We start from the raw sequence: 365,417 nt of genomic DNA on the forward strand, positions 1-365,417 counted from the left end.
GCGCACCAAGCTCTTCTGCCCAGCGCTCCGCGTTCGCCTTTACGGTCAGGTCGACGGAGGCCTCCATCTGATGCGCCTGAAGGATGGCGGCAGCGCTCTCCTCGCCATAATCGCGCGTCAGGGCTGCCGCGAACCATTGCGGCGCATTGAGCGCCTTCTGCGCGACCGCCTCGCGCTTTTCATCCGACATGCGAGTGAGCCCGCGAAGCACGGCATTCACGAGCGAGGCAAACCGCGAAAGTCGCGGATCGCCTTGCGCAGCGGTCACCGCAAGATCCACCGCGGCGCTATCTGGCACCGAAAGATGCACGATTTGCGCCGCGCCCACATGAAGAAGATGTTCCAACGCCCGCGCATTCGGCGGCAGCGGCCGATCCAGGCGATCGGCGATCAGCGCTTCCAGGCTGCCGCGATGGCGAAGAGCCGTGAGCAGAATGGCGCGGCATAGCCCACGGTCGCGCGGCTCAAGCGCGATATAGGCCGGATTGCCGTTTTCATCGTCGGTCAGCGCATCCAGCGGTGTCGCCTTGTCGATCACGGCGGCAAGGAGGCGAGCGGCGGCTAGGCGAGGCGCAAGCCCCGTCTTTGTGGAAGAGTGATCTGTGTGCGTCGCCGCGGTTTTCCCGGCTGGGCGCGCGGACTTTCTTGCGGAAGTAGCCCTCACGCCCAAGGGCCTCGACGCCCGGCACCGGTCGGCACACGAGCCCCACCCTTATGGATACTGTCCTGAGCGGCCCGTCCGGAGGACAAACCCGAGCCGCCCCCCATACCAGACGCCATCTCCTTGAGCGCGGCAATGCGGTTCGCGGTCGCCGGATGCGTCGAGAAAAGGCTATCCATGCGCTGACCATTGAGCGGATTGATGATGAACATGTGCGCCGTCGCGGGGTTACGTTCCGCATTGTCGTTGGGTATGGCCTCCGCCCCGCGCGCAATCCGCTGGAGGGCGCTCGCCAGGGCCAGCGGATCGCCGGATATTTCCGCGCCGCGCCGGTCGGCGGCATATTCACGCGTCCGGCTGATCGCCATCTGCACGATCATCGCGGCCAGCGGAGCAACGATCATCGCCGCCAGCATCCCTATGATGCCGAGAGGGTTGTTGCCGCGATTGCCGCCGAAAAAGAACGCAAAATTGGCGAGCATCGAAATGGCACCGGCCAACGTCGCCGTGATCGTCATGATTAACGTGTCGCGATTTTGGACGTGCGCCAGTTCATGCGCCATGACGCCGGCCAGTTCCCGCTCATCCAGTTGCCGAAGAAGGCCCGTTGTCGCTGCAACCGCGGCATTCTCCGGGTTTCGGCCAGTGGCAAAAGCATTCGGCTGGTCGTTTTCCATGATGTAGACCTTGGGCATGGGCAGGCCTGCGTTCTGCGAAAGCTGCTCTACCATGCGGTAGAAACCGGGAGCGCTTTGCGCGTCGACCTGCCGCGCACCGTGCATCTTCAACACGAGCTTGTCCGCGTTCCAGTAGGAGAACAGGTTCATGACAACAGCGACACCGAACGCGATCAGCATGCCGCCGCGTCCGCCGATCAGAAAGCCGACGCCCATGAAGAGGGCTGTCATGAAGGCGATCAGCATTGCCGTCTTAACGTAATTCATCGTCTCCGCTCGTCCTTTCCGAAGGATGCAGACTGTTGAGTTGCGCCTTATATGGGAGGTTGTGCACGACGGATCAATTCGGGAGAAATCGATGACGGAAAAGTCACGCAAGGACGACGCGAAGGACGCCATCAAGCAGGCGACAAGCGGACTGGGCGCCAAGGAGAACGAAGCAACGCCCGATAAGGCCCGACTGAAAGACGAGCCAAAAGGCGATGAAAACGAGGAAGACGGACGATCGGCCTCGCCTCAACGTCGGCTCGAAGATCTTCCCGCCGCTGCTCGCCGCGCCCTGCAGGAAGCGGAGGAACGCCGTGCGAAGATCGATGCCTTCGAGGACGAGATGCCGCGTGAAATCGACGGTCGCGGCGGACGCGAACCAGTGCGCTATGGCGACTGGGAAAAGAAGGGCATCGCCATCGATTTCTGAGTCGGCAACATTCGATTTCGCTGCGTGGCCAGCCTATTACGATTTCGAGGATGAAGGTTTCGAGGTCGAAGCCGGCAACATCATCGACACCGATCTCGACATGCACACCGTCCGCTTCGGTGTCGCCTACAAATTCTGATCGTCTCCGCGCCTATTCGGCCGGCGCGCCGAAGATAGCCATGGCCAGGCCGGTCACGGCCAGCAGGCTGTAAAAGATGCCAAGGCCGCCGCGGCGCTCGCAGCGGGCTCCCTGCGCCGCGATTGCGGATTGAATGGCGTAGTAGAGCGCGAATCCACGCGACGCATAGGCGATGATCTCGAAAATATCGAACGCCCAGGTAAAAATGAAACCGAAGGCCACCAGCAGGGCATAGGCCGTGCGGGTCGCGATGCGGCCACCCGTCAGCTCAGTGACCAGTCCACCCGACCCACCCGTATCGGCGACAGCGGCGCTGAACTGCGCCGCAAGCGCAGCCGCGGTGAGGAGGATGGGCAGGATCGGCGCGACCAGAGCCATGAGCTGGATGATGGCGGTCTCGCTCAGCGGCACGGCATCGGGCCGGAACACATAGGCAATCAGCAAGATATAGATCAGATAGATGACCGTTGAGAGGATTTGAGCAAGCCGCATCGAGCGGATGCGCGTTGCCGCATCGTACTCAGCGCCGAGATATCGCGATGTTTCGAACCCCTGCACCGTGACGATCAGACCGAAGATCAGTGCGATAGCGGGCCAGCCGGAAAGGGACGGCGCGCTGGCAACAAGCTCACCGCTCGTCGCCTTACCGGCGAAGAACCAGGCAAGGCCGGCCAGAAGACCGGCAATCATCGCCAGCTTCAACGAAACCGAGAGGGTTTCCAGACGCTCGAGCGCCCGAAAGCCCCAGAACCAGCCCACAAAGATGATGACCAGCAGCATCGCGCTTGTCAGAAGCCGCGCGTGATAGGGCGAACGCCATGGCGTCAGCTCGGTGCCGAATGCGCCGAAGAGGTTCAGATAATAGGCTACCGAGATGAAATAGGCGAAGGCAAGCGTCCATGAGGCGGCGGTTTCCAGCCATTCTTCCGTGACGCTGCGTTCGCCGGCGGCGCGTCGTGCGATGTTGAAGCGGATTGCGCTGCCAAATGCCCACGCGCCGGCGCACAGCACCCCCATGATCAACGGCGCATACCAGCCGAAGGACACGTGCAGGATGGGGCCAAGCACCAGAAAGCCGCTTCCGATGATCGATGCGAGCGGTGTGACGGTGGCACGCCAAAGCGGCGCAGAAGCGACGCGCGGCCATAACAGGAGGGCGGCGCTGGCGAGAACGGCGATGAGAATGACGCTGGTGATCATGCCTCGTCGCTTATGCCCTTGTGAGCGAAAGGAAAAGCGCTGCGCGAACGTTTTGCGCAACTCCGCGCAGCCCGTTTCTTCCCCTTCGTCAACGCCTTGGCTCGTCGAAAATCCGAAAACGGATTCACGCTCCCTGCAATCAGGAATAGAATCGTGCGATGCGATTCGCCTGCCTGATGCTTGGTTCTTTGCTGCTGCCTGCTGCCGCGACGGCGGGAGACATTGTCTCCGGCCCGGTCGCCGCTTCAGTGGTGAACGTGATCGATGGCGACAGCTTTACCGCCGATGCGCTGGTATGGCCCGGCATGCGTCTGCGCTACACGGTCCGGGTCAAAGGCATCGACACCCCCGAAACCCGGCGTGCCGGCTGCAAGGCCTAGAAAGTGGCAGGTCAGTCGGCGAAGCGGCGTGCCGAAACGCTCCTGCGCTCAGGTCCCGTTACGCTTCTCGACGTCGAGGCCGACAAATATTTCGGCCGCGTTCTGGCGAAAGTTCATATTGGCGGAACAGTCAGCATGACCGAGGTCATGATCGGCGAAAACTATGCCCTCCCCTACCATGGCGGACGGCGGATCGACTGGTGCGATGGCAGTGCGCAGGCCGGTCGTGTGATCGACCGGACAACGGTCGGCGCAACGCGATAGATCAGGCTATCGTCTCTTCCGCCTTCGGGGCAGCGGCCGGGCGGGCAACGAGGGACCCCTTGCCCGCATTTGTCCGTCCGTCCGCTGGCCTTGCCGACGCCACCTTCAATGCTCCCGCAAATTCGAGCCAGTACACCAGCGCGAAAAGCAGGGCACAGCCGAGCAGCACAAGACCCGTATCGAGAAGGGGGGACGGCTCCGTCACCATCCGAAGCGGCTGGAGGACCATGGCGAACAATGTACCGGCGATGAAGACCGGAAGAGCGTGCCGGCCCATCACCGCGAGAGGGTTGTCGAGTCGGCAGCGAAACAGCCGCGACAAAGGGGCGATCGTCACGATCAGATAGGCCGCCGCCAGGACGTGCAGCAGGCGAAAGGTCGAGAGAAACGTCTTGTTGAAGCCGGTAAGCACCTTCGGCAGCCCGAACGAGACATCGACGCCCCAAAGCGGAATTCGGACCCACAACAGCGCCAGCAGGAGATAGCCGGCGGCGAGGACGATCAGCGCCGGGTGACGCGGAAGGGTCCCGCCCGCACGGATGTGCAGGACGGACGCGACACCAATGAAGAAGAGGAACTGCCAGGAAAGCGGATTGAGAAACCAGATGCCGCTCATCGGCCAGTTGGGCGGGCCGAACTGAAAGAGCCCGCATCCGAGCCAAAGCCCGAAACTGATCAGGAGCATCGCGGCGATGCTTCGCTTGCCGATCAGGATCATCGGCGGCAGCATCACAAGCATCAGGACATAGATCGACAGAATATTGTTATAGCCGAGCTGGTGCGTCATCAGAATGATACCGGCGAACGCTTCCGCCGAGTGCTCCATCACCGGCCTGATGGCGATCTTCTCCATCAGATCGGGCCTCGACCAAAGCGCGGCGAAGAAGCCGAAGCTGCCCAGAGTGAAAAGCGTGGTGCAAAGCTGCGCGATGTAGAGAACACCAGCGCGTCGCCATGCCTTCACCGTGGCGGCCAGACGGGCTCCAGGGCAGAACTTCGAAGAATAGGCGAGTCCGGCCGACAGGCCGGAAATCAGGACGAACGCCTCCGCCGCATCCGAAAATCCGAAATTCTTGTGCGTGAGAAACTCTAGCGGGTTCTGCGGCACGTGATTGATGAAGATGGAGAGCAGGATCAGCGCGCGGATCACATCGATCCGTGTATCACGCGTGGAAGGAACGGGAGCGGTCATGTGCGTTCGTATCGGTCTCACAGGCGGGGCAATTTCGGTCCATCATCCGGTGGGAGCCGGAGGACCGCCGTTCCATTCGCCTGCCGTCCCTTGCATCAATGGTTCAATGGCTATGGCGCCATCATCGTGGCGTGACAATGGCCATAGATGCGAAAATACGCTCTCCGTAAAGTCCCGCCAAGAAAAAGGGCCCGCCTTGACAGGCGAGCCCCGTGTTTCCGTTCATGGTGCGGTCGTCAGCCGGCCGATCAAACTCGGCTCCGGCCGCACATCATGCGCTATCAGCGGGAAGACTGCTTCCCGTGAAGGCAATCCGCCGAGACCACATCACGGAACTGGTAAACACTCGACATCAGATCACCTCCTTTCATTCGTTGAACACGATTCAGAGTGTGGGGATTTTCAGCGCTTTGCGCAAGAGGCGGGCGGCAAAAATGAACCCGCCCGGATCGCTCCGGGCGGGGTTGCGCATGGTTGGCCAAGACCGTCTTAGTGGTCGGTCGCGACACCGGCGCCGCGGGGCGTCCGTACGCTCTCGACCAGATCCTTGATGTGTTCTGGCACATCGCTCGTCATCTTCGATATGATGATGGCGACCGCAAAATTGATCAGGGCGCCAACCGCACCGACAGAGGTCGGGGCGATACCGAATAGCCAGTTTTCCGGCACATCGGCGAGCTGATTGGTCTCGGGAATGAAGAACCAGCCCTTGTAGATGAAGATGTAGATCACGGTCGACAGAAGCCCCGCCAGCATGCCGGCCACAGCCCCGGTCCGGTTCACCGTCTTGGAGAAGATGCCCATCATCAGCACCGGGAAGATCGACGCCGCCGCGAGACCGAAGGCCAGAGCCACGGTTTGCGCCGCAAATCCGGGCGGATTGAGCCCGAGATAGGTGGCCACCCCAATCGTCACCGCCATGGCAATCCGGGCCCACATCAGCTCTGCTCGCTCCGAGATCGTCGGATTGATCGCCCCTTTGACGAGGTCGTGACTGACAGCCGACGCGATGGCGAGAAGAAGGCCCGCCGCCGTCGAAAGCGCTGCAGCGATACCGCCAGCGGCGATCAGTGCGATTACCCAGCTCGGCAGTTGTGCGATCTCCGGATTGGCAAGCACCAGGATGTCGCGGTTGACGTCGAGTTCATTACCCTGCGGCGAGCCAGCCAGCGTGCCGGCCACCTCATCATTGGCGTCGTTGTAGTAATTGATCCGTCCGTCGCCATTCTTGTCGTCGAACGTCAGAAGACCGGTCACTTCCCAGTTCTTCATCCATTGCGGCCGCTCTTCATATTCCAGCGCTTCAGCCTGTGTGCCGTTCGGATAGACGGTGTCGATCAGGTTGAGCCGCGCCATCGCACCGACGGCCGGGGCGACGAGATAGAGAAGCGCGATGAAAACCAGCGCCCACCCGGCCGAATAGCGCGCATCGCGAACACGCGGCACGGTGAAGAAGCGGATGATGACATGGGGCAGGCCCGCCGTTCCGATCATCAGCGCCAGCGTGAACAGAACCATGTTGAACATGGAGGAATTCAGCGCGGTATATTCGGCAAAGCCAAGATCCGTTACCACCTGATCGAGCCTGACCAGAAGCGGCGTGCCGCCCTCGACATCGCCGAACAGCCCGAGAGGCGGCAGCGGATTGCCGGTCAGTTGCAGCGAGATGAAGATCGCCGGCACCGTATAGGCAAAGATCAGCACCACATATTGCGCCACCTGCGTATAGGTGATGCCCTTCATGCCGCCGAAGACCGCGTAGAAGAATACGATCGCCGCGCCGATGAAGAGGCCCGTTGCGTTGTCGACTTCGAGGAAGCGCGAGAAGGCGACGCCAACGCCGGTCATCTGGCCGATGACATAGGTCAGCGAAATGACGATCAGGCAGAACACGGCCACGAGACGCGCGGTTTTTGAATAGAACCGGTCTCCGATGAATTCCGGCACCGTGAACTTGCCGAACTTGCGCAGATAGGGTGCCAGCAGCATAGCCAGCAAGACGTATCCGCCGGTCCAGCCCATCAGATAGGACGAGTTGCCGTAGCCGGTGAAGGCGATCAGCCCCGCCATCGAAATGAACGAAGCGGCGCTCATCCAGTCGGCGGCGGTCGCCATACCGTTCACCACAGGGTGGACACCCCGGTTCGCGGCATAGAATTCCGACGTCGAGCCGGCGCGAGAGACCCAGGCGATCACGATGTAAAGAAGAAAGGAACCGCCGATGAACAGCAGATTGAGTGCGTACTGACTCATCGATTTACTCCTCGTCGAATTCGTATTTGCGGTCCAGCGCATTCATGCGCCAGGCATAGACGAAGATCAGCACAATGAATGTCAGGATGGATCCTTGCTGCGCAAACCAGAAACCAAGATCGGTTCCGCCGACTGAAATTCCTGAAAGCAAGGGCCGCAGAATGATCCCGAAGCCGAAAGAAACCAGCGCCCAGATAATCAACAGGATCGCCATAAGCCGCTTGTTGGCGGCCCAATAGGCATCCGCCTTGGATGTTTGATCGACCATAATTCCTCCCCGGTCAGATGGCCGGCGGGACGGAGCCTCCCAAAACACCCCGACAACTAATCGCGGACCATCGGTGCCAATTAAACGATAGCCACACCGGGACGCCAGAGATATTCGCCCGGTTTAGACCATGTATTGAGACGGCCTGCTTAGACCTTCGACGTATTTCGCCGACGCGATCTCCTGTCTTTTCAGATGCTTTTCCACATTCGACGATTTTATCGGTCGTGGCGCAACGAAGGACCGCAACTCACGTTCTCACACCATGAAACGATGAAAGGATCGTGCCCCGATGGATATCATCCGCATTCTGCTCGCCATCATCCTGCCGCCCGTTGGCGTGTTTCTCCAGGTCGGCATTGGCTTGCATTTCTGGCTCAATATTCTGCTGACGCTGCTCGGCTATGTACCCGGCATCATCCATGCTCTGTGGGTTATCTTGCGGAAGTAACAATGCTCTGCGGCACCGTCTGCCAGGTGACTTTCCCTTGGACCGACTGGCGGAAAAGGACGGTTCGTCAGGCCAGATCAGGCTTACTCAGCCGCGATCGACTGAGGTTTCCGGGCACTTTGGTGAAAGAAGGCGCGGAGATGACCTGCCATGGCGGTCGCCTGGCAGGTCGGATTGTCTTGGCTCAACAGGCTGATCGAATAGTCGCCTAAGGGGGGCAACCCATCTTCCTCACTCAATATGCGCACACCAGCGCCGGCAAACGAGCGGGAAACGGGGGCGACGGCTATTCCTGCCTGCACCGCTGCACGCTGGCCCGATGTATGGGCGCAGAGATAGGCCACGCGATAGTCACGCTTCATCGCCTTCAGCGCCCTTTCGGCCTGCGTCCGCCAGACACACCCTTCTTCCCACATGGAGATCGGCAGCGGATCACGAAGATGCGCCGTTCCGCCGAGCGCTCCGATCCAGACCAGAGGCTCGCGGATCAGCACCTCGCCCTCGGTTTCGCAGCCCGGCAATTCATCGCATGAGACAAGCGCAAGATCGAGTTTGCCATCCTGAAAGAGAGGCCGAAGATCACGGCTCTCCTTCATCACCACATCGACGACGACGCTGGGATGGCTTTCGGAGAACTTCTTGAGCACGTTCGGCAGAACGGTCTCGCCATAGTCGTCAGGCAGTCCCAGACAGAGCCGGCCTGCCATCTCGGGCCGCAAAATCGTATCGAGGGCCGCCCGGTTCAGTTCCAGCATCTGTCGCGCATAACGCAACAGGGTTTCACCGGCTACGGTCAGGCGCACATGGCGCGGCCCACGCTCCAGCACCGGCGTGCCAAGCTGTTCCTCGAGCCGTTTCATCTGCATCGAGACCGCTGAGGGCGTCCGTCCGACCGCATCCGCCGCCTTCGCGAAACTGCCCGTTTCGACAATGGCCACGAAGCTGCGCAGCACGTCCGCATCCAGCAAGGGGGCGCCGAACGGAGCATTGTCGTTACTGATCAATTCCATTGATCATTACCTCAGAACAATTCGTTTGATTGAATCATACCTCGCTCATAGCGTCTTCGCAAGCCTGACGGCCAACACGGAGACGAAACGATGAGCTACAATCTGGAATGGGTAAGAGCTCGCGTCAGCAGGGCGCGCGACCAATCGAGGCGGAGGCGGCTGGAACGGCAGATTTCTTCCCTGCCCGACTGGCAGAGGAAGGATATCGGCTGGCCTGCCGAGCAGAGACTTCAAAATGATTCAGGCTGCCGCACCGATCACGGCGACAGCGCGGCGGCGGACCTGTCCACCCTCGACCAAAGGCTGCATTGAGGAGACCCCGACGCTGCGGCAGTGACTTGCCGGAGCGTCGGCATCCTCGGCACGGGTGAATGACGACCCTGCCCTTGTCACGAGGTTCGCGGCTGCTAAACCTCTGGCAGATGCAGCAGGGAAGTTGATGATGGAACACCGCACGCTGGGAGCCGACGGCCCTCTGGTTCTTTCCGTGGGCCTCGGAGCGATGAGCTTTGGCGGCATGTACGGCAAAACGACCGAAGAGGCGAGCCGCGCCACGATGGCCAAGGCGCTGGAGAGCGGCGTCAATCACTGGGACGTTGCCAATATCTATGGCGGCGATGGATTGTGCGAAGAGATTATCGGCCGCTTTCTCCAAGACCACCCCGGCGCCCGGCAGAAAATCGCTCTGGCCACAAAAAGCGCCATCATTTCCGGCCCGCCCCGCAGGATCAGCAATGATCCGGACTATATGCGCGGCGAACTGGAGAAATCGCTGACACGGCTCAATACCGATCACGTCGATCTCTATTACATCCACCGCCGCGATCCGGAGACCCCCATCGAAACGATCGTGGAAGCCATGGGCCGCTGGACCGAGGAAGGCCTGATCGGCGGGATCGGCCTGTCGGAATGTGCGCCGTCGACCCTGGAGCGGGCCGCCTCCGTCTTTCCCATTCGCGCTGTCCAAAGCGAATATTCGCTATGGAGCCGACAGCCAGAGCTCGGTCTGATCGATCTGTGCGCGAGGCTCGGAACGGCCTTTGTTGCCTTCTCATCCCTTGGACGCGGCATGTTCGGCGACGCACCGCTTCGTCCCGAAACCTTCTCGGCCTCGGATTTCCGGGCGGCCAATCCGCGGTTTTCGCCGGATAATTTCCCGCGCAATGAACAGAAGATCGCGGCCTTCCGCGTGCTCGCGGACGAGATGGGACTGCCGGCACCGGTGCTGGCCAATGCCTGGGTTCTGGCGCGTGCGCCTCATATCCATGTCATACCGGGCACGCGTAGCACGACCCACCTTCAGCAGAATGCCGAAGCCGCTGCCGTGACGCTGACACATGAGCAGATGGCCGCAATCGAGGCAATCCTTCCCGCCGGCTTCGCTCATGGCGCGCGTTATGCCCCGGCCCAGACGGCTGGGGTCGAGGATTATTGCTGATGGCTGACGGTCAGCGTTCCATAACCGTTCTTGGCGCAACAGGCTCCATCGGGGTCTCGACACTCGACGTCCTCACCCATCTCGGCCCCGAAGCATTTCGGGTGGAGGCCCTGACCGGCGCATCCAACATCGCGCTCCTGGCTGAGCAGGCTCGGCGCGTCGGTGCCAGACTTGCAGTCACTGCCGACGAAAGCCGCTATGGTGAGCTGAAGGATGCTCTTTCTGGTACCGGGATCGAAGTCGCCGCCGGTAGAACGGCGCTGATCGAAGCCGCGAGCCGGCCTGTCGATGTCACGATGGCTGCCATCGTCGGCATTGCCGGCCTCGCTCCGACCCTCACTGCCATTCGCCACGGTGGTGTGATCGCCCTTGCCAACAAGGAGTGCCTCGTCTGCGCGGGCGCTTTTTTCCTTGCGGAATGCGAAAGACATGGCGCAACGCTTCTGCCCGTCGATTCCGAGCACAATGCTATATTCCAGGCCCTGATCGGCGAGGAGCGCGCCGCCGTCGAGACGATCGTTCTCACCGCTTCGGGGGGACCTTTTCGAACCTGGTCCCGCCAAGAGATGGCGTCTGTCACCGCTAAGACCGCGGCAGAACACCCGAACTGGTCGATGGGGCTGAAAATCTCCATCGACAGCGCGTCCATGTTCAACAAGGCACTGGAAATGATCGAGGCGCAGCATCTGTTTGGCCTCACGGCTGAACAGGTCGAGGTGATCGTGCATCCACAATCGATCGTCCATTCGATGGTGCGCTATCGCGACGGATCCATCCTTGCGCAGCTCGGGCCGGCGGATATGCGTGTACCCATCGGCTACGCGCTCGCCTGGCCGGATCGCGCCACGCTGCCTACCGAACGTCTGGATTTCGCCGCCTTGTCCTGTCTCGACTTCGAAGCGCCCGACGAGGGCAGATTTCCCGCTCTTCGGCTGGCGCGCCGGGCACTCCTCCATGGCGGCGCATCCAGCGCCGTCCTGAATGGCGCGAAGGAAGCGGCACTCGACGCCTTTATCGCGGGAGAGATCGGCTTTCTCGACATGGCGGAACGGGTCGAAGTGGCCATGGACCGTCTCGGCGACCTGTCTGAACCAAGATCGCTCGATGAAATCGAAGAGATCGATCGCCAGGCCCGGATTTAATAAAGCGCCGAAAAGTGCCTAACCGAGTGGATCAGCCTCTCCTGGCGCACCGGGCCTGACAAGCGCCACCACCGCCAGCACAACGAACAGGAAGGCGGAATACTGGAACCAGAGCCCCGGCGCGACGAGCGAGGAGGCCATGATCGCACAGGCAGAAAGCGCTGCCGCGGTAACGTACATGTCCGGTCTCGGGGCCCGCACGATTTTCAGGCTACGAAGAAGGAAGGAAGCGGCGAGAATGGCCATCGGGATCAACCCGGCCAATCCGACTTCGTAGAACACTTGGATAATGATGTTGTGGGCATTGCTGAACTGACGGATCCGATCCGCGGTAAAGTCGGCCCCGCCCCAGCCGAAAGCGGGCCTCTGGAGTGCCAGTTCCAATATCGTCTCCCAGATCATAACTCGGCCGCTGCTGCTATAGCGAAACACTTGAAGCGATTGGGACACCTTGCCGGGCTCCACATTCTCAGTTGAGGCGAGCAACTGAATGACGGTCGGCACCAAAGACGCCAATGCCAGTCCGATCGCGATCACCGCGACGGTGGCTGCGGCAATTCTCAGATAGCGAAACCGAGGTGACAACAGCGCGGCCAGTATGCTGATCGAGACCAGTGCCATGATCGTGCTGCGCGAGCCGGTATACCCACTCAACATTGCCAGGATGAGCGCAGCCGCCAGAAAGAACCAGCGCCTTCTGCCTGCCGCCTCCGGCAGGGCAAATGCGACGATGGCGCACATCAAGGCAGGCACGAGAAGCCGGTTCGAAGCCCGCACATTCCCGAAACCGACCAGATTATTGCTATTGAGTTCGCTGAGATTCCCCCACCCGAAATGATAGACGAGGGCGAAGACCGTATAGAGCGACGCCCCTGCTACAAAAGACGTGACCACACCGCGCGCGGTGATCGCAATCGTTCCGCCGGCAACGGCGCCGTAAAAGACCAGGGCAAAAAGGAAGATCAGTGTCCAGCGCCACAGCGCACGCGCATTGTCATCGTCCGGAAAAGCGAGACTATGCCCGACTAGAATGAAAAGCGGCACGACCATCAGAGCCGGAACCCGCCAGTCGAAAACACGCCAGCTCTTTATCGCCCCCCACAGGAGAAGAACGATCAGGATCACCTCGCAATAGCCGGTGAATTCCCGCCGGACGCGATAAGTCTGATAGTGCTTCAGATCGAGGAGAATATCAGCAATGGCGAAGGAAATCGGCAGCGCGAAGAGGACGAAATAAAGGAGATAACCGCACCATATCCCAAACGGCGCTCTGGCCGATTGTAACGTTCCGCTATGCATGGGCCCTCCGCCGCGCCGACCTTTATGGCACATACAATTATAGCGTGAAGCAGAGAGGGCTTAAATCGTCAATTGGTCTGCCGGCTCAAAAGAGCCGGCAGCAGGGAGACCGACGGAGAGCGTCACAAAGCTCAGCCGAGGCTGGGCGGAGAAGGCCCTCAGCTATCGCCAAGATTGTTTTTCAGAAACGTCTGAAACGCATCCCAGCTCTTCTCGTCGGCGCGTTCCTGATAGCGGTCCGAGCCGAAGACCGTGAACGCGTGTGGCGCGCCGGAATAGACCTCCAGCTCATAGGTCACGCCCGCTTCTTCCAGCTGCGTGACGAGATCCGACGCCTCACTCATCGGTATAGACGTATCGGCGCCGCCATGGGCGATGAGTAGCGGCGGCGTGTCGGACGAGTACGATTGCCCCTCTGGCGTTGCGAGCCCGCCATGGAAGGTTGCATAGCCGCTGACATTCTCCGCCTTGCCCGAACGTGCCAGCTCCAGCACGGCCGCACCGCCGAAGCAGTAGCCCATCACCACCGCCTCGCCATCGCTGTCGCTCTGGATCCGCGCTTCCTCCAGCCCGGCAAGAATTCGCGTGCGCATCGCATCGCGATCATCATAAAGCTTGGCCGTCTCTTCTTTTCTAGCATCGACGGTGTCGGGCCGATTGCCCTTTCCGTACAGATCGACGGCGAAGGCGTTGTAGCCCATTTCCGCCAGCATGTCGGCACGTTTCATCTCGTAATCGTTCAGCCCGTCCCAATCATGGATCACGAGGACGAGCCCTTTCGAATCATCCGTCGCCGGCGCGTAATAGCCCTCATAATCGGAACCGGCCGCCTGATAGGTCACGGCCTCGCCGGCCATGGCCGCGGTTGCGCTGGCCGTCGCGAGCCCTGCCGCCAAGAATATCTGTCGCATGTTTCGTCCTTTCGATTCTGGACATATGAAATATAACTAGGCCACCGCGGGCACGCGGCCAGCGCAGCACTCTTTCGCTCTCGCCGCTTTGCGTCTATATGCGCGCCAACCTCTCCTTTCAGACGATCTTTCAGAAAGCGCGCCACCATGGCCCTCCGCAATATCGCCATCATCGCTCACGTCGACCACGGCAAGACCACCCTCGTCGACGAACTGCTGAAGCAGTCCGGCGCCTTCCGCGAAAACCAGCGCGTCGCCGAACGCGCAATGGACAGCAACGAGCTCGAACAGGAGCGTGGCATCACCATTCTCGCCAAGGCGACGTCGGTGGAGTGGAAGGGCACGCGCATCAACATCGTCGATACGCCCGGCCACGCCGATTTCGGCGGCGAGGTGGAGCGCATCCTCTCCATGGTCGATGGCGCGGTGCTGCTGGTCGACGCCGCCGAAGGGCCGATGCCGCAGACGAAATTCGTCGTCGGCAAGGCGCTCAAGGTCGGTCTGAAGCCGATCGTCGCGATCAACAAGATCGACCGGCCCGATGGCCGCCATGACGAGGTGCTGGACGAGATCTTCGATCTTTTCGCCAATCTCGATGCCAATGAAGAGCAGCTCGACTTCCCGGTCCTCTACGGCTCCGGCCGCGATGGCTGGATGGCCGCCGAACCGGACGGCCCGAAAGAGGACCTGTCGCCGCTCTTCGACCTCGTCCTGAAGCATGTGCCGGAGCCGACCACCGAGGCCGGCCCCTTCCGCATGATCGGCACGATCCTCGAAGCCAACCCCTTTCTTGGCCGCATCATCACCGGGCGCATCGCCTCGGGCACGCTCAAGCCGAACCAGCCGGTCAAGGTGCTGCACCATGACGGCAAGCTGCTGGAAACGGGCCGCATCTCGAAAATCCTCGGCTTCCGCGGCCTGGAGCGCCAGCCGATCGACAGCGCCGAGGCGGGCGACATCGTCGCAATCGCCGGCCTTTCCGAGGGCACCGTCGCCGACACCTTCTGCGATCCGTCCGTCAGCGAGCCGCTGGAAGCCCAGCCCATCGATCCGCCGACCGTGACCATGAGCTTCATCGTCAACGATTCGCCGCTGGCCGGCACCGAGGGCGACAAGGTGACGAGCCGCGTCATCCGCGATCGCCTCTTCAAGGAGGCCGAAGGCAATGTCGCGCTGAAGATCGAGGAAGCGGAAGACAAGGACAGTTTCTACGTCTCCGGCCGCGGCGAATTGCAGCTCGCCGTGCTCATCGAGACCATGCGCCGCGAAGGCTTCGAACTGGCCGTCTCCCGCCCGCGCGTCGTCATGCACAATGACGAGGCCGGCAATCTGATGGAGCCAATCGAAGAGGTCGTGATCGACGTCGACGAGGAATATGCCGGCACGGTCGTCCAGAAGATGAGCGAGCGGAAGGGCGACATGATCGAGCTGCGCCCCAGTGGCGGCGGGCGCCAGCGCCTCGTCTTCCACGCGCCGACGCGCGGCCTGATCGGCTATCAGAGCGAACTGCTCACCGATACGCGCGGCACGGCCATCATGAACCGCCTGTTCCACGAATATGCGCCCCATCGCGGGCCGATCGGCGGGCGCGTGCAGGGCGTTCTCATCAGCAACGACAATGGCGAAGCCGCCGCCTACGCCCTCTTCAACCTGGAAGATCGCGGCCCGATGGTCATCGAGGCCGGCGAGAAGGTCTATCAGGGCATGATTATCGGCATCCACACCCGCGACAACGATCTCGAGGTGAATGTGCTGAAGGGCAAGAAGCTGACGAACATGCGCGCCTCCGGCAAGGATGAGGCGGTCAAGCTGACCCCGCCCATCCGTATGACGCTGGAACGCGCCCTCTCATGGATTCAGGATGACGAGCTGGTCGAGGTGACGCCGAAGAATATCCGCCTCAGAAAGCTCTATCTGGATAGCCACGAGCGCAAGCGCTTCGAAAAATCCGCCAAGGCGGGCTAACCGGCAACGAGTGCCGCGCTGTCCACATATTCCACGGTCAGCGCGGCCAGTAGCGCATAGCGCGCCAGTTTGCCGGCGGTCACAAGCACCAGAAAGAAGGTTAGCGGCGTCCGCGCCGCGCCGGCCAGCACCGTCAGCGGATCGCCGATGATCGGCATCCAGCTCAGCAGCAGCGTCCAGATGCCATAGCGCCGGTAGAACCGGCTGTAGCGCGTCAGCGCCGCAGGCGAGACGGGGAACCACCGCCGGTCGGAAAAGTGCAGCAGAAATCGCCCGCACACAAAGTTCACGCACGAGCCCAGCACATTGCCGAGCGTCGCAACGCCGACCAGCATGGCAGCGCTCCCCTCGCCAGCCGCCAATAGCCCGACGAGCACCGCCTCCGACGCGCCCGGCAGCAGCGTCGCGCCCAAAAAGGCTGAGGCCAACAGGCCAAGCATAGCCGAAACTTCCATGAGAATCTGGCGGTGAGGATGATGATCTGCCGGTTAGGTGAAATGGCGCGGAGTGTTAAGGGCGGCGGTCCGTTTTCGAACGAACAGACGGAATGACGGTCCACTCCGAAGCATGTCAGATTCGCGCGGCTTCCACCGCTCAGCCAGAAAAGGAAAGTCGAAAAGGTAGAAAAGAGGAAATAAAACTAATAAATTTCGTATATGATCTCGACGATTGCTGGAGCGCCCAAGAAATCCGGGCGCGGCGCCCCTGAACGTCCGCCAATGGAAGAACACTGCTCGATCTTCGACAAACGAAAATACCGCCAACCTAGATTCCCACTGCTAGAATTGCCCGCCACTTGCCAACCAAACAATATTAAATCGCCTGTGCGTGATCGGCCGATCACATGGATTTCGACGACTCTTTTTAAGCCATCATATTCGAATTCAACAGGCCTGCACTCCTTCGCCGCCGATAGAAGTTCTTCAAGCATGCAAAAGTTTCCCGATACTTATTGCAATTTCGTCGAGCATGGAAAGCTCGGCGTCGCCGGCAGCAATCTCGTTAATAATCGCTCGAGCAACAACTGGGCTTTTACAGGCTTCCTTACTAGTTATATCAAATCCAGTACAATGACGATTCATAATTTCAGTATATTTGACTAAACCAACCTCCGACTGCAAATAGCTCTCGATGTGCCCTCTGAAGGCAGCGCCCCTTTCGAATACTCCGCTTGGAAAATCGTCTTCCTCCTCGCCTATCATCCGCATCAGTCGTCTGTTGCGCTTGATAGTCTGAGCTCGGTCATTTCCCTTCTCCGAGAAATCATTGTCCCACAAAACAAATGCAGGAATTCCCATTTTATCAAACGCAAAAAAAGGCTTATCTAGTTTTGATTTCCCCCCAACGCTGATTACTGAGAGTCCACTCAGATCTAGATCAGGTCGCCGTATTTCAAAATAAGCTCTGATCATCTCCGCGTCCGAGACGCCCTCGACAATCAACACAGTATCCGCAAAGAAGCCCTCCGATACTTCACGAGTAAAAATATGAAGCCCTGCGGCGAAAGCAATTTCAGATTTTGGATTAGGTGACTGCAAAAGACCGGCCATCCCCGCAGAAAAATCAGTCAAGGACAAAGAATTACAGTCAGTGGAGAAATGTCCGTCCTCGCATTTTCTTTTCGAAATACGTCGGACATGGGCTATATCTGCCATATGAACGAATTTTTCACTGTGCGTCGTAAATATAATTTGAACTCGTATTCCTGTATGCCGGTTAAATGACTCAGTGATAGCCTTGAAGGCGCCGTAAAATGTTGACTGCTTCAGTGGATGCTGATATATTTCGGGCTCCTCAATAATAATTATTATATCACTCTGTGGCGAAGTAAATTCCTCTCCCTTCTCCTCCTCTAAGTCTCGACCTGTTAGAAATCTCACAATAGAAAAAAGCATAGCTCTCTGAAGGCCATGGCCTACATTCTCTACGTCAACTGCTATGTCGCGGTGCTTTATACTAAGGGTCGCTGAAGGATATTGAATGGGCATATCTTCGATCGGCAAAATGCTCGCTACAACTTCGGTATCTGAGTAGAAACCTGAGAGAATACTTGTCAGATTAGATCCGATACCAGCCAATTGGGGCACCGAATTAGGATCGGTCAAATCCTTCAAGCGATCTTTTGATTGCGAGATAAATTCTTTGAATTCAGTCTTGTTCTCAAATGTTTGACGGACGACGTCATTCAAAAGGCCCACCAGAGGCGATTTCGCTCCATCCGAAAATTTTGTCAGTTCCGTAGACGCGGGAATGAGCCTTATGGCGGTGCGCTTGCTGAGCTTTCCAGATGCTACGTTTACGGCCCCGAAGAAGCCCCGAATTTTACATTCTTTGAGCTTTTCGGAGTTTTCGCGCTCCCAATTTCGTAGAGCCTCCTCGGCCTTATCTGCACTCGCTACACTCGGAAGTTCGAATTTTTCTCTTATTCTGTCATAGGCGTTTTTTTATCACGCTTTCCGGATGTCTCATAAATCGGAATAAATTCATCTACTGATTTAGTCGTAACAAAAAATTCACCGCTGTGCTCGTTACCGAAAATTCTCGAGACAGTCATCGTATCTTCGATTACTGCACTCCCAAATTCTTCTTTCTCGTCGCTTGTTAAATTGGAGAAAGTTACTGAGATATGGATATCACGATCCCGATCATAGCCAATATGATCTTTTTCATCCATTTTTGGATTAGCAGAGAAAAAATTCTGGATGGCCAAGAGAATCGTACTCTTGCCAGCGTTATTCGCCCCAATAATTGTTGTCAGTCCATCCATCTTGACAGTAAGTTTTTCAATCGACCGAAAGTTTTCGATATGGACCGCTGATACTTGCATCGCAACTCTCCCGCTGATGTTATGCTACTCGATTCGCGCTCCGAAGTTAGGCTTAGCCGTCGCTTTCCACTCTTATTCACCCCTTCCAAACCTCCCCTATCCTCCTCCTACTGCCTTCCAGGAGCGACGGGATCGCGAACCGGAGATGTCGTGGGGGCGCGGGGCGAGCGTAGCGCGCCGGTGACGATCCGTGGTCATCGGCGGTGGGTGGAGAGATCCCTTTGGCTACGGACTTGCGGTGAGCCAAGACCGTTGAGCCTGCGGGCAAGGTTGCGGAGGCGGAAGCATTCACGGGCGGGTCTCCGCCGGGAAGGATGCTGCCGTCACAGAGACGTTCAGTCGATAATCGCCCGGATGGCGGTCGAAGGATCGCACCCGCACACACCAGATGACGCGCTTCTTTGGCCGCCATCCGCCGCTCTTTCTCTGTCACGCTGCCGGCTTATTGCCCGCGGCGCTTTCGGCATGGACGAGCCATAAGCCAGCGGGACTTGGTTTTTGCAAAAGGGCGACGCAAAGTGTCTGGATGACCAAGACGCCAGAGCACGACAACAAGACCGAATGGGCGCAGGAGAGGACCGACTGGGCCGAGGACCGCACGGTGCTCGCCAATGAGCGTACCTTTGCCGGCTGGATGCGCACCGGTCTTGCCGCTGTGGGTCTCGGCCTTGCAACGCAGGCCATTTTCCGCGCTGCCGAACCCACCTGGGTCGCCAAGCTCGCAGCCAGCGGCTTCATTGCCGTCGGCATTCTGATCTTCTGGCTCGCCTGGAGAAATTGCTGCGGCGTTCTGAAACGGTTGAACAGCCATGCCGCCGAGCCGGTTCCCCAGCGCCATATGGGCACCGTTGCAGGCCTTTTCGCCCTCGCCAGCATCATTGTAGCGGTGGTTCTATGGCTGATCTGACGCCGCTGAATCTGACTTGAAGAGAGCGCAGGATCATCGCAAAAGAGCGCCATGCGCACTATCGATCTTGATGATTGGGACCACGCCGGCCCATTCCGCCTCTATTCGCAATATGAGCGCCCGCAATACGGGCTGACGGCGCGGCTCGATGTCACCCGTTTGATGACGGTTCTGAAGCCGGCTGGTCATCGGCCCTTCATCGTCATGCTTCACGCGCTGTGCCAGGCCGCCAATGTCGTTGCGCCCTTCCGCCAGCGCTTTCGCGGCGGAACGGATGGTGAGCCGCTCGGTGCAGTCGAACATGAATGGGTGGGCGTCTCGCCCACCGTGGCGCGGCCCGATGGCAGCTTCGGGTTTTCGGCCATCCCGCCTGCGGAGAATTACGCGGCCTTCGCGTCGAACGCGGCGCGCCTGATCGCTCAGGCGGCGGAAGGCACCGGCCTCGACGACCCGGCGGAGGGCGATCACTGGATTTACCTCAGCTGCACGCCGGCGGTCGATTTCACGGCCCTGACCAATGCGATGGAGGGGCCCCGCGATTGCGTGCCGCGAATCGTCTGGGGGAAATTCGTGGAGGATGGCGCAGGCCGCTGGTCCTGTGCCATTTCCATCGAGGTTCATCACTGCTTCATCGACGGCAGCCATATCGCGGCCTTCATCGCCGAGACGCAGAAGGTCATCGATACGCTACGGGCTTGATGCCCTAGTCACGCGCCATGGCGTGATATTCCGGGTTGGGTGCCATCTCCGTGGCGCTCGCGAGCCGGTTGCTCATGGCATAGAAGCCGGCCACCGACGCAATATCGAATATGTCGCGATCGGAAAATCCCGCATCGCGCAGAGCCTGCCGATCCGCTTCATCCATGGCCGCAGGGCGCAGGCTCAACTTCTCGACAAAGGCCAGCATGGCCCGCTGGCGCTCGGACAGGTCGGCGGCACGCCAGTTCTGGGTAATCGTCTCCGCCAACGCCGGATCGCCGGTTAACTGACGCAAGGCTGCGCCATGCGCCGTCAGGCAGTAATGGCAGCGATTGATCGCCGACACTGTCACCGCGATCATCTCTCTCTCGGCCTTGGTGAGGCCGGAGGGCGCCAGCATCAGCGAATTGTAAAACTTGGCAAAGGTGTCCAGCCGCTCGGCATCGAAAGCGTGCGCGACCAGAACATTCGGAACGATGCCGAGCTTCTCCTCGCATTTGTCGAAATAGGTGGCAGCCCCCTCCGGCATCGGGTCTTCGGCTGGCAGGTTCAACGCCATCACCTTCGGTAGCCCCTCTTCCCGCCAGCGCGGCGCCGACGCTTGTGTCGCGGCCGCTGGCTTCTGTGCCTTCTCATCCATCTCTGATCCTCCCTTGAGACAGTTCCATGCCATGGGCCTACCATCTCGCGATGCATCATGGCAGAGGGTCATGGCAGAGTTTGCGCCCAACGCTTTCGAGGACGCCGCGATGAATGAAGACATAGCGAAGAATCCCGAGCCTGAGCCTGCCGCCGATGATCGGAAAGGCAGTGCCAGCCGCCGTGGACTCTGGGGCTGGATGTTCTTCGACTGGGCGGCCCAGCCCTTTTTCACTGTCGTGACCACCTTCATCTTCGGCCCCTATGTCGTCAACAGACTGGCAAGCGACCCGGCCGCAGGGCAATCGGCGTGGGCTTTCGGGGTCGCGATCGCGGGCCTCAGCATCGCAATTCTGTCGCCTATCCTCGGATCGATCGCCGATCAGGCCGGCCGCAAGAAACCGTGGATCGCAGGCTTTGCTGTCCTCAAGGTCATGATGCTGGCGGCGCTATGGTTTGCGGAGCCGGGCAGTTCACTTCTTCTGGTGATCGGTGCCTTCGTCCTCGCGACGATCGCGGCGGAATTTTCGATCGTCTTCAACGATTCAATGTTGCCGCGCATCGCCACACCCGAGCAGACCGGCCGTATCTCGAACATTGCCTGGGGTCTCGGTTATGCAGGGGGCCTCATCGTTCTGGCGCTGACCATCGCCCTACTCGCCGCCAATCCCGAGACCGGCCGAACGCTGATCGGTGTGGAGCCGCTTTTCGGACTGGATGCCAGTGCCGGAGAAGATGCTCGGATCACGGGACCGATCGCCGCTGTCTGGTATCTTCTTTTCATTCTTCCGATGTTTCTGTTCACGCCCGATGCCCGGCGCAGCACGATGGCACCCGGCAAGGCTGTCCGTTCGGGCGTGGCGGAGCTACGCTCCACATGGGCGGAAGTCCGGCGGCAACCGGGCCTCGCAAAATTTCTGGCAGCCCGGATGATCTATCAGGATGGCGTCAACGCGCTCGTCGCGCTGGGCGGAACCTTTGCCGCAGCCCTGTTCGGTTGGCCGATTATGGAGATCGGCATTTTCGGCATTCTGCTCAATCTGACAGCGATTCCGGCATGTCTCGTAGCGGGCGGTCTGGACAAGCGCCTCGGCTCCAAAAACCTGGTGATCATCGCCGTGATCCTTTTGCTGGTCGCTACGGTGGGGATCGTTTCCACGCAAGCGGACTCCACCCTGTTCGGGCTGATCGCTCTGCCGGTGGCGGATTCGGGCGGCCTGTTCGGCACGGCCGCAGAGAAGGTCTATATCCTCTATGGCCTTCTCATCGGGCTCGCCTTTGGCCCTGTGCAGGCCTCCTCGCGCGCGTGGATGGCGCGCAGCGTGCCGGCAGAGGAAGCCGGCCGCTGGTTCGGTTTCTATGCACTGTCCGGCAGGGCGACCAGTTTTCTCGCACCGCTTCTCGTCGGAACAGTGACAGCGGCAACGGGATCCGCGCCAATCGGGATGGCGGTCATCACACTCTTCCTTTTGGTCGGCCTCGTCATAGCGCTGCGAACGCCCTACCCCGCAGCAGATCCCAAAACGCTTCTGCGTATCGACTGACAATGAGGGAAAGGTGGTTACCGTACGAGCATCAAGAGCACCGGCCGCGTCAAGGTTAACAGGGGTTTAACCCTTCGGCCCTAGGCTTGGCGCGACTCGGCGGGGTGGGCCCGTCTCTGACGCCACGGGAAGCTAGTGATGAGCGACATTCACGACCGTTATGCCTTCGAACTGGAGGATGACAACGAGAGTGCCGTGCGTGCTTTTATACGTAATGCCCTCAGCCGGCTCCTCGGTGTCGGCCTGCTGGCCTTCGTGGTTTTCGGAGCGATCTCGCTCGCCTCGTGGCATGTTGACGATCCTTCCTTCAGCCTGGCGACGGAGCGTTTGCCACAAAACGCCATGGGCTATCCTGGCGCAGCCTTTGCCGATCTTGCCGTCCAGTTCCTCGGCCTCGCCACTCTTGTTGCTCTCCTACCCGCAATTGCCTGGGGATGGTTGCTCGTGGCAGCCCGACCGATCGGCGCGCGGTGGATGCGTCTCGGCGCGTGGCTCGGATGCGTCATTTTTTCCAGCGTTGCGCTGGCCTGCCTTCCCATTCACGCGGCATGGCCGATTCCAACAGGTCATGGCGGCGTCATTGGTGATATGGTGCTGCGTCTGCCTGCAATGCTGATCGGTCAGCCGGTCGGTGGCCTCGTCGCCTTCGGGATCGGCCTGGTCAGCGCGGTTCTTGCAGTCTGGCTTTTCACCCGTTCGGCGGTCTGGTCGCTCCTGCCGGCCCTCAAGCCGAAGCTTCCCGAGCTGGAGGACGAGCCGGACCTCGAAGACGAGTGGGACCTTGATGAAAGCCGCGAGGAATCAATCTGGCGGCGCGCGTCGGTTGCCATGCTCGGCGCCGTTACGCATGGCTTCTATACACTCCGGGCGAATATGAAACGCAGCCGCGCCGCGCAAGTGGATCGGCGGCGCGTCGAGCCGCCGCGTCTGACGCCGGCCAATGATCGTCCGACACAGCGCCAGCCGGCAGTCGATTGGAACGATGATCGCGAAAAGGCCCTGCCGGAGACCGCGCCGGACGGTCTGATCATCGACGATGAAGATGCAGCCTATCTGGAAGAGGAGGAGGCGGACGAAGCGCACCTGGATGATACCGAGGATGCGCCCTGGGACGACGAGGACGAGCCGGAAGATGATGCCGCGGCCATTGTGCCCGAAGAGCGGATCGTCCCCTTCCGTCCGCAGCTCGTTCACTCCGCCAGCGAACCCAAAAAAGCGGGCAAGTCCGACGAAGCGCCCGTCACCAAACGTGCACCGGCCAAGGCGGCCCGCTCTGGCAAATTCGACCTGCCTTCGATGCGCTTTCTGGCCGAACCGAAAAAGCTCGGGAGCGGCGCACGCGTTACGGAAGCCCAGCTTGCCGACAATGCCCGTCAGCTCGAAGCGGTGCTCAACGATTTCGGCGTAAAGGGCGAGATCATGACCGTGCGGCCCGGTCCGGTCGTCACGCTCTACGAACTGGAACCGGCGCCCGGCGTCAAATCGTCCCGCGTCATCGGCCTTGCCGAGGATATTGCCCGCTCGATGAGCGCCATTGCGGCACGCGTTGCCGTGGTGCCGGGCCGCAATGCCATCGGCATCGAACTCCCGAACGATCACCGCGAAACGGTGTATTTGCGCGAGATCATTGGCAGCAAGGATTTCCAGCAGACGAAGAGCAAGCTCGGCCTTTCGCTCGGCAAGACGATCGGCGGTGAGGCCGTTATCGCCGACCTGGCGAAGATGCCGCATTTGCTGGTGGCCGGCACCACCGGGTCGGGTAAGTCGGTCGCGATCAATACGATGATCCTGTCGCTGCTCTACCGTATGACGCCGCAGCAATGCCGGCTCATCATGATCGATCCGAAAATGCTCGAACTGTCGGTCTATGACGGCATTCCACACCTTCTCTCGCCGGTCGTAACGGATCCGAAGAAAGCCGTCGTCGCGCTGAAATGGACCGTCCGCGAGATGGAAGAGCGCTACCGCAAGATGAGCAAGGTCGGCGTGCGCAATATCGACGGCTTCAACAGCCGCGTGAATGAAGCAAAGGCCAAGGGGGAAACCATCACCCGCACCGTGCAGACCGGCTTCGACCGCGAGACAGGCGAAGCGATCTACGAGCACGAGGAGATGGACCTCGACCCGATGCCCTATATCGTCGTCATCATCGACGAGATGGCCGATCTGATGATGGTCGCGGGCAAGGAGATCGAAGGCGCCGTGCAGCGACTGGCGCAGATGGCCCGCGCCGCCGGTATTCACGTCATCATGGCCACGCAACGTCCCTCCGTCGACGTCATTACGGGCACGATCAAGGCGAACTTCCCCACCCGCATTTCCTTCCAGGTCACCAGCAAGATCGACAGCCGCACGATCCTTGGTGAGATGGGCGCCGAGCAACTGCTCGGCATGGGCGACATGCTTTATCAGGCCGCCGGCGGTCGCAGCCAGCGCGTTCACGGCCCCTTCGTCTCGGACGAAGAAGTGGAAACCGTTGTCAGCCATCTCAAGACCCAAGGGGTGCCGGAATATCTGGACTCCGTGACGGAAGACACCGACGATGAAGAGGGTGAAGGTCCCGCAGCCGGTGGCGGTGGCGGACCGGAGAGCGATAGCGACGATCCCTACGATCAGGCGGTTGCCGTGGTGCTGCGCGACGGCAAGGCCTCGACATCCTATATTCAGCGGCGCCTGGGCATCGGCTACAATCGGGCCGCGACGATCATCGAAAAAATGGAAGAGGAAGGCGTCATCGGGCCAGCCGACCATGCCGGCAAACGCGAGATCCTCGTCCCGCGCGACGAATTCGACGACTGAAGCCTCGCACTCTGGCGAGAAAGGTAGCGACCTCTCATATGGAAAGGTGCCTTTCTGTTGCCTATCTGTGACGCTATCGCTCCGGTGAAGAGGACGACTCAAATCACGAGGAATTTCATGATCAAGACGATGCGCCCCTTCAAGGGTCTAGCGGTTCTGGCGGTCAGTGCGGGCCTGGCGCTTTCCGCGCTTGGTGGGTCCGCCCAGGCGGCCGCCAGCGCCAAGGTTCAGCAGATCGCCAATCACTTTGCCTCGGTTAAGACGATGAAGGGCGAATTCGTTCAGTTCGGCCCGCGCGGCGAACAGACCGGTGGCACGTTCCAGATCGCCCGTCCCGGCAAGATCAGTTTCGATTACGAGCCTCCGGCGAAATTCCGGGTGATTTCCGACGGCCGAAATCTTCTCCTCAACAATCAGAAGCTGGATACGTTCGATCTCTATCCCTTGTCGAAGACACCGCTGAAGCTGTTGCTCAACAACAAGATCAACCTGTCAGGCCGGCAGGTGCAGAGCATCAAGGAAGAGCCGGACCTCGTGACGGTGGTGATGGCGGACAAGAGCGTCTTCGGCAATTCGCGGATCACGATCATGTTCGACCCGAAGACGAATGCGCTTCGCCAATGGACGGTCACCGACAATCAGGGCAAGGACACGACCGTCATGCTGTTCAACGTTCAGGAAGGCGCCCGCGTCGACAGCTCGCAGTTTCGGATCGACTACAGCAAATACAACTGGCAGTCCGGCAACGAAGCGGCGAGCAGCGCGAACCGCTGAGCGGCGAACCTTTCGACGTCGAAACCATTGGGAAAAGCCTCAAAGGCCCGCTTCAAGCGGGCCTTTTTCGATTGCATGACCGAAAAGCCGCCGTCATTTTGCGCGCCTCAAGGAAAGGTTCAGCCCACCCATGACATTGTCCATCGCCACCTGGAACATCAATTCGGTGCGCCTTCGCCTGCCGCTTGTAGAGAGTTTTCTGGAGACTTATGCTCCAGACGTCCTCTGCTTGCAGGAGACCAAATGCCCGGACGACAAGTTTCCGTTCGAAGCTCTGCGCGCGAAAGGCTATGAAGCGATCGAGGTGAACGGCCAGAAAGGCTATCATGGCGTTGCGACACTTTCCCGGATACCGCTCACCCTTGTTGAAAAGCGCGAATACTGCGCCAAGGGTGATTGCCGCCACCTCTCGGTGACGTTCGAGAAGGACGGTCGGACGATCCTCCTACACAATTTTTACGTGCCCGCCGGGGGAGACGAGCCGGACCCGGAAATCAATCCGAAATTCCGCCACAAGCTCGATTTTCTCGACGAGATGCAGACCGTCCACGCCGAGGATGACCGCGCCGACGCTTCGGTGCTCGTCGGTGATCTGAATATCGCTCCGCTGGAAACCGATGTATGGAGCCACAAGCAGCTTCTGAAAGTCGTCAGCCATACGCCGGTCGAGACAGACACGCTGGAGCGCCTGCGTGTCGGTAATGGCTGGGCGGACCTCATGCGCACCGTCATACCGCCCGAGGAGAAGCTCTATACATGGTGGAGCTACCGCGCCCGTGACTGGGAAGCATCCGACCGCGGCCGAAGGCTCGATCACATCTGGGGCAGTCCGGCTCTCGTGCCCCATCTGAAAGGCATGGACGTGCTGCGCGAGGCGCGGGGCTGGGAGCGACCGAGCGATCATGTTCCCGTCATCGCCCGTTTCGATTTCGATTGAACGGAGGCACGCCTGAGCCTGATACCGGTTCAGCCGACAGGAACGACGGTGCCCTGCGCGACAGCCACCAGTGTTTCCGGTGCCTCTTCCACAAAGATATCGCACCGGCATACCGCCTGACGGCGTCCGGACGAAAGCGTTTCGGCACGCGCCACCAGCACCGCCCCCTTCGCGGGACGCAGATAATTGATCTTGAACTCAGAGGTCAGGGCATCGCCGTTCAGCGCGATGCCACCTGCAAATGTTATGGCGTTATCGGCCAAGTATGAGAGCACACCGCCATGAGCATAGCCATGTTGTTGCAAGAGCTGCGGCTTGAGCGGCAGCCGGATCTCGATCTTCTCCTGGCTGATGTTCGCCAGTTCGCTTCCCAGAAACTGCGTAAATGGCTGCTCCGCGAAGATGGCTCGCGCGAGGTTCAGAATATCACCGCCTTCGTGATCCACCATCACTTTCCCTTCACGCTCTGAAGACGGCGTCATTCCCGATCTTCAAAACGGCTGCCAAGCGCACCGATCCGCGCCGTCATCACTTGAAGACGCTGGCGAATAATCTCGTGCATGGCCGCCGCCATGGGCGGATACTCTTCCAGCACCCGGCGCAATGTGCTGCGGTTGAGACGCAAAACCGAAGCGGGGCCGTGCACGGCCTTTGCCGTGCCCGGCCGCGTGGTTGTAGCAATCAGCGATAGTTCTCCGAGGACGCTGTCGCAACCGAACCGCTCTGCCTGACGCATGGAGCGGGCCTCCACCGAGATCGTACCGGACTGCACGATGTAGGCACTGTCGGCATTCGCGCCTTCTCGGAAGAGTTCCTGGCCATCAGCGAGATCGATCCTCTCACTGGCAAATGCAAGGATCCGCAACTGCTCCTCATTCAACGGCGAAAGCAGGGGGATCTTTGCAAGCGCGCTGATATCGTCCTTGAGAGCCATGAATCTCCGTTCGGGCCAGAACTGTCTTTTCCGGCTCTACACGCTCGGGACGGATCAGGGAACCAGCTTGTAGCCGCCGCCCTCGGTCACGATGATCTCGCAATTGGACGGATCGCGCTCGATCTTCTGCCGCAGGCGATAAACATGCGTCTCGAGCGTATGGGTGGAAACACCGGAATTATAACCCCAGACCTCTTCCAGAAGCGTATCGCGCGTGACGACGCGCTGATCGGCGCGGATAAGGTAGCGAATAATGTTCGCCTCCTTTTCCGTCAGCTTGATCTTGGCGTCGTTGCTATCGAAAAGCGCTTTCTGCTTGGGCTTGAAAATATAGGGCCCGACCGTAAAGCTGGCATCTTCCGACTGGTCGAACTGGCGAAGTTGCGCCCGAATGCGCGCCAGAAGCACTGCGAAGCGGAACGGCTTGGTGATGTAGTCGTTTGCCCCCGCTTCGAGACCGAGAATAGTATCGGAATCGGTATCTTGCGCGGTCAGCATGATGATCGGTGTCCGCAGCCCCGCCTTGCGAAGCATCTTGACCGCTTCCCTTCCGTCGAGGTCAGGCAGGTTGACATCCATGATGATCAGATCGACGACATTGGTGCGGGCCGCATTGATGCCATCCGTCGCCGAACTGGCCTCTATGATCTCGAATTCGTCGTAGAGTCCGAGCTGTTCGACAAGTGTCTGTCGAAGCGTATCGTCATCATCGACTACGAGTATGGTTCGCGTGGTCATGGGTGCCTCGGAGTATTACGCGTGGAAAACTACTTTGAAAAAAGGAAGACACAAGCCCCCCGGACCAAACCGCCGCATGTTCCGACAAATCGGGCCCGGTCGGCAACCGCGCCGTTTGTCGTACGGGCGGTGCCGGGCGACCGCCATAGTGGCCGCCTGACCTTCGGACCGCTGAGTTTCCGCTGCGCCCTTGGCCGGTCCGGTATCGTTTCGCGCAAGCGTGAGGGCGATGGAGGAACTCCTCTCGGCTCGCACGCGATCCTCTGGGGCTACCGCCGCGCCGACAGGCGATGGCGCCAGAGCGGCCCGCTACCGCTTCGTCCGATCACCGTTGACGATGCCTGGTGCGATGCCCCGGGTCACCCCGCCTACAACCGACCCGTCCGCCTCCCCTTTTCGGCAAGTCATGAGCAGATGCAAAGGGCCGACCGTCTTTACGATTGCTGCATTGTGCTGGACTACAACTTCAACACCCGCATCCGCCAGGCGGGCAGCGCCATCTTCCTGCATCTGGCAAAGCCGGGCTATCCGCCGACGCAAGGATGCGTCGCACTTGCGCCCCGAGACATGGCGCGTCTTCTGCCCTATCTGCACACCGGCCGTCGCCTGATCGTGCGGCGCTAGATGGATTGAGCTTATGGCACGTGTTTTTTTGATTGTTATGGACAGTTTCGGTGTTGGCGGGGCCCCCGACGCAGCCGATTATTTCAATGATGGCCGCAGCGACGAAGGAGCCGCGACGCTGCAACACATTGCCAAGGCATGCGCCGCTGGCGATTGCGACAATGACGAGCGCTCCGGCGCCCTCCATCTGCCCAATCTGGAACGGCTTGGCCTTGGCGTAGCCGCGTTTCAGGCAACTGGTGCGTGGCCCGTCGGATTTTCCGAGAACCCTGACCTGATCGGCAGGGCCTGCGCGGCGACGGAAGTTTCCAAGGGAAAGGACACGATCAGCGGCCATTGGGAAATCGGCGGCGTGCCGGTGCCTTTCGATTGGGGCTATCTACCCCGGAGAATCCCGATCCTTCCGGACGATGTGCGTGAAGGAATGATCGAGGCCGGCAATCTGCCGGGCATTCTCGCCGACCGCCATGCCGAGGGCATCGGCGTGATCGAGACATTTGGCGAGGAACACATCGCGACAGGCAAGCCCATCGTCTACACATCGGCTGATTCCGTCATCCAGATTGCCGCGCATGAAGACCATTTTGGCCTGCAGCGCCTGTATGATCTGTGCGAAGCCACCCGCAAACTGGCTGACAGATACAAGATCGGACGTGTCATCGCGCGGCCGTTCATCGGCGAGCGACCCGGCGAGTTTCAGCGGACCGGTAACCGCAAGGATTATTCCGTGCCACCTCCCGAGCCGACCGTTCTGGAGCGACTGACAGGGGCGGGTCATATCGTCCGGGCCATCGGAAAGGTATCGGATATCTTTGCCCATCAAGGCGTGACGGAAAGCCACAAGGTCTCCGGTCATCCCGCCCTGATGGAAGAAACGCTCAAGGCGCTGGATGAATTGCCGGATGGCGGTTTCGGGTTCGTCAATTTCGTCGACTTCGACCAGCTATACGGCCACCGCCGCAATCCCTCGGGCTATGCCGCCGCGCTGGAATGGTTCGATGCACGCCTTCCCGAAATTCTGGACAAGATGCGGCCGGACGATCTCCTCATCATCACGGCCGATCATGGCAACGATCCGACGTGGCACGGCACCGACCACACACGCGAACGTGTGCCCGTCCTCATGGTCGGGGGCGATACGGCTCCCGGGCAGTCTCAGATGCGGGAAACCTTTGCCGATATCGGCGAGACGGTTGCCAGCCATCTGGGCATCGCCCCGGGCAGTCACGGTCAGGCGATAGGTCGCGCCTGACCGTTATTTCTCAATCTTCCGGTAGCGCGTAGACCACAAACTGGTCGGAGACCGCAGGCGACAGAATGGAATTGCCGCCTGCCACAAAGGCCACATATTGTCGTCCGTCGTGAATATAGACCGCCGGGTTGCTGACGGATGGCGCGGCCACGATATCGCTCCATAACACATCCCCATTTTCCGGGTCGATTGCACGCACCCGCCCATCCATCGAGGCGCCGATGAAGATGACGCCGCCGGCTGTCAGGACCGGCGCGCCGATATTGGGCGAACCCCAGCTCTCCGGTCCGTAAAAGCCCCATTTCTTGGAGCGACCGAACGGAACTTCCCAGAGCTTTTCGCCGGAGTTCAGGTCGTAGGCGAGAAGCGTGCCGTAAGGCGGATCCCAGCACGGAAGTCCCATACTGTTCAGCCAGTTGATCAGCTTGAAACCGTACGGCGCGCCGGTCTGCGGATAGTAGCCCTGCTCGTTACCGCTTCCGCCGGCGTCCTTCTCGTACTCATCGCGCGGCACCAGCGTCAGCGTCTGGACCACCTTTGACGTGTTGACATAGAAATGGCCGGTCTCGGGGTCGACAGTGCCGCCGCCCCACTGCATGCCACCCGCCGTGCCTGGATAGACGATCGTTCCTTCCTCCGATGGCGGCGTGAAAAGACCGTCATAGCGCATCCCGTCGATCATCTCCTTGCATTCGCCGAAGCTCAGCAAATTGGCCAATGTGTTCATCGGCGGGTAACGCGCGAAATCATGGCTCGGTGGCGGCTTCATCGCAAAGGGCTGGGTCGCCGAAACCTCTTCGCCTTCGGCATCGGAAGCCGGAACAGGCCGTTCGTCCATGCCGAAGACCGGCTCGCCGGTCTCGCGATTGAGCACATACAGCATCGACTGCTTTGTGGTCTGTACGAGGGCAGGGACCTTTTCGCCATCCACCGTGAGATCGACGAGCGTCGGCGCCGAATTGGTATCGTAATCCCAGACGTCGTGATGAATGAGCTGCCGCGACCAGAGAATCTTGCCGTTTTCCGTATCGACGGCCGTGACGGAGGTTGCCAGCGGAATGTCCTCGGTCCGGTTTCCACCCCAATAGTTCGGGCTGGGCGACGAGACAGGCAGATAGAGAATGCCCCTTTCCTCGTCGACGCTCATCGATGCCCAGACATTCGCCGTACCTGTCTTTTCCCGTATGTCGGCGGGCAGGAAATTGACCTGCCAGTCCAACTCTCCGGTCCGCGCGTCGACCGCGAACACGGATCCGGGAGGCGCGGACGCCCAGGCCCAGTCCTTTCCGGCCCAACCGATGAAGAGCTTGTCCTTGTAAGCGGTCGGCGGCTGCAGCAGAGACAGCGGCCAACGATCATTCGTTTTGTTCCACTTGTTGACGTCAAGAACGCCGTTCTTGCCGAAATCCTCGCATGGCTTGCCGCTATCGGCATCGACCGCATGAAGCGTCGCGTCCATCGTGCCGATATAAACGCGCTTTTCGCAAGGCGTGTCAGGCTTCGGATTTTCGGCCTCCCAATAGGTCACACCGCGATTCTTCAGCGCCGGCTGGGTCAGGGCTTCCAGCGTACTCTTGGTATCGTAGGCCCACTTTTGCTCACCCGTGGCGGGATCGAGAGCAAGGATGCGATAGAAGGGCGTGCCGAGATAGATCGTGTCATTGGCGTAGATCGGCGTCGCGGACCAGACCGTCGCCGGCAGATCGCCGGACCCACCGGAAACGTCACCGGTATGGATCTCCCACACCTTTTCCAACTGATCGACATTTTCCGGCGTGATCTGATCGGCAGGGGAGTATTTCTGTGCGGCCAGATCACCGTTGAATGTGGTCCAGTCGGTCGTTTTGGGAGCGATCGGGCCCTTAGGCTCGCGCTCCTCCTGTGCTTCCACGCTGTCCCGAGGCGACGTGATTTCTGACGAAACTTCGCCCTCTTGCACGGCCTGCGACGTCGTCGTGGTGCCAGGTTCCGCAGGGCTGGAACCCCCTTCCCCCTCCGGCGCCTCCGAACCTGCTGACGGGGCGGCGGACTGCAGATCCGTTTCCGCCTCCATCTGCGCAGGGCCCGTATCAGATGTTTCGGCACTGTCCTGCGAATAGACGGCGCTCGATGAGAGACATGTGATGAAAAGGAAAAGAAATCTCAAGCGGCTCATAGCGCGTCCTCGGGAAATGGGTCTGCGAAGGCGGCAATCAGCACGCCGAGAAGCGCGATCAGCGCGGCGAGAACAATGAAATAGTGAAGCAGGAACCAGCCGGCGACAGCCGTCAGAATCGCAGCGAGGATGACGATCGTGATCAGGAAGCCTCTGCCTCCGCCGCTATCCAGACCTGCCAGAACGACCGCTCCAAGCACGAGCGCGAGACCGCCCAGCGCTGCGAGCAGCGCACCGACGCTGCTTTCTATGCCGGTCAGGGGTACGAAATATCCCCAAAGAGCGAGACAGAGGACGGCAAGACCTCCGACCGCCAGCAGAAGAAGACCGATACGATGCATGAAGCCCTTCCTTCCCGCGTCCTGCCAAAAGCGACATGGTCGCGTAGGAGTATGAGTAGGACGGGCTGGCGTGGCTTCAACTGGCGTCAGGCAAATCTTCTGCGCAAATCGTGAAGGACCTCGCCGTCGATGCGGCCATCGTAGTGGATGCGATTGTCATAATTGGCTTCGCCGAGAAAGCGGGCGAGGACGTCCGTATCGGCTTGTTTCCACTCCTGGCCCCCCGACACCGAATAGCCCTGCTTGGACAAAAGCTCCCGCAGAAAGGCTGCCGTCTCGCCTTCGATAGGTTCCATCTGCTCCGGATCGGAGGGAAAGTAGGACAGTTGATGCATGCGGAAACAGCGCGCCAGTTCGTCGATCGGCTCCTCGTGATCATAGATCGTGATATCCACCATCCGGTCCGAGAGGCCGCCATAGCCACCCTCTTCCTTGACGACCAGAAGGCCGGCGGCCTGCTGACCCCGCAATTCGCCGCCCGCGTCCCGCCCTGCGCGCAACGCCGCGATCAGGCGTTCCGAAAGACTGAGTTCCGAGGTCGCCTCGAAAACCTCGATCATCGCGGGCAGCACCCTCTCATTGCTCAGCGCATTGCCGCTGACAAGGCACTCCTTGCCGGGCTCGCAGGCCGATACGCCGTTCCATTGGTCCATCATTGCACCGGTATGGCCGACGCCCTGCCCATGCATCGCCATCACCCCGAATTGTCGTTCGGAGACGCCATCAATATCGCGGACTGCGATGGTTATGGCCTCGTCTGCCCGCGCGCCCCGCTCCATGAGGTCGAGCATCTTCACCGCCGCTCTCGGGTCGGCGAACCCCTGAGTGGTGACGGCGCCGACGCCGCCCCGCCCGTGCAGCACGATCGAGGCGACACCCGGAAATTTCGATTGGACCGCGCAGCCGATTTCGCCGCGATTTCTGTCCCGCCCGATAATCGAATAAGTCATGGATCAATTCATCCCTTCCAGCGCCAGACTGTGGTGCGCTTTATTTCAGCATCTTCCAGCGCGCGTGTGACCGGCACTTCATACCGTGCCAGTTCGTCGAGCTTTCCTTTCGGCAGGTAGGCCCTTCCCGGATCGCCGATAAGGATGGTGCCACCACGCCTTGCGAGACGGTCGAACCATTCTTCCAGCCGTGTCGCCATGGATTTGTCGTAGAAAACATCGCCGGCAAGGATAACGGGCCATCCCGCGTCGGACCCGACAGGGTCGTCTGCGGTAAAATCGACAGACGTTTCGTTGGCCGCCATGTTGAGCCGGATCGCCGCTCCGCAAAACGGATCGATGTCGGCAGCCAGCACGCGTGAGGCACCGGACTTCATGGCAGCAATAGCCACGATGCCGCTGCCGCTGGCAAAATCGAGCACCCACGAACCCGCAACATGTTGCGGATTATCGAGAATGTAGCGGGCGAGGCCCTGTCCACCCGCCCAGGCAAAGGCCCAGAAAGGTGGTGCGAGACCGATTTCATGCAATTCGTCTTCCGTCTTCTCCCAGAGATCGATCGCTTCGTCGGCGAGATGAAGACGAAGCTCCGGCACGTGCGGCGGGCTGAGAAGCGCAGTATTGGCCTTGATGAAAGCCTCCGCCCTGTCCGGATCGATTTTCATTTCCGCTGTACCTCTTCCAGAGACCAACCGACCGGAAGGGCAGCCAGGGCGAACACAGCGAAGATAGCGAGAACGGCGGTCGTTCCAACCAGATCGGCAACCATGCCGAAGGCCCCCATAACGAGCAAAACAAGGCCGATAAAGGTGTTGGAAAAGGCAGTATAGACCGCCCGATCCTCAGGCGCGGCCATGTCTGTCAGATGAATCACCCGCCCTTGCCGGACGCCCTGATAGGCAAGTTGCAGAAAGAACAGGGCGAACGGAGCCAGAAATGGCCATGCACCGCCCAACGGGCGAAATGCGGAAAACGCGGCCGAAACGGCGAGGATGATCGTGGCGAAGAACGCGCTCCAGAGGAGAACCTGGCGGCTCGATTGATCGGAGAGCCGGCCCCAGACATAGCTGCCGAGGATTGCTGCGAAAGCCGAGGCGAGAACGAAGCTGCCCAATTGTCCCAGCGCGCGTCCGCCTTCCTGACCGGCCGAGAGCAGCAGATAGGGAGGCGCCAGGGCCGTCACGGCCAATAGAGCCCGCGTCGTGCAAAAGAGCCGGAATTGCCGGTCCGACCAAAGCCAGCGTGCCGAACGAATGATTGCACGAAGATCCTCACCGCGGTCTTCACTCGTACCCGCCGGCTCATGAAGCATTGTGAAAAGGACAGACGCCAGCGCCCAGAGAACGGCTGCCACAATCAGCGCTCCAACGAGCCAGAAGCGCTCCAGCGGCAGAATACCCAAAGCGATGGAAGCGCCGAAAGCCAAAGCCAGGGCAGCGGCGATCGAGCCGGCAAGGCCGGTCACCGCCCCCCGGTGCCCCTTGCTGATGGTGCGGCCAAGGACGTCTTTATAGGTGACGGAAGCGAGGGACCGGCCGAGCGCGAAGACCGCGAGCGACAAGACCGTCAGCCAGCCCGCCCAGCCGCCTTCGAAAAGAAGGAGGACGGCGGCGATGGTCCCCACAGCCACAGCCTGCACGGCCGAGCCGAACACCCAGACCCATTTGCGTCGGGTAAGCTGTCTCACCCAGTGGCTTTCAAAGATTTGCGGCAGCAGGGCCAACGATTCGCGCAAGGGCACCAGCAGCCCGATCGCCGCAGCCGGGGCCCCCACCGTATTGAGGAGCCAGGGCAGGACGAGCTTCGGATCAATCAGCGCGTCGCCGGTCTTTGTGGCGGCGAGCGAAGCGATGTGCAGGCCCGCATTGCGCGGTTGTTCTGCGCATGCACTCTCCGGGATATCCTCACAGACGCGATCCGCCTTATCGGCAAAGATGAGATGACCGAGATCGGCAAAGACGCCCATGGCGTGACACTCTGATGGTCGAAGTCGAGAAAGGCAGGCGCTTAAGTGGAACCGGTCTCTGCCATTTCAACCTCAGTCAGAGATTGCGATCGGGTTGCAACCGTCGTCAGGCCGGTTCCAGCGTAAGGGGGTCGATCCCGCCCATACGGCAAACCTCTTTCCACTCCTCTTCCTTTACCGGCTGCACGGACAGGCGCATGGAGTTCACCAGTGACATGTCGGAAAGGTTCTCGTTGGCCTTTACGTCCTTGAGGGTCACCGGATGGGGCACAGGCGCAATCGCCCGGATATCGACGCAATCCCATCGCGGATCGTCTGCCGTGGAATCGGGGTGCGACAAAGCGCAAACCTCACAGATGCCGACGACCTCAAGTCCCTTGTTGGAATGATAGAAAAAGCCGCGATCACCGACCTTCATCGCCCGCATATTGTTGCGCGCCTGATAGTTCCGAACGCCGTCCCATTCCTCGCCCGCTTTGCCCTTGGAGACGAGATCATCCCAAGAAAACTTGAACGGCTCTGACTTGAACAACCAGTACTGCATCAATCCTTGTCCTCGGGCTTACCGATCACCCATTTCCATGCGCGGATATCGGTCGAGGCGAAGAGTCCCGCTTTGGCATAGGGGTCGGCGGCAGCCATCGCTTCCGCGGCCTGACGGTCGGGAACATCAACCAGCAGGAGCGAGCCGTTCATCTCACCTTCGTCACTCAGAAACGGGCCCGTGAAGAGTACCTTGCCTTCGGCCTGCTGTCCCTTCAGCCAGGCCAAATGGTCCTCGCGAGTGGCCATACGCAATGAGACACTGTTTGACTTGTCGATGCAGATAAGAGCGTAATGCATGAGTTCTCTCCTTGCTTGATCAGATATGATCTTCGGGTTTGACCGGGCGCGCCATCAGGCTGGCGACGAGTTCGCGGACCGAGTGCTCTCCTTCCAGAAGAGAGACGGTGGCATCGATGATCGGCGTGTCGATATCGTAGCGGTCAGCCAACTCCGCCGCGATATTGGCCGTAGCGACACCTTCCGCCAGCTTAAGCCCTTCCGGCGACTGGCCGCGCCCGAGGGTCGCGCCATAGGTGAAATTGCGGGACTTCTCCGAACTGCATGTCAGAATAAGATCGCCCAGGCCGGAGAGTCCCATCAGTGTGTCCGCATGCCCGCCAAGCGCGACACCCAGGCGGCGCAACTCGACAAAGCCGCGCGTCACCAGAGCAGCCCGCGCACTTGCACCAAGCTCGGCGCCGGCTGCGGCCCCCACGGCGATCGCGAGGACGTTTTTCAGTGCCCCGCCGGCTTCGACTCCGATCAGGTCGTCGGTCGAATAGCACCGGAAGGCGGGCGCACTCAGTCTCTCCGCCAGATCATGGGCCAGATCGCCGTCTTCTGACGCAACTGTCACGGCCGTCGGCAGACCCCGTGCCACATCTGCCGCAAAAGAGGGCCCCGAGAGGGCGGCTAGCGGCGTGTCGGGAAGCGTTTCGGCCGCCAATTGGCTGACAAGTTTGCCGGTCTTCTGTTCGATCCCCTTGGCGCAGAGAACCACCGGGACGCCGTCGGGCATATCGCCTGCCGCTTCCGCGAGCACGGAACGCGTCGCTTGCGCCGGGACGACAGAGAGAACAATCGAAGCGTCGCGCAATGTTTCCGCCAGCGAGTCCGATGCCGCAATACCCTCTGGAAGCCTCACCTCCCCGAGATAGCGGCGATTTGTGCGGTGTTGTGAAATTTCATCGGCCAGGGCGCGGTCGCGCGCCCAGAGCTTGACCCGGTGGCCCCCACGAAGGGCGGAAACGGCCAGAGCCGTTCCCCATGCCCCGCCGCCCAGAACGGCAATCGTTTCTTCCACCGGCTTGGCCGTATTCATGCTTTTGCTCCTCGTTTGCCTGCTCCAACGAGAGGAGCAGCACCCTCATCCAGTGGCCATCGCGACCGAGGCGGTAAGGCGAAAACCTCATCCGGCAAAGGGACAAGACCTGCCAGCAGCCGCTCCAGCCCGGCATGGGCGATCATCGCGCCATTATCGGTGCACAGGGCAAGAGGCGGCGCGACAAAGCGCAGCCGGCGATCCTCGCATAGTGCCTCCAGACTTGTGCGCAGATAGGCGTTTGCGGCGACCCCGCCAGCAACGACCAGCGCAGAGGGCATCCCTGAGGGATGCTGGTCCGCAACACTTTCCAGCGCGCGGCGAAGCCGATCCTGAAGAGTATCTCCGACCGCCACCTGAAACGAGGCACAAAGGTCCGCCACATCCTGATCGCTCAAGGGAGCAAGGTTTTCTGCGGCTTGGCGGACGGCTGTCTTGAGACCCGAAAAGGAAAAATCGGGGCGCGGCTTGCTCTTCAACGGTCGCGGGAGCAAAAAGCGCGTTCCGTCGCCGGCTAGCGCGGCTTTTTCGACATTGGGTCCGCCCGGATAGGGCAGATCGAGAAGCTTCGCGGTCTTGTCGAAGGCTTCGCCCAGCGCATCGTCGATGGTGGTCCCCAGCCGCTCGTACTCTCCCACCGCCTTGACGAGTACGATCTGCGTATGCCCGCCGGACACCAGCAGCAGAAGATAGGGGAAAGGAAGCCGGTCCGTCAGGCGTGCGGTCAGCGCGTGCCCTTCCAGGTGATTGACGGGAATGAGCGGCTTTTCGGCTCCGAAAGCCAGCGCCTTGGCGGTCATGAAGCCGACCATCAGCCCACCGATCAGGCCGGGCCCTGCTGTGACCGCGATGGCATCAAGGTCGGCAAGTCCGACTTGCGCATCGTCGAGTGCGGCGGCCACGATGCGATCGAGCGCAGAGACGTGGGCACGAGCCGCGATCTCCGGCACCACGCCGCCGAACGCGGCATGTTCCTCGATCTGACTGAAGACGACATTGGAAAGAATCCGGCTGTACGGGGCGGACGCCCCGGACTCAGCCGATGACGCTCCCTCGATCACCGAGGCGGCCGTCTCGTCGCAACTGGTCTCGATACCGAGGACAAGTCGAGAGGCCGTGGCCTGACGGTCGATAACATCTCGCTCTTCAAGGACGGTCGGGTTGTCGCGCATCTTCGCTCGGTTTATGGCAACGGCGGCGCGATAATGCGCCGAACGGCACCTAACACGGACGGCATGACGATGGAAACGGACCTTATCCGTATCGGAACACGCGGGAGCGATCTGGCGCTTGCACAGGCCCGGGAAACACGGACACGGCTCATGTCTGCGCACGGCATGCCGCAGGACGCCTTCGAAATTGTCGTCATATCGACTGCCGGCGACCGCATCCAGGACCGGCCCCTTGCGGAAGTGGGCGGCAAGGGCCTCTTCACGATGGAGATCGAGGAACGCCTTGCCGACGGCCGTATCGATCTGGCGGTTCATTCCTCCAAGGATATGCCGACGGAACTGCCCGAGGGGCTTTACCTCTCCTGCTTCCTGCCGCGCGAAGATGCGCGTGATGCGTTTATCGGCCACCAGATCGAAAAGCTGCTGGATCTGCCACAGGGAGCGACGGTCGGCTCGTCCTCCTTGCGCCGCCAGGCCCTTCTGCGCCGGTTGCGACCGGACCTGAACGTCGTCCTCTATCGCGGAAACGTGCCGACACGGCTGCGCAAGCTCGCAGAAGGAGAAGTTGACGGCACGCTCCTCGCCATGGCGGGACTGCGGCGCCTCAACCTGGCGGACCAGGTCACCGAAGCCCTGCCGATCAATATGTTTCCTCCGGCGCCCGGTCAGGGCGCAATCTGCATCGAAAGCCGGATGGGCGATGAGCGGATCGACAATCTCCTCGCGCCAATCAATGACGGCGAGACGGCTGCGGCACTGGCCTGCGAGCGCGCTTTTCTTGGCGCTCTCGACGGCTCGTGCAGGACGCCGATCGCCGGGCATGCGCATCTCGCCAAGGGCCGCATCTATTTTTCCGGTATGATCCTCACACCGGACGGACGCGAGGCGCATGAGATCGAGATGGACGGCACAATCGAAGACGCTACAGCGCTAGGCCGCCAGGCCGGCGAAGAGATACGCGGACGTGCCGGAGCGGATTTCTTCGCAAGTTGGACCTGATCCATGGCCCGCCGACTGTCGGTCTTGGTCACGCGGCCCTCGCCCGGAGGCGAACGGACAGCGGCGACGATCCGGAAGGATGGTCACGAGCCATATCTTCTGCCCCTGACTGAGATCGTCGGACGTCCGGCCAAACTCGCCGGGACGGATGACTACGACGCGATCATCCTCACCAGCGGTAACGGCGTCCGGTATCTCACCGAGGAGCAGAAGGCGCGTCTTGCGCATCTTCGCGTTTGGACCGTCGGCGAAGCAACCGCCGAAACAGCACGGAAACACGGATTCCAACATGCCGAGGCCATTGGCGGCGATGCGGAAAAGATGGCCGAAACGCTCATAACAGAGCGGCCCGCAAAGCTTCTCTACCTCGCCGGGCGGGTTCGCCGCGACAATCTGGAAAAACGGCTTGCGGATGCCGGCATTTCCGCCGATGTCGTCGAAACCTATGATACGCAGCCACGGCGGCCGTCAAGAGAGGAACTCCAGGACCTTCTCGTCCGCCAGTTCGACGTGGTCTGGCTTACATCGGCCTTTAGCGCGGGCCTTTTTCGTGACCTTTCTGCAGAAACCGGCCTTGCACGCTCAGCAACGCGGCTTTGTTTTTCCAAACGAATCGCAGACGCAGCCGGAGGCTCCATTCGTCTCGCCGAACGGGCCGATGAAAGCGCCGCATTGACCCTTCTTCGACAGATCGCCGAGGAATGAAGAATGGAACCGCATCATGAAGCAGGCTGGCGAAAGAGGATTTTCGCGCTACGCTTATGGCTTGGCGGGGATTTTATGCCATCTTCAGCCAGCGTATATATTTTAACCTCGTCTTTTCGGAGCCCAATGAATGGCGAAGAAGCCCGGTGACCGTCATTCCGCCGTCAATCGTGATCCCGTGACAATCGACCTCGAAGGCGACGACGTGAAGCGTCTGGACGACAACGAGACCGGTACGGATGGGGGCGCGCCCGCTGCGGCCGAACCGACACCCATGCAGCCGGAAGACGCCCCCGAATCCGGCGAAAGCAGCCTTTCGCCGAAAACGCCGCAAGAGGATCATGATGTCGTTGAGTCGTCTGGCTCGGAGGCCGATGACCCAGGCATAGCCGACGAGACTGCCGGCCTTGAGGCAGAGCGGACCGACCCGGACGAAACGATCGTTCCGCAAGATGAGAGCGACACCGAAATTGCCGATCAGACCGCGATGGTTGGAGACACTTCGGCGCAATCAGAGGCTGGCAAGACCGGGACCGAGGAGGAAGAGCGGAACGAGCACGTCTCCGAAACAGCATATTCCTCCGACGAGGAGGACGAAACGGTCACGTCGAGCGCCCCGACATCTCGCGAGGAGAACGGACGCTCCGGCATCGGCGGCGTCACCGCCTTCCTTCTCGGGGCTCTTCTCGTCGCTCTCGGTCTCGGAACGGCTGTATGGCTTGGCTACGTTCCTCTGACCGATACCCAGCAGACCGCCGGCACGGAAGAACTTCAGCAGCAAATCGACGAGTTGAAGGCGGAGATTGCAGAGCAGCCTTCCGAGGCGGGCGAGGCGACAGGGATTTTCTCGGACGAATTCGAGGCGCTTCGAAACGAAGTCCAGGAAATCAGCGAAACGGTCTCCAGCGGGGGAGCAGGCGAAACGGCCGGACTTCAGACGCTTTCGGATCGAATAGCGGCACTCGAGGAGGCAGAAGGCGATTCGCCTGCCGGCGGTGACGAGGCCCGCCAGGCTCTCGACAATGCCAATCAGCAGGTCGCCGCGCTTGATGAACGCCTTGGTACGGTTCAGAACGAACTTGCCAGCCTTCGCGACAGCGTGAAGGAGGGTGGGAGTACAACGGAGCAAACCCGATCGACGCTTTCCAATCTCGATCAGCAGGTCGGTGATATCTCCGCACAGATCAGCCAGATATCAGCGAGTGTCAGCACGCTTGACGATCAGATTTCCGATTTGGGCGACCGGTTGGAAAAGGTTGAGCAGCTTGCCAATGCGAACCGCTCCCAGGAGAAGGTTGCGCGAGCAATCGCGGCCTCGTCCCTCCGAAGCGCCATCGAAAGCGGCCAACCCTTCGAAAACGAACTGGAAACGGCAAAGACGCTCGGCGCCGGCGGTTCGCCCGTGCAAACGCTGTCCCAATATGCCGCCCAAGGCGTAAAGACACCCCGCCAGCTTGCCGAAAACGTGTCTGAAATCGCCGACAGGATGCGTGAAGCCGCGGCGCCACCCCCGTCGGCCTCATCCTCGGATGGTATTTTCGACCGTATTACGTCCGGCGCCCGCTCTCTGGTGACCATCCGGCGAGTGGGAGATGCGCAGGACGAAGGCGCGCAGAGCAGCGTGACCCGCTTCGAGCAGGCTGTCGAAGCCGGCGAATTGGAGACCGCGCTGTCGGAATATGAGTCGCTCCCGACCGAGGTGCAGGAGCCCGCTCGGTCCTTCGCCGACGATCTCCGTGCAACGATAGAGGCACGCAAAAACCTTCCGGATGTCATCGCCGCGATTGGGGCAGGTGGCAATGCCAGCGCCTCGTCCGAAAGCGGCAGCGGTCCCGAAACAACAACGCCGCCGGAAGAGCCGTCTTCTTCCGAAGAGACGTCCGAAGCACCTCCCAATGATCCATCCACGACTGAGACGGAGCAGTAACGATGATCAAACTCATCCTTTTTTTCCTGCTCGTCCTCGCTCTTGCCGGCCTCTTTGCGTGGGTCGCGGATCTGCCGGCCACGGTCACGCTCAACCTGCCGGAAGCGCAGGCCGAGGTCTCTTTGCTGGTGGCGATGGTCGCAATCGTCGCGCTGATCGCAGCGGTCATGATCGTCTGGTGGTTTCTGAAGGGCATCATCCGCAGCCCGGAACAGCTGACGCGCCATTTCCGCTCCCGGAAGCGGGATCGGGGATACCAGGCCCTTTCGACCGGCATGATCGCCGTTGGCGCTGGCGATAGCGGGCTGGCACGCAAGATGAATTCGCGTGCGCTACAGAACCTTGATCCATCCACGGAGCCCCTGCTTTACCTTCTCGATGCGCAGACCTCTCTTCTGGAGGGTGACCACGCCAAGGCGCGGCGCAAATTCGAAGCGATGCTCGATGAGCCGGAAACACGCCCACTCGGTCTTCACGGCCTCTATCTCGAAGCCCAGAAGCTCGGCGAGACGCGGGCAGCGCGGCACTTCGCGGAGCTTGCCGCGAAAGATGCTCCCCAGCTCGACTGGGCTTCGCGCGCAGCGATGGAAGCCCGAACCGCGGAAGCCGATTGGGATGGCGCCCTGAAGTTGCTCGACCGGCAATTGGCAACCAAACAGATCGCCAAGGAGTCCTACAAACGTCAGCGTGCCGTGCTGATGACGGCGAAATCGATGGAAATCGTCGACACCGACCCCTCGCAGGCCCGCTCGCTGGCCAGCGAAGCTGTCTCGTTGCAGCCCGACTTCGTACCGGCAACGCTCGCTCAGGCCCGCGCTGCGATACGCAAGGGCGACACGCGTGGCGCAGGCAAGGTGCTGGAGGCCGCCTGGAAGCGCGAGCCGCACGCTCAGATCGGCGGTCTTTATGTGCACCTGCGCCCTGGTGATCCGGTTCAGGATCGGCTGGAACGCGCCCGGAAGCTCGATCAGTGGAAGCCGCAGAACGGCATTGCAGCCCGTGCGCTTGCCCGCGCCCTCTACGAAGCGGGCGAGTATGCGGACGCCAGGAAGACGATCGAGCCCGTCATCCGGACGGAACCGAGCGAGAGCGCATTCCTTCTGCTGGCCGATATCGAAGACGAACAGACCGGCGATCAGGGCCGCGTGCGGCACTGGCTCGCCCAGGCACTCAAGGCCCCGCGCGATCCGGCATGGACCGCAGACGGCTATGTTTCGGAAAACTGGGCGCCGATCAGCCCCGTAACCGGCAGGCTCGATGCTTTCGAATGGCGGGTCCCCGTCGAACAGGTCTTGCCCTTGGTCGATGGCAAGCCGGTCGGCGCATTCGAATATGATGCGACCGTTCCGGTCATTCCCCAGATCGAAGGCGACGACGCCATTCCCGAAAGCCGCCCTCATATGCGGGTCGACGACGTGACGCTCTCCTCGGACGAGATTGAGCCGGAGGTCGTGACAGCCTCCGACGGTTCGAAAGACGCCGGGACAAGCGAACCGGCATCTGTCAAGGAGAAGCCCAAGGCGGCTTCTGCCGCAGAGATGGAGACGGCAGAAGACAAGCCCGACCGGCCCGGCCCTCCTGATGATCCCGGCCCCGTCGGCCCCCCACCGAAACAAGACAGCCCCTACCGCCTCTTCTGAACCTGGAATCTGATGTTTGATCGATTGGCCGAGCTGTTCCGCAGCCCTGAAACCGAAACGCAGAATGATCGGGAAGCAGAGATCCGCCGTTCCGCGGCGGCGCTTCTCGTCATTCTCATGGACGCCGATGGTGTGCGGGAGCCGGAGGAAGAAGCCCGTCTGCGAAAAAACCTTGCCGGACGTTTCTCGCTCGCTGACGATGCTCTCGAAAAGCTCATTGGGGATGGCAAATCCGCGGCTGCGGAAAGCTCGGATTTCTATGCCTTCACCTCCGTGCTCAAGCGTGAACTCGAGATCGAGGAACGAAACAGCTTCATCGGCATGCTGTGGGAAATGGCCTACGCCGATGGCACGGCAGATGAAATCGAGGACAATCTGGTCTGGCGTATCTCCGAACTGATGGGCGTCGCCGGTCGTGAGCGGGTCTTTCAGCGTCAGGAAGCGGTGGAGCGCCTTGGGGTGCCCCTTCGGCAACGTTCGGATGTCATGGAACGCTGATGATCGAAGCCCCGTTGACGTCGCCGCTGGCGGACCAGCCGGCCATGCGCCCCATCCTCGTTATCCTGCATCAGGCGACATCGTCCCCGGGCAGGGTAGGCATCATGCTGCGTCAGATGGGCTTTCCGCTCGACATTCGCCGACCCGCTCTTGGCGATAACCTGCCCGGGTCGCTGGACGACCATGCCGGGGTGGTGGTGTTCGGCGGTCCGATGAGCGCCAATGACGATGAGGCCTTCATCCACCGCGAGACGGATTGGCTCACGGTGCCCCTGAGCGAGAACCGCCCGTTGCTGGGGCTCTGTCTCGGTGCGCAGATGATGGTCAACCATCTGGGCGGAAAGGTTCAAAAGCCCGCCGATGGGCGCGCCGAATATGGCTGGTATGATCTGGAGCCGACGGAGGCCGGGCGCGACCTTTTCGACCAGTGGCCTGCCAAGGTCCTGCAATTTCACAAGGAGGGTGTCACCCTTCCATCGGAAGCAGCGCTTCTGGCTCGCGGCGAAGAGAATTTTCCAAATCAGGCTTTTGCAATCGGCTCCAACGCCATCGGCGTTCAGTTCCACCCGGAATTGACGGCCCTCATGCTGCACCGGTGGGTCGTCAAGGCGCATGAACGGTTTAGCCTGCCCGGCGCGCAAAACGCAAAGGCATGCCTGGAAGGCCGGCTCATCTTCGATGAGCCGCTCCGCCGATGGGCCGTCAACCTTCTGGAGCATCTGTTTAACGGCAAGCCGGGCGGTCCGGAGCGCCGCACGCCTCTCGAGAGCGCCCGCTAGGCGGGGCTTCAGCCGAGCGACACCGAAGCCTTACTTGTGGCTCTTGGCGCGTTCGATGGCCTCGGAGATTTTCTGGCGGGCATCCTCGGCACCGTGCCAATTTCCGATCTTCACCCATTTGCCGGGCTCCAGATCCTTGTAGTGCTCGAAAAAGTGCTCGACCTGCTGGCGGGTAATATCCGGCAGATCGGTGACGTCGTTGACCGAATCGTAGCGCTTGGTGAGCTTGTGATTGGGAACAGCGACAACCTTCTCGTCGACGCCGCCATCATCTTCCATCAGCAAGACGCCGACAGGGCGCACATTGATGATGCAGCCCGGCACAAGCGGCCGGGTGTTGAGCACCATCACGTCGATCGGGTCGCCATCGTCGGAAAGCGTATGCGGCACGAAGCCGTAATTTCCGGGATAGGTCATCGGCGTATAGAGGAAACGGTCAACCACCAGGGCGCCGGCCTCCTTGTCCATTTCGTACTTGATCGGATGGCCGCCGACCGGCACTTCGATGATGACATTGACGTCTTCGGGGGGATTGTGTCCGATGGCGATGGCGTCGATACGCATGGAGGCTCCGGTCTTCTAGCAAGCAACTGGTGACGCCCTGATAGCGAAGGAGCAGAAGCCATGCAATCTGTCCTTGTGCGCGCCATTGGTCGCAGACCAGGCAAAGGCACTCTTGTCGCCGCCATCTTTCTGGTTGCGGCAGCCTGCCCGAGCGAAGCCGCCGAGAGCCGCTATCAAACCATCGATACCGCCACGGATTGCGAACTCCTCTCGGAACAATTGGAGGGCGGCTCCTCCAGTTTTCTTTGCGACGGACCGGCCGAAACGCCTTTTATCGAGGATCACGGCGATCTGCGCACCAGCGTCGCCTATGGCATCGACGAGACACAAGGCGAGCGTAACTGGGAAAGCTTCACCCCGTTCAACTTCCCACGCCCAACAATCGAATGGCGCTTTCGCGATGGCTCCAGCGAGCCCTTTGCGACAATCCGGCGCTGGTCCGTCGAGACCGGCTCGGAGGACGGTGCAAGAGATTGGTCGATTCTCGTCGTCAGCCGTATCGGCGAAACACCCCAGACCGCCTGCACTGTCGGTTATATCGATGCGCGCCGCATCGAAAATGCCAATGTCATGGCCCGGATCATTGCCGACGCGATCGCCGAGGACTTTCATTGCCGGGATTATCCGCCGATCTATCGACCTGACGACCGTCAGTTGCGCGCCATCGTGAGCCGCTAGACGGTCAGGCTCAGGCCCAGACGAAGGCGATCTTCTTCAGAGGTGCGCCGCCGAGATTTTCGACGCCTTCCGCAATATCATGCCCGCCACGGCCAGCATAGAAATCCTGCGCAATCAGATTATCCTCGAGCGCCCAGACAACCACACCCTTCAACTGCGCAGCCTCCAGTCTCTCGCGCGCCGCGGCAAAGAGCCGGCTGCCAATGCCGATCCCCTGATATTCCCGCCGAAGATAAAGCTCGTAGATCTCGCCTTTTTGCGGCAGTTCAGGCGTGCGGTTGCGCCCATAGGTCGCGTATCCGACAATCTCGTCGCCAAGCTCTGCAACGAGAACGGATGCCGTGGATGACAGGGCTCGCTGCCACCATTGTTCGCCCCGGTGTGCGATCATTCGTGTCAGCGCTAGATGCGGAATCAAACCCGCGTAGGCACCCTGCCACGAATCGCGGTGGGTGGCCGCGATCCCGGCCGAATCGGAACTTGAAGCGTTCCTTATCTCGATCGACAGCGTAGTCATGGTGCATTAACCATAGAGAACGGGGATCGATTGCGGCAAGATGTGTGGTTGACGGACATCGCGCAAAATTCCATCGGTCCACTGAAATCTAGCCCGCCATGAAAACACTGGGAGCAAATTGGGATGGATGGACCGGTGGTCGCAATCTCCTCGATGGTCGCCAAGGGGACTGTCGGTCTGCGCGCGATTATGCCGGCGATGCAGGCCCGCCAGCGCGAGGTGGTCGCGGTTCCGACCGCGCTTCTGTCCTGGCACCCGGGCCATGGTTCGGCAACCATCGCGCCGACAAATAAAGACGAATTTTGCAGACTTCTGGGTGACCTCACCGGACGGAGCGAATGGATCGGTCCAGCGGCCATCCTCTCCGGCTGGCTTGCAGATGAAGACCAGGTCGTCGCCCTTGCCCGCTTCGTTGCCGATAGCAAACGGCAGCGGCCGGAGCTGATCTATCTGTGCGACCCGGTGATCGGCGACATGCGCGGGGCCTATCGGCCGCCCGCTGTTATCGATGCCATCGCGAAGGAGCTGCTTCCGCTCGCCGATATCACAACGCCGAACCGTTTCGAGCTGGAGCTTTTGACCGGCCGCGCCCTTTCCGACAATGGCGCCCTGATTGAGGCCGGGCGGCAACTGGGCGTAGCGCGCCTCATCATCACATCGGCATTTGCGATGATGGCCGGCTCTGTCGGCAATCTTCTGGTCGTCGGCGATAACGCATTGATGGTCGAGAAACGGGTTATCGCCGATGCACCCCATGGAACGGGGGATCTTTTCAGCGCGCTCTTTCTGGCACGTCTTCTGGAAGGTCAAAGTGATGCAGCGGCTCTTTCGGCGGCCACCGCCTCGGTCTTCGAGATGCTCGCCCGCTCGCGAAAGGCCGCTCATGAAGAGCTGGCGCTTGCCTCGGAACAAGCCTGCCTCGTGCGCCCCATGGCAATGGTAACGGAACGCCGCATCGCAATGCCGAAAATCGCGGCGGATGGATAAGGCCGAAAAGGCGGTTGGCTCGCAGTCAGCGCCGGGCTGGAGCGGCCTTCCATCGCCCTTTATCCCACGATCGCAAACCTGATCGCGTCCGTGCCTTCGCAAGCGATCATAGCCGTCGACATGCCGATCGGCCTTCCAGACTGGACCAGCCCTATCCGAATCCATTGGAACGTGATGCCTACAACCTCCCGATTGCCATATGGGCCTGAAACGGCCATAGGCTGTGCAGATCACCATCAGGGAGACAGGAAATATGGGTCATCTTCCCGATCATCTCGAACAGGGCTATGGCGCGTTTATGCGCGGGCGCTTTTCCTTCGAAACAGAGCGTTATCGAACGCTGGCCGAAGAAGGACAGAAACCGGCCACGCTGGTCATCGCCTGCTGCGACAGCCGCGCGGCCCCAGAGGTGATCTTCAACGCCTCGCCCGGCGAGATCTTCGTCATCCGCAACGTGGCCAATCTGGTGCCGCCTTATGCGCCGGACGATGATTATCACTCCACCTCGGCGGCGCTGGAATTTGCGGTGCAGGCCCTGCGCGTCAAACACATCCTCGTCATGGGCCACGGCCGTTGCGGCGGTATTGCCGCCAAGCTCAACCCCTCGGATCCCCTGTCACCCGGCGATTTCATCGGCAAATGGATCGGATTGCTGGACCAGCCTGCACAAACGGTCCAGGAGGCCGCCATCACGGACGATGCCGAACGGCAGACCGCTCTGGAGCGCGCTTCCGTCAAGCATTCCATCAGCAATTTGCGGACATTCCCATGCGTGGAGCAGCTCGAAAAGAAGGGCAAGCTCTCCGTTCATGGCGGCTGGTTCGACATTTCCACGGGAGAACTATGGGCGCTCAATCCCGATAGTGGCGAATTCGAACGGCAGGTTGCCTGAAAAAAAGAGCCGGCGCAGAATGCTGCGCCGGCTCCAATTCGAAAAGGCCGTCTCCGGCTCAGCCGTCGATCTGAGCGCCCATCTGCGCAATGGCCTGCTGATAGACCGAAGCGGCATTCCAGCCTTCAATACCCCTGAAACCGCTCTGTCCCGGCTGATAGTTGCGGGTCATGCCATGCGCACGCAGGAAATTGGCCGTTGAATAGAGCGCATCATTGACGTTCTTCAGGTCGACGCGTCCATCCCCGTTTCCATCGACGCCGAAACGCAGAATATTGTTCGGCAGAAACTGCGTATGACCATATTCGGCATGGGCCGCACCCTTGGTGCCGGTGGAGAAAAGGCCGCTATCGACCATGCGGAGCGCCGCAATCAGATGCGGGAAGAAGTAATCGGAACGGCGGCAATCATAGACCAGCGTCGCGGCTGAAGAGATCACCGGCTGGTTGCCGGTGAAACGACCGAAGCCGGTTTCCATGCCCCAGATCGCCATGAGCGGTCCGGCAGGAATGCCAAAGCGCTGTTCGATATTTGCGAGCAGACGCGCGTTTTCTTTCTTCTTCTGCTTGCCGATCCGCACGATCGCATCGCAGCCGCGCTTCTTGCAGAACGTACCGAGCGACATGGTGAACGCGGATCCGCCCTTCTTCACCGCGCGGTCTGCCTTGATTGTCGAACTGTTGTAGCGCGCTGCCGCAAGCGCCTGAAGGCCGCGCTGACCGACGCCATTGGACTGCGCGACAGGAGCAAACTCTCTCTTCCACTGGTCGAAACCGGAGGCGCTGTTGCCACATTGCGGCGCGGCCTGTGCAGCCGTGAGGCCAAGAGCGAAAGCGAGTACGGAACCGGTAATAAGGCGAACCGGGCGAAATTTGGCCATAAGGAAGAGCTCCTCCAGAAAGGCGGGTCGATTTTGGCTTCAGCCCTTAGCGTCGCATTGGGGCCGGATTTTGAAACAATAGCGGGAGTGTAGTTTATTGACCGTTTTTGGCAAATGGAGCAGCGCTTTACCGTTACGCTTGCCTTGACGATCAATGTTACGAAACCGGCAAACCCAGTTTTTGCTGAAGGCGCTTGAGAAGGATGGCGAGGCGGCCCGGCGTCACCTCGGAGGCTTCCGCCACGCGGCGGCACATCTCGACCAGTTCGTGCTTTTCGGTCTCGTTGAGCGCGTCCCGCAATTTGCGGCTGGCCTGATCGATCACGACATTCGCATCATCGATCTGTTCCGCTGCCCACCGCCCGTAGATTACGGCCTCGTCGCCGGCGCCGGCTTCTGCAATCGCGGCGACGGCGTTTTCATGCGCAGCCTGTCCTGACGGACCGACGGGTCCTTCATCCGTTGCGATGGCGGCCATAACGATGCTTGCAAGGGTTACGGGGTCGTCGACTGCCGAAACCGGCGACATGCCGGCCGCGATGCGTGATTTTCTCCGGCGCATATAGCCGCGTGCCCTGCCGACGGTATCGACCGCTTCGCGCGCGGCACCGCCCAGCATCTTGATACGGTACCACCAGAACGCCGCGCCCATCAGAACACCCACGATCAACAGAACGATATGCACGAATGCCTCCCCGGCCCGCCGTTGAAAGGATGACGGCTAAGCCGCTGACGGGGCGAAATCAAGCTGCCACCTTGCCTTCGCCACGCTTTTGGCCTAAGACCCGCGCGATTTCGAGAAGCGGACAGCTTTGCGAAGCCGACCGGGGCCGGCCCTCTCAGACGAGAAAAGCGGCGCAGGACCCCGGAGGTCAACACCCGACAGCGCGATGCGCCCTCGGGTGCGTTTTTGCTTTGTCTGCTTGTTCGAAGACGCAACTGTTCCCATTCTCCGCTGTCGGTGCGGAGCAAAGGAGTGACTGAATGTTTGACAGCCTATCGGATCGCCTGTCCGGAATTCTCGACGGCCTGACCGGCCGCGGCGCGCTGTCCGAACAGGATGTGCAGGCCGCTCTTCGTGAAGTTCGCCGCGCCTTGATCGAGGCCGACGTCGCGCTGCCGGTCGTCCGCTCCTTTACCGAAAGCGTCCGCGAAAAGGCCGTCGGCGTCTCCACGCTGAAAGCGATCAAACCCGGCCAGCAGGTCGTCAAGATCGTCCATGACGAACTGGTCGAAATGCTTGGCTCCGATGCCGAACCGATCGATCTGAACGCTGCGGCGCCCGTCGTCATCATGATGGTCGGCCTTCAAGGCTCCGGTAAGACCACCACGACGGGCAAGATCGGCTTGCGTCTTCAGAAGCGCCAGAACCAGAAAGTTCTGATGGCTTCGCTCGATACGCGCCGGCCCGCTGCCCAAGAGCAGCTCCGCCAGATCGGCGAGCAGGTTGATGTGGCAACCCTGCCCGTCATCGCCGGCCAGACACCGGTACAGATTGCCGAACGCGCCGTGCAGGCCGGTCGTCTCGGCGGCTATGACGTCGTCATTCTCGATACGGCGGGCCGCACATCGATCGATGCTGAATTGATGGCCGAAGCGGCCGACATCAAGCGCTCTGCCAACCCGCACGAAGTTCTGCTGGTGGCCGACAGCCTTACCGGCCAGGACGCCGTGACCCTGGCGGAAAATTTCGAGGAAACGGTCGGCGTGACTGGCATCGTCCTGACCCGCATGGACGGCGACGGACGCGGCGGTGCGGCTCTTTCCATGCGCTCGGTCACCGGCAAACCCGTCAAGCTGATCGGCACCGGTGAAAAGATGGATGCGCTGGAGGATTTCCATCCTTCCCGCATCGCCGACCGTATCCTCGGCATGGGCGACATTGTCAGCCTGGTGGAACGGGCCGCCGAGCAGATCGACGCTGAAAAAGCGGCCGCCATGGCCAAGAAAATGGCCAGCGGCAAGTTCGACATGAACGATCTGGCCGATCAGTTGCGCCAGATGCAGAAAATGGGCGGCCTTGGCGGCATCATGGGCATGATGCCCGGCATGGGCAAGATGAAGGATCAAATGGCCGCGGCAGGTCTCGACGACAAGCTGTTCGGCCGCCAGATCGCGATCATCCAGTCGATGACCAAGAAGGAGCGCAAAAACCCCGCCCTTCTCAAGCATAGCCGCAAGAAGCGCATCGCGGCGGGCTCTGGCACGGACGCTGCGCAGATCAACAAGCTGCTCAAGATGCACAAGCAGATGGCCGATATGATGAAGGCTATGGGCGGCAAGAAGGGTGGCGGCAAGATGCGCCAGATGATGGGCATGCTTGGCGGCAAGATGGGCGGCATGCCCAGTGGCATGGGCGGAATGCCGGATCTTTCCAAGATGGACCCGAAACAGCTCGAAGCCATGGCCAAGCAGGCACAGGCAGGCGGTCTGGGCAATGGCGCATCGGGAGGACTTCCCGGCTTGCCGGGCAGCGGCGCTGGCGGTCTTCCCGGTTTGCCGGGCCTTCCCGGCAAGAAAAAGTGAGGGGCCCGGCGTGAGTGGCTTTCTGACCCCATCCCCGGATATCGAGACGGAGCGCCTGCGCCTTCGCGGCTGGCGCGAGAGCGATTTCGAAACCATTGCCGCCATCTACGCGGACCCCGATACGGCCGCCTATATTGGCGGCGTTCAGGACCGCCGGCAAAGCTGGCGCATTTTCGCAGCGATGCTCGGCCACCAGAGCTTGCGGGGCTACACTTTTTACGCGGTGGAACGCAAAGACACCGGCGAAACGATAGGTTGGTGCGGCCCCTGGTATCCGGAGGGACGGCCCGAACCGGAAATTGGCTACAGCCTGCTGAAAGCCCACCAGGGGCACGGCTTTGCTCTTGAAGCCGTGACCGCCGCGGTTCGCGACTCCTATGACCGGCTAGGCTGGGAAACCGCGATATCCGCAATTGCCGAGGACAATGCCGCCTCGCAGAAGATCGCAAAACAAGCGGGCGCCACATGGAACGGCGAAACATTTTCGCTGATGCCAGGTCACACGGGCCAGATCTGGCGACATCTCTCCCCGGCTCAGTTCAGGGAGCGTTTCAATGTCGCAGCCTGACCAAACCGCCCGCGCAGCCGAATTGCTCGCCGGTTACCGACGTTCGATCGACAATTTCGATGCGGTGCTGATCCATACGCTTGCCGAGCGCTTTCGTTGCACGCAGGCCGTGGGCGAACTTAAGGCCCGCCATGACCTGCCGCCATCCGATCCGGACCGTGAGCAAAAGCAGATCGCACGGCTTCGCCGTCTGGCCGAAGATGCCGATCTCGACCCCGATTTCGCCGAGAAATTCCTCGCCTTCATCATCCGCGAGGTGATCCAGCACCATGAGCGGATCGCCGATGATGTGAAGACGAAGAGCTGAACCAGAAATTCCAACGATAGCCAGATCAACAGAACTCAAGGAGAGAAACCATGGCCATCAAGATCCGCCTCGCACGCGCGGGCTCCAAGAAGCGTCCTTACTACCACATCGTCGCCGCCGATGCGCGCGCGCCGCGTGACGGTCGCTTCATCGAGGAGCTTGGCTCGTGGAACCCGCTGCTTCCGCGTGACGCCCAGCGCGTCGAGCTGAAGGAAGACCGTATCAAGGAATGGCTCGAGAAAGGCGCTCAGCCGACCGACCGCGTACTGCGCTTCCTCGACGAAGCCGGGCTTGCCAAGCGCGAAGCCCGCGATAACCCGAACAAAGGCCAGCCGGGCAAGAAGGCCCAGGAGCGTGAAGCCGAGCGCAAGGCGGCTGAGGAAGAAGCTGCTGCCGCAGCAGCCGAGGCCGAGGCATCGGCTGGCGGCGAAGAAGCCGCTTCCGAATAAGCGGTACTCACGCCGCTTGAACGATAAAGGCCGGGCGAAAAGCCCGGCCTTTTTTAGATATGGTGAAGCGTCGGTTCAGTTGGTCGACGGGGCAATTTCACCAATGGTGAAGAAGCGTGTTTCGCCATTCGAATCGTCGACACCGTCATTGTCGGTGACAGCCCAGCCACGCTCATCGCCGCCAATGGCAAAGCCCTCGATCTTGTCGACCACATAGCCGTTGCCGGCCTTGAGATCGGTCATGAAATCGTGGACCATTTCCTTTTCCAGCACCGGTAGATCGGAACCCAGCTCTGCCATTTCGACGCCCGCAAGCGACACCCGTGTCAGCTGCTTGATCTTTGCCGCCTCACCAATCTGGTTGTCGCGCTCGATGAGGTAGAGATGGTCGCCATGGGCGGTGATTTCGGACAAACCGACCCAACCGGTTTCGGCACTTTCCAGCGGATAATGCGCAGCCTTCCAGCTCTTGTCTTCGAGGTCATAAGCAAGAATCTTGACCATGCCCTTCGGATCGTCACCCCATTCGCGCTGAATGGCGATGTAAAGCGTGTCGTCCAGCTTGGTCACGCCTTCCATGCCGAAGCGCTTTTCCTGGGCGAGCAGCGCCTCTGGCAATGAAATCTCTTCCACAATCGCGCCATCTGCGTCGACATGGACCAGCCGATGCGGAATGTCCCGGTCGGTCCGCCCTTCAGAAGCCAGCCAGAAGTCGCCTTCGCCATCGGCGGTGATGCCTTCCAGGTCGAGCTTCTCTGCCGTCTTGCCATCCTGCGTGACAACCGTGGCGTTCGTGATCTTCGCGGGCGTCTGTGAGGCATCGATGGTGAAGATCGACGGAGCGCCACCATAGAAGCTGTCATTCACCGCATAGAGCGTTGTCGGATCGGATGGATCGGCCGTGAGACCGGACAACGCGCCCCAGCCAATGGGCGTGCCATTGTCATCGTCAGCGGAAACGATCTGCGGATAGTCGGCTTCCCCGTCGGCCAGTTCATAGAGCGTGACGTGGGAGCGTACACCGCCATCCTCGATCAGGTCAGCTTCGTTCGAAACTGCCAGAAGGTTGCGCTCCGGAATGGCAATAGCGCCTTCCGGTGCAAGGCCCGTCGGCAGAAGCTGGCTGAAGGCGGCCTGCCCGTCGTCCCCCATCTTGTAGACGCCGATGACGGAGCCGCGCTCGGACAGCAGGAACATGTAGTTCTGTTCGCCGAAGCTTGCGGCTTCCATGCCTTCGGGCTCTGCACCCTTGTTCTCTGAGCGGCCTTCCGGGTAATGGCCTGCGCGCGCAACCTCGTACTCGAAGGAGGGCCCGCTTTCCTGCAGGACATCTCCATCCTTCGAGAAGATGGTGAAGCCGCGGCTGCCGCCCTTATAGTCGCCCTCATTGGCGGTCGCGAGGCGATCATTATCGATCCACTGCACGGCGTCGGGTTCGCGCCGAACGCCGTCCGCCGATCCGTCAAACGAGATCGCGTCGTCTTCCTTGGTATCGATATTCTTCATATCGACCGTGCCAGCGGAAAAATCGCGGATCACGTCGCCGGTCTCACCGTTCAGGATCACGATATGATTGTTTTCCTGAAGAGTGACGGCGATCTCACCCGATTCGTTGAAGTCGACGAATTCCGGCTCCGGATCGTCGCCCGCGATTTCCGCAAGTCCGGTCACATCCGCCTTGATCATCGCATCGCAATCGGGCTGGCCGTCGGCAAGCGGCACGATGGCGACGTAGCCTGCCGGCATCTGAGGCATTTCACCTTCATTGAGGTCCTCGTCGCGCTCATTCTCGATGGCCACGGCGAGGCGCGTGCCCTCGGTATTGATAGCCACACTGTCGGGTTGACCGCCGAGATCGCAGCTCTTCCTCAGGCTCTTGCCGGCCACATCGATCACAGCGAGATAACCCGACGGCGCAGTGAAGCTAGCCGAGGTATTCACACCGGCAAAAGCCGTCGTGCCAGAGACCACGACGGATGTCGGCTCACCATTTGTCGCGACAAAGCCGGCGGCCTTCGGAGCCCGAGGATCGCTAATGTCGACGAAACCGACGCGCTCGGCCGGGCTGTCGGTATAGACAAGCATATTGCCGTCATCCGTCACCGAGATGATTTCGGCGCTGGTTTCGGTCGCCTGGTCTTCATCGCTTCCGAGATTGGTGTTGACCGCAAAAGAAGCGATCCGATTGAAGACCTGCTCGGCGGAAGCCGGGCTAATGAAAGCAGTCGCCGCCAGGAGTGCGGCCAGCGAAACGGATGACAGGGCGCGGTTCGTCATGAATGTCTCCTTGGGTAGGGAATGACGGATCGCGTAATGCCATTGGATCACAGTCTCGTGACAAACTCCCGGAAAGCCGGCTGGCAATTGCATTTGCCGAGCGCCCGATAACGAAAAGGCCCGATCTTTCGACCGGGCCTTTCCTGCAAAGTGTTGCGGCGGGCGAAAACCTCACGCCGCGATTTCGACGCCGGACTCCCCTTCGCCGGATACGCCGAAGCGCCCGACCTTCTCAGTCAATTGCTTGGTCTCCGCGAGCAGCGTATTGGCCGATGCGGTGGTCTGCTCGACCATCGCGGCATTGTGCTGCGTCATCTCATCCATCTTGTTGGCGGAATCCGAGACGGTATGCAGATTGGCGGCCTGTTCCCTGGTGCTGTTGGCAATCTCCGAGACAACCCGTGTGACTTGGGAGATTTCATCCATGATCTTCTTCAGGGAATCGCCCGACGCGGTCGCAAGCCCAACGCCCTCTTTCACTTGAGCGCTTGAGTGATTGATGAGTTGCTTGATCTCCTTGGCGGCTTCCGCCGAGCGCTGGGCAAGCTGACGAACCTCCTGGGCGACGACGGCGAACCCATCGCCGGCCTCCCCGGCCCGCGCGGCCTCCACCCCGGCATTGAGCGCCAACAGATTGGTCTGGAAGGCGATATCGTCGATCACGCCGATAATCTGGCTGATCTCGCGGGAGGACTGCTCGATGGAGGACATTGCGGTGATCGTGTTGTTGACGATCTGCCCGCCCTCCTGGGCGTTCTGCTGTGCGACTTCGGCCGACTGACGGGCCTGGCTCGCACCCTGCGCCGTCTGATCGACGGCCGTCGCCACTTCCGACAGAGATGCCACCGTATGTTCCAGGCTGGCCGCCTGCTGTTCGGTACGGCGTGCCAGATCGCTGGCGGCCGTCGAAATCTCGCAAAGACCGAAATGGATCGACCCCGTCGAATTCACCACCGAGGAGAGTGCACCGTCCAGTGAAGCGACGGCTTCGTTGAACTGCAGGCGGATCGACTCATAACGAGGATCGACAGGGCCGACACGAACCGTCAGATCACCGGTTGCAAGCCGGTCCAGCGCTTCGGCAATCTGGTCGAAGGTGGACTGAAGGATCTCGGCGTCATGCTGGCGCTCGGCCTCGTGCTCTTCGCGTTCCCGCTCAGCGCGGTTGCGGCTTTCAGTCGCTTCGCGCTCGGCCTGCACCTTGGCCCGGCCATTCTCCTGAAACACACGCAGAGACCGGGCCATAGCGCCGAGTTCGTGCTGGTATTCAGCGCCGGCCACAGCGACTTCATTATTGCCGCGGGCAATCTCTTCCGTCACCTCGGCCAACTGCTGGACCGTTCGCGCGATCATCCGGCCGACGACATAGGCCAGAAGCAGACCGACCAGCACGACAGCCAGGCTGATGACAATTGCGCTGATGACGGCGGAACTGGCAAGCGATTCCGCCTGCTGGCCCAGCGTCCGCTGGCGATCGGAAATCTGCTGGCGGAACGTCGCGAACGTCGCCGTCATCTTCTCGTCCAAGGGAGCCAGATACTCTGACTGGACCGACTGGATCTCGTCGACCGTTGCCTTCAGATCAGCAAGCCGCCCGCCATAATTCTTCATGAGCTTGAGGGCCGAAAGCGCGCGGGTGATCTGAATGGACCGGAATAGCGAACTGCGCATCACATCATAGCGATTGACCGCCGTCGCCAGTTGAGCCTGCGCTTCGTCATAAGCGGCCGGATCGTTGGTCTGGATGAACTGCTTGGCCGAATAGAGGCTGTTCGCGACCGCCTCGTTGACTGATGCTGCCTGATAGAGAGCATCCGTATTGCCGCTGCGCCATGCAGAGCGCATGATGTCGTAGAGGGCGATCGACGTCCACGGCCCGAAATCATCCACATTCGCCTGCAGGACGCTGCGACGCTTTTCCAGCCCTGCCACCGTATCGAAGTTCTCGGCGTAGTTTTCGACATGGTCCTGAAGGGTTGTCAGGATGGCGAAGAGTTCCGGGTGCTCGTAGAACCGCTCCGATAGAAGGGCCTCGGCCATTCTGAGATCATCGAGGCTGGTCTCGAAAGTTTCAAGAGCCTCGTCGGAGAAGCTGCCCTCGAATGCCTTTACGGCACGGCGCATCTTGCCGAAGGCGTAGTCGGCGTCCGAGACCATAAGGCTGTCGGTCGCCGCTTCCCGATAAGAGCCGAAAAGCGAGGCGACACCGTTGACGCCCCAGATCGCACTGACCGACAGAAAGCTCATGAGCAGGAGGAGTGGGAGAAAGCCAATGGATATCTGGCTGCGTATTCCGAGTTTTTTCCAGTATTTGATCATCGGGTTAACTTCGTTCTGGGCATGAAGATTAAGATTGGCCCGCACTAGTTCATATGCGCGTCAAGATTGGTGGGCGTGATCAATTCGGAATCGATATCGATCCTGGGGGGCACATCGGAACCGGCGATGAGATCCATCGCCGCTTTCACCGCCGCAGCGCCCTGGCCCTCCGCGTTCTGGTGGACGGTGACATCGAGTTCGCCGGCTTTCATGGAATTGAGCGCAGCCGGTGTCGCATCGATACCGGCGATGACGACATCGTCCATCGCAATGCCCCGCAACGTCATGATGCGGACGGCACCCAGCGCCATATCGTCATTATTAGCGATCACCGCGTCGAGCTTTTCGTCGCCGTCGAGCCACTCGCCCATGACGCTTGTGCCCTGATCGCGCGCGCCGTTGGCCGATTGACGCTCGACGATCTTCATGTCGCGACAGGCATCGGTTTTCAGAACGGCTGCGACCGCGTCAGAGCGACGACGAGCAGCAGGGGACGTCAGTTCGCCCATCATGAGGCCGACATTGCCCCTGCCCTTCAGAAGACGGCAGACTTCCTCGGCCTGCAACTTGCCGCCGGTCTCGTCATCAGCCGAAACAAAGGTCTGGCCATCCGGCAATTCCTTCGCATTGATCGGACTGTTATTGACGTAAACGAGCGGGATGCCGGCCTCTTCGGCAAGCGAAGAGACTTTCGAGCCCTCGTCGCTATCGACCAGAACAGCGATGATGGCATCCACCTCCTGCTCGATGAAGCCTTCGACCGCCTCCATCTGGTGGCTGGAATCCTTGTTTGAGACCTCGATCTGGAGCGTCAAATCCTCCGCATTGGCCGCTTCTTCCTCCAGGCCGCGGCGCAGCAGCTTCAGAAACGTATCCGAATTGGCCAGGGTCACGCCGATCGTGGCGGCGGAAGACGGGGCCGAGAAGGGCAGAATGGAAATGGAAAGGGCGATGATCAGGCGCTTCAGCACGGCAAAATCCTTGAACAGGACGTAACTGTCTGAATGCTAATAAGAGACGATAAACGCTTGATTAAATTTGGAACGATTTTAGACCGTTCGTTCTAGTTTCCGATTTTGTGACCCTCTGGCCCGATGCCAAAGGACTGGCCGAGGGCTTGCCACTGACGGCAGCGCCCTTCATTTTCCGCGCGAACCCGGTGGAGGAGAATAAAAATGAAAACCCGCATAGCCCTTCTGCGTGAAATGGGCCTGCCCCGCCCCTATACGGAAAGCCGTCCTCTGGAGATCGTGGAAGCGACCCTCGAAGCACCGGAGCCGGGCGAGATGCGGGTGAAGCTCGCCGCTGCCGGTCTTTGCCATTCCGATCTTTCGACGATCAATGCGGACCGGCCTCGCGTCATGCCTATGGCGATCGGCCACGAGGCAGCCGGTATCGTCGAGGAGGTCGGCCCCGGCGCCTCCCGTTTCGCCCCTGGCGACCACGTGGTCATGGTTTTCGTTCCGTCCTGTGGCCATTGCGTTCCCTGTGCGGAAGGCCGACCGGCCCTCTGCGAACCCGGAGCTGCGGCCAATGGGGCGGGCACGCTGATCTCTGGTGAAAAACGGCTCAGCGCCGAAGGAGAGACGATCAATCACCATCTCGGTGTCTCGGCTTTCTCCGACCGGGTGATCGTTTCAGAAAATTCCTGCGTGAAAATCGACGACGACATTCCGCTCGATCGTGCCGCGCTGCTGGGCTGTGCGGTCCTGACGGGCGTCGGCGCGGTCCTCAATTCTGGAGCGCTACGTCCGGGTCAGGACGTGGCGGTTATTGGGCTCGGCGGCGTCGGTCTGGCCGGTCTGCTCGGCGCGATCGCTGGCGGGGCGCGGCGCGTGATTGCCGTCGATCTGGCGAAGGATAAGCGTGACTTCGCACTCGAACTCGGTGCGACCCACGCCATCGACCCGACGGAAGAAGGCGCTGTCGAAACGGTCAAGGGATGGACGAGCGGCGGTGTCGATTTAGCCGTTGAACTGGCGGGAGCCGTTCCCGCGCTGAAATATGCCTATGCGATCACCCGCCGGGGCGGCACCACCGTGACCGCGGGATTGCCGCATCCCGAAGCGGAATTGTCCTTCCCGCCCGTCTCCCTGACCGCAGAAGAGCGGGTTCTGAAAGGGTCCTATGTGGGCTCGTGCGTGCCGGTCCGGGATATTCCGCGCTACGCGGCGATGATGATGAAGGGGCAACTGCCTATCGAAAAGCTGATGACGCACACCATCAAGCTTGAAGACATCAATGAAGGGTTCGAGCGCCTCGCGGCAGGTAAAGCCATCCGGCAGGTCATCGTTTTCGACTGAAGAGATCCTCACCACTCATAAAGTGGCCCGCAAATATAGAGGGCGTCAGGAAAATATACCTTTTCCTGACGCCCTCTTTTTTCTGTCTGCGCTGCTTTATCCGATGTTGTATCGGTCGATTCTTGACGGTCCCGAGCCATGATAGTCGATCCCCCCGGCATAGACTGAATTTTATCCGGGCCACGCCCAAGACAGTAACAAAATAAATCGATTGTTATTCAATTGCTGTCATGACCATCATCGCAATGCTTCTCAACTCAATGGATCAATTGGAAAAGCACGACGATGAAGCGCCTCTCCATGTCTCTCTCCACAAAGCTGCTCGCCCTCGCGGGCGGAACCGTGGCTATTATCCTGATCAGTGCAATCGGCTTCTATAGTTGGACGACAAAGGCGCAGACGGAGGCTTTGATCTTCGATCAGGCCGAGACCGAGGCAGAGGCGATTGCAGGCTCTATTTCCTCCCAGCTTGCCACCGCCGCATCGGCGGCAAAAGCGACAAGCGGCGCCATCGCCGCGGCCCACACAGCCGGCATGCATGAGCGCTCAACGGTGATGGCGATCCTGCGCGCCAACGTCGAAAATTATGATGTGATCTTTGGCAGCTGGATGGCCGAGCGGCCGCAGGCCTTTGACGGCCAAACCATGACAGGCACAGAAAGCGGAGTGGACGCGACACAATCCGGCGCGAATGAAGACGGTATCTTCGCGCCCTATTGGACGCGGAGCAGCTCAGGCGACATCGAATTCTCAACATTCAAGGCCGACTACGACGCCGCTTGGTACAAGCTCGCCTCGGACGCCGGTCAGGGCGCGATCACCGAGCCGTATATGGCTTCGGAGGTCAACGTGTTGATGACGTCCCTTGCCTACCCTGTCCTCTCCAACGGCAAAGAGATCGGTGTTGCCGGCGTCGACATTAGCCTGCAGACCCTTGCGAGCCGGCTTCAGCAGCTCCACCCCTTCGGCGACGGACGGGTGCTGCTTCTCTCGCACGAAGGCAAATGGCTCGTCCCGCCGGAAAGCGAACTCACCATGAAGCCCTATGCGGCAGAAGGCGCCGAACAGCTCTCCGACGTTCTGAGCGGCGGTTCGGCTCATATTCTCCGTAATGTCGAAGGACCCGACGGCGTGCTGATGGAACGGATCATCTATCCATTTGCCGTACCCCAGAGTGGCTCGACCTGGGCGACGATCATCGACATACCGGTCGAGACGATTGCCGCGCCGATCCGCAACAAGGTCCTCTCCATTGCCGCGGTCGGCCTGGTTCTTCTTCTTGCGGTGCTTGGGGCGCTTTATCTCGGAGCTCGCCAGTTCGTCCGCCGACCGATTTCCGACCTTCTCGTTTCGGTCTCCCGCCTGAGCGAAAAGGATTACGAGACGCCCGTGATCGGACAGGAGCGTCAGGATGAAGTCGGCGCGGTGGCGAAAGCACTGGAAGGTTTTCGCTTTGCCCTGGCCGACAGTGTCGAGCTCGAAAACACCGCCGCGGCCACACGCCGGGAAGTGGAACAGCAGCGCGAGCGTCAGACCGACTCCGAGCGTGCAAAGGCTCGCGAGCTGGAAAGCTTCGTGACCGATATCCGTGACGGGTTCGATCGCTTGTCCGACGGCGATCTGACTGTTCGGATCGAGCAACCTGCAGCAGCCGAATACGAAGTCATCCGCCATCAGTTCAACGATACGGTCGAGAGACTGGAAGCCACGTTCGGCGCGGTGGTCGGCTCGATCGACTCCATCCGCAACGGACTGAACGAGATCAGTGTTGCCTCCCATGACCTCGCACAGCGCACCGAGCGCCAGGCTGCCGGCCTTGAGCAGACGACGACGGCGCTGACGGAAGTCGCCTCTGCCGTCAATGAAACTGCGGAAAGCGCCGCACGGGCACAGTCTTCTGCGGAAACGGCACGCAAGAATGCGATGAAGGGCGGCGAGATCGTCGGCCAGGCCGTGCAAGCCATGGCCTCAATCGAAAACTCCTCGAAACAGATCTCGACCATTATCGGCGTGATCGAAGAGATCGCGTTCCAGACCAATCTACTGGCTCTGAACGCGGGCGTCGAAGCCGCCCGGGCCGGCGAGACCGGACGCGGTTTCGCCGTCGTCGCACAGGAGGTTCGCGAACTCGCACAGCGCTCCGAAGTGGCGGCGCGCGAAATCAAGGAATTGATCTCTCAGTCTTCGACCCATGTGGGGCACGGCGTCGAACTGGTCACAGCTTCCGGCAAGTCGCTGGAGGAAATCGTCGCTCAGGTGGCCGCCACCTCCAACGAGGTCGCCGAAATTGCCGGCACCGCACGCGAACAGGCAATCTCCCTGAAGGAGGTTTCGACTGCCGCCGACCAGATGGACGACATGACGCAGCAGAACGCAGCCATGGTCGAGGAGACCACCGCTGCGGCCCAGACCCTCGCCAACGAAACCAACGAGCTGACGAGAACGGTCTCGCAATTCCGGACCAATACGTCGCGCGTGCCCGCACAGCCGCAACGCCCAAGCAGCGTCGCTCAAGCTCCGAAGGCTGCCTCTGTTACGCCGAAGCGGACCGTGACCCAGATGAAGGTTATGGGCTCTGGTGGCGCGGCACCGAAAGCGTCCGAATTCGCCGATGAGTGGGATGAATTCTGACGCGCGCAATCGCCGGCGCGATCAGCAAGGGCAGACGACCGAATAAAGAAGCGCGCCGGGGAGACCCGGCGCGCAAAGCATTTAAGAAGGGTCGCGGGATATCACGCTTCGTTTCGACTGCCGGATTGAGACGAAGAGACGCGTTTCGTCACGCCCCTTCAAAGGCGCGAAGCGCCATTAGGCTGCGCGGTTTGTTTCGGAGCCGCCGAGCCAGGCAATGATCGCGTCCTTTTGGGCTGGCAATTCGTCAGCCAGCCCACCGGCAAATGCCTCGAAGGCCGCGCGATTAAGTCCATTGACGGCTGTGAGAACCGGAATATCGCGCGATACGGCCTCAGCGATCAGCGCGTGAAATCCACCACCCTGCGCTTCCCGTTTCCCGAACTTGTTGACGATAAGCAGGTCGATACCGCTATCGCCACTCATCGTTTCCGTTACGATTCCCACTGCGGATTCCAGCGAGGCGGTGTCGAGGCGGCAGCCGCGCGATTGCGATCCGAGATCCTGGCTGATCCGGAATGTTTCACCATTGGGCAGAACACGAACATGCATGTCGGCATGTCGCCGGTCGGGCCGGTCGACATCGGACTGAACGAGACCGGCCAGACGCCAGCCCCTCTTCTCCAGTCGCTCGGCGACATCGGCAAGAACCGCGTTCACCTGGCCCGAAACCTCTGACGTGACTACAGCGAGTTTCATCGACTTTTCCCGATTACAATCCTGAGACTTCATAAGAAATGGCGGGATCTCAACGACCCCGCCATTTCGATTCAGCAGTTCAGCCCTTGCGTTCGATGACAGAGTCGAAATCCCAAGGTGTGACTTCGTCCGTCGCGGTCATCGTGACCGGCCGCGGCTTCAGGCTCATCTCGTCAAAATTGTGTTTGTACGGAGATTCACCGACGCGGCGGATGACGCCTCGACCGAGCTTGTAGCGATAGTTGCCACTGACAGGATCGGGCACCGCGTGACAGACCGAGTTGGCCTGACTGCCGGGATAGTTGAAGTTGGCCATGGTGACGCCCGGACGCATCTCGTCGGAGACGATGGCGACTGCGACAAAGCTGCCCTCCGTCGTCGTGATGTGACCATCCTCTTTCAGCTTGGTGAAGGACAGATCGTCCGACTGCACGCCGACGGGCCGACCACTCTGGATGTAGACCGTATCATTGTAGCCTTCGACCAGATCGCCGGATTCGATACCGCGCGGCTCCGCATCGTCGGGGTGGATGAAGATGTATGGCCACGGCCAGCGCTTGGCGAGATAAGGCTTGCGGCGATCGTCGAAGCCGGACTGCCAGGTCTCGTTGACACGACCATTGGTGATCCAGACCTCGTTCTTCTCGGAACGCGGCTTGATCGCCTCGTAGAAGTCCGACCAGCCATTATTCTCCCACGGCGTGCGCAGCAGCAGGGCCTTGCCGGAATGGGTCCCGAAGGAATAGAGCCATTTCTGGTCGGCCACCGACCCTTCGATCTCGCCCCATTGGTTTTCGGGATCATGCAGACGTTTGGTGCCGACGAGCTCGCCATCGACCATCCGGATGGGCGTCTGAATGCCGGTGGTGCCGAGTTCACGCAGCTTGTCATGGCTGCGCTTGCCTTCTTCCTGCGCCTTCTTGTGAAGAGCGTAGTAGGAAAGGACACCGGTACGGGAGAAACGGGCCGCCTCTTCGAAGATATCGGCGGAATTCTCCCACTCGAACCCTTCAAAGCCCATCTTCTTGGCGAATTGGGCGATAGCCCACCAGTCCGATTTGGCGTTGCCGGGGGCATCCGCGATCTTGGAATAGAGGCGCAGGCGCCGTTCGGCATTACAACGCGAGCGATCTTCCTCGCCCCAGGCGGCGGCCGGCAACACGATGTCGGCGATCTGCGTATTCAGGGGATCGACCGGATAGATATCCGAGTTGACGAGCACCATGCCGCCTTCGTCCACCCGCTTCTTGTAGACTTCGATCAGATGATCGCGGTCGACGCTGCGCGGCTGATGCTTGCTCTCCTTGACCAGATTGTGGACACGCGAGCCCAGTTCCTGGCTGGCGAGCATGGCGGGGAACCAGACCGTTCCCATCACCCACATGAAGCGCACATTGCCGTCCATGACCCAGCGGTCGACATTGACGGATTTCTTGCGCCGTCCGGGGTGCTTTTCGGGAGACAGATAGCCGCGTTTCGGACCGGAGCCCATCCAGCCACGCTGGTGACCACCACCACGCGAGATGACCTGACCGGGCCGATTGCCCGCACCGCAGACCAGCCCGAGCGAGGCCAGGGAGGCGGTGTTCATATAGTTATTGGACCAGTAATTGCCCTTTTCCAGCATGAAGGACGTCTTCACGCGGGTGCCGTCTTCCTTCGGCTTGGCGATCATCTCGGCAGCCTGCTCGATGAGTTCGGGCTTCAGACCCGTGATCTCGGATGCCTTGGCAAGATCGGCGGCGGGCTCTTCCATGATGAATTTCTGGTAGTCTTCCCAGTCGGACTGGAAGCGACCCCAGGTCGTGCGCCACTGCCAGCGCGTATTGCGCGTGCCGCGGCCATATCCGGAATTGACCTCCCAGCGATTGGCGATCCACTTGTCGATGAACTCCTGGTCCTGCCAGTTGTTCTGAAGGATAATCTTCGAGATAGCCAGGTGAAGCGCGGTATCGGAGCCGGGGATGACCGGTAGCCACAAGCCGCCATGTTCCAGCGCATACTGCACGCCCATGGTCCGGTGCGGCGTCACCATGATCATCTTCTTGTCGGGATTATCGCCATACATCATCCACGAGGTGAAGAGCACGGTCTTCGTCTCGTACGGATCAACGCCCGAACAGAAAGCAACGTCGGTCTTGCCCCAGTCGTCATAACTTGCCGAGAAGGCGTTGATGCCGGCATCGTCGAGGCCGGGCGTGTCTTCCGCGGCCTGCGGCTTGTCGTGCGGTGCGTAGATCGGCGTTCCGATCGAATTGTTCACCAGCTTGGAGATCGCATAGGTGTTCTCGAAGAACTCATATGAATAGGTCTTCATGCCCCAGGCGTGAACGCCATGTTTCTCCAGCACATATTTGGAGACTTCGGCCATGACGTCGGTCACGACGTCCCAGGAGACGGGGGTGAGCGTATCGACGACGCGGATCATCGGCTCGCGCAGACGTTCCCTTGTCGGGGTTGTCGGGTTGTAGAGCTTTTGGGCCAGCGTGCCGCCACGGATGGAGTGGTTGCCATCGACATTGACGACCGGAGTATCCGGATCGGGAATGATGATGACGTGGTGCGGCTTACCCTCATGGTCTACGATATTATGCTGGTTCGGGCTGACCCATGCGGTCATCGGTGCGCCAGTCGGAAAATCGATGCCGAGCGCATTCTGATCGGCAGCGGGGCCACCCTGCTTTCCGACAGGCCAGCGATAGGCCAGGAAGCCGCAGGCGACGATGCAATAGTCGCAGGCGGTGGTGATTTTTTCCGCGTCGACCGGCGGTAGAGGAACGACGTCGACGTCGGGATTGTCATAGGGAGTCGTCATTTGATGTCTTCTCCTCAGCTCGTCGGATTCTGGGAATAGCCATAGACAAGGCCCATGACGCCGGTTGCGACTATGTCGTCACCGTCCAGTTCGAGCGTGATCTGTGGCAGGCTGGCTGTGGCATGGCCGGAAGAGACCATGCCGTATTTCGTCAGGTCGAAGGTCGACAGATGCAGCGGACACGGTCCGAGCAGCGAGTGCTTGGAGTGAAACAGGCTTCCGTCGAGATACGCCCCCTGATGCGGGCATTGCGAGTTGAAGGCCACGATATTGCGGTCGGGGCCGACGCCGCCGCCAGCCTCCTCGCTCAGCATGAACAGCAGATTGTTGATATCGTCGTTCGGATAGCTGAACTCGATCGCCTTGGCCGTTTCCAGTTCGGAAACCGTTCCGATGACCTTTTTCGGCCATGCACCCATGACGAGCTCCGCAACCTGGCCCATCGCGTTGCGGGGGCCGATCACGCCGAGCGAAACCACGCTCGCCGCACCCATGATCAGAAACTGCCGCCGGGCGAGGCACAGATGGGTCGGCTGTGCCTTCTGCTTGCCTTCGGCCTTCTTTTGTTCGGTGTATGCCATCGGGCTCACCTCCGTGCTTGAATTTCAGGGAGTTCAGGTTCCTGGTCGACAATCGGCTCATCGGAGCTGAGGCTTTCCAGGAAGGCGACCAGATCGGCCTTCTCCTGATCGTCCAGGCCGAGGGGCTTGAGCAGCTCGGTCTTGTTGACGCCTTCGCCGCCGCCCTCATTGTAGAAGTCGACGACTTCGGCCAGCGTCTCGAACGTGCCGTTGTGCATGTAGGGACCGGTATAGGTCAGCTCGCGCAGCGACGGCACGCGGAACTTGTAGCGGTCGGTTTGCCGCTTGGTGACGTAGTAGAGGCCCATATCGCCGGGATCGGAGTAATACATCTCCTCCGTGACGCCCTTGGAGTAGTTCTCCCAGCGGACGGTGATCTGCTGTAGCGGATCGGTGCTGTCCATGATGACGTTTTGCGGCACGCCGAGATCGTAGAATTGCTGGTCGGAGAACAGCGCGCCATTATGGCAGCTGGCGCAGTTGGCCTTGCCCTTGAAGAGATCCAGGCCGCGCTTGGCCTCTTCACTCAGAGCCGTTTCGTCACCATCCATGAACCGATCGAACGGAACGTTTTGCGGATCGGATACGATCGTCCGCTGATAGGCGGCAATCGCTCGCCAGGCATCCGCGATGATCGGATTTTCCGTGCCGAACAGCTCCTTGAAGCGGGTGACATATTCCGGAATGAAGGCAAGCCGCATTTCCATGATGGAATCGTCGCCATTGCCAGCGACAGCGCCATGGGCTGCGGACGGTGCCTGTGATTCCAGGCTGGTCTTGCTGCCGTCCCAGAACAGCTTGTTGTAGTAGGCGGCATTGAGGATCGTCTGGCTGTTGCGCCAGTGGGTCGTACCCGGATAGCCGAACGAGATGGGCGTTTCGGTGCCCCATCCGAGATCGGGACTGTGGCAGGCCGAGCAGGGCATTGTACCGTTGCCGGACAGCCGGGGGTCGAAGAAGAGCATCCGTCCGAGCTCGACCTTTGCCTCGCTCATCGGGTTGTCGGGAGGCGCGACGGGCGGCTCCAGCCGCGCAAGCGGCGCGTCGGTCGAGACAGTTTCGACAGCGCCCTCCGTCAGTTTGTTTTCCGCGGTGTTCGGGTAGGTTTCGCCAGGAACCAGATCATCCATCGTCCGGTTGTCAGCGTCAGCTTCCTGAGCGGAAAGCGGCGCCGATAGAGCCGTCGAGGCGAGAGCCGCGGCGATCAGCAATTTTGCGATTCTTGTCATCTTTCGGCTCCTCATTCCGGCTTGACCGGCGCGTCTTCCGAGTAGTCCGGCTGCTCAGACACTTCGATTTGAGGTGTCTGGCCCGTCAGGCTTTCAAGGAAGGCGACCAGCGAGCTTTTCTCGTCGTCGGACAGGTTGAGCGGTTGGAGCATGTCGGTCTTGTTGGCCGCTTCGCCGCCGCCCTGATTGTAGAAGTCCACGACATCTTCCAGCGTGGCGAAGACGCCCGAATGCATGTACGGGGCCGTTTGACCAACATCCCAGAGCGAGGGCGTGTAGAACTTGCCGATATCGGCATCGTCCTTGGTGACCGAGTAGTAGCCGACATCCTGGCTTCGGTTCATGTAGTTCGGTACGCCGAAGCTCGAATAGTAACGCAGCAGGGTGACCGCACGCGCCGGTTCGCTTTCCAGGAGATCGTTGTCGGGCACGCCCAGTGCGTGAGGCTTACTGTCGCTCAGCATCGCTCCGCTATGACACGAGACGCATCCGGCCTTGCCTTCGAAAATATCCTTGCCAGCCTTGGCTTCTTCGCTGAGTGCCGACTCGTCGCCGTCAAGAAAGGTCTGGAGCGGCGCGTCCTGAGTGCGCAGGGTCTTCATGAATTCGCCGAGCGCACCGTAGATGCGGCCGCCATAGGGTTCGCCGTCATACGCTTCCTGAAACATCTGAAGATATTCAGGCACCTGCTTCAGGCGCTCCTGAACAAGCCGCGAATCCGCATTCATGAAATGCGCTTCGACGATCCCGTCACGCGACGCGGTGCCGAGATCGCTGCCTTCGAGGCGTCCGTCCCAATGCAGGTAGGTCTTGTGGGACACGTTAAAGAGCGAAGGGGCATTCCGGAAATACGGGGTATTTGTATAGCCCTGCGACAACGGCTCGCGAGTGGTCCAGCCGGTCGCCGGATCGTGGCAGCTTGAACAGGAAAGCGACGTATCGCCCGAAAGGCGATTATCGAAGAAGAGCTTCTTGCCGAGTTCGGCACGCGCTTCGTTGATTTCCTTGGCTTCGGGAAGCGGGGCAAATGCCTCTGCATCCTGGGCGTCGGCGGGGCCGCCCATTCCAAGTGTGAGTAACGCGGTCATGGCGGTCAGTCCGCCAGTCAACCTCTTTCGCCGGACACCTTCTGTCATTCGACTCTCCTCGCGACATCGCGTTTAAGGTCGACACGAAGAGGTCGCTGAGCGATTCCCCGTGTCTTCAGTCGGGGAGAGCCTAGGCCTTGAAATCAATCCAGTTGTTTCGGCTAGAGTGACGAAACGATAAAAATTGCGACGAGATGTGACGGCTCTCAGCCCGCGCTTGTCATGTCCAGCATTTCCCGAATCCGGCGTGCCAACTGCGGTGGATCGACGGGTTTATCGATCATGGCCATCGGCGGTTCGGCAAAGGATGCAGTTCCGGGATTGAATCCCGTGCAGAAGATGATCGGACAGTCAGGCCGAAGCTGGCGCACGTGACGGGCAAAGGCTTCGCCGTCCATTTCCGGCATGATGATATCGCAGATGACGAGGTTCGGCCGGCTCGGCTCGGCACGCAGGCGCTCCAGCGCCACCAACGGGGCGGTAAAGGCTTCGACCTGATAGCCGAGCCGTGTCAGATACCGCCGGAACGTCGCGGCGAATTCGGTATCGTCATCGACGAGAAGCAGGCGCTCGGTCCCCCGCGGTGTCGGGCTCTCTTGCGGCGCGGCACGGCTCGCGCCCGGACGCGCTCTTGGCAGGATCAGAATGAAACGGGCGCCTTCACCAGGCGCGGAGTCGACGCTGATCGAACCGCCCATATCCTTCACCAGCCCTTCCACGACAGCCAGGCCGAGCCCCGATCCCTTGCCGAGGGGCTTGGTGGTGTAGAAGGCATCGAACAGACGCTGCTGGGTCTCGAACGTCATTCCGGGACCGTTGTCGGCCACCATCAGCCGGACCCAGCCGCTTTCCCGTGTCGGCAAATTTGCCGGCTCCTCCTGCAGATAATCCGCCTCGATCCTGATATGACCGGCGGTGGATCCCAAGGCTTCCGCGGCATTGCTACACAAATTCATCAAAATCTGATGCAGGTGGGTCGGGTCGGCCAGAACCCACATTTGAGGTTCACCCGTCTTGAGGGAGAACGTGATGGTCGGCGGAACCGCTGCCTCGAGCAGATGCGTCACTTCATCGACGATCGACGAGAGATCGGTCGCAGAAGGGTTGCCGGGCTCGTGTCGCGCAAAGGCAAGGAGCTGACGTACCAGCGCCTGGGCTCGTCCGGCGGCGATATCGATCTGCTCAATCTCGCCGGCAAGGTCGCTGCCGGGTTCGGCATCGAGCGCCGCAAGATGAACGGACCCAACGATCGTCGACAGGACATTATTGAAATCATGGGCGATTCCGCCAGCAAGAAGGGCGACCGCTTCGACCTTCTGGGCGCGGACAACCTGTTCGCGCGCCTTGCGCTTTTCAGTAATGTCCTCGGCGATCGAGAGGAAGCTGGTGACCTCGCCATCCTGACCCATTAGAGGAAGGATCGTCGTATCAGCCCAGTAGCTGCTGCCGTCCTTGCGCAGATTGCGAAAAATGCCGTGCCATTCCCGGCCCTGGCGAAGGCGCTTGCGGATCTCATCATAGGTTTCCCGCGATGCGTCGCCCGATTGCAGAAACTTCGGCGTATGCCCCACGATGGAAGCCCGGTCCCAGCCCGTAATTTCCTCGAAATGGCGGTTGGCATACAGGATTTTCGCATCCGTATCGGTAATGAGGATGGTCGCCGGGCTTTGCTCCACGGCCTCTGTCAGCCTTTGCTCGGACACTTCGAGCCGATGGCGAACCTTGAATTCCTCCAATAGCCGGTTGTTCGTATCCATCATGTCGCGCAGCAGGAGAAGCAGCAAAAAACCGAGGCCGAGCGCGGCGAGAACGAAGAAAAACAGCACGAAAAAGCCGAGGCTCACCAGCGCTTCACCCTCGGCCACGGCGCTGATGATTCGACCTGTGCTTTGGCGCCGATTATCACGCCATATGGTCTCGAGCCGGTCGAGCGCGGCAATGGCCGCCGTATCGTCGATCCGCACCTGCCTATCGATGACCCGGGCGCTCTCTTCAAGGCGAACGCCCTCTTCGGCGATGGGAAGCATGGCGCGGTATTCGGCGATGGTCGCTTGAATGGTCTCGAGTGATTGGCGCTCCCTGACGGGCAGATCCTCGGCGAGATAAAGGGTCATGACACGGTCGAACTGCGCAAGCTGCCGCTCGGCGCCTTGCCTGTAGGCATCATCGCCACGCAAAACGTAGTTCTTGAAGTTGTGAATGATGCCGCCATAGCCGAGATGGCCGCGCAAGGCGCTGATCCAGACGCCCTTCTTCTCGGCGTTCTCGGCGTAACTCGACCAGCTTTCTGCAATTTCGACGAAGCGTGCGCGCGTCCCGCTGCCCAGAAAGACGCCGAGCGCCAGCGTCACGCACAGAAAAAGCGACGCCAGAATTCCAAGACGGTATGTGCGCGACAGATGTTTGCTGCTATCCATGAACGCAGATGCATCACAAAGTTGTAAAATTTCCGCTCAAGGAGACTATGCAGGATAGTCGGGTCACAAAGGAATGGGGGCTGTGACACATAACCGAATTTTGATCGTCGAAGACGACCGACAGTTGACCAGCTTTCTGGAGCGTTTTCTCGGGAAGCAGGACTATAGCGTGACGACGGCCGCCTCTGCAGCGCAGATGTGGGCGCTCTTGGAGCATGGCAGCTTCGACCTGATCGTTCTGGATCTAGGTCTGCCCGACAATGACGGATTCGAAATCACCCTCGACATTCAACGCCGCACGCATGTGCCGATTATCATTCTGACCGCTCGCGACGAAACCTTCGACCGGATCGTCGGCCTGGAATTGGGCGCAGACGATTACGTGACGAAACCGTTCGAGCCGCGCGAGCTACTGGCGCGAATCAAGGCTGTTCTTCGCCGCACCGGACCTTCAGAGCATACGCCGGTCCCGATAGCCGCCAGTTCGATCCATTTCGCCGGCATGACGCTGGATCTCGTCGAACGGACACTCAGGCGCGACCAGGACGACGAAGCCATCGAACTGACGGGAGCCGAGTTCACACTGCTGCGCGCGCTGGCCGAGAATGCAGGCGAGGTGCTCTCCCGTTCGCGTATCCTCGACACCTTGTACGGCAAGACAGCCAGCGTCACCGACAGGGCAATCGATGCGCATATTGCGCGCCTTCGGCGTAAGTTGAAGCACCACAGCGACGCCTCGCCGGCCCTTATTCGCACCGTTCACGGCACCGGCTACATCCTTGCCGCCGAAGTGAGAGCGACCTGAGGCGACAATACCTGACCGAACCTTCGCCTGCAGGCATGCGTGGAAGGTTCAGCGCGCCAGGGCCTCGGTCAGGGCCCGATAAGAGGCCTTGGGCGTCCGCTGCAAACTGTGAAAGTCGACATGGACGAGACCGAAGCGCTTGGCATAGCCGAGCGCCCATTCGTAATTGTCGAGCAGCGACCAGACGAAATACGCCTCCACCGGGACGCCCGCCGCGATTGCCTTCCGAACGCTGGTCAGATGCGCATCGAGAAAGGCAATCCGCTCGGCGTCTTCGATGGCGCCGGCTTCGATCGGATCGGGCGCCGCCATGCCGTTTTCCGTGACATGAAGCGGCAGACCCTTGGTGTATTCCTCATGTGTTCGACGCAGGAAGAACTCCAGCCCTTCCGGATAAATCTCCCAACCCATGGCCGTTTTCGGCAGCGGGCCGTCAACCTCCCTCCATGATGGCCAGGGACCGGCCTCGGGCGAGATGATCTTACGGGTGTAATAATTGAGGCCGCACCAGTCGAGCGGCTGTGCAATAACGTCGAAATCCTCCTGCCAGCCATCCGGCAGATGCGGCTCGAGCCCTTGCAGCGCTTCGTCCGGATAGCATCGATGGAAGACCCCCGACAAAAAGAAGCGATTATAGCACGCATCATAGCGACGGGCGGCCTTCTTGGCCGCGTCGCTTTCATCGGACGGCTCGGCATATTCGAAATTGAACACCCCGCCGAGATTGCTCATGCCGAGCGCCCGCATGGCCTGGATGGCGGTGCCATGGGCAACGAGGACATGGTGCATCGCCCGCGCCGTTGCGCGAATGTCGCGCAGACCCGGAGCGTGCACGCCCTGAAAGTGCGAGATCCAGCTTACGCACCATGGTTCGTTGATGGGCGCCGCCGACCAGACGCGATCTCCGATCCGGCGCATGATCACATCGGTAAATTCGCCAAACCATTTGGGAATGTCGCCATTACGCCAGCCGCCCTTGTCGGCGAGCGGCTGGGGCAACTCCCAATGATAAAGCGTTGCGGCGGGCTTGATGCCACGTTCGAGCATTCCATCGACCAGGCGATCATAAAAATCGAGCCCGTCGGGATTGGGGGCGCCACGCCCCTCCGGCAGAACACGCGCCCAGCTTGTCGAAAAACGATAGAGGTTGAGGCCGGCATCGGCGACGAGATCGAGATCGTCCGACCAGTGGTGATAATGATCGCAGGCGATGTCGCCGTTTTCGGCCCTGACGACATTGCCTGGCGTTGCGGCGAAGCTGTCCCAGTGCGTCGGGCCAGCGCCACCATATCGGTGCCCTTCGATCTGGTAGCTGGAGGTCGCAACACCGAACAAGAACTCGCGGGGAAAATCGCTGCGGCTGTGCTTCATCGGAACGGCCCGTCCTCACTCTGATGGTTTTGAAGTGATCTACAATGCGCCGGTCGGCCGTCCAGAGTTTTGGACGTCAGCCTTCCGCCGCGGACTTTCCGCCGGATCGCTGGATTCCGGACATTGATCTTTAGGCATCCCGGCCTCGCGCCGCATGGTAGGTTCGGTCCAATCGCCCTGTCAAAGCACCGGTGCGGTCCAAAACGCGCGCTTCTTCTCACCCTTCAGTTAGGCAGAGACTCCTAAAGTCGTTTGACAGACCCCGCCCATTAAGCGACCTTTTCCGACAAAAGGCGCCTTCGAGGAGGAGGGCGCCCGGAAGTTCTTCGGATAGCTGACGCAGGCTGCCGCTGAGCCAATAAATAATGGGAGGAATACTATGAACCGTATGCTGCTGAACGGTGCAGCCCTTCTTCTTCTCAACGCTGGCATCGCGCATGCCGACAACCATCTGATGGTGGCGCCCGGCGAGGGGAAGTTCGACTGGGAAAGCTACGAGACATTTGCCTCCGATCATGATTATTCGGGGGAGCAGGTTACGATTTTCGGTCCATGGCTCGCCGGCGAAGCCGACGCCTTTTCCAACCTCGTCGAATATTTCAACGAGGCGACCGGCGCCAACGCGATCTACACCGGGTCCGATGCCCTCGAACAGCAAATCCTGATCGATGCGGAGGCCGGCTCTGCGCCGAACATCACCGTCTTCCCTCAGCCAGGCCTTGCCGCCAATATGGCCTCGCGTGGCTTTCTGACACCGCTCCCGGACGGCACGGCGGACTGGGTCAAGGAGAACTTTGCCGCCGGCCAGTCCTGGGTCGATCTCGGCACATATGCCAATGCCGAGGGGGAGGATGAATTCTACGGATTCATCTTCAACGCTAACGTCAAGTCGCTGGTCTGGTATGTTCCGGAAAACTTTGAGGATTTCGGCTATGAGGTGCCGGAAACCATGGAAGATTTCAAGGCGCTCATGGACCAGATGGTGGCCGATGGAGAGACGCCGCTATGCGTCGGGCTCGGCTCGGGCGGCGCCACCGGTTGGCCAGCCACGGATTGGGTCGAAGACCTGATGCTGCGAAATCATCCGCCGGAAGTCTACGATGCCTGGGTCACCAACGAGATGCCCTTCGACGATCCGAAGGTGATCGAAGTCATCGAAGAATATGGCAGTTTCACACGCAATGACGACTATGTCGCCGGCAATGCCAACGATACGGCGGCAATCGATTTCCGAGACAGCCCGAAGGGACTGTTCGACAGCCCGCCGCAATGCATGATGCATCGTCAGGCCTCTTTCATTCCCGCTTATTTCCCGGAAGGGACCGTGCTGGGCGAAGATGCCGATTTCTTCTACTTTCCCGCCTATTCCGAGAAGGATCTCGGCACGCCGGTTCTCGGAGCGGGCACCCTTTTCGCGATCACCAAAGACAGCGAGGCGACCGAAGGATTCATCGAATTTCTCAAAACGCCTTTCGCTCATGAGATCATGATGGCGCAGGATGGCTTTCTGACCCCGTTCAAGGGCGCGGACACGGCCAACTACGCCAACGATACCCAGCGCGGCCAGGGTGAAATTCTCACAAGTGCCACGACCTTCCGCTTCGACGGCTCCGATCTCATGCCGGGCGGCGTCGGCGCGGGCACGTTCTGGACCGGCATGGTCGACTACTCGTCCGGCAACAAGGATGCCGCGACCGTGGCGTCGGAAATCCAAAATAGCTGGGACAGGCTGAAGTAAGCCGCATCGAAAGCCACAAAGAACAGCGCTCCGGCCGGCTGGCCGGGGGCTGACGCCTGAACACCGCGTCATTTTGGGGGAGCGTCTCATGCACCAGGCTTTACAGGGGATTGTCACGATCCTGCTGGGTGTGGGTGGGTGCCTCGCCTATTTCTACCTTTCCAACCAGTTCCTCGACCGGGTGCTTTTTCCGGCAAAAGGCCCCAATGCGGGGCGCAATATCAACCGTGCAAACATGATACGGCCCTGGCTGTTTCTGTTCCCCGCTCTTTTCGTTCTCGGCCTCTACCTTGCTTATCCGGTCGTCGAGACACTGCGCCTTTCGCTCACCGAGCGCGGAGGAGAGTTTGTCGGTCTGCAAAACTATCAGCAGATGCTCGACGAGCCGAAATTCTGGGAAGCGCTGCGAAACAACTTCCTCTGGCTGCTCATCGTGCCCGCCGCCTCCACCGCATTCGGATTATTGGCGGCCCAGCTCACCGATCGGATCCCATGGGGCAATATCGCCAAATCACTGATCTTCATGCCGATGGCGATTTCGTTTGTCGGCGCTGCGGTTATCTGGAAGCTTGTTTATGACGTTCGGCCGTTGGGCCAGGAACAGATCGGCATTCTCAACGCCATATTGCTCGCGCTCGGCAAGGACGAGCCCGTCACCTTTCTCACCCTGCCATTCTGGAACAATTTCTTTCTGATGATCGTGCTGATCTGGATTCAGACGGGGTTTGCCATGGTGATCCTGTCGGCGGCGCTACGCGGCATCCCGGAAGAGACGGTGGAGGCGGCGATCGTCGACGGCGCCAATCCGTTTCAGATCTTTTTCAAGATCAAGGTCCCGCAGATCATGGGCACCATCGTCGTTGTCTGGACAACGATCACGATCGTCGTGCTGAAAATCTTCGATATCGTCTATGCCATGACGAACGGCCAGTGGGAGACCCAGGTGCTGGCCAACTACATGTATGACAAGCTGTTTCGGGCCAATGATTGGGGCGTCGGCTCGGCGGCTGCGATGGTCATCATGCTGCTCGTCACGCCCATTCTGGTCTGGAATGTCTACAACGCGCGCAAGGAAATGCGCTAGGGCGTGAGGAGCCGACCGTATGGACAGCATCGCCGGAACCAAATCGTCGCTCACCTGGGCCCTCCACATTTCCGTGGCGCTGCTCGTGATCGCCTGGATCGTGCCGACTCTTGGCCTTTTCGTCTCCTCATTCCGGACAGCCGATCAGATTTCGTCCTCAGGCTGGTGGGCTGCGCTGTTCCCAACCGAGCAGACCATCCAATTGCGGACCGCATCTCCCGACAATCAAACCCGGGCAGAGGGTCTCTACATAATCGAGGGCAATCTGTTCGAAGTCGGCAGCATGCCGTCCGGCCGCATCTCGGCCTGGGGCACGAGCGCCCGCGATGTTTCGGCGCACGCTCCCGGCGACACGGTCGATATGGGTGATGACGGTCGCCTCACTCTGGAAGCGGACGGCACCTACCGGTTGGAGAATGACGAGGAATTCGCCGGGCGGCGCGGTGAGCGCGTGTTTGTCACCGTCGCCATCCTCCCGGAATTCACGCTCGACAATTATTATCAGGTTCTCGGCCCGAACAATCGCGAAGGCATGGCCAAGGCGTTCTTCAACACGCTGACGGTGACGATCCCCGCGACCATTATCCCCATTCTGGTGGCCGCCTTTGCAGCCTACGCCCTCGCTTGGATGGATTTTCCAGGCCGTGCGCTCTTGATCGCCGCCATTGTCGGGCTCCTTGTCGTGCCCCTGCAACTGGCTCTGATCCCGCTTCTGCGCCTGCATAACGAGATCGGAATCGGCAAGGGCTATATCGGCACCTGGCTGGCGCATACCGGCTTCGGGATGCCACTCGCGATCTACCTGTTGCGGAATTATATGGTGGGCCTGCCGCGCGAGATCATCGAAAACGCCAAGGTGGATGGGGCGACCGATTTTCAGATTTTCATGAAGATCGTCCTGCCGCTCTCCTTTCCCGCGCTCGCTTCCTTTGCGATCTTCCAGTTCCTCTGGACGTGGAACGATCTTCTCGTCGCGCTGGTCTTCCTCATCGATGCCACCGGCGAAACCACGGTCATGACACGTCAGATCGTTGAGCTGCTCGGAACACGAGGCGGCAATTGGGAAATTCTGGCAACAGCGGCATTCGTATCGATTGCCGTGCCGCTGATCGTGTTTTTCGCCATGCAGCGCTATCTGGTGCGTGGCCTTCTCGCAGGATCCGTAAAATGAGCTTTGTTGATCCGCATTCGAGCAGACTGCCGACCCTCGCCACCGACCCGGACTGGTGGCGCGGCGCGGTGATCTACCAGATCTATCCGCGCTCGTTTCAGGACAGCAATGGAGATGGCATCGGCGATCTGGCCGGAATCATCCATCGCCTGCCCCATGTCGCGGAGCTGGGCGTCGACGCCATCTGGATTTCGCCCTTCTTCCGCTCGCCGATGCTCGACTTCGGCTATGACGTCTCCGACTATCGCGATGTCGATCCGATGTTCGGTACGCTGGGTGATTTCGATGCGCTTATCAATCGCGCCCACGAACTCGGACTGCGGGTTCTGATCGACCTCGTTCTGTCCCACACCTCGTCGCAGCATCCCTGGTTCGCACAAAGCCGCTCATCACGCGACAATCCCAAGGCCGACTGGTATGTCTGGGCGGATTCCAAACCGGAAGGGTCGCCACCCAACAACTGGCTCTCGATCTTCGGCGGTTCCGCCTGGGAATGGGACAGCGAGAGGATGCAGTATTATCTGCACAATTTCCTCGCCGACCAGCCGGACCTCAATTTCCATTGCCCCGAGGTGCAGGAAGAGCTGCTGGATATTGCCAGCTTCTGGCTCGAGCGGGGCGTGGATGGTTTTCGCCTCGACACTGTGAACTTCTATTTTCACGATAAGAAACTGCGCGACAATCCGCCGCTGGATCCATCACTGCAGAACGACAACACCGCGCCGGCCGTTAATCCCTATAATTTCCAGGACCATCTCTACGACAAGACCCAGCCGGAGAACCTTCAGTTTCTCGAGAGGCTTCGGGCTCTTGTCGACAGCTACCCCGACAGAGCCTGCGTAGGAGAGGTCGGCGAGAGCCAGCGGGGCTCTGCGGTTCAAGCCGAATACACATCGGGCGGCGACAAGCTGCATATGTGTTACGACTTCGACTTCCTGTCCGGACAGGAACCGACGGGCACTTTTTTCGCAAGGGTTCTGGAAAAGGCCAATGAAGCGCTGATCGATGGCTGGGCCTGCTGGGCCTACTCCAACCACGACGTCGTGCGTCATCCGACACGATGGAATTTGACCGAACCCGCGTCGAGAATTCTGACAGCGATCCTGCTGTCGGTGCGGGGTTCGGTTTGCCTCTATCAGGGCGAAGAGCTGGGCCTCGACGAAGCCTATGTCGCCTTCGACGAGCTGCAGGACCCTTATGGAAAACGGTTCTGGCCCAAATATAAAGGCAGGGATGGTTGCAGGACGCCGATACCATGGGCGCATGACAGCCAGCATGGCGGATTCACGGATGGGAAGCCGTGGCTGCCCGTCGCCATGGAGCAGTTGCAGCGCGCCGTCGATCTACAATCGTCCGGTGACGACACGGTGCTCGACTTCTACAAACGAATGATCGCCTTCCGAAAGGCGCATCCTATCCTTGCGAAAGGCACGCTGGAGATCGTCGAGGCTCGGAACAATGTGCTTTCCTTCGTGCGGGCCCATGAAGGCGAGCGGATGTTTTGCGCGTTCAACATCTCCGATACCGGGATGAACTTCGAGAAGCCGGCCGGCACATGGAATGCCGATTGCCGGTCGCCTTTCGGATCGGACGGTGATGACCTGCCGGATAGGCTGCCGCCATGGGAAGCGGTGTTCGCGGTGGAGAACGGACTATGATGGCGCAACGCGTCGGTGTGGAGGATTTATGGCCAGTCTGAAGCTCACAAATGTCGGAAAGAGTTACGGCCCCGTCGAAGTGCTGAAAAATATCGATCTGGAGATCGATCAGGGCGAGCTGGTCGTTTTCGTCGGGCCGTCCGGCTGCGGAAAGTCGACGCTTCTGCGAATGGTTGCCGGGCTGGAGAGGATTACAAGCGGTACGCTAGAGATCGACGATGTCGTGGTAAACGACATCCCGCCCTCCGAGCGGGGGATCGCGATGGTCTTCCAGTCCTACGCGCTCTACCCGCACATGACCGTCTACGACAATATGGCCTTTGCACTGAAGCTGGCGAAGAAATCGAAGGAGGAAATCGATCGCGCCGTCCGGGACGCGGCTGAAAAGCTGCAATTGACGGGCTTGCTGGAACGGCTGCCGAAGGCGCTTTCCGGCGGACAGCGCCAGCGTGTTGCGATCGGCCGGTCCATCGTCCGCGATCCGAAAGTCTATCTGTTCGACGAACCCCTCTCGAACCTCGATGCGGCGCTGCGTGTGGCCACACGTATCCAGATCGCCCAGCTCAAGGAACAGATGCCTGATTCCACGATGATCTATGTCACCCACGATCAGGTCGAGGCGATGACGCTCGCGAGCCGCATCGTCGTGCTTGCCGGCGGTGGGATCGCCCAGGTCGGCGCTCCGCTGACGCTCTATGAAAAGCCTGAAAATGAGTTCGTCGCACAGTTTATTGGCTCGCCGAAGATGAACCTTCTTCCCGGCGAGATCGTCGCGACGGGTGAGCGGACGACCGTCAAACTCGATGGCGGGGGCAGCGCAACCTCCCTTTATCCATCGGGCGACGATCTTATGGGCGCAAAGGTCAATGTCGGCATTCGGCCGGAGGATTTCCGAACGGCCGCCGAAGACGACTATATCTATAAGGGCGACGTGGATATTACCGAAGCGCTCGGCGAAATTACGCTGCTCTATTACAAGCACACCGATGCAGAAGAGCCCGTCATCGCCAAATTGCCCGGCGTTCACCCGGACATGAAGCACAAAACCGTGACGCTGACAGCCGATCCCGAAAAGATGCATATCTTCAAGGACGGGGTGTCTCTTCTCTACCCGAACGGCAAGAGCGTGACGGTGAAACCCCATTAGGTCTCAACCGCACGCGGGATGACGGCCCCTACCCTGCCACGAGATCAGGGGCACCCGCGCTCTGAAGGGAATGGGCGAAAGACAGAGCTTCCGCCCATTCACTCGCGCAGAAGGTCATGGTCCGGCGCACTTCAGTGACTGATTTGCCAGGGTCGTGCGGTCGGAAAGCTCTTGGAGCCATCGGGCCTCGTCAGCGTCTTGCGACTCTGCTTTCCAGATGAACAGCATGAGCAGCCGGCCCCGTGCCCCGTCAGACTGCTCCTTTTCGGATCGTTCGCGGCCCGCTCATTGGTCGCGAACGCATTGCGGCGCGCCGAATCCATTCCCGCCACGAACGGCATGGTCAGGAAGGCTCGGGGTGCATCCCGCCCACAATCGGGGCAGGAGCAGGGTTCTGCGGATTTCTCCATGGTGCGGACCGAGGTAAACGGCCCGCACGCGTCGCAATTGTAATCGTAGAATGGCATCTCGTTCGCCTCAGAGATCGGGGGCCAGCGGCACGTCGACCGAACCATCGAGATACGTTTTCGGCCCGTCTGCGTTCGGCATCAGGTCGAATTCGAAGATATCGGTTGGCAGCCACAGGGTCGCGCAGGCATTCGGTATGTCGACGACCCCGGAAATGTGGCCCTGAACCGGCGCCGTGCCGAGGATCGCATAGGCCTGAGCGCCCGAATAGCCGAACTTCTTCAGATATTCGATCGCATTGAGGCAGGCCTGGCGATAGGCGATGTGAACGTCGAGATAATGCTGCTCGCCGGCCTCATCGACCGAGATACCTTCGAAGATGAGATAATCGTCATATTTCGGAACGATCGGCGACGGCTTGAAGATCGGATTCTTGATCCCGTATTTCTCCATGCCGCCCTTGATGAGTTCGACCTGGATGTGAAGCCAGCCTGCCATCTCGATCGCGCCACAGAAGGTGATCTCACCGTCTCCCTGGCTGAAGTGAAGGTCGCCCATGGAAAGACCGCCGCCATCAACATAGACCGGGAAGTAGCAGGTCGAACCGCGGCTGAGATCCTTGATATCGCAATTGCCGCCATGTTCGCGCGGCGGCACGGTGCGTGCGCCTTCGGCAGCAGCTTTGTCTCGCTCCTCACCCTTCATTTTGCCCATATGGGCCGACTGCGTATTCGGCAACTCCGCCAGAGCCGGAACGCGGTTCGGATCGGTATCGACCAGCTTTTTCTCACGCTCGTTCCATGTGTCGAGCATGGCGCGGTCGGGCAGGCAGCCGATCAGTCCCGGGTGGATGAGACCCGCATATTTCACGCCCGGCACGTGGCGGGACGAAGTGAACATGCCATGGAAGTCCCAGATGGACTTCTGCGCCTCCGGGAAATGCTCGGTCAGGAATCCGCCGCCATTCTGCTTGGAGAAGAAGCCGTTGAAGCCCCAAAGCATCTCGTCCTTCGCGCCGATATCGAGAATGTGGACCTTGAGGAGATCGCCCGGCTCGGCGCCTTTGACCCCGATCGGACCTGACAGATAGTGGACCTGCTGCAACTCCACATCGCGTACATCGGCGGCATCATCGTTGTTTTTGATCTGCCCGCCGGTCCAGTCGTAGGTTTCGATCTTGAAATCGTCCCCCGGCTCGACCCAGACGGCAATCGGAATATCCGGATGCCAGCGATTATGGATGTTCTCGTTGGTATGGGGGCTCTCGCTGAGGTCGACGGAAATGAGCGTGTCAGCCATGGTAGTGGTTCCTTTCGGCAGGCTTGGAAATTCCGGGTAAGAAATATCGGCAGGCGGCGGGTCAGACCGAGAGGAACCCGGCCACCTTCTTTTCATCGATGCCCTCGCGGGGGCTTTCCTGGACAATGTCGCCCTTTTCCAGCACCAGCACCCGGTCGGCGATATCGAGCGCGAAGCTCAGCACCTGTTCGGAGACGACAATCGAGAGCCCCCGCTCGTCGCGGATCTGGCGGAGCGTCTTGGCCATGTCCTTGATGATGGAGGGCTGGATCCCCTCCGTCGGCTCGTCGAGCAACAGAACCTTCGGTCTGCTGGCGAGTGCCCGGGCAATGGCTAGCTGTTGCTGCTGACCGCCCGAGAGGTTACCGCCGCGCCTGTCCTTCATTTCGAGAAGCACGGGGAAGAGTTCGTAGATATCGCCGGGCACCTTGCGCTCGCCCGTGACGGTGAGACCCGTCTCGATATTCTCCTTCACCGTCATGGTGGAGAAAATCATCCGGCCCTGCGGCACATAGGCCAGGCCGTTGGCGACGCGCCTGAAACTTTCCTCGCCCTCAACATGGGCGCCATCGACGATGATCTCGCCTTTCGACGACGGGACGACACCCATCAGCGATTTCATCAGCGTTGTCTTGCCCATGCCGTTGCGGCCCATGATGGCGACGATTTCGCCCGGCGCGACATCGAAATTCATGCCGTGGATCACTTCGCTTTCGCCATAGGCAACATGGAGATTGTCGACTGTAAGCATGATCGTTCCCCTCAGTGCCCGAGATAGACTTCGACGACTTTCGGATCGTTCTGGACATGGGCCATGCTGCCTTCCGACAGCACCTTGCCCTGGTGCATCACGGTCACGCGGTGGGCGATGTCCTCGACGAACTTCATGTCGTGCTCGATGACAATCACGGAGCGGTCCTTGATGATGGTGTTGAGGAGCTCGGCGGTTTTCAGCCGCTCGCCGACGCTCATGCCGGCGACCGGCTCATCGAGCATCAGAAGTGTCGGATCCTGGATCAGCAGCATGCCGATCTCGAGCCACTGCTTCTGCCCATGGCTGAGAATCGCCGCCGGCGTGTGCAACTGGTTCTGAAGGAACACCAGCGAAGCGATCTCGTCGACCCGGTCGCGGACCTCTGCATCGCGGCGGAACGCGAGGGCCCCGAAGACATTGCGGCCCCGCGGAAAAGACAGTTCCAGATTCTCGAAAACCGTCAGTTCTTCGTAGATTGACGGGTTCTGAAACTTCCGGCCAACGCCCTTATGGACGATCTGATGTTCTTTCAGATCGGTCAGTTCGCTATCGCGAAACTTGATCGAACCGGACGTTGCCTTGGTACGGCCGCAGATCAGGTCGAGCACGGTGGTCTTGCCGGCTCCGTTCGGGCCGATGATCACACGAATCTCGTTTTCGTCGATGTAGAAGGACAGATCGTTGACCGCCTTGAAGCCATCGAACGAGACGGTCAGGCCCTCGACCGACAGCAGGAAGTCTTTTTGGGAAGGAATGGCGTTCATGATGGCCTCCTGTCATTCAGCCGGGTGAGCGAGGGATTGGCCCTCGGCATCGCGCTTGCGGATGGAACCGAGGAGGCGGGCGACGTGGGGCGCGATGTAGCGGTTGTAGAGACCGGCGATACCGTCGGGGAATGCCATCACGACCGCGATGAAGAGGCCGCCCATGGCGAACAGCCACAGTTCCGGAAAGGTCTCCGAGAACGAGGTTTTCGCGTAATTGACGAGCAGCGTGCCGTAGATCGCCCCAAACAGGGAGAGGCGCCCGCCGACCGCGGCGAAGATCACCATCTCGATCGACGGCACGATGCCAACGAAGGATGGGCTCATGAAACCGACCTGAAGCGTGAACATTGCCCCGCCGATCGCCGCCAGGGCCGCCGCGAAGCAGAAGACGAAGATCTTGAACGCCGCCACGTCGTAGCCGGAGAAACGGACGCGATCTTCCTTGTCGCGAATGGCGATGAGGAGCCGTCCGAATTTGGAGATATGAACCGCCTGCGAAAGCAGGAGGCAGGCGATGAGGAGACCCGCGCAGACGAAATAGAGGATCGTCTTGGCATCGTTTGTGCGGATGTCCCAACCCAGCAGGGTTCTGAGATCGGTGATGCCGTTGACGCCGCCCGTATAGCCCTGCTGGCCGATGATCAGGATCGTCAGGATTGCCGCCACCGCCTGGGTGATGATGGCGAAGTAGACACCGCCCACCCGCCTTGTGAACATCGCGAAACCAATGATGAAGGCGAAGATGGCGGGGACCGCGATCACAGCGACGATCGTGAATGGCAGCGAATGGAACGGCTCCCACCACCACGGCAGGGCGGTGACCTGGTTCCAGTCCATGAAGTCGGGGATGCCCGGCGTCGACTGGATCGCCGTATTCTCTGGCGAAGAAGATTCCAGCTTGAGGAACATCGCCATGCAGTAACCGCCGAGGCCGAAGAAGACGCCCTGGCCGAGGCTGAGGATGCCGCCATGGCCCCAGCAGAGCACCAGCCCGAGCGCCACGAAGGCGTAGGTCAGATATTTGCCGACGAGGTTGAGCCGGAAGGGATCGAGCGCCAGCGGGAAGACGACGAGCAGCAGGACCGCGAGGATCGCCAGATAAAGCCAGCCCTGCCGGGTGAAGAAGGGGTTGGAAAGCGCGTTCATGGCCGTTGCCTCACTGACGGATCTTGAGGGTGAACAGGCCCTGCGGACGCAGCATCAGGATGATGACGACGCTGAGCAGGGTCAGGACCTTTGCCATGGAGCCGCTCATGAAGAACTCCATGGTCGACTGGGCCTGGGAGATGGTGAAGGCCGAGGCGATGGTGCCGAGAAGGCTTGCCGCACCGCCGAAGACGACCACAAGGAAGGTGTCGACGATATAGAGCTGGCCGGCCGTCGGCCCGGTCGAGCCGATCATGGTGAAGGCCGCGCCGGCGATACCGGCAATGCCGCAGCCGAGGCCGAAGGTCATCCGGTCGACCTTGCGGGTGTCGATGCCGACCGCGCCCGCCATGACGCGGTTCTGCATGACGGCGCGAACCCGCTTGCCCCACCCGGAACGGAACATGATGAAGTAGACTGCGACGGTGATCGCGAGCGTGAGCCCCATCACGAAGAGGCCGTTGATCGGCACTTCGACGATGTCTGTCAGAGCAACCGAGCCCATCAGCCAGTCGGGAAGGGTGACGCCGACTTCGCGGGCTCCGAAAACCGAGCGGTAAAGCTGCTGCAGGACCAGCGACAGACCCCAGGTGGCGAGAAGCGTATCGAGCGGCCTTTTGTAGAGGTGGCGGATCATCGCCCATTCGACGAGAAGGCCGAGGGCGAATGAGGCCATAAAGGCGAGAACCATCGCCACGAAGAAGTAGATCGGAAACAGCGCCGGCGCGTAGCTCGAGACGAAATTCGAACACAGATAGGTGACATAGGCACCCAGAATCATGAACTCCCCATGCGCCATGTTGATCACGCCCATCTGGCCAAAGATGATGGCAAGGCCGAGCGCCATCAGCACAAAGACCGAGAAGAGGATGAGGCCGGCAAAGCCTTGCATCGCGAGGATCGAGAAGAATTCGCTATAGGTGTAATCGCCAATCATAGCCGTCGCGCCAGCCTCGGGCCGGCCTTCCTGTTCGAGAAGGAAAGGAGGAGGGCTCCCCCACGCCCAGGGCGCGGGGGAGGTGCAACCGGTTCAGCTTATTGATAGCCTTCCGGGAACGGATCCGGCTCCATCAGATCTTCGGTCTCGTAGACCACTTCGTACTGTCCGTCCGGCTTGGCATGGCCGACGCGGGTCTTGGACCAGAGGTGATGGTTTTCGTGAATGCGGACATAGCCTTCCGGCGCGGTGTCCAGTTCGATGCCGGGCGAAGCTTCCCTCACCTTGTCGATATCGAAGCTGCCGGCCTTTTCGACGGCCGCTTTCCAGAGCCAGGGGCCGAGATAGGCGGCCTGGGTGACGTCGCCGATGACCATGTCGTCGCCCCACTTCTCCTTGAACGCCGACACGAAATCCTTGTTGTTTTCGTTATCGAGGCTCTGGAAGTACTTCATCGTGGCATAGGCGCCTTCGATGTTCTCGCCGCCAATGCCCCGGATCTCATCCTCGGTCACCGAGATGGTGAGAAGCAGCGGCTTCTCCTTGGTCATGTCGATACCAGCCGCCTTGAGCTGCTTGTAGAAGGCGACGTTCGAGCCGCCCACGACGATCGCATAGATGACGTCGGGCTTCTTGAGACGGATCTTGTTGATGACCGAGTTGAACTGGGTGTGACCGAGCGGATAATATTCTTCGCCGACGACCTCGAGACCGAGCTTCTCGATATGCTTGCGCGCGATCTTGTTCGATGTGCGCGGCCAGATGTAGTCGGAGCCGAGAAGGTAGAAGGTCTTGGCGCCTTTCTCCTTGGCGACCCAGTCGATACCGGCAATGATCTGCTGCGTGGCTTCCTGGCCGGTGTAGATGACGTTCGGGCTCTCTTCCAGGCCTTCGTAGAAGGTCGGGTAGTAGAGCATGCCATTATACTGTTCGAAGACCGGCAGCACGGCCTTGCGGGAGGCCGACGTCCAGCAGCCGAAGACGGCGGCGACTTTATCCTGCACCAGCAGTTTCTTGGCCTTTTCAGCGAAGGTCGGCCAATCGGAAGCGCCGTCTTCCTGAATGTACTCGATCTTGCGACCCAGAACACCGCCCTCGGCATTGATCTGGTCGATGGCCAGTTTCTCGGCCTGCACCGAACCAGTTTCGGAGATGGCCATCGTACCGGTGATGGAATGAAGGATGCCAACCGTAACCGTATCATCGGTAACGGCCAGATTCGTCGTGTTCACATCGGCTGTTGCCGGCTTGTCTTGCGCAAGGGCGGGAACGCCCGTCGCTGCGAGGATGGAGATGGAAGCGATGCCCGCCATAAGCTGGCGGCGGCTCGTACGAAAGCCTGCACCACGAAAGCGCGGATGCGTCATGGGAAACCCCTCGGTTTCTGAAGGTCTTTTAAGGTTCAGAACCGACGGAACCCGCCGGTCGAGGGGTATCGGGCCACGCTTTTTGCGACGCAACAATGGGGCATTTGACGTATGGCAGATGCGTCAAATGCCCCATAGCGTAACAGCAGTCATTGGCGGGTGGGCATCGCCGAAGCGCTGGCAAAGCAGGCTTCGGCAATGGCCAATCTCTCTTGCCGACACGAATATCGCAGTTTGCTTGACCTTCGCGCATGCAGCAAACAAGCTATGCATCTGATAAGGGAAGACGCCATGAAAACAACTTCGGCACGACAGGTTGGATGACGCAAACCCTCCGCATAGCACGGCTCAAGCGCACATATTCGCGCTGGGTGGCGGACGAAACGATGGAAGACTGCGCGCTTCGTTTCACAGCCTATCGCGTGCGGCGTTTCTCTGCCGGCCGTATCGCCAATACGGCGATCGGCGCGGTTTCGTTTCTGGCACTGGAGGCGATCGGCGGCGCCATCACCCTGTCCTACGGATTTTCGAACGCCGTCGCCGCAATTCTCGTCACCACGGCGCTCATCTTTCTGGCTGGATTACCGATTTCCTGGCATGCTGCGAGAGCGGGAGTCGATGTTGATCTGCTGACGCGCGGTGCCGGCTTTGGCTATCTGGGCTCCACGCTGACATCGTTGATCTATGCCAGCTTCACATTCATCTTCTTCGCGATCGAGGCTGCCATCGTGGCCACGGCGCTGGAGCTGACAATCGGTATGCCGCTCTGGCTCGGATATATCGTCGCGTCGCTCGGGGTCATTCCCCTTGTGCTCTACGGCGTCACCTTCATCAGCCGATTTCAGGCATGGACGCAGCCGATCTGGATCGTCCTGCAACTGGCGCCCTTCGTTTTTATCGCTGCGAACGGTCTGCAACCCGTGCGTGACTGGACCGGTTACACCGGCCTGCGCGGCGAACTGGGCGGCGGTGTCGACATCCTTTCGTTCGGAGCGGCGTCCGCGGTCCTGTTTTCGCTGATCGCGCAGATCGGCGAGCAGGTCGACTATCTGCGGTTCCTGCCCGAGCACTCCAGGATCGGCCGGCCGCGCTGGTGGGTGGCCATGGTCAGCGCCGGCCCGGGCTGGATCGTCATCGGCGCCATGAAGATTCTCGCCGGTTCATTTCTGGCTTACTACGCCTTCGCCAACGGCACGGTGTTCAATGAGGCCTCCGACCCGGTCTACATGTATCATACCGTCTTTTCGCAGATGGTCTCCGCGCCCGAACTGGCGCTCGGCCTGACCGGCATCTTCATCGTCGTCTGCCAGGTAAAGATCAACGTCACGAACGCCTATGCGGGCTCGATTGCCTGGTCGAACTTCTTCAGCCGCCTGACGCACAATCATCCGGGCCGCGTGGTATGGCTCGTCTTCAACGTTCTCATCAGCCTGTTGCTGATGGAATTCGGCATGTATCGCGCCTTCGATCACATCCTTGGGCTCTATTCCATTCTGGCCGTTGCATGGGTCGCCGCACTGGTGGCCGATCTCGTCGTCAACAAGCCGCTCGGTCTGTCACCGAAAAAGATCGAATTTCGCCGCGCCCATCTCTACGACATCAACCCGGTCGGCTTCGGCGCCATGATAATCGGCATATGCGCCTCGATCACCGCCTATTTCGGCCTGTTCGGCGCATCGGCCGCCGCACTCTATTCCTATATCGCGATAGCCGTCACCTTTGCCGCCGTGCCTTTACTCGCAATCCTGACGGGCGGCCGCTATTACCTTGCCCGCCAGCCTGACCCGGGCGTCTCCGCATCGGGCCAGAAAACCTGCTGCATCTGCGAGTACCCCTATGACGGCGAAGATATGGCGCATTGCCCGGTCTATGCGGGCCCCATCTGCTCGCTCTGCTGCTCGCTCGATACGCGCTGCGGCGACGGCTGCAAGCCGCATGGCAGGCTCGGCGCGCAGATGCACGGTGCGATCGGCAAGCTCGCCTTCAATCACAAGAACGTCGAACGCTGGCTGGGCTCGACCCTGGCGCGCTACATCGGCATTATGGCCTGCACGGCCACGGTCATGGCGGTGGTCTTCGTCTTCGCGTCCTTCGATGGCCAGCTCAATGGCGGCCTCGGCAATGCGGCCGCCAACACCCTTCTGCTAAAGCTCTACGCGATCCTGATGATCGCGGCGGGGGTCATCGTCTGGCTCGTCGTTCTGGCGCAGGACAGTCACGCCCGGGCCGAGGAGGAGGTGCAGCGTCACACGGGCCTCCTGATGGATGAAATCACCGCCCACCGCGAGACCGATCGGCAACTCCAGCAGGCCAAGGAAGTGGCGGAGAAGGCGAATCTTGCAAAGAGCCGCTATGTGGTGGGCCTGAGCCACGAATTGCGGACACCGCTCAACGCCATTCTCGGCTACGCTCAACTGCTGCAACGGCAGGCCGAGCCGGAGACGCCGGTCGGCAATGCAGCCCGCACGATCAAGAAGAGCGGCGATCACCTCACCCTGATGATCGACGGCCTGCTCGACATTTCGCGTATTGAAGCCGGCAAACTGGAGATCTTTCGCCACAAGGTGGCGCTCAAGCCATTGCTCGATCAACTCGTCGACATGTTCAGCCTTCAGGCCGCCGGCAAGAATATCGCATTCATCTTCGAGCCCCCCGCGGCCTTGCCGGACTACGTCTGGACCGACGGCAAGCGACTGCGGCAGATCCTCATCAACCTGCTATCGAATGCGGTGAAGTTCACAAAGACCGGCGAGGTTCGTCTCGGCGTGACCTATCGGAACCAGATCGCCACCTTTACGATCGCCGATACCGGTGTCGGCATTGCGACAGAAGATCTTGAGCGCATCTTTCTTCCGTTCGAACGGGCCGGGGAAACAAGCGGCAGCGATATCGTGCCGGGCACGGGACTCGGTCTCGCCATCACACGACTCCTGGTCGACATCATGGGCGCCGACCTTTCGATCCGAAGCGAACCGGGCACGGGCACGACCTTCACGCTGCGCATCATGCTGGGTTCCGCGCACAGGGGCGAGGAGGTCCAGGTCCAGCAGCCCCTGCCGAAAGGCTATGTCGGTCAACGGCAACGCATTCTCGTCGCTGACGACAACGCCAATCATCGCGCCGTGACACGCGAATTGCTGGAGCCGATCGGGTTCGAGGTGATCGAGGCCGTCGACGGCCGTTCAGCCCTCTCAGCCGTCGCGATCTCGCCGGTGAACCTTGCGCTTCTGGACGTCGCCATGCCTCACATGGATGGCTGGCAGACCGCGCGGCGACTCCGCGCCGTCGATCCCGATCTGCCGATCGTCATGGTTTCAGCGGAAGCGGGGCCGGAGCGCAACCGTTCCGAATATCAAACACTACACGATACATACCTCACCAAACCGTTCTCCTTCGCCGATCTGGTCGAAGCGATCGGTACACTTCTGTCGCTGGAATGGACGAGCGAGAGCGAAGAGGCGCGCTGGTCGGCGGCGGCCGAGACGTGGGCCTGGCCTTCCGGGACGCGGATCGAAGAGCTTGAGAAGCTGGCTCGTACGGGCTTTCTTCGCTCACTCGTTGCAACGCTGCGTGAGGTGGAGCAGCGCGATCCCGATCTCAAACCGTTCTGTGATACGATCCGCGATCTGGCCGAGCGTGGTCGGGCTGATACGATACTCAACATTCTGGCAAGCGCGCCGGAACCGGCGAATTCATGAACACGCACAAACCTTCCATCCTGATCGTCGATGATTCTCCGGAGACTGCGTCCATGCTGAAGGACGCCATCGCCTTTCACGGCTTCATCGCAGAAGCGGCCCATTCAGGCCTCGAGGCGCTCAAGGCGATCGGCCGGGCCGTCCCGGACATGGTGCTGATGGACGCGCGCATGCCCGGCATGGACGGATTCGAAACGACGGAAATGGTCCGCTCGGATGCAAGGTCGCGCCATGTGCCAGTGATGATCATGACCGGCGCCAATGAATCCGAACATGTGGTGCGGGCCTTTGCGTCGGGCGCGGTCGACTTCATCGCCAAGCCCATCAATCTGGATGAACTCTTCGCACGGATGAGCGTGCATCTTGGACAGTCTCACCGCCAGCGCTCCGCGCAGATGGCGTTGGATGCGACGGGCCGTCACATCCTGTCCGTTTCGACGCATGGCATGATCCAGTGGATGACGCGGCAGGCGAGCGAATTGCTGGAGCGGTCGGGGCTGCCCCATGGCGAAAACCAGCGATTACCGCTCACCGTCGTGGAATGGCTGACCGAGGTGCCGGAGCAACCGCTGACGCTGCAGCATAACGGAATGGCGCTCGAACTGCGTATTGTCGAGACGTCGCCCGATCAGTTTCTGATCCGGCTCCTGGACCGCAGCATTGGCAGTGACGAAGAGCGCCTCGCCGATACGTTCGATCTCACCATGAGGGAAGCGCAGGTGCTCCTGTGGATAGCGCATGGCAAATCCAACAAGGAAATCGGCGATATTCTGGAAATGAGCCACCGGACGGTGAACAAGCATCTGGAGCAGATCTTCGCCAAGCTCGGGGTGGAAAACCGCACGGCCGCGGCAACGACGGCGGTCCGGGTGCTCTGGGCTGATAGCTGATCTCTTCAAAAAGCCGGCCTGAGCCGATGACGGCGTTTGAGAGAAGACTCAGGGTCCAAGCTGACTGGTGGAGCCGAGGGGAATCGAACCCCTGACCTCGTCATTGCGAACGACGCGCTCTCCCAGCTGAGCTACGGCCCCACGCCGCGCAGATGAAGCATCCGCGCATGTCCGCATTTATGGGCGCACCCCGATTTCTGTCAAGCAGATGGCGCCGCCTGCGCCGAGCTGCGACATCCCGAAAAACGCACTGGACAAATGCACGCCGCCCCGACAGTTTGCGCGCCTTGGGACAGCGTTCTTCGACAGCGCATGACCGATAGACGGAATGCGAACGCTCGATGGCCGACACCGACAGCCAGCCCCCTGAGAGGCAACCCACGCACGACGACCACGCGCCGGAGGACCGCTTTGCGGCCTTTCGCCATCGCTCCTATGCGCTCTATTGGCTTTCACGCTTCTTCTCGACCTTCGCAACACAAATCTTCATCGTCGCGCTCGGATGGCAGGTTTACGACATCACCCGCGATCCGCTCGATCTCGGGCTGATCGGCCTGACGCAATTCCTGCCGGCGCTGCTCCTCGTTCTGGTCACGGGGTCGGCCGCGGACCGGTTTGGCCGCAGACGCATCATGGCATTGAGCGCTGCGATCGAGGCGTCCGTCGCCGTGGCACTGCTTATCTTCACGCTCAGCGATCCCGATGAGGTCTGGCCTGTCTTTGTCCTGCTCGTGATCTTCGGCACGGCGCGAGCTTTCTACAGTCCGGCGAGTTCGGCCCTGGTCGCCAATCTCGTCCCGGCCGACACGTTTGCGAATGCCGTGGCGTGGAATTCCTCCGCCTGGCAAACCGCAACGATCGTCGGCCCTGTCCTCGGCGGCCTTCTCTACGGTGTCGGGGCAACCGCCGCCTATGCGGTGGCCACGATCCTCTTCGTAAGCGGTGCAATCCTGATCATTGCCATCAAGGCACCGCCACAGAGGATCGAGAGAGAAACGGTCAGCATCAGCACCGTTCTTGCCGGGTTCGACTATATCAGGCGCGAGAAGGTCGTGTTCGGCGCGATCTCTCTGGATCTGTTCGCCGTGCTGCTTGGCGGTGCGGTGGCGCTGATGCCCGTCTATGCCCGCGACATCCTGTCGGTCGGCCCACTGGGTCTCGGCATGCTGCGCGCGGCGCCCGGCATCGGCGCGCTTGCCATGGCGTTCTGGCTGGCGCGCTATCCGATTCGCGTCCACGCCGGAGCGATCATGCTGGCAACGGTCGGTCTATTCGGACTATTCACCGTGGTCTTCGGCATGTCGACACTGGCCTGGCTATCGATCCTCGCGCTGGTCGGCATGGGCGCTGCGGACATGGTCTCGGTCGTCATCCGTGAAACTCTGATCCAGCTCTGGACACCGGATCAACTGCGTGGCCGCGTCAACGCGGTCAATCAGGTCTTCCTCGGCGCCAGCAATGAGCTTGGCGAGTTCCGCGCCGGCACCATGGCCTACCTGATCGGGGCGGTGCCCGCCGTTGTGCTGGGAGGCTTTGCGGCCATGGGGTGCGCCGGTCTGTGGGCCTGGCTTTTCCCGCAGCTGGCGCGTGTGCAGCATCTCGACGGGCGGCACTGAAGCGGCCCGCAATCAGCCTCACAGGGAAGCCAGCTTCTCGGCGAGTTCGGTAGGCGAGCCGGCGAGCTCCAGCCTTTTCAGACGGCTCGTCGGGCCGGAAATAACCGTCACGTCACTCTTCGCGATGGAGAGACTGTCCGCCAGAAGCGCGATCAGCGCGGCATTCGCCTTGCCGCGCTCCGGCACGGCGCGCACTCTGGCTGTCAGATATGTCTGGCCGTCCGCACCCTCCACATAGCCTTCGAGGCGGTCATGCGCGGCGCGCGGCGTCAGCCGGACCACAAGCTCCACACCCTTCGCGGTCGCCCGAAAGGCCGGCACGGCGTGGCTCACACGCTGTAGAGAATCTGCATCAGCACCTGCTGAATGAAGAAGATAATGATGAACAGGATGATCGGGGAAATATCGATCCCGCCAAGATGCGGCATGAAACGGCGGATCGGCGCAAGAGCCGGCTCGGTGACCCGCACCAGAAAATCCCAGACAATATCGACGAAGCGATTGCGCCGGTTGATGATGTCGAAGGCGATCAGCCAGGACACCACGATCATCGCGATGATGATCCATTTGTAGATATCGAGCGCGTAGAGAAGCGTCAGGATGACCGGCTGCAGCACGTGCGATGTCCTTTTTGCTGAACGTTTGGCGTTATGCCGATGTAGCGAGAGCGGCGCGCCCTCACAAGGGAGCAAGTCATTCCTGGTAAAGGAAGACCCGCGCGACAGATTTGCCGCGCGGGTCTGTTTTCATTCGGCCTGACCGTCTTCCGCGGTCACTGGGCCCGTTCCGTCGATTAACGGACTGATCCGGTCGGCGAGAATTCCGGATAGGCTTCCACACCGACTTCGGCGCGGTCCAGACCGATCATCTCTTCTTCTTCGGAGACCCGCATGCCGACGATCAGCTTCAGGATGAACCAGACGATGAAGGAGGCGACGAGGGTGAAGACGCCATAGGCGACGATACCGATGAGCTGCACCCCGAAGGACGCATCGCTGTTGGTCGCCGGCACGATGATCGTGCCCCACATACCGGCCAGAAGGTGAACCGGAATGGCGCCGACCACGTCGTCGATCTTCAGCTTGTCGAGCAGCGGCACGGTGAAGACGACGATCACACCGCCGACGGCACCGATCAGGATGGCGGCAAGCGGACCGGGCGTCAGCGGCTCGGCCGTGATGGACACCAGACCGGCCAGCGCGCCGTTCAGCACCATCGTGACATCGACCTTCTTGTAGAGAATGGCCGTCAGGATGAGCGCAGCCACCACACCGCCGGCAGCGGCGAGGTTGGTGTTGGCGAAGATGCGGCTGACATCGGAGACGTCACCGATCGAGCCCATCGCGAGCTGCGAAGCGCCGTTGAAGCCGAACCAGCCGAGCCACAGGATGAACGTGCCAAGCGTGGCGAGCGGGATGGACGAGCCCGGAAGCGGGTGAACAACACCGCCCGTACCAAACTTGCCAAGACGCGGGCCAAGCAGGATGGCACCGGCCAGAGCGGCCCAGCCGCCGACCGAGTGAACCAGCGTGGAACCGGCGAAGTCCTGGAAGCCCATGGCATCGAGCCAGCCGGCACCCCATTTCCACGAACCGGCGATCGGATAGATGAAGCCGGTCAGGATCACGGTGAAGATCAGGAAGGGCATCAGCTTGATGCGCTCGGCAAGCGTTCCTGAAACGATCGACGCGGCCGTTGCCACGAAGACCATCTGGAAGAACCAGTCCGATGCGGTCGAATAGCCCGTATCGAGCGCGTTGCCGCCAACCGGGTCCCACGCATAGGGCGCGAAGGTGCCGATATAGCCACCATCCACATTCGTATACATCAGGCTGTAGCCGACCACCCAGTACATGATGCCGGCGATCGAATAGAGTGCGATATTCTTCAAGCACTGCATGGAGACGTTCTTGGAACGCACCAGACCGGCCTCGAGCATGGCGAAGCCCGCCGCCATCCACATGACCAGAAAGCCACCGATCAGGAACAGCAGCGTGTTGAAGATATAGGCGGTCTCGGCGGAAACGCCTCCGCCCGAAACGGCCTCTGCAGCAGCGTCGCTACCCTGACCGGCAGCATCAGCGGCTTCCTGCGCGAAGGCAGGTTCGAGATAGGCCAGACCTGTCAGCCCGGTCAGGGCGGCCATGGCGAGAAGTTTGCGGTTCATCGTGGAATAACCCCTCTTGATCAAAGCGCGTCGGAATCGGCTTCGCCCGTGCGGATACGCAGGGCGCTGTCGATCGCGTAGACGAAGATTTTCCCGTCGCCGATCTGGCCTGTCTTGGCCGCTCCGGCGATCGCTTCGACCACCTTTTCGACGTCGGTGGTCGGCACGACGAGCTCGATCTTCAGTTTCGGGAGGAAACTCACGGCGTATTCGGCGCCGCGATAGATTTCGGTATGGCCTTTCTGCCGACCGTAACCTTTTACCTCGGTCACGGTGAGGCCCTGAACGCCGATGCCGGTCAGTGCTTCGCGCACTTCGTCCAGCTTGAACGGCTTGATGATTGCCATCACTATTTTCATTCGGTTCGACCCTCTCTTTCGCGTGAGGTCACGCAATGGTTCGTGAACGCAAGCGAGCTGTGCCCCGCGGGTTCGTGAAAGAGAGATTCAAGGATCGTGCCAAATGGGAACGGACGGACCGAAAACCTTCCGGCAAAACACAAAACAGGCGCCAATCAGGATTAGCGCCTGCTCATATCCGATTCATATGCACGGTAAATGTGCAGTGACTTCGGAACTGACTACTTTTTAGGCGCACGCACCCGCATCAGCCCTTCCTGCGCCACTGAAGCGATATGCGTGCCGTCCCGTGTGAAGATCATGCCGCGCGCGAAGCCGCGTGAGCCGATCGCCGTCGGGCTTTCCGAACTGTAAAGAAGCCAGTCCGACAGATTGGTCGGCCGGTGAAACCACATGGCGTGGTCCAGACTGGCCATCTGCAATTGCGGATCCCACACGGAGCGGCCATGGGCGAAGGTCGCCGTGTCCAGCAGCGTCATGTCGGAGGCATAGGCTAGAATGGCCGAGCGAAGCGGCGCATCGTCCGGCACCGTCTCAGCACCGAGCGTCCGAATCCAGACGTGCTGGATCGGCTCCAGCTTGTCGCGGGTCAGATAGTGATCAGTCATCACCGGGCGGAATTCGAAAGGCCTCGGCTGCTTCCACCAGCTTTTCATGGCCTCGGGCAGCTTGTCGATGAACCCGCCCATAAGGTCGCCATCACTTTGCAGGTCTTCCGGCGTCGGCACATCCGGCATCACCGCCTGATGGTCGAGCCCCTCCTCTTCGAGATGAAACGACGCCATAAAGGAAAAAATAGCGTGGCCGTGCTGAATAGCGTTCACGCGACGGGTGACAAAGCTGCGCCCATCGCGGATACGGTCGACCTGATAAACGATCGGCACGGCGGGATCGCCGGGTCGCAAAAAGTAGGCGTGGAGCGAATGAACACCATATTCCACTTCGACAGTCTGCTGAGCGGCCACGAGCGCCTGCCCGATCACCTGACCGCCGAAGATGCGCTGCCAGCCGACCTGGGGTGAATTGCCGCGGTAGAGATTATGTTCGATCCGTTCCAGCGTCAGCGTTTCGAGAAGATCGGCGATAGGGTCCGACATAGCTTAATCATTTCTCCAATGGACAGGTGTGCACGATGTCGGACAGGGTGTCGCGCCAGTCAAGCGGTAAGCCGTTTTCGAACTTGAAGGAGTATGTTTCATCATGTCAGGAACTGAAGGCGCGGATCGGCACGCCGATATCGTCATTTGCGGTGCCGGCTATGTCGGACTCGCGACGGCTGTCGCCATAAAGCAGGCACGCCCCTCGCTCGACATTGTCGTGGCCGATGCCGCCCCCGAAGGTGTGTGGCGCAAGGAGGGACGTGCCTCCGCGATCGCGGCTGCCGCGCAGGCCATGCTCGAACAGTTGGGCGTCTGGCAGAGACTGGCTGAGGGCGCGCAACCGATCAACGAAATGATCGTGACCGACAGCCGCAACTCCGACCCCATCCGCCCGGTCTTTTTGACCTTTTCCGGCGAAGTGGAACCGGGCCAGCCTTTCGCCCATATGTTGATGAACCGCGATATGATCGGCGCCTTGCGCGAGCGCGCCGACGAACTGGGGATCGAGGTCAACCAGAGCACGCCCATTGCCGCTCTCGACCGCAGCGGACCGATGGCCACCGTGACCGCCGCGGACGGCCGCCGCTTTCGCGCTCGCCTGATCGTCGCCGCCGACGGCGCACGGTCCCGATTGCGCGACTGGGCCGGCATCCGGACGGTCTCATGGCAATATGGCCAGAGTGGCATCGTCTGCACGATCGGCCATGAACGCCCCCATAATGGCCGGGCGGAAGAGCATTTCCTTCCTGTCGGACCGTTCGCAATATTGCCGCTGCCGGGCAACAGATCATCGATCGTGTGGAATGAACGCACCGCCGATGCCGAACGGCTGGTCAAGGGCGATCCATTCCTCTTCGAAGCCGAGCTGGAGGCCCGTTTTGGACGCCATCTCGGCGCGATCACCGTCGAAAGCGAACCACGCGCCTTTCCGCTTGGCCTGACGCTGGCACGAGCCTTCGTGACGCAGAGGCTGGCCCTCGCCGGAGACGCGGCGCACGGTATCCACCCGATCGCCGGCCAGGGCCTCAACCTCGGCTTCAAGGATGTGGCGGCTCTGGCCGAGATCATCGTCGAGGCCGACCGTCTCGGACAGGATTTCGGTCAGGAAGACGTTCTGGAAGCCTATCAGCGCTGGCGCCGCTTCGACACGCTCCGCATGGGCGCCACCAGCGATATCCTCAACCGGCTTTTCTCCAATGATATCACGCCGGTCCGAATGATCCGGGATTTCGGTCTCGGCCTCGTCGAGCGTATGCCGGGCCTGAAGCGTGACTTCATCCGACAGGCGGCGGGCCATGCTGGGCCCCTGCCGCGCCTGCTGAAGGGACAAGCCATATGACGGCGGGCGCCGCGAACGGGACCGGCGGCCACAGCCCTCATTCTCCGCTCCGCCGTGTTGGTTTCGACGAGCTGACGGCAACGGTGCGGCAGGCCGCCCTCGCCCGCGGCTACCCCAAGGAAATCGCTTCGATCGCGGCGGAAATGACCTTGTGGTGCGAGCGTCACCGCCTGCCGGCTCTCGCCGCAATGGCCGATCATTTCGAACGGATCGGCCGCTTCGAGGCGTCGACAGCGGAGCCGAAGCCGCAAAAGGATGGCTCGATCCAGTTCAACGATCCACTCCTCGGCGGCATGTTCATCCATCATCATTATGATGATTTTCAGTGGCCGGCGCTGATCGACGGACCGAAGACCGGAACCGTTCTTTTCGCGGCCTTTCTGGCTCTTGGCGCCCATCAGCGGGGCGATCATCTCTCGATCGCCTTTCTGGGGGCCGAAGATCGACCGGCGGAAGCCGCCCGGCTTTTGTATGGCGAGGGCCGTTCCCTCGTGGAAGGGGATGCCTCGGTCATCCGGTTCAGCCGGCGCATCGCGATCGAAAAGGTTGAACCCTCCAACAGCCTTTTGCTCGAGGAAGCCCTGTCCGAGTCGATTCCGTGCGATCCTGCCGTGATGGAGCGACTTTCGACGGACGTTTCCAAAGATTGATGGTTGATACCTCTCCAAGGAGGCACGATGCATGCGTTTCTAATCAGCTTGGCCCAAAGTTCCGCCAGCGAAGCGGGAGATGCCGCTCTGGGCGAAGACGGAACCGTGGCCACGACACCGCAACAGATCGATGTGAGTCCCAGCGGGCTTTATGAGAAGCTGGATAGTTGGGTGGACGGTTTTATCGCACTTCTTCCCAATATCGGGGTCGCGATCATCGTCTTCATCCTGTTCTGGTTGATCGGATCGGGCGTCAAGCGAGGTCTTATCGTCTGGTCGGTGCGCAATGACCGCAGGAATCTGGGCGAAGTTCTGGGTGGCTTCGTCAAAGCCGCGCTGATCATCCTCGGCGGCCTCCTCGCCATGACGATCATCCTGCCGACCTTGCGGCCCGCCGATCTCGTCGCCGGCCTCGGCATCGGTTCCGTCGCCATCGGCTTCGCCTTCAAGGACATCTTGCAGAACTGGCTGGCGGGTCTGCTCATTCTGATCCGCCAGCCCTTCCGCCCGGGCGACCAGATCGTCATCGACGGCTATGAGGGAACGGTCGAACATATCGAGACGCGCGTCACGGCGATCCGCACCTATGACGGCCGCCTGGCGCTCATTCCCAATGCCGACGTCTATACCAATGCCGTGATCGTCAACACGGCCTACCCCAAGCGCCGCAGTGAGTATGATGTCGGTATCGGCTACGGCGACGATATCGATCTGGCCCGATCCGTTATCCTCGAAACGGTCAAAAAAGCCGAGGGCGTGCTGGCCGAACCTGAGCCGGAAGTTCTCGTGCTCGATCTCGCCGCATCCTGGGTTACCATGCGCGCACGCTGGTGGAGCGATCCCTTCCGCTCGGACATTATGCATGTCCGGTCGAATGTCATTCACGATGTAAAGCTCGCCCTCGATGAGGCCGGCGTCGACATGCCCTATGAAACGGTCGTCTCCCTGTTTCATGATCAGACAGAGAATGTCGATGGCGATCGAAAGGCTCAGAGGGAAGGTTGGCCAGCGGGCGACAGTCCGCCCTCACCTGCACGCGCGATGCAAAGGGATTCCGCCTCCTCGGACAACAAAGATGATTGAGATGCGGGGCTGCGGAAACGGATTGCCCGAATCAATTTGAACATCCGGTCTAACCGCTGCTTAACGGGAACTGTGCAAAAGCAGAGGCATGCTATCTTCGGTGTGCGGTTCCATGACGATGCTTCTCTCTCTCGCCCTTCGGCTGCTGCGCGACCGCCGGGGCAATTTCGCCATGATGACGGCAGTCCTCGCGGTCCCTGTCCTCTTCTCGGTGGCTGCTGCGATCGACATGACACGTCTGATGAGTGTGAAGGAAACCGTCCGGCATGCCGCCGACGCGGCGGCGCTGGCAGCCGCAAGCTCCAATCTCACGACCGAGACGGAACGCCAGCAGCTGGCAGACAAGATATTTCACGCCAATATCGACCTTCAGAAAGTCGGCCCCCTCATCAAGGCCAACAATCTGGAGGAGACCGGCGGCGGTGGAATCCCGCGACAATATGTCTACACGGTCGATCTTTCGCTGAGTGACAGCGCCACACTCATACCGATCGACAATTTCTGGAATGCCAATATCGAAGCGGTGGTCCAGGCCGCGGATGAGCAGCTTGATATCGCCCTGGTTCTCGATAATTCCGGTTCGATGCGCGAATATGACGCCCGCACCACCACGCGGATGAGTGAGCTCATCACCGCCGCCCAATCCTTTATCGACGTCTTTGCTTCCGACGGCAGCACTCAGATCGCGGTCATCCCCTTCGATTCACAGGTGAAGGTCGACCTGCCCGCGATCAGCGCCTTTGCCGGCGTTCAGCAAAATCCTTATGCCGAGGTCGATTGCTCGGATCCGGATATCGCGCCGGCGGATGTCGAGCTATGCACCGCCAATCAGACCACGACGACGGATACCACCACAGTCGTCACTGATGCCAAGCCGTTCTCGATGAATTGCGGACTGCTTGTCGGCGCCACGGATCTGGAACAGAGCTGGTGCGAAATGGGCCGGCCGGGGTTCAACCTGCCAGCTTCCAGCACCGGCGCCTATGTTACGGGCGTCAAGCGCGGTCGTTTCTGCTTCATTTTCTGCATCGTCGGTTACGGCGTCGAGGCTAGCCAGTATACGGCCACTGTCGTGGACGGCCGTTACAAGATCGCGCGGCGCAGCGAAGAATGCGCGACCTATTTTCGCTATGAAGTCGGCGACGCGAGCCCGTGCGCTTTGCATGATGATACGTTCGGCATAATCTTCAACCAGCCTGCCCCGGAACCGACCACGGAAACCATCACGAATACCACCACCGCCTATTCCATCACGCCCGGCACGGCGAAGGCGGAAGGCGAGATTGCCCCGAATGCAAGCCTTCTTTCGCAGGATATGGACGCCTATGAGGGCTGCGTAATTGACCGGCGTACCGACTATGATGTCACCGGTTTCGTGGTTCCTCAACCGGATTCAGAAAGCGAATATCCGAAAGCCAATTGCGCGACGAATACCTTGGCGACGGTGACCGGACTAGGCACCGATTTCGCTTCGCTGAAGAACGCGGTCGGCGCTATGCAGCCTTCCCACAATACCAATATCACCATCGGAGTCGCCTGGGGGATGGAGGCCCTGTCCGCCGCGCCGCCCCTGACAGGTGTTCGGCCGAATAGCCGCAAGGTCATGGTCATCATGACCGATGGCGAGAACACCCAAAACCGCTGGATCGACGCCCGCTATGTCTCGAACGGCAGGACCCTGATCGACCAGTCGAAAAGCGCAGAGATCGACGAGAAGACGCTTGCGGCCTGCGCGATCGCCAAGGGTCAGGGGATCGAGATCTATACGCTGAACCTGCTCGATGCGGATTCCGCCATGCTGGCGAGCTGTTCGAACGGCGAAGATTACAGCTACACCGCCGATCGGGGCGAATTGATCAAGACATTCGAAGCGATCGGCCGGAAGATCAAGCGCATTCACCTGACCGGTTGATTCTAGCCCGTTGCCGCCCGACTGCATTTTAACGATCAGTTTGAGAAGGAATTTACCTTTTCGTTCAACGCGATCTTAGTCTGCCGCAGGGTAGGTTTCCATCATGAAACGATGGACAATCATCATGCGGCACGACCTTTTCTCTGCTTTCCGCTCTTTCCTCGGCGATCGCCGAGCCAATTTCGGCATCATGACGGCACTGCTCGTAGTGCCGCTTCTGATCGCGGTCACCATTCCAATCGACACGGTGCGCGCACTGAGCGTGCGGACCGTCGTACGCCAGGCATCGGATGCGGCTGCCCTTGCTGCCGCGACCTCCAACCTCCCATCCAAGGTGGCGCGAAAAGACCTGGCCGACGCTGTGTTCCAGTCCAATCTGAGTGCCGCGCAACTCGACCTAAATATCTCCTCGGCGCAACTGAAGGAGAGCAGCAGCGCAGGCGGCTCGGAGCCGGACACCTTCACTTATGAAGTCGTTGCTACTGTTGGCGACGGGGCGACGATCCTGCCGATCGGCACGCTTTTCGAAGCCAACATCGCGTCAGTCGTCAAAACGGGCAATCAGAAGATCGATATCGCTCTCGTTCTCGATAATTCTGGCTCAATGCGCGAAAGAGACGGCACATCGAGCACGCGCATGGCCGAACTGCAGACGGCAGCCAACGCTTTCGTCGACCAGTTCAGCGGCAATAACCAGGTCAAGATGGCCGTTGTGCCATTCGATTCGCAGGTCAGGGTCAACACCACGGTTGGCATCGGCGACGTCATCAATCCCTATGAAGAGGTCAACTGCGAAGAAGATTTCGAGTCGGGCACTCCAGAACTGGAAATGTGCTTGGAGAACCAGACGACGACGACCTACACCGAAGAGATCACCACAACACCTGAATTTGAAATGGATTGCAGCTTGCTTACCGGCGCCACGTCCTATGAGACACAATGGTGCAATAGCGGCAAGCTGGGCTTCAACCTGCCGGAAGAAGAGCAGGGGCGTTGGGTCGTAGGTTCCGAGCGTGGGACGGAATGCGTGGAGTGGGGTTGGTACTGGTTCACCAGATACTGCAAGCGCGAACGCTACACCGACACGTACGAACTCGATTCTCGCGTTTATGTGGCTGAGAAGAAAAGTAATGGCCGCTACCAGATCGCTCGCTATAGCGGGACTTGCCAAGCCAATCGGAGCTACAATCAGGGCGATTGGACGCCCTGCGGTACCGTCCACAGTTACGAGCGTATCATTTTCGATCAGCCAGAACCCGCACCCGTCACCCAGACCGTCACCCGGACTGTCACCGCATTTTCGAACGGCCCACGCCAGGACAAGGACGAGTCCGATCCGACCCGTACCCCGGACGCGGATCTGATTTACACCGGCACCGAAACCTATGATGGCTGCTACACCGATCGCGCACAGCCCTATGATATCACAGGCTACACGATGCCGAACCCGAACACTGAGACGAAGCTGCGTCGGGCCCAATGTGCCAATGACAGCCTGAGTTATACAGCGGGGCTCACCAACCAGCACCATACCGTCAAATCGACGATTGATGGTATGACGCCGGCAGGCTGGACCAACATCACGATCGGCATGGCCTGGGGTATGGAGGCTCTGTCTCAAACGCCGCCGCTGACCGGTGCACGCAGCAGCAATACGACCCGCAAGATCATCGTCCTGATGACAGACGGCGAAAACACCCAGAACTATTGGAAGAACGTCAATGTAAGAATGGGCAACAGATGGGTGGTCAGTCAAACCGTACTGAACTCGATCAACGCACGGACGCTGGCCGCCTGTCAGACGGCCAAAGACCAGGGAGTCGAAATCTATACCGTCAATCTTGTTGACGCTGACTCTTCGCTCTTGTCTCAATGCGCGACTGACCCCGCCAACGCGCTGACTGCCATTCGCGGCGGGCTCGAAGACGCCTTCAAGGATGTCGCGAACCAGATCAAACGCACCTATCTAGCAGGCTGATGCGCCAGCAGAAGCAAAAACAGGCGCCGAAGGGCGCCTGTTTTTTATGGCCTTGAGAAGGCTGACCGAAGAGATCGTGTGTAGCAAAGTCTCCCGCGCAAGCCTGGCAGACGCTTAGCTGAGGCCCGGAATGCCACGAAAGGCTTCTTCGCCCCAGACATCGCGAATGCGGTCGTCACGTCCGCACGCAGCGCGATAGTACTTGTAGGCCGCCTTCGCCGTCAGGCCGCCCGGCGAGAGCTTGAAGTCGTCTTTCTGATAGTAATTCTGGTGATAGTCTTCTGCGGCCGTGAAGTCGGCTGAAGAAACAGGCTGCTCCACGGGCGTGACGATCGTCTGTCCAAGCTGCTGCTCGGCCTGTGCCTTGACCTCCTCCGCTGTCTTCGCCTGCTCAGCCGAAAGCGGATAGATCGCCGAGCTATATCCATGGCCACGGTCGCAGAACTGCCCGCCATCATCGGTGACGTCGATGCTGTGAAGCAGCGCATCGACGAGCTGATCATAGCTGACCTTCTGGGCATCATAGGTAATCTTCACGGCTTCGCGATGCCCGCCCGAACCGTAGGTTTTGTAAGTCGGATTGTCGGTCGTACCGCCAATATAGCCTGAAATGGTTTCCTGCACGCCGGGAACCTTGTCGAAATCGCTTTCGACGCACCAGAAGCAGCCGCCGGCAAAGATCGCCGTTTCCGCGAGCGCGGACGTGGCAAAGCCGGCGCCGGGAAGCGCGATGGCGAGCACAAGAGCCAATTTGAATGGTCGGGCCATGGGTAACTCCAGTCGTTTTCGCCACACGATCAAGTCCGCACGGCCGAGGATGGATCTACCCTCTTAACGGACCGGACAAACGCATTGTTTCACCCTCACCCATCGACATGGCGATGGAGCCACGCCTCGTCATTCTTCTCGATCTCTTCGATCTCGACCTGAACCTGTCGGTTCTCGCCCTCGTCGATCCAACCTTGACGGGTACAGATCTCCGACGCGGCAGAAAGATCGTCGGTCACCGCCACGGGAATTCCCGCCGCCTCGGCCACTTTCTTCAATCTTTCGATATGCTGGTCGTTCACATGCGCCACGTCGCGGATAAACACCGCCATGACGCGTCCTTCATGTTTCTCGATGACATCGGCGTAGATATCCGCATCCCTCTGGCCGGAATCGCCGATCAGGATGAAATTCAGATCCGGCCAGGTCGTCATCACCCGCTCGATCATCTTGCCCTTGTGCCCCGAATGACCGCCGGTGAACCATTTGGTTTCGTCCAGTCCGAAATCCTTCAGAAGCATCGGCCCGAGCGGAATGTTATTGAGGGCCATGAAGCGTTCGAAAAGGTCCGCCAGGTTCCAAGGACTGGACGAAACGTAGACCACAGGGTTGGTTTCCGGCCCGGCCGATCCTTCGGCAAGTGCGGTGTAGAGAGCCGATGTGCCGGGCAGCACCTGCCGGCCCGCTGCGGAATGCGACACCACGGTTCGCCAGTGCTTCAGGAAATTGAACGCGCCGGTCTTCACGATGGTATCGTCAATATCGGAGATGATGCCGAACTGCGCCTCCGGACGGGGCGTGCGTATGCGGCAGCGCGCTTCTAGGGGCGGCGCCTCGGCATCCCCGGCATTGACAAGCGAAACATCGACATTCTGCCAGGGACCGATTTCATCGAAATCCTCGCCGGGCGCGATCGTGACGTCGAAATAGCCTTCATCGTCGGTGACCATCTCGCCACTCTGGCTACCGAGCGTCCACGCAATGCGTGCGCCCGGAATTTCCCGGCTCGAATAGCGTTTATAGGTGTAGCGCAGATTGGTGAGCAGTGAGTGGCTGTTAAGATGTTCGATCTCGCCGCGATTTTCGATCACCCGCCCCCGAAACCAGAGCCGTTCGGATGTTCCAAAGCCGATATAAGGCTGGATGATCGCCGGCTTGACGAGGCCTAGGCGGCGTCTCAGCGAACGGCGATGCTTATCGAGATGGCCTTCCGCATAATGAATTTTTCGCCGCAGCCAGGCCGACCAGTTCGATCCCATGAGCCATCCAATCGTTCATCACTCTGCGCTCCAACATATGGGAAGAGCCGTCTGCGGCAAGAAATCGTCTCGAGACACCGCTTGCGGGCTGCGATGCAACTTGAAGGCATGGCCGCTCGTTGATCAGCGGAAGGCCGGTTACGGCTGATTTATTTCACACTTTCAGAGGTTCCAGACATGAAACGTCATGCAACAGCAATTTGGCAGGGTGCACTTTCCGATGGCAGCGGCACACTCGACACGCAGTCGGGCGCGCTTTCCAGCCATGGCTATTCCTTCAAATCCCGTTTCGAGGATGAAAACGGCAAGTCGGGCACCAACCCTGAGGAATTGCTGGCTGCCGCTCACGCCGGCTGCTTTGCGATGCAGCTCTCCCACATGCTGGCGGAAAACGGCACGCCCGCCGACAAGCTGCAGGCCGAAAGCGTGGTGACTGTCGAACAGGAAGGTGAAGGTTTCGCGGTGAAATCGTCGAAGATCATCCTCGAAGGCCAGGTTCCCGGCATCGAAGACGACAAGTTCCAGGCGCTCGCCACGAAGGCGAAAGAGAGCTGCCCGCTCTCCAAGGCGCTCTCTTCGATCGAGATCACCCTCGACGCCAAACTCGTCTGAATTTCGCTTTCAGATCGTAACAGCGCCGCTCCCCGAGCGGCGCTTTTTTATCCTCTTCAGACGAAACGCTGAACACGGCCCCACGCTAGTCGCGGGCGCCTCGATTGCCCTTTTGCCAGCGATCGTGCAAACCGCATTGCTAAGGAATGGCACGCCGGGGGGACTGCCGGATACCATGCTGGACATCATTTCCATTACCGGGCCGGTCTTCATCGTCATCGCGGTCGGATTTCTGGCGGTCAAATCAAGCCTCATGTCGGCTGAAGAAATCCGCGGGGTCGGCCGGTTCGTTCTTCTCATCGCCCTGCCGGCGCTCATCTTCCATGCCGTGGCAAGCCGACCGATGAGCGACGTCTTCGAGCCGAGTTACATGGCAGCCTATGCCGCAGGTTCGCTTCTTATGATCGCGGTTTCCTACCTGTTCAGCCGCGTAGTCACGGGTCTCGATCAGAGCCGTGCGGCGATCCGTTCCATGGGCATGACCTGCCCCAATAGCGGCTTTATTGGCTACCCGATCATGCTGATCCTGTTTCCGGAAATCGCGGCTCAGATTCTCGCACTCAATTTCATCGTGGAGAACGTTCTGCTGGTTCCCCTTCTTCTGACGATGGCCGAGCAGGGTCGGAACAACGGAGAGAGCCGTTCGATAGGGCAAAGCTTGAAAGCGACGCTAACGAGACTGGCGCGTACGCCCCTGATGATCGCCATCGCGCTTTCGGTGCCTGTCTCGCTGGCCGGACTGCCAATGCCGGCCCTCGTCGAGCGCCCTTTGGGCATCCTGGCGGACGTGGCGGTCGGCGCGTCCCTCTTCTACGTCGGCTCAATGCTGGCCATTGTCGGGAAAAAGGGCATGAGCGCGAAGGCCATACCGACGGCCATCGGCAAGCTGATCGTCCATCCGCTGATCCTGCTCGTTGCCTATGGTGCGATGGTCGCTCTGGGTCTGACGAGTGCGGATGAGCCGATGCTCCTCGCCCTTCTTCTCACCGGCGCCCTTCCGGCCTTCACCGTCTTTCCCATACTCGCGAGCAATTACGACTACGGGGCAGAAGCCGGCTTTGCCCTTATCGTGATGACGGCCGCGTCGTTCTTTACGCTGACGCTTCTTCTGATACTGACGCAGGACGCTTCAGGATCAATGTGGGGCAATCTGTTCTAAAAAAAGTTGCAGGCTTTAATTCGTGGTGTCGAGCGGCACACGAGTGACAGTCCAGCCCGCATCGCGAAGCAACGCGACAACGCCTTCTCTCCCCGGCAGATGAAGCGCACCGATGGCGATGAACGCATTGCCGTCAGCGAGCAGCGGCTCCGCCGCGTCGGCCATCGTATGATTTCGTCCTGTCAGGACGTTCTTCTCGAAAGCGGCAGCCGCCGCCTGTTGCTCCGCACTGAGAGGACCCTGAATGTTTTCGCCGATCGCCTCGAGCGCCGGCATGACCAGCCCCGTGTCCTCGTTGAGGTAGCGGATGGTGAGTGTCTCGACCATATCCGCCGCATAGTCGTCCATCTCCGCCGCATTGGCGAGACTGTCGAGATGACTTTCCATCGGCATGTCGGCGAGGGCTCGCATCTGGTCGACCATGGACTCCAGACCCTCGATATCCTTGCCATCCTCTTCGGCACGGTCGGCAAGTGTATTGTCCAGAAATTCCAGACCAGCCGCTTTGCGCTTCAACTCGCAGGGCGGCGCCGCGAGCATGCCGACGATCAGCCAGGGCTTCAGCTTGGTGGCCGTCGACGGATCGATATCGCGCTTGGCAAGCGCGGCACGCAACGCCTTTGCCTGCTCTTCATCCAGTTCGTCGAACGCGCTTTTCCCGTCGGTATAGACGAAGAGGCTCGGGTGCCGGGCCATGGCCAAGCTTGCCGACAGCTTGCTGCGCGCGTCGGCGGTTTCCATCACGAAGACATCGGCCTCATCGAGCGCTGCTCCGACAGGTTTCGGCAGCGTCAGAGTGCGAGGATCGGTGGTGTGAATGGTGCCGAACAGATGAGACGGTGCCGCACCCTCTTTTTCGATCCGCCAGAAAAGGCCCTTATTATTGGGCGTCGCGGCAAAGGTCCGCTCAGCCTCGGCCGCCGCCTCGGGGTCCGTCTTCTGCAGTTCCGCATATAGATCACGCCCCTCGCATCGAGGCGGCTCCTCCGCTGCACGGGCCGCCTGAGGATCGAGCAATATCAGGCTGGCGAGAAAAGCCAGAAACAGCAAGCCATGCACGGCGCTCGCAAAAATGATGACAGGGCCCGATATCCGGGAGAGGTAGGCGTGAATCATGGTCATGATGCACTCTCGCACCAACAGCCATGACAAATCGTAAACGGCCCGTGTCTTGAGACGGCACAGGCACGCTTATTCAGCCGTCACGCGACCCCTCGGATGGGCGCTATCGTAAATCTGCATCAGGCGCGCCGTTTCCACCTCGGTATAGAGCTGTGTCGTGGAAAGGCTGGCATGTCCGAGCAATTCCTGAATGGTTCGAAGATCGCCACCGGCCGAGAGCAGATGCGTCGCAAAGGAATGGCGCAGCGCATGCGGCGTTGCACTTTCCGGCAGGCCAAGCGTTCGCCGGAGCTTCTGCATGTCCCGTTGCAGGACGCCCGGATTCAACGCCCCTCCCCGCGCTCCGCGAAAAAGGGGCGCGTCGGATGAAAGATCATAGGGGCAGAGCTTGCGGTAGGCGGCAACAGCGTCGAAGGCCGCCGGCAGAAGCGGCACGATCCGCGTCTTGCCGCCCTTGCCCTTGATCCGAAGTGTCGTCTGTCGGCTATCGGTCAGCGCGTCGCCGGAAAGGCCGAGCGCCTCGGAGATGCGGAGACCACAGCCATAGAGCAATGTAAGCACGGCCGCATTTCGTGCAGCAATCCATGCATCCTCCTCGATCTGTTCGTCCAGCGAAACGATCTGCTGGGCTTCGTCGATGGAGAGCGGTTTCGGCAGGCTGCGTTTCTTTCTCGGCGTCTTCGCCGCTGTAGCGGCAGCGGAAGAGGCGTGGCCGTGCCGCTCCAGAAACTTCAGCAGGGACCGTATACCTGAAAGATTGCGACCGAGGGAGCGCGCCCCGGTTCCGTTCTTTCTTCGATTGGCCAGAAAAGCACGAAAATCGGTCGGCTTGAGTGCTTTCAGCAGTGTAAAGCTGGAAGGCTCCCCATGATAGGCGGTTAAAAAGGCCAGAAACTGCCGGGTATCGCGCTCATAGGCATTGATGGTGAGTTCTGCCACGCGGCGCTCTTCCGCTAGGCTCTTCAACCATTCGGATCGCGCGGCCAGAAGCTCTGGCGTCGCAAAGGTCAGGATCGAATCATCTTCGCTCATCGTTCTATTGTAGCGCCGGAAGGTTGACGGAATGAAAGCGGCTATGCTTCTCGCTTATGATCGGATGGCAAGAGGATCGCGCGTCAGTGGCTCATGAAGAAGAACATGTGATCGTGGCGCGGGTCGGCGCGGCACACGGCATACGAGGCGAAGTTCGGATCAAGAGCTTCACAGAGGAACCGGCTGGCTTTTCGAGCTATGGCCCGCTCTTTGCGCAAGACGGCCGGACATTCATGATCGAAAGTGTCAGGCCTCAGAAAGAGATGATGATCGCCCGCCTGAAAGGCATAACGAGCCGGGAGCAGGCCGAGGCCCTGAACGGTCTGGAGCTCTCGGTGCCCCGAAGCGCGCTTGGTGAGACCGACGACGCCGATGAATTCTTCCTGGCCGATCTTGTCGGTTTGACGGTTACCGATTCTGAAGATCGCGCGCTCGGTACGGTCGTCGCCGTCCATGATTTCGGTGCCGGTGACATTCTCGAAATCCGTTTCGACGATCGCGGGATCGAGATGGTCGCCTTTACACGGGAGACCGTGCCGACCGTGGATCTGGAGAAAGGCCGATTGACCTTTATAGCGCCGATGGAAGTCTCCGAACGCAATGCCGAAACGGACGGGCGCTGATGAGCTTCGCCGCGACGATCGTCACGCTCTATCCAGAGATGTTTCCTGGTCATCTCGGTCACTCCCTTGCCGGCAGGGGACTGGCAGAGGGCGCATGGTCTCTCCAAACCGTCCATTTGCGGCAATTCGGCCACGGCAAGCATCGAGCGGTCGACGATACGCCGGCCGGTGGCGGTGCCGGCATGGTGCTGCGGCCCGACTGCCTTGCCGCCGCGATAGACAGCGCGGACCTGCACAACGAGATGCCGCGGCTCCTGATGAGCCCCCGCGGCAAACCGTTGACGCAGGGCTTTGTGCGTGAACTCGCTGCGGGGCCCGGTGCCCTCATCGTGTGTGGACGCTTTGAAGGCGTTGATGAACGTGTCATCGAAGCGCGCAATCTCATCGAGGTGTCTGTCGGCGACTACATCCTCTCCGGCGGTGAAGCTGCGGCTCTCACCCTGCTTGATGCCGTTATCCGCCTCCTGCCGGGCGTGATGGGCAATGAGGAGAGCGGCACCGAGGAAAGTTTCGAGACGGGCCTTCTGGAACATCCGCACTATACCAAACCTTCGGAGTGGGAAGGTTTGGCAGTGCCGGATATTCTGAAGAGCGGCAACCACGCGGCGATCGACGCCTGGCGACGCCGGGAAGCCGAAAAGCTGACGGCAGACCGCCGGCCGGACCTTCTGCCAGGAACCGATTTGGACCACACCGAATGATGGAGCGTCACCGGATGGGAACCACATGGCTGCTGCGCGCCGAGGGTCTTGCGCTCTTCATCGCTGCGACACTCTTCTATTTTCACCTGCCCGCGCCGGCCTCCTGGTGGATTTTTCTTATCTTCTTTCTGGCGCCGGACCTTTCCATGCTGGGGTATCTCGCCGGTCCGAAGGCAGGCGCCGCCGCCTATAATGCTGTCCACACCACCATCGGCCCGATCCTGCTGGCCATGGCGGCCTGGGCCACCGGCTTGCCCTTCGCATTGGACGCCGCTGCCATCTGGTTGGCTCATATCGGGATTGATCGCGCCCTCGGCTACGGTCTGAAGCACCGAACCGGGTTCAAGCACACCCATCTCGAATGACTGTCGGGGGCGCCGGACATACGGTTCCGCTTGATACCCGAGGCAGTTTGCTGTAAGGGCTGCCGCAAAATCCGGCGCTATGACCGGACGAAACATCCACGGATTCCGTGAATTCGACCATGCGGCGAGCTTTTCGCCCGCCGCACCGCTTCGACAATGCAGGCCGGGATATACCGGCTGCCGGCGGGTGTCGCTCTGGCGGTCCGAGAAGAACAAGGAACGAAGAAATGGATATTATTCGTCAGATCGAGGCGGAAGAATGCGCCCGCATCGAAGAACAGCGTAAATTCCCGACCTTTTCGCCGGGCGACACGCTCCGCGTTCAGGTCCGCGTGACCGAAGGTAAGCGCACCCGTCTGCAGGCCTTCGAAGGCGTCTGCATCGCGCGCTCCGGCGGCGGCATCAACGAGAACTTCACCGTTCGCAAAATCTCCTATGGTGAGGGTGTCGAACGTGTTTTCCCGATGTATTCCCCGATGGTGGAAGAGGTCGAGGTCGTCCGCCGCGGTAAGGTCCGTCGCGCCAAGCTTTATTACATGCGTGAGCGTCGCGGTAAGTCCGCCCGCATCACCGAGGCGACCAATGCGCGCGCCCGCCGCCTGAACGAGGAAGCACGCGCCGTGGCTGCGGAAGCCCGGGCCGCGAAGGCCGCCGAGAAGCAGGCTGCGTCTGCTGACAACGCCGAAGGCTGAAATCGTCCGCTCACGGAGCGCGATGTGAATAGAAGAGCCGCGGCGATTTCGCCGCGGCTCTTTTCGTCCGTCCATCGAGATGGCGCCGTCTCGCAATGCGAGAGAAGCTCTCCCTCATCGCAGCAAAGGCGGGATTGAAGCCGACACGGCAGGTTGATAGAAAGCGGGATGATCAAACGCGCGAAAATTGTGGCCACGGGCTTCATTCTGCAGGACAGGAAGCGCCTGCCGGGCCGGTTCGATGCCCATCGCGCCGGCAGTGCGCTCGCCCGGCTAGGCTGATACTCGCACGCCACCACATCGATTGCCGTTACAGATTCCCGCGAAAGGGATACCCACCATGACTGAGAAACCCCGCACGCTTTACGACAAGATCTTCGACGACCACGTTGTCGATCGTCAGGAGGACGGCACCGTCCTGCTCTGGATCGACCGTCATCTCGTCCACGAAGTCACGAGCCCGCAGGCTTTCGAAGGCCTACGCATGGCCTCACGCCCGGTGCGCCATCCGGAGCGCACGCTCGCCGTGGTCGATCACAACGTGCCGACATCGCCCGACCGCCATCTTGGCATCAAGAATGAAGAGAGCCGCATCCAGGTCGAGGCGCTTGCCAAAAACGCCGCCGATTTCGGCATCGATTATTACAATGAAGCCGACATGCGGCAGGGCATCGTCCATATTGTCGGACCCGAGCAGGGCTTCACCCTGCCCGGCATGACGATCGTTTGCGGCGACAGCCATACATCGACACATGGCGCCTTCGGCGCGCTAGCGCACGGCATCGGCACGTCCGAAGTCGAACATGTCTTGGCGACCCAGACGCTGATCCAGCGCAAGGCCAAGAACATGCTGGTCAAGGTCGATGGACAGCTTCCCGAAGGCGTGACCGCCAAGGACATTATCCTTGCGATCATCGGCGAGATCGGCACCGCAGGCGGCACCGGTCATGTCATCGAATATGCGGGCGAAGCCATTCGTTCGCTCTCGATGGAAGGACGGATGACCATCTGCAACATGTCGATCGAAGGCGGCGCCCGCGCCGGCCTGATCGCCCCCGACGAAAAAACCTTCGAGTACATTAAGGGCCGCCCGCGTGCGCCGCAGGGTGAGCATCTTGAACAGGCGATCGAATACTGGAAGACACTGAAGAGCGATGAAGGTGCGCATTTCGACCATGTGGTCGAGCTCGATGCGGCCAATCTGCCCCCGATCGTCTCCTGGGGCTCTTCGCCCGAAGATGTCGTCTCGGTCACCGGCTCCGTACCGGATCCATCCGAAATCGCCGACGCCGGCAAACGCGCGAGCAAGGAACGAGCGCTGGCCTATATGGGCCTCACCCCGGGTACGAAGATCACCGATATCAAACTCGACCGCGTGTTCCTCGGCTCCTGCACCAATGGCCGCATCGAGGATCTGCGTGCGGCAGCCGCCATCGTAAAGGACAAGCACGTGGCCGATCATGTCGATGCCATGGTCGTGCCGGGCTCGGGACTGGTGAAACAGCAGGCGGAAGAGGAAGGCCTCGACCAGATCTTCAAGGCCGCCGGCTTCGACTGGCGCGAGCCGGGCTGTTCGATGTGCCTAGCCATGAACGATGACCGGCTGAAGCCCGAAGAGCGCTGTGCTTCTACCTCGAATCGCAATTTCGAGGGTCGGCAGGGCTACAAGGGCCGGACGCACCTCGTGTCGCCGGCCATGGCCGCTGCTGCCGCAATCGCCGGCCACTTCGTCGACGTTCGCGACTGGAAATAAGAACTGGGCTGCCGAAAACAGAACGGCAGGGCCGCACGATGACAATCAGCCTGCGGCCCCACCACCTCCTCTGCATGCTCACCTATATAGGCCGGGGCTACAGCCCCGCCTTCGTCGCCAGTTACGACTCGGTCATTGCACGGCTTAGCGCGGGTGAAGCCGTGCTCATTGTCGACGGTCCCGACGCTATATGCGCGCCCCTGTTAGAGAATGGCGAACCGCATTGCTTCCGGCAGAGCGTGATCGATCGCGACCGTCGCGCGGCAAAAGACCTATCGCCCCTGCTCGGCGTGGAGATCACCGCCGGAACGACAATTGCTCTGGACCACCAAACTCTCGGTGAGATGCGCGCGGCCTTTGCTGCGGGCACGATCCGTAGTGCATGTGCCGGCTGCCAATGGGCCGACCTTTGCGATGCCGTCTCAGGGAATGGGTTTACCGGAAGCGGTCTGCTTCACTTGAAGTGACAAAAAACGCGGCCCCGAATGGGACCGCGTTTCGATTTCGATGATTTGGTCGTGATCAGAAGCGGATACGAAGACCGGTCTGAAAAGTCACGGCTTCGGTCTCGATGGTCGTGGGGACTTCCGCGCCGTCGGCCGCGACCGTCGTGAACTCACCATCCTGAGCAAAGATGTAGTTCGCCTCGCTGACCAGTGAAATATGGTCTGTCAGCTGCGTCACAACGCCAAGACCGACTTTACCGGCCAGAACCGTGTCGCTGTCGTCGATTGTCGCACCGTCGTTCTGGGCGGCGGCATCATCTTCCTGCTGCTCAACATCGACGTCGAGATGGATGAGGCCGATACCGGCTGTACCGAAAACGGAGATCTGGCGAGCAAACCCGATATTGTGGGCAACCGGCACTTCGACTGCGCCTTTGATAAAGCCCTGATAGAGGGTCGCACCACCATCGAGATCGGCATCGCCGAGCACTGCGGGGGTCGGCGCTCCGCCTGGCCCCAGGATCGGGGCATCTTCGTCGAGGTCGAGGAAGTCATTTTCAAGACGCCCGATACCCGCTTCCACACCGACACGGAAGATATCGGTCACGAAGTAACCGGCTTCAAAGATAGCGCCGTAAAGAAGGTCGCTCTCGATAACGCCCTCTGCACCGGTGATCGTGCCACCCGGAATGAGAACACTATCGGCATCGTCCGTCTCGACATCCAGATCGGCAAGAGCCGGACCATAGCCGAAGCGGGCCTCGATGTAGAACGGGCCCGGCTGATAGACAGGCGCTTCGGTCACGACCGGCGCAGGATCGGCATAGACCGCATCAGCGGCGTTCGCAGCAACCGTGCCAAGTGCCAGAACGCTGGTGAGTGTAATCAAGAATTTCATCAAACTATTCTCCCCCGAACCGCATATGCGGCGTTGACGTTTACGTAGCTTGTAGGATTCGGAGGATCTTCACAATTGAAGAGTGATCGTTTTTCTCAGTTGCTCGCACATCTGCTCAAGAGCTGTGACAGTCCTGCAACATAGCTCTATTTCCGCCCTTCATCCACAGATGATTAAGGCATTAGAACTGCTGATATTTTCAGCCATAGCGGCGTTGAGGAAAACGACGCCGTGACGGCGGGTCTAGACCCGCCGTTCCACCATCATCTTCTTGATCTCCGCGATCGCCTTGGCGGGATTGAGACCCTTGGGGCAGGCCTGCGTGCAGTTCATGATCGTGTGGCAGCGATAGAGCCGGAAGGGATCTTCCAGATCGTCGAGCCGCGCCCCCGTCGCCTCGTCGCGGGAATCGATCAGCCAGCGATAGGCTTGAAGCAGGGCAGCGGGGCCAAGATAGCGATCGCCGTTCCACCAATAGGACGGACAGGCTGTCGAACAGCAGGCGCAAAGAATGCATTCGTAGAGGCCATCAAGCTTCGCCCGGTCTTCGTGGCTCTGGCGCCACTCCTTGGCCGGCTCCGGCGTCGTGGTCTGGAGCCACGGCTCGATGAAGCGGTGCTGCGCGTAAAACTGAGTCAGATCCGGCACAAGGTCCTTCACCACCGGCATATGCGGCAGCGGATAGATCTTGATGGCGCCCTCGAATTCATCGATACCCTTCGTACAGGCCAGCGTGTTCGTGCCGCCGATATTCATCGCGCAAGAGCCGCAAATACCCTCGCGGCAGGAGCGGCGAAGCGTCAGCGTCGGATCGATCTTGTTCTTGATGTAGAGCAGAGCGTCCAGCACCATCGGCCCGCAATCGTCCAGGTCCACCCAATAGGTGTCCATGCGCGGATTGTCGTCGTCATCGGGGCTCCAGCGATAGATCTGAAACTCGCGCAGATTTTCCGCGTCTGCCGGCTTCGGCCATGCCTTGCCGTCATCAACCTGCGAATTCTTGGGAAGCGTGATTTCAACCATCGTCTCTTCCTTAATACACCCGCTTCTTCGGGGCGATCTTTTCCAGTTCGATGCCGTCCGCGATCAGCTCGGTATGGACAGGTCGATAGGAAAGCGAGACGTCACCCGCATCGCTGACAGTTGCCAGCGTATGAACGCGCCATTCCTTGTCGTCGCGCTCGGAGAAGTCCTCGCGTGCGTGAGCGCCGCGGCTCTCCTTACGCGCCTCGGCCGAGTAGACCGTGGTGATGGCGTTGGCCATCAGGTTCTGCAATTCGAGCGTCTCGACGAGATCGGAGTTCCAGATCATCGAACGGTCGGTGACGCTGATATCGTCCATCTGGCCCCAGAGTTCGCTTACCCGCTTGCAGCCCTGCTCCAGCGTTTCCTGGGTACGGAAGACGGCGGCGTCCTCCTGCATCGCCTTCTGCATCTTTTCCCGCAAGACGGCGGTGGGCGTGCCGCCCTTGGCGTAGCGGGTCTCGTTGAAGCGTTCCATGATGGCGTCGCAGGCGGCTTCGTTCAGATGCAGCACCGGCGCATCCTTGTCGACGACCTCCGCCGCCTTGATCGCAGCAGCGCGGCCGAAGACCACGAGGTCGATCAGCGAGTTGGAGCCGAGGCGGTTCGCGCCATGAACGGAAGCGCAGCCGGCCTCGCCCACAGCCATCAGCCCCGGCACGACCGCGTTCGGATCGTCTGCGGTCGGGTTCAGCACCTCACCGTAATAGTTCGTGGGAATGCCGCCCATATTGTAGTGCACCGTCGGCAGCACCGGGATCGGCTCCTTCGTCACATCGACACCGGCAAAAATCTTGGCGCTCTCCGAAATGCCCGGCAGACGCTCGGCCAGAACATCCGGGTCGAGATGGTCGAGGTGCAGGAAGATATGGTCCTTTTCCTTGCCCACGCCGCGTCCTTCGCGGATTTCCATCGTCATGCAACGGCTGACGACGTCACGGCTGGCCAGGTCCTTCGCGCTCGGCGCATAGCGCTCCATGAAGCGCTCGCCTTCCGAATTGACCAGATAGCCACCTTCGCCGCGCGCGCCCTCGGTGATCAGACAGCCCGCACCGTAAATGCCGGTCGGGTGAAACTGCACGAACTCCATGTCCTGAAGAGGCAGGCCCGCGCGCGCCACCATGCCGCCGCCATCACCCGTGCAGGTATGCGCGGAGGTCGCCGAGAAATAAGCGCGGCCATAGCCGCCGGTCGCCAGTACGACCATCTTGGCGGAAAAGCGATGGATCGTCCCGTCATCGAGATTCCAGGCCACAACGCCGGTGCAGCGGCCATCCTCTTCCATGATCAGGTCGAGCGCGAAATACTCGATGAAGAACTGGGCGTTGTTCTTTAGTGACTGACCGTAGAGCGTATGCAGGATGGCATGTCCGGTGCGGTCTGCGGCCGCGCAGGTGCGCTGCACGGGCGGGCCGTCGCCATAGTTCTGCATGTGGCCGCCGAAGGGCCGCTGATAGATCTTGCCATCCTCGGTCCGCGAGAACGGAACGCCGTAATGCTCCAGCTCGTAGACGGCCTTCGGAGCTTCCATGGCAAGATACTGCATGGCATCGACGTCGCCGAGCCAGTCGGAGCCCTTGACGGTGTCGTACATGTGCCACTGCCAGCAATCGGGCGTCATGTTCTTCAGCGAAGCGGCAATGCCGCCCTGTGCCGCGACGGTGTGACTGCGGGTCGGAAAGACCTTGGTGACGCAGGCCGTCTTCAGCCCCTGTTCGGCCATGCCGAGCGTAGCGCGGAGACCCGCTCCACCCGCGCCGACCACGACGACGTCGAACTGGTGATCGATAAAGGTATAGGCGTTGTTTTTGGTTTCAGCCATCGGTCGGTAATCTCCTCAACCCAGAAGGGCGAGCTTGATGAGCGCGTAGAGGGCGACCAGCACCACGGCCACGCAATAGGCATTGTTGGCGAGAAGGGCGAGCGCCTTGATCCCGTCGGTGTGGATGTAGTCTTCGATCACCATCTGCATGCCGAGCTTCATGTGCCAGGCAATGTTGATGATCGCCGCGGCAAGGAGCAGGCCGACGAACGGATTGGCCAGCAATGCGCGTGATTCTTCGAAACCCAGCCCGAACATCGACGCGATCACGCCGAAGAGAAAGAGGATCAGCGGCACGTTGAGTGCGGCGGTGAGGCGCTGATGCCAGAAATGCTCGGTGCCGGCCCGGGACGCTCCCAGGCCGCGAACCTTCTTCAGCGGTGTGCGCATGTCGTTCTGAATGGTCATGTCGTCGCCCTCCTCAGACCAGTAGCCAGGCGATCAACCAGCAGATGACGGTCACGGCCAGCGACGCGACAGGCAGGGCAGCCGACGTCTTGCGGCTCTGCTCACGGCTGAGCATGTAGCCGAAATCCCAGATCAGGTGCCGGATACCGCCGAGCATGTGATGAAAGAGCACCCAGGAGAAAAGGAAGAGCACCACAAGTCCGATGATGGAACCGAACAGTTCGGAGAAGAGGTCGGCGCTGTCTTCGCTGCTGGCCATGGCGAGAAGCCAAAGAGCGACGACTCCCATCCCACCATAGAGCACCATGCCGGTGATACGATGAACGATGCTCATCACCATGGATGGGATCGGCTTGTAAATAAGAAGGTGCGGCGACAAGGGCCGCGGTCGCATGGGCGCGTTGTTACTCATCTTTCCCCCATTAGGACGGCCAAAAAGAAGACTGTAAAAGTCGTCTTTTACCAAGGGCTCGCTGGCTGTTCTGATAGGCCAGAAACCCCGTGGCGTCAAAGGATCGGCTATCGTTTTCGATCCTAAGTATGACCGCGCGGGTCTCTTCATCCGATTGAATCGATTGAAGTTGAACAGGCGGTCGGCTGCTCGCTCAGCGGCGACAGTTCACCGGCATCTCGCCCTGTTTCATGAAAAGGGCATCGGGCCCTTCGATGACGAGGGCATAGGCGTTTTCTCCATAGCGCGACATTTGTCCTGGCGGCGAGGCCGGCAACACGATCTGTTCTCCCAAAGGCGACGTGACGGAAACGGCGCCGCCACCGGCCCGACGAACGTCCATCGCCGTTCCGCCGTCGCAGCGAAAGCGTCCGGAAGGATCGCTGGCGAAGCTTGTACGAGAACCTGCGCCTCCTCCTGCCGTCGAACAGGCCGCCAGAAGCGACAGGAGCCCGACCAATCCCAGCGACAACAACCATAGTCTTTTCATTTGATCAGTCCCGAGAGCGAGCCCGCCGGCCTTTCGCGAAAGTCGGCATTTTCACTGTCTTTTAAACATTAACGACGGCGGAAGAAACCCGTGTGGAGTGGATCAAAAGGGCGCTCAAAAGGGTTAAGAAAATGTAAAGACAAAATGGACGCAGCGGAAGCGAAAGGCGATATGATGAGATTTTTCCAGGCTCTGATAGCGTTTCCTCTCGCGACCGGCTTGGCCACTCTGGCCTTGCAGACTGCCACAGCGGCGCCGAAGATCATCCATATCGATCAGAAGGGAAACGTCGAGGAACATTATGTCGGCGACGGCGATCCTCGCGTGCTGGCCGGCAAACGGGCCACCGCGGACAGGCAGGATAATGGTCTGCCCGTTATCGTCCGGGGTCCCGGCCGCGCCGCGCCGACATCAAACGAGCCTGCGATCGTCGTGAGACAGTTCCTGACACACCCCCATTATCGGGCGCCGATCGCTCCCACGCTGACACGACCGCTCGTAAGACGGCCGGTGGTCGTGCGCCCGCAGATCGTCCGGGCAAAAGATTACGCCGACCGCCGCCATTATCGCCCGGGCCCCACCGTCGTCTTTAATGGCGGGCATGGCCGCTACGACGATGTGAACATCGATATCGAGCAGTATTAATAAGGAAGTCGGGGAGCAGGCGCCTTCCGCACAGATCATCATATGCTGAAAACGTTGAACCCATCTTCGGTTGCGAAACCGCCATCGAATTACTCTCAGGCTGTTCTCGTCCCACCGAATGCCCGCTGGCTTTATGTTTCCGGCCAGCTTGGCGTCGATAGAGACGGCACCCTGGCAAGTGGCTTCGAAGCCCAGATGGCGACGGCAATGGCGAACGTTTTCAAAATTCTTGATGAAGCCGACATGTCCCCGAGCGACATCGTAACACTTCGTGTCTTCGCGGCCGACAACGGCCCCGAAACCGTGGAATCCTACCGGCGCCTCCGCGATACGATGATGGGAGACCATGCACCGGCCGCCTTGTTTGTTGCCGTGGACGGTTTCACCAATCCTGCATTTCGCGTCGAAATCGAAGCCGTTGCCGCAGCAACGTGACCGAAGATGAGCAGTCCTCGCCAAGCGGCTCTTAGGGGAGGTTTTGTATGGACTGCACGCTTGCGGGCAGCGCTGTCACTCGCTATCGCGTAGCGACTCGCCATGCCCCGGCCATCCCGGCACGGCCTCCATGTCGTAAATGCGGACTATCGTGCTCCAGACCTTTCTTGCCATTTTGCCGGTCTTCCTCGTCGTTCTGGTCGGCTACGCCTCGGCGAAAACCGGCTGGCTTCCCGAAACGGCAGGACATGTCCTCAATCAGTACGCGATTCGCGTCGCGGTCCCGGCTCTTCTGTTCCGCGCCCTGTTTCAACTGGACTTTGCCGCGGCTTTCGCGCCGCCGGTCCTCTTCGCATTCTATTCCGGCGCGCTTATCAGTTTTGTGCTCGGCTTCACCGTAAGCCGGCTTTTCTTCCGCGATGGCGCCGAACGAGCAGTCGCGGTCGGTTTCGCCGCCATGTTCTCCAACACTGTCCTTCTCGGACTGCCGATCACAGAACGCGCCTATGGCGAACCGGAACTCACGGTCATCTTCGGCATCATCTCGATCCATTCCCTTCTGCTCTATCCGATCGGTATGACCGCAATGGAGATTGCTCGACCCGCCAATGAAGGCGATAGCCGGGCCCAGCGTATACGCGACGGATTTCGCCGGATCATCGCCAACCCGCTTCTGGCGGGCGTCAGTGCGGGCATCCTCGCAAACCTCTCCGATCTCTTCGTGCCGGAACCCGTCATGACCGGCATCGGCATGCTGGCGGAAAGCGCGATTCCTGCCGCCCTCGTGGGGATCGGCATGAGCCTCTCCACCCTTAAGATCAGAAGCGAATTGTCGGAAACCTTCGTCGTTTGCTTCCTGCTGCTGATTCTTCACCCCGCGATTGCGTGGACGCTGGGCCGATTCGGCTTCGGTCTGGATGCCACTCAGCTGCGCGGCGCCACTCTGCTCGCCGCCATGCCAGCGGGCGTGAACACCTATCTCTTCGCCCTGCTCTACGACAAAGGAGTGCGCCTTTCCGCCTCGGTGGTGATGGTCTCGACGATTCTGTCGATCTTCACGATCACGGCCTGGATCGCTTTTCTGGGCGGATAAGCCGGTCGACGGCGCGTCGAATAATGCATTTACGGCAAAAGCGCACCGGAACCTTTTACGCACCGTCGGCATTTCATGAGCGCAAATTATTTTGGAGATTTTCCCATGGCGGAACGCGAACGCGAAGTGATCGTCACGAATAATGGTAGCGGCGGTGGCGGCGGAGGCTGGATCTTCGCGATCATCCTCGTCATTCTCATCGCACTTGGTCTTTGGTGGTTCTTTGGCGGCGGTTTCGGCGACATGACGGGTGGCGGCAATGGCGATGTCGACGTCAATATCGAAGCGCCTGAAACGCCGGACGCACCTGCGACCGACGGTAACTGAGCTTAGCACAGCCATCCGACAGGCCGCTCAACGGCCCAACGACTAAGGCCCGCCATCAAGGCGGGCCTTTCTCATATTCACCGGCGAAAGCGTTCGCTCAGCTGTGAATGGGCTTTGCGAAGCAGGCGAGAGCCGCCTCGCGCACAGCCTCACTCATCGTCGGATGAGCGTGGCAGACACGGCCAAGATCTTCACTGGAGCCGGAAAATTCGATCAGCACAGTCGCTTCGTGGATCATCTCGCCGGCATTGTGGCCCAGAATATGAACGCCCAGAACCCGGTCCGTCTTCTTGTCGGCGAGCACCTTCACAAAGCCGTCGGTTGTCAGCATAGCGCGGGCGCGCCCGTTCGCCGAATAATTGAATTTGCCGACATTGTATTCGACGCCTTCATCCTTCAGTTCCTCTTCCGTCTTACCGACGGAGGCCACTTCCGGCTCGGTATAGACCACGGACGGAATGGCATCGTAGTTCACATGGCCGGCCTGGCCGGCAAGGATCTCGGCAACGGCGATGCCTTCATCCTCCGCCTTGTGCGCGAGCATCGGGCCGCGCACCACGTCGCCGATCGCATAGACACCCTCGAGATTGGTGCGGAAGTGATCGTCGATGACCACGCGCCCGCGATCCGTCTCGATCCCTGCATCGTCCAGCCCGAGAGAATCGGTGAAGGGCCGGCGGCCGGTCGAAACCAGAACGATATCCGCTTCCATCGTTTCGGCATCGCCCCCATCGACCGGCTCGAACGTCACCGCCGCGCTGCCGTCGCGCTTTTCCACCTGCGTGACCTTCGATGAAAGGCGAACGTCGACGCCCTGCTTCTTCAGCACCTTCTGGAACTGCTTGGACAGTTCGCCGTCCATACCGCCGAGAATCTTCGGCAGATATTCGATGACCGTCACCTCGGCGCCAAGGCGCTTCCACACCGAACCGAGCTCCAGGCCGATGACGCCGCCGCCGACGACAATCATGCGCTCCGGCACCTTCTCCAGCGCGATACCGCCAGTGGAGGAGACGATCGTCTTCTCGTCGATATCCACCTCGACCCCGGGAATGCCCGCGATATCGGACCCCGTCGCGATGACGATATTCTTGGCTTCGACCGTCTCCTCGGAACCGTCATCCTTTGTGACGATCACCTTGCCCTTGCCGGCAATGCGGCCAGTGCCGTGAAAGGCGTCGATCTTGTTCTTCTTGAAGAGGAACTGCACACCGTCGACATTGGCCTTCACGGTCTTGTCCTTGTGCGCCATCATTCCCGGCAGATCGAGTTCGGGCGTGCCGACCTTGATACCGAGCTGTTCGAATTCGTGACCGGCCTTGTAGAACTCTTCGGACGCGTGAAGCAGTGCCTTGGACGGAATGCAGCCGACATTGAGGCAGGTGCCGCCAAACGTCTCCCGCTTTTCCACAACGGCCGTCTTGAGGCCAAGCTGCGCCGCCTTGATGGCGCAGACATAGCCCCCGGGTCCCGTACCGATCACGATCACGTCATAAGCCATGATATCACTTCCGTTCTTCGTCACTTCATTCGTTGATTCTAGCGGCCGCCGGAGACATCCAGCAGCGCACCGGTCACATAACTGGCCTCGTCCGACAGCAGATAGAGTATCGCATCGGCGACCTCCTCCGGTTCGCCGGCGCGTTGCATGGGCAGGCTCGAACCGACCCGATCGACCCGCTGCGGATCGCCGGCGTCGGCATGAATATCCGTATCGATGATGCCCGGCCGGACCGCATTCACCCTGACGCCCTGGCCGGCAAGCTCGAGGCCAAGACCGACCGTCAACGTATCGATCGCGCCTTTCGACGCGGCATAATCGACATAGGTTCCCGCCCCTCCGAGCTTGGCGGCAATGGAGGACACATTGACGATCGCCCCGCCTGCGGTTCCATCGGAGCGCGCCATCCGTCGAATGGCTTCGCGCGCCACGATGAAGGCGCCCAGAATATTGACGTCGAAGACGCGCCGCATGCGTTCTGTCGTCATCGCGGCAAGCGGGCTCGCCTGATCGACGATTCCCGCATTGTTGACGAGCCCCCGGAGCGGCTGGTCCAGTCCGTCGATTGCTTCGAACAGCCTTAAAATAGACGCTTCGTCACCGACATCGCATTGATGGCAGGAGGCGCGACCGCCCTCGTCCCGGATCGACGCCACAAGGGCTTCGGCCTCTTGGCGATTGCTGCGATAGGTCAACGCTACCGTCCAGCCCTTTTTGGCTGCGCGTTTCGCCACTGCCGCGCCGATACCGCGCGAACCACCTGTGACCAGAAGAAGGCCCTTCTCAGTCATCGCCGCATTCCGCCAGCGTGAAGATATCGCCCGCCCTCTTCGGACGCTCGATCTGATCGAGGGCCGGATTGTTATCGAGGCTTGCTGTGAAGTTCGGCAGCAGAATCTGGGTCGCCGCCTCGCGGTTGGCATCGGGAAGGGTCTGCAATGTCTCGCCGGGCGACAGGGCGTAGATCACGCTGCGATACAATATACAGGCTTCGAGCGCCTCTGCCGTCAGGTCATCTTCGGGACAGCGATGCGGCAACGTCATCACCGGCTGGTCGAATTCGGCAGACGGATTGATATAGGCCCGGCTTTCCAGCGCCCCCAATCGGACGAGAACCTCATGGGTGCCGGGCGGCGCATCCTTCGGTGTGACGAAGGCCAGCTCCGTGCGGCTGTCCTTCGTATCGTAAATGGCCCGGCCTTGGGCGCAGCTCGCCTGTGCGCCTGTCGCCATGCATCCGGCCGCCAAGACGATCAGCGCTGACAGGCCGGGCCGCATAGCTCTCTTAAAGATCCAGAACGAGACGTTCCGGATCCTCCAGGCTTTCCTTGACGCGGACGAGGAAGGTCACCGCCTCCTTGCCGTCCACGATCCGGTGGTCATAGGACAGGGCCAGATACATCATCGGCCGCACGACGATCTGGCCGCCGACCACCATCGGCCGTTCCTGGATCTTGTGCATGCCCAGAATACCGGACTGCGGACTGTTGAGGATCGGCGTCGACATTAGCGAGCCGTAGACGCCACCATTACTGATGGTGAAGGTGCCGCCCTGCATATCCGCCATGGTGAGATCGCCGTCACGGGCAGCGCGTCCCAGCCGGCCGATCTCTTTCTCGATCTCGGCGATCGTCATCTGATCGGCATTGCGCACGACCGGGACCACCAGTCCGCGATCCGTTCCGACAGCCACGCCGATATGGGCGAAATGCTTGTAGATGATGTCGGTGCCGTCGATCTCGGCATTCACGGCGGGAATTTCTTCCAGCGCGTGGCAGACCGCCTTGGAGAAGAAGCCCATGAAGCCGAGCTTCACGCCGTGTTTCTTCTCGAACAGGTCCTTGTATTTCTTGCGCAACTCCATCACAGCGGTCATGTCCACCTCGTTGAAGGTGGTCAGCATCGCGGCGGTGTCCTGCGCGCCCTTCAGACGCTTGGCGATCGTCTGACGCAGACGACTCATTTTCACGCGCTCTTCGCGCTCGGCATCGTCCGGCGCGCTCTGCGGGCGCTTGGGCGCCGGCTTGCTTTCCTTCTTCGGCGCAGGAGACGAGCTTTCATCCTTGCCGCGTTCGATCGCCGCCAAGACGTCTCCCTTGAGAATCTGGCCGTCCTTGCCGGAACCGGAGATTTCGCTCTTGGTCAAATCGTTCTCGGCCATCAGCTTCTTGGCGGCCGGAGCCGGATCGCGGCCCGCCCCGTCCATCTCGCCGTCATGGCGCTCATCGCGGCTTGCCGTGGTACCCGATTCGCCATGAATGGCCTGGCCGCCGCCATAGTCGGCCGCCTCGTCGGAACCGGAAGCCGAGGAGGAAGATTGCGCGCCCTCTTCGATCTTCACCAGAAGGTCGCCCGGCGCGACCGTATCACCCTCGGAGACGACGATCTCGCGGACCACGCCGCTGACGGGGGCCGGCACTTCCTGCGCCGCCTTGTCGGTTTCCAGTTCGAGCAGCGGATCATCGGCTTTCACCGTATCACCGACCTTGACGTAGATTTCGCCAACATCGGCTTCCGAAACACTTTCACCTGCAGAAGGCGTGTTGACCTCGATCAGCCGGCCACCTTTTCCTTCATCGGCCTTGCCGCCAGACTGGCCTTCGTCATGCGCCTTGCCCGGCTCGGAGTCGGCTGAGGCTGCTGCGGAGCCCTTGTCCTCGTCCTTGTCGGTCTGCGACGAACCATCGCCCTCGTCGATCGTCATCAGAAGCGTATCGATCTCGACCTCATCGCCGGTCTCGACGGCGATTTCGGCGATCGTACCGGAAACGGGCGAAGGCAGTTCCTGCGCCGCCTTGTCCGTTTCAAGCTCCAGAAGGCTTTCATCCTTGGCGACGGTATCGCCAACCTTCTTGTAGATTTCGCCGACTTGCGCCTCGGTCACGCTTTCGCCGAGCGAGGGAACGCGGATTTCGGTAGCCATGTGTTCCGTCCGTCTTTCGTTTCTCTAGCCGCTCAATCGCCGAGCGCATCCTCAAGGAAAGCCTCGAGTTGTTCCAGGTGTTTTTTCATCAGGCCCGTTGCCGGGGAAGCGGCAGCCGCCCTGCCCGTATAACGAACCCGCTGATGCGTTGCATCGATATGGGCCAGAACCCATTCCAGATAAGGGTCGATGAAGCTCCAGGCGCCCATATTTTTGGGTTCTTCCTGGCACCAGACCATCTCGGCATTCTTGAAGCGCGACAATTCGTTGATGAGCGCTTTGGCCGGGAAGGGGTAAAGCTGTTCGATGCGAAGCAGGTAAATGTCGTCGATGCCGCGCTTTTCGCGCTCTTCCAGCAGATCGTAATAGACCTTGCCAGAACACATGACGACGCGGCGGATCTTGCTGTCGCTGACCAGCTTGGTCTCGACCGAGTCCGGATTGTATTCAGCATCGTCGTAAAGCAGACGGTGGAAGGTGCTTTCGCCGCTCATCTCCGACATTTTGGAGACCGCGCGTTTGTGGCGCAGGAGGCTTTTCGGCGTCATTAGGATGAGCGGCTTGCGGAAATCGCGGACCAGCTGACGGCGGAGAATATGGAAATAGTTCGCCGGGGTCGAAACGTTGGCGACCTGCATGTTGTCTTCGGCGCAAAGCTGCAGGAAGCGCTCCAGGCGCGCCGAGGAGTGCTCCGGCCCCTGTCCTTCATAGCCGTGCGGCAGGAGGCAGACGAGACCGCTCATGCGAAGCCATTTGCGCTCACCCGAAGAGATGAACTGGTCGAAGACGACCTGTGCGCCATTGGCGAAATCACCGAACTGCGCTTCCCAAAGCGTCAGCGCACGCGGCTCTGCGAGGCTGAAGCCGTATTCGTAGCCCAACACGGCCTCTTCGGAGAGCATCGAATTGATGACTTCGTAATGCGCCTGATTGGAGCCCAGACTGTTGAGCGGCACATAGCGGTTTTCGGTCCGCTGATCGTAGAGAACCGAATGACGCTGGCTGAAGGTGCCGCGCTCGCTGTCCTGGCCGGAAAGACGAACAGGGTTACCCTCGACCAGAAGTGAACCGAACGCCAGGGCTTCCGCCGTCGCCCAGTCGATGCCCTCGCCGGCGTCCACCATCTTGCGGCGGTTATCCATAAAGCGCCGAACCGTCTTGTGCGCTTCGAAGTCGTCGGGAACGGTCGAGATCTTTCTGCCGACCTCTTCCAGAACCTTCTTGGATACCGCTGTCTTGCCGCGACGCTGCTCATCGGCAACATCCGCCTTGCGCAGACCGCGCCATGCGCCGTCCAGCCAGTCGGCCTTGTTCGGCTCGTAGGAGTCGCCCGCGTCGAACTCTTCTTCAAGATGAGAGCGCCATTCACCCTTCATCGACTCCAGTTCGCTTTCGGAGACGAGGCTGTCCTTGTGCAGCTTGTCACCGTAAAGCGAGACGACCGTCGAATGCTGGCGGATCACCTTGTACATTTTCGGTTGCGTGAAGCTCGGCTCGTCGCTCTCATTATGGCCATAACGCCGGTAGCAGAACATGTCGACGACGACCGGCTTGTGGAACTTCATCCGGAATTCGATGGCGATCTTTGCGGCATAGACCACGGCCTCGGGATCATCGCCATTGACGTGCAGGATCGGCGCTTCGATCATCTTGGCCACATCCGACGGATAGGGCGAAGACCGCGAGAAACGCGGATTGGTGGTGAACCCGATCTGGTTGTTGATGATGAAGTGAAGCGAGCCGCCGACGCGATGGCCGCGCAGACCGGACAGGCCGAGACACTCCGACACGACGCCCTGCCCCGCGAAGGCCGCGTCGCCGTGAATGAGAACCGGCAGAACCTTTACGCGCTCTTCCAGCGGCACGACGTCCTCGTGCTTTCGGTTGAAATGCTGATCCTGCTTGGCGCGCGCCTTGCCGAGCACGACCGGATCGACGATCTCCAGGTGAGACGGGTTGGCCGTCAGCGACAGGTGGACATTATTGCCGTCGAACTCGCGGTCGGATGACGCACCGAGGTGATATTTCACGTCGCCCGAGCCTTCGACCTCGTCGGGCTTGAACGAACCGCCCTTGAATTCGTGAAAGATGGCGCGGTGCGGCTTGGCCATCACCTGGCTCAGCACGTTGAGGCGGCCGCGGTGGGCCATGCCGAGCACGATTTCCTTCAGGCCAAGTTGACCACCACGCTTGATGATCTGCTCCAGCGCGGGAATGACCGCTTCACTGCCGTCCAGGCCAAAGCGCTTCGTGCCCCGATATTTGACGTCCAGGAACTGTTCGAAGCCTTCCGCCTCGACCAGCTTCTGCAGGATCGCCTTCTTACCCATATCGGTAAAATCGACGCCCTTGTCCGGCCCTTCGATGCGCTGCTGAATCCAGAGCTTTTCCTCGGGATTGGAGATGTGCATGAATTCGACGCCGATCGACGAACAATAGGTCCGGCGCAGAATATCCAGCATTTCCCGGACCGTCGCCGTCTCCAGACCGAGCATATTGTCGATGAAAATCGGACGGTCGAGATCCTTTTCCTCAAAACCGTAATTGGCCGGAGACAGCTCGTCGTAATCTTCTTTGTCGCCGGCAAGGCCCAGCGGGTCGAGATTGGCGTGCAGATGACCGCGGGCGCGATAAGCGCGGATCATCATCGTCGCGCGGACACTGTCGCGCGTCTGTTGATGGATCTGCTCTTCAGAGATGGCGGGCTCGCTACGCAGCGCCACGGCCTTCTCCGCTTTGCCGCGGATCTTGGTCTCGAAATTCTTTTCGACGTCGCCCCAATTGCCGTCGAGCACCGAAACCATCTCGCCATTTTCGGCGATCGGCCAGTCCGGACGTTCCCAGGACGGGCCCTCCGCATTCTTTTTCACGATCGCGGCATCGTCGCCGACGTCGTTGAAGAAGGTCTGCCAGTCGCTGCTGACGGAAGACGGATCGTCCTGCCAGCGCGCATACATCTGTTCGAGATAGTCGGCATTGCCGCCGTAGAGGAACGAGCTTTCGGCGAAGGTTTCGTTCTGTTGGTCGTTACGTGCCATGGCACAATCCCGGACACTCGCCCGGCTCCTGAAATTTTATCCGCCGATGTTATCGGCGGCGCCCTCGCCCGTCATGCGGCAGCTCCCCCGAGCCGCCCGTTTCAGTCCCGGCCGTCACTGGACCGCCGGGACCATGTCTAAATGGGCTCAGCCCTTCAGAACCTCAACCAGCGTCTTGCCGAGGCGAGCCGGAGAGGGCGAAACCGAGATTCCAGCCGCTTCCATCGCCGCGATCTTGTCTTCCGCGCCGCCTTTGCCGCCGGAGATGACCGCACCGGCATGGCCCATGGTCCGTCCGGGAGGCGCCGTGCGGCCCGCGATGAAGCCGGCCATCGGCTTCTTGCGGCCGGCTTTCGCCTGCTCGATCAGCCATTCGGAGGCTTCTTCCTCGGCCGAACCGCCAATCTCACCGATCATGATGATCGATTCGGTCTCCGGATCGTCGAGGAACATGTCCAGCATGTCGATGAATTCGGTGCCCTTGACCGGATCGCCGCCAATGCCGACCGCGGTCGACTGGCCGAGACCCTCGTTAGTGGTCTGGAAGACGGCCTCATAGGTCAGCGTGCCCGAGCGCGACAGAATGCCGACGGAGCCCTTCTTGAAGATCGAACCCGGCATGATGCCGATCTTGCATTCTTCCGGCGTCAGAACACCCGGGCAGTTCGGCCCGATCAGGCGCGAGCCGCTTTCGGCGAGACGGCCTTTCACCTTGACCATATCCTGAACCGGAATGCCCTCGGTGATGCAGATGATCAGCGGGATGTCTGCATCGATCGCCTCGATGATCGCGGCGGCCGCGCCTGCCGGCGGCACGTAAACGACCGAGGCGTTGGCGCCCGTGGCGTCCTTGCCTTCCTTGACGGATGCGAAGATCGGCAGTTCCTTGCCGGCCGCTTCGCCCGCGCCCTCACCGGCGGTCCAGACTTCGCCGCCCTTTTTCGGGTGCGTGCCGCCCACCATCTGAGTGCCGTAATAGGCCAGCGCCTGTTCGGTGTGGAACGTACCGGTATTGCCGGTCAGACCCTGCACGAGGACCTTGGTGTCTTTATTGACGAGAATACTCATATCGTCCTTGTCCCCTCAGCCCTTTACCGCATTGACGATCTTCTGCGCCGCATCGTCCAGATCGTCGGCGGCGATAACGTTCAGATCGCTCTCATTGATTAGCTGCTTGCCCCTCTCGACATTGGTGCCTTCGAGGCGAACGACGAGCGGTACTTTCAGACCGACTTCCTTCACGGCAGCGATCACACCTTCGGCGATGACGTCGCATTTCATGATGCCGCCGAAGATGTTGACCAGAATGCCCTCGACGGCGGGATCGGCCGTGATGATCTTGAACGCCGCCGTCACCTTCTCCTTGGAAGCGCCACCGCCAACGTCGAGAAAGTTCGCCGGCTCCGCTCCGTAGAGCTTGATGATGTCCATCGTTGCCATGGCGAGGCCCGCGCCATTGACCATGCAGCCAATATTGCCGTCGAGCGCGACATAGGCGAGGTCATGCTTCGACGCCTCGATTTCCTTGTCGTCCTCTTCGCTCTTGTCGCGCAGCGCAACCACATCGTCATGGCGGAACAATGCATTGCCGTCGAAGGAGACCTTGGCATCCAGCACGCGCAGATGGCCGTCCGTCATTACGATCAGCGGATTGACCTCCAGAAGGCTCATATCCTTCTCGGTGTAGGCCTTGTAGAGGATCGGGAAGAGCTTGTGTCCATCGTCCTTCGCTGCGCCGTCGAGCTTCAGCGCTTCGCAGAGCTTCTCGCTGTCTGCATCGGTGACGCCCGCGGAAGGGTCGATCGGCAGGGTGAGGATCTTTTCCGGCGTCTCTTCGGCGACCGCCTCGATATCCATGCCGCCCTCGGTCGAAACGACGAAGGCATTCTTGCCCGTCGAGCGGTCGACGAGAATCGAGAGATAGAGCTCGCGGTCGATATCGGCACCGTCCTCGATATAGAGGCGGTTGACCTGCTTGCCGTCATCGCCCGTCTGCTTGGTGACGAGTGTGTTGCCGAGCATCTCATTGACGTTCTGAACGACTTCGTCGACGGATTTGGCGAGGCGCACGCCGCCCTTGGCGTCAGCGGGCAGTTCGCGGAACTTGCCCTTGCCGCGTCCACCGGCGTGGATCTGGCTCTTCACCACATAGAGCGGTCCGGGCAGCTTCTTCGCCGCAACTTCCGCTTCCGATGCCTCGAAAACCGGCACACCCTCGGCCACCGGCGCGCCATATTCCTTCAGCAACGCCTTGGCCTGATATTCATGAATATTCATGGATCGGTTTCTCCCTATCGATCCTTCGAAAAGGAAAAGCCGGGCACGGGCCCGGCTGGATTGGATGGATTATTCGCCCAGTTGCGGGGCGATGTTGCGGCAAGCGTCACAGAGGCCCTCGACGGATTCGACACTCTTGTCGAACTGGGCGCGCTCGTCGCTGTTCATATCGATCTCGATGACGCGTTCGATGCCGCCCTTGCCGATCACGGTGGGCACGCCGACATACATGTCCTTCACGCCGTATTCACCATTCAGATAGGCCGCGCAGGGCACGACGCGCTTCTTGTCCTTCAGATAGGCCTCGGCCATTGAAATGGCGGAAGCGGCCGGTGCGTAAAACGCCGAGCCGGTCTTGAGAAGGCCGACGATCTCGGCGCCGCCATCGCGGGTGCGCTGAACGATCTCGTCGAGCTTGCCCTGCGTCGTCCAGCCCATCTTGACGAGGTCCGGCAGCGGAATGCCGGCAACCGTCGAATAACGGGTCAGCGGCACCATGGTGTCGCCATGACCGCCGAGCACGAACGCCGTGACGTCTTCGACGGACACGTCGAATTCATCGGCAAGGAAATGGCGGAAGCGAGAGGAGTCCAGCACGCCGGCCATGCCGCAGACATGGCTCTTCGGCAGGCCCGAGAATTTCTGCAGCGCCCAGACCATCGCGTCGAGCGGGTTGGTGATGCAGATCACGAACGCATTCGGGGCGTATTTCGCGATACCTGCGCCAACCTGCTCCATGACCTTGAGGTTGGTGCCAAGCAGATCGTCGCGGCTCATGCCCGGCTTGCGCGGCACACCGGCTGTCACGATGCAGACATCGGCGCCCTCGATCGCGCTATAATCGTTTGCGCCCGTATAGTTGGCGTCGAAACCGTCGACCGGCGCGCTCTCGGCGATATCGAGTCCCTTGCCCTGGGGCACTCCCTCGGCGATGTCGAAAAGAACGACGTCACCAAGCTCCTTGAGGCCGATCATATGGGCGAGCGTGCCGCCGATCATGCCAGAACCGATAAGAGCGATCTTGTTGCGTGCCATTAGGGAATGTTCTCCTGGTCGCTGCCGGCAATGGGCCGGATGTTGAAGAAGGCCGAAAAGAATTGACGGGCCATCAAAATCGCGCAAGGAATTAAGCGCAATGGGCGCTCTGCGCAACCGATTCTTTCGGCGCAAAGAATTTCAATCGGTTAATACAAAATTTTCTTACGTAAACGTCAAAGTTGCTCGTGAAAAACAGATATCTACTCCGCTATCAGCGATAGCGGTTACTCTCTTGGACGCTGTTTAGCGGACACGGAGCTGGTCACGTACGGCAAAGCCGATCCCGACAAGCACGATGGCCGCACCCGTCCATGTAAGGGCCCCGTAATGCTCGTCCAGCGCCACAACGCCGACGATCAGCGCGACGGCAGCACCGACATAGCCGATCTGGCTGAGATAGACGGGACCCCCCGCCCTCTGAAGGGCAAAAAGGGCCACATAGTAGGCGCAAGATAAGACAACCTGCAGGCCGGTGAGCATCGGGACATTCATCAAAGCTCCGATATTCTCCAGGTCGCCCATAACGACAAGTCCGGCCAAAAGCATCAGCGCAGATGTGAGATTGCTTGCGGAAGCGAGTTCGGCGGCCCCTGCCCCCTCCGGCCATGCCAGACCGCGATAGATGTTTCCCACCGCCAGAAAAACGGGAATGAGAAGAGCCAGTGCCAGCCACAGGAGAGGAGCGTCCTCCATACGGGTCTCGCCCTTGCCGAGAACCAGAATGACGGCCCCGGCAAATCCGGCGAACACGCCGGTGAGCGCAAGACTGCTCGGACGCCGCATCCCGGCTGCAAGCGAAAGAGCCAGCGTGCAGACGGGCGAGAGAGTGAACATCAGCCCCACCTGGCCAGCGCCGAGACGGGGCGCAGCGGCGAAGACGATCAGATTGGGAAGAACGTTCGAAACAAGGCCGGAGATGGTCGCATAACGCCAGAACCCGGACGGCCAGTCGCGACGCTTTTGTCGTCGAAGCAAAGGCGCCATCAGCCCGAGACCTGAACCGGCAGCGATCAGAAATGTCCAGACGAGCGGCGAAACACCGACCTCCACAGCGATCTTGCCCATCGGAAAGATCAGCCCGAGGAGAAGCCCGGTGACGATCAGGAGGGGGACAGGGCGGCTCATCACAGGTCAGCCGAACTGTTTGCCGGCTGTAGGAGATCCCACCGATTGCCGAATGGGTCATCGAAAACGGCGGCCACGCCATAATCCTGGTGCAGCAAAATGGAAGCGGTCATGGTGAGCAGCTCGCAAATGAAGTCTCGCCGGCGAATGCCGGCGCGACCGCCTACACCGAGACCGCCGCTATGACCACCTCTAGATCATTGTCCGCGACCGGTCTCACCTTGCAGTTCGTCGATGCGCTTGCTCGCTTCCGCCTTCGTCAGATTGGCGTCGAAGGGCTCGCCGGCCTCTTCGCTCAAGGTTCTCAGATAGCTCGCCTGAGCGCCGGTCATCGCTTCGTCACCGGTTACCCAGTTTTCCGGATCCTTCTCGGCATTACCGGTCGGTTGATCTTTCGGGCGCGGGTCGGGCTGGCTCGTCATGATGCAAACACTCCTTATGATGTTCGCACAATGTTCTAGACCTGCAAACGTTCCCGCAAAGCAAGCGGCGGCATCGATTTTCTCTCAGCCTGCTGCTACTTGTTCGCGGCCCCGTCCTCTTCATGGTCCTCGGGCGGCCAGCTCTCATCGCGCATTTCAATCAGCCGGCTGATCGTTCGATCGAACTCGAAGGATTCGGTGCCGGTCTTTGCGAGATAGAGATCGTCTGCCGGCACCTCGGCCGATAGATGCAGCTTTTTGCGGCGATCATAGAGCGTATCGATCAGAAGAATGAAGCGCTTGGCTTCATTCCGACGATCAAGATCCATTTGCGGCACATCTTCGATGAAGAAGTGGTCGAAGCGTTCGGTCAGCGCAAGATAATCGCGCGCGCCGAGGGGACGGCTGCAAAGCTCTTCGAAGCTGAAACGCGCCGCATCGCCCGCCGCGCGGTCGACGCTCACCGTTCGGCCCTTCACCTCCACCGTCTCCCGCCTCTCCTTTTGACCCGCGGTCACAGCGCGCCATGCTTCGTCCATCTGTTGCGCTGTCTCATCCGAGAGCGGCGTCATGTAGACGGGAAGCGCCGATAGTTTCTCCAACCGGTAATCCCGGCCACTATCGAGCTCCATAATGTCGGTATGCTCTTTCAGAACATCGATGAAGGGCGTGAAGAGGGAGCGGTTGAGCCCATCCCGATAAAGGTCGTCCGGGGCGACATTGGATGTCGCGACCAACACACAGCCATTGTCGAAAAGCGCCGAGAAAAGGCGTGAGAGGACCATGGCATCCGCAATGTCCGTCACGGTGAACTCGTCGAAACAGATCAGCCAGCTCTCCTCGGCGATCCGCTCGGCGACCGGCGGAATCGGATCGTCGCCCTTGACCTCGCCACGCTTCAATGCCTCGCGATGCGCCCCGATACGATCGTGTACATCGGCCATGAAATCGTTGAAATGACTGCGCCGCTTTCGTTTTGCGGGCGCGTGCGCGAAGAAAAGGTCCATGAGCATGGTCTTTCCCCGGCCGACGCCGCCGTAAAGATAGAGACCATTGACGTTTTTCTTGTCACGCCGTTTTCCGAACAACCAGCCGAGCGCACTGCTCTTCGTCGCTGTGCGGACCTGCGCGAGGTCACGGCAAAGTTCGTCGAGCCTGTCGGCCGCCCGGCGCTGTAGCGGGTCGGCGATCAGGTTTTCCGCCGCGACTTTCTGCTCATAGGCGGCGCGAACGGCGGGCGGATCGGCCAATCCTTCATCGGGGGTATCGAGATTGCTCATGGCCGGCGATTAGGAACCGTGGCAAAGCCCGTCAAGCCATCAGGCCATCGGAAAAGGGCGCAGCATCCGCCGCGCCCGCTTTCATCTTCGGTCGGAGAAACGCTCAACGGGAAAGCGTCACCGGCGTGCCAGCGGCGGTCTGTCCGGAATAACGGCTCGGGCCCGCAGCATAGAGCCGGCCGATCGTGCCGCCGCTTTCATCGTAAAGCACAAGCTGGCTTCCCTTGACGTCCCAACCACGCAGATTGGCCAGATCGCCGGAGCAACCGCGCGTGCCGCCACGGGAGGCGGTGCCGTATTTGGTGAGCGTCAGGAACATCTGGCAGCTCGCGCCGCCGACCTGTGTCTTCCAGTTGCCGACGACCTCGCCCTTGCTGATCGGGTCTCCGGCGGTGGAGACGGAAGAGGCGGGCGCCGATCCGTTGATCGGGCTGGCTGAAGCCACATCGACGGCGCCGTCTGCGGTGCCGTTCGAGCCAGAGGGATCGTTCGGATCGTAGGCACTTGTCGCCTGGTCTGCCGTGCCGGGATCGACCGGCGGCGGCAGTTGCTGGTTCTGAACCGTCTGCACCGGCGCAGGCTGGAGCGGTGCGGGTGATGAGGCCTGACCTTCGTAAGCCCCATCAAAACGGTTTGACGTACAGCCGCTCAATATGACCGCTGCTGCAACCGTCGCGAATGCCAGCTTCAGTGGAGCCCGTGCTCCGGATCGATGAATTAGGTGCATTGGGTGTCCCCGCCGAGCATGCAAATCACTTCGTCCCTCTTGGCACAGAAAAGGGCGGTTTTTTGTTGAGGGCAAGAGGTGAGCGGACAAGTTAAGTCCTCGGAGGCGCGAAACGCTGTCCTCGATCAGGCTCGCAAAGCGTTGAAAGGACACCTTTTAAAGGGATGCAACGACCTGGACCGCCATGGGTTATTCTATGTGAAGACGACGCGCCAAACGACTGGAAAGCATGACCTGGCCTATCCGAAAGCCGAATCAATATTACAACGGACCCAAAAGCGACCACTTCGATGGCGTGGAATTCTTTAACCCCCATGATCCGGGTCTGGAGCCTCTGCTGGGCCAGATTCGCCGCTCCTTGACCCGCAGGCCGAAGAAATGGCCGTCGAGATACCATCCCGACTATCTGTATGCGCATCCGCCGGAAAGGGTGAACGGCTCGCGTCTCTTGGTCACGATGGTGGGTCATGCGACCGTTCTCATTCAGACCGCCGGGCTGAACCTGCTGACCGATCCGATATGGGCGGATCGCTGCACGCCCATTCCCCATTTCGGCCCGAAGCGCGTGTCGCCGCCCGGTGTCGAGTTCGACGATCTGCCTCCGGTTGACGCTGTCTTGCTGACGCATAACCACTATGACCACCTGAATGCCGAAACGATCCGCCGCATACAGGATCGTGACCAACCTCTTTTTATCACATCGCTCGGCAACGACACGATCCTGCGCTCGATCCATTCCGATATCGAAGCAAAGGTCGGCGACTGGGGTGATGTGATTGAAGGACCCGAGGGGCTGCCGATCCATATTGTCCGATGCCACCACTGGAGCGGACGCGGCATCATGGACAAGCGCCATGCCCTCTGGAGCAGTTTCGTGATCGAGGCGGATGGCGGCCCGATCTTCCATGTCGGCGACAGCGCTTTTGCCGAAGGGCGGGATTATCAGGAGGTAGGCGAGACGTTCGGCCCACTCCGTCAGGCCAATCTTCCGATCGGGGCCTACATGCCGCGATGGTACAACGAGATGCAGCATCAGAGCCCCTCTGAAGCTGCCGAAGGCTTCCGGCTCTGCAAGGCCGAAAATGCCATCGCCCATCACTGGGCGACATTCCAGTTGACGGAGGAGGGACTTGAAGACCCGCGAGACGACCTGAATGCGGCCCTGAAGGAGAAGGGTATTGAGGTCGATCGCTTCCGGGCGCTCGATCCGGGCGAGATGGTCGAGGTGCCCGAGCTCGGCTCGGGAGTCTCCAAAAAACTCTCGACCTATCGTCACAGCGCGGAGCGTACCGAGGAGGCGGCGGAATAAGAAGGCCGGCCTATTGCTCAGCGCATTCGCCGCACCAGCTAGCTTGAATAATAACGACTATTCTCGAAGGGAGTTCATCATGGAAATCTTCAGCTGGATCCTCATCCTGCTCATCGTCGCCGCTGTTGCGGGTCTTCTCGGCCTGAACAGTGTGTCCGGCATCGCAATGACGGGCGCGAAAATTCTCATCGCCATTGTCCTGGTGCTGTTTCTGCTCGTGGTTCTTGGCATCATAGCCATCGCCTGACCGAAAGGCCGCACACTCTGGAAAAACACTCCGGTTTCCGCCATATAGCCGCTGAGACCGGCAGAGCTCTTAGTGCTCTGCCAGAATGTGATGAATGACCGACCGGCCTCATGAACGACAATATGAATGCCCCTTTCGCCCGCATGAACGGGCTCGGCAACCGCATCCTTGTCGTGGACATGCGCGGCAGGGGCGACCATGTCAGCGCGCAAGCGGCGATTGCCCTTGCGGATAGTCGCGAAACGGCGTTCGATCAGATCATGGCAATTCACGATCCGCGATTGGGGGGAACCGATCAGCGGATCGTCATCCTCAATGCCGATGGATCGGAGGCCGGTGCCTGCGGCAATGGCACCCGGTGCGTTGTCAGCGCACTTTCCGCGGAAACGGATCAGAAACAGTTCACTTTCGAGACAGCAGGCGGCGTCATCAGCGCCAAAGAGATCGAAGGCGGCATGATCGCGGTCGATATGGGCGTACCTCGCTTCGGCTGGCAGGATATTCCTCTGTCGGAACCCTTTCAGGACACGCGCCATATCGAACTGGCCGTCGGCCCGGCTGACGATCCAATCGTTCATTCCCCTGCCGTCGTCTCGATGGGCAATCCACACGCCGTCTTCTTCGTCGATGAAGATGTCTGGTCCTATCAGCTCGAGCAGTTCGGGCCGCTGGTCGAAAATCACCCGATCTTTCCCGAGCGGGCCAATGTCTCGATCGCTCATGTTCGCGACAAGACGACCATCGACCTGCGCACCTGGGAGCGTGGTGTCGGTCTGACCGAGGCTTGCGGCTCTGCCGCCTGCGCCGCAGCCGTCTCGGCGGTTCGGCGGCACCGCACCGGCCGACACGTCACGGTCAACCTGCCCGGCGGGCCCCTCGACCTGCTCTGGCGGGAGGATGATCATGTGATCATGACGGGTGCGACCGAATGGGAATGGTCCGGCATGTTGAACCCGGCCACCGGGACCTTTCGGCGCGACCAGGAAGCCATGGACGCATGAGCCAGTCCGCTCCCTCTTTTATTTCGCAGCCGAGCGACGAGCAGGAGACCGAATCGCCCGGCGTGTCGGTCGTGACCTTCGGCTGCCGCCTCAATACCTATGAGAGTGAGGTGATGAAGCGGGAAGCCAATGTCGCCGGTCTTGGCGAGCTACCGGGCGGGGCTTTGGTCTTCAATACCTGCGCGGTCACGGCGGAGGCGACCCGGCAAGCCCGCCAAGCGATCCGCAAGGCCCGGCGCGAAAATCCCGATGCGCGCATCATCGTGACCGGCTGCGCGGCGCAGACCGATCCGGACAGTTTCGGCGGCATGGACGAAGTCGATCTTGTCATCGGCAATGGCGACAAACTGAAAGCCCAGAGCTATCGCGCGCTCCCCGATTTCGGCGTGAATTCGACCGAAAAGGTGCGCGTTAACGACATTTTCGAGCTGACCGAGACCGCGGCGCATATGGTCGACGCGATCGAAGGGCGCGCCCGGGCCTTTCTTCAGGTCCAGAATGGCTGCGACCACCGCTGTACTTTCTGCATCATCCCTTACGGCCGCGGCAATTCGCGCTCGGTGCCCGCCGGCGGCGTTGTGGGAGAGGCCCGGCGGCTGGTGGGCAATGGTTATAGTGAAATCGTGCTGACTGGCGTCGACATGACGAGTTGGGGAAACGACCTGCCTGGCCAGCCGAAGCTGGGCCGGCTCGTCAGAGCGATTTTGAAAGGCGTGCCGGACCTCAAGCGTCTGCGCCTCTCATCGATCGATTCCATTGAGGCCGATGACGATCTCCTGGCGGCGCTCGCCGAGGACGAGCGGCTGATGCCGCATCTGCATCTTTCGCTTCAACACGGCGATGACTTGATCCTGAAGCGCATGAAGCGCCGCCATCTGCGCGACGATGCCATCGCCTTCTGCCGAAAGGCGCGCCAATTGCGTCCCGATGTCGCATTGGGAGCCGACCTCATTGCCGGTTTCCCGACGGAAAGCGAAGAGGCGTTCGACAACACGCTCTCGCTGATCGAGGAGTGCGAGCTTTCCTTTTTGCACGTCTTCCCCTTCTCACCGCGGGATGGCACGCCAGCCGCACGCATGCCCCAATTGCCAAGGCCCATCGTGAAAGACCGTGCGGCACGCATGCGCCGCGTCGCCGATAGCGCTTTGACACGGCATCTGCGAGACCGGGTCGGCACCTCACAACCAATTCTGATCGAGAAGCCGGGTTTTGGACGGGCGCCGGATTACACGCCCGTCAGGCTGGCCTCTGGCGGCGAAATCGAGCCGGGCACCATCGTGGCGGCAACCATCACCGATCATGACGGTTCCTCTCTTCTGGGCCGATTGACCGTGCAGGAGCCAAGGGAGATGATCATCTCATGAACGAGAACCGGAAAGATACGATCAAACGCGATCGGCAAAAAGACGACGAGGTCGAGACAGCGACCGGTCAGTCGAACAAACCGGCGATCGATGCTTCGGACGCGCCGGACCCCGACGCGCACGGCTCCGCAGCAGCCGATGTGATCACCGATGGCGAAGCGGGCGCATCGACCCGCAATACCGGGGGCGCCGAGCCCATCAAGAACATGCCCGAGGATTACGCCAAGGGTAAAGACGCCGCCAAGCGCGGCGAATAACACCAAGCGAAACGAACGGAACAGCATGGCGCGCGGTATTCTCGGCAAGGTCTTCTCCTTCGGACGCAAGCAGGAAGAGGACGAGAACAGGGAGCAGCCTGCTTCGGCACCTGTGCCGGAAGAGGAATCCTTCGCTCAGGCCGAAGGGTTCGCGCCGGACGGCACTTTCCAGCCCAGCGCCGAGACCGCCGATGTGGACGATACCGCGCCGGCGGCACCGGATCGCGAAGAGATCGTCGCCGAGGCAAGTCCCGAACCGTTCATCGCCGAGCCGAAAGAAGAAGTCGCCGATGACAGCGACAGTGGCGATTATAGCGGCGGCGAGGAAAACCTGACTACACCGCTTCCGGCCGAAGATCGTCCTGCTTCACCCCGGCGGCCGCGCACCCTCGGTGAAGACCGTGTTCGCGTCGGCAGATCCGTCGAGCGTGTGGGCGACGAAGGCGTCACGCCGTCTCGCGCATCTTGGCTCGGCCGGCTGACAGGCGGTCTGGCGCGGTCGTCCCGCGCCATGGGCGAAAACCTGTCCGTTGCGTTTGCCGGACGCCAGTTGACGGAAGATGCCCTCGACGACGTCGAAGACGCGCTTGTCTCCTCCGATCTTGGCGTCCCGACATCCATGGCCGTGCTCGAAACGCTTCGCGATACGCGCTTCGGCGGCGACCTTACCATGAACGATGTGCGCAAGGTGGTGGCCAGCCAGGTGGAGAGGACGCTTGAACCGGTCGCAAGACCGCTTGAACTGGATCTCGGCCACGCTCCGCACGTCATACTCGTGGTCGGCGTTAACGGTACGGGCAAGACGACAACGATCGGCAAGCTGGCCGCCAAGCTGACGGCCGGCGGCCTCAAGGTGACAATGGCCGCGGGCGACACGTTCCGGGCCGCCGCCATCGAACAGCTCAAGATCTGGGGCGAACGGACCGGCTCCGAAGTGCTCGCGACGGAGCTCGGCGCGGACGCCGCGGCCCTCGCCTACCGGTCCTACGAGCGGGCCAGGGAAAATGGATCCGACGTGCTGATCATCGATACGGCAGGCCGGCTGCAAAACCGCTCCGAATTGATGGACGAACTGGCCAAGATCGTTCGCGTTCTCAAGAAGATCGACGAGAGCGCTCCGCACACTGTCTTGCAGACTCTGGATGCGACCACCGGTCAGAATGCGATGCGGCAGGTGGAAATCTTCCAGCAGGTCGCGGGCGTCAACGGGCTCGTCATGACAAAGCTCGACGGAACCGCCCGAGGCGGCATTCTGGTTGCCATAGCCGAAAAATTCCGGCTTCCCGTCTTCTTCATCGGTGTTGGAGAGAGCGTGGAGGACCTCGAGCCCTTCGAGGCGCGCGACTTTGCGCGCGCCATTGCCGGCATGGAACCCGTTCAGTAGTCCGGCGAGTTCGACCTAACCATGATCAGATGGCCAGCTTTTCATTGGCATGGACAGACCGCCGCACTTAAGTGGCACGCAGCGGCAGGAGAAGAAGAATGAAAAGCGGAGACATGTTCGAGGCGGAACCCGGCAGCGCCAACCGGCAGGAAATCAACCCTCTGCTCAAACTTGCGCTCGAACTCGGCCCGCTGATGATCTTTTTCTTCGCCAATGCGCGGGGCGAACGGATCGCGGCGGCATTTCCGTTCCTGCAGGACCTTGGCGGCCCCCTTTTCCTTGCCACAGCGGCTTTCATGGTCGCCACCGCCATCGCTCTGGCCGTCTCATGGGTGATGACCCGCAAGCTGCCGATCATGCCGCTCGTCTCCGGGGCGGTCGTGCTCGTCTTCGGCGGCCTGACGCTCTGGCTTCAGGACGAGACATTCATCAAGGTCAAACCGACGATAGTGAACGGGCTCTTCGCGGCAATCCTGTTGGGCGGCCTTCTCTTCGGACGATCGCTTCTCGCCTATGTCTTCGACAGCGCCTTTCGGCTCACCGCTGAAGGCTGGAAAAAGCTGACCTTGGCATGGGGCGTCTTTTTCGTGTTTCTGGCCATATTGAATGAAATCATCTGGCGAAATTTTTCGACCGACTTCTGGGTCGCATTCAAGGTTTGGGGCATCATGCCCATCACCTTCATCTTCACATTGGCCATGGTACCGATCATCACCCGGCACAACCTCGGTGACGATAGTCCCCAGGATCCCTGAGACACGAGGTTGAAGCCGAACCTTTTGTGAAGGGTTTCGGCTTAATCTCCTGCGCATTTATCGGCCATGCGGGAGCGCCGTCAGACCGTTCTTATGTCTGATTCCACTAGGCAAATGCCGCTTGCCCGGACGAAAGATTAAATTAAGAGCCGTCACATAGTGTCGTTACGTAAGGTGGCATTGGGCTCCCGCCGGGATGTATGATGAAGTTCGATTTTAAGATGATGAGTGGCGCCCGCGCCTTCCAGAAAAATCCGGAGGTTGTGACATTCCGCAAGTGGATGGCTCGTGCAATGCTCGTTGCCACGGGCGTGACATGCGTCCTCGTTGCAGTCGCGACCTTTTCCGGTTTGTGGGTCTTACCGGACTTTCATCTCCTTCTGACGTCGCTGTTCGGGGTCCTTTCCCTGGGCCTTAGCTTCATGGTTTCGCGTTATCCGAAGGTGGCCATCTGGTCGTATATCATCGGTCTGGCCTTGGCTCTTCTGTCCGGTGACTTTCTTGTTCTGAACGACGAGATGCGCTTTGCCTGGCATTTCCCCGCTCTCGCCGCAGCCTTCGTGACGGGCGGCCTTGCCGGGGGCTTATTCATTCTCGCAACAGCGCTGGTGTCTCTGACAGCTTCCACGATCCTTCTGTCGGCCATGTCGATCGCGGGGCTGATCACGTTCTGTGTGACTCTGAGTTTGATGGCCCTTCTGATAGCGATCGTGGAATGGCGGTTCTTTCATACGCTGGGAGACCTGCACGCATCGCGCGCTCTGTTGTCGAATCTCGCCCACACCGATCCCCTGACCGGCCTGAGTAACCGCCTGGCTTTCGATCGCACTCTTCAGACGCTCTCGGCGGCGGGCATCCCGTTCAGTGTCATTTTATGCGATCTGGACCATTTCAAGCAGGTCAATGACACCTACGGCCATGCGGCTGGAGACAAGGTGCTAAAGAGTATCGCCGGTGTCTTGAAAGACACCGCCCAATCGCAGCACATGGTTGCACGGCTCGGGGGTGAAGAATTCTGTCTTCTTCTGGTCGAGGTCGAACTTAGCGCGGCACTGGAGCTGACGGAGAACCTTCGCGAGACGATCCAGAAACATACCGTCATCATCGAAGGCCAAGCCTTGACCTGCACAGCCAGCTTCGGTTTGACCCATTCGAGCAACCAGTCGGATAAAGATCCGTCCGAACTGCTGAAAGCCGCCGACCAGGCACTCTACGAGGCCAAGGCCGAGGGGCGCAATCGCTCGAAAACCGCGCCCAAGCCAGTTGGTCGAGAGCCGGTCATTCGCCGATCGGCCAAGGCTTTCGGTGATCCGAACCACTGTGCGGCGTAGAACTTTTACTTTTTGGACGAAGTCAGCTCGTCGCATCGTCTGATGCCGGCGCCTGCAAGGTCTCTTCAAGCAGCGGCATCAATTCGTTTTCAACCCGTTCGGGCGTCAGCGGTCCCACATATTTCCATACAATCACACCCTCCCGGTCCAGAAGGAAGGTCTCGGGCACCCCGTATACGCCCCAGTCGATTGCCGCGCGGCCCGACGGATCGACGCCGACGGCCTGATAGGGATTGCCCAATTCACTCAAAAAGCGGCGGGCATTGTCGGGATCGTCCTTGTAATTGAACCCCACCAGCTGGACACGCTGATCCTCGGCGAGCCTCATGAGAACGGGATGCTCCTGCCGGCATGGCGCGCACCAGGACGCAAAAATATTGACCAGCGTCACCTTGCCTTTCAGCTTCTCGGTGTCGAGACCGGGCTGTTCCATGCCCTCCAGTGGCGTGAGGGTCGTACGGGGAGCGGGCTGACCGATCAGCGCACTCGGTATCGTGCTGCTGTCGCGACCGGAAATTTCCATCGCCAGAAAGATGCTGGCGACGATGGCAAACAGCAGGACAGGCAGAAACAGGACGGCCCGCTTGCGCTCGGGCTGCTTCGGCTTGACGGAAGCGACGGGTTTCGTCTCATTCGGTTTCATGGACGATCTCCCTTTTATCGGAGCGACGGCGGTAGCCCGCTTTATGAAGCCGGTCGAGCTCACGCCGCCGGGCCGCCATATCGGTCAGAAGCCATGTGGCAAGCCCGCCAATCGCCACGATGGAAACGCCGTAAGCGGCGGCAATGTAGCCAAGATGACCCATTATCGCACCCTCCTCATGGAGCGGTCAGCCCGCTGAGCGGCCACCCGCCGCATCGTGTGCACCCGTCGACGCCATATCTCGGTTCTCATGGCGACCAGGTGCAACGCACCGAACAGCAGCGTGAAGCCTATGGCACTGACCAGAAGTGGCCAGAGCATGGAAAACGCGATCGTCGGACCATCGGCCCGGAAGACACTGGCCGGCTGATGGAGCGTGTTCCACCAGTCGACGGAGAATTTGATGATCGGCAGGTTGAGAGCGCCGACGAGCGTCACGATGGCCGAGGCCCGCGCCGCCTGGCCGGGCTCGGGCGTCGCCCGTGTCAGCGCGATCAGGCCGAGATAGATGATGAACAGCACGAAAACCGACGTCAGGCGCGCATCCCACACCCACCATGTGCCCCACATCGGCCTGCCCCAGACCGAGCCGGTGAAGAGCGCAAGGAAGGTGAAGACCGCGCCAATCGGCGCCGCCGACTTCAGCGAAACGTCGGCAAGCGGATGGCGCCAGATCAGCGTGCCGAGGGCCGCCAGCGTCATGACGCCGTAGATCATCATGGAAAGCCATGCGAACGGCACATGCAGATACATGATGCGCACGGTGGCGCCCTGCTGGTAATCCTCAGGCGCGAGCCATCCGCCAATCAGGCCGACCGCGACCACCAGCAGACCGAAACCAGCCAGCCAGGGAATGAGCCGGTCGGCGATCTCGATGAAACGCGAAGGATTGGCCAGTCGCGTGAAGATGGAAGCATTGGCCGTGCCGGTGCTGTCGTTCATCGCATTTGATCCGTCATTTCAGTTTGTTGGAACCAGCCGTCTCTTTCGTAAGGATCGGCATTCTCCGTGACCGGGTGGGTCTCCACCATAAGGGCATAAGCCGCCGCGACTGGGCCGAGTACCGCAAAGAAGAGCGTAAGCGCGGCAAGAATCAGAAAGGGTGCGAGAAACGGATCCGGATCGCGCACCGCGCCGTTGGCGGCCGACACCCCGAAGATAAGAACGGGAATGAGGAGGGGCAACACGAGGATCGCGACCAGCAACCCGCCGCGCGGCAACGTCACCGTCACGGCTGCGCCGACTGCACCGACGAAGCTGATGGCGGGCGCGCCCACAAGCAGAGTGAGCAGAGTCACGCCGATGGAATAGGATGTCATGTTGAGAAGGAGACCGAGAAGCGGCGCGGCCAGAACGAGAGGCAGCACGATACCGGCGAAATGCGCCAGGCACTTGATGAAGACGGTCAAAACCACCGGCTGGCGTCCCGACGCCATCAGAAAAAGATCAAGCGAGCCATCCTCTCGATCGAGCGCGAAGAGACGGTCGAGGCCAAGAAGGCCCGATAGCAGAGCTCCGATCCACAAAATGGCAGGCCCGATTTCTCCCAGCAGATTCAGATCGGGACCCAGTCCGAAGGGAATGATCGCCACGATCGCCAGAAAAAACAGCAAAGCGACAAAAGCGCCGCCGCCAGCGGCGATCGAAAGGCGGAAATCTCGTGCGAAAAGACCAGTCATGTCGTCTGTTCTTCTAGAGACCCTGCTGGCTCCATGCGCTGATCCAGATCAAGCATTTTCATGCTGCCCATCCGCAGATCATGATGGCTCGCGACAATCACGATCCCGCCGGTTCGGCGGCGCTCGGCGATCAGTTCCTCGAAACGCGCCACCGCCGCCGTGTCCAGTCCACTCGTCGGCTCGTCCAGAAGCCAGATCGGCAGATCCGTCACAAGCAGACGGGCTATGGCGATCCGTCGCCGCATGCCCTTGGACAATGCCTCGACCGGCAGTTCTCCAACCGTCGGCAGTTGAACGCGAGCAAGCGCATCGTCGATCGATAATCCCGGCCGACCCTGAAATCGGGACCAGAACTCCAGACTCTGCATTACCGTCTGTCCCGACTTCAAAGCATTGCCGTCGCCGAGGAAATGACTGGCGGAGCCCAGTGACGGAAACTCTGGCCCCGCATTTTCCAGCCGTGCCTCGCCCGCTGCGGGCGCAAGCAGGCCCGCGACAATCCGCAGCAAAGTCGATTTGCCCGAGCCGTTAGGACCGGTCACGAGCAACGCCTCTCCGGTCTCGAGAACCAGGGAAAGATCGGAAAAAAGCGTGCGTCCGGTTCGAACACCCGCAAGGCCATCAAGGATGAGGCGCATTGTGCGTTTCCTGACACGGATCGCGCCGGCCGACTGAAAGACCGGGGCTGTCTTGATCCATAGTCTCGTAAGGCAAGGCCGAAAAACCGCCTTTCCAGTCTGGAATCCTTCTAGCGAAGTCCATATAAACCCGGCAACCATGCCAGCGGCCGGCGTGGAAACTTTTTTAGAGCCGAACCGGATGAAACCTGCCAAATGGCGGATCCCGGTAGGGGCTGATGGCGGAAATGGCCGCACCCGCATGTCCGCGCCGGACCTTTGTCCTGGCGCCGTGACACTCGCCTCATCTAGGCTCTGCAGAAGTGAGTGAGAATCAATGTCAAAATCTCTGGACAGCTTTAATTGCCGCAAGACACTGAGTTCTGGTGGCAAGGACTATGTTTATTTCGATCTGAAGGAAGCGGAGAAGAACGGCCTCAAGGGCATTTCCCGGCTCCCCTATTCCATGAAGGTGCTGCTGGAAAACCTGCTGCGCAACGAGGATGGCCGCTCCGTCACCAAAGCCGATGTCGAAGCCGTGGCCCAGTGGCTCGATGACAAAGGCTCGGCCGGTTACGAAATCGCTTATCGCCCGGCCCGCGTCCTGATGCAGGATTTCACCGGCGTTCCCGCCGTGGTCGATCTGGCCGCCATGCGCGACGGCATTCAGGCGCTCGGCGGCGATGCCCAGAAGATCAATCCGCTGGTGCCGGTTGATCTCGTCATCGACCACTCCGTTATCGTCGATGAATTCGGAAACCCGTCGGCCTTCGCCCGCAATGTGGAACTGGAATATGAGCGCAATGGCGAACGCTACCGCTTCCTGAAGTGGGGCCAGAAGGCATTCGAGAATTTCCGTGTCGTGCCGCCCGGCACCGGCATCTGCCACCAGGTGAACCTGGAATATCTGTCGCAGACCGTATGGACACGCGACGAAGACGGCGAAACCGTCGCTTATCCGGACACCTGCGTCGGTACCGATTCTCACACCCCGATGGTCAATGGCCTCTCCGTCCTCGCATGGGGCGTCGGCGGCATCGAGGCTGAAGCCGCCATGCTTGGCCAGCCGATCTCGATGATGCTGCCCGAAGTCATCGGCTTCAAGGTGACCGGACAGTTGAAGGAAGGCGTGACCGCTACCGATCTGGTGCTGACCGTCTGCCAGATGCTGCGCAAGAAGGGCGTCGTCGGCAAGTTCGTCGAATTCTACGGCCCCGGCCTCGACCATCTGGCCATGGCCGATCAGGCGACCATTGGCAATATGACGCCGGAATATGGCGCCACGGTCAGCTTCTTCCCGATCGACGGTGAATCGCTCGATTATCTGACCGCGACGAACAGGACTGATGATCGCATCGCGCTCGTCGAGGCCTATGCGAAGGCTCAGGGCATGTGGCGCGAGACCGATAGCGAAGATCCGGTCTTCACCGATACGCTGGAGCTCGACCTCGGTGACGTCGTGCCGTCGCTCGCCGGCCCGAAGCGGCCGGAAACGCGCATTGCGCTGACCGACATGAAGTCGAAATTCCACGACTCGATCGTCAATGAATATGGCAAGACGGTCGAAAGCCTTTCCGAGAAGCACCAGGTCGAGGGCACCGATTACGCGGTTGGCCATGGCAACGTCGCCATCGCCGCCATTACCTCGTGTACCAACACCTCCAACCCGTCCGTCCTGATCGGCGCCGGACTTCTGGCACGCAATGCCAACAAGCTCGGTCTGAAGCAGAAGCCGTGGGTGAAGACGTCCTTCGCCCCAGGCAGCCAGGTTGTCGCGGAATATATGGAAGATGCGGGTCTGCAGACCGAACTGGACAAGCTCGGTTTCAATCTCGTCGCCTTCGGCTGCACCACCTGCATCGGCAATTCGGGTCCGCTTCCGGCTCCGGTCTCCAAGGCGGTCAACGATCATGATCTGATCATGTCCGGCGTTTTGTCGGGTAACCGTAACTTCGAGGGCCGCATCAGCCCCGATGTGCAGGCGAACTATCTCGCCAGCCCGCCGCTTGTCGTCGCCTACGCCCTCGCCGGTACGGTCGATATCGATCTGCAGAACGATCCGATCGGCACAGGCAGCGATGGTCAGGACGTGTATCTGAAGGACATCTGGCCCTCCTCCAAGGAGATCCAGGACTTCATCCAGAAATACGTCACCCGCGCGCTCTTCGAGAAGAAATATGCCGAAGTGTTCACGGGCGATGAAAACTGGCAGGCGGTCGATGCGCCGGAAGGCCAGACCTATACCTGGGATGACGCTTCGACCTACGTCCAGAACCCGCCCTATTTCGTCGGCATGGGCAAGACGCCCGAGCAGGTGACGAACATCGAGAATGCGCGCGTTCTGGCGCTTCTCGGCGACAAGATCACGACCGACCATATTTCCCCGGCCGGTTCGATCAAGGCGGATTCTCCCGCCGGTCACTATCTGATGGATCACGGCGTCCAGCCGGTCGACTTCAACCAGTACGGCACGCGCCGCGGCAACCATGAAGTGATGATGCGCGGCACCTTCGCCAATATCCGCATCAAGAACTACATGCTGGGCGAAGACGGCAAGACGGGCGGCTACACGCTCTATCAGCCCTCCGGCGATGAAATGAGCATCTATGATGCCGCGATGAAATATCGCGAGGAAGGCACCCCGCTCGTCGTCTTTGGCGGCAAGGAGTACGGCAATGGCTCGTCACGCGACTGGGCGGCCAAGGGTACGATCCTTCTGGGCGTCAAGGCGGTCATCGCCGAGAGCTATGAGCGTATCCACCGTTCCAACCTGATCGGAATGGGCGTCATCCCCTTCGTCTTCAAGGATGGGATGAGCTGGGCCGATCTGGAGCTGAAAGGCAGCGAGCAGGTCTCCATCCTCGGTCTCGAAGGGCTGCAGCCCCGCCAGACCGCCAAGGCCTCCATTACCTATGCCGACGGCTCGACCAGGGAGATCGAACTCCTCTGCCGTATCGATACGCTGGATGAGCTGGATTACTTCAAGAATGGCGGCATTCTGCAGTACGTGCTCCGCGATCTGGCCGATACGGCCGAAGCCGCCTGATCGCCAATCAGCGTTGAACGAAAAAGACGCCGCCAGCGAAAGCTGGCGGCGTTTTCTTTTGCCAACCGAAAAAACAAAGGTCGAACCGGATCAGAGATTGCGCAGTGCGGGAGCCGCTTTTTCACCGAGAATGCGCCAGGTGCCCAGGAGACCGAAGCCGACCGTCAATACGAGCGCGGCGACGATGATGATGAGCGCCAGGGCCGGATCGAAGCTGAAAGGAAGCTCCATCAGACCGGAGATGACGTAGGCCGCCGCAGCGCCGCCCGCGGCCAGCGCAAAAATCGCCGTGGCCAGACCGATCAGCGCATATTCGGACGCGAACGCCGTGATGAGCGTACCCCGTGTTGCGCCGAGCATTTTCAGAACGGTGGCATCGCGCCGTCGTGCCGCCTGTCCGGCAGCAAGCGCGCCTGCGAGAACCAGAACGGACGCGATGAGCGCCACCGCCGCCGCTGCACGAATGGCAGTGGCCAATTGTCCGACAAGCCGGTCGACCAAGGTGATGGCGTCTCGGACCGCAATCGTCGTGACCGTCGGCAAGGCATTTGTGACCGCCCGAACGACAGCGGCCTCTTCTTCGGCAGAAGCGCTGGGATCGGTGAGGGTCGCCAGCCAGCCATGCGGCGCGCCGGCAAGAGCGTTCGGTGAGAAGACCATGACAAAATTGATCGAAAGACTCTCCCACTCGACACGCCGGAAATTGGCGATCCGCGCCGTGACGTCGCGGCCAAGAACATTGATCGTCACACTGTCGCCAACCGACAGGCCGAGTTCGCGCCCTTCCTCCTCAGCGAAGCTGACAAGCGGTTCTCCGGAATGGTCCTCCGCCCACCATTCGCCCTCTACGAGAGAGGAATTCTCGGGAAGGGTTGGCGAATAGGTCAGGCCCCGATCGCCGCGCAGTACCCATTCGCCGCCTTCGGCGTGGCGGTCAGCCCATTCCTGCGCCTCGACATCGTTTATGAGTGCGATCCTGCCGCGCAACATCGGCACCGCATTCAGTTCGCCATCCGGTGCAGTCTCAGCGATGATCGAACGGAACTCATCGATCTGATCGTTCTGCACGTCCAGGAAGAAGAAGTTTGGGGCGATTTCCGGCAGGGAGCCGGAGATCTGGCGGCGCAGATTGGTGTCGATAGAGCCGATAGCGACAAGCAGTGTCAGGCCGAGACCGAGTGCCAGCACGACCGAAGGCGTCAGCGCGCCGGGCCGGTGGATATTGCCGATCGCGAGGCGAAGCGGCGTGGAGCGAACGGTCGGCGCGTGCCTTGCCAGCCATTGCAGCAATGTTCCGACGAGGCGCAGCACCAGAAAGGCAAAGAGAACCCCTCCCATGAAGGTCAGCGCCACCGTCTGGTTGCCTGCAATCAGAAGGGCGAGGCCCGCAAGAAGAAGGGCCAGAATGCCGGCCGCCACGAGATATCGAAGCTCGGGGCGCCCGGATAGCGCGCCGCCCGCCGCATCGCGAAAGAGATCGGCCGGCCGCACCCTCGCACTCAGACCAAGGGCTGGGATGGCGAACACCGCTGTCACGAGGAATCCGCACAGCGCGGCATTTGCCAGGGGCAGCCATTGGAGGCCGCCTGATATGCTCACGGGAAGCAGCCCCGCGAGAAACAGACCGGCGACCGGCGGGATCAATGCCGCAAGAATGCATCCGATGGCCACGCCGAACGCGGCAATGATCATGATCTGGATGAGATAGACACGGAAGACGAAACCGCCCGACGCGCCGAGACTGCGCAAGGTAGCGATCACCGCCCGGCGACCGTTCACATGGGCGCGCACGGCATTGGCAACACCTACCCCTCCCACAACAAGCGCGGTCAGCCCCACCAATGTGAGGAACTGGCTGAAACGATCGATGTTTCGGGCAAGGCCCGGCGCTGCCCGGTCGCGGTCCCGTATCGACCATCCGGCTTCGGGAAAACGCTCTTCTGCGGCCTCTCGGACTGCGTCGATATCGCTTTGCGAAGTGTTGCCAGGCAATTTCAGCCGATATTGCCATTCCGTCAAAGCACCGGGCAGAAGGAGGCCGGAGGCGCGCAGCCCGTCGAGCGACGTCAGGAAACGCGGCGCAAACGCAAAGCCCTCGGACGCCGCATCCGGTTCTGTCAGAAGCCGCCCCGCTATACGGAACCGTCCCGTGCCAAGAGCGATCTCGTCGCCGACCGACAGACCGAGCCGTTGCAGCAGCAGATCGGGCACAAGCGCGCCGTAAACACCACCGTCCTCGGCCAGAAGGCTCGCTAAAGCCCCTTCTTCAATTGCCTCGTAATCGACCGAGCCGACAAGGGGCCAGTTGCCGTCCACCGCCTTGACCTCGACCAGCGTCTGATCTGAGCCATCCGGCACGCGGGCCATGGACCGCAGCACGGCCGATTCGGCAACCTCGCCTTGATCGGCAAGAAAGGCTCTCTCCTCATCTGTGGCTTCGCGTTGATTGAGTTCGAACCGCAGATCGCCCCCGAGGATCGTACGCCCCTCCGATGAGAGTGAATCCTGGATCGCTGCCGAAAGTGCGTTGACCCCGCCAATCGCCGCCGTCCCAAGCGCGATGCAGGCAACGAAGATGAAGAAGCCGGAAAGTCCGCCGCGCAATTCGCGTAACGCGAACCGGCAAGCAAGGCGCAGATCGGCGATGGCCTTCATGCCGACCGCCGCCCGTTTGCTTCGGCCGCCTCAATATGGCCCGAACGCATGGCAACGGTTCTGTCACAGCGCCCCGCCAATGCCGGATCATGCGTCACGAGAACCAGCGTGGTGCCAGCCTCTTCAGCGCGCTGGAACAACAGGTCGGCCACATGCCGGCCCGTTTCCTGATCGAGATTGCCGGTCGGCTCGTCGGCAATGAGAAGGCTCGGCGTAGGCGCTAGCGCCCGGGCAATGGCGACCCGCTGCTGCTCCCCGCCCGAAAGCTGGCTCGGCCGGTGGCGGATACGGTCGGCGAGACCCACGGCTCGCAATTCGCGGTCCGCGATCTCGAAGGCGTCGTGGCGGCCCGCCAGTTCCAGCGGCACAGCCACATTCTCCAGTGCGGTCATGTTCGGCACCAGATGAAAACTCTGGAATACGATTCCGACATGGCGGCCCCGAAACCGCGCCATATCGTCTTCGGCAAGATCCGTAATGTCGGTTCCGGCGATCAGGACCCGGCCCCGGTCGACCCGTTCGAGACCGCTCATGACCATCAGCAGCGTCGTCTTTCCCGAGCCCGAGGGGCCCACAATGCCAAGTGATTCGCCTGCCCGAATGGAAAGGCCGACATCGTTCAGCACAGTGACGGCAGATGCCCCGCTTCCAAGCGTCAGGCTGACATCGGAGAGATCGACAGCGAGATCACCGGTCCCGCTCCGGCTCGGAGCGGAAGGACCAGACAGATGTGCAGGGGTGGGGCTCAAGGTTGAGGCTTCCTATATGCAATTTTTGGTAGCACGCGCGGCTGCAAGCCAGCTCGCCCCTCGCATATGGGAACGCATCAATGGCCTTCAAACATTGGTCGAACGGCGGAACATCTGTTTTTTCGCTTCTTGCATTGGTTGTCGGCCTGACCATCGGCACGCCTGCATCGGCCGATCCGGTCAAGATCGTGGCATTTGGCGACAGCCTCATGGCGGGCTACCAGCTTGGCCCGGATGAAGGTTTCGCGCCGCGGCTCGAAGCCGCCCTCCGGGAAAAAGGCTACGAGGCCGAGGTAGCGAATGGTGCCGTTTCCGGAGACACGACAAGCGGCGGCAAGGCGCGCCTCGACTGGACCGTGCCGGACGATACCGACCTCGTTCTCGTCGAACTCGGTGCCAACGATATGCTGCGCGGGTTACCGCCGGAGAATGCGAAGGCCAATCTGGATGCGATTCTTGCGCGCCTCACCGAGCGGGAAATCGCCGCGATCCTTTTCGGAATGCGCGCGGCCCCGCAACTAGGCGCCGGATATGTCGAGAAGTTCGAATCAATCTATCCGACACTGGCGGAAGAATACGAGATACCCCTCGTCCCCTTCTTTCTCGAGGGCGTCGCAGCAAATCGCGACCGGCTTCTCGATGACGGCATGCACCCGAATCCCGCTGGCGTTTCCACCATGGTCGAAAACGTTTTGCCGGTTGTGACGGAGGCCATCGACACCATCGACGGGCGATCGGACTAGACTCGTGCTCTCATCATAGAGCCGGGGACAAGCCTTTTGCCCGCTTGCCGTGTTTTCAAAATGATGATCGGCTAGGCTTACCGAGGTGAAAAAGGAGACCGCCATGCCGCGTCTGTTCGCCGCCCTCGAAGTGCCGCAGGACGCGGCACGCAGCCTAACCCTCGTTCAGGGCGGGCTGCATGGTGCCCGCTGGATCGATCCGGAAAACTTCCACATTACTCTGCGCTTCTTCGGCGACGTCGAAGGTCATGTGGCCGATCAGATCGTCGAATCACTCGATCAGATCAGACGCGCGGCTTTCACGCTGGAACTCGACGGGATTCACGCCTTCGGCAGCAAGAAACCGCATTCCCTCTACGCAGGGGTCTGGCCCTCGGTGCCTCTGAGCGAGCTTGCCGCCGATATCGATCGCCGGGCGAAGCGGTTGGGCCTGCCGTCCGACAAGCGCAAATTCACGCCGCATGTGACGCTCGCCCGGCTCCGCAATCCCGACAACCGGGAACTGGCCCGTTGGCTGGCAGGTCGCGGCGGCTTTCGGACCTTACCGTTCCCGGTCTCACGCTTTGTCCTGATGAGTTCGCGAGACAGCGTCGGCGGCGGCCCGTACGTCGTGGAAGAAAGCTGGGCGCTGACGACAAACCCGGAAAAGAGCCAACGATCCGCCTCCTATGAGGATGCCTTCAGCGCCTGACTATTGGTGCAGAATCGAAAGCGGCGGCTCGTCAGACGGGCCGCCGCTTATAGGTTTTTACCAGTGCTCACCGCGCGGCGCTTCGTCGTGACGCACCGGATGGGGCGTGGTCGCGTCCTCGCCGGCCACCATGCCGAGCTTTTTGTGTTCAGCCCGTAGCGCCAGGAAGAGACACCAGCACATTGCAACCACCACGACGGTAAAGGGAATACCCATGGAGACGGCGGCGCCTTGCAATGCGTTCAACCCGCCACCGAGAAGCAGTGCGATAGCAACAAGACCTTCGAAGGTGCACCAGAAGACGCGCTGAGCGACCGGTGCATCCATCTTGCCGCCGGCCGTGATCGTATCGATCACGAGAGAGCCCGAATCCGAGGACGTTACGAAGAACACCACGATCAGGATCAGGCAGATCGGCGCAACGATGCTGTAGAGCGGGAACTGGTCGATCATACGGAAAAACGAGAGTTCGGGCCGATAGGCGACAACAACCTCCTTGGCGCCTTCATAGCCTGCGGCAAGCTGTTCCAGCGCCATGCCTCCGAAAACGCTCATCCACAGCGCGCAGACGAGCGACGGAAGAACCAGAACGCAGATGATGAACTCGCGGACGGACCGGCCGCGCGAAACACGCGCGATGAACATGCCGACAAAGGGCGACCAAGCGATCCACCACGCCCAGTAGAAGGTCGTCCACCCATGCATGTAGCCGGTATCCTCGCGACCGAACGGGTTGGACAGTGGAATGAAATTGACGACGTAATCCACCATGGTGCCACCGAAGCGACCAAGAAGGGTAAGGGTCGGTCCGACGAACAGCACGAAGAAGAAGAGGGCGAGCGCCAGCCACATATTAATCTCTGCCAGTCGTTTCACGCCCGCATCCATGCCGAGCAGCACCGATCCGAGCGCCACCGCCGTGATGATGAGAATGAGAATGACGACCCCGCCCTGCCCTATCTCCATACCGAAAACGTCGGTCAGGCCGGCTGCGATCTGCTGGGCGCCGAGGCCGAGCGTCGTTGTCAGGCCAAAAAGCGTGGCAAAGACGGCCAGAATATCGATGGCATGGCCCCACCAGCCCCAGACACGCTCCCCCAGCACTGGGTAGAACGCCGACCGCAGTGTAAGCGGAAGGCCCAGATTGTAGCAGAAGACGGCCAGGCTGAGCGCAACGACGACATAGACGGCCCAGGCGGAAAAGCCCCAGTGAAAGACGGTGCCGGCGAGGCCCATATTGCCGATCGTGCCATCCGCTGCGATGGGATTGATTCCAAGCGGCAGCGATTCCAGCTCCGGCAAGGAGTAGTACATCGGCTCCAGCACGGAGAAGAACAGAAGGCCGATCCCCATCCCGGCAGAGAACAGCATGGCGATCCAGGAGGGATAATTATAATCGGGTGATGCGCCCTCGCCGCCGATCGTGACTTTTCCGAGCGGCGAGACCGCGACCACCAGGCAGAACACGAAAATGATGTTCACTGCGATCATCAGGAACCAGTCGAACGTACTGGTGAGCCATGGACGCAGCCAGCCGAACAGTTCCGCGGAGGCCTCCTGATTGAGAAGCGAGACCACCACGAAGACAACGATCGCCATGGCGGAGATCACGAAGACGGGATTGTGAATATCCAGCCCGAAGGGTCGGATATTGTCCTGCCCGAGTTCGTAATCCGTTTCATAGGTGATGGTATCGGGCGAGAAGGATGCATCCTGATGCATCGCTTCAAGCTCATGGTCCTGCTGCGTCACGCCCTACTCCTCATGCCTGCCAAATGCAGTGATGAGAACGAAAACACATCCGCCGAAAGATAGCAATTTAACGAGTGAGCAGAATATTCGAACGCAGATGATCAAACTCTATATTTTCTTCATGGCGGCGCGTCTTTCCGAACAGTGTTCGAGAGCCTTCAAAGGTTTGTCGCGCAGTCTCTTTTTATGCCGGCCGGAACGATTGAACCTTTCACGCCTTCTCCAGTAAATATGGAGGGAACATCGTATGACGGACGTGATGAAGGGCGATGCGCTGAAGAAGGCACTGGCGGACTGGTTGCCAGGATGGGAGGTTGCATCTTCGGGCGACGCGATCGCGAAGAGCTTTCGTTTCAAAGACTTCAGGGCCGCCATGGCATTCATGAACGATGTCGCGGACGACGCTGAACGGCTCAACCACCATCCGGACTGGTCAAACAGTTACAATACGGTCGATATTCAGCTCACGACCCATGATGCGGGCGGCGTGACAGAACGCGATATCGAACTGGCGCGTATCATCGAGTCCAAGGCGTCCGGGAAGCAATAACATCGTTGAATGTTGCAGGCTCCGATCACACGACCCATTTATGAACCATCGTGGAAAAGGCCGGTCGCCGGCTGGAGGACTGACATGGAGAAATCCAGGATCGAGAATATTCTTGCGCCCGTCTCCGATAGGGAACGGGCCGAGCGAGAGGATCGCGTGCGCCGTTCCTTCTGGACCAAGCTGAAGCGTGTCGCCCGGCAGATTCCCTTTATCGAGGATCTGGTTGCGGCCTATTACTGTGCTCTCGATCCCCACGTGCCGATCAAGGCGCGCGGCATACTTCTTGCCGCCCTCGCCTATTTCATTCTACCGTTCGACTTCCTTCCCGATATCATCCTTGGCATCGGTTTCACCGACGACATGGCAGTGCTGATGTATGCGATATCCACCATTCGCGGGCATATGACAGAGGCGCACTACGCCGCGGCCCGAAAGGCTTTGGCGGATGAAGATATCGATGTGGAGCAGGCAGAAGCCGGGCCGGCCTGAACGGCTTTCGGCCGTCCCGTTCTCGTACAATCCGCCCCTGCTCGGAGTGGCAGCCAAAGAATTGCCGAATTTGCCGCGTTTGAGTGCTTCGCAACGACGGGGCAGCCAGATCGAAGCGGAAGACCGGCCACGGAAATTCCCAGGCTTCACGCAAACTTAACCGTGACGGCGCGAAACTGGCTGCAACCGACGAGGCCTTGATTTTGAGGCCTGTTCTCATGCGATGAAAGGGTTTCGAAAACCATGTCGAGCCGAACCGGAAAAGCGATCGCCGCCTTTCTTATCGCCAGCTTCATGGCCGGGCCGGCTTTCGCCCAGGCCAAACTGGTCAAGGCCAACAATGATTGGTCTCTCTATCAGGCGCAGGAAGGCGGCACCTGTTTTGGCGCCACTCTTGCAAAGACGAAACAGCCTCCCAGCCTCAATCACGGCGACAATTTCTTCATGGTGATGAAGGATGACGACAAGGTGTCGCCGCAGTTCGTTGCCGGCTATTCCATGAACGAAAAGAACACGGTCACCGTGAGCGTCGGCGGCAAGAGCTTCGACATGTTCGCCGAAGGAAACCGCGCCTGGCTTGCTGATTCCAGCCAGTCCGATGCGCTCGTCGCCGCCATGAAGGCCGGGTCCGATATGACGGTCCGTGCACAGTCCGGTCGCGGCAACGACACCAGCTACACCTTCTCGCTCTCCGGCGTGACGGCGACGATCGACGGCTTCTCCGGCTGCTGATCGCCTGAACGGCACGGCTGGCCGCCAATACGATAGCTTTTCGCCCGCTTCGAACGTGCTTACCTTGCACGTTCGGCGGGCGATCCGTATGTGTACACCACTCCCGATGCAGCCCGAAACCGACCGGACATTCTCATCATGGCCGTTTCCATCGACCTGACCGATCCGAAAACGCGAGAGGATCTTGCCGCGCCCGTGGTTGCCTCGGCACGCGCCGCGACGGCCGAAAAGCCGGCGCTGATCGGCATGAACCGCGATGAGATGGCCGCTGCCCTTGGCGAGGTGGGAGTGCCCGAGCGCCAGAGACGGATGCGGGTCAGCCAGCTCTGGCACTGGCTCTATGTGCGGGGGGTTTCGGATTTCTCCGACATGTCGAATGTCAGCAAGGATCTGCGGACCAAACTGGCCGAGCGCTATACCATTTCACGTCCCGAGATCGTCGAAGAGCGAATCTCCGAAGATGGTACGCGCAAATGGCTGTTTCGCTTTCCCGCCCGTGGTGCAGGCCGGCCGGTGGAGGTCGAGACGGTCTATATCCCCGAAGAGGACCGCGGCACGCTGTGCATATCCTCCCAGGTGGGCTGCACGCTGACCTGCTCCTTCTGCCACACCGGTACGCAGCGTCTGGTGCGCAATCTTACCGCCGAAGAAATCCTCTCCCAGCTTCTGACGGCCCGCGACCGCCTTGGTGACTTCCCTGAAAAGGATACGCCTGCCGGCGGCATCGTGCCGGCGGAAGGTCGTAAGGTCACCAATATCGTCATGATGGGGATGGGCGAGCCCCTCTACAATTTCGAGGCCGTGAAGAAGGCGCTTCTGATCGCCTCGGATGGTGAAGGCCTGTCGCTCAGCAAGCGCCGCATCACACTATCCACCTCTGGTGTGGTTCCGGAAATCTACCGTACCGGCGAAGAGATCGGCGTCATGCTGGCGATCAGCCTGCACGCCTGTAATGACGAATTGCGCGACGTTCTCGTGCCGATCAACAAGAAGTATCCGCTGGAAAAGCTGATGGAGGCGTGCCGCGCCTATCCGGGCCTCTCCAATGCGCGCCGCATCACCTTCGAATATGTGATGATCAAGGGCGTAAACGACAGCATGGCGGACGCCCGCGATCTGGTTAAACTCCTGAAGGGCGTCCCAGCGAAGGTCAACTTGATCCCCTTCAATCCCTGGCCGGGCAGTTCCTATGAGTGTTCCGAATGGGAGCAGATTGAAGCTTTCGCCGATTTTCTCAACGCCGCCGGGTATGCCTCACCCATCCGCACACCACGCGGTCGCGATATTCTGGCAGCCTGCGGCCAGCTCAAGAGCGAGAGTGAACGTATGCGCAAGGCCGAACGCCTGAAGCTCGAGGGGCTGATGGTCGCGGGCCACGGCGCCGACTGACGGACCTGATGCGAGCCGTCTTCCGCCTCCTTGCCATCGGCTTTGGTTATGGTCTCGCCACCATCGTGGCGACCGCTGCGGTTACGGTTCTTTTTGCCATCGTTGGCGAAGGCAATGAGTTCGTCGAGGGCTTCAGCGCGCTCGTCTTTTTCTTCACCATGCTGCCGGTCTTCGGCACTTTCGTTCTGAAGGCGTGGCTGCCGATCGTCGTGATTGCGGAATGGCGCCAATGGCAGAGCTGGCTGATCTATGTGGTACTGGCCATACTCATCGGCATATTGGGAGCTTTCCTCGGGCCCGATGGTGTCGTCGACGCCGCCCCGTTGGCCGCCTCAGCCGCTTTGGGCGGCCTGACCTACTGGCTGATCGCCGGTCGCAATGCGGGCCGCTGGTATGACCGGCGAAGCGCTTAGAAGTCCGGTGTTTTACCTCACCTTTTCCCTCGCACTTTAAGAGCCCGATATTGCTGCGTTGCAAAAGGCAGCAAAGCTGCGCCACAATCAGCGGTATTACGGGCAGATCTTTCGAAACCGCACAATTGTTGTACCGCGCTTACCGATCCCGATGAAATCCGGACCCATGCATCGATACCTTTTTCACGCTCTCCGTCCGCTTCTCTGCCTCCTGATCCTCCTGAGCGGCCTTGCCGCACCGGCTCTGGCACAATTGCCGAACATGAGCGGCAATCCACCGTCCGAACAGGAGGAAACGGTCACCGATGCATTCGGCCGCACCACCCCCCGAGGCACGGTGCAGGGCTATCTCGCGGCGATGGCCCAGAACGATCCGATCCAGGCCGGACGATTTCTACAGGTGGAACCAGGCTCCGCCAGGGCTGAGACACTCGCAGAGCAGTTGAGAACTGTTCTTGACCGCTCCGGACGCCTCGCGCCGGTGTCAGAGATCAACAACACGAATGAAGGTGCAAGCGGCGACGGGCTGGAAGGCGATCTCGATCAGGTCGGCATTATCAGTTCCCCCGATGGCGATGTACCCCTTCTCGTCCGGCGGATTCAGCAGGACGGCCATGCCGTTTGGGTGGTCGCTGACGAAACGCTGAAAGCGCTGCCCAAACTGGCCAACCAGTCCGTTGCCACACTGATCGAGCGCTATACGCCTTCGAGCCTGAAAGGCTATGAACTGCTTGGCATACCAGCCGGCGACTGGGCGGCGGTGCCGGTGCTGGCGTTTCTAACCTTTCTGATCGGCTGGTGCCTGGCCTGGGCGCTGACCGCCTTCGCGATCAACACATGGCTGCGGCGCGCGCCGGCGGAGACGCGCGACGAAGCGCGGCGCGTCCGCGTGCCACTCGCCTTCCTCTTTTCCAACGGCCTCTTTCGGTTCGCCTGTCTCGGCCTAGGCGTTTCGGTCATCGCCCGGCAATGGACCTTCCAGCTTTACGATATCATCGCGATCCTTTCCCTCGTCTGGATCGTCTTCATCGTGACCTCGGCCGTTGCACGCCGTCTGCTCGATACGATGACGCGGCGCGAGAAGACATCGGCCATCTCCGGCACCAAGCTGATAACGCGGCTTATCAACGCCGTCGCCCTCTTCATCGGTCTCTTTCAGATTCTCGACATGCTCGGTTTCGATGTGGGTACGGGCCTGGCTGCTCTCGGTATCGGTGGTCTGGCCCTCGCGCTCGGCGCGCAGAAGACGATCGAGAACCTCGTCGGCTCCGTCATGTTGGTCGTCGATCAGCCAATCCGCGTCGGCGATCTCTGCCAGTTCGAAGGCGTCTTCGGCACAGTTGAGGATATCGGCATTCGTTCGACCCGCGTGCGCACGCTCGAACACACCGTCGTCACGATTCCGAACGGCGCGTTCTCATCCATGCAGATCGAGAACTTTACCCGGAAGGAGCGGTTTCTTTTCCACCATCAGTTCGGCGTGCGCTACGAAACGACCGCCGAGGAGATCGAACGTGTTCGTCAGGCGCTCAAGGCCTATCTGAAGGAGCATCCCGCCATTCAGGACGACGATCCGGCAGTCCGTTTTCTGAACTTCGGTGCCGACAGCCTGACGATGGAGATCTTCGTCTATATCGAGACGCGCTCGATCCCGAAATTTTTCGATTATCAGACGGAATTGCTGATGGGCGTCATGAACACCGTCCAGGGTGAGGGCGTCGAATTCGCCTTCCCGTCCCAGACAGTCTATCTGTCGCGCGACAGCCGAGCCCCGGCGAACTTCCTGGGCGGAAAGCCGGAATCGACGGCTCGCGAAAACAAGCCTCCGTCAGCTTGAAGCGGCGAACCGCCCATAGCGCTTTTGACCGGACGGCGTCGATTCCGCGGCGCTCACCGGAGCCTTGTGATCATTTGCGGCCATGACTTCACGCAAATCGCTGAGCACGGTGGACAAGATATCCAGATCGGTCGGGCCCAGCCTGACAAGCTGGTTTTCCATCTCGTCCGGATCGACACCGGCCTCGCAGAGCTCGCGCAAGGCATCAAGAATGGTCTCTTCGCTATCGAACCGACGCGCCGATAGCCTTAACTGCGTTTGGACGTCCACTTCGCGGTCCCCTCATCGAATCGCGCCCCGCCCAAGCGTTACCACAAATATCGTTTTGCGTCGAAATTTCGGAAAATTTGTGCGAAGTGCCTGAGAGCGCAGCCGGCGCTGCTGCAAGTCGCGGCCGTCATATCGCGAACTCAGAAAATGCAGTGGTTCAATGGGAGAGTGGCCGCTCGGCGAGGCAGAGCGTCGCGTCGTCGGGCGCGGTGCGCACCTCGTAGCCCAATGATCGCTCAAGGCCGATAACGGCCCGATTCTGGCGCGAGCCGACCAGAAGCGAGGCATGATAGCCACGGGCTTCCGCAAAGCGCTCCGCCTCGAAAACCAGAAGGGAGGCGATGCCCTTCCGCCGAAAGCTAGGATCGACGCTCAGCGCAATCTCGGCGGTGTCGAATCTGTTATCGCCCGCCACGAGTGCATAACCGAGCACCGTATTTTCGAATTCGTCAAAGGCCAGAATGATCGTCTTGTGCTCATGGTCGCCATTCAGCATCTCGGCGATCCGTTCGGGCGAGACGGTCGACATCGACGACAGAAAACGAAAATGAAGGTCTTCGGGCCGTTGGCGCCGATGAAAATCGGACAAGGCCCCCGCATCGTCCGGCCCGCCATAGCGAAGAACCACCGGCAGACCCTTCTTGGTTGCGGTCTTGCGACGCACATCCGTGGTTTGCCAAGAGGCCGATTTCGGCCGCTCGGCATGTGGATGTCGCAAGATCTTATGAACGAGTTGGGATAGCTGCGGATACATCGGTTTCGACCTTTGCTGCGGACCGGTTCATCCGGGAAAAGGTGGGTGTCCCTCTAAATTCATCGCACATATAGAGGTTTGTGCCACGAGTCGGAATGCATTTATTGCATTGCAGCATGGCAGAATGTGGACAAGCGCGCACCAAACGCGGCTCGTTCCGGCCAACGCGGCTTTTTAGACGGAAGACGGTTCTTGTTCGAGCTCCCCGCCCTGCTGTAGAAGCGCCGCAAAAGAGTTTGCGCTGCGCTAACGCAGCGTCCCACACAAGATTGAACGGAACGGATTGGATATGAGCGAAGCAGCCGAAAAATGGCAGGGCGTCAAGAAGGTTGTACTGGCCTATTCAGGCGGTCTCGACACGTCGATCATCCTGAAATGGCTGCAGACCGAGCTCGGGGCCGAGGTCGTGACCTTCACCGCCGATCTGGGCCAGGGGGACGAACTCGAGCCCGCGCGCAAGAAGGCCGAGATGCTCGGCATCAAGGAAATCTACATCGAGGATTTGCGCGAGGAATTCGTGCGCGACTTCGTCTTCCCGATGTTTCGCGCCAATACGGTCTATGAAGGGACCTATCTGCTCGGCACATCCATCGCCCGACCCCTGATCTCAAAGCGACTCGTCGAAATCGCCAAGGAAACCGGCGCCGACGCGATTGCCCACGGCGCGACCGGCAAGGGCAACGACCAGGTTCGCTTCGAGCTTTCCGCCTATGCGCTTAGCCCGGACATCAAGGTGATCGCCCCCTGGCGCGACTGGGAATTCAAGAGCCGGACGGATCTTCTGGATTTTGCCGAGAAGAACCAGATCCCGGTGCCGAAGGACAAGCGCGGCGAAGCCCCCTTCTCGGTCGACGCCAATCTTCTGCACTCGTCCTCCGAGGGCAAAGTGCTGGAAGACCCATGGGAAGAAGCACCCGAATACGTCCATATGCGCACCATCAGCCCGATGGATGCACCGGATGAGCCGACCGAGATTACGATCGGCTTCAGCAAGGGCGACGCCGTCTCCATCAACGGCGAGGAGCTTTCGCCGGCGACCATTCTGACGAGACTGAACGATCTGGCTCGCGACAATGGCATTGGCCGCATCGATCTGGTCGAGAACCGCTTCGTCGGCATGAAGAGCCGCGGCGTTTACGAGACGCCGGGTGGCACGATCCTGCTGGCCGCTCATCGCGCGATCGAGAGCATCACGCTGGATCGCGGTGCGGCGCACCTCAAGGACGAGTTGATGCCGCGCTATGCGGAGCTGATCTATAATGGCTTCTGGTTCAGCCCGGAGCGCGAAATGCTGCAAGCTGCCATCGACAAGGCGTCCGAGAATGTCGAGGGCGACGTTCGACTGAAGCTCTATAAGGGCAACGTGATCGTCACGGGCCGCAAGTCGCCGAAAAGCCTCTACTCCGAAGAACTCGTGACCTTCGAAGACGATCAGGGCGCTTACGACCAGAAGGACGCCGCCGGCTTCATCAAGCTGAACGCTCTGCGCCTTCGGACCCTCGCCAAGCGGGATCGATAGCGAAAGGCGATCCGTGTCGCACGCAGAACGCAAGTCGGACAGCGCTGCCCCTCCCGTCTTCGGTGAGGATTTCAGGGCCGAGTTCGAAACCCTCCTCGCCTGGCGCCGCGACGTGCGGCACTTTACGGGCGAGGCGCTGCCTGATGGGGCTCTCGAGCGGTTGATTGCGACGACCGCACTTGCACCGTCGGTCGGGAATGCCCAGCCATGGCGGTTCGTCTGCGTCTCATCGCCCGTCTTGCGCGAGCAATTGGCGGATCACGTGGACGCCGCCAGCCGCGCCGCGGCGAAAGCCTACGCCCCCGAAAGAGCCGCCGCCTATCGTGCGCTCAAGCTGCACGGCCTGCGCGAAGCGCCGGAGATCCTTGCGGTCTATTCCGACGAAAAGCCGGCCGCCGGCCATGGTCTCGGCATCGCCACCATGCCCGAAATGCTGCGCTATTCGACCGTCATGGCCATTCATACATTCTGGCTTGCCGCCCGGACGCAAGGAATCGGAGTGGGGTGGGTTTCGATTGTGGAGCCGCAAACGGTGAACCGTCTGCTCGACTTGCCGGATGACTGGTCGCTGATCGCGATTCTCTGCGTGGGGTATCCGGCCTTGCAGACCGACAGACCTGAACTGGCAATGCGCGGCTGGCAGGATCGGACGGTTCCCGATATCATTCGTCGCTAGACGGCCTTCACGCGATACCGGGCAAATCGCGGCGGTCTATCCATAGAAAATTCCCGCTCCCGACCCCATCTTCACGGTCGAAGGAGCCCGTCATGATTCCCTATTCCGTCCTCGATCTGTCGCCCGTGCCGGAAGGTGCGACGCCCGCCGATGCACTGGCCAACACGCTCGATCTGGCGAAACACGCCGAAGAATGGGCGTACACGCGCTACTGGCTCGCCGAGCATCATAACATGACCGGCATCGCCAGCGCGGCGACCTCTATCGTTATCGGACAGGTTGCGGCGCATACCAGGACCATCCGTGTCGGTGCGGGCGGCATCATGCTCCCGAACCATGCGCCGCTTGTCGTTGCCGAACAGTTCGGCACGCTGGCGACGCTCTTTCCGGACAGGATCGATCTTGGCCTCGGTCGGGCACCCGGTACCGATATGATGACGGCAAGGGCGCTGCGCCGCAGCCTCGAGAACTCGGACAACTTCCCGCAGGATGTCGTCGAACTCATGGGTTATTTCGACGATGCGAGCGCCGATCAGCGGGTCCGCGCCGTGCCCGGCGCCGGCACCCATGTGCCCGTCTGGATTCTTGGTTCCAGCCTGTTCGGCGCCCAGTTGGCCGCCCATCTTGGCCTGCCTTACGCCTTTGCATCGCACTTCGCGCCGGCTGCGCTCGAACAGGCGTCTGAGGTCTATCGCGAGACGTTCCGGCCGTCAGAGGCGCTGGAAAAGCCGCATTTCATGCTCGCGATCAACGTCTTTGCCGGCGAGAGCGACGAGGAGGGTGCCTATTTACGGACATCCATGCAGCAGGCTTTCGCCAATCTCCGCACCGGCAAGCCCGGCCCCCTTCCCCGTCCGGTTGAGGACATCGATGCCGAGATCGGACCGCAAATGCGTCAGATGGTGGATGAAGCGCTGCGTATCTCCGCGGTGGGTTCGGCCAAGTCGGTGGAACACCAACTGAGCAAACTGATCGCAGCGCATGAACCCGATGAGGTCATCCTGACCGGCCAGATTCACGATCATGCTGCGCGGCTGAACTCGTTCCGCATCGCATCCTCCTGTCTCGGCCATCTTCAGGCCGCCTGAGACGCCCGCCAAACCGCCTCAGTCGTTTCTGTTGGTCTCGGCGCGAAGCGCCCGACCTGTCGATTGCGGGCCGACCGTCATGTCGTGACGGGGCTCCGGCTCGGCCAAATGCGGATTGCTCCGGTAGACCAGGTAGCAAAGGATGGCCGCGCCACCCATGATCGGAATGAGAAGGCCCATCGCGAATAAGGGGTCGCCCAGCGCCGCGCCGATTGACCCCATCAGCAGGCCAGCGCCCATCTGCATGAAGCCCGTCAGGGAGGAAGCGGCCCCGGCAATGTGGGGAAATGGCGCAAGCGACGCCGTCAACATGGCGGGCATGACCAGGGCGATACCAAAAGAGTAGAATCCGACCGGCACCATGACCTTCAGAAAGCTCGGCTCTTCAAAGAGCAGCAAAGAGACCCCGAGCGAACCGATGGCGATGAATCCCAGGCCAAAGGGCACCAGTTGATAGGCACTGAAACGGCGCATCAGAAAACGCGTCGTAATCGAGCCTGTGAAGAAGCTGCCGGTCTGCACCAGCATGGAAAGGCCGAACTGGCTGGGCGTCAGCCCGATATCGTCCATCAGGATGAAGGGCAGGAAGGTGGCTTGGGTGTAGAGAGCGCCCACCGCTCCACCGATCACGCCGCTGGTCGTCAGAAAGTGGCGATTGGTGATCAGGTAGAGGTAGGAGCCACCGAGCACCCTGAGATTGAGGCGCGACCTGTCCGGAACCACGGTTTCGCGCAGGCTGAAAACCGCGCCGGCCATGACGGTCAGGCCAAGAAGCGCCATCAGAAAGAAGATCGCCTGCCAGGTCGAGACTTCCAGAACCAAACCGCCGATCGTCGGCGCGAGCGCCGGGCCGACGGCAAGAATGATGCCGATCAGATTCATGATCCGCGAGCTTTGGTCCTGGGTAAAAAGATCGCGGACCACCGCACGGGCGATCGCCTGTCCCGCCGAAGCGCCCACGCCTTGCACGAACCGAGCGGCAATCAGGAAACCGATGGATGGGGCAAAGAGCGCCGCGAGCGAGGCCGCAAAATAGATCGCCATGAAGATGATGGTGACGGGCCGCCGCCCGAGCGCATCGGAAAGCGGGCCGGCCACCAGTTGCGACACGGCAAAGCCGGCGAAATAAAGGGTGAGCGTCAATTTCACCATGGCTTCGGTCGTGCCGAATGCCTCGACGATCTGTGTCATGGCAGGCGTATAGAGAGCCATCGAGATCGGCCCGATGGCCACGAAGAGAGCGCCAAGGAGGCTGACTCGCCGCTCGCTCATCACCGGCCCGGTTTCGACACCGGTCGATTCCGGAGTACCCTCATTACCGGAGGCGGAGGCGACACGACGATCCATATGCATTTCGCTTTGGTCTCGATCAAGCATCGGTGTTCTCCTCGTTCGGGACCGATGCCGAGATGGAAACGTTTTCTTGGGCGAGAAGATTGGCACGCATCTTGTGAACCACTTGCGCATAGATCGCGTAGTCGTGCCGGTCGATATCGGCTTCCGCGCGCCCCCGTAAAAGCGCTTTTACCTGGTCAATCCGCTCTAGAACCGGCGTACTGGCCTCGGTCAATTGAACACGTTTGGCGCGACGGTCGTCAGGGTCGGATTCACGGCGCACAAATCCGGCCTTTTCGAGCCGGTCGATCAGGCCTGTCACGCTCATCGCGCCGATCGCCAGCCGTTCCGCGATATCGGCCTGACGGGATGGACCATGTTTCGCCAGCACATTGAGCAAGCGTGCTTCCGCCGGCGTGAGAACCACGTCGGAAGCGGCGATTTCCTCTTCGAACCGAAGCCGGAACAGACGGACAAGATCGAAGATCTCGAAAATATTGATCTCAGTGGCAGATGACATAGTAAGAGATACTTATCGTAAGGTTGGCTTATTAATTGCTAGATATCGATGCTCCTCCCTTCTCGCAAGATCCTCGATGGCCTTGTTGCGAAGACGGTGCGTCAACCTAAATGAAGAGGCGACCTTCCATCAGAACGGACTTTCCATGACCGCCCCCTCCATCGATCTTGCCGCCCATCCACTCACGCACTGGACGGGGGAACTCGGCCTGCCGGACTTCGCTGCCATCGATCAGGCCGATTTCGAGCCGGTCTTCGACGCGGCGATGGCGGCGCACCGAAGCGAGATCGAAGCGATCGCCACCAATGAGGAGGCCCCGTCCGTCGACAATACGCTCAAGGCGATGGAATTGGCCGGTGAACCGCTGTCGCGTGTCCTGGCTATCTTCTCCGCCCTGGCGGGGGCAGACACCAATCCACACATTCAGGCGCTCGAACGAGCCATATCGCCTGCCCTGAGCCGCCATTTCTCCAGTATCGCAATGAACGAAGCGCTGTTTGCCCGTGTCGATGCGCTTTGGGAAAAACGTGATGAGCTTGGTCTCGATGGGGAGACAGGCCAGGTCCTTGAGAAGACCTGGAAGGGGTTCGTCCGGGCCGGCGCGAAGCTGCAAGGCGACGACAGATCCCTGTTCGCCGAGATTGGCGCCAGGCTGGCCGAACTCGGCACCGCATTCGGTCAGAACGTGCTCAAGGACGAAGCGGAATGGGAGCTGGTCCTCGACGAGGCAGACGTCGCCGGCTTGCCGAGCGATCTGCTTGAATCGATGGCGGCTGCGGCGCAGTCACGCGGCCATGAAGGCCGCTATGTCGTCACCCTCTCCCGCTCGCTTTACGAGCCCTTCATGCAGGCTTGCGGCAAGGCCGAATTTCGCGAGACCGCTTACAAGGCCTTCACCAATCGGGGCAGCCTTTCTGAAGAAACGGACAATGCACCGATCATCGCTGAGACGCTTCGCTTGCGCGATGAAAGGGCGAAATTGCTCGGCTACGAAACATTCGCGGCCTTCAAGCTCGATAATACGATGGCCAAGACGCCGGTCCGTGTCATGGAACTGCTCGAACCGGTCTGGGAACGTGCAAAGGCCGTCGCGGAAGATGACCGCCAGGCCCTCGGCGAACTCGCTTCGGCCGAGGGGCAGAACGCAGAGATCGACGGCGCCGACTGGCGCTATTGGCAGGAAAGGCTGCGGACGGAGCGGTTCGCCTTCGATGAAGCAGAACTGAAACCCTATCTCGCGCTCGAACGCGTCATCGAGGCCTGTTTCGACGTCGCGCGCCGCCTGTTCGGGCTTCAGATGGTCGAGCGGAGTGACCTGAAAGGCTGGCACCCGGACGTTCGCGCCTTCGAAGTCCATGATGCTGACGGCGCGATACGCGGCCTCTTTCTCGCCGACTATTTCAACCGCCCGTCGAAGCGCTCGGGCGCATGGATGAGCCGGCTGCAGAGCGCTCATAAACTCGATGGCGGCGAAAAACCGATCATCTACAACGTTATGAATTTCGCAAAGCCGAAAGAGGGTCAGCCCGCCCTGCTGTCGATGGATGAAGCACGAACGCTTTTCCACGAATTCGGCCATGCGCTTCACGGTCTTCTCTCGGAGGTGACGTGGCCATCGATCTCCGGCACTTCGGTCAGCCGCGACTTCGTTGAGCTTCCAAGCCAGCTCTACGAACACTGGTTGACCGTTCCCGAGATCATGCAGAGCCACCTGCGCCATGTGCGTACGGGTGAACCGATCCCCGCCGAGCTGATGGAGAAGCTGGAGGCTGCTCAGGGCTTCGGGCAGGGCTTTGCCACGGTCGAGTTCACTGCCTCGGCGCTGATGGACATGAAATATCACGACGGTGCGCCGGCGGACGATCCCCTCGCCTTCGAAGCGCAGACGATGGATGCGCTCGGCAAACCGGACGCGATCGCCATGCGCCACCGGAGCCCCCACTTCCAGCATATCTTCGCGGGCGATGGATATTCAGCCGGCTACTATTCCTATATGTGGAGTGAGGTCCTGGACGCCGATGCGTTCGAAGCCTTCACCGAGACGGGCGATCCCTTCAATCCCGAGATTGCAAGGAAACTGCGCGAGAACATCTATGCCGCAGGCGGCAGCGACGACCCCGAAAAGCTCTACACGGCGTTTCGCGGGCAGATGCCGAAGCCCGAGGCCATGATGCGCAAGCGCGGTCTTCTGACAGAGAATTCACGCGAAGTGTGATTCACGTGAAACGCAGGGCGGCTCACCAGTCGATCGGTTCGCCGTGCTGATCGAAAAAGCCGCCCGTGTCCTCCGTCGCAAGGCGATCCAGAACGCGGACGAGATTCGCCGCGGCCTCCCTCGGCAAGACGGTTTTATGGCGGCCCTGATAGGCGGCGGTAAAAGGTGTCTCTACGGTTCCGGGATGCAGAGCCACCAGCGTGAGACTCTTGTGACTTCGCGACAACTCAATCGCAGCGCAACGCAGATACTGGTTGAGCGCCGCCTTTGAGGCCCGGTACCCGTACCATCCGCCGATCCGGTTATCGCCGATCGAGCCGACACGGGCGGAAAGCACGCCGATCCGCGCTGTTGTATCGCGAACCAGTTTCGTCTTCAGATGTTTGAGGACCATAAGCGGGCCGATGGCGTTGACCGCCATCAGATATGCCAGGCTCTCGGGTTTGCATTCTTCGAGCCGTCTTTCAGGCCCTGCCGGTTCGACCGACAGGATACCGGTGGCGAGGAAAATCCGGTCGAAGTCGCCATCGACACGGCCGACGCCCCGTTCGATTGAGCTTTCGTCTGTGATATCGAGACCGTCATCCGTGCGCGATAATGTCAGGACCTCGCCATCCTGCGCGCATCGTTCGGCAAGCGCCAAGCCGATACCGCCCGACGCGCCAACGATCAGTGTTCGGAGCGTTTTCTTCTCAGACAAAGGCACTTTCACCGGTAATCGCCCGCCCGACGATCAGTGTCTGCACCTCGCGGCTGCCTTCGTAGGAGTAGATCGCTTCGGCATCGGCGAAGAACCGCGCGACCTTGTGCTCCAGAAGGATGCCATTGCCGCCGAGCGCTTCACGGCCGCGTGCGACAGCTTGCCGCATCTGCGCGGTACAGAAGGCTTTTGCAAGGGAGGCCTGCTCTTCGCTGTCCTCGCCCGCATCCTGCAATTCGGAGAGGCGTTTGCACATCAGCAGGGAAGCGGTGACGGCCCCGAGCATTTCGACAAGATGTTCCTGGATCAACTGAAACGAAGCGACGGGTTCCCCGAACTGCTCACGCTTTCTTGTATAGGCGAGAGCCGTCTCGAAGGCGCCGAGCGCGCAGCCAGCCGCCTGCCAGGCCACCGATCCGCGCGACAGCCGCAGCACCTTGGCGGTATCCTCGAAACTTCTCGCCCCCGGCAGCCGATTGGCCTCGGAGACACGACAATCCTTGAGCGTGATGATCGCATTCTGAACGATGCGCAGCGCGATCTTGTCGGCAATCACCTCGGTCTCGAAACCCGGCGTCCCCTTCTCGACCACGAATGCCTTGACCTGATTGTCGGATTCGTCGCGCGCCCATATGACGTTGAGATCGGCGAAGGAGGCATTGCCGATCCATTTCTTCTGGCCGTTCAAGACCCATTGATCCCCCTCGCGCCGGGCCGTGGTCAGCATGCCCTCGCTGATGGCCGAGCCGACCTGAGGTTCGGTCAGGCCAAAACTCCCGATCAGTTCGAAATTGCGCATTTTCGGCAGCCATTCGGCTTTCTGTTCGTCCGATCCGCAATGATAGATGGAAGCGGCGGCAAGCGGCCCCTGCACACCCACGAACGTGCCGATCGAGGGATCGATCCGTGTCAGCTCGACAGCGATCAACCCGTCCAGAAGATAGGATTGATCGCGAAAGCCTTCGCCCGACCAGGCCGTACCGATCAGGTCGAGTTCTCCAAGTTTCGGAATGATGTCATGAGGAAAGGTCGCGTCGCGCCAGTGCTGATCCACGATCGGCGCGACCTCGGTTTCCATGAAAGCGCGAAGACGTTTCAAGAGGGACCGATCCTCTTCTGGAAGAGTGTCCCAGAGACGATAGAAATCGCCTGGCCAGAGATCCGAAATATCGGCGTTTACATGCTTGTTCATAGCGCCATCCTCCTGAAGCAGTGGAGGAATAACGCACGAGCGATGGGAAGGGTGCAGTTATAGACGCAAAGAGGCGGCGTGACGCCGTAGCATCGCGCCGCCTCCTGGCAAACGAGTCGAATGTGAAAGCCTAGGCCGCCTGCTTTTTCGGCTGGATCAGGCCCTTTGCGACGAGCAGTTCGGCGATCTGAACCGTGTTCAGCGCGGCACCCTTGCGAAGATTGTCGGAGACGACCCACATGGCAAGGCCGTTCTCGACGGTCGCATCCTCGCGAATGCGGGAGATGAAGGTTGCGTCGTCGCCAGCGCATTCATGCGGCGTGACGTAACCGCCATCCTCGGGCTTGTCGACGACGAGGCAACCTGGCGCTTCGCGCAGAATCTCACGCGCTTCATCCGCCGTAATCGGCTTCTCGAATTCGATATTTACCGCTTCGGCGTGGCCGACGAAAACCGGAACGCGAACGGCGGTCGCAGTCACCTTGATCTTCGGGTCGAGCATCTTCTTGGTCTCGGCCAGGATCTTCCACTCTTCCTTGGTGTAGCCATCTTCCATGAAGCTATCGATATGGGGGATGACATTGAAGGCGATGCGCTTGGTGAACTTCTTGGATTCGATCGGATCGGAAACGAAGACCGCACGGCTCTGGTTGAAGAGCTCGTCCATCCCTTCCTTGCCGGCGCCCGACACCGACTGATAGGTCGAGACAACGATGCGCTGAATCGTCGCGGCGTCATGGAGCGGCTTCAAGGCAACCACGAGCTGAGCGGTCGAGCAGTTCGGATTGGCGATGATGTTCCTCTTGCGGAAGCCCTCTATCGCATCGGGGTTCACTTCCGGCACGATCAGCGGCACCTCGGAATCATAGCGCCAGGCTGAGGAATTATCGATCACGACGCAGCCCTGCTGGCCGATCTTGGGGCTCATCTTCTTGGAGACATCGCCACCGGCGCTCATCAGGCAAAGATCGGTATCGGAGAAATCGTGATCCTCCAGCGCGCGAACCTTGAGCGTCTTGTCGCCATAGGAGACTTCCGTTCCAATAGAACGGCGCGAGGCCAGCGGCACCACCTCATCGGCGGGAAATCCACGCTCTTCGAGAATGTCGAGCATTTCGCGGCCGACATTGCCGGTCGCCCCGGCCACTGCGATCTTGAAACCCATGATTTTAAATCCGATCCTTGTTCCGCCTCCCATACTGAACATGCGCCGTCCCTCCCCTCCCGGGAAGGCACGGGAGGAGGGATCAGAACGTGGTCGTCGTTTTCGACGTAAGATGGGTCGGCGTCATCATGATGGCGCCGCTTATGACGCAGCGCCATTTTCGTGTCAATGCGCCGCTTCCGGCGCTCGATCGGAGGGCCGGCAACAGAGCGGGGTCAAAAAAGAGCAGAGCCGAGAGACGGTCTAGCGCAGGCGCGACGACTGGATCCGGCGCGCAACGAACCAGCTAACCGGCACAGCGACGAGAAAGCCGATCGCGGCGGCGCCCACAATTCCGACCGCATCGTATAAGCTCGGAATATTGAGGACAGCGATAACGAATATCCCCATCATGACGGGCATGGTTATGACATGAATAAGCGCGGTAACCTTGAGCATGATTCACCCTCCTGACACGACGAGCTACAACTTGCCGTTAGGTAAGATGTCTAGCAGGGGGCCAAACGAGCGAATTTGATATCGATCAAGCGCTATTACGTAATTGCAAAGCCTTAGCGGCCTTCCATTTCGCGCTGGCGCATGGGCATGGCGTCGATGATCCGAAAGATTGCCTCGGCCTCCACCGGATCGCGCCACAGTGCCTTACGCGTCCCGTCCTTTCCGACAAGAATCGATTCATAGCGCTCGCTCGGTACGTTGTAGAACGACCGCAGATCCTCCGCGGATACGCCCGATGGCGCCGAACCCAGTTTGGCCGCCACGCGATCCGTAACGGCAAGAACCGTCATGTCACGATCCTTCAGGCCATCCATCTGCCGCTGAAGAAGCGTCCATTGGGTCGCCGCGCCATCATCGTCGGGGGCGAAGATAAGAAGCGGTCGCTTGTCCCACTTCATGCCAGCGAGGGGCCGCTGCTGTGCGGCCGCGACAGGTGGCAAAAGTGTATCGAGGGCAAGAAAGCCGGCGGCGAGAAGAAATGCTGTTCTGATCATGGCGGCATAACGCGCATCGGAGCGATCCGGTTGCGCGCCTTTGCGCAGAAGCCTGCCATGCGATCGCTTAACGATGGTCACGAGAGGATTCGCAATCGCTCTTGTTATGGGCTCTGCCAATGCGCATATTACTCTCAAACCGGTAGGCCAACGCCTTCCGGATGGTTTCTGCCAGCTTATGAGAGGATCACGATGGCTGACCCTGTCCGCAATTTTCAGACCTACCAGACGGCCCGCGGCGGAGCGGTAGCCGATGCGTCGATTGATCAGGGCCTCCGGTCCTATATGATCAAGGTCTACAACCTGATGATGATTGGCCTGGTGCTGACCGGTGCCGTCGCCTGGGGCCTTTTCTCGGTCGCTGTCGACAACGGCCAGCTGACCCAGATCGGCGTCACGCTCTACACCACCCCTCTTCGCTGGGTTCTGATCTTTGCACCGCTGGCGATGGTCTTCTTCCTGTCGTTCCGCATTCACAAGATGAGTGTGGCGGCTGCGCAGGGCACATTCTGGCTCTATGCTGCTCTTGTGGGTGCGTCGCTCTCGACGATCTTCCTGGTGTTTACGGGTGAATCCATCGTCCGCACCTTCTTCATCACCGCATCGGCTTTCGGTGCGCTCAGCCTCTTCGGCTACACCACGAAGAAGGACCTGTCCGGTTGGGGCTCCTTCCTGATCATGGGCGTGTTCGGCCTGATCATCGCCTCCATCGTCAACATCTTCCTCGGCTCGTCCGCCCTTCAGTTCGCGATCTCGGTGATCGGTGTGCTCGTCTTTGCTGGTCTGACCGCCTATGACACGCAGCAGATCAAGGAGATGTATTACGAGGGTGACGACGAGGTCGTTTACGGTCGCAAGGCGATCATGGGTGCGCTGCGGCTCTATCTCGACTTCATCAACCTCTTCATGTTCATGCTTCAATTCCTCGGCAATCGCGAGTAAGTCAGCGACATGACTGATCTGGAAGGGCGGTCCTCGGGCCGCCCTTTCTAGATGTGGGGACAAGGCATGGCCATCACGATCCGACCTTTCGAAGCCTCCGACATTGACGCGATCGCCGCGATCTACGGAGAACATGTCCGGTCAGGTTTCGGCTCCTACGAACTCCAAGCTCCTTCGGTCGAGGAGATGAGGGGCCGTTTCGACAAGCTGGTGAATGGAAATTTCCCGATCCGCATCGCCTGCGAGGCCGACGGCACCGTTGTCGGCTATGCCTATGCGGGCCCGTACCATGGCCGGCCCGGCTGGCGCTTCACTGTCGAAGATTCCGTCTACATCGCTGCCGATCACATGGGAAAAGGGATCGGCAATGCGCTTCTGCTCGACCTGATCCATGTAACGCAGGCGGGGCCCTGGCGACAGATGATCGCCGTGATCGGCGATAGCGCCAATAACAAGGCATCCGTTGCTCTCCACAAGCGGCATGGCTTCGAGATGATCGGCACATTGAAGGATACGGGATGGAAAGGCGAAGCGTGGCGCGATACGGCGATCATGCAACTCGCCCTTTCCGAAGGCGGGATAACGGCACCGTCCGACAAGGTCGGATAGACGACCTCCGACATGAGGGGGCAATTCATGCCGGAGGCTGTCATAGGCGCCATAACGAGCGCCAACCGGCGAACCCTACCGCGCCGGCAGCGCACCGTCATTTAAGGATTGCTCGCATAGGGACAAACTTTTGTGATGGGACGTGAAGTGTCCGCCGAGCATGATTGACGCGCGCGCCGCTCGAACCCGTATCTAATCGCGCACGATCCGCAATTGCCGGTCGAAAACCCGCAGCACGACGGCCAGATCGCGACCGCGCTTGAGCGTTTGGCCATCGCCAGTCACGACACTCCATTCCCCTTGCTTGCGCGCGAGCTTGGGCTCCTTGACGATCTGGTAGAGCGGCACTTCGCGCGCACGGCGATAGACGGAAAACACAGCGCGATCGGACATGAAATCCAGCGCGTAGTCCCGCCATTCGCCGGCGGCCACCATGAAGCTGTAAAGATTGAGAATACGCTCCAGCTCTTGCCGCTGAAAAGTGACGTCCGGCACCGCAGAACCCTGTACCGTCCGGCGATGGGCCGTCAGATCGACAAGGTTGGCCGGCGACTTGGGCTGACTCATGCGGTCACCTTCTTGTTCATGCCGTCCAGAGTGGCCCGGACGGCACGATCGATGCAAGCCAATAGAGCCCTCTGCGGCCTATCCACTCGCATTTCTTTCGTCGAGAAGTCGGGTCGCGCCCAAAATCGCCCGAGGCCGACCAAGGCCGTCAAAGCGCTGGATCAGCAGAAAACTGTCCCCGCCATGGGCTTCAATATCCGAGCGCGGCAATTCGATCTGAAGGGCTTCGCCTCGCCAGCGCTGAAGGGTTCGCAGTTCTGCAGCCGCATTGACGGACAGCGAACTGCGGCCCGAATTGTCCCCTCCGGATATATAACGAACGCTATCAGGCACGGTGAGGACCAGAAGAAGGCGCAGATCGCCTTTCATGTCGCCGCGCGGCGGCAGACCGATCGTGACGGCATCCGGTTGGCGTTTCACGGAAATGGGGACCGGCTCCACATCACTGACAGGCAAGGCTTCTTCGATAAGAGTGCTGTGACCGGCAGCCATGCTCGTGACGCCATTGACCACGATCTGCGGCGTGAACACGCCCGATAGACCGAAAGCATCCCTATATCCATATTGCCGCTGCGAAGCCGCCGGCAGGCTGAGCGGGTCTTCCCAGCCGCGCATGTTCCAGTAATCGACATGCCACGCAATGGCGATCGTTCCGCGATGACGAGCCGCTCGGTCCAGCAAGCCGTCGGCACGCAGACACGAACCGCACGCTTCGGAGGTAAACAGTTCGAAAACCCGCAGCGGCGCCTGCCCCTGGGCCATCGCTTGGTTGGCGAGGCTCATCATCAGGGCCGCGACGATCGCGCCGAGAGTTTGCCTGGGCAGAAAACGGACCATCATCGGCCGATCCTGATCCGGCCAGCATCAAACGTCAATTCGGAGGCCGGTCTCTCCGCTTATGACAGGCGCCAGCCGAGTAGATAGAGATAGACGAAGCCCGCCATGATGCCGAAAGCCAGCGGCCACGCCCACCATCCAACAGTGATGGTGCGATACTGTCTAGGTTCCGAGGCGGAAGCCGTTGGTGCCGGATGATCGCCTTCTGTTGGATATGTCTCTTGTCGCGCGATCTCTTCCTCGACATCCGTACGGAAGGGCGCGATCCGATCACCCGAGCGGCGTATCTCGCGGGCAAAGCGTCCATCAGGGCGGAAGGTGACGCCTTCGCCCACCGAATAGGCCGTTTCATTGGCATCGATGTCGCTGTGCTGAAACCGGTAAACCTCCCCGTTCGCACCGATGATCCAGCCGCTCCACCAGTAATCATCCGATGATCGGTAAACGCCTTCCATGCGTGTCGCGCTGTCAGCCTGCATCGTCGGCCCTCCCTGATATGACCTCAAGTCAAGCCGTTGCGTCGGGAGATTGTCAATCGGTGCAGAAAAGGCGCGCTGGGCCGCTTTCTGTGTGGAACGCGGCCGAAAATTGCGGTGGGGCATGATTGTCATCCCGCTGTTACGCGAACCGCCTAAGGGAAAAACAACTTCAGCCTACGAGGGACGTCACCCGCATGAGCGAGACACCCAAAAAGGTCCGCACCCTTTTCCTCTCCGATATTCATCTGGGCGCCAAGGCCTCCAATGCTGGTGCTCTGATCGATTTTCTGCGCGAACATCAGGCGGAGAAAATCGTGCTGGTGGGCGATATCGTCGATGGATGGAAGCTGAAGCGCCACTGGCACTGGCCGCAGACGCATAATGATGTCGTGCAGAAATTGCTTCGTCAGGCCCGGAAGGGTGTCGAGATCATCTATGTGCCGGGCAATCACGACGAATTCGCCCGCGATTTTCAGGGGCGCCACTTCGGTGGAATCGAGGTGATCGACCGCGCCATCCATGAAACGGCCGACGGGCGACGCTTTCTCGTTATTCACGGCGATCAGTTCGACGTCGTGGTGATGAATGCCAAGCTCCTGGCTCACCTCGGCGACTGGGCTTATGTCGCGGCCATCAATCTGAACCGCTTTATCGCGATGGTACGCCGCGCCTTCGGCCTGCCCTACTGGTCGTTTTCCGCCTGGGCCAAGCTGCGCGTCAAACGCGCTGTCAATTTCATCGGCTCTTTCGAGCAGACCCTTGCCGCCGAAGCCCGCAAGCAGGGACTGGACGGCGTCATCTGTGGCCACATCCACCACGCCGCGATCGAGAAGATCGGCGAGGGAGTGACCTACGTCAATACGGGCGACTGGGTCGAAAGCTGCACGGCGGTGGTCGAACATTCCGATGGCACGCTGGAACTGGTTCGCTGGATGGATGTGCTGGCCGACCGGGAAACGGCGGCGCGCGTTCCCAAACTGCGCGCCCTGCCCGCCCCCGAAACGGAAAAGGCGCACGCGGCCTGATGCAACGAACCATTCTGATTGCCACGGATGCGGCTGCTCCGCAGATCAATGGTGTTGTCCGCACGATGGGAATTGTCACCGAAAGGCTTGCTGCCGAGGGCCATATTGTCGAGACCGTGGGTCCGTCACGTTTCCGCACGATGGCCCTTCCGTCCTACCCCGAAATTCCCATGTCGTTCGTGACGCCCGGAGCCATGGCGAAAATCGCCCGCCAATTTCGGCCCGACCATATCCACATCGTGACGGAGGGGCCAATCGGTCGCGCCATGCGGCGGGCATGCCTCCGCAATGGCTGGCACTATACAAGCGCCTATCATACGCGCTTTCCGGAATATCTTCGCCAGCGTCTTCCGGTGCCAATCGGCGTCAGCCACAGTATCCTGCGCCGCTTTCACAGCAATGCGGCGGCTACACTGGTGCCGACCGGTTCCATCGCCGACGATCTGATCTCTCATGGCTATGGCAATCTTCAGATATGGACGCGCGGCGTCGATCGAGCGCTCTTTCGGCCCGACCGGGCCATCGATCTCGACCTGCCGCGTCCGATTTTCCTGAACGTCGGCCGTGTGGCGCCCGAAAAGAACCTCGAGGCGTTCCTTGCGCTCGACCTTCCGGGCACGAAGCTAGTGATTGGCGATGGTCCCCAGCGCGCCGAACTGGAGCGTCGTTTCCCCGAAGCGGTCTTTCTCGGCGCCAAGACCGGCATCGATCTGGCAAGCCATTTCGCCGCTGCTGACGTCTTTGTGTTTCCGAGCCGGACGGACACGTTCGGCCTTGTCGTGCTGGAAGCCCTGGCGAGCGGTCTGCCCGTGGCCGCATTCCCCGTTCCCGGCCCCAAGGATGTGCTCGAGATCGCCGGTCCGTCCGCCGGGGTCTGCGATGAGGATCTTGAGAAAGCGGCGCTTGCCGCGCGCGATCTTGGCAGTGTCGATCCGGACGCAGTGCTTCAGTCCTTCAGCTGGCAAGCCTGTGCCGACATCTTCCTCAACACCTTGGTGCCAGCCGGTGTAAGCGACGCATTCAGGCACAAAGAGCCGGCTGTCGCCTGACAGCCGGACCCCGTCACTGCCGAGAGACCCGGTAACCCTCTTTGGACAGGCTACCGGTCTTTCAAGATCAGGCGGACAGTTCGCGATATTTCGCGGCGATTTCATCGCCCATTTCGCTTGTGCTGACCTTCCGGCATCCATCGGCCATGATGTCGCCGGTGCGGATACCACTTTCCAGAACATCGGCGATCGCCTTTTCCAGACGGTCGGCCTGTTCGACCATCTCGAAGGAATAGCGCAGACACATCGCAAAAGAGGCGATCATTGCGATCGGATTCGCTGCACCCTGGCCGGCAATATCGGGAGCCGATCCGTGGACGGGCTCATAGAGGGCCTTGCGTTTACCGCTCTTGGCATCCGGCGCGCCGAGCGAGGCTGATGGCAACATGCCGAGCGAACCGGTCAGCATAGCGGCGACGTCAGAAAGCATGTCGCCGAAGAGGTTATCGGTCACGATTACATCGAACTGCTTGGGCCAGCGGACCATCTGCATGCCGCCCGCATCGGCCAGCATATGGGTCAGTTCAACATCGGAATAACTGGCCTTGTGAACGGCGGATACCACCTCGTTCCAGAGGACGCCGCTCTTCATCACATTGCGCTTTTCCATCGAGCAGACCTTGTTGCCCCGCGTGCGCGCCAGATCGAAGGCCACGCCGGCAATACGCTCGATCTCGAACGTGTCGTAGACCTGCGTATCGATGCCGCGTTTCTGCCCGTTGCCAAGGTCGATGATTTCCTTCGGTTCACCGAAATAGACCCCGCCGGTCAGTTCACGGACGATCAGAATATCGAGGCCTTCGACCACGTCCGGCTTCAGCGAGGAGGCGGAGGCCAGCGCCGGATAGCAGATGGCCGGACGCAAATTGGCGAACAGTTCCATATCCTTGCGGAGGCGCAGCAGTCCTGCTTCCGGGCGGACCTCGTAAGGAACATCATCCCATTTCGGGCCGCCAACCGCACCGAAAAGCACTGCATCGGCAGCCATCGCCTTCGCCATGTCGTCTTCGGAGATGGCCGCGCCATGCGCATCGTAAGCGGCACCGCCCACGAGGCCCTTTTCCGTTTCGAAACCGGCGCTCTCTTCCTTGTTCATCACGGCGACAAGTTTCTCGACCTCGGCCATCGCCTCCGGTCCAATACCGTCACCCGGGAGAAGGAGTAGAGTTTTGGTCATGATGGTCGATCCTTGCGTGATAAGGCCAGTTTGCCCGACATTGAAAAGAGATGCGCTCTGCTAGCGTGGGCGCGTTCGGGCTGCAAGGGATGAGGAGGCTCAGCCCCTTTTTGCCGTAACCTCGATCTCGACCTTCATTTCCGGTTTCAGAAGGCCAGAGACCGCTACAATGGTCGCGGCCGGGCGGATCTCGCCAAATATACGGCCGGTCTGCTCAAAGACCGCCTCGGCATAAGCGATATCGGTCACGTAATAGGTTGCACGGACCACATCGCTCATGGCGAAGCCGGCCTCGTTAAGCGCTTTCTCGATCGTTGCAAGCGTATTGGCGGTCTGCTCGCCGGCATCCTCCGGCATGGTCATGGCGGCATAATCATAGCCCGTCGTACCGGCGACGAAGGCCATATCGCCCGAAACCACCGCGCGGCTATAGCCGGCCGTGACCTCGAAGGGAGAACCGCTGGAGATCAGACGCCGACCACTCATTGACCCGCCTCCAAATTAGGCCCCTTGGGCGTCTCCGGCGCTGTGTCCGTGTCACCATCGGCCGATTTTTGTTGCGGGAGAGGCGGAATGGAGGCGCGGACATCTTCCCCCGTCTCGAACCGATCATAGGCATCGCGCGCGCGGGGCGGCCATTCCTCCAGTTCGGGCCAGACCCTCGCCACCTCGCCATTCACCCGGGCCGCGAAGAATGTACCCTGGTGCACGCCATCGATCACGCCAAGCGCCTCGACCTGCTCGCACTGATTGGGGGCACAGCCCTGTGCGATGTGAATGCCAGGCTCGGGATTGGCGACTGCGCCACCATTTTCCAATGCCTGGACCACACCGAACAATTGGTCCCCGAGTGCGGTGGAGGCTTGAGCATAAACCGCCGCATTCTCCATGAGCTGGCGCACGGTGAGGCCGCGATCGGGCAGTTGGTCCCAGCTGGAGCCGGGCACTGGTGCAAAGGATAGATCGGCCGCGATCGCGAACCCCTCATCGGCGGTCCAGCGGACCATCGGATTGATCTGGCCGGGCGCGATCTTGTCCGAGAAGAAATAAAGCGCGTTGCTCTTCACGGCCGGCTCTTCCGTGCCGCAGATGAACGGCGGGGTTCGACCCCGGATCGTGCCGCGCGGGTCCCGCCAGACGACGACCAAAAAGCCATTGCACGGCGCCGCCGATTCCGCGTTCGCACCCATCGCGTAGAGAGCGACCGGCGCGCCGCCGACGGTGAACTGCCGAAGGAGCTGCGCTGAAAGATCCCGCGCAATCTCGGCCTCATCGAAAAAAACCGCCTTTTCGCCGTCAATGGCGCGGACGGAAAGCGTGCCGCCGGCAAATGGAACGGCGCTGACCGGCTCTCCCGGTAGCTTGAGCGGGGTGGAATCCGAGGTGCCGTTCGGTTCGCCACCCTCCTGCGCGGTTGGCTGTGGCTCGGCCTTTTCTTGGGCAATGGCAGTGCCGGCCGTCAGCAGGACCGCAATTCCCATCAAAATATGCGCCAGACGCGATGGCATCCTCGACTCCCAAGCAGATCGCCGAACTATCCTTAGCGGTAAAAGCGCAGTCCCGCCAATATGCTGGCGTGGGCTTTGAAACTGTCCTGTGGACCATTCGCCGGAGGCAGTCGGGATCGAGGGCTTTCACCGCTCCCGTCGATCGGTGCAACGCTGATGACGAAACAAAGAGCCGCCCGGAGGCGGCTCGTCAGTGCTGAGTTACGCCTTCAAGCCCAGGGACGCCGTTCGGCCAATTGCGTCTCGAACGTGCTGATCGATGCTTCCTTCTGCAGGGTCTCGCCGATGTCGTCCAGGCCATTCAGCAGACGGTGCTTGAGATTCGGATCGAGATCGAACTGCACCGCTCCGCCATCCGGCCCGCGAATTTCCTGCGCTTCAAGATCGATGGTGAGCGTCGCGTTGGACCCGCGTTCCGCGTCATCCATCAGCTTGGCCAGATCCTCTTCCGATACGGTGATCGGCAAAATGCCGTTCTTGAAGCAGTTATTGTAGAAAATATCCGCAAAGCCCGTGGAGATCACGCAGCGAATGCCGAAATCCAGCAGGGCCCATGGCGCATGTTCGCGCGATGAACCACAACCGAAATTGTTTCCAGCGACAAGGATCTGGGCATTTCGGTAGGCTGGCTGATTGAGGACGAAATCGGGATTTTCGGTGCCGTCTTCATTGTACCGCATCTCGGCGAAAAGACCCCGGCCAAGACCCGTCCTCTTGATCGTCTTCAGATAATCCTTCGGAATGATCATGTCGGTATCGACATTGACGACGGGGAGCGGCGCCGCGACACCAGTCAGGGTCGTGAATTTTTCCATGAGACAAAGCCTTTTGAATTTCTTGGCTTCGCATTAGCAAAGCCGGCGGAGGACGAAAAGTCCCGAAAGATGATCTCGTAACCGTTCGACTTGCGCTCGGCCGGGCGCAGCAGGAAAACTGTCTCCATGAATATTGATTCGTCTCATGTCCTTCCCGCCTTGCGAACCACGCTCTTCGTTCCCGCAAACAATGAGCGGGCGCTGAACAGGCTTGCGGAGCTTTCACCCGACGCTGTCATCTACGACCTTGAAGATGCAGTGGCGCCGGATCAGAAGACTGAAGCGAGGGAAACGCTGCGGAGCCATTTTCGTGCCCATCGAAAAGCCCCGTTCCAGCGCATCATTCGCATCAATCCGCTCATTGGCCCGCACGGAACCGAAGACATGCTGGCGGCCGTCGCGTGCCTTCCCGATGCGATTCTCCTGCCGAAGGTTGAGGAGCCGTCCGAAGTCCTGACACTGGCCGACGCGCTCTCTTCAATCAGCAATGCGGCGGCCTTCCGCATATGGGCCATGATCGAGACACCCCGTGGTTTCATGAACCTCTCGGTCATCGCGGAGCTCGGCAGGGCGCCAGCGTCCCGTCTGACGGCAATTGTCGCGGGGACGAACGATCTCGTGGCGCTGAGCGGTATCACGCCGGGCCCCTCGCGCAGCAATCTCGTGCCGTTTCTGGCACAGATGGTGATGGCGGCACGCGCCGGCGGCCTCTCCGTGCTCGACGGCGTCTTCAACGATCTTGGCGATCAGGGCGGCTTTGTGGCCGAGTGCGCGCAGGCAGCCGCGCTCGGTTTCGACGGCAAGACCCTGATCCATCCCGCTCAGATCGAACCGGCTCGATCAGCCTTCACACCGGATGAGGAAGCGAGGCGCGAGGCGCGCGCTATCATCGAAGCATTCGACGATCCCGAAAATGCCGGGAAAGCAGTGCTTACGGTGAATGGAAGAATGATCGAACATCTGCACCGCGATGCCGCTCTTCGGCTTCTGGCGCGAACCGGCGAGACCGCCTCAGGCAAAAAGGAATAAACGATGCAGCTCTATCGCGTTTTGACCGGCCCCGATGATTCCGGATTCTGCCATAAGGTCAGCGCCGCGCTGTCGAAGGGCTGGACCCTCCATGGCGACCCGTCTTATGCGCATGACCCGGCGAGCGGATCGATGAGAGTGGCGCAGGCTGTGACCAAGACGGTCGAGGGCAAGACTTATTCGCCCGAGATGAAGCTCGGAGAACAGTAGCCGAGTGAGCTGCATCGGCGGCGCATTCGTGACGTGCCGGGTCCAGCGATGAACGGTTCTGGGGGGCGGGGATGCACGATCGGAAATTTGCTTCGCATGAGGTCCTGGACTTCTACGAATCGGCGACCGACGAGATTACCGCTGCCCAGACCTCCTATGATCTGGTCAAGGCGGCGAAATCGATCGTCGCGTTCTTCGGGTGGAAGCATTTCATCATTCTGCGCCTGCCGGAGAAGGGCGACGATCCGCTTAGCGTCCTCACTTTGCTGACGAATTGGCCACCGGAGCTGATCCGCGCCTATGACAGCCACTCCCTGACACGAAGTAGTCCGGTCTTCGAGAGTTTGCGCAAAACGACCCTGCCTGTCGTTTATGATCTCGATCTGGACGATGAAAACGGTCCGTGTGAGCGGAAAAGACTTGCCCGAGAACTGTTCAAGAGTTTCGGACACCATAATGGCATCTACATTCCGACCGTCACGCCCACAGGCTTGCGGGGCGCGGTCGGCCTCGCAGGCAGGCGCGAAGAGATGACGACCGGCGAAAGCGCTGGTCTCGCCTATATGTGCACCCAGCTTTTCGAGCGGATCGTCCGCCTGGATGCCGATGTTCAGAAGCCGATCGGAAATATTCCGCCGCTCACCGGCCGCGAACTGGACTGCATCCGCTGGACGGCAGACGGCAAGACCTCGGCCGAAACCGCCGAAATCCTCAACACCACCGCGAACACGGTCAATCACTACCTCACGTCAGCCTCGAACAAGCTGCGAACCCTCAACAAGACGCATACGGTGGCCAAAGCGCTGCGGTTGAAGCTACTCGACTGAGTATCCTCTAGAAGCCTGCCGTAAAGCGTTGGCCGCTCGACTCCGCCATCAGTCGGCGCTGGCCTCGATATGCATCATGTCGTCATCCGACAGGCCAAAATGATGGCCGATTTCATGAATGAGAACATGAGTCACGATGTCGCCAAGCGTTTCATCGTTCTCGGACCAATAATCGAGAATGGCCCGCCGGTAGAGCGTGACGCGGTTGGGCCCCTCCCCGGTCTGCGGGTTCCAGCGCTCGGCAATCCCCCGCCCTTCGAACAGGCCGAGAAGATCGAAAGGCGTCTCCATCGCCAGATGGTCCATGATCTCTTCGGGAGGAAATTCGCTGACGTTGATCAGCACTTCGCCCGACAGCTCGCGAAAACGCTGCGGAAGATGAGCGTAGGCCAAGCGTGCCAGATGCTCGATCTCCTCGAGCGAGGGGGCATGCCTTCCGGCCCAGTCACCTGTACGATCCACACTTGCCATGTCCGTCAGCCTATAGGCAATCCGGCCTGCGCGGGGAAGAGACGGGCAACAGAAATCAGCCTCATTCATCTGACCCCGTCGACCCACCTTCGCCGCCAGCGGGCCGGCCGGCATTGGAGAGCATGGCGCCGGTTCTGTCTGCGGGCACAGGCGGCTCGTCCGCCAGCAGACGGGCTTCCGAGGGTAGAAGGATCGCCACACCGCCGCGGACCGGATAGGCAAGACCTGCGGACGGGGATACCAGTTCGCTCGCCTTTCTGTCGTAATGAAGCGGCGCCTTGGTCAGAGGGCAAACAAGAAGTTCCAGCATCGCCGGATCCGGCTTTTCCTGGCCGTGCGCCGGGCGTTGCTCTGTCTGGGCCTCTCCGCTCATCTCATTCTCACAAGGGTTGGTGCAGGTCCTGTCATTGCAGTTTGCTGCTTCCCGATCCTTCCGGCACCTTGGCGAGCAGCAGTTCCGTGATTGCCACAAGCGTATCGGCACGGCTTTTCAGATCCGGAGCCTCCAGAAGCGCCTGCTTTTCGGCAGGGCCGTAAGGCGACATCATGGAAAGGACATTGACGAGAGTCTGAGTGCTGGCCTGTTCCACGCTCCGCCAGTCGACCTCCATCTCATTGGCTTCGACGAACGCCTGAAAAGCAGAGATCAGCGCTTCGCGATCCACTTCGCTCCGGTCATCGTCCTTCAGATCGCCCGCGAACGGGGTCACATGCGCCATGCGATAGGGACGGCTTGGTCGAGAAACTTCTTCTCCGAGTCGAAACCGGCACACGCCATTGAGGGTGATCAGATAACGACCATCACCACTTTCAGCAAAAGAGATGATCCGCCCCAGACAACCGACCGTCGTCAGATGCGGCTCTCCATCCGCTCTCCGACTGTCATCCAGAGCCGGCTGAATCATGCCGATCAACCGATCTCCGGCCATGGCAGCCTCGATCATCTCGAGATAGCGTGGTTCGAAAATATTGAGGGGCATGCGGCCACCCGGCAGAAGAAGGGCTCCCGTCAGCGGAAAGACAGGCACGATCTCCGGTAGATCGCCTGCACTGTGATACGTCCTGTTGCCCGCCTGCATCTGATCGTTGCTCCCTGAGTCGGGCCGCAGAACGGCCCAGACCATGCATCTGGCGCAGATGGTGTTCTTCTCAACCGCCGAAGAAAAACGGCTCCTCAGGCGAAGAGCAGAGAGGAGAGCTTGCGGCGCGCCTTTGCCACCGCCGGCTCCTTGGGACCCCAAGCTTCGAAGAAGGTCAGCAGCTGCGTTCTGGCCTCGCCGTCACGCCAATCGCGGTCGCGCCGAATGATCTCCAGCAGATGGTCCGCCGCTTCCATTCGATTGCCACGGGCATTTTCGATCGCCGCAAGGTCACAGCGGGCCTGGTGATCATCAGGATTTGTTTCGAGCCGTCTGAAGAGAGCGTCCGGATCACCGAGCGCCGCGACCTCCTCTTCCAGCGCGATCCGCTTCTTCAGCATCGCCAGGCCCTCCAGGTCCGAATCATCGGGGAGGTCGGCGATCATCGCGGTCGCCTGCTCTTTCTCGCCGGCATCCCAGAGAAGGCCTGCAAGCGCCACGCGCGCTTCGCCATGCTCCGGCACACGCTGCAGGATCGCGGCGTAGACCTGCATGGCGCGTTCGTTCTCACCGCTGTTTTCCGCTTCGCGCGCCATTTCCATGGCCTGCTCGACCGGATCGGCAGGAGCGCCTTCGCCCTTTGGCAAGCGATCGACGAAAGCCTTGATCTCGCTCTCCGGCAGCGCTCCCATGAAACCGTCCACGGGTCGACCGCCGACAAAGGCAAAAACGGCCGGGATGGACTGAACGCCGAGCTGACCGGCAATGGCGGGATGCTCGTCAATATTCATCTTGACGAGACGGATCGCGCCCTTGGATTCGCGGACCACTTTTTCCAGCAACGGTCCAAGCTGGCGGCACGGACCGCACCATGGCGCCCAGAAGTCGACCAGAACCGGTACCTCTTTCGACGGCTCGATCACATCCTGCGCGAAACTGGCGGTGGTCGTATCGACGATCTGATTGTCGCCGGCCCCGGTATTTTCGCCCCCGGAAAGGTCCAGAAATCCGTTACCCGTGCTCATTGTCTGCTCCGACTGCCTGTCGTGAAATTCCTCACCCTATAGAGGGTCGGAAGCATCGATATTCAAGATGAGTGGATCATGGCCGGCAGACTTCATGAAGCTCAGAAGATCGTCCGGTTTGAGGGTGGTTGTGGCTTCGTTGGTCAGCGGATGGCAATGAACCACCTCGCCCGCCATCAGCGACGCATCGATGATGAAGGTGATCCGTTCGGGATCGGCGTTCATCGCAGCCAGGGCCGTAACGGAACCAGGCGCAACGCCCAACAGCTCGTCCATCATCTCGGCGGAGCCGAACGAGACCCGGCCCTGCGCGCCGATGAGGCGGTGGAGCCCCTTCAGATCCACCTCCGCCGCGTCCGGAACGGTGACGAGGAAATAGCGGCTCTTCTTGTCTTTCAGGAAGAGGTTCTTGGTGTGACCCGGCGCGTCGCCCCGGTCCTGCCGGCTGTCATCCACGGTGAAGTGCGGTCGGTGCCAGTGCGTCTCCGCAGCGATACCGAGAGCGGCCAGCCGGTCCAAAAGAGGCGCGGCGCGCTTACGGGCTTCAGGCGTCGGCTCGATCATGCTCATGGTAGTCCTTGCGCGATGTCTTATAGGAATGCCGAAACCCGCATCGCCCGGGCGCATCCCGCGGTCAAGCGGAAGTAGCGTTGCCGGCCGGCTTTCGTCTTCAAATTATTTCACTGAAATTTTCCTGTTGCATTTGCACGGCGCTTCGGCGATATAGCGCCCGTTCACGCCATCGAGATGGCGCGAAAGGTGATGAGCGGGTGTAGCTCAGGGGTAGAGCACAACCTTGCCAAGGTTGGGGTCGAGCGTTCGAATCGCTTCACCCGCTCCATTTTTCCGAACCAACGCAAAGCCGCGGGAAACCGCGGCTTTTGTCGTTTCTGGACCCTCGATGATCGGTTTCACTTCATCGAGGCGGGGGCATGAATCAGGACGAAACTCCCTGCTGGCGAGCGGTCTGGAATCGGATAGATCGTTGATCCGATTCCACTTTCTGAAGGCGCAACGTTCATGACGTCATAGACGCTGCGTTCACTCCTTCGGGTCTGTCATCCCACGTTGCAGTGCCGTATGGCTCTTTTTTTACGACTCCGAAGGGGCTAAAGCTGCTGCTTCGACGCATTTTTTTCGCCTCACAGGTCCTGGACATCCGCCGGAAGCGCGGCAGAGGCAATAGGGACAAAAGCCATGATCGGCAATTTTCGGATCGGCTCTCTCGTGGCCGTCTTGACCATTTTTACGCCCCTCTCCTTCGCAATCGCACAAAGTGAAGGCGCGCCCCCCAAAGCGGTCACGGTACGTACGCTGCAGCCGCAGACTGTCGCTCTCACCGTCACCCTTCCTGGCCGTGTACGCCCCTCCGCGCAGGCGGAAGTGCGTCCGCAGGTCAACGGCATCGTTACCGAGCGCCTCTTCGACGAAGGCTCCCAGGTTTCGGTCGGCGACGTTCTCTATCGGGTCGATCCGGCAACATACGAGGCCGCAGTGGCGCAGGCCCGCGCCAATGTTAGCCAGGCCGAAGCACAGCTGGGTGCTGCAAAGCGCGAAGCAGATCGCATTTCGACATTAAGCGAGCGCGGTATCAGCAGTACCGCTAACGAGGACGAGGCCGTATCGGCGCGCGATGCCGCCACAGCCGCTTTGGAACTGGCAACCTCGCAGCTGCAATCGGCCGAATTGGAATTGGACCGCACCGAAATTCGCGCACGCCTTTCCGGCCAGATCGGCTTTTCACAGACCAGTGCCGGCGCGCTCGTGACCGCCAGCCAGGCCGAGCCGATGGCCGTCATCCGTGCCATCGATCCGATCTATGTCGATGTAACGCAATCCGCGGCGGAACTTCTGGAATGGCGTCGGCGGCGCATGGGTGAAGCGGAGATGCGGCCAAGCGAGGTGAAACTGGTCCTTGCCGACGGCTCAACCTTCGATCAGACGGGCCAGTTGACTGCGGCCGAGCCGCATGTCGACGAGGTGACCGGCGTGGTCAGCTTGCGTGTCGAATTCGAAAATCCCGACAAGCTGCTGCTTCCCGGCATGTATGTTCAGGTCGAAATGCCCACTGGCAATGTCGATGACGTGTTTCTCGCGCCGCAGGAAGCTGTTCTTCGGGACCGGCGCGGCAATCCGAGCGCTCTTGTCGTCAATGCCGACAATGTCGTGGAAGAGCGCGCTTTGACGATTATTCGCGATCGTGGCTCCGACTGGATTGTCGAAGATGGACTGAAACCCGGCGATCGCATCATCGTGGCCGGCGGCCAGAGCGTCGCGGCCGGCGCCACGGTAACGCCGGAGGAAGAAAGTCGGGAGAAGGCAGAAGAAGCGCCGGAAGCAAAAGCTGAAGGTAAAGGTGAAAAGAGCAATGATACCGAGCCAGCACCAGCGGCTGGCAGCGAGGGTTAGAACGTGTCGCGTTTTTTCATTGACCGTCCGGTTTTCGCCTGGGTCATCTCCATTCTCATCATGGGTGTCGGCGTCCTGTCGATATTTACCCTTCCGATCGCCCAGTATCCCCAGATCGCGCCACCCACGGTCTCGGTCAGCGCAAGCTATCCGGGCGCATCCGCCCAAACCGTCGCCAATACCGTCACCCAGGTCCTGGAGCAGCAGCTGACGGGTCTCGACGGAATGCGCTACTTCTCGTCGACCTCGTCGTCGGCGGGCACAGCCTCGATCACTCTGACGTTCGAGACAGGCACTGACCCCGACATCGCTCAGGTGCAGGTGCAAAACAAGATCAGTCAGGCATCCGCGCTCCTGCCCGATACCGTCCAGCGCCAGGGCGTGACAGTCCAGAAATCGTCATCCGGCTTCCTGCAGGTGATCGGTCTGATTTCCCCATCCGGCAAATACGACCAGTCGGACCTCGCCGACTATCTCGACACCAATATGGTCGACGAAATCAGCCGTATCGACGGTGTCGGCAACGTCCAAGTCTTCGGCTCGCCCTACGCGATGCGCATATGGCTCGACCCGGCCAAGCTCGCTTCGTTTGAACTGACGCCAAGCGACGTGGTCGCCGCGGTCCGTGAAGAGAACGCCCAGATTTCCGCCGGAGCTTTCGGAACGCGCCCGACCGTCGCCGATCAGGAACTGACGGCCACGATCACGGCGCAATCGCTTCTGTCCACGCCTGAAGATTTTCGCCAGATTGTTTTGCGTGCCCAGACAGATGGCGGGTTGGTGCTTCTCGGCGATGTGGCGGAAGTCGAGATCGGTGCGGAAGGCTATAATTTCGAATCGCGTTACAATGGCGCGCCGGCGGCCGGCATGGCGATCAGTCTGGCGACCGGAGCCAATGCGCTCGACACCGCCTCCGCCGTTGAAGAGCGGATTGAGGAGTTCGCCGCCCAGTTTCCAGAGGGCATGGAATATGTCGTGCCCTACGACACCACGCCGTTCGTTGAGATTTCGATCGAGGAAGTGGTCAAGACGCTCGGCGAAGCGATTGTTCTCGTCTTCCTCGTCATGCTGCTTTTCCTTCAGAACATTCGCGCGACGATCATTCCGACCCTCGCCGTTCCGGTGGTTCTGCTCGGCACGTTCGGAATCCTGGCCGCCAGCGGCTTCACCATCAACACGCTCACCATGCTCGCCATGGTGCTGGCCATCGGCCTCCTTGTCGACGACGCCATCGTCGTCGTCGAGAATGTCGAACGCGTGATGGAGGAAGACGGCCTCGACCCGAGGGAAGCGACACGAAAGTCCATGGGCCAGATCACCGGCGCCCTGATCGGTATCGCCATGGTGCTCTCCGCCGTTTTCGTGCCCGTCGCGTTTTTTGGCGGATCCACCGGTGTGATCTATCGTCAGTTCGCTGTGACCATCGTTTCCGCCATGGCGCTATCGGTGGTCGTGGCGTTGACCCTGACGCCGGCGCTCTGCGCGACACTTCTGAAGAACACCGGCCATGCCAAGTCCCACGGCCCGTTCGGGATTTTTAACCGGGGTTTCGACAAGCTTCTTGGCGGCTATGGCAGCACCATTGGATGGACCATCCGCCGACCGCTGCGTATCGGGCTGATCTATCTGGCCCTGGCGGCCGCGATGGCGTTTCTCTTTCTGCGGACGCCGACCGGCTTTCTTCCCGATGAAGACCAGGGCATCATGTTCACCATCATCCAGGGCCCCACGGGAACAACGATCGACCGTACGATCGACGTGCTGGAACAGGTCGAGAATTATTATCTCGAACAGGAATCCGAGATCGTGGATTCCGTCTTCGGTGTCGCCGGTTTCGGCTTTGCCGGTCAGGGACAGAATCTCGCACTCGCCTTCGTCCGCCTGAAGGATTGGGAAGAGCGGCCTGAGCCGCAGCAGAGCGCGCAGGCCCTTGCCGGTCGTGCATTCGGCGCATTCGCCCCGATTCGCGGCGCCGCGGTCTATCCCGTGGTGCCGCCGGCGGTCACAGAACTCGGCAACGTCGCCGGTTTCGACTTCTATCTGCAGGCCCGCGCCGGCCAATCCTATGATGCCTTGCGCGATGCGCGCAATCAGCTGCTTGGCATGGCCGCGCAAAGCGATCTGATCGCGTCTGCCCGTCCGAACGGACTGGAAAGCGCTGCGCAGTTCAATATCGATATCGACTGGCGCAAGGCCGGCGCCATGGGCGTTTCGGCGACCGATGTCAGTACGTTGCTCTCAATTGCCTGGGCCGGCTCCTACGTCAACGACTTTGTCGACCGAGGCCAGATCAAGCGAGTCTATGTTCAGGGCCAGGCTGATGCCCGGACAACGCCGTCCGATCTCAGTCGGTGGCGGGTGCGAAACGATACGGGCGGTCTCGTTCCGTTTGCCAATTTTGCCGAAGGCAACTGGTCACAGGCGGCGCAGGGGATCTACCGCTATAATGGTGTTCCGGCCATGCAGCTTCAGGGCTCGCCGGCGCCGGGTGTCTCCACGGGTGAGGCGATGGCGGAGATGGAACGTCTCGTCTCGCAGTTGCCGGAAGGCTTCACGCTGGAATGGACAGGCCTGTCCCTCGAAGAGCGACAGTCCGGCAATCAGGCGCCGCTTCTCTACGGTTTGGCGCTTGCCGCCGTGTTCCTGTCGCTTGCGGCCCTTTATGAAAGCTGGACCATCCCGTTTGCCGTCATGCTGGCCATGCCGATCGGTATTTTCGGGTCGCTGGTTGGAGCATGGCTGGGCAATTTCCAGAATGGCGTCTTCTTCCAGGTCGGACTGCTTACGGTTATCGGCTTGACGGGCAAGAACGCCATCCTGATCGTCGAATTCGCGCGTGACAGGATGATGACCGGAGAACCGTTGCTGGAGGCCGTGACGGAGGCGGCGCGTCAGCGTTTCCGTCCGATCGTCATGACATCGATGGCGTTCTCCCTCGGCGTGCTACCGCTCGTGCTTGGCACGGGTGCCGGCGCGGGAGGCCGTAATGCCATCGGTGCGGGCGTTCTCGGCGGAACGATCTCCGCAACGATCCTCGGCGTGCTCTTCGTGCCGCTGTTTTTCACGATCATCATGCGCATCTTCGGACGAAAGACGCTGCGGCGTGTCGCGAAAAACAAGGAAGCTACTGAGACGGTGCAGCCGGCGGAATAGCGTTCTGCGCCTGAGCTCTTGCCGCCTGCCGCCTCGTCGGCGGCAGGCGCAGCCATTGCGCGGCTTCTACTTCTCTGCTCCCACAAGCCATGCTAGGGCCCGATGATGGCCGCACGCAAAGCTCACGAAGTCGACGCATGGATCGATCGCCCGGACCCCCGCATCCGAACGGTCCTCGTCTACGGCCCCGACCGCGGCCTGGTCTCGGAGCGCGCCCGCCGCTTCGCACAGCAAACCGGGCTGGACCTGCATGACCCCTTCGCGGTTATTCGTCTGGAAGGTGCGGAGGTCGACGCCGATCCAGCTCGGCTCGCCGACGAGGCACGAACGTTCTCGATGTTCGGCGGCGAACGGCTGATCTGGGTGCGCAATACGGGCGGCTCGAAGGGGCTTCTGAACGTGGTCAGCGATCTTCTGGCCGAGCCACCATCCGACGCCCGAATTTTGCTCGAAGCCGGCGACCTCAAACGAGCGGCGGGCAATCTGCGCGGCCTTTGCGAGAAGGCCGAGACCGCAATGGCCCTGCCCTGTTATGCCGACAAGGCGCGCGATCTGGAACGGCTGATCGAAGACATTCTGGGCGGCGCGGGACTGACCGTACAGACGGAGGCCAAGAGCCTTTTGGTCAATGCGCTCGGCGGCGACCGCCTCGCCTCCCGAGGCGAACTCGAAAAGCTCGCCCTTTATGCCGACGGCCGCGCCGAGGTCACCGACGAGGACGTGATTGCGAGCATTGGCGACGTCGCCGCACTGTCGGCCGATTCGCTGGCGGATGCCGCGTTGACCGGCAATCTCGTCATGCTGGACCGTGAATTGGGGCGACTTGTCCAGGCGGGTACCGATGTCAACGCCGTCCTCGCCACGCTCATTCGCGCGATCGGACAATTGCACGATCTGCGATTGATGATGGAGAGCCGCGACCTCTCAGCCGCAAGCGCCGTTCAGCAAGCACGCCCGCCCGTCTTCTTCACCCGCCGCAATGCCGTGACAGAAGCTCTGAAGGCTTGGACTAGCGAGCGGATCGCCGCAGCGGAAGAGCGCATCCACGAGACGGTTCTGGCGGTCCGCCGAAGCGGCAGGCTCGAGGTGGAGACCTTGCGCCATACCCTCCTCGCCATCGCTATCGAAGCCAGACGGCACGGCCGGACCGGATAAAAACGGCTTCAGCTATTAAACAGCCGGCTTAGCAATTGATCCAACTCGTTCTGATCGCGATATTTGAGGCGTACTTCCCCACCCTTCTTTCCGGGTGCGATGCGCGTCTTCAGGCCAAGCGTACCCGTTAGGCGGCTCTCAAGTTCGGCAATCGCTTCATCGGGCTCGCGCCGCTGACGCCGCTCTCCCGATGATGGCTGATCGCCGGCACCCTGCGCAATGGCCTCAGCCTGACGCACGGTCAGACCCTCTTCCACGATCCGGCGCGCCAAGGCCTCCGGCTTATCCGCCGTGATCAGGGTGCGCGCATGACCGGCGGAGAGATCACCGTCGCTCAGCATGCGTTGAACTTCGTCGGGAAGTCTAAGAAGACGCAACGTATTGGCCACATGGCTTCGGCTTTTGCCGATCACGCCTGCCAGTTCGTTCTGCGAATACTCATGCTCGTCGATCAGAGCCTGGTAACCGGCTGCTTCCTCGATGGGGTTGAGGTCCGCCCGTTGAACATTCTCGATGATGGCCAGCTCCAGGGCGGTGCGGTCGTCCACATCGCGGAGAAGGTAGGGAACTTCGATCAGGCCTGCGCGCTTACTCGCGCGCCAGCGGCGCTCGCCGGCAATCAGCTCGAATCCGTCGGGATTGGCGGAGGAGCGCCGCACGACCACAGGCTGCACGAGGCCATGAGCACGGATCGACTGCGCAAGATCTTCGATCTCGTCCTCCGCGAAATGGCGCCGCGGATTACGCTGATTGGGAACGATCCGATCGATTGCAATCCGTCCATCCGCTGACGGCGCCGGTGGCGGAGATACTCTCTCATCCGCTGGCGGATCGATTTCTCCAATCAACGCGGCAAGGCCGCGGCCAAGTCTCTTTCGAGGCGCTTCATCCGTCATCATTGCTTCCTCATGCCGCCTGCAATTGGCGTTCGCGTCGGATAACCTCCGAAGCGAGCTGGAGATAGGCCTGGCTACCGCTGCATTTGAGATCGTAAAGGATTGCAGGCTTGCCGTGGGAGGGGGCTTCCGAAACGCGGACGTTTCGGGGAATGACCGTCTTATAGACCTTCTCGCCCATATGTTCGCGCACATCTTCCACCACCTGGTTGGAGAGATTGTTGCGCCGGTCGAACATCGTCAGCACGATGCCCTGAATTTCCAGTTTCGCATTGATAGTCTGACGGACCTGTTCGACGGTTCGCAGCAACTGGCTCAAACCTTCCAGCGCAAAGAATTCGCATTGGAGGGGCACAAGCACCGAATCCGCCGCTGCCATGGCATTCAGCGTGAGAAGATTCAGAGACGGCGGGCAATCGACCAGGACGTAGTCGTATTTTGCGCCGGCGATACGAGCCGCACGCAGCGCGGTCTTGAGTTTCATCGCGCGATCTCTTTCGCCCGCAATCTCCATCTCTACACCCAGGAGATCCATGGTCGAGGCGACCACATGCAACCCCGGTACGGCCGTCGGAATGGCAGCTTCGGCAATGCTGTGACTGCCGACCAGAACGTCGTAAGCGCTGATAAGACGTTCTTCGCGTTCCACGCCGAGACCCGTACTGGCATTTCCCTGCGGATCGACATCGACCAGCAGCACGCGCTGGCCCGTTGCCGCGAGTGCGGTACCGAGGTTGATCGCAGTTGTCGTCTTGCCGACCCCGCCCTTCTGATTTGCAATCGTTATGACGCGCATCGCGGTCCTCGCATTCAGCGAAAAGGTTAACCCTACTTAAATCACAACCGGACGGGGTTTTGAATCCTTAGAATCACGCTTTCGGCATCGATGACGCTTTGATGCACAGTAAGATCGAATTCGAAACGTGTTCGAGCCGATGCGATTTCCTCCTCATATCGCCGACCTTTGTGGAACAGCCCGATAGCGCCGCGGGACATCCAGGGCTCTGCCATCGCGATCAGAAGATCGAGAGGGGCGAGCGCACGAGCCGTCACGAAGTCCGCCCGTTCAATCCGTTCTGAGGCGTCTTCGATCCGGACGGGGTGAACGGTTGCGGCAGCACGACATTGCGTGACACAGTTGAGGAGAAACGACGTTTTCTTGCGATTGCTCTCGACGAGATGGATGTGCCCGTCTTCATTCGCCAGACATATTCCGATCGGTAAGCCCGGAAGTCCGCCGCCCGAACCAAGATCGACCCACTCCGCGCCCAAATCGCCGAGATCAAGAACTTGAAGGCTGTCGTCGATATGCCGTCTTCTAAAATCTTCAAGGGTCGACGGGGCCGCCAGATTGATTCGCGCATTCCAAGACTTGAACAACTGTTCGAAAAGCTCCAGTCGCTTTTCTGTTTCACGTGAAACAAGCATTGTTATGCGGCCCGCTCCGTGCGGTGACGACGACACTGCGCAATCAGCAACCCCAATGCTGCGGGCGTCATCCCCTCAATGGAACCGGCCTGCGCGATTGTTCTTGGCCGTGCCGCTTCCAGCTTGGCTCGCAGCTCGGCCGATAATCCCGAAATCGTCCCGTAGTCGAGCTTATCGGGAATTGAAATCGCTGCGTCTCGCGAAAGAGCGGCGACATCAGCCTTCTGCCGGTCCGTGTAAACGGCGTAAGTCGCTTCGATCTCGACCATCTCCGCGATCCTGGACGCGACCGAACACAGTTCCGGCCAGATGCCCGAAAGCCGATCATAGGTGATTTCCGGTCGCGACAGAAGATCATAGGCAGAGCGCCTTTTACCATCGGGATTCAATTGGAGCCCATGCCGCGCAGCTTCGTTCGGCGTCAAGGTGAGATCCGTGAGGAGAGACCGAGCCTCATCGAGATCCGAACGCAGCGTATCAAAACGCTTTCTCCGCGCCGCTGCGATAATACCAAGGTTGGCGGCGATCGGCGTCAGTCGAAGATCAGCGTTATCCGCCCGCAACATCAGTCGAAACTCCGCTCGACTCGTAAAGAGCCGATAGGGTTCGGTCACGCCATGGCGGATCAAATCATCAATCATAACACCGAGATAGGCCTCGCCGCGGCTGATCGTCTGCGCGGTCTTTCCCAACGCCTGCCGCGCCGCATTGAGTCCGGCGAGGAGCCCCTGCCCCGCAGCTTCTTCGTAGCCGGTCGTACCGTTGATCTGCCCAGCCAGAAAGAGCCCCTGCATGGCCCGACTCTCCAGCGTCGGCTCAAGACCACGAGGGTCGAGGTAGTCATATTCAATCGCGTAGCCAGGCTGATGAATACGCGCGTGCTCCAGACCCGGAATCAATGCAATCATTTCTGACTGAACATCTTCCGGCAGTGAAGTCGAAAGGCCGTTCGGATAGACCGTGTGATCATCAAGCCCTTCGGGCTCGAGAAAAATCTGGTGACCGTCGCGATCACCAAAGCGCTCGATCTTGTCCTCGATCGAAGGACAGTAGCGCGGTCCGATACCCTCGATATGTCCGCCGAACAGCGCCGATCGGGACAGATTTTTCCGGATGACCTCATGAGCTTTCGGCGTGGTCCGGGTGACGCCGCAAGCGATTTGCGGAACCTCGATACAATCCGTCATCAACGAGAACGGCACCGGCTGATCATCAGCCTCCTGACGTCCGATCGCGTCCCAATTGATTGTGCGACCGTCGAGCCGGGCAGGTGTGCCCGTCTTCAGGCGCCCCATCTTGAGGCCCAGCCCACGAAGCCGCTCGGCTAGTTTGTTCGAAGCATTTTCCCCGGCACGACCGGCGGCAATTCGTCTGTCGCCGATGTGGATGACGCCACCCAGAAATGTACCGGTGGTCAGAACCACGGCTCTCGCCGAGAGAATTGTCCCGTCGGCCATGACGACGCCGCAACAGTTGCCCTTCTCGACGACCAGATCCACCACTTCGCCAAAGACCGTAACGAGACCGTCCTGGTCGGCGATCAGTTCCTGAATGGCTCGGCGGTAGAGTCTGCGATCCGCCTGTGTTCGAGGACCACGCACGGCGGCGCCCTTGCGACGATTGAGCATCCGAAACTGGATGCCGGCCCTATCGGCCGCCTGGCCCATCAAGCCGCCAAGAGCATCGATTTCGCGCACGAGATGGCCTTTTCCGAGACCCCCAATGGCCGGGTTGCAGCTCATCGTACCAAGATTTTCAGGTTTCATCGTCACCAGCGCTGTAAGGGCGCCCGAGCGCGCACTCGCTGACGCGGCCTCGCAGCCGGCATGGCCGCCTCCGATCACAATCACATCGAAATTATGTGACAATTGGCCATGTTTCACGTGAATCACCACTCAGATTGCGCTCTGCTTCACGTGAATCCGAGCGTCAGTTTCACGTGAATCATTTACCGATGCAGAATCGGGCGAAGATGTCGTCTAATAATTGTTCCGCATCGACCTGTCCAACGATACGGCCAAGCGCGAAGCTCGCAGCCCGCAAATCCTCGGCAATCAATTCCACGGGTCGCTTATCCCAGCTCTCGATGGCATTTTTGCAATGCCTTATTGCCATCGAAAGTTGATCGCGTTGTCGTTCCGTCGCAGGCGGCAGCAGATCGGTGGCTGGAACCTGATCTTTCAGCCGCTCTGCTATAGCGTCGAGAAGCGAGTCGATTCCTTCGCCGGAACAGGACGATACGGCGAGCCAATCCTCGTCCGGAGCGACCGATGCATTAGAATCGGCCTTGCTCAGCACTTTGAGGGTTTCGGACGGTTCTTCCTGCCACGGCGGCTCGTGCCCCTCTTCATCCATCCAGAGGACAAGGTCCGCCTCGGCCACCGTCATGTGGGCCAGTTCGACGCCAACGCGCTCGACCAGATCCTCCGTTTCGCGAAGGCCCGCCAGGTCGACAAGAACGACCTTGTAGCCTTGAATATCGAGGCTCACTTCGAGCCTGTCGCGGGTCGTACCGGCAATGTCCGTAACGATCGCAACATCGCGGCCAGCAAAGCGGTTGAGCAAACTGGACTTGCCCGCATTCGGCCGCCCCGCCAAGGCAACACGAAAGCCGCGCCGTATGATTTCCGCGCCGCGAAAAGACGCCAGATGGCGCTCCATCTGGGCAGTCAGGGCTTCCAGTGACTGCCGCGCGGCCTTCGAAACATCCTCAGGCACATCGGCCTCGTCGGAAAAGTCGATTTCCGCCTCGAGCCTCGCACGCAGAACGGTCAGTTCATCCTGCCAGTGGCGGATAAGGGACCGCTGCTCGCCCGCAGCACCGCCCATGGCAAGCCGCCGCTGCGCTTCGGTTTCCGACTCGATGAGCTGGGCGAGCGATTCAGCCTCGGTCAGATCCATCCGGCCGTTGGCAAAGGCGCGGCGCGTGAACTCGCCAGGCTCGGCCGCCCTAAAACCCTCGAGTGCAGAGAGATGGCTCAGGACAGCCGACACTACCGCCGGACTGCCGTGGAGATGGAGCTCCGCAACATCTTCGCCGGTAAAGCTATGAGGTCCGGGAAAGAAGAGGACGAGACCGCTATCGACGATCTCGCCATCGATTTCGAGGTTGCGCAACACGGCCTGCCGCGCTGTCGGGACCTCCAGAGTGAAAGATCCGAATACAGCTACGGTCGATGGCCCACTGATGCGGATGATTGCAACGCCACTCGGCACCGCGCCAGACGAAAGTGCAAAGATCGTATCGACCATATTCCGACTCTCCTGGAACGCGGCGGCCGTCTACGAACTCTCCGTCAGGTATTCATGCTGTCAAAGAACTCGTCATTGTTCTTTGTCTGCTTGAGCTTGTCGATCAGGAACTCGATTGCGTCGGTCGTCCCCATGGGCGACAGGATGCGGCGAAGAACGTAGATCTTCTGCAGGTCCTTGCGCTCCACGAGAAGGTCTTCCTTACGGGTTCCGGACTTGAGAATATCCATCGCCGGATAGGTCCGCTTGTCTGCCACCTTGCGGTCGAGGATGATCTCCGAATTGCCGGTGCCCTTGAACTCTTCGAAAATGACTTCGTCCATGCGGCTGCCGGTATCGATCAGCGCCGTTGCGATAATCGTCAGCGATCCACCCTCTTCGATATTGCGCGCTGCGCCGAAGAAGCGCTTCGGACGCTGGAGCGCGTTGGCATCCACACCACCCGTCAGCACCTTGCCCGATGACGGCACGACGGTGTTGTAGGCCCGGCCGAGACGCGTGATGGAATCGAGCAGGATAACGACATCGCGGCCATGTTCGACGAGACGTTTGGCCTTTTCGATGACCATTTCCGCCACTGCGACGTGTCGCGTCGCCGGTTCGTCAAAGGTTGAAGCAACCACTTCGCCCTTCACGCTGCGCTGCATGTCCGTGACTTCTTCCGGCCGCTCATCGATCAACAGCACGATGAGATAGCATTCCGGGTGGTTCGTCGTGATCGAGTGAGCGATGTTCTGCATCAGCACCGTCTTACCGGTGCGCGGCGGCGCCGTGATCAGTGCGCGCTGACCCTTGCCGAGCGGAGCAACGAGATCGATGACGCGACTCGACAGGTCCTTCTTCTCCGGATTGTCGAGTTCCATCTTGAAGCGCTGATTGGGAAACAGCGGCGTCAGATTGTCGAAGTGGATCTTGTGCCGGATCTTTTCCGGATCATCGAAATTGATCGTATTGACCTTGAGAAGGGCGAAATAGCGCTCGCCTTCCTTCGGGCTACGGATTGGACCTTCCACCGTATCGCCGGTCTTCAGCTGGAAACGTCGAATCTGTGAAGGCGAGATGTAGATATCGTCAGGACCGGGCAGATAGTTGGCCGAAGCGGAGCGCAGGAAGCCGAAACCGTCCTGAAGCACTTCCACGACACCTTCGCCGATAATCTCGACATCCTGATCGGAGAGCTTCTTGAGAATTGCGAACATCAGTTCCTGCTTGCGCAAAACCGATGCGTTCTCGACCTCGTGCTCTTCGGCGAAGGCGATAAGATCCGGTGGGGTTTTGCTCTTCAGGTCCTGAAGTTTCATATGTTCCATGTGAATCATCCAAATTTTGCGAGCCGGATATGACGGGTCGATCCATCAGCCGGCGAAAACAATTGGGGGAAGCGCAGAGGTGTCGCGGATAAATTCATATCGGGGCGAGGCGCGACGCGATGCGCGAAAGGAGGGTGAACGCTGCATATCGGAGGCGTTCGGCATATTCAAGAGATCGCGGACCGTTTTACGGTCCCGCGCGCTTAGAATGGTTTTACGATCACCATCACGACGATCACGATCATGAGAAGCGTCGGGCCCTCATTGACGATGCGCCAATGGCGCGTGTCTTTCTCGTTGCGGTCTTCCGCGAACCGGCGTGTCGCAGCCGAGAGATAACCATGAAGGCCCGATAGCAGGAGGACCGAAGCCAGTTTCACGTGAAACCAGCCTTCTGAAAAAGCGCCGGATGTGATCGCGAGATAGAGTCCCAGCACCCATGCCACGATCATCGCCGGATTCATGATCGCCCGCAGGAGGCGGCGCTCCATCACCTTGAAGGTTTCGCTTTCCGGAGAACCGATCGCAGCCTGCGTATGATAGACGAAAAGCCGCGGAAGATAGAGCATCGCCGCCATCCAGCTAATAATCGCGATGACGTGCAAGGCTTTTGCCCAGAGGTAAAAACCATCTCCGGCCCATGCGAGGAGAGCGAGCAGCAAACCTGCCGTAATGACGAGAGACAACACGGCGCGGATGGCCGGATTCTCGCGAAAAGAGCGCTTTCCCTCTCCCATCAGTTCATGTCTCGTGCGCGTCGGGGCCAGCTTCGGACCCGATCGATCATACGCTGAACATTCTCAATCGGCGCCTGCGGCGTGATGCCATGGCCGAGATTGTAGATGAAAGGTCCATCCGCCAGTGCAGCGAGAATTGCGTCGACGCCTTCATCCAAGGCATTGCCACCAGCTACCAGACGAAGCGGATCGAGATTGCCCTGGACCGGCCCATCCTTTTGCAGACGCCGCGCCTGATTTAAAGGCACCGTCCAGTCCAATCCGAGCGCATCGACGCCGGTTGCCTGACGATAGCCGTCATACAATGAACCTGCGCCTTTCGGAAAACCGATGATCGGCACATCGGGAAAGCGCGAACGGATGGCTTCGACGATCAGTTTGACCGGTCGCACGCAGCAGCGCTCGAAACTCGCTTCGTCGAGAACGCCGCTCCAGGAATCGAAGATCTGAACCGCGTCCGCGCCCGCTTCGATCTGGCGAATGAGATATTCGGATGAACGGCGCGCCAATTCGCCGAGAAGCGCATCCATTCTATCAGGGTGCTGATAGAGAAACATTCGAGCCGGCGCCTGGTCGGGGGTTCCGTGTCCGGCGATCATATAGGTCGCGACCGTCCAGGGGGCGCCGCAGAAGCCGAGCAGGGTAGTCTGTGCGGGCAACTCCTTCCGCAAACGCCCAACCGTCTCGTAGACAGGGGCAAGACGATCGTGAAAGCCGGCAACGCCAGAGAGCCCTTCGATCTCATCTGCCGCGATTGGCGTCATGATCGGTCCACGGCCTTCTTCGAACCGGAGATCACGGCCCAGAGCGTGCGGAACGGTCAGAATGTCGGAAAAAAGAATGGAGGCATCGAATCCGAAACGCCGGATCGGCTGGAGTGTCACCTCGGTCGCGAGTTCCGGATTATAGCAAAGGTCGAGAAAGGATCCGGCCTTTTGTCGTGTCTGCTTGTACTCCGGTAGATAGCGACCTGCCTGCCGCATGACCCAGATCGGAGGCGTTTCTGCCGAGGCCCCTCTCAGAACATCGAGTACGATACGTCGATCGGTTTCCGTCACGGCCATTTCCCTCGCGCCAGCGTGGATGACTATCCCACCTAAATTTCTAAAGAAAACTCCCGAAGGGATATTGTTTATTCTTAGAGTCGGTGAGAGTCAGGAATTATTCGGTGTCCCCAAGCCCGCGTAAAAATTGCTGGCCCGTTGCGTCGGCCATATCGCGGACCAACAGGTGGGGACAAGCCCTAACCGTGTTAAGAATTTATTAATTCCCTGCAGGCCTTTGCGGGCGTGTCGAGACAACGAGGCACCGATGGATAGAGCGGGGACGACGAAGCTTTCATCCCTGATGTTTTCCACATTCGGTGTTTTTCACCCAAAGCACTGATCGCTGTGGACAAATCGTTGAGTTTTACAGGCTCTCGGGCCGCCTTCGACAAGGAGGCACAAATGCCCCCAATGATTCACACCACCCCGATTCCAGCGGGGAGAAGTTAACAAACTCTTACGCCCGATATGGACTCGCGGACTTTTCCGAGTCGCCAGCCTGTCTTGCGATGATTCGCACTGCCCGCTAACCGTGGCTTGTAAGCGGGAGAACCTAAGGGACGGCGATGAACGAAACGATAATTCTCGCATCGGCCAGTCCGTGGCGGCGACAATTGCTGCAGGATGCGGGTCTCACCGTGGAGGCGGTGCCGTCCAAAATCGACGAGCGGAGCGTCGAGACGAACATAGCGCAAGGTAACGCCGAGCCGGCTCATCTGGCTGTCGAACTTGCCGCGGCCAAAGCGATATCCGTTTCAGAGCACCGTCCGAACGCCCTCACCTTGGGCGCCGATCAGGTGCTCTCTTTAAACGGCGAAATCCTTCACAAATCGGCCAATCTCGAAGAGGCTCGAGAGCGGCTTTTGAAGCTCTCCGGCCAGACCCATACGCTTTCGAGTGGCCTCGTACTCTGCCGTAACGGCGAAGCCATATGGCGTCATGTTTCGGTCGCGAAGATGACCGTCCGCGATCTCGAACCCGATTACATCAGCCGATATCTCGCCTCGGTAGGGGAAACGGTCCTAGGGAGCGTGGGCGCCTACCAGATTGAAGGGCCGGGCATCCAGCTCTTCGAGCGAATCGAAGGGGACTACTGGACGATCATCGGACTGCCGCTTCTGCCGCTTCTCAATGAATTGCGCCGGATAGGAGCGATCGATGGCTGACGAATCCATTCGCTCAGGTGTTATCGGGCACCCGATTACCCATAGCCGCTCGCCACTTATTCACGGAAATTGGATCGCCGAATACGGGATCGATGGAGCATATAATGCCTACGATGTTTCGCCGGCTGATCTTTCTGGATTTTTACGTCGGGTTCGCGGCGGAGAGTTGGCGGGCTGCAACGTCACCATTCCACACAAGGAGGCGATGCTCGAACATATCGACGAACTTACGGACACGGCCGAAGCCATCGGCGCCGTCAATACCATCTGGCGGGAGGCAGACCGACTGTTGGGTGACAACACCGATGCCTATGGATTTCTCGCCAATCTGGATCATGCGGCGCCGGGCTGGGACGAGAATCCTCGTTGCGCTGTCGTGTTGGGTGCCGGTGGCGCGGCACTTGCAGTCCTCCACGGACTTCTCAGCCGGGGCTTCGCCGATATCCGTATCGCGAACCGTACGGCAGCAAGGGCTGAACGGCTCGCCGCACGGTTTGGCGGATCATGCCACGCCATGGACTGGGCGCGCGAAGAAGCTCTCTATTCCGATGCAGATTTTGTCGTGAATACGACTTCACTGACCATGGGCAACGAAACGGACCAGCAAGTTTGGAGTGGTCTCGATCATGTGGCGGAAGGCGCCACTGTCACGGATATTGTCTATAGCCCGCTGCAAACATCGCTTCTGAAGGCCGCGCAGCGGCGCGACCTGCCGACCGTAGATGGCTTGGGCATGTTATTGCATCAGGCCGTTCCGAGTTTTGAACGATGGTTCGGAACGAGGCCAGAGGTGACACCGGGTCTCCGCCGGCGGGTGGAAGAGGATCTCGCAGCCGGACATTGACCATCTGAACGTCAAGCAAGGGGCAACGCATGAAGAAAGTTGGTCTGACCGGCTCCATCGGGATGGGCAAGAGCACAACGGCCCGTATGTTCGCGAAATCGGGCATACCGGTTCACGATGCCGATGCGACGGTGCACCGCCTCTATGCGAAAGGAGGTGCGGCCGTGAAGCCGGTCGGCGAGGCCTTTCCCGATGTGGTGCGCAACGGCGCTGTAGATCGCGACGCTTTGCGCGAGCATGTGGTTGGAAATGACGAGGCCATGGCGGTTCTCGAGAGGATCGTCCATCCGCTTGTCCAGGCCGACGAAACCGCCTTCCTGGCTGAAGCCGAGCTGGAGGAGGCGCCCTTTGTTCTTTTCGATATTCCCCTTCTTTATGAAACCGGTGGCGACGCGCGGATGGATGCGGTCATTGTGGTGACCGCACCTGCGGATATCCAGCGCAAACGTGTTCTCGAGCGGGAGACGATGAGTGAGGAGGATTTTGAGCGCATTCTCGCGCGGCAGGTGCCAGACGCGGAAAAACGCAATCGCGCCGATTTCATCATCGAAACGGGGGAGGGGATGGAGCCGGCCCGCCGTCAGGTCCGCGAAGTGATCGAACAGATTACCGCGATGGACGAATAAAGGCATGTGTTGAACGGATTTCCGTTCCTGATCCGTTCACTACCCCGTGACCTTTATCTCTGATTCAATCCGGATGGGAATAAGGGAAGCGGCACGATGCGGGAAATTATCTTCGATACCGAGACCACGGGGCTGGATTTTGCCCTCGATCGGGTGATCGAAATAGGCGGCGTTGAGATGGTGGACCGTATTCCAACCGGTCGCACCTTTCACATGTTGATTCATCCCGAAGATCGCGATGTTCATCCGGAAGCTCTGGCGGTCCACGGCATCGGTATGGACAAGCTGGCCGGAAAGCCGTTCTTCCGCGATGTCTGCGACGAGTTTCTGTCGTTTTTCGCGGATGCCAAGCTGGTCGCCCACAATGCCAGTTTCGATGTGCGCATGATCAATGCCGAACTGGCGCGTATGCAGCGTGATCCGCTACCGCCGCATATGATCGTTGATACGCTGGAGCTTGCGAAACGCAGGCATCCAATGGGCCCCAACAGTCTGGATGCGCTCTGCAAGCGTTACAGCATTGATTCGTCGCGTCGCACTTTTCACGGCGCGCTTCTCGATAGTGAACTGCTGCTCGATGTCTATCTCGAACTCACTGGCGGCCGGCAGACATCTCTCGGACTGACGGCGCGTCGTGGCGGCGATAGCGATGAGTCCGACAGGGAATTCGATCTTCCGATAAGAGAGCGGCCATTGGAGCCACGTCTGACAAGCGAAGAAAAGGCCCGGCACTACGAAATGGTGCAAAAGCTCGGTTCCGAGCCGCTCTGGCAGAAGTGCGATCCGTCCTACATGCCAACAGAGCTTCTGGAATCGGCCGGCTGACGGAAAAGGCGGGACGAGAGAGACCGCCCCGCCTTGTTTCACGTGAAACCTAAATGGATTAATTCACGGACTGGGTGTTCTGTGACACCGCTTCCCGAGCCTTCGCTTCGGCAGCTGAGCGCGCGAAGAGCTGGGCGAAATCGATCGGCTCGAGCATCAGGGGCGGGAAGCCACTGGCCTGCACCGTATTGGCGATGACCTGACGGGCGAACGGGAAGAGCAGGCGAGGGCACTCGATGTAAACGACCGGCGTGACGTGCTCGGTCGGGAAGCCCGAAACCTTGAAGATGCCGCCATATTCCAGCTCGATATGGAAGACGACTTTTTCTTCCATCGAGGCCTTGGCTTCCAGCTTCAAAACGATGTCGAATGTGTCATTGCCGAGAGCATTGGCATTGACGGCTACATTGACGTTGATCGCCGGATTGCTCTTCAGTTCGCGCAGAATGTTCGGCGTCGCTGGGGCCTCGAAGGAGAGATCCTTCATATACTGTACGAGGGCGTTGATCTGCGGCTGCGGCTTCTGTCCTTCGGTCGCCTCTGGTTTCGGCGTCTCGTTCTCGGCCATTTCCATTGTTCCTTTAGTCTTGCGCACGGTGCTCGGCGCAGCGTCTGAATTGCGCTGGAGGGCTATCATGGCTTGCTGGACCGAACAAGTTTCAGCCAGAGCCTATTCCCGGTGGACGTGATAATCCTCGCTATCGAGATCGACGACGTTCGGGCCGCTCCGGGGCCGCGGTCGCGAGGAGGGGCCAGGGCGGGGCTGCCCCTGCCTCTCGAATATGCTGCTGCTCGCAACCAGAACCACGTGCTGGCGAAGAAAATGCCACGCACTGTCTCGAAGCGCAGGTATAAAAAGCAGAAAGCCTAGCGTGTCGGTCACGTAGCCCGGCGTCATCAGCAGGACGCCGGCCAAGGCGATCATCAGACCATGAACCAGTTCCCGGCCCGGCACGCGGCCTGCATCGATTTCTCGTCGGATCGCATTGAGCGTCGCCAGGCCTTGGCGCCGCAGCAGGATCGACCCGATGATGGCGGTGATGACGATGCCGAGCAGAGTCGGAAAGATACCGATCCACTGGCCCACGGCGATGAAGGCGGCGATTTCCGCTATTGGAATGGCCAGAAGCAGAAACGGGATGATGCCGAAACGCAAAAGATCGATCCTTCTCTTATCATAAGTTCGTTCTGATCCGTCCTGCTATATGGGAACGATGGCTCGCCATTTGAACGGCTGGAATTTCAGTCTATATCCGAAGAGAAGAAACCGCGCTCCGAGCGCTCCCAAGGCATGGATCCCAACCGGCTATGGAATTTGTCGATTTGAGTACACTGTTTTTTCTCGTGTTGGCGGTGGTGATCGCCTTCCAGCTACGGAGTGTACTGGGACGGCGTACCGGTCGCGAACGCCCGCCGACCGATGTTTTCCGCACCCCGGATGAGGCCCGCGACGACAATGTGGTGGCTCTGCCTCGCCGCGAGGGGCAGCCGACGCCGGAAATGGCGGAAGACGATACGGAAGAGCGTGTGCGGCAGGCAGACCAGATCGCCAAACCCGGCACGCCCGCCAATGACGGTCTGCGGACGATTGTCGAAAAAGATCCGTCCTTCGAACCGCGCCGCTTTATGGATGGCGCGCGGGCAGCCCATGAAATGATCGTGCAGGCTTTTGCGACAGGCGATCGAAAGACCCTGTCCAGCCTTCTTTCTCCCGAGGTGATGCGCGATTTCGATACCGCCCTCATCGAGCGGCAGAAGGCAGGCCATGAGGTCGAGAGCACCTATGTCGGGCTGGAAAAGGCGGACATTCAGACCGCCGGCATGAGTGGCAACGAGGCCCAGATCACGATCCGCTTCGTGTCGCAAATGATTTCGGCCACCTATGACAGCGAACGCAATCTCGTCGAAGGGGATGCGGATCAGGTGACGGAAGGTGTCGATGTCTGGACATTCGCCCGCGATGTCACCTCGCCGGATCCGAACTGGCAGCTGATCGCAACTGGCGACGCCTGAGCCAGTTATGGCTGTGACGGAGGCCGATGCGCGTTTCACGGGGCCCGTCCCGTTGGACCAATTGCCTGGCTGGCGGAATGACGACCAGCACCTCGCGGTAGAGGCGCTTCGACAAAGCGCCCTGATGCCGCATCGCGAGATTTCCACCCGTCGCTACGATCCGACCGAGGCCTATCTCGAACCGGTTCTTTCGGAGCTACTTTGCCACGCGGCTGGCGACGCCGCTGCGGCGCGCACCTATTTCAAAGAGCATTTCGAAGCCTGGCGGGTCCGCCGGCTCGACAAACGGCCTGGCCTCGTAACTGCGTATTACGAACCGGAAGTCGATGCTTCGCGCCGTCGGACAGCGGTTTTTTCGACGCCGCTGCACCGACGTCCCGCCGATCTGGTGGAGATTGATGAAACGAATCGGCCTGCCGGCATGGATCCCTATTTCCGGTTCGGTCGCCGCATTGACGGCAAGATCGTCGAGTTTTTCGACCGTGGCCAGATCATGGACGGTGCACTGAATAATCGTGGTCTGGAACTGGTGTGGCTCCGGCCGGTCGATGCCTTCTTCATTCACATTCAGGGGTCGGCTCGCCTCCGCTTTTCCGATGGGACGCGCACAAGGGTCGGCTATGCCGGCAAAAGCGGTCATCGCTTTTCAGGTATCTCGATGAGTCTTCTGAAAGAAGGCGCGATCGACCGCTCCGGTCTTTCCATGCAAGGCACACGCGCATGGCTCGAAGCTAACCCGGACCGTCATCGCGACGTGCTGGCCCGCAATCGCTCCTACATCTTCTTCCAGGAAATCACGGAAAGCGATCCAGAGCGCGGGCCATATGGTGCGGAGGGGTGTCAACTAACGGCAGGTCGGTCGATTGCCATCGATCGGACGTTGTGGCGCTACGGCACGCCCTTCTTCATCGATGCGCCGTCGGTTCAGGGCTTCGAGAAGCCGTTTCAGCGGCTGATGATCGCGCAGGATACGGGAAGCGCAATCACGGGAGCGGCACGGGCTGATCTCTTCTTCGGCTCGGGAGATGAGGCGGGTGAGCGCGCTGGCGGCATCAAGGAAGATGCGCGGTTCTGGGTTCTCTGGCCGAAAGCGGCCCCGCCGCCGGGCAGGTCGTCGTGAGGCGGCGCAGTGGTCAAAAGGAAAAGCACCTGTCGGAGGAGGACCGTATCCTCTGGCATCGGGTTGCGCGGAGTACGCGCCCCCTGCATGGCAGCGCCTCCGTTCAGGCGATGATGCCCGAACAGGACGACGCACAGGCGCCGTCATTCGATGTGACCAAGGCGGCTTCGCAGCTGACGGAAAAGTTTGCGAATCCGGCTGATAAAGGCGCCGCTCACAAGCAGCGCATGCCGCAGCCTTCGATAGACCGGATTCAGAAGCGGAAGCTGGCGAAGGGGCGTCTGCCCATCGAGGCGCGGATCGATCTGCATGGTCTGATTCAGGCCGAAGCTCACGATCAGCTTCTGGCGTTTCTTTCCGCCGCTGTTGCCAGAGGCCGCCGCCACGTCCTCGTGATTACCGGCAAGGGCTCTTCGCCGCAAAGCCAGGGCGTTCTGGCACGGATGGTCCCCCAATGGCTCAGCACGCCTCCCTTTCGCACGCTCGTTTCAGCGCATGAACCGGCGGCGAGACACCATGGTGGCTCCGGCGCACTTTATGTGCGTTTACGTCGGCGTTGAAGTCAGGAATCCGGCTGAAGATTGGCGGCTGAGAGCGCCTCACATGAGCTGTTCGAGTTCATCCAGTTTTTCATTGACGAACCAGCCATAGAAATTTTCCCGTGGCATACCGCCACGCGCTTTCAGCGCACGTGCACGGTCCTCGGGGTTGCCGAGATTATAGAGCGTCGCGGTCAGGCCCGGGTTCTGGCTGATATCCATACCGGCAATATCACGATAGGCGGTAATGCTCATCCGGATCGCCGCGGCGACATATGGCAACGTCGTGTCGGGGTCCATGATGGTCGCATAGACCTCTGTCGGCTGGTCGGCCGACAACCTCGGCAGTCCTGACACCCGATTGACGAGATCGGAGGTCTCCAGCGCCGTCAGGGGATTGAGCTGGCCCAGCCCGAAGGTCTGACCGGCATAGAAGGGCTGAAAGAAGACGGCTGAAAAGCGGTTGTCCGGCCAGGATTTCCCGCCGACAGTCTTGCCCCGAAAGCTCTCGTTCCAGACCTTTTCCCGGCAGGTCCAGAGTTCATAGCTGTCGCTTTTTCCGCCGCAGGGTTCGAACTCGGGTCGCTGGACGAAATCGGTGACGTTCTCGCCGTCATAGGCAAAGCGGATAGCAGAACCCGCATAGGCCATAGCCTTTACATAGTAGGTCTGGAAATGGTCGTACGCATCGACATTGAAGGTGTGCTCGCCGACAAGCGCGCCGATGATATGGATCGGATCGATCTCATAGGCCTGCGCGGCCTCGCGGATCTTATTCTGCAGCTTGTCGTCGCCTGCGATCAGTTCCTTGATCTTCCGGTATTTCGCTTCATAGGTGGTTCGAAGCGCGGCCGTCCGCTTGGCTGAAGCACCGGGCACGGGCGGCTGTGTAGCCGAGCGGTTGCCGGGCGGCACAATGGTTGCGGCGCTCACGGGCGCGGCCGCAAGCAGGCAGGCTATCAGAAAGACTGTCGATATGAGGCGTCGCATAAGACAGTGGTTAGGCGATCGGACACGCCTTGTCATGGCCCAAGCGCCAATCGAGGCCACAAAGCCATAGCCTGTGGCCTCGATGCAATCATGAGACTTGGCGCCCGCTTGCTCAGAGGATGAATCGGCTGAGATCGGTATCCTGAGCGATATCGGCGACGCTTGACTGCACATAATCCGCATCGATGGTGATCGTCTCGCCATCCTTGTCGGGAGCATTGAAGGAAATATCATCCAAAACGCGCTCCATAACGGTTTGCAGCCGCCGCGCCCCGATGTTCTCGACCTCGGAATTCAGCTTCACCGCCACGTCGGCAAGCTTGTCGATCGCATCGTCCGTGAACTCCAAAGAGACCCCCTCGGTCTTCATAAGGGCCACATACTGGCGGATCAGGCTGGCTTCGGTCTCCGTCAGGATGCGGCGGAAATCCTCCTTCGTCAGCGCACGAAGCTCGACACGAATGGGCAGGCGACCCTGCAATTCGGGCAGGAGATCGGAGGGTTTGGACACATGGAAGGCGCCCGAGGCGATGAAGAGGATGTGATCGGTCTTTACCTGGCCGTGCTTTGTGGCGACCGTCGTGCCTTCGACCAGGGGCAGAAGATCACGCTGAACGCCTTCACGTGAAACACCGCCCTGCATGCCCTGGTTGCCGGCAGCAATCTTGTCGATCTCGTCCACGAAAACGATGCCGTCTTCCTGGGCCGCGCGAAGCGCTTCGGCAACCAGTTCTTCATCGTCCAGGAGTTTGTCCGATTCGTCGTCGATCAGATATTCGTAGCTTTGCGAGACCGTGATGCGGCGCGTCTTCGTACGCTCCTGGCCAAGCGCTTTGGTCATCATGTCGGACAGGTTGATCATGCCGATCTGGCCGGGCATGCCCGGAACGTCGAATTGCTGGCCGCCTGAATCGGCGACTTCGACCTCGATCTCCTTGTCGTCCAGTTCATTGTTGCGCAGCTTCTGGCGGAAGGAGGACCGAGTCGCGGGGCTGGCATTCTTTCCGACGAGGGCGTCGAGAACACGCTCTTCTGCATTGGCATGGGCTTTTGCCCGCACGGCCTCCCGTTTTTTGTCCCGCACGATCCGGATCGCATCTTCAACGAGATCGCGGATGATCTGCTCAACATCGCGGCCGACATAGCCGACCTCGGTGAACTTCGTGGCTTCGACCTTTACGAAAGGCGCGCCGGCCAGTTTGGCGAGACGTCGAGAGATTTCCGTCTTGCCGACGCCGGTCGGGCCGATCATCAGGATGTTTTTGGGCATGACCTCTTCGCGCATCGGGCTTTCGAGCTGCTGGCGCCGCCAGCGATTGCGAAGGGCAATGGCAACGGCGCGTTTGGCGTCGTTCTGGCCGATGATGAAGCGGTCGAGTTCGGAAACGATTTCGCGGGGAGAGAAATGGGTCATGAAGAGAGATTCTGTCGATTGTGTTGGACGGGTTCCGACTCGTGGCTTGCGACGGCGTAACGCGGCCGTGATGCAATCCGGCTCCGGAACCGGCTGTGAACGCTGAACAGATAGGTATGGAAGGCAGCCAATGCGACCACCGCATGGTTTCCTTTATAAGGGAACATCTCCTTGCGTTGGGGCATTGCCGCTGTGGCAGGCTTTTCCAGCAGAACAGACGAGAGAGTGGAAAGAGATGGCAGGAAAAAGAGGCCGTCGGGCCACAAGCGTGACCGATATTCCAGCCGCTGGCTGGAAGGACGTCCTCATGCGGGTTTATGGCGAGATCGGCGATGACCGAGTTCTGCTCGTCGCCGCAGGCGTCACCTTCTATCTTCTCCTCGCTATGGTGCCCGCCCTTTCGGCTCTGGTTTCGATCTACGGCCTGTTTACCGATCCGGCCCAGATCCAGGAGCAACTGTCGCTCATATCCGCCTTCGTGCCGGGTGGCGGCATGGAGATTCTGAACGAGCAGATGAATCGTCTCGCCAGTCAGGAGCAGTCCACGCTCGGTCTGACATTCGCCATCTCTCTGGCCATCGCGCTCTGGAGCGCCAATGCCGGCATGAAGTCGATCTTCGAGGGGATGAATGTCGCCTATGACGAGATGGAGAAGCGCAACTTTATCAAGCTGACGTTGGTATCGCTGCTTTTCACCATCTGCTTTCTGGCCACCATTATCGCGGTGATCACGCTCGTTCTTGCGCTGCCCGCACTGGTTTCGCTGCTCGCTCTTCCCGATAGTTGGAGCGGTCTGGCGCAGTTGGCCGGCTATATTATCCTCGCCATCGCTGTTTCGGTCGGGATCGCCGCCATCTACCGGTGGGGGCCAAGCCGTGAGAATGCCCGATGGGAGTGGATCACACCGGGCATGGTTCTGTCGCTTATCGTACTGGTCATCATGAGCCTGATGTTTTCCTGGTACGCCGCCAATTTCGCTTCCTACAACGAAACCTATGGTTCGCTGGGGGCGATTATCGGCTTCATGACATGGATTTGGCTGGCAGTGGCCATTCTCATGATCGGTGCGGAACTCAATGGCGAACTGGAGCATCAGACGCGGCGCGATACAACGACGCCGCCTCACGAACCGCTGGGAGAAAGGGGAGCCGTGGTTGCCGACCGTGTCGCAGGAGGCGAGGACTTCACGGGTAATCGCTCCCGATCGGGACAAAGGGCCGGGATAAACGGCGAGAACGGTCAAGGAGATGGGGGAGGCGGGTCCGGCCAGTCTCGCCCGTCATGGTCGTCGATCTGGTGGACCGCCCCGGCGATGCTGACCCTCTATCTCATGCAGAGCCGGCAGAAGAAGCGAAACTGACCAGCTTCCTACAGGGTATCCGCGTTGGAGCGTCCGACCATTCCCCAATGGATGGCGGCCCACAGCCGTTCATGCAGCAGATAGCAGAGAAACCCGATTGCCGTTGAAAGGAGGGCAAGTTGCCCACCGGCGCTGATCGAGCCGGTAAAGAAAAACCCCAGCAGGACCATCATCAGCAAACCCCAGGCCTGCCAGGAAACAGCCTTAACGAGGCTCCGCTTGCGCGTTTCCATGAAATCACTCCGTACGAAATCGAATATAGGTAGGAGAACCAGAGGCTTAGACTGCCCCGGTTCCGAATGACCGCTTCTACCAAGGTTCGAGATGAGGTGGAATCATGTAAATTATCGCGCCTATTATCCTGAAAAGTGATAATTATCATCACATGCGATAAAAGGTTCGATCATGGATAAGCGAGATCGCGCGCGATTGTTTCAGGAGCGTCTGGCGCTGGCGATGGATGAGCGGCAGCTCACCAGAAGTGCACTCGCCCGTGCGGTCGAGGCCGATCGTTCGACCGTCTCGCTCCTGCTAAGCAGCGATACGGCGCGTTTGCCGAACGCCCAGCTGGCCGCGGAATGCGCCTTCGAGCTTGGCGTGTCGACGGACTGGCTTCTCGGTCTCACGGACCGGCGCGAGAAGGGGGCGGATATCCTGGAAGTCGCGGTCCGTATGGAAACGGCCGAACGCGCGCCCTCCGACGACGCGATCTTCCGGTGGCATGAACAGTCGCGCGGAATGAAGGTGCGCCATGTGCCGGCGACCTTGCCGGACATGCTGAAAACCGAATCGGTTCTTCGTTTCGAATATGGCGATACCGTCGGCCGCACCTCAGAACAGGCGGTTACCGATATGCGGGACAGGCTGGCCTATCTGCGTGCGCCGGACACCGATTACGAAATCGCGATGCCTGTCGATGCGCTGGATGGCTTCGCACGCGGCGACAGCTATTGGGCCGATCTGCCGGTCGATCTCCGTATCGAACAGCTTGACCACATGAAGCGATTGACCGAGGAGCTGTACCCGTCCCTCCGGCTCTATCTGTTCGACCGCAAGAAGATCTTCTCCGCGCCGATCACGGTCTACGGGACGCATCAGGCGACCATCTATATCGGGCGCGTCTATTTCGTTCTCAGCGATCGCCGCCAAGTCCTGGAACTGACGCGCCATTTCGACGGGCTTGTCCGCGATGCGCTTTTCGAGGCGCGACGAATGCCGAACTTCATCGCGGACCGGTTGGCGGAACTGAAACCCGGCCAATAGACCGCCATCCTTTTGAAAGGACCCGAAACGGCTCGGCCAACCTTCGTCGGACGAAGCAATGGCTGGCTCGTCGGAGCGAACCTGCTGGCGGAGCTGGAGTCTTCGCAATCTGCGTATCCGCTCCGCGCTGGAGAGTCCGATCCCGAAGGCTTAGCTGAGGCCAGTGTCCGCCGCGTCCTCGATGGTCTCCACGATCACGCTGTCATTGGTGTAGACGCAGATCTCGGCGGCGATCGCCATGGCGCGGCGGGCGATCTCTTCGGCATCGGCATCGGTGTCGTAAAGCGCACGGGCGGCAGCGAGCGCATAATTGCCGCCCGAGCCGATCGCCAGGACCCCGTGCTGCGGCTCCAGCACATCGCCATTGCCGGTGATGGCAAGCGTCACATCCTTGTCGGCCACCAGCATCATCGCTTCGAGCTGACGCAGATATTTATCGGTCCGCCAATCCTTGGCGAGCTCCACACAGGCGCGCATCAACTGGTCGGAATATTGCTCCAGCTTGGATTCCAGCCGTTCCAGAAGGGTGAAAGCATCCGCCGTTGCACCAGCAAAACCGGCGATCACCTTGCCATCCTTCCCGATCCGCCGGACCTTTCTTGCATTGCCCTTCATCACCGTCTGGCCGAGGGAAACCTGACCGTCGCCGGCGATCACGGCCTTGCCGCCCTTGCGGATCGTCACGATCGTCGTGCCATGCATGACGGTGTCGCTCATCGCTCTTCCTTTCTGGGGCCTTTCGGCCCGGCTTGTTTCGCTTGTTCGCCAGATAGGCATTCGTGGTAACGCTGCCAACCATTTGGCGGGCAGGGTGGTTTCGCTCCGTCGGGCTTTGGGGTAAGTCAGCGCTGACTGAAGATGAGGAAGACCCTGATGGCGCGCAGTGCAACCATCGAACGCAAGACCTCCGAAACCGCGATCAGCGTTTTCGTCACGATCGACGGCACGGGCCGCTACGACGTGAAAACGGGCGTCGGCTTTTTCGATCACATGCTGGAACAGCTCGCCCGCCATTCGCTGATGGATATCGAGGTGCGGGCCGAAGGCGACCTTCATATCGACGATCACCACACGGTCGAAGATGTCGGGATCGCGCTCGGCCAGGCGGTCAGCAAGGCGCTTGGGGAGCGGCGCGGCATTCGCCGCTATGCCTCGCTCGACCTCGTCATGGACGAAGCGATGACCCTCGCCGCGGTCGATGTTTCTGGCCGGCCGTTCCTCGTTTGGAACGTCGCCTTCACCGCACCGAAGATCGGCACATTCGATACCGAACTGGTCCGCGAATTCTTTCAGGCTTTCGCCGGCAATGCGGGCATCACGCTGCATGTGAAAAATCACTATGCGGTCAACAGCCATCACATTGCCGAAACCTGCTTCAAGGCGGTGGCGCGGGTGCTGCGCGTCGCTTTCGAGCCGGATACGCGTGTGGGCGATGCCGTGCCCTCCACCAAGGGCTCCCTCGCCGGTTGAGGAGGTGAATCGATGACCCTCTATCGCGTGATGGAGAGGCTTGACGGCGAAACCGGCCCTGCCGAGACACGCTTCATTGCCGAGCGTTTCCGCTGGAGTGCGTTTCTTCTGCCAGTGCTTTGGCTGTTGTTTCAGCGTCTATGGCTGACGGCTCTTCTGGTCTTCCTTCTGACGATGGCGGTCGGACTGGCTCTGCCGCGCTTCGGTTTCGCCAATGCCTATATCGTCGTGTGCAATCTGGCTCTCGGTCTCATCGTCGGGCTGGAATCCACTGGCCTGATCGTCAGCGGGCTCGAAAAGAGCGGCTGGCGCGAAGCTGGCGTCAGTTCGGGCGAGACTATCGAGGAGGCCGAATTGCGCTGGTTCGCCAAACGGACCGCGGAAACGAATCCGGCTGACCAATCCATTCTCGCGGGAGCGTCGGTCTAAATGCGCACAGTGATCATCGATTATGGATCGGGCAATCTGAAGAGCGCCACAAAGGCCTTCGAACGCGCTGCGCGCGAAGCGGGTCTGCACGATGCCGAGATCGAATTGACCGACAATGCCGAACGGGTCCGGACTGCCGACCGCGTCGTTCTGCCGGGCGTCGGGGCCTTCGCGGACTGCCGGGCGGGCCTCGATGCGGTGCCGGGCATGCATGAAGCGCTTGACGAAGCGGTGGTCGCGAACGGCCGGCCCTATCTCGGCATCTGCGTTGGAATGCAGCTCATGGCCAATCGGGGTCTTGAGAAGGCGACGACACGGGGTTTCGGCTGGATTGCCGGCGATGTGAAGCCGATAAAGCCGACCGATCCAAGCCTGAAAATCCCGCAAATCGGCTGGAATACGATTCACGTGAAACACGATCACCCGGTGCTGGACGGTATCGCGACCGGGGCGGACGGCCTTCACGCTTATTACGTTCACTCCTATCACCTCGAATGCGCCAAGGCGGACCAGTTGGTCGCGACGACCGATTATGGCGGACCTGTCACCGCGATCGTTGCCAATGGCAATCGCATCGGCACGCAGTTTCACCCGGAAAAGAGTCAGACCCTCGGGCTGGACCTGATCGCCAATTTCCTGCGCTGGATGCCCTGATGACCAAGAAAATCCTCTTCCCTGCCATCGACCTGAAGGATGGCCATTGCGTTCGGCTCAAGCTCGGCGAAATGGACAGCGCGACAGTCTACAATGAAGATCCGGCCGCGCAGGCGAAAGCGTTTGAAGAGCAGGGTTTCGAATGGCTGCATGTCGTCGATCTGAACGGCGCATTCGAGGGTGAGAGCGTCAACGGCGCGGCGGTCGAGGCGATTCTCGGCGCGACGAAGAACCCTGTTCAGCTTGGCGGTGGCATCCGTACTCTGGATCATATTGAAAGCTGGCTGAGTAAAGGTCTCGCTCGGGTCATCCTTGGCACCGTGGCGGTTCGCGATCCGGACCTCGTGAAGGAAGCCTGCAAGCGCTTTCCGGGTAAGGTGGCGGTCGGTATCGACGCCAAGGGCGGCAAGGTTGCGGTCGAGGGCTGGGCCGAGGCGTCCGAGCTCGGCGTGATCGAACTGGCGAAGCGTTTCGAGGGGGCTGGCGTCGCGGCGATCATCTATACGGACATCGACCGCGACGGCGTTCTGACCGGGATCAACTGGGATTCGACGATCGATCTGGCCGATGCGGTTTCTATTCCGGTCATCGCCTCCGGCGGGCTCGCATCTCTTGCGGACGTGGTGCGCATGACCATGCCCGACGCCGAGCGTCTGGAAGGCGCCATTTCGGGCCGTGCTCTCTATGATGGACGTCTCGATACGGCCGAAGCTCTGGCTGTCCTTCATCGTGGCGAAGCCTGATCGGCCGCTGCGCCGCATTGCCGGCATTGGCGCAGCCCGGAACTTGATCCGGCTCGCGCGGCGTGCTTTCTGACATGCAAGAGGGATCGGAAACCTGTCTATGACCCTGAAAGCCCGAGTCATTCCCTGTCTCGACGTAAAAGATGGCCGCGTCGTCAAGGGCGTCAATTTCGTCGACCTGATCGATGCCGGAGACCCGGTGGAGGCAGCGCGTGCCTATGATGCCGCCGGTGCCGATGAGCTTTGCTTTCTCGACATCACGGCCAGCCATGAAGACCGCGATACCATCTTCGACGTGGTGGCGCGCACTGCGGAGCATTGCTTCATGCCCCTGACGGTCGGCGGCGGCGTCAGGTCCAATGCCGACATTCGAAAGCTTCTCCTGGCGGGGGCCGACAAGGTCTCCATCAATACGGCTGCGGTGCAGAACCCGGATTTCGTGGCAGAGGCGGCCGACAAATTCGGAAATCAGTGCATTGTGGTCGCGATCGATGCGCGCCGTGTATCCGCAGATGGCGAGACGCCGCGCTGGGAGATCTTCACCCATGGCGGCCGCAAGGAGACAGGCATCGATGCGATTGAGTTTGCCGAGAAGGTCGTCGATCTCGGTGCTGGGGAGATCCTTCTGACATCGATGGATCGCGACGGAACGAAATCCGGCTTCGATATCGAATTGACGCGCGCTGTGGCTGATGCTGTGGTTGCGCCTGTCATCGCATCTGGCGGCGTTGGTGAGTTGGACCACTTGGTTGCGGGTGTCCGCGACGGCCATGCCACTGCGGTGCTCGCGGCGTCGATCTTCCACTTCGGCACCTATTCGATTGAGCAAGCCAAGCAGCACATGGCGGCCGCCGGCCTGCCCATGCGGATGGACGGCATTGATGCGGAGGCTGCGGCGTGAGCGAATTTACACTGGCGGATCTCGAGGCGCGGATTGCCGAGCGCGCGGCAGCGGCACCCGATGAAAGCTGGACGGCCCGGCTCGTTGCGAAAGGGCAGGGCAAGGCCTCGCAAAAGCTGGGCGAAGAGGCGGTCGAGACCGTGATTGCCGCCGTGTCAGGGGATCGGGAGGGTCTTGTCGCGGAAAGCGCCGATCTGCTCTACCACTGGCTGGTGGTTCTCCATCTGGAAAAAGTGCCGCTGTCGGAGGTGATGGCGGAACTGGCACGCCGGACAGGTCAGTCCGGTCTGGCGGAAAAGGCCGGTCGGAAGGAATCCGGCTGACAAATAAGGTTTGAGGCAAGCGAAATGACACTCCAGACCGGCGGGGAGGCCGGTTATCATCTCGGTCCGACGGGCGGGCAGGCGAGCGATGTGTCCCCCTATCGCACCTTCTCTGCGCAGCAATGGTCTGCGTTTCGGGCCGACACGCCGCTAACGCTGGCGGAGGACGAGGTTCAGCGCCTGCGCTCGCTGGGCGACCCGGTGGATCTTGATGAGGTCTGCCGCATCTATCTTTCGCTGTCGCGTCTTCTGTCTGCCCATGTCGAGGCGACGCAGCTTCTCTTTGCCCAGCGCGCCGCCTTTCTGAATGCGCCGGAGGCGGTCAAGACGCCCTTCATCATCGGTATCGCAGGGTCGGTCGCTGTGGGCAAAAGCACGACGGCCCGCGTGCTGAAAGAGCTTCTGGCGCGCTGGCCCTCCAGCCCGAAGGTCGATCTGGTGACGACCGACGGGTTCCTCATGTCCAATGCGCGGTTGGAAGAAGAAGGCCTGATGGACCGAAAGGGCTTTCCCGAAAGCTACGATGTCGCATCCGTCCTGCGCTTTCTCTCCGCGATCAAGTCCGGCGAGCGCCGTGTAAGAGCGCCAGTCTATTCACACGTGACCTATGACGTCGTGCCGGACGACTACGTCGAGATCGAGACACCGGATATTCTCATCTTCGAGGGGATCAACGTCCTGCAGACGCGGGATCTGCCTTCAGAAGGCCGGATCGTGCCCTTCGTTTCCGATTTCTTTGACTTCTCCATCTATATCGACGCCGATGAAGCGCTGATCCGCACCTGGTATATCGATCGGTTCATGGATCTGCGTCACACCGCCTTTCGCGATCCGGAAAGCTATTTCCATCGCTACTCGCAATTGAGTGAAGGCGAGGCCCGCCACAAGGCGGAGACGCTGTGGCAGACCATCAACCGGCGAAACCTGGTCGAGAACATCCTGCCGACGCGGCCCCGTGCCGATCTGATCCTGCGCAAGGGGGCCGACCATCTGGTCGAAAGCGTTTCACTACGCAAACTCTAGCGGTATTCAGAAAATGCATCGGCATGATTGATGCCGGACTGTGCTTCGGCTAGAAGGCGGCTGACGAGGCATTTTGCTTCGTGCGCTTCGGGCACCCATAGCTCAGCTGGATAGAGCGCTGCCCTCCGAAGGCAGAGGTCTCAGGTTCGAATCCTGATGGGTGCGCCACTTTCTCATATATCCCTTTATTTCGAAAAGCTCTCGCGCGTTTCGACGACCCGTCGCTGTCCAAGCAGGTTGCGAGAAGTAACGACCCATCAGGGCAATTTGTCCATAATGCTGTTAATTTGCGTGTGATTTGTAAGTGTTATACTCAGCTGCGTACCGTCGAAAAGAGTTTGCAGCATGTCAGAAAATACCAAGCCTCAGAACTTGATCGTATCGTCCCGCCATCTCGCTTCCGAAGGCGGATGGCAGGCGTCCGAATTCGAATACGGCCTCATCATCGCCTATAACGGCTTCGCCCGCTGGGTCAGTCGCTGCATGGCGGCCACCGGTGCTCCGAACCTTGCTGTTCTGGAGGTGTTGGTGCTCCACCATATCAACCACCGCGCCAGACAGAAGCGGCTGACGGATATCTGCTTCCTGCTCAATATCGAAGATGCCCACACGGTTAATTATGCGCTGAAGAAGCTGCAGAAGGCGGAGCTGGTGAAGGGGGAGAAGATTGGCAAGGAGATTTTTTACAGCGTGACCGACAAGGGCGAGCAATTGTGCGAGCGCTATCGCGAAATTCGCGAGCAATGCCTGATCGAAAGCCTCAAGCATTTCGAGAACAGCCCGCAAACGCTGAGCGAAACGGCGGCGGTTCTGCGAATGATGTCGGGCATCTACGATCAGGCCGCGCGGGCCGCCAGCTCAATCTGACGGCCGCCAAGCGCGTTTCGTCTACCGTCCCATCAGGCTTGGCAGGTAGGTCACGATCTGCGGGAAGAGCGTGATGAGTACGACGCCGATCATGAGCAGCAGGAAGAACGGGAAGGCTGCACGGGCAATCCGAAGAATGTCGAAGCCAGTCAGTCCTTGGATGACGAAGAGGTTGAACCCGACCGGCGGTGTGATCTGCGACATCTCCACGACGATGACGAGATAGATACCGAACCAGAGCGGGTCGATGCCTGCCGCTTCGATGATCGGCATGATGATCGAAGTGGTGAGCACCACGACGGAAATACCGTCCAGAAAACAACCGAGCACCACGAAGAACACAGTGAGCGCGGCCAGGAGCGCATAGGGCGAAAGTTCAAGTGAACCGATCCACTCGGCCAATTGGCGGGGAATGCCGGTGAACCCCATTGAGACGGACAGGAAGGCGGCGCCCACGAGTATGAAAGCAATCATGCAGGAGGTGACAGTTGCGCCCATCAGACTCTCGCGGAACATCGTCCAGGAGAGCGAACCGTTTAACGCAGACAGCAGCAGCGACAAAAGTACGCCGACGGCAGCGGCGTCCGTAGGCGATGCTATTCCCAGATAGATCGAGCCGATCACACCGACGATCAAAGAGATCACCGGTATCAGCCGGCGCGAGGCGCGCAGCTTGTCCATCAGGGTCGTGTCGCCGCCATCGGTGGGAATGGCAGACGTCTTCACCAGCGCATAGCCGGTCACGTAAAGAACAAACATGCTCACCAGCAACAGGCCCGGAAGGATCCCTGCAATGAAGAGTCGTGCGATCGATTGCTCGGTCGCGACGCCGTAGACGATGAGAATGATGCTCGGCGGAATCAGCAGCCCCAGCGTGGCTGAACCGGCGAGTGATCCGATGATCAGGCTTTCCGGATAGCCGCGCCGCGTCAGTTCGGGCACCGACATTTTGCCGATCGTTGCGGCTGTCGCGGCGGACGATCCGGAGACGGCGGCGAAGATGGCGCAGCCGAAGACGTTGACATGCAGAAGTCGTCCGGGAAGTCGTTGCAGCCAGGGCGCAAGACCTGAAAACATGTCGTCTGAAAGGCGGGACCGCAAAAGGATCTCGCCCATCCAGATAAACATCGGCAGGGCTGCCAGCGCCCATGAGGTGCTGTGCCCCCAGAGCGTCGTGGCAAGTATGGGGCCGATCGGCGCGGACGACATGAGTGCCATGCCGAGGGCGCCGACAATGATGAGAGAGAAGGCAACCCAGACGCCAGCCCCGAGGAGAGCCAGAAGGGCGAGGAAAAGAACAGCTATCGCAAGGAAATCTGACACTCTGCCACCTATTCGGAACTGTTGTCTTCGATCACCGTACGCCCCGTCCGGACTGTACGGGCCAGCAAATCGACCAGTGCGATCGTGAAGATCACGAGGCCGCCGAGAACGGCCAGCTGCGGTATGAAAAGCGGGATGACCACGATTCCCGACGAGACGTCTCCGAATTCCCAGGATTCATGGGCAAGCAGTGCGACATACCAGCTCGCGGCGGCCGCGCAGGCCGCGCAAAACGCCAGGGCGAGGATTTCGAAAGCAAGGCTCGTCCGCCGTCCCATCAGTCCCGTGAGTAGAGTGACGCGAATGTGCCCTCCGCGTGTGAGCGTATAGGCAAGGGCCAGGAACGACGCAGCAGCCAGGAGATATCCCGCGAAGTCGGCATAGGAGGGGACAGTCAGGTTGATCCCGAACAGGCCGGTTCTCGTCAACAGATTAAAGAAGACCTGTATGCAGACCAGAATGCAGATGAGGCAGAGGGACGCGGCCGCTAGTGCCCCGCTGAAATTGTATAATCGGTCGAGTGCCTGGCGCATTATGGTGTCCCCATAGAAAAAGGGCCGGCCAAGCGGCCGGCCCGATAACGATTACTGATTGTATTCGTTCATGATCGCCTTTGCTTCCTCGGACGCTTCGGCATTCCAGCTTTCCTGCATTTGGGCGCCGATCTCCTTGAGCCCGTCGACCAATTCGGCGCTCGGTTCGACGACCGTCATCCCGTTATCCTTCAGCTCCTGGGTTTTCGCATCGGTTTCCTTCTTGCTCATCTCCCAGCCACGCGCTTCGGCCGCTTCAGCAGCCGCCATAACGGCGTTACGGGTCTCTTCGTCCAGAGCCTCGAAGGCGGCCTTGTTCACGACGACGATGTTCTTGGGCACCCAAGCGTTGATTGGCGAGTAGTAGGATACGTAATCCCACGCCTTGCCATTGGCGCCCGTCGACGGAGACGTCATCATGGCTTCCACTGCACCGACCGAGAAGGCTTGCGGAATTTCGGGAACCTCAACCTGAACCGGCGCCGCACCGGCGATGGACGCAAATTTTTCCAGCGGTGCGTTGTAGGCACGGAACTTCAAGCCCTTGAGATCGTCAACGCTCTTGATTTCAGTGGTCGTATAGAGACCCTGGGGCGGCCACGGCACAGAGAAAAGCGGCATTAGGCGCTGCTTCTCAAGAAGTTTCGTGATCACCGGCTTCTGCGCCTGCCACATCTTTTCAGCGTCTTCATAGCTCGTCGCGACGAAAGGCTCGGAGTCCACTCCGAACGCAGCATCCTCGTTGGCAAGCGTCGACAGGAAGAACTCGCCGATCGGCACCTGACCGCTTCGCACGGCATTCTTGATTTCACCGTGCTTGATGAGCGACGAGGCCGAATGGACGGTGATCGTCAACTCTCCGTTCGTTTTCTCGGCGACGTCTTCGGCGAATTCACGGATGTTCTGCGTATGGAACGTCGCGTCCGGATATGGTGTCGGCATGTTCCAGTCTTCGGCCAGTGCTGGAGTAGCGAGCCCTACTGCGATCGCGACGGCTGCAAAGGCGGCACGTGGGAATGTCATCTTAAAACTCCGTTTCGTTTGCGCCATTCGTGTCCTTTCAGCCGATGGCAACGGCAAAAGTGAATTTCCGAAAAAGACACGTTGACAAATTGACAGCGTTTTGACCTTAGATCAATAAGAAAATTTCGATGAGGTTGATGATGACGAGCGGCAAGTGGGATTTCTGGATCGACCGTGGCGGCACATTTACGGACATCGTGGCGCGGACGCCCGACGGCGAGCTGAAGCCGCACAAGCTATTGTCGGAAAATCCTGAAGCGTATCCGGATGCCGCTATTCAGGGCATTCGCGATCTCATGAATGTGGCGAAGGATGAACCGATTCCTGCCGCGCGCATCGCGACTGTGAAGATGGGAACGACGGTCGCTACCAATGCCCTGCTGGAGCGGAAGGGCGACCGGGTGATGCTGGTTACGAACAAGGGCTTCGCGGATGCGCTCGAAATTGGCTACCAGAGCCGACCCCGACTGTTCGACCGCGAGATCAAGAAGCCGGAACTGCTTTATGAACGGGCAGTCGAGGTCGGTGGACGGTTTTTGGACGATGGCACGGAAGAGGCGCCGCTCGACGAGGTGGAATGCCGCACGCTGATGCAGGCCGCTTTCGATGACGGCATTCGCTCCGTCGCGATCGTCTTCATGCATGGCTACAAATATCCCGCACATGAAAAGCGGGCTGCCGAGATCGCACGCAGCATCGGCTTCACCCAGGTCTCACCGAGCCATGAGGTGTCGCCCCTCATCAAATTCGTCGGACGCGGCGACACGGCGGTTGTCGACGCCTATCTGTCGCCGATCCTGCGCCGTTACGTGAAGCAGGTGGCCAGCGAGCTGGATACGAGAAATTCCGGCCTGCGCCTGATGTTCATGATGTCATCCGGCGGTTTGACTGACGCGACACTCTTCCAGGGCCGTGACGCCATTCTTTCCGGTCCTGCCGGAGGCATCGTCGGTGCTGTCGAAACAAGCCGTATTGCCGGTTTTGAAAGGATTATCGGCTTTGACATGGGCGGTACCTCGACCGACGTTGCCCATTATGCCGGCGAGGTAGAGAAGGACTTCGAGACCGAGATAGCGGGTGTGCGGATGCGCGCACCCATGATGAAGATTCACACTGTGGCAGCCGGCGGCGGGTCGATCCTCTCCTATGATGGTTCCCGCTTTCGCGTCGGTCCGGAATCGGCGGGCGCCAATCCAGGGCCCGCCAGCTATCGCCGTGGAGGCCCGCTCGCGGTCACCGATGCCAATGTGATGCTGGGCAAGCTGATGCCGCAGCATTTCCCGGCCGTGTTCGGCCCGAACCAGAACGAACAACTGGATAGCGATGCTGTTGCTGAAAAATTCGCTGCCATCGCAAAGGATGCGGGTCTTGAATCGCCCGAAGCGGCGGCTGAAGGCTTCTTGCGAATCGCGGTCGAGAACATGGCCAATGCGGTGAAGGAAATTTCCGTGCAGCGCGGCTATGACGTGACGCGCTATGCGCTGACCTGCTTTGGTGGCGCGGGCGGCCAGCACGCATGTGCGGTCGCCGATGTACTCGGTATGACGACGATCCTGATCCATCCATTTGCCGGCATCCTCTCTGCCTACGGAATGGGTCTTGCCGACATCAAGGCCGATCGGCAACTCAGCCTGGAAAAGGTTCTCGATCAGACCATGCTCGGCGAACTGTCTGCCTCCGTGGAACGGCTCGAAAAAGATGCGGTGGAGGAGTTGGCCGCTCAGGGCGTGAATGAAGGCGTCGAAACCAGCCGCCGGCTGCACCTGCGGTATCAAGGCACGGATACGCCCATCGACGTGCCGCTCGGGTCCGAAGCCGATATGGTTGCCGAATTCGAGCGTATCCATGTGGAGCAGTTCGGCTTCAAGATGCCGGAGACGCCGTTGATCGCCGAATTGCTGGAAATCGAAGCAACCGGCGGCGGCGCCGGACAGGTCGAAACGACGGCCGAGCCGAGCGACGAAGAACTGTCGCCAATGGAAACCACACGCATGTTTTCCGGCGGGGACTGGGTCGATGCGAAAGTGTTCAAACGCGTCGACATGATGCCCGGTCACAAGGTGACGGGCCCGGCCATCATCCTCGAAGACATCGGAACCGTTGTCGTGGAGCCGGGCTGGCAGGCGCAGGTCAATCCCTATCGCCATATCGTCCTGCAGCGGATCGCGGAGCTTGAGCAGGCGACGGATATCTCGAAAAAAGCCGATCCGGTGATGCTTGAGGTCTTCAACAACCTCTTCATGTCCATTGCCGAACAGATGGGCCTTCGTCTGCAGCGCACCGCGCGTTCGACCAATATCAAGGAACGGCTGGATTTCTCATGCGCGGTCTTTGACGGTGATGGCGAACTGATCGCCAATGCGCCGCACACGCCGGTGCATCTCGGTTCGATGGACCGGTCGGTCAAAAGCGTGATGGCTGAACATCCCGGCATGCGGCGCGGCGATGTGTTCGTGACAAATGCTCCCTATAATGGCGGGACGCATCTGCCCGACATCACGGTCGTGACACCGGTCTTCGGAGAGGAAGGCGACAAACCGCTCTTCTTCGTCGCGTCGCGAGGACATCACGCCGATGTCGGCGGCATCGCGCCCGGTTCTATGACGCCACTGGCGACAACGATCGAGGAGGAAGGCGTCGTCATCGACAATCTGAAGCTCATTGAAGCCGGACGCTTCCTCGACAAGGAGATCCGTGCCGTCCTCGATGGTGGCCAGTACCCTTGCCGCAATACCGATCAGAACGTTGCTGACCTGAAAGCTCAGATCGCGGCCAACGAGAAAGGTGCAAGGGAGCTGATGTCCATGGTCGGCAATTTCGGCCTCCAGGTCGTCGATGCCTATATGGGCCATGTACGGGATTATGCTGAGGAGTGCGTGCGGCGCGTGATCGGCAATCTGAAAGACGGCAAGGCAGAGATATTTTTCGACCAGGGCTGCAAGATCGCCGTTTCCATCAAGGTGGACCATTCCAACCGGTCGGCAGTCATTGATTTTTCTGGAACGAGTGCTCAGCAGCCGGATAATTTCAATGCACCCGAGCCGGTAACGCGAGCCGCCGTGCTTTACGCTTTCCGCTGCATGGTCGACGATGACATTCCGCTGAACGCCGGCTGCATGCGGCCGCTCGAGGTCATGGTGCCTTCCTCTTCCATGCTCAGTCCCGAATACCCAGCCGCGGTTGTTGCCGGCAATGTCGAAGTCAGCCAGACCGTAACCGATGGCCTGTTCGCGGCACTCGGCGCCATTGCCGGTGCGCAGGGCACGATGAACAACTTCAATTTCGGCGACGCGGAGTATCAATATTACGAGACGATCTGCGGCGGGGCCGGGGCCGGACCGGGCTTCAACGGGGCTCACGCCGTCCACACCCATATGACCAATACGCGGCTCACCGATCCCGAAGTGCTCGAACAGCGTTACCCGGTGGTTCTGGAGCAGTTCCAGATACGACGCGGCTCCGGCGGCAAGGGGAAATGGACGGGCGGTGATGGTCTGATCCGCGCTATACGTTTCCTCAAGCCGATGGATGTCTCTTTCCTGTGCGGACGTCGTTCCGTACCACCGAAAGGACTGAATGGCGGCGGAGATGGTGCTGTTGGTCGCAACATGAAGGTTGGCGTCGATGGCGAGATGACATCGCTCCCCGGGCGTACGCAAATTGCGTGCGAGGCCGGTGAAACGGTCATCATTCAAACACCCTCTGGCGGCGGCTACGGCAAAATGGAGTGAATACTTCCAGCCGTATGGCGCCTCCCAGGCATTCGGCGCGGGCCGGTGGGAGGTGTCCTCCCGTCATCTGCCGGCACTTTTGCCCCTCCTCCTTCGCGACGAGGCCCTTCGCTCGGCCGCACCGAGGAGTGGGGGAAAGGCCGGCCTTGCAGGTTCAGTGATTGCTTGGATCTCGCGTCAGATTGACTGCCGGTCCCAATACCATGCCGCATAGGTGCGCTTGCGGTCATGCCCGCGCTCTTTCAGAAAGGCGCGGATTATGCGCAATTCCTGCTTTTCGCAAGCGACCCAGACAAAAGTGTCTTCGTTGACGGCCGCTAGTAGAGTTTTGCTTTCCGTGGCCAGAACGTCCTTCGCGCCGGAAGGATAAGACTCTCGATGCAGCCAGCGTAGATCGAGCGAACCCTCCGTGGATAGAGCTTGTTCTTCACTGGCATCCTGCACCTCGATGATGGCCTGCATCTGGGTGCCCGAGGAGACTTCGGCGGCAATCCTTGCGATGGCGGGAAGCGCACTTTCGTCGCCCGCCAGAAAAATGGTCTCGGCCTCCGGGACGCTGCCGCCCCCCGGTCCGAGAAGGCCGATCCGGTCCCCGGCTCGTGCGTCTCTGGCGAAGTCGGCCCCGGGTGTCGCGATATGCGGCGCGGGGTGCTGAAGGAAGTCGATCCACAGTTCGGAACGCTCCACATCGACGTAGCGGATCGTGTAAATCCGGACGAGCAGTTCGTCATCGCCCTTGGGCCAAGCGATCCGGCCATCCTTACCAAGGCTGGGCCATACGGGCGGACGCCCGGCCGGCGGCACGAGAATGCGAACATGCATGCCGCCGCCCAGAAAGGGCGACACATCGTCGCAAGAAAACTTCACGCGGCGCATATGCGGCGTCACATCCTCCGTGTTGACGACCGTCACGTGATGAAAATTCGGGAGCGCGTCGGGCAGCGGCTCAAACCAGGTCAGTTCGGGAATATTGTCCCCGGCAAAGTAGAACAGGTGTTCCGCGATACTGTTGAGGCTGAGCTGCATATCCTCCTCGCTACGGCAGGCCAGCTGGATCAGCAGTCCCTCCTCTTTCAGGCTGATATCGGCTTGTCCCGTGGGCGATCTCAGACGCAGTTCATCGCCGACCCGCCGCACTTCGGCATGCTCGACGAAATGCTCTTCGATCTCGTTCAGCACGGTTGGGGCGTCCGCCAGCTTCGCCATGCCGGCAATTCTGAAATTCCAGCCGGTCGTCATGACGGTTCTCCTCGCGTCGTCTCGATTGCATTCTGGTCCGGCATCAAATGATGCCGTCCGATCGGCAACATCATCGGGCGTCCCGATACCGGATCGGTGATGATCCTGCTTTCCAGCCCGAATACCTCGCGCACATTCTGTTCGGTCAGAACCTTTTCGGCTTCGCCGCAACTGTGCAGACCGCCCGTCGCCATGGCCACAAGATGGTCGGCATAGCGCGCGGCCAGGTTGAGATCATGCAGCACCATGATGATGGTCGTTCCTTGTCTTTGATTGAGCTCGGTAAGCAGATCCAGAACCTCGATCTGATGACTGACATCAAGGAAGGTCGTCGGCTCGTCGAGCAGCAGGATATCGGTCTGTTGCGCCAGGGCCAGGGCGATCCAGACACGCTGCCTCTGACCACCGGAAAGCTCGTCTACGGCCCGCTCGGCCAAAGCGGCTGTTCCGGTAACGGCCATCGCTTCGGCCACGGCCGCCTCGTCCTGGCGGCTCCAATAGTCGAACAGTCCTTGATGGGGGTGACGTCCACGACTGACCAGGTCGGCGACCGTAATACCCTCTGGCGCCGTCGGCGACTGAGGCAGCAGTCCGGCGATCCGCGCCAGGGCTTTTGGCGCCATCCGATGGATCGACTTGCCATCAAGGAGCACCTTGCCTGCGGCCGGCGCCAGAAGGCGTGACATGGCCCGCAGAAGGGTGGATTTGCCGCAGGCGTTTGCGCCGACGATCGCGGTGATCTTGCCGGGCGGAACAAGAAGGTCGATGCCGCTGAGAACAAGTGCATCGCCATAGCCGGCGGAAAGATCGTCGACGAAAAGAGTGTGACCGGAGTTCAAAGCGTGCCACCGCCGCGATTTGCTCTGACGATCAGATAGAGAAGATAGGGCGCGCCGAGGGCGCCGGTGACCACCCCGACGGGATAGCGGTTCGGCAGGAGAAACTGCCCGCAATAGTCGCCCAGAAGAACCAGTATGGCGCCGATGAGAGCGGCCGGAACCAGAAGAGAGCCATTGGCGCCCATCACACGCGAGGCGATCGGTCCCGACAGGAAGGCGACGAAGGCGATCGGGCCCGCCATGGAAGTCGCAAAGGAGATGATCCCGACGGCGGCGACCATGACGATGACGCGGGTCGGCGCGACGCGCACACCAAGCGCTGCTGCGGTATCGTCGCCAAGCCGCAATGCCTCCAGGTCACGCGAACGGCTGAGAAGGAGTGCGCCGAATGAGACCAGTGCGATGGCGAGCAGTGCGGACTGTTCCAGCCGAGCGCCGTTCACGCTGCCGGTCAGCCAGCGCATTGCTTCCTGAAGGCTCCATTCGGGCGCGATCGAGAGCAGATAGGCAAGGGCGCTTTGGAGCATGGCCGAAATGCCGATTCCGACGAGAATCAGCCGGGTGCCGGCAACGCCGCCGCGAAAGGACAGCCCGTAGATGAGGAGCGCGACGGCTAATCCCGCGGCGATCGCAAACACCGATACAACCGTGCCGCGCAACGAAAGACCGACGATTGCGAAGACCGCGGCGGCACTGGCGCCGGAACTGATGCCGATAATGTCGGGGCTGGCGAGCGGATTGCGCAGCATGATCTGGAATGCGACCCCACCGAGGCCAAAGCTCAGACCGGTCAGGATCGACAGGAGGGCGCGAGGAAGGCGTAATTCGCCCACGGTAAAGGACGCGCCAGCGATATCTTCGCCCATCAGAACACGCAGGACGTCCAAGGGAGGCGTGAGCGATTCGCCGCGAAGGAGTGTTAGGGCAAAGAGACCGACGAGGAGCGCCAGTAGAAAGCCGATCAACATGCGACGATGGACGCTGCGTGTCCTGCGATTTCGGGCAAGCGTCTCAATGGCTGGTGACAAGGCCGTCATAAGGCGCGGACTTTCTGTTGCCTGACGATCCAGATGAAAACGGGCGCTCCTACCAGAGCGGTGATGATACCGACATCGATCTCCGCCGGCCGCGCGACGAGGCGGCCGACAATATCCGCGAACAAAAGCAGGCACGCACCGCCAATGGCTGAAAACGGGAGAAGCCAGCGATGGTCGACGCCCACCAGAAGCCGGCAAAGATGAGGGACGACCAGTCCGAGGAAGCCGATCGGGCCACAGATCGCCGTTGTCGCGCCGCACAGCAAAATTGCAGCGAGCGCCGAGACGCCGCGCGCGACCGCGACGCGCTCACCAAGACCGGCCGCCAGCTCTTCGCCCAGCGCGAGGGCGTTCAGTTTGCGTATGCATAGAAGGCCGATGATGAAACCGGCTCCGAGGAAAGGCATCGCATGACGGATATTGTCGAATGTGGCGCCACCAACGCCGCCAATCTGCCATTGGTGAATACCGCCGGCGATATCGGCACGCGGAAGAACCACGGCGATCACCAGCGATGACAGGGCGACGGAGGTGGCTGCGCCAGCGAGGGTGAGCTTCAGCGGTGTCGCGCCGCCTCGTCCCAACGATCCGATTGTGTAGACGAAAATCGCCGAGATGCCTGCCCCCAGAATGGCCGTCCACATATAGGCATTGGCGGACCCGATGCCGAACCAGACCACACCGACGACGACTGCGAGGGAAGCGCCGATATTGACGCCGAGAATCCCGGGATCGGCGAGAGGGTTGCGTGTTATGCCCTGCATGATGACGCCGGCCATCGCCAGTGCCATGCCGGCGAGGAGCGCCAGAACGGTTCTTGGCATGCGTACCGCCACGGCAGCCTGATCGATGGTCTCGGCCTGGCCGGCGAAGGCGGCGGCGATATCGTGAAAGCCGACTTCACGGGCGCCTAGCGCGACGGAGAAAAAGCACAGCGCCACGAGCACCAGAAGTGAAACGATCAGCCAGACGAGACGGCCGCTATTGGAACGGTCGCGCTCGGACGTTCGTCCCGCCAATGCCAGGGCGCCGAAACTCATCTTGCCTTCCCTGCAGCATCGGCAAGGCGTGCGACATATCGGTCGAGCACCCAGGGAATGGAAAGTGGTGTCGGATTGGCGGCTGTACCGAGCGGATCGCGGCCGAGTAGGACGACTGCTTCATTTTCGATCGCCGGCATCTTCGAAAGCAGCGGGTTGAGAGAGAGAGTCTCCATCATCTCCGGGTTGCCATAGGAGACGATGATATCAACATCGTCGAATTCGTCGATCCGTTCGGCGCTGATCGAGCCGGCGAACCGGCCGGCTTCGGCAGCCTGTTGCGCCACGGCAGGCACGCCAAGACCCAGATCGCGGAAGAATTTCACGCGAGTATCGCTGGCCGTATAGAAATTCACCATGCTCAGATTGGTCACGTCGAGATGGCTGACGAACAGGGCGGTCTTGCCCTGTAGCGTTGGGTGGGCCGCCGCCGTTTTCGAGATCTGTGCTTCGATGTCCGCGACAAGGTGCTCGCCTTCGCTAGACATGCCCAGACCCCGGCTGTTGAGGCGGATCATCTCGCGCCAGTCCGTCGACCATGCCGTCTCGGGGTAGGCCACCACCGGCGCGATCCGGCTCAACATGTCGTAGTCCGACCGGCTCAGGCCGGAATAGGCGGCCAGAATGATATCGGGATTGGTGCTTGCAACGGCTTCGAAATCGATGCCGTCGCCCTCATCGAAGAGAACCGGTGTCTTGGCCTCGAGGTCGGTGAGTTTTTCTTCGACCCATGGGAGAAGCCCGTCACCATCGTCATCGCCGAAATCGGCTCGCGCAAAGCCGACGGGGACAATGCCGAGTGCCAGCGGAACTTCGTGGTTCGCCCATGCGACAGTGGCGACGCGCTCGGGTTTCTTTTCTACGATCGTCGTGCCGAAAGCGTGATCGATCTCGATCGGGTAACCCGGTTCATCCGCGCCGGCATTCGGCGACGCCGTGATCGCGAGCAATCCTGCGAGTACGGTAACGGCGAAACGAATGGGCAAACCCATGAAAGCGACTCCCTGCTGGCGAAAGTGGAGTTTCGTTTCAGGTAAAAAACGATGCGTCAAGGCGCGCCGAGCCGGAACGACGCAATGTGATCAAACTTGCCGGAGAATTCTCCAAGACCGGTGAAATCTCCAATACAGGACTAAAACGATCAAGTTAAGCGATCCGCTGTCGTATCGGGTCTTCGGCTGCACCCACGCGACGAATAGAGTTTCGACTTTCGGTGAGGCGCAATAAAGCGGCCGAGAGCGCCAACAGCGTGGATTCACGGGAACCAGACTATGAAAATTGAACGGACCGGCCTGACGGCTGAAGACGCGATGATCCATTATCGCAAGGCAATGCTTCTTGGCTGCACCGCTCTAGCAGTGTTCATGCCGTTCCACGTCTGGGCTCAGGAGCAACCGGCAGGACGTGTCACGACGCTTGAGACGATCACTGTCGAAACCCCTGACGAAGACGCCAGCGCCGGCTCTAACCGTGATACGCCCCTTGACGATGACGCCAATTCCATCGTCGCAACACAGACGACCGGCGGCGGCAAACTACCGACTGATATTCTCGAGACCCCTGCCTCCATATCCGTCGTGACGGCAAAGGAACTGCAACGACGCGATGCCGACAGCGTTGAAGAGGCCTTGAATTACACCGCTGGTGTCAACACGGACTTCTACAGCGGCGATGATCGGTTCGACTATTTCCGGATCCGCGGCTTTGATGCCTATCACTACCGCGATGGCCTCACACTTGGAGACCCGTTCGGCGGCCCGCGGGAGGAAATCTATGCTTATGAACGGATCGAGGTTCTGAAGGGCGCAAATTCCACGATCTTCGGCGTTTCCGATCCGGGCGGCTCGGTCAATTACGTGACCAAGTTGCCAAAGTCCGACCGGTTCGGGGAGGTTTACGTCTCCGGTGGCTCTTTCGACCACAAGGAGATCGGTATCGATTTCGGTGACAATATTACAAGCGACGATACGCTCTCTTTCCGTCTGATCGGCAAGTTGAAGGACAGCGACAAGGAATACGACTATTCGCAGGATGACGAGATCTTCCTGATGGGCGGACTGACCTGGCGGCCGACCGACTACACCAGCCTCTCCGTTGTTTTCGATCACCTGGACACAGATGAAACGACCGCGAGCGGTTTTCCGATCGGTACGGATTTTGATCGCGACCGCTTCTTCGGCGAGCCGGATTTCAACTATCGCGGAGTGGAACGCGACACGCTGAGCGTGATGTTCGACCATGATTTCGGCAACGGACTCTCGGTCAGCTCCAATGCGCGCTATTCCAATCTCGACAGCGATTACGGCTATGTCTACGTCGCCGCACCGCCTGCACCGGGCTCAACCGTCGTGGCCCGTGATTATATCGCCAATGAGAGCCCTGAGGAGAGCTTCATCATCGACGCGCATGCGCGCTACGATGCCACCTTTGATTTCATTGAAAGCAGTACGATTGTCGGCGCGGAGTTCGGCACACTCGATAGTGAAACGGTCGGATATTACACATCCGCTTCGCCGATCGATTACACCGATGTCCAGTATAGCGGCGCTCCCGCTTCGCTACCCGCTTACAGCGACACCGCCCGCGACCAGGAGACAAGAGCGGTCTACCTCCAGCAGAATGTGACGTTCGTCGACAGGCTGACCGCCTCTCTTGGTCTGCGACATGACTGGATCGATATCGATCAGACGAACCGGTTGACCGGTGAGGATACCGACGCGGAATTCGACGAACTCACCACACGTTTTGGTCTCTCCTACAAATTGACCGACGAGTTCGCCGTCTATGGCAGCTACGCGGAATCGGTTGTTCCCGCTTCGCTGACCGTGGAGCCCGAGCGCGGCGAGCAATATGAGGTCGGCGTCAAATATCAGCCGGCGGCCTTCCCGGCGCTGCTCACGGCGTCCTTCTTCGATCTGACGAAATACAATATCACCCGCAACAACCCTGTCACTCTATTGCCGGAAACCACGGGCGAGGTACGGGTCCGCGGCCTCGAACTGGAAGCGAAGGCCGAACTGCCGCACAATTTCGATCTGACGGCGGCCTACAGCTATCTCGACACAGAGATCATCGAGAACGGCACGCTCGGCAATGAAGGCAACAATCTGTCTCTGATTCCCGATCACCTGGCATCGCTTTGGCTCAACTACGAATTGGAAGGACAGGGCCGTCGCGGCGACCTCAATGTTGGCGTCGGAGCGCGTTATCTCGGTTCGGCTTTCTTCGACGATGCCAATACGAGCGAGGCCCAGGCCGCCGTCATTCTCGACGCCGCCCTGTCTTACGAGGTGGTCGACGACACCACGCTTCAGGTCAATGTCCGCAACATCCTGGATGAAAAGCACGTGACCTATGGCGGGTTCGGCGCGAACTTCTACAATCCGGGCCGCGAGATCACGGCGACGCTGCGCCGCACGTGGTAAGCTGTTCGAGGCTACCCGATACCGGGCAGGTGAGATGAGACTAGTGCTCTCTCTTCTTCTGCGCCCGCCGCCACGCGGCGGGCGTTTCACCCACCGTCTGGCGAAAAGCATTGGTAAGGTGAGCCTGATCGGAAAAACCGAGCTGAGCGGCAATCACGGCGATCGTCAACTCGCTCGTCCGCAAGAAATCCTTGGCGCGGTCAATACGATTGGCCAACTGCCACTGCGAAGGTGTCTGGCCTGTCGTCTCCTTGAAGACAGTCGCAAACCAGCTTTCCGACAATCCGACCGTCTCCGCCATCTCGGCGACACTCAGCCGGTGGTCGCTCTGGGAATTAAGGCGACCGCAAAGCCTGTTCATCTGAGCTTGCGTCAATCGGCCTTTCGCCTCTTTGCGCTCTTTTTCCGGCAAGTCCAGAAGCCCGGTCACGATACAGCCAACCAGGTTCTCGGCGTGGAGGGGATGGTGTCCCGGCCTTCGCAATTCCTCGACCAGCAGGCGTGCGAGCGCCTCGATGGCACTGACATCCTGAACTTCAGCCGGGCGCTGCAAAATGGCCTGAGAGGCCGCCCGCCCGAACGATGGCGACAGAAATCTTATGAGCCGGTCCCGGTGAAGATGAATGTCGAGATGAGAAAAGCGATGCGCTGAAGAGAAGCTTGTCCAGAGCGGCATGCCGGGGGGCACATAGATTGCCCGGCTCATGGGCCGGTAATGAGAAGAACTTACACCGGCGCTGCTCGCCATACCGATATGCGAGGAGATGTCGTTGAAAAAAAAGAGGATCCGGGGATCTGGAGAGAGATAGTAGCCGCGCGCGCCGGTTTCGCCTTCCGCGTCCCAGAAGACGCCAACAATACCGTCGAGGCTGCGCCAATTGGCCGAACGTGTGGGCCGAATACCCTCTGTATGGGTCGTCATGGAATGCAGGAAGTTCATTCCGCTAACCGTGTGCACGATGAGACAAGGGCTGGTTCTGCCCTCCGCAGGACAGGATTAGCCTGACACTTTTTATCATGTTTAGCGGCCCGTGCAAGCGGAGGCGTCTGAACGCCATTAATGGCCGCCCGGCGCAACCCTTTCGCCTTCGTTCGCTGCAATCCCATACGAACAGCACACACGCGCAGAGGACGGCAAGCGGTGCCAATCCTGCCATGCGTCGCAGGGCCCACCGACGACGTCTTCACCCGCGACCGCATGACAGAGTGAAAGCCGGGCAACTTGCCGCCCGGCTCGCCCGCTTAGCCTTGATAGTCCTCGTCGGAGACTTTCTCCATCCAGGTGACGGGACTGCCGTCGATGCTCTCCTGGACGGCGATGTGGCTCATCGCTGTTTCGGGTGAGGCGCCGTGCCAGTGCTTCTCGCCGGCAGGAAACCACACCACGTCACCTTGGCTGATTTCCTCCACCGGGCCGCCCTCGCGCTGGACGCGGCCGCGCCCGAAAGTGACGATCAGCGTCTGGCCGGCCGGATGGGTGTGCCAGGCGGTGCGGGCGCCAGGCTCGAAGGTCACCAGCGCTCCGCTCGTGCGGCCCGGCTCCTCGGCCTGGAACAGAGGGTCGATGCGCACAATGCCTGTGAAATACTCTTCCGGGCCGGGACCGGAGGGGTTGGTGCCCGAACGGGTGATTTTCATTTTCGACTCCTTGAGTTGGGTGCGGCGTCAGTCGCGCAGCTTTTCGAAACGGTAGGTGAGTGCCGGTCCGCCGGGCTGGCCATAGGCCAGCTCCGCGGTGACCATGGCGAAGGGCTCGACGAAACGTGCGGTATGCAACCCGCCTGCCTCCAGCGGTTCGAAACCGATGTCGCCGATCAGATCGTGTGCGATCGTCTTGGCCCCTGCATCGTCGCCATAGACGAGCAGGTGCGGTCGCGGGGTCCGGTCCTTCCGCGCGAAGACCCCGGCGAAACTCTCCGATGGGCTGGTGTTGAAGCACGACACCCAGCGGGCATCGGGGCGCATCTTCGCCAATTCCTCGGCACCGGAGGTGGTCGTGCCGACGACGAGGTTGGTGTTGGTCTCGTCGAGGGGAACGCAGCAATTCAGCACGACCTGTCCGGCGAGGTCGCCGGCCTGTTCCAGCACGTCGTCAATCCGCGACCAGTGAACTGCCAGCAGCACCGCATCGGCATCCTGCACGGCCTCGGCGACGGAGCCGCTGGCCGCATTCGCTTCACGGGCTACACGCTCCAGCTTCGCCGTGCTGCGCGCATAGGCGAAGGTCACGTCATGACCGCAGCGCGACCAAAGCGTGCCGAGCTTGGCGCCCATGAGCCCAGATCCCAGTATGCCGATTTTCATCGCGGGTCTCCTTTCCCTCCAGCGGCACTATCCGCTGGACAGCTTACTCGGTGCGGGCCTCAAAGACCTCTTTCGCCACCGGCAGGGCGGAAAACACTTTCGGCCAGCCTGTATAGAACGCCAGATGCGACAACATCGCTCCGGCCTCCTCCTGCGTCAGACCGTTATCCATCGCTCGGTTGAGGTGGAAGGTCATCTGCTCGGGCTGGCCGGCCGCGATCAGCGCGGCGACGGTGATGAGGCTGCGGTCGCGCGGCTCCAAATCCGGACGCAGCCACAGATCGCGGAACAGCAATTCGCGCGTATTGTCGACGACACCCATGCTGACATCGCCGAAATTGCCGCGCACATTCTCTTCGCGTTTAGCCTCGGCCTCTTCGTCCAGCGGCAGCAGTTCGGGATCGACGGCGGGCAGGTCGTCCGCGGTCACGCCGCGTTCGTCGAAGACGGGTGCAACGGCTCTTGCAGCGGCGGTGGCGTTGCCCCAGCCACTGTAAAAGGCAAGATGAGTAATGGTTTCGGAAATTTCCGCCGGCGTCACCCCGGCCTCAAGCGCAAGCGCTACGTGGTCGGCCAGATTGTCCGTCTCGTGCCGGGTCATCAGCGCGGCGAAAGTGACAAGCGCCCTGTCACGGGCGGAAAGCTCTTCGCCCTTCCAGACGGAGCTGAAGAGATCGTCATTAGAATAGGATTCAAGCGCCGGGGCCACATGTCCTACGGCATCGGGCAAGGTGCGCGAAAGATCCTGTGCGGATGCGGTGGAAGCAGCGAACGCCATGGCGGCGGTTGCGAGAAGGGGTTTCATCGGGGAACTCCTTTGTTGCAGCGACCCGATCTATGTGGCGCATTACGGCCGGAATTTAATGGCTGGCCAGATCACCTCGCCCATGAGCCCGACTCATAAATGTCAGCTCCGCTCGCGCAGCGCGTCCAGCACCACCTGAAAGGCCGAGGACGGGCGCAGCCGGCTTGGGTAGTAGAGATGAAAGCCTGCGAAATAGGGCGAATAGCTTTCCAGGCAGATTTGCAGCGCGCCGGAAGCGATATGCTCGGCGGCCAGCTGCTCGGGGACAAGCGCCAGACCCTGCCCGTCTTTCGCTGCGCGCAATACCAGATTGATCGTGTTGAAGCAGGCCTGGCCCTGCACCTTGACGCGGATTTCGTTGCCGTTCTCGTCCTCGAACTCCCAGGCATAGAGTGCGCCGTGGTTGCTGAGCCGCAGATTGATGCAACGGTGGTCGCCGAGCTCCTGTGGGGTCTGCGGCGTGCCGTTGGCCTTGAAATAGTCCGGCGCGCCGACGCAGATCATCCGCTCCTCCGGCCCGATCCGCATCGAGACCATGCCCTCGCTCACCTGGTCGCCGTAGCGCACGCCGGCATCGCATTGCGCGCTGGCAAGGTCGGTATAACCATAGTCGACGACGAACTCGACATTGACCGAGGGATAGGCCTTCAGTGCAGGAGAGAGCTTCGGCCAGAGCAGGGATTCGATCGCGTATTCGGTGGCGACGATCCGCACGGTACCCGTGGGCCGGTCGCGCGCCTCGTTGAGCGCCTCCAGCCGCGCCTCGATCTTCTCGAAACACGGCGTGAGCGTAGCCAGCAGATCTTCCCCCTCCAGCGTCGGCGCGACGGAGCGGGTCGTGCGGGTCAGAAGCCGCAGGCCAAGCCGCTTTTCCAGCCCCTTGATTGTGTGGCTCAGCGCCGATTGCGAGACGTTGAGCCTGGCTGCGGCGCGAGTGAAACTGCGCTCCTCTGCCACCGTGGCCAGCGCGATCAGATCGATGATGTTTTCACGAAGCATGCGGGACGCCCTGATCTGCCGGTCGAGGATCATGGTAGGTTTCCCTCACGATATATGCGTACGGCTCATCAGTCCATGAACTGTGCAATCATGGCACCATCAGGATCAGGCGATCTTCCGAGGTCAGCCAGGTCGCGGATGCGTTCGCCCAAAGAGAAGGCGTCGAAGGCCGTGCCGCTGCTGGAAAGGGCCACGGCATCTTCATGCCCTCGCCGGTCTCGTCGCTTCGCCTAGTTGTCGCCGCCCGTCGGGATACGCGCGGCCCCTTCCTGCGGGGCTTTCGAGACGGCGGGCGCTCCCGCCGCTCGGTTCAGCCCATAGTGACGTAGAGCATCGCGTCCGGGCCGCGATCCCGTTCACTGCGCATAATCTTCGTCCGAAACCGGGTCGCCCCAGCTCACCGCTGAGCCGTCGATTGCCTCCTGGACGGCGAGATGCGTCACCGCGTGCTGATCGGTCGCGCCGTGCCAGTGATCGACATCAGCCGGAAACCAGATGACGTCACCGACATTCATGACCTGCTTCTCTTCGTCGCGGACCTGGTACCAGCCCGTCCCGGAGGTCACGACGAGCCATTGCCCAACCGGGTGCTTATGCCAGTGCGAACGCGCCCCCGGCATGAAGGTGACGGAGCCGGCGTTGATATTGCCCATCCGGGCATCGAAGACGGGCTGGACGTAGACCGTGCCGGTAAACGTGTCGGCGCCGCCAACCCTGCCGGCGCGTTGCTCGGCGCTGGTGACTTCCGCGGTTTGTGCGAATGCGGCAGGCGCAGAAAGCGCCATAACGAGTGTTGTTGCGAGAATGCGTTTCATATCGGGTCGTCTCCTTTTTTGATCGAGATGCGGCCTTCGCCGCCAGCGGCAGGGAACGGTGCCTCGCTCAGACTCAATTAGTGCGTGCCTTCCGTGCGATCATGATCGCTGGATGGGATACGTTCATGAGACAGCCTCATGAGTTGGAGCAGGTGGCGCTACCCAGAGTAGGACAACAAATTCGGCATTCATGAAGCCTTCTCGTGACTGCTCGCACGATTGAGAGCTTCGTTTGCTACAAACGTAACACCAGTTTGGGAGCGTGGAACATCCAGCCCGCAAGGAAAAGGTCATAGTCGGGATCGGCTTCTTCGGAGCTTCAGGACCGCGTTGATCGCCAACGAATCGGGGTTGTCGGTATATGCGGCTTCGCGGGCATAGTCCTGAGCGCCGTCTCCGCCGACCATGCCGATCTCTACGACGACGTCGGCATCATCTCGTTCGATAAGCTGCAATCGTCTTCCGCACAGAGCCTTGCGGGACACCTCGCCAAGCCCAATCTCAAAGGCAGGCGGGCCCGGCCTACCGAATGCCCATGACACGAAGCCGGCGCAGTCACCGACTCATTAATGAGCGTTGCTCATGAGTGATAGAGACACTCAACCGATTATCCTGCGCGCAATAGCGATTAGATTGGAAGCCAATCGAGCGGCACGCGAATGGAGATTTCACAATGACCGGGCGGAGCATGACGTTGACGATCGCTGCGGGGGCATTGGTTCTTTTGGCCGGTGCGGCGCCCTCGAATTCCCAGACAGGAGAAACCGCCATGACCAAAATCCATGTCATTGTCGGCAATGAAACTCTGGAGGCGATGCTTGACGACACGCAGGTCGCGCGCGACTTCGCCTCGCTGCTGCCGCTCGACCTGACGCTGAGCGACTTTCACGCCACCGAAAAAGTCGCCGACCTGCCACGCAAGCTCGATATTGAAGGTGCGCCGGCAAGCTACACGCCCAAAGCAGGGGATATCACGCACTACGCGCCGTGGGGCAATCTCGCGATTTTCTACAAGCCTTTCCAGGATTCCCGCGGCCTCGTGCGGCTTGGCGAATTCAACGAACCGATGGATGCGTTGATCCAGGACAGCGCCTTTGCGGTCCGTATCGAACTGGCCGACTAATCCACCATTACAAACTCTGCGGACGATGCAGGGCAGCCCGTTACTCGCGGGATCGCCTGATCCGCACCAAACCTCAAGGAGACCATCATGACCAATAATATCACCGGCAAGACCGTCATCATCACCGGCGCTTCCTCAGGCATCGGCGAGGCGACGGCGAAACTGCTCGCATCAAAGGGAGCCAATGTGGTGCTCGGCGCGCGCCGTGGCGACAAGCTCAAACAGATCGCGGACGCGATAAAAAACAACGGCGGTCAAGCCGTCTGGCAGGAACTGGATGTGACCGACCCGTCGCAGAACGACGCGATCGTCGCGCTTGCCAAGGAAACCTATGGCGGCGTTGATGCGATCTTCCTCAATGCCGGGCTGATGCCGAGTTCGCCCGTTTCCGCGCTCAAGACGGATGAGTGGAACCAGATGGTCGACGTCAACGTCAAGGGCGTGCTGAACGGCGTAGCTGCGGTAATGCCGATCTTCACCGAGCAGAAATCGGGCCACATCCTCGCGGTTTCGTCCGTCGCAGGCCTCAAAAACTATGCCGGTGCGGCGGTTTATGGCGGCACCAAATGGTTCGTACGAAACTTCATGGAAGTGCTGCGTATGGAATCGGCCACTGAAGGCACCAATATCCGCACCGCGACGCTCTATCCTGCGGCGATCAACACCGAGTTACTCGACACGATCACCGACAAGCAGACCGCCGAGGGGATGCAGGGTCTTTACGATACCTACGGCATCTCGCCCGACCGGATCGCTGATGTCGTCGCGTTTGCACTCGACATGCCGGAGGACACGACGGTGAACGAATTCACCGTGGGGCCGGCGAAACAGCCCTGGTAACGGTCGGCAGGCATCGGGGTCCATGACCTAACACGACAAGGTTGGACACACAGTAATGGCCTCAATTCCCGCCCGGACCTGCCGGGCGGGACCATTGACGTCACGCGCATAAACGCTTCCATTCGACAAGCTTTCAGTCCAATCGCTTGTTAGGATCCGGGCAATGGCAGGAGCGCACTCCCATCGCCGGCCAGAAAGATGGTTTCGGGGACGCGTCTTCCGCCGGAGCCGTGGTATTCCAGGGAGGTCCGCCGCGTCCTAGATGTCGAACTTGACGCCCTGGGCCAAAGGCAGCTCCGCCGAATAATTCACCGTATTGGTCTGCCGGCGCATATAGCCTTTCCAGGCGTCCGAACCGCTCTCGCGGCCACCACCGGTTTCCTTCTCGCCGCCGAATGCCCCGCCGATCTCCGCGCCCGACGGGCCGATATTGACATTGGCGATGCCGCAATCCGATCCGACAGCCGAGAGGAAGCTTTCCGCCTCGCGCATGTTCAGCGTAAAGATGCACGACGACAGGCCCTGCGGAACGTCGTTCTGCATGGCGATCGCTTGTTCCAGAGTATCGTAGCCCATCACATAGATGATCGGGGCGAAGGTCTCTGTGCGGACAATATCGCTCTGGGCCGGCATCTCGGCGATCGCAGGTGCAACATAGGCGCCGCCATCGGGCACGTTGTCGGTGACAGCTTCGCCGCCATGCACGTGGGCTCCTTCCTCCTTGGCCGTCTTGAGCGCGGCCCGCATCTGCTCCCGCGCCTTCCCGTCGATCAGCGGGCCGACCAGGGTGCCCTCCTTACGGGGGTCGCCGACCGGCAGGGTCTGATAAGCCTTGGCGAGTTTGGCCACCAGATCCTCCCGGATCGACTCATGGGCAATCACCCGGCGAAGGCTGGTGCAGCGCTGGCCCGCCGTCCCCACGGCCGAGAAGACGATCGCGCGGACAGCCATGTCGATATCGGCGGACGGCGCGACGATCATCGCATTGTTGCCGCCAAGTTCCAGAATCGGCCGGCCCCAGCGCTCCATCACCTTCGGCCCGACGACGGAACCCATCCGCGTCGAACCCGTCGCGGAGAGGATGGGGACATCTTTCGAAGCGACCAGCGCTTCGCCGATTTCCGCACCGCCGATCACCAGTTGCAGGAGACCGTCCGGCGCATCGTCGCCAAAGCGTTCGAGGGCGCGCTCCATGATCTTCATCGTCGCCATGGCTGTCAGCGGCGTTTTTTCGGACGGCTTCCAGATCACCGGGTCGCCGCAGATCAGCGCCAGCGCCGTGTTCCAGGACCAGACGGCGACCGGGAAATTGAAGGCGGTGATGACCCCGCACGGGCCGAGCGGATGCCATGTCTCCATCATACGGTGGCCCGGCCGTTCCGATGCGATGGTCAGGCCGTAGAGCTGTCGCGACTGGCCCACGGCGAAATCGCAGATGTCGATCATCTCCTGTACTTCGCCGAGGCCTTCGGAAACGATCTTGCCGGCTTCCAGCGTGACCACCGCGCCGAGTTCTTCCTTCGCGTTGCGCAATTCCTCACCGAGCAGGCGGACGAGTTCCCCGCGGCGCGGCGCCGGCACTTCGCGCCAGGCGCGGAAGGCGTCCTGAGCTTTCGCGATGATCGCCGGCATCTCCTCCGGCCGCGTCTCCCTGACCTTTGCAACTTCGGTGCCGTCGATCGGCGAATGGACCGAAAGCGTGCCGCCCGTCAGTTCGGCTTCGGTCAGTCCGGCTGCTGTGAGAACGTTCCGGTGGCTCATTCTGTCACTCCTTTGGATACGGTTTTGCGCTGCTCCGCCATGCCCATGGCTGCCAGAAGCGGCTTGTCATCATGTTGCGCTTGAAAATCAGTTTTGCTGTCCATGCCCAACCAGCGCGCAAGGATCAGCGATTGCGCCACCGCGCCGCCGAGGGTCGTCCCCGGCCCCGTGACAATGAAGAGGTCGGGCGCAAATTCCCGCGCCGCGATGGTGATCGCTTGCGTGAAATCATAGGTCTCCGTCACCTGTGCGCCGAGCGTATAGTTTCGCAGCGCCTCGGTTGGCGTAGCGTCAGGCCACCAGATGGCGCCGCGCCCGTCAATCAGCGGCAGGTTCGGTTGACGGAACAGTTCCGATGGAAGCTGCTCGCGTCCCTGCTTCGCCACGGGCGCCTGCAACGCGGTGTGGAAGGCGGCGTGGTTGCCGAGACGCATCGGAAAACGCTGCTGAACAGGTTCCACCTCTTGCTCGAAGGCTTTCAAACCGGCCTCGTTGCCCGCTAGCACGAGCATTCCGCCAAGAGCGATGGAAAGCCCGAGCAGATGGTCGGCGCGAGCGTCGATCTCGTCCACTTTGGCGAGCAGCGTCTGCCGACGCTCGGGCTGCGCCATCCAGTTTTCGTCGACGAACGGATAGACGAGCTGGCCGCCGATGAGGGCGCGCTGCATCAGCGTACCCATCGTATTGGCGACGCGAAAGCCGTTTTCCGGCGAAAGCGCACCGGCGCAGGCGAGGGCGGAATACCAGCCCATCGAATTGCCGGTCACGGCGACGATTTCGATCTCATCGCGGTCGATGGAGAGAAAGTCGCCCAGTGTCGCAGCATAGATCAGCGCGGAGGCATTGTCGCCGCGCGTATGCTGGGCAATGGAAAACGTCTGTGCGCCATCCAGTTCGGCGAGCGTTGGTTGACCCTCGTCCCGGCGCAGCGCGTCGAAGGATTCTAGCAGAGCCGGGTCCGGAAAATGGCGCTTCAGATAGCCGAGTTCGGACTTGTTGTATGTGCCCCGGCCGGGGCAGATGACGACCGCCGTCTTCTTCATGCCGGTACCGTCATCAGCGATAGCGCCGCTTCGAAAATCGAGTCGGCCGATGGCATGGTCGCGGCATAGGCCGGCCCGGTTGCGATGAAGCTGTCCTCTGCGCTGATGCGCGAATGGGGAATGTCCGTCCGCTCTGTCAGCATCGCCATCAGCCCTTCGGCAAGCCCGCCGGTGCGTCGGGTCTCATCGACCACCAGAATATTTCGGCAGCCGGTGACCGCATCGAGGATAGCCGCTTCGGGCAGGGGCGATAGCCACCGAAGATCGATGATGCGGGCCGAAACGCCTTCCTTTTCCAATTGCTTGCTGGCCTGTCGGGAAAGATAGAGACCATTGCCGAAGGAGAGAATGGCCAGATCGGTGCCGTCGCCATGCTGGCCGACCTCTCCGAAGCCAATCCGTTTGGATGGGTCGGGATAATGCGTCATCCAGCCGCTCTCGCCCGCTTGGTCGAGGTCCCGCATGGAATAGAGCGCGATCGGCTCGAGAAAGACCACAAGGCGCTGCTCTTCACGCGCCAGCCGGACGCATTCGCGCAGCATCATCGCCGCATCCGCGCCGTTGGAAGGGCAGGCAAGGATCAGGCCCGGAATATCGCGCAGCACGGCGATCGAATTGTCATTGTGGAAGTGGCCCCCGAACCCGCGCTGATAGCCGAGACCAGCGATACGGAGGACCATCGGGTTGGTGTACTGGCCATTGGAGAAGAAGGGCAGCGTCGCCGCTTCGCCGCGCAACTGGTCCTCGGCATTGTGCAGATAGGCGAGAAACTGGATCTCCGGCATGGGCAGGAAACCGTTATGGGCCATGCCGATCCCAAGACCGAGGATGGATTGCTCGTCGAGCAGCGTATCGATCACGCGGGAGGGTCCGAAGCGGCCGATCAGCTTCTGGGTGACGCCATAGACACCGCCCTTGCGACCGATATCCTCACCCATCAGGGCGATCTCGCCATGTTCCAGCATCAGATCGGTCAGCGCCCAGTTGATCAGGCGTGACATGATCTGCGGCTCTTCCATAGCCTTCATATCGTTGCCGAATGTGTTCGCACGCATCTCTTGCGTCGGCCCGCCGTCCTTTCGGCAGGACCGGGGCGGGGGAATGAGGCTCGCCATCACCTCGTCCGCGGATTTCAGCCGCGGACGCTTCACGGCATGGTCCGCGATGCGTTCGACGCGCGCATTGGTCTCGTTATAGATGTCGAGCGCATCAGCCGGGTCCAGCGCGCCGGCTCCAGCCAGAAGACGGACCGAATGGAGCAGCGGATCGTTGGCCTCTTCGGCTTCGACCTCCTGCCGCTTCATATAGGTGGTCGGCACATCGGCGCCGGCATGGCCGTAAAGCCGGATCGTCCGCACATGAAGGAAAGCGGGACGCCGCCGCTTGCGCACATAGGCCGCCGCTTCCTGCGCCACTTTGAAGGTCTCGAACATGTCCAGGCCGTCGCAGGAAAAGTACTTGAGCCCTGTGCGGTTGGCGAAGGTCGCGCCGATCCAGCCCTTGGGGGTCTTGGTGGAGATGCCGATGCCGTTATCCTCGCAGACGAAGAGAAGCGGCATGGGTATGCCCTGATAGGAGGTCCATTGCGCGCTATTGAAAGCGCCCTGTGCGGTGGAATGGTTCGCAGACGCATCGCCAAAAGAGCACATGATGATGCCGTCGGAGGGCAGCGCCTGATGCTCCGGTTTCTGCCGACGCGTCATGCCGATCGAATAGGCTGCGCCCACCGCCTTCGGTAGATGGCTTGCTATGGTCGATGTCTGCGGCGGAATGTTCAGCGCTTTCGATCCGAGCACCTTGTGCCGTCCGCCCGAGATCGGGTCCTCGGTCGAACAGGCGAAGGAGAGGAGCATGTCCCAGGCGATGGACTGCCCCGGAACCTGCGCGGCCCGTTGGATCTGGAAGGCCGCGTCACGATAATGCAGGAAGGCCATGTCTGTCGGCCGGAGCGCGGCGGCAACGGCCGCCATGCCCTCATGGCCCGATGATCCGATCGTGTAATAGCCCTGGCCCGCTGCCTGCATCGCACGGCTCTTCCGGTCGAGCGCCCGGCACAGACAGCCGGAACGAAAGATCGACACCGCATCGGCGCGTGACAGCGGTCCGTCCGCCGGTTGTCCAGCGGGCAGGTCGCCTGCGGCCACGCGGCGCAGGAAATTGTCGTGAACAATTGCGGAGCGGTCCATACCGATAGCCTTAGAAGAACGCCTGCAGGCCTGTCTGGGCACGGCCGAGAATCAGCGCATGAACGTCGTGCGTGCCCTCATAAGTGTTGACCGTCTCCAGATTGGTCATGTGGCGGAAGACCTGAAATTCTTCGGAAATCCCGTTGCCGCCATGCATGTCGCGGGCGAGCCGCGCGATATCGAGCGCCTTGCCGCAATTGTTGCGCTTGATGAGCGAGATCATCTCCGGCGCAGCACTGCCCTCGTCCATCAAACGACCCACGCGCAGGGAAGCTTGAAGACCGAGAGTGATTTCGGTCTGCATATCGGCCAGTTTCTTCTGGAAGAGCTGGGTCCCGGCGAGCGGCTTGTCGAACTGCTTGCGATCCAGTCCGTATTGCCGCGCGGCATGCCAGCAGAACTCCGCAGCGCCCATGGCGCCCCAGGAGATGCCGTAGCGCGCGCGGTTGAGACAGCCGAAAGGCCCCTTCAGGCCTTCTACATTGGGTAGCAGGGCGTCTTCGCCAACTTCGACATCGCTCATCACGATCTCGCCGGTCACCGAAGCGCGCAGCGACAGCTTGCCGCCGATCTTCGGGGCGGAAAGTCCCTTCATTCCCTTCTCAAGAACAAAGCCACGGATCTTGCCGCCATGGGTTTCCGACTTCGCCCAGACGACAAAAACGTCGGCGATGGGAGAGTTGGAAATCCACATCTTCGAGCCATTCAGCACGTAGCCGCCATCGCTCTTCTTCGCGACCGTCTTCATGCCGCCGGGATCCGACCCGGCATCCGGCTCGGTCAGGCCAAAGCAGCCGATCCATTCGCCCGATGCGAGCTTCGGCAGATATTTGCGACGCTGTTCTTCCGAACCGTAGGCGTGGATCGGGTACATGACGAGGGAGGACTGAACGCTCATCATCGACCGATAGCCGGAATCCACCCGCTCGACCTCACGCGCCACGAGCCCGTAGGCGACATAGCCGGCACCGGCACCGCCATATTCATCCGGGATCGTCACGCCGAGAAGGCCGGTCTGGCCCATTTCCGCGAAGATCTCCGGCTCCACACGCTCTTCCCGATATGCGGCGGTGACGCGCGGCTGCAGCTTCTCCTGCGCATAAGCTGAGGCCGTATCGCGTATCAGGCGCTCTTCATCCGTCAGCTGCTGCTCGAGAAGAAGCGGGTCTTCCCATGAGAAGGCCGAGAGCGAGGGGCCATGTCCATTGGTCATGATGAAATCCTTTTCAGTGCTTCGGCCATGCGTGACAGGCCGTCCGACAACTCGGCATCGGAATAGGCGAAAGAGAGGCGGACGTAACCCGGCAGTCCGAAAGCCCGGCCGGGCACAAGCGCGACGCCGGCATCTTCCAGTAGCCATCGACAGAGATCGGCGTCGCTTTTGAAGGGGCCGCCTTCCGGCTTGAGGAGGCCCGCGCAGGATGCGAAGGCGTAGAACGCGCCTTCCGGCACCCTGCACCGAAGGCCCGGCATCGCGTTGAGTGCGGCCACCACCCTGTCGCGGCGGCTTTTCAGGATGGCGCATCGCTCTTTCAGCAGAGCTGTATCGCCCTGGATGGCGGCCAGCGCGGCTGCTTGCGAGATCGAGCTGGCGCCAGAGGTGAACTGGCCCTGCACGGCGGCCATGGCGGCGATCAGGGGGCGGGGGCCGATGCCCCATCCGATCCGCCAACCTGTCATCGACCATGCCTTGGAGGCGCCATTGACGGTCAGCGTCCGCTCTTTCAGCGCCGGAGCCTCGGCGGCGAAGGAGGCAAAATCCCCATAGGTCAGATGCTCGTAGATCTCGTCTGACAGGATCCAGACATGGGGATTGCGTTCGAGCACCGCCGCGAGGGCGCGAATTTCCTCTGCGCTGTAAACGGCGCCCGAGGGGTTGGACGGTGAATTGAGCATCAGCCAGCGGCTGCGCGGCGTGATCGCCTGTTCGAGCATATCGGGCGAGAGCTTGAAGCCTTCATCCATCGGGCAGGGAACCGTCACCGCTACCGCCTGGCAGATCCGGACAATATCGGAATAGGTGGTCCAGTAGGGCGTCGGAATGATGACTTCGTCGCCCGGGTCGAGCGTTGCCATGAGGGCGTTCGCGATCACCTGTTTCGCGCCCGTCGACACAAGCACGTTTTCCCGCCCGCTATTGGCCTGCGCAGCAATGGCGTCGCGCAGAGCCGGCGTGCCGGCGGTGGGCGTGTATCGGGTTTGCCCCGCAAGAGCGGATTTGTGCGCGGCGGCAATGATGTCCGGCGGTGTCGGAAAATCCGGCTCGCCGGTGCCGAACGAAACGATGTCGCGGCCTTCGGCACGCAATTGCGCCGCCTTCTCCGAAATCTGCACGATTTCGGAGAGTGCCAGACCCTGCATACGGTTTGCCGGGCGGAACGCGCCGGACGTTTCAGGCGTCATAACGACTGCCATTGCGGGTCTTGAGGAAGGTGTCGAGCGAAATATCCTCTTGCTTGAGAAAGCCTGTGGCCGGGACGGTGCCGTCGCGAACCATTTCCATCACGGCGACCACCGAGGAGGCGGTTGTCCACGCAATGGCCGTACGGAACTTGCCGCCGATTTCGACCGGTTTGAGGCCGCGCACGAATTCGCGGCGCTCCAGCCGCCCGCCGATCAGGCCTTCTGCCGAGATATGAATATAGACGATGTCGTCATTCACCGGCGGTTTGGCATTGACGAGAATGTCACCCGCTTCCTTGCGTCGTTCACGCATGAGCAATTCATGGAAGAAGAAATTCATCAGGGCGACATGGCCCGGATAGCGCATGGTCTTGTAGTCGAGGTTCGGCACCCGGTCCTTGTAGGTCTGGCACATCGTGCCGAGACCACCCGAGGTGGTGAAGGCTTCCAGTTCGATCCCGCCGATCACGATCTTCTCGATCCACTCCATCGGCGAGACAGTCTTGATGACGCCGTCCTCCAGCACCTCGCAATCGTTGAGATACTCGTTCACGACGCCTTCCGGCGACCAATTGAACGAGTAGCCCATCAGACCGGTCGGGTTCTGCGGAAGAGCGCCGACGCGCATGCGACAGGAGCGGCAATCGTCGAACTGCTCGATCAGATGGGCTCCGACAATGCCGACGAAACCGGGTGCGAGGCCGCATTGCGGCGCCATCAAGCCTTCCGAAGTCTTGGAGAGTTCGAGGATGGCTTGAGTGGTCGGAACATCTTCGGTCAGGTCGAAATAATGCAGGCCGAGCCGGTGCGCGACATTGGCGACGCCGATGTTGAAGGAGTAGGGCAGGCAGGAAAGCACCGCGTCGAAATCGCCGAGTGCGGAAGCGAGGGCGGCGGTGTCGCTGACGTCGATCTGACGAGTGGGGAAGGGCAGATCATCCCGTGGGGGGAGGCTGTCGAACCCCGTAACGGCAAATTCGCATTCGTGGAGAAGCTCGCTGGCCAGCGTCCCCACTTTTCCAAGGCCGAGAACGGCGATCGTTTTCATGCGCATCTCCTTTTGAGGTCGGTGCAGCTTAACGGGTTCGTTCTTGCATAAAACACCAGCAAAAGGCATTTTCTGGTGAGCTATTGTAATGGATAAACCATGCTTACGCCTGCGCCGCTCCCCAGCCTTGCCATTCTCCGTTGCTTCGAGGCCGCGGCCAAACACCAGAGTTTCACAGCGGCGGCAGAAGAACTCGGTTTGAGCCAAGGCGCGGTCAGCCGACACGTGAAGGAACTGGAAGATCAGGTCGGTGCCCGCCTCTTCCGGCGCGAGGGGCGCGGTGTCCGGCTGACCGATGCGGGCCGGGATCTCTCGGCTCATCTGCTATCTGATCTCGAGCGGCTGCGCGGCACCATCGCCCGCGCCGTCGCAGCCGGCAACAGCGCCCGGCTTCTCTCGATCGCTGTTCTGCCGACCTTTGGCAGTCGCTGGCTCGTTCCGAGACTGAAGGATTTCAAAGCCGGGCAGGACGATCTGGAACTGGTCATTCATAGCCGCAGCGAGCCATTCGATCTTGTGGAGAGTGGCATTGATCTGGCCATTCATTTTGGCAGCGACGACTGGCCGGGCGCGCAACTGACGCCGCTTTGCCGGGAAGACCTGATCGCCGTGGCGGCCCCGGACCTCATCGAGCGTTTCGGACTTTTGCAAAAAGCCGATCTCTTCCGGATGCCTCTGCTGCATCTGTCGTCGCGACCCATGCTTTGGGAAAGCTTCAGGCAGACGGTGGACAAGGCGGAAGGCGCGACCCGGAAAGGAAGTTACTTCGACCAGTTCGCACTTATCATATCGGCCGCCGTCGCGGGCCTCGGCGCAGCCATTCTCCCGGCCTACCTTATCGAGACCGAATTGCAGAACGGACTGCTGGTGCCTTTGGAATCGGTGCCCGACACCTATGGCCGGAGCTACTACATCGCGACGCCTGCGGGGTTGAACAAGCCGCTGACCGCCCAGTTTTCCCGTTGGATCCGTAAACAGGTCAGCCACCTGTCGCATGACGGGCCGGAGGGCGGACCGATCTCCTCGCGTTGGCTGAAGGCGAGTTTCTCGGAAAGGATAGAAGGATGAAATCGCTCGTACTGGAAAAGAAGGACGATCTGAGCCTGCGCGATTTTCCCGAGATTGACCGTCAGGAAGAGATCCTTGGCCCGCGCGATGTCCGGATCAAGCTGCACACGGTCGGAATTTGCGGATCCGACGTGCACTATTACACACACGGCCGTATCGGTCCTTTCGTGATCGAGGAGCCTATGATCCTCGGTCATGAAGGCGCGGGGACCGTCATCGAAACCGGAGCGGAGGTGACCGGCCTTTCCATCGGCGATCGGGTCTGCATGGAGCCGGGCGTTCCCGATCCGAACTCGAGGGCCGCGCGGCTCGGCATCTATAATGTCGATCCGGCTGTACGTTTCTGGGCCACGCCCCCGGTCCATGGCATTTTGCGGCCGACATGCGTCCATCCTGAAGCATTCACCTTCAAACTGCCCGATAATGTCAGTTTCGCCGAAGGGGCGATGGTCGAGCCGCTCGCCGTCGGTGTTCACGCGGCCACCAAGGCGCGGGTAAAGCCCGGCGATATCGGCGTGGTCATGGGAGCCGGCCCGATCGGCCTTGTCACCGCGCTTTCGGCGCTGGCCGCAGGCTGCGCCCGGATTTATGTGAGTGATCTTGCTGAGAAGAAACTGGAAATCGCTCAGAGCCTCAACCCGGCGATCATCCCCGTCAATATCGCCAACGATGATCTGGTCGCCCGGGTCATGAAGGATACGGATGGCTGGGGTGCCGATGTGGTCTGGGAGGCTACTGGCTCGCCGAAGGCTGCGGCGACTGTCTTCGAACCACTGGCGCCTGGTGGTTGCGTGGTGATGATCGGCGGTCAGGCCGAACCGATCAGCTATGATGCCGGCGCGGCCATGATCCGCGAGGCTCGCGTCGAGAATATCTTTCGCTACGCGCACGTCTTCCCTCGCTGTGTCGCGATGCTGTCCTCCGGGGCCATCGATATCAAGCCGCTGATCACCCGCACCTTCGACTTCGGCGACAGCGTCGAAGCCTTCGAGGTGGCGGCCTCGGCGCCGCCCGCCGACGTCAAGATGCAGATCATCTTGCCGCAATAGCCGGAATGGCTGGGGGTCTTCGAGACCCCGGCTCTAGGACGGACAAAAGGCCTCCGCCGATATTCCGGTCGGCCTTTCGATGCGATAGGGGTGGAGGCCATCGCGGTATGAGTAGAAGATTGGGAGAATTATTGTGAGTTATCTCGGCATCGACCTCGGTACATCCGGTTTGCGCGCGCTGCTGATCGACGCTGCCGGAGAGGTCGTGGGCTCCGTCGAGCGGAGCTACAGCGTCTCCCATCCTCACTCCGGCTGGTCGGAGCAGGATCCGGCGCAATGGATCGAGGCGCTGGAAAGCGCGATGGAGGAGATGCGCGCCGCCTTTCCGGATTTCGCCGGACTGCGGGGTATGGGCGTCGCAGGGCACATGCATGGCGCTACGCTCCTTGATGCGAACGACGCCGTGTTGCGTCCCTGCATTCTCTGGAACGACACCCGGGCTCATGCCGAAGCGGCGCGGCTCGATTCCATTGCAGAGGTTCGATCGCTTTCGGGCAATATCGTCTTTCCGGGGTTTACCGCGCCGAAATTGAAATGGGTGCGGGCTCACGAGCCGGAAATCTTCGAGCGCGTCGCGAAGGTCCTGCTGCCCGCGGCTTTCATGAATTTCTACCTGACTGGCGAACATGTCGCGGACATGTCCGACAGCGCCGGCACCTCATGGCTCGATACCGGGGCACGGCAATGGTCCGACGCTCTTCTGAGCGCCAGCCACATGCGCAGCGATCAGATGCCACGCCTTGTCGAGGGCAGCGAACCAGCCGGTCAGCTAAGAAGCGAACTGGCGCGAAAGTGGGGCCTCTCCCAGACAGTGACCGTGGCCGGTGGCGCTGGCGACAATGCCGCAGCGGCCTGCGGCATCGGCGCGACACAGGAAGGACAGGGTTTCGTGTCGCTCGGCACATCCGGCGTTCTTCTGGCCGCCCGAGACGGCTATCGCCCGGCGCCGGAAACCGCTTTGCACACCTTCTGCCACGCCATACCCGAGCGATGGTACCAGATGGGGGTCATGCTGTCGGCGACAGACAGCCTCAACTGGCTTTCTTCCATAACCGGCGTGAAGCCGGCGGAGTTGACGGCCGGCCTTGGCGAAGAGTTGCGTATTCCAGGTCTGGTCCGGTTCCTGCCTTACCTGTCCGGTGAACGGACGCCGCATAATGATGCGGTCATCCGCGCCAGCTTTACCGGCATCGGAGCCGATACGGACCGAACGGAACTCACACGCGCTGTCCTCGAAGGGGTGAGTTTCGGCCTGCGAGAGAGTTTCGACGCGCTGAAAGCCACCGGAGCACGGCCGGAACGCCTCTTCGCCATTGGGGGCGGAACACGCTCCCGCTATTGGCTGCGGCTGATCGCAACCGTTCTGGACATTCCTCTCGCCCTGCCTGCCGGAGGCGAATTCGGCGCCGCGCTCGGTGCCGCTCGGCTGGGACGCCTTGCGGCCAGCGATGCGGCGATCGAAGACGTTCTTCTTCCCCCGGAGACGGCTGAGGTGATCGAGCCGGAAAATGACAAGCGGGCCGCGTTCGACGACGCTTATCTGCGCTTTCGCGCGGCCTATCCCGCAACGCGCCAGATCCAGTAGCGGGCCAGGAGCCGTCGCTCAGCCTGTGACGGGGGCCAGGAGAATGCTGGTCTGGCTGTTGTTCACGCCCGGAATCTCGCGAATGTCGCGGAGCACGCGGTCGAACTGAACGAGACTGTCGGTCTTGATCTCGACCACGAGGTCCCAGACACCATTGGTGGAATGGATGGCCGAGATTTCGGGGATACGCCGCAAGGTCCCTATGACCGCCCGCGAGAGCTTGCCCTGAAGCTCGATCATCATGATCGCCTTGACCTCTCCCTCCACATCGACGTCGGTTTCGATGGTGAAGCGTCGAATGCGTCCCTCCTGAACGAGGAGTTCCAGGCGTGCCTTCACTGTCGCTCGGGAGACGCCGATAAGATGGGAGAGTTCCGTAATGGACGCTCTGGAATTGGTCCTCAATGCAGCCAGAAGGCTTCGGTCGACATCGCTGAGTTCGCGCATACAATGTCCATATTGGTTATTGCAATCGATATATTGAGAGAAAAAGGTATCATTATGCGCAATTTATCATGCGAAATGTTCAGGTAGAAGAGGCATCATCACCCCTTTCAATCGTGAGAGGAAAGCATGAAGGGAAATTGTGCGATCATCGGCGCGCCAATCCAGTCCGGAGCCTCCCGGCCCGGATGCGTCATGGGACCGGCAAGCTTGCGGACCGCTGGCCTCGAAGCGGCCATCTCAGGCCTCGGCTGGCAGGTCACCGATCTCGGCGATCTCGCCATCACCGATCCGCAACCCGTCGATCATCCCAATGATGCGGTCAAGCACCTGTCCGAGACGTCCGCCTGGATCAAGGTCGTCGAGCAGGCCGCCTACGACGTGACCGGAAACTATGATTTTCCGATCTTCATGGGCGGCGATCACAGCATGTCCGCCGGTTCCGTCGCCGGAATTGCGCGCCGTGCCGCCGAAGGCGACCGGCCGCTTTTCGTTCTTTGGCTCGATGCCCATCCCGATCTGCATACCCTCGAGACGACGCAGAGCGGCAATCTGCATGGCACGTCGGTCGCCTATTTCACGGACCGAAAGGGTTGCGAAGCCTTTCCACCTCCTGCCGCTCCCGTGCCACCGGAAAATGTCTGCTTCATCGGGCTGCGTTCCGTTGATGACGCGGAACGCGAACGCCTCGCCTCGGACGGCTTCGAGGTGCACGATATGCGAATGATCGACGAAAGCGGTGTCTTGCGGCCGCTGCGCGGTTTTCTGGAGCGCGTCAGCGCCGCGAACGGGCTTCTGCATGTCAGCCTCGACGTGGATTTTCTCGACCCGTCCATCGCCCCCGCTGTCGGCACGACGGTGCCCGGTGGCGCGACATTCCGCGAGGCCCATCTCATCATGGAAACCCTCTGCGACAGCGGCCTCGTCCGTTCCCTCGATCTGGTCGAACTGAACCCCTTTCTCGATGAACGCGGACGAACCGCCGAACTGATGACCGATCTTGCGGCGAGCATTTTCGGACGACGGATTTTCGACCGGCCCACGAGGAGCCACCCATGACCGTGCTCGAACCATCGGCGCTGGCCCATGTGCCCTTTGTGAGCGTCGCCAACATGATGCGGCTGGTCAATGATGTCGGCGTCGAGGCGGTGATCACGGAATTGGCGGATTATATCGAGGCCGATTTCCGGCGCTGGCCGGAATTCGACAAGATCGCCCGAGTCGCCAGCCATTCGCACGATGGTGTGATCGAGCTGATGCCGGTCGCCGATGCCGAATATTACGGCTTCAAATATGTGAACGGTCATCCCAAGAATACGCGCGAAGGCTTTCAGACCGTAACGGCGTTCGGCGTATTCGCCTCCGTCGGCAATGGATATCCGCTTCTGTTTACCGAAATGACCTTGCTGACCGCATTGCGGACGGCCGCCACTTCGGCCCTTGTCGGTCGCTACCTCGCGCCACCAAACGCCAAGACAATGGCCATGATCGGCAATGGCGCACAGTGCGAATTTCAGGCGCTCGCCTTTCGCGCCCTATGCGGCATCGAGAATGTGCGGCTCTACGATATCGACCCGGACGCCACCGAAAAGGCAACGGCCAATCTGAAAACCGCCGGCTTGAATGTGACCGCCTGTCAGACTGCGGAAGCAGCGGTCGAGGGCGCGCAGATCATCACGACCTGCACGGCCGACAAGCAATATGCCACGATCCTCAACGACAACATGGTCGGCGCGGGTATTCACATCAATGCGATCGGCGGCGACTGCCCCGGCAAGACCGAGCTCCACAAGGATATTCTGACGCGATCCGAAATCTTCGTGGAATATCCGCCGCAGACGCGCATCGAAGGTGAGATACAGCAGCTTGAGGAAGACCATCCGGTCACCGAACTATGGCAGGTGATGACCGGCGATACGGCTGGCCGGACCGACGAAACCCAGATCACGCTGTTCGACAGTGTCGGCTTTGCTATCGAGGATTTCAGCGCGTTGCGCTACCTGCTCGACAAGACAAAAGGCACCGACTACGCCGAGATGCTGGACCTTCTGGCCGATCCGGACGATCCTCGTGATCTCTACGGCATGTTGCAGCGAGCCGGAGCGGGAGCGCCGGCCTGACGGGTCAGGGGAACCAGCTGGCGTGCCGATATCGACATGGATGCAGGTGGCATAGCTGTTCCGCGCCGTTGTCTCATCACTGGGATCGACGATGTGGTTCTTCTCGGCGCGCTTAATGCCGTACTTTCAGAAACTGAAGCAATCCGAGAACTCCGACCCCGACGGCGACGAGCAGTGTCAGCACGATACCCGGCGCCGTCGTCACAAATGTTCCGGTGACCACCAAGGTGAGCGAGATAAGCACCCACGCTGCATCACCGGCTGAAAAATACAGCACTTGGATTCGTCCCGGATCGTCGTGGCGACTGACGTAACCCAAGTGAAGGCCGTTCAGGATCAGAACGATACCGACACCAAGGACAAGATTAGGCGGAGTCGCGCCCAAAAATGCCGCGATCATCCTTGGTCGAAAGACGAAAAGCGCACCGAAAAACAGGCATGAAGCGGCGTTGAGTCGTAAAACGGACTTGAGGCTTGGCACCCATCACCTAATCTCTTGTCAACAAAATTTACATCTCACGCCGAGGCTAACTTGTCAACAAAGATGACAACATTGCCGGTTCCGATGACGCCTGAAAAACCTCTCGGCTTGTGTCTGATGGACGCGCAGCAGTGGATCGGAAAATATATTCTCGAATGGATGCACCGAAACGGGCACGATCTGAACGCGGCCGATATCGCGTTTCTCGCCAATCTCGATTGTGGCGAAACCCATGCCTCGGAATTGGCCCGTCGGATGGGGATTACACGACAAGCGGTCTATCGCACCACCAAGGGCCTGAGTGAGCGGGGGCTTCTCGATCTCGTCGACGACCCAGAGCGGCGCAACCAAAAGATCGTCGCCATGACCGACTATGGTTTGGAAGTCGTCGGCGTCGCGCGGGCGGGACTCGAGGCAGCCGAACGTGACCTTGAAGATCGCATTGGAAACCACAACGTAGTTGCCTTGAAGGCCGCATTGTCACAGGATTGGGGTCCGCCCGCCAGTCGGACCTGATGGCGTCAGTTTGTCGTCGCCTCATTGCGTGTCTGCAGATGCCGCTCCCAGCGGAGTGCATCTTCGACGATACCGGTGAGATCGTCATGCTGCGGTTGCCAGTTGAGTTCTCGCCGCGCCTTTGACGCATCGGCCACGATGCTGGCGGCATCGCCGGGGCGGCGCGGGCCCATGGTTTTCCGGATCGGACCGGCCACGTCATCGACCGTCTGGAGCACCTCCTTGACCGAAAAGCCGTGTCCATAGCCGAGATTGGCGGTGAGGCTGTCGCCGCCGTCCCGCAACCGGTCGAGCGCCAGAAGATGGGCCGCCACCAGATCGGTGACATGGATATAGTCGCGCACGCAGGTGCCGTCGGCAGTCTGGTAATCCTCGCCGAAGATCTCGATGCCCTCACGTTTGCCGACTGCGGCCTCGACAGCAACCTTGATCAGATGGGTCGCGCCCTTGGTCGATTGCCCGGTTCGCCCCGCCGGATCGGCTCCCGCCACATTGAAATAGCGCAGCACGCCATAGGTCAGATCATGCGCCCGGGCCGCATCGGCCAGCATGATTTCCGTCATCAGCTTGCTGGAGCCATACGGCGATTCCGGCCGAAGCGGCGTGTCTTCGGCAACCGGCTCGGAGCCAACCGACCCGTAGACGGCAGCCGTCGAGGAAAAGACGAAATGGGGCACGCCCGCCCGCACGGCACATTCGATCAGCCCGCGGGATTTGACGGTATTGTTTTCATAATAGGAAAGGGGATCGGCGACCGATTCCGGCACCACGATGGAGCCGGCGAAATGCATGATGGCGTCGAAGCCGCCATCTTGGAGAAGAGAGGCGACGCGCTCGGTGTCGCCTATATCGGCCACAACAAGGTCGGCGGCGGCGGGGACCAGCCAGTCGAAGCCGGTCGACAGGCGGTCGATAATGACGACCTCGTCGCCGCGATCGACCAGAGCATGCGCTGCGTGGCTACCGATATAGCCGGCTCCACCGGTCACCAATACGCGCTTTGTCATCTCTCCGATGCTCCTCCCGGCTTTTTGTGCACGAAAGAAAAGCATAGGCCGGCGCAATCACCAACTGATTAAGCGGTGATTGCGCCGGCCCGTTCAGAGACGATTGGGGGGTTTATTCGCCGGTTTTCGCACCCTCGGAATCGAAGGTCGCGAGATACGCGATCACGTTATCGATATCCTCTTCCTTCTTCAGGCCGGCGAAAGCCATCTTGGTGCCTTTGACGACCTTGCGCGGTGCGGCGAGATACGTGGTCAGGTGTTCCTCATCCCAGACCTTGTCTTCGCCAAACTCAACCATGGCCTTGGAATATTTGAAATCTTCCAGGCTGCCCGGCTGGCGGCCGAACAGCTCGTTGAGCTCAGGTCCGACGCGGTTCTTGGCGCCTTCACCGACAGCGTGACAGGCCTTGCACTTGTTGAAGACCTTTTCGCCGGCGGCTGCATCGCCCTTGAGGTCCTGCGCCTGAGCGGCGGCGATACCGGTGCCTGCCGTCAATGCGATAGCCAGGATGAATTTCATCATGAAACGGATCTCCGATCTTTCATAGCTTACACACGCAATCCTCATGGTATCGCGTTTTGATCGATACTCGTCCTTTACGGTCGATAGTGCCTTGATCGATATCAAAGAATAGGAACGTCCCGCGTTTCGAAAACCCATTCCGTCGTGGTCTGGGCGTTCTTTTCCGGACGAAAAATGGCCTCCGGAAAGTCCGGCCTGTTGGGTGCGTCCGGCCAGATCTGCGTTTCCAGACAGAGGCCCGAGCGAGGGCCATACATGATTCCGCCCAGGCCGGTCGCACCCTCCGGAGGAATGGCGTCGCCAGTATAGAATTGCAGACCCGGCCGATCTGTTCTGAGCCTCATCGCGACGCCGGATGCACGGCAACTCAGACGAGCGGCGTCTGCGAGGCCTCTGTTTTCGGTCTCGTGGAGGCAGAAATTGTGATCGCAGACCGTATCGCCGATCGGACGCGGCTGGCGGAAATCAAAAGGGCTGCCCTCAGTGGTGGCCGGCTCGCCCGCCGGGATGCCATTTGCATCGACCGGCAGATAGCTTCCGGCAAGGATCTGCACGGTATGGTTGTCGATCGACGTCGCGCCGCCATCAGCGAGGTTGAAATAGGGATGTGCGGTGGGGCTCCATATGGTCGGCGCATCGGTACGGCCACTCAATGTCAGGCGCAGCGATCGTCCCTCGACCGACCAGTTCGCCACCGTTTCGCATGTGCCGGGAAAACCCATATGGCCGTCTGGCAGGGCGCAAGAGAGACGGCAACTGGACGGTGCGACATCCTCGATCGTCCAATCGCGCTGAGATAGACCGTCTCTTCCGCCATGAAGACAGTTCGGACCATCATTGGCGTCGAGGTTGTATCGCACCCCGTCGAGCTGAAAACGCGCATCGGCGATGCGGTTGGCAAACCGTCCGACCACGGCGCCGGCAAACGGTGGGGAAAGCGGCCCCTGCTTTTCGCGCGACGACAGGACGAGCGGATACGGGTGTCCGACCAACCGCAAATCGTAGAGCGCCGCGCCGCGGCACACGATCATTGCGGTCAGCGCCTCGGATCGGAGGATAATCGTGTCCGGTTTCGCCAATTTGTTGCGATCAGTCCCTGTGAGCGGGGCTGATTGGCTCTGATCCCACCGGCGATGGCGGCGCGGCGGGTTTCTGGACTTCGGTTTCCGACAGGCGGATCAGAGGCACCGCCTCGCGCACGAGGTCGCGCGCCGGCAATCCGGATTCGTTCTTCATCGCGTCGACAAATTGACGGCGCATGCGTGGATCCCAGAAATCATTGATGTGCGCGGCAAGGCCCTCCAGCGCTTCGTCGCTGGTCGGCTTGCTCTCCATGAAAAGGCTGATCTGATTGGCCATGCGGATAAGTTTATCGGACTGCATGGCTGGGCCCTTCATTATCGGCTTGTGATGGATCGATCCGATGCGGATGCGTGAAAATCTCGAACTGGTCGCCCCGGGCGAGGGCGACCACCGTCAGACCGTTGCGCTTTGCAAGGTCCAGCGCGGAGGCCGTTGGCGACGAAGTGGCGATGAGAATCGGCGTCCCGCATCGCAGCACCTTCTGCACCATATCGATGGAAACGCGTGAGGTGATGACGATGGCCCCTCCGGTACGATCCGTACCGCTCAAGACCATCGCGCCGATCAGCTTGTCGAGGGCGTTATGGCGTCCAACATCTTCCCGCGCCAGGATGATCCCCTGCCTCGGATCGAAGAACGCCGCGCCATGGACTGCGCGTGTGGCGTCGTGAAGCGGCTGGAATGTCGGCAGTTGCGCCATGGCGCGCGACACATCGCCAGGCGTTAGCCGGCAGGCCGCATTCCGGGGAATGAGGGGCGGCACATGCATCGCCGCTTCCAGGCTTTCAATGCCGCACAGGCCGCAGCCGACGGGACCAGCCATGGAGCGTCGCCGGATGGCAAGTCGCGACGCCGCCTCTTCGGTTACCCGAATCTGCAGATCGATCCCGAGTTCCGTCTCCACCGGTTCGATCGATTCGATCTCGTCTGGCTGGGCAATGCCTTCGGTCATCAGGAAGCCGGTGGCGAAATCCCTCAGATCGGCCGGCGTGCCCATCATGACGGCTTGCGTCGATCCGTTGCACGACAACGCAATCGCAACCTCTTCCGGCAGTTGCCGCTCTCGCTCAGCGGCCGTGTTGCCCGTATGTCGTGCGATACTCCGGATCTTGCGCCAACTGTCCATCGGAAATTATTCAGCCGCCTGAATGATGCGCCGCGCCGCGCCGGAGTGTTCGGCATAGTCCTCCTGCCATTCCGAAGGACCGTTGGACGGCGCGACCTGCACGGCCGTCACCTTATACTCCGGACAGTTCGTCGCCCAGTCCGAATTGTCGGTGGTGACGACATTGGCCTGCGTATCGGGGTGATGGAAGGTCGTATAGACGACACCCGGCGACACGCGGTCGGTGATCGTGGCGCGCAAGGTCGTTTCGCCCGACCGTGAGGCGAGGCGTACCCAGTCGCCCTCGCGAATGCCGCGATTTTCTGCATCGTGCGGATGGACCTCGAGCACGTCCTGATCGTGCCAGACCGTATTGGCCGTGCGACGGGTCTGGGCACCGACATTGTATTGCGACAGAATGCGGCCCGTCGTCAGCAAAAGCGGGAAGCGCGGCCCGGTCTTCTCTTCGGTCGCGACATAATCGGTACGGATGAAGCGCCCCTTCCCGCGCACGAAACCCTCGACATGCATCATCGGCGTGCCATGCGGATGCGCTTCGTTGCAGGGCCACTGCACCGAGCCTTGCTCTTCGAGCAGATCGTAGGTGACGCCGGTGAAGGATGGCGTGGTGGCCGCAATCTCCGCCATGATCTCGCGAGGATGGCTATAGGTCCAGTTCGCGCCCATCGCGTTGGCGAGCATCTGCGTGATTTCCCAATCGGCATAATCGGCCTTGGGCGCCATCACCTTGCGGACGCGGTTGATACGCCGCTCGGCATTGGTAAAGGTCCCGTCCTTTTCCAGGAAGGATGAGCCCGGCAGAAAGACGTGCGCATAGTTCGAGGTCTCGTTCAGGAAAAGATCGTGGACGATCACGCAGTCCATCGCCGACAGGGCGGCAACGACATGCTTCGTGTCCGGGTCCGACTGGACGATATCCTCGCCCTGGCAGTAGAGCCCGCCGAACGACCCCTCGAGCGCTGCGTCAAACATGTTCGGGATGCGAAGGCCCGGCTCGGAATCGATTTCGACGCCCCATGTCTCTTCGAAAATCGCCCGCACGTCTGCATTCTTCACATGGCGATAGCCGGGAAGTTCGTGCGGGAAGGATCCCATATCGCAGGAGCCCTGAACATTGTTCTGGCCGCGCAGGGGATTCACGCCAGCGCCCACCTTGCCGACATTGCCGGTCAGCATGGCGAGATTGGCGATGCCGATGACGGTGGTCGAACCTTGACTGTGCTCGGTGACGCCAAGACCGTAATAGATCGCGGCATTGCCGCCCGTCGCATAAAGTCGCGCTGCGGCCCGCAAGTCCTCGGCGGGCACGCCCGTCAGCGCTTCGACGGCCTCCGGTGAATGGCGGGGATCACGCACGAATTCGACATAATCGGCAAACGCGTCGCTTTCGCAACGCTCATCAATATAGGCCTGATACTGCAGCCCCTCTGTCACGATTACATGCGCCATGGCGGTGACGACGGCGACATTGGTTCCCGGTAGAAGCGGCAGATGATGGGCGGCTTTCACATGGGGCGTTTTGACCAGATCGATGCGCCGCGGATCGATGACGATCAGTTTGGCGCCCTGCCGAAGGCGCTTCTTCAGCCGGCTTGCAAAAACCGGATGGCCGTCGGTGGGATTGGCGCCGATGACGAGCACCACATCGGCTTTTTCCACGGAATCGAAGTCTTGGGTGCCGGCGGAAGTGCCATAGGTCTGGCCGAGGCCATAACCCGTTGGCGAATGGCAGACACGGGCGCAGGTGTCGGTGTTGTTATTGCCGAAAACAGCCCGTGTGAGTTTCTGAACGAGGAAGGTCTCCTCATTGGTGCACCGGCTGGAGGTGATGACGCCAATGGAGCGGCGGCCTTTCTCTTCCTGAACCGATTTCAGGCGGTCGGCGGCGAATGAGAGGGCCTCCTCCCACGAGACTTCGCGCCATGGCTCGTCGATGCTGTCACGGATCATAGGTGAGAGAATGCGATCCTTGTGTTCCGCATAGCCATAGGCGAAGCGGCCCTTCACACAGCTATGGCCGCGATTGGCCTTGCCATCCTTGTAAGGCACCATGCGGACCAGTTCGTCGCCGCGCATCTGCGCTTCGAAGGAGCAGCCGACGCCGCAATAGGCGCAGGTCGTCACGACGCTGCGTTCCGGCGTGCCGCTCTCGACGACGCTTTTCTCGACCAGCGTGGCTGTCGGGCAGGCCTGCACGCAGGCGCCGCAGGAGACGCATTCGGATGAAAGAAAATCGTCAAACGAAGCGCCGGCGGAAACGCGGCTGTCCCAGCCCCGCCCGGCGATGGTCAGCGCGAAAGTGCCCTGCACCTCTTCGCAGGCCCGAACGCAGCGCGAGCAGACGATGCATTTGCTGGGATCGTAATCGAAATAGGGGTTGGACTGATCTTTGGGTAGATAGAAGGGGTTATGCTCACCCGCGTTGTTGCGGACTGCGAAGTGACTATCCTTCTCTGCGATCGTGTCGTAGCGGACATCTCGGAGGCCGACCGCGCCGGCCATATCCTGCAATTCGCAGTCGCCATTGGCGGCGCAGGTCAGGCAGTCGAGCGGATGATCGGAGATATAGAGCTCCATCACGCCCTTGCGCAGTTTCTTCAATCGGTCGGTCTGGGTCTTGACCACCATGCCTTCGGCCACCGGCGTGGTGCAGGATGCCGGGGTGCCGGGTCGGCCCTCGACTTCGACCAGACAGAGACGGCAGGAGCCGAAAGCGTCGAGCATATCGGTGGCGCAGAGCTTCGGAACCTTGATATCCGCTTCGGACGCTGCGCGCATGATGGACGTGCCGGCGGGAACCGAAACAGGCATTCCGTCCACGGTGAGCGTCACCATGGTCTCGGCCTCGACGGCCTTTGTGCCGCGATCTTCGGTGAGCGAAAGAGGAATGGTCATTCCGCGGCCTCCCTTGCAGGTGTCGGCAGAAAATCTTCCGGGAAATGATTGAGCGCGCTCATGACCGGGTAGGGCGTGAAGCCGCCGAGTGCGCAGAGAGAGCCTGCCCGCATCGTTTCGCAGAGATCTTCCAGCAGGCTCATTGCGCCGGCATCGCCGTCACGGATGCGGTCGATCGTTTCGACGCCGCGAACCGCGCCGATCCGGCAGGGTGTGCATTTGCCGCAGCTTTCAATGGCGCAGAACTCCATGGCGAAGCGCGCCATATGACTCATATCGACGCTATCATCGAACACCACGAGACCGGCATGACCGATCAGCCCCGATTTCGAGGAGAAATCCTCGTAACCAAAGGGCGTATCGAACAGATCCGGCGGGAAATAGGCTCCGAGCGGCCCGCCCACCTGAACGGCGCGCACCGGTCTGCCCGAGGCTGTGCCGCCGCCAATATCGTTGACGATCTCGCCGAGCGACATGCCGAAGGCGGCTTCGAAAAGTCCGCCATAACGGACATTGCCGGCAATCTGGAGCGGGATGGTACCACGCGAACGACCGATACCATGGGCGTGATACGCCTCTCCGCCTTCCGCCAGAATGAACGGGACGGCGGCCAGGCTGATGGCGTTGTTAACCACTGTCGGGCGACCCATGAAGCCTTCGATCGCCGGAAGCGGAGGCTTGGCGCGTACGACACCGCGCTTACCTTCCAGACTGTTGAGGAGTGAGGTTTCCTCCCCGCAGACATAAGCCCCTGCGCCGACGCGAAGCTCCAGATGGAAAGACTTGCCGGAGCCGAGAATATTCTGGCCGAGGACACTGTTTCGCTCCGCGATCGCGATGGCTTCACCCGTCACACGAATGGCATCCGGATATTCGCTGCGCAGATAGATGTAGCCCTTGGTCGCTCCGACGGCGAGGCCGGCAATTGCCATGCCTTCGATGAGGCAGAAAGGATCGCCTTCCATCAGGATCCGGTCGGCGAAAGTGCCGCTATCGCCTTCATCGGCATTGCAGACGATGTATTTCTGCTGGCCGTCGGTATCCAGGACGGTCTGCCATTTGATGCCGGTTGGAAAACCGGCGCCGCCGCGACCGCGAAGGCCAGACGCCTTGACCTCATCGACAATCGCCTGCGGTTCTCTGCCGAGCGCTTCGCGCAGGCCCGCAAGACCGCCATGATCTTCATATTCGGAAAGGTCGAGGGGATCGATCACGCCGCAGCGACAATAGGTGAGCCGTGTCTGGCGCTTCATCCAGTCCAGTTCGTCCACAGGGCCGAGGGCCTTGGGATGGTTGTCCGGATCGTCGAAAAGTCCGGGTATATCCGAAGCCTCCATCTCGCCGAAGCCATATCGAATACCGTCTCGTTCGATTTCGACGAGCGGCTCCAGAAACATCATGCCCCGGCTGCCATTTCGCGTAAGGCGAAGATTGAGACCACGCTCCGCTGATTCACGTGAAACGGCTTCCGCCACCTCATCCGAGCCAAGCGACCGGGCCGCCATGTCGGCCGGCACGAAGATCCGGGTGACACTGTCCATACCGGCCATCAGTCGAGCTCCTTGACCAGTGCGGCGAGTTTCTCGCCGGAGAGCTTCGCTACGGGGCGGTCGTCGATCAACGCGCTCGGACCGGAAGTGCAAAGCCCGAGGCAATAGACCGGCTCCAGCGTGACCGAGCCGTCTGGGGTGGTCTCGTTCCAGTTCAAACGAAGCAATTCGCGCGCCTTGTCCTCAATCGACTGGCCGCCACGGGCCTGACAGGCCTCCGACCGGCAGATCTTGACGATGTGACGGCCGCGGGGTTCGGTGTGAAAGTCGTGATAGAAACTGATGACACCGTGCACTTCGGCCCGGCTTATATTGAGAGCGGCCGCAATCGGCCGTACCGCCTCTTCCGGAACATGGCCGAATTCGTCCTGTATTGCATGAAGGATCGGCAGAAGCGGCCCTTCCATCTCTGCGTGGTCATCGACGATGCCCTGCACACGCTCCGCGATGGCGTGGCCCGAGTGCTCTGACATTGATCCTCCCATCCGTTTCTCCGCCGACGAGTGTCCACGAATTCACGAGATTGTCACACGATAGGATTGGTTGCATGGCATTTCAATCTCAAACCATCGTCGGTCAATAGAGAGAATTAATCACGAGCGCGCAATTCGCCCGCGGCGTCTCTCAGGGCGTTGAGAGAAGCAGGCAGGCGGTGGCGATTCGGTAGAAGAAGTCCGATCTGCGGGTCGTCAGTCGCACTCTTTCCATCGGTGATCGACAGGCGTTTGACCGGCGCTTGTACGGCAACCGAATGCGCCAGCCTTTCCGGCAGCACGAAGGCATGATCGCCCAAAGCGACGAGGGTGGTCAGCGCGAGGATCGAGTTGCTGTCGACGGAGGGCGCCGGCGCCACACCTGCCTGACGAAGATGTTCTTCGACAATGGCGCGGTTTGTCATGCCCGGCGTGAGAAGACATGGTGACGCGTCGCCGACCTCGCTCCAGTCGACGCTCTCACGCGCGGCAAGCTCATGGTCCTGATGGACGAGCAGGCATGAATGCTCGGTGAGAATGGGCGTCACCGAGATCGAGCGTTCCTCCATGCCCATCGTATAGGAAAGGCCCGCTTCCAGCTCCAACCGTTCCAGTCCGTCAGCGATTTCCCCGGCCGTCCGAGAGAGAATGCGAAAGCGCAGAGCCGGGTGCTTGCGGCGGGTTGCCGCAACCAGCTCTGCCGAGAGCGGCAACGCCGTGGGCACGACCCCCAATCGGATGAGCCCGCTCACCTCGCCCTTCACGCCACGCACATCATCGCGAAGCGCGCGCGTTTCGGCGACGATGCGCAGAGCCCGTTCATAGACGCGCTCGCCTTCTGCCGTCAGGCCCTGATAACGCGAACCGCGGCGAACCAGCGGGGCGCCGAGCTGGTCTTCCAGGGCCCGGATGCCGAAAGAGAGGCTGGGCTGCGTGATGCCAAGAGCTTCGGCGGCCCGCCCGAAATGCTTCTCCCGTACCAGCGCAATGAGCATTTCGAGGCGATCTTGCATGCGGGCTTCCATACCTTCGGTTGTATCAGCCTTAACGCCGATTGCTTCGGGACGAAAGAAAATAGCGGCCCGCCGGAGTGTCGGCGAGCCGCTATCGTTTTTGGGTGTCCTGAGGCCTCAGGTAAACAGAGCCGCCGCCTTGATGAGCGTCATCACCACGCCCCATGCAAGCGGAATTCCGACGAAAGCCCAGACCAGTGCGAGCTTGCCAGAACTGGTGCCCGATGGATCATTGATCGAATTATTCGTCATGGTGGTTTCTCCTAAGCGGTGCCGGGTGCGGCGTCGGATGGCAGGTGATGCCTTTCGTGAACCGGGTTCATGAGCATGTTGAGCACCAATCCGACGGCCAGAAGCCCCGCCATGATGTACATGGTGATCGTATAAGCATCGGCTTTCGGAACACCCGAAGCGATCTGGAACTCGCGGATATAGTTGACGAGAACCGGACCGAGCACACCGGCCACGGACCATGCGGTCAGAAGCCTGCCGTGAATGGCCCCGACATATTGCGTTCCGAAGACGTCACGCAGGTATGCGGGGATCGTGGCAAAGCCACCGCCATACATGGACAGGATAACCGCATAGAACGCCACGAACAGGAACACCGATCCGATCGCTCCCGTCCAGGGCACCGCAGCATAGAGAACGATACCGAGCGCAAAGAAGATGAAATAGGTATTCTTGCGTCCGATATAGTCCGAGGTCGACGCCCAGAAGAAACGACCGAGCATGTTGAAAAGGCTGAGAAGCCCGACGAAACCCGCGGCAGCACCGGCCGTGATCGCTCCCGGGAACATCTCCTGGCTCATCAGCGATGCCTGGCCCAGAACACCAATGCCGGCGGTCACGTTCAGGCAGAGCACGCCCCAAAGAAGCCAGAACTGTCTGGTCTTCAAAGCCTGATCGACATGCACATTGGCGTGGGTGACAAGACCGACCGATTTCGTATGCGGGACATATCCGGCAGGCGCCCATCCTTTCGGCGGTATGCGTACGATTGTCGCGCCGACCATCATATAGATGAAGTAGATGATGCCGAGCACCAGGAACGCGCCGGCCACGCCGACCTGGTTCATCAGCCAGACCGAGAGAGGCGAGGCGATGAATGCGCCACCCCCAAAGCCCATGATCGCCATGCCGGTCGCCATGCCCGGGCGGTCCGGGAACCAGGTCATCAAGGTCTTCACCGGCGAAATGTAGCCCAGACCCAGACCGCAGCCGCCAAGGACGCCATAGCCGAGATAGACCAGCCAGAGCTGATGCCACATGATGCCGAGCGCCGAGACGATAAATCCGCCGCCGAAGAGTAGTGCGGCGGTGGCCATCGTCTTGCGGGGTCCGACGCGCTCCACCCAGGCGCCGCCGAATGCCGCCGCCAAGCCAAGGAACACGATTGCGATGGAAAAAATCCAGCCGAGAGCCGGAATGGACCAGTTTGCTGCATCCCCCTCGCCGAGCAGCAGACTCATCGGTTTGTTGAAAACGGAAAACGCGTAAACCTGTCCGATGCAAAGGTGAACGCAGAGTGCGGCTGGCGGAACCATCCAGCGGTTGAAGCCGGATTTGGCAACTGTTCGCTCACGCGACAGCCACCCGCCATCGCCAGCGTGTGTCGATATCGACATATCTATCCTCCCATAGATTTATTCTATCAAATACCCTCCTCGTAATTGATAGAATTGAAGTAGGAGCACATTTTCAGGGGAATGCAAAGGACATTTATCTTATCCAACGGCGTCCAGGCGACGACGGACCAGGCCCGCTCCCATGGTAGATACGGACTTCATGCGCGGAAAAGAAAATGGTGACGGCTAGCGCGGAAACGGCTCGTCGTCAGGGCGCTCGATGCGCCACCGCCGCTCTTCCTCCGCTCTGCGCCTGTCGCGATAGGGCGGCACGTTCTCTTCGACGAAATCCTCGTCGGCAAAGCGTGAAACGCCTTCCTCCGGCCTGGAATAGGGATCGTATCGCCTGTCCCGTTCGATACGGTCAGGTACGGCATAGCGCGGACCGAAAATCTTGCCGGAGGGGGCCAGTCCGGTCGGGTTCTCAACGGTGAATTGCGCGTGAGCGGCGCTTCCAAGGCAGCTCGCGCCGATGATGGCCACGCAGATCAATCTAAGTTTTATCATGAGCGGGCTCCTAAGTGGCAGTCATGAGAATGAACGGCGGAGGTCGCAAAGTGATCCGATCACGCGGTCGACAACATCAATGATAAAAAAAGGCCGACACTTCCATCGAAGCGCCGGCCTCAGTTGAACTGATCGGTTTGGGAGGAGCGCCGATCAGCCGCTTTCTCGCAAAAGGCGCCAGTGTTGCTCTGTCGCCAAGAATCAAACTCACTGAAATGAATCTATCAGTTGCGAACGCGGACGCACGTCTTTCTCAACTCGTTTTGATTGGCTCCGATGAAGAAAGAAATATAGGTGTGGTCTTTATGCAGCATCCGGCCGCAAGACCTCAGCTAGTTCTGAGCCAGTGCGAGAACGTCTTTGATTTTGGAGGGCCTAGCCAGACCTCGGCATCCGTAAAGCAAAACAGATATTTACAGACGACAAGGAGTGAGTATGTCGTCAGGTTTCATTTCCGCCCAACCTGCCGGCCCCTCCCGGGCTTGCCAAGACGGCCGTGAGCCGCCATTGGGTGGACCAATTCAGCAGATTTTTTTTCGTAACCTTGATCCTGCGCAAAGCCGTTTCCATTCATCCCCCGAAAATGGTGGCATACACACAGACCGTAAAAGGGGACCCACGACCGATTTCCATTGAACGGATAGACGGACCAAAAGACCGATGACGATCGCCATGACAGAACTCGAAGCTGCGCCGGTGGAACTGCCCAAGGGCGCCCTCGGCCTCACTGTGACCGAGGTCACGCATTACACCGACCGCCTGTTTCATTTCCGCACGACCCGCCCGGCAAGCTTTCGCTTCCGTTCCGGCGAATTCGTGATGATCGGATTGATGGTCGATGGAAAGCCGCTCTATCGGGCTTATTCGATCGCGTCTCCGAATTGGTCCGACGATCTGGAATTCTTCTCCATCAAGGTTCCGGACGGGCCGTTGACGCAGCATCTTCAAAAGATCCAGCCCGGCGACACGGTTCTGATGCGTGCCAAGGCGACGGGGACTCTGGTGCATGATGCGCTCATTCCCGGGAAGCGTCTCTGGATGTTCTCCACGGGCACCGGCATCGCTCCTTTCGCCTCGCTTATCCGTGATCCGGAAAGCTATGCCAAGTTCGACGAGTTGATCCTGACGCAGACCTGCCGCGAGGTGGCCGAATTGAAATTTGGTCTGGATCTGGTCGAGCAGATCAAGAATGACGAGATGCTGAACGAGCTCTGCGATACGTCGAAGCTGCGTTTCTATGCGACCACGACGCGCGAATCCTACGGCAAGATGGGACGTGTCACCAATTTGATCCGGTCGGGCGAGCTGTTCGCTGACCTCGGCCTTGAGCCATTCGACAAGAGTGCCGACAGAGCCATGATCTGCGGTTCGATGGAGATGCTGCAGGAGACCAAGGAACTTCTGGAAGAGGCTGGCCTGACCGAGGGCGCCAATTCCCAGCCGGGTGAATTTGTCATCGAGCGCGCCTTCGTCGGCTGACGGCTGAAAGTGAGATGGGCGGCACTTTAAGCGCCGCCATCCTTACGCCCATCAAAAAAGCCGCCCGAGCCGGGCGGCTTTTCCATTTCGGCGGGATGCAGCCTCAAACCTTGGCGGTCTCCTCCGCCTCGATCTGGGCATAGAGATTGATGGTCTCTATGGCTGCTTCAGCCACTTCCTCGCCCTTGGTCACGAAGTGCTTCTCGAAAAATTCGATCATTGGCGGCACTTCCTGAAAGTTATGCGGCGTCAGACAGGTGGAGAAGACCGGCACGCCGGTTTCCATCTGCGCATCCATCAATCCGTCAATCACGGTCGCGGAAACGAAATCATGCCGATAGATGCCGCCATTCACGATAAAGGCCGTGCCGATAATGCCGGCATAGCGACCCGTGTGGGCGAGCTTCTTGGCCGTCAGCGGAATTTCGAGCGCACCGGGCACGTCGTAAATATCGACCTGAAAGCCGGCAGCTTCGAGGTCGGCTTTGGCGGCGTCGACACATCGGTCGACGATATTGGCATGCCAGCGCGCACGAATGATCGCGATCTGCCGGCTGGCCGAGGTGGGGTTGGTCATCTGATTCATCTGCTTTTCCCTTGTATTCAAGCACAGTGAACCAGGGCGCATGTCGGGAACCGGATAATCCAGGGCCGTGCCGGTCAATCGCACCGGTTGCCCTAGCCGTCCTGCTCCGTCCTCTTCCATCCGGACTTTAACCGTCGGCTCCGGAATCGCACCGGATCTGCTGACCCTTTGCAAGGATTGCAAAGGCGCTCGCGGGCTGCCGACACGTTGCCACTGGCTTCGAATCGATCACCGCCGGTGGGGAATTTCACCCCGCCCTGAGAACGAAACTTAAATCGGGGTTTGGCAGGCCGGAGTCAAGCTCCGGCCTTCCGTTCATCCGTCAAGCGCAAATGAGGGATTGGCGTGTTTCCTTGCCGGGCGCGGCGTAGCGGCGGCGCCAGCGAGTTTTTCGGCCCGTTCGCCAACCAGTCCGGCAACCAATTCGGCCGTCGCCGCGGACAATGTCCAGCCGAGATGGCCATGACCGGTATTATAGAAGACGCCCGGCTGGCGACCCGGCATGACGCGGGGCATCATATCGGGCATCATCGGACGCAATCCGGTCCATGGCTGGAAGTCTCGTGTGGAAAGGCCGGGATGATAGCGCCGGACCCAGTCGACCAGCGGACGAATTCGGGCATCGCGAATATCGCGGTTCTCGCCATTATATTCCGCCGTTCCCGCCACGCGGTAACGGTCCGGGCCAAGGCGGGAGGTCACGATCTTGGAATCATCGTCCAGAATGCTGACCCACGGCGTGGCGGCGCGATCCTCATCGGTGTTCAGATGCACCGTGATCGAATAGCCTTTCACCGGGTAGACATTGACCCGGTCGCCCGCCATCGCGGCCAGCTTACGGGAGGCAACGCCGGCACAAATGACGATATTGTCGAAACGCGTGGTTTCGGCAGGGGCGCCCTTTTCCGCCTTGCGGTAGGTGACTTTCACGCCGTCCGCCCCGGGCCGCAGATCGGCAATTTCGGTCTCCATGCGCATGGTCACGCCGTTTTTGGCGCAAGCCTTGGCGAGGCCATTGGTGAACTTGTGTACATCGCCCGTAAAATCGGATTCGGTGAAATAGCCGCCAATGAACTGGCCCTTGAGGGCAGGCTCGATCCGTCGAATATCGTCCGGCCCGACAAGGTCACGATGCAGTCCGCCCCGGCGCAGCAACTCCGTCACTTGCGTGGCATGCTCGAGTTCGCCCTGCGTCTTGTAGACATGCAGGATACCGCGCCGGACGCAGTCGAAATCGATATTCTCCTCTTCTGCCATGCGGAAGAGGTGCTTGCGGGCTTCGATGGCAAGCCGGACGGTCGCCGTCGTATTGTCTTCGTAATCGGGAATATGGCGCAGAAACTCCGCCATCCACGAAATCTTGTGCCAGGTCGGCTTTGGATTGACCAGCAACGGCGCACCGGGCTGGAGCATCCATTTGATGCCTTTTCCGACCGTCGAAAGCTGGTTCCAGACTTCCGCATTCGATGCGGAGAGCTGGCCGCCATTGGCATAGCTGGTCTCCATGGCGGCATAGGGGTGACGCTCGAAAAGCGTCACATCATGCCCATGGCGGGCGAGGGCATAAGCGGTTGTAACACCCGTTATTCCGCCGCCGATAACGGCAACGGTTGGGGAGGGGGATCGTCTGATCGACACGCGAAACTCCTTACCGGATCTAGCCGGCCGCGTGCCCCCTTCCGTATCAAGCCTGAGAGTTTCGCATGAAGCCGGCCCTATGCCGGTTTCCGCTTGCTCCTTCGGCGGGCCGGATACTCATTTCCGACCACTCTTCGGAGTGCTGCCTGTTGCCACACGGTCCCGTTGCCTGAGAGTTTCCGGGGGCGGTTGCTCCTTCGGCGCCGGTCTTCTCACCGCAATGATTGACCGATCTCTCCCGCATGGCAGGTTTGGTGCTACTGGAACGAGAGATGCAATGCGAGCGTCTCTGCCAAAAGCCCACTAATTGTGACGTGTTTTGACGATGCTGGCAAGGTGATGCCGGCGCCTCTCCCGCAATGCGATCTTCAACTATGGTCTATTGTCCGTTCGGGCCACGATCCGAACCCGCAAAAGCCTGCACCGGCGGTATCCGCGCCACCATGCCTTTCTTGAGACTGGAGGGGCGGCCGCGCCAGGGAAGAGGGCCTTCCGCGACGCTGCCCATCAGCCGAGCCCCGGTCATGAGGTCGGCTGCACTTTCGACCGTCAGATCACCGAACACATACTGCCAGTCGCCGGGAGACAGGATCGCGGCGGAGCAGCCGCGGCTGCAATTGCCGAGGCATTCGACGGTTTCCATGGCAATGCGGTGCTCGGCGGGCTCCCGCTCGGACATTGCTATCGCGCTATCGGCGAGCAGCGCGCCAGGACGCACCTCGCCCTCCGTCCAGGACGGTCCCTTGCACGTGCGGCAGACGAGGACAACGACATCACGCTTGCCTGTCTCGATCGAATTGGCGGGGTCGGATTCGCTCATGGCGGTTGCATGCCCGCCGCTCGACGGCAGGTCAACCGCCATGCCAGAAGGGACCGCAAAGAAGAGGAACACCCGCATATGCCGCCAGACAACGATTTTGCCGACAGCGACGGGGAGGCGGCTGGCCCCTCGCTTATCGTTTGCCCGCGCCATACTTTGCTGGATATCGCAAGCACCCCCTCAATCCGGCGCTTCCTGATGTTGAGCAGCCAGGCTGAGGAGCCGCCAGCGGAATTGGTTCGGCGGAAAAGCGTGTTCACACGCCTGATCTTCCACGACATTGCCGAGCCGCGTGCCGGATTGCAGATGCCGCTGGCGAGCGATGTCCGCGCCATTCTCAAGGCGGGGCGTGATGCCCTGGCATCATCCGAACCCCTGGCGATCAGTTGTTTCGCCGCCGTCAGCCGGTCCACTGCCGCAGCCTATATCATAGCCTGCGATCGGGCCGGGCCCGGCCGAGAGGGCGATCTCGCCCGGCAATTGCGCCTCCGATCTGCCGAAGCGACGCCCAACCCGGCGTTGATCGGGCTTGCCGATCAGATACTTGAGAGAGGGGGCGCCATGATAGAGGCCATTGCCGCAATCGGGCGCGGCGCCGAGTGCCGCGAAGGGCGCTCATTTAGCTGGACTGTCTGACGGTTTACCTCCGCTTTGTTATATTAGCCGCGATACCCATCCCTTTGGGAACGAGACCGGGAGCCGCGGCGTTTCAGGTCCGCCCTCTCCTACAGGAAATGCCCCCTGCCTATGAGCGATCAGAACCCTGCCGAATTGCACCTGCCCAAAATCCGAAAATTGCTCTTCGGCATTTTCCTGATCCTTGTCGCCCAGGTGATCTATTTCGCCCAGGACATCGTCATGCCCCTGATGCTGGGCATCCTTGTCGCTTTCACGCTCAGCCCGCTGGTCCGGTTGGGTCGCCGCATGGGTATTCCCGAATGGATCAGCGCGCTGCTGGTGATGAGCAGTTTCGGGCTGGTCGTGGCCCTCGTCCTCTATACGTTGAGCGGGCCCTTCACGGAGCTCGTCAACTCGGCTCCGGAAATCAAGGCTGCGTTGAGCCAGAAGCTCTCCAGCGTCCAGTCGCATCTGCAATCGCTTCAGCGGGCCAGTGAGGAGGCTGCCGAAGTGACCGGCCAGAGCGGTGATGGCGGAGGCGCCGAGAAGGTGGTGGTGGACGGTCCGCCGGTCTTCACCGGCCTGGCGTCGACAGTGGCAGGAAGTCTCGGGCAGATAGCTATTGCCCTGTTCCTTGCGCTTTTCATCCTGTCGATCGGCAAGCTCTTTTACGAGGGCATCGTCAAAATGGCGCCCACACTGACCGACAAGAAGATCGCGGTGCGCATTCTCTACGATGTGGAGAAAGAGGTTTCGCGTTACCTTCTGACCATCACCGTCATCAATGTCTGCCTCGGCTGCGCAATCGGCGTGGCGCTATGGTTCTATGGCATGAGCACACCCTTTCTGTGGGGTGCGATTGCGGCACTGTTGAACTTTCTTCCCTATATCGGCGCAGTCATAGGAGCCCTCGGTATTGGCCTGACTGCAATCGCCGAATTTCCGACGCTCGCAACCGCGTTGGGCGCGCCGCTCATCTATTACGCGCTGACCGCGGTCGAAGGAAATATCATCACGCCGCTGCTGCTTGGCCGGCGGCTGGAGATGAATGTCGTGGCCGTCTTCGTCTCCGTCGTTGTCTGGGCGTGGATGTGGGGGTTCGCAGGCGCGCTGATGGCCGTGCCGATCCTCGTCATTCTCAAGGTGATGAGCGACAATATCAACTCCATGAAGAGTTTCGGCAATTTTCTTGCCGCTCCGGTTCATGACGAGGAACGGGCGGCGGCCGAAACCGAGCCGGACGATCCGCCTGCAAAAGCGACCTCGGGGGACGCCGTTTGAGGAACTAGTTCCTGTTCCTCCGCGTTGATGTCGTGAAAATGAGAAAGACCCGCAAAGCGGGGAAGGGAGTTTCAAATGGCTAACGAAAATCAAGCCGAAGGTCTTGGTCACCAGGCAAAGGGTACGGCCAAGGAGTTTGCTGGCAAGCTGACCGACAATGAGAAGATGGAAGCCGAAGGCAAGTTGGAAAAGGCCGGTGGGCAGATCCAAGAAACAGCCGGCGACGTGGAAGAAGAGTTCAAGAAAGACAACGACAGGGCCTGATCTTAGCAGCCGTCTCTGACGCTATTACAAAGCGCGCATCGTTTCGATGCGCGCTTTTTTGGTTTTCAGTCCGGCTCTTTAAAGGGCGGCTCGCTAACCCGCCGCGTCGAATGGAGGCCGTCCGCTCTTCTATCCCAGGGTCGCGCAGGCAAAATCTCGTCTGTCGCCTCGATCCTCTGAGCTGCAGGCTGATCTGAAGGTTCTGCCTGCATTTCGGTGTCGCGTTCGACACCAATGTCGTCACCGACCGGCCGTCGCATGTCGGCCATGAGTCCGAAGCTGTGCCGCAGAGAGAGCAACAGCCCAACCAGCAGAAAGAACGAAAAGCAAAGGAATGTGATCCAAGCGGACAGCGGCATTCTGGCCGGATCGTCGCTTTGCAGCCGTCCTTCCAGCCCGTCACGGACCATCGCGCTTATCGCGTCATAGAGCGGCTCAAGTAGCGGCAGGCAGAAAAGCGCGCCCACCGCGCAGACGGAAAGGCCGATGGCGACAAGCGCAGGGACAACCTTGCCGTTGCTTCGGGCGGCGCGCCGTCTGAGCCGCTTGGCAACCCGGTCGAAGAGGAGCGGCACGACACTCGCGACCAGAAGAGCCAGCGAAAAGTGCAAAAGGGTCTCGATGAACGGATAGACCCGCTGCACGACAAAACTGCCATAAGCCAGTATCGCGGCGAAAACGGTGCTGGTGTAGAGGCCGATCTGCGTTCCGAGAATCGCCCAGCCCAGCAACGGCTCCAGAATGATGGAGAGCGATCGATCGATCCTCGCGCTCGGGCTCATAACGGCTTTTCTCCTCCGGATCGCGTCCCGTCACCTTGCAGATGGTATCGCCGCGCGGTTTTCACCAGTCAAATTTGACCTCTGTCAAACAGCAGAAGGCGATTCTCTGCTTCCATGGTTCCGTCGAGGATCGACGTGAGGGTCTCGCCGCCAAATCGGCTCTGATGGGTTGGAATCCTTCCAAAGGGCTGCCATAAGGCGAGATGGTTTTGGATCGTTCCGCATTTCAATGCGATATGCCGACCGGGTAGGGTCGGAGGAGACAGGTATGGATTTCGAAAGCCTTTTTCGCGCCGATCTCGAGCAGCTGAAGGATGACGGCAATTATCGCGTTTTTGCCGACCTCGAGCGCCGGGCCGGTTCCTTCCCGAAGGCACATCACCATTTCGAAGGCTCAGGCCAGACCCGCGATGTCACCGTCTGGTGCTCCAACGACTACCTTGGCATGGGGCAGAGTGCGGTTGTGACCTCCGCCATGCACGAAGCGATCGACAAATGCGGTGCTGGCGCTGGCGGCACGCGCAATATCTCCGGGACGAACCATTATCACGTCCTGCTCGAGCAGGAACTCGCCGATCTGCACGGCAAGGAAGCGGCGCTTCTTTTCACCTCGGGCTACGTGTCAAACTGGGCGACGCTCGGCACGCTTCTGTCGCGCATTCCCGATGTGATGGTTTTCTCCGACGAGATGAACCATGCATCGATGATCGAAGGCATTCGCCATTCGCGGGCCCGCAAGGTGATCTGGAAGCATAATGATCTGGACGATCTTCGTGCCAAGCTGGCGGCGGCCCCGGCCGACGCGCCCAAGATCGTCGCTTTCGAAAGCGTCTACTCGATGGATGGCGACATCGCACCGATCGAGGCGATTTGCGACGTCGCCGATGAATTCGGTGCGATGACCTATCTCGACGAAGTTCACGCCGTCGGCATGTATGGCCCGCGTGGCGGCGGCATTGCCGAGCGCGAAGGGGTCATGGACCGGCTGACCATTATCGAAGGGACGCTGGGCAAGGCTTTCGGTGTCATGGGTGGCTATATCACCGGCTCTGTCGCTCTGATCGACTGGATCCGCTCTTTCGCATCCGGCTTCATCTTCACGACGGCCCTGCCGCCGGCACTTGCCGCGGGTGCGCTCGCCTCGATCCGCCATCTCAAGAAGAGCGCGATCGAACGGCGTCGCCACAAGGAAAACGTGGCCAAGGTTCGGGCTGGCCTCACCAAGGCGGGTATTCCTTGGTTGGACAATCCTTCGCACATTGTTCCGGTCATGGTGCGCGATCCGAAGAAGTGTAAGTGGATCAGTGACATTCTGATGGATCAGTCCGGAATTTACGTCCAGCCCATCAATTATCCGACCGTTGCGCGGGGCGCTGAACGTCTGCGGATCACGCCGACGCCGCTTCATACCGATGCCGATATCGCAAAACTCATCTCTTCGCTCTCCGATCTGTGGAGCCAGTGCGCATTGGCGCGGCACGTCGCCGTCGCCTGAGGAGAAACGGGCAACAAAGAGCTTGAAGGCGATGCGCGTGGCGTGTCGCCTTTTTTATTGAGGCGATCGGCGGGTCATGCCGGTGCTTCATCCGTGGAAGGCCGATCCTCGATCGACGCAAGTGTCGGGCTGCGTTCTGGCTAGGATATCTCCGTTTTCGCTCCGTATTTGAGTTAATTTAACCGACCCAAATTGTCTCTCCGCTTACGCGTAATGCCCTAAGCCCAGCCTTCATTGATACGAAGGCGCGGAGTGCGGGCAAAACCATGACGGTTGCGGGACAAGCCGATGAGCTGTTGCTGACCGAAACTTCGGAAGGCTTCATTTTCCGCATGGAGGAAGGCGGTCATCGGATGATGGTCACCATTGCGTGGGATGCGCTGATCACGCTCGGCGCGCCGATGGATCCGGACCGGCAACGGCAGTTCGTCCGCCGTCGCATTCCGGCGTTCAAGATGATCGCACGTGCGCCGGAGTTCAAGAATGACAGACTGCGCGGCCGCCTTCGCCTCAGTCGGCGTCATATGATCGCGCTGGCCGATAGCTACGACTAGATTTCCAGACAAGTGAAAAAGGCCCGGCGCGTTGCACCGGGCCTTTCTGCTTTTCTGAGAGCGTCGTTCAAGCGTTGCCGGAGATCCAGCTCGACAGAGCCGTCTTCGGAGCCGCTCCGACCTTCATGTCCGCGACCTCGCCATCCTTGAAAAGAAGCAGGGTCGGGATGGAGCGGACGCCGTACTGGGCGGCCAGTTCCGGATTCTCGTCAATATTGACCTTCGCAATGGTGATCTTGCCGTCCATCTCGGCGGAGATTTCCTCTAGGGCGGGCGAGATCATCTTGCACGGTCCGCACCATTCAGCCCAGAAATCGACGACGACCGGCTCGCTGGCCTTCAGGACATCGCTGTCGAAGCTGGAATTGGTGACAGTCTTCGTAGCCATTGTTGGCGTCTCCTTGTCGTTTCGGACCTGATGTGGCCCTCGGCGGCTGTCAGGTCAAGGCCGGAGCGGCTAGCTACCCTGTCGATCCGAAGCCTTCTGATCCGACTTCACACCCAGGCGCTCCGCCGTCGCATCGAGAAGGGTCTCTGAAAGCGCCACGAGACGAGGCCCGCCGGTAAAGATCAGAGCGCAGCGAACAGCTTTTTCGGGAAAGAGCTGAACAAGAAGAGCGCGATAGAGCGCCATCTGGCCGGCATAGGCCTCGGGCACCGCGTCCTCGCTATCGGGTATTGTGGCGTTCGTCTTGAAATCGACCGCGAGAACCTCGTCTTCGGAAACGGCGATGCGGTCGATAATGCCGGAAACGGCGCGTTTCCGCCCCTGCACGATAAGTGTTCCGGCGATGGAAACCTCCGCTCGCGAGCCTGATGCGAAAGCGGCGCTGAATTCCGGGTGGTCGAGAACGGCGAGGACGTTTTCGCGGATGGAGCGCTGTTCGCTCTGCGTAAAATCATGGCCGGACAGCCAGCGGTCGCAGGCGTCGTGACGTTGCTCAGCAGGATACTCGGCTAGAAGTTCCAGCAAGCGGTGAACGGCAAGGCCCTTGCGGATGGGCCAGGCAACAGGAGCATGGTCCATGCCGAGAACCGGCGAAACACCGGCGACGGCTTCCGTCTCGGAATCGTCGATCGCCGTTTCCAGCAGATCGCCAGCGCCGGAGGGAGAAAGAGGGCGAGGTGCGGGATCGGGGGCAGGAAACTGCCGCAACGGGTCGAACGGGAGCGGCCGTTCTGCCGTGGGCGAGGTTGTTTCCTCATTCGCGGCAAGCGGCAGCGCCGGGTGGGCGCTTGGCGCATAGCGCAGCACTTGGCGCCCTTGCACGACCGGATGTTCTGTCATCGGAACGACCTTGCCGCTTGCCTCAAGTCCGCTCTGCACGAGATTGAGCCAAGTCGGATGATCGGGCGCGGCCTTGCCGCAATAGCCGCAAACGATGAGCCGGTCTTCGGCGCGTGTCATGCCGACATAGAGAAGCCGCCGATACTCCTCCTCCTGAGCTGTCAGTGTGAGCGTCTTCAATTCTTCCATTTGCGGTACACGGCCGAGCTCCGGTGCTTTCCAGAGATAGGCGTCCGTTGAAGGGCCATGCTTGCCGGTTTTTAGCGGTAGACGCATCAGCTCGGGCAGGTGGGAGTGATGCGAGGGTGCGCCGCCGCTATCGACGAGAAAGACAATCGGCGCTTCGAGGCCTTTTGCCGCGTGAACCGTCATGATCCGGACCTCGTCGCGGCCCTGCTCCATCTCGCGCTTGATCTCCGGCGCCGAATGGCTGAGGGCGTCGACCACACGTTCCAGATCGGTCAGTCCGAGTTTCTCCTGCGCCATGACGAAGCGCTGAAATTCGTCGATCACCTCGCCCGCTTCTGGGCCAAGTCGGGCAATGAGCTTGCGTCTGCCGCCGTCGCGGCCGAGTACCGCGCCAAAGAAGTCGGCGGGCCGTCGATAGCCGGCCTCATCGCGCCAGATGCCCAGCTGACTTGCCGCCGCTTCGAAACGGCCATCATCGGCTCCGGCTTGACGCAGACGTTGCCAGAGCGAGCGGGAATCGCGCGGCAATAGCAGCGCCATCAGGTCGTCATCCGTCAGTGCGAAAAAGGGGCTCTTGAGCAAGCCCGCCAGCGCCAGATCGTCATTGGGTTGCTGGACGAAACGGCCGATGGCGGTCAGGTCCTGTACGGCAATGTGATCGGACAGGTGCAACCTGTCCGTTCCAGCCACCGACACGCCCTTCTTCTTCAGGGCGCGCGCCAAAGCATGGATGAAGCGGTCACGTTTGCGCACAAGAACCAGCACATCACCCGCTCTTATCCGGCTCGCCTTGCCCGGCAGCCTCGAGTGATGGGAGAGCCAGTCGGCGATCTGGCCGGCGACCTCGTCCGCAAGTTTCGCGGCCGGCGCGGCCGACGGATCCAGCCCTTCGACCCAGCGGGCGGGCGTCTCAGCTTCATCTGCCGTAAGATACGGCCACAGTTCCACGTCCCCCGCATGACTTGCGCGCACTGTTTCATGTTCAACAGGCTCGTCATTCTGCATCAGCCCCCTGCGGGCGTCTGCCGTGCCGAAGGTCTGGTCGACTGCCGATAGAATGTCTGGCGTGGAGCGAAAGCTCTGCCGTAGTTTTACTCTGGCAAAACCCTTCTCAGCCTGTCGGATGCGCGCGCCAAACCGTGCGCCCGCCTCGGAGAACTGGCCCGGTTCGGCACCCTGGAATGAATAGATGGACTGCTTTTCGTCACCCACCGCGAAGATCGTTCGACGTTGATCTGCCTTCGATCCTTCGCCCGCGAAGAACTCTGAAGCCAGAGCCTCGATGACGCGCCATTGCCGCGGGCTTGTATCCTGCGCCTCGTCGACAAGAAGATGGTCGATTCCCTTGTCGAGTTTGTACTGCACCCATGATGCGGCGCGGTTGCGGGTCAGAAGGTCGGCGGTCCTTGTCACGAGGTCGGAGAAATCAAGAAGGCCGCGCGCGATCTTCGATCGCTCATACCGGTCGAGAAGCGCTTCGGCGAGCGTCAGGGCCGCATGGGTCGCCTCCAATAGATCGAGCGTATTGAGCTGTCTTTCGACGGTCGAGACATCGTTCACGGCCGAATGATAGTTGGAAACGAATGCGTCGCCCCGCGCTTGCAGAAGCTTCGCGCCGAACAGCCATTTTTCGCCGTAGGCTTCGCCATTATCCTTGCGCAATGCATGGGCGAAGGCGTGAAAGCGGGCAAGCGGGTCGTCCTGGTCCAGAGCGACCAGCAGCTTGTCGCAGAAATCCAGCGGTCGTTTCGCCCCAAGCTGATCGCAATGCGCGCGCAAATCTGAAATGGCATTTTTATCCCAGCCCTCGGGGGGAAGCGCGTCCGCCAGAAGCGATTCAACGGTCAATCCTTCATGGAGACCGAGCTGGTCACGCAGGCGCGCCATGATCGATTCGCGATCCGCCAGAACGGGCGTCAGTTCGTCCCGCTTGCGGATGATGTCCGTCAGAAGCCGGTCGAGACCGGTCTCTCCGGCGCGCGCCATGATATGGTCGAAGGCATCAAAGAGCCCGGCATCCGAGCCCGATGTGGCTTTTGTCAGCAGCCGGCGGCGTGCATCGGCGAGGAGCGCTGCCTCCATCGCCGTGTCCATCATCTCGAAATGGCCGGCAATACCGGCTTCGAGCGGAAACTGATGCAGGATGGCTTCGCAAAAGGCATGGATGGTTTGGATTTTGAGGCCGCCGGGCGTTTCCAAAGCTTCGGCGAAGAGCCGCCGCGCTCTCGAAAGCCGCTCGGTATCGGGCGGAAACCCTTCCATATCCCGAATCGTCGCGGCGAGCTGCTCGTCGTCGAGATGCGTCCAGGCGCCCAGCAGGCCGAAGACACGCGCGCTCATATTAGCCGCGGCTGCCTTCGTGTAGGTCAGACAGAGAATGCGGTTTGGCTGAACGCCGTCGAGGAGAAGTCGTACCACGCGGTTGGCGAGAACATGGGTCTTTCCGGACCCGGCATTGGCCGACACCCATGCGGAGAGGGCAGGGTCCGCCGCCTGCCTCTGGCTTTCGATGGTCGAGGCGGTAATGTCCCAGTCGTTCCGCACGATCAACCGGCCTCGCTATCGGTGCCGGCGCTCCATTCGAGCGTGCGGGCCAGATGGTCGTAATCGCCCAGCGCTTCGTCGGCGCGGAAAGGCAGAAGCCGCGCCGTATAGCCATTGGCCGGATCGCGATAATAGATCATCTGTTCGATCAGTCGCTCCCAGGCCAGATCGGCCAGTTCCGAGGCGCTGACGATCTGCTTGCGCCGTTGGTCGAGAACGCTTTTCGTTGTCACGTCGCCCCGCGCGCCGAGTTTGATATAGAGAAGATCCGCTGGCTCCTGCGCACCGACTTCGTCGAAAGCGCCACGCTTAAGGAGGGCGGCTTCGAGCGGCAACTGTGAGGCGGTGAGTGCGCGGACATCGCTGGCGGAGGGCGGCTCGCCTGTCTTGTAGTCGATGATATCCGCACCGCCGTCGGCCATCCGGTTGATCCGGTCTGCCATGCCGCGCAAGGTGCACTCTGTTTCGGCAATCGCGGTCTCCCCGGCTTTCGCTTCAACATGCGATGCCGTGATGCGCGCCTGCCTTTCCTGCTCCAGTGTCAGAACGTGCGGAACCATGGAGAGGAAGCGGGGCCACCAGACCGCGTGAATGTCCGCCGGCAGCTTCTCGGATGCGAAATTCTTTCGGCCGATCGCTTCAAATTGCGCTCCGGCCGTCTCTGATGACGGATCGATTCGGGCGCGGATGAAGTCTTCCAGAATGGCATGAAAAAGCGTGCCGCGATCACGCGCATCATGGTCGCGCATCAATTCGGGCAATGGCGCGAGGCCAAGAATCTGCTCCGCATGAATGGCGTAGGGGTCACGGCGAAGCCGTTCGATCTGGGTCACGGAAAAGGCTGTAGGCCGGGCGTCGAGCGGCGGTATGGGGCAGGGCCGTCCGGCAAGCGGAACCGAGGGGCTTTCGTCGAGCATCGATCCCCAATGAAGATAATCCTTGCCGCGCAGACGCATCGCCTCGGTGGCATCCTGACCCGCCAGAACGGTCAGGCGCTGGAGCCACCGGGACGGGACGGTCGGTGCGCCATCGGCTTTGGCCGCGCGCGACAAAATGACGTTCGCGTGCCCCAGCGCCTGCTGAAAATCATGGGCCGCTAGGCCGATCCTTCGTTCCGGTGGCAGAAGCGAGAGATCCGACTGCATGCTGCGCGAAAGGAAACGGTCGGCGCGGGCTGCGGAAGGCCAGCTTTTTTCGTTCAACCCGCCAAGAATGACGGTATCGACCGATTGCAAACGGCTCTCCAGCTGGCCCCAGATGAACACTCTCTGATCCGCTCCCGCGGCCGGCTTGACCGTTTCCCCGGCAAGGAGCGCCAGCAAAACGTCCGGCCATTCGCCGGGTGCGACAGGAAGGTCGCTTTCCTCTGCAATCAGACGGCGCAGCCGCTCGGCGAGCAACGCGCCGTTCTCGCCCTCATAGAGACGCTCGAGAGCACCGTCCTTCTGGCGTCCAAGCGCCTCGAAGACTCGGATTGTCGCGACGAGAAGCGCGTGGAGCGATACGTCATTTTCGGCACGCAATGCGGTGAGAGGTTCGAAGGCTTCCTGTAGCTTGAAACCGAGGACGTCATCGTCGAATGGCAGGCCGGCCGAAGCACGGCGCTTCTCGTAACGCCGGTCCGGCTTTTCACGCGGTCGCTCCTGCCGGCGCTCGGCGATTTCGTCTAGCAGTTCGTTGAGCCGGGCAATGTCCGGCCGAGCGGTGGTGCCTCGCAGGTGAAGGAGTTCGAAGAATTCCGCCATTTCGCGCATGGCTGCGCGATGTTCGCCCAGATGAACCAGCGGATGCTTCAGCAGAGCCAGCAAGGGCAACACATCGCCGGGGCGCATGGCGCATTCCGCCGTCAGCAGCAAAAGCGTGGCAGGCGGCGTTGTCTCAAGTGGCGTACCGCCGGAATCATTGGCAATAAGGCCAAACCGCAGCAGTTCCGACGAGACGAGGCGCGCGAGTCCCCGGTCGGGCGTGATGAGAGCAGCGATCCGCTCCGGCTTCTCGATCGCTGCCCGCAGGGCTGCTGCAACGGCGATTGCTTCGTCCTGTTCGCTGGCGGCCTCGATCAGGGCCACATCGTCGAGCGCGCCGGCATTCAACCAGTCCTCGATCCGGCGTTCCTCCTGTTTCCAGCGATCGGTGAGCGGCGCCGGTGTCATGGCAAGAGAAACGATGCGTCCGCGGGAAGCGCGGGCGGGATCGGCCGTCCCGAGCGGTCGAACCTGATCCGCTGTGACGCCGAGTGCCTTGACCAACGTGCCGAGGGCCTGCTGCGGATGGCCATGGAGAGACGGCGTTATGGGGGCGGTTGCGAGCAGCGACCATGTTTCGGCGTCAAGGTGACGGTCGAGGCCAGGCAGGACGACCGCTCCGGCCGGAAGGGACGCGATGGCGGCAAGGAGCCTGCGCGTCACTGGGTTCGTGCCGGTCGAACCGGCCGCTATGACCGGTCCGGGTGGCGGTGAAGCGACAAGGCGTCTCGCCAGCGCGTCGAGAAGCTGATTGGTATGATCGGCAGGATTGCTCAATCCCCTTTCGTCCAGATAGGCAGGCCAGGCTTCGGTCACGATGGTCAGGAATTGCAGGGTAAGCTGCCACCAGTCGGCCAGTTCTTCCGGTACGATATCTTGGAAGCTCTCCCATCCAACGCCTTCTGTTTCCACCTCGTCGATCAGGCGTCCGAGATCAGAGGCAAGGTGGATCGCATCGGCAAGAGTGGCCGGGACCGGGGTGTCCGGGCCTCCGCGCGCCTTGGCTTCGGCGGCTATACGCCTCCGCCAGCTCTGGACGAGCGGAGCCAGCGTCAGCGTGCGGTGCAGTGTTTCCGCCGGCGGTCGCAGGTCAGGCGAATATGCTCCGCCCTCGACGATCAGCCCCGCATCCTCATCCGGATCGCCGAGGGTGCGGATGATCGGCATCATGACGGGCTGGCCGCCAGCCCGTTCCAGCAGATGAGCGCGTAAGGAACGCGCGGCGCGTCGTGTGGGCAGAAAGAGTGTCGTCGCGGGAAGGGCCAAGGGATCGCACGGATCGATCGGCATGCCTGTCAGTGTGCCGTCGAATAGGGCGTCCGCCAGCGTCGGCAAAAAGGGCAGGCCGGCATCGATGGAAAAAACCCTGTCGGACATCCGGCTCCCGCTAGTCTGTCGGCCGTCTGGCCGGTTGGATCAGCCGAAGCTGGATCGATCCGCTTATATCGCCCGTCAAGCGCTGGCCTCAACCGGCGATACGGCGTTGCTCGGCGGTTCTCGATCTTGCAATGGCTTCTTCCGCTGGCGCAATGGCCTGCGGTGTCCCGACGGTAATCCAGCGGCCCTGCAGCACCACGCCAAACAGGCGCCCCTTTTCAATGGCGCGGTCGAAATAGAGATTGAGCGAATGCGGCTCGGCCTTGGCGGCCTTGAAAATGGCCGGCGAAAGGATCGCGGCACCCGCGTAGATATAGGCGGGCAGACCGGACGCCTTCTCATCCTTGGCGCGCAGCAGCCGGCCCTCGGCATCCCTGGCGAAGTCGAGACCGCCACTATGACCGGTGGCATCGTCCATATCGGCAAGAAGGAGGGCGATATCCATCGCGGCAGGGTCGAAGAGATCGGCGAGAAGCGAAAGGGCCGGCTCTCCTTCATCGATCCAGAACGTATCGGAGTTCAGAAGATAGAAGGGCGCATCGCCTCCGATCAGGGAGAGTGCCTTGACCACACCGCCGGCGGAATCGAGCAACTGCTGCCGTTCGTCCGAAATGGCGATCTTCAGATCCTTGCGAGAGGCGAGGTGTTCGATGATCTGATCGGGCAGATAATGCACGTTGACCGCGCAACGGTTCACGCCGGTTTCGGCAAGCATGTCGAGGCCACGATCCAGAAGGCAGCGACCGCTGATCTCGATCAATGGCTTCGGCCGCGTTTCGGTCAGCGGACGCATCCGTTTGCCAAGACCGGCAGCCAGAACGATGGCCTCGCGGGGCGCTTCGATACTCATGATGTCTCCGCCGAAAGGCCGATCTGATCGTATAGCGGCCGAAGCGGCGCCAAAGCGGGATGGGCGAGGTTTCTGCGCAGATATTCCTCGATACGCGGCAAATGCGCGAGATAATGCGGCTTGTGGTCGCGCTGGTCGAGACGAACGAAAATGCCTGCGATCTTGCTGTTTCGCTGAGCGGCCATGATGGCGTAGGTGGTTTCGAACCGGTGGCGATCGAACCCGTCGCCCCGCGCCGCGCAATATGTCTTGACGACCGAATGTTCGAGGGCGGGAGAGATCGTCACGCGTGCATCCTGCGCCAGCGAAGCGACATCATAGGCGAGCGGTCCGATCACCGCGTCCTGGAAGTCGATGATGCCAACGCGGGCAAGGCCTTCCTTTTCCCCGCGCCAGATGATGTTGGGCGAATGAAAATCCCGAAGGACAAGACCCTGCTCGGCCTCGGAGAGATGCTCCAGAACCTCGTCCCACGCAGCGCGATATCGCTTGGCAAACGCCACAGCGTCTGCATCCGGTAGACGATAGGGCATGTACCAGGCAGGCAGCAGGTCGATCTCTGCGCCCAGCGCTTCGCGATCGTAAGCGGGGATCTCATAGGTTTGGCCGTCTTCAAGCGCGATTTGGGCGGCGGAGGACTGGCCATGCAGATGGGCAAGCGCTTCCGCGCAGGCTTTGTAGCGTTCTTCGTCAGGCTCACCGGCCGCGGGCCCGTCGCTACGGACACCGTCTTCGCCAAGATGCTCGACGAGGAGAAGGCCTGAATCGAGATCGTCCGCCATGATAGCCGGGGCCGCGAGGCCACTTTCGCGCAGCCTCTTTGCGATCGCGACGAAAGCCCGGACATCTTCCGCCAGATGGGCGACCTGGCTGTAAGGCGCACCATAGGCCTGGAGGACCGGCCCGTCCGGCTGCGCGGGCGCGTTCATCAGAACGGCAGTGCCGTCATGCAAGCCGATGGTCTCGTAGGAGCGGGTGGACGCATCGCCGCAGAAAAAGCGACGCTTCGCATTTTCGTGGTTCTGCGCGTCCAGAAAGGCGCGGATTGAAAGGCTGCGCTCCAGCCTGCTGCCGAACTCCGATGATGGAACGAGGCGAGCCTGCCGCCCTTCGCCTTGTAACGACATCTCGACTGTCAGGGCGGGAGCCGGCAGGACAGCTCCGCCACGCTCTGGCCATTCGACCAGAACCGCGCCGCCTTCCAGCCACTCCGTCATGCCAAGCTCATCCAGTTCGCTCTCATCACCAAGACGGTAAAGGTCGAAATGGGCAACCGGCAACCGGCCCTCATAATGCTGGACGAGAGTGAAAGTCGGGCTAGGCACTTCCAGTTCGTCGTCATCCGCGAGGGCGCGGATGAGCGCTCGCGCGAGAAACGATTTACCCGCGCCGAGATCACCGGAAAGTGCGATCAGGTCGCCGGGTTTGAGGCACATGGCCAGGTCCTCGGCAAGACGGATGGTCGCGGTTTCGCTTGGCAAAGCAAGCGTGAGAACGGTCGCGGTTTCCGCCTCGGGTGACTGGGATGGTGCGGCGGCCATGCTCATTCCGCGGCGTGGGTCATGCCGTTGGCCGAAAAGGGAATACGGCACGTCACGGTGGTGCCCTCGTCAGGACCTGTTTCGACCGTGACTTCGCCCTCATGCAGCTCCACAAGGCTTTTGACGATGGCGAGGCCAAGGCCGGCACCGTGCTTCTGGCCGGCGCGGCTTCCGGTCTGGAAGCGTTTGAAGATATTGGCGAGGACAGCCGGATCGACCCCCGGGCCGTCATCGTGCACGGAAAACTCGACCGCGCCCGATGCTTGGCGGCAGGTCAGCGAGATCGTGCTGCCTTCCGGCGCATGGTCGGCTGCATTGCTGAGGAGGTTGTGCAGCACCTGGCGCATCCGTTCGGGATCGGCATTGATCTGGTCTGGCGCGTTCTCGTTCGACAGGACGAGGGTGAGGGCATCTTCTTCCAGGCGCGGCCTGATGGCGATTTCGCTCTGTTCGAGTAGGTTCGCCACGTCCACCTCTTCAATTTCAAGCTGCATCATGCCGGCATCCACGGTCGCCAGATCCAGAATGTCGTTCACAATCGTCAGCAATGTGGCCGAGGACGTGGAAATGTGCTCGATATATTCATCCTGTGTCGGAGTGAGCGGGCCGGCCATCCCCGTCGCAATCAGATCGGTAAACCCGATAATGTTCGTCAGCGGACTGCGCAACTCGTAGGAGACGTGCTGGACGAAGTCGTTCTTAAGCTGGTCGGCGCGCTGAAGCGCCTCGTTCTTGTCTTTCAGTGCGCGTGCGACGCGCAGGGAATCCGTCTGGTCGACGAAGGTGACCATGAACTGGCCGGCAGGCAAGGGCGCCGCCGTCCACGCCAGGATCGTCCCGTCGGATAGTTCGGTCGTCCCTTGCAAGGTGGCGCGGCTTTCGTCAAAGCCGGTGACGAGGGCCAGAAGATCGGCCCAGGGCGTTTCGCCATGTTGCGCGGCAGCGGCAGCGCGAACCGCACTGATGTGTACACCTTCATTGATGAGATCGTCCGGCAGGCTCCAGAGACTAGCGAAGGCGGGATTGGCCAGGCGGATCTTTCCGTCGGGGCCGAACACGACCACGCCTTCCGCCAGATTTTCGAGCGTTTCGCCCTGAACGCGTAAGGCCTGCGTGTAACGGCTTTGCAGCGCCATCTGCTCGGTCAGGTTTTCGAAAATCCACGTCACGCCGCCATTGGGCTGCGGATTTGCGATCACGCGAATGGTCCGGCCGTCAGGCAGGTGCCACCAGTGCTCCTGGCTTTCGATGGCGCGATAGGCCGACAGGACATTGTCCTTCCAGCGCCGCCATTCGGGCTGTTCCGACAGAATCCTCTCCTGCCGTAAACGGTCGAGCAGAAGCGTGTTGGACGGCACGCTTTCCAGAAAGGGCGTATCGAGACCGAAAAGGCTCTGAAAGGCCTGATTATAGAACCGGAGCTTTTCGTCGCGGTCGAAGATGGCGATCGCCGTATTCAGACGGTCGAGCGTCAGGGCATGGCTTTGCGCCATCCGCTCCAGCTCGTCCCGCAATCCCGCGGTTTCCGTTCTGTCGATCACCATTCCGGCGCGGCCCTCGGCCGTCTGGACCGAGGTGATGTCGAGCCGCCGCTTGTCACCGGCGATTACCATGCTCGTCTCTTGGCGAATGCGCGCTTCCTCACCATGGCGGCGGTTCAGCATTTCGCGGGCGGCCGTGTCGAGCAGTTCGACCGGTGGGTCGCCGGCGCTCTGGTCCCTGTCGAAGCCCGTCAGACCGGCATAGGCCGGGTTGATATAGCTGAGCGTGCCGTCCGTTTCACGGATCCACATCGGCAGCGGAGCCGCTTCCGCCAGTTCTTGTAGAAGGTGGAGGTCCTTGCGGATCTCCTCATGCTCGGCCTTGAGGGCGACATGCTCGGCACGCATCGCGGAGACCGACAGGAACCGGACGATGCTGTGGTGCGGCGTCAGCCGCCCGATGACCTCGATCAGTGTTCCGTTCCGGCTGGCGACGATGGTGTCGAAAGGCTCGCCCTGATCGCGGAGCGCGATGATCGCCGATTCCAGTTCGGCAGCGGTGCGGCCGGTCAGCCAGCGGCCGAAAGCCATGAAAGCGGAGCGGTCGTGCGGCGCGCCACAGGCGGCGGGCAGGTCTCCGACCAGTTCGGCACGGCCCTCACCTTGGCGGGGCCATACGATGAGCCGCTGATCTTTCAGGTTGAGAAGGCTCTCATTGCGCTGAAGCGCTGCGGACAGGTCGGACACACGGTTGCGAAGCTCTTCGTTGAGAGCATCGGACCGGGTCCGTTCCCGGATCATCCAGAAGGTCAGAAGAAAGGCCGCGCCCAATACGCCAGCCAGTACCGAGGTCATGATGACGTTTGCGGTGGAGAGATTGGCCAGCACCGCCGCCTCGGACGGACCCGTAATGCAAAGCAGCATCAAGGTCGCCATGACGATCCTGCGCCCAGCTGATCCGTAAAGTCGCGGTGTGCGGCGCGAACGCTTCGCGGCTTCGCACTTTCCGCCATCCTCGTATGGCACCCTTCAACCCCTCATATTCGGCTGATCGGATTCTCATCCGACTCATCGGTACGCATACGCAACACGCAAAACCCGATCCGGCAGGCCGCTCCGCCAAATGCATTCCCCGGCCTATATGGGTTTGCAGCACCGCACTTGCCCCATTGCGATGGCCGCAGTTCCCCTCATTAGGGCCGAATCACACCATAGCGGAGGGGCGGATTCGCTGGAAGTGCAACAAACCACGCACAAAAGGTTAAGAGCCACAGGTAAGAGGCAGCCAGCGAAGAGAGGCGGCTTGTCATGGTAAACAAATCATAAAGACCGCCTTTAAATAAAAATACATACCCCTGCGTCATAAAGGCACAATCCCGCTGTCTTTGACGAGATTTACGATGAAGCCCCATTTGAAGTTCAAACTGACAAATATCGTTTCATTTGCGACCGCATGTGTGATGACCCTGGCGCTCGCAGCCGTTTCCATAGCGGTCTTTACCAGTCTCCAATCACGGATTGTCGAGCAGGCCCAGGAAAGCCAGGAAGGCAGCTTGCGGGTCGCTGCCGCAATCGTCAGCCGTGAGATGGACGGTGTGCGCATCACCACCGACAGCGAAGGCAATGTCGAGCGGGTCGAGATGGATGCCATTCCCGAGACCTTCGCGGATCACACCATGATCGATGAGGTCGGTGGCGTGACAGCCGAGACCGCGACCATCTTTAAATGGGATGAGGAAACGCGCGATTTCTGGCGTAAGACCACCAATATCGTCAAACCCGACGGAACGCGGGCGGTCGGTACACAGCTCGGCCAGGACGGCGCGGTCTACCCCGTCATCATGAGGGGCGAGACCTATCGGGGCGAAGCCGTCATTCTTGGCAAGCCTTATTATACGATCTATGCGCCGATCTTTGGACCGGACGGTACGGTTAACGGCATTCTTTACGCCGGCATCGACAAGGCGCGGATCGATGGACTGATCGGCCAGGTGGCCTGGCCGCTTCTGCTCGTATCGGCTCTGACGCTGCTTGTCGTCGTCGTCCTGATGACATTTCTCGCCCGCGCCCTGCTTCGGCCTATTCCGCAGCTGACTTCTGTCGCTACGAAAATCGCAGGCGGCGACAATTCCGTGACTGTTCCCTACAAAGACGCCAAGAACGAGATCGGCGAACTCGCCCGCTCCATCGAGGTCTTCCAGCAGAACGATATTCGCAAACGCGAAGTGGAAGATGAAGCCGAGGAAGTGCGGCGCGCCAATGATACCGAACGGACACGGCGCGACGAGGAGCGGGAGCAGTCGGCATCTGAGCTCAGCGGCGCCACCGTCGTTCTCGGCGAGGCGCTGCATCGTCTGGCGGAAGGTGATCTGACTGTCCGCGTTGGCGGTCAGTTGCCGGATAATCTGCGGCGTCTGGGGGCCGATTTCGACCTCGCAGTCGAGCGCTTGGAAGAAACCATCGACAGTGTGCTCAACGGGGTCAATCAGCTCAAGACCGGCACCAATGAAATCGCCGGGGCATCGAAGGATCTGTCGACGCGAACCGAGAGTCAGGCCACAACGCTGCAGCAGACAGCGGCTGCGGTGACGCAGATCACCGAGACGGTCAATCATACGGCCGAGGGCGCCGTCCAGGCCACCGGCACGATGGCAAAAGCCGGCGATGAAGCCGAAAAGAGCGGCCAGGTCGTTGCGCGCGCCGTCGCGGCGATGGGTGATATCGAGAAATCGTCCAAGGAGATTTCGGAGATCATTGGCGTTATCGATGAACTGGCCTTCCAGACCAACCTTCTGGCGCTGAATGCCGGCGTCGAGGCGGCGCGCGCCGGCGAAGCCGGACGAGGCTTCGCGGTCGTGGCCTCGGAAGTGCGTGTTCTGGCGCAGCGCTGTACCGATGCGGCCAAGCAGATCAAGGACTTGATCTCGACCTCTTCCGGTCAGGTGGACGAGGGCGTGAAGCTGGTCAATCAGACCGGCGAAGCGCTGGCGCGGATCGTCAGCGGCGTCAACGAGATCAGCGCCGTCGTTTCGTCCATTTCACATTCGGCTCAGGAGCAGGCCGCCGGACTGAAACAGGTGAACGAGGCCGTCAACGAACTCGATAATGTGACGCAGCACAATGCCGCCATGGCTGAGGAATCGACTGCGGCGACCGATCAGTTGATGCAGCAGGCCAATGAGCTGGCCGATCAGATCAAGCGCTTCAAGACCGCTCAGGCGACGCAGATGCGCGCATCTGCTCCGGTTCACGCCGAGCCCCAGCCGTCCGCCAGTTCCTCATCTCTCCGGGATCAGTTGAAGAAGGCGACACCGCACGCATTTGCCGAGCGCAAGCAAGCGGCGCCCACCGCTCCGGTGACGCTCAAACTGGCGGCCACTGGGACCGATGGCGAGATGACGGAAGAGTGGGACGAATTCTGAGATCCGTCGCCACATTCTTTCTCGGACGAAAAAAGGCCCGCCATCAGGCGGGCCTTTTGATTTGAGCGGGTTTACGAAGATCAGTAGCGGTAATGCTCGGGCTTGTAGGGCCCGGACTGCGTGACGCCGATATAATCGGCCTGCTCTTCGGACAATTCGCTGAGCTGCGCGCCGAGCTTGCCGAGGTGAAGGCGCGCGACGTGCTCGTCGAGACGCTTCGGCAGGACATAGACTTCGTTCTTGTACTGCTCGCCCTTCGTCCAGAGCTCGATCTGTGCCAGCACCTGATTGGTGAAGGAGGCGCTCATCACGAAGGATGGGTGGCCGGTGGCATTGCCGAGATTGAGCAGGCGGCCCTCCGACAGCAGGATCATGCGGTTGCCGCTAGGCAGTTCGATCATGTCGACCTGCGGCTTGATATTGGTCCATTTCATGTTGCGGAGAGACGCAACCTGAATCTCATTGTCGAAATGGCCGATATTGCCGACGATCGCCATGTCCTTCATGGCCCGCATATGCTCGATGCGGATCACGTCCTTATTGCCTGTCGTCGTGATGAATATGTCCGCTGAGGATACGACATCGTCGAGTTGCACGACCTCGAAACCGTCCATTGCCGCCTGAAGCGCGCAGATCGGATCGATCTCGGTCACCTTGACGCGGGCGCCGGCGCCGCGAAGAGAAGCGGCGGACCCCTTACCCACATCGCCATAGCCGCAAACGACAGCGACCTTGCCGGCCATCATGACGTCGGTGGCGCGGCGGATACCGTCGACAAGCGATTCCTTGCAGCCATACTTGTTGTCGAACTTGCTCTTGGTGACGCTGTCATTGACGTTGATCGCAGGGAAGGGCAGCAGGCCCTTCTTCTGCAACTGGTAGAGACGGTTGACGCCGGTCGTGGTCTCTTCCGTGACGCCTTGGATGGCATCGCGCTGACGGGCAAAGAAGCCCGGTGTCTGCTCCATGCGCTTCTTGATCTGGGCGAAGAGCACTTCCTCTTCTTCCGAGCCCGGATTGGAGAGGACGTCTTCGCCGGCTTCGGCGCGAGCCCCGAGCAGGATGTACATGGTGGCATCGCCACCATCGTCGAGGATCATGTTGGACGGCTCGCCGTCCGGCCAGTTGAAGATCGAGTCGGTGTAGGACCAGTATTCCTCGAGTGTCTCGCCCTTTACCGCGAAGACCGGTGTGCCGGTGGCGGCAATCGCGGCCGCGGCATGGTCCTGGGTCGAGAAGATGTTGCAGGAGGCCCAGCGCACATCCGCGCCCAGCGCGATAAGCGTCTCGATCAGAACAGCCGTCTGGATCGTCATGTGCAGCGAGCCGGTAATGCGCGCTCCGGAAAGCGGCTTGTCCGTGCCGAATTCTTCGCGGCAGGCCATGAGTCCCGGCATTTCGGTCTCGGCAATATCAATTTCCTTGCGGCCGTAATCGGCCAGTCCGATATCGGCAATCACATAATCTTCGGCCATCATCAGCTCCCAGAAGCGGTCAGAACAGGCGGCGAAAGCACGCCATCATATGGCCGAGGCCTTACCAGAGGAGGCTTCGGGCCGCAACGCCATATAAGGAAAACTTTATACCCTTGCGCTTAGGCCTCTTCGCCGAACCGCCCGGCCACGAGTGCCTCGAGCGCTTCCATCGCTTCGGCCGCCTGTGGGCCGGTGGCCGAAACCGTGATGACCGCGCCGTCGGCGGCGGCCAGCATCATCAGATCAAGGATCGAACCGCCGTCGACGACCAGCCCGTCGCGTTCCACCGAAATCTCGGCATCATAGGCGGCGACGGTCTGTACGAACTTGGCGGAAGCGCGGGCATGAAGTCCGCGCTTGTTGCAGATGGGGAGATCGCGGACGATGCTTTGGTCCAGGCTTGCCACGGAGGACTTCATTTCGCGAGAATCTGACTGGCCACGTTGATATATTTCTTTCCGGCGTTTTGCGCATCATCCAGCGCCGTCTTCATGGCTGCATTGCCGCGCACGGACGATAGCTTGATGAGCATGGGCAGGTTCATCCCGGCAATCACCTCGATACGGCCTTCATCCATGACCGAAATGGCGAGGTTGGACGGCGTGCCGCCAAACATGTCCGTGACGATGACGACGCCGCTGCCGCTATCGGTCTGGCTGACGGCATCGATGATCTCACGGCGTCGCTGCTCCATATCGTCTTCCGGGCCGATGCAGACGGTGGCGCATTGATCCTGAGGTCCGACCACATGCTCGACGGCCTGCCGAAACTCCTCGGCGAGACGACCGTGTGTCACGAGTACGAGACCGATCATTCTTGCTGTTCCCTGCCCGTTCGGCGATGCAGCATCCACTCAATCCTGACGTGTGCCCTATCACCTTATATCATGCCGCGCCCGGCGATGAACGCAAGCGCGAAATGACGATGTTAAAGGCGCAATGCTGAAGAAGTGGTCAATCGACTGAACGAGAGGCACTCAGGAGCGTGCAGGAAGTTCGATGATGAAGCGTGCACCGGCGATGCCGTTCGGAGCGTTTTCATCGTCGATGTTCTCAGCCGACAACTGGCCCCCATGGGCTTCGATGATCTGGCGGGAAATTGACAGGCCCAGCCCCGAATTCTGGCCGAAAGCCTCGCCTTCGGGCCTATCGGTATAGAAGCGCTCGAAAATTCGCTCGATGTCCTCGACGCCGATCCCCGGGCCATTGTCCTCCACCCAGGCGATGATGCGGTCGCCCCGCCTGAAGAGTTTGATGGCGATCTTGCCGCCCTCGTTCGGGACGAAGGAACGTGCATTGCCGATCAGGTTGGAAAAGACCTGACTGAGGCGCAGATCATGACCCATCACCATGAAGGCCCGGGCACCGCGATTGTTGGCGTCCGTCTGGAGCGTCAGTTCCGCATTGCTGTGAACCTTGGCGGTCTGACGGTCGACCTCGATCAGATCGGTCAGCATCTTTCGAAGATCCATCGGTTCGGCATCGGCGCGGGCAAGTTCGGCGTCCAGCCGTGACGCATCTGAAATATCGGTGATGAGCCTGTCGAGCCGCCGCACATCGTGCTGGATCACCTCCAGAAGACGTTCGCGGGAGGCTTCGTTCTTGGCCAGAGGCAGTGTTTCCACGGCGCTTCGCAGGCTGGTCAGGGGGTTTTTCAGTTCATGAGCGACATCCGCCGCAAAGCGCTCGATTGCCTCGATCCGGTTATAGAGCGATTCCGTCATCGATCGCAGCGAGCCGGACAAATTGCCGATTTCGTCGCCGCGATCGGAAAAGTCCGGGATCTCCTGGCGCTCCTTCACACCGCGCCGAACGCGAACTGCGGCCGCCGAAAGACGGCGGAGCGGTTTGGCGATGGTCGATGCCAGGAGGAAGGACAGGAAAATCGTGACAGAGGCCGCCACGCCGAACACGGCGAAAATGGCGTTGCGTTCCGACCGGATGATATCGTCGATATCGCCTCCGATCGTCGAAAGCTGCAAGGCACCCAGGACGGCACGGAAGCGCTGAATGGGTACGGCCACCGAAATGATCATTTCGCCCTCCGCATTGCGGCGCACGACGCTGCGCGGCTCGCCGGTCAGGGAGGCGGTCACTTCGGAATAATTGGTGCCGGCAACCCCCGGCTCGTCGTGATCGAGTGAGATATAGTCGCGCCCGAAAAGGCTGAGAAAACGGGATTCCATCCGGTCGAAAACCGTCGGAGCGGCAGGCTCCAGTTTCGGAAGATCGTAACGAAGGATCTGGCCGCGCGAGTAGAATTGCTGGGAATCCAGCAGGATGTTTCCGTCGCGGTCGTAGACCCGCGCGCGCGTTCGCGTTGGCGAGATGAGGCGGCGCAGGACGGGCGCCACCCGTTCGGGGTTGATCGGAAAGACAAGGCTGTCGAGACCATCGGAGGACGGACCGATCGACTGTCCCGCCTGAAGTTCCAGAAGCTTTTCCGGATCGATCTGCAAGGAATCCGTTTCGACCGTGGCGGAAGCCGCGATCGCGCCCGCGATAATCCGCGCCTGCGTCGAGAGACTCTCGACCTTCGCTTCAATCAGCCCCTCGCGGTACTGATTGAGATAGAGAATGCCGCTTACGAGAACGCCAAGCCCGACCAGATTCAGGAACAGGATGCGCCTCGTAATGGAGGAAAGGACGAGATAGCGTGTCGAACGCCGCAAAAAGCGCAGTCCGCCAAAGGGGACGGAGCGCCAATCCCGCGGCCTGCGCGGCGGCGAGGCGACGGCATCCTGCGTCCGGGAAGGCGGCTGGGACGCGTTTCCCGTGTCAACGGCGGAGGCGGAGGTCAGGCCCCGCTTAGACCTCTCTGAAGCGATAGCCGACACCATACAGCGTCTCGATCATGTCGAACTCGTCATCGGTGGCCTTGAATTTCTTTCGCAGCCGCTTGATGTGGCTGTCGATCGTTCGGTCGTCGACATAGACCTGTTCATCATAGGCCGCATCCATAAGCGCGTCGCGGCTCTTCACGACGCCGGGGCGCTGGGCGAGGGCATGGAGAATCAGGAACTCGGTCACGGTCAGCGTCACCGGTTCGTTCTTCCAGGTGCAGGTGTGCCGCTCCTGATCCATGACGAGCTGGCCGCGTTCCATGGAGGACGCCCCGCCATCGGTTCCCGGCTTGCCGGCAGCCGCCGCTTCCCGGGCAACAGCGCGCCGCAGAACCGCTTTGACGCGTTCCACCAGAAGGCGCTGGCTGAAGGGCTTTTTGATAAAGTCGTCGGCGCCCATCTTCAGGCCGAACAATTCGTCGATCTCATCATCCTTGGACGTCAGGAAGATGACCGGCAGGTCGGATTTCTGCCGAAGCCTTCGCAACAATTCCATGCCATCCATACGGGGCATCTTGATGTCGAATATCGCCAGATTGGGCGGGCGGTCCTGCAATCCGTCGAGCGCCGATGCGCCGTCCGTATAGGTTTCCACCTTGTAGCCTTCCGATTCCAGGGCGATGGAAACGGAGGTCAGGATATTCCGGTCGTCATCGACGAGTGCGATGGTCGTCATTTCGAACCTTTCCAAGTGTATTTCGTATCCTGGCCCTTCGGACCAGCGCCATGCCGGACGAATGTGGTACAAAATGTGGCAATGAACAGGGGCGGAACACGCTGCCGGGCTTTAAATTGCCCGTATTCAATGCTCTCCTCCGCCATTGGTCACTCATGCCAACGCCCGGAGCCGTTGTGGCGCGCGGGCTGGAAGACCTGACACCATCCGTTAATCGATTGAAGTATTTTCCTGTGCCGCTAATCGATTAAATATTTGAAATGGCCGATAGAGTTTGTCAGTAGCGAGCGCTATCGCCCCGTGTCGAGCTCGCGGAGGTCAGGAAACATGCCGCCAGCGGCCAGAAAACGGATCTGTGCAATGACGACGACAGGAACATTCAACAAGCCGATCGAAAACTTGGGCTTGGGGGGTGCCGGTTCCGTCGCCTACAATCTTTCGGAAGCCGAGCTTTATGAAGAGGCCATCCGACGCGGTGAAGCAAAGCTGACAAGCGGCGGCGCATTGGTCGCGGAGACTGGGCAGCATACGGGCCGTTCCGCCAAGGACAAATTCATTGTCCGCACCGACGCCAATGAAGACAAGATCTGGTGGGATGGCAATAAGGCCATGACGCCGGAATCCTTCGAGACGCTTTTCGAAGACTTCAAGGCGCATCTCGCCGGCAAAGATCTGTTCGTGCAGGACCTCGTCGGCGGTGCGGATCCCCGACACCAACTGCCGGTGCGGGTTGTGACCGAATATGCGTGGCACAACCTCTTCATCCGTAACCTGCTGATCCGCCCGGAAAAAGCCGATCTGGCGTCCTTCGAGACGGATATGCTCATTATCGATCTGCCGAGCTTCCGCGCCGATCCCGAGCGTCATGGCTGCCGTAGCGAAACGGTCATCGCCTGCGATCTCGATCGGAAGATCGTCCTGATCGGCGGCACGTCCTATGCCGGCGAGATGAAGAAGAGCGTCTTCACCGCACTGAACTACCTGCTGCCGGAAGCCGACGTCATGCCCATGCACTGCTCGGCCAATGTCGGCTCCGAGGGTGACACGGCGGTCTTCTTCGGCCTGTCGGGAACGGGCAAGACTACGCTCTCCGCCGATCCGTCCCGTACCCTGATCGGTGATGACGAGCACGGCTGGAGCGATGAGGGCGTCTTCAATTTCGAAGGCGGCTGCTACGCCAAGACCATACGCCTGTCGGCCGAGGCCGAGCCGGAAATCTATGCGACCACGCAGCGTTTCGGCACGGTGCTGGAAAACGTGATCCTGGATGACAGTCGCGATCCGGATTTCGACGACGGCACGCTGACGGAAAACACGCGTTGCGCCTACCCGCTGCACTTCATTCCGAATGCCAGCGAGACGGGCCAGGCCGGCAACCCCAAAAACATCATCATGCTGACAGCCGATGCGTTCGGCGTCATGCCGCCCATCGCGCGGCTGACGCCCGAGCAGGCCATGTATACCTTCCTGTCCGGCTACACGGCCAAGGTCGCGGGCACGGAAAAAGGCGTGACTGAACCGGAAGCGACCTTTTCCACCTGCTTCGGTGCACCCTTCATGCCGCGCCATCCGACCGAATACGGCAATCTGCTGAGAAGCAAGATCGCCGATCACGGCGTGACCTGCTGGCTCGTCAATACGGGCTGGACCGGCGGTGCCTACGGCGTCGGCAACCGTATGCCGATCAAGGCGACCCGCGCGCTTCTCGCCGCCGCCCTCGATGGCTCGTTGAACGAATCCGAGTTCCGCATCGATCCCTTCTTCGGCTTTGAAGTGCCGGTCTCGGTCGCCGGTGTGGACGACAGCCTTCTCGATCCTCGCGCCACCTGGCCGGATCAGGATGCATACGATGCGCAGGCCGCAAAGCTCGTCGATATGTTCCGCGAAAACTTCCGCAAGTTCGAGTCGCATGTCGATGCGGCCGTAAACAATGCCGCTCCGACGGTCCGGATGGCTGCGGAATAAGAATCAAGCACGTTCGGCCGGAGGTCAGGCCGCGTTCTACTGGGAGGAGAAGGCTCGGCGCCACTGGTGCCGGGCCTTTTCATTGATCGACAGCGCGGCAGATAGGGAAAATGAGCCGTCCACCAAACATCCGCACCATCGATGAGCCTCTGAGGGGCCAGAGGGGAAATGTCGTTTTCCCGCACGAACTCGGCGAGAAATTCGTCGCCTCGTCCGGTCCCGGCGGGCAGAACGTCAACAAGAATGCCACGGCCGTTCAGCTGCGTTTCGACGTCCCTCACGCCGTCAAGCTGGATGAGCGGACGAAGCGGCGTCTGATCGAGATGGCCGGAACGCGGGCGAGCAAAGATGGCGAGATCATCATCGAAGCGCAGGAAGGCCGCCGGCAGGAGGCCAACCGCATCGCGGCGCGCCAGCGCCTGGCAGATCTATTGTGGCAGGCCTCCGCCCCACCGCCGAAGAAACGCCGAAAGACGCGGCCGACGAAAGGCTCGATAGAGCGACGACTCAAAACCAAATCCCAGCGGGGCGAGATCAAAAGGCTTCGTCAGACGCCCGACAAATAGATGGGTGCCAAATGCGCTTTGACCGCGCTATAGAAATATAGGTCTAATGCAATACATAGAAGGAGTGCAGCTTTTGTCCGGCGGCCTGCCGCAATGAGCTTATCTTCTTTCTTCCGAGTGGGTTTCTGTAGGGATGTCGATGCCGACGACACGTGAGCGCATATTGAACGCTGCTCTCGCGCTCTTCAAAGCGCGCGGCTATCACGCTGCTGGCGTGGCTGACATTCTTGCGCTGGCAAAAGCGCCGAAAGGATCTCTCTATCATCACTTTCCGGGTGGGAAGCCCGATCTCGCCTCAGCGGCCGTGCGCTCGCTGACCGGGCGGATCGTGGCGCTCTTCGAGGAGGACGTGGTGGGTGATCTGTCTCCGGAAGAACATCTTTCTCTCCTCTGCGAGCGCTGTTGCCAATGGCTTGTGGAGACCGAGTTCTACGAAGGGGTTATCCTCTCCACGCTCGCGATGGGTCTTGGCGAGCCCGAATCCGAGGTCATGGAAACCTTGCTGCATTCGAACAGGGAGATCGTGGACCGTTATGCGGCTTATCTGGAGTCACGCGGAATCGAGTCGCCCTATCAGCTTGCATTGACGGTATTGATGACGCTGGAGGGCGCCGTCATCTATGCTCGCATCCGAAGGGATGTCGCCCCCTTTCGCGCCTGCAAGGCAACTCTTGCGCCCCTGTTCGAGATGGCACGGCGCGAAGGTGGGGAAGAGCGGCATCTCGTCTTGAATCGGATTGGCTAGCAGAACCTATGGCAATCACCCTTCCCGATGGAATTCGCTTCATCCCGGGCGTTCTCGACCGCCCCGCCCAAGAGGCATTGGTCGAAGAGGTGCGGGCCGTCGTGTCGAAAGCCCCCCTGTTCGTGCCGCGTATGCCGCGAACGGGCAAGGCGATGAGCGTTCGCATGACCAATTGCGGATCGCTCGGCTGGGTCACGGATAAGGAGCGCGGCTATCGCTACCAGCCGACTCATCCCGAAACGGGTGAGCCATGGCCGCCTATCCCGGCCAGCCTGCTTGAACTCTGGACCCAATATGCCGACTGGCCCCATCCGCCGGAAGCGTGTCTGGTAAACTTCTACGAGGACACGGCCAAAATGGGCCTGCATCAGGATAAGGACGAGGAGGAGATGAACGCGCCGGTGCTTTCCGTCTCTCTTGGTGACACGGCCCTCTTTCGCGTCGGTCCTCCGGCTGGCGGCCGCACGACGTCCTTCCGTCTGGAGAGCGGTGATGTGGTTGTTCTGGGCGGGGAGGGGCGTATGGCCCGCCATGGCGTCGACCGTCTTCTGCCTGGCACCTCCACCCGTTTGAAGGGTGGCGGCCGTCTCAATCTCACCCTCCGGCGGGTAACGAGGTCCCGCTAGCGTCTCTCTATCAGATCAGGAGACCGGCAGCGGATCGCGCCTGTCTGAAGCCGGTTCGGTCCGAGGCGCCATAGGCTGAGTGACGGCCGCGGGCTCGTCCGTGATCGGCTCCGGAGCCGTCATCTTCGGCAGTTTGACGGGGACGCCTCCCAGAGCCTTGCTGCCGATCGTTTCAGCCGCCTTCCTGGCGAGTTCGGCCTCCACACGGCTCTTGTTCTGGAGCGCGGAGACAGCCAGTCCGGCTACGCCATTCAGCACATAGCTCGACGTATCGGCCGTGGTGAAGCGCTGCTGCCACTCCGTCTCGCCGGTGGCCTCGTCGGAAATGGTCGCGGTGCTTTGCATCCGGTTCCCGTCACCGGCGATCAGCGACACGACCGGATTCTTGAAATGAACTTCGGTGATCTCGACGGCCAGCCGTTTCGATGCGCCCTTTTCGGGCTGGCCTGCAACGGCTTGCCGAAGCCCGTCCTCCGTCATCCGGGCGACGGCGGGCGAACCGCCCTGCGCTGGTTTCGAAACGTCGACAGAGGAGAAATAATAGTCGCCCGCTGGTTTGTAGGCGCTCTGGCTCTGGCACCCTGCCAGTCCCATGAGCGCGATCATGGCGGCTGCAAATGTTCTGAGGGGGGCCATCATGTCTCTCCGCGATGTTTCGCCGGAAACAGTCTTTGACCGAATTCCTATAATTGCGCACGCGATTCTCTCTGGAACCTCTCGCAAAAGCCGAGTGTCCGCATCGGGCGCGGTAAAACTGTCACACCGGCTCATCGTTGCAGAGGCATGGAGTAACTCTATCTGGAAGGCCGAACAAACCGAACGGGAGCCTGACATGGCCGATCTATCCGCATTCCCCATCACCCGGAAATGGCCGGCAAGCGATTCCGATATTATCCAGCTCTACTCCTATCCAACGCCGAACGGCGTGAAGGTCTCCGCGATGCTGGAAGAGACGGGAATGGCGTATGAGCCGCATCTCGTTCGTCTGAATGGCGAGCAGAAGACGGAAGAGTTTCTCTCCCTGAACCCGAACAACAAGATACCGGCGATCATCGACCCGAATGGACCGGACGGAAAGCCGCTGCCGCTTTTCGAAAGTGGTGCGATCCTGATCTATCTGGCCGACAAATCGGGCGCGTTTCTCGGCACCAGCGAGAGCGAGCGCTATCATATCCTGCAATGGCTCATGTTCCAGATGGGCGGTCTTGGGCCGATGCTGGGCCAGTTTGGCCAGTACCGCGACGCCGAGAAGACCGATCTTGGAGAAAAGGATCCACGCACGCGCTACCGTAACGAAAGCCGCCGTCTGATCGGCGTTTTGGACGACGCGCTTGAGGGAAAGGCTTACCTCGTCGGAGACACGTACTCGATTGCCGATATGGCGGCCTGGCCCTGGGTGCGAGGCGTGAAGGAATTCTACAAGGCCGGCGACGAACTGGGTCTGACGGAATCGGAAAACGTGACGCGCTGGCTCAACCGCTGCCTTGACCGACCGGCCAGCCAGAAGGCGCTGAAAATTCCCGATCCTGAGGCTTGAGACTCAATCCGGCAGGGTGCCGTTCTCTTTGAGGACGGCACCGGCCAGATAGAGCGAGCCGCAGATCAGAATGCGCGGCGCTGTGTCATGCGGTTCCTGATTGGCTGAGAGGAGCTTCAGCGCATTGGCAACCGAATGGATCGGCTCGGCCGGCAATCCGGCCTCGATGGCCCTGGCCGCGAGCGCGTCGTTGGGCACGGAAGCGTCGCTATCGGGGACCGGCACAGTGAACACCCGTTTCACCAGCCCGGTGAACTGACGAAAGTAATTGGTCTGATCCTTGGTGTCGATCATCCCGGCAATGAGAAAGACCGGCCGGTCGTCGATCTCGTTGCGGGCCGCCAGTTCCTCGGCCACCGCCTGCCCTGCTGCAGGGTTGTGTCCGCCATCGAGCCAGATTTCGCTGTTGTCGGGCGCCAGTTCGACGAGGTCGCCTCGCGAAAGGCGCTGCATTCTCGCTGGCCACTGCACGCTCTGCATGGCCCGGTCGACGGCGCCGTGGCCGATATCGAAACCCGCGCTCCGAACCGCGGCGATGGCCGCGGCGGCGTTGGCCAATTGATGGCGGCCGAGAAGGCGTGGCATGGAGAGGTCGAAGAGAACGTCGCCATCCTGATAGACGAAGCGCCCCTGATCGGGAAAGGCAACGAAATCCTGCCCGTAGACGCTGACAGGACACTCCAGCCGCTCCGCCGTCTCCACCAGAACGTCGCGTGCGGCGTCCTGCATTTGGAAACCGATCACCACCGGACAGCCGGGCTTGATGATGCCGGCCTTCTCGGCGGCGACAAGTTCGACACGGTCGCCGAGCCAGGCTGTATGATCGAGAGCCACCGGCATGATCAGGCTGGTCGCCGGACGCGGTATGATATTGGTGGCGTCGAAGCGGCCACCGAGTCCCACCTCGATAATGGCGACATCCGCCGGATGTTCGGGAAAAAGGACGAACATCGTTGCCGTCAGGAGCTCGAAGACGGTGATATGCTCGCCGCCATTGGCTTCTGCCACGCGTTCGAGCGCGTCTGCCAGCGTGTCGTCGTCGACGAGCTTGCCGCCGCCGCGTGCGCCGAGACGAAAGCGCTCGTGCCAGCGTACGAGATGGGGCGAAATATGAACGTGGCAGGAAAGGCCGGCTTCTTCCAGCAATGCGCGGCAGAACGCCGCCGCGCTTCCCTTGCCATTCGTGCCGGCAATATGGATCACCGGTGGCAGTCGCAGATGCGGATTGCCGAGCCGTTCCATCAGCCTCAGGATACGATCGAGCGACAGGTCGAACCCCTTCGGATGCAGACCCATGAGGCGTTCGATGGCGTTTTCGGCTTTGTTCCCGGTCAGGTTTGGTCCTGTTTCGACGTCCATGACGGTCAGGCCGCTGCCGGCTGATCCGCCGTGGCCGGTAGGCGCTTCGGTCCGCCATCTTCAGGCATGTCCGCGTCATCGGGCTGGGCCGTTTCGCTGCTTGGCGGCAGTTTCAGGAGGATGCGGAGAATGCGTGCGATTGTCGGACGCAGATCGTGACGCGCGACGACCATGTCCACCATGCCGTGATCCTGAAGATATTCGGCAGTCTGGAAGTTTTCCGGTAGCTTCTCGCGGATCGTCTGCTCGATGACACGCTTGCCGGCAAAGCCGATCACGGCTCCGGGCTCCGCAATATGGATATCGCCCAGCATGGCATAGGAGGCCGAGACGCCGCCCGTGGTCGGGTTGGTGAGAACCACGATATAGGGAAGACCCTTCTCGCGGAGCATGTCGAGCGCAGCGGTGGTGCGCGGCAATTGCATCAGCGAGAGGATACCTTCCTGCATGCGTGCGCCGCCGGAGGCCGCGAACATGATGAAGGGCCGTTCGAATTCGATCGCCTTCATGATGCCGGTGATGATGGCTTCACCCGCCGCCATGCCGAGCGAGCCGCCCATGAAGGTGAAATCGTGACAGGCGACGACGACCGGCACCTGCTCCACCGAGCCGAGTGCCACGACCACGGAATCGTCAAGGCCGGTCTTGTTGCGATATTCCTTGAGCCGGTCCGTATAACGCTTCACATCGCGGAACTTGAGCGGATCCTGCGGCACGGACGGCAGCTTCAGGCGCTCATACCAGTTCTCGTCGAAAAAACTCTTCAGTCGTGCATCGACCGGAATCTTCATGTGATAGCCGGATGAGGGAATGACCCAGAGATTGTCTTCCAACTCCTTGTGAAAGACCATTTCGCCCGTTTCCGGGCATTTGATCCAGAGGTTTTCCGGAATGTCGCGCTTGCCGAACATCGAGTTGATGCGTGGGCGCACGTAATTGGTAATCCAGTTCATTGTTCTGCCTCCGGCTGTTCCGGCTCCCGGCAATTGGTCCAGCGATCTCTTACAATGTCACACGTAGGAGCCGCCAATGCCAATGACAAACATCAGTTCTATTGGATGGTCAGGCGTCTGCCCGGCTGCGGGCCTGTGCGCAACCGCGTGCAAGAGCCGAGACAAGCGTGGAAACCGACGTTGCAGCTTCCTGCGGCGAGCCTGCCTCGGCCATGGCCGAGACGATTGCCGAGCCTACGACGACGCCGTCCGCCGCCGCGCCGATGGCCCTAGCCTGCTCTTCGGACTTGACGCCAAAGCCGACACAGACCGGAAGATCGGTATGGCCCTTGATCCGCTTGACCGCATCGCCGACCCCTGAAACATCGGCAGAAAGGTTGGCGCCGGTAATTCCGGTCATCGAGACATAATAGACGAAGCCGGACGTGTTGGTGAGCACCTTCGGCAGGCGCTTGTCATCGGTCGTCGGCGTTGCGAGCCGGATGAAGTTGATCCCGGCCGCCCGGGCGGGAATGCACAGCTCTTCATCCATTTCCGGTGGCAAGTCGACAACAATCAGCCCATCGATCCCGGCCGCCTTCGCGTCGGCCAGAAAGCGATCGACCCCGTAGACATAGATCGGATTGTAGTAGCCCATCAGAACGACTGGTGTGTCGTCGTCGTTCTTCCGAAAGGTACGCGCGATATCCAACGTCTTCGGCAAGGTCTGCCCGCCGGCGAGAGCCCGCTTGCCGGCCATATCGATTGTCGGTCCATCCGCCATCGGGTCGGAAAAGGGCAGGCCGAGCTCGATGACATCCGCGCCGCTATCGGCGAGCGCCTGCATGACGGCGTTCGAGGTTTCCATGTTGGGGTCGCCAGCCATGAAATAGGTCACGAGGGCGGGGCGGCCTTCATCGCGCAGCTTTGCAAAGCGGCGATCGATACGTGTCTCGCTCATTCTTGCGCTTTCGTCTCTTCTTCCACCCAGCGGGCGTAGTCTTCGGTGGGGATCACATGCTCGTGCCGCGTAATGGCGGGCAGATCATAGTCGTGATTATCGTTGAGGAAGGCGGTCAGCGCGTCGACGCGCGCCTTGCTGGTCTTGAAGATGACAAGCGCTTCCTTCTCGTGGGCAATCTGCCCCTCCCACCAGTAAAGCGCCGTAACCTGGTCGATAATATTGGCGCAGGCCGCAAGGCGCTCATTCAACGCGTCCTGGGCCAGTTTCAGCGCGGTATCGCGCGAATGGGTCGTGACATGGATTTCGATCATGGGGCCCTTCCCGATCTCTGGAGGGGCGAAGCGCTCGCTCTGGTTTCGCGCTTCGCTGGCGTGCAAAAGCCGGATGAATTTACGTCAGGTCGAACCCCAGCATCTTGCCAACGGTGAAGACGTCCTTGTCGCCCCGGCCGCAGAGGTTCATGACGATGATCTGATCCTTGTCCATCTGCGGCGCGCGCTTGATGACTTCGGCAAGGGCGTGGCTCGGCTCCAATGCGGGAATGATGCCTTCCAGGCGGGTCAGAAGCTGAAAGGCCTCCAGGGCTTCGTCATCCATGATCGGAACATATTCGACCCGGCCACTCTCTTTCAGCCAGCTGTGCTCCGGGCCGATGCCCGGATAATCCAGGCCGGCGGAGATGGAATGGCCCTCAGTGATCTGCCCGTCGCCATCTTGCAGAAGATAGGTGCGGTTGCCGTGCAATACGCCTGGTGATCCCGCCGTCAGGGAGGCGCAATGCTCGTCGCCGTCGAGCCCTTTGCCACCGGCTTCCACGCCGACGATCTGAACGCTTTTATCGTCCAGGAAAGGGTGAAAGAGGCCGATCGCATTGGATCCGCCGCCAACAGCCGCGACGATCATGTCGGGCAGGCGGCCTTCGGCAGCCTGTAGCTGCTCCTTGGTCTCGGTGCCGATCACGCTCTGAAAGTCGCGGACCATCTCGGGGTAGGGGTGCGGGCCGGCGGCGGTGCCAATCAGGTAATAAGTGTTTTCGACATTGGTCACCCAGTCGCGCAGCGCTTCGTTCATCGCGTCTTTCAGCGTGCCGTGGCCAGCGGAGACCGGGTTCACCTTGGCGCCCAGCAGTTTCATGCGGAAGACATTCGGTGCCTGCCGCTCCACATCGGTCGCGCCCATATAGACCTCGCACGGATAGCCGAACCGTGCGGCGACCGTCGCGGAGGCCACACCGTGCTGGCCGGCGCCGGTCTCGGCGATGATGCGCGTCTTGCCCATACGTTTGGCAAGTAGGATCTGCCCGAGGCAATTATTGATCTTGTGACTGCCGGTATGGTTCAGCTCGTCGCGTTTGAAGTAGATCTTGGCGCCGCCGAGATGCTCCGTCAGCCTCTCCGCGAAATAGAGCGGTGAAGGCCGGCCCGTATAATGGGTGTTCAGATAGCTCAGTTCGGCCTGAAACTCCGGGTCCTCTTTCGCCTTGGACCACTCCTCCTGCAGATCGAGAATGAGCGGCATCAATGTCTCGGCGACAAAACGGCCGCCGAAAATGCCGAACATCCCTTCGGGGTCGGGCATGGCACGGAAGGAGTTGGGGGTCTGGGGAGAATTCACCGGAGCGTACTTTCACTGGGACCGAAGATCGGATGGGCATGCCGCAACTTCGCGGCGTCCTCAAGGCGCGTTCTAGCGAAACGAACCGGGGGGAGCAACGGCGCTGCGACGCCAAGACGTCATCACTTCGAAGTGTCCGGCATGGCGTCGACTGCATAGCGCTGTATCGTCGGACCAAGGGATTCAATCACCTCGTTCCGGGACATGGCCGCAATAGGGGGAAGTTGCAGGATGTAGCGACAGAGCGCCAGTCCGAACAACTGGCTGACGATCAGGCCGGCCCGGCGTTCGGCGTCGATCGGGTTAATGCGAGTGACCATGGGCACAACCTGGCGGGCGAAAACATCGTGTATATCGGCCCGCATCTCCTCGTTCTGCGCCGCTGAGCGAAGCAGAATGGCGAGACCCTGATCGCGTTTCTCGTCCTCCCAGAGGTCAAGAAAATGCTCGGTCAGGGTCTTGCCGATCTCCTCGCGATTAAGGCTCCCGGGATCGGGAAACTGCAGGTCGACCACCGTGGCGGCCGCGAATAGCCGCTCTTTCGAGCCGAAATAACGGATAACCATAGAGGGGTCGATGGGGACGGCCTGAGCGATTTTCCGCACCGTCGCGCCTTCATAGCCTCTTTCAAAAAAGAGACGACGGGCTGCTATGAGGATTGCGCTTCTGGTTCGCGAGGATTTGGTAGCGTTGCGGTGTTCATCGTGCATAGCCCATTTTGCCAACAGGTGTTGACAAAAACAAGGCGGCTACTCTACCCGTTAAGTCAACAGGTGTTGGCTTTTAGGTAGATAAGGCGGTGACGCAGATGAACTCACATGTGAGCGGTCATGACTTCCTGATCGGCGCGCTGATCGCGCTCGTGATGGGTGCGGCCTTCGTCGTGTTCGGAGGGATGCCGCTACTGGCGACCTTCGTGCCGGGTCTCGCCTTCGCCTTGGGACTTCTGGCATTCCTACGAAAACAGAACGTTGCAATGGCCGAGGGCGCGCGACTTTACCCGCTCTATTTTGGAACGTTGGCGTGGCAGTTCATCCATTTCGCGGAAGAATACATCACCGGGTTTCGAAGCCGTTTCCCGGAGCTCTTCGGCAGCACGCCCTATTCCGCCGAACTCTTCGTCGAGATCAACATGATCTCGTACTTTGTCTTCGTGATTGCATTCCTGCTCGTATTTGAGGGTCGGCGCCGCTTCCTGCTCATCCCGGTGCTGTTCTTCGTGATCTATGGCGCCATCGGCAACGCGATCGCACACACCTATTGGGCGCTCTGGTCTGGCGGTTACTTTCCCGGCCTCTTCACCGCGCAGCTCTACTGGGTGCTTGGGCCAATGCTGCTGGCACGACTGCTTGGCTCCTGGCGGCCGGCTATCGTGACGACCACCGGGTTCGGGATCGTGCTGATCGCTACGCTGACGCTGACCATGATTTGAGGTGAGCGCTTTCGGTTCGCCTGACGGCTTTCGTCACGCGGCCCTTTTTAGCGCTGGATGACCGAGAACCGGCGAATTAAGCCGCCTCGGCCTCCCGAATAGCCGCAAAGAAGGCGCGGATGCGCTCGGGATCCTTGGTGCCCGGCGCGCTTTCCAGTGAGGAAGAAACATCCAGTCCGCCGGGCGAGCAGACACGAAGGGCTTCCTGCACATTGTCAGGCGACAGTCCGCCTGAAAGAAACCAGTCGCCTTTGAGGTCCTTCAGGATCGACCAGTCGAAAGAGACGCCATTGCCGCCAGGCAGCACGGCTCCCTTTGGCGCCTTGGCGTCGAAGAGCAGTTTGTCCGCAATGTCCGCATATTCATCGATGCCGGAGAGATCGTCCGCCGTTTCCACGGCGATCGCCTTCATCACGGGCAAACCATAGCGATCCTTGATTTCCTCGACGCGATACGCTTCTTCCTTTCCGTGAAGCTGGAGCATGTCCGGCCCAACCGTCTCGACGATCGCATCAAGCATGCCGTCGCCGGCATCTACGGTTACCGCGACGACACTGACGCGCTGGTCCTTGGCGCGTTTCGCCAGTTCGCCAGCATGGGATGGACCGACATGGCGCGGCGATAGCGGGTAGAATACGAAACCGACATGGCTGGCACCCGAGGCGATGGCGACATCCACCGTCTGCTCGCTGCCGAGCCCGCAGATCTTGACGTCCATCGAATTGTCTCCGGTTCAAACCAACAAGAAGCGCACCCGCCTCGGTCGGGGCGAATGCGCAGTGCACAATTTAGGGCGTCGGGCAATGCAGTGCAAGCAAACGGCCGGATTGACCGGCAGAACTGCGGCATATGGTGAACGGACGCTGCTTTCAGCTCGAAAAATCGAAGGCCTGCAATCGACCGCCATGCTCTTTTAGCCATGCCTTGGCTTCGTCCACACGGGGGCAGAGGTCGTGGCATATCGCCCAGAAATGCCGGCCATGGTTCATTTCGGCCAGATGGGCGACCTCATGGGCGACGAGATAGTCGATCACGAAATCGGGCGCCATCATGATGCGCCATGAGAAGGAGAGGGTACCGTTCGCGGTGCAACTGCCCCACCGACTGCGCGTATCGCGAAACCGGACCGCTTCGATCGGGCGGCCGAGCGTTGCGGCGTGGGCGTGAGCGAGCGGCACCATCATGGCTTCCGCCTCTTGGCGCAGGAATGCGGCGAGCCGTTTCGGCAAGGCTTCCTGGGGGCCATGAACGAGAATGGTCGGCCCGTCTTTTTCCTCGATGAGGGCTGGCAGGCCGCGCAGTTGTCCGGAATGGAGAATTCGGCAGGAGCGACCGCGAAAGGTGAGGTCGCCGCCCGCTACGAGTTCGGTTCCCTGATGGCGGTCCAGTCGTTCGGCCAGCCAGCCGGCATTGCGATCCAGAAAAGCATCGATCTGTTTTTTTGAAACACCGGGCGGTGCGGTTACACGCAGTGAACGTCCACCCGGCACGATGCGCAGGATCAGGCGTCTGGCGCGAGGATTGCGGTGAATGGCGAGCGGCAAGGCCCGTTCACCGACGGCGTGCAGGCGTTCTTCCTTCTTTGTCGAAGGCGAGCGGCGCTGAAAAAGGAGGGGCGAGGCGGCAACCATGACGCGCACAATAAAGCGATTCGGTTCCATAAGGTTAACAGGAACTGACCGCTTTTCGTGTGGCCCGCGAAACCGCAAACCAACACCATCGAGAATCGTGCGAATGAAGAAAATCGTGAAACGTCCGCTTTCGATGACGGGCACCCAAGCCTGCCATATCACAGAAACCAAAAGAAAGGCCGGGTTCATTTAAACCCGGCCTGAAACAATCGTTCGTGTCGAACAGCCTTACCCGGCGTACGCGCCACCGGCCAGATCACCGGTCTGATCGGCTTTTTCGTGTTCGACCGTCTTGCGCTCGCGGCGGGCGGCCATGAAGGATTCGAATTCCTGCTTGTCGCGCGCCATGCGCAGTTCGCGCATATGCGTATCGAACTCTTCACGCATTTCCTCGACCTTGCGGCGCTCTTCCGCAAGACGCTTCAATTCGTCATCACGCCATGCGTCAAAAGCAACATTGCCGGTCGACGGCGCAGATGCGCTACGCGCTGCGCGGCGCCATCCCGCCACGACGCGATCGGTGGCACCGTTGACGTCTGTCCTGAAGGCTTCCAGCCGGTCACCCCACAGGATGAAGGCCAGCATGGCCAATCCAAGCGGCCACCAGAGCATGAAGCCGATGATCATCAACGCGATGGTCGCGGGCGTCCAGGCGGGACGGATCAGGGCATTGGATTTCATCGAAAGCATCCTTTCTCACCTGCGGTCACACGAAGTGGGGGATCGAAACATAGCGACCGCTCTATGTTTATGAGATGGGAATTGCTTCGGTCCGATTCAAGATTTTGTGGGTCTAAATCGATCGATCACGCGCCTTGCTGCGCGGATACTTGCTCGGCCATTGTATCGCAAACCCGCAAGAGCAGGGCGATATCCTGTTCGCGCGACAGGCGATGGTCGCCATCCTTCACATAGGTCAGGGTCACGTCGTCTGCCGGCAAGCGCTCCATCAGCGATTGCGCCGTCTGCCACGGGACGTCGGGGTCTTCCATGCCCTGAACGATATGGACGGGACAGTGCGTGTCGATGAGACCGTTCAGAACACTGTTTTTCTCGCCATCGTCGAACAGCTTCTTCGTGAAGACATTCGGGTCGGGTCCATATGGTGTCGGCACTTCATGTCGGCCGGTCTCTTCCAGGACTTTCTTTTCCTTGGCCGTCAGCTCGCCATTCAACATGCGAGACGTAAAATCGGGAGCCGGAGCGAGGAGGATCATTCCGGCGATGCGGTCCGTCTCACCAGCTTTGACCATTTCCTGCACGGCGCGAAGGGCAATCCAGCCGCCCATGGACGAGCCGACAAGGACCAGCGGGCCATCAGTCAGTCGATCGAGCACCGCGAGCGTTTCCGACAGCCACAGAGAGATGGTGCCGGCCTCGAAATCGCCGCCGGATTCGCCGTGACCGGAATAGTCGAACCGAAGAAAGGCATGGCCGGTCTCGGCGCAATGGTTCGAGATGGCCTCGGCCTTCGTTCCGGCCATATCGGAGCGAAATCCACCCAGCCAGACGAAGGTTGGCGAGGCCCCATCGACCCGCCGCCAGGCGATGGGCGTACCGTCAATCGTTAGCCTGCCTTGTTCTTCCGGCATGATCGCTCCAGTCCGCTTCGCTTTTGGGCGTGAAAAATAATCAGGGGCGTGTTATGAAGAGGCACCGTCGTCATGGCAATCAACAATCCCTATATAGGTGAGGTCGTCATGGGCAGCGTTGCAACGCTGCTGACACGGCAGAAAATTTGTAAGTTTAACGGTTCAGGAGAACACGACCATTCGCAGACCTTTTCGAGCGCCTCCCCCCACGAAGGAAGGGCCGCGCGCAAACCGAGAAATCCGTGTGCCCACCGTCATGCTCATCGATGCAGACGGGGAAAACCGCGGAGAAGTTCCCACTGAAGACGCAGTCCGCATGGCGGAAGAGGCCGGCCTCGATCTGATCGAGGTGCAGACCAACGCCAAGCCGCCCGTCTGCAAGATCCAGGATCTTGGCCGGCTGAAATATCAGCAGCAGAAGAAGAAGGCCGAGGCGCGGAAGAAGCAGAAGACGATCGAGATCAAGGAGGTGAAGATGCGGCCCAACATCGACACCCACGATTACGACGTGAAGATGAAGGCCGCTAAGCGCTTCTTTGAAAATGGCGACAAGGTGAAGGTCACTCTGCGTTTCCGCGGTCGCGAAATGGCGCACCAGGAACTCGGTATGGAGCTTCTCAACCGCGTCAAGGAAGACACGGTGGATATCGCCAAGGTCGAGGCCGAGCCGAAGCTCGAGGGTCGTCAGATGATGATGGTCCTGGCACCGCGCTGAGCGCGACCGCTAGTCCGACGAAATGAAGCGGCCCCCGGCGGGGGCCGCTTTTGTATTCATAGCTGAAAAAAGACGGATCGCGCTTAGGAGCCTCAGCTCGTCTTCCCGTTGTCGCGACCGAGCGTGGCAAACGGGTAATCCGTATAGCCTTCTTCCGCGCCGCCATAGAACGTATCCTGATTGGGCTCGTTGAGGGGAGTGCCGTTCAGCCAGCGCAGCGGCAGGTCCGGATTGGCCAGGAAATCGCGCCCGACGGCAACGGCATGGCACCAGCCCTCGGAAACGTATTTCTCGGCGTGTTCTGCGTCATAGGCGCCATTGGCGACGAAGAAGCCGTGCCATTCACGGCGGACCTTCTTCAATATTTCGGCTTTCTCAGCGGTGCGGTCTTCGCCGCGGAAGCTCTCGACGAAATGAAGGTAGGCCAGTTCCCGCTTGTCGAGCTCGGCGATGAGGTAGGAGTAGAGCCCGACCGGATCGTCTTCCGGCACGTCATTGGCTTCGCCGAGCGGCGATAGCCTGAGGCCGACCTTGTCCGATCCGATCTCCTGGATAAGGCGATCGGCGACCCGTAAGGTCAGTCGGCTGCGGTTCTCGACCGAGCCGCCATATTCATCTTCCCGCTTGTTCGAGCCCGAATGAAGAAACTGGTTCAGCAGATAGCCATTGGCGGAGTGGATCTCGACCCCATCGAAGCCGGCTTCCATGGCGCAGCGTGCAGCGTGGGCGAAATCCTCCACGAGTTGATCGATTTCCTCGAGCGAAAGCGCGCGGGGCTCGGAGACATCCTCGAAACCATCATGGGTGAAGGTTTTGGCATCGGCCCGGATTGCGCTGGGCGCGACAGGCTGTTCTCCCTTCGGCTCGATGTGGACATGGCGGATACGGCCGACATGCCATAGCTGGCAATAGATACGGCCGCCGGCGGCATGGACGGCATCGGTGACGAGGCGCCAGCCTTCGACATGCGCGTCTGTGTAGATGCCGGGGGTCTTGATGTAGCCCTTGCCAAGAGGGGTGATCTGCGTCGCTTCAGAGATGATCAGTCCAGCCGAGGCACGCTGCGCGTAATATGTGGCGGTGACCTCCCAGGGCGTCCCGTCGTCATGCGCGCGGTTGCGGGTGAGCGGAGCCATGAAAACCCGATTGGGAACGATCAGATCGCCCATTTTGTGCGGAGAGAATATCGTCTGAGGAGCCATGAAGCTGTCCTTTGATTTACGAAAAGAATGGAGTGGGTCGGACATCGTGCGCGAAGGCCCAATGTCGAGACCGCGGAGGGATGATGCGCGGTGACGCACCGTTGCTTTTACGAAGACGCCGGCAATGGAGGCGTTTCGGCCGGATGTGGAACCGAAATACCGCTCAGCAGAGCATCCAGATGCCAGACCAGCCCTTCCGGCCGGTAATCGATCTCGACCGTCTGGTCCGTCGCGCCCGTTACCCCGTAACGAATGAGCCGCGATCCGAAGCCGGACCGTGAGGGCTCGATGACGGTCGGCCCGTTCCTTTCCGTCCATCTCATGGTCAGCCGGTCTTCATTCTCTCCGGTGACACGCCATTCCAGATCGACGCGGCCCTCTTCCACGCTGAGCGAGCCGTGCTTGGCGGCGTTGGTCGCCAGTTCATGAATTATGAGGGACAGGGAAAGAGCGGCCCCGGCAGCCAGAGCAATATCCGGGCCCTTCCAGCTAATGCGCATCGGCTCGTCCTGATGAGGTCGCAGAGCATTCGTGACCACATCGATGATGCCTGCCTGCTCCACCGACCCTTTGAGAAGGACCTCATGGGCATGCCCGAGCGCTGAAAGGCGGCGGCCTATACCGGCCTTGGCGCTCTCCAGATCTCTCGCCGACCGCAGCGACTGCGAAACGATGGACTGCGCCATCGAAAGGGAGTTTTTGAGTCGGTGAGAGAGCTCGCGATTGAGCAGTTCACGCTGTTGCTCTGCTCTCAGGCGACCAAGCGCGGCCTGCACGCGGTCCGCAACGGCATAGCTGAAGCGAAGATCGCGCTCGCTCCAGTCCACTGGACCGTCACTATGAATCAGTACGACAAGAACGAATTTGCCATGTTCCAGAATGGGGATGTTGATCAGCGCTCTGATGCCGAGGCCGAGAAGAGCATCGGCGTGCATGGCTGTGCGTGGGTCATGTTCGACATCGTCAATGGCGACCACCTGCCCTGCCTTCAGGTCGTCGATGAACGAGCCATATTCGCGAAAGTTGTGCTGACCGGAAATGGAGCTTGTACCTGACCGTCTCCACTCGGGAGGAATGAAAACGGTTTCGCTGCCCTCATCCACAATGCCGAAACCGGCGCGGCTTGGCGTCAGGACCTCTGCCATGCTTGTGGCGGCCGCGTAGGCGATGCTCTCTATGTCGGTCAGTTCGCGGAGACGATCACCAAGCTGAAGCAGGGCCTGTTTGCGCAGTTCTGTAAGCCGGCGGTCCGTTATGTCGAGCAGGACACCAGGGAACCGCCTCGGCTTGCCGTCTTCGCCGCGATAACAGTGTCCATTGACCGCGACCCAGCGCGGTCGAAAGCCATTCGGAACATCGGCAATCCGAAATTCTTCGGAAAAGGGCCCGCCGACGTCGACCGCATGGCGGATGGCTGCGTCCACGTGAGCCCGGTCGCGCTTGTCGATGCCGTCGATAAAGCGGGAAAAGCTGACGCCTTCCGCCGCCTGCTCGGAATCGATACCTAAAAGGTCCGCGCATTTCCTCCCGGCGTGGAAGCGGTCGGTGGGAATATCCCAGTCCCACCATCCGATGGCATGAGCTGCATCGAATATCACGGCGAGCCGCTCTTGCATGATAGCATCCGGTTCGGTTGAACCGGACGTTTCAGAGCTATTTGCTTTCAGGGTCGGTGAGCCATCTGCCCCGACGCGGCCTGGGGCGTTTCCAGCGTCGGAGGGGCTGCTCGGCCCGGCGCCATCACGCATCACATGACCGGGTGGTTGAAATCCGCCAATAAGCGGTTGAAGTCGGAGGGCAGATAGGGCTTTGGCATGAAGCGGGCGCGATGGGGCAGGGACGAATCGTCAATCGTATGACGGCCGGACGCGACGATCACGTCGATGGGCGGCCACCGGTCGGCGACTTCGCGCGCCAGGGCAAGCCCGTCGATACTTCCCGCCAGATTGATGTCGGTGAAGAGGATGCAGATATCGCCACGCTGCCGAAGCACAGCGAGTGCTTCCTTGGCGTTGGTCGTTTCGATCGGCAGATAGCCCGCATCGGCCACCATGTCGGCAGCTTCCATCAAAAGGAGCGGTTCATCCTCGACAATAAGGACGGCCTTCTTGCAAGTGGAAGGCGGAGGGGTTGCTGTTGCCATTACTCGTATCGCATTACTATTGATTGCCGAAAACGCCGTCAGCCGTCGGCGGTTCCAATTTTTTTGCGTTGCGGGAAAAATATCTGGTCCGCTCTTGGCTGGTTTCGGTCTGAGCGCATCCGCCTTTCGGATCGGCCCTTGCGTCCATGATCGACACGCGCTAATAGCCCGCTGTTCTGAGACAGCCGGCAGGGCATGCCGTGGTGTCTCTAAATGCTAAGCCCGAATGTTCGTCGCTTTCGGGTCGGCTTTGAGGACCGGCATGGGATGAGCCATGCCGCACCCGCCAGTTAAGGAGAGCAAAATGCCCAAGATGAAGACGAAGTCGTCCTGCAAGAAACGGTTCAAGATGACCGCTCGGGGCAAGGTCAAGGCGCAGGCTGCCGGCAAGCGCCACGGCATGATCAAACGGTCCAACGACTTTATCCGCGATGCGCGCGGCACCATGGTGCTGAGCGAGCCGGATACCAAGCTCGTAAAGATCTTCATGCCTTACAACCGCTAAGCGCGGTCCTTCCCCGAAACACTGACGCAGGAGAACCAGAATGGCCCGCGTGAAAAGAGGCGTGACAGCTCACGCCAAGCACAAGAAGACCATCAAGGCAGCCAAGGGCTTTTATGGCCGCCGCAAGAATACGATTCGCATCGCCAAGCAGGCCGTCGAGAAGTCGATGCAGTATGCGACTCGCGACCGCCGCACGAGGAAGCGCAATTTCCGCGCCCTCTGGGTTCAGCGCCTCAACGCCGCTGCCCGCGAACATGGCCTGACCTATAGCCGCCTGATCGACGGCCTGAACAAGGCCGGTATCGAGATGGACCGCAAGGTCCTCTCCGACATGGCGATCCATGAGCCGGAGGCATTCGCTGCTGTTGTCGCTCAGGCCAAGGACGCTCTGTCCTACCTGAAGGACGGCAATACCAACGAATATGAGCGTGCCGTCGGCGCATAAGACGGATAGAGAGTCCGGCGCGCTTGAACCGCGCCGCGCTTTCTGACAGGACAAGCCCGCGAATGGCCCCGCCATTTGCGGGTTTTTTCGTGCCGGCCTTCGACCGGCGCACGAGGAATGGACGAGACTATGGACGATTACGCATCCCTTCGCGATGAAATCATCACTTCGGTGGAAGCGGCGGCCGACGAGCCCGCGCTGGAAGAGGTTCGCGTCTTCGCTCTCGGCAAGAAGGGGCGCGTGTCGGAATTGCTGAAGGGGCTCGGCAAGATGTCGCCCGACGAGCGCAAGACCGCCGGTCCCGCCCTGAACGCCCTGAAAAACGAGGTCAACGAGGCGATCGGCGCCCGGCGCCTTATTCTGCGTGAGGCGGCGATCGAGGCGCGCCTTGCCTCTGAAACGGTGGATATCACGCTGCCGGTCCATCCTGCGCCCGCGGAGACGGGGCGCATTCACCCGATCAGCCAGGTTATCGACGAGATCACGGCGATCTTCGGCGATCTGGGCTTCGAGATCGCTGAAGGGCCGGATATCGAGACCGACTATTACAACTTCACCGCACTGAACTTTCCAGAGGGTCATCCCGCGCGGGAGATGCATGACACCTTCTTCTTCCGACCGGACGAGAAGGGGGAGCGGAAAGTCCTGCGGACCCATACTTCGCCCGTTCAGATCCGTACGATGGAAGCGCAGAAGCCGCCGATCCGCATCGTCATTCCCGGCAAGACCTATCGGCAGGACAGCGATGCGACCCATTCGCCTATGTTCCATCAGCTCGAAGGGCTGGTGATCGACAAGACGGCCAATATCGCCAATCTGAAGTGGGTGCTCTCGGAATTCTGCAAGGCGTTCTTCGAGGTCCCCTCGCTGAATATGCGCTTTCGCCCGTCCTTCTTCCCGTTCACCGAACCGAGCCTGGAACTCGATATTCAGTGCGATCGCTCCACGCCGGGCGAAGTGCGTTTCGGCGAGGGCGACGACTGGATGGAAATTCTTGGCTGCGGCATGGTGCATCCGAACGTGATGCGCATGGCCGGGCTCGATCCGGACGAGTATCAGGGCTTTGCCTGGGGTATGGGGATCGACCGCATCGCAATGCTCAAATACGGCATGCCCGACCTCCGGGCCTTTTTCGATGCCGATGTGCGATGGCTCGCCCATTATGGTTTCCGCCCGCTCGATATGCCGACGCTATTCGGCGGGCTGAGCCGCACTTGAGCCCTGTCGAAACCGGGCGGTGTCGCTGCGGCGCCGTCCGTTTCGAACTGACCGCGGAACCGCATTTCGCCAGCTATTGCCATTGCACGGATTGCCGGCAGGCAACCGGCGCGCCCGTCGCTTCGTTCATCGGCGTCCATGATGCGGATGTCGTCTGGCAGGGTAAGCCGGAGGGCGAATATGGCGAACCGCCCGTGAAGCGGTTCTTCTGCTCCTTATGCGGCTCACCGATCGGCTATCGTGATGAGGGATTGGCGGGCCGCTTATATCTCTATCACGGGGCGCTCGACGATCCGGAGCGCTATGCGCCGACGCACCACGCCTTCACCTCGGAGCGGCTCGACTGGTTCGCCACGGCGGACGACCTGCCTCAGCATGAACACTTCTCGGTCCAGCGGTCAGACGAGGATCATTGATCCTCGTCTGGGACCGGCACGTTGAAGCCGTTCAGCGTGACGGAAACCAGGCAGTAGAGGCCCACCAGAAAGATAAGTTCGTGTGCGCCCTTCTTGCCGAAGGTGTCGACCGCTTCGTCATAGGTCGGGCGCGGCAGAACGGCCCCTTCGAGCAAGGAATTGGCGACGTCGTAGGCGACCTGCTCTTCACGGTCCATATGTTCCGGCCGGACACCCGCGACCAGTGTGGAGATGCGCTTCTCATCGATTCCGTGCACCTCGGCGATCGCATCATGCGCGTAGATTTCATAGGCTGAGTTGAAATGTGCGCCGGTGCGAAGAATGGCGATTTCCCGTGCCCTTGGGGGCAGGGTCGCTTCCATACTCATGACCTTGGTCAATTCCCAGATCGCCTTGCCGATTTTGGGTTCGTGTAACCATGGGTTCCAAGGACCCATCAGGGCGCCGTTTTCGGCGATCGCTTTGAATGCGTTGAATTTCTGTTCGATACCTTCCTTCATATCGTCATAGATCGGCTTCTGCTCGGCGCTCAGGGTATCCGGGGCGATCAGGTCGAGGCGCATGGGGCTTCCTTCGTGTCGGCTGGTGTGGCGGGCGTGACTCCCTAGCTAGTGTCGTCTCCTGCGCATGACAGGCTCTTTACCTGCCGGCATTGCGCACGATATTGGCTGTTGATGACCGCCTAACAGACAGGAAATGACGAGCATGGCCGCCAAACGTATGATTGCCACAGACATTGTTGCCGTGATCGCCGGCGGTGTGCTTGGGGCTATCGCGACCAATCTTCTCGTCTCGGTCTTTACCGATGGCGCGGCGCTGCAGGATCTGATGCTGATGTGGGGCCGCTATGTCGTCGCCATTCTCGTCACGGCGATCTATCCTTTTCTCTACAAAACCCTTCCCACCTCAATCGCCGCCATTCTCTCACTGCTGGTCGGGGTTCTGGTGCCGTCGGTCCTGTCGCGGCTGTTTTTCGGGGGCGATGCCTCCTGGGGCGTACTCTTCGCCTTCAATGCGGTTTTCGCCGTCGTCTCTCTCATGGTGTATCGCGCGATACACGCCTGGGCCAAAGGCGCGCTGTACAAGGCAAACGGCTTCCGCGCCTAATAATTGTTTGAACGTATCCGACTGTTCTTTTTGTCGATGCGTGCGATGTGCATCGAATAAAAGGAACCAATTCCATGTGGTATGACAGCGATCCCGGCCTGCTCGGCATCCTGGTTTCGGCGATCATCGGTTTTGCGTGGCTGATCTTCCTGCTTCGGCTGGCCGGCAAGCGAACTGTTGCCAAGTTCAACATGTACGACATGATCCTGACCTTTACGGTCGGGTCGGTACTCGCTTCGATGATCGTTCTCGAGGGTGTCAAAGTTGTTGAAGGCTGCCTTGCCATGGCCGCTCTCGTGGCGCTCGATTGGCTGCTCTCCTACGCCGCTCTGAAATCCCGGCTGGTTCGCGACATATTGAAAGCCCCCCCAACCGTTCTGGTGAAGGATGGAGAGTTGCAGCGCGACAACATGCGAAGAGAGCAGATGGTCGAAGAAGAGATCGACATGCTCCTGCGCCAGAACGACATCACCAACCTTTCGGAAATCGAAGCGCTGACCATCGAGTCCGCTGGCGATATCGGCCTGATCAAGCGCCGCGAAGGCGTTGACGAACCACAAACCCTTCGAAAGCTGCGGACCAAAGACGGCGGCGTCGAGTAGCGCCTGGGTTCAGGCGCTTGTCTCGAACTCCATGATCGTCTCGTCGACAGCCAGGCTGTCGCCTTCTTCCACGGCAAGCCGCTTGACGGTGGCCTGACGTTCGGCGCGCAGCACGTTCTCCATCTTCATGGCTTCGATGATGGCGAGCGCCTGACCTTCCTCGACCTTCTCGCCTTTGTTCACCATGAGCGAGACGACGAGGCCCGGCATGGGGCAAAGCAGGAGGTTGGAGGTGTCAGGCGCTTCCTTGACCGGCATCAGCGCGGCAAGTTCCGCCACATGCGGCGAATAGACCTTGGCCACCAGATCCATGCCGGCATGACGCAGACGGTAACCGGCGGTAACGGGGTTGACGCGCATCGTAAGGGTGTCGCCCTCGATCGTCAGACGGGCGAGGGTCTGGCCGCGCCGCCAGTCGATCTCGACCATGCCGAGCGCCTCTCCATTCACCGTGACGTTGAAGCCACCGGCGGCCGGGATGGCTTCGACGGCCATGCGCTCATCGCCAATGAAGACGGAAAGGTTGGTTGGCGTGCCGCCGACATGCAGATTGCTGCCCGTCGTTGCACCGAGAGGCTCGCGGGCGGAAAGGCGCTTCAGAAGCGCTGCCGCCACCGCAAGGTCACGCAGGTCGTTTTCGCCGGGGGCGGCGCCCTCGAAGCCCTCGGGATACTCCTCCTCGATGAATTTGGTGGAGATGTCGCCGCTTTTCCATTTCGGATGCGCCATGATGGCCGAAAGGAACGGGATGTTGTGGCCGATGCCGTCCACCACGAAGGCGTCAAGCGCATCGGCCATGGCTTCCGTCGCCTCATCGCGCGTCGGCGCCCATGTGCAGAGCTTGGCAACCATCGGATCGTAGAACATCGAGATTTCCGAGCCGTCGGTGACGCCCGTGTCATTGCGGATGATGGGTGTGCCGCCGCCAATGGCGGAGCCGCCGGGGCCCTCCGCAACGGGATCGCCTTCGCTTCGCTCTCCGACCGGGCCTTCCGCCGGTGGGGCGTAGGCGGTCAGCCTCCCGATCGAAGGCAGGAAGTTGCGATAGGGATCTTCGGCATAGAGCCGGCTCTCGATCGCCCAGCCATCGATACCGATATCGTCCTGGGTCAGGGCCAGTTTCTCGCCTGCGGCGACGCGGATCATCTGCTCGACGAGATCGACGCCGGTGATCAGCTCAGTCACCGGATGCTCGACCTGCAGGCGTGTATTCATCTCCAGGAAGTAGAAGTTCCGGTCCTTGTCGACGATGAATTCGACCGTGCCGGCGCTCTCGTAATCGACGGCCTTGGCCAGCGCGACCGACTGTTCGCCCATCGCCTTGCGGGTCTCTTCGTCGAGGAAGGGTGAGGGCGCTTCTTCGATCACCTTCTGGTTGCGCCGCTGGATCGAGCATTCGCGCTCGTTCAGATAGAGCGTGTTGCCGTGGCTGTCGGCCAGGACCTGAATTTCGATATGGCGCGGCTGCTCGACAAATTTCTCGATGAAGATGCGGTCATCGCCGAATGAGGAGGCCGCCTCGGACTTCGAGCGCTCGAAGCCTTCGCGTGCTTCCTCGTCGTTCCAGGCGATGCGCATGCCCTTGCCGCCGCCGCCGGCGGACGCCTTGATCATCACCGGATAGCCGATCTCGGCCGAAATCTTGGCCGCTTCCTCGGCATCGGCGATCAGGCCCATATGGCCGGGGACGGTCGAGACGCCGGCCTCCTGTGCCAGTTTCTTTGAGGTAATCTTGTCACCCATCGCCTCGATGGCCTTGGGCTTGGGGCCGATGAAGGTGATGCCGGCCGCTTCCAGCGTCTCGCAGAACTTGGCATTCTCGGACAGGAAGCCGTAGCCGGGATGGACAGCCTGTGCTCCCGTCTTCCGGCACGCTTCGATGATCTTGTCGGCGACGAGGTAGGACTGGTTCGCCTGCGGCGGGCCGATATGCACTGCCTCGTCGGCCATCCGCACATGGACGGCGTCCTTGTCGGCATCGGAATAGACCGCGACCGTAGCGATCCCCATCTTCTTTGCTGTCTTGATGACCCGGCAGGCGATCTCGCCGCGATTGGCGATGAGGATTTTGGTGAAGGGCTTGTTGCTCATACTGTCAGAACATCCTCGAAGGCTTCGGGGTGGGTGGATCGCGCCAGTGGCTCGTCGAGCTTGAGCAGCGCCTGATAGGAGGCCGGATCAAACGGGTGTTCGGCCGGCACGATTTCCTGGCCGAACACCCAGCTCAGGCGACCTGCATCCAGATTGCCGCGCTCGAACGGCTCGGCGCCGAAATGATGCCAGATGGCGTGGAGAAAGGCGGTGTCGGCCAGCTTCTCGATGTCCGGGCGGTCCGCCGTCCGGCGCTTGGAGAAAAGCTTCACGACACCCTTGGGATTGGCCCGCCGTATCGTGAACTGCAGCCCCGTGCCGGGCAGGCCGGACGGAAACCCGCGATGCTTGGTCATGTCTGGAAGTTTAGGCATCAGGCTCTCCGACATATTTCGCCGCACTCAGAATGTGCTGCGCAACGCCGTCGCTGTTTCGAAGAATGTCATCGTTCCAGAAGCGCAGAACGCGGTAGCCCTGTTGCTTGAAATAGGCGTCACGTTCGGTGTCCGAGGCGGATTCGGCATGTTGGCCACCATCGGCTTCGACGATTAGCCTCTTCTCGAGGCAGACAAAGTCAACGATGAATCGACCCAAGGGCTGCTGGCGACGAAACTTCAGCCCGCCGAGCTTACGCCCTTTCAACATCTGCCACAGTGCGTTTTCGGCAGGCGTAGGATCCCTCCGCATCTGGCGGGCGAAGGCAAGATTGCGGGTTCTAATCTCTTTGGCCAACGAACCCCCTCTCTTGCGATTTCTAGTACTTGGCTGCGCCAAGACACTGAAATCGCTTTCTCCCCCTCCAAGGGGGAGAAGAACACAGCTTCGATCTTTCGGAAAGGATTGAGGGCGAGCATGGACGGATATGGAGCGCGTCATCTCTCCCCCTGAGGGAGAGAAAGCCAATTGCTGGGCTTGGGCAAGGACCAAGTCCTTGCAATTGGCCAGAGAGGGGGTCGTTAATCCACCCATCACAGCGGAATATTGTCGTGCTTCTTCGTCGGGCCTTCGACCTGCTTGGTCTTCAGGATCTCGAAGGCGCGGATGACGCGGCGGCGGGTCGAGTGCGGCATGATAACCTCATCGATGAAGCCGCGCTGCGCCGCGATGAATGGGTTGGCGAAGCGGTCCTCATATTCCTTGGTCCGCGCGGCGATCTTCTCCGGGTCGTCCAGTTCCGAGCGGTAGAGGATCTCCGTCGCGCCCTTGGCGCCCATCACCGCGATCTGCGCGGTCGGCCAGGCATAGTTGACGTCGGCGCGGATGTGCTTGCTCGCCATCACGTCATAAGCGCCGCCATAAGCCTTGCGGGTGATGACGGTCACCTTCGGAACGGTCGCCTCGGCATAGGCGAAGAGGAGCTTGGCGCCATGCTTGATGATGCCGCCATATTCCTGCGCAGTGCCGGGCAGGAAGCCGGGCACGTCCACGAAGGTCAGGATCGGAATGTTGAACGCGTCGCAGAAGCGGACGAAGCGGCCTGCCTTTTTGGCGCTGTCGATATCCAGCACGCCCGCCAGCACCATCGGCTGGTTGGCAACCACGCCGACCGTTGAGCCATTGAGCCGGATGAAGCCGATCAGGATGTTGCCGGCATGGTTCTTCTGTACCTCGAAGAATTCGGCCTCATCGGCAACCTTCCGGATCACTTCGCCCATATCGTAGGGCTTGTTGGCATTGTCCGGCACAAGCGTATCGAGGCTCATTTCGAGACGCTGCGGATCGTCCTCGGTGGCATAAACCGGCGGCTTCTCGCGCTGGCTCTGCGGCAGGAAATCGAACAAGCTGCGAATTTCCATCAGCGCTTCGACGTCGTTTTCGAACGCGCCGTCGGCGACCGAACTTTTCTTGGTGTGGGTCGATGCGCCGCCCAGCTCTTCCGCCGTGACGATCTCGTTGGTGACGGTCTTCACCACATCGGGGCCGGTGACGAACATGTAAGACGAATCTTCGACCATATAGATGAAGTCGGTCATCGCCGGCGAGTAGACCGCGCCACCCGCGCAAGGACCCATGATGACGGAGATTTGCGGGATGACGCCGGAGGCCTGGACGTTCCGCCAGAAGACTTCCGCATAGCCGCCGAGCGAGGCGACGCCCTCCTGAATGCGCGCGCCGCCTGAATCATTGAGGCCGATGATCGGCACGCCGTTCTGCACGGCCAGATCCATCACTTTGCATATCTTCTCGGCATGGGTTTCGGAGAGCGAGCCGCCAAAGACGGTAAAGTCCTGCGAGAAGACGTAGACGGGCCGGCCATTGATCGTGCCCCAGCCGGTAACGACGCCGTCGCCCGGATATTGCTGCTCTTCCATGCCGAAATCGGTGCAACGATGCGTTTTGAACGTATCGTATTCCTCGAATGAGCCTGCATCCAGCAGCACGTCGAGGCGCTCGCGCGCAGTCAGCTTGCCCTTGCCGTGCTGGGCGTCGATGCGGCGCTGGCCGCCGCCGAGCCGGGCTTCCTGTCGCTTGGATTCAAGCTGTTCGATGATTTCTAGCATGAGCGTCTCCCTTCTCCTCCGCCTAAGCCCAACAGCGACTGCGATAAAGGCTTGAAACTGTGGTGCTGTAAAAATAGAAATTTTGCAAACTGTGAAAAGCGAAATTGCAAATGCGTGATCGTAAAATATTTGTCGGCCGAAAGATCAGGGCCATCAGGCAGGAGGAAGGGCTGACGCAGGCGGCCTTTGCCGCGCGGCTTGGCATCTCCACCAGCTATCTCAACCAGCTCGAAAACAATCAGCGGCACGTGACCGCGCCGGTCCTGCTGGCGCTTGCCGAGAAATTCTCCATCGAGATGCGCGATTTCGCCGGCGGTGATGAGGACCGTCTGCTTGCGGATCTTGCCGAAGTCTTTGCCGACCCGGCCTTTGGTGGCCAGCCGCCCGCGCCGCAGGACATTCAGTTGGTCGTGCAGAACGCGCCAGCCCTGGCGCTCTCGGTCCTCTCCCTCCATCGCTCATTGCGGCAGTCGGGCGAGCGCCTTGCCGAACTGGACGACACGATCGAGCGCAGCGGCGTGCTGGTCGAGCCGACCCCCTACGAAGAGGTTCGGGACTATTTCCATTATATCGACAATTACATTGATGAGCTGGACCAGGCAGCCGAAACTCTGGCCGACCGGCTGGATGCAACGGGCAGCGACAGGCTGGCGCCGCTGGTGGATTATGCCGAGCGGCGATGCGGTATTCGCGTGATGATCGAAACGGGTGCCGACCGCGCCGGCACGCTCCGCCATTATGATGAAGAAACCCGCATCTTGCGGCTTCATTCGCGGTCGGGCACAGCGACCAATGCGTTTCAGATCGCCCACCAGATCGGCCTGGTCGAATATGGCGAACTGATCGGGTCGGTCGCGGACCGCGCCGATTTCCGTTCGGTGGATGCTCGTGCCGTCTGCCGGATCGGCCTCGCCAATTATTTCGCGGGCGCGGCCATTCTGCCCTATCGACGTTTTCTGTCGGCCGCGCGTGAATTGCGGCACGATCTGGAGCTTTTGGCAGAGCGCTTCGGTGCCAGTATCGAGCAGGTGGCACACCGCCTCTCCACTATGCAGCGGCCGGGGCAGCAGGGCATTCCGTTCTTCTTTGCAAGGGTGGACCGCGCCGGCAATATCACCAAACGGCACAGCGCGACGAAGCTGCAATTTGCGCGCTTCGGAAGCGCCTGCCCGCTATGGAACGTTCACCGGGCCTTCGAGGCACCGAACGGAATCTTGCGACAACAGGCTGAAACGCCGGACGGGCGACGTTATCTCTGTCTGGCGACTGTCGTGACGAAGGCTTCGGCGGGCTTCCATGCGCCGGTGCAGACCTATGCTTTGGCACTCGGCTGCGAGATCGAGCATGCCCGCCATCTTGTCTATGCCGATAATCTGGATCTGGCGCGCGATACGGCATTCGAGCCGATCGGCATTTCCTGCCGCATCTGCGAGCGGCCGAACTGCCATCAGCGGGCCGTGCCACCTCTGAAGCAGAGGCTGACGGTCGAGCCGAACCATCGCGGTCAATTGCCCTACAGCTTCTGACCGCGCATGAAAAACCGGCCGCGATGATAACATCGCGACCGGTCCGGTCTTTTCTCAGGTCAGGCAGCAGCGGCGGTGCGCTTGCGACGTGTCCGGCGCGGCTTTCGGTTGGGCGGCCGCTCAGCCGTGCGAGCATTCCGCTCGCCATGATTGCGCGACTTGGCGCCACCGCGGTTCTTGCCACCGCGACCATTCGGCTTTGCCGGTGCTGTCGCTTTCGGTGCCGGTCCCGAGCCTTCCGCGACGGGGATCGAGATCTTCATCACCTTCTCGATTTGCCGCAACTGGCCCATCTCATCGGACGAGCAGAACGCAATGGCTTCGCCTTCGAGGCCGGCACGGGCGGTTCGTCCGATGCGGTGAACGTAATTTTCAGGCGTATCGGGCAATTCGTAATTGATCACATAGGCGACGCCGGGGATATCGATTCCGCGCGCGGCAACGTCGGTTGCGACGAGAACCGTGGTTTCACCGTCCCGAAACGCCTTGATGGCCCGGTCGCGCTGGCTCTGGCTTTTATTGCCGTGAATAGAGGCGGCGTTGTAGCCATCCTTCACCAACTGCTTCATCAGCTTTTCCGCGCCATGCTTGGTGCGGGCAAAGACGATGGTCGGGGCCGACAGATCCTTGGAGAGGATTTCGCGAAGCGCGGACGTCTTTTGGCCCTTGTCCAGGAAATGAACGCTCTGCGTCACCTTGTCGGCAGCCTTGCCGGATTGCGCCACCTGAACGCGCTTCGGGTCTGTCAGATAGGCGCGGCTGATCTCTTCCATCTGCTTGGGCATCGTGGCCGAGAAGAGCATGGTCTGGCGCGGCTGGCCGAGCTTCGGCGCGATCTTGCGCAGCGCGTGGATGAAGCCGAGATCGAGCATCTGATCGGCTTCGTCGAGGACGAGAAACCGTACGGTCTCCAGCTTGACGGCGTTGCGTTCCATGAGGTCGATCAGGCGGCCAGGCGTTGCCACCAGAATGTCGGTGCCGCGATTGAGCATCGCGATCTGCCGGCCGATGGACTGGCCGCCAACAACCGTGTTGACCTTGATCGGCGTCTGTTTGGTGAAGGTGCGCAGGCTGTCGGCAATCTGATTGACTAGCTCGCGGGTCGGGGCGAGCACGAGAGCGCGAACCGTCTTGCTCTCCGGCTTGCCGTGAATGCGCAGAAGCTTGTCCATCAGTGGCAGGCCGAAGGCGAGCGTCTTGCCGGTGCCGGTCTGGGCGAGGCCCATAATGTCATGACCTTCCAGCGCCAGCGGAATCGCCTGGTCCTGGATAGGAGTGGGCGCGGTGAAGCCGTTTTGCTGCAGGGTCTTGGTCAGCGCTGATGCCAGGCCGAGCGAATTGAAATCAGTCAAATCATGTCCTTTGCGGATCGGACGCCAAGCATGGCGCACGACGATCCGTTGTGATGTGCCGCGTTTCAATTGCGGCACGCGAGGGTGCGGCGGAGCCTCGGCAGACGCAGGCGAATACCATGCGTTGCGGCCCGACCGTAAGAACCCTGCGTGATGGGGATCTGGGAAATGTACCGATGCGCCCGATATCGAAGATAGACATCAAAAAAAGCGCGGCTTGCTCACGCGGCAGCGCGGTACGCCGCTCAGATGCGCTTTCGCGGGCCGGAAGTCAAGCGCACCCGTGAGAAGGGGTCCGACGCCGCCGCCCGGTCAAGGCGTCAGACCGGCGTTCGAAATGATGGATTTCAGCTTCTGCTTTGCGTCGTCGGACAGTTTGGCGGCGTCGATACGCTCGCCGAGATCGTCGATTTTCTTCGGGTCTCCGACGATCACCAACATCGCCATTCCATAGACGCCATGGCGTTGGCATTTGAAACCGTAGACGCCCGGTTCCGGAAACCGCACGGTCGCGTTGGGCTTGTAGGAAATCGCTATGGGTGGCGCGTTCTCGGGCCATAATGCGGGTATCGTATGAACGGTATGGCCCCTAATCGAATTACGGAATTCGATTTCGTCACCGACTTCGAGCCGCAGGAGTTCCGGCGCAAAGCGGAACATCTTCTGGGCGCCGCTCGCCTTTACATCGGTGATCTGCTCCACAACGAACGTCTCTGCCCGAGCGCTCTGAATTCCGAGAATGCAAGAGAGGGTCAGCGCCATCAGGACGATGCCGGCGCTGGGCAGGCGCGATGTTTTCGGCTTCATCACCATTCGAACAATCCTCCAGAGGATGGCAGGCGCGTCCCGGCAGAACAAGAAGAGCCACGGGGCGTGCGCCTTATCGACCTCTGAGCGCGCCACGGCAACCAGAAACTAGGCTCTATCGGTCCGAGAGAACTGGCGGTGAGAGAGGGATTCGAACCCTCGATACGGTTTCCCGTATACACGCGTTCCAGGCGTGCGCCTTCAACCACTCGGCCACCTCACCGGAGAATCGACCGGCCCTGAATCCAAGATTCGCCGGGCGGGTCGCATGCCTTCTCAGGCGGCGCGGACTATAGCCAGAAAGGCTGCGAGAGCAAGGGGCAATTTCAGATCGATGATTCGGCCTTGCCGTGACGGGGAAGCGCGGTCGAAATAACGCCGAAAGAGGTGATTGCGGCAGCTTCATACATGAGGACGCTTTGCCGTGGACGCGGCTGGCTCACCGGCCTATGGATGGAGCCGTAACGTCAGACGAGCCGATGCCGACTTTATCATGATCCGTTTTCTATTTCGTGCCCTTGCCCTGTTTCTCCTGGCGATCGCCGTCGTTCTGGCCGTCATCGACATCAGCAGGTCGGTCGCTGCTTCCGAGATTCTGCTGACGCCCTTCATCGAATCGCTTCAGGCGGCGTTGCCTCATGCAACGACGGGGTTGCAGAGCAGCCTGGAGGAAATCGATTCTTCCGTCTGGTGGCTCGCATCAGTGGTGCTCTCCATTCCGGGTTGTCTTCTCTTCGCAATTCTGGCGCTGCTTTCCTATATGATCGGACACAAACGCCGGCGCGAGCGCGGTTTCGCAGCGCCCGTCTAAGACGAGACGCCGGCTGAGCCTCCGGGAGCCACGCCAATGTTTTTTCTGTCCGACATGCTGAAGAAGAAGACCGACATGCCTGAGCCGGACAAGGCCCTTCGCGGCCGGTCCGAACCCATTCCGACTGCGGAAAAACATGCGGTTTTCGGGACGGCGCTGAAGGGGCCTTATCCTGACGAGGCACAGATAGCCTATTTCGGGATGGGGTGTTTCTGGGGGGCTGAGAGGCTGTTCTGGCAGGTGCCGGGCGTTGTTTCAACGGCTGTGGGCTATGCCGGAGGTTACACTCCCAATCCAACCTATCACGAAACGACCACGGGCCAGACCGGCCACGCCGAGATCGTCAAGGTCGTCTTCGATCCTTCCGAAATATCCTATGAGGATCTGCTGAAGCTGTTTTGGGAGGAGCATGATCCGACCCAGGGGATGCGTCAGGGCAATGATATCGGCACGACGTACCGCTCGGCCATATACACGACGACGCAGGAGCAGTTCGAGAAGGCGACCGAGAGCCGCGACCGCTACCAGCAGGCGTTGCAGACGGCGGGCCGCAAGGGAAAGATCACCACCGAGATTCGCGAAGCGCCGGAATTCTTTTATGCCGAAGCGGATCACCAGCAATATCTGCAGAAAGTCCCGAACGGATATTGCGGCCTGGCCGGCACGGGCGTCTCATGCCCGACGCCGACCGGCGTAAGTGCCGCTGAATGATCGGGCGCTGCCGAGGGCAGCTTACCAGTGCGGCGGCTTGTCGATAGGCACGTCGCCGCCGCTTTGTGATTCGACGACGAGAAACCGCTGGATCAGAACCATCAGCTTGTTTTCCAGGCTCGCGATCGAGTGGGCCTGTTCGGTCGCAAGTGTGCTGAGCGTCTCCAGTTCCCGCTCCAGCTCGGCAACCCGGCTTTGCAGTTCGACGACGGAATCGGCCTCGCTCATCAGTCTTTCTCCATGAAAGCGGTCTCGAGCAGCGCGCGCAGATCGTCTCCGAGCGGGGCGGGGCGTCGCGTCTCCCGGTCGACATATACATGAATGAAGTGGCCCTCGGCCGCAGCTTCATCCGCTTCCCCCCGGAAAAGGCCCACCTCGTAGCGAACGGAAGTGGTACCGATCCGCGTCACGCGAATGCCGGCGGTAACCGTATCGGGAAAGGCCAATTCCGCGAAGTACCGGCAGCCGGTCTCGACCACCAGCCCCACCTGCTCGCCGGCGAGCGGGTCCAGTACGCCGTTTTCGATCAGCCAGCCGTTCACCGCAGTGTCGAACAGCGAGTAATGGACAACATTGTTCATGTGGCCATAGACGTCATTATCCGACCAGCGGGTGGTGAGATGACGGGAGATCCGATAAGCGTCGCGGCCGCTTCGTGCGGCGCGGTCCTGTCCGGCGGCCATATCCTTTTGTTTCGTCATGGCCTGGGTCCCCTCATGCGAAGTTGGAAGTTCGACCGGACCTCGGCAGCCGGCCGGTACGCTGTGATGGGCCGTCTCATAAACCCCTTGCAGCGAGAGCGAAATGCCGCAAACTGATTCAAACCGAAGAGGGGATCATTTTATGGTGAAGCGGACGGTGGATATTCTGATCGAAAGGCTGGAAGGGCGGACGCCCTCCCTCGCGGTCGTTCTTGGCTCCGGTCTTGGCCCTCTGGCCTCCGAGGTCGAGGATGCGGTCCGGATTCCTTACGCCGACCTTCCCGATTTCCCGGTCTCGACCGTGCCAGGCCATGCTGGCGAAGTGGTCGCGGGCGAATTGTCCGGACGCTCCGTCCTGATGCTGGCTGGCCGCTCCCACTATTACGAGAGGGGCAATCCGGCAGCGATGGCGGGCGCACTGGAATCCCTCTCCGGCCTCGGGATCAAGACGCTTCTGCTGACGAACGCCGCCGGCTCCGTCCATGAATCGATGGGCCCGGCAAGCGTCATGCTGATCGAGGATCATATCGCACTCGGACCCAACCCTCTGATCGGCCGCGGTGGCGGCGAAGGCTTCATTGATATGTCCCAAGCCTATGATCCGGAGATACGCCAGACCATTGGGGCTTCGGCGGCAAAGCTGGGTGAGACGATCCACAAGGGCGTTTATTGCTGGTTCAGCGGTCCGTCCTTCGAGACGCCGGCAGAGATTCGCATGGCGCGTCACCTCGGCGCCGACGCTGTCGGCATGTCGACCGTGCCGGAAGTCATTCTCGCCCGCTTTCACGGTTTACGCGTCGGTGCGCTGTCGATGATCACCAATCTCGGCGCGGGCATGCAGGCCGAACCCTTGTCGCATGAGCAGACGCAGCGCGTGGCGAAGCAAGGTAGCGCGCGACTTTCTGCCATCATCCGACAGACCGTTGCCGATCTCGGCTGAGACCCCGTCGGCAGCGATCAACCCTGAAGTTCGAGGGTACCTGCCGACATCTGGAATTTCAGCTGGCCGAGAAAGCTCATGCCGATAAGCGGCGTTGTCAGCGCTCTGTCAGGCATGACGACCACGGGCACATTCTCTCTTCGGATCGGTCCGATCTCGACGCTGTGGAGCGTACTCAGCGCAACCAGGGCAACGCCGTTCGCCGTTTGCACTTCCTGCGAAAAATCCGCCGGAATGAGCTGCAGTCCGAGTTGCCGGGCCATGCTCTGATTAATCGCCACATGCGTTGCGCCGGTATCGATCATGGCCTGAAGAGGCTTGCCGTTCAGCCGGAAGGTGTCGCGATAATGTCCGCTCGTATCGGCGTTCATGACATGCCGCCGATCCCATCCGTTCAGGATCGGCTTTGACGTTGTGCTCTGCGCCGACGAAACGGAAATCGGCCGAGCCGTCTCGTCTTCACCTTCAGTCGCACCCATTCGGTCGATCTGGCGCTGCACGAGTTCCGGAGCGGCATAGGCGATTGCCAGGGCAATGGCGGCGACGCAAAAAGCCATTCGGAAAAGCATGAAAAAACCGGCCTTTACGGGTTTGACGGACCGCTCTTTTAGCGCAACCGTCTTCAAGCGCGGTTAAAGCCTTGCTTAGAGTTGCTTATATCGCGGTGAGCGTATCGCCGGTCTCGCCTTGCTGCGGCTGATCTGTTAATGCGCCAGCCAGTTGATCGAAGCGGAACAACCATCGGAATCGACATGTCGACAGATCGCACGACCGCCGCGGGCGGCATGGAAACCTCTTATGGGTTTCGAAAGGTGGGCGAAGACCAGAAGCAGGCGATGGTCGATACGGTGTTTCATACCGTTGCCCGCCGCTACGATCTGATGAACGACATGATGAGCATGGGCATGCACAGAGCGTGGAAAGACGCCATGGTATCCTGGCTCAATCCCAGCCGGCGGCCGGGTTGGTCGTCGCTGGACGTGGCCGGCGGAACGGGCGATATCGCCTTTCGCATTGTCGAAGCCTCGCGGCGCAATGCCCATGTAACCGTCCTCGACATCAATGGTTCGATGCTTGAGGTCGGGGCGGAACGCGCCGCCAAGGCAGGGCTCCTCGACAGGTTGAACTTTGTCGAGACCAATGCGGAGCAATTGCCGTTCGAAGACGAGACATTCGATGCCTACACGATCGCGTTTGGTATCCGGAACGTGCCGCATATCGATCGCGCCCTTGCCGAAGCCTGGCGTGTGTTGAAGCCCGGCGGCCGCTTTCTATGCCTTGAATTTTCGGAAGTCGATATGCCGGTCCTTGAGAAGATTTACGAGCAATGGTCGTTTCGGGTCATTCCGCAAATGGGCCGCATGATTACCGGAGACGCTGAGCCCTATCAGTATCTGGTGGAAAGCATTCGGAAATTTCCCCGGCAGAGCGAGTTTGCGGCCATGATCGAAAAGGCCGGTTTCGAGCGGGCCACATGGCGTGATTATTCGGGCGGCATCGCGGCCTGTCATTCCGGCTGGAAGCTCTGAGGAACATTGCGATGACGGAAGGACGGGCCTCGTGACGGCGATTGGCGCGCAGTTGAGGCTGATGCGGGCGGGCTGGATCTTCGCCCGTGAAGGTGTGGTGGCTGCGCTGCCGGGCGATCAGCTCGACGGGATGCCCCGTTTTTTCTGGCGCATCGGCAAAAGTCTGGCCCGGCCCCGCTCCCATAGCAGGGACAGGGCGACACGCATTTCGCGCGCGATAGAACGGCTCGGTCCGTCTTATGTGAAGCTCGGCCAGTTTCTCGCAACCCGGCCCGATATTGTCGGAACCGAACTCGCCCGTGACCTCTCTTTGCTGCATGACAGGATGGAGACCTTTCCGGTTGATCAGTCGCGGCGGACGATCGAAGAATCCATCGGCCGTCCGTGCGATGAGCTTTTCGTAGAGCTGCGCGATCCGGTTGCCGCGGCCTCCATCGCTCAGGTTCATCCGGCCATTCTCTACGGCCCCGATGGCCGCAATCACAAGGTAGCCGTCAAAGTCATCCGGCCGGGCGTCCGCCGCCGCTTTTACAATGATCTGGAGAGCTTCTTTCTGGCTGCGCGCATGCTGGAGCGCTTCGTTCCCGCAACTCGCCGCCTGCATCCTGTCGAGATTGCCAACACCTTGGCTCAGACCACCCGCATGGAGATGGATCTGAGGCTCGAAGCTGCCGCGCTCTCCGAACTGGCGGAGAACACGCAGGACGATCCGGGCTTCCGCACGCCGGCGGTGGACTGGGAGCGAACCGGCCGCGATATCGTCACTATGGAATGGATCGACGGCATCAAGTTGTCGGATACGGAGAGACTGCGCGCTTCCGGCCTCGATCTGTCGGCACTGGCCGTCTGTCTGATCCAGTCCTTCCTGCGTCACGCCATGCGCGACGGATTCTTCCATGCGGACATGCATCCCGGCAATCTTTTCGTCGAGGCGGACGGCACCCTCGTCGCTGTCGATCTGGGAATATCGGGACGGCTCGGCAACAGGGAGAGGCGGTTCCTCGCCGACATTCTCTACGGATTCATCATCCGCGATTATCGCCGGGTCGCCGACGTCCATTTCGAGGCGGGCTATGTGCCCAAAAGGCATGATCCGGCGAGCTTCGCACAGGCGATCCGGGCGATCGGCGAGCCGATCCACGGCCAGAGCGCCGAGACCATTTCCATGGCCAAGCTTCTGACGCTTCTGTTCGAAGTGACGGAACTGTTCGACATGGAGACGCGCACCGAACTGATCATGCTGCAAAAGACGATGGTGACGGTCGAGGGCGTCGCGCGGACGCTCGATCCGCATTTCAACATGTGGAAGGCGGCCGAGCCGGTGGTGCGTGAATGCCTCACCATGGAGCTTGGACCGCAGGCGATTCTCGCGGACATGAAGGATAGCGGGACGGCGCTCCTGGCCCTGCTGCGGCAGGCGCCTGAAAATCTGCGCCGCGCCGAACGCATGATCGACGAACTCGAGGAGTTGATCGATGGCGGTCTGACCGTCGCCGATGAATCGGTCGAGCGCCTGAGCCGCGCGGGATCGCGGTTCGCACGGGCCGGGCGAATTTCCCTTTGGATCATCGCCGCCTGCGCGGTCTGGATCGCCTGGCAGGTCACCTGACCGCGAGCTTAATCAGGGCCCTTCGCACACTAGGGCATGAGCCGCTTTTCCAGGCAGGCGTAGCAGGCCGACGGACGCGAAGTGCCGGCCGTCATCCATGTTGACGATGCGCAGTTCGGCCAAAATCTCGTTGACGATGTCATCCGTGAAACGGGCAATCAGGCCGTCATTCAGAAAAGCGCCGTCGCCAAAGCGGATGAGGTCGGCATTGCCGCCCTCGCTCAACTGATAAGTCGCTTCCTGCGTCTCAATGCGGGCGGAAATGACGCTCAGGACAGGCAGGGTACCGAAGCCGAGCGTGACCCGGATGGCGTCGCTCTCAACTCCACGGCAAACGATTTCGCCGGTGGCTGCGGCCGGTGTCGCCATTGCTACGAGCATGACGGTCGCTATAGCTGCATACTGGTTCATTTTAACCTTCCTCCAAACCCTTGATTGCAATGATTGCAGTCGCAGAATATCGCTGTTCTGAGTGCAGGAGCGATCATGGCAAGCATAACGATCCGCAATATCGAGGACGACGTCAAACAGGCGATCCGTGTCCGCGCCGCCGAAAACGGCCGCTCCGTCGAAGAAGAACTACGAACGGTGCTGCGCGATCTGGCGGTCGCTGGGTCTTCTGAGCAGGTTTCAGCGTTTCAGCCGCAAACGATAGGGCACGATGCCGCCACTCGAAAGACCTTGCTGCAATCGAGCGGGCTCGCCGGCAAATCCATGCTGCTGATTATCGGGGGCGGCGTGGCGGCCTACAAGTCGCTTGATCTGATCCGCCGGCTCAAGGAGCGGGGCGGGGACGTCACCGTGATCATGACGGAAGCCGCGCAACACTTCGTCACGGCGATGTCAGCATCGGCTTTGGCGGATGGTCAGTGTCATACCGATCTGTGGGATCGGCAAAGCGAGTTCGATGTCGGTCATATCCGTCTGGCACGCACCGCCGATCTCGTCATTGTCGCCCCAGCGACAGCCGATCGTCTGGCCAAGATGGTGACGGGCATTGCGGACGATCTGGCTGGCGCCGTCCTTCTGGCGAGTCGCGCCCCGCTGCTGCTCGCTCCCGCCATGAATCCGGCAATGTGGGAGCACTCCGCGACTCGTCGGAATGTCGCCCAGCTTCAAAAGGATGGTGCCCAATTCATCGGTCCAGAAATCGGTGAGATGGCAGAAAAAGGCGAAGCCGGTCGCGGCCGAATGGCCGAACCGACCACCATCGCCGAAGAGGCGGCGCATATGTTTTCGCCGCTCGTCTCGGAAAGGCCCCTTGCGGGACGGCACGTCATCGTGACGTCCGGTCCAACGCACGAGCCGATTGATCCGGTTCGCTACATCGCCAATCGGTCGTCGGGCCGGCAGGGCCATGCCATTGCCGCCGCTTGCGCTCGTGCCGGCGCACGCGTGACGCTTGTCTCCGGGCCCGTCGATCTTTCCGATCCGCCGGGGTGCGAGGTCGTTTCCGTTCAGACAGCGGAGGAAATGAGGGCGGAAGTGGAAAAGGCCCTTCCGGCCGACATTGCGATCTTCGTGGCGGCCGTCGCCGACTATCGTGCGGCCCGCATTGCGGAACAGAAGACAAAGAAGAGCGAAGGCGGACTCACCAAGCTCAAACTGACGGAAAATCCGGACATATTGGCGTCGATTGCCCGACACGAAAATCAGCGCCCGGCTCTCGTTGTCGGTTTCGCGGCGGAAACGCGCGACGTGGAAGTTTATGCCGAGGAAAAGCGCGTCCGGAAAGGCGCCGACCTCATCGTGGCCAATGATGTGAGCCACGATAGCGGCATCGGCGGCAAGGGGGGCGTCATGGGCGGCACCCGCAATCGTGTCGCGATTGCCAGCGCGGACGGCGTGGAGAAGTGGCCGGAGATGACCAAGGACGAGGTCGCCGAGCGGCTGGTTCTTGCCATCGCCGCCCGGCTTGGAGTTTGAACTGAGCGTAAACGCCCCTTGCAGGCCGCGATACTTCGTCGGCTTACATATCGTCTGGACGGCGGCTGCCTTCCTTGGTTCCATCGACCGGGTCGGACTGGCTTTGCACACGTGCCATGGCGGCATCGATATCCTGCATCTGCCTTGAAACCAGTGCCGGATCCAGCGTGCCATCGGCGCCACGTTGTCCGACGGCCTGTTTCATCGCGACGAGCTTATCGAGTTTTTTCTCGATCGAAAGGCTCTCGTCGGCGGCAACAGCCTGCGGACTGATGATCATGTCTTCCTGAGCTTCGTTGTCGGCGGCGTAAGGATCTTCGACAGCCATAAAATTTTCTCCTGAAAGTTCTGATGAAAACTCCTACCCCGAACGCACGGCGTACCGCCTGCGTTCCGAGACGGCACTCGCCGCTGGTGTGCGGTGATATCGATCGCCCATATGGACGCTTTCCGATCTGCGGCGTATGGGCATGGTCATGCTGGCCGGTCTCCTTCTCCTCATCACAACGCTGTTCGCCGCGCTCTTCGAGTGGACGGGCTGGGTCCCGGCGGCGCCTGTCGCCGGTATGGCCCTTACTCTTTATCTGATCCTGTCGCTTCCGAAGCTGGCTCCGACGCGGATCGTCTTCGTCATCGTCGCGATCGGGCTCAGCATTATCGCAATCACTACGCGTGACGATTGGAGTGCGATTCTCTGGCGTGGCATGGTACAGGCCAATTTCATCTGTGGTTTCTTCGTCGCGCTGGCGACGTTGCGCGTACCGGCCATGCGCTCCGAAGCGATCAACCGGGCGGGACGCTATATCGCGACGCAGCCGCCGGGTCGCCGCTATCTCGCGCTGTCGAGCGGAGGGCATTTGTTTGCGCTCGTTCTGAATTACGGCTCGATCCAGCTCCTTGGCTCCATGGTCGAGCGGCTGATGGGCGAAGAAAGCGATCCCACCATCGCGAAGATCAGAAACCGGCGCATGTTGCTTGCTATCCAGCGCGGCTTTCTGGCCTCGATCTTCTGGTCTCCCCTTGCATTCGGACCTGTCATCACCATCGACCTGATTGCAGGCGGCAGCTGGGCACAACTGCTGCCATTCGGCCTTTTGCACGCGGCTATCTTCACGGCTGGAGGATGGGCGCTCGATACTGCCCTGAAGCCGAAAGTGCCGGGAGGGCGACCGGTCCGGAGACAGGTCGAGGGGAGCGCACGCGACCTTTTGCCCCTGCTTCTTCTGCTCCTCATAACCCTTGGTGGCGTCGGTCTGCTGGAGTTGGCGACCCACCTTCGTGTTGCCGCGATCGTGATGGTCTTCGTGCCGCTTGTTGCATTGGCCTGGCTGTTGCTTGAGAGCCGGCAGGACAGTGACGACGCCGTCTCCGTCCCGGAGACGATTCACCGTTTCACGGCTCTGGAATTGCCGAATTATCGCGCCGAAATCGTCCTGCTCGTGATGGCCGGTTTCATCGGCGCCACGGGTGGCGCGATGGCGCCGCCCTGGATCGCAGCCCTCGGGATCGATCTGTCGGCTCTGCCGGTTCTGGCGCTTCTTTTCGGGATCGTCATCTTCATCCCGATTGCCGGTCAGCTTGGCATGAACCCCATTCTCGGTGTGGTGCTTTTCGCGCCCCTTCTGCCCTCGGCAAGCGAGCTTGGTATTCCCCCCGCTCTACTGATTCTGTCCATCCTGACAGGGTGGGTGCTGAGCGGCCTGACATCGCCATTTACCGCCACGACCATGTTGATCGGACGTTTCGGTGGCGTTTCGGCATGGCGGGCGGGCGTCGTCTGGAACGCGGCATTCATCGCGCTGTCCACCGGGCTCTTTCTTCTGTCTTTGACGGCCCTCTTGTTCGCCACTGGTTGACGATTGAGAACGAACCGTCAACCGGAACGTTCTTGTGACCGCACCCCTCAGAGCACAGATGTGGCTCACATCGCGCTTCAAACATGCGCAAGGAGCACTCATCATGTCCATTCGGCCCGTCAAATCACTGTCCGGCACCCAGACCCATATGGAAGGCGCCGGCGTTCAGCTCGAGCGGGTCTTCGGCTTCGGAGACCCGTCCTTGACCGATCCGTTCCTGATGATGGACGATTTTAGAAATGATGATCCCAGGCTTTATTCGGCAGGGTTTCCATGGCATCCGCACCGCGGCATCGAGACCATCACCTATGTTCTGGCCGGCACGGTCGACCACGCCGACAGCCTCGGGAACAATGGCAGTCTCGGCGCTGGCGACGTGCAGTGGATGACGGCCGGATCGGGCATCATGCACCAGGAAATGCCGAAGGGTGACACGTCGGGCAAGATGCACGGTTTCCAGCTCTGGGCAAACTTGCCGCGTGATCAGAAGATGACGACGCCGCGCTATCAGGACATAACAAGCGCCGATATCCCCGTTGAGATAGACGATGACGGAACGACCGTTCGTGTCGTCTGCGGCTCCTTCTGGGGCAAGAAAGGCCCGGTCGACGGCATCGCCGCCGATCCCCAATATCTCGACATTTCGGTGCCGCCCGGTGTGCGCAAAGTGCTGCCGATCGACACCTATCGCTCCGCTTTCGCCTATATTTTCGCCGGCTCGGCCACGTTCCGCGATGCGAGCAAACCTTTTGGCGTGCTGGTCGAGAAGGAAGTCGACGGCAAGGAGATCCACCTGCGGGACATGAGCGGCGATCGCACGCTTGTCGTGTTCGATACGGGAGATGAAATCGTCGTACAGGCGGGTGACGAGGGTGTCCGCTTCCTGCTTGTGACCGGCAAGCCGATCCAGGAACCGGTCGCCTGGCATGGACCGATCGTCATGAATACCCGCGAGGAAATCATGGAAGCAGTCCGCGATCTGCGAAGCGGTAACTTCATCCGCGAGGGCGCGACAGGACTTTGACCGCACGCGGCGAAACGCGAATTCTCCGCCGGTAAGTGCTATGCTCTGAAACCGATTCGAGATGAGCATGGACCCGCCGACATGATCCGACCGATCTTATGCGCCCTGTTTCTGGCGGCGACGCTGTCGTCGCCGGTCTCGGCCGAGCCACTGGCCAAGACGCTGTTTGGTTCAAAGGACCTGCCGGCATCGATGAAACCGGAAACGTTCGGCTTCTACTCCAAGGGCTGTTTTGCCGGCGGCGTCGGGCTGGATATGGACGGGCCGAACTGGCAGGTCATGCGGCCGAGCCGCAACCGGCGCTGGGGCCATCCGGCGATGGTCGGCCTTCTCCAGAAACTCTCTCGCGACGCGGCCAAGGATGGGTGGCCGGGCCTGTTGGTGGGCGACATCTCCCAGCCGCGCGGCGGTCCCATGCTGACCGGCCATGCCTCTCATCAGGTGGGTCTCGATGCCGATATCTGGCTGACGCCGATGCCGAACCGGCGGTTGACTTATCAGGAGCGCGAAAACCTCTCCGCGACCGATATGCTGGTGGTGGGGGCCGACGAACCGAGGCCAATCAATGATGACGTCTGGACGGGCGGGCAGGCCGCGGTGATCAAGCGCGCGGCCTCCTATCCGGAAGTGCAGCGCATTCTCGTGCATCCCTCGATCAAGAAGAAGCTGTGCGAGACGGCCGGATCCGATCGCGGCTGGCTGAACAAGGTGCGACCCTTTTGGGGCCACAATTACCATTTTCACGTCCGCTTGCGGTGTCAGCCCGGCTCTCCGCAATGCAAGCCGCAGAAGGGAACAGGCAGCGGCGATGGCTGCGGCGAGGCGATGGGATGGTGGTTTACGAAGCAGCCCTGGCTGCCGCCGAAGCCCGGCGTGAAGCCAAAGCCGAAGGCAAGGGACGTGATGACGATGGCCGCTCTGCCGCGGGCGTGCCGGGCCGTTCTCGCCGCGCCGGCAAAGACGCCGGGCTCGGCGATCTATTCCGCGTCGGCTTTCATGCCTGTGCCGCCACTGCCCATGCGACGCCCGGAGCGGTAGGCATGGCGCCCGCTGCCCATTTTCGGCAGCCTATGGCCAAACAGGACAGCAGGCGTTAGAAGCGCCGTCACAAACAAGGCCGTCAGAGAAAGCCCAGCGCGGATAACATGCAGGCGAACCAAGCCCGGAGCGGTCTGGCCGAAGCAGCAAGTCTGGCCGTCCTCAAACGGATTTTTTCCGAGAATATCCGTTATCACTACCGCACCTACATTCTGGCGGGGCTATGTCTCGCCCTGGCTTCGGGCGCGACCGCCTTTCTTGCCTTTATCGTCAAGGACGTGGTCGATGAGATTTTCGTGCGGGAAAATACCGCGCTCATCCCGATCATCGCGGCCGCGATTTTCCTGGCTTTCGCGGTCCGGTCCATCGCCGGCTATTTTCAGGCGATCCTGCTGGCCAAGGTGGGGAACAATGTCGTGGCGCGTTACCAGCGGCGTATTTTTGCGCATCTGCTGGCGCTGGACATGCGTTTCCACATGTCTGATCGATCGGCCCGTCTGACCGCACGGATCAACGGCAATATCAACGGTATCCGTTCGGTGCTCAACACCGCTCTGGTGACGGTATCGCGCGACCTTGTCACGCTCATCGGCCTGGTCGGCGTCATGATCTATCAGGAGCCAATCCTGACGATCGTCGTTCTTCTGGTCGGGCCGCTCTTGTTCTACCTGCTCAACCGGCTGATGCGCCGGCTTCGCAAGGAGGTCCGCCGCAATGTCGGAACGGTCTCCAACCTGTTTGGCACGATTCAGGAAACGGTTCAGGGTATCGCCGTGGTCAAGGCGTTCACCATGGAGCCGACCCTGAAGGAGCAGTTCGGCCATCTCAATCGGAAGGTCGAACGGCAGTCCAACAAGGTGACGCGACTCAGCGAGCGTGCCTCGCCGATCACGGATATGATTATCGGTGGCGCCATCGCGCTTGCCGTCTGGTTCACGGCCAGCCGGTCTTTGGCGTCTGGCGTTCCGCCGGGATCGATGGCCTCCTTCATCGCCGCCATGCTGCTCGCCTACGAACCGGCCAAGAAGCTGGCCAAGAGCCAGATCCAGTTGGAAAAGGCCATCGTCAATGCGCGCATGGTGTATGAACTTCTCGATGTGGAGCCGGCCCAGCAGGACGCGCCGGGCAATGTCGATCTGGTTGTCGATAAGGGCGCGATCCGTTTCGAGGATGTCTGGTTTGGTTATGTGGAAGAGCGGCACGTCCTGAAGGGCCTCACTCTCGATATTCCTGCCGGACGGACGGTAGCGATCATCGGCCGGTCAGGCGCCGGAAAATCGACGCTCATCACGCTTCTGCTGCGTTTCTTCGACCCATCTCGCGGCCGTATCCTGATCGATGGTCAGGACATTGCGGAGGTGACGAAGACATCGCTGCGAGGGTCGGTCGCCTATGTCAGTCAGCATCCCTATCTCTTCGAAGGTTCGGTGGCCGACAATATCCGCAATGGCCGGCCCGACGCGACCGACGAAGAGGTGCATGAGGCGGCGATGCTGGCCAATGCCGACGAGTTCATCAAGACGCTCGAAAAGGGCTACGACACGCCGCTTGGCGAAAATGGCACCTCGCTCTCGGGCGGACAGCGGCAAAGACTGTCGATTGCCAGGGCGATTCTTCGCGATGCGCCGATCCTGCTTCTGGACGAGGCGACCAGCGCGCTCGACAATGAATCGGAGAAAAAGGTTCAGGACGCGCTGGAGCAGGTGATGAAGGGACGCACGACGATTGTTGTCGCACACCGGCTCTCGACGGTCCAGAATGCCCATTCCATCATTGTTCTGGAGAATGGCGAAGTGATGGAGCAGGGCACTCACGCCGAGCTTATGGCCTTGCCCAAAGGACTCTATCGCCGCTATCGCGAAATGCGCGAGGGACCGTCCCTCGATCTGGCGAGCGACGCTGCCGAATAGGAGACTGGTGTGGAACCGATGAAGCTTGTCGTGGCCGGCGCGGGTGGCCGCATGGGAGGCGCTCTGATCCGGGCGATCGCCGAGCGCGACGATATTGTTCTTCACGCCGCGATCGAGCGCTCGGGTTCGCCGGCTATTGGCGAGGATTCCGGCGAGCGAGCTGGCATCGGTCGCAACGAGATCGCCATTACCGACGATGTTGAGGGCGCCCTTTCGAGCGCCGATGGGCTTTTGGATTTCACGACGCCGGAAGCGTCGCTCGCATTTGCCCGGACGCTGGCCGAGCTGGGGCGCGTGCATGTCATCGGCACCACCGGTTTCGATGAGACACACGAGAAAGCGCTGGCGGTGGCCGCCGAACGGGCCGTGATCGTCAAGAGTGGCAATATGAGCCTTGGCGTGAACCTGCTTGCCGCGATGGTTCGCCGCGCGGCCAGCGCGCTGCCGGAGAGTTTCGATATCGAGGTGCTGGAGATGCACCATAAACACAAGGTCGACGCGCCCTCCGGCACCGCTCTGCTGTTGGGCGAAGCCGCAGCGGAGGGCCGCAAGATCGTCCTGTCCGAAAACGCGGTACGCAGCCGAGACGGCCATACGGGGCCAAGACCGGAAGGCGCGATAGGGTTCGCAACCCTTCGCGGTGGCTCTGTCGTTGGCGACCATTCCGTCATTCTCGCGGGAGCGGGTGAGCGGATTACCCTTTCGCATCATGCGGAGGACCGGGCCATCTTCGCGCGCGGCGCGGTTGCCGCAGCCCTTTGGGGGCACGGCCGCCAGCCTGGTCTCTACTCCATGGCCGATGTGCTGGGACTGAACGATTGATGATCCCGGGCCGCTCCATGGTCGGGATAAGGCCAATGCTCCTTGGGCGGCAAGTCTCGACATCGTTCCGCTTGCGTGACAGGTCTTGATCGCCAGCCCGATCAAAGCGAACATCTCTTTCATCCGAACCGAAGGAAAATCACGATGCCCGGCACTCTTGTCCTTGTCCGCCACGGCCAGAGCGAATGGAACCTGAAAAACCTTTTCACCGGATGGAAGGATCCTGACCTCACCGAGAAGGGTGTCGCCGAAGCCAAGGCGGCGGGCAGGGCCCTGAAGGAGAAGGGCGTTTCTTTCGATCTCGCATTCACCTCCGAATTGTCGCGAGCGCAAAGAACGCTGTCGCTCATTCTGGAAGAGCTTGGCCAGACGGGTCTGGAGACGCGCAAGGATCTGGCGCTCAACGAGCGTGACTATGGCGATCTGGCGGGTCTCAACAAGGATGACGCGCGCGACAAATGGGGCGAGGAGCAGGTGCATATCTGGCGCCGCAGCTACGATACGCCGCCGCCGGGCGGCGAAAGCCTGAAGGACACGCTGGCGCGCACGCTCCCCTATTTCGTGACCGATATCCTGCCTGAAGTGATGGCCGGAAAGAACGTGATCGTCGCCGCGCACGGCAATTCGCTGCGGTCGATCTGCATGGTGCTTAACCGGCTGAGCGAGGATGAGATCGTCGGCTTTGAAATCGCCACGGGCGTTCCGCTCGTCTATGAACTGGGCGACGATACGCTGGTGACCCGCCGCGAAACGCTGTCAGGCGAATGACACGCTGAAAGACAGAAGGTAGGCGGTCGCGTAAAGACGCGTTTTGAGCGTTGACAGCGCACCGCCCGCCGTCTAGATCGGCGCACGACCAAAACGGCATTGCCCAGGTGGCGGAATTGGTAGACGCGCACGGTTCAGGTCCGTGTGCCGCGAGGCGTGGAGGTTCGAGTCCTCTCCTGGGCACCATTTTCCAGTTTTCTACAGGACATTGAAGCGCACAGAAGTCTTGGAATTCAAGGCTTCTGTGCGCTTCAATGTATCAGTATCGTCCGATGCAGTCCGCTGACATCCTGAGTTTTTGTTGGTACATTTGTTGGTGCTTGTGGCTTGAATGGTCGTTTATGACGCCGTGACACCAACAAAGGAGTGGCCGTGCCTCTGACCGATACGAAGATTCGTAATCTCAAAGCTGCGGAGAAGCCGATAAAGCATTCGGACGGCGGAGGGCTTCATCTGCTCGTCACGGCAAACGGATCAAAGCTGTGGCGGCTGAACTATCGGTTCTACGGAAAGCAGAAGACGCTTTACATCGGCGCTTGGCCGGCAGTCAGTCTCGCTGACGCTCGTTTGAGACGCGAATCCGCCAAGAAGTTACTCGCCCAGTCCATCGATCCTGCCGCCCAGGCTAAACATGAACGAATTGAACGCCAGGCAAATTTCGCGAACACGTTCGGCGCAATAGCCGACGAGGTTCTGGAACGAAACGAAAAGGAAGGGTTGGCGGCCGTCACGATCAACAAGAAGCGCTGGTTGATCGATCTGGTCAGGCCTGCGCTAGGGAAGCGGCCCGTCAGGGATATCACCGCTCCCGAACTCTTGAACGAACTGCGCAAAGTGGAAGCGAAAGGCAATTATGAGACGGCCCGCCGGCTTCGTGCGGTTTGCGGGCAAGTCTTTCGCTACGCCGTGATCACGTCACGCGCAGATTTCGACCCATCCGCTGCACTTCGTGGCGCGTTAATCAGCCCCACCGTGACGTCCCAAGCCGCGATTACCGAGTGGGGTAAGTTTGGGGGATTGCTGCGAGCCATTTGGGGGTATGACGGCCATGCTTCGACCCGATATGGTCTGCAACTGCTAGCCCTACTCTATCCGCGTCCTGGCGAGCTTCGTCAGGCGGAATGGTCCGAAATTGATCTCGAAGCCGGTGTCTGGACGATCCCGGCCCAGAGAGCAAAAATGCGGCGCGAGCATCGGAAGCCGCTTTCGAAGGAGGCTGCCGATATCTTCGCGGAAGTACACAAGCTGAATGGCTTCAGCAAATACGTCTTCCCAGCAATTCATACAACGCAGCGACCCCTGAGCGAAAATACATTCAATGCGGCTCTCAGAAGAATGGGCTTCGATAAGCACGAGATGACCAGTCACGGTTTCCGGGCTTCCGCATCAACTTTGCTGAACGAGAGCGGGCGGTGGAATCCGGATGCCATCGAGGCCGAACTCGGTCATGTCGGTGCAGATGAGGTGCGCCGAGCTTACCATCGAGCGCTGTATTGGGACGAGCGCGTCAGAATGACCGGTGCATGGGCCGCGCAAATAAGCGAAGCTGTCGGCATCAGCGCTAGATAGCCTAAATTTGATGTAGTTCAGCCGATCCACAGCTACATTCTCATAGGTCGCCTATCTACTGGCCGCAATCCGGAAAAGCCGCTTTCGAATATGGTGTTTTTGAAGATCATGAAGCGTATGCAGGTCGAGGCACGACCTCACGGCTTGCGGTCATCATTTCGCGACTAGGCATCGGAAGCGACCTCGTATCCTCACGAGATTGCTGAAATGGCACTCGCGCACGCGATTGAGAACAAGGTCGAGGCCGCTTACCGTCGCGGCGATCTCTTGGACAAGCGACGGCTTATGATGGAAGACTGGGCCGGTTACGTCACCATCTAGGAATCAGGAGAGCCGACCCTTGCCGAAAAAATTGATAGGGCCAAACTCGCACGTTCTTGAAAAGAACGCGACGTCATATGCCAAATTCTTGAGCCTCCATGACGAAGGATGCACCGTCAAGGAAGCGGCACGAAGGTTGGGAGTAAGTGCTTCGACAATCTATCGATGGCAGAGGGGTCTAGAGTGGGATTGGTTTGAGGGAGATGGGTTTGGGATCGAAAACGCGATTGAGGCGCTCTGCTATCCCGAGAGATTTGAAAAGGACGTATTTCTAATTGCCGTGCTGGAGTTCATGGTTTGGATACAGTCCCCGCATCTTGCCGTGTTCGCCAACCAAAATATCGCGGCATGCCTTATAGCGTATCATCTAGAGGAGGGGGACTGCTTAACGTTAGCTGACGTTCCCAACGAGAGCCGGAAAGTTATCGAAGAAGGTATAAATCTATATACAGTCCTCCGGATAGTCGATGCATCGGTTGATATCCAACATCCTTTATATAGTGAAATTGATTTTAATCTCGATGAACGAAGCGCTCTATTTCTTGCTGAAATTTGCGAGTTTTTCATCTCGTCCGCCGCCCATTCAAAATACGGTGGAAAGGCGAGTAAAATTGCGACGCATGATCTCATAAGCAAGGGAGTGTTTGGAGCTTCAAATGTTATCTCGAAGCGGACCTATGATAAACTATTAGTTCGAAGAGGAGCTAGTCTCCCATTTCTTTACGCAAGTTTTTACCATTCCGACATCGATTGGATATTGAACCCCGCCGAGGAAAATTTCGTAAAGCGCGTAAATGCCATTGTGACCGACCCAGCGAGAGTCAAACACTATTTTTCTGTTTGCAAATGGGTCAGCGGTCGTCTCCGGGACGTGCTTCATAAGGGAACAAAGCTCTTAGAGCACCTGCCGCAGTTTCCTGAAGATCTCAGCGCGACAAGGGTGGAAGTCACAGAGCTTTCAGATCTGCAAATATCAGCGCTAAATGACTGGTATCTAAGATAGAAATGTTATGTAGGAACTGGCTCGTCTTCGAGAGATAGCTTTTCTGGTCTACCCATTTGTTGCGGTGAAAATTTCACATCGCTTCAAGAATGGAGAAGACCGATGATAAGCGAACATGTATTCAACGATGGCTTCGTAAGACTGAGTTCAATCCTTGGCCCTGACGGGCCGATCCCGATTAGCCGATCCTCTTGGTGGCAAGGTGTACGAGACGGCCGTTTTCCGGCACCGCTGAAAATTGGTCCTCGCACGACCGTTTGGCGGGTGAGTGAAGTCAGTGCTCTCATCGACCAATTGCAAGATGAGATCGTCCCTCACAATGACCAGAATAGCCCGCCCGCAAATTCTTCTGAGCTGAAGGAGGGCTGAACGATGACGATCCATCAGAAAACCCGTTCTACGTTCAAATTGTCATTACCGAAGGGCGATTGGAAGCACCTTCTGCCAGAATTCGAGTCAGCCGCAATGGCCGCAAAAATGCGGAGAGCGGTTGTCAACGCGCTAAAAAAGCTTGAACTTTCACATGCGAAGATGGACCACTGTCGACCGAATAACAGATGCGAGAGTGGCCTGTGTCCTTCGTGTGTTCGTCGCCGCCGTCTTGCGCTGGGTGAGTTCTTCGACAGTCGCCAACTCATTTTTATCGACTGGAAGTTCGCGACCATCCGTGTTGCGAACTGGATGAAGGAACCCGGTGATCACACTCGATTCGGGCCTCTGGCTCAACATCCAGACATCACGAAGTTTGTCGCCGAACTCCGCAAACTACGCAGAAGGGGCCTCCTCGTTATAGGATCCATTGAAGCGGTCTATGTTACTGTCGGCAATAAGCCAGAAGGAAAGAACTTTCATATCCATGTGCTCATCAGCGGTCTGTCTTTAGAGCAGATTCGAGAAGCGGCCGGCGCTGCATTTACGCTCGACAACAGGGTTAAAAATCCAGTTTTGGTTCAGCCTGTTGATCGTCAGCCGCGCGATCTGATCAAGGCACTGACCTATGTCTACAAGCAGCCATTCTGGAAAAAATCAAAGACCGATCATGGAGATGTTGGGCGGAAACAATTTCCAAAGCCCAAGGAGCTGCGTGAACTGATCCGGAATTATGGCGAACATCGTCTTGATGAGCGACTCATTCTCGAGGGTGTCCGCTGGGAAGGTACCAAATTCTCAATCGTCGAACAGCTGTTGCCGGATCAGCTTAAGATCCCTTACCTGCCTTTGAATGTTAAAACTGTTGGTGAAGGAGGTACGGTAAGTGGCAACACTGGTATCGCTGAACCGCAGCTAAAGTCAGACGACGGTGACCTGTTATCGAATGATACCGTATCGGCTGAAGGCGCGCACCCCGTACACCCTTCTAAAGGCACGTCGATCAAATTGCTCCGGCAGATTGAATCGCTCGATGACGGAACCGTCAGCCTCTTCATTCAATATCCGAAGAATGATGGGTCCGTCGGACAACTTTCACTCCCGCGCGAGACCTTGGTCAAGTCGGCTGATTTCAAGAGCCTTCTAATAGGAAAGGGTGCTGACGCCTCGCTAAATTATAAGTCTGCAGCGGACACGCTTCTGTCGCAGCGAGCAGCCGTCACCATTCATTCGACGGCAACACCGGGTTGGCATGACAACTACTTTATCTGCCATGCCGGCGGATGGGGAAATAGGCCCGAAAGCGTTGCAGAGGTTATCTTCGCTCCATCGAGCGATTCTTACCCCCTCAAAGGTTCTACAGGCGACATCTCAACGTTCCTGGCGGGTATCCACGCGCTGTTTGAACAATCGGATATCCTGCTTCTGGCATATCTGTGTGCTCTGTTGCCGCCGCTAGCTATGAGATTGGGGGTGAAAAGCGGGTTCTCCGTCAATCTCGTCGGCGAATCTACCACCGGTAAGACGTTGACGCTACGTTTGGCTCAAGCGATCAGTAGCCGCGCAGAGGAAAAAGACCTTCAAACGTTCAATCTCACCCCCGGCGCGTTGGAGCCGGCTCTTCGTGAGCGAAGCGGGTCTGCTGTCGTCTTCGGCGACATCAAGGCAGCCAAAGAGAAAGGCCTTGGACATGTTGAAAAGATTCAGCAACTGATTTTCGCAGTTCACGGAAGAGATGGAAGAGGCACACTTCATCAAAGGGAAGTTCCCATTCCGTTTTGTCTGGTCATGTTGTCCGACGAAATTTCACTTGAGGAACGTTATCGGCAAGCGAAGCAAAAACTCGAAACAGGAGACCGGGTCCGCTGTATTGAATTGAGAATTCCGTCCCGAGACAAGGGAGGGGTATTCAATCGCCTAGAAAATCCGAACGATGCGATGGCAGCGGCTCAAGACTTAGAAAATCTGATCGATAGCGCCTACGGAACCGTTTTCCCCGACTGGATTGCAGCTTTAGCTGGAAAAACAGTTGAATCGCTGAAATCAGATTTCAATGCGGAAGCGAAGCGTTTCACCGAACGTCTCGACATTTTGGATGGACTGGGAAGACGCTTCTCAGTTTCCTTCGGCTATCTCGCTGCGACAGCAAAAATTGCGGAGGCAGCTAATTTGCTATCCCCAAAAGCGAAAGCAGGAGAGGCTTTGTCTCGACTTTTCGAAGACGCAGCGGCCGGCCTTCGCCCAGAAGAGATCGACTTAACGATTGAATTTGAACGATTGGCAAATTTTGTCGACCAGAAAGATAAAGTTCCCACCGCAAGTAGAGGAAAGGCTCTTCAAGAGGACACGGGGGCGTTCTTCCGCAACGAGGGTGCCGTCATTCACCTCTACGTGAGATCGGAAGAATTGGGTCGAGTGGTGGGATCGAAGGTTGAAGTCTTCATAGCAAAGCTTCTGGATGGAGGAGCGGTGATCCGCGGCAAAAGCGGAAGAACGAAGAATGTGAAGCAGAAAGGTATTGGGCGTTCTCGATATTTGGATATCGACTACGGCAAATTTTTAGCGATAAGAGCGAAATTGTAAAATTCGCAGTGGGCGTCACGTTCCGGGTGACGCCCACTTTCTCTATGCGAACCGGTTTGTCTTGACCGGGATTATTGCCGCTCGGCTATCGTTCGGTTTCCATGCAGACCGAACACGCAGAGACGCTGAACAACTCCGCGATCACACTGGTCGAAAGCATTGTCGGTCTACAATCTTTCGAGTGGCTGACAGCTCTTCGACGGCGCATGCGGCCGGTTCTCAGAGCGCATGCCGATGGCGACAATGATCCGCTCTTTCGCTACCTGCTGACGGCGTTTCAGTATCAGGGCATGACGGATGCAAACGTCTCGGCCTTGCTGGAGCAAGCGCCGGTGCCGGGTACCGCGGAGATTGCATGGGCTCTTCGATCCGGCTCCGGTTGCGGCCTTCTGACCAGCCATTGGCATTTTGAGGGATGCGGATACCGGAAAACTGAGGCGATCTGTCACTACCCTCATCTTCTAGACGGATGCGCGGTTCCGAATATGGATCTTCGCAATGGCCGTCTTTGTCAGGGAGCGATCAGTTTCTTCCTCTTCGTTCGTGATGTCTGCGACGATGATCTTCTCGGCTGGATCGACAAGCGTCTCAGCGTGTCCTGCCCGGACCTCTCGGACCGACAGCAGGCAAAAGAAGCGATGATTCGCCCGCTCAGCCATGTGTTCGGCGTCTCCGATAAGGTTCTGTCGCTCGCACTGTCCGATGTCCTTCTGGCCGATCAGAGACATGTGATGCGGGTCAGAGCCGGCGCGTCGCTCATCGTCGTGGACACGCTGGTTCATAATTTTCTGGTCCGCACTGGCATCCTCCGACAGCTCGGCTTCGAACATTCCTATGGTGCCGGTTGCTATGGTGAGCGGGGATGCGCGACCGCCATCGATGTTCTGACGGATCGTCTAAGCGAACGAGACCCGAACGCATATGACGGCCAAAAGACGCTGTTCCCGCGCCATGTGCAGAAGGCGATCTGGTCGTTCTGCGCTCAGTCCGGTTTCGACATCTGCAACGGCAACAGGATCGAGAATACGCGAAGATGCGACAACGAAATCTGCCCAGTTTTCGATCTCTGCGAACGGCGGCCTCTGCGTCCGTTCAATGCGAGGAAAAACAATTAAAATCAGATGCTTATTGTGTTTTCGCGTGTGTTTTGCTATGATCGGGGTGCACGACAGGCAAACCCTTGCAGGCAAAGGCATGATCGAACCATCACAACATCGACGCCAGCTAGACCGCCACCGCCACGTGCGACCTCATCTTCAAACCGATCCGAACAGGGCCCCATCCGGGCCCTTTTTCTTTGGGAGACCGACATGACGAGTAAATCCGCCAAACCAGCCGCAACGACCACCGATCAACTGAGCGGACTCGCCAGCGTCATCGTGCTCGGCCGAGACGACAAGGCCAAGCCGCATGCCTCATGGTTCGGGGCCAGCGAGGAAGAGCTAGCCAGGAAGGCCGCCGGTCTGATGGGCATGGCGACCCTTACGGTATCCGGTGAAGAACTCGAAGGGCTGAGCCGGCGGCTGCCGCAGGGCAAAGTCTTTGCCAGCGGCAAGGCGTTCGTGCCTTTCGTCAAGGCCGAGCTGTTCGAGCAATTGGCCGGCCATCTGCCGGAGGCCGAGCGCGAGCTGCTGAAGCCCCAGGAACCGCCCGAACCGTTCGATGGAGATACGTTCTTGATCGAGTCCTGGGACAAGCTTTCCATCGGCGGAGTGGTCCTCGCATGGGAGGGCAAGGATGCCGGATGGTGGGAAGCGGTCATCACCGCCATTCACCCAAACGATCTCGTGACCCTGCAATGGTGCGACTATCCCGACGAACCCAGGGCGGTTCGCAAGCGAAGCCATATCGCACTGCTCCACCCGAAGCACGATCAGCCGATCACCGGCAAGGCAGCCTGAGGCCATGGAAGAGATGGTGATGGCCAAAGACACTGAGACGGGTCGTGCGGTGATGAAACAGGCCGATGCGATCCGGCGCTTCAACGATCAGTTCAGACAAACGTTTGTCGGCGGCACGGTTCTGACCACGGTCGGCGTGCGGGAACTAAAAGGTGCCGATCAAGTAGCGATCATTCGTGCCGTGCAGCGCTTTGACGATTTCCACCCGGAGAATGATCCGTTCGAAGAGCACGACTTCGGCGCGTTCGACCATGACGGTACCCGCTACTTCTGGAAGATCGACTATTACGATCTCGACCTTCATCATCGCTCGAAGGATCCGGCCGATCCCGCGTTTACGATGCGCGTGCTGACAATCATGCGGGCCGATGAATACTGATCGGCCCATCGTGATGATGCTGGCTCGTAAAGCGCTATCAGGGGTTAACCTGCCCCTTAACCGACTGAATGCCGCAAAAACGCCCAGCGAGCCCGCTACGCGCCCTTCGGTTTGCGGCCCGATGGTAGCCTCGGCCTGTCATTGCCCGGGTCGGTCACAGTGGCGAACAGTTCGGCGACCTCAACCTCCAATAGTTTGGCGACTGCCTCAAGCGTCGACACGGTGACGTTCTCCGAACCGCGCTCGATCCGGCCGACATATGATCGGTCGATGCCGGTCTCCAAGGCCAGCCGTTCTTGGCTAAGTCCTTTTGCCACCCGTAGCCGCCGCATGTTCCAGCCGATTGTCGCGCGTACATCCATGCACGCAGATCATCATTCTGCGGCTTCAGTATCGACGGACTGTGAATCCCGTATTAATATAAACATCGACATACCGATTGAAGTGAGGGGAGAACCATTGAAACGACGACTTATGATCGCCGCTTTGCTAGTCGGGATGAGTGCAAGCGGAGCATGGGCCGCGCAGTGCAACGACATCGAAGTCGAGCAGCTGGTCCTGAACATCTTGGAAGAGAATTGGCTCAACACACAAAATCAGCGCGTGCAGCGCTTCGCGGCCTTCCCCGCCATCTACGGCGGAGACCTCGTCTTCGATTTCTCGCTCAGCGCCATTCGTGACCGCGGATTTGACGATCAGTCGATCCTGCAATGCGCGGCAACCTACAGCGGAAGCATGGAGCTGGTAGGGCCAGACAACCCTGAGGGCAGCCAAATCCTCGGACTGGTTGGCTTCTCGAACCTCTCCGGCGAAATCGTCTACAGCGTCGAGACCACGCTCGACGACCAGCTCTACGTCAACGCCCGATGGTAGGCACGACCAAGCCTATCAAGCCTTCTCAGCGTCCCATTCCTTATCTCGATTAGTCGGAGAGCCCCGATGAGTTCTTACCTCAATTCCATGCGCAAATATGCCACCTTTTCCGGACGCGCGTCGCGGAAGGAGTATTGGCTCTTTGCGCTGTTTTATTTCATCTTCGGAGCGGTCGCCGTCTTTCTGGATGCTTTGCTGTTCGATGCTGTTGGCGAAGATCCCGGCCCCCTGACCATTATCTTCGTTCTCGTCCATATCCTTCCCGGCTTCGCCGTATTGAGCCGGCGGCTTCACGATACCGATCATTCGGCGTGGTGGATGCTGCTCTATATTACCGGCATAGGCATCTTCATCCTACTAATCTTCGCTTTGATCCGCGGCACGGAAGGACCGAACCGGTACGGCCTGGACCCTTATAGCGAAGGAGGCGTCGGGCCGGCCGCAGCGCACGGTCACCCGCAGGGTGGCGGCGGCACGGATATCGTCGCAGAACTCGAGCGGCTTTCCAGCCTCAAGGAGCGCGGCGCGATCAGCGAAGATGAATATGCGGCGATGAAGGCAAGAGCGCTCGACACGGAGAAGCTGGCTTGAACGACGGTGCAGCCTTCATGCTGGACATGATGATCGGCGGGGTGATCCTGCTGATGATCGTGGTGACGCCCATCGTCATCGCCTTCATCCGCAGGCACCCCAATCGCTGGGCGATCTTCATCATAACGGTCGTGTTCGGCTTTACGATTCTTGGCTGGCTGATCGCTCTTATCTGGTCACTGCATGGCTTCCACCGAAGCGCCGGACCCCTTCGCGATGGCGGGGAATCTGGCCTGAACCTGTTCGGCAATGATCGCCTCTCCTACTGCAACTATCCCGCAAATGGCGCATCGGTCTACAACAGCGCCGCAAGCCCTCGGGCGAGCAACCCAGTGCCCGCCTACGCGCTACCGCCCCAGCGCCCTGGCTCGAACCCCATCGTGCTCGCCGATCAGATCGAACGCCTCGTCAGCCTCAAGACCACCGGCGCAATCAGCGAGCAGGAATATGACCGGCTGAAGGCGGACGTATTGGGGATATAAGCGGTTACAGATGCGTTGGGACCGAGCTACAGGGGCATCAGACTGTACGTCCTTACACCCGACTCCTATCATTTGGTAACAAGGGCAGGCCTAGCTCTCTCAGAAATTTATTGTGCCGCGCGGTCGCCAGCTGGACGTCCTTCTCAATCTTAACTAGCTTCTTATGTGTCGCTGAAAGGTCGATCTCGATCTCGTCTTCAGCGGTACTCACATAACGCGTGATGTTGAGATTGAAGTCGTTGGCTTCGATTTCATCCATGCTCACGCGGCGAGCATATCGATCAATCTTCTCTTCTGGACGTTGCTGATACGTCTCGATGATTTCGGCGATATGCTCGTCCGTCATGTAGTTCTGGCGCTTGCCCTTTTTGAAGCTCTCAGAAGCGTTGATGAAGAGAACATCGTCGGGCTGCTTGCACTTCTTGAGAACAAGAATGCAGACGGGGATGCCGGTTGAGTAGAACAGATTCGCAGGCAGGCCGATGACCGTGTCGATATGCCCGTCCTTCAGCAGTTTCTCGCGAATCTTGGCCTCCGCACCACCACGGAACAACACACCGTGCGGCAGGATGATTGCCATCACGCCGTCATCCTTCAGGTAGTGGAAACCGTGCAACAGGAAAGCGAAGTCGGCAGCTGATTTTGGTGCCAGTCCATGGTTCTTGAAGCGCATGTCTTCACCAAGCGCTTCAGTCGGCTCCCAGCGGTAGCTGAAGGGCGGGTTGGCAACCACGGCATCGAATGAAGGCTTCTTGGCCGGATTTGTCTCTCGCAGCATCTCCCATTCATTGGTCAGCGTGTCGCCGTGATAGATTTCAAACTCGGTGTCCTTTACCCCGTGCAGCAGCATGTTCATGCGCGCCAGGTTGTAGGTGGTGATGTTCTTTTCCTGGCCGAAGATTTTGCCGATGCTACCGCCAGCTTTTTTCATTTGCTGCCGGACGTTGAGCAGAAGCGAGCCGGAACCACAGGCGAAATCCATAACGCTTGCCAAATGTTTGCGCTTCCCGGTTTTCGGATCCTGGCTGTCCAGCGCCACAATGCCCGACAGGATGTCGGAGATACGCTGCGGCGTGTAGAACTCCCCTGCCTTTTTGCCGGAACCTGCAGCAAACTCTCCGATCAGGTATTCATAGGCATCGCCAAGCGTGTCGCTATCGGTTGAAAACCCTTTCAGCTCTTCAGCGATTTTGGAAATGATCGAGCAGAGTTTAGCGTTGCGCCCCTCGTAGGTTCTACCGAGTTTCTCGGAGCCGAGATTGATCTCCGAAAAGAGGCCCGAAAACGTGCTCTGGAACGACTTGTTTTCGATGTATTTAAAACCCTCCTGCAGGGTGTGGAGCAGTTCGCCGCTCTGCGTTTTGGCCATATGGGCGATGCTGGTCCAAAGGTGCTGGGGCCGGATGACATAATGTGTCTTCAGCCGCATCTGTTTTTCGAAGGCGGCAACGTCATCCGGGTTGTTCTCATACCAGACTGAGAGAGACGGGCGCCCACCGTTGCCGATAGCGTTAGGGTCCGGGTAATCGCTGCCAAGTTCCTTCCGTGCTGCCTGTTCGTAATTGTCGGAGAGATAGCGGAGGAAGAGCAAAGCCAGCATGTAATCGCGGAAGTCGTCCGCGTTCATCGCGCCACGCAGTTGGTCGGCGATGCCCCAGAGTGTTTTCCCGAGTTGTTTTTGTTCTGGTTCGGTCATGGCGTGGCTTCCTCGGCGGCTTCCGCCACTGGCTCGGGAACAAGTTTTCGATTGAAGGGGTGGCGTTCGACGAAGCCTCTGAGGATCGTCATGAAATAGTCTCTGGTGTCGTCGCCCATCTCAGCGGGCTCATACATGGAGTATTTGCCGTGGCTCAACAGATCGACGAACCGTTGATGAAGAATGCCATCAGCGTCGTCGGCCGCTTCCTTAATGCAGGCGGAGAAATGCTCATGTCCAAGGAAAAGTGATGTCTTCTCGAGAAGCGTCCGCAGGATGTTAAAGTGGAATGTTTTCGCTTGTCCGCTCTGCGCAACGAGCCATAGATCGGCCAAGGCATTTACATGATAGAACTGCGGAGTGTCGCCAGTCTGTTCAGCGAGGATGTAGCCTTCCGTCAGGCGGTTTCGCTTGAGAACATATTGAGTTGGCCTGCCGACACGGTTCTTCAGTTCGTAGTGAAGCACGTTGAAGAACAGCGCATGGTGGGTCGAAACCACCGTCTTGATGGGCCGCTGTGCCTCCCGATAGAGCTGGACAAGATGATTGCCAACGACAATTGCATTGTGCTCATCCAGCGATGAAATCGGGTCGTCGATGTAGACATGCTCCACCCATTTGTAGGCTTCTGCGTCATCAAGGGCGAGTTGCAAGATGGCCAAGAAAAAGCACCAGATGAAAATGCTCTCTTCGCCTCTGGAAATCTTGATGCCTTCCCGATCCTCAGTGCGTGCGTTGTCACCTTCGCCCACCAGTACCTTTCGTGAGAAAGCGACTTCTGCGCTTGCGATCTTCCCGGTGCTCTTGTCAAAGTCAAAGGTGAGTTTGAAATCGAAGTCTGCATAACGGTCCAGAAGCGGTCGAATTCGCGTTTCGATCTCCAGTTCGTTGAGGCCGATGAAGAATTGCGAATTAGGATTGAGCTTCAGTTTCCGGTTGGTGTCGTTTTCGAGATCATTGTCCCAGTTGAAAAGGTCTTCGGTGAAGGCGTTGTAGTAGAGCGTATCACGGCTCAGAGCTGCGCCTTCTTTACCGATCTTCTTTCCAATGTCCTTGAACGCCCCGGAAAGGCGCGTTTTGCCTGTTCCGTTGAATGCGTAAAGCAGGATGAACGGGCTCTTGTCAGGTTTCCTTGCTGCACGGTCGGCAAGCTGTTTGCGAAGGTCAGTAGCAAGAGCGGGGAGGTCGGGGAAGGGAATGTCGGTCATCGCTCGTTGCCTTCCACAGAGGGAAAGAGCTGCTGGAGCAGACCGCGCTTGTGCAGTTTTAGGCCTTCAAACTTCTGCGACTGTTTGATTGATCGAACGTCTACTGACGTGAGGCAAGACGCAACAATTCGCTGCTCGTTTGGATCATTCGGAACTCGAAGTAGTATATCGTTTAAGGCACAAACTGATAGCCCAGGTTGCGCTTGCCCTGTAGCAAACCGATTCAATTGAAGCGCATCGAATGCATGGTAGACAAAATCAACTTCAAATTTTCCAAACACGCTTGCTACCAGCGCATGTTCTGTGGCTTGGAACTTGCCTTCGCACAAGTTTACGTTGCCGCATAACGCGCCCTGCCTTCCAATCAGAACGTATCGACCATCATGGTTGAAGCTCTCAACGTACCCTCTCAATCCATTGCCCCCGTAACAAGGGTATTTGCCCTTCGACTTTCTTTCCTCGATCTCGGTCGCCGGGATAAAGTCTCCGGCTTTCAATGAGCATAGCTCCGATATTTTCTTCTCCTCCCACTCCCCTGCGTTCTGAAACTCCGGGAAGCGGAGGCGGGGGACGGTTTCGCCGGGTTGGGGGAAGAGCTGTTGCATCAGCCCTTTCTTGTGGGCGCGCAGGGCTTCCAGCTTCCGGCTCTCCGCATCGATCAGATCGTCCAGCGAGCCAAGGCAATCGGCGATCTTTTGCTGCTCAGCTTCGGTTGGTGGAACCGCGATAGGCAACGCCAGCAGGTCGTTATTGCTGATTGCCATCCGATCATGCCGTGCGCCGCTGTTTGACACTTTGCGAAGAAATCCATGCCAATGTGAGGAGGCAAAGTAGTGCGAAAAATAGTCGTGCTTATCGTTCGAGAACCGAAACACAGTGTATAGAGGCGACATAACGCCTGTACCGATGCGGTTCTTGGAAATGGGTCCAACTGGTGCGATGTTCGACACGCGAGGATTATAGACATAATCCCCCGTTTCAACGACGAAGTAGTTTTCAGTGTTTGTGGCGATGTCTTTCTCAAAATATTCGCGTTGATCGACAACACCGTATTCAGCCGAATTCGTCAATGTTCGAAGCTTTGAACCATCGCCGTTTCGCTTTGTGCGACGCGTCGCGAGATGACCGAGTGGCTTAACATCCCACGTCGGTTCATCCGCAAACTCCACAAACCGCAGCTTCGGCACCAGTTGTTTTTGCTTCTCCATCGCCATCACGCGCTCTCCTGCTCATAGGCAACGAGGCCTGAAATGTCGCGGCCCTGAGCGCGTTTGTTGAGAAGGGGCACAAGGTCGGCCATGAGCGCCAGCTCACGCTCGCGCCGCTGTTTCCAGCCGAGGCCAAGCGGCGCCATGAGGTCCGTCAGTTGCTCGCCGTCGAAGATCATGCGTTGCAAGATGGTATCGACAAAGCCCGAAAGCGCCTCCGGCTCCAGGCCGTGCTTACCCGCAAGCGTCGCGATCTCCTTAGCCTGCTTTTCAGCTTTGAAGCGCGAATAGCCAGCACGCACCGCCGCTTCATCAAGCGCTTCGCCTTCTTTTAGCGAGCGCACGTACTCCGTAATCTCCTCACGCTCATCCATGAATTTTGCATCGGACTGGATGAGGCCAATCAGCTGTTCGCGGCTGATCTTCAGTTTCTTCGGGTCCTGCCCGGAGAACTTGGCAATCAGCTTCATGATGTAGTCATAGTCGATAACGGCCGAGGCGAAGAGCACGAACTCGAAATCGAGCTGGTCGACATCCGTGTTGACGGGATCGCCCTCCGGCGTGCGCTTGCCCTGCTGCTCCTTCAGCCGTTGCGCCGTCTCTAAATAGGCACCCTTGAAGGCCCGCAATTCGTCCTTCGGCAGCGTCTTCCCAATCTCGTCGCGCTGCTCCTCCGTCAGATCGGTATATTGGTCGAGCTGCGTTTGCAGGCGCTGCACTTCCTTGAAGCGTTTGACGAACTGAATGCGGGCATCGTCGCCCTTCATGTTGCTGACCTGCTCGGGCGCAGCATCGACGCCCTGCGACTTCATGAAATCGCCAAGATCGGTCACCGCCTGCTTGAGCTGGCCGATAACGACCGGAGCCTTGTCCACCAGCCAGATTTCACGAGCGCGCTCTGTCTGCGCACCGGAGAAGAGCGCAATTGCCGCGTCCACATTGTCCTGCTGGTTGCGGAAATCGAGAACATGGCCATAGGGTTTGGTGGCGTTCAGAACGCGGTTGGTGCGCGAGAACGCCTGAATCAGCCCATGGTTCTTCAGGTTCTTGTCGACATAAAGCGTGTTCAGATATTTCGAATCAAAGCCGGTGAGCAGCATATCCACCACGATTGTGATGTCGATCTTTTCCGCGCCCTTTTTCGGCAGATCGCGGTTCGGGAATTCCTGATCCTTGATGCGCTTTTGGACGTCCTGATAGTACAGGTCGAATTCCGTGATCTTGTGGTTTGTGGCATAGGCCGCGTTGTAGTCGGCAATGATCGCTTGCAGCGCCTTCTTCTTGGCGTCCGGGTCTTTCTTGTAATCTTCTTTTTCCTGCTCCAAATCCTCCTGGATTTGCTTGATATTAGGATCGCCTTCGGCGGGCGGCGAGAACACCGCTGCGATCTTCAGCGGCACATAGTCAGGGTGATCTGCCTTGATCTTCTTTTGCAGTTTTTTGAACTCGTCCACATACTCAATCGCGTCATTGATAGATGCTGTCGCAAACAGGGCATTGAAGCGACGGTTGGCCGTCGCCGCGTCATGCTTGTCAATGATCGCTTGTGCAATCGCCTGCTTCGTCAATGCCTGGCCCGGCTTGCCCGCCGCGCCCTTCGGCTCGAAATAATCGACATGGAAGCGCAGGACATTCCTGTCCTCGATGGCATTCGTGATCGTGTAGGCGTGCAACTCCTGCTGGAACAGGTCCTCCGTCGTGCGCATCGAACCCATATCACCTTCGAATTGCTTGACGCTCGCGTTCTGTTCGAAAATCGGTGTTCCGGTGAACCCGAACAGCTGGGCGTTCGGGAAGAATTCCTTGATGGACTTGTGGGTCTCACCAAACTGCGAGCGGTGGCATTCGTCGAAGATGACAACCATGCGCTTATCGCGAATGGGCTCCAGCCGCTGCTTGTAGGTCTCTTGGCCACGCGCAATCTTGCGCTTGTTGTGCTTGCTGCTCTCATCGAGGGCAAGGCCGAGTTTCTGGATGGTCGTGACGATGACCTTATCGGCGTAATCATCCGACTGGAGCCGCCGGACGAGTGAGGCCGTATTGGTGTTCTCCTCGACGCAGTTTTCCTGAAAGCGATTGAACTCTTCACGCGTCTGCCGGTCGAGGTCTTTGCGGTCCACAACGAACAAGCACTTGTGGATGCTCTCGTTCGATTTGAGAAGCGTTGACGCCTTGAACGACGTAAGTGTCTTGCCCGAACCGGTTGTGTGCCAGATATAGCCGTTGCCGCTGTTCTGATTGATGCAATCGACAATCGCCTTGACCGCATAGATTTGATACGGGCGCATCATCATCAGCTTCTGCTCGCTGGCGATGAGCACCATATAGCGGCTGATCATCTGGGCGAGTGTGCATTTCGCCAGGAACTTGTCGGCGAAGTCCTCCAAGTGATTGATCTTGGTGTTGTCTTTCTCTGCGAACTGGTAGATCGGCAGGAACCGCTCATCCGCATCAAATGCGAAATGACGGGCATTGTTGTTGGCGAAGTACCAGGTCTCCGTTCGGTTGCTGACGATGAACAGTTGCACAAAGCTGAGGAGTGTCCGCGAGTATCCGTTGCCCGGATCATTCTTGTAATCGACAATCTGCTCCATCGCCCGGCGCGGACTGATGCCGAGATTTTTCAATTCAATCTGAACGACAGGCACACCGTTGATCAGGATCATCACGTCGTAGCGGTGATTGCTGTTGTCGGTGTTGATCCGCAGCTGGCTCACCACTTCAAATTGGTTCTTGCACCAGTCCTTGATGTTGACGAGCGTGTAATTCAGCGGCGTGCCATCATCACGTATGAAGGCCTCGCGGTTTCGCAAAGTGCGCGCGGCTTCATACACGTTAGGCTTGATGATGTCTTCGATGAGCCGCTTGAACTCGCCATCGCTTAGCTTGACGCGGTTAAGTTCTTGGAACTTTTCTCTGAAATTGGCATCGAGCGTGGCCTTGTCGCGGATATCGTCGCGGTAGGTGTATTTGAGGTCTTTCAGTTTAGATATAAGGTCATCTTCTAGCCTGCGCTCAGAAATGCTCATCGTAGAGAAGCCACTTTTCTCGTATAAGAATTGAGTCTCGACAGTCGCGTTGGGGCTTGTGTAGCGGATGATTGGCGATAAGTGGAGCCTGCCGTCTGGAAACGAATAACAGCGCATGGGTACGGGCTTAATTCGAAGCGCTGTCTTTTCTGTCGATCCTCGCGATCTGAACGGTTGCGACAGCTACTATTGCTGCCGAGGTGTAGTCTCTTCGCCTATCGGCGAGAGCACAAGCAGTTAACATCGGATCGCATCAATGATCCGGTAAACTTGCATCCGCGAGCATCCCACCTTTCGGGCGATGGCCGAGACGGTCTTACCGGCTTTCCGAAGCTTCAGTACCTCATCGCGATCAATTCGGCGTTTGCCGCCCTTGTAGATGCCTTTCGACTTGGCGCGCTCAATACCTTCGCGCTGTCGCTCCTTAATGAAACGACGCTCCATTTGTGCAACCATGCCGAGCACGGTCAGGATCACATGGCCCATTTCGCCCCGGGTGGAAACGTGGGGATCCAGAACGGTAAC

356 protein-coding genes, 5 tRNA genes, 2 pseudogenes and 2 riboswitches (1 of these 365 running past the window's edge) are annotated in these 365,417 nt (G+C 60.2%); of the genes and pseudogenes, 163 read left to right on the forward strand and 200 right to left on the reverse strand.

Annotated features, from left to right (window positions below; all coding sequences use genetic code 11):
• A protein-coding gene (locus tag D8780_RS12760; RefSeq protein WP_121645944.1) for an RsmB/NOP family class I SAM-dependent RNA methyltransferase crosses the window boundary here: on the reverse strand, window positions 1-664 show its start. The gene continues 713 nt to the left of window position 1, outside the view; the window shows 664 of its 1,377 coding nt (coding positions 1-664); it begins with the start codon at window positions 662-664; its stop codon lies off the left edge, out of view.
• Window positions 661-1,605, reverse strand: coding sequence for a zinc metalloprotease HtpX (gene htpX, locus D8780_RS12765; RefSeq protein WP_121645945.1), 945 nt, complete (start codon window positions 1,603-1,605; stop codon window positions 661-663). Before htpX ends, D8780_RS12760 begins: the two co-directional genes overlap by 4 nt.
• A 91-nt stretch (window positions 1,606-1,696) precedes the next feature.
• Between htpX and D8780_RS12770 the strand changes: the two genes are divergently transcribed.
• Both D8780_RS12770 and D8780_RS12775 read left to right on the forward strand, forming a co-directional pair.
• Window positions 1,697-2,035: a DUF1674 domain-containing protein gene (locus D8780_RS12770; protein WP_121645946.1), complete on the forward strand. Its 339-nt coding sequence runs from the start codon at window positions 1,697-1,699 to the stop codon at window positions 2,033-2,035.
• Complete coding sequence (locus D8780_RS12775) at window positions 1,995-2,174, forward strand: hypothetical protein (protein WP_121645947.1); 180 nt, start codon at window positions 1,995-1,997, stop codon at window positions 2,172-2,174. Before D8780_RS12770 ends, D8780_RS12775 begins: the two co-directional genes overlap by 41 nt.
• A 12-nt stretch (window positions 2,175-2,186) precedes the next feature.
• On the opposite strand, the gene D8780_RS12780 is transcribed toward D8780_RS12775, so the two are convergent.
• Entirely contained in the window at window positions 2,187-3,374 is a 1,188-nt protein-coding gene (locus D8780_RS12780) for an APC family permease (protein WP_121645948.1), read from the reverse strand.
• 176 nt (window positions 3,375-3,550) lie between these two features.
• Between D8780_RS12780 and D8780_RS12785 the strand changes: the two genes are divergently transcribed.
• Window positions 3,551-3,754 carry a hypothetical protein gene (locus D8780_RS12785; protein WP_210209465.1) on the forward strand — a complete coding sequence of 68 codons (204 nt, stop codon included), beginning with the start codon at window positions 3,551-3,553 and terminating at the stop codon, window positions 3,752-3,754.
• Between the two features lie 3 nt (window positions 3,755-3,757).
• On the forward strand, window positions 3,758-4,018 hold the full coding sequence (locus D8780_RS12790; protein WP_121645950.1) for a hypothetical protein: 261 nt from the start codon (window positions 3,758-3,760) through the stop codon (window positions 4,016-4,018).
• 1 nt (window position 4,019) lies between these two features.
• Here the strand turns inward: D8780_RS12790 and D8780_RS12795 are convergent, their stop codons facing one another.
• From D8780_RS12795 to D8780_RS12805, 3 genes are all read right to left on the reverse strand, one after another.
• Entirely contained in the window at window positions 4,020-5,210 is a 1,191-nt protein-coding gene (locus D8780_RS12795) for an OpgC family protein (protein WP_121645951.1), read from the reverse strand.
• A gap of 489 nt (window positions 5,211-5,699) precedes the next feature.
• A complete protein-coding gene (locus D8780_RS12800) occupies window positions 5,700-7,463 on the reverse strand; it encodes a sodium:solute symporter family protein (RefSeq protein WP_121645952.1) in 1,764 nt (587 codons plus the stop codon).
• 4 nt (window positions 7,464-7,467) lie between these two features.
• Window positions 7,468-7,731, reverse strand: a complete 264-nt coding sequence (locus D8780_RS12805) for a DUF4212 domain-containing protein (RefSeq protein ID WP_121645953.1) — start codon at window positions 7,729-7,731, stop codon at window positions 7,468-7,470.
• Window positions 7,732-8,023: 292 nt separating this feature from the next.
• On the opposite strand from D8780_RS12805, the gene D8780_RS12810 reads away from it, so the two are divergent.
• Window positions 8,024-8,182, forward strand: coding sequence for a YqaE/Pmp3 family membrane protein (locus D8780_RS12810; RefSeq protein ID WP_121645954.1), 159 nt, complete (start codon window positions 8,024-8,026; stop codon window positions 8,180-8,182).
• 83 nt (window positions 8,183-8,265) lie between these two features.
• Here the strand turns inward: D8780_RS12810 and D8780_RS12815 are convergent, their stop codons facing one another.
• Window positions 8,266-9,192, reverse strand: coding sequence for a LysR substrate-binding domain-containing protein (locus tag D8780_RS12815; RefSeq protein WP_121645955.1), 927 nt, complete (start codon window positions 9,190-9,192; stop codon window positions 8,266-8,268).
• 90 nt (window positions 9,193-9,282) lie between these two features.
• On the opposite strand from D8780_RS12815, the gene D8780_RS12820 reads away from it, so the two are divergent.
• The 3 genes from D8780_RS12820 (at window position 9,283) to dxr (ending at window position 11,772) form a co-directional block, all read left to right on the forward strand.
• Window positions 9,283-9,504 carry a hypothetical protein gene (locus D8780_RS12820; protein ID WP_121645956.1) on the forward strand — a complete coding sequence of 74 codons (222 nt, stop codon included), beginning with the start codon at window positions 9,283-9,285 and terminating at the stop codon, window positions 9,502-9,504.
• Between the two features lie 127 nt (window positions 9,505-9,631).
• Entirely contained in the window at window positions 9,632-10,630 is a 999-nt protein-coding gene (locus D8780_RS12825) for an aldo/keto reductase (protein WP_199699605.1), read from the forward strand.
• The gene (gene dxr / locus D8780_RS12830; protein WP_121645958.1) at window positions 10,630-11,772 is read left to right on the forward strand and encodes a 1-deoxy-D-xylulose-5-phosphate reductoisomerase; all 1,143 of its coding nucleotides are present in this window, start codon (window positions 10,630-10,632) and stop codon (window positions 11,770-11,772) included. Before D8780_RS12825 ends, dxr begins: the two co-directional genes overlap by 1 nt.
• An 18-nt stretch (window positions 11,773-11,790) precedes the next feature.
• Here dxr and D8780_RS12835 read toward each other — a convergent pair whose 3' ends face one another.
• Together D8780_RS12835 and D8780_RS12840 are read right to left on the reverse strand one after the other, a co-directional pair.
• Window positions 11,791-13,071 carry an O-antigen ligase family protein gene (locus D8780_RS12835; RefSeq protein WP_158598507.1) on the reverse strand — a complete coding sequence of 427 codons (1,281 nt, stop codon included), beginning with the start codon at window positions 13,069-13,071 and terminating at the stop codon, window positions 11,791-11,793.
• Between the two features lie 158 nt (window positions 13,072-13,229).
• Window positions 13,230-13,982, reverse strand: a complete 753-nt coding sequence (locus tag D8780_RS12840; protein WP_121645960.1) for a dienelactone hydrolase family protein — start codon at window positions 13,980-13,982, stop codon at window positions 13,230-13,232.
• Between the two features lie 147 nt (window positions 13,983-14,129).
• Here D8780_RS12840 and typA point away from each other — a divergent pair, with 147 nt between their 5' ends.
• Window positions 14,130-15,947 carry a translational GTPase TypA gene (gene typA / locus D8780_RS12845; RefSeq protein WP_121645961.1) on the forward strand — a complete coding sequence of 606 codons (1,818 nt, stop codon included), beginning with the start codon at window positions 14,130-14,132 and terminating at the stop codon, window positions 15,945-15,947.
• Here typA and D8780_RS12850 read toward each other — a convergent pair.
• The 4 genes from D8780_RS12850 to D8780_RS12860 form a co-directional block, all read right to left on the reverse strand.
• Window positions 15,944-16,402: a YqaA family protein gene (locus D8780_RS12850; RefSeq protein WP_121645962.1), complete on the reverse strand. Its 459-nt coding sequence runs from the start codon at window positions 16,400-16,402 to the stop codon at window positions 15,944-15,946. The two genes, typA and D8780_RS12850, sit on opposite strands and share 4 nt — an antisense overlap.
• 185 nt (window positions 16,403-16,587) lie before the next feature.
• Window positions 16,588-16,878 carry a WYL domain-containing protein gene (locus tag D8780_RS15695; RefSeq protein WP_147440320.1) on the reverse strand — a complete coding sequence of 97 codons (291 nt, stop codon included), beginning with the start codon at window positions 16,876-16,878 and terminating at the stop codon, window positions 16,588-16,590.
• A complete protein-coding gene (locus D8780_RS12855; RefSeq protein ID WP_158598508.1) occupies window positions 16,871-18,136 on the reverse strand; it encodes an ATP-dependent nuclease in 1,266 nt (421 codons plus the stop codon). The genes D8780_RS15695 and D8780_RS12855 overlap by 8 nt, the downstream gene beginning before the upstream one ends.
• 233 nt (window positions 18,137-18,369) lie before the next feature.
• Window positions 18,370-18,774 carry an AAA family ATPase gene (locus D8780_RS12860; RefSeq protein ID WP_121645964.1) on the reverse strand — a complete coding sequence of 135 codons (405 nt, stop codon included), beginning with the start codon at window positions 18,772-18,774 and terminating at the stop codon, window positions 18,370-18,372.
• Window positions 18,775-19,300: 526 nt separating this feature from the next.
• Here D8780_RS12860 and D8780_RS12865 point away from each other — a divergent pair.
• Entirely contained in the window at window positions 19,301-19,681 is a 381-nt protein-coding gene (locus tag D8780_RS12865) for a YidH family protein (protein ID WP_121646556.1), read from the forward strand.
• Window positions 19,682-19,732: 51 nt separating this feature from the next.
• Window positions 19,733-20,380, forward strand: a complete 648-nt coding sequence (locus D8780_RS12870) for a CatA-like O-acetyltransferase (protein ID WP_121645965.1) — start codon at window positions 19,733-19,735, stop codon at window positions 20,378-20,380.
• A gap of 4 nt (window positions 20,381-20,384) precedes the next feature.
• Here D8780_RS12870 and D8780_RS12875 read toward each other — a convergent pair whose 3' ends face one another.
• On the reverse strand, window positions 20,385-21,020 hold the full coding sequence (locus D8780_RS12875; RefSeq protein ID WP_199699606.1) for a peroxidase-related enzyme: 636 nt from the start codon (window positions 21,018-21,020) through the stop codon (window positions 20,385-20,387).
• 199 nt (window positions 21,021-21,219) lie between these two features.
• On the opposite strand from D8780_RS12875, the gene D8780_RS12880 reads away from it, so the two are divergent.
• The 4 genes from D8780_RS12880 (at window position 21,220) to D8780_RS12895 (ending at window position 27,073) form a co-directional block, all read left to right on the forward strand.
• A complete protein-coding gene (locus D8780_RS12880; RefSeq protein WP_245412415.1) occupies window positions 21,220-22,563 on the forward strand; it encodes an MFS transporter in 1,344 nt (447 codons plus the stop codon).
• A gap of 138 nt (window positions 22,564-22,701) precedes the next feature.
• Window positions 22,702-25,362: a DNA translocase FtsK gene (locus D8780_RS12885; protein WP_121645966.1), complete on the forward strand. Its 2,661-nt coding sequence runs from the start codon at window positions 22,702-22,704 to the stop codon at window positions 25,360-25,362.
• Window positions 25,363-25,479: 117 nt separating this feature from the next.
• Window positions 25,480-26,136: an outer membrane lipoprotein carrier protein LolA gene (locus D8780_RS12890; RefSeq protein WP_121645967.1), complete on the forward strand. Its 657-nt coding sequence runs from the start codon at window positions 25,480-25,482 to the stop codon at window positions 26,134-26,136.
• 130 nt (window positions 26,137-26,266) lie between these two features.
• Window positions 26,267-27,073 (forward strand): exodeoxyribonuclease III, encoded by an 807-nt coding sequence (locus tag D8780_RS12895; RefSeq protein WP_121645968.1) that lies wholly within the window; start codon window positions 26,267-26,269, stop codon window positions 27,071-27,073.
• A 29-nt stretch (window positions 27,074-27,102) separates the two neighbouring features.
• On the opposite strand, the gene D8780_RS12900 is transcribed toward D8780_RS12895, so the two are convergent.
• Genes D8780_RS12900 through D8780_RS12910 form a run of 3 tightly spaced genes read right to left on the reverse strand, consistent with a single transcriptional unit; the run spans window position 27,103 to window position 28,745 of the window.
• Entirely contained in the window at window positions 27,103-27,555 is a 453-nt protein-coding gene (locus D8780_RS12900; protein ID WP_245412341.1) for a PaaI family thioesterase, read from the reverse strand.
• Complete coding sequence (locus tag D8780_RS12905) at window positions 27,552-28,007, reverse strand: cyclic nucleotide-binding domain-containing protein (protein WP_121645969.1); 456 nt, start codon at window positions 28,005-28,007, stop codon at window positions 27,552-27,554. Before D8780_RS12905 ends, D8780_RS12900 begins: the two co-directional genes overlap by 4 nt.
• A 54-nt stretch (window positions 28,008-28,061) precedes the next feature.
• Window positions 28,062-28,745, reverse strand: a complete 684-nt coding sequence (locus D8780_RS12910) for a response regulator transcription factor (RefSeq protein WP_121645970.1) — start codon at window positions 28,743-28,745, stop codon at window positions 28,062-28,064.
• A gap of 129 nt (window positions 28,746-28,874) precedes the next feature.
• On the opposite strand from D8780_RS12910, the gene D8780_RS12915 reads away from it, so the two are divergent.
• Both D8780_RS12915 and D8780_RS12920 read left to right on the forward strand, forming a co-directional pair.
• Window positions 28,875-29,369 carry a L,D-transpeptidase family protein gene (locus D8780_RS12915; protein WP_121646560.1) on the forward strand — a complete coding sequence of 165 codons (495 nt, stop codon included), beginning with the start codon at window positions 28,875-28,877 and terminating at the stop codon, window positions 29,367-29,369.
• Between the two features lie 13 nt (window positions 29,370-29,382).
• Window positions 29,383-30,621, forward strand: a complete 1,239-nt coding sequence (locus D8780_RS12920) for a phosphopentomutase (protein WP_121645971.1) — start codon at window positions 29,383-29,385, stop codon at window positions 30,619-30,621.
• Between the two features lie 10 nt (window positions 30,622-30,631).
• On the opposite strand, the gene D8780_RS12925 is transcribed toward D8780_RS12920, so the two are convergent.
• From D8780_RS12925 to tsaD, 9 genes are all read right to left on the reverse strand, one after another.
• The gene (locus D8780_RS12925) at window positions 30,632-32,776 is read right to left on the reverse strand and encodes an outer membrane protein assembly factor BamB family protein (RefSeq protein WP_245412343.1); all 2,145 of its coding nucleotides are present in this window, start codon (window positions 32,774-32,776) and stop codon (window positions 30,632-30,634) included.
• Window positions 32,773-33,117: a hypothetical protein gene (locus tag D8780_RS12930; RefSeq protein WP_121645972.1), complete on the reverse strand. Its 345-nt coding sequence runs from the start codon at window positions 33,115-33,117 to the stop codon at window positions 32,773-32,775. The genes D8780_RS12925 and D8780_RS12930 overlap by 4 nt, the downstream gene beginning before the upstream one ends.
• Before the next feature lie 86 nt (window positions 33,118-33,203).
• On the reverse strand, window positions 33,204-34,067 hold the full coding sequence (locus D8780_RS12935) for a DUF1028 domain-containing protein (protein WP_121645973.1): 864 nt from the start codon (window positions 34,065-34,067) through the stop codon (window positions 33,204-33,206).
• A gap of 8 nt (window positions 34,068-34,075) precedes the next feature.
• A complete protein-coding gene (locus D8780_RS12940; protein WP_121645974.1) occupies window positions 34,076-34,732 on the reverse strand; it encodes a class I SAM-dependent methyltransferase in 657 nt (218 codons plus the stop codon).
• Window positions 34,729-36,033 carry an MFS transporter gene (locus D8780_RS12945; protein WP_121645975.1) on the reverse strand — a complete coding sequence of 435 codons (1,305 nt, stop codon included), beginning with the start codon at window positions 36,031-36,033 and terminating at the stop codon, window positions 34,729-34,731. Before D8780_RS12945 ends, D8780_RS12940 begins: the two co-directional genes overlap by 4 nt.
• Window positions 36,034-36,139: 106 nt before the next feature.
• On the reverse strand, window positions 36,140-36,577 hold the full coding sequence (locus D8780_RS12950; protein ID WP_121645976.1) for an EVE domain-containing protein: 438 nt from the start codon (window positions 36,575-36,577) through the stop codon (window positions 36,140-36,142).
• Window positions 36,577-36,876, reverse strand: coding sequence for a YciI family protein (locus D8780_RS12955; protein WP_121645977.1), 300 nt, complete (start codon window positions 36,874-36,876; stop codon window positions 36,577-36,579). The genes D8780_RS12950 and D8780_RS12955 overlap by 1 nt, the downstream gene beginning before the upstream one ends.
• A gap of 19 nt (window positions 36,877-36,895) precedes the next feature.
• Window positions 36,896-37,882 (reverse strand): NAD(P)H-dependent glycerol-3-phosphate dehydrogenase, encoded by a 987-nt coding sequence (locus D8780_RS12960; protein ID WP_121646562.1) that lies wholly within the window; start codon window positions 37,880-37,882, stop codon window positions 36,896-36,898.
• A gap of 14 nt (window positions 37,883-37,896) precedes the next feature.
• Window positions 37,897-39,072: a tRNA (adenosine(37)-N6)-threonylcarbamoyltransferase complex transferase subunit TsaD gene (gene tsaD / locus D8780_RS12965; RefSeq protein ID WP_121645978.1), complete on the reverse strand. Its 1,176-nt coding sequence runs from the start codon at window positions 39,070-39,072 to the stop codon at window positions 37,897-37,899.
• A 69-nt stretch (window positions 39,073-39,141) separates the two neighbouring features.
• Between tsaD and hemC the strand changes: the two genes are divergently transcribed.
• The 6 genes from hemC (at window position 39,142) to D8780_RS12995 (ending at window position 45,620) form a co-directional block, all read left to right on the forward strand.
• Window positions 39,142-40,071 (forward strand): hydroxymethylbilane synthase, encoded by a 930-nt coding sequence (gene hemC / locus D8780_RS12970; RefSeq protein ID WP_121646563.1) that lies wholly within the window; start codon window positions 39,142-39,144, stop codon window positions 40,069-40,071.
• Window positions 40,072-40,074: 3 nt separating this feature from the next.
• Window positions 40,075-40,776 (forward strand): uroporphyrinogen-III synthase, encoded by a 702-nt coding sequence (locus tag D8780_RS12975; RefSeq protein ID WP_121645979.1) that lies wholly within the window; start codon window positions 40,075-40,077, stop codon window positions 40,774-40,776.
• Between the two features lie 130 nt (window positions 40,777-40,906).
• A complete protein-coding gene (locus D8780_RS12980; RefSeq protein ID WP_121645980.1) occupies window positions 40,907-42,703 on the forward strand; it encodes a COG4223 family protein in 1,797 nt (598 codons plus the stop codon).
• A 2-nt stretch (window positions 42,704-42,705) separates the two neighbouring features.
• On the forward strand, window positions 42,706-44,343 hold the full coding sequence (locus tag D8780_RS12985; RefSeq protein ID WP_245412344.1) for a heme biosynthesis protein HemY: 1,638 nt from the start codon (window positions 42,706-42,708) through the stop codon (window positions 44,341-44,343).
• Between the two features lie 12 nt (window positions 44,344-44,355).
• Window positions 44,356-44,841 (forward strand): tellurite resistance TerB family protein, encoded by a 486-nt coding sequence (locus D8780_RS12990; RefSeq protein ID WP_121645981.1) that lies wholly within the window; start codon window positions 44,356-44,358, stop codon window positions 44,839-44,841.
• Window positions 44,841-45,620, forward strand: coding sequence for a glutamine amidotransferase (locus D8780_RS12995; RefSeq protein ID WP_121645982.1), 780 nt, complete (start codon window positions 44,841-44,843; stop codon window positions 45,618-45,620). The genes D8780_RS12990 and D8780_RS12995 overlap by 1 nt, the downstream gene beginning before the upstream one ends.
• Window positions 45,621-45,650: 30 nt before the next feature.
• Here D8780_RS12995 and ppa read toward each other — a convergent pair whose 3' ends face one another.
• On the reverse strand, window positions 45,651-46,184 hold the full coding sequence (gene ppa, locus D8780_RS13000) for an inorganic diphosphatase (RefSeq protein ID WP_121645983.1): 534 nt from the start codon (window positions 46,182-46,184) through the stop codon (window positions 45,651-45,653).
• Between the two features lie 60 nt (window positions 46,185-46,244).
• Here ppa and D8780_RS13005 point away from each other — a divergent pair, with 60 nt between their 5' ends.
• Window positions 46,245-46,862, forward strand: coding sequence for a hypothetical protein (locus D8780_RS13005; protein WP_121645984.1), 618 nt, complete (start codon window positions 46,245-46,247; stop codon window positions 46,860-46,862).
• Between the two features lie 10 nt (window positions 46,863-46,872).
• On the opposite strand, the gene D8780_RS13010 is transcribed toward D8780_RS13005, so the two are convergent.
• Window positions 46,873-47,379 (reverse strand): GNAT family N-acetyltransferase, encoded by a 507-nt coding sequence (locus tag D8780_RS13010; protein ID WP_121645985.1) that lies wholly within the window; start codon window positions 47,377-47,379, stop codon window positions 46,873-46,875.
• Window positions 47,380-47,502: 123 nt separating this feature from the next.
• Between D8780_RS13010 and D8780_RS13015 the strand changes: the two genes are divergently transcribed.
• The 3 genes and pseudogenes from D8780_RS13015 to D8780_RS13025 all read left to right on the forward strand — a co-directional run bounded on the left by D8780_RS13015 (window position 47,503) and on the right by D8780_RS13025 (window position 49,258).
• Window positions 47,503-48,366, forward strand: a complete 864-nt coding sequence (locus D8780_RS13015) for a PfkB family carbohydrate kinase (RefSeq protein ID WP_121645986.1) — start codon at window positions 47,503-47,505, stop codon at window positions 48,364-48,366.
• A 51-nt stretch (window positions 48,367-48,417) separates the two neighbouring features.
• A pseudogene (locus D8780_RS16070) lies at window positions 48,418-48,666 on the forward strand (hypothetical protein); the annotation flags it as partial.
• On the forward strand, window positions 48,620-49,258 hold the full coding sequence (locus tag D8780_RS13025) for a carbonic anhydrase (protein ID WP_121645987.1): 639 nt from the start codon (window positions 48,620-48,622) through the stop codon (window positions 49,256-49,258). The pseudogene D8780_RS16070 and the gene D8780_RS13025, both read left to right, overlap by 47 nt.
• A gap of 58 nt (window positions 49,259-49,316) precedes the next feature.
• Here the strand turns inward: D8780_RS13025 and D8780_RS13030 are convergent, their stop codons facing one another.
• Window positions 49,317-50,138, reverse strand: a complete 822-nt coding sequence (locus D8780_RS13030) for a lytic murein transglycosylase (RefSeq protein ID WP_121645988.1) — start codon at window positions 50,136-50,138, stop codon at window positions 49,317-49,319.
• Window positions 50,139-50,295: 157 nt separating this feature from the next.
• Complete coding sequence (locus D8780_RS13035) at window positions 50,296-50,823, reverse strand: hypothetical protein (protein WP_121645989.1); 528 nt, start codon at window positions 50,821-50,823, stop codon at window positions 50,296-50,298.
• Between the two features lie 299 nt (window positions 50,824-51,122).
• Between D8780_RS13035 and ffh the strand changes: the two genes are divergently transcribed.
• From ffh to rpsP, 4 genes are read left to right on the forward strand one after another with little or no spacing between them, the layout of a single operon-like run.
• Window positions 51,123-52,664 (forward strand): signal recognition particle protein, encoded by a 1,542-nt coding sequence (ffh, locus tag D8780_RS13040; protein ID WP_121645990.1) that lies wholly within the window; start codon window positions 51,123-51,125, stop codon window positions 52,662-52,664.
• Between the two features lie 10 nt (window positions 52,665-52,674).
• Window positions 52,675-53,232 (forward strand): GNAT family N-acetyltransferase, encoded by a 558-nt coding sequence (locus D8780_RS13045; RefSeq protein WP_199699608.1) that lies wholly within the window; start codon window positions 52,675-52,677, stop codon window positions 53,230-53,232.
• The gene (locus D8780_RS13050; protein WP_121645992.1) at window positions 53,219-53,539 is read left to right on the forward strand and encodes a chorismate mutase; all 321 of its coding nucleotides are present in this window, start codon (window positions 53,219-53,221) and stop codon (window positions 53,537-53,539) included. The genes D8780_RS13045 and D8780_RS13050 overlap by 14 nt, the downstream gene beginning before the upstream one ends.
• Window positions 53,540-53,589: 50 nt before the next feature.
• A complete protein-coding gene (rpsP, locus tag D8780_RS13055) occupies window positions 53,590-53,988 on the forward strand; it encodes a 30S ribosomal protein S16 (protein ID WP_121645993.1) in 399 nt (132 codons plus the stop codon).
• Between the two features lie 75 nt (window positions 53,989-54,063).
• On the opposite strand, the gene D8780_RS13060 is transcribed toward rpsP, so the two are convergent.
• The 3 genes from D8780_RS13060 to D8780_RS13070 form a co-directional block, all read right to left on the reverse strand.
• Window positions 54,064-56,265, reverse strand: a complete 2,202-nt coding sequence (locus D8780_RS13060) for an esterase-like activity of phytase family protein (RefSeq protein WP_121645994.1) — start codon at window positions 56,263-56,265, stop codon at window positions 54,064-54,066.
• Window positions 56,266-56,436: 171 nt separating this feature from the next.
• Entirely contained in the window at window positions 56,437-58,584 is a 2,148-nt protein-coding gene (locus D8780_RS13065; protein WP_121645995.1) for a methyl-accepting chemotaxis protein, read from the reverse strand.
• A gap of 44 nt (window positions 58,585-58,628) precedes the next feature.
• Window positions 58,629-59,555: a substrate-binding domain-containing protein gene (locus D8780_RS13070; protein ID WP_158598509.1), complete on the reverse strand. Its 927-nt coding sequence runs from the start codon at window positions 59,553-59,555 to the stop codon at window positions 58,629-58,631.
• Window positions 59,556-59,759: 204 nt separating this feature from the next.
• Here D8780_RS13070 and D8780_RS13075 point away from each other — a divergent pair, with 204 nt between their 5' ends.
• Together D8780_RS13075 and D8780_RS13080 are read left to right on the forward strand one after the other, a co-directional pair.
• On the forward strand, window positions 59,760-60,887 hold the full coding sequence (locus D8780_RS13075; protein ID WP_121645997.1) for a zinc-dependent alcohol dehydrogenase family protein: 1,128 nt from the start codon (window positions 59,760-59,762) through the stop codon (window positions 60,885-60,887).
• A gap of 300 nt (window positions 60,888-61,187) precedes the next feature.
• A complete protein-coding gene (locus D8780_RS13080; RefSeq protein ID WP_158598510.1) occupies window positions 61,188-63,518 on the forward strand; it encodes a methyl-accepting chemotaxis protein in 2,331 nt (776 codons plus the stop codon).
• A gap of 177 nt (window positions 63,519-63,695) precedes the next feature.
• On the opposite strand, the gene D8780_RS13085 is transcribed toward D8780_RS13080, so the two are convergent.
• The 6 genes from D8780_RS13085 to D8780_RS13110 form a co-directional block, all read right to left on the reverse strand.
• A complete protein-coding gene (locus D8780_RS13085; RefSeq protein WP_121645999.1) occupies window positions 63,696-64,217 on the reverse strand; it encodes a DUF2478 domain-containing protein in 522 nt (173 codons plus the stop codon).
• Window positions 64,218-64,296: 79 nt separating this feature from the next.
• Complete coding sequence (locus D8780_RS13090; protein WP_121646000.1) at window positions 64,297-67,032, reverse strand: arsenate reductase (azurin) large subunit; 2,736 nt, start codon at window positions 67,030-67,032, stop codon at window positions 64,297-64,299.
• 14 nt (window positions 67,033-67,046) lie between these two features.
• Window positions 67,047-67,613 (reverse strand): Rieske 2Fe-2S domain-containing protein, encoded by a 567-nt coding sequence (locus D8780_RS13095; protein ID WP_121646001.1) that lies wholly within the window; start codon window positions 67,611-67,613, stop codon window positions 67,047-67,049.
• 5 nt (window positions 67,614-67,618) lie between these two features.
• Window positions 67,619-68,842 (reverse strand): cytochrome-c peroxidase, encoded by a 1,224-nt coding sequence (locus D8780_RS13100; protein ID WP_121646565.1) that lies wholly within the window; start codon window positions 68,840-68,842, stop codon window positions 67,619-67,621.
• Between the two features lie 11 nt (window positions 68,843-68,853).
• On the reverse strand, window positions 68,854-69,978 hold the full coding sequence (locus D8780_RS13105) for a cytochrome-c peroxidase (RefSeq protein WP_121646002.1): 1,125 nt from the start codon (window positions 69,976-69,978) through the stop codon (window positions 68,854-68,856).
• A gap of 158 nt (window positions 69,979-70,136) precedes the next feature.
• Window positions 70,137-72,347: a hybrid sensor histidine kinase/response regulator gene (locus D8780_RS13110; RefSeq protein ID WP_121646003.1), complete on the reverse strand. Its 2,211-nt coding sequence runs from the start codon at window positions 72,345-72,347 to the stop codon at window positions 70,137-70,139.
• An 82-nt stretch (window positions 72,348-72,429) separates the two neighbouring features.
• Here D8780_RS13110 and D8780_RS13115 point away from each other — a divergent pair, with 82 nt between their 5' ends.
• Complete coding sequence (locus D8780_RS13115; RefSeq protein WP_199699609.1) at window positions 72,430-73,152, forward strand: response regulator; 723 nt, start codon at window positions 72,430-72,432, stop codon at window positions 73,150-73,152.
• A 48-nt stretch (window positions 73,153-73,200) separates the two neighbouring features.
• Here the strand turns inward: D8780_RS13115 and D8780_RS13120 are convergent, their stop codons facing one another.
• Window positions 73,201-74,523: a GH1 family beta-glucosidase gene (locus D8780_RS13120; protein WP_121646005.1), complete on the reverse strand. Its 1,323-nt coding sequence runs from the start codon at window positions 74,521-74,523 to the stop codon at window positions 73,201-73,203.
• Between the two features lie 379 nt (window positions 74,524-74,902).
• On the opposite strand from D8780_RS13120, the gene D8780_RS13125 reads away from it, so the two are divergent.
• From D8780_RS13125 to D8780_RS13145, 5 genes are all read left to right on the forward strand, one after another.
• Window positions 74,903-76,261, forward strand: coding sequence for an ABC transporter substrate-binding protein (locus D8780_RS13125; RefSeq protein ID WP_121646006.1), 1,359 nt, complete (start codon window positions 74,903-74,905; stop codon window positions 76,259-76,261).
• Between the two features lie 88 nt (window positions 76,262-76,349).
• Window positions 76,350-77,345 (forward strand): carbohydrate ABC transporter permease, encoded by a 996-nt coding sequence (locus D8780_RS13130; RefSeq protein WP_121646007.1) that lies wholly within the window; start codon window positions 76,350-76,352, stop codon window positions 77,343-77,345.
• 19 nt (window positions 77,346-77,364) lie between these two features.
• On the forward strand, window positions 77,365-78,516 hold the full coding sequence (locus D8780_RS13135; protein WP_121646008.1) for a carbohydrate ABC transporter permease: 1,152 nt from the start codon (window positions 77,365-77,367) through the stop codon (window positions 78,514-78,516).
• The gene (locus tag D8780_RS13140; RefSeq protein WP_121646009.1) at window positions 78,513-80,174 is read left to right on the forward strand and encodes an alpha-glucosidase family protein; all 1,662 of its coding nucleotides are present in this window, start codon (window positions 78,513-78,515) and stop codon (window positions 80,172-80,174) included. Before D8780_RS13135 ends, D8780_RS13140 begins: the two co-directional genes overlap by 4 nt.
• A 28-nt stretch (window positions 80,175-80,202) precedes the next feature.
• Entirely contained in the window at window positions 80,203-81,321 is a 1,119-nt protein-coding gene (locus tag D8780_RS13145) for an ABC transporter ATP-binding protein (protein WP_121646010.1), read from the forward strand.
• A 131-nt stretch (window positions 81,322-81,452) separates the two neighbouring features.
• Here the strand turns inward: D8780_RS13145 and D8780_RS13150 are convergent, their stop codons facing one another.
• From D8780_RS13150 to urtA, 7 genes are all read right to left on the reverse strand, one after another.
• A complete protein-coding gene (locus D8780_RS13150; protein WP_425373634.1) occupies window positions 81,453-81,836 on the reverse strand; it encodes a zinc ribbon domain-containing protein in 384 nt (127 codons plus the stop codon).
• Entirely contained in the window at window positions 81,799-83,028 is a 1,230-nt protein-coding gene (gene fmdA / locus D8780_RS13155; RefSeq protein ID WP_121646011.1) for a formamidase, read from the reverse strand. The genes D8780_RS13150 and fmdA overlap by 38 nt, the downstream gene beginning before the upstream one ends.
• Window positions 83,029-83,089: 61 nt before the next feature.
• A complete protein-coding gene (gene urtE / locus D8780_RS13160; protein WP_121646012.1) occupies window positions 83,090-83,779 on the reverse strand; it encodes an urea ABC transporter ATP-binding subunit UrtE in 690 nt (229 codons plus the stop codon).
• A gap of 11 nt (window positions 83,780-83,790) precedes the next feature.
• Entirely contained in the window at window positions 83,791-84,546 is a 756-nt protein-coding gene (gene urtD, locus D8780_RS13165; RefSeq protein ID WP_121646013.1) for an urea ABC transporter ATP-binding protein UrtD, read from the reverse strand.
• A 12-nt stretch (window positions 84,547-84,558) separates the two neighbouring features.
• Window positions 84,559-85,695 carry an urea ABC transporter permease subunit UrtC gene (urtC, locus tag D8780_RS13170; protein ID WP_121646014.1) on the reverse strand — a complete coding sequence of 379 codons (1,137 nt, stop codon included), beginning with the start codon at window positions 85,693-85,695 and terminating at the stop codon, window positions 84,559-84,561.
• A gap of 10 nt (window positions 85,696-85,705) precedes the next feature.
• Entirely contained in the window at window positions 85,706-86,632 is a 927-nt protein-coding gene (gene urtB, locus D8780_RS13175; RefSeq protein WP_121646015.1) for an urea ABC transporter permease subunit UrtB, read from the reverse strand.
• 98 nt (window positions 86,633-86,730) lie between these two features.
• Window positions 86,731-87,999 carry an urea ABC transporter substrate-binding protein gene (gene urtA, locus D8780_RS13180; RefSeq protein ID WP_121646016.1) on the reverse strand — a complete coding sequence of 423 codons (1,269 nt, stop codon included), beginning with the start codon at window positions 87,997-87,999 and terminating at the stop codon, window positions 86,731-86,733.
• A gap of 320 nt (window positions 88,000-88,319) precedes the next feature.
• Here urtA and D8780_RS13185 point away from each other — a divergent pair, with 320 nt between their 5' ends.
• On the forward strand, window positions 88,320-91,697 hold the full coding sequence (locus tag D8780_RS13185) for a hybrid sensor histidine kinase/response regulator (protein ID WP_121646017.1): 3,378 nt from the start codon (window positions 88,320-88,322) through the stop codon (window positions 91,695-91,697).
• Window positions 91,694-92,587 (forward strand): response regulator transcription factor, encoded by an 894-nt coding sequence (locus D8780_RS13190; protein WP_121646018.1) that lies wholly within the window; start codon window positions 91,694-91,696, stop codon window positions 92,585-92,587. The genes D8780_RS13185 and D8780_RS13190 overlap by 4 nt, the downstream gene beginning before the upstream one ends.
• A gap of 65 nt (window positions 92,588-92,652) precedes the next feature.
• On the opposite strand, the gene D8780_RS13195 is transcribed toward D8780_RS13190, so the two are convergent.
• Window positions 92,653-92,728: transfer RNA gene (locus D8780_RS13195), tRNA-Ala, on the reverse strand.
• Window positions 92,729-92,928: 200 nt separating this feature from the next.
• On the opposite strand from D8780_RS13195, the gene D8780_RS13200 reads away from it, so the two are divergent.
• The gene (locus D8780_RS13200; protein WP_121646019.1) at window positions 92,929-94,203 is read left to right on the forward strand and encodes an MFS transporter; all 1,275 of its coding nucleotides are present in this window, start codon (window positions 92,929-92,931) and stop codon (window positions 94,201-94,203) included.
• Between the two features lie 18 nt (window positions 94,204-94,221).
• Here D8780_RS13200 and D8780_RS13205 read toward each other — a convergent pair whose 3' ends face one another.
• The 5 genes from D8780_RS13205 to tesB all read right to left on the reverse strand — a co-directional run bounded on the left by D8780_RS13205 (window position 94,222) and on the right by tesB (window position 97,826).
• A complete protein-coding gene (locus D8780_RS13205) occupies window positions 94,222-94,524 on the reverse strand; it encodes a DUF167 family protein (RefSeq protein ID WP_121646567.1) in 303 nt (100 codons plus the stop codon).
• An 8-nt stretch (window positions 94,525-94,532) separates the two neighbouring features.
• Complete coding sequence (locus D8780_RS13210) at window positions 94,533-94,817, reverse strand: YggT family protein (RefSeq protein ID WP_121646568.1); 285 nt, start codon at window positions 94,815-94,817, stop codon at window positions 94,533-94,535.
• Between the two features lie 179 nt (window positions 94,818-94,996).
• On the reverse strand, window positions 94,997-96,370 hold the full coding sequence (locus tag D8780_RS13215; RefSeq protein WP_121646020.1) for an ammonium transporter: 1,374 nt from the start codon (window positions 96,368-96,370) through the stop codon (window positions 94,997-94,999).
• A gap of 20 nt (window positions 96,371-96,390) precedes the next feature.
• The gene (locus D8780_RS13220) at window positions 96,391-96,729 is read right to left on the reverse strand and encodes a P-II family nitrogen regulator (protein WP_121646021.1); all 339 of its coding nucleotides are present in this window, start codon (window positions 96,727-96,729) and stop codon (window positions 96,391-96,393) included.
• Between the two features lie 221 nt (window positions 96,730-96,950).
• The gene (tesB, locus tag D8780_RS13225) at window positions 96,951-97,826 is read right to left on the reverse strand and encodes an acyl-CoA thioesterase II (RefSeq protein ID WP_121646022.1); all 876 of its coding nucleotides are present in this window, start codon (window positions 97,824-97,826) and stop codon (window positions 96,951-96,953) included.
• Between the two features lie 103 nt (window positions 97,827-97,929).
• On the opposite strand from tesB, the gene D8780_RS13230 reads away from it, so the two are divergent.
• From D8780_RS13230 to D8780_RS13250, 5 genes are all read left to right on the forward strand, one after another.
• Window positions 97,930-99,168 carry a ubiquinone biosynthesis hydroxylase gene (locus D8780_RS13230; protein WP_121646023.1) on the forward strand — a complete coding sequence of 413 codons (1,239 nt, stop codon included), beginning with the start codon at window positions 97,930-97,932 and terminating at the stop codon, window positions 99,166-99,168.
• Window positions 99,165-99,818 carry a DUF3726 domain-containing protein gene (locus tag D8780_RS13235; RefSeq protein ID WP_121646024.1) on the forward strand — a complete coding sequence of 218 codons (654 nt, stop codon included), beginning with the start codon at window positions 99,165-99,167 and terminating at the stop codon, window positions 99,816-99,818. Before D8780_RS13230 ends, D8780_RS13235 begins: the two co-directional genes overlap by 4 nt.
• 27 nt (window positions 99,819-99,845) lie before the next feature.
• Window positions 99,846-100,901 (forward strand): mechanosensitive ion channel family protein, encoded by a 1,056-nt coding sequence (locus tag D8780_RS13240; protein ID WP_121646025.1) that lies wholly within the window; start codon window positions 99,846-99,848, stop codon window positions 100,899-100,901.
• Window positions 100,902-101,013: 112 nt separating this feature from the next.
• Window positions 101,014-102,813 carry a VWA domain-containing protein gene (locus D8780_RS13245; protein WP_158598511.1) on the forward strand — a complete coding sequence of 600 codons (1,800 nt, stop codon included), beginning with the start codon at window positions 101,014-101,016 and terminating at the stop codon, window positions 102,811-102,813.
• A gap of 103 nt (window positions 102,814-102,916) precedes the next feature.
• Entirely contained in the window at window positions 102,917-104,791 is a 1,875-nt protein-coding gene (locus D8780_RS13250) for a VWA domain-containing protein (protein ID WP_121646027.1), read from the forward strand.
• Between the two features lie 114 nt (window positions 104,792-104,905).
• On the opposite strand, the gene msrA (D8780_RS13255) is transcribed toward D8780_RS13250, so the two are convergent.
• Together msrA (D8780_RS13255) and D8780_RS13260 are read right to left on the reverse strand one after the other, a co-directional pair.
• Window positions 104,906-105,559, reverse strand: coding sequence for a peptide-methionine (S)-S-oxide reductase MsrA (msrA, locus tag D8780_RS13255; RefSeq protein WP_121646028.1), 654 nt, complete (start codon window positions 105,557-105,559; stop codon window positions 104,906-104,908).
• Window positions 105,560-105,654: 95 nt separating this feature from the next.
• Window positions 105,655-106,818, reverse strand: coding sequence for an App1 family protein phosphatidate phosphatase (locus D8780_RS13260; RefSeq protein WP_121646029.1), 1,164 nt, complete (start codon window positions 106,816-106,818; stop codon window positions 105,655-105,657).
• 177 nt (window positions 106,819-106,995) lie between these two features.
• Here D8780_RS13260 and D8780_RS13265 point away from each other — a divergent pair, with 177 nt between their 5' ends.
• Window positions 106,996-107,430 carry an OsmC family protein gene (locus D8780_RS13265; protein WP_121646030.1) on the forward strand — a complete coding sequence of 145 codons (435 nt, stop codon included), beginning with the start codon at window positions 106,996-106,998 and terminating at the stop codon, window positions 107,428-107,430.
• A 175-nt stretch (window positions 107,431-107,605) separates the two neighbouring features.
• Window positions 107,606-108,589, forward strand: a complete 984-nt coding sequence (locus tag D8780_RS13270) for an AEC family transporter (protein ID WP_121646031.1) — start codon at window positions 107,606-107,608, stop codon at window positions 108,587-108,589.
• A 15-nt stretch (window positions 108,590-108,604) separates the two neighbouring features.
• Here the strand turns inward: D8780_RS13270 and D8780_RS13275 are convergent, their stop codons facing one another.
• Window positions 108,605-109,711, reverse strand: a complete 1,107-nt coding sequence (locus tag D8780_RS13275; RefSeq protein ID WP_121646032.1) for a TraB/GumN family protein — start codon at window positions 109,709-109,711, stop codon at window positions 108,605-108,607.
• A gap of 69 nt (window positions 109,712-109,780) precedes the next feature.
• Window positions 109,781-110,743: a tyrosine recombinase XerC gene (locus D8780_RS13280; protein WP_121646033.1), complete on the reverse strand. Its 963-nt coding sequence runs from the start codon at window positions 110,741-110,743 to the stop codon at window positions 109,781-109,783.
• Between the two features lie 86 nt (window positions 110,744-110,829).
• Between D8780_RS13280 and rimM the strand changes: the two genes are divergently transcribed.
• The 6 genes from rimM to D8780_RS13310 all read left to right on the forward strand — a co-directional run bounded on the left by rimM (window position 110,830) and on the right by D8780_RS13310 (window position 115,344).
• Window positions 110,830-111,366, forward strand: a complete 537-nt coding sequence (gene rimM, locus D8780_RS13285; protein WP_158598512.1) for a ribosome maturation factor RimM — start codon at window positions 110,830-110,832, stop codon at window positions 111,364-111,366.
• Entirely contained in the window at window positions 111,366-112,067 is a 702-nt protein-coding gene (gene trmD / locus D8780_RS13290) for a tRNA (guanosine(37)-N1)-methyltransferase TrmD (protein ID WP_121646035.1), read from the forward strand. Before rimM ends, trmD begins: the two co-directional genes overlap by 1 nt.
• 14 nt (window positions 112,068-112,081) lie before the next feature.
• Window positions 112,082-112,432, forward strand: coding sequence for a DUF4260 domain-containing protein (locus D8780_RS13295; RefSeq protein ID WP_245412345.1), 351 nt, complete (start codon window positions 112,082-112,084; stop codon window positions 112,430-112,432).
• Window positions 112,433-112,659: 227 nt separating this feature from the next.
• A complete protein-coding gene (rplS, locus tag D8780_RS13300) occupies window positions 112,660-113,124 on the forward strand; it encodes a 50S ribosomal protein L19 (protein ID WP_121646037.1) in 465 nt (154 codons plus the stop codon).
• A gap of 340 nt (window positions 113,125-113,464) precedes the next feature.
• Entirely contained in the window at window positions 113,465-114,877 is a 1,413-nt protein-coding gene (gene leuC / locus D8780_RS13305; protein WP_121646038.1) for a 3-isopropylmalate dehydratase large subunit, read from the forward strand.
• Window positions 114,878-114,915: 38 nt separating this feature from the next.
• Window positions 114,916-115,344, forward strand: a complete 429-nt coding sequence (locus tag D8780_RS13310) for a DUF1284 domain-containing protein (protein ID WP_121646039.1) — start codon at window positions 114,916-114,918, stop codon at window positions 115,342-115,344.
• A 55-nt stretch (window positions 115,345-115,399) separates the two neighbouring features.
• Here the strand turns inward: D8780_RS13310 and D8780_RS13315 are convergent, their stop codons facing one another.
• The 6 genes from D8780_RS13315 to D8780_RS13340 form a co-directional block, all read right to left on the reverse strand.
• Window positions 115,400-116,221 (reverse strand): outer membrane protein, encoded by an 822-nt coding sequence (locus tag D8780_RS13315; RefSeq protein ID WP_121646040.1) that lies wholly within the window; start codon window positions 116,219-116,221, stop codon window positions 115,400-115,402.
• A 243-nt stretch (window positions 116,222-116,464) separates the two neighbouring features.
• Complete coding sequence (locus D8780_RS13320; RefSeq protein WP_121646041.1) at window positions 116,465-117,244, reverse strand: succinate dehydrogenase iron-sulfur subunit; 780 nt, start codon at window positions 117,242-117,244, stop codon at window positions 116,465-116,467.
• A 10-nt stretch (window positions 117,245-117,254) separates the two neighbouring features.
• Entirely contained in the window at window positions 117,255-119,066 is a 1,812-nt protein-coding gene (gene sdhA, locus D8780_RS13325; protein ID WP_121646042.1) for a succinate dehydrogenase flavoprotein subunit, read from the reverse strand.
• Window positions 119,067-119,081: 15 nt separating this feature from the next.
• Complete coding sequence (gene sdhD, locus D8780_RS13330; RefSeq protein WP_121646043.1) at window positions 119,082-119,474, reverse strand: succinate dehydrogenase, hydrophobic membrane anchor protein; 393 nt, start codon at window positions 119,472-119,474, stop codon at window positions 119,082-119,084.
• Between the two features lie 13 nt (window positions 119,475-119,487).
• Window positions 119,488-119,886, reverse strand: a complete 399-nt coding sequence (gene sdhC, locus D8780_RS13335) for a succinate dehydrogenase, cytochrome b556 subunit (protein WP_121646044.1) — start codon at window positions 119,884-119,886, stop codon at window positions 119,488-119,490.
• Between the two features lie 193 nt (window positions 119,887-120,079).
• Complete coding sequence (locus D8780_RS13340) at window positions 120,080-120,415, reverse strand: lysozyme inhibitor (RefSeq protein ID WP_147440321.1); 336 nt, start codon at window positions 120,413-120,415, stop codon at window positions 120,080-120,082.
• 171 nt (window positions 120,416-120,586) lie between these two features.
• Between D8780_RS13340 and D8780_RS13345 the strand changes: the two genes are divergently transcribed.
• From D8780_RS13345 to D8780_RS13360, 4 genes are all read left to right on the forward strand, one after another.
• Window positions 120,587-121,060, forward strand: a complete 474-nt coding sequence (locus D8780_RS13345; RefSeq protein ID WP_147440322.1) for a hypothetical protein — start codon at window positions 120,587-120,589, stop codon at window positions 121,058-121,060.
• A 42-nt stretch (window positions 121,061-121,102) separates the two neighbouring features.
• Complete coding sequence (locus tag D8780_RS13350) at window positions 121,103-121,495, forward strand: RidA family protein (protein ID WP_121646047.1); 393 nt, start codon at window positions 121,103-121,105, stop codon at window positions 121,493-121,495.
• Window positions 121,496-121,646: 151 nt separating this feature from the next.
• A complete protein-coding gene (locus D8780_RS13355; protein ID WP_158598513.1) occupies window positions 121,647-122,588 on the forward strand; it encodes an AEC family transporter in 942 nt (313 codons plus the stop codon).
• Between the two features lie 105 nt (window positions 122,589-122,693).
• Window positions 122,694-122,915, forward strand: a complete 222-nt coding sequence (locus D8780_RS13360) for a hypothetical protein (protein WP_121646049.1) — start codon at window positions 122,694-122,696, stop codon at window positions 122,913-122,915.
• 97 nt (window positions 122,916-123,012) lie between these two features.
• Here the strand turns inward: D8780_RS13360 and lpdA are convergent, their stop codons facing one another.
• The 12 genes from lpdA to D8780_RS13420 form a co-directional block, all read right to left on the reverse strand.
• The gene (gene lpdA / locus D8780_RS13365; RefSeq protein WP_121646050.1) at window positions 123,013-124,416 is read right to left on the reverse strand and encodes a dihydrolipoyl dehydrogenase; all 1,404 of its coding nucleotides are present in this window, start codon (window positions 124,414-124,416) and stop codon (window positions 123,013-123,015) included.
• Window positions 124,417-124,454: 38 nt separating this feature from the next.
• Window positions 124,455-125,207 carry an SDR family oxidoreductase gene (locus tag D8780_RS13370; RefSeq protein WP_121646051.1) on the reverse strand — a complete coding sequence of 251 codons (753 nt, stop codon included), beginning with the start codon at window positions 125,205-125,207 and terminating at the stop codon, window positions 124,455-124,457.
• Window positions 125,200-125,649 (reverse strand): hypothetical protein, encoded by a 450-nt coding sequence (locus D8780_RS13375; protein WP_147440323.1) that lies wholly within the window; start codon window positions 125,647-125,649, stop codon window positions 125,200-125,202. Before D8780_RS13375 ends, D8780_RS13370 begins: the two co-directional genes overlap by 8 nt.
• Window positions 125,650-125,701: 52 nt before the next feature.
• Window positions 125,702-127,339: a 2-oxoglutarate dehydrogenase complex dihydrolipoyllysine-residue succinyltransferase gene (odhB, locus tag D8780_RS13380; protein ID WP_121646053.1), complete on the reverse strand. Its 1,638-nt coding sequence runs from the start codon at window positions 127,337-127,339 to the stop codon at window positions 125,702-125,704.
• Between the two features lie 32 nt (window positions 127,340-127,371).
• Window positions 127,372-130,377, reverse strand: a complete 3,006-nt coding sequence (locus D8780_RS13385; RefSeq protein WP_121646054.1) for a 2-oxoglutarate dehydrogenase E1 component — start codon at window positions 130,375-130,377, stop codon at window positions 127,372-127,374.
• Window positions 130,378-130,524: 147 nt separating this feature from the next.
• Entirely contained in the window at window positions 130,525-131,445 is a 921-nt protein-coding gene (sucD, locus tag D8780_RS13390; RefSeq protein WP_121646055.1) for a succinate--CoA ligase subunit alpha, read from the reverse strand.
• A 15-nt stretch (window positions 131,446-131,460) separates the two neighbouring features.
• Complete coding sequence (gene sucC / locus D8780_RS13395; protein WP_121646056.1) at window positions 131,461-132,654, reverse strand: ADP-forming succinate--CoA ligase subunit beta; 1,194 nt, start codon at window positions 132,652-132,654, stop codon at window positions 131,461-131,463.
• Between the two features lie 69 nt (window positions 132,655-132,723).
• Window positions 132,724-133,689: a malate dehydrogenase gene (gene mdh / locus D8780_RS13400; protein WP_121646057.1), complete on the reverse strand. Its 966-nt coding sequence runs from the start codon at window positions 133,687-133,689 to the stop codon at window positions 132,724-132,726.
• 246 nt (window positions 133,690-133,935) lie between these two features.
• Window positions 133,936-134,817 (reverse strand): DMT family transporter, encoded by an 882-nt coding sequence (locus D8780_RS13405; RefSeq protein ID WP_121646058.1) that lies wholly within the window; start codon window positions 134,815-134,817, stop codon window positions 133,936-133,938.
• Between the two features lie 197 nt (window positions 134,818-135,014).
• Window positions 135,015-135,239 (reverse strand): DUF3072 domain-containing protein, encoded by a 225-nt coding sequence (locus D8780_RS13410; RefSeq protein WP_121646059.1) that lies wholly within the window; start codon window positions 135,237-135,239, stop codon window positions 135,015-135,017.
• Window positions 135,240-135,334: 95 nt separating this feature from the next.
• Window positions 135,335-136,519 carry a cell division protein ZapE gene (gene zapE / locus D8780_RS13415; RefSeq protein ID WP_121646060.1) on the reverse strand — a complete coding sequence of 395 codons (1,185 nt, stop codon included), beginning with the start codon at window positions 136,517-136,519 and terminating at the stop codon, window positions 135,335-135,337.
• Window positions 136,520-136,622: 103 nt separating this feature from the next.
• The gene (locus D8780_RS13420) at window positions 136,623-137,246 is read right to left on the reverse strand and encodes a protease inhibitor Inh/omp19 family protein (protein ID WP_121646061.1); all 624 of its coding nucleotides are present in this window, start codon (window positions 137,244-137,246) and stop codon (window positions 136,623-136,625) included.
• A gap of 229 nt (window positions 137,247-137,475) precedes the next feature.
• Here D8780_RS13420 and D8780_RS13425 point away from each other — a divergent pair, with 229 nt between their 5' ends.
• The 8 genes from D8780_RS13425 (at window position 137,476) to D8780_RS13460 (ending at window position 144,894) form a co-directional block, all read left to right on the forward strand.
• Entirely contained in the window at window positions 137,476-138,555 is a 1,080-nt protein-coding gene (locus tag D8780_RS13425) for an MBL fold metallo-hydrolase (protein WP_121646062.1), read from the forward strand.
• Between the two features lie 85 nt (window positions 138,556-138,640).
• Window positions 138,641-138,802 carry a DUF1328 family protein gene (locus tag D8780_RS13430; protein ID WP_121646569.1) on the forward strand — a complete coding sequence of 54 codons (162 nt, stop codon included), beginning with the start codon at window positions 138,641-138,643 and terminating at the stop codon, window positions 138,800-138,802.
• A 110-nt stretch (window positions 138,803-138,912) separates the two neighbouring features.
• On the forward strand, window positions 138,913-139,803 hold the full coding sequence (dapF, locus tag D8780_RS13435) for a diaminopimelate epimerase (RefSeq protein ID WP_245412346.1): 891 nt from the start codon (window positions 138,913-138,915) through the stop codon (window positions 139,801-139,803).
• The gene (mtaB, locus tag D8780_RS13440; RefSeq protein ID WP_121646063.1) at window positions 139,800-141,167 is read left to right on the forward strand and encodes a tRNA (N(6)-L-threonylcarbamoyladenosine(37)-C(2))-methylthiotransferase MtaB; all 1,368 of its coding nucleotides are present in this window, start codon (window positions 139,800-139,802) and stop codon (window positions 141,165-141,167) included. Before dapF ends, mtaB begins: the two co-directional genes overlap by 4 nt.
• Window positions 141,164-141,424, forward strand: coding sequence for a hypothetical protein (locus tag D8780_RS13445; protein WP_121646064.1), 261 nt, complete (start codon window positions 141,164-141,166; stop codon window positions 141,422-141,424). The genes mtaB and D8780_RS13445 overlap by 4 nt, the downstream gene beginning before the upstream one ends.
• A gap of 25 nt (window positions 141,425-141,449) precedes the next feature.
• On the forward strand, window positions 141,450-142,808 hold the full coding sequence (ftsY, locus tag D8780_RS13450) for a signal recognition particle-docking protein FtsY (RefSeq protein ID WP_121646065.1): 1,359 nt from the start codon (window positions 141,450-141,452) through the stop codon (window positions 142,806-142,808).
• 98 nt (window positions 142,809-142,906) lie between these two features.
• Window positions 142,907-143,563: a septation protein A gene (locus tag D8780_RS13455; protein WP_121646066.1), complete on the forward strand. Its 657-nt coding sequence runs from the start codon at window positions 142,907-142,909 to the stop codon at window positions 143,561-143,563.
• A gap of 203 nt (window positions 143,564-143,766) precedes the next feature.
• Window positions 143,767-144,894, forward strand: a complete 1,128-nt coding sequence (locus D8780_RS13460; RefSeq protein ID WP_158598514.1) for a GGDEF domain-containing protein — start codon at window positions 143,767-143,769, stop codon at window positions 144,892-144,894.
• A gap of 22 nt (window positions 144,895-144,916) precedes the next feature.
• Here D8780_RS13460 and D8780_RS13465 read toward each other — a convergent pair whose 3' ends face one another.
• The 5 genes and pseudogenes from D8780_RS13465 to ccmA all read right to left on the reverse strand — a co-directional run bounded on the left by D8780_RS13465 (window position 144,917) and on the right by ccmA (window position 147,854).
• Window positions 144,917-145,537 carry a DsbE family thiol:disulfide interchange protein gene (locus D8780_RS13465; RefSeq protein ID WP_121646068.1) on the reverse strand — a complete coding sequence of 207 codons (621 nt, stop codon included), beginning with the start codon at window positions 145,535-145,537 and terminating at the stop codon, window positions 144,917-144,919.
• A complete protein-coding gene (gene ccmD, locus D8780_RS13470; RefSeq protein WP_121646069.1) occupies window positions 145,524-145,700 on the reverse strand; it encodes a heme exporter protein CcmD in 177 nt (58 codons plus the stop codon). The genes D8780_RS13465 and ccmD overlap by 14 nt, the downstream gene beginning before the upstream one ends.
• Window positions 145,700-146,479, reverse strand: coding sequence for a heme ABC transporter permease (locus D8780_RS13475; RefSeq protein WP_121646070.1), 780 nt, complete (start codon window positions 146,477-146,479; stop codon window positions 145,700-145,702). The genes ccmD and D8780_RS13475 overlap by 1 nt, the downstream gene beginning before the upstream one ends.
• 89 nt (window positions 146,480-146,568) lie before the next feature.
• Window positions 146,569-147,216: pseudogene (gene ccmB / locus D8780_RS13480) on the reverse strand (heme exporter protein CcmB); the annotation flags it as partial.
• On the reverse strand, window positions 147,213-147,854 hold the full coding sequence (gene ccmA, locus D8780_RS13485; protein WP_121646072.1) for a heme ABC exporter ATP-binding protein CcmA: 642 nt from the start codon (window positions 147,852-147,854) through the stop codon (window positions 147,213-147,215). The pseudogene ccmB and the gene ccmA, both read right to left, overlap by 4 nt.
• A gap of 316 nt (window positions 147,855-148,170) precedes the next feature.
• Here ccmA and acnA point away from each other — a divergent pair, with 316 nt between their 5' ends.
• On the forward strand, window positions 148,171-150,879 hold the full coding sequence (gene acnA / locus D8780_RS13490; RefSeq protein WP_121646073.1) for an aconitate hydratase AcnA: 2,709 nt from the start codon (window positions 148,171-148,173) through the stop codon (window positions 150,877-150,879).
• Window positions 150,880-150,969: 90 nt separating this feature from the next.
• On the opposite strand, the gene D8780_RS13495 is transcribed toward acnA, so the two are convergent.
• Together D8780_RS13495 and D8780_RS13500 are read right to left on the reverse strand one after the other, a co-directional pair.
• Window positions 150,970-153,534 (reverse strand): ABC transporter permease, encoded by a 2,565-nt coding sequence (locus tag D8780_RS13495; protein WP_121646074.1) that lies wholly within the window; start codon window positions 153,532-153,534, stop codon window positions 150,970-150,972.
• Complete coding sequence (locus D8780_RS13500; protein ID WP_121646571.1) at window positions 153,531-154,262, reverse strand: ABC transporter ATP-binding protein; 732 nt, start codon at window positions 154,260-154,262, stop codon at window positions 153,531-153,533. Before D8780_RS13500 ends, D8780_RS13495 begins: the two co-directional genes overlap by 4 nt.
• Window positions 154,263-154,363: 101 nt before the next feature.
• On the opposite strand from D8780_RS13500, the gene D8780_RS13505 reads away from it, so the two are divergent.
• On the forward strand, window positions 154,364-155,026 hold the full coding sequence (locus D8780_RS13505) for an arylesterase (RefSeq protein WP_121646075.1): 663 nt from the start codon (window positions 154,364-154,366) through the stop codon (window positions 155,024-155,026).
• A 103-nt stretch (window positions 155,027-155,129) separates the two neighbouring features.
• Complete coding sequence (gene thpR / locus D8780_RS13510) at window positions 155,130-155,717, forward strand: RNA 2',3'-cyclic phosphodiesterase (protein ID WP_121646076.1); 588 nt, start codon at window positions 155,130-155,132, stop codon at window positions 155,715-155,717.
• 57 nt (window positions 155,718-155,774) lie between these two features.
• On the opposite strand, the gene D8780_RS13515 is transcribed toward thpR, so the two are convergent.
• On the reverse strand, window positions 155,775-157,439 hold the full coding sequence (locus tag D8780_RS13515) for a BCCT family transporter (RefSeq protein WP_121646572.1): 1,665 nt from the start codon (window positions 157,437-157,439) through the stop codon (window positions 155,775-155,777).
• Window positions 157,440-157,716: 277 nt separating this feature from the next.
• Here D8780_RS13515 and D8780_RS13520 point away from each other — a divergent pair, with 277 nt between their 5' ends.
• The 6 genes from D8780_RS13520 (at window position 157,717) to D8780_RS13545 (ending at window position 162,879) form a co-directional block, all read left to right on the forward strand.
• On the forward strand, window positions 157,717-158,019 hold the full coding sequence (locus D8780_RS13520) for a 4a-hydroxytetrahydrobiopterin dehydratase (protein ID WP_121646077.1): 303 nt from the start codon (window positions 157,717-157,719) through the stop codon (window positions 158,017-158,019).
• A gap of 84 nt (window positions 158,020-158,103) precedes the next feature.
• Window positions 158,104-158,508, forward strand: a complete 405-nt coding sequence (locus D8780_RS13525) for a YkvA family protein (RefSeq protein WP_121646078.1) — start codon at window positions 158,104-158,106, stop codon at window positions 158,506-158,508.
• A gap of 243 nt (window positions 158,509-158,751) precedes the next feature.
• The gene (locus D8780_RS13530; RefSeq protein ID WP_121646079.1) at window positions 158,752-159,240 is read left to right on the forward strand and encodes an invasion associated locus B family protein; all 489 of its coding nucleotides are present in this window, start codon (window positions 158,752-158,754) and stop codon (window positions 159,238-159,240) included.
• A gap of 138 nt (window positions 159,241-159,378) precedes the next feature.
• Window positions 159,379-160,629 (forward strand): dual-specificity RNA methyltransferase RlmN, encoded by a 1,251-nt coding sequence (gene rlmN / locus D8780_RS13535; RefSeq protein WP_121646080.1) that lies wholly within the window; start codon window positions 159,379-159,381, stop codon window positions 160,627-160,629.
• A gap of 8 nt (window positions 160,630-160,637) precedes the next feature.
• A complete protein-coding gene (locus D8780_RS13540) occupies window positions 160,638-161,042 on the forward strand; it encodes a hypothetical protein (RefSeq protein WP_121646081.1) in 405 nt (134 codons plus the stop codon).
• 166 nt (window positions 161,043-161,208) lie between these two features.
• The gene (locus D8780_RS13545) at window positions 161,209-162,879 is read left to right on the forward strand and encodes a mechanosensitive ion channel family protein (RefSeq protein WP_158598515.1); all 1,671 of its coding nucleotides are present in this window, start codon (window positions 161,209-161,211) and stop codon (window positions 162,877-162,879) included.
• Here D8780_RS13545 and D8780_RS13550 read toward each other — a convergent pair.
• Both D8780_RS13550 and D8780_RS13555 read right to left on the reverse strand, forming a co-directional pair.
• Complete coding sequence (locus tag D8780_RS13550) at window positions 162,871-163,149, reverse strand: hypothetical protein (protein WP_121646083.1); 279 nt, start codon at window positions 163,147-163,149, stop codon at window positions 162,871-162,873. The genes D8780_RS13545 and D8780_RS13550 overlap by 9 nt on opposite strands.
• Window positions 163,150-163,306: 157 nt before the next feature.
• Window positions 163,307-163,813, reverse strand: a complete 507-nt coding sequence (locus D8780_RS13555; protein WP_158598516.1) for a GNAT family N-acetyltransferase — start codon at window positions 163,811-163,813, stop codon at window positions 163,307-163,309.
• Between the two features lie 379 nt (window positions 163,814-164,192).
• Between D8780_RS13555 and D8780_RS13560 the strand changes: the two genes are divergently transcribed.
• The 3 genes from D8780_RS13560 to D8780_RS13570 all read left to right on the forward strand — a co-directional run bounded on the left by D8780_RS13560 (window position 164,193) and on the right by D8780_RS13570 (window position 167,186).
• Window positions 164,193-165,422 carry an argininosuccinate synthase gene (locus tag D8780_RS13560; RefSeq protein WP_121646085.1) on the forward strand — a complete coding sequence of 410 codons (1,230 nt, stop codon included), beginning with the start codon at window positions 164,193-164,195 and terminating at the stop codon, window positions 165,420-165,422.
• Between the two features lie 13 nt (window positions 165,423-165,435).
• The gene (gene bluB / locus D8780_RS13565; RefSeq protein WP_121646086.1) at window positions 165,436-166,098 is read left to right on the forward strand and encodes a 5,6-dimethylbenzimidazole synthase; all 663 of its coding nucleotides are present in this window, start codon (window positions 165,436-165,438) and stop codon (window positions 166,096-166,098) included.
• Between the two features lie 92 nt (window positions 166,099-166,190).
• Window positions 166,191-167,186: an LLM class flavin-dependent oxidoreductase gene (locus D8780_RS13570; protein ID WP_199699610.1), complete on the forward strand. Its 996-nt coding sequence runs from the start codon at window positions 166,191-166,193 to the stop codon at window positions 167,184-167,186.
• An 18-nt stretch (window positions 167,187-167,204) separates the two neighbouring features.
• Here the strand turns inward: D8780_RS13570 and D8780_RS13575 are convergent, their stop codons facing one another.
• Both D8780_RS13575 and D8780_RS13580 read right to left on the reverse strand, forming a co-directional pair.
• Entirely contained in the window at window positions 167,205-168,458 is a 1,254-nt protein-coding gene (locus D8780_RS13575; protein ID WP_121646574.1) for a multidrug effflux MFS transporter, read from the reverse strand.
• 97 nt (window positions 168,459-168,555) lie between these two features.
• Entirely contained in the window at window positions 168,556-169,041 is a 486-nt protein-coding gene (locus D8780_RS13580; protein WP_121646087.1) for a MarR family winged helix-turn-helix transcriptional regulator, read from the reverse strand.
• 145 nt (window positions 169,042-169,186) lie between these two features.
• Between D8780_RS13580 and D8780_RS13585 the strand changes: the two genes are divergently transcribed.
• Window positions 169,187-171,256 carry a M3 family metallopeptidase gene (locus D8780_RS13585; RefSeq protein WP_121646575.1) on the forward strand — a complete coding sequence of 690 codons (2,070 nt, stop codon included), beginning with the start codon at window positions 169,187-169,189 and terminating at the stop codon, window positions 171,254-171,256.
• 22 nt (window positions 171,257-171,278) lie between these two features.
• Here D8780_RS13585 and D8780_RS13590 read toward each other — a convergent pair whose 3' ends face one another.
• The 5 genes from D8780_RS13590 to D8780_RS13610 all read right to left on the reverse strand — a co-directional run bounded on the left by D8780_RS13590 (window position 171,279) and on the right by D8780_RS13610 (window position 175,386).
• Window positions 171,279-171,956 carry an SDR family NAD(P)-dependent oxidoreductase gene (locus tag D8780_RS13590; RefSeq protein WP_121646088.1) on the reverse strand — a complete coding sequence of 226 codons (678 nt, stop codon included), beginning with the start codon at window positions 171,954-171,956 and terminating at the stop codon, window positions 171,279-171,281.
• Window positions 171,949-173,148, reverse strand: a complete 1,200-nt coding sequence (locus tag D8780_RS13595) for an acyl-CoA dehydrogenase family protein (RefSeq protein ID WP_121646089.1) — start codon at window positions 173,146-173,148, stop codon at window positions 171,949-171,951. Before D8780_RS13595 ends, D8780_RS13590 begins: the two co-directional genes overlap by 8 nt.
• Window positions 173,149-173,278: 130 nt before the next feature.
• Window positions 173,279-174,313, reverse strand: a complete 1,035-nt coding sequence (locus D8780_RS13600) for an aspartate-semialdehyde dehydrogenase (protein ID WP_121646090.1) — start codon at window positions 174,311-174,313, stop codon at window positions 173,279-173,281.
• A gap of 243 nt (window positions 174,314-174,556) precedes the next feature.
• Window positions 174,557-174,751, reverse strand: coding sequence for a hypothetical protein (locus D8780_RS13605; RefSeq protein WP_121646091.1), 195 nt, complete (start codon window positions 174,749-174,751; stop codon window positions 174,557-174,559).
• A 113-nt stretch (window positions 174,752-174,864) separates the two neighbouring features.
• Window positions 174,865-175,386, reverse strand: a complete 522-nt coding sequence (locus D8780_RS13610) for a DUF4174 domain-containing protein (RefSeq protein ID WP_147440324.1) — start codon at window positions 175,384-175,386, stop codon at window positions 174,865-174,867.
• Between the two features lie 111 nt (window positions 175,387-175,497).
• Here D8780_RS13610 and D8780_RS13615 point away from each other — a divergent pair, with 111 nt between their 5' ends.
• Entirely contained in the window at window positions 175,498-176,247 is a 750-nt protein-coding gene (locus D8780_RS13615; RefSeq protein WP_121646093.1) for a Bax inhibitor-1/YccA family protein, read from the forward strand.
• A gap of 66 nt (window positions 176,248-176,313) precedes the next feature.
• Window positions 176,314-176,856 carry a GNAT family N-acetyltransferase gene (locus D8780_RS13620; RefSeq protein ID WP_121646094.1) on the forward strand — a complete coding sequence of 181 codons (543 nt, stop codon included), beginning with the start codon at window positions 176,314-176,316 and terminating at the stop codon, window positions 176,854-176,856.
• A gap of 192 nt (window positions 176,857-177,048) precedes the next feature.
• On the opposite strand, the gene D8780_RS13625 is transcribed toward D8780_RS13620, so the two are convergent.
• The 3 genes from D8780_RS13625 to D8780_RS13635 all read right to left on the reverse strand — a co-directional run bounded on the left by D8780_RS13625 (window position 177,049) and on the right by D8780_RS13635 (window position 178,739).
• Entirely contained in the window at window positions 177,049-177,423 is a 375-nt protein-coding gene (locus D8780_RS13625; protein ID WP_121646095.1) for a DUF2794 domain-containing protein, read from the reverse strand.
• Between the two features lie 78 nt (window positions 177,424-177,501).
• Window positions 177,502-178,263 (reverse strand): DUF1223 domain-containing protein, encoded by a 762-nt coding sequence (locus D8780_RS13630; protein ID WP_121646096.1) that lies wholly within the window; start codon window positions 178,261-178,263, stop codon window positions 177,502-177,504.
• A gap of 56 nt (window positions 178,264-178,319) precedes the next feature.
• The gene (locus D8780_RS13635; protein WP_147440325.1) at window positions 178,320-178,739 is read right to left on the reverse strand and encodes a hypothetical protein; all 420 of its coding nucleotides are present in this window, start codon (window positions 178,737-178,739) and stop codon (window positions 178,320-178,322) included.
• A gap of 194 nt (window positions 178,740-178,933) precedes the next feature.
• Here D8780_RS13635 and D8780_RS13640 point away from each other — a divergent pair, with 194 nt between their 5' ends.
• Window positions 178,934-179,764, forward strand: coding sequence for a UDP-2,3-diacylglucosamine diphosphatase (locus tag D8780_RS13640; protein ID WP_121646098.1), 831 nt, complete (start codon window positions 178,934-178,936; stop codon window positions 179,762-179,764).
• Entirely contained in the window at window positions 179,764-180,813 is a 1,050-nt protein-coding gene (locus tag D8780_RS13645) for a glycosyltransferase family 4 protein (protein WP_121646099.1), read from the forward strand. The genes D8780_RS13640 and D8780_RS13645 overlap by 1 nt, the downstream gene beginning before the upstream one ends.
• Before the next feature lie 67 nt (window positions 180,814-180,880).
• Here the strand turns inward: D8780_RS13645 and leuB are convergent, their stop codons facing one another.
• The 4 genes from leuB to leuD all read right to left on the reverse strand — a co-directional run bounded on the left by leuB (window position 180,881) and on the right by leuD (window position 184,313).
• Window positions 180,881-181,993, reverse strand: a complete 1,113-nt coding sequence (gene leuB / locus D8780_RS13650; RefSeq protein WP_121646100.1) for a 3-isopropylmalate dehydrogenase — start codon at window positions 181,991-181,993, stop codon at window positions 180,881-180,883.
• A 96-nt stretch (window positions 181,994-182,089) separates the two neighbouring features.
• Window positions 182,090-182,476, reverse strand: a complete 387-nt coding sequence (locus D8780_RS13655; protein ID WP_121646101.1) for a RidA family protein — start codon at window positions 182,474-182,476, stop codon at window positions 182,090-182,092.
• A complete protein-coding gene (locus D8780_RS13660; RefSeq protein WP_121646102.1) occupies window positions 182,473-183,498 on the reverse strand; it encodes a hypothetical protein in 1,026 nt (341 codons plus the stop codon). Before D8780_RS13660 ends, D8780_RS13655 begins: the two co-directional genes overlap by 4 nt.
• Window positions 183,499-183,707: 209 nt before the next feature.
• The gene (gene leuD, locus D8780_RS13665; RefSeq protein WP_121646103.1) at window positions 183,708-184,313 is read right to left on the reverse strand and encodes a 3-isopropylmalate dehydratase small subunit; all 606 of its coding nucleotides are present in this window, start codon (window positions 184,311-184,313) and stop codon (window positions 183,708-183,710) included.
• A gap of 126 nt (window positions 184,314-184,439) precedes the next feature.
• Between leuD and D8780_RS13670 the strand changes: the two genes are divergently transcribed.
• The 3 genes from D8780_RS13670 (at window position 184,440) to D8780_RS13680 (ending at window position 186,379) form a co-directional block, all read left to right on the forward strand.
• On the forward strand, window positions 184,440-185,342 hold the full coding sequence (locus D8780_RS13670; protein WP_121646104.1) for an HpcH/HpaI aldolase/citrate lyase family protein: 903 nt from the start codon (window positions 184,440-184,442) through the stop codon (window positions 185,340-185,342).
• Window positions 185,343-185,345: 3 nt separating this feature from the next.
• Window positions 185,346-185,552, forward strand: coding sequence for a DUF1737 domain-containing protein (locus tag D8780_RS13675; protein ID WP_121646105.1), 207 nt, complete (start codon window positions 185,346-185,348; stop codon window positions 185,550-185,552).
• Between the two features lie 71 nt (window positions 185,553-185,623).
• On the forward strand, window positions 185,624-186,379 hold the full coding sequence (locus D8780_RS13680; protein WP_121646106.1) for a helix-turn-helix transcriptional regulator: 756 nt from the start codon (window positions 185,624-185,626) through the stop codon (window positions 186,377-186,379).
• Between the two features lie 48 nt (window positions 186,380-186,427).
• Here the strand turns inward: D8780_RS13680 and D8780_RS13685 are convergent, their stop codons facing one another.
• The 5 genes from D8780_RS13685 to D8780_RS13705 all read right to left on the reverse strand — a co-directional run bounded on the left by D8780_RS13685 (window position 186,428) and on the right by D8780_RS13705 (window position 189,518).
• Window positions 186,428-186,850 carry a metallopeptidase family protein gene (locus D8780_RS13685; RefSeq protein WP_121646576.1) on the reverse strand — a complete coding sequence of 141 codons (423 nt, stop codon included), beginning with the start codon at window positions 186,848-186,850 and terminating at the stop codon, window positions 186,428-186,430.
• 61 nt (window positions 186,851-186,911) lie between these two features.
• Window positions 186,912-187,223: a Trm112 family protein gene (locus tag D8780_RS13690; protein WP_121646107.1), complete on the reverse strand. Its 312-nt coding sequence runs from the start codon at window positions 187,221-187,223 to the stop codon at window positions 186,912-186,914.
• 31 nt (window positions 187,224-187,254) lie between these two features.
• Window positions 187,255-187,929, reverse strand: a complete 675-nt coding sequence (locus D8780_RS13695) for an LON peptidase substrate-binding domain-containing protein (protein WP_121646577.1) — start codon at window positions 187,927-187,929, stop codon at window positions 187,255-187,257.
• Between the two features lie 95 nt (window positions 187,930-188,024).
• Window positions 188,025-188,954 (reverse strand): thioredoxin family protein, encoded by a 930-nt coding sequence (locus D8780_RS13700; protein WP_121646108.1) that lies wholly within the window; start codon window positions 188,952-188,954, stop codon window positions 188,025-188,027.
• Window positions 188,955-188,990: 36 nt separating this feature from the next.
• The gene (locus tag D8780_RS13705; protein WP_121646578.1) at window positions 188,991-189,518 is read right to left on the reverse strand and encodes a prolyl-tRNA synthetase associated domain-containing protein; all 528 of its coding nucleotides are present in this window, start codon (window positions 189,516-189,518) and stop codon (window positions 188,991-188,993) included.
• Between the two features lie 202 nt (window positions 189,519-189,720).
• On the opposite strand from D8780_RS13705, the gene D8780_RS13710 reads away from it, so the two are divergent.
• The 4 genes from D8780_RS13710 to holA all read left to right on the forward strand — a co-directional run bounded on the left by D8780_RS13710 (window position 189,721) and on the right by holA (window position 195,671).
• Window positions 189,721-189,795, forward strand: a tRNA-Gly gene (locus D8780_RS13710).
• Between the two features lie 356 nt (window positions 189,796-190,151).
• Complete coding sequence (locus tag D8780_RS13715; RefSeq protein WP_121646109.1) at window positions 190,152-191,363, forward strand: efflux RND transporter periplasmic adaptor subunit; 1,212 nt, start codon at window positions 190,152-190,154, stop codon at window positions 191,361-191,363.
• Window positions 191,364-191,366: 3 nt separating this feature from the next.
• Window positions 191,367-194,516: an efflux RND transporter permease subunit gene (locus D8780_RS13720; protein ID WP_121646110.1), complete on the forward strand. Its 3,150-nt coding sequence runs from the start codon at window positions 191,367-191,369 to the stop codon at window positions 194,514-194,516.
• Between the two features lie 102 nt (window positions 194,517-194,618).
• Complete coding sequence (holA, locus tag D8780_RS13725) at window positions 194,619-195,671, forward strand: DNA polymerase III subunit delta (protein ID WP_245412348.1); 1,053 nt, start codon at window positions 194,619-194,621, stop codon at window positions 195,669-195,671.
• An 8-nt stretch (window positions 195,672-195,679) separates the two neighbouring features.
• Here the strand turns inward: holA and D8780_RS13730 are convergent, their stop codons facing one another.
• The 8 genes from D8780_RS13730 to hemE form a co-directional block, all read right to left on the reverse strand.
• Complete coding sequence (locus D8780_RS13730; RefSeq protein ID WP_121646580.1) at window positions 195,680-196,567, reverse strand: ParB/RepB/Spo0J family partition protein; 888 nt, start codon at window positions 196,565-196,567, stop codon at window positions 195,680-195,682.
• A gap of 10 nt (window positions 196,568-196,577) precedes the next feature.
• Entirely contained in the window at window positions 196,578-197,363 is a 786-nt protein-coding gene (locus D8780_RS13735; RefSeq protein ID WP_121646111.1) for a ParA family protein, read from the reverse strand.
• Between the two features lie 41 nt (window positions 197,364-197,404).
• Window positions 197,405-197,995, reverse strand: a complete 591-nt coding sequence (gene rsmG, locus D8780_RS13740; protein WP_121646112.1) for a 16S rRNA (guanine(527)-N(7))-methyltransferase RsmG — start codon at window positions 197,993-197,995, stop codon at window positions 197,405-197,407.
• Between the two features lie 2 nt (window positions 197,996-197,997).
• Entirely contained in the window at window positions 197,998-199,863 is a 1,866-nt protein-coding gene (gene mnmG / locus D8780_RS13745) for a tRNA uridine-5-carboxymethylaminomethyl(34) synthesis enzyme MnmG (protein ID WP_121646113.1), read from the reverse strand.
• Between the two features lie 76 nt (window positions 199,864-199,939).
• On the reverse strand, window positions 199,940-201,247 hold the full coding sequence (gene mnmE, locus D8780_RS13750; protein ID WP_121646114.1) for a tRNA uridine-5-carboxymethylaminomethyl(34) synthesis GTPase MnmE: 1,308 nt from the start codon (window positions 201,245-201,247) through the stop codon (window positions 199,940-199,942).
• 44 nt (window positions 201,248-201,291) lie between these two features.
• Window positions 201,292-202,557, reverse strand: a complete 1,266-nt coding sequence (gene rho / locus D8780_RS13755) for a transcription termination factor Rho (RefSeq protein WP_121646581.1) — start codon at window positions 202,555-202,557, stop codon at window positions 201,292-201,294.
• 203 nt (window positions 202,558-202,760) lie between these two features.
• On the reverse strand, window positions 202,761-203,294 hold the full coding sequence (gene hemJ, locus D8780_RS13760; RefSeq protein WP_121646115.1) for a protoporphyrinogen oxidase HemJ: 534 nt from the start codon (window positions 203,292-203,294) through the stop codon (window positions 202,761-202,763).
• Window positions 203,294-204,352 (reverse strand): uroporphyrinogen decarboxylase, encoded by a 1,059-nt coding sequence (gene hemE / locus D8780_RS13765; RefSeq protein ID WP_245412349.1) that lies wholly within the window; start codon window positions 204,350-204,352, stop codon window positions 203,294-203,296. Before hemE ends, hemJ begins: the two co-directional genes overlap by 1 nt.
• Window positions 204,353-204,906: 554 nt before the next feature.
• Between hemE and D8780_RS13770 the strand changes: the two genes are divergently transcribed.
• The 4 genes from D8780_RS13770 to dnaQ all read left to right on the forward strand — a co-directional run bounded on the left by D8780_RS13770 (window position 204,907) and on the right by dnaQ (window position 207,801).
• Window positions 204,907-205,506, forward strand: coding sequence for a Maf-like protein (locus D8780_RS13770; RefSeq protein ID WP_121646117.1), 600 nt, complete (start codon window positions 204,907-204,909; stop codon window positions 205,504-205,506).
• Complete coding sequence (locus D8780_RS13775) at window positions 205,499-206,350, forward strand: shikimate dehydrogenase (protein WP_121646118.1); 852 nt, start codon at window positions 205,499-205,501, stop codon at window positions 206,348-206,350. The genes D8780_RS13770 and D8780_RS13775 overlap by 8 nt, the downstream gene beginning before the upstream one ends.
• Before the next feature lie 29 nt (window positions 206,351-206,379).
• Window positions 206,380-206,976: a dephospho-CoA kinase gene (gene coaE, locus D8780_RS13780; protein WP_121646119.1), complete on the forward strand. Its 597-nt coding sequence runs from the start codon at window positions 206,380-206,382 to the stop codon at window positions 206,974-206,976.
• Window positions 206,977-207,072: 96 nt separating this feature from the next.
• The gene (dnaQ, locus tag D8780_RS13785; protein ID WP_121646120.1) at window positions 207,073-207,801 is read left to right on the forward strand and encodes a DNA polymerase III subunit epsilon; all 729 of its coding nucleotides are present in this window, start codon (window positions 207,073-207,075) and stop codon (window positions 207,799-207,801) included.
• 58 nt (window positions 207,802-207,859) lie between these two features.
• Here the strand turns inward: dnaQ and secB are convergent, their stop codons facing one another.
• Together secB and D8780_RS13795 are read right to left on the reverse strand one after the other, a co-directional pair.
• Complete coding sequence (gene secB, locus D8780_RS13790) at window positions 207,860-208,369, reverse strand: protein-export chaperone SecB (protein ID WP_121646582.1); 510 nt, start codon at window positions 208,367-208,369, stop codon at window positions 207,860-207,862.
• 102 nt (window positions 208,370-208,471) lie between these two features.
• Window positions 208,472-208,957, reverse strand: a complete 486-nt coding sequence (locus D8780_RS13795) for an FxsA family protein (protein WP_121646121.1) — start codon at window positions 208,955-208,957, stop codon at window positions 208,472-208,474.
• Window positions 208,958-209,109: 152 nt separating this feature from the next.
• Between D8780_RS13795 and D8780_RS13800 the strand changes: the two genes are divergently transcribed.
• From D8780_RS13800 to D8780_RS13810, 3 genes are read left to right on the forward strand one after another with little or no spacing between them, the layout of a single operon-like run.
• Window positions 209,110-209,814 carry a Tim44/TimA family putative adaptor protein gene (locus tag D8780_RS13800; RefSeq protein ID WP_121646122.1) on the forward strand — a complete coding sequence of 235 codons (705 nt, stop codon included), beginning with the start codon at window positions 209,110-209,112 and terminating at the stop codon, window positions 209,812-209,814.
• 7 nt (window positions 209,815-209,821) lie between these two features.
• A complete protein-coding gene (gene mltA / locus D8780_RS13805) occupies window positions 209,822-210,934 on the forward strand; it encodes a murein transglycosylase A (RefSeq protein WP_121646123.1) in 1,113 nt (370 codons plus the stop codon).
• On the forward strand, window positions 210,931-211,494 hold the full coding sequence (locus D8780_RS13810) for a Smr/MutS family protein (protein WP_121646124.1): 564 nt from the start codon (window positions 210,931-210,933) through the stop codon (window positions 211,492-211,494). The genes mltA and D8780_RS13810 overlap by 4 nt, the downstream gene beginning before the upstream one ends.
• A gap of 39 nt (window positions 211,495-211,533) precedes the next feature.
• On the opposite strand, the gene D8780_RS13815 is transcribed toward D8780_RS13810, so the two are convergent.
• Together D8780_RS13815 and hslU are read right to left on the reverse strand one after the other, a co-directional pair.
• Window positions 211,534-212,463, reverse strand: a complete 930-nt coding sequence (locus tag D8780_RS13815) for a DUF1402 family protein (protein ID WP_121646125.1) — start codon at window positions 212,461-212,463, stop codon at window positions 211,534-211,536.
• Window positions 212,464-212,575: 112 nt separating this feature from the next.
• Window positions 212,576-213,877, reverse strand: coding sequence for an ATP-dependent protease ATPase subunit HslU (gene hslU / locus D8780_RS13820; RefSeq protein WP_121646126.1), 1,302 nt, complete (start codon window positions 213,875-213,877; stop codon window positions 212,576-212,578).
• Between the two features lie 268 nt (window positions 213,878-214,145).
• Here hslU and D8780_RS13825 point away from each other — a divergent pair, with 268 nt between their 5' ends.
• A complete protein-coding gene (locus tag D8780_RS13825) occupies window positions 214,146-215,237 on the forward strand; it encodes a YihY/virulence factor BrkB family protein (protein WP_245412350.1) in 1,092 nt (363 codons plus the stop codon).
• A gap of 8 nt (window positions 215,238-215,245) precedes the next feature.
• Here the strand turns inward: D8780_RS13825 and D8780_RS13830 are convergent, their stop codons facing one another.
• Window positions 215,246-215,470 (reverse strand): DUF2061 domain-containing protein, encoded by a 225-nt coding sequence (locus D8780_RS13830; protein WP_121646128.1) that lies wholly within the window; start codon window positions 215,468-215,470, stop codon window positions 215,246-215,248.
• Between the two features lie 172 nt (window positions 215,471-215,642).
• Between D8780_RS13830 and D8780_RS13835 the strand changes: the two genes are divergently transcribed.
• Complete coding sequence (locus tag D8780_RS13835; RefSeq protein WP_245412351.1) at window positions 215,643-216,500, forward strand: transcriptional regulator; 858 nt, start codon at window positions 215,643-215,645, stop codon at window positions 216,498-216,500.
• 150 nt (window positions 216,501-216,650) lie between these two features.
• Here the strand turns inward: D8780_RS13835 and hslV are convergent, their stop codons facing one another.
• The gene (gene hslV / locus D8780_RS13840; protein ID WP_121646130.1) at window positions 216,651-217,217 is read right to left on the reverse strand and encodes an ATP-dependent protease subunit HslV; all 567 of its coding nucleotides are present in this window, start codon (window positions 217,215-217,217) and stop codon (window positions 216,651-216,653) included.
• A 141-nt stretch (window positions 217,218-217,358) separates the two neighbouring features.
• Between hslV and hisB the strand changes: the two genes are divergently transcribed.
• The 9 genes from hisB to D8780_RS13885 all read left to right on the forward strand — a co-directional run bounded on the left by hisB (window position 217,359) and on the right by D8780_RS13885 (window position 222,910).
• Window positions 217,359-217,970: an imidazoleglycerol-phosphate dehydratase HisB gene (gene hisB, locus D8780_RS13845; RefSeq protein ID WP_199699611.1), complete on the forward strand. Its 612-nt coding sequence runs from the start codon at window positions 217,359-217,361 to the stop codon at window positions 217,968-217,970.
• Between the two features lie 12 nt (window positions 217,971-217,982).
• Complete coding sequence (locus D8780_RS13850) at window positions 217,983-218,399, forward strand: DUF2628 domain-containing protein (RefSeq protein ID WP_121646131.1); 417 nt, start codon at window positions 217,983-217,985, stop codon at window positions 218,397-218,399.
• Window positions 218,400-219,053 (forward strand): imidazole glycerol phosphate synthase subunit HisH, encoded by a 654-nt coding sequence (gene hisH / locus D8780_RS13855; RefSeq protein ID WP_121646132.1) that lies wholly within the window; start codon window positions 218,400-218,402, stop codon window positions 219,051-219,053.
• Window positions 219,053-219,796, forward strand: a complete 744-nt coding sequence (gene hisA, locus D8780_RS13860; protein WP_121646133.1) for a 1-(5-phosphoribosyl)-5-[(5-phosphoribosylamino)methylideneamino]imidazole-4-carboxamide isomerase — start codon at window positions 219,053-219,055, stop codon at window positions 219,794-219,796. The genes hisH and hisA overlap by 1 nt, the downstream gene beginning before the upstream one ends.
• A 100-nt stretch (window positions 219,797-219,896) precedes the next feature.
• Window positions 219,897-220,697 (forward strand): imidazole glycerol phosphate synthase subunit HisF, encoded by an 801-nt coding sequence (hisF, locus tag D8780_RS13865; RefSeq protein WP_121646134.1) that lies wholly within the window; start codon window positions 219,897-219,899, stop codon window positions 220,695-220,697.
• On the forward strand, window positions 220,694-221,020 hold the full coding sequence (locus tag D8780_RS13870) for a phosphoribosyl-ATP diphosphatase (RefSeq protein ID WP_121646135.1): 327 nt from the start codon (window positions 220,694-220,696) through the stop codon (window positions 221,018-221,020). Before hisF ends, D8780_RS13870 begins: the two co-directional genes overlap by 4 nt.
• Before the next feature lie 24 nt (window positions 221,021-221,044).
• Window positions 221,045-222,043 carry a type I pantothenate kinase gene (gene coaA, locus D8780_RS13875; protein ID WP_121646136.1) on the forward strand — a complete coding sequence of 333 codons (999 nt, stop codon included), beginning with the start codon at window positions 221,045-221,047 and terminating at the stop codon, window positions 222,041-222,043.
• Between the two features lie 91 nt (window positions 222,044-222,134).
• A tRNA-Arg gene (locus D8780_RS13880) sits at window positions 222,135-222,211 on the forward strand.
• Window positions 222,212-222,388: 177 nt separating this feature from the next.
• Window positions 222,389-222,910 carry a winged helix DNA-binding protein gene (locus D8780_RS13885; protein WP_121646137.1) on the forward strand — a complete coding sequence of 174 codons (522 nt, stop codon included), beginning with the start codon at window positions 222,389-222,391 and terminating at the stop codon, window positions 222,908-222,910.
• A 21-nt stretch (window positions 222,911-222,931) separates the two neighbouring features.
• Here the strand turns inward: D8780_RS13885 and D8780_RS13890 are convergent, their stop codons facing one another.
• From D8780_RS13890 to D8780_RS13900, 3 genes are read right to left on the reverse strand one after another with little or no spacing between them, the layout of a single operon-like run.
• On the reverse strand, window positions 222,932-224,233 hold the full coding sequence (locus D8780_RS13890; protein WP_121646138.1) for a TRAP transporter large permease: 1,302 nt from the start codon (window positions 224,231-224,233) through the stop codon (window positions 222,932-222,934).
• Window positions 224,234-224,241: 8 nt separating this feature from the next.
• Window positions 224,242-224,766: a TRAP transporter small permease gene (locus D8780_RS13895; RefSeq protein WP_121646139.1), complete on the reverse strand. Its 525-nt coding sequence runs from the start codon at window positions 224,764-224,766 to the stop codon at window positions 224,242-224,244.
• A gap of 51 nt (window positions 224,767-224,817) precedes the next feature.
• Window positions 224,818-225,789, reverse strand: coding sequence for a TRAP transporter substrate-binding protein (locus D8780_RS13900; protein ID WP_121646584.1), 972 nt, complete (start codon window positions 225,787-225,789; stop codon window positions 224,818-224,820).
• Window positions 225,790-225,917: 128 nt separating this feature from the next.
• On the opposite strand from D8780_RS13900, the gene D8780_RS13905 reads away from it, so the two are divergent.
• Complete coding sequence (locus D8780_RS13905; RefSeq protein ID WP_245412352.1) at window positions 225,918-229,520, forward strand: hydantoinase B/oxoprolinase family protein; 3,603 nt, start codon at window positions 225,918-225,920, stop codon at window positions 229,518-229,520.
• A 177-nt stretch (window positions 229,521-229,697) separates the two neighbouring features.
• Here D8780_RS13905 and D8780_RS13910 read toward each other — a convergent pair whose 3' ends face one another.
• The 5 genes from D8780_RS13910 to D8780_RS13930 are packed head-to-tail and all read right to left on the reverse strand — an operon-like array spanning window position 229,698 to window position 234,667.
• Window positions 229,698-230,759: a siderophore-interacting protein gene (locus D8780_RS13910; RefSeq protein WP_121646140.1), complete on the reverse strand. Its 1,062-nt coding sequence runs from the start codon at window positions 230,757-230,759 to the stop codon at window positions 229,698-229,700.
• Window positions 230,756-231,598: an ABC transporter ATP-binding protein gene (locus tag D8780_RS13915; RefSeq protein ID WP_121646141.1), complete on the reverse strand. Its 843-nt coding sequence runs from the start codon at window positions 231,596-231,598 to the stop codon at window positions 230,756-230,758. The genes D8780_RS13910 and D8780_RS13915 overlap by 4 nt, the downstream gene beginning before the upstream one ends.
• Window positions 231,595-232,635, reverse strand: a complete 1,041-nt coding sequence (locus D8780_RS13920) for a FecCD family ABC transporter permease (RefSeq protein ID WP_121646142.1) — start codon at window positions 232,633-232,635, stop codon at window positions 231,595-231,597. The genes D8780_RS13915 and D8780_RS13920 overlap by 4 nt, the downstream gene beginning before the upstream one ends.
• The gene (locus D8780_RS13925) at window positions 232,632-233,675 is read right to left on the reverse strand and encodes a FecCD family ABC transporter permease (protein ID WP_121646143.1); all 1,044 of its coding nucleotides are present in this window, start codon (window positions 233,673-233,675) and stop codon (window positions 232,632-232,634) included. The genes D8780_RS13920 and D8780_RS13925 overlap by 4 nt, the downstream gene beginning before the upstream one ends.
• Entirely contained in the window at window positions 233,672-234,667 is a 996-nt protein-coding gene (locus D8780_RS13930) for an iron-siderophore ABC transporter substrate-binding protein (protein WP_121646144.1), read from the reverse strand. The genes D8780_RS13925 and D8780_RS13930 overlap by 4 nt, the downstream gene beginning before the upstream one ends.
• Before the next feature lie 279 nt (window positions 234,668-234,946).
• Here D8780_RS13930 and D8780_RS13935 point away from each other — a divergent pair, with 279 nt between their 5' ends.
• The gene (locus D8780_RS13935; protein ID WP_121646145.1) at window positions 234,947-237,100 is read left to right on the forward strand and encodes a TonB-dependent siderophore receptor; all 2,154 of its coding nucleotides are present in this window, start codon (window positions 234,947-234,949) and stop codon (window positions 237,098-237,100) included.
• A gap of 40 nt (window positions 237,101-237,140) precedes the next feature.
• Here D8780_RS13935 and D8780_RS13940 read toward each other — a convergent pair whose 3' ends face one another.
• From D8780_RS13940 to D8780_RS13965, 6 genes are all read right to left on the reverse strand, one after another.
• Window positions 237,141-238,040, reverse strand: coding sequence for a helix-turn-helix domain-containing protein (locus D8780_RS13940; protein WP_121646146.1), 900 nt, complete (start codon window positions 238,038-238,040; stop codon window positions 237,141-237,143).
• A gap of 302 nt (window positions 238,041-238,342) precedes the next feature.
• A complete protein-coding gene (locus D8780_RS13945; RefSeq protein ID WP_121646147.1) occupies window positions 238,343-238,738 on the reverse strand; it encodes a (R)-mandelonitrile lyase in 396 nt (131 codons plus the stop codon).
• A gap of 27 nt (window positions 238,739-238,765) precedes the next feature.
• Window positions 238,766-239,404: an NADPH-dependent F420 reductase gene (locus D8780_RS13950; RefSeq protein ID WP_121646148.1), complete on the reverse strand. Its 639-nt coding sequence runs from the start codon at window positions 239,402-239,404 to the stop codon at window positions 238,766-238,768.
• Window positions 239,405-239,447: 43 nt separating this feature from the next.
• Window positions 239,448-240,209, reverse strand: coding sequence for a carboxymuconolactone decarboxylase family protein (locus D8780_RS13955; protein ID WP_121646149.1), 762 nt, complete (start codon window positions 240,207-240,209; stop codon window positions 239,448-239,450).
• Between the two features lie 102 nt (window positions 240,210-240,311).
• Window positions 240,312-241,208, reverse strand: coding sequence for a LysR family transcriptional regulator (locus tag D8780_RS13960; protein WP_121646586.1), 897 nt, complete (start codon window positions 241,206-241,208; stop codon window positions 240,312-240,314).
• Window positions 241,209-241,564: 356 nt separating this feature from the next.
• Window positions 241,565-242,023, reverse strand: coding sequence for a (R)-mandelonitrile lyase (locus tag D8780_RS13965; RefSeq protein ID WP_121646150.1), 459 nt, complete (start codon window positions 242,021-242,023; stop codon window positions 241,565-241,567).
• 769 nt (window positions 242,024-242,792) lie between these two features.
• Here D8780_RS13965 and D8780_RS13970 point away from each other — a divergent pair.
• The gene (locus D8780_RS13970) at window positions 242,793-243,146 is read left to right on the forward strand and encodes a cyclophilin-like fold protein (protein ID WP_121646587.1); all 354 of its coding nucleotides are present in this window, start codon (window positions 242,793-242,795) and stop codon (window positions 243,144-243,146) included.
• 87 nt (window positions 243,147-243,233) lie between these two features.
• Window positions 243,234-243,986 carry an SDR family oxidoreductase gene (locus D8780_RS13975; protein WP_121646151.1) on the forward strand — a complete coding sequence of 251 codons (753 nt, stop codon included), beginning with the start codon at window positions 243,234-243,236 and terminating at the stop codon, window positions 243,984-243,986.
• 258 nt (window positions 243,987-244,244) lie between these two features.
• Here the strand turns inward: D8780_RS13975 and amaB are convergent, their stop codons facing one another.
• The 6 genes from amaB to D8780_RS14005 are packed head-to-tail and all read right to left on the reverse strand — an operon-like array spanning window position 244,245 to window position 252,433.
• Complete coding sequence (amaB, locus tag D8780_RS13980) at window positions 244,245-245,747, reverse strand: L-piperidine-6-carboxylate dehydrogenase (protein WP_121646152.1); 1,503 nt, start codon at window positions 245,745-245,747, stop codon at window positions 244,245-244,247.
• Window positions 245,744-246,790 carry an ACP S-malonyltransferase gene (locus tag D8780_RS13985; protein ID WP_121646153.1) on the reverse strand — a complete coding sequence of 349 codons (1,047 nt, stop codon included), beginning with the start codon at window positions 246,788-246,790 and terminating at the stop codon, window positions 245,744-245,746. The genes amaB and D8780_RS13985 overlap by 4 nt, the downstream gene beginning before the upstream one ends.
• Window positions 246,787-248,976 (reverse strand): thiamine pyrophosphate-dependent enzyme, encoded by a 2,190-nt coding sequence (locus D8780_RS13990; protein WP_121646154.1) that lies wholly within the window; start codon window positions 248,974-248,976, stop codon window positions 246,787-246,789. The genes D8780_RS13985 and D8780_RS13990 overlap by 4 nt, the downstream gene beginning before the upstream one ends.
• Window positions 248,977-248,986: 10 nt before the next feature.
• Window positions 248,987-250,189 carry an acyl-CoA dehydrogenase gene (locus tag D8780_RS13995; protein ID WP_121646155.1) on the reverse strand — a complete coding sequence of 401 codons (1,203 nt, stop codon included), beginning with the start codon at window positions 250,187-250,189 and terminating at the stop codon, window positions 248,987-248,989.
• Complete coding sequence (locus tag D8780_RS14000; protein ID WP_121646156.1) at window positions 250,186-251,391, reverse strand: pyridoxal phosphate-dependent aminotransferase; 1,206 nt, start codon at window positions 251,389-251,391, stop codon at window positions 250,186-250,188. Before D8780_RS14000 ends, D8780_RS13995 begins: the two co-directional genes overlap by 4 nt.
• Window positions 251,369-252,433, reverse strand: coding sequence for a saccharopine dehydrogenase family protein (locus D8780_RS14005; RefSeq protein WP_121646157.1), 1,065 nt, complete (start codon window positions 252,431-252,433; stop codon window positions 251,369-251,371). The genes D8780_RS14000 and D8780_RS14005 overlap by 23 nt, the downstream gene beginning before the upstream one ends.
• 93 nt (window positions 252,434-252,526) lie before the next feature.
• Here D8780_RS14005 and D8780_RS14010 point away from each other — a divergent pair, with 93 nt between their 5' ends.
• The 3 genes from D8780_RS14010 (at window position 252,527) to xylB (ending at window position 256,129) form a co-directional block, all read left to right on the forward strand.
• Complete coding sequence (locus D8780_RS14010; RefSeq protein WP_121646158.1) at window positions 252,527-253,495, forward strand: LysR substrate-binding domain-containing protein; 969 nt, start codon at window positions 252,527-252,529, stop codon at window positions 253,493-253,495.
• On the forward strand, window positions 253,492-254,544 hold the full coding sequence (locus tag D8780_RS14015) for an NAD(P)-dependent alcohol dehydrogenase (protein WP_121646159.1): 1,053 nt from the start codon (window positions 253,492-253,494) through the stop codon (window positions 254,542-254,544). The genes D8780_RS14010 and D8780_RS14015 overlap by 4 nt, the downstream gene beginning before the upstream one ends.
• Window positions 254,545-254,677: 133 nt before the next feature.
• Entirely contained in the window at window positions 254,678-256,129 is a 1,452-nt protein-coding gene (gene xylB / locus D8780_RS14020; RefSeq protein WP_121646160.1) for a xylulokinase, read from the forward strand.
• A gap of 18 nt (window positions 256,130-256,147) precedes the next feature.
• Here xylB and D8780_RS14025 read toward each other — a convergent pair whose 3' ends face one another.
• Entirely contained in the window at window positions 256,148-256,576 is a 429-nt protein-coding gene (locus D8780_RS14025) for an Lrp/AsnC family transcriptional regulator (RefSeq protein ID WP_121646161.1), read from the reverse strand.
• A 126-nt stretch (window positions 256,577-256,702) separates the two neighbouring features.
• On the opposite strand from D8780_RS14025, the gene rocF reads away from it, so the two are divergent.
• Both rocF and D8780_RS14035 read left to right on the forward strand, forming a co-directional pair.
• On the forward strand, window positions 256,703-257,632 hold the full coding sequence (gene rocF / locus D8780_RS14030; RefSeq protein ID WP_121646162.1) for an arginase: 930 nt from the start codon (window positions 256,703-256,705) through the stop codon (window positions 257,630-257,632).
• Window positions 257,629-258,693 (forward strand): ornithine cyclodeaminase, encoded by a 1,065-nt coding sequence (locus D8780_RS14035; protein ID WP_121646163.1) that lies wholly within the window; start codon window positions 257,629-257,631, stop codon window positions 258,691-258,693. Before rocF ends, D8780_RS14035 begins: the two co-directional genes overlap by 4 nt.
• A gap of 112 nt (window positions 258,694-258,805) precedes the next feature.
• Here D8780_RS14035 and D8780_RS14040 read toward each other — a convergent pair whose 3' ends face one another.
• Window positions 258,806-259,093, reverse strand: a complete 288-nt coding sequence (locus tag D8780_RS14040) for a hypothetical protein (RefSeq protein ID WP_121646164.1) — start codon at window positions 259,091-259,093, stop codon at window positions 258,806-258,808.
• Between the two features lie 96 nt (window positions 259,094-259,189).
• Here D8780_RS14040 and D8780_RS14045 point away from each other — a divergent pair, with 96 nt between their 5' ends.
• Entirely contained in the window at window positions 259,190-259,690 is a 501-nt protein-coding gene (locus D8780_RS14045) for a MarR family winged helix-turn-helix transcriptional regulator (protein ID WP_147440326.1), read from the forward strand.
• 5 nt (window positions 259,691-259,695) lie between these two features.
• Here D8780_RS14045 and galE read toward each other — a convergent pair whose 3' ends face one another.
• The 12 genes from galE to D8780_RS14100 all read right to left on the reverse strand — a co-directional run bounded on the left by galE (window position 259,696) and on the right by D8780_RS14100 (window position 271,495).
• A complete protein-coding gene (gene galE / locus D8780_RS14050) occupies window positions 259,696-260,697 on the reverse strand; it encodes a UDP-glucose 4-epimerase GalE (protein WP_121646166.1) in 1,002 nt (333 codons plus the stop codon).
• Window positions 260,698-260,809: 112 nt separating this feature from the next.
• Entirely contained in the window at window positions 260,810-261,220 is a 411-nt protein-coding gene (locus D8780_RS14055; protein WP_121646167.1) for a c-type cytochrome, read from the reverse strand.
• A gap of 101 nt (window positions 261,221-261,321) precedes the next feature.
• Window positions 261,322-262,299 carry an aldose epimerase family protein gene (locus D8780_RS14060; RefSeq protein WP_121646168.1) on the reverse strand — a complete coding sequence of 326 codons (978 nt, stop codon included), beginning with the start codon at window positions 262,297-262,299 and terminating at the stop codon, window positions 261,322-261,324.
• Between the two features lie 10 nt (window positions 262,300-262,309).
• Entirely contained in the window at window positions 262,310-262,603 is a 294-nt protein-coding gene (locus D8780_RS14065) for a formate dehydrogenase subunit delta (RefSeq protein ID WP_121646169.1), read from the reverse strand.
• Complete coding sequence (gene fdhD / locus D8780_RS14070; protein WP_121646170.1) at window positions 262,590-263,429, reverse strand: formate dehydrogenase accessory sulfurtransferase FdhD; 840 nt, start codon at window positions 263,427-263,429, stop codon at window positions 262,590-262,592. Before fdhD ends, D8780_RS14065 begins: the two co-directional genes overlap by 14 nt.
• A gap of 6 nt (window positions 263,430-263,435) precedes the next feature.
• The gene (gene fdhF / locus D8780_RS14075; RefSeq protein WP_121646171.1) at window positions 263,436-266,324 is read right to left on the reverse strand and encodes a formate dehydrogenase subunit alpha; all 2,889 of its coding nucleotides are present in this window, start codon (window positions 266,322-266,324) and stop codon (window positions 263,436-263,438) included.
• Window positions 266,321-267,865, reverse strand: a complete 1,545-nt coding sequence (locus tag D8780_RS14080; RefSeq protein WP_121646588.1) for a formate dehydrogenase beta subunit — start codon at window positions 267,863-267,865, stop codon at window positions 266,321-266,323. The genes fdhF and D8780_RS14080 overlap by 4 nt, the downstream gene beginning before the upstream one ends.
• Before the next feature lie 8 nt (window positions 267,866-267,873).
• Complete coding sequence (locus D8780_RS14085; RefSeq protein ID WP_121646172.1) at window positions 267,874-268,347, reverse strand: formate dehydrogenase subunit gamma; 474 nt, start codon at window positions 268,345-268,347, stop codon at window positions 267,874-267,876.
• A 116-nt stretch (window positions 268,348-268,463) separates the two neighbouring features.
• Entirely contained in the window at window positions 268,464-269,360 is an 897-nt protein-coding gene (locus tag D8780_RS14090) for a LysR family transcriptional regulator (protein ID WP_158598517.1), read from the reverse strand.
• 117 nt (window positions 269,361-269,477) lie between these two features.
• A complete protein-coding gene (locus D8780_RS16020) occupies window positions 269,478-269,612 on the reverse strand; it encodes an MFS transporter small subunit (RefSeq protein WP_281004573.1) in 135 nt (44 codons plus the stop codon).
• Window positions 269,613-269,623: 11 nt separating this feature from the next.
• The gene (locus tag D8780_RS14095; protein WP_121646174.1) at window positions 269,624-270,988 is read right to left on the reverse strand and encodes an L-lactate MFS transporter; all 1,365 of its coding nucleotides are present in this window, start codon (window positions 270,986-270,988) and stop codon (window positions 269,624-269,626) included.
• A gap of 186 nt (window positions 270,989-271,174) precedes the next feature.
• A complete protein-coding gene (locus tag D8780_RS14100) occupies window positions 271,175-271,495 on the reverse strand; it encodes a hypothetical protein (protein WP_147440328.1) in 321 nt (106 codons plus the stop codon).
• A gap of 672 nt (window positions 271,496-272,167) precedes the next feature.
• Between D8780_RS14100 and D8780_RS14105 the strand changes: the two genes are divergently transcribed.
• Entirely contained in the window at window positions 272,168-272,974 is an 807-nt protein-coding gene (locus D8780_RS14105) for a ferredoxin--NADP reductase (RefSeq protein WP_121646589.1), read from the forward strand.
• Window positions 272,975-273,077: 103 nt separating this feature from the next.
• Here D8780_RS14105 and D8780_RS14110 read toward each other — a convergent pair whose 3' ends face one another.
• The 3 genes from D8780_RS14110 to D8780_RS14120 form a co-directional block, all read right to left on the reverse strand.
• Window positions 273,078-273,551: a 6,7-dimethyl-8-ribityllumazine synthase gene (locus D8780_RS14110; protein WP_121646590.1), complete on the reverse strand. Its 474-nt coding sequence runs from the start codon at window positions 273,549-273,551 to the stop codon at window positions 273,078-273,080.
• A gap of 113 nt (window positions 273,552-273,664) precedes the next feature.
• Window positions 273,665-273,829: riboswitch (FMN riboswitch) on the reverse strand.
• A gap of 46 nt (window positions 273,830-273,875) precedes the next feature.
• Window positions 273,876-275,198 carry a D-amino acid dehydrogenase gene (locus D8780_RS14115; RefSeq protein WP_245412353.1) on the reverse strand — a complete coding sequence of 441 codons (1,323 nt, stop codon included), beginning with the start codon at window positions 275,196-275,198 and terminating at the stop codon, window positions 273,876-273,878.
• A gap of 147 nt (window positions 275,199-275,345) precedes the next feature.
• Window positions 275,346-275,449, reverse strand: a riboswitch (glycine riboswitch).
• Window positions 275,450-275,577: 128 nt separating this feature from the next.
• The gene (locus D8780_RS14120; protein ID WP_121646592.1) at window positions 275,578-276,018 is read right to left on the reverse strand and encodes a DUF1636 domain-containing protein; all 441 of its coding nucleotides are present in this window, start codon (window positions 276,016-276,018) and stop codon (window positions 275,578-275,580) included.
• Window positions 276,019-276,096: 78 nt separating this feature from the next.
• Between D8780_RS14120 and D8780_RS14125 the strand changes: the two genes are divergently transcribed.
• The 3 genes from D8780_RS14125 to D8780_RS14135 all read left to right on the forward strand — a co-directional run bounded on the left by D8780_RS14125 (window position 276,097) and on the right by D8780_RS14135 (window position 278,181).
• Window positions 276,097-276,654, forward strand: coding sequence for a tyrosine phosphatase family protein (locus D8780_RS14125; RefSeq protein WP_121646176.1), 558 nt, complete (start codon window positions 276,097-276,099; stop codon window positions 276,652-276,654).
• Window positions 276,655-276,765: 111 nt separating this feature from the next.
• Entirely contained in the window at window positions 276,766-277,917 is a 1,152-nt protein-coding gene (locus D8780_RS14130) for an AI-2E family transporter (protein ID WP_121646177.1), read from the forward strand.
• A gap of 75 nt (window positions 277,918-277,992) precedes the next feature.
• A complete protein-coding gene (locus D8780_RS14135; protein ID WP_121646178.1) occupies window positions 277,993-278,181 on the forward strand; it encodes a CsbD family protein in 189 nt (62 codons plus the stop codon).
• Between the two features lie 65 nt (window positions 278,182-278,246).
• Here D8780_RS14135 and D8780_RS14140 read toward each other — a convergent pair whose 3' ends face one another.
• Window positions 278,247-278,963 (reverse strand): hypothetical protein, encoded by a 717-nt coding sequence (locus D8780_RS14140; RefSeq protein ID WP_121646179.1) that lies wholly within the window; start codon window positions 278,961-278,963, stop codon window positions 278,247-278,249.
• Window positions 278,964-279,231: 268 nt separating this feature from the next.
• Between D8780_RS14140 and hemA the strand changes: the two genes are divergently transcribed.
• Both hemA and D8780_RS14150 read left to right on the forward strand, forming a co-directional pair.
• Window positions 279,232-280,458, forward strand: coding sequence for a 5-aminolevulinate synthase (gene hemA / locus D8780_RS14145; RefSeq protein ID WP_121646180.1), 1,227 nt, complete (start codon window positions 279,232-279,234; stop codon window positions 280,456-280,458).
• 266 nt (window positions 280,459-280,724) lie between these two features.
• A complete protein-coding gene (locus tag D8780_RS14150; RefSeq protein ID WP_121646181.1) occupies window positions 280,725-281,012 on the forward strand; it encodes a hypothetical protein in 288 nt (95 codons plus the stop codon).
• Between the two features lie 67 nt (window positions 281,013-281,079).
• Here D8780_RS14150 and trxA read toward each other — a convergent pair whose 3' ends face one another.
• From trxA to D8780_RS14180, 6 genes are all read right to left on the reverse strand, one after another.
• The gene (trxA, locus tag D8780_RS14155; RefSeq protein WP_121646182.1) at window positions 281,080-281,400 is read right to left on the reverse strand and encodes a thioredoxin TrxA; all 321 of its coding nucleotides are present in this window, start codon (window positions 281,398-281,400) and stop codon (window positions 281,080-281,082) included.
• A 69-nt stretch (window positions 281,401-281,469) separates the two neighbouring features.
• Window positions 281,470-285,033 carry a double-strand break repair helicase AddA gene (addA, locus tag D8780_RS14160; protein ID WP_158598518.1) on the reverse strand — a complete coding sequence of 1,188 codons (3,564 nt, stop codon included), beginning with the start codon at window positions 285,031-285,033 and terminating at the stop codon, window positions 281,470-281,472.
• A gap of 2 nt (window positions 285,034-285,035) precedes the next feature.
• The gene (addB, locus tag D8780_RS14165; RefSeq protein WP_121646184.1) at window positions 285,036-288,155 is read right to left on the reverse strand and encodes a double-strand break repair protein AddB; all 3,120 of its coding nucleotides are present in this window, start codon (window positions 288,153-288,155) and stop codon (window positions 285,036-285,038) included.
• Window positions 288,156-288,243: 88 nt separating this feature from the next.
• A complete protein-coding gene (locus tag D8780_RS14170) occupies window positions 288,244-289,005 on the reverse strand; it encodes a nucleotidyltransferase family protein (RefSeq protein WP_121646185.1) in 762 nt (253 codons plus the stop codon).
• Window positions 289,002-290,546 (reverse strand): tRNA (adenosine(37)-N6)-threonylcarbamoyltransferase complex ATPase subunit type 1 TsaE, encoded by a 1,545-nt coding sequence (gene tsaE / locus D8780_RS14175; RefSeq protein ID WP_121646186.1) that lies wholly within the window; start codon window positions 290,544-290,546, stop codon window positions 289,002-289,004. Before tsaE ends, D8780_RS14170 begins: the two co-directional genes overlap by 4 nt.
• Window positions 290,547-290,548: 2 nt before the next feature.
• Window positions 290,549-292,963 carry a sensor histidine kinase gene (locus D8780_RS14180; RefSeq protein ID WP_245412354.1) on the reverse strand — a complete coding sequence of 805 codons (2,415 nt, stop codon included), beginning with the start codon at window positions 292,961-292,963 and terminating at the stop codon, window positions 290,549-290,551.
• A 464-nt stretch (window positions 292,964-293,427) separates the two neighbouring features.
• On the opposite strand from D8780_RS14180, the gene D8780_RS14185 reads away from it, so the two are divergent.
• Window positions 293,428-295,449 carry a methyl-accepting chemotaxis protein gene (locus tag D8780_RS14185; RefSeq protein ID WP_121646187.1) on the forward strand — a complete coding sequence of 674 codons (2,022 nt, stop codon included), beginning with the start codon at window positions 293,428-293,430 and terminating at the stop codon, window positions 295,447-295,449.
• Between the two features lie 80 nt (window positions 295,450-295,529).
• Here D8780_RS14185 and ahcY read toward each other — a convergent pair whose 3' ends face one another.
• The 5 genes from ahcY to D8780_RS14210 all read right to left on the reverse strand — a co-directional run bounded on the left by ahcY (window position 295,530) and on the right by D8780_RS14210 (window position 300,442).
• Window positions 295,530-296,927 carry an adenosylhomocysteinase gene (gene ahcY, locus D8780_RS14190; RefSeq protein ID WP_425373636.1) on the reverse strand — a complete coding sequence of 466 codons (1,398 nt, stop codon included), beginning with the start codon at window positions 296,925-296,927 and terminating at the stop codon, window positions 295,530-295,532.
• Window positions 296,928-297,043: 116 nt separating this feature from the next.
• Complete coding sequence (locus D8780_RS14195; RefSeq protein WP_121646189.1) at window positions 297,044-297,343, reverse strand: HPr family phosphocarrier protein; 300 nt, start codon at window positions 297,341-297,343, stop codon at window positions 297,044-297,046.
• Entirely contained in the window at window positions 297,340-297,738 is a 399-nt protein-coding gene (locus tag D8780_RS14200; RefSeq protein ID WP_121646190.1) for a PTS sugar transporter subunit IIA, read from the reverse strand. Before D8780_RS14200 ends, D8780_RS14195 begins: the two co-directional genes overlap by 4 nt.
• Window positions 297,739-297,900: 162 nt before the next feature.
• Window positions 297,901-299,763 (reverse strand): sensor histidine kinase, encoded by a 1,863-nt coding sequence (locus D8780_RS14205; protein ID WP_121646191.1) that lies wholly within the window; start codon window positions 299,761-299,763, stop codon window positions 297,901-297,903.
• On the reverse strand, window positions 299,732-300,442 hold the full coding sequence (locus D8780_RS14210; RefSeq protein WP_121646192.1) for a response regulator transcription factor: 711 nt from the start codon (window positions 300,440-300,442) through the stop codon (window positions 299,732-299,734). The genes D8780_RS14205 and D8780_RS14210 overlap by 32 nt, the downstream gene beginning before the upstream one ends.
• Before the next feature lie 360 nt (window positions 300,443-300,802).
• Between D8780_RS14210 and D8780_RS14215 the strand changes: the two genes are divergently transcribed.
• The 4 genes from D8780_RS14215 to D8780_RS14230 all read left to right on the forward strand — a co-directional run bounded on the left by D8780_RS14215 (window position 300,803) and on the right by D8780_RS14230 (window position 304,344).
• On the forward strand, window positions 300,803-302,407 hold the full coding sequence (locus D8780_RS14215) for a phosphoenolpyruvate carboxykinase (protein ID WP_121646193.1): 1,605 nt from the start codon (window positions 300,803-300,805) through the stop codon (window positions 302,405-302,407).
• A 110-nt stretch (window positions 302,408-302,517) separates the two neighbouring features.
• A complete protein-coding gene (gene arfB, locus D8780_RS14220; RefSeq protein WP_121646194.1) occupies window positions 302,518-302,973 on the forward strand; it encodes an alternative ribosome rescue aminoacyl-tRNA hydrolase ArfB in 456 nt (151 codons plus the stop codon).
• 139 nt (window positions 302,974-303,112) lie between these two features.
• Window positions 303,113-303,718: a TetR/AcrR family transcriptional regulator gene (locus D8780_RS14225; RefSeq protein WP_158598519.1), complete on the forward strand. Its 606-nt coding sequence runs from the start codon at window positions 303,113-303,115 to the stop codon at window positions 303,716-303,718.
• Between the two features lie 8 nt (window positions 303,719-303,726).
• Window positions 303,727-304,344: an alpha-ketoglutarate-dependent dioxygenase AlkB family protein gene (locus D8780_RS14230; RefSeq protein WP_121646196.1), complete on the forward strand. Its 618-nt coding sequence runs from the start codon at window positions 303,727-303,729 to the stop codon at window positions 304,342-304,344.
• A 15-nt stretch (window positions 304,345-304,359) separates the two neighbouring features.
• Here D8780_RS14230 and D8780_RS14235 read toward each other — a convergent pair whose 3' ends face one another.
• The gene (locus D8780_RS14235; RefSeq protein WP_147440329.1) at window positions 304,360-304,983 is read right to left on the reverse strand and encodes a hypothetical protein; all 624 of its coding nucleotides are present in this window, start codon (window positions 304,981-304,983) and stop codon (window positions 304,360-304,362) included.
• 193 nt (window positions 304,984-305,176) lie between these two features.
• On the opposite strand from D8780_RS14235, the gene D8780_RS14240 reads away from it, so the two are divergent.
• Window positions 305,177-305,881 (forward strand): glutathione S-transferase family protein, encoded by a 705-nt coding sequence (locus D8780_RS14240; protein ID WP_121646198.1) that lies wholly within the window; start codon window positions 305,177-305,179, stop codon window positions 305,879-305,881.
• A gap of 3 nt (window positions 305,882-305,884) precedes the next feature.
• On the opposite strand, the gene D8780_RS14245 is transcribed toward D8780_RS14240, so the two are convergent.
• The 6 genes from D8780_RS14245 to D8780_RS14270 all read right to left on the reverse strand — a co-directional run bounded on the left by D8780_RS14245 (window position 305,885) and on the right by D8780_RS14270 (window position 311,460).
• Window positions 305,885-307,216: a bifunctional folylpolyglutamate synthase/dihydrofolate synthase gene (locus D8780_RS14245; RefSeq protein WP_121646594.1), complete on the reverse strand. Its 1,332-nt coding sequence runs from the start codon at window positions 307,214-307,216 to the stop codon at window positions 305,885-305,887.
• A gap of 29 nt (window positions 307,217-307,245) precedes the next feature.
• Window positions 307,246-308,193: an acetyl-CoA carboxylase, carboxyltransferase subunit beta gene (gene accD / locus D8780_RS14250; RefSeq protein ID WP_121646199.1), complete on the reverse strand. Its 948-nt coding sequence runs from the start codon at window positions 308,191-308,193 to the stop codon at window positions 307,246-307,248.
• A gap of 109 nt (window positions 308,194-308,302) precedes the next feature.
• Window positions 308,303-309,133: a tryptophan synthase subunit alpha gene (trpA, locus tag D8780_RS14255; protein WP_121646200.1), complete on the reverse strand. Its 831-nt coding sequence runs from the start codon at window positions 309,131-309,133 to the stop codon at window positions 308,303-308,305.
• Window positions 309,130-309,447 (reverse strand): divalent-cation tolerance protein CutA, encoded by a 318-nt coding sequence (gene cutA, locus D8780_RS14260; protein ID WP_121646201.1) that lies wholly within the window; start codon window positions 309,445-309,447, stop codon window positions 309,130-309,132. Before cutA ends, trpA begins: the two co-directional genes overlap by 4 nt.
• 79 nt (window positions 309,448-309,526) lie before the next feature.
• Complete coding sequence (gene trpB / locus D8780_RS14265) at window positions 309,527-310,714, reverse strand: tryptophan synthase subunit beta (RefSeq protein ID WP_199699657.1); 1,188 nt, start codon at window positions 310,712-310,714, stop codon at window positions 309,527-309,529.
• 158 nt (window positions 310,715-310,872) lie between these two features.
• A complete protein-coding gene (locus D8780_RS14270) occupies window positions 310,873-311,460 on the reverse strand; it encodes a TetR/AcrR family transcriptional regulator (protein WP_121646203.1) in 588 nt (195 codons plus the stop codon).
• 98 nt (window positions 311,461-311,558) lie between these two features.
• On the opposite strand from D8780_RS14270, the gene D8780_RS14275 reads away from it, so the two are divergent.
• Complete coding sequence (locus D8780_RS14275) at window positions 311,559-312,182, forward strand: HXXEE domain-containing protein (protein WP_121646204.1); 624 nt, start codon at window positions 311,559-311,561, stop codon at window positions 312,180-312,182.
• Between the two features lie 76 nt (window positions 312,183-312,258).
• On the opposite strand, the gene D8780_RS14280 is transcribed toward D8780_RS14275, so the two are convergent.
• The 4 genes from D8780_RS14280 to D8780_RS14295 form a co-directional block, all read right to left on the reverse strand.
• A complete protein-coding gene (locus D8780_RS14280) occupies window positions 312,259-312,900 on the reverse strand; it encodes a phosphoribosylanthranilate isomerase (RefSeq protein WP_121646205.1) in 642 nt (213 codons plus the stop codon).
• A gap of 151 nt (window positions 312,901-313,051) precedes the next feature.
• The gene (locus D8780_RS14285; protein WP_121646595.1) at window positions 313,052-313,813 is read right to left on the reverse strand and encodes a M48 family metallopeptidase; all 762 of its coding nucleotides are present in this window, start codon (window positions 313,811-313,813) and stop codon (window positions 313,052-313,054) included.
• A 228-nt stretch (window positions 313,814-314,041) separates the two neighbouring features.
• The gene (locus D8780_RS14290) at window positions 314,042-314,494 is read right to left on the reverse strand and encodes a DUF2852 domain-containing protein (protein WP_121646596.1); all 453 of its coding nucleotides are present in this window, start codon (window positions 314,492-314,494) and stop codon (window positions 314,042-314,044) included.
• 125 nt (window positions 314,495-314,619) lie between these two features.
• The gene (locus D8780_RS14295) at window positions 314,620-315,405 is read right to left on the reverse strand and encodes an alpha/beta hydrolase (protein WP_121646206.1); all 786 of its coding nucleotides are present in this window, start codon (window positions 315,403-315,405) and stop codon (window positions 314,620-314,622) included.
• Window positions 315,406-315,583: 178 nt separating this feature from the next.
• Here D8780_RS14295 and infC point away from each other — a divergent pair, with 178 nt between their 5' ends.
• Window positions 315,584-316,120 carry a translation initiation factor IF-3 gene (gene infC / locus D8780_RS14300; RefSeq protein ID WP_121646207.1) on the forward strand — a complete coding sequence of 179 codons (537 nt, stop codon included), beginning with the start codon at window positions 315,584-315,586 and terminating at the stop codon, window positions 316,118-316,120.
• Window positions 316,121-316,212: 92 nt separating this feature from the next.
• Here infC and D8780_RS14305 read toward each other — a convergent pair whose 3' ends face one another.
• The 3 genes from D8780_RS14305 to D8780_RS14315 form a co-directional block, all read right to left on the reverse strand.
• Window positions 316,213-317,322, reverse strand: coding sequence for an alkene reductase (locus D8780_RS14305; RefSeq protein WP_121646208.1), 1,110 nt, complete (start codon window positions 317,320-317,322; stop codon window positions 316,213-316,215).
• 107 nt (window positions 317,323-317,429) lie between these two features.
• Entirely contained in the window at window positions 317,430-318,938 is a 1,509-nt protein-coding gene (locus D8780_RS14310) for a sensor histidine kinase (protein ID WP_158598520.1), read from the reverse strand.
• Window positions 318,939-319,069: 131 nt separating this feature from the next.
• The gene (locus D8780_RS14315) at window positions 319,070-319,465 is read right to left on the reverse strand and encodes a response regulator (RefSeq protein ID WP_121646210.1); all 396 of its coding nucleotides are present in this window, start codon (window positions 319,463-319,465) and stop codon (window positions 319,070-319,072) included.
• Between the two features lie 304 nt (window positions 319,466-319,769).
• Here D8780_RS14315 and rpmI point away from each other — a divergent pair, with 304 nt between their 5' ends.
• The 4 genes from rpmI to D8780_RS14335 all read left to right on the forward strand — a co-directional run bounded on the left by rpmI (window position 319,770) and on the right by D8780_RS14335 (window position 322,049).
• Window positions 319,770-319,970, forward strand: a complete 201-nt coding sequence (gene rpmI / locus D8780_RS14320; protein ID WP_121646211.1) for a 50S ribosomal protein L35 — start codon at window positions 319,770-319,772, stop codon at window positions 319,968-319,970.
• Between the two features lie 40 nt (window positions 319,971-320,010).
• The gene (gene rplT, locus D8780_RS14325; RefSeq protein WP_121646212.1) at window positions 320,011-320,415 is read left to right on the forward strand and encodes a 50S ribosomal protein L20; all 405 of its coding nucleotides are present in this window, start codon (window positions 320,011-320,013) and stop codon (window positions 320,413-320,415) included.
• A 129-nt stretch (window positions 320,416-320,544) separates the two neighbouring features.
• Window positions 320,545-321,633, forward strand: coding sequence for a phenylalanine--tRNA ligase subunit alpha (gene pheS, locus D8780_RS14330; protein WP_425373654.1), 1,089 nt, complete (start codon window positions 320,545-320,547; stop codon window positions 321,631-321,633).
• On the forward strand, window positions 321,630-322,049 hold the full coding sequence (locus D8780_RS14335) for a GFA family protein (RefSeq protein ID WP_121646214.1): 420 nt from the start codon (window positions 321,630-321,632) through the stop codon (window positions 322,047-322,049). The genes pheS and D8780_RS14335 overlap by 4 nt, the downstream gene beginning before the upstream one ends.
• Here D8780_RS14335 and D8780_RS14340 read toward each other — a convergent pair.
• Entirely contained in the window at window positions 322,043-322,612 is a 570-nt protein-coding gene (locus D8780_RS14340; protein WP_121646215.1) for a carboxymuconolactone decarboxylase family protein, read from the reverse strand. The genes D8780_RS14335 and D8780_RS14340 overlap by 7 nt on opposite strands.
• A gap of 142 nt (window positions 322,613-322,754) precedes the next feature.
• Here D8780_RS14340 and D8780_RS14345 point away from each other — a divergent pair, with 142 nt between their 5' ends.
• Together D8780_RS14345 and D8780_RS14350 are read left to right on the forward strand one after the other, a co-directional pair.
• Entirely contained in the window at window positions 322,755-323,156 is a 402-nt protein-coding gene (locus D8780_RS14345; RefSeq protein WP_121646216.1) for a hypothetical protein, read from the forward strand.
• Between the two features lie 74 nt (window positions 323,157-323,230).
• Window positions 323,231-323,758, forward strand: a complete 528-nt coding sequence (locus D8780_RS14350; protein WP_121646217.1) for a DUF421 domain-containing protein — start codon at window positions 323,231-323,233, stop codon at window positions 323,756-323,758.
• A gap of 9 nt (window positions 323,759-323,767) precedes the next feature.
• Here D8780_RS14350 and D8780_RS14355 read toward each other — a convergent pair whose 3' ends face one another.
• The 4 genes from D8780_RS14355 to D8780_RS14370 form a co-directional block, all read right to left on the reverse strand.
• Window positions 323,768-325,849, reverse strand: coding sequence for an acetyl-CoA carboxylase biotin carboxylase subunit (locus tag D8780_RS14355; protein ID WP_121646218.1), 2,082 nt, complete (start codon window positions 325,847-325,849; stop codon window positions 323,768-323,770).
• Window positions 325,846-326,223, reverse strand: a complete 378-nt coding sequence (locus D8780_RS14360) for a hypothetical protein (protein WP_121646219.1) — start codon at window positions 326,221-326,223, stop codon at window positions 325,846-325,848. The genes D8780_RS14355 and D8780_RS14360 overlap by 4 nt, the downstream gene beginning before the upstream one ends.
• Window positions 326,216-326,581, reverse strand: coding sequence for an endonuclease domain-containing protein (locus D8780_RS15950; protein ID WP_281004574.1), 366 nt, complete (start codon window positions 326,579-326,581; stop codon window positions 326,216-326,218). The genes D8780_RS14360 and D8780_RS15950 overlap by 8 nt, the downstream gene beginning before the upstream one ends.
• A 236-nt stretch (window positions 326,582-326,817) precedes the next feature.
• Window positions 326,818-328,350: an acyl-CoA carboxylase subunit beta gene (locus tag D8780_RS14370; RefSeq protein WP_121646220.1), complete on the reverse strand. Its 1,533-nt coding sequence runs from the start codon at window positions 328,348-328,350 to the stop codon at window positions 326,818-326,820.
• Window positions 328,351-328,460: 110 nt separating this feature from the next.
• Here D8780_RS14370 and D8780_RS14375 point away from each other — a divergent pair, with 110 nt between their 5' ends.
• Window positions 328,461-329,876, forward strand: a complete 1,416-nt coding sequence (locus D8780_RS14375; RefSeq protein WP_121646221.1) for a helix-turn-helix domain-containing protein — start codon at window positions 328,461-328,463, stop codon at window positions 329,874-329,876.
• Between the two features lie 59 nt (window positions 329,877-329,935).
• Here D8780_RS14375 and D8780_RS14380 read toward each other — a convergent pair whose 3' ends face one another.
• The 3 genes from D8780_RS14380 to D8780_RS14390 form a co-directional block, all read right to left on the reverse strand.
• Window positions 329,936-331,228: a DEAD/DEAH box helicase gene (locus tag D8780_RS14380; protein WP_121646598.1), complete on the reverse strand. Its 1,293-nt coding sequence runs from the start codon at window positions 331,226-331,228 to the stop codon at window positions 329,936-329,938.
• Between the two features lie 312 nt (window positions 331,229-331,540).
• Window positions 331,541-332,035, reverse strand: coding sequence for a plastocyanin/azurin family copper-binding protein (locus D8780_RS14385; RefSeq protein WP_158598521.1), 495 nt, complete (start codon window positions 332,033-332,035; stop codon window positions 331,541-331,543).
• A 133-nt stretch (window positions 332,036-332,168) separates the two neighbouring features.
• A tRNA-Ser gene (locus D8780_RS14390) sits at window positions 332,169-332,258 on the reverse strand.
• A gap of 270 nt (window positions 332,259-332,528) precedes the next feature.
• Here D8780_RS14390 and D8780_RS14395 point away from each other — a divergent pair.
• The gene (locus D8780_RS14395; protein WP_210209466.1) at window positions 332,529-332,846 is read left to right on the forward strand and encodes a hypothetical protein; all 318 of its coding nucleotides are present in this window, start codon (window positions 332,529-332,531) and stop codon (window positions 332,844-332,846) included.
• A gap of 36 nt (window positions 332,847-332,882) precedes the next feature.
• Window positions 332,883-333,557 (forward strand): peptide-methionine (S)-S-oxide reductase MsrA, encoded by a 675-nt coding sequence (gene msrA / locus D8780_RS14400; protein ID WP_121646224.1) that lies wholly within the window; start codon window positions 332,883-332,885, stop codon window positions 333,555-333,557.
• Window positions 333,558-333,578: 21 nt separating this feature from the next.
• Here msrA (D8780_RS14400) and D8780_RS14405 read toward each other — a convergent pair whose 3' ends face one another.
• Together D8780_RS14405 and D8780_RS14410 are read right to left on the reverse strand one after the other, a co-directional pair.
• On the reverse strand, window positions 333,579-333,785 hold the full coding sequence (locus D8780_RS14405; protein ID WP_121646225.1) for a SlyX family protein: 207 nt from the start codon (window positions 333,783-333,785) through the stop codon (window positions 333,579-333,581).
• Window positions 333,785-334,258 carry an acyl-CoA thioesterase gene (locus D8780_RS14410; RefSeq protein WP_281004575.1) on the reverse strand — a complete coding sequence of 158 codons (474 nt, stop codon included), beginning with the start codon at window positions 334,256-334,258 and terminating at the stop codon, window positions 333,785-333,787. Before D8780_RS14410 ends, D8780_RS14405 begins: the two co-directional genes overlap by 1 nt.
• Window positions 334,259-334,400: 142 nt before the next feature.
• Between D8780_RS14410 and D8780_RS14415 the strand changes: the two genes are divergently transcribed.
• The gene (locus tag D8780_RS14415) at window positions 334,401-335,198 is read left to right on the forward strand and encodes a purine-nucleoside phosphorylase (RefSeq protein WP_121646226.1); all 798 of its coding nucleotides are present in this window, start codon (window positions 334,401-334,403) and stop codon (window positions 335,196-335,198) included.
• Between the two features lie 17 nt (window positions 335,199-335,215).
• On the opposite strand, the gene D8780_RS14420 is transcribed toward D8780_RS14415, so the two are convergent.
• Window positions 335,216-335,755, reverse strand: a complete 540-nt coding sequence (locus tag D8780_RS14420) for a retropepsin-like aspartic protease family protein (RefSeq protein WP_158598522.1) — start codon at window positions 335,753-335,755, stop codon at window positions 335,216-335,218.
• Between the two features lie 195 nt (window positions 335,756-335,950).
• Here D8780_RS14420 and ubiE point away from each other — a divergent pair, with 195 nt between their 5' ends.
• Complete coding sequence (gene ubiE / locus D8780_RS14425; RefSeq protein ID WP_121646228.1) at window positions 335,951-336,727, forward strand: bifunctional demethylmenaquinone methyltransferase/2-methoxy-6-polyprenyl-1,4-benzoquinol methylase UbiE; 777 nt, start codon at window positions 335,951-335,953, stop codon at window positions 336,725-336,727.
• Between the two features lie 31 nt (window positions 336,728-336,758).
• Window positions 336,759-338,336 carry a 2-polyprenylphenol 6-hydroxylase gene (gene ubiB, locus D8780_RS14430; protein ID WP_121646229.1) on the forward strand — a complete coding sequence of 526 codons (1,578 nt, stop codon included), beginning with the start codon at window positions 336,759-336,761 and terminating at the stop codon, window positions 338,334-338,336.
• Between the two features lie 12 nt (window positions 338,337-338,348).
• On the opposite strand, the gene D8780_RS14435 is transcribed toward ubiB, so the two are convergent.
• Window positions 338,349-338,747, reverse strand: coding sequence for a hypothetical protein (locus D8780_RS14435; protein ID WP_121646230.1), 399 nt, complete (start codon window positions 338,745-338,747; stop codon window positions 338,349-338,351).
• Between the two features lie 75 nt (window positions 338,748-338,822).
• On the opposite strand from D8780_RS14435, the gene coaBC reads away from it, so the two are divergent.
• Complete coding sequence (coaBC, locus tag D8780_RS14440; RefSeq protein ID WP_121646231.1) at window positions 338,823-340,262, forward strand: bifunctional phosphopantothenoylcysteine decarboxylase/phosphopantothenate--cysteine ligase CoaBC; 1,440 nt, start codon at window positions 338,823-338,825, stop codon at window positions 340,260-340,262.
• 43 nt (window positions 340,263-340,305) lie between these two features.
• Here the strand turns inward: coaBC and D8780_RS14445 are convergent, their stop codons facing one another.
• Complete coding sequence (locus D8780_RS14445; RefSeq protein ID WP_121646232.1) at window positions 340,306-340,590, reverse strand: hypothetical protein; 285 nt, start codon at window positions 340,588-340,590, stop codon at window positions 340,306-340,308.
• 148 nt (window positions 340,591-340,738) lie between these two features.
• On the opposite strand from D8780_RS14445, the gene D8780_RS14450 reads away from it, so the two are divergent.
• The 14 genes from D8780_RS14450 (at window position 340,739) to D8780_RS14520 (ending at window position 355,805) form a co-directional block, all read left to right on the forward strand.
• Window positions 340,739-342,118 (forward strand): hypothetical protein, encoded by a 1,380-nt coding sequence (locus D8780_RS14450; protein WP_245412356.1) that lies wholly within the window; start codon window positions 340,739-340,741, stop codon window positions 342,116-342,118.
• A gap of 103 nt (window positions 342,119-342,221) precedes the next feature.
• Window positions 342,222-343,142, forward strand: a complete 921-nt coding sequence (locus tag D8780_RS14455; RefSeq protein WP_121646601.1) for a pirin family protein — start codon at window positions 342,222-342,224, stop codon at window positions 343,140-343,142.
• An 81-nt stretch (window positions 343,143-343,223) separates the two neighbouring features.
• On the forward strand, window positions 343,224-344,180 hold the full coding sequence (gene mepA / locus D8780_RS14460; RefSeq protein WP_121646233.1) for a penicillin-insensitive murein endopeptidase: 957 nt from the start codon (window positions 343,224-343,226) through the stop codon (window positions 344,178-344,180).
• Window positions 344,181-344,287: 107 nt separating this feature from the next.
• Window positions 344,288-346,090, forward strand: a complete 1,803-nt coding sequence (locus D8780_RS14465; RefSeq protein ID WP_121646234.1) for an ABC transporter ATP-binding protein — start codon at window positions 344,288-344,290, stop codon at window positions 346,088-346,090.
• An 18-nt stretch (window positions 346,091-346,108) separates the two neighbouring features.
• The gene (gene dapB / locus D8780_RS14470; RefSeq protein WP_121646235.1) at window positions 346,109-346,912 is read left to right on the forward strand and encodes a 4-hydroxy-tetrahydrodipicolinate reductase; all 804 of its coding nucleotides are present in this window, start codon (window positions 346,109-346,111) and stop codon (window positions 346,910-346,912) included.
• Window positions 346,913-347,056: 144 nt separating this feature from the next.
• The gene (locus D8780_RS14475) at window positions 347,057-347,680 is read left to right on the forward strand and encodes a 2,3-bisphosphoglycerate-dependent phosphoglycerate mutase (RefSeq protein ID WP_121646236.1); all 624 of its coding nucleotides are present in this window, start codon (window positions 347,057-347,059) and stop codon (window positions 347,678-347,680) included.
• A 101-nt stretch (window positions 347,681-347,781) separates the two neighbouring features.
• Window positions 347,782-347,866 (forward strand) — tRNA-Leu (locus D8780_RS14480).
• A gap of 186 nt (window positions 347,867-348,052) precedes the next feature.
• Window positions 348,053-349,249, forward strand: a complete 1,197-nt coding sequence (locus D8780_RS14485) for a tyrosine-type recombinase/integrase (RefSeq protein ID WP_121646602.1) — start codon at window positions 348,053-348,055, stop codon at window positions 349,247-349,249.
• Window positions 349,250-349,589: 340 nt separating this feature from the next.
• Complete coding sequence (locus D8780_RS14495; RefSeq protein ID WP_121646237.1) at window positions 349,590-350,573, forward strand: helix-turn-helix domain-containing protein; 984 nt, start codon at window positions 349,590-349,592, stop codon at window positions 350,571-350,573.
• A gap of 102 nt (window positions 350,574-350,675) precedes the next feature.
• The gene (locus tag D8780_RS14500) at window positions 350,676-350,942 is read left to right on the forward strand and encodes a helix-turn-helix transcriptional regulator (protein WP_121646238.1); all 267 of its coding nucleotides are present in this window, start codon (window positions 350,676-350,678) and stop codon (window positions 350,940-350,942) included.
• Between the two features lie 3 nt (window positions 350,943-350,945).
• The gene (locus D8780_RS14505; RefSeq protein WP_121646239.1) at window positions 350,946-353,525 is read left to right on the forward strand and encodes a DUF927 domain-containing protein; all 2,580 of its coding nucleotides are present in this window, start codon (window positions 350,946-350,948) and stop codon (window positions 353,523-353,525) included.
• A gap of 101 nt (window positions 353,526-353,626) precedes the next feature.
• The gene (locus D8780_RS15840; protein ID WP_199699612.1) at window positions 353,627-354,640 is read left to right on the forward strand and encodes a hypothetical protein; all 1,014 of its coding nucleotides are present in this window, start codon (window positions 353,627-353,629) and stop codon (window positions 354,638-354,640) included.
• 195 nt (window positions 354,641-354,835) lie between these two features.
• Entirely contained in the window at window positions 354,836-355,426 is a 591-nt protein-coding gene (locus D8780_RS14515) for a tudor domain-containing protein (RefSeq protein ID WP_121646240.1), read from the forward strand.
• 19 nt (window positions 355,427-355,445) lie between these two features.
• Window positions 355,446-355,805 carry a DUF3768 domain-containing protein gene (locus tag D8780_RS14520; RefSeq protein ID WP_245412357.1) on the forward strand — a complete coding sequence of 120 codons (360 nt, stop codon included), beginning with the start codon at window positions 355,446-355,448 and terminating at the stop codon, window positions 355,803-355,805.
• Between the two features lie 95 nt (window positions 355,806-355,900).
• Here D8780_RS14520 and D8780_RS14525 read toward each other — a convergent pair whose 3' ends face one another.
• Window positions 355,901-356,167, reverse strand: coding sequence for a helix-turn-helix domain-containing protein (locus D8780_RS14525; RefSeq protein ID WP_121646241.1), 267 nt, complete (start codon window positions 356,165-356,167; stop codon window positions 355,901-355,903).
• A 97-nt stretch (window positions 356,168-356,264) separates the two neighbouring features.
• On the opposite strand from D8780_RS14525, the gene D8780_RS14530 reads away from it, so the two are divergent.
• The 3 genes from D8780_RS14530 (at window position 356,265) to D8780_RS14540 (ending at window position 357,751) form a co-directional block, all read left to right on the forward strand.
• On the forward strand, window positions 356,265-356,678 hold the full coding sequence (locus D8780_RS14530) for a hypothetical protein (protein ID WP_147440331.1): 414 nt from the start codon (window positions 356,265-356,267) through the stop codon (window positions 356,676-356,678).
• 66 nt (window positions 356,679-356,744) lie between these two features.
• Window positions 356,745-357,269 (forward strand): DUF805 domain-containing protein, encoded by a 525-nt coding sequence (locus D8780_RS14535; RefSeq protein WP_121646243.1) that lies wholly within the window; start codon window positions 356,745-356,747, stop codon window positions 357,267-357,269.
• Window positions 357,266-357,751 carry a superinfection immunity protein gene (locus D8780_RS14540; protein WP_121646244.1) on the forward strand — a complete coding sequence of 162 codons (486 nt, stop codon included), beginning with the start codon at window positions 357,266-357,268 and terminating at the stop codon, window positions 357,749-357,751. Before D8780_RS14535 ends, D8780_RS14540 begins: the two co-directional genes overlap by 4 nt.
• A 52-nt stretch (window positions 357,752-357,803) precedes the next feature.
• Here the strand turns inward: D8780_RS14540 and D8780_RS14545 are convergent, their stop codons facing one another.
• The 5 genes from D8780_RS14545 to D8780_RS14565 all read right to left on the reverse strand — a co-directional run.
• Window positions 357,804-359,447, reverse strand: coding sequence for a type I restriction-modification system subunit M (locus tag D8780_RS14545; RefSeq protein WP_121646245.1), 1,644 nt, complete (start codon window positions 359,445-359,447; stop codon window positions 357,804-357,806).
• Window positions 359,444-360,655, reverse strand: a complete 1,212-nt coding sequence (locus D8780_RS14550) for an AAA family ATPase (protein WP_121646246.1) — start codon at window positions 360,653-360,655, stop codon at window positions 359,444-359,446. The genes D8780_RS14545 and D8780_RS14550 overlap by 4 nt, the downstream gene beginning before the upstream one ends.
• The gene (locus tag D8780_RS14555) at window positions 360,652-361,869 is read right to left on the reverse strand and encodes a restriction endonuclease subunit S (RefSeq protein WP_121646247.1); all 1,218 of its coding nucleotides are present in this window, start codon (window positions 361,867-361,869) and stop codon (window positions 360,652-360,654) included. Before D8780_RS14555 ends, D8780_RS14550 begins: the two co-directional genes overlap by 4 nt.
• Complete coding sequence (locus tag D8780_RS14560) at window positions 361,869-364,892, reverse strand: type I restriction endonuclease subunit R (RefSeq protein ID WP_121646248.1); 3,024 nt, start codon at window positions 364,890-364,892, stop codon at window positions 361,869-361,871. The genes D8780_RS14555 and D8780_RS14560 overlap by 1 nt, the downstream gene beginning before the upstream one ends.
• Before the next feature lie 237 nt (window positions 364,893-365,129).
• Window positions 365,130-365,417: helix-turn-helix domain-containing protein (locus D8780_RS14565; RefSeq protein WP_147440332.1), on the reverse strand; the 288-nt coding region annotated here is incomplete at its 5' end.

It is taken from the genome of Notoacmeibacter ruber (assembly GCF_003668555.1).
GTDB classification, from domain to species: domain Bacteria; phylum Pseudomonadota; class Alphaproteobacteria; order Rhizobiales; family Rhizobiaceae; genus Notoacmeibacter; species Notoacmeibacter ruber.

What these genes read in the sequence shown, in the direction of transcription:
- htpX (WP_121645945.1), bottom strand. Translation starts at nt 1,605, where the DNA reads ATGAATTACGTTAAGACGGCAATGCTGATCGCCTTCATGACAGCCCTC.
- D8780_RS12770 (WP_121645946.1), top strand. Translation starts at nt 1,697, where the DNA reads ATGACGGAAAAGTCACGCAAGGACGACGCGAAGGACGCCATCAAGCAG.
- D8780_RS12775 (WP_121645947.1), top strand. Translation starts at nt 1,995, where the DNA reads ATGGCGACTGGGAAAAGAAGGGCATCGCCATCGATTTCTGAGTCGGCA.
- D8780_RS12780 (WP_121645948.1), bottom strand. Translation starts at nt 3,374, where the DNA reads ATGATCACCAGCGTCATTCTCATCGCCGTTCTCGCCAGCGCCGCCCTC.
- D8780_RS12785 (WP_210209465.1), top strand. Translation starts at nt 3,551, where the DNA reads ATGCTTGGTTCTTTGCTGCTGCCTGCTGCCGCGACGGCGGGAGACATT.
- D8780_RS12795 (WP_121645951.1), bottom strand. Translation starts at nt 5,210, where the DNA reads ATGACCGCTCCCGTTCCTTCCACGCGTGATACACGGATCGATGTGATC.
- D8780_RS12800 (WP_121645952.1), bottom strand. Translation starts at nt 7,463, where the DNA reads ATGAGTCAGTACGCACTCAATCTGCTGTTCATCGGCGGTTCCTTTCTT.
- D8780_RS12805 (WP_121645953.1), bottom strand. Translation starts at nt 7,731, where the DNA reads ATGGTCGATCAAACATCCAAGGCGGATGCCTATTGGGCCGCCAACAAG.
- D8780_RS12810 (WP_121645954.1), top strand. Translation starts at nt 8,024, where the DNA reads ATGGATATCATCCGCATTCTGCTCGCCATCATCCTGCCGCCCGTTGGC.
- D8780_RS12815 (WP_121645955.1), bottom strand. Translation starts at nt 9,192, where the DNA reads ATGGAATTGATCAGTAACGACAATGCTCCGTTCGGCGCCCCCTTGCTG.
- D8780_RS12820 (WP_121645956.1), top strand. Translation starts at nt 9,283, where the DNA reads ATGAGCTACAATCTGGAATGGGTAAGAGCTCGCGTCAGCAGGGCGCGC.
- D8780_RS12825 (WP_199699605.1), top strand. Translation starts at nt 9,632, where the DNA reads ATGATGGAACACCGCACGCTGGGAGCCGACGGCCCTCTGGTTCTTTCC.
- dxr (WP_121645958.1), top strand. Translation starts at nt 10,630, where the DNA reads ATGGCTGACGGTCAGCGTTCCATAACCGTTCTTGGCGCAACAGGCTCC.
- D8780_RS12835 (WP_158598507.1), bottom strand. Translation starts at nt 13,071, where the DNA reads ATGCATAGCGGAACGTTACAATCGGCCAGAGCGCCGTTTGGGATATGG.
- D8780_RS12840 (WP_121645960.1), bottom strand. Translation starts at nt 13,982, where the DNA reads ATGCGACAGATATTCTTGGCGGCAGGGCTCGCGACGGCCAGCGCAACC.
- typA (WP_121645961.1), top strand. Translation starts at nt 14,130, where the DNA reads ATGGCCCTCCGCAATATCGCCATCATCGCTCACGTCGACCACGGCAAG.
- D8780_RS12850 (WP_121645962.1), bottom strand. Translation starts at nt 16,402, where the DNA reads ATGGAAGTTTCGGCTATGCTTGGCCTGTTGGCCTCAGCCTTTTTGGGC.
- D8780_RS15695 (WP_147440320.1), bottom strand. Translation starts at nt 16,878, where the DNA reads ATGCTTGAAGAACTTCTATCGGCGGCGAAGGAGTGCAGGCCTGTTGAA.
- D8780_RS12860 (WP_121645964.1), bottom strand. Translation starts at nt 18,774, where the DNA reads ATGCAAGTATCAGCGGTCCATATCGAAAACTTTCGGTCGATTGAAAAA.
- D8780_RS12865 (WP_121646556.1), top strand. Translation starts at nt 19,301, where the DNA reads ATGACCAAGACGCCAGAGCACGACAACAAGACCGAATGGGCGCAGGAG.
- D8780_RS12870 (WP_121645965.1), top strand. Translation starts at nt 19,733, where the DNA reads ATGCGCACTATCGATCTTGATGATTGGGACCACGCCGGCCCATTCCGC.
- D8780_RS12875 (WP_199699606.1), bottom strand. Translation starts at nt 21,020, where the DNA reads ATGGATGAGAAGGCACAGAAGCCAGCGGCCGCGACACAAGCGTCGGCG.
- D8780_RS12880 (WP_245412415.1), top strand. Translation starts at nt 21,220, where the DNA reads ATGTTCTTCGACTGGGCGGCCCAGCCCTTTTTCACTGTCGTGACCACC.
- D8780_RS12885 (WP_121645966.1), top strand. Translation starts at nt 22,702, where the DNA reads ATGAGCGACATTCACGACCGTTATGCCTTCGAACTGGAGGATGACAAC.
- D8780_RS12890 (WP_121645967.1), top strand. Translation starts at nt 25,480, where the DNA reads ATGATCAAGACGATGCGCCCCTTCAAGGGTCTAGCGGTTCTGGCGGTC.
- D8780_RS12895 (WP_121645968.1), top strand. Translation starts at nt 26,267, where the DNA reads ATGACATTGTCCATCGCCACCTGGAACATCAATTCGGTGCGCCTTCGC.
- D8780_RS12900 (WP_245412341.1), bottom strand. Translation starts at nt 27,555, where the DNA reads ATGACGCCGTCTTCAGAGCGTGAAGGGAAAGTGATGGTGGATCACGAA.
- D8780_RS12905 (WP_121645969.1), bottom strand. Translation starts at nt 28,007, where the DNA reads ATGGCTCTCAAGGACGATATCAGCGCGCTTGCAAAGATCCCCCTGCTT.
- D8780_RS12910 (WP_121645970.1), bottom strand. Translation starts at nt 28,745, where the DNA reads ATGACCACGCGAACCATACTCGTAGTCGATGATGACGATACGCTTCGA.
- D8780_RS12920 (WP_121645971.1), top strand. Translation starts at nt 29,383, where the DNA reads ATGGCACGTGTTTTTTTGATTGTTATGGACAGTTTCGGTGTTGGCGGG.
- D8780_RS12925 (WP_245412343.1), bottom strand. Translation starts at nt 32,776, where the DNA reads ATGAGCCGCTTGAGATTTCTTTTCCTTTTCATCACATGTCTCTCATCG.
- D8780_RS12930 (WP_121645972.1), bottom strand. Translation starts at nt 33,117, where the DNA reads ATGCATCGTATCGGTCTTCTTCTGCTGGCGGTCGGAGGTCTTGCCGTC.
- D8780_RS12935 (WP_121645973.1), bottom strand. Translation starts at nt 34,067, where the DNA reads ATGACTTATTCGATTATCGGGCGGGACAGAAATCGCGGCGAAATCGGC.
- D8780_RS12940 (WP_121645974.1), bottom strand. Translation starts at nt 34,732, where the DNA reads ATGAAAATCGATCCGGACAGGGCGGAGGCTTTCATCAAGGCCAATACT.
- D8780_RS12945 (WP_121645975.1), bottom strand. Translation starts at nt 36,033, where the DNA reads ATGGGCGTCTTTGCCGATCTCGGTCATCTCATCTTTGCCGATAAGGCG.
- D8780_RS12950 (WP_121645976.1), bottom strand. Translation starts at nt 36,577, where the DNA reads ATGCAGTACTGGTTGTTCAAGTCAGAGCCGTTCAAGTTTTCTTGGGAT.
- D8780_RS12955 (WP_121645977.1), bottom strand. Translation starts at nt 36,876, where the DNA reads ATGCATTACGCTCTTATCTGCATCGACAAGTCAAACAGTGTCTCATTG.
- tsaD (WP_121645978.1), bottom strand. Translation starts at nt 39,072, where the DNA reads ATGCGCGACAACCCGACCGTCCTTGAAGAGCGAGATGTTATCGACCGT.
- hemC (WP_121646563.1), top strand. Translation starts at nt 39,142, where the DNA reads ATGGAAACGGACCTTATCCGTATCGGAACACGCGGGAGCGATCTGGCG.
- D8780_RS12975 (WP_121645979.1), top strand. Translation starts at nt 40,075, where the DNA reads ATGGCCCGCCGACTGTCGGTCTTGGTCACGCGGCCCTCGCCCGGAGGC.
- D8780_RS12980 (WP_121645980.1), top strand. Translation starts at nt 40,907, where the DNA reads ATGGCGAAGAAGCCCGGTGACCGTCATTCCGCCGTCAATCGTGATCCC.
- D8780_RS12985 (WP_245412344.1), top strand. Translation starts at nt 42,706, where the DNA reads ATGATCAAACTCATCCTTTTTTTCCTGCTCGTCCTCGCTCTTGCCGGC.
- D8780_RS12990 (WP_121645981.1), top strand. Translation starts at nt 44,356, where the DNA reads ATGTTTGATCGATTGGCCGAGCTGTTCCGCAGCCCTGAAACCGAAACG.
- D8780_RS12995 (WP_121645982.1), top strand. Translation starts at nt 44,841, where the DNA reads ATGATCGAAGCCCCGTTGACGTCGCCGCTGGCGGACCAGCCGGCCATG.
- ppa (WP_121645983.1), bottom strand. Translation starts at nt 46,184, where the DNA reads ATGCGTATCGACGCCATCGCCATCGGACACAATCCCCCCGAAGACGTC.
- D8780_RS13005 (WP_121645984.1), top strand. Translation starts at nt 46,245, where the DNA reads ATGCAATCTGTCCTTGTGCGCGCCATTGGTCGCAGACCAGGCAAAGGC.
- D8780_RS13010 (WP_121645985.1), bottom strand. Translation starts at nt 47,379, where the DNA reads ATGACTACGCTGTCGATCGAGATAAGGAACGCTTCAAGTTCCGATTCG.
- D8780_RS13015 (WP_121645986.1), top strand. Translation starts at nt 47,503, where the DNA reads ATGGATGGACCGGTGGTCGCAATCTCCTCGATGGTCGCCAAGGGGACT.
- D8780_RS13025 (WP_121645987.1), top strand. Translation starts at nt 48,620, where the DNA reads ATGGGTCATCTTCCCGATCATCTCGAACAGGGCTATGGCGCGTTTATG.
- D8780_RS13030 (WP_121645988.1), bottom strand. Translation starts at nt 50,138, where the DNA reads ATGGCCAAATTTCGCCCGGTTCGCCTTATTACCGGTTCCGTACTCGCT.
- ffh (WP_121645990.1), top strand. Translation starts at nt 51,123, where the DNA reads ATGTTTGACAGCCTATCGGATCGCCTGTCCGGAATTCTCGACGGCCTG.
- D8780_RS13050 (WP_121645992.1), top strand. Translation starts at nt 53,219, where the DNA reads ATGTCGCAGCCTGACCAAACCGCCCGCGCAGCCGAATTGCTCGCCGGT.
- rpsP (WP_121645993.1), top strand. Translation starts at nt 53,590, where the DNA reads ATGGCCATCAAGATCCGCCTCGCACGCGCGGGCTCCAAGAAGCGTCCT.
- D8780_RS13060 (WP_121645994.1), bottom strand. Translation starts at nt 56,265, where the DNA reads ATGACGAACCGCGCCCTGTCATCCGTTTCGCTGGCCGCACTCCTGGCG.
- D8780_RS13065 (WP_121645995.1), bottom strand. Translation starts at nt 58,584, where the DNA reads ATGATCAAATACTGGAAAAAACTCGGAATACGCAGCCAGATATCCATT.
- D8780_RS13075 (WP_121645997.1), top strand. Translation starts at nt 59,760, where the DNA reads ATGAAAACCCGCATAGCCCTTCTGCGTGAAATGGGCCTGCCCCGCCCC.
- D8780_RS13080 (WP_158598510.1), top strand. Translation starts at nt 61,188, where the DNA reads ATGTCTCTCTCCACAAAGCTGCTCGCCCTCGCGGGCGGAACCGTGGCT.
- D8780_RS13085 (WP_121645999.1), bottom strand. Translation starts at nt 64,217, where the DNA reads ATGAAACTCGCTGTAGTCACGTCAGAGGTTTCGGGCCAGGTGAACGCG.
- D8780_RS13090 (WP_121646000.1), bottom strand. Translation starts at nt 67,032, where the DNA reads ATGACGACTCCCTATGACAATCCCGACGTCGACGTCGTTCCTCTACCG.
- D8780_RS13095 (WP_121646001.1), bottom strand. Translation starts at nt 67,613, where the DNA reads ATGGCATACACCGAACAAAAGAAGGCCGAAGGCAAGCAGAAGGCACAG.
- D8780_RS13100 (WP_121646565.1), bottom strand. Translation starts at nt 68,842, where the DNA reads ATGACAAGAATCGCAAAATTGCTGATCGCCGCGGCTCTCGCCTCGACG.
- D8780_RS13105 (WP_121646002.1), bottom strand. Translation starts at nt 69,978, where the DNA reads ATGACAGAAGGTGTCCGGCGAAAGAGGTTGACTGGCGGACTGACCGCC.
- D8780_RS13110 (WP_121646003.1), bottom strand. Translation starts at nt 72,347, where the DNA reads ATGGATAGCAGCAAACATCTGTCGCGCACATACCGTCTTGGAATTCTG.
- D8780_RS13120 (WP_121646005.1), bottom strand. Translation starts at nt 74,523, where the DNA reads ATGAAGCACAGCCGCAGCGATTTTCCCCGCGAGTTCTTGTTCGGTGTT.
- D8780_RS13125 (WP_121646006.1), top strand. Translation starts at nt 74,903, where the DNA reads ATGAACCGTATGCTGCTGAACGGTGCAGCCCTTCTTCTTCTCAACGCT.
- D8780_RS13130 (WP_121646007.1), top strand. Translation starts at nt 76,350, where the DNA reads ATGCACCAGGCTTTACAGGGGATTGTCACGATCCTGCTGGGTGTGGGT.
- D8780_RS13135 (WP_121646008.1), top strand. Translation starts at nt 77,365, where the DNA reads ATGGACAGCATCGCCGGAACCAAATCGTCGCTCACCTGGGCCCTCCAC.
- D8780_RS13140 (WP_121646009.1), top strand. Translation starts at nt 78,513, where the DNA reads ATGAGCTTTGTTGATCCGCATTCGAGCAGACTGCCGACCCTCGCCACC.
- D8780_RS13145 (WP_121646010.1), top strand. Translation starts at nt 80,203, where the DNA reads ATGGCCAGTCTGAAGCTCACAAATGTCGGAAAGAGTTACGGCCCCGTC.
- D8780_RS13150 (WP_425373634.1), bottom strand. Translation starts at nt 81,836, where the DNA reads ATGGTTCGGTCGACGTGCCGCTGGCCCCCGATCTCTGAGGCGAACGAG.
- fmdA (WP_121646011.1), bottom strand. Translation starts at nt 83,028, where the DNA reads ATGGCTGACACGCTCATTTCCGTCGACCTCAGCGAGAGCCCCCATACC.
- urtE (WP_121646012.1), bottom strand. Translation starts at nt 83,779, where the DNA reads ATGCTTACAGTCGACAATCTCCATGTTGCCTATGGCGAAAGCGAAGTG.
- urtD (WP_121646013.1), bottom strand. Translation starts at nt 84,546, where the DNA reads ATGAACGCCATTCCTTCCCAAAAAGACTTCCTGCTGTCGGTCGAGGGC.
- urtC (WP_121646014.1), bottom strand. Translation starts at nt 85,695, where the DNA reads ATGAACGCGCTTTCCAACCCCTTCTTCACCCGGCAGGGCTGGCTTTAT.
- urtB (WP_121646015.1), bottom strand. Translation starts at nt 86,632, where the DNA reads ATGATTGGCGATTACACCTATAGCGAATTCTTCTCGATCCTCGCGATG.
- urtA (WP_121646016.1), bottom strand. Translation starts at nt 87,999, where the DNA reads ATGACGCATCCGCGCTTTCGTGGTGCAGGCTTTCGTACGAGCCGCCGC.
- D8780_RS13185 (WP_121646017.1), top strand. Translation starts at nt 88,320, where the DNA reads ATGACGCAAACCCTCCGCATAGCACGGCTCAAGCGCACATATTCGCGC.
- D8780_RS13190 (WP_121646018.1), top strand. Translation starts at nt 91,694, where the DNA reads ATGAACACGCACAAACCTTCCATCCTGATCGTCGATGATTCTCCGGAG.
- D8780_RS13200 (WP_121646019.1), top strand. Translation starts at nt 92,929, where the DNA reads ATGGCCGACACCGACAGCCAGCCCCCTGAGAGGCAACCCACGCACGAC.
- D8780_RS13215 (WP_121646020.1), bottom strand. Translation starts at nt 96,370, where the DNA reads ATGAACCGCAAACTTCTCGCCATGGCCGCCCTGACCGGGCTGACAGGT.
- D8780_RS13220 (WP_121646021.1), bottom strand. Translation starts at nt 96,729, where the DNA reads ATGAAAATAGTGATGGCAATCATCAAGCCGTTCAAGCTGGACGAAGTG.
- tesB (WP_121646022.1), bottom strand. Translation starts at nt 97,826, where the DNA reads ATGTCGGACCCTATCGCCGATCTTCTCGAAACGCTGACGCTGGAACGG.
- D8780_RS13230 (WP_121646023.1), top strand. Translation starts at nt 97,930, where the DNA reads ATGTCAGGAACTGAAGGCGCGGATCGGCACGCCGATATCGTCATTTGC.
- D8780_RS13235 (WP_121646024.1), top strand. Translation starts at nt 99,165, where the DNA reads ATGACGGCGGGCGCCGCGAACGGGACCGGCGGCCACAGCCCTCATTCT.
- D8780_RS13240 (WP_121646025.1), top strand. Translation starts at nt 99,846, where the DNA reads ATGCATGCGTTTCTAATCAGCTTGGCCCAAAGTTCCGCCAGCGAAGCG.
- D8780_RS13245 (WP_158598511.1), top strand. Translation starts at nt 101,014, where the DNA reads ATGACGATGCTTCTCTCTCTCGCCCTTCGGCTGCTGCGCGACCGCCGG.
- D8780_RS13250 (WP_121646027.1), top strand. Translation starts at nt 102,917, where the DNA reads ATGAAACGATGGACAATCATCATGCGGCACGACCTTTTCTCTGCTTTC.
- msrA (WP_121646028.1), bottom strand. Translation starts at nt 105,559, where the DNA reads ATGGCCCGACCATTCAAATTGGCTCTTGTGCTCGCCATCGCGCTTCCC.
- D8780_RS13260 (WP_121646029.1), bottom strand. Translation starts at nt 106,818, where the DNA reads ATGGGATCGAACTGGTCGGCCTGGCTGCGGCGAAAAATTCATTATGCG.
- D8780_RS13265 (WP_121646030.1), top strand. Translation starts at nt 106,996, where the DNA reads ATGAAACGTCATGCAACAGCAATTTGGCAGGGTGCACTTTCCGATGGC.
- D8780_RS13270 (WP_121646031.1), top strand. Translation starts at nt 107,606, where the DNA reads ATGCTGGACATCATTTCCATTACCGGGCCGGTCTTCATCGTCATCGCG.
- D8780_RS13275 (WP_121646032.1), bottom strand. Translation starts at nt 109,711, where the DNA reads ATGACCATGATTCACGCCTACCTCTCCCGGATATCGGGCCCTGTCATC.
- D8780_RS13280 (WP_121646033.1), bottom strand. Translation starts at nt 110,743, where the DNA reads ATGAGCGAAGATGATTCGATCCTGACCTTTGCGACGCCAGAGCTTCTG.
- trmD (WP_121646035.1), top strand. Translation starts at nt 111,366, where the DNA reads ATGAGCTTCGCCGCGACGATCGTCACGCTCTATCCAGAGATGTTTCCT.
- D8780_RS13295 (WP_245412345.1), top strand. Translation starts at nt 112,082, where the DNA reads ATGGGAACCACATGGCTGCTGCGCGCCGAGGGTCTTGCGCTCTTCATC.
- rplS (WP_121646037.1), top strand. Translation starts at nt 112,660, where the DNA reads ATGGATATTATTCGTCAGATCGAGGCGGAAGAATGCGCCCGCATCGAA.
- leuC (WP_121646038.1), top strand. Translation starts at nt 113,465, where the DNA reads ATGACTGAGAAACCCCGCACGCTTTACGACAAGATCTTCGACGACCAC.
- D8780_RS13310 (WP_121646039.1), top strand. Translation starts at nt 114,916, where the DNA reads ATGACAATCAGCCTGCGGCCCCACCACCTCCTCTGCATGCTCACCTAT.
- D8780_RS13315 (WP_121646040.1), bottom strand. Translation starts at nt 116,221, where the DNA reads ATGAAATTCTTGATTACACTCACCAGCGTTCTGGCACTTGGCACGGTT.
- D8780_RS13320 (WP_121646041.1), bottom strand. Translation starts at nt 117,244, where the DNA reads ATGGTTGAAATCACGCTTCCCAAGAATTCGCAGGTTGATGACGGCAAG.
- sdhA (WP_121646042.1), bottom strand. Translation starts at nt 119,066, where the DNA reads ATGGCTGAAACCAAAAACAACGCCTATACCTTTATCGATCACCAGTTC.
- sdhD (WP_121646043.1), bottom strand. Translation starts at nt 119,474, where the DNA reads ATGACCATTCAGAACGACATGCGCACACCGCTGAAGAAGGTTCGCGGC.
- sdhC (WP_121646044.1), bottom strand. Translation starts at nt 119,886, where the DNA reads ATGAGTAACAACGCGCCCATGCGACCGCGGCCCTTGTCGCCGCACCTT.
- D8780_RS13340 (WP_147440321.1), bottom strand. Translation starts at nt 120,415, where the DNA reads ATGAAAAGACTATGGTTGTTGTCGCTGGGATTGGTCGGGCTCCTGTCG.
- D8780_RS13345 (WP_147440322.1), top strand. Translation starts at nt 120,587, where the DNA reads ATGATGAGATTTTTCCAGGCTCTGATAGCGTTTCCTCTCGCGACCGGC.
- D8780_RS13350 (WP_121646047.1), top strand. Translation starts at nt 121,103, where the DNA reads ATGCTGAAAACGTTGAACCCATCTTCGGTTGCGAAACCGCCATCGAAT.
- D8780_RS13360 (WP_121646049.1), top strand. Translation starts at nt 122,694, where the DNA reads ATGGCGGAACGCGAACGCGAAGTGATCGTCACGAATAATGGTAGCGGC.
- lpdA (WP_121646050.1), bottom strand. Translation starts at nt 124,416, where the DNA reads ATGGCTTATGACGTGATCGTGATCGGTACGGGACCCGGGGGCTATGTC.
- D8780_RS13370 (WP_121646051.1), bottom strand. Translation starts at nt 125,207, where the DNA reads ATGACTGAGAAGGGCCTTCTTCTGGTCACAGGTGGTTCGCGCGGTATC.
- D8780_RS13375 (WP_147440323.1), bottom strand. Translation starts at nt 125,649, where the DNA reads ATGGCGACAGGCGCACAGGCGAGCTGCGCCCAAGGCCGGGCCATTTAC.
- odhB (WP_121646053.1), bottom strand. Translation starts at nt 127,339, where the DNA reads ATGGCTACCGAAATCCGCGTTCCCTCGCTCGGCGAAAGCGTGACCGAG.
- D8780_RS13385 (WP_121646054.1), bottom strand. Translation starts at nt 130,377, where the DNA reads ATGGCACGTAACGACCAACAGAACGAAACCTTCGCCGAAAGCTCGTTC.
- sucD (WP_121646055.1), bottom strand. Translation starts at nt 131,445, where the DNA reads ATGAGTATTCTCGTCAATAAAGACACCAAGGTCCTCGTGCAGGGTCTG.
- sucC (WP_121646056.1), bottom strand. Translation starts at nt 132,654, where the DNA reads ATGAATATTCATGAATATCAGGCCAAGGCGTTGCTGAAGGAATATGGC.
- mdh (WP_121646057.1), bottom strand. Translation starts at nt 133,689, where the DNA reads ATGGCACGCAACAAGATCGCTCTTATCGGTTCTGGCATGATCGGCGGC.
- D8780_RS13405 (WP_121646058.1), bottom strand. Translation starts at nt 134,817, where the DNA reads ATGAGCCGCCCTGTCCCCCTCCTGATCGTCACCGGGCTTCTCCTCGGG.
- D8780_RS13410 (WP_121646059.1), bottom strand. Translation starts at nt 135,239, where the DNA reads ATGACGAGCCAGCCCGACCCGCGCCCGAAAGATCAACCGACCGGTAAT.
- zapE (WP_121646060.1), bottom strand. Translation starts at nt 136,519, where the DNA reads ATGAGCAATCTCGATACCCCCGATGAAGGATTGGCCGATCCGCCCGCC.
- D8780_RS13420 (WP_121646061.1), bottom strand. Translation starts at nt 137,246, where the DNA reads ATGCACCTAATTCATCGATCCGGAGCACGGGCTCCACTGAAGCTGGCA.
- D8780_RS13425 (WP_121646062.1), top strand. Translation starts at nt 137,476, where the DNA reads ATGACCTGGCCTATCCGAAAGCCGAATCAATATTACAACGGACCCAAA.
- dapF (WP_245412346.1), top strand. Translation starts at nt 138,913, where the DNA reads ATGAACGACAATATGAATGCCCCTTTCGCCCGCATGAACGGGCTCGGC.
- mtaB (WP_121646063.1), top strand. Translation starts at nt 139,800, where the DNA reads ATGAGCCAGTCCGCTCCCTCTTTTATTTCGCAGCCGAGCGACGAGCAG.
- D8780_RS13445 (WP_121646064.1), top strand. Translation starts at nt 141,164, where the DNA reads ATGAACGAGAACCGGAAAGATACGATCAAACGCGATCGGCAAAAAGAC.
- ftsY (WP_121646065.1), top strand. Translation starts at nt 141,450, where the DNA reads ATGGCGCGCGGTATTCTCGGCAAGGTCTTCTCCTTCGGACGCAAGCAG.
- D8780_RS13455 (WP_121646066.1), top strand. Translation starts at nt 142,907, where the DNA reads ATGAAAAGCGGAGACATGTTCGAGGCGGAACCCGGCAGCGCCAACCGG.
- D8780_RS13460 (WP_158598514.1), top strand. Translation starts at nt 143,767, where the DNA reads ATGAAGTTCGATTTTAAGATGATGAGTGGCGCCCGCGCCTTCCAGAAA.
- D8780_RS13465 (WP_121646068.1), bottom strand. Translation starts at nt 145,537, where the DNA reads ATGAAACCGAATGAGACGAAACCCGTCGCTTCCGTCAAGCCGAAGCAG.
- ccmD (WP_121646069.1), bottom strand. Translation starts at nt 145,700, where the DNA reads ATGGGTCATCTTGGCTACATTGCCGCCGCTTACGGCGTTTCCATCGTG.
- D8780_RS13475 (WP_121646070.1), bottom strand. Translation starts at nt 146,479, where the DNA reads ATGAACGACAGCACCGGCACGGCCAATGCTTCCATCTTCACGCGACTG.
- ccmA (WP_121646072.1), bottom strand. Translation starts at nt 147,854, where the DNA reads ATGCGCCTCATCCTTGATGGCCTTGCGGGTGTTCGAACCGGACGCACG.
- acnA (WP_121646073.1), top strand. Translation starts at nt 148,171, where the DNA reads ATGTCAAAATCTCTGGACAGCTTTAATTGCCGCAAGACACTGAGTTCT.
- D8780_RS13495 (WP_121646074.1), bottom strand. Translation starts at nt 153,534, where the DNA reads ATGAAGGCCATCGCCGATCTGCGCCTTGCTTGCCGGTTCGCGTTACGC.
- D8780_RS13505 (WP_121646075.1), top strand. Translation starts at nt 154,364, where the DNA reads ATGGCCTTCAAACATTGGTCGAACGGCGGAACATCTGTTTTTTCGCTT.
- thpR (WP_121646076.1), top strand. Translation starts at nt 155,130, where the DNA reads ATGCCGCGTCTGTTCGCCGCCCTCGAAGTGCCGCAGGACGCGGCACGC.
- D8780_RS13515 (WP_121646572.1), bottom strand. Translation starts at nt 157,439, where the DNA reads ATGCATCAGGATGCATCCTTCTCGCCCGATACCATCACCTATGAAACG.
- D8780_RS13520 (WP_121646077.1), top strand. Translation starts at nt 157,717, where the DNA reads ATGACGGACGTGATGAAGGGCGATGCGCTGAAGAAGGCACTGGCGGAC.
- D8780_RS13525 (WP_121646078.1), top strand. Translation starts at nt 158,104, where the DNA reads ATGGAGAAATCCAGGATCGAGAATATTCTTGCGCCCGTCTCCGATAGG.
- D8780_RS13530 (WP_121646079.1), top strand. Translation starts at nt 158,752, where the DNA reads ATGTCGAGCCGAACCGGAAAAGCGATCGCCGCCTTTCTTATCGCCAGC.
- rlmN (WP_121646080.1), top strand. Translation starts at nt 159,379, where the DNA reads ATGGCCGTTTCCATCGACCTGACCGATCCGAAAACGCGAGAGGATCTT.
- D8780_RS13540 (WP_121646081.1), top strand. Translation starts at nt 160,638, where the DNA reads ATGCGAGCCGTCTTCCGCCTCCTTGCCATCGGCTTTGGTTATGGTCTC.
- D8780_RS13545 (WP_158598515.1), top strand. Translation starts at nt 161,209, where the DNA reads ATGCATCGATACCTTTTTCACGCTCTCCGTCCGCTTCTCTGCCTCCTG.
- D8780_RS13560 (WP_121646085.1), top strand. Translation starts at nt 164,193, where the DNA reads ATGAGCGAAGCAGCCGAAAAATGGCAGGGCGTCAAGAAGGTTGTACTG.
- D8780_RS13570 (WP_199699610.1), top strand. Translation starts at nt 166,191, where the DNA reads ATGATTCCCTATTCCGTCCTCGATCTGTCGCCCGTGCCGGAAGGTGCG.
- D8780_RS13575 (WP_121646574.1), bottom strand. Translation starts at nt 168,458, where the DNA reads ATGAGCGAGCGGCGAGTCAGCCTCCTTGGCGCTCTCTTCGTGGCCATC.
- D8780_RS13580 (WP_121646087.1), bottom strand. Translation starts at nt 169,041, where the DNA reads ATGTCATCTGCCACTGAGATCAATATTTTCGAGATCTTCGATCTTGTC.
- D8780_RS13585 (WP_121646575.1), top strand. Translation starts at nt 169,187, where the DNA reads ATGACCGCCCCCTCCATCGATCTTGCCGCCCATCCACTCACGCACTGG.
- D8780_RS13595 (WP_121646089.1), bottom strand. Translation starts at nt 173,148, where the DNA reads ATGAACAAGCATGTAAACGCCGATATTTCGGATCTCTGGCCAGGCGAT.
- D8780_RS13600 (WP_121646090.1), bottom strand. Translation starts at nt 174,313, where the DNA reads ATGGGTTTCAAGATCGCAGTGGCCGGGGCGACCGGCAATGTCGGCCGC.
- D8780_RS13605 (WP_121646091.1), bottom strand. Translation starts at nt 174,751, where the DNA reads ATGCTCAAGGTTACCGCGCTTATTCATGTCATAACCATGCCCGTCATG.
- D8780_RS13615 (WP_121646093.1), top strand. Translation starts at nt 175,498, where the DNA reads ATGGCTGACCCTGTCCGCAATTTTCAGACCTACCAGACGGCCCGCGGC.
- D8780_RS13620 (WP_121646094.1), top strand. Translation starts at nt 176,314, where the DNA reads ATGGCCATCACGATCCGACCTTTCGAAGCCTCCGACATTGACGCGATC.
- D8780_RS13625 (WP_121646095.1), bottom strand. Translation starts at nt 177,423, where the DNA reads ATGAGTCAGCCCAAGTCGCCGGCCAACCTTGTCGATCTGACGGCCCAT.
- D8780_RS13630 (WP_121646096.1), bottom strand. Translation starts at nt 178,263, where the DNA reads ATGATGGTCCGTTTTCTGCCCAGGCAAACTCTCGGCGCGATCGTCGCG.
- D8780_RS13635 (WP_147440325.1), bottom strand. Translation starts at nt 178,739, where the DNA reads ATGCAGGCTGACAGCGCGACACGCATGGAAGGCGTTTACCGATCATCG.
- D8780_RS13640 (WP_121646098.1), top strand. Translation starts at nt 178,934, where the DNA reads ATGAGCGAGACACCCAAAAAGGTCCGCACCCTTTTCCTCTCCGATATT.
- D8780_RS13645 (WP_121646099.1), top strand. Translation starts at nt 179,764, where the DNA reads ATGCAACGAACCATTCTGATTGCCACGGATGCGGCTGCTCCGCAGATC.
- D8780_RS13655 (WP_121646101.1), bottom strand. Translation starts at nt 182,476, where the DNA reads ATGAGTGGTCGGCGTCTGATCTCCAGCGGTTCTCCCTTCGAGGTCACG.
- D8780_RS13660 (WP_121646102.1), bottom strand. Translation starts at nt 183,498, where the DNA reads ATGCCATCGCGTCTGGCGCATATTTTGATGGGAATTGCGGTCCTGCTG.
- leuD (WP_121646103.1), bottom strand. Translation starts at nt 184,313, where the DNA reads ATGGAAAAATTCACGACCCTGACTGGTGTCGCGGCGCCGCTCCCCGTC.
- D8780_RS13670 (WP_121646104.1), top strand. Translation starts at nt 184,440, where the DNA reads ATGAATATTGATTCGTCTCATGTCCTTCCCGCCTTGCGAACCACGCTC.
- D8780_RS13675 (WP_121646105.1), top strand. Translation starts at nt 185,346, where the DNA reads ATGCAGCTCTATCGCGTTTTGACCGGCCCCGATGATTCCGGATTCTGC.
- D8780_RS13680 (WP_121646106.1), top strand. Translation starts at nt 185,624, where the DNA reads ATGCACGATCGGAAATTTGCTTCGCATGAGGTCCTGGACTTCTACGAA.
- D8780_RS13685 (WP_121646576.1), bottom strand. Translation starts at nt 186,850, where the DNA reads ATGGCAAGTGTGGATCGTACAGGTGACTGGGCCGGAAGGCATGCCCCC.
- D8780_RS13690 (WP_121646107.1), bottom strand. Translation starts at nt 187,223, where the DNA reads ATGAGCGGAGAGGCCCAGACAGAGCAACGCCCGGCGCACGGCCAGGAA.
- D8780_RS13695 (WP_121646577.1), bottom strand. Translation starts at nt 187,929, where the DNA reads ATGCAGGCGGGCAACAGGACGTATCACAGTGCAGGCGATCTACCGGAG.
- D8780_RS13700 (WP_121646108.1), bottom strand. Translation starts at nt 188,954, where the DNA reads ATGAGCACGGGTAACGGATTTCTGGACCTTTCCGGGGGCGAAAATACC.
- D8780_RS13705 (WP_121646578.1), bottom strand. Translation starts at nt 189,518, where the DNA reads ATGATCGAGCCGACGCCTGAAGCCCGTAAGCGCGCCGCGCCTCTTTTG.
- D8780_RS13715 (WP_121646109.1), top strand. Translation starts at nt 190,152, where the DNA reads ATGATCGGCAATTTTCGGATCGGCTCTCTCGTGGCCGTCTTGACCATT.
- holA (WP_245412348.1), top strand. Translation starts at nt 194,619, where the DNA reads ATGATGGCCGCACGCAAAGCTCACGAAGTCGACGCATGGATCGATCGC.
- D8780_RS13730 (WP_121646580.1), bottom strand. Translation starts at nt 196,567, where the DNA reads ATGACGGATGAAGCGCCTCGAAAGAGACTTGGCCGCGGCCTTGCCGCG.
- D8780_RS13735 (WP_121646111.1), bottom strand. Translation starts at nt 197,363, where the DNA reads ATGCGCGTCATAACGATTGCAAATCAGAAGGGCGGGGTCGGCAAGACG.
- rsmG (WP_121646112.1), bottom strand. Translation starts at nt 197,995, where the DNA reads ATGCTTGTTTCACGTGAAACAGAAAAGCGACTGGAGCTTTTCGAACAG.
- mnmE (WP_121646114.1), bottom strand. Translation starts at nt 201,247, where the DNA reads ATGGTCGATACGATCTTTGCACTTTCGTCTGGCGCGGTGCCGAGTGGC.
- rho (WP_121646581.1), bottom strand. Translation starts at nt 202,557, where the DNA reads ATGGAACATATGAAACTTCAGGACCTGAAGAGCAAAACCCCACCGGAT.
- hemJ (WP_121646115.1), bottom strand. Translation starts at nt 203,294, where the DNA reads ATGGGAGAGGGAAAGCGCTCTTTTCGCGAGAATCCGGCCATCCGCGCC.
- D8780_RS13770 (WP_121646117.1), top strand. Translation starts at nt 204,907, where the DNA reads ATGAACGAAACGATAATTCTCGCATCGGCCAGTCCGTGGCGGCGACAA.
- D8780_RS13775 (WP_121646118.1), top strand. Translation starts at nt 205,499, where the DNA reads ATGGCTGACGAATCCATTCGCTCAGGTGTTATCGGGCACCCGATTACC.
- coaE (WP_121646119.1), top strand. Translation starts at nt 206,380, where the DNA reads ATGAAGAAAGTTGGTCTGACCGGCTCCATCGGGATGGGCAAGAGCACA.
- dnaQ (WP_121646120.1), top strand. Translation starts at nt 207,073, where the DNA reads ATGCGGGAAATTATCTTCGATACCGAGACCACGGGGCTGGATTTTGCC.
- secB (WP_121646582.1), bottom strand. Translation starts at nt 208,369, where the DNA reads ATGGCCGAGAACGAGACGCCGAAACCAGAGGCGACCGAAGGACAGAAG.
- D8780_RS13800 (WP_121646122.1), top strand. Translation starts at nt 209,110, where the DNA reads ATGGAATTTGTCGATTTGAGTACACTGTTTTTTCTCGTGTTGGCGGTG.
- mltA (WP_121646123.1), top strand. Translation starts at nt 209,822, where the DNA reads ATGGCTGTGACGGAGGCCGATGCGCGTTTCACGGGGCCCGTCCCGTTG.
- D8780_RS13815 (WP_121646125.1), bottom strand. Translation starts at nt 212,463, where the DNA reads ATGCGACGCCTCATATCGACAGTCTTTCTGATAGCCTGCCTGCTTGCG.
- hslU (WP_121646126.1), bottom strand. Translation starts at nt 213,877, where the DNA reads ATGACCCATTTCTCTCCCCGCGAAATCGTTTCCGAACTCGACCGCTTC.
- D8780_RS13830 (WP_121646128.1), bottom strand. Translation starts at nt 215,470, where the DNA reads ATGGAAACGCGCAAGCGGAGCCTCGTTAAGGCTGTTTCCTGGCAGGCC.
- D8780_RS13835 (WP_245412351.1), top strand. Translation starts at nt 215,643, where the DNA reads ATGGATAAGCGAGATCGCGCGCGATTGTTTCAGGAGCGTCTGGCGCTG.
- hslV (WP_121646130.1), bottom strand. Translation starts at nt 217,217, where the DNA reads ATGAGCGACACCGTCATGCATGGCACGACGATCGTGACGATCCGCAAG.
- hisB (WP_199699611.1), top strand. Translation starts at nt 217,359, where the DNA reads ATGAGGAAGACCCTGATGGCGCGCAGTGCAACCATCGAACGCAAGACC.
- D8780_RS13850 (WP_121646131.1), top strand. Translation starts at nt 217,983, where the DNA reads ATGACCCTCTATCGCGTGATGGAGAGGCTTGACGGCGAAACCGGCCCT.
- hisH (WP_121646132.1), top strand. Translation starts at nt 218,400, where the DNA reads ATGCGCACAGTGATCATCGATTATGGATCGGGCAATCTGAAGAGCGCC.
- hisA (WP_121646133.1), top strand. Translation starts at nt 219,053, where the DNA reads ATGACCAAGAAAATCCTCTTCCCTGCCATCGACCTGAAGGATGGCCAT.
- hisF (WP_121646134.1), top strand. Translation starts at nt 219,897, where the DNA reads ATGACCCTGAAAGCCCGAGTCATTCCCTGTCTCGACGTAAAAGATGGC.
- coaA (WP_121646136.1), top strand. Translation starts at nt 221,045, where the DNA reads ATGACACTCCAGACCGGCGGGGAGGCCGGTTATCATCTCGGTCCGACG.
- D8780_RS13885 (WP_121646137.1), top strand. Translation starts at nt 222,389, where the DNA reads ATGTCAGAAAATACCAAGCCTCAGAACTTGATCGTATCGTCCCGCCAT.
- D8780_RS13895 (WP_121646139.1), bottom strand. Translation starts at nt 224,766, where the DNA reads ATGCGCCAGGCACTCGACCGATTATACAATTTCAGCGGGGCACTAGCG.
- D8780_RS13900 (WP_121646584.1), bottom strand. Translation starts at nt 225,789, where the DNA reads ATGACATTCCCACGTGCCGCCTTTGCAGCCGTCGCGATCGCAGTAGGG.
- D8780_RS13905 (WP_245412352.1), top strand. Translation starts at nt 225,918, where the DNA reads ATGAGGTTGATGATGACGAGCGGCAAGTGGGATTTCTGGATCGACCGT.
- D8780_RS13910 (WP_121646140.1), bottom strand. Translation starts at nt 230,759, where the DNA reads ATGACGACCGGCTGGAATTTCAGAATTGCCGGCATGGCGAAGCTGGCG.
- D8780_RS13920 (WP_121646142.1), bottom strand. Translation starts at nt 232,635, where the DNA reads ATGACGGCCTTGTCACCAGCCATTGAGACGCTTGCCCGAAATCGCAGG.
- D8780_RS13925 (WP_121646143.1), bottom strand. Translation starts at nt 233,675, where the DNA reads ATGAGTTTCGGCGCCCTGGCATTGGCGGGACGAACGTCCGAGCGCGAC.
- D8780_RS13930 (WP_121646144.1), bottom strand. Translation starts at nt 234,667, where the DNA reads ATGGGTTTGCCCATTCGTTTCGCCGTTACCGTACTCGCAGGATTGCTC.
- D8780_RS13935 (WP_121646145.1), top strand. Translation starts at nt 234,947, where the DNA reads ATGAAAATTGAACGGACCGGCCTGACGGCTGAAGACGCGATGATCCAT.
- D8780_RS13940 (WP_121646146.1), bottom strand. Translation starts at nt 238,040, where the DNA reads ATGAACTTCCTGCATTCCATGACGACCCATACAGAGGGTATTCGGCCC.
- D8780_RS13945 (WP_121646147.1), bottom strand. Translation starts at nt 238,738, where the DNA reads ATGAAAATCACCCGTTCGGGCACCAACCCCTCCGGTCCCGGCCCGGAA.
- D8780_RS13950 (WP_121646148.1), bottom strand. Translation starts at nt 239,404, where the DNA reads ATGAAAATCGGCATACTGGGATCTGGGCTCATGGGCGCCAAGCTCGGC.
- D8780_RS13955 (WP_121646149.1), bottom strand. Translation starts at nt 240,209, where the DNA reads ATGAAACCCCTTCTCGCAACCGCCGCCATGGCGTTCGCTGCTTCCACC.
- D8780_RS13960 (WP_121646586.1), bottom strand. Translation starts at nt 241,208, where the DNA reads ATGCTTCGTGAAAACATCATCGATCTGATCGCGCTGGCCACGGTGGCA.
- D8780_RS13965 (WP_121646150.1), bottom strand. Translation starts at nt 242,023, where the DNA reads ATGAAACGCATTCTCGCAACAACACTCGTTATGGCGCTTTCTGCGCCT.
- D8780_RS13970 (WP_121646587.1), top strand. Translation starts at nt 242,793, where the DNA reads ATGACCAAAATCCATGTCATTGTCGGCAATGAAACTCTGGAGGCGATG.
- D8780_RS13975 (WP_121646151.1), top strand. Translation starts at nt 243,234, where the DNA reads ATGACCAATAATATCACCGGCAAGACCGTCATCATCACCGGCGCTTCC.
- amaB (WP_121646152.1), bottom strand. Translation starts at nt 245,747, where the DNA reads ATGAGCCACCGGAACGTTCTCACAGCAGCCGGACTGACCGAAGCCGAA.
- D8780_RS13985 (WP_121646153.1), bottom strand. Translation starts at nt 246,790, where the DNA reads ATGAAGAAGACGGCGGTCGTCATCTGCCCCGGCCGGGGCACATACAAC.
- D8780_RS13990 (WP_121646154.1), bottom strand. Translation starts at nt 248,976, where the DNA reads ATGGACCGCTCCGCAATTGTTCACGACAATTTCCTGCGCCGCGTGGCC.
- D8780_RS13995 (WP_121646155.1), bottom strand. Translation starts at nt 250,189, where the DNA reads ATGACCAATGGACATGGCCCCTCGCTCTCGGCCTTCTCATGGGAAGAC.
- D8780_RS14000 (WP_121646156.1), bottom strand. Translation starts at nt 251,391, where the DNA reads ATGGCAGTCGTTATGACGCCTGAAACGTCCGGCGCGTTCCGCCCGGCA.
- D8780_RS14005 (WP_121646157.1), bottom strand. Translation starts at nt 252,433, where the DNA reads ATGCGCATGAAAACGATCGCCGTTCTCGGCCTTGGAAAAGTGGGGACG.
- D8780_RS14010 (WP_121646158.1), top strand. Translation starts at nt 252,527, where the DNA reads ATGCTTACGCCTGCGCCGCTCCCCAGCCTTGCCATTCTCCGTTGCTTC.
- D8780_RS14015 (WP_121646159.1), top strand. Translation starts at nt 253,492, where the DNA reads ATGAAATCGCTCGTACTGGAAAAGAAGGACGATCTGAGCCTGCGCGAT.
- D8780_RS14025 (WP_121646161.1), bottom strand. Translation starts at nt 256,576, where the DNA reads ATGCGCGAACTCAGCGATGTCGACCGAAGCCTTCTGGCTGCATTGAGG.
- rocF (WP_121646162.1), top strand. Translation starts at nt 256,703, where the DNA reads ATGAAGGGAAATTGTGCGATCATCGGCGCGCCAATCCAGTCCGGAGCC.
- D8780_RS14035 (WP_121646163.1), top strand. Translation starts at nt 257,629, where the DNA reads ATGACCGTGCTCGAACCATCGGCGCTGGCCCATGTGCCCTTTGTGAGC.
- D8780_RS14040 (WP_121646164.1), bottom strand. Translation starts at nt 259,093, where the DNA reads ATGATCGCGGCATTTTTGGGCGCGACTCCGCCTAATCTTGTCCTTGGT.
- galE (WP_121646166.1), bottom strand. Translation starts at nt 260,697, where the DNA reads ATGACAAAGCGCGTATTGGTGACCGGTGGAGCCGGCTATATCGGTAGC.
- D8780_RS14055 (WP_121646167.1), bottom strand. Translation starts at nt 261,220, where the DNA reads ATGATGAAATTCATCCTGGCTATCGCATTGACGGCAGGCACCGGTATC.
- D8780_RS14065 (WP_121646169.1), bottom strand. Translation starts at nt 262,603, where the DNA reads ATGCAGTCCGATAAACTTATCCGCATGGCCAATCAGATCAGCCTTTTC.
- fdhD (WP_121646170.1), bottom strand. Translation starts at nt 263,429, where the DNA reads ATGGACAGTTGGCGCAAGATCCGGAGTATCGCACGACATACGGGCAAC.
- fdhF (WP_121646171.1), bottom strand. Translation starts at nt 266,324, where the DNA reads ATGACCATTCCTCTTTCGCTCACCGAAGATCGCGGCACAAAGGCCGTC.
- D8780_RS14080 (WP_121646588.1), bottom strand. Translation starts at nt 267,865, where the DNA reads ATGGACAGTGTCACCCGGATCTTCGTGCCGGCCGACATGGCGGCCCGG.
- D8780_RS14085 (WP_121646172.1), bottom strand. Translation starts at nt 268,347, where the DNA reads ATGTCAGAGCACTCGGGCCACGCCATCGCGGAGCGTGTGCAGGGCATC.
- D8780_RS14090 (WP_158598517.1), bottom strand. Translation starts at nt 269,360, where the DNA reads ATGCAAGATCGCCTCGAAATGCTCATTGCGCTGGTACGGGAGAAGCAT.
- D8780_RS16020 (WP_281004573.1), bottom strand. Translation starts at nt 269,612, where the DNA reads ATGACGAATAATTCGATCAATGATCCATCGGGCACCAGTTCTGGCAAG.
- D8780_RS14095 (WP_121646174.1), bottom strand. Translation starts at nt 270,988, where the DNA reads ATGTCGATATCGACACACGCTGGCGATGGCGGGTGGCTGTCGCGTGAG.
- D8780_RS14100 (WP_147440328.1), bottom strand. Translation starts at nt 271,495, where the DNA reads ATGATAAAACTTAGATTGATCTGCGTGGCCATCATCGGCGCGAGCTGC.
- D8780_RS14105 (WP_121646589.1), top strand. Translation starts at nt 272,168, where the DNA reads ATGACAGAACTCGAAGCTGCGCCGGTGGAACTGCCCAAGGGCGCCCTC.
- D8780_RS14110 (WP_121646590.1), bottom strand. Translation starts at nt 273,551, where the DNA reads ATGACCAACCCCACCTCGGCCAGCCGGCAGATCGCGATCATTCGTGCG.
- D8780_RS14120 (WP_121646592.1), bottom strand. Translation starts at nt 276,018, where the DNA reads ATGAGCGAATCCGACCCCGCCAATTCGATCGAGACAGGCAAGCGTGAT.
- D8780_RS14125 (WP_121646176.1), top strand. Translation starts at nt 276,097, where the DNA reads ATGCCGCCAGACAACGATTTTGCCGACAGCGACGGGGAGGCGGCTGGC.
- D8780_RS14130 (WP_121646177.1), top strand. Translation starts at nt 276,766, where the DNA reads ATGAGCGATCAGAACCCTGCCGAATTGCACCTGCCCAAAATCCGAAAA.
- D8780_RS14135 (WP_121646178.1), top strand. Translation starts at nt 277,993, where the DNA reads ATGGCTAACGAAAATCAAGCCGAAGGTCTTGGTCACCAGGCAAAGGGT.
- D8780_RS14140 (WP_121646179.1), bottom strand. Translation starts at nt 278,963, where the DNA reads ATGAGCCCGAGCGCGAGGATCGATCGATCGCTCTCCATCATTCTGGAG.
- hemA (WP_121646180.1), top strand. Translation starts at nt 279,232, where the DNA reads ATGGATTTCGAAAGCCTTTTTCGCGCCGATCTCGAGCAGCTGAAGGAT.
- D8780_RS14150 (WP_121646181.1), top strand. Translation starts at nt 280,725, where the DNA reads ATGACGGTTGCGGGACAAGCCGATGAGCTGTTGCTGACCGAAACTTCG.
- trxA (WP_121646182.1), bottom strand. Translation starts at nt 281,400, where the DNA reads ATGGCTACGAAGACTGTCACCAATTCCAGCTTCGACAGCGATGTCCTG.
- addB (WP_121646184.1), bottom strand. Translation starts at nt 288,155, where the DNA reads ATGTCCGACAGGGTTTTTTCCATCGATGCCGGCCTGCCCTTTTTGCCG.
- D8780_RS14170 (WP_121646185.1), bottom strand. Translation starts at nt 289,005, where the DNA reads ATGAGTATCGAAGCGCCCCGCGAGGCCATCGTTCTGGCTGCCGGTCTT.
- tsaE (WP_121646186.1), bottom strand. Translation starts at nt 290,546, where the DNA reads ATGGCCGCCGCACCATCCCAGTCACCCGAGGCGGAAACCGCGACCGTT.
- D8780_RS14180 (WP_245412354.1), bottom strand. Translation starts at nt 292,963, where the DNA reads ATGGCGACCTTGATGCTGCTTTGCATTACGGGTCCGTCCGAGGCGGCG.
- D8780_RS14185 (WP_121646187.1), top strand. Translation starts at nt 293,428, where the DNA reads ATGAAGCCCCATTTGAAGTTCAAACTGACAAATATCGTTTCATTTGCG.
- ahcY (WP_425373636.1), bottom strand. Translation starts at nt 296,927, where the DNA reads ATGATGGCCGAAGATTATGTGATTGCCGATATCGGACTGGCCGATTAC.
- D8780_RS14195 (WP_121646189.1), bottom strand. Translation starts at nt 297,343, where the DNA reads ATGAAGTCCTCCGTGGCAAGCCTGGACCAAAGCATCGTCCGCGATCTC.
- D8780_RS14200 (WP_121646190.1), bottom strand. Translation starts at nt 297,738, where the DNA reads ATGATCGGTCTCGTACTCGTGACACACGGTCGTCTCGCCGAGGAGTTT.
- D8780_RS14205 (WP_121646191.1), bottom strand. Translation starts at nt 299,763, where the DNA reads ATGGTGTCGGCTATCGCTTCAGAGAGGTCTAAGCGGGGCCTGACCTCC.
- D8780_RS14210 (WP_121646192.1), bottom strand. Translation starts at nt 300,442, where the DNA reads ATGACGACCATCGCACTCGTCGATGACGACCGGAATATCCTGACCTCC.
- D8780_RS14215 (WP_121646193.1), top strand. Translation starts at nt 300,803, where the DNA reads ATGACGACGACAGGAACATTCAACAAGCCGATCGAAAACTTGGGCTTG.
- arfB (WP_121646194.1), top strand. Translation starts at nt 302,518, where the DNA reads ATGAGCCGTCCACCAAACATCCGCACCATCGATGAGCCTCTGAGGGGC.
- D8780_RS14225 (WP_158598519.1), top strand. Translation starts at nt 303,113, where the DNA reads ATGCCGACGACACGTGAGCGCATATTGAACGCTGCTCTCGCGCTCTTC.
- D8780_RS14230 (WP_121646196.1), top strand. Translation starts at nt 303,727, where the DNA reads ATGGCAATCACCCTTCCCGATGGAATTCGCTTCATCCCGGGCGTTCTC.
- D8780_RS14235 (WP_147440329.1), bottom strand. Translation starts at nt 304,983, where the DNA reads ATGATGGCCCCCCTCAGAACATTTGCAGCCGCCATGATCGCGCTCATG.
- D8780_RS14240 (WP_121646198.1), top strand. Translation starts at nt 305,177, where the DNA reads ATGGCCGATCTATCCGCATTCCCCATCACCCGGAAATGGCCGGCAAGC.
- accD (WP_121646199.1), bottom strand. Translation starts at nt 308,193, where the DNA reads ATGAACTGGATTACCAATTACGTGCGCCCACGCATCAACTCGATGTTC.
- trpA (WP_121646200.1), bottom strand. Translation starts at nt 309,133, where the DNA reads ATGAGCGAGACACGTATCGATCGCCGCTTTGCAAAGCTGCGCGATGAA.
- cutA (WP_121646201.1), bottom strand. Translation starts at nt 309,447, where the DNA reads ATGATCGAAATCCATGTCACGACCCATTCGCGCGATACCGCGCTGAAA.
- trpB (WP_199699657.1), bottom strand. Translation starts at nt 310,714, where the DNA reads ATGCCCGACCCCGAAGGGATGTTCGGCATTTTCGGCGGCCGTTTTGTC.
- D8780_RS14270 (WP_121646203.1), bottom strand. Translation starts at nt 311,460, where the DNA reads ATGCACGATGAACACCGCAACGCTACCAAATCCTCGCGAACCAGAAGC.
- D8780_RS14275 (WP_121646204.1), top strand. Translation starts at nt 311,559, where the DNA reads ATGAACTCACATGTGAGCGGTCATGACTTCCTGATCGGCGCGCTGATC.
- D8780_RS14280 (WP_121646205.1), bottom strand. Translation starts at nt 312,900, where the DNA reads ATGGACGTCAAGATCTGCGGGCTCGGCAGCGAGCAGACGGTGGATGTC.
- D8780_RS14285 (WP_121646595.1), bottom strand. Translation starts at nt 313,813, where the DNA reads ATGGTTGCCGCCTCGCCCCTCCTTTTTCAGCGCCGCTCGCCTTCGACA.
- D8780_RS14290 (WP_121646596.1), bottom strand. Translation starts at nt 314,494, where the DNA reads ATGAAATCCAATGCCCTGATCCGTCCCGCCTGGACGCCCGCGACCATC.
- D8780_RS14295 (WP_121646206.1), bottom strand. Translation starts at nt 315,405, where the DNA reads ATGCCGGAAGAACAAGGCAGGCTAACGATTGACGGTACGCCCATCGCC.
- D8780_RS14305 (WP_121646208.1), bottom strand. Translation starts at nt 317,322, where the DNA reads ATGGCTCCTCAGACGATATTCTCTCCGCACAAAATGGGCGATCTGATC.
- D8780_RS14310 (WP_158598520.1), bottom strand. Translation starts at nt 318,938, where the DNA reads ATGCAAGAGCGGCTCGCCGTGATATTCGATGCAGCTCATGCCATCGGA.
- D8780_RS14315 (WP_121646210.1), bottom strand. Translation starts at nt 319,465, where the DNA reads ATGGCAACAGCAACCCCTCCGCCTTCCACTTGCAAGAAGGCCGTCCTT.
- rpmI (WP_121646211.1), top strand. Translation starts at nt 319,770, where the DNA reads ATGCCCAAGATGAAGACGAAGTCGTCCTGCAAGAAACGGTTCAAGATG.
- rplT (WP_121646212.1), top strand. Translation starts at nt 320,011, where the DNA reads ATGGCCCGCGTGAAAAGAGGCGTGACAGCTCACGCCAAGCACAAGAAG.
- pheS (WP_425373654.1), top strand. Translation starts at nt 320,545, where the DNA reads ATGGACGATTACGCATCCCTTCGCGATGAAATCATCACTTCGGTGGAA.
- D8780_RS14340 (WP_121646215.1), bottom strand. Translation starts at nt 322,612, where the DNA reads ATGCGCCTCGACCTGATCGCCCCGGATACCCTGAGCGCCGAGCAGAAG.
- D8780_RS14345 (WP_121646216.1), top strand. Translation starts at nt 322,755, where the DNA reads ATGGCCGCCAAACGTATGATTGCCACAGACATTGTTGCCGTGATCGCC.
- D8780_RS14350 (WP_121646217.1), top strand. Translation starts at nt 323,231, where the DNA reads ATGTGGTATGACAGCGATCCCGGCCTGCTCGGCATCCTGGTTTCGGCG.
- D8780_RS14355 (WP_121646218.1), bottom strand. Translation starts at nt 325,849, where the DNA reads ATGAGCAACAAGCCCTTCACCAAAATCCTCATCGCCAATCGCGGCGAG.
- D8780_RS14360 (WP_121646219.1), bottom strand. Translation starts at nt 326,223, where the DNA reads ATGCCTAAACTTCCAGACATGACCAAGCATCGCGGGTTTCCGTCCGGC.
- D8780_RS14370 (WP_121646220.1), bottom strand. Translation starts at nt 328,350, where the DNA reads ATGCTAGAAATCATCGAACAGCTTGAATCCAAGCGACAGGAAGCCCGG.
- D8780_RS14375 (WP_121646221.1), top strand. Translation starts at nt 328,461, where the DNA reads ATGCGTGATCGTAAAATATTTGTCGGCCGAAAGATCAGGGCCATCAGG.
- D8780_RS14385 (WP_158598521.1), bottom strand. Translation starts at nt 332,035, where the DNA reads ATGAAGCCGAAAACATCGCGCCTGCCCAGCGCCGGCATCGTCCTGATG.
- D8780_RS14395 (WP_210209466.1), top strand. Translation starts at nt 332,529, where the DNA reads ATGATCCGTTTTCTATTTCGTGCCCTTGCCCTGTTTCTCCTGGCGATC.
- msrA (WP_121646224.1), top strand. Translation starts at nt 332,883, where the DNA reads ATGTTTTTTCTGTCCGACATGCTGAAGAAGAAGACCGACATGCCTGAG.
- D8780_RS14405 (WP_121646225.1), bottom strand. Translation starts at nt 333,785, where the DNA reads ATGAGCGAGGCCGATTCCGTCGTCGAACTGCAAAGCCGGGTTGCCGAG.
- D8780_RS14410 (WP_281004575.1), bottom strand. Translation starts at nt 334,258, where the DNA reads ATGACGAAACAAAAGGATATGGCCGCCGGACAGGACCGCGCCGCACGA.
- D8780_RS14415 (WP_121646226.1), top strand. Translation starts at nt 334,401, where the DNA reads ATGGTGAAGCGGACGGTGGATATTCTGATCGAAAGGCTGGAAGGGCGG.
- D8780_RS14420 (WP_158598522.1), bottom strand. Translation starts at nt 335,755, where the DNA reads ATGGCTTTTTGCGTCGCCGCCATTGCCCTGGCAATCGCCTATGCCGCT.
- ubiE (WP_121646228.1), top strand. Translation starts at nt 335,951, where the DNA reads ATGTCGACAGATCGCACGACCGCCGCGGGCGGCATGGAAACCTCTTAT.
- D8780_RS14435 (WP_121646230.1), bottom strand. Translation starts at nt 338,747, where the DNA reads ATGAACCAGTATGCAGCTATAGCGACCGTCATGCTCGTAGCAATGGCG.
- coaBC (WP_121646231.1), top strand. Translation starts at nt 338,823, where the DNA reads ATGGCAAGCATAACGATCCGCAATATCGAGGACGACGTCAAACAGGCG.
- D8780_RS14445 (WP_121646232.1), bottom strand. Translation starts at nt 340,590, where the DNA reads ATGGCTGTCGAAGATCCTTACGCCGCCGACAACGAAGCTCAGGAAGAC.
- D8780_RS14450 (WP_245412356.1), top strand. Translation starts at nt 340,739, where the DNA reads ATGCTGGCCGGTCTCCTTCTCCTCATCACAACGCTGTTCGCCGCGCTC.
- D8780_RS14455 (WP_121646601.1), top strand. Translation starts at nt 342,222, where the DNA reads ATGTCCATTCGGCCCGTCAAATCACTGTCCGGCACCCAGACCCATATG.
- mepA (WP_121646233.1), top strand. Translation starts at nt 343,224, where the DNA reads ATGATCCGACCGATCTTATGCGCCCTGTTTCTGGCGGCGACGCTGTCG.
- D8780_RS14465 (WP_121646234.1), top strand. Translation starts at nt 344,288, where the DNA reads ATGCAGGCGAACCAAGCCCGGAGCGGTCTGGCCGAAGCAGCAAGTCTG.
- dapB (WP_121646235.1), top strand. Translation starts at nt 346,109, where the DNA reads ATGAAGCTTGTCGTGGCCGGCGCGGGTGGCCGCATGGGAGGCGCTCTG.
- D8780_RS14475 (WP_121646236.1), top strand. Translation starts at nt 347,057, where the DNA reads ATGCCCGGCACTCTTGTCCTTGTCCGCCACGGCCAGAGCGAATGGAAC.
- D8780_RS14500 (WP_121646238.1), top strand. Translation starts at nt 350,676, where the DNA reads ATGATAAGCGAACATGTATTCAACGATGGCTTCGTAAGACTGAGTTCA.
- D8780_RS14505 (WP_121646239.1), top strand. Translation starts at nt 350,946, where the DNA reads ATGACGATCCATCAGAAAACCCGTTCTACGTTCAAATTGTCATTACCG.
- D8780_RS15840 (WP_199699612.1), top strand. Translation starts at nt 353,627, where the DNA reads ATGCAGACCGAACACGCAGAGACGCTGAACAACTCCGCGATCACACTG.
- D8780_RS14515 (WP_121646240.1), top strand. Translation starts at nt 354,836, where the DNA reads ATGACGAGTAAATCCGCCAAACCAGCCGCAACGACCACCGATCAACTG.
- D8780_RS14520 (WP_245412357.1), top strand. Translation starts at nt 355,446, where the DNA reads ATGGCCAAAGACACTGAGACGGGTCGTGCGGTGATGAAACAGGCCGAT.
- D8780_RS14525 (WP_121646241.1), bottom strand. Translation starts at nt 356,167, where the DNA reads ATGGATGTACGCGCGACAATCGGCTGGAACATGCGGCGGCTACGGGTG.
- D8780_RS14535 (WP_121646243.1), top strand. Translation starts at nt 356,745, where the DNA reads ATGAGTTCTTACCTCAATTCCATGCGCAAATATGCCACCTTTTCCGGA.
- D8780_RS14545 (WP_121646245.1), bottom strand. Translation starts at nt 359,447, where the DNA reads ATGACCGAACCAGAACAAAAACAACTCGGGAAAACACTCTGGGGCATC.
- D8780_RS14550 (WP_121646246.1), bottom strand. Translation starts at nt 360,655, where the DNA reads ATGACCGACATTCCCTTCCCCGACCTCCCCGCTCTTGCTACTGACCTT.
- D8780_RS14555 (WP_121646247.1), bottom strand. Translation starts at nt 361,869, where the DNA reads ATGGCGATGGAGAAGCAAAAACAACTGGTGCCGAAGCTGCGGTTTGTG.
- D8780_RS14560 (WP_121646248.1), bottom strand. Translation starts at nt 364,892, where the DNA reads ATGAGCATTTCTGAGCGCAGGCTAGAAGATGACCTTATATCTAAACTG.